The following is a 461373-nucleotide window of genomic DNA, read 5'->3' on the forward strand; positions in this document are numbered from 1 at the left end:
CACAAGATGTGGGGGTGAGATGGATAAAATTCCTATCGGAAAAATTGAAGGTGTCGCAAAAAGTCGCTTTCCAGACGACTTTGTAAAAAGGCCGAGATCGAGGCTTGCGAGCCCCGAGGAATGAGGCGTATCTGAAAGTACTCCGCAGTGACGAGGGATGAAGCGCAGCGAAGATATCGGGCTTTTTACGAAGTCGTCAAGATTGGCTACTCTTTCCATAGATCGACATCGATAAGCCCCAGTTTGGCGGCATATCGCACCAGATCCATGGTACTGTGAAGGTCGAGTTTTTTCATGATGTTGGAGCGGTGATTCTCGACGGTTTTCACGCTGATGCACAGGCGGTCGGCGATTTCCGTTTTCGCAATCCCCTCGGCCAGCATGCGCATAATTTCCTGCTCTCTGGGCGTCAGGCGCCCGTAATCGCTGTCGCTGACCCGCGCCTCGCGGACCGGAGATTTCATCAGGCGCTCCACCACTTCGTGGGAAATGGAACTGTCCAGAAAGTACTCGCCTCCGGTGACGGCATGCAATCCCTGAATCAGGCGGCTGGCGGCTGAATCCTTGACCACGTAGCCCGTTGCACCGGCCTGAAATGCCTCCACGATATAATCGATTTTCGAATGCATGCTGATGATCATGACGCGGGTGGAGGGCAGCGCCTTTCGAATCCGCCGGGTCAGTTGCATGCCGCTTTCGTCGGGCAGGGAAATATCGACGAGGACGACGTCGGGCCGGATTTTATTGGCCATTGTGTACCCGTTGCGTGCGTCTCCGGCCTCGCCTGCGACAACGAAATGCCGGTCCCCGGCGATGATGGACTTGAGACCTTCCCGGAAAAGCGGATGGTCGTCGACGATCAGAACGCTCTTTTTAGAAGACACTGGACTTCTCCTTGACAGGAATTTCGATCCGAATGTAGCTGCCCTTGCCGGGCCGGGACTGGATGTCGATTTTTCCTTCCAGCAGGCGGACCCGCTCCACCATGCTCTGCAGCCCCATGCGTTTTTCCTTCAACGCCTGTTTGCGGCGGCGGATGACGTCGAATCCCTTGCCGTTGTCCTTGATGCGGATCACGATATGGGGAGACGAGGCCACCAGCCGGATCGTCCCCCGGTCGGCTTCGGCGTGGCGTTTGATGTTGTTCAAGGCTTCCTGGATCAGGCGGTAGATATTGATCTCCGTTTCGTATTCAAGGTTCAACTCGTCCACACCGGCAGCGGCAAAATCGATCTCGACCGGGCTTGATTTGGAGAATTCCTCGCAATAGAGGTACAGGGTTCTGACCAGGCCCAGTTGATCCAGGCCGGGGGGGCGCAGGTCGTAGGCCATGTCCCGGACCGACGCAATGGAGCGCTGCAGGATGCCGGAGAGTTTGCCTACTTTGGTGCGGATTTCTGCGGGCTGGTCCCTGAACAGGGTTTCCAAGCTGATTTTCAAGGTGGAGAGATCCTGGGCGATGTGATCGTGAAGATCCCTGGATATCTTGAGGCGTTCGTTTTCCTGGGCTTTAATTAATTGATGGGTGAGAAATTGCACCTGTTCCTGAGCCTGTTTGCGCTGGGTCACGTCGACGCCGACGCTCAGAATTTCGACGACCCGACCGTCTTTATTGCGCACCGGCTTGTTGGTCCAGGCAATCCAGGCCCGTGTTCCGTCCCGGCGGACGTTTTCGATTTCATTGGTGGGGTAATGGTCAGGGTGCTTGAGAAAATCCATGATCAGGGAGCGGTAGTCCCGTCCCGACGACGAGCGCCACGGGATGATGGCGCCCAGGATATTGCGGCCGATGATTTCACTTCCGGGAAATCCGAAGAATTTGCGGGCGTACTCATTGAAAAACGTGATACGGCCCATGGGATCGAAGCGAACGATCATGCTGTTGGTGTTCTGCACCAGCTCCCGGTACTTGGCTTCGCTGCGGCGCAGGGCGGCTTCCGACTTCTTGCGTGCGGTGATGTCCCTGACAATGGTGTGGGCACAGGCCCGCCCGCCGATGACGATTTTGCGGCTGCTGAATTCGGCGTAGATTCTGCGGCCGTCCTTGCGGGCGATTCTGGCCTCGCCGGAGATGGACTGGCCGGTCCAGATGCGCTTGAAAAAATTGCTGTGGCGGTTGGGGTCCACCTTGGCGTAAAGATCGAAAATCTTGAGTTTGCGAAGCTCTTCCGGCGTGTAGCCGGTCAATTGCGCGGCGCTGCGGTTGAAAATCATGATGGTGCCGTCGGAAGCGCTGATAAAGATGGCATCCCTGGAACCGTCGAAGATGATGCGATGCCGCGCCTGGCTTTCCCGCAACGTTTTCTCGACTTTTTTGCGCTCCTCGATTTCGTCCAGAAGATGCTCGTTGATCAGGGTCAGGTCCCGGGTTCGGGCGTGAACAATTTCCTCGAGGTTGCGGCGATTTTCCTCCAGCTCCTGCTCGTCGGCCTTTCTTTGGTGGATGTCGATCATCATGCCGAACTTGGAAATGCTGCCGTCGGTGTGAAAAATGGGCGTGTCGATGACGTAATACCAGCGCTGATCCTTGGGGCTTTTCACTTCCCAGTGAACGGTCTCGCCCGTAAATATGCGCTCGTTTCGGCACCAGGGGCACACCCGGTCCTGATTGTGCAGCACCTTATAGCAGGGCTGGCCGGTGCCGTCGAAGCCGGTTCGGCGGATCAGCCGGTCGTTCATGAACTCCAGGCGGTAGTCCCGGGTGCACATGAAGACGAAGCCGTCGAAGGCTTGGATGATCGCCGATAGCTGAAGCTCTCTTTCCTTCAGCACGTCCTGGAGTGGGCGATGGCCGGCCGAGGGCGTCTCCAGGGCCAACCCGGTCGTTTGACCGGAACGCAATCCTCCCCCGGGCATGGCGAGGTGCTTTAATCGGTATTGTGGTTTCATCCGAAGAACTCCCAGGGGTGATTAAAGGCGATCGGAAAGCGCCCGCCGCCGCGATTCAGGCATGGGATTCGGGTCGGGGCCCGTTCGAAAAAGGTATCCCAGAACCCGGTTGCTGAAAAGAAAAAACTTTGAAAAAGGCGAAATATTCGATAGGACAGTTCCATTTGCAAAGAGAGGCAGCCCATGGTTTTGGAAACACCGCCTAAGCATGGTGCCGATTCCCCTGACGGCATAAAGCGGGCCGTTTCGGCCTATGCCCAGAGCGAAAAGGTGAAGTCCGGATTGATCTGGATCTGCCAGATTGCCGAACAGGTGGCGGCCATGGAAGGGGCGGGACGGCAGCAGGGCGTGTTTTTGTTGGAGACCCTTGCCCGCCTGGTTGCCGGTGAATCGGAGCTGGCCGGAAGGGTCACCGGCGACGGGCGATGGCATGAGATCGGCGAAAAAATCAATATGGCTCTGGTGATGATTCGCTCCGGCGTTCCCCAGGAGACCGGTTTCCACCTGACACAGGCCATTTCCCGGGTCACCCGCATCGGCGGGCAGGCTGCATCGACTCTCCGGGACAAGGACCTTTTCTGATGGCGTTCGATGCGAGAAATAATGACTTTTTACTGCAAGGACAATCCGTTCGATGAAAGATAAGGTTGGCATCTATTACTACCCCTTTCCCGACAACAAACGGGTACGCATGTATGTGCGCGAGAAAAACGGGGAAATTGAATTCAGAATGAGAAACGAGGACGACCCGGGCATCTGGAACGATCACGGCTGGGTGCCTTACAGTGCCATTCAGCAGGCCCGGGTGCTTTACGGCCAGCGGGGTCAATTCGACCCCCAGCGTGCCTACGACCTCGGGATCGCGCAGGTGTTGATCCGGGACGGCGGATGAGGAGCGGAAACTCGTGATGCCCAGGGGAGTGGCCGGGTTGGCGGTTTTTATTCTGCTGGCCTGGGCGATGAGTGAAAACCGACGGCGGGTATCGGTAAAACTGATTGCCGTAGGCATTGGCGCCCAACTGCTCCTCGGACTGGTGCTTTTGAAGCTGCCGGCCTGTATGCAGTTTTTTCTGCTGCTCAACGAAGCGGTGATGGCTTTGGTCGCGGCAACCACAGCCGGTACTTCTTTCGTGTTCGGCTACCTGGGCGGCGGCGAACTGCCCTTTACCAAGACCTATCCCGGGGCTTCCTTTATTCTGGCCTTCCGGGCCCTGCCGCTGGTCCTGGTGATCAGCGCCCTGTCCTCCCTGCTGTTTCACTGGCGCATCCTGCCGCTGGTGGTGCAGGGTTTTTCCTGGTGCCTGAAAAAAACCATGGGCGTCGGCGGGGCCGAAGGTTTGGCGGTGTCGGCCAACGTATTCGTGGGTATGGTGGAGTCGCCCCTTTTCGTCAGGCCCTACCTGGAAGCGATGACCCGCAGCGAACTGTTCACCCTGATGACGGCGGGCATGGCAACCATCGCAGGAACGGTAATGGTCCTGTATGCCAGTATCCTGGGCGATATCATTCCCGGTGTCATGGGCCACATTCTCACCGCTTCCATCATCAGCGTTCCGGCTGCCGTGACCGTCGCCAAAGTCATGATTCCCGAAACAAAAGCCCCCACCGGTGGAGCGCTGGCCGCATCGTCCGAGGTTACCGGATCCATGGATGCCATAACCCGCGGCACCCTTAAGGGCGTCGAACTGCTGATCAATATCGTCGCCATGCTGGTCGTGCTGGTGGCCTTGGTTCACCTGCTAAATGCCGTGCTGGGCCTGCTGCCCGACTTTGGGGAAAGCCCTTTGACCCTCCAGCGGGTCCTGGGGGCAATCATGGCCCCCGTCGTCTGGCTCATGGGCGTCCCCTGGGCCGAGGCAGCCACTGCCGGCAGCCTGATGGGTGTTAAGATCGTTCTCAACGAATTGCTGGCCTATCTGGAACTCAGTCGCCTGCCGGCCGGCACGCTGGGAGAAAGCAGCCTGCTCATCATGACCTACGCCATGTGCGGGTTCGCCAACCCCGGCAGCCTGGGGATCATGATCGGCGGCCTGGGAACCATGGCACCGAAACGACGCAGCGAGATCGTCGCTCTGGGTCTGCGCTCGGTGGTGGCCGGAATCCTGGCGACCTGCATGACCGGTGCGGTGGTGGGGATTTTTGGGGCGCCTTAACCGGGGATTTGCTGCAACACCTGCTTGACACGGTTGCCGTCCGCCGAAGATCCGAAGTGGGCCATGATGGCGCCCATGGCCTGCATTTTGTTCTTGTAGGCGGAAAAATCGATGTTGGCCTCGATCCAGCTGCGAATTTCCTCTTGTGTTGCCATTTGCGGAAGGTAGGCCTCGATGATGTCGATAAAGGCGGAAGAATCTCCCTGAGAACTCTTTTCCAGCATCTCCTTTTCCGATTTGATCAGTTTTTTGAGGATGCGGACGATTTCATCGTCGGAGAACTCCTTTTTGTCCGAACGGGCCATTTCCCCCATCACGACCCGGATGGCATCCTTTCTGGCGGTATCCTTGGCCTTCATGGCTGCCTTGAGATCGGCTTTCAATTGGTCTTGAAGTGTCATCGATGTGATCCTTTCACAAAAAACGTGGCTGCAGGTAAGTTGTCCGGCCAAAGGTATAGCTGACGTCGTCGTATCCGTCGTAGTCCAGATCGATCAGAACCAGCCCGACATCCGGGTAGTCGATAAATGAGAGGGTAACCAGCGATGGATCGAAAGGCGGCTCATAATCCGCCGTCAACCGAAGCTGCGCCTCCCGCCGGGCGCCGTGGCAGACGACCCGCTCCTCTTCAGCCACCGGTTCCGTGTCTTCGGGGGCGTAAAAACTCAATTGAAACGCGTCGGGATCCACGGTGGACGGTTTGCCCGAGATGATAAACCGGATATTCTTCATTGCCGCTTCAAGTTCCGTACGGTTGGCGAAAACGAGCCCCATGACATGATCCAGATCGTCGACGGACCACCAGTTTTCCGCACCGAATCCGGCTTTTAGAAGCTGAGCGTTCTCGTACCACCCGGATTGAACATCCTTTTCGAAGTCGGGGCAATGCGAATCGATTTTGGCTTTCTGGCTGCGGTTGACGCGGCCCATGCACAACTCGACGAACGTTCCCGACCACTGTAGCTGCATGGTTTCTTTGCTCATTGTCGTTCCCATTTTCAATACCGAATTTAATTGCTGATCCAACACAGATATTGGGCTGGAAGACATTTTTGAGATGGCTTCTACTGTTTCAGCGGGCATTGGTTTTGTCAAGAACGATGGTTGCGCCGCAAGGCCCGATCTTGCCAAGCGGTGCCGGCACGATTATGTTATCCCGTAAATCAACAAAACCTGAACTCGAGTAAGGAACCGTGATGCGGCTTTTGCTGGTTGAAGACGACGAAAAAATCGCCTCTTTCGTGAAAAAGGGATTCAAATCCGAAGGTTTTGCCGTGGACCACGCAACGGACGGCAGCGCCGGACTGGACATGGCCCTGACCGAACCCTACGACGCGGCCGTGGTGGACATCATGCTGCCCAAAATGGACGGGTTGAGTCTGATCGGAAGGCTGCGGCGAGAAAAAGTGATGACGCCGGTAATTATTCTCAGCGCCAAAAGTGAAATCGACGACCGGGTCCGGGGGCTCCAGATCGGCGGGGACGACTATTTGAGCAAGCCCTTCGCCTTTTCCGAACTGTTGGCCCGCGTTCAGGCCCTGATCCGGCGCGCCAGCGGCGCGGGGGAGCCCACCCGTCTGACCTATGGAGACCTGACCATCGATATCCTGACGCGGGACGTTCGCCGAGGTGGAGAGAAAATCGAACTGCAGCCGCTGGAGTACTCTCTGCTCGAGTACCTCATGCGCAACGCCGGCCGGGTTGTCTCCAAGACCATGATCATGGAGCACGTCTGGGACTATCATTTCGACCCGCAGACCAACGTGGTCGAGGCCCGCATCTGCCGTCTGCGCGACAAGATCGACAGGGACTTTACGGAAAAAATGATCCACACGGTCCGCGGGGTGGGGTATGTCCTTCGCCACAACGATTAAACTGCCCCGAACGCTGTCCTTCAGGCTGACCCTGTGGTACGGCGCCATTTTTTCGCTGTCCGCCGGCCTGGCATTTCTTTTTTTCTACGTGTTGATCACCACTCACCTGAAACAGCGCCTGGACAATCGTCTTTCCGATAAGATTGCCGAGTTTGAGGCCATTTACAACCTTCAGGGAATCGAAGAGGTCAAGGCGGCCATGCTGATCGAGTCCCAGGCCGCAGGCGAAAAGAAGGTCTTCTTTCGCCTGCTTTATGCCAGCGGCGTGGCCTTTTCCTCATCCAACATGTCTTACTGGCGGCAGATCGGCGTCAACCGCAGGGCCGTCGACCGATTGATTGCCGAACGGGGCCGGGTTTACGAAACTGTGGACCTTCCTGGACGCAGCGATCGGGTTCGCATCGGCTATGGCATCATCGGCAGGGGCATCGTCGTCCAACTGGGCTATTCCCTGGAAAGCGATACGGCCTTTATCGCCATTTTCAAAAAATTGTTTCTGATTTCCATGTCCGTGCTGATTCTGATCGCCGTTCTGGTGGGATGGTTCATGGCCCGCCGGGCACTTTCCGGCGTGGAGGCGGTCACCCGCACCGCCCGGCAGATATCGGAAAAGGACCTGGGCAAAAGGGTCCCGATCACGGCGAGGCACGAAGAGATCGATCGGCTGGCGGTGACCTTCAACCAGATGCTGGACCGCATCGAGAAATTGGTCGCCGGCATCCGCGAGATGGGCGACAATATCGCTCATGATTTAAAAAGCCCGGTGGCCCGTATCCGGGGGATGGCCGAGATCAGCCTCTCCACCGACGGGGGCAGGAACGACCTTATGGCCCTGGCCGGCAGCACCATCGAAGAGTGCGACCGGCTGCTGGACATGATCAACACCATGCTGGTCATTTCCAAAACCGAAGCCGGCGCCGGCGACATGGTCACGCATCCGGTGAACATGGCCGGGATGGTGCGCGCTGCCTTGGCCCTTTTCGGCCCGCTTGCCGAAGACAAAGGCATTTCCATGGACTGTGACATGCCCGATGCGTTGATGGTCGACGGGGATTTGAGGATGCTTCAACGGGCCATGGCCAATCTTCTGGACAACGCCATCAAGTATACACCGGCAGGCGGAAAGATTGACATCTGCGGCTTTCGTGATATCAAAGATAGTGAAAGGATTAACATTTCCATTCGGGACAATGGTATTGGCATCCACAGCCATGAGCTTTCCAGAATATTCGACCGGTTTTATCGCTGCGATCAGAGCCGGGCGGCCGGCGGGTCCGGACTGGGATTGAGCCTGGCTGCTGCCATTGCCCGAGCGCATCATGGAAAAATTCTTGTCGAAAGTACTCCCGGAAAAGGAAGCATTTTCACCCTCAGCCTGCCCGAGGGCAAGTTCGCTGCAACAGCCTGCTGATTTTGCAACGCTCGCTTAGCCCACTTTCTTCCTTTCGCCTGTATCTCCGAGCTGCCGAAATCGACCCACGGTGATTTATGAACGACAAGCCAAACGAAGTAAGCGTTGCCATTCGGTACAGCCGTTTGAGGGTCAGCCTCAATCCGCTGACATTGGCCTTCTCGGGCAGCCATAAGTCCCTGGAACAGCCTTTTCGAGAGGCCTATTTCGACAATTCCCTCGACCATCTGCGGCGATGCAAGTTATACGCGATTCTGTTTTTCGGCATCTTCGGCATTTTGGACGCTCTGGTGTTCCCGGAGCTGATCTATCCGCTGTGGTTTATCCGCTACGCCCTGGTGTGCCCCGTGTTTCTGTTGGGGCTGGTGTTTTCCTACACCGCCGCCTACCGCCGGGTCTGGCAGGCGGCCAACGCTTTTTACATCATGGTGACCGGTTTTGCCTATGTCGCCATGGTGGTGATCATACCGCCGCCCGAGTCCTATTTTTACGGGGTGGGGACGATTTTCTGCATTTTCTTCGGTTACACGTTTATCCACGCCCGCTTCGTTACCGCCACCGTTGCCGGTCTTCTCGTATTCGCCGGCTATCAGGCGGCCATGTTTTTACTCATGGAAACCACCGGCAGCATTCAATTGATATTCGGCGCCCACTTTCTGGGCATCAACCTGCTGGGAATGCTGATCTGTTATTCCATCGAGACGCAGGAGCGCAGAAGTTTTTTTCTCACCACACTGCTGGAAAAAGAGAAGCACAGAACCGAAGCGGCCAATCAGAACCTGGAAAAGCGGGTGGAAGAACGCACAGCCACGCTGCAGCGCATCAACCGTGATCTTCATAAAGAGGTTCAGGAGCGCAAGCAGGCCGAGCAGAAGGTGCTGACCAGCCACAACCAGCTCGAGTCCGTCATGGACAGCATCGACAATCATATTCACGTGTCGGATATCGACACGCGCGTTATTTTGATGGCCAACCGGCACATGAAAGAGACCTACGGTGAGGATATCGTCGGGAAAAAATGCCACGAAGCGATTTTCGACCGGGACACGATCTGCGCTGGCTGCCGGAACCGGCAACTGCTGGACGAAAACGGCCAGCCGGGGCCAAGCTGCACCTGGGAGGAAAAGAATCCGACCAACAACCGCTGGTATCTGAATTATGCCCGCGCCATCGTCTGGGAAGACCAGCGCATCGTTCAACTTCGGGTGGCAACGGACATTACGGCCATGAAGGAGATGGAGTCCCGGCTGCAGCGGGCGCAGAAAATGGAGGCCATCGGCACCCTGGCCGGCGGTGTGGCCCACGATCTGAACAACATCCTTTCCGGTCTGGTGGGCTATCCGGAACTGCTGCTGATGGATACGCCCGAAAAGAGTGAATCGCGTCTTTTGTTGGAAACCATTAAGAAGTCCGGCGAAAGGGCGGCCGCCATTGTCCAGGATTTGCTGACCCTGGCCCGGCGTGGGGTAGCTATTTCCGAGGTTACCGATTTGAACCGCGTCGTTCGCGATTACCTGGACAGTCCGGAAATGGCGAATCTTAAATCGATCCATCCGCTGGTATCCATCCAATCAAACCTGTCAACAACGGCGTTCAACGTAATGGGCTCACCGCTGCACCTGGAAAAAACCGTCATGAACCTGGTCACCAACGCCGCCGAAGCCATGCCCGAAGGCGGCGATATTATCCTGACCACCCAAAATCGTTACGTGGACCGTCCGATTCAAGGATTCGAAACCATACCCGAGGGGGAGTACGTGCTGCTGAAGGTGACCGACACCGGCACCGGCATTTCGAAAACCGATCTGGAACGAATTTTCGAGCCCTTTTACACCAACAAAAAGATGGGGCGCAGCGGTACCGGCCTGGGCATGGCGGTGGTATGGGGGACCATGAAAGATCACAACGGGTACATCGACGCCCACAGCACCCAGGGCCAGGGAACCGAATTCGAGCTTTATTTCCCGATCACCCGGCAGGATGTGGCCTTGGAAATCGAAGCCCAGCCCCTGGAAAGCTATCGTGGCACGGGCGAATCCGTATTGGTCGTGGACGACATCAAGGAGCAGCGGGACTTGGCCGCCTTTATGCTGAAACGACTGGGCTATCGGGTGGAGACGGTAGCCAGCGGCAAAGAAGCGGTGGTCTTCCTCCAACGACAACCGATGGATATCCTGGTCCTCGATATGATCCTGGAGCCGGGAATGGACGGTCTTGAAACCTACCGTCGGATTCTGGCCTTCTCTCCAGGCCAGAAGGCCGTAATCGCCAGCGGTTTTTCCGAATCCGAACGGGTCCAGGAGGCCCAGCGATTAGGTGCCGGAGCCTACATCAAAAAACCCTACCGAATGGAGCAGATCGGCTTGGCGCTGCGACAGCAACTGGACGAAAAGCCGGTTTCCAAACTACCTTCCGGCGATTCAATCGACGAATAAGAAAACGATTAAAATCGGTGCTCGGGCAAAACCGCCGCGTTGGTGCCGATTTTCATTACCATTTGGTAATCTTATTGTCATATTGACGTAATCGTATGGAAATAGATTACTGTCATGAAAAACGACCATTTACGAGTTCGTAAGAATGGGTGCCCCGCAAAAAACGCGGGGCACTTGGTTACTGTTTCGACAACCATTAAGCGGTGTTTCAGGAGGTTCAATATGATTGGATCAAAAGCAGGGTTTCGGTATTTTCGAGGTGCTTTTATTGTCTGGACGGCGGTTGCGCTGATTTTCACTGCCGTACCGGGCGTCAAAAGCGCTTTTGCCTTTTCCGCTCCGGAAAGTTTCAGCGAACTTGCCGAAGCGGTAAAGCCGGGGGTCGTGAATATTCGCACCGTAAAAACCATAAAAGGGGGCAGCCCCGTTTTTCGGCATTTCTTCGGCAAGCCCTTTGGCGGCAACAACAATCCCTTTGAAGAATTTTTCGGACCTTTTAAAGGAGACGGGACTCAGCGCGATTTCAAGCAGCGCAGTCTGGGGTCTGGATTTATTATCGATGACCAGGGATTCATCGTCACCAACAATCATGTGATCGAAGATGCCGACCAGATCAAGGTCATCCTGGCCGATGACCGCGAGTTTGACGCCGAACTGGTGGGCCGGGATGCCAAAACCGACCTGGCACTGATTCGCATCGAGGGCGCCAAAGACATCAAGCCCCTGGAACTCGGTGATTCCGAAAAACTCAAAGTGGGTACCTGGGTGGTCGCCATCGGAAGTCCCTTCGGCCTGGAGCAGACCGTAACGGCCGGCATCGTGAGCGCCAAGGGCCGCATCATCGGCTCGGGGCCCTACGACGATTTCATCCAGACCGACGCATCGATCAACCCGGGAAACAGCGGCGGTCCCCTGCTCAATATGGATGGGGAGGTGGTGGGCATCAACACGGCCATCATCGCCAGCGGCCAGGGCATCGGCTTTGCCATTCCCGTCGACCTGGCCAAGGGGATTATCAAGCAGCTCAAAGACAAGGGCGAGGTCACCCGGGGGTGGCTGGGTGTCGGCATCCAGGATCTGACACCGGAACTGGCCGAATACTACGGCCTGAAGACCAAAGAAGGGGTCTTGGTCACCCAGGTGTTCGAAGGTGACCCGGCGGACAAGGCCGGTATCAAGGTCAATGACATCATATTGACCGTGGATGGTCAGAAAGTGACAACGGGACGGGACCTCTCCGCCATGATCGCCAACACGCCGGTGGGGCATAAAACCAAGATCCAACTGATACGGGACGACAGGGAAAAAACGGTGACGGTTACCCTGGCCAAACGCGATGACGATGAACCTATCGTGGCCTCCAGTGAACGTGAAAATGGCGAACTGGGCATCGAAGTGACCGACATGGATTCGGACATCGCCCGTCGCTTTGGCATCGACGGAAAGGAAGACGGCGTGCTGGTCACGGACGTCAAGGACGACAGTCCGGCCCGGGAGGCCGATGTCCGCCCGGGGGATGTGATCAAGGAGATCAACCGTAACGTGGTGAAGGACAGCCGCGATTTTGCCCGGCTGATGAAAAAGTATCAGGAGAAAGAAGATATTCAGTTGCTGGTAAAACGCCGCAATGCCGGGTATCGGGTGATAAAGATAGAGCGCCAATAAGTTTTCCTTGTGGGAGTGTTTCTGCCGGCGGGTCCGGATGACATTTTTCGGATCCGCCGGTTTTTTACGGGTGATGGTGGCGCCCACCACCGGGATTCGGGTATTGACAAGGCTTTGAAACGGAACTAAGTTTCTGGCAAACGAAAAAGGCCCTCAAAGCCACCGTTTCCGATTGCCCGACCGAGAAAGGCCTGGCTGAGAAAGGATTTTTAGATGCCGGTTTACGAATTTCAATGCAAGTGCGGACATATTACCGAAGAACTGGTAAGGATGGATACCGATTCGATTGAGTGCCCCAAATGCCATGAAAAGGCCAAAAAAATTATCTCCGCTTGCAGTTTCGAACTTAAAGGCGGTGGATGGTACGCGGACGGGTACGCTTCGAAGAAAAAATAGCCGACCCCCTAAACAGATCTCGACAGCGGGTGAATCGGTAAGACATGGTACTTCGTTTCCTGCCAGCCAAACTTTTTACTGCCCGATTCGTTACCCTATGACAGTTTCCAGACGTCAGCGACTGCCGTTCGACGCAAAGCTCCCATTTGCTAAAATCAAACCGTTGATTGTTTCTGCCGGCGGACCCCTCGTCCCACGAGGCTTCCGCCGGTCGAGCATATGGTGTTTTGCGTCCGTCAACGCCGATAATTTGTAGTACGCTCCACTTTTGTTTACAAACAATCAGGAGGGGAATACATGTCACAGGCGCCAACCCATGGAATTGAAGCCCTGACTTCGTTTGCCATCGAAGCCATTCGCACTGCCGGTCAGACGGCCATGGAGCGATACGGCAAAGGCCGGGGATCGGACAAATTCGACCAGGGTCTGGTCACCCGGGCGGAATTGCAGATCAGCCAACGCTTCACGCAATCCTTGGGAAGCCGGTTCCCCGACCATCTGATATTCACCAGCAAAACGCTGGATACCGCCTATACACATGACAGTCGGCGATACCTGTGGATTTTCGATCCCATCGACGGGGTGGACAACTACCAGGCGGGGATTCCCATTTGGGGTATGTCCCTGGCGCTGCTGGAAAATTTCTGGCCGGTCTTCGGCGCCTTTTTCATGCCGGCCACCGGGGATCTCTTTCACGCCAGGGCCGGCGGGGACGCCTTCTGGGGAGAGGACCGCATTCGCATGGCCAATGATCGCGTCATCGACGACGAGAGTGTGATGTTCACTTTCTCGAGATTCCACCAGCATTATCTCTCCCGGTTTCCCGGAAAAATCAGGAACCTGGGCTGTACAGGCGCGCATTTGTGCTATGTGGCCATGGGGCGGGCGGATGTGGCGATTACCGCAAACGAGTCGTTCCAGGATCTGGCCGCCACCCGCATGATTGTCGAAGCGGCAGGCGGTCAGCTGTATAAAGCCAGTGGCGAGAAATTTTACCTCAATGACTACCTGAACGGCCAGCGGATCGAAGAGCACCTGCTGGTGACATCTTCCGGAAGCTGCCAGGCCGTGCTGGAATGCCTGGAAAAGCGTTTATAGTCTACGGTCGATGGTGGCACAAGGATTTTGGACGGTTATCGGCCCGATTCGATGGCGGTCTTATTCATCGTCGGTGATGGTGGCGCCGGGATTTTCCATCCGATAGATCAGCACGCAAATCCAAAGACCTGCGGCAAAAAGCGTACAGAACAGAAGAAAGTCGTCCGCCGCTTTTCTCCAGGACAGAAAAAACGCGAATGCGATGATCATCAGCAGCTTGGTGTTCATGGCGTCTGTCGTAACCCCTTGTATGGCTCCCGGTTTTGCGCCTGTTGTTCTAACTTGCATATCGGCCTGTTTTTTCATATCTTGAACACCTTTTAGGCTTCCGCCTACCTCATCCAAAGGAGACCGACGCATGGATGCCGCAACCCGCACGGTGATCGACTGTTTTGAAAAAATCAACCAAATCCCGCGCTGTTCAAAAAACGAACAGCAAATCTCCCGGTGGCTTCAGGATTGGGCCTCAGACCGCGGTTGGCAGAACGAATCGGATGCGGCGGGCAATCTGGTGATCCGGGTGCCGGCCTCCGAGGGGTTCGAGCAGGCGCCGGTTGTCATTATCCAGGGGCATGTGGATATGGTGTGTGAAAAGCAGGCCGGGTCCAGCCATGATTTTTCCAAAGATCCCATCCGGATGGAGCAGAAAGGCGACTGGTTGAGCGCCCGGGAAACCACCCTGGGTGCCGACAACGGGATCGCCGTCGCCATTGCCATGGCCCTTGCGGACAACCCGGATATCAAGCATCCGCCCCTGGAACTGTATTTTACGGTGGACGAGGAAACCGGTTTGACCGGCGTGCTTCAGATGGATCCCGGCCTGCTTTCCGGCCGCATCCTGATCAACCTGGATTCCGAGGATGAAGGCATATTTATTGTCGGATGTGCCGGGGGACGCAATACCACAATGGATCGGGAGTTGACGGTGGAGGCCGTTGACGAACCATTGGCCCTGCTTTCGTTGTCTGCCGATGGAATGCAGGGCGGGCACAGCGGGATCGACATTGCCAAGCATCGGGCCAACGCGAATAAAATCCTCGCCAGATTGCTGAAGACCGGCATGGCCGTGGCGCCCATTCGGCTTGCGGCGCTTTCCGGCGGTACCGGCCGAAACGTGATTCCCCGTTCCTGCCAGGCGCGGGTAGCCTGTCGCCCGGAGGATGTCGACGGGCTGAAAAAGGCTTTCCACGCCGCCGGCCGGCTGATGGAGGCGGAATACCGGCCAACGGATCCGAATTTATGCATACAGGTCGAAATGAACGGTCCTGTAAACGGGGACTGCCGTTGCGCATCGCAAGCCGATACAGCCATGGTGGTCCATCTGCTCCTCGCTCTGCCCAGCGGGCCGGTGGAAATGTCTCCCGATTTTCCGCTGCTGGTGCAGACTTCCGCCAACCTATCCATGGTCGAAATCCGGGACGACCGGCTGCAAATCACATCCAGCCAGCGCAGTTCCGTGCCTTCCCGTTTGGACGCGATCTGCCAGGCCGTGGAGGCTGCCGGTATCCTCGCCGGCGCAAATGTTTGTACCAACAGCGGTTATCCTTCATGGCCGGTCAACCGCGAGTCACCGCTGCTCGAACGCTGCGAGAGGCTGTACCGGCGGTTGTTTGATGCTGAACCCACGGTGCAGGTCATGCACGCCGGACTGGAGTGCGGCGTGATCGGTGACCGCTGCCCCGGGATGGATATGATTTCCCTGGGGCCCACCATGGAGAATCCCCACTCGCCTTCGGAGCGGCTCTATCTGCCGTCGGTGGAAAAGGTATGGCGTCTGATGGTGGCTTTGCTGGCGTCGTTTGAATCGGAGGGTTGAGGGGAAACGTTCTTTGTTGGATAGTACCTACCGGCGCCGGCCGATCCCCCGGACCCGGCCCACTGGCCTGACCGGTCCGACGCGGTCCGCAGAACCCACCGCGTCCACGGAGCCACCGCCGCGGCAGCGCCGGTAGCCGGCCGCATTGCGCCGGATGCCCCTTCGGTTGCGGCCTTTGGGGGGCTTGATGGTTCCGCCGGCCATTTCGTCAAGGACCTCCCCGAAATTTTTTCGGCGGTTTGGGGGGCGCCGGTCCGTGGTCGGGGAGGATGGCTCGCGGTGCCACTCTTTGGAAAAGGCGTTCAGGGCGTCGAACAGAGCATCGAGCCAGGATTTCTTTTCCGGTTGCCCGGAGGCGGGCCGGGCGCGGTCGGTCGTGTCCGGCCGGGGGGGCTCAGCCGCAGGGCTGCCCGAAGAAGGCCCATGCACGGTAAGATGTTCCTTGATCTGCGCATAGGCAATATTGATCTGTTTGAGCTGCTCCTCGGCCTCGGCCTTGGCACCCGATTCTTCGGGGAACTGGTCCGGGTGCCAGCGCCGCACCTGGGCTTTATACGCCTGTTTGGCCTGGATTTCGTCCGCGTCGGAGCGCAGTCCCAAAATTTTGAAGCTGGTCAGCAGGTTCATGGTCGGGTCTCGGATGTTACGGCTCCAAGATAGGCAATCTGCATCCGGGTGTCAATCGAACACGATACGAATCATTAAAGAAAACAAGGATCCATGCAAAAACGTCCCTTAACCGCGTCCTATATTTTTTTCTATCTGCTTTTTTCCGACGACACCTGGCGGATTCTCGCCGGTTTCCTCATGGCCGTGTTTCTCGGACCACTGGTTACCCGGGGAAGAGACCTGAGCCAGGGCGGGGAAGTGATGGTCTGGCTGATGATCATGGCTATCGGCTGGTCGGTGTCTGCCTGGCCGGCGAAAAAGATTACCGGAGCCCTGCAGAAAGCCGTTAAGAAGGCGTCAAAATAGATTTCCCTCCGATCACCCCCACCCGGTCCACCGTTAGGGTCGCCACCCCCCAGTTGGTTTCCACCTTTCCTTCCAGCAGGTAGGGTCGGTTGCGGTCCAGCATGTGGCAGAAGCGCCGGTAGGGCTCGGGGAAAAAGGTGGTTTCCACAATCCCGGTCTCATCCTCGAAGGTGAGAAATTCCATGGGGTCGCCACGTTTGGTGCGCACCACCTTGCCGGTGACCAGCCAGGCTGCCAGGCGAATCCGCCGGCCGACCCGATCCGCAAGCCGGTCGGCCTTGACCGTATCCAGGGCCGGGATCGCATCGGCAAACAGGGTGATGGGGTGCCGGTCGCACAGAAAGCCCAGGATGGTGAACTCGCGGCGCAGGCGGGTTGTTGGGTCTGTCGGCGGGAAGCGCGGCGGCTTTTCTGCCCCGGTGGGTGCGCAGTCGGCGAACAGTTCCATTTGGCCCCGTGAACGCCGCCGTCCGGCCTGCCAGCGGACCCGTTCCCACGCCAGGCGGGTCCGCGAACGGGAGTTGTCCAGCCCATCCAGGGCCCCGCAGTGGATCAGGGCCATGGTCTCGTCCTCATCCGGCTGCACCCGTTCCAGAAAATCGGCCATGTCCCTAAAGCCGGACGCCCGCCGGCATCGCAGAATCCTTTCCATGGTGGAGCGGCTTAGCCCGCCGACGGCCATCAGGCCCACGCGCAGCCGCCGCCCCCGGCCTGTCCAGTGGACCCGGCTGACCGTGACGTCCGGCGGATCGATGATCAGGCCCATGCGCCGGGCCTCGGAGACGTAGGCGAAGGTGCTGTAAAAACCGCCCTGATTGCTGATGACGCCGGCCATGAATTCCGCCGGCTGGTGAGTCTTGAGAAACGCCGCCTGGAAAGAGACCCGGGCGTAGGAAGCGCTGTGCGGCTTGCAGAAGGAGTAGCCGGAAAAGCTCATCATCATCTCCCACACAGCGTTGGCCTGGTCGGTGGAAACGCCCCGGCTCCGGGCGCCGGCCAGAAAGCGCTCCCGGTAGTCGGCCAACTGCCGTTGGCGATCCTTCTTGGAGATGATCTTGCGCAGGCCGTCGGCCTCGGCGTCGGAAAAGCCGGCCAGGGCAGTCGCCGCACGGGAAACATCCTCCTGGTAGACCATGATGCCGAAGGTCTCGTCCAGCACATCGGCCAGCAGGGGATGGATGGGGTCCCAGGACCCGCCGTGCAGGCGCCGCAGGTATTCCTGGATGTATTCGTTGGCGGCCGGCCGGATGATGGAGGAGTGGATCACCAGGTGATCGAAATCCCCTTGGCCGGCCTTGCTGTGCAGCAGTCGCATGGCCGGGCTTTCGATGTAAAAGCAGCCCATAGTGCGGCCCCGGGCCACGGTATCCCGGGTATCCGGATCATCCTCCGGCTCCCAGCGCATTTCGTCGAAGGCGATGCCGTTGGCCCGCATGCTGGCCAACGCATCCCGGATCACGCCCAGGCTGCGGTTGCCCAGCAGGTCGATTTTCACCAGGCCGGCGTCCTCGGCGCCGTCCTTGTCCCACTGGATCACGGGTACCCCTTTGGGCGCGGTTTCCACAGGAACGCAGCGGTCGACGGGGTTGGGTGTGATCACCACCCCGCCGGGGTGCACGGAGAGGTGGCGCGGGATGCCGATGATGCGCTGGGCCAGTTCCATGATCCGCGGCCAGGGCTGGGCGAAATCCAGGTGGCGGGTTTCCGGGCGCTGCCGCAGGTTGGCCAGCAGCCCCGCATCCAGTTCCCCACGGCGCCAGAACCAGGGCAGCCGCCGGGAGATCGCGCCGATTTCCGCATCGGGCATGCCGAACACCTTGGCGGTCTCCCGCAGGGCCATGCGCGGTTGAAACAGGATGTGACTGGCGACCATGGCCGCCCGGTTGCCGAAACGCTGCAGAACGTCGTCGATGACCGCGTCCCGTTCGTCCCAGGCAAAATCCACGTCGATATCCGGCGGGTCCGTGCGTCCGGGGTTGAGAAAACGGCCGAAGTAAAGGTTGTGCTTCACCGGGCAGACATTGGTGATGCCCAGGCAGTAGGCCACCAGGGAAGCCGCCGCCGATCCCCGTCCGCAGGTGCGTGGACTCTTCGATATGATTTCCTTGACCACCAGAAAATAGGCCGAGAAGTTCATCCCGGCGATCGTGGCCAGTTCGTGCTCCAGCCGATTGACCACGCCTTCGCCCAGTTCGCCGCCGTAGCGCCTGCGGGCGCCGGCATAGGCCGCCCGGCGCAGGCATTCGTCGGTGCTGCGGCCGCATGGGTCCTGCCAGGGGGGCATGACCAGGCCGGAATCCGGGCCGGTGAAGGTCAGTTCGCTGGCCAGGCGGTGGGTGTTGGCCACGGCCTGGGGGCAGATGGCGAACCGTCGGCGATATTCCTCCGGCGATGCCAGCCAGGCGGTGTCGGGTGCCGTGTCGCCGGGGGCGAGGCGGGAAAGGGTGGTGTTGCCGGCGATGGCCCGCAGCAGCCGGTGCACGGCGAATCCGCACGGTTCCAGAAAGAAGCTGTTCGGGGCGGCCGTCAGGGGGATCTTCAGGCGTCGGGCCGTTTGCACCAACGGGTGAAACGGGGAGAGGGGGCGGCCGGGCAGGGCCGCGGCCGTGTGGACCCCGGAGTGGTGCCAGGCGGCAAGCAGGTCGGCCCGGGCGGTGAGCACCAGCAGGCCCTCGGCCATTTGCGGCAGTTGGATTGAAAGCGAGAATTCCGGGTTGCGTTGGCGCCGGGTGATCAATTGGCACAGGTTGGCATAGCCGGTCGGGTTTTTGACCAGGCAGACGGCGCGGTCCCCGGTGTGCGGGTCGCTGATTTCGGCCCCCACAATGGGAACCAGGCCTTCTTCTTTGCAGGCCTGCAAGAATTTCCACAGGCCGTAGAGGTTGTCCGTATCGGTCAGGGCCAGGCGGTCGTATCCCATGCGCCGGGCCGCCCGGCAGATGGCGGCCGGTGAATCGGTGCCCTGCATGAGGGAGTAGTGGGAGCGGGTGGTTAGGGGGACCATGGTTAATGCCTGAGGTCGGAGGCCGGAGGACTGAAGTCAGAGGACGGAATACGGTTACCGGAATTCCGGGATTCCGGATTTAGAGATTCCGGAATTAAGGGATTAAGGGATTTACGGAGCGGCTTCCAGCCGCGATCCGATTTCCGATTTCAGTCCTCCGGCCTCCGACTTCCGACCTCTGTTTTTACGCTGCCAGCGTCCGCCCCACGACCAGGGCATCGGTGCCGAAGCGGTGGCGGATGCGGTCTATGGACGCCATCAGGTGGTTTTGTTTTTCCGCCCGGCGGCGTTCGGCGACGAACAGCGGGCGCTGGGCGGGCGGATCGATCAGCCTGTCGCAGATCAGGGTTATGCGCCGCAGCCGGGTTCGGCGGGTCCAGGCCAGGTCCAGCACCCGCCGGGCGTGGGAAAAGAGCGCGAAATCGTCGGCCGTGGCCGGTTTTGCCGCTGTCTGCCGAATCCTGCGGACGCCGTCGGTATGTTCGATGACCATGCCGATGCGTCGGGCGGCCAGCGCCTGCTGCCGCAGCTTTCGGCCGGCGGCTTCCACCAGTCGGTACAGGCAGCGTTCCATGCGAAAGCGGTCATTGGTGTCGTTGCCGAATTCCTTGATCTGGACCACCCGCGGGGGAGATTGACCCACGGGGCGGACCGGCGACGGGTCGATGCCCTGAAGACGGTCGCGGATAAAGTGCCCCCGGTCCCCGAAAAGGGCCTGCATCTGGTCGGCGGTCAGTTGGTTGGCCTGAAAGACCCGGCTGATGTTGAAATCGTTCAGGCGCGCCAGGTCGCCGCGTTCGATGCCGGGCAACAGGAAAAGGGGCAGGGGGGCCAGAAAGGCTGCCTCGTCGCCGGGGTCCACGATATACTCGCCTAGGGGTTTGACCAGGCGGCTGGCGGTTTTGGCAACCAGCTTGCTGGTGGCCAGCGACCAGATGGGGGTCAGATTCAAATCCTCCAGGATCCGGCGGCCCAGCCGCCAGGCCACATCCACCGGCGGTCCCAGCAGGCGGCTGCTGCCGGTGACATCCACAAAAAGATGACCGTCCCTGTCGCCCGGCTCGATGAGGGGCGAGCTGGGCAGGGCGGATCTGAGCATCCGGTCCATGGCCTGGGCGTAACGATGGGACCGGGGCGGCAGCACCTTGGCGTCCCGGCAGCGGCGCAGGGCCCGGCCCAGGGGCATCTGTTTTCTCACCCCGGCCTGGAAGGCCTCTTCGCTCATGTCGTACACCGTGGCACGGGCGGCGCCCTGCGGTGCGATGATGACCGGACGGCCGTCAAGCCGGCGGTCCAGCACCCGTTCGACGGCTACGGCGAAGTCGGCGACGTTAATGTGGATAATGGCACGTTCCATAAGCATCGGCTTTGCGAGAATTCTTTGGCCGGCGTTATCGGTCGTCGCGGTATTCCATCATACAGCTTCCTCCCTCTGGCCTTGTCCAAAAAATTCTCGCAAAGCCGATTGGAAACCTCATCCCTTAATTCCTTAATCCCTTAATCCCTTAATCCCTGAATCCCTAAATCCGGAATTCCGTTATCCGTCATCCGACCTCCGACCTCCGGCATCCGAGAGTTGTTCCATCAGCATCCGCGCATTCTTCGGCGCCTGGCCGCGGACGTGGTTGTTGAAAAAGACCAGGCCGGTTCTGGACAGTCGGGCCATTTGGGGAATTCGTTCTTCGGACCACACAGCCAGTTCGTCTTCGCTGTAATCGTAATCGAATTGTTTCTGCATGTTGCCCGAGCGCCAGCCGGCCGCGTTGCGGCCGTGAAATCGGACGTAAAACAGGTCCGGGCTGGTGGCGACGGCCAGGGACGGGAACAGGTCCGGTAGGTCGGGGACGTCCACGCAGGCCAGGGCCACCTTTCTTGCTTCCAGGGAGGCAAACACCCGGTCGACGGCCCAGGAGGCGTGCCGGAACTCCACGGCAACGGGCAGGCCGGCCAGGGCGTCGAGGAGACGGGCCAGGTAGCGGCGGTTTTCCGGCGTACGCCGGAAAAAGGGCGGCAACTGCACCAGTACGGCCAGCAATTGCCCGGATTGGACCAAAGGGGCGATGCCCTCCCGGTACAGGGCGGCCTGGGCCGGCCACCCTTTGGGGTCCACTTCGTGGGTCAGGGTGCGGGTGAGTTTGGCTGCGAAACGAAATTCTTCCGGCGCCTTGCGGCGCATGCGGTCCATGGCCGCCGCCTTGGGCATCTGGTACCAGGTGAAGTTGATCTCGGTGACCGGGAAGATGCGGGCGTAGTGCGGCAGCATCTGGACCGTGCCGGTTCCCGGCGGGTAGAAGCCGCCATCCACCCACTCGTTGTAGGCGTATCCGCAGGTGCCGATGAGGATGGGAGGGAAGGGGGTGGTCTTCTTTTCCATGGCAGTCGTTTGGAAAGATCGATCCGTTCGGTTTGCTTGATGAATTCAGAATTCAGGAGTCAGAATCCAGAATGAGAAATTTTCTTCATCTCCATCTTATGGATACGACGGAGCAGAGCGACACGACCCCTTCTGGATACTGAATTCTGGCTTCTATATTCTTTCTTCACAGGTTTTCACGTGTTCTTAGCGATTATTTGGAATGCAATGTCCGCTGGATTCCCACCACCCGCCCCTGCACCAGCACCTCGTCGAATCCATAGCGCATCACCGGGTAGTCGGGATTTTCCGGCCGCAGTTCCACGTGGTCCCGGTGGAGAAAGAACCGTTTGACCGTGGCCTCCTCTTCGTGGACCAGGGCCACGACAATTTCGCCGTTTTCGGCGTACTGGCGCGGCGTGCACACGGCCATGTCGCCTTCCAGGATGCCCGCGCCTTGCATGGAATTTCCCCGTACCCGCAGGGCAAAGAGGTTGCGGCCGCGGTAGAGGCTGCTGTCCAGCACCAGGCTGCCTTCCCACTCCTGCTGGGCATACAAAGGCAGGCCGGCGTTGACCCGGCCCACCACCGGCACTTCGACCCAGCGTTGGGTGCCGTCGGTTTGTCCCGTGGGGCCGATGAGGTGAAGGGTGCGGCTGTAGCGGCCCTGGCGCCGAACCACTCCTTTGCGCTCCAGCAGTTTCAGGCGCTGGGAAACGGCCGCATGGCTGATGCCCAGGTCCCGGGCCGCCTGGCGGAGGCTGGGCGCCTTGCCGGTGCGTTGGATGGCGGACTTCAGGTAGTCGACAAGCTGTTTTTGCCCCGGCGTCAGTTGGGTTTCCACGGTTTCTTCTCCTGTAGCTTCATTTAAAATGAATTATAGGAGGATGAATGTAAATGTCAATGTAAAGTTTTTTGTATATATATTGATTCACAAATCGGTTGCCCTGCCCGAAACGGCGACGATGGTTGACGATTTCATGGAAAATGTGGCAAGTCGTCTTGAAACTAATTTAGTCAAGCAGATTGCCTGCGGATCCGGAAAGAGACCCTTGTGATGACCAAAAAGCGCACCTTCGACATCGACCGTTTCGTTGCCGCCATCGAAGCCAACTATCGCCAGTGGAATCCCCCCATTATCACCTTTATCGCCAATCGCGGGGCCACTCCCTTTGAAGTGCTGGTTTCCACCCTGCTCTCCCTGCGTACCAAGGACGAGGTGACCGGCGAGGCTGCCCGGCGCCTGCTGGACGTGGCCAGGACGCCGGAAGCCATGGTGAAACTGAGGCCCAAAAAGATCGAGGACCTGATCTATCCGGTGGGGTTCTATCCCACCAAGGCCAAACGGCTGCTTTCCATCAGCCGCATCCTGCTGGATCGCTACGGCGGAAATGTGCCGGACACCCTGGAGGAGCTTACCGCGCTGCCCGGCGTGGGCCGCAAGACCGCCAATCTGGTGCTCGTGGAGGGCTTCAAGATTCCGGCCATTTGCGTAGACACCCACGTGCACCGCATCAGCAACCGCATCGGCTACGTGAAGACCAAAACGCCGGACAAGACTGAACTGGCCCTGCGCAAGAAACTGCCCAAGCGTCACTGGGTGCGCTACAACGAACTGTTGGTGGCCTTCGGGCAGACGCTTTGCCGGCCCATTTCCCCGTTTTGCAGCCGGTGCCCGGTGAGTGAGATGTGTGCACAAATCGGGGTGGAGCGCCACCGGTGATGCGTGCCCATCCAGAAATGGCCAATTTGCCCGATATCTTTGTTGCGCGGAAAATTTTATCCTCGAAATATTAACCATATGCACCCCAAGGGCATTTCCTTCGGGCACCTGCGGTAAAATTTTTCGTGCGCCTCGATCTCGACCAAATTTGCCTATTTCTGGATGGGCACGGTGTGCCTACTTTACGTAAATGCGGGAGATGCACCGAAAAAATAACAATAAAAAGAGGTAACCAATGCCCAAACAGACCATCAAGTTGGTTTCCTGGAACGTAAACGGCTATCGTGCCGCCATGAAAAAGGATTTTCTGGATTCCATCAAAGCGCTGGATGCGGATATTTTCGGCCTTCAGGAGACCAAGCTCCAGGAGGCGCAGCTCACCAAGGCCATGAAGGAGATCGACGGCTATCAGCCGGCATTTTCTTTTTCCACGGTGAAAAAGGGCTACAGCGGAGTGGCCGCCTATTCCCGGATGACCCCCAGGGCCGTGCGTAACGGCCTCGGCATTCCGCGTTTCGACGATGAAGGCCGCATTGTGGAACTGGAATTCGATGCGTTTACCTTCTTCAATGTCTATTTTCCCAACGGCCAGATGAGTGACGAGCGCCTGCAATACAAGCTGGATTTCTACGAAGCCTTTTTCGAATATACCGAGGCGCTGCGCAAGGAGGGCAAGAGCCTGATCATTACCGGCGATTTTAACACGGCTCACAACGAAATCGATCTGAAGAACCCCGGCCCCAATTCCGACCGTTCCGGATTTCTGCCCATCGAGCGCCAGTGGATCGACCGCATTGTCGATATGGGTTACGTGGACACCTTCCGCCACCTGTATCCCGAAACCGTGAAGTACTCCTGGTGGACCTACCGCTTCAACGCCCGCAAGAACAACGCCGGCTGGCGCATCGACTATTTTTTCGTTACCGGTGACATGATCGACAGGGGGTGGGTCAAGGACGCCTTCATCGACAACGATATTTTCGGGTCGGATCATTGTCCGGTGGGGCTTATATTAGAAATATGAGGAAACCGTAGATGCCAACGCTAAAAATAAACAATCTGGATACCTACTACGAAATCAGCGGAGAGGGGGAGACTGTCGTGCTGCTGCACAACGGCTTTTCCTGCGGCATGATGTGGGAAGAGGTCGCTCCGATGCTGGTAGAGGGTGGTTTCCGGGTGCTGGTCTATGACCGCCGCGGATATGGTCGATCCGATGGCGGCGCCGACTTTGCCGACCACTACGTAAGTATGACTTTTCGCCGGGAAAGCATGGCAGCGCTGGCCGAACTGCTCGATCATCTGAAAATTGACCGCGTTCACCTTGTCGGCCAGTGTGAAGGAGGCGTTGTGGGCGCGGACTATGCCGTGGATTATCCGGATCGGGTGCGGAGCCTGGTCGCCGCCAGCACCCTGTGTCACAGCCTCATCTCCATGGAAGAATTCAATCGTAGAAAACTGCCGCCGACCTTTGACGACCTCGACCCGAAACTGCAGAAGAAATACCTTCGCTGGCACGGTCTCAAACGGGGACGGATTTTTTACGACATCTGCGCCCGGGGCGGCGGCTGTTACGGGCAAACCGGCGATTTCGACCTACGGCCGACCCTCTCCAGGGTGACGGTTCCGACCCTGGTGATGTATCCGGATCGGGGCTATTTTTTCGATGTGGAGCAGGGTGTCGCCTTCTATCGTCACTTGAGCAAAGGGGAACTGCTGGTGTTTCCAAAATGCGGCCACAACATCTTTGAGCACTACCCACAGCTTTATGCCCGCCAGGTCATGGCCTTCATCAACCGGCATTAACAGCGCATACCAGCTTGTCGCACCACCGTCCTGCAGAGGTGTCTGAATAATAATTATCGTTCATTTTTTGTTCTCTTAAAAAGCAGTTGACGGATGCCCAGTCGAAATGGCAGGTATAGGGCAGACCCATTCCTTTTCTTTTTCCTATTGAAAACGAAAATCGAGCCTGAACGGATCGCTCCAGACAGGAGCTGCGCGAATCAGACCTCGCACAGGAACGCAACGGGGGGAGAATGAAAAACGACTATATCGACGAACTGATACAGGCGGTGACCCGGGTTGTGAGCCCGAACGCGCCCTTGTTGAAAGATGTTCTGGTGATCGGTGGAATGCCGGAACCCACCCAGAACCTGCGATACCTGAGTTACAACCGCCACACCACCATGGAGCACGGCTGCAGCTGTGAATTTTCCGCCGTGGCAGTGATCAACAATCGAAGGGCCCGGGAGTGGCAGTTGGTAGGAACGTCGAAAAAAATCAGTGGGTGGGTGTTTTCCAGCCGTTGGACCCGCAATCCGCTGGACCTTTTTCTGAACAATCTCAGATGCGACCCGTCGGTCATCGAAGTCCTGGCAGAGGCCGACGGCGCCTATACCCTGCTCGGAATACTCACCATGAGCGATTTTCTGACTTCAAGTCCGGCACAACGCTCCGAGCAGTATATCTGTCCGGTTGTCGCAATACCGGGAATGGATGCCGATGCCCTGCAAACCGTAAAAGCGTTCGAAGCGGCCAACCGGATTCAAAAATCGGGCTTTATCGGCCTGCAGCTATACCGCAAGCGGGGAAGCCTGATGGTGTGAAAACAAAAAAAGGATTCAAGGGGTCGTGGGGTCAAGGAGTCAAGTGAACGACGACCTCGAACCCATGTTCGTTCCGTTCGTTTCACTGGACCCCTCGAATCCTTGAATCCTTGAACCCTTCGTTTAAAACAACGCCTCGACAAACTGCTTGGGATCGAAAGGCTGCAGATCCTCTACCCCTTCACCCACCCCGATATATTTCAACGGGATGTTCAGTTCCGAACAGATGCTGACCACGATGCCGCCTTTGGCCGTTCCGTCCAGCTTGGTCAGGGCGATGCCGGTGATCCCTAAGGCTTCGTTGAACATCTTGGCCTGGGAAAGGGCGTTCTGGCCGGTGGTGGCGTCCAGCACCAGCAGCACTTCGTGGGGAGCATCGGGGAGGCGTTTGGACAGGGTGCGCTGGATCTTTTTGATCTCTTCCATCAGGTTGACCTTGGTGTGGAGGCGTCCGGCGGTGTCCACATAGACCGTGTCCGCACCCCGGGAAATGGCGGCTTCGATCCCGTCGTAGGCCACGGCGGCCGGGTCGGCATTGTCCTTGTGACGGACGATCTCGGCGCCGGCCCGTTCGGCCCAGATGGATATCTGCTCGATGGCGGCAGCCCGGAAGGTGTCGGCGGCGGCAATCAGCACCTTGCGGCCCTTTTTGGATTCGTGGGCGGCCAGTTTGCCGATGGTGGTGGTCTTGCCCACCCCGTTGACCCCGACCACCATGACCACATGGGGTTTGGCGGCTGCCTCGGGGACCGGTTCGGGCAGAGCGTCGAAATAGGCCAGAATCTCCTCTTTCAGCACCCGTTTCAATTCCCCGGCGCCCGCAATCCGTGAGCGCTTGCCGGAGATGCGCTCCATGATGTCCATGGTTGTCTGGACACCCATGTCGGAAGTGATCAGCAGTTCTTCCAGATCTTCGATCATGTCGTCATCGACGATCTTTTTCCCCAGAAACAGCTCGTCGATGTCGGTGGTCAGAATTCTGCGGGTTTTGGACAGGCCGGATTTCAGGCGTGCGAACAGGCCCGGGGCTTTTTTTTCGGCAGGGCCGTTATCCTTTTCGGGCTCGAGATCCGGGGCATCCTGCACTTCGGCATCGGGTTCGTCCGCTGCGGTGGAAAAATCATCGGAGGAGGGCTCTTCCCCGGCGGCTTCATTTTCGATGGCTTCGTCCGCCGAGGACGCATCCAGCGATTCTTCCTCGATTTTCTCCGGTGGTTCGGTTTTCTCTTTTTTCTTCTTCAGCCATTTAAAAGCCATGGCATTCCCTTTTATGCGGCCGTCAGTTCAGCGGTGTTCTTCTCATTTCCCAGGTTGACCGATACCACCTTCGACAGGCCTTTTTGTTCCATGGTGATGCCGAAAAGCATGTCGGCAAATTCCATGCTGTTCTTGTTGTGGGTAATCATGATAATCTGAGACTTCTCGCCGATCACCTTCATCAAATTGTTGAAGCGCCCGACATTGGCGTCGTCCAATGGCGCGTCGATCTCGTCCATGAGACAGAAAGAGGCCGGCCGGAGCAGAAAAATGGAAAAAATGAAACTGATGGCCGACAAAGCCTTTTCGCCGCCGGAGAGCAGGCTCATGCGGGACAGCTTCTTTCCCGGCGGGTGCACCATGAATTCCACGCCGGTTTCCAGAGGCTCGTCCGGACGGGTCAGTTCCAGGCGGGCGGTGCCGCCTTCGAACAACCGCGGAAAGACCTCTTGCAGTTTTTCGTTGATGCGCTCGAAGGTGTCCAGAAAACGCTCCTGGGTGATGCGGTTGATCTTGCGAATTACCTTGTGCAGCCCTTCGATGGCCTTGAGTAGATCGTCGCGCTGCTCGCACAGAAAATCGTAGCGTTCTTTCTGCTCCTCGAACTCCCGGATGGCCTCCAGGTTCACGTCGCCAATGTTTACAATTTTCTCGCGAATGGAGGCAAGGGCTTTTTCCAGTTCTTCGGGGCGCTGTCCTGCAGATTCATCGGATGAGTCCTGGCCGGTTTTCAGTTCGGCGATGGCGCAGTGGTAGGCTTCCTGGCAGCGGTTTTCCAGGTTTTCACGCTTGATGCGTTTTTCGGCCAGATCCATCTCCAGCACTCGGATCTTCTGATGAAGCGATTCCCGCTGGGTCTGGATTTGGGAGGCCTGCTCGTCGTTTTCCTTCAAGCGGGCATCGATGTCGCCAAACTCCTTTTCGTCGGCGTTCAGACGGCTTTCCAACTCCTTGAGGGCCTCGTAGTGGGCGGACAGATCCCGCTGGGCGATTTCCCGGCGCTTGGCGGCGCCGTCGATGCGCTGCTTTTTGGCGTCGATATCCTGGGTAAGCTGCTCCAGGCGGCGGATGCCGTCGCTCTGAAAATCCTTCAGCCGGCGAAGGGTGCCGGTACAGTTTTCCAGGTTGGCCGTGGACGAGGTGAGTTGGAGCTTCAGGTCGACGATGCGCTGGTTGAACGCTTCCAGTTCCCTGGCGGTCTCGTCGATGCGGGCCGACGCGCGCGCCACCTCTTCCTGGGATTCGGCCACATTGCCGGCGATGGTTTCCAAAAGGGCATTGTAGCGTTCGATCTCTTCGTCCAGGTCCATCTCCTCGCCCATGAGCTGTTCCTGCTCGAGACGTACGATTTCCAGGTGGCGGCGGGCACTTTTTAAGTCTTCGTCGGCACGATACAGGGCCTTTTCCGCTTCCATGGCATCCTGTTCGGCGTCCTGCTTTTCGGCGATGGTTTCCTGCAGCTCTTTTTCCAGCCCCCGAACCCGGGTCTCCATTTCCGCCTGGGTATTGCGGGCTTCTTCAAGCTGGTTGTTCAGTTGGGCGCATTGTTCGGTCAGCGCCTTGATTTCCTGTTTTTTGGCCAGAATGCCGGACAGCTTGTCCGGGCTGCCGCCAATCATCACCCCCTGGTGGGAAAGCAGGTCCCCGCTCCGGGTGACCACACTCTGGACCCGGCCATTGCGCTGGAACAACTCCCGGGCCGAATCCAGGGTTTCGGTCACCGCCACGTGTCCCAGCAGGGCTTCGGCGACCGGTCCGTATCCATCTTTGACGCGGATGTGATTCAACAGCCGGCGTTCGGGTTCCGGCCGTTTTTCCGGGCGGTCGTCCATGGTGCGCAGGTTGCCCACGGGAATGAATCCGCAGCGCCCGGACCGGGCCTGCTGCAGGTATTCGATGGCGCCGGTGCCGGCGGACTGGTCCTGCACCAGGATATATTGCAGCGATTCGCCCAGGGCCGCTTCGACGGCGGTTTCGTAGGTCGGCGCCGGGTCCAGGACATCCGCCAGAAGCCCGACGATACCGGTCGGCGGTTGTGGCGTCCCGTCCGACTGCGCTGGCTGACGGGCGGCCTGGAGCACGGCCTTGACACCGTCTTTGTACCAGTCCAGGTTGGCCTCCATCTTTTTGAGCGTGGCCAGGCTGGATCGGGCCTTGTTGCGTTCCATGTCCAGTGTCTGTGCGGTTTTGACCTGGGTGGAAAGCGAGGCGATGGCTTCGTCCAGGTTCTGCTTTACGGACTTGATCCGGTCATCGAGTTCCCGGATTTCGTTTTTGATGCGGCGCGATTCGGCATCGGCGGTTTCCCGCCTTTGCGTGGTTTCCCTTACGGTCTTGTCGGCCAGCAGAACCTCTTCGTCGGTGCGCTGCAGCCGACGCTTGAGGTTTTCGCGGTTGTTGGCCGCATTCTGATGGGTGTTTTTGGTCCGGGCCTCTTCGGCCACCATCTCCATCAGTTTGCTTTTCCCGGATTCCAGGTCCCGGTTCAGGCTGTCGAGGCGTTCGCGCAAGTTTGCGGAATCGGTGTTTTCCCGGGCAATGGTGGTTTTGACCTCCGCGATTTTCCCAGTAAGATCTTGATGCTGTTGCTGAACCCCGTCGATTTCTGACCGGATGGTGTCGTTTTTGGCCTCCAGATCGGTTCTGGCAGTCTCCAGTTCCCCGATTTCGACCGACAGCCGCTCCCGTTCGGTCTTCATGTGGGCCAGCTCGGCTTCCAGGCGGTCGATGGTGCGCTGGATTTCGAATTTCCGGGATTTTTGGGCGGCGATGTCCCGATCCTTCTCGCTGCGCCGCATCTTGATCGCTTCGATGGCCGCATCGATCTGCTTGAGACGGGTGGACTGACCGATATCGTCGTCCTTCATGGATTGGAGCAGGGCGCCGGCTTCGTCCATCTGCCTGCCCAGTTCCGCATCGCGGTGGCACAACAGGCGGATGTCGATCTCGCGCGCTTCGGCCTTGAGGCGTTTGAAGCGAGAGGCTTTGCGGGCTTGGCGCTTGAGGCCGTTCATCTGGCGGTCGATTTCGGTGATGATGTCCTTGACCCGCATCAGGTTCTGGTTGGTGGCGTCCACTTTGCGCAGGGCTTCGGTCTTGCGCATCTTGTAGCGGGTGACGCCGGCGGCCTCCTCGATAAAAACCCGGCGTTCGTCCGGTCCGGCGTCGGTGATGGCGCCGATGTTGCCCTGCTGGATGACCGCGTAGGTGCGGGAGCCCACACCGCTGCCCATGAAAATGTTGTGGATATCTTTGAGACGGCAGGGCTGCTTGTTGATCAGGTAGGCAGTTTCGCCGCTGCGGTACAGGCGGCGGGTCACCATCACTTCGCTGAAATCCCGGAACTCTTCGGGCATGCTGCCGTTGTCGTTGACCAGGGTCAGGGAGACTTCGGCCATGTTCAACGGCGGCTTGCCGCTGGCGCCGGAAAAAATGATGTCTTCCTTGCTCTTGCCGCGAAGCTGTTTGAGGCTCTGTTCGCCCATGACCCAGCGCAGGGCGTCCACGACATTGCTTTTGCCGCATCCGTTGGGTCCGACCACCGCGCAGATTCCGGGCGGAAAGGCGATGCTGGCTTTTTCGAAAAACGATTTGAAACCGATAATGTCCAGTTTTTTCAGTTTCATGGCTGCCTGGCTCCAAGCCGCCTTCACCGCCGCTCTTTTTTGCGGTTAAGCGAATGGTGCGGTTTTACAGTTGAGTTGTTGAATTTAATAAGGTGAATGCCGCCAAGGGCTGTAATGGGCCACTAATTATCATCAAGGCAGTGGCGTTGTAAAGTGGAAAAGCACAATTTGGGGTGGGATAAAATGGTTGTGGATACCATATATGGTGTTTATAAACTGGTTTCCGGATGTTGCGTGACGGCTGGATTGACAGGGCATTTCGTTATTACGGTGAAACCGAACTGTTGCTGATCGAGGTTTATACGTTTTTTCGGTTCCTTTTTTTCATTTCATACATTTTTTTGTCAGCCACCCTTTGGGCAGCCTCGATCCTGGTTGACCGGTCGAATGCTGCCATGCCCCAGGATGCGCTGACATTTTCGCTCTCGAATTGTTCCTCAACCCTCTTTAGTATTGTCTGAACATTTTTTTCTGTGCACTCGGTTGAAAGGATCGCGAACTCATCGCCGCCGATACGGGCGATCTGGTCTACATCTCGAAGCGCCGTCCGGAGGCACCGCGTCGCACGCAGGATAAGTTCGTCCCCAGCCTCATGTCCAAGCGTATCGTTTATTTTTTTCAATCCATCCAAATCTAATATAATGACGCACCCCTTGTTTCCATAGCGCCGCGTCCGAGCTTCCTCGCGGGCGATACAGTTTTTCCATCCTCGTCGGTTGAGCAGCCCCGTCAGGCTGTCGGTTACCGCCTGCGCTTCTAGTTGGTGCGTCAGGCTAACGATAGCCTGTTCCCGTTCCTTGCGCTTGGTAATATCCTGGTGGGAACCGAACATCATCAGCGGTTTGCCATCCAGGGTCCAAGTAAACACTTTCCCTTTGTCGAGCACCCATACCCAGTGCCCATCTTTGTGTTTCATGCGTCCTTCGAACTCATATATATCGGTCTGGTGCCGGAAGTGTTTTTCCAGTCGTTCTCTTCTGGCATTCAGATCGTCAGGATGTGCAAGCTGCAGCCACGTTTCGCTGGAGACCGGCTGAAGCTCTTCGAGGCGGTAACCGACGATTTCAGCCCAGTGTTCGTTGAAAATGGTTTCCCCGGTATGGACGTTCCACTCCCACGTGCCAACATTCGTGCCACTGATGATCGATGAGAGACGGTATTGCTCAATCTGAAGCTCCTGCTCGAGTTCTTTCAGAGGGGTGACGTCAGCCGTGTGAACGAATATGCCGCAGATCTGACCACCAAAGACGTATGGTATGTACGTCACCAGACTTTGCCGAACCCCGCCTGGCGTTGAAATGACCCGTTCAAAGACCTGTTTTTTTCCCTCGTAGGCTGCGGTAATATATTGCAAGTCCTGTTCATAAAGCGGGCCGAGAAGCTCTTTTATTGTGGTGCCCAATATCTCGGTCCGTGTTTTTCCGAACCAGCTATAGTAGGCTTCGTTTGCGAAGACGCAAATTTGGTTCTGATCCCAAAAGGCAACCATGGCATCGATGCGATCAACGACGTTTAACACGATTTCCTGGAAATCTCCGGAATTATCGGTTCCCGCAATCTGGTTGGGTGATACCTTTGCAGGATCAACGATTAGGATTGCGTATTCGTTTCCACGAAATTGAAAAGGGAATGTGCTGACCAGAGCATGAATTTCTTTTAGATTTCCATCCCGTAGGAGCTGCAACCTGTGAGGGCTGCGAACGACCCTGTTTCCTCTGAATGCTTCCGCTACAGCATTTCGAATAACGCACTTACTGCACGATGGCGCTCGTCCGCATCCTTCCGAGACATCGCGAGAATGTAAACAATGCAACACATCCCCCGCACGAAACCCGAGTATGGTCGAACTTTCGGCTTCAAATAAGGGCGCGGCCGCTGCATTATGTTCAATGATTCGCACGTCATTATCGACAACAAAGACCATTGATGGCATTGCGTTGAAAACGGAGGCAAAGAACTCTCCCGATTGTTTTTCTTCCGGCATCAAATGAGTTACCTGTATAGGACGAAACGCTGAATGAAGCAGCAGGGGTGTTTTGCCGTCTGCCGTCATCCCTGAAAAACAACTATTTGCTGAGCAGCAGATACAAAAGCGCCATGCGGATATACAGTCCGTTCTGGGCCTGTTGGAAATAGCGCGCTCGGGGGTCGTCGTCGATTTCTTTGGGAATTTCATCCACCCGCGGCAGCGGATGCATGATAATGGCGTTGGGTTTCATGGCCTGAACACGCTCGGGGGTCAGGATGTATTTGCCCGCAGCCTCCAGGTAATCGTCCGGGGAGTGGAAACGCTCTTTCTGGATGCGGGTCATGTAAATGCAGTCCACCTCGGAGGCCACCGTCATCAGGTCGGTCTCTTCCCGCCAGGCAAGGTTGTTGCGATCAAGATAGGCTTTGATATCGCCTTCCATCTTGCACACCGGCGGCGAAACAAAAACGATTTCCACGTTTTCATACTTGGTCAGCAGATAGGAAAGGGAGCGTACGGTTCGGCCGTAGCGCAGGTCGCCCACCATGGCGATTTTCAGGTTGTCCACCCCGGAAAAGGCATCCACGATGGTGTAGAGGTCCAGCAGGGCCTGGGTGGGGTGCTGGCCTGCGCCGTCACCGGCATTGATCACCGGAATGTCGGAAATTTCCGCAGCCCGGGCAGCGCTGCCCGCCTCGTTGTGGCGCATGACGATCACGTCGGCATAGCCGTTCATAATGCGGGTGGAGTCAGCCAGACTTTCTCCTTTGGCCGCGCTGGAAAACTCGCGGGCGTTTTCCGTGGTAATTACCGATCCACCCAGGCGCAGCATGGCGCTCTCGAAGGAAAACCGGGTACGGGTGGAAGGCTCGTAAAACAGCGAGGCCATGATTTTTCCCTGCAGGGCGTTGGCGAAACGGCGTTCTTTGTAAAGGTCGTCCTTCAACTGGTCGGCGGTCCGGAAAACCGTCTCCAGCAGGTCGCGGTCGAACTGCTGGGATTCGATGACGTGGGATAGGGGAAAGGCGGTCATGGGCGGGCTCCTATTCTTTATTCAAACAATCTTTTCAATTATTCTTCCACGAACTCCGTGCCGGTTTTTCCGTCCACAGCCTCGACGATGCGGTCGAGGCGAGCGATGACCGCCCGTTTGCCGCCGCTGCCGATAAACTGCATGGCCGCCTCCACTTTTGGCAGCATGGCGCCTGCCGAAAAGTGTCCCTCGACGATATGCCGTGCCGCTTCCTCCAGGCTGACGACGGACAGATACCGCTGATCGGGCTGCCCGAAATTCAGGGCCACACCGTCCACGTCGGTGGCGATCAGGAAAATATCGACCCCCACTTCTTCGGCCAGGCAGGCGCTGGCCAGATCCTTGTCGATGACGGCATCCACCCCGTCGAAGGTCCTGCCGGCACGCACCACCGGGATGCCGCCGCCGCCGCAGCAGACGACGATGAATCCGGCATCGATCAGCCGTTTGATTTCGCGTTTTTCGACGATGGTCACCGGCTTGGGAGAAACCACCACCCGTCGGTAGCCTTTGGAGGTTTTTACTGTCGGGTATGGCAGCCCGGCGGCTTTTTCCTGGCTGAAGACCGGTCCCACCGGCTTGGAAGGAGCGAGAAAGGCCATGTCGTTTTTGTCCACCACGACGTAGCTGATCAGGCTGACCAGCGGTTGATTGTTGACACCTATGGCCATGAGGGCCTCGTCCAGGGTGGATTCGATCATGTAGCCGATCTGCCCCTGGGTCTGGGCCACCAGGATTTCCAGGGGCAGGCGGGGGACAGCGTCGCAGGATTCCTGCTGAAGCAGCAGGTTGCCGACCTGGGGGCCGTTTCCATGGGTGATGATGATCCGGTAGTCCTTGGACAGCCGGGCGATTTGGGCCATGGGAATTTTCAGGTTGGCGAATTGCTCCTCGATGGTGCCGACCTGGCCCTTTCGGATCAGGGCGTTGCCGCCGAGGGCCACGAGGAGGACAGGTTTGGGGGTTGGGGATCGCTCTCTCATTCTCGGGACATTTTCTGTTTTGAACAGAATTCAGAAGTCAGAAATCAGAAGTCAGAAGGAGGATTCGCCTTCGGCTCGGTCCAGTTTTTTCGATTGGACGGAGCGTAGCGACTTCAATTTTCTTCCGTCTTCCGTCTTCCGTCTCCTGAATACTGCCCATCACGCTTTGCCGCAGATTTTCAGCAGGATGGCGTTTTGGGCATGCATGCGGTTCTCGGCCTCGTCGAAAACAATGGATGCTTCGGACTCCATCACCGAATCGGTGGTTTCCACGCCGCGTTCCGCCGGCAGGCAGTGCATGAACAGGCTCTTTTTGCCGGTGGCAGCCATAAGGGCGTCATCGACCTGGAAGCCCGCAAAACGGACTTTGCGTTCTTCGGCCTGATCCTTCTGGCCCATGGAGGCCCACACGTCCGTGTAGACGATGTCCGCGTTTTTGACCGCCGCCATGGGATCGTGACTGATTTCAACTTCGGACAGGCCGGCCCGCTGCGCGGCGGCAAATGTCTCGGCGTCGGGTTCGTAATCGTCCGGGCAGGCGCAAACGAAGTGAAACGCCAATCGCTGGGCCAGGCGCAGCCAGGAGTGCACGATATTGTTGCCGTCACCCACGTAGACCACCTTCAGGTCTTCCAGTCGGCCGCGGTGCTCTAAAATGGTGAACATGTCGGCCATGATCTGGCAGGGGTGGTTGTAGTCGGTCAGTCCGTTGACCACGGGCACGGCGGCGTGCTCGGCCATTTCCAGCATATGCTGATGGGCGAATAGGCGCGCCATGATCACGTCATTATACCGGGCCACCACCCGGGCGATATCCTTGACCGCTTCGCGCTTGCCGATGGAAATGTCCGACGGTCCCAGATACAGGGCATAGCCGCCCATGCGGAAAAAGCCGGTTTCGAAGGAGATGCGTGTGCGGGCCGACGGTTTGGCGAAGATCATGGCCATGGAGTGGTCTTTGAACGGCTTGTAGTCTTCCCGACGTTTGAAGCGTTCCTTGATTTCCCTGGCCAGGGCGAAGGTTGCGTGAATTTCGTCGGCGGTAAAATCGGTAATGTGCAGAAAATCGCGTTTCACGGCTCGGTCTCCTTAAAAAGGCTTTGTCATCACGGCTTCGATCTGCTCCAGAGCCCAATCCACCTCGTCTTTTTCGATGACCAGGGGCGGGGCGAAGCGGATGGTGTTTTCGTGGGTCTCCTTGCACAGCATGCCCCGGTCCGCCAGCCTGTAGCAGAACTGCCGGGCGCCGCCGGCTTCGGGAACCAGTTCCATGGCGATCATCAACCCCCGTCCGCGTACCTCCTTGATATGTGGGCTGTGAACGGTTTTCAACCCCTTGAGGAAATAGTCGCCCATTTCACGGGCATTTTCAATCATCTTTTCCTCTTTAAGGACCCGCAAGGCGGTGCGGGCAATGGCGCAGGCCAGCGGATTGCCGCCGAAGGTGGAACCGTGTTCGCCGGGTTGCAGGACATCCATGACCTCTTTGTTGGAAAGGACGGCGGACACGGGGTAAAATCCGCCGGAAAGCGCCTTGCCCACCAGGGTCAGATCGGCTTCGATATTTTCGTGCTCTTCGGCCAGCAGGCGTCCGGTGCGTCCCAACCCGGTCTGGATTTCGTCCAGGATCAGCACCACGTTGTGCGCATCGCAGATCTTCCGGGCCGCCTTGAGGTAGCCGTCCGGCGGGATGATCACCCCCGCTTCCCCCTGGATGGGCTCCACCAGAAATCCGGCCGTGTTGGGAGTAATGGCTGCCTCCAGGGCGTCGGCGTCGCCGAAAGGAATGATTTTGAATCCCGGAGTGAAGGGCCCGAAGCCGGTGCGGGCCGTGGGATCCGTGGAAAACCCGACGATGGTGATGGTGCGGCCGTGAAAGTTGTTGGCGCAGACGATGATCTCGGCCTGGTCCTCGGGGATGCCCTTGACCTTATAGCCCCATTTTCTGACCGCTTTGATCACGGTTTCCACCGCTTCGGCGCCGCTGTTCATGGGCAGCACCTTGTGGGAACGCGTCAGCTTGCAGATATCCTTGTAAAACTGGCCCAACTGGTCGTTGCGAAAGGCCCTGGAGGTGAGGGTCAGATTCTGGGCCTGGGCCATCATGGTTTTCAGGATTTCCGGATGGCAGTGGCCCTGATTGACGGCACTGTAGGCCGCCAGGCAGTCCAGGTATTTCTTTCCTTCAACGTCCCATACCCACACGCCCCGGCCCCGGTTCAGGACCACGTCCAGGGGCTTGTAGTTGTGGGCGCCGTATTCGTTTTCCAGATCGAGATATTCCTGGGTATTCATGGATGGCCTCCTTTCATATATCTGTTGAAGCGTCGCACGTGGCTTCGCATGAGTGACCGTACGGCGGTTGCCTGCCGTTTTTTCAATGCGGCGACGATGTCGCAAAGATCCTGATAGTTTTCCTGCATGAACTGCCGATTCTTGAGGGGATGGGCTTCATAATACTGCTGGATGTTGTCGTGGACCATGCGCAGGACGAATTCGTACACGCGGTTGCCCGCCGCTTTGGCGATGGCCACGTGAATGCGATTGTCCGCCCGGCAAAACGCTTCCCAGCCATCCACACCGGATTTTACGTGTTCCCCGGCCTGGTCCAGCAGCCTTCCCAGTTCCCGGATATCATCCGGTGCGGCCCGCTGGGCGGCGATGGCCGCCACATTGCCTTCTACACCCTCCCGGAATTCGGAAAGTTCTTCCAGGGTAATTTTGCGATGGCGTACCAAAAGGCCTAAGCTTTCGGCCACGGGGGCCATGCCGGGTTTTTTGACGATGGCCCCGCCACTGACGCCGCGCTTGATATCCAGCAGCCCTTTTTGTTCCAGGACTCTCAACGCCTCGCGAAGCGGTCCCCGGCTGGTCTGGAACATCTCCACGAGGTCCCGCTGGGCAGGCAGTTTGTCGCCCACCTTGAGGCGGCCGTCCAGAATGGCGCCCTCGATCTGGGCGACCAGATCTTCGAATATGCGCTGCTGGCTGGTTTTCTTGAACATGATCGCACAACGCCGTTGAGTCGGAAAAGAACCCATTTTCAGGACCCTGTCCATCACGAAAGAACGCCTGTTTTCGGAGGACCGTGGGAAAAGGGCTAATGGGAGACCCATTAAGCCATTAAATCATCCAAGTCAAGGCAAAATACCTGGAGCGATTACAAGGAGAGTGGGAAACTCAATGGGTCAGAACTTCCAACAGTTCCTGTGAAGTGTCGCGCAGATGCAGGCTGAGCATTCGGGCGATGGACCGCAGGATTTTGACGCCGATGGCGGGATATTCGTCACAGAGTTGATCGAACCGTCTGCGGGAGAGGGTGAGCAGGGTGGCGTCGGTACAGGCCTTGACCGTCGCCGTACGGGAAAAGTTGCCGATGACCGCCATTTCGCCGATGGAACCGCCGGGCGCCTTGATAGCGATTTTCTTTTCGACTTCACCGGATTGAATTTTCAGTACGTCCAGGGTGCCGTCCACCACGAAGCATACTTCGTCTCCCGGATCGCCTTCGGCAAAAACGATGTCTCCGGGCTCGAATCGGGAAACATGCATGTGTTCGCTGACGATGTTGAGTTCCGTGCCATCCAGGTCGGCAAAAATAGCGATGCCGGACAGGCAGTTAATGATGGCCTCTTGCAGCAGATTCTTCTGATATGTCGATTTCAATTCCAAAGCTGCCCTCACCAGAAAGGGTATCGTGCCCAGTTGCGCGAAAAATTTGCGTAGTGCTATCGGAACGCTTTGAAATGGTTATCTCAAGAGTGCCATGGATGTCAATAATGCAGACATCGTAAGGAAACCGCCGCGGCACCGAATCTTGTTTTTTATAAGGGGATCTTATATAGCATCCTCGTCCCCTGGAACCTGCAATTAAAGGAGTTTTTCATGAAAACGCCGGACTCGGATATTTTAAACTACAATGTGGATGCGATGATCGACGGTGACCGGGATCATTTGTGGCACCACATCAAGCCCCATCGCTGTTTTCAGGCCCAGGAACAGATGATTATCGTAAAGGGCCAGGGCCTGACGGTCACGGACATCCGCGGCCGGGAGTATCTTGACGCCACCTCCGGCGGGGTGTGGTGCGTCAACGTGGGATACGGCCGCGAGAGCATCGCTAATGCCGTGGCCGCTCAGATGAAGCAAATGGCCTATTATGCCGGCAGCGTGGGCACTATTCCTTCCATTAAGCTTTCCGGCAAGCTGCTGGAACTGCTGCCGGGCATGGGAAAAGTCTACTATTCCAACAGCGGGTCCGAAGCCAACGAGAAAAGCTACAAAATCATCCGCCAGGCCACGACCATCGATCCACAACGCAAGGGCAAGTATAAGATTCTTTACCGGGACAGGGACTACCATGGAACGACCATCGCCGTTCTGGCCTCCTCGGGACAGGCCGAACGCAAAAAGGATTTCGGGCCGTTTCCGGAAGGCTTTGTGCAGGTTCCCCATTGCCTTTGCTACCGCTGCCCCTTTGCCAAAACCTATCCGGGGTGCGATATCCAATGCGCCCGGGCGATCGAGAACATTATTCTCGAACAAGGCCCCGATACGGTAGGCGGGTTGATTTTGGAGCCCATCACCGCGGGCGGCGGCATTATCGTTCCGGTGGACGAGTATTTTCCCGTTGTCCAGGACATCTGCCGAAAATACGGAGTATTTCTGGTCATCGACGAAGTGGTTGCCGGTTTCGGCCGGACCGGCGCGTTTTTCGGGCACCAGCATTTCGACGTGGCGCCGGATATGATCACCCTGGCAAAAGGGATGGCCAGCGCCTACGAGCCCATTTCGGCAACGGTGGTGAAACAGCCTATTTACGACCTGTTTCTCAACGACCCGGCCGATCCGGAATCGCGAATGCATTTTTTCAGGGATATCTCCACCTATGGCGGTTGTGCGGGAGCCATGGCGGCATCGTTGGAGAACATCCGCATCATCGAGGAAGAGAACCTGACGGAAAACAGCCGGGTCATGGGAGGCTACCTGCTCGACCGTATGCGGGAACTGCTGGACCATCCCAAGGTGGGGGACGTGCGCGGCAAAGGCCTTTTCCTGGGCGTGGAACTGGTGGCCGACAAAACGAGCAAGGCGCCTGCCGGCGAAGTGCAGGTCGGTGCGGTGGTGGACGCCATCAAAGCCGAAGGCGTGCTGGTGGGACGCACCAACAGCAGCCTGCCCGGACTCAACACCACCTTGTACTACGCGCCGGCGCTGGTGATCAACAAGGAGGAGGCCGACCGCATGGTCGACGCCACGCGAAAGGGGATCGAGGCGGCATTTGGTTGAAGTAAATGAAACTTCGGGCGATGCCCGAGGGATTTGAAGTGGTTCGAACCGGTCCGGCGAGACACTCGACAGGCGACTGTTTTTAGAACGTCGAACATCGAACATCGAACGCCCAACGTCGAATGAGGAGATCGCTTCGCTCCATCGTTCGATAAAAAAGGTTACCAGCAATTTTTATCGTCTGTAGTGCATTGTTTTAAAAAATAAAAACGATAGGATGCCTTATTCGAAGTTCAACGTTGAGCGTTCGATGTTCAACGTTCTTTCAGCCGCCCAAAGAAACAACGGGTCCGTGACGTTTCTATTCGTAGGAGGATTCCATGCGCCACATCCTTAGGCTGATTTCCACCGCGAGCCTGATCCTGCTGACCGGCTGCGCCGGGCTCAACCGCTATCCGGTCGACGGCACCCAGTCCCTGGACGGTCTCCGGGCGCCGGCAACGGTGAACCGCGACGAAAAGGGCATGGCCTATATTCACGCCCGGACGCTGGATGACGCCATGCTGGCCCTGGGGTATGTCACGGCCCAGGACCGGCTGTTCCAGATGACCCTCACCCGCCTGTTCGCCCAGGGCCGCATCAGCGAACTGGCCGGTGAAAAGGGCAGGGATGTGGACATCCGCCATCGCACCCTGGGATTCCACCGGCGGGCGATCGAGCATGCCAGGATGCTGGAACCGGATACCCGCCGCTGGTTCCAGCGGTATGTGGACGGCGTCAATGCCTATATCCGGTCCGGCGAGGATTCCTTTCCCCTGGAGTTCAAGCTGGCGGGGATATCGCCCGAATTGTGGTCCGTGGCCGACTGCCTGTCCATTTTGTACTACATGAGCTGGAGCACCTCGGCCAACCTGAAGGCCGAAATTGTCGCCCAGATGCTGATCGAACGGCTCGGCGAGCAAAAGGCCAGGGAGATTTTCCCCCTGAATGTCAATCCCGACGATGCGTTCTCCCTGAAGTTGGCCGCCGACGGGCGCATTTCTGAGAATTTGGCCGTCGGGTGCGATGGGATGCTTGCCGGCTTTCTGGAAGGCGGCTCCCATGAATTGGGGAGCAATAACTGGGTTGCCGGAGCAGACCTGTCGTCGGGTGGAAAACCGGTGGTATGCAACGACCCGCACTTAGATGCCCGGATCCTTCCCGGACCCTGGTATCCGGCCGGGCTTTTCACCCCCGATAACCGCATCGTCGGCGTCCATATTCCGGGACTGCCCCTGATGCCCATCTTTCGCAACCAGCATGTGGCCGCAGGCATTACCAATGCCTATGGAGACATGCAGGATCTGTTTGTCGAAACCGTCGATCCGGCAAATGCGGACCACTACCTGGAAGGCAGCCGTTCGATTCCCTTTGCCGTCATCCGGGAAACGCTGAAAATCCGGGACAAGAAGGCCGAAGACGGTTTCAGGGAGGAAGCCATTGAAATCCGCAGCACCAATAGAGGACCGGTGGTTTCCGGTGTGCTGAAGGGCCTGGAAACCGATAAATTCATGAGCCTGCGATGGGCGCCTTTCGAAACCATGGGACCGACACTAGGCGTGATGGAGGTGGTCCAGGCCAAAAGTACGGCCGAAATCCGGTCCGCGCTGGCCCATACCAACATCATCATGCTCAATTTCGTTTTCGGCGATGATCGCGGCGATTTCGGCTGGCATGTTTCCGGACGTCTGCCCATTCGCAGCCGCTGCGACGGAACCGTTCCCTGTGTCGTCACTGACGGAGAAGACGACTGGCGTGGTTTCGTTCCCTTCGATGAGATGCCCCAGATTACGAATCCGGTCAAAGGATGGGTGGGAACCTGCAACCATCACACCGTGCCTCACGACTATCCGTACTACTACTCTTCCTATCAGGCGACCAGCTATCGCTATCGCCGCCTTAAAGAACTGATGGCCATACCGGGCAAAAAGACGGCCGACCAGCATTGGCAGTACCAGCGCGATACCTACAACCTGCTGGCGGAAAAGCTGGTGCCTTTCATGGTGCCCGTCCTGAACCAATCGCTGCAGACGCGGCCGCTGGCCAAAATTCTCGGCCAGTGGGATTATCGCGACACGGCCGATGCCCCCGGCGCCACCGTGTTCCATTCCATTTACGAACGATTCGCCTGGCTGACATTTGCCGATGAACTGGGAGAACCGCTTGCCCGAACCATGCTCGGGGTCTGGTATTTCTGGCAGGAACGGTTTCAGCAGATGATGTTGACCGACGACCTGGATCACTGGTTCGACGACGCCGCGACGAAAGCGGTTGTCGAGAGCAAACAGGATCTCCTGATCCGGGCGGCTTTGGACGCCCAAGCCGGTTTGTCCGAAACCCTGGGCGCCGACCCCGAGAACTGGAACTGGGGCGCCGTGCACCGCCACACCTTTGTCAGCCCGATCCGGCGGGAAGGGCCGGGCAGCGGCTTTCTGGGCGGCGGCACGCACCCTGCGCCCGGATCCGTGGAAACCCTGTACCGCGGGTTGTATGATTATGACGATCCTTACGCGGTAACCGTTTCGGCGTCCTTGCGCATGGTGGCCGATCTGGGCGACGACGATAAAGTGCTGGCCGTCATTCCCGGCGGGGTGGCCGGGCGGGTGTTTCACCCCCACGCCACCGACCAGATCGAGGCCTTCATGAGCGGAGAAAAACGTTACTGGTGGTTCAGCGACAATGCAATTGCAGAACATGCGCAATCCACCCTGCGGTTGCAGCCCCAACCCTGAAAAAACCGGCGTTGGTTTTATTCTCCCGGGAGCTTCTCCAGTCTTGCCAGTTTGCCGGCGGCATCGCGGGTTTTGTTCCACTCCCTGCGCGTGCAGGCCGCCATGTCCCCCGGCAGGCTGTCGATGATTTCAAAATAGTCCAGATTGTACTTGTTTTTTACCACCTCGTCTCTGGGTTTGCAGCGCACCACGTAAACCGTCTGTACCGACTGATGATCGAAGTCTCGCCAGACCTGAGGATCTTTGAGCAATTGGTAGCGGTGCCCTTCCAGGGCTTTGATTACTGTCGGCGCATCGAAACTGCCGGCCCGTTCCACCGCCGCTTTGTATTCGAAAAGAATGGTGTAAGCGGAAGCCGCAGAAGAGCTGGGGTAGCGCGTGTTCGCCTGACGGTAGTCTTCCACAAACTGAATTCCCCGTTTAAAGTGGTATCTGTAAGGAACCTGCCAGCACCACGGAACGGTTCCCACAACTCCCTGCATGGCCCTCGGACCGCCGCGTTCGGCCATGCCCAGGGTTAGATTGGGAACTACGATCTGCATGCGGTCCTTCATGCCCATCTTGTGCGCCAGGCGGATGGCGTTGGCCATTTCCTGGCCGAACAGAACCATGACCAGCACGTCCGGGCGCTCTCTGGCCGCAGCAGTCAGTGCCTCGGTAAAATCGATGGAGGGAAACGGTGTGAGAATGCCCTTGTGCACGGATTTGTCTTCGGTGCCGGTGAATTTTCTCAAAGATGCTTCGGTTGTCCATCCCCAGGTATAATCGGAGGTGATATAGAAGTATTTTTTCCCGGAATACTTCTTTTTGAGAAATGAAGAGATGGCTTTGGCGGCCATCCACGAATCATTGCACTCCCGGAAGGTATGGCGATGCGCCTCGCAGCCGGTGACTGTTGTGGAATAGGTCAGGGTGCCGAAAAAGGGAACCCCTTTTTGCTGGCAGACCTTGGACACAGCCACGGCAACCGCACTGGAAGACCCCCCGAAGACCATTTGCGCGCCATCGATGTCGATCGCTCGGACGGCGTTTTTGGCGGCGATGTCTGTATTGGATTGGGTGTTGTAGGTGACCAGTTCGACCTGTTTGTTCAAGATGCCGCCCTGGGCGTTGATTTGATTTTTTGCCAGATAGGCCGCTTTCCACTGCTCTTTGCCTTGCTTGAAATAGGGACCGGTTTCGGGGTAGTTCAATGCGACGGTAACGGTGCCCTCGCTGGCCAGAGAAGCGGATGCGATAAAAAAGAGCAGGAGTGCAGCCTGGATGCAGCAGGTTGTCGTTCGACGGTATTGCATGTTGACCTCCTTTTATGCATGCCGTGGCGGCATGCCCGGTTTTCGGGCCTGTCTTCGAAAGGGTCGATGGTGGGTCCAACCCCGAATCTATAGAACTGAACAAGCTACGTAAAATAACGAAACAGCAAAACCTATGCCACAAAAATAAAATTAAAATCGTACAATAAATGAAAACAATTCATTTATATGGGGTTTGGAATCGATGAAATTTTTAAATAAATCGGTTTTTGTTAAAATATAAGGATAATTTTAAATTGCTGGAGGCGGGCAACATGGAACGCCCTTTCAACATCGACAGGTACGGAGTTCATCCATGAAGACGGATGTGGTCGTTGTGGGTGCCGGACCGGCCGGTTGTGCAGCGGCCCACGATCTGGCTTTGCAGGGCATCCGCGTACGGCTGCTGGACCGGGTCGAATTTCCGCGAAAAAAGGTGTGTGCCGGCGGGTTAACGGTCAAAGCGCGCCGCGCGCTGCCATATTCCGCCGAACCGGTTGTCCAGCGGACCGTTAGCAGCCTTGCCGTCAGTTGCCGCATGCGGCGCCAGCGGTTTTTTACCGGCAAGGATCCCATCTGCCATATGGTGGACCGATCAGCCTTCGACTTTTTCTGTCTGCAAAAGACAGTGGCCGCCGGAGCGGTATTCAAAATTGTCAATCGGATCGAGAGTATCGTGGAAACCCGCGGGATCGTTACGATGAACACGGACTTCGGACCGATTCGCTGCCGATATCTGATCGGCGCCGACGGGGTTCATAGCCGGGTGCGGCTGCTCACAGGCCGATTTAAAGCGATTCGCTTCGGTTTTGGCATTGAAGGGATTGTTAAGGACCTGCCGGACAACGATCCGGGCATGGGCTTCGATTTCGATAAGGTGTGTGGCGGCTATGGCTGGGTATTTCCCAAAAAGGACCACATCAATGTCGGCCTGTATACCCAGCGGTGGCCGGCCCGTATCCGGCGGCAGGATCTGGCCGATTACGCTTCCCGAAGGCTCGGCGGCGCTCCGCCCGAACAGGTCAGCGGCTATCGGTTGGGAATGGGCGGTTGGCGATATTGGCCCGGGCGTGGACGGGTGCTGCTCGCGGGCGATGCAGCAGGACTGGTAGACCCGCTGCTGGGAGAAGGCTTGTATCACGCCATCGTCAGTGGCCGGAAGGCAGCCAGGGCCGTCACCGATGCCATGGATACCGGCTGCGATGCCTGCCGGTCGTATGGATTCGCCCTGGCGCCCATCCAGCGGGAATTGCTGTTCGCCCGGTTTGCCGCGGCCGTTTTTTACCGGCTGCCCGACATGGGCTATTCGCTGCTGACTTCACCGGCAGCCCGGATTCCGCTCATGGGTGGGTTTGCCCGAGGAATGACGCTGCTGGACCTTGTTTTGAACGGGGTTCGATTTTGGATAGGCCGTATTTAGCTGATAATGGTTCAAGGATTCAAAGGTTCGAGGCATCTCCTATCAATTGAACCAACGCAGCCAACCAGTCAAACGATCCAATCTCTCTGCGCCCTTAGCGTCTCCGCGGTGATTTCCCACATCTCAAATCCATCTTGCATCATCTGTCCTCCGACCTCCGACCTCCGACCTCCGACCTCCGACTTCCGACCTCTGTCTTCAGTCATCCGACTTCGGTCATCCCACATCCCTCATCCATCTTTCATCCTCACTCCTCCACCAGCAACCGGCAGGTCGCCTTCCTGCAAAATCCGGCAATTTCATTCCCGCTGCTCTGGTGATCCCGGCCCAGGTGAAAATTGATCCAGGAAGAGGTCTCGTCCAGTTCCCACATGCGCGGTGGTACGCAGCCCTCGCACATCTGTTTGATTTCCCCTTTGGCGGCCAGCCGGTTGTGAGCGCGGAACCAGACGCACGGTCGATCCGGATGTACTTCACACATGCCGTCGCGGCTGCCGCCGCAGGCCCCGTTGCGGGTGTGCTTGGGGCATCCCCATTCGGGGCACAGAAAGCCGACATGCTGGATGGCGCAGTCGCCGCATTGCCGGCATCCCAGCAGCATGCGTTTGATGGGGTGCTCGATCAGACGAAGAAAGAGGCTGCCGGCGATGTTGCCGTCCAGGGCGCTGCAGATCGCTTTGTACAAAGGGGCCAGGAAAGAATCGAAATCGAAAAACAGGTTATGGGAGACTTTCATCAGGGGATACAGAATCCGATCGACCACCGGCAGCGGCCTGGGTGCCAGTCCCAAGGTAGTTTTGCTCGCCGTTTCGGGCGGCGTCTCCCGGAACGCATAAAAACCGTTGGATTGTGGATAGTTGAAGCGGGGCAGCCATTGCTGCCAGTCGTCGCCGATCTGCTCCATGCGGTCCAGGATTTTGCCCACCGTGGCAAAATCCCGGTGAATGCCTCCGATATGAATGCCCCGGTAACCGAGCCCTTTCAGCACGGCTCCCAACCGGGCCGCCCGTTCGATGGCAAACTTGCGGCCTTCCTGCTTGTCTTTCCACTCCTTTTCAACGGAGTGCAGTAGATCATCGGTGACGACGGCTCCCGGCACCCGTCCCTGGTTCATGATGCGGGCCGCATGGGGGCTGAGCACATAGACCGATCCCAGGGTGGGGACGTCGATTCCCATGTGCCGCTGAATGCCGATCAATTCCTGGAATTTACGGGCGTCGTAGCCGAGCTGGGTGATCAAAAACTGGGCCCCGGCGGCAACCTTGCGGCTCATTTTTGCATACTGGGCCACGCATTCGCCTTCGGTTCGTTTGAAGGGCGAAACCGCACCGCCGGAGAAAAAGCTGTCCGGGTCTCCGGCCGCATTGATGCGTTTGCCGATCAGATTCAGCATGATGTGCAGGTTGACCGAATCGATGTCGAACACCGGTGCCCCCTGGCCGCCGAAACCTTTTCCGGAATAGTCGCCGGTAAGGGCCAGGATGTTTTTCATGCCCATCATGGCGAGCTGCAGGGCACGGCTTTCCATGCCCACCCGGTTCATGTCCCGGCAGGTAAAATGGACGATGACATCCATGCCGATGGAGAAAATCCGGTAGCCGATGGCATCGGGGCTCAAGGAAGGGTTGCCTCCGGGATTGTCCGTGATGGAAACGGCCGAGACCCGGCCGTCGGCAAAGGCGTCTTTGGCAATGCCCATGACCGTGTCCACGGATCTTCCCGTGGACTCCCGGCCGGGCACCAGTTCCAGCGTCACGACGAACCGCCTGGAATCTGAAATGTCGTTCTGAAAAACCCTTAGCATCAGTGCCAACCTTTTTTATCAGCCCCGAATTCGGGGGAATGGTTATTTAAGTTCAATCTTGAAAAAGATTCTGAAAGGACCTATTTTAACCAGTTGGGTTGCAGCGGACGTGAATATCTCCAGCGGCAGGGCTTTTCGTTGGCGCGATTTTCAGGCCTGCATGCCATCCAAGAAAACAGTACTATCGCCGATTAAAACGGCTTGATCAATGGATATGAAATGGCTCTGCTTCATTATCCATAAAAATGATTATGAAAAAGGTGCAAATTTCGTGAATGATTTCAATGAACATAAATGGCCGGCGGTAATTTTCTTTGTGACCTGCGGGCTCTTTTTTTTCGGCTGCGTCTGGTACCTGTGGGCCGGGGCGACGAACCCGGAGTATTACTGGCAGCCGTCCGAAGCCCTGGCCCTGGAATCGCCGGAACCGTTTTTGGAGAAGAACGAATGCGTTCTTCTGACTAAAAATAAGGGGGTCCGGGTAAACGGCGCCCGTGTCGTATACCGGGGCAGCCGCAACGGCGCCCTTTTGCTCGATCTTTACGTCCTGCAACTCGACCCCCACTATGGGTATCCCCACAAAATCGAGGAAGACCAGGCCCGCAAGGGCTTCCGCATGGGAGAAGAACACTACAAGGTCCTGGCGGCCAGTGACGCCAAAATCAGTCTGCAACGGCTGTAAAACCAAAAAAATCTGCAGCTCATAGTCGATAGCTCATAGGGAATTCGAAATTGCTATCAGCTATCCGGATTCCTTACCGGACGAAAAACGCCTCCACTGAGCCACAGTCGGGAAAAGGGCGCCCCCACCGGCAGCACATCCTTTTGCAAACGGTACTCATCGACGCGCACCGTGTCGCGCTCATAATCCGGATCCCAGGGTTGCACGAGCAGGCCGCCTTTTTCAAGGGGCCACAGGCGCGGCGTGATCGCTGCCGGCCACGTGCGGTTACGGGCCTCGACGACCATTTCCCGCAAGTCGGCAAAGGAGAGCATCTGGTGCAGGGTCACCAATGCCGGCGGACTCAAGGGCAGCGATCCGTCTGAATTTTTTGTCAGCGCTTCGCGGGGGGAGATCCATATGCCGTCAACTGTTTCACGGTTGTCCGGACGGCATCGTTGATTCCTTTTTACAGGTGCTATGAAAAAACAGGTGTCGAATCGTTTGGGCATCGACTGCGGGGTGATCCAGCGGCTCCAGTAGGCCATTTTAGAGGTTGAGAGGATCAGATCCCTGGTCCCTGCCAATCGTTTGAACGACAGCCCTCCAGCCGGCCGGCGGTTAGCCGGGTCTGTACACGGATCCGCTTCTGTCATGCCGGACTTGATCCGACCTTCAGGAAATGCACTGGATTCCGGCCTTCGCCGGAATGACGGAGAATTGAAATCTTTCGTTGCCGGAGCAGTCGCAGGGCCGCCGCCCCTTGCCATGGGCCCGGCCAGCAGCACCCCGGCTTCCTCCCAGGTTTCCCGGATGGCGGCCACGGCAAAGGGCAGGATCGTTTCCGGCCTGCCGTTCAAGGCCGCAGGCATCTCTTTTTCCGACAGGTCCACGTGGCCCAGCCAGAAATCGGTATCCCGATCTTCGGCTTCCAGGCGGCCTCCGGGAAAAACATAGACGCCGGGCATGAATCGGCTCGCGGCACTGCGCCGCAACAGGTAAAGTTCCATTTCCGATTCGTTTTGTCGGACCAGAATGAGGGTGGCGGATGGCGTCGGTGGGGGCGGCTGTTGGGGTACAATGGACATTGATGACGCGAACCATGATGTAAGGTTTTATCTTGACCCTGGCCAAGCGAAAACAACCCTCTTTTTGAACGTCGACCATCGAACATCGAACGTCCAATATCGAATAATGAGCTCGCTTTGCTCCTTATTCACGCGAACCCTGGAACCCCTGGCCCCTCGAACCTTTTCCCTTTCGAAAATCCCAAACCACATCTCCTATCTCACATCCCACATCCCACATCGTCCATCCAACATCACTATCATTTGTAACGCCAACCAACCCGACAAACTCAACCAACCAAACCAACTTAAACTGTCACCCATCCGCCGACTCATGGCGGCCATTGTCGATCACCTCCCGGATGGCGTGGGAAAGTTTTTCCATGCCGAAAGGTTTCTGGATAAAGCCGTTGCAGCCGCGATCGATAATGGCGGCGGCGTCTCCCATGGCATATCCGCTGGCCAATAAAACTTTGATGTCGGATCTGATCGTGCGCAGCCTGTCGAAGACTTCTCCGCCGCTGATGTCCGGCATGATCAGGTCCAGGATGACCAGGTCGATTTTTTCGGGGTCGTCCTGGAAAACGCGGATGGCATCTTCCCCGCAGCAGGCCTGGATGATCGTATACCCCATTTTCCCGAGCATTTTTACACCGATGTCCAGGATGTACGGCTCATCGTCAACCAGTAGAATGGTTTCCGGGCCTTTGAGGATTCCCTTTGGTGCCGGTGCAGCTTCTTTTGCGGTTTCCCGGGAAACGGGCAGATACACGCTGAAGGTGGTTCCGCGGCCGGTGTGGCTTTCGAAATCCACGATCCCGCCGTGGTTTTTGACGATCCCGAATACCGAGGCCAGCCCAAGCCCAGATCCGCATCCGAAATCCTTGGTGGTGAAGAAGGGATCGAAAATTCGGTGGGAGATGTCCGGAGCGATGCCCTTGCCCGTGTCCGTCACCGATATCCTGACATAATCGCCGTAGTTGACTTCGAAGGGCTTGACGAAGTTTTCGTCGATGGTGACATTCTGGGTCTCCAGGTAGAGGTCCCCTTTTTCCTCCATGGCCTGCCAGGCGTTGAGATACAGGTTGATCAGTACCTGTTCGATCTGACCGCGATCGGCGGAAACCATGCGAACCAACGGTTCGTAGGTTTCGTGGATGCGAATGGACTTGCGCGTTCTGCCGAACAGCTTTGCCGTTTTGGCCACCAGTTCGTTCAGGTTGACCGGTTTGACCACATACTTGCCGCCCCGTGCGAACCCCAGAAGCTGACGGGTGAGATTGGCGCCGCTGTCCACCAGCTGCTCGATGCTGCGTATATTTTCGTAAAGCGGGTGCCAGCGGTTGACATCCAGGTACATCAAAGAGACGTTGCCCTGAATCCCCATGAGCAGGTTGTTGAAGTCATGGGCAATGCCCCCGGCCAAAGTGCCGATGGCTTCCATCTTCTGGGCCTGGTGGAGTTTGGTTTCCACATTTTTTTTCTCGGTGATGTCGATGCCGACCCTCTGGTACTCCATGGCGTTGTTTTTTTCGTTGAACAGGGCCCGGTCGGTCCACTGGCGCCAGACGGTTTCGCCGGTTTCGGTCCGGCTGCACTGCTCATGGGTGACCATGGGTTTTCCGGGATGCAGCCGATCCAGACGCTTTTGCATGCGCTTTTTTTCGCTGGACGGAAAGAAGTCGAAAATCGATATGGAACCGAGTTGTTCGTCGGAAATCCCGTAATGGTTTTTGAAACGCATGTTGGCAAAGGTGAGACGGCCGTCGGGAAGGTACCGGCACACCAGGGCCGGCATGTCGCGGGAAACGGAGCGGTAGCGCTCCTCGCTCTCTTTGAGGGCCTTGACCGCCCGCTTGCGCTCCTCGATTTCATTGCGAAGCTGGATATTGGCCTTTTCCAGGGCTTCGGTGCGCGACGCCACCCGGCGTTCGAGGCGGTCGTGGGCCTTTTTCAACTCCGCTTCGGCGCTTTTCCTGTCCGTGATGTCGTGGGTGACCACCACGGCATGGGTAACGCGGCCTTCATCGCTGCGATACGGGTTGTAAGTGACCTGAAAGCAGCGCAGCTCCTTTCCGTCGAACTTGAACCAGTCTTCCGAACTGGCCACGTTGCCGGCGAAACAATGGTCAAGCTTGGGCTTGATGATGGTTTCGAACTGCATTTGGCCCCAGACATCGGCCACCGTCCGGCCGACGACGTCCCGGGGGCGCTGCCCCCGTGCCCGGCAGTAGGCCTGGTTGACGCTTTCGTATCTGTAATCGCGGTCGATCATGGTCAACAACTGATCTGCCGCGTTGGCGATAAATTGCGTTTTGCGCCGAACCTCTTTTTCGTTTTCGAGGCAGCGCAGCTTTTCCTGCAACGCATTGTTCTTCGCGACCAGTTCATCCATGGTGAGATTGTCGTTCATATTCCTATGGGGATCGGGGGTTAATGCAAGACCCATCCATAGAACGGTTTGTTCGGTTCGTCAATATGCGTGAACGGTTCGTTTGGATGTCAGAAATCGGTTAGCGGTGATTATTTTGTTGACATCCCTTTAAACAACACTATATTAGCGCACCAGCAAGCTGATCGTTGAATCGAGGTCCCCCATCTGGTGTTGCAGTTCCAGCCAAATGAGGGATCTTTTTTTGTCGCAGTGGACGGTTTCGTAAAAACCCGATATCCGCGTTATTCGATGCCGTCACTTAAACCAGGAGCGCTTTGATCGAACAGATACCGCGCTCGAAACCAGAGGGTATTATGGCAGCAAGCATCGAGAAAATCAGAAACATCGGCATCAGTGCCCATATCGACTCGGGTAAAACCACCCTGACCGAGCGGATTCTGTTTTACACCAAACGGATCCACGCCATTCACGACGTGAAGGGCAAAGATGGGGTCGGGGCCACCATGGACTCCATGGAACTGGAAAAGGAGCGCGGCATCACCATCGCTTCCGCCGCCACCTACTGCGAGTGGAACAACCACGAGATCAACATTATCGACACCCCCGGCCATGTCGATTTCACCATCGAAGTGGAACGCAGCCTGCGCGTTCTGGACGGCGCCATTCTCGTGCTCTGCTCCGTGGGCGGCGTCCAGAGCCAGTCCATTACCGTGGATCAGCAGATGAAGCGCTACAAGGTTCCGTGCATTGCCTTCATCAACAAATGCGACCGCAGCGGTGCCAATCCGTTTCGTGTGGTCAAACAGCTCAAAGAGAAATTGGGCCACAACGCGGTCGCCATGCAGATTCCCGTGGGACTCGAAGCCGGGCATGAAGGCGTCGTGGATCTGGTTGCCATGAAGGCGCTTTATTTCGACGGCGACAAAGGAGAGACGATCCGCGTGGAAGAGGTACCCGAAGCGCTCATGGAACAGGCCATGGAAAAACGCGAAATCCTTCTCGACGCGGCATCCATGTTTTCCGACGAATTGACCGAGGCCATTCTGGAAGAGGCTCCGATTTCTGAAGAGATGCTGATCGGCGCCATCCGCAAGGGTACCCTGGAGCGTCAGATCACGCCGGTTTTCATGGGTTCCGCCTATAAAAACAAGGCCGTCCAGCCGCTTCTGGATGCGGTCACCCAACTGCTTCCCTGCCCGTCCGACATCACCAACCAGGCGCTGGACCTTGACCAGGACGAGGCCCAGGTGGAACTTTCCTCGGATCCGGCCGCACCCACGGTGGCGCTGGCTTTCAAGCTGGAGGATGGCCAGTATGGCCAATTGACTTACATCCGCGTGTACCAGGGGACGCTGGCCAAAGGCGACACGGTGGTGAACGTACGCACGGGCCGCAAGATCAAGATCGGCCGCCTGGTGCGCATGCATGCCAACCAGATGGAAGACATCGCCGAGATTTCCGCCGGCTACATCGGCGCCCTGTTCGGTGTGGACTGTGCTTCGGGAGATACCTTCACCGATCGCGACCTGAATTTGACCATGACCTCGATGTATGTGCCGGAGCCGGTAATTTCCCTGGCCATCGTTCCCAAGGACAACAAGGCCGAGATCAACATGTCCAAGGCGCTCAACCGGTTTTCCAAGGAAGATCCCACTTTCCGTACCTTCGTCAGCGAAGAGACCGGCGATACGATCATTTCCGGCATGGGCGAGCTTCACCTGGACGTGTACATCGAACGCATGCGCCGGGAGTACAAAGCCGAGGTGACGACCGGCGCTCCCCGGGTGGCCTATCGGGAGACCATTACCCGTCGGTCCGAGTTCAACTACACCCACAAGAAGCAGACCGGCGGTTCGGGGCAGTTCGGCCGGGTTGCCGGTTACATGGAGCCCCTGGAAGGTGCGGACTTCGAGTTCGTCAATGAAGTCACCGGCGGCGCCATTCCCACGCCGTTCATTCCAGCTTGCGAAAAGGGATTCAGAAACTGCCTGGCAAAAGGACCCAAGATGGAGTTTCCCGTCACGGGCGTAAAAGTGGTGATCAATGACGGTGCTGCCCACAGCGTGGACTCATCGGACATGGCTTTCCAGGCCGCCGCCCGAGGCGCTTTTCTCGAGGGCTACATGAAGGCGGCGCCGGTGATTCACGAACCGATCATGAAAGTGGCCGTGGAAACGCCCACCGAGTACCAGGGGGCGGTCATGGGATCGTTGAACCAGCGCCGCGGCATGATTGTGGGTTCCCAGGAAGAGGGCCCCATGTGCGTCATCGAATCCCAGGTGCCCCTGGCCGAGATGTTCGGATATTCCACGGTGCTGCGCTCCCTGACCCAGGGAAAAGCCCAGTTCACCATGGAGTTCGCCACCTACCGGCAGGTCCCGCAGTCCATCGCGGAAGAGATCGCCAAAAAGCGCGAGGAAGAGAAAAAGAGCGTTGCCTGATATGGGTTCGATGATAACCAAGGAAGATACGGACGAATGGCGACAGGCCCGGAAACGGGCCCGAAAAAATAACTACCCATCCCTGGCGACCGCGAACAGCGTCGCCGCCGACCGACCTGCATGGGGCACGGGACCGCGACCGATCGGGGCCAGGGTGATCAACCTGAAAGAGAGGAATCTGGATATGCTTAAAAACGATCTGATCCTCAGAAATCCGCTCAGACTGATGGGCCACGAAAACGAAGCCATCGTTCCCGAAGGGGGCTTTGGAGCGGTTCTGGCGCGTGCCGGTGTCGGTAAAACGGCCCTGATCGTTCAAGTGGCTCTGGACACCATGCTGCAGCACAGAAATGTGCTCCACGTAAGCCTGGATGATCCCGTCGAAAAGGTCAATTTATGGTACCAGGAGGTGCTCAACAGCCTGGCCCACCAGTACCACGTGCGGCAGATCAAGGACCTTTGGGAATCCATTCAGATGAACCGCTTCATCATGACCTTCAAGGTGGAGGGCTTCAGCGTTCCCAAACTGGAAGAGCGGGTAAAGGATCTTACCGAGCAGCAGATTTTCAATCCGCACATGGTGATCATCGATGGCCTGCCCTTCGATGAACGCTTGAGAGGCCCCCTCGAGGGCTTGAAAGCCTTTTCTGAGAACCATCGCCTTCGCCTGTGGTTCACGGTGACCACCCACCGGCACGAGGAGCCGGCCGCCGACGGCCTGCCGGTCCAGTTGTCCGCCGTTGCCGATCTGTTCGACGCGGCCATTCAACTGCAGCCGGAAGGCAATAAGATCCACATCCGCAGCCTCAAGGGCGGACCTGCCGAATCCCGCGACCAGCTTCTGGATCCGGCCACCATGCTGATAAAGGATCCGCAATAGGATTTTTGAGGATTCGAGGGTTCGAGGATTCAAGGGGTCGAGGGGGCAATGATGCCGTCAACCCTTGAATCCTGGACCGCTTCCTTTTGCGTAAATCCCAAATCACAAACTCCAAGTTCCAAATAAATTCAGTAACTTCCGGTTAAGTTATTGCACTAACGTTTTCTAATTTTGGCTCTTTTTCATATCGCTGATCACCGGCATCCACAGGCCAGCATCGCAGTTCATTTTCGATCTGAGTACGCAACTGCCTCACCCGCCGGATGGATACCTTTTCCTTAAAATGGTTGTGACAGTATATGGCCAACAACAGATAAGTGATCAGGCCTGAAAGGATCTGGACCATGAGGCCATAGGAACTGCGGGCAATCAGATGGTAGACCTTCAGGTGTCTTTTCCACCAGGCAAAAAAGTTCTCAATGTTCCAGCGCAATTTATACGCCTGTGCGATCTGCTCCGACGATAAATCGTAGCGATTGGTGGCAATCCAGTATTTGACACGGTCGACTTCGTAACCCACCAACCGTAAGGGGCGTTGGCTCTGGTTTATACCCGCGGTACCCAAAAGTACCATGCCATCGAAGAAAACAATGCTGTCAGCAGGTATCGCGTGCTGAGAGACGATCTTTTTCTTGGTGCTGGCCTTGATTCGGCAAATAAACAACTGATCGTTTTCTTGCCATTGATCGAACAGTTCGTGGCATTGATATCCACGGTCCAGAACCCCGGTTTGCCCTTTCGAAAGTATCTTAGAGACAAAAGGCCTTTCCGCACCGTTGCCGTCGGTGAGATAAACTTTCCTGGGAATGGATCGATTCAGGTCAAAGCCGACATGAACTTTTGCCTTTTTGGATGCTTTTCGATAATCGGCCCAAAGCATGGATAAGGTGCCATCAATCAAGGAACCGTCAATCCCAACCAATTGGCCAAGCTCCTTATTGGCCTCCGGTAACAAATGGGATGCTTGCTGTTGGAGATTTTCGAATACATGTAAGAACTGATCAAGCCCACGCGTGTTTGTGGCCTCGGAGAAACTGCTCTTTTCAATGCCATCTTCAGGAGCAATATGTTCTCTGGCAAAGTTGTCTTCTTTGAGAGTTTGCAAAAGGTGTTGTGCCGATGTGTGTTCTTCAAGATGGAAAAAGACCAATGCCCGCAGCTGCTCCTCGAAAGACATTTTCAAGGGGCGATTCCCTCTGGATTGAAGTTCAGGCATCGTATTCATGGCATTAAGAGCAGGTTTCAATAAGTCGAAAAAAGAAATGGAGCTTGGCTTTTTGCATGGGTGAAATGTGCGCGGCATGTATAACCTCCTGTAATAATGAGTTATACAAAATCGCGCCGCTTATTGACCGCTTGTTGTCAAGCATAAAATTGCGTCATTACAAAATAATCTCAAATGCTTATATGCAAAAGCCTATCCGGAAATTACTGAAATAAATTACAAACTTCAAATCCCAAACGACTGACCCCAACTCTCACATCCCAAATTGCATTGCCCTGTCTACCTCGCATGGCGGGAATTCATACGAGATCCCCCAAAGCTTTTTTAGGACGCGGATAAACGCGGATGAACACGGATCGGTTGCTACGCAAGCCTGCGGCTGAAACCAATCAACCAATCAAACGCTAAAAACTCTCCGCGCCCTCCGTGACTCTGCGGTGATTTCTCCAATCGCATATCGCACATCCCAAATCCCAAAGCTCACATCGCAGATCTCAGACCTTCTGCAGTGCTTCAATCCGCTGCATCACCGGGGGATGAGAGTAGTTCAAAAACACGTAAAAAGGATGGGGCGAGAGATTGGAGAGGTTGTGGACGCTGAGCTTTTTGAGCGTCTCGATCATGGCGCCGGCGTTGCCGGTGGTTTCGGCGGCAAAACGGTCGGCCGCATACTCATGGATGCGGGAGATCCGCTGTACAATCATTCCGAGAAAAAAGTCCAGCGGCGCGTAGAGCAGGCCGAAGAACACCAGCCCTGCGTGAATGGACGGTTGATTCACGTAAAAAGCCTCGAACAGAGCCGGCGTGTTGATTGTCAGGGACATGAGAAAGAGCATAATTCCGGTCTGCAGGATGCCGATCGTCATCATTTTCAGGATGTGCCGCATCTTGTAATGCCCCATTTCATGGGCCAGCACGGCCACCAACTCTTCTACAGGGTGCTTGGCAATGAGGGTGTCGAAGAGCACAATACGACGATGGCGTCCGAACCCCGTGAAAAAGGCATTGGATTTGGACGAGCGCTTGGAACCGTCCATCACATAGATGTCTTCCAGAGAAAAGCCGATGGAGGCGGCGTACGCCATGATGGCATCTCTCAGTTCTCCTTCTTCCAATGGTTCGAAGCGGTTGAACAGGGGCATGATCCAGGTCGGGGCCACAAACTGGACGCCGATCATGAACACCGTGACCAGCAGCCAGCACCAGAGCCAGGCCGCATCGCCGGCGTACATGAAAAAAGCCAATACCCCGCTGAGCAGGGGGACGCCGAGAAGGACAGCCAACAGCAGCGCCTTGAGTCGGTCCTTGACCCAGGTGGACAGGTTGGTCTGGTTGAAGCCGAAGCGCTCTTCGATCACGAAGGTAGCGTAGAGGCTGAACGGTTGATCCACGATGGCTTTCAATCCAACCAGCAGCCCGATGTAGGTCAGCCCCGTGGCGAGCGGCCCCCAACCGAGGGCCCGTGTCCAGTTGTCGATCAGGGCAAAACCGCCGCAAAACCAGAAAATCAACAGCAACAGCAAGTCAAACGCCGCAGAAAATTGTCCGAAGGCGGTGTTGGTGCGCAGGTATTCCTGTGACTGTCGGTAGGTTTCCGGTTCGATCACTCCTTGAAAGGGCTTCGGTATATTGTTGCTGATGACCCGCAGGTTCAGTCGGTCGGCCGTCAGCTGCAGTACAAATTCGGCAATGAAAAAAACGAGAATGGTCCAGGCGATATGGTTCATGGGTTGGTTTGTTTTATTGGTTTGTTGGTTGAATTGGTTGATTCGTTTGATTGGTTAAGTTGGTTTTGACGCATGAAGCCAAATAACCAACCAACCAACTAACATGACTTAAAAACTCCGTTCAAGGAGGTTTTCACCTTCATTTTTTTCGGGAGATGCTTCAGCGGTCGCCGGCTTCAAAAGGGGAGCATTGCCGATCTGGTCAACGAAATTGCCGATGGTCCGGTACACCCGTTCGGATCCTTCCCCCAACAGGATGCCGTGGCGCTGAAAATTGAACATGACCATCTGTTTGTCTTTGGATCCCAACAGCTTGAATATTCTTCCGGTTCCCTTGGGATCGACCACCGGATCCTCCTGGGACTGGATGATCAGGGCCGGTTGTGTGATCAGGGGCAGACGCGGCTCCAGCGAGGCCATGAGGCGCTCCAGTTCGCGAATGCCGGAGATGGGGTTTTTAAGATAGTTGATGTGGGGGTTTTCCGGGTTGTTGTCCACAAAGGTTTTCTTGGCCTCGTCCATGTGAAACCGTTCCATCATTCGATTCCAGGCATCCACCGCGGGGACGAAACGGGCCGCTATATCCTGAAGCCGCAGCGGCGCGGAAACGGCGAAAACACCGGCAACTTCCGGTACCCGCTGGGCAAGGTCCAGGGCCAGACCGGCGCCGGTGGAAAAGCCGCCGGCGATCACCCGCCGGCATAAGCTGCCGATGATCGCGTACCCGGCATCCATGGATTCGATCCAGTCGGAAAAACGACAGGCGGCCAGATCTTCCGGGGACGTGCCATGGCCTTTCAGGCGGGGCGTGTACACCCAGTACCCTCTTTTCCCCAGGAACCGGGCCAATCCCTTCACTTCTGCGGGTGCGGCCATGTATCCATGGGCCAGAACGATCCCGATCCGGCGGCGGTCTCCGCGAATCAGGACGGGACGGGCTATGCTGGGCGGTTTGGACACCTTCGGATCGGCCCAGGCGTCATAATCGCGATTGAAGTCGTCCAACGAACGCCGGAGGAGAAGACGGGCCACCTTGCGTCTCAGCCAGAACTCCGGCAGCCAGCTCAAACGGGAAATTTTCTTCTGCAGGCGGGTCAGCGGTTCGACCTCGTTGGCGATCACCGCAATGGGGTTGTCGATGCGAAAGCGGTGGAAATCGAACATCGCGGCCAGGCGGGCAGGGTCCTTTTCCAATGAGGTTCCCCTGTTTTTTACCACACATTTTTCGATGGCAAAGTCCATAAATTCGGAGAAATGGCGGTAACGGTCGTCGGTGAGGAGATGGACCTGGTCTTTTTCAAAATTGTTGTGGAAAAAATAGCCGCTTGTCGCTTTGTCGCTCTGGGACGCCAAAAACACCCGGCGCTTTAAATTGTCCGTGTCGATATGCCTGACGGGCAATTTTTTCAGGCAGGAGGCCAGCAGGTGGTCGTGGTTGACGGTAGTCATCCGGTAGATGTCGGCCATGTAGCGCTGCATGATCTTCAATGCCGCGCGACGCATATGTTTTCGCGAGGATAGGGCGTCGTCGAAACCGATCCGGCCGGGATCGCGGATATCCTTCTGGATGCGTTTGCTGCCGAGATAATCGGAAATTTCGATGGGCTGGCCGAAGCGGATATCGATATCCACACCGGACAACAGCATGTCTCCTTCGGTGATGATTTCTTCGGTGACCCGCTGGGGAAGGCCCTTGACCAAAAGTTCGGTCAGGCGATTGAGCGCATTTTCCCGGGCCCGCAACGGATAGTAGGTGAGGTTGACCGGCACGATACAGGTGGCTTGCCGGCAGACGGCCTCCATCGATTCGAGTTGAAACAGATCGATCAAGCGCTGGGTTTCCTCGGGGCTTTTGTCCATCAGGTCCAACAGGCGCTGGCGGTAGAACTCGGTTCTCAAGGCCAGGGCGGCCGCACCGGTATGGGGGGGATGCTTGCCGCCGGCATAGGAAATCATGAAGCGGCCTTTTTCCATGATTTTCTTGTTTTTGACCATGCGGCCTTCGGGAAAGATCAACCAGCTCGCTTCGGCTGTGAGCAGGGTTTTAACCATCAGGCGATCCCGGTCCGGCGAGCGGGTGGAAACGGCGCCCAATTGTTCCAGATAGCGCCCGAACCTGCCGACAAACAGCTCCGATGCGGCCAGGGCCCACACCGGCCTGCCGGTCAACCGGTGAAAGTGGTAGGGCAGCAGAAAGGTTTCGATGCGTGTGAAGTGGTTGACCGTGAAGATGGTTGGCCCATTGGGGATGCGCTCCGCGTCGTGGATGTTCAGGCGGGCGCGGCTGAGGCCGGCGATGGTTTTGATGGCCAGGCCGGTGGTGCGGTAAGCGAAAGGGTTCATGGATGGTTCCGTTGGAAAGTCAGTCCCGTTGTGACCATGATTATCGGTGGTTTAAAACAAAAATTGACGGATTCGTAAAAAGCCCGATATCGGCGTTACGCTTCATCCTTCGTCACTGCGGAGTATCATAAATACGCTGCCTACGGCACCCGCGATAGCGGTATTCTCAGGATTCGCAAGCCTTGATCTCGGGCTTTTTACGAATCCGTCCGAACAGCAACTTTTTACGAGTTCATCAAAAAATAGTACGCGGATTTTCGTAGATGCACGCGCGGATCAAGCAGTTATCGTTTTAATTCAGCGAAGCTGACAACGGTTACGTCCGATCCGTGTTCATCCGCGTTCATCCGTGTCCCCTTAAACAGGTCCCCAGCGCCCGGAGCGACATGGTCCATCCAGCCACCCAGCCATCCAGCCAACCCAACCAATTCAACGAATCAAACGAAGTCAACCAGTCGAACCCACCTGAACCTTAATTGACCCCTCGAACCCTATAATATGGTTTCCCCCCGAGGTTGACTTAATCCAATTAAAAACCTAAATTACATGCCTACTACAATAAAGTAAAGGTTCGTGGAGGCTCACGTGTACTCGAAAATACTCAAATTGCGGTTTCCCGTCACGGAAGTTCAAAAACCGATCGTCTGCACGCTGGCGCGGGAATACGATCTTTTTTTCAACATTCTCAATGCCGGTATCCTTCCAAGAAAAGAGGGATTCATGGTGTTGGAGATTTCCGGCAGCCGCAAGGATTTTAAAGCGGGGGTCAACTACCTGAAAGAGCAGGGGGTGGACGTACAAAACGCCTCCAGCGAAATCAAACGCAACACCAGCAAGTGTACTCACTGCGGCGCCTGTACCGCCGTGTGCCCGACCGGTGCGTTGCATGTCAAAAGGCCGGAAATGGAAGTGGAATTCGATCAGCAGAAGTGCAGCGTCTGTGAACTCTGCGTACCTGCCTGTCCGCCGCGGGCCATGGAAGTGCGTCCCACCAATCAGCTTTTTTTTGAATGACCGGTCCCATTGCCATTGCACTTTCCGGGGGCATCGATTCCCTGATCGCCGCCTGTCTGCTCAAAACGCAAGTCAAAGAGGTCTTCGGCCTCCACTTTCTAACGGGGTTCGAAAAACCGATCGATCCGGGACCGACGCAAATCCAGGCGCTTTTTCAGCCGTTGGACATTCCGGTGCAAGTCGTCGATCTGAAGGTCCCGTTCAGAAAATCGGTCGTGGATTACTTTGCCGACGCCTATCAAAACGGAGAGACGCCCAATCCCTGCCTGGTATGCAACCCGACAATCAAGTTCGGTGTCCTGCTCCAGAAAGCAATCCAGTTGGGATCAACCCATCTCGCGACCGGCCATTATGCGCGGGTTGAGATAGGGGCTTCCGGTCGATATCGACTGCTAAAGGGCGTCGACGGCGGCAAGGATCAGTCCTATTTTCTCGCCCGCCTCACCCAGGATCAGCTTGCCCGGGCCTGTTTCCCGCTTGGCTCCTGGACCAAGGACCAGGTCAGGGCACTGGCTTTAGAAAAAGGGCTTGCTCCGGTCGTCCGTTCCGAAAGCCAGGACGTCTGTTTCGTGCGGGATTCCAGCTACGCCGATTTTCTCGTGAAGACCGTCGGTATGGAGCCCAACCCGGGAGAGATCGTGGATATGCAGGGCCGTCGTGTGGGAACCCACCAGGGACTGCATCGCTACACCGTAGGACAGCGGCGGGGCATCAACTGTCCGGCCAGCCGGCCCTACTACGTGATTCGCATCGATGCCCGGCACAACCGCCTGGTAGTCGGATTTAAAGAGGAGCGTTACAGCTCCCGATGCCGGGTTCGGGACATCAACTGGATTGGCGATCCTCCCGACGGGCCGCTGGCCGTGGATACACGGATTCGCTACCGGCACCAGGCTGCCGCATCCACGGTGACGCCGGACGAATCGGGTGGGGCAACGGTGCGGTTCGAACAGCCGCAGTCCTCGGTAACGCCGGGCCAGGGTGCCGTGTTTTATCGGGGGGAGGAGGTTGTCGGTGGTGGCTGGATTGCTTAGTGTCCACCCAGAAGCGGCATCTTGTGGCCCATGCCGGCGTTCTCGCTCCGTTGAAATCCTCGACGTAGCGCTGCTACGCCTCCGGTTTCAACCTCGTTGCGGCCTTGTCGTGTCGTAGATCCCGCTTTGCGGGGAACCACAAGCTACCACTTCTGGACGAACACTGGATTATGGACCATCGGCGAAAGAAAAACCAATTGAACCAATATAACAAACGAACCAACAAACTGTTTTCATGAAAAAACTCCTTATCAAAACCCTCGGCTGCAAGGTCAACCAATGCGAGTCCGAGTCCATCTGCAATGCCTTGCTGGAATCGGGGCAGGGGTTTACCTGCCATGAAAGCGGAGACGCCGACGTGGTTGTCGTCAACACCTGCACGGTTACCGGTAAAGCGGCCATGCAGAGCCGCCAGGCGGTTCGCCAGGCCATCCGGGCAAATCCAGGGGCCCGGATCGTGGTCACCGGCTGCCATGCCCAGATGGCGCCGGAGGAACTGTCCGGCATAGAAGGCGTCGACCTGGTTGTCGGAAACCGGGATAAGCACGAGATTGCAAATCAGATCTTATCCGGCCTTACGAAGACCGGAAGCCGGATTGCTTCAGTAACATGTCTGGATGTTGCCGGTGTGGATCGATTTGAGATCCTGCCCGGCATCGCCCATGGTAGCCGAACCCGCCCGTTTATCAAAATCCAGGACGGCTGCAACGCTTTTTGCACCTACTGCATTGTGCCCCATGCCCGGGGCCGGAGCCGCAGCCTGCCCATGGAGCAGGTCCTGAACCAGGTTGAATCCTTGGCAAAGCTGGGATACCGGGAGGTCGTTCTGACCGGCATCCACATCGGCTGCTACGGACAGGACCTGAGGCCGGAAACCAGTTTGTACGACCTGCTCTGCCGCATTCGGCAGGCCGGCGCCATCGAACGGGTTCGGGTCAGTTCCATCGAACCGGCTGAGTTGTCCGATGCCGTCATTGACCTGGCCGTCGCGGATGAAAACTTACCCGGCCGGCTTTGCCGACATTTTCACATCCCCCTTCAAAGCGGGGACGACGGGATTTTGAAACGCATGCACCGCCCTTATGGCCGGGACGACTTCCGTGACCTCGTCCACAGGATTGCCGACCGCATTCCCGATGCGGCCATCGGCGTGGATACCCTGATCGGTTTTCCCGGCGAGACGGATGCGGCTTTCGACCAGACCTATGAGCTGATTGCGTCGCTGCCTGTTGCCTATCTGCACGTTTTTCCCTTTTCCCCCAGAAAGGGTACGCCTGCGTATTCATACGAAAACCAGGTGCCCGTTCAGACGATTAAGGAGCGATGTCAACGCATGCGAAGGTTGGGTGTGCAAAAGCGGCGTTCTTTTTACGATCGCCATGTCGACCGAACCGTCACCGTGCTGGTGGAAGAGACCCGCGATAAAAAGGACGGACGCTTGAAGGGATTGACGGACAACTATATTCCCGTGCTTTTGGCTGGACCGGACGCGTTGGCCAACACGTTCCAAGAGGTTGAGATTCAGCGGATTACGGCGGATGGAGTGGTGGAAGGAAGGGTTGTTGGTGGTCGGTTGTAGGTCGAAGGTTGAAGGTGGTAGGTGGTCCGTGGAAGATTGAAGGTGGAAACTGTGAAAAGCAGAAGTGCGGAAGCTAAGCGCTTGGAGCTTGGCGGGAAGAGAAAAGACCACCGCAGAACGTTGAACATTGAACCTCGATCGTCCAATAGTTGGTTGAGTTGTGGGTCGTAGGTTGTTGGTTGCAGGTAGTGGTTGGGCAACCCACAACCCACGACTCACCACCCACAAGCTACAATTTTCGACTCATTGAACCCTGATTTTATTCACCCAACAGTCAATACGGAACCATTGAACACAATCAACGCAACAAACCCGGCAAATAAAAGCATGCCCCCCATGACCGTCGGCCTTTTCGTGTGGGGCTTTGGCGCGCTGTTCTATCTGCTCGGCTTTTTCCATCGAGTCGCCCCGGCGGTGATAACCTCGGAATTGATGCGTGATTTTCAGATCAGCGCCGCGGCTCTCGGCAATCTCTCGGCATTCTACTTTTACAGCTACGTTTTCATGCAGGTTCCTACGGGCATCCTGGCGGATCGATGGGGACCGCGCCGCCTGCTTACCGCGGGAGCATTGATCGCCTCGGTGGGGGCCGTGATATTCGCACTGGCTCCGACTTTTGGATGGGCCGGCGTCGGTAGATTCCTCATCGGAGGTTCGGTGGCTGTTGCTTTCGTGGGCCTGCTCAAGGTCGCCGTGGGGTGGTTCGCACCGAATCGTTTTGCACTGGTGTCCGGCCTGGCATTGTTCTTCGGTATTGTCGGCGCCGTATTCGCCGGGCCCCCGCTGCGAATCCTCGTCGATCATTTCGGTTGGCGGTCCGTGGTCCTGTTTTCAGCGGTGACGACCCTGCTCGTCGGCGCCGGCACCTGGCTTTTCGTGCGGGATTATCCCCATGAAAAAGGGTACCTGGATTTTTCCAATCCACCATCGCATGCGAAGCAAAAGCCGGGATCGGGAATCCTTGCGGATCTCATCGAGGTGTTCACCTATCGAAACACGATCCTGCTTTTTCTGATTCCCGGCGGCATGGTGGGCTGTGTGCTCACATTTTCCGGTTTGTGGGGCGTGCCTTACCTGGCGACGGTGCACGGGACTTCACCGGCAGTCGCAGCTACGCTTACATCCTTGCTGCTGGTCGCCTGGGCGGTGGGCGGTCCCTTTTTCGGCTGGCTCTCCGACCGTCTTGGGAACCGGAAATCTCTCTATGTTGCCGGGTGCGGCATTTCAGTGATCGGGTGGATTGTGATCGTCATGGTCAACGGCCTTTCGTTGGTCTCGCTGAGTGTTGTACTTTGGGTCACCGGATTTGCTTCGGGAAGCATGATCATCAGTTTTGCCTTCGTCAAAGAATCCGTTCCCGTGCGCCTATCGGGAACGGTTTCGGGCGTCGTCAACATGGGTGTCATGACCGGACCCATGATTTTACAGCCGGCGGTAGGCTGGGTCCTGGACCGTATGTGGGCGGGAGATATTGCTTCCGGTGTGCGGGTTTACAGCATTGACGCCTACCGCAGCGGATTTGCGTTGATGCTGGCCTGGATCACGCTCTCCTTTGTACTGCTCTTTTTCACCCGCGAAACCGGTTGTCGACAGACGGTGGAATGAATAACTGAAGGGCTCAATGGGTTTTATTGGTTGGTTGAAAGCGGTGAGATGCTAGATGCGAGATAGGGGATATGGGATTTGAGATATGGGATGGGGGCAGCAAAGAGCTGAGAGCCAGGAGAGAAGAGCAAAAAAATTGAATTGGACGCGGATTTTCACGGATACACGCGGATAAAGCATTGTTTTTTTTCAGCGAAGCGGATTCCTTTTTGCCCTATCCGTGTTCATCCGTGTCCCATTAAAAGGTCTTTCAGCCGCAGGCCACAAAACAATTTTTAATGATGAATTGTGAATTTTGAATTAATGCTCTGAAATCGTATAATAATTAAGAATTCAAAACTAAAAATTCAAAATTAGCGTTGTCCGTGTTCATCCGCGTTCATCCGTGTCCTATAAAAAAACTTGGGCATCTCGAACGACGTTCATGGGTCTGTGATTGGGCTGATTCGTTGATTGTTTGGATTCGTGTGCGGTAGGTGGTTCGTGGATGGTTGTCGATAGCCGGTGGGTTACCCACGACTTACCACCAACGACAAACAACAAACATTATACATCCGTGTCCAGCAAAGAATCTGAAAAGAGGGAGTTGCATTCAATGAGACCAAAAGAGATCAGCCGTCGACTGAATCGGCTCCAGGAACGGTTGCAGGCAGGTGCAATCGATGAGGCGTGCCCTCTGGCCCAGGAGATTTTTACCGAACTGTTGAAATCCGTGTACTCCCAGGTCCGCGGTCAGGCCTCTCCGGCAGTGATGCGTAAATTGTTGGAACGGGAGATTGAAATTGGTGGGGAAAATGGCGATTTCAGGCATTTCGACCGTCAGAAGATGATCGATCTGTTTGTCTCCAGAGACCAGACCGGGAAGGCTGAAGCGCCGTCCTTTTTAAAATCCGGCCTTTCCGGAGCCGTTGACCTGAAAAAAATTTCAGACCGGCTCGAAAGCGAAGCGAAGCCATCATTGGCAGTCCTGCGATTCATCCATGCCTGGCTGCGTCTTTTTGCCGAGGAGGCCGAGATCATCGATCCTGATATGGGGCCGGACATGGACGGTCATGTGTCCTCCAGTATTATTGCGGAACCGTCTGCAAAAGATGGGCGGCAATGTGTTCAACCCGGCAATCCCTACACGGATCCGGTTACGGGTATGACCTTCGTGTGGGTTCCCGAAGGAACTTTTTCCATGGGAGACACCTTCGATGAAGGTGCGGATGACGAAATGCCGGTCCATGAAGTTACGCTTTCGTCCTTTGCCATTGCCGCGACGCCGGTGACCCAGGCCCAGTGGCAGCGTCTCATGGACGAAAATCCTTCCAATTTTGCCGGTGACGACCATCCGGTGGAACAGGTGCCGCTGGCCGATGTCATGACGTTCATCGATCGGCTCAACGCGCAGTCGCCGGCAGGCTTTCGCTTCGATCTGCCGTCTGAAGCCCAGTGGGAATACGCCGCCCGCAGCGGCGGGAAAAACGAACGCTATGCCGGCGGCCAGGAATTGGAAACGGTAGGATGGTTTGCGGACAACACCACCACCGGGGCGACGGCAGCGGTAGGCCGGAAACCTCCCAATGCGCTGGGACTCTACGACATGAGCGGCAACGTGTGGGAGTGGTGTCGGGATATCTACCTTTCCGACGCCTACCGTCGCCATTCCAAAAATGATCCGGTGGTTACCCGGGGCGGCCGGGACAAAGTCATTCGCGGCGGAAGCTGGCATCTGGATGCCTGGAGCGCCCGCTGCGCCCGACGATTTCAATTCGATCCCGAATTGTTCGGCCCGGCGTTGGGATTTCGGGTGGTGATGGAAGCGGTTTAAGGAACGTTGGTTGGTTTGGTTCGTTCTGTTGGTTAAATTGGTTGGGTCACAAATGATGGCGGATCAAATCTGAGATGTGGGATCTGAGATCTGAGATCTGGGATGTGAGATCTGGGATGTGAGATCTGGGATGTGAGATCTGGGATCTGGGATGTGGGATGTGGGATGTGGGATGTGGGATGTGGGCAGCAAATAGCTTAGAGCGGGGTGCTAGGAGAGAAGAGCAAAAAAATGAATCGGACACGGATTTTCGCGGATACACGCGGATAAAGCATTGTTTTTTTCAGCGAAGCTGATCCCTTTTTGCCCTATCCGTGTTCATCCGTGTCCCATAGAAGTTTTCAGCCGCAGGCTGTTAGAAGTTGTCCGTATAAGTCAGAGTGTGTCCGCGGCCAAAAAAATAGCCACCGACCCTCCTCCCAAAGGCAGAGAACGCAGAGAAGATCGGGAAAAAATAAATTGGACACGGATTTTCGCGGATAAACGCGGATCAAAAAAAGTTGTGTGACCTCCAGTCGAAAAAGATTGTATTCATATTTTCGGACGGCGGCGTAAAACGTTCGAGATCAAGGCTTGCGAAGCCCGAGAAATGAGGCGTACATGAGAGTACTCCGCAGTGAAGAGGGGTGAAGCGTAACGAAGATATCGGACGTTTTAGGATGCCGGAAATGATTATTTTTCCGGCGGAACGATATTCAAATCACTAATCTTATAAAGCAGCGTTTTGTAACTGATCTTCAATATCTTCGATGCCTTGCTGCGATTCCACTCGGTTTTATCGAGCACGTGGGAAATGATTTCCCGCTCCACCATTTCCACTGCTTTCTTTTTGGCGGTTTTCAGCGAAAAAGATTGTTTTTCCGGTGAATTTTCTCCTCCCAGATCGAGTATCCTGGCCAGCGAAGCATGATGATTCAATTCATCGGCACCACCATCCTCCTTGGCGACGAATTTTTCGCTTTCGAAAAGCTCATCAACGATCTGGGTACAGTCCCCTAAAACCAGCATCCGTTTGAGAACATTTTGCAGCTCGCGGACATTGCCCGGCCAGCTGTAGGCGCACAAGCGATCGATCACCGAGTCGTCCGGTTTGGCGATGTGCCGGTTGTTGAGCATGGAGGTATACTCTTTGATATAGAAGTCGATGAGCGGGGGGATGTCTTCAGGGCGGTCGCGCAGCGGTGCGATGAAAATTTTGATGATGTTGAGCCGGTAATAGAGATCCTCTCGAAAACGGCCCTCTTCGATGTCTTTTTTCAGGTCGTGGTTGGTTGCGGCAATTACCCACGTGTCGGCCCGGACCTCCTTTTCGGAGCCGAGGGGAGAGAATTCGCCGCCGCTTTGCAGCACATGCAGCAGCTTGGCCTGGAGAGGAAGCGACATGTCCCCGATTTCATCCAGCAGCAACACACCGCTGTGAGCCAGTTGGAATTTGCCTTTTTTCTTTTGTTCCGCTCCGGTAAACGCCCCGCGCTCGTAACCGAACAGCTCGCTTTCCAGCAGACCTTCGGGCAAGGCCGCACAGTTGATCTTGATGAACGGCTTGCCCAGGCGGGGCGATTTCTGGTAGAGATTCTGGGCAACGACTTCCTTGCCCACGCCGCTTTCGCCGAAAACGACGGTATTCAATCCTGTGTGAGCCACATGTTCGATCAGTTCCCGAACCCGCTCCATGTTCTTGCTCACACCGATAATGGGCGGTCCCATCTTAGATTTTGACTGTTCGCTCATCGTCTACCCGAAAACCATAAGAAAATTCAATATGCTGTCATTTCAAAAGCTTCTTCGCCAGCGCTTCCAACTCAGGCAGTTTAAACGGCTTTTCCAGCACGTAATCGGCATGGGCTTCCTTGGCCAGCGACTCCGGATGTTCCCCCCAACCGGTGATGGCGATGACCGGCGTGTCGGGGAATTTTTTTTTGACGATGGAAATGATCGCTACGCCGCTGATGTTGGGCAGCACCAGGTCCGTGATGACCAGGTCGAAGGAGGCGTCCTTGGCTTCAATATATTTCAGCCCGTCGAGGCCATTGGCCGCTGAAGTCACTTCATAATTTTTCTGGGTGAAAAAATTGGTCAACGCCGTGAGGATCTCTTCGCTGTCGTCAATAATTAAGAGTTTGAAAGGCTTTTTCATTTCAGTCTCTTATATTCTTTAAAGAAACGTCCAATTTATGTCGATATATATGAATGTTGATCAAATGGCAATAGTTCACTTTGATTTGTTCAATCGGTTTAATTGGTTACATTGCTTCATGGCGCGAAGGTTGCAGAGATGGCAAGGCCCCGGATCGGGCATCCTTTGGTTTATCTTTCTCGCCTGCTGCCCGCCAGGTAATGTGTGCCCATGATCGCTTTCAAAAAAAGCTCATTATTTCCGTCTTGAGGCCGATAAAAACGTAACACCTGATTTTTATACTGGAATTACAGAAAAGCAAATAGAAAAGTGGAAATAGTTTTCATAATATGTAATAGAGGTCCACTATCCTGCGGGTTCTTTGGCAAATCGTTGATCGGTCGGACAGGTTGTTCTGTTTGCTATGCAATAAATATATTTATTAAAAACAGGCTGATACATTATTAAACGCAGACATGTTTCCGATAACTATTCGAGTGTACTGTCCTGGCATATCATTTGAATAATAGATTCCATTACGTCCGAATAATTGTAAAGGATCTGTCGTTAGCTTAAATTTTTTCAAAAATTTTAATTTTTAACTCGCTTTTTAATTTTCAAGTTTGGGTGACTTTGTATGCCCCAGGTAACCGCCACAGTGCTGGATCGTCATCAGCCTCAAAGAGACGAAATCCGCAATCGTCTGTTGCGATGTGGTGTCTTGCCCATTTGTTTCCAGGATGAGTGGATTTGCCTGGAAAATATCCATCACATCCGACCCGATTTTGCCCTGTTGCGCACCGATTCCTATGCACGAACCTTTCGATTCGTAAACATCGCCAAGGCCATCCGAAGCGATTTTCCGATTTTGGTTGTTTCAGAAAAAAATGATATCGAAGGCTTTGTTCAAAACAACTGGCTGGCAAATCTTCGGTTTTTGCGATATCCCGCCAAAGATGAGGAATTTAAAGGCTTTATCGGATTGCTGGGTGATGGGAAACAAACGCAGCATCCGCAAGCTCTGGTGGCAGCGTCGGCCGAAAGAAAAAGATTGATGCAGGAGTTGCCCCTGTTGGGGTTGTCCAGGGAACCCATTCTCATTCAGGGTGATCGCGGCGTTGGCAAGAAATGTATTGCCAGGGCGATACACGCTTTTTCGGTGGCCAAGTATGCACCCATTGATTTTATCGATGCCAAAAAGGTTACCGGAAAATGGATTCGAGAAACAGGAGAAAGATTCCGGGGCGTGTATCATGGCGACGGGAAGGAAACCCTTACGGTACAGGTAATCAAAAATATCGAGAAATTGCAGCCATCGGTTCAATCCCAACTGCTTTTGTTGATGGAAAATGTCAATTGCAACGGCATGGGGCACAAAAAAAACGGTGTGTCGGCCCCTTTTATTTCCATGGCCGGCGATGATCTGGATGCCTTGGTGCAATCCGGGACCTTCAGGAAAGATCTATATCATCGATTGAGCGTGTTGAAACTGACGGTACCCCCACTTTGCGGACATGACGACGATATTTGTGCCATGGCTGAACATTTCGCCGCCCGCCATGGCATCCGAACCAACGGCGGTATCTGCCGCTTGCCGGATACAATGATGGCCAATTTTACTGCGTACCACTGGCCTGGAAATATTTCCGAACTCAAACAAACGGTTGTGCAGACGATATCCGCCGTCCAACAGGGGGAATGCCTTGATCATGCAACTGGACCTTGCAACTGCAACGTTCAAGGAAAGAACAGGCAAGGAGTCGCTGCCTGGATCGATGCCGAGGATATCCGTAAATATCTGCAGGAAAATGCCGATATCTCGCTGAAAAAGGCCAAAACACGGTATGCGGCCAAGGTCGAGAGGAAAATCATGAAGGCGGTGCTGGCCCATACCAAAGGGAATTGCAAGAAAGCCGCGGTCTTGTTGAACATCAGCTACAAATCGATGTTGAACAAGGCCAAAGCGTATCGGTTGGTGTAAAAAAGGTTAATTGGTTTTGTTGGTTGTATTGGTTCGTTGGTTTGTAGACAAGGCAACCAATTAAACTAATTGAACCAATACAACTAACGCAACCAATTGGTTCAATTGAACGAATAAACAAACCGAAGGTAAAATATGTCTTCCCAACCCATACCCACAGACCCCAAATATATCATCGATCTGGTCATTAAGCGGCGCTGGTTTGTAATGGTTCCGTTTGCTCTGGCGATGATTGTGGGGATTTATCTGTCCATAACACTTCCCAAAATTTATGAAGCCAGTACCCTGATTCTGATTCAGCCTCAGCGAGTACCGCAGAACTACGTACAGTCGATTGTCGAATCCGATCCTAGTGAACGTATCAATACCCTGTCTCAGCAGGTTCTAAGTCGAACCAATCTTGAGAATATTATCAGTGATTTCAAGCTATTTTCATCTCCTGATAGTAGATCCATGTATCTTGAAGACAAGATCGGCAGTTTGCGTAAAAGAATTTCCGTGAATGTTTCCAGGGATCGGCGAGGTAGTGACGCTTTTTCAATAACGTTTCAGGGCAAAAATCCGGAGACGGTTATGAAGGTCACTAACGCGCTGGCCGCCTTTTTCATCGATGAGAATCTACGGCTGCGTGAAGCGCAGGCCGTAGGCACCAGCGATTTCCTGGATGCCGAACTCCAGAATATGAAAAGTCGACTGGAGGAAGTTGAGGGCCAATTGAAGCGATATCGAGAGGCTTACATGGGAGAACTACCTGAACAACTGGACTCCAACCTAAGAATCCTTGACCGGCTTCAAGAGCATTTGAGTGAAAGTCAACAAAACCTCAGCGAGGCCAAGATCAGGCTAGTGGCCATCCAAAATGAAGCCGCCGCTTCGCGGGAACAAGCCACGACCGTCATCATCGGCCAGAACACGCCCCAGGAACCCACGGATCTCGATCAGATGAGAGCGCAACTGGAAAACCTGCTCAGCCGATACACCGAGCGTCATCCGGATGTGGTCAGGCTTAAAGCCAGAATCGCAGAATTGGAAAAACAGAACCAGGCTGAAGCCAATTCAGAAGTGGGTGATGCTGATGCGGATCGCAATCAGGCGGCTATGTTGTCACCGGAATATCGCACCCAATACAACGAGGTCGTTCAGGAGATGGCTCGGCTGAATGCGGACATTGAAGACACAAAACGCCAGATCAGCGTCTATCAGAAGCGGGTCGAGAACACCCCCAAAAGAGAACAGGAACTTCTCAGTTTAAGGCGCGACTACCAGAATATTCAATCTACGTACGATTCACTGCTGGAAAGAAAACTGGAAGCGGAGATCGCCGTGAACATGGAGCGCAAGCAAAAGGGCGAACAGTTCAGGGTTCTTGATCCGGCAAAGCTCCCCCAGAAACCGGTCAAGCCGGATATGCGCAAACTCTTCATTATGGTCGTCGGTGCCGGGTTGGGGATCGGCGGGGGAATTATCTTCCTCTTGGAGTTTCTAAGCAACTCTTTCAAGCGCCCCGAAGATATAGAAGAGGAGTTGGAGTTGCCGGTATTGTGTTCGGTTCCGCAGATTATAGACCCGAAGACCCGCATGCTGAAACGGTTGGAATATGCCTTGTGTGCAATTTTCGGATGCATTTCGATTGCCCTTTTTGGTGGGTTTGCACTCCTGTCCCAAAAAGGTGTCGAATCGACCTTGGAAATGATTAGAAAAATATCGAATATATAGGAACACAAATGGGAAAGATCCACGATGCCCTTGAAAAATCCGGTCGGGTGAATGACCTGAAGGTCGTTACGGCAGTTGATTCTGAACCTGCCGAGGCACAGGCTGTAAAGAAAGAAGCCAAGGTCATGAAAACCCCAACAGTAGCGAAAGAGAAATCATCCGCTTTCGGGAAGATAGATCCGCATTTGATCACCTACCATGATCCGGTCAGCGTAGAGGCTGAGATCTTCAAAATCCTGCGCACCAACATTCTTTTCCCCAAAACGGGCCATCCCCCCCGCACGATCATGGTGACCAGTGCGATTCCGGGTGACGGCAAATCCTTTGTTGCCGCCAACCTGGCCATCAGCATCGCCCAGGGAATTGAAGAACATGTGCTGCTGATGGATTGCGACATGCGTCGATCAAGCATCCATAGCCGGTTTGGCTATCGTGACACGGTCCCTGGCCTGAGCGACTATTTGGCCAAAAAGCAGCCGTTGGAAAAATTGCTTAAAAAGACCGTTGTTGAAAAACTGACTATTTTACCTGGCGGAACACCACCTCATAATCCAGCCGAGCTGCTGTCCAGCCAGGCAATGAAAAATCTGCTCAAGGAGACCAAAGAACGCTATAAAGACCGCTATATTATCGTTGATTCGCCGCCGCCCCAGTTGACGGCTGAAACTGCTGCTTTGGCCAAAACCATCGATGCAATCATTGTTGTCGTCAAATATGACTCCACACCAAAAGACCTGGTTAAAGAATTGATTGAGAAAATGGGAAGGGAAAAGGTGATCGGTGTGGTGATGAACGGCTATCGTGTGCCGACAACGGATCGGTATGGTTACGGAAAGTACAAGAAATATAAGAAATATTAGAAACAGTTGCTTGGTTGGTTCGTTGAGTTCGTTCAATTGGTTATAGTGAGATTTGCTCGGTTCGATTCGTTGAAAAACCAATAAAACCAAACAACCAACTTAACCAACGAAACAAACTGCCTGAAAGGCAGAGTTTGCCATGCTTCGAATCTTTAAACAATACTATCCGGTTCGAAATGCATTCTTCGTGGTCGGGGAAGGATTGTTTATCTTCTTTTCCGTCATCATTTCCAGTTGGCTGCTGATCGGTCACGAATTTTTCATTGAGGACCATGCGCTGTTGCTCAAGACGCTGCTGATTTCCGTGGTTTGCCAGCTTTTCCTTTATTACAATGATTTATACGACCTCAATGTGACCGATACGTACCAGGAATTGTTTATTCGTTTGCTTCAGGCACTTGGCGCATCGGCCATTTTTTTGGCGATCATCTATTTCCTGTTTCCCGCATGTATCATTGGCAGGGGCATTTTCATTCTTAGCATCTGTTTTGTGATTACCTTCATTGTGCTTTGGCGGGTGGGCTACACGCACGTTCTCAACCGTGGGCTGTTTGACAAAAAGATTGTTCTGCTGGGCTCTGGTGAATTGGCCGGAAATATAGCCAAGGAAATTAGCGACAGCAAAGATTGCGGTTATCGAATTGCTGCGGTGGTCAATGGCCAAAACATTGATGAACAACGCTTTAAAGGCGTTTCAGCCAGAATATGCAAAAACGGATACGACGGCCTTTGCAAAGAGGCCAAGGAACTGAAAATTGACAAGATCGTTGTGGCTATCGAAGAACGGCGAATCGGTTTTCCCATCCGCCAGTTGCTGCAGTGCCGCGTGGACGGCATCGAGGTGATCGAGGGTACCAGTTTTTATGAAATGCTGACCGGCAAGTTGATCGTTGAGAAAATCAATCCCAGTTGGCTGATTTTCTCCGAAGGCTTCAGAAAATCGTGGATGCGCCGGGTGATCAAGAGAACCGGTGACTTGCTGCTCTCCATCATCATGCTGATCCTTTTGGCTCCGATACTGATTGTTGTGGCCATTTTGATCAAACTGGACTCCAAAGGGCCTGTATTTTTCTCTCAGGAAAGGGTGGGAGAAAAAAGAAAACCATACATGGTCCACAAATTTCGATCCATGGTCCAGGATGCGGAGAAGCAAAGCGGGCCGGTATGGGCGCAATCCAACGACAGCCGGGTAACGCGTGTCGGCAGGTTTATTCGCAAATGGCGCATCGACGAATTCCCTCAGCTGTTTAATGTAATCAAAGGGGAGATGAGCTTTGTGGGACCGCGGCCGGAACGGGAATTTTTCGTCAAGGAATTGGAGGAAGCCATTCCCTACTATGGAGAGCGCTTTTCCGTAAAGCCCGGTGTCACCGGATGGGCCCAGGTAAGCTACCCGTACGGCGCTTCCGTCGAAGACGCCAAAGAGAAGCTGAACTACGACCTGTTTTACATCAAGAACATGTCGATTTTTATGGATATGATGGTCGTTATGCGTACGGTGAAGACAGTACTGTTTGGAGAAGGAGCGCGCTGATAATTTTTACTTATCAGCGTGTTGGTTAGTCATGTTGATTGGTTTGATTGGTTGAGTTGGTTGGCTGGAAGGATGCAACCGATAAACAAGACCTAGTTCCCGCCTAAAAGGCAATAAAAATAATAAAGTTTCAAGTGGTTAGCAAGATAATCGTCTTGTTTCCCACCAAGCGGAGCTATGTGAATCGGCCCAAGGCCGATTCAATTTTAAATTATGAATTCTTAATTCTGAATTAAAGAAGCGAAACGGCTCACCAATTCAAAATTGTTCATGCCCACGGCAGTCCTTTCGGATCCACATGCTTAAAATAATGGGACACGGATTTTCGCGGATAAACGCGGATCAAAAAAAGGTGTGTGGCCTCCGGCCGAAAAGGATCGTATTTATAATGAGATACCTGTGCAAAACAAATTTAGCCAAAGAAGCAATGTGTCAGCGTAGCTGACAATTTTATGTCCAATCCGCGTTTATCCGCGTTCATCCGTGTCCCATTAAAAGGTCTTTCTATCTGAAGGCTGTTTTTAACACTCGCCCGTGTGTATCCGTGGCTAATGCTGAAAATAGGCGCCGACTCAAACAGGGATGTCCAGACAAAAACGATTTCGCAGAGATGCAAAGACTCCAGAACCATGATTTTCTCTCCCCGAAGGGGACAAAACAACCCTCTGCGTCCTCTGCGCCTCGAACGAAGTGGGCGGTAATTTCTTAAAGCCGCAGGCTGCTTTAAAGCTTGTCCATGTAAGTCTGTATGTGTCCGTGGCTAAAAACGTTGCACCTGTGTGGTTCTACGAATCGGTTCCCAAAAAGGAATATTGAATGAAACTTGATTTCGATTCTGCCCTAATTACCGGTACCGCCGGCTTCATCGGCTTTCACCTTTCCAAACGGCTGCTCGAAGATGGCTATCGGGTCTTGGGCGTCGACAATCTGAACGATTACTACGACCCACAACTCAAACAGGCCCGCCTTGAAATCCTGAAAAGCTTCACCGGCTTTTCCTTTTTCAGAACCGATTTGGCGGACAGCGACGGACTGGAGCGAATTTTTAAGGACGAACCGGTCGAAGTGGTGGTCAACCTGGCTGCCCAGGCCGGTGTCCGCTATTCGCTGACCAATCCACAAGCCTACGTGGAATCCAATCTGGTCGGTTTCGTCAATATTCTGGAGTGCTGCCGACACCATGCTGTCAAACACCTCGTTTTCGCCTCCTCCAGCTCCGTATATGGCGCCAACACCAACATGCCTTTTTCCGTTCATGACAATGTGGATCATCCCGTGTCATTGTATGCGGCCTCCAAGAAATCCAATGAACTGATGGCCCACACATACAGCCACTTGTTCGACCTGCCCTGCACCGGTCTGCGGTTCTTTACCGTCTATGGTCCCTGGGGACGGCCGGACATGGCGCTGTTCCTGTTCACCAAAGCAACTTTGGAAGGCAAACCCATCGATGTCTTCAATCACGGAAAAATGAAGCGGGACTTTACCTACATCGACGACATCGTTGAAGGCGTGGTCCGTGTGATGAAAAACCTTCCGGAATCCAATCCGGAATGGTCGGGAGATGCCCCCGACCCGGGTACGTCCTATGCCCGGTACAAAATTTACAACATCGGCAACAACAATCCCGTTGAGCTGATGGATTTTATCGAGGCCATCGAGAACGCACTGGGTAAAAAGGCCATAAAAAATTTCATGGACCTGCAGCCCGGTGATGTTCCGGCCACCTACGCCGATGTGGGCGATCTGATCAGGGATGTCGGTTTCAAGCCGGCCACTTCCATTGAAGAGGGAATCGTGCGGTTTGTGGAGTGGTACAAGAAATACTACAGGATGTAGTATTTCGAATCCAGAAGTCAGAAGACAGGAGACAGGAGCCAGAATCCAGAATTAAAAATTTCCGAAAATGTTGGTTCGTTTGATTCGTTAAGTTGGTTTGATTGGTTAGGGGACAGTAGAAACAGTTGATTGGTTAGATTGGTTTTGTTGGTTTGATTGGTTCAAGGATTGATTGGAACGCCAAGGGGTGACAAGTGGCGACGATAAAGCGTTTTGAAGATCTCGATTGTTGGAAAGAAGCAAGATTTCTTGTCCGTCGTGTCTATCGATTGACAAAAAAGGAAGGCTTCAAAAGGGATTTCGATTTAATCAGCCAAATCAGAAGAAGCGCTGTCTCTTCTATGGCCAACTGGATCATCTCAAAAAAGTGGACACACCGAACAGCCAAGTTGTATGAGGCAACAGGAGGTGTTCCACCATGGGAAAACGATTTGACAAAGAATTTAAAATCGAAGCGGTGCGACTGGCTTCGGAGCCAGGCAACACACAGTCCGAAATCGAACGCGACCTTGGCATCAGCCAAGGCATCATCAGTCGCTGGAAACGCGAGTTGCGTAATGATGGCGACCAGGCGTTTCCAGGTAAAGGCCGCCTCAAGCCAGACGACGATGAGTTGCGGCGTCTCAAGCGTGAAAACGAGCGACTTCGGCAGGAACGTGACATCTTAAAAAAAGCCGTGGCCATCTTCTCGGAGGACCCGAACAGATATTCGGGTTCATAGACGGGCACCGCACTCTTTGGAGTGTTGAGAAGATGTGCCGGGTTCTTTCGGTGTCTCGCAGCGGTTATTACCATTGGCGCAACCGTCCCGAGAGCAAACGGGCGATTGAGAATCGGCGCCTGGACGTTCACATCAAGGCCATTTTCAACAGACATAAAAGGCGCTGTGGCAGTCCGAAAATCACGGATGAACTCAACGACATGGGATTTCCAGTCAGCAAAAACCGGGTTGCCCGCAGAATGAAGGAAATGGGGCTGCGTTCGATCTATCGGCGCAAATATCGGACGACCACCGATTCGAAGCACTCCTATCCGGTCGCGAAGAATCTGTTGCAGCGCGATTTTACGGCGGACGGCCCTGATAAGACGTGGGTGTCGGATATCACCTATATCGCTACCGCACGTGGCTGGCTCTACCTGACGGTCTTTATCGATCTGTTTTCCCGTATGGTGGTCGGCTGGGCGCTGAGCAGTTCTTTGAGCACGGAAATGGTGCTTACAGCGCTTGCCCGCGGGATCCGCAAGCGTCGCCCCGGTCCCGGATTGATTATCCATTCGGATCGCGGGGTTCAGTATGCGTGCAAGGATTTTCGAAAAGTGTTGAATAAGCATGGTTTCGTTCAAAGCATGAGTCGCAAGGGCAACTGCTGGGACAACGCGGTGGCCGAGTCTTTTTTCGGCATCATCAAATCGGAATTGATTCACCATGAACGCTTCAAGGGGCCTCAAGACACCTTGAGGGCAATATTCGAGTACATTGAGATCTATTACAATCGGAAACGCAAACATTCTACATTGGGCTACAAAACCCCAGCCCAATTCGAACAGACCATGAAATCAGCAGTTTGCTTTTAACCGTGTCTACTTTTTTGGGGAAAGTCCAAACATCGCAGAAGGTTTTCATCGAAGCAGTTCGAAAGATTTTTTGAAATTTCTTGATTATTCTCGTTCATCCATAGCCGAAACCATAAGTCATGCTTATGTGGCATTGGATCAGAGCTATATCAATGAAAATGAAATGGAAGAGCTGAATGAATCTGGAAATACCGTATGGAAAAAGATCAATGGAATGATTGCATACCTCAAGCGATACCAACAAACAAACTCAACAAAATAACAAATCCAGCCAAATAACCAAAAAAACAAATTCAACCAACACAACGAATTCAACTAACATAACCAATCAACCATTGGAGCCTCATATGCGTAAAAAAATAGCAAGCTTGGGTATTCTCGCTGTATTGCTCTTCGCTGTACCGCAAACGGGTTTGTCTCAATCTCCAAAAGAATCCTACATTATCGGAAATGGAGACATTCTCGAGATTGTCACCTGGAAAGAAGAAGATTTCTCACGGGAGGAGATCATTGTACGGTTGGACGGAATGATTTCCTTTCCATTGCTGGACGACGTGATGGCAGCGGGTAAGACGCCGACCCAGTTGAAGCTGGACATTCAAGATGGATTGAAAGCGTATGTCTCGGAACCCCACGTGACCGTTACGATACGCAGTGCGGCCAGCAAACGATTCTACATCCTGGGCGAGGTGGTCAACACCGGCGAATACCCGCTTACCAAGAACCTGACCGTGTTGCAGGCCTTCGCCCTGGCCGGCGGATTTACCGAGTGGGCCTCGAAGAAGGAGATCATCCTGTTCAGGCGCGATCAGGGCAAGGAAACCGTCATTCGAATCGACTACAAAGATATTGTCAAGGGCAAGGATTTCAGCCAGAATGTCGAAATTCGTGCCGACGATACCATTGTCGTTCCTTGATTGATCAAATTGGCCACCGACCCACACAGACGGACACAAACAAAAAAAGATATCTCTCGCAGAGTCGCAAAGGGCACAAAGACATCAGATCGTTTAATTGGTTGATTGGTTAAATTGGTTGGATTGGTTTTGTTGGTTAAAAGCGATTGGATATGAGATATGCGATGTGTGATGTGTGATGTGAGGTCGCGCAGGGCTGAGAGCGGGGAGTTAGGAGCGGTTGGTTGGTTCGGTTGGTTCATTGGTTTTGTTGGTTGAAAGCTGTGATTCGTTGGTAGTAGGTGGTTGGTTGCAGGTTGCCGGTGGACAACCCCCAACCCGCTACTTAAATCCGTGTTCATCCGCGTTTATCCGTGTCCTGTAAAATGTCCTTCCAGCCGAAGGCTGATTAAACATATCCGTGTTAAACCTCTGCGCCCTCTGCGTCTCTGCGGTGCAAAATCAAAAAGGGATAAGCTGCGATGAAGAAAACTACTGGAATTGTCTTGGCTGTCATCATGTCGCTGTGTGCAGCGCCCCATCTCTACGCAGCAATGGAAATCACCCCGCGACTGAGCGTGGGGACGGAATACACCGATAACGTGCGGCTGGTTTCCGACGATGCCGAACCTGGTCCGGAGTCGGACTATATCACCTCGGTGACCCCCGGCATCACCATCGACCTTTCGGGAAGGCCAGCCGGCTTGGCCTTAAGCTATGATCCCTCCTATGTCGATTATTATGACGACACCTACGACGCATACTGGAGCCACGCCGCTTCGGCCGACGGGTGGTGGCAGGCCGCCCGCAACACCCGCTTGTCCCTGACCCATGCCTTTTTGCAGACGGAAGATCCCATTGACGAATACGATCTGACCATTCGTCGCAGCCGCAATACATATACGCGAAACACCACCAGCGCCAGAATCGACCATCAGTTCGGTGCGGAAAATACGGTTTACGCAGATGGCTCATACAGTTCACTGGAAAACGATGACCCCACCATAGAAGACAGCCAGAATTATGGCGGCGGCGCCGGTTTGACCTATTGGTTCAACATCCGTTGGGGCGTGGAAATCGGAGGGGATTACTATGAAGGCCGCTACGACGAAGGGTTGGACGACTACTCTGAAATTACCGGGCGTTTTCGGGGCAATCACCGCTTCAATCCTCATCTGACCGGATTTCTCTCTTACGAGCAAACCTTACACAGGCCCGTCGAAGATCTCGATCCGGATTATGATGTTTACGACGGTGCTGTGGGGATTGATTACGCCATCGGCCCGACCATGGACCTTACCGTGGGCGTTCACTATGTTTACCTGGACGTAGAGGATGGAGACAGTGAATCGGTAACGCCGGTTAATGTCAGCCTGACCAAACGGTTCCAGCGCGGGTCCATCAGCCTTTCCGGTGAAGGCGGGTATAATTACACATCTGTAACCGCAGAAGATCTTGGCGTCTACGAGTATTATGAAGCGAGCCTCACCGCAGATTACGGCTTCACCCGGCGGCTGACAGGGGATATCGAAGGCGTTTACGGCAGTCGCGACTATTTGGAAACCACACCCAGGCGAGAAGATGATACCCTCCGCGTCGGCTGCGGTCTTTCCTTTCAATTGCTGCGCTGGATGAGCGTGAGAGCCGGGTACACGTATCGGACGGTTGATTCGACAATTGATGCGGATGATTACAAAGAAAACCGGGCCTCGTTGATGGTTACCCTTGCGCCCGATCAGCCTTTTCGTTTTTGATTTCTTTACCGCCCGCTTCGCTCGAGTCGCAGAGTTCGCAAAGGTATTTTGTCTCCTTCGGAGAGATGATATCCAAAGATATAAGAAAGTTGTCCGATCTAAGACCTTTTCGGTTTTTCGGGCGAAGTCCGCAAAATATAGTTTCTCTTCGCGTCCTCTGCGTCTTTGCGGTGCAAATCATTACCTGAACTTCAAATGATCGAGTTGAACAGGAATCAGCAGAAATTTTTCTTATTTACCGTCGACGTCGAGGACTGGTTCCAGGTCGAGAATTTCAAAGCGTCGATCCCGTTTGACACCTGGAATGATAGGGAACTGCGGGTCGAGCAAAACACCCACAACCTCTTGGATTTGTTGGAGGACGTGGCGCCGGGTTCAAGGGGCCAAGGGTCCGATGGGTTGAGTGAAACCAACCAACGAATCGAACCAACAAACCAACTCAACCAACAAAATGTCCGCGCCACTTTCTTTGTGCTGGGGTGGGTGGCAAAAAAGCTACCGGGCCTGATCCGGGAGATCCACCAGCGGGGGCACGAAGTCGCTTCCCACGGCAGCAACCATCACCTGTGCACGGCCGAAAGCGCCGGATCGCTGCAAAAGGATCTTACAGGCAGCAAAGCACTCCTTGAAGATATCATCGGCAGCCGGGTTGTCGGTTACCGGGCACCCAGTTTTTCGATCAACGACGACGTTCTGAAGGTTATCGAGGCAGCCGGCTACCGATACGACGCCAGTTTCAACTCATTCGACAAGCACGGCCGATACGGCAGGATTTCCACCAACGGTTTCCGCAAAACAGGCATCGCCTATCAGATATCGGAATCTTTCTACGAAATCCCGATAAGCAACCTTACCATTCAAAATTCAACATTCAAAATTAAAAATTGGGTTCTCCCCCTCGGTGGCGGCGGCTACTTCCGTTTATTTCCCTATATGTTTTTTAAAAAAGGCATTCGAAAAATTCTGCAAAGGGACAGTGCCTACAGCTTCTACCTCCATCCCTGGGAAGTCGATCCCGGGCAGCCAAGGGTGAAAAACGCACCTGCTTCGTTTAGATTTCGACACTACATCAATCTGGCGTCAACAGAACGGAAAATACGAAAGATGTTTGACGACTTCCGGGATTGCCGGTTTGTGACGTGTGGGGAGTACCTTGAAAGTTTGGTGTTCAGTAGGCTCTGATTCGATGTTCGAAGTTGGACGTTCGATGTTCGACGTTCGTTAGTTTCATTAATCCTTCAACTTCCACCTAAATTCCCAAGGATTTCATCATGAACATCTGTATCGTCGGAACCGGTTACGTCGGCCTGGTGGCCGCGGCCTGCCTCAGCGAAATGGGCAACGACGTCACCTGCATCGATATCAATCCGGACGTAGTCGATCTTCTCAATTCCGGCAAGATTCATATCTTCGAACCGGGGCTCGAATCGCTGGTCAGCCGCAACGCGGCCGAGGGTCGGCTGACATTCAGCACGGATCTGGCCGAAGGAATGAAAGACGCCCTGTTCGTTTTCAGCTGTGTAGGTACGCCGTCGCGGCCGGACGGCTCCTGCGACCTCTCCTACGTGGATGAGGTGGCCGCCCAGATCGGGCAGATCATCGAGGATTACAAAATTATCATCAACAAATCCACGGTGCCGGTGGGGACAGCGGATCGGGTCAAGGAGATCATCGAATCCAAGTTGAAGGAAAGAGGAAAGCACGTTGAATTCGATGTGGTCTCCAACCCGGAATTTCTCAAGGAAGGCGACGCGGTCAACGACTTCATGAAACCGGATCGCGTAATCGTTGGCACGGACAACGTGCGCACGGCCAAGCTGCTGGAAACGCTCTACGCACCTTTTGCCCGCAGCCGGGACAAGATGATCGTCATGGGGGTGCGCAGCGCCGAGATGACCAAATACGCGGCCAACTGCATGCTGGCCACCAAGATTTCCTTCATGAACGAGGTGGCCAACATGTGCGAAACCGTGGGGGCCGACGTGCGCGAGGTGCGGGCCGGGATCGGCTCCGACCGGCGCATCGGCTATCACTTCATCTATCCGGGGGTGGGATACGGCGGTTCGTGTTTCCCCAAGGATGTGCGGGCATTGATCGATACGGCCAAAGCGTATGGCTGCATGTCGAGCCTTGTGGAGGCGGTGGATTCGGTCAACAACCGGCAGAAACGGATGCTGGCCGATAAGATTATTCGGTTTTTCGAGGAGCAGGGCGGCGTGGCCGGAAAAACCCTGGCCTTGTGGGGATTGGCCTTCAAAGCCAACACGGACGACATTCGCGAATCGGCCGCCCTGGATGTGATTCAGGTGTTGACCGATGCCGGCATGACGGTCAAGGCTTACGACCCGGTGGCCGGCGACAATGCGGCCAGAAAACTGGAAGGAAACGAGCTGGTGGCCGTATTGGAAAGCCAGTACGGTCCCGTCGAAGGGGCCGATGCCCTGGCCGTGATTACCGACTGGAACCAGTTCCGCAATCCGGATTTCACTCGTATCAAGAAAATACTCAAGACGCCCGTGGTGTTCGACGGCAGGAACCTGTATTCCCGCTCGTTTATGAAGGATATGGGCTTTTCCTACATCAGCATCGGGCGACAACCTGTTATAGCCGAAGACTGAATTTATCACCGCAGAGTCGCAGAGCACGCAGAGAAGATCGGTGAAATAGTCGGACACGGATTTTCGCGGATACACGCGGATAGAGCAGTTTTTTATCAGCGAAGCTGACCCCTTTACGACCGATCCGTGTTCATCCGCGTTTATCCGTGTCCCATTTAACGGTTTTCCAGTCGCAGGCTGACTAAAACTCGTCCGTGTGGTCCGTGTTTGTCTTTGGTTGAAAATAATAATGGCCATAACCGCACACCGACAAAAACAATCACCGCAGAGTCGCAGAGTACGCAGAGCCATGGTTTTCCTTTCCCCGAAGGGGACAACCACCCCTTTGCGATCTCCGCGTCTCGAGCGAAGCGGGCGGTAAAATAACAAATGTAAGCGAGGAAACAGCGTGAAACATTCATTTTCCAAAGACATCCTGAATATCGATGCGGCTAAAGAGGCTGACAACATCTGTGAACAAATCAGAGCGCTTTTGTCCAAACAGCTCAAGCGCCGGGGACTGGTCGTGGCCCTGTCCGGCGGTATCGACAGCAGCGTTTCCGTGGGGCTGGCGGCCAAAGCCATCGGTCCGGAAAAGGTCGTCGCCCTGCTGATGCCCGAACGCCACTCTTCGGACGACACCCTCGATCTGAGCAAGTCGGTTGCCGAAACCTTCGGGGTGAAGTGGTTCCACGAGGACATTTCCGGTGTACTGGAGGCGGTGGGCTTCTACCGCCGCTACGACGAGGCCGTGCGCAAGGCCATTCCCGAATACGGCGACGGTTGGAAATCCAAGATTGTCATCCCCAACGTGATGGAATCCAAGGGCTTCAACCTCTTTTCCATCGTCGCCCAGGCGCCCGACGGTTCCCGGGTTCAGAGGCGGCTGCCGCTGGACGCCTACCTGGAGATCGTTGCCGCCACCAACTTCAAGCAGCGCACCCGCAAAATGTTCGATTACTACTACGCGGATCGATTCAACTACGCCGTCGTGGGGACGCCCAACCGGCTCGAGTACGATCAGGGGTTCTTTGTCAAACTGGGGGATGGGGCTGCCGACATCAAGCCCATCGCGCATCTTTACAAATCCCAGGTCTATCAGATGGCGGCCCATCTCGGCGTTCCGGAAAAGATCCGCAATCGACCGCCGACGACCGACACCTACTCCATGCCCCAGGGGCAGGATGAGTTCTACTTCTCGTTGCCCTACGACAAGATGGACCTGTGCCTGTACGGCAGGAACAATGGCTACACGCCGGCAGACATTGCCGATGCATTGGGCCTTTCACCCGACCAGATCCAGCGGGTGTACGACGACATCGATACCAAGCGCGCTACCACGCGCTACCTGCACTTATCTCCGCAGCTGATCGAAGCGGTCCCCGAAATAAAATAAAGTGCACCGCCCGCTTCGCTCGAGACGCAGAGATCGCAGAGGTTTTCTAAGTTTCCCTAACGGGAAATAGATAACAAAAGAATCTTTGCAGGCTTTGCGTCTCCGCGGTGAAACGTAAACAATGGCGCACCGCCCGCTTCGCTCGAGGCGCAGAGATCGCAGAGGCATACTTATTCCCTTCGAGAAGAAAAAGCTATAAAATTTTATGATCTGCAACAACGATCTTCTTTTGGCCGTTGGCCAACAAAACAATCTTTGCGTACTTTGCGTCTCTGCGGTGAAAATTTAAAATGGACCTGAATCAATTATCCAACAAGATTGTCGGGGCGGCTATCGAAGTACACAAAGCACTTGGGCCAGGTTTGCTGGAATCCACTTATGAAGAATGCCTTTGCCACGAATTAAAATTACATGAGTTGCGATTTGATCGACAAGTATCCTTGCCCGTTAAATATAAAGGGCAAGAGCTTGATTGCGGTTATAGAATCGATGTCATTGTTGAACAATCTGTTATCCTTGAGTTAAAGGCGGTCGATACAGTCCTTCCTATTCATAAGGCTCAGCTATTAACTTATTTGAAACTGGCGAATCTACAACTTGGATTGCTATTGAATTTTAATACTTCCTTGATGCGAGACGGTATTTACAGAATGGTGAACAATTTCAAAAAAGACTGAAATTACCGCCCGCTCCGCTCGAGGCGCAGAGATCGCAGAGGGTTTTTAAGTTTCCCTATCGGGAAAGAGATAACAAAAGAATCTTGAAATTCAATTATCGACAACAACCTTCTTTTGGCCCTTGGCCAACAACAAAATCTTTGCGTACTTTGCGTCTCTGCGGTGAAAAACTGAATCTTACCGACCGCTCGGCTCGAGTCGTAAAGATCGCAGATGTTTTCTAAGTTTCCCTAACGGGAAATAGATAACAATAAATCTACTTTGCGTGCTTTGCGTCTCTGCGGTGCAAAAATAAAAAAGGAGTTATGAAATCAGAATGAGCGAGAAAAAAACAGAAATCAGAAACTTCATCATCGAGAATTTTCTCTTCGGCAACGCCAACGGGCTGAAAGACGACACCTCCTTCCTGGAAGAGGGCATCATCGATTCCACCGGCGTCCTGGAACTGGTCACCTTCCTGGAAGAGACTTACGAGATTCAGGTGGATGATGAGGAATTGATCCCGGAGAACCTGGATTCCATCGATAATGTCGCTGCCTATCTTGAACGGAAGACCGCTTAAGATCCTCACCGCCCTCTTCGCTCAAGGCGCAGAGAGCACAGAGGTTTTTAAATTTTCCTGACGGGAAGAAAAAGCTTTATAAATCGTGTAAGGTGCAACAACGATCTTCTTTTGGCCTTTGGCCAACAAAAAACCTCCGCGTACTTTGCGTCTTTGCGGTGAACGATTGGATCTTACCGCCCGCTTTGCTCGAGGCGCAGAGGTCGCAGAGGGTTAATCTATCCCTTCAGGAAGAAATTTGGAGCCCAATATCTGAATTTTTCAGATTAATTTTTTGTAGAACGATTTAAACTTTTCTTGGCCCTTGGCCATCGAAAAACCTCAGCGAACTCTGCGTCTCTGCGGTGAATATTTAAAATGCTGATCCATCATTTCTTAGAAAATTCCACCAAACGTTTCCCAGACAAACTGGCTGTCATCCACGAGAAGACCCGCGCCACCTACGGACAGGTCAACGCGGCAGCCGACCAGCTGGCCGCATTTCTGGTGAACCGGAGTGCCCTAAAGGGTGGCCGCGTCGTCATCCTGATGGAAAACAGCTTTGAGTACATCGTGGCTTACTACGGCATACTCAAAGCCGGAGGCGTCGCCGTACCGTTGAGCACCGACCTGAAGCCCGACGGTCTCAACCCGCTGCTGGCCGAACTCGAACCGACGGTCATCATTTCTTCCGCACGCTTCGAACGTCTGCTCCAGGCCTCGGATCTAAATGTTCCCAACCTCAACACCCTGATCATTCAAAATCCAAAGTTGAAATGGGTATGCGACAATCTATCAATTTTTAATTTCCAACAAGCTACAAGCTACAAACAACCCCCAATCCAAAACAACCCACAACCAACAAACCAATTTAACCAACGAACCAATGAAACCAATTTAGCCAACATCATCTATACCTCCGGCTCCACCGGCACCCCCAAAGGTGTCATGCTCACCCATGGCAACATTGTGGCCAACGCCGATTCCATCTGCCAGTACCTTCAGTTGGCCGACAGCGACATCCAGATGGTCGTGTTGCCCTTTTTTTACGTGATGGGCCAATCGTTGCTCAATACCATCTTCGCTGTTGGCGGTACCCTGGTGCTGAACAACAAGTTCGCGTTCCCGGCCACGGTGATCAACCAGATGATCGAAGAGAAGGTCACCCTTTTCTCCGGGGTGCCTTCCACTTACGCTTATTTACTCCACCGCTCACCACTTGCAACAAACAAAAAACGACTAACCAATTTACGCATGGTCACCCAGGCCGGCGGCCACATGGCCCGCTCGATCAAGACTGCCTTACGTGAGACGCTGCCGGCGCGCACGCAGATCTGCATCATGTACGGCGCAACGGAAGCATCGGCGCGGTTGACATGGTTGGATCCCCATTGGTTCGATCAGAAAATCGACTCTATCGGCCGGGCCATACCTGGCGTCATCTTGAAGATCCTCGATGCGAATGGTGCCGAAGTGCCCAGTGGCGAAAAGGGCGAAGTGGTGGCCAGCGGCCCCAACATCACCCGGGGATACTGGATGGATCCGCAGGCCACGGCCCGGGTGCTGGATGACCACGGTTACCACACTGGTGACATTGGATGGCGGGATGAAGAAGGGTTCATCTTTTTGGAGGGACGCAAGGACAACCTGCTCAAGGTCGGGGGCCACCGTATCAACCCCCAGGAGGTCGAGGATGCCCTGCTGGCCACCGAACTGGCCGTCGAGGCTGCCGTGGTGGGGGTCGCCGACGAACTGCTGGGGAAAAGACTGTCCGCCCTGGTCGTCCCCCTCAATGGCGATGCCGCTCCGGAAGCGATACTGGAAAAGTGCGCCGCACTTCTGCCCAAATACAAAATGCCGTCTGAATTGCGCTTTGTCCGTGCTCTGCCCAAGAATGCCAACGGCAAAGTCGATCGAGGGCGTTGCCTGGATGTATTCACCGCAGAGGTGCAGAGGACGTCGAGATTATAGGGAAAAAATTCAAGAATAAATCGGACACGGATTTTCGCGGATACACGCGGATAAAAGCTTGTTCTTTATGAGCGAAGCTGATTCTCTATACGCCCGATCCGCGTTTATCTGCCTGCCCTGTTCAATTCACGCAAGTGAGGAGCGAAGCGAATTTAACCGGGACGTTCATCCGCGTCCCATAAAAGGTCTTTCCAGCCGAAGGCTGCTAAAGCCTTACCTGAAGAAAGGAAGATCGATGCTCCAAGCAGAACCAAACGTCTCGACGAGCCCGGATGGTGAACTTTTCAAGCTTCCCTCTGAAGCCGATTATGCGCAAGAGTGGCTCCGCCTGAAGCAATTGGCCGATGAACAGCGTGCACTTGGCCGTGATATTGTGGTGGTCATGGGCGTTGGCTTTGTTGGCGCCGTGATGGCCGGGGTGGTTGCCGATGCAGTGGACAACCAGGGCAATCCGACGAAATTCGTCATCGGCATGCAGCGTCCTTCTACACGCTCTTTTTGGAAAATTCCCTTTCTGAATCGTGGGATCGCACCGGTCGAGGCCGAGGACCCGGAAGTCGAACCGCTTATCAAACGCTGTGTCCTGGAAAAAAAGACGCTCACCGCCACCTTCAGCTACGATGCCCTCTCATTGGCCGATGTGGTCGTGGTCGATGTGCAGTGCGATTACCACAAGGAGGCCCTGGGGGACGTGAAAAAAGGGCATGCGGCGATCGGTGCCCTGGAGAATAGCTTAAAAGTGATCGGCGAAAAGATCGAGCCCGGCTGCCTTGTCCTGATTGAAACGACCGTTCCTCCGGGTACCACGGAATACGTGGCCTATCCAATCATCAAAAAAGCCTTTGAAAAAAGAGAGCTGAAGGATGCCGAACCGCTGCTGGCGCATTCCTTCGAGCGGGTCATGCCGGGACGCAACTATGTCTCTTCGATCAGGGATTTCTGGCGGGTCTGCAGCGGCATTAACAGGACTGCCCGTGATAAAGTGGTAAAATTTCTCTCTGAGATCCTCAACGTCGACCAATTCCCGTTGACGGTCCTGGATCGTCCCATCGAAAGTGAAACCTGCAAAATCGTGGAAAATTCCTATCGTGCCGCTACGCTGGCTTTTCTGGACGAGTGGAGCGTTTTTGCCGAGCGCAACGGTGTGGATATCACCAAGGTGGTAGACGCCATTAAAATCCGGCCGACCCACTCCAACATGCTTTTTCCCGGTCCTGGCATCGGCGGGTATTGTCTGCCCAAAGACGGCGGTTTGGGGTTCTGGGCGTACCACACCCTGATGGGGTTCGACGATGATCTGTTCAAAATCACACCCATGTCCATCGACATCAACGACACCCGGGCTTTGCGACCGCCCCAGATTGTGCGGGATGCCCTGCGCAACATGGGCAAGATCGTGCCCGCGTCCAAGATTGCCGTGCTCGGCATTTCCTACCGCCAGGATGTGGGCGACACCCGCTACTCCGGTTCGGAAGTCATCGTGCGCAAACTGACTGAAATGGGCGGCGAGGTGGTCGTCCACGACCCCTATGTCAAGCATTGGTGGGAGTTCGAGAAGCAGGACACCTATCCGGCGCCCGGACACTCATTGAAGCGATTTTTCAGGAACCAGGATGGTCTCGTCGAATTGAGCGTCAATGACGATCTTGCCGATGTCCTCTTCGGCGTGGATGCAATCGTGCTGGCGGTCCGGCATAGCGCGTATCTGGATTTGAACCCGGAGCGGGTTGTGGAGATGACCGGCCGGCCGGTGGCCATTGTCGACTGCTTCGGAATTCTAAACGATGAGCAGATCAGCAACTATTTCCAGCTGGGTTGCGAAGTCAAGGGGCTTGGACGGGGCCATGTCAAGCGGCTCAAAGATAAAGTTCGCCTTTCAACGAACTACGACACGCAGCAAGCATCAAAAATCCGTGTTCATCGGCTTGCCCCGTTCAATTCACACAGGTGAGGAGCAAAGCGAATTTAACTGTGGCGTTGATCCGTTTCCCACTTAAGAGCTTTTCCGGCCGCAGGCCGCAGAATAAAACTGTCCGTGTAAGTCCGCGTGTGTCCGTGGTACCTTACAAGTGAGCTATGGATATAGAAGAAATTCTAAAACAGGCTGCACTGATTATCAGCAACGAATTAGAGGGTACCTACCGGTTGTTTCTGTTCGGGTCCCGCGCCAAAGATATAAGCAGTGACAGATCCGATATAGATATTGGTATCCTGTCGGACACCCGAATTACAGCAAAGCAACTGCTCACGATCCAGGAAAAACTGGAACAGATACCCACATTGTTGAAAATAGATGTTGTCGATTTTAATGCTGTTGATGATGAATTTAAAAAGATCGCATTAAAAGATGCGAAGGACATCGAAATATGACGTCGGACAAACTGGAAAGAAGTCTGGCACTTTTTAAAAAAGCAATGGACCGTTTTTCCGAAGTGTTGCAGGAACCTGAATCTTCAATTGTCATGGATGCAACGATACAGCGGTTCGAATTTACATATGAGTTGATGTGGAAGACGCTGAAAAATTTCTTGGAAGATGTACACGGTGTCCGGACGGTATCGCCAAGACAAGTTTTTGTGGAAGCGTATTCCCTTTCAATTATCAAAAAAGAAGATATTTTTCTGGAAATGATAAAATCCAGAAATTTGCTGTCCCATACTTACAATGAAGAACAGGCTGTCGAGATCTATAAAAAATGCCCTTCATTTTTATCAGCCATTAAAGATTTATATGCCAACTTGCCGATAGAATGAAATTAGCTGACTATTTACCACAGATCCACACAGACTAAATCAGACATCTCTCGCAGAGTCGCAAAGACCGCAAAGATGAATTAAGTGTTTCCCGAAGGGAAAGAAAGCCCTCTGCGTCCTCTGCGCCTTGAGCGAAGCGGGCGGTGAATAGCCAACTTAACCAACCCAACGAATACAACGAATCCAAATGGCCGTCCCATCAATTTTTAAATTTTATTCGGAATTTTAAACTAAGTTCGTGTTTCAAATAAATACCGTCATTATTCTGACAAAATGAATACCGCTGAACTGTATAATCATTGGTATGGGTGCTAACCTTTTAAAAAGAATGAGAATTCTCAGAAATAATCAAAACGGCATATCAAATGCAACAAATCGCTCGAACTCCAAAAAATACTCACTTCCTTAAACCCATGTAATTGGCCCGGCGGAGCTATGGCAAGAAATGGTTCAATTGATCGGGGCTATATCAATGCAGAACCCATAGCTTTTCAATCCCCGAAGGGGACAAAACAACCCTCTGCGTTCTCTGCGTCTCTAACGAAGTGGGCGGTGGGAAATAGACGATGTTAGTTGGTTCGGTTTGTTCAATTTGTTGGTTGGTTGTCCAGCCGAAGGCTGATAAAACCCGTCTGTGTAAGTTCGTGTGTGTCCGTGGCAAAAAAACATATTTTATCTAAACGAAGCGTTCGATGCCGATCATTTCTTTGATCAGCTCGAAGTGATGATCCAGCGAATAGAGCATACAATCGTTTTGAAGGGCATTCTGGGCGATGATTAAATCGGGGATGCCAATCCCGTTTAAACCGCTTTTTAAACATTGATATTGCCAACTCATCAATTGCTTCCACTGGATGGAAAGTTTAATCTTGTAGACCGCATTCAAAAGGTTGACCAGCCTGCGCTGATTACGCAGTTTCAGGAAAGGAATGAGTTCGGTGAGAATCAGGTCATTAACGGCGATAAGGTTCTCATCAATTAGATAGTCAAGCTTAGATGTGTTTCCATCACCTTTGAAATAGTCGATCCAAACGGAAGAGTCGACAAGAACCGTCATGGTCGATCCCGCAACACATCCAAATCGACATCAAAATCACTGAGTTTACCTTTATATTGTTTAATTTCAGCAATCTTTGATTTTCGGATCAATTCCTCCAAAGCAGTGATAATCACTTTGGTTTTTGTTCTGATCTGAGTTGCCTTCATTGCCTCGGAGACCAATTCCTCGGGTAAATCAAGCGTAGTTCTCATGGCTCGCCTCCTTTTTATGCATAAATATAAATTTATATGCATAAAAAGTCAATGACCTTGAATAACTTAGCCACAGATCCACCAAGACAGGCAGGCACAGACGAAAACGATCTCGCAGAGCCGCAGAGAAGGTCGGTAAAAAATTAATCGGACACGGATTTTCGCAGATGCACGCGGATAAAACCTCGTTCTTTATCAGCGGAGCTGAACCCTTTACGCCCTATCCGTGTTCATCCGTGTCCTATAAAATAATGCTTTCCAGCAGCAGGCCGTCGTACAATCTCTTCCGTGTCAGTCCTTGTGTGTCCGCCTGTCCCGTTAAAATCACGTTAGTGAAAAGGGAAGCGCATTTAACCGGGGTGGTTAATTTCGATCTTTGGTCTTTCAGCCGCAGGCTGCTAAAAACTGTTTGTTTTAAATCCGTGTCCATCCGCGTTCATCCGTGTCCTATAAAATGCTTTCCAGCCGCAGGCCGTCGTATAATCTCTTCCGTGTCAGTCCTTGTTTGTCCGCCTGTCCCGTTAAAATCACGTTAGTGAAAAGGGAAGCGCATTTAACCGGGGTGGTTAATTTCGATCTTTGGTCTTTCAGCCGCAGGCTGCTAAAAACTGTTTGTTTTAAATCCGTGTCCATCCGCGTTCATCCGTGTCCCATAAAATGCTTTCCAGCCGAAGGCTGATTAATCTTCTTTGCGCTCTCTGCGCCTCGAGCGAAGTCCCGCGACACGGGATAAACTGGGCGCGAAGAATAAAATGTATCTCGCAGAGTCGCAGAGCACGCAGAAAAAAGCAGGTAGTCGGTTGAAGGTGGTAGGTTGAAGGATAACGACAGACGACCCGCAACAAACAACAAGCAGTTTCCCGCGCCTCGGACGAAGCCCTGCTATGCGGTGGATAACCAATTTAACCAACCCAAAAAATACAAACTGTACTTAGGATTGACACTTTTCGGCATGGATATTATTATGGTCATAAAAATATTTAGTAGGGGGTAAAGATGACCGATATCCTGCAAATTATGCCTGTTACCAAAGTCAAGCGGGGACTTCTGGACATCATCAAGACCATGCAAGAAGAAGACGCAACCATAACCCTGACGAGGAACGGTGAACCGGTTGGGGTCATGATGACGCCGAATCGATATGAAGCCCTTTTAGAAACCATTGAAATTCTTGTCGATAAGGATGTTCTGGACGCGCTTGGGGCCTCTGCCAAGGATTTTCAGGATGGTCGGGTCCATGAACATGACGCGGTTTGGAACGATTGATGGTTCACTACCGTCTGATCTATTCGGATACCTCCCGCAATCAAATTAAGAAGTTGCACCCAGCATTGAAGCCCATCATTCGTTCACGGCTGGACCGATTGAGCCAGGAGCCATTTGCAGGAAAACGACTTGAGCGTGAGCTATCGGGCTATCGGTCGCTTCGGGCAAGACGATTCAGAATCATTTACAAATTAAATGAAGCAGAGCAATTCACCGAAATTCACTATGTTGGCCATCGCAAAGATGTTTACGAACTTTTTACTGAAAAAACCGGCCCTTCATTTTTAAGGTGATACTTATACCTAATTTTGGCGATTGTCGACCGACCTACACAGACGAACACAGACAAAACAAATTTCTCGCAGAGCCGCAGAGAAGGTCGGTAAAAAATTAATCGGACACGGATTTTCGCAGATGCACGCGGATAAAACCTCGTTCTTTATCAGCGGAGCTGAAATTTTTTAGCCCCATCCGTGTGCGTCCGCCTGTCCCGTTAAAATCACGTTAGTGAAAAGGGAAGCGCATTTAACCGGGACGTTCATCCGTGTCCATCCGCGTTCATCCGTGTCCTATAAAATGCTTTCCAGCCGAAGGCTGATTAATCTTCTTTGCGCTCTCTGCGCCTCGAGCGAAGCGGGTTTGAGATAAAATGAACGTATCTCATTTAGGTGCCGAAAACTGCGTCACCGGCTCATGCCACCTGCTGCAGGCCAACGGCCTGAACATCATGGTGGACTGCGGCCTGGCCCAGGGCGACGATCCAGCCCGCTCCATGGACCGTTGGCCCATCCAGCCGGATGAAATCGACTACCTGTTTCTCACCCATGCCCACATCGACCATATCGGCAGGTTGCCGGAACTGATCCAAAAGGGTTTCAAGGGCGAGATCATCTGCTCCCACCCCACCAGGGCCCTGCTGATTCCTATGCTGACCGACGCCATGAAGTTTTCCGGTATGCCGGAACAAACCGCGCTGAACATCCATAAGTCCATCGACGACCTCTCCTGGGGCTTTGAATGCGGCCAGGACTTCGACCTGGAAAAGGGGATTTCCTTCAAATTGAAGCGGGCCGGGCACATCCTGGGATCGTCATTCGTGCGCTTCCAGGACGATCATACCGGTGAATCGGTGCTTTTCTCCGGTGACCTGGGTGCCAAGGATACCCCCATTCTGCCCGATCCGGAAGCGCCGGACCCTGCCGACCGGGTCATCATGGAATCGACCTACGGCGACCGGTTGCATGGTGATCGACAGCACCGCACCCGGCAATTGGGGGCCGTCCTCTCGCGGGCCCTGGCCGACAGCGGCAAGGTCTTCATTCCGGCTTTTTCATTAGGGCGCACCCAGGAACTGATTTATGAAATGGACCGCCTGTTCTCCAATCCCGACTGCCAGGCGATGTTCCCCGACCTTCAAGGCGTACAGCGGCCGCCGGTGTTCGTGGATTCGCCCCTGGGGCTGGAGATTACCAGGATTTACGCCCGACTTTCCGAATATTGGGACAAAGAGGCCCGTGATCTTAAACGCAGTGGCGACCACCCCATCGACTTCGACGGCCTCTACGCGGTAGAGGGACATCACGACCACCTCAAGCTTTGCGACGCCGCAGGTCCGGCCGTCATCCTGGCCGGCAGCGGCATGTGTACCGGCGGTAGGATCATCGATCATTTGAAAAAGGGCATCGAAGATCCGAAAAGCGACATCCTTTTCGTCGGCTACCAGGCGGCCGGCACCCCCGGAAGGGCCATTCAGGATAACGCCGAGAAGCCCGGCGGATATGTATATCTCGACGGCGAGCGGAAGACCATCCGCGCCGATGTCCACACCCTTTCCGGCTACTCCGCCCACGCCGACCAGAAAGGACTGGTCGACTGGATCACATCTATGCCCGAAAAACCCGGTGCCATCAAATTGGTGCATGGGGAGGGCGGGGCGCGCCGTGCGTTGGCGGAGGTGCTGGAAAAGCAGGGATACACGGTTCATTAAAGAAGAATAGGACACGGATTCACACGGATTGCCACGGATCAAAAAACTGCAGAATCAGTGGCTTCCGGCCATATAATGTTTGTAGGTTTTTTATCAGCGAAGCTGAAATCTTTACGCCCTATCCGTGTTCATCCGCGTTCATCCGTGTCCCATACAATATGAAACATCAAGCGCTCACCGAAGAAATCATCAAAGTCTTTTACCGGGTATACAACGCGCTGGGGTATGGATTTTTAGAAAAAGTATACGAAAATGCGATGATGATCGAACTAAAAAAAGAGGGCTTGTTCGCTGTCCAACAGTCGCCCATCGATGTAATCTATTCCGAGCAGATTGTTGGACAATATTTTGCGGACATCATCGTTGACGAAAAAGTTATCCTTGAAATCAAGGCAAAGAAACACTTTGGATCAGAAGATGAGGCTCAGTTGCTCAATTATCTGAAATCCACGGATAAAGAGGTCGGCCTTCTGATTAACTTTGGACCGAAACCGGAACTGTCCCGGAAAGTGTTCGATAACAGCAAAAAATAGTTGGACACGGATTTACACGGATTGTCACGGATCAAAAAGAAAAATGTTAATGGCCTCCGGCCAAAAAAAGACAGTATCCGTAAGAATATGAAATTACAAAAATTTAAGCAGAAGCCGCGAATAAATTTCTAATTGGTTCATTTCAGCGAAGCTGAAATCTTTACGCCCAATCCGTGTTCATCCGCGTTCATCCGTGTCCCAAAAAATAAAATTGTACACAGATTTTCGCGGATACACGCGGATCAAAATTAGAATTCAGGAGGCAGGAAACCGACGAACGTCGAATACCGGAATAGGGCGTAGGTGGCAGGTGGTTGGTGGTCATCCCACGACCCACAACGAACGACATACAAAATGGTTTCATGGGACACCTCACCCCATCGAAAAAACAAGAGTCTATTTTCTTTTTACTGCCAGACGGTAGATTTCTTTGTCCCTTCTCGGGCCAACAGCCAGCACATAAACCACAACCGTTTTTTCGTGAACTTTGTAAACAACGCGGTAGTCTCCCACGCGAAGTTTGCGAAAATCGGCAAGATTACCGGATAAGGGGGCACCGAAATCCATGGGATGCCGGGTCAGTTTAGAATCGATCGCTTTAACGATTCGTCGTGCCGCGGATGGACCGATGCTGTCGAGGTCTCCTTCAATGTCGTGATGGTAAAGGATTGACCAAATCATACGCCATATTTTTCCTTGATATCATTATGCCTTAGCGCCTTTTTTTCGTCAAAGCTATCCAACCGGGCCAGGGTTAAAGCCGTAAGGCGAAGGTCTTCAATTTCTTGCTCCATTGCCTCGTAGCTTTCCATCGATAGCAGCACTGCTTTGGGGGCATTGTTTTTCATAATGATGAGTCTGCCCGCATCGTCTTTGGCCAAGGCATCCAGGGTCGCCGATGTTTTCTTCGAAAGATCCGTAGCGGAGAGGAAGTCTTTTGCACGTATCATGGTGATCCTCCAATAATCAGATAATTTATAGTATAATAATTAGAAAAATATTCTATGTCAATAACGTGTTTTGATCGTATTATTTTCCCATTCAGCGATACTGATCATTTTACACACGATCCGTGTTTTTCCGCCTGCCCTGTTCAATTCACGCAAGTGAGGAGCGAAGCGAATTTAACCGGGACGTTCATCCGTGTCCCATACAATATGAAACATCAAGCGCTCACCGAAGAAATCATCAAAGTCTTTTACCGGGTATACAACGCGCTGGGGTATGGATTTTTAGAAAAAGTATACGAAAATGCGATGATGATTGAACTAAAAAATGAGGGCTTGTTCGCTGTCCAGCAGTCGCCCATCGATGTAATCTATTCCGAGCAGATAGTTGGACAATATTTTGCGGACATCATCGTTGATGATAAGGTTATCGTTGAAATCAAGGCAAAGAAACACTTTGGATCAGAAGATGAGGCTCAGTTGCTCAATTATCTGAAATCCACGGATAAAGAGGTCGGCCTTCTGATTAACTTTGGACCGAAACCGGAACTGTCCCGGAAAGTGTTCGATAACAGCAAAAAATAGTTGGACACGGATTTACACGGATTGTCACGGATCAAAAAGAAAAATGTTAATGGCCTCCGGCCAAAAAAAGACAGTATCCGTAAGAATATGAAATTACAAGAATTTAAGCAGATGCCGCGAATAAATTTCTAATTGGTTCATTTCAGCGAAGCTGAAATCTTTACGCCCAATCCGTGTTCATCCGCGTTCATCCGTGTCCTATAAAAGGTCTTTCAGCCGAAGGCTGCAATAAAATGTCCGTGTAAGTCCGTGTGTGTCCGTGGCAAAAATCAAAAATGGCCACCGACCCACAAGGATAGATTGACAAAAGTTTAATTATGTATATACATAAAAGTATATATGAATTGCATTCAACAGGAGTTGCCCATGGAAACCGCGAAAATTTTTAAAAATGGAAACTCCCAAGCGGTTCGGCTGCCCAAAGCTTTCCGCTTCGATGTCACGGAAGTCCAGATCTTTCGCAGAGGCGATGAAGTGATTTTGAAACGGAAACCGCAGAATCTGGCAGAAGCATTCGAACTGTTGACCCGAATGTCGGATGATTTCATGTCAGAGGGGCGTTGCCAGCCCTCGGTACAGGAAAGAGAACCGCTATGACGGTAATGCTGGATACCGGCATATGTACTTACACAATCAAGCGAAAACCGATCGGCGTTTTGAAGCGCCTTGAGATGTGCCAACCGGGAACGGTTGTCATGTCAGTCATCACTTTCTCGGAATTAATCAACGGGGCCAAAAAGAGCCAATACGTGGAAGACAACCTCCACCGGTTGGAAGCGTTGAGTGAACTGATCGAGGTCCTTCCCTTCGATAAAAACGCGGCCATGATATACGGAGATATACGCTCGGACCTTGAAAATAGAGGGTTGATAATCGGTGGTAATGATTTATTTATCGCCGCTCATGCATTGAGCTTGAACTATACCCTGGTGACCAACAATCAAAGGGAGTTCGAAAGGGTCAGGGGGTTGAAGACAGAAAATTGGGCTGTGGAGAAAAGCCGGTAGGTGGCTCTTCAATTCTGAATGATGAATTTTAAATTCTGAATGAAGGTTTTTATCGATCCGATGATTCAAAATCGATTCGCACCGCAGAGCCGCAAAGAACGCAGAGAAAGTCAGGTTTGGTTGGCTTCGCCCAAAAAGATCAATACGGGCTTAAATCCTTTTTTGTTTAATTTCCCTCTCAGAAATTAAAATAAACCCCTTTGCGTTCTCCGCGTTTCGAGCGCAGCGGGCGGTGAAGAACCAAGCCATAAAGAAATTGCGGATACCCTAACCAAAATCATTATTGATTCATGAAACCCCTGGCCTCAAGTCAAAAACAAGAAATACTTGCCCGGTTATTCTGGGACACACAAATCGAAATAACCGATGCAGAAGCATATCTTGAAGAGCAATTGAGAACGATTGACAAAAACGAATCGCAACAATTTTTCAGAAGATTGCTATGTTCCTGCGACTGGTACACATTGTTGAAACTCATGGGCCCTGAAAAGCTGACCGATATTTTAACTGATCCTGTCATCGGCGGAATATTTCCTCGCGGTCTGAAAACAAAATATGAATATGCGAGAGACATTTTATCTAGATAAATTGTATCCGTTTCAAGACGAAGTCCTCAAACTTGTCGAGGGACTGAATCTGAATTTTTATCTGACGGGAGGGACCGCGCTTGGCCGCTGCTATCTGAAGCACCGGTATTCGGATGATCTCGATTTTTTCGTAAATGACGATGACCACTTTAAGGAAGAATGCAGTATCGCAATCAATTCGTTGAGGAATCGATGGGAATGCGACATCGCGGCGACCTCAGAAACGTTTGCTCGAATCTTCGTAAAAAAGGAAAGAACCATCCTAAAAATCGATTTCGTTAACGATATCCCCTCACATTTCGGAGAGATTCAACGGTTTACGCTGTTTCATCGTGTCGATAGTTGGCGCAACATCTTGTCAAATAAAATGTGTGCACTGAGCCGTTTGGAAATCAAAGATATCGTCGATATTGTTTTTATCGCAAGAAATTATGCGTTCGACTGGGAAACAATCATTGGCGAGGCAAAAGAGAAGGACCTGTGGATCGATCCAATAGAAATTTGCAGAATCATCGATCAATTTCCAACAGATCTTCTGAAAACCGTTAAATGGATCAAACCGTTAAATGCTGATGCTATTTTAGGCCAGATTAGGACTCTTCATAACGATATTTTCAATGGTAGGGAGAATACACTGAAAGAGAAATAGGACATGGATTTTCACGGATACAGGAGGGTAGGGCGCGCCGTGAATTGGCGGAGGTTTTGGAAGGGAGTGGGGGACACAGTTCGATAAAAGATGGGCTATAGGCGATAGGCCATGGGCTATAGATGAAGGGCGAGAGCGGGGAGTTAGGAGCGGTTGGTTGGTTCGGTTGGTTCATTGGTTTTGTTGGTTGAAAGCTGTGATTCGTTGGTAGTAGGTGGTTGGTTGCAGGTTGCCGGTGGACAACCCCCAACCCCCAACCCACGACCCACAACCCCCAACCCGCTACTTAAATCCGCGTTTGTCCGCGTCCATCCGTGTCCTATAATTGGTTTGAAAATAGACGCCATATCAAGCATTTCAGAGATCTCGATGTTTATCGGCTCGCATTTGATTGTGCGATGAGGATTTTCAAATGCACAAAATTTTCAGCCTGGCCTGTTCAATTCACGCAAGTGAGGAGCGAAGCGAATTTAACCAGGGCGTTCATCCGTGTCCTATTTAAGATTTTTCTTGATTGTCTATCAGCTATCAGCCATGAGCTATCAGCTATTCGGTCCGTCCGTGTGTGTCCGCTTGCCCAGTTAAATTTTTATCCTGTGGAACCAGGGATGTTCTTTTGTGTAACTGCGACTCTCAAGTGAAAATCGAAGCAAATTTAACCGGGGTGGCTAATAAACCCCTCTGTGCCCTCCGCGCCTCGAACGAAGTGGGCGGTGAATAACCAACTTAACTTTGATCAATTTCCGCAGGCGGACAGGGGGACTGGAAATTTTAGATAGAGCGTTCGAAGGAAGGAAAACAAAATGCTTAAAAAATATACCCTGTTGTATTGGCAAGATGGCAAATGGCTTGTCGGGCGCCTAAGAGAGAGAAGCGATGTGTTCTCCCAGGGAAAGACCTTAAGCGAACTCGAAAGTAATATCCAAGAGGCACTGAGTTTGATGGAAGATACCGACTTTGAAAACCTGCCTGCAGGATTCAAGATCAAGGAAATGACTGTTGAAACGCAGTGAGTTTATCCGCAGGATTAATGGTCTTGGATGTGAATTGTTGCGACATGGAAATCGGCACGATATTTATATCAATACGAACAATGGCAAACGAGCTCCAATACCCCGCCACAAAGAAATTGCAGACACACTGACCAAAATCATTCTCAAACAACTGGGCATTGAAAAAGATGATGTATAGCGGTGGTGAAAAGCAGGTAAAAGACTATCGTTTGAAGCGTTTAAGGACTGTATGATTCCTATCGATCTCATAATCTTTATTCACCTTAGAGACGCAGAGGACGCAGAGAGATCCGATCATATAATTAGTTGGGTTTGTTAATTTTCACCGCAGAGTAGCAGAGCACGAAGAGGTTTTATAGTCTTTTTCCGAAGGGGACAACCAACCCTTCGCGAACTCCGCGCCTCGAGCGAAGCGGGCGGTGGAAAAACCAATTCTTAATGTTGAATTGTGAATTTTAAATGAAGGTTGCGAATCCGAATATAATTCAAAATTCAAAACTAAAAATTCAAAATTAGAATTGTCCGTGTTCAATAGGCTGTTGACGTTTGGACTATAGGCTGTAGGAGAAAAAAATGAGAGACCACACGAAATTGAAAGCGTTCGAGCTGGCAGATGAAATAGCGATTGCTATCCATCGTCTGACGAAAGCTCTCCGCTACACCAATAAAAGTAAGAACTCGACATTGTCAATTTCTTACTTACAGGTTATGATTAACACATAACCGGACCCGACAAAAAAAAGGGCTGAAAAAATGGAAATACTAAAATCGAAAGTAACCTCCAAGGGGCAAATCGTCATACCCAAGGAGATCCGATCAAAATATGGAATTACCAAGGCGACCGTCATCCATTGGATACAAAGAGGTGAGGGGGTTCTGATGATACCCGATTCTGAAGATTCGATAATTGCCGCCAAGGGAATGATTGCAAAATCAGGGTCGCTCGACAAATTATTACAGGACCGAAGGTCGGCAATGCTGAAAGAAGATGGTGTAAGCGATCGATAATTACGTGCTCGACAGCTATGCGGTGATCGGTTATCTCGAAGACGAGCCCTTCGCAGATTGGTTGAAACAATTGCTGCTATCTGCACGCAATAGGCGATGTCAACTCTCTATGCATGCGATCCAACTTGGCGAGGTATACTATATTCTCCTGAGAGAGCAGGGAAAAGCCATTGCTGATCTGGCCTATGCACGGATCAAGGATTTTCCTGTCACTATTGTAGACACCGTAGATGAAAAATTGCTGTTAGCCGCCGCAACGTTGAAGGCGAATTTTCCGATGTCATACGCCGATACGTTTGCCGCTGCTCTCGCCCAGATAAATCATGCTGTTTTATTAACCGGTGATCCGGAGTTCAAAACCTTGGAAGAAAAGGGAATTATAGAGGTAAAATGGCTGTGAGCAATGCGCGTTGAGGGGGGAGCGTTCACTGGCGGAGATTTTGGAAGAACGGGGATATACCATTAGCTGAATGAGATCGAAGTTCTGAAGTTAGGAAGAGCGGAACCTCGAGGAAGACGAACAAAAATAACGGGTAGAGAGGAATTTGGGAAGAGTCGGTTTTCGGGAAGGCTTGATGAGCGGAAGTCGTGATGCAGGTAAGAAATGGAAAATAGGAACCATATAAAGCATTTCAGAGATCTTGATGTATATCGGCTCGCATTTGATTGTGCGATGAGGATTTTCAAGTGCACAAAATTTTCAGCCTGGTCAATTTAGAGCACACTCTACTTTACTCATGATTAAAATCGTGTTGTGTCTATTTTCGTATGGAGCTTCGTTTTTTAAGAGATACGGATAAACGGGAGGTTGATTTTGTTGTATTGAAAGAAGGTGCCCCCCAGTTTGCTGTCGAATGCAAAATTGGAGAAAAGAATGTCAACCCTGCTATTTTCTATTTCAAGGAGCGGACAGCCATACCTGATTTCTACCAGGTACACCAGGGCACACGAGATTATATAAAAAATGGGGTTCGCATACTTCCCATAGAAACATTTTGTAAGGAACTTAAACTTCATTAATGTAACTGTCAAAATTCAAATTGAACTCCACCGCAGAGCCGCAGAGCACGCAGAGGTTTTATGGTTCTCTCCCCGAAGGGGACAAGGCAACCCTCTGTGCCCTCCGCGTCTCGAGCGCAGCGGGCGGTGAAAGATAATTCAAAAATTAAAATTCAAAATTATTAATTGAAATTTAAAATATTACTTCTTGAGGTGTACCTATGAAAAAAATAATTAGCATATCATTGCTCATCGTTACATTATTCTTCGGATTTTTAATTTCCTGTGGAGGCGAAATGGAACAAAAGAAAGTAACGTATAACAGTTTGAAAGATATCCCTGATGCCGCCTGGGAAAAGTTATCCCAGAAGAAAATCTATTTCGGCCATCAGTCGGTCGGGTTCAATATTATGGACGGCGTCGAGGATCTTAAAAAAGAATATCCGCAGATCAACCTGAAGGTGGTCGAAACCAAAGACAGCGATGAGATAAAACCCGGCATTTTGGCACATTCCAGGGTCGGTAAAAACACGGATCCGAAATCAAAAATCGATGACTTTTCGAATATTTTGGATAACGGAATTGGCAGACAGGCTGACGCAGCAGCGCTTAAATTCTGCTATGTAGACATGAAGAAAGAGTCTGACATCCCTAAGATTTTCGAAGAGTATAAATATGAAATTGAAAAAATAAAAAAGGCCTATCCTGATTTTTCGATTGTTCACTTTACAGAGCCCCTCACCGTATCAAAAACTACATGGAAAACATGGCTAAAAAAGATTTTGGGGAAGAAGGATTTTTGGGAATTCAACGACAATATTAAAAGAAACGAATACAATGAGCTGCTGATTAGTGAATACCAAGGCAAGGACCCAATTTTAGATATCGCAGCAATCGAATCAACTAAGCCGGATGGAACCAGACAGAGTTTCGAATTAAACGGAAAAACGTATTACTCCATGTATCCGGGATATACCACCGACGGTGGTCATCTAAACGAATTGGGTCGCAAAAGAGTGGCTGAGCAGCTGATCCTTTTAATGGTTAATTTATAACTGTTCACCGAAGAGACGTAGAATACGCAGAGAAATCAGGTGGTTTAATTGGTTGATTGGTTCAATTCGTTTATTGGTTTTTAGCCGCAGACTGTTTTTACCCCACATCCGTGTAAGTCCGTGTGTGTCCGCCTGCCCAGTTAAAATCACTGCAAGTGAAAAGCGAAGCGAATTTAACCAGGGTGGCAAATTAAATTGAGATCGAAATGATTGAATCCAAAAACAGACACCAAACCGCAGCGCTAAACCCGATCATGCTCTACACGGGGCTGGTGCTGCTTTTTATTATTGCTTTTTTCCCAGTGATCAGGGGGTTGGTCGGAACCTGGATTCATTCCGACGACAACTCGCACGGATTACTTATCCTTCCTGTCAGCCTCTACATTATCTGGCAAAACCGGGCAAATTGGGCGGATCTGCCGGTTCAGCCCGGTCGCGGGGGCAAAAGCCTGGTGGTGCTGACCATTCTTTTTTACATTTTATCTTACAAGGCGGGCATCGCCACTCTCAGCAGCCTTTCCCTGGTTTTGACGATATGGGCCGTCGTCTGGGCGCTGTTTGGAAAAGCGGTTTTTAAGGCGGTCCTGTTTCCTCTGGCGCTCCTGCTGCTGATGATTCCGGTGCCGGCGCAGTTTTTTTCCATGGCGACGATTCCGCTGCAGTTGATGGTCTCCAAGGTGAGTGCCGTGATCGTCCGATTGTTTGATGTCCCGGTACTGCGGGAAGGCAACGTTATTCACCTACCGGGCAGAACGCTTGAAGTGGTGCAGGCGTGCAGCGGGCTGCGCTCTTTGATGTCGCTGGTTACGCTCTGTGCGATTTTTGGGTATCTAACCCTATCTTCCAATGTTTTGCGGGGCATACTGATCGTCAGCAGCATCCCGGCAGCGGTTCTGGTCAATATTTTCAGGGTTGTTATGATGATTCTATCGATTCATTACATGGATTTCGATCTCACCGGCGGAACCCCGCATACCGTATTCGGCGTGATCGTCTTTCTGCTGGCGTTATCCATCGTCGCCGGATTCAGGGGCATTCTTTCGAAATGGGACAAAAAACAAACAGACAGCTGATCTACATTGCCGCATGCCTTATGGCCGCTGCCGTGCTTGTCAATTTTGAACGTGCCCCCGGAGTTCAAAGCGATAGAGCTGGCCTTTCTGAGGTTTTCATGCGGGTAGGCCCGTGGACGGCCGTCAACGAGACGGAAATGCAGGACACGATTGTGACGTCGTTGGACTTGGACGACTATCTTTTTCGATCCTATCGAAACGGCATCGCTGTCGTATCCCTTTATGTCGGATACTATTACACCGCCGACAAGGTTGGTGCGGCACACTCTCCGCTGGTTTGCTTTCCGGGACAAGGGTGGGAAATTTCTCCGCCGAAAGCTGTTTCTGTGAAGACAGACGAGAACCCGGTCAATGCTGAACGGATCCTGATCCAAAAGGGAAAGCACCGGGAGGCGATTCTGTACTGGTTTCAGGCCTATGACAGGACCTCGCCGGGGACTTTCCATCAAAAGCTGAACAACTTCTGGGCGAAAATCCGCTCCAAGCCGGAGGACAACGCCTTTGTGCGTGTGTCAGTAACGATCCGGGAAGACGATGTCGAAGGCGCAACCGCCTCCGCGGAATCCTTCATCAAGGCTTTTTATCCCGTATTTTTGGATTACGTGACCGGCCATGACAAGTCGTGACCGTCAGTTAAGCTACAGACTCACACAGACGTACACAGACAAAAACAATCTCGCAGAAACGCAGAGAACGCAGAAAAAAGCAGGAGAGGTTGTTGGTTGAAGGTGGTAGGTTGAAGAATAACGACAGACGACCCTCAACATACAACAAGCAGTTTTCCGCGTCTCGAACGTAGTGGGCGGTGAAAAAAAATGGAGAAACGCTGAATGGCGCTATTTTTATTCTGGTTTTCCGTATTCATGGTCTTCTATGTGTACATCGGGTATCCAATGATAGTGATGCTCCTCTCAGTGGTATTAAACAGGAAAGTTTCTAAGAGAGCCATAGAACCCACCGTAACGATAATGATCGCCGCCTACAATGAAGCTGAGCATATTCAGCAGACCGTTCAAAACAAAATAGAATTAGTTTATCCTCAGGATAAGCTTGAGATTATCGTTATCTCAGACGGTTCAACGGACGGAACCGATGATTTGGTCAAAGGAATCGATACAGGTAACGTCCGATTGCTCCGCCAGGAACCGCGTGCCGGCAAAACCGCGGCTCTGAATATGGCCGTCCCCTTTGCAAAAGGTGACATACTCGTCTTTTCTGATGCAAACTCTATCTACGATTCGCTTGTACTAAAAAGGCTAATGGCAAATTTCAGCGACGAGAACGTTGGCTACGTTACAGGTAAAATGGTGTACGTCAACGCGGATGGATCTCTCGTTGGTGATGGATGCAGCGCATATATGAAGTATGAAAATATGCTGAGAACGTTCGAAACGAAAATTGGATCAATCGTGGGTGTTGATGGTGGCGTCGATGCTGTCAGGAAAAAGCTGTATGAGCCCATGCAAGATGATCAGCTCCCTGACTTTGTCCTTCCTCTAAAGGTTTTTAAAAAAGGGTATAAGGTTGTTTACGAACCAGAGGCATTGCTCAAGGAGGATACTCTTAAACTGGTAGAGGACGAGTATAAGATGCGCGTACGAGTGGCCTTGAGAGCCTTATGGGCATTATTTGATATGCGAGGGCTATTGATTTTCAACAAAGGCAAAAGGCTTTTCGCTTGGCAGCTTTGGTCTCATAAAGCCTTGAGGTATGGATGTTTTGTTTTTGTTTTGACGACATTTATATCCAACTTGTTTCTATTGGGTAATGGCGGCCTCTATATTTTAGTATTTGCCGTCCAGGTGATGCTGGTCATCGCCATCATAATGTCATTCATGGTTTCAAAGTCTGGTATTATTGGAAAAATATTGAATTTTTCTCAGTATTTCTTTCTTTTGAATGCCGCATCGGCACTCGCGGTGGTGAAATTTTTATCCGGTCAGAAGATGGTGATTTGGAATCCCAGAAAGGGATAAGTTCATTTTATACGCGGTAGAAGGACGGAATGAAGCTAAATAAGCGCCTCATAGCAGGCATACTATACAAGCTGAGAAGACAAATTCTCTTCTGTTAGGAATATGAGGTTTGATGTGCTCAAGAAATTCCCTATTGATATTGAAACGTTGCAAGGCGAATCCGGAATAGAGGTCTATGTACTGAATAAATGGAAGAATGCCAATTTTGTAACGACCTTAAAGCACCTGCCTTCCAATACGATTACAGCAAAAGTTCTCAATGACGGATATTCACTTTTCAAGAATGTAGCCAAGGGTGAAGATTACCTTATTGAAGTACAGTTTTCCGATCCACTTAAAAGATTAAAATACAAAAGCAAGAAAACGAAAATCAAATATAGCGGTCCAAAGAATCTGAGAATAATTGGCACAGGCTCTGGACGGTGTGGCACTTCATCATTTGCCAAATACTTGGACGGGATGCGGTTTGCCAACAGAAAGTTGGTTCGTGCCAGGCATGAGTCAATGTCAGGGCTTATTCTCGAAAAGATTCGAGACAAAGCAACCGAAGAAATTAAGCATTATTTGCTATCATTTCAACATAATGTTGAAATCTCGCCGTATTTCAGCCTCATCCCAGAGATCCTTGACGTAGGCGATAAAGTCGTACTCATAATCAGGGATGGGCGGAAAGTAGTGGCAAGTGGCATGGCTAGAGGATGGTACAGTCGGGCCTCGATCTGGGACCAAATAAAACCGGATTTTGAAGGTACGACCTTTGAAAAATGTTGTCATCTATGGCGGCATACGAACGAAAACGTAATTAATAAGGCTGATATCGTTATCAAGCTCGAAGATTTGATCAGCAACAATCTTGATGAAAAATTTTACAAAATACTGGGGTTGAGTATGGTACAGAAAGAATTTCCGAAGACCAATAAATCAAAAAATCCGCCCCAATACAAATGGTCCAAGGACGAATTTAGCGATTTTAAAAGAATTTGTGGCCATCTAATGGATCAATATTATTCTGGGTGGGAAAATGATAGTCTAATAAAAATAAATAGTTAATTTTTGTTCTTTAGATTTTTTTGGCTTTTAACGAACTTCAAAAGGGTAATTTTAACAAAACAATACAAGATGATATATCAACTGTGTCTGTTGTGTTGAAACATTCAAAAAAAATTAAAGTTCTCCACATTATTGATAGCGGTGGCTTATACGGTGCGGAAACCATGCTTTTAAATCTTATTGCTGAGCAAAGTTTATTGGGGATTAAAGCTACCATTGCCAGTATAGGTGAAAAGCGTATTAAAGAAAAAGCAATCGAAAATGAAGCAATAAAACGAGGTTTTGATATAAAAAAATTTAGAATGACACCCGGTTTCAATTTATTAGGAGCTCACAAGATTATAAAGTTTGCGACACATGAGCACTATGACATCCTTCATTCCCATGGATACAAAGGAAATATTTTATTTGGGTTTATGCCAAATTTGGTAAAAAAAATACCGCTGATTACCACAGTGCATGGATATACCAGTAAAAATGCATTTTCAAAAATTAAAATCTACGAAATTTTGGACAGTATGAGCCATCATTTAATCGATCAGGTGGTGTTGGTTGACCAAAGCATGCTCATGCATCCACTATTGAGAAGACAAAAAAATGTAAACTATAATATTATTCGTAACGGAATTCCAGAAATTACCCCATATGTCCGTTTATGTAAAAGCGAAGATAAGATCATCGATTTTTGCATGAAAGGTTTTACAATTGGGGCGATCGGCAGGCTTTCACCTGAAAAGGGATTCGATAACCTAATCGACGCAACTTCTAAACTAATTAAGAAAAGAAATAATATTCAATTGATCATCCTTGGGGAAGGAAAACAAAGGTTTCACCTCGAAAAGAAAGTCTATGAATTTGGAATCGATCAACATGTCATGATGCCGGGTTATATCCAGGATGCCAAGCAATATTTACAGTATTTCGATGTTTTCATTTTACCCTCGCATACTGAGGGTTTGCCGGTAACAATTCTTGAAGCGATGCAAAGCCAGGTCCCAATTGTAGCAACATCCGTCGGTGGAGTAGCTGAAGCACTAGACTATGGGAACGCAGGAATCCTAATTGACTCTTCCGACTCAAAAAAAATTGCTGATGCTGTTTTGGCAATTATTACACATCCAGAAAAGGCAATGGAACGAATTAAATATGGGAAAAAGCATGTAAAAAATAAATATTCTATAAGGAAAATGACAAGAAAATATGTGGATGTTTATACCCATTTGTTAAGATCATATGCAGTATAGATATGCACTGAAAAAGATCATCAAAGAGTCGATAATAACATGCTTAAAATTATCATCAAATTGATTAAATATTTGAAATGGGACCTAAGCACGAAATCTTTTCGATTTTTCTATTTGAATTTCTTTTTTAAAGATATTCCGGGAAGATTAGGAATGGAAATAAGAAAGCTATTATATGAAAGGTATTTAAGGCATGCTGGAAAAAATTTAATGGTATATGAAGGTGTTCATATCAGAAATATTGATAAATTATCTGTAGGTGATAATGTGGCTTTGGGTGTAAATAATTTCATTCAAGCAGCTGGCGAGGTCGAAATCGGAAATAATGCCATATTCGCTCCGGATGTTAAAATATGGTCAGCAAATCATAAATACGATGATTTGGAAAAGCCAATTTTTGAACAAGGATACGATTATAAGAAAGTTGTTATCGGAAACAATGTCTGGATCGCATCAAATGTCTTTATTATGCCTGGCGCAGAATTAGGTGATGGGGTGGTTGTATCAGCTGGTGCTGTTGTAGGAGCAAAGAAGATCCCACCTTACACGATTCTTGCTGGGAATCCTGCACGAAAAATTGGTTTGCGCAATCGTAAAAAAGAGGCAAAAGGTAAGTAAAAGTACAAAAAATATTTTGTTTCCGTAATAGAATAAATGGATAAAATTAGGATAGCTTACATCATTGATCAGTTCGGAGTCGGGGGCACCGAAGGACAACTAAGCCTTCTCATAGCTTCACTCGATCGTAAACGGTTTAAACCGTCCATTTTTATACTGCGTGGCGATAAGAATCATCCGTTGATACCTGATAATACACCTGTCTATTTATTGAATATACACCGTCTACTAAGCATAGATGGTTTAAAAAAGATGTATCAAGTCATTCAATTGTTAAGATATGAGAAGATTCAGATTGTACAAACCTTCTTTCAGGATTCAACTGTTGTTGGGGTACTGGCGGGTAAAATTGCTCGTGTACAGCAGATTGTAGTATGCATACGCGATATGCTTTTCTGGGCATCACCTTTCGTACTATTCATTCAAAAAGTAATGATGAAAATGTCTAACCTGATTCTGGTGAACTCCATATCGGTTAAAGAAACCGTAGAACCGTTGTTACGAAACGGTCGAGTGAAGGTCATTTACAACGGTATCTATATCGGAGAAGAATTCTCGAAAAATGATAAAGCAAAAAATGAATTAATAAAAGAGTTTAATTTTACTGATTACCCGATCGTAGTGCTTGTATCGAATTGCAACCGACCGGTTAAACGCATTGATTTGCTAATAGAGAGCATCCCCCTTGTTGTAGCGAGGATTCCTGCCTATTTTTTGATTGTTGGTGATGGTTGGATGAGATCGAATTTAGAAAAACGTGTAACCGAGCTAAACATAGGAAAATTTGTGCGATTTGCTGGGAGTAGAAATGATGTTAATAGGATTCTTGCTGGTTCCGATATTGCGTTGAACACGTCGGACTCAGAAGGCTTGTCTAACTCGGTCATGGAAGCTATGCGGGCAGGTTTAGCAGTCATTGCGAGCAACGTGGGTGGCAACAAGGAACTTGTTAAAAACAACGTCAACGGGTTGCTGTTTACACCCGGCAACAAAGATGACCTAAAAGAAAAACTTTTATATCTCCTAAAAGACATGAAGATTGCAGAGCAGTTTGGAAAAAATGGGAAGCACACGATAGAGCAGTATTTTGATATAAAACTCATCGTACATCAATATAATATATTATATACATCGATAGCAGGAAAATAGGTAGCTTCATGTGCGGGATAACCGGAATAATTAATCATGATAAGGATATAAGAATTTCTGAGTCGGTGTTAAACAGCATGTGTGCCGCCATGACACACAGGGGGCCAGATGAAGGCGGAGTTTGGACCCATCACAATGTGGGCATTGGCATGAGGCGGCTTAAAATTATAGATCTGGTTTCGGGATCTCAGCCCATGCATAATGAAGATAAATCTATATGGATAGTCTTTAATGGTGAAATCTATAATTTCCAAGAATTAAAAATTGATCTGGAAAAAAGAGGGCATTTCTTTAAGACTAAATCAGATACCGAAACAATTATCCATCTTTATGAAGAATATGGACGGGAATGCATTCATTATTTGAGGGGGATGTTTGCGTTTGCTATTTATGATTTGAATAAGGATACGTTGTTTCTTGTAAGAGATCGGTTAGGCATAAAACCATTATTTTATTTGGACACAGGGACGTCTCTACTTTTTGGATCTGAAATCAAATGCCTGCTCGAGCATCCTGATGTGGAGTGTTCAGTTCACCATCCTTCCATTATAACTTTTTTTGCTTTTGGGTATGTACCAGATCCGGATACAATGTTTGAAAAAGTAAAGAAACTACCACCCGGGCATATGCTGACCTATCGGGATGGGTATTCTGATATTCAACAATATTGGAATATCAAGTTCCAGCATAATGAGGTTTATTCAGAAGAATACTATATTGAGCGAATTTTATATCACTTAGATGAAGCAGTCCGTCTGCGTTTGCTTAGTGATGTCCCACTTGGGGCATTCCTAAGCGGAGGAATAGATTCCAGCATGGTTGTCGCTATGATGGCAAGAAATATGGGGACACGTGTCAAAACCTTTTCAATCGGTTTTGAAAACCAGTCCTATAGTGAACTTGAATATGCCCGAGCTGTGTCAACGCTATACGATACAGAGCATCATGAAGAAATCGTCCGACCTGATGCCGAGGCGATTATCGATGATTTGATACACCAGTTCGATGAACCTTTTGCCGATTCGTCGGCGATACCGACTTTTTATGTGTCAAAAATGACAAGAAAGCATGTCACGGTTTCCTTATCCGGTGACGGTGGCGATGAACTCTTTGCCGGATATGATCGTTATTTTTCAGGTTTTATAGAAAGGATGTCTATCTATGTGCCACTCACTTGGAGAAAATTTTTCTTTTTAAACCTGGCATCATGTTTGCCAGAATTTTTCCCCGGTATCAATACATTGCGACACTTGGCATGCAACCCAGACCAAAGATATTTAAGGAGTATTTCCAAAGGTGTGACAACTATTCACAAGGAAGTATTTAGTGACGACTTAAAAGAAATGCTTACAACTTCGGACCCGAGTTCGGTCATGCTCAAGTACCTTTCAGAGGTTCAACGGCTTGGAATGCTATCAAAAATGCAGTATCTTGATATAAAGACTTATTTGCCTGGTGATATCCTTACAAAAGTTGATCGTATGAGCATGCTAGTATCACTTGAGGCAAGAGTTCCTTTTTTAGACCATAAACTAGTCGAGTTTGCCGCCACAATACCGCCGGCTGTTCTAGTTAAGAAAAATGATTCAAAATATCTCCTTAAAAAAGCAGCAGAAAGGCTTTTGCCTGAGAAGGTGATATACAGGCCAAAAATGGGGTTTGCAGTACCAATCGCTGAATGGCTTCGTAATGAGTGGGAAGAAATTTCTAAAGACTTAATTTTAAGTGATCAATCAAGTGTAAGACGTTTTTTTTGTCCAGCTTTTATCAACAGAATTTTCAAGGAACATAAGAGTAGGCGGAGAAACCATGACTACTTAATATGGACGCTAATGGTTTTAGAGTTGTGGTTTAAAAAATATGCTGATTAGAAACTGATCATATTAAATAGCTACCTTTTTTTAGCGTATTTTATAAGATAGGAGCGTGATTCTAATACCCAAACAAAAGAAGATAATAATATGTTAGCACACAGGCATTGGTCCGGACGGATAACATCCGTCATGTTGGATAGCATTGATTCAATATATAGGTTTAAAAATGAGTAATTATCGAGGTAAAAAAAAACTAAATAAATATCTTAGCGGTATTAATGGCTTAAGAATATTAAAAAAAATAGTATTAAATCCAAAAATTCCAAATGATATAAAGTGTAATTTTAAAACCCTAAATGCTGCAGAATTAAAAATTCTGGAAGCAACTTTAAAAAATAATTTTTTTAAGAAAGAAGCAAAAGGATATTTATATACTGACGTAGGTAAAAAAGATATTTTAGATCACTTAGAAGGCAGATTAGAAGAAGATCGTAAATTTTCAATTACATGGCTCAATAGCGTTAGGAAATTAAAAGGCAGAAAAGTCCTTGAAATTGGTTGCGGAACTGGTGCATCGACGGTGGCATTGGCTGAGCAAGGTGCTGTTGTTACAGCTGTTGATATTGATCATGACGCACTTACTGTAGCAAAAAAAAGATGCGAAATTTATAGGCTCAAAGTAGATTTCTTAAACTTAAATGTAAAAGAAATAAAAAATAAATTATTTAAAAATAAATACGATTTTGTAATCTTTTGGGCCTGCCTTGAACATATGACCAATTCTGAAAGAATGATTGCTATGAAAGAAACATGGGAGATGTTACCAATAGGTGGCTTATGGTGTGTTACCGACACACCTAATAGGCTGTATTTTTATGATTCACACACATCTCAACTTCCTTTTTTTCATTGGTTACCTGATGATTTAGCAATAAAATACGCAAACTTTAGTCCAAGGGAAAAATTTAAGAATGCTTTCAGAGATTTCAAACCTAACAGAGATGATATGATAAATTTTTTTAGATGGGGACGGGGGGTTAGCTTTCATGAGTTTGAAATGACTATGAAACCCTTATCTAAACTAAACATTATTAGTTGCAGGTCTATTTTTCACCGGAGGCAAGGAATCCTTTTTTTCTTAAAAAGTATTACTTCGTCAAGTTTTCGATATGAATCATTTCTTAAAAAACGATTTCCGAAAATTCACAGTGGATTTTTTCAACCGTACCTGAACTTGATTATTAAAAAAGATTAGAGTCTATTTACAATTACTATTCATATAGTTATGATACAAGCAGGTAGGTTTAATTCCTTAAAAAAGAGTAATTATACGTATTTTTTGATTCTTATACATCCTAACTTATAGCAATATAAAATTAATGTCAAATAATTTAATCGTTAATTCATTATCAAATGTAGCTTTTGTATTTTTAAATATAGCTGTCGTATTTGTTATGACACCCGTCATTTTAGTAAGCTTAGGGAATCATGATTATGGTATTTGGGAAATAATGATGTCAGTAATTGGATATATGGGGTTACTTCAGTTTGGTATACCTCCGGCTATTGTTCGATATGTTGCGAAATATAGTGCATTGAATGATAAAGTAAAATTAAATAAAATTTTTAGTACTTCTTTCCTAATTGTTACTTTTACAGGTGTAATATGTTCTGTTTTACTTTTAATCTGGGCGTATATATACCCTGAGGCTATTGCCGAAAAAGGGGTTTCCGTCAGAAAATATTTTATTTTTTTGATTATAATTTCTGTTAGTGTTACAGTGATGTTTAATCAAATGTTTGTACAAAGTTTTCATGAAGGATTTCAGCGTTATTTTCTTGTTAGAGCAATCACGGCAATAATCATGATAGCAACTAATATTTTTTTGTATATTATGTTGAAAAACGGTTATGGGCTCATTTTTTTTGCATTTATAAATACAGCTGCTAATCTTTTAAAAACGCTGATTTATTATTTTCTACTAATGCTACCAAAATTTGGAGGATATTACTTTAAAATAAAAGATATAAGCATAAGCACACTGAGAGAATTATACGAATTTGGATTTAAGAGCTTTATGCTTGGTTTAGCTGGTAGTATCAAATTTCAGACCGACTCAATTGTTATTGGAATTTTTTTAAATCCTTCAATTGTACCATTTTATATAATACCCGTTAACATGCTTAACAAAGTTAAAACCATTGGAATGTCAATAACCTTGACTTTTATGCCGCATTTTAGTGTATTAAATGCTAAAGGAGAAGATGATAAAGCAGTTGCTGAATTCTTAGTTTATTCAAAATACATAGTTGGGATTATGACTTGTATTTTTTTATCTGTTTTTTTTTTAGGGGCACAATTTATCGAGCTATGGATTGGAAGTAAATATAGTAAAGAAGGGCAAGTTATACTGTATATAATCGGGTTATCTTTTTTGATCTATTTTTTAAATCCTCTTTGCGGAAGAATTCTTACAAGTAAAGGAAAACATGGGATTCTTGCATATTTAGGTATATATGAAGCGTTGTTGAATCTGTGTTTATCTATAGTTTTAGTAAACAACTTTGGAAAAGAAGGTGTTGCTTTTGCAACTCTAATATCTGCTATTGTGTTTTTCCCAATCATACTTCAAAAAGTCTCGAAATTATTAGGGTTAAATACTTGGCAATATTTGAGGGAAGTTATTATCCCTCAATTATTTCCAGTTTTATTGACAACAATTATCTATAACTTTTTATATAATTATTTAATTCCAAATAATTATATAAAAATTGGTATTATGACAATAATTTTAGCATTGATATATTTTTTATTATTTATTCGTTTATCGTGCTCAAAACACGAACGTAATTTCTTTTTTTCAATATTTAGAATCACTGCTGTGCAAAATAAATAGGAATCTGAAGTTGCTCCTTTAATTTAAAACAGGTTAATAGAAAAAAACCACTAGACACAGAATTGTGTTCCCATTTTTAATGTTTGAGGCTGCGGTTATGTTTTAGTGAGCTATCGGCGCCAGGTCCGCGAAGCCGAGAGTATTGTCAATGTTTTGTAGCCCATGATTACTCTTTAACTATCTGTAATGTTTAAACATAAGTATTATGGACGGCATCAAAAAGCAAGAAAAAAAGGATATAACCCGCTGATATATTCGGTTAAATTGATATTAACGGCACACCTGATGAGGGCGTTGGATTGATCTTGCGCCAAAATTCCTATGGGTTGTGCAAAGGTCTCGACTACTGATGAGAGCCATAGGATTCTATTCTTACATCTTATACAACATAAGTTATTTTTTACATTTAAGTGCTAGAATCTCCGTTTTAGGCCAAATAAGATTTGATCTCTTGCTTGTTTTATTAATATTTTTTTGCTTGCCCTTTTCGTTAAAAAATAATTGTAAACCTCCACAGATTGAAATAATTAAATCTTTTAAGATACTTTGTTTTTATATAATTTTTTCACTTCCACTCGTAAAATGGCCGGGATCGGTAATCCGATTTGGTTTTGAAACTTATCTGAAAGCTATTATTTTCTTCATTTTCACCATTTCTTTTATAACTTCAACAAGAAAATTAAATATATTTCTACATGTCTTTTTAGGTTGTCAGTTATTTAGGATTTTAGAGCCTTTTTATCTTCATTTAACTGAAGGGTACTGGGGAAGCGCAGCCTATTCGATGACTGGTGGTTCATTAAGCCATCTTAACAGACTTAGTAGTGCACCCTATGATGTTCTTAATCCAACACAGTTTGCCGGCCTTATTGTGACTATATTTCCATATTTATATTTTTTAATTTGGGAAGATGCTAATAGAATTTATAAATTATTTTTTATACTGTTGTGTCCAATAATATTATATGTTTTATTACTAACTGGTGCAAGAAGCGGAGTTATTTGTCTTTTTGTTGTGCTTTTAACAATATTTTTATCTAAAAATGATTGGAAAGTAAATAAGAAAGGCATAATATTTTTTACGATATCAACCATCGTAATTTTTGCAATAATATCTAGTTTATTATCACCAGATTTTAAAGAAAGATATCTTTCCATTATTGATTCTAGTGCAAAAGGACATGATACAGCAACAGGTAGGTTGAATGGTTTAAAAAATGGTATAAAAGATTTGATACACGTAAGGGCAGTATTAGGTTATGGATTAGGTACATCTGAAGAAGCAAACTATCATACAACAGGAGATACAGGTAGAGATCATTCATTGTATTTAGAGGCAATTCAAGAAATTGGAATAGTCGGTTTGATTTTGTTTTTTAAATTAATTCAATCTATTTTTAAATCTCTTGCTAAGGCACGAAAAAAACTTCAAGAAGAGTTTTTTGAATGCAAATGGATTCTTAACCTTGCGAAAGCTATTCAAGCATGGGCTACAATGTTTTTGGTATATTCAATAATCTGTTTTGGTTTGAGTAGCTGGGAGTGGTATTTTTTTGCGAGTCTATCTGCATTATGCCAAATCTATTCGGAGAAAAAATTGTGTTAGTTCAACAAACAATTAAAATGAATTTAAAAATTATTTCCTTTCTGGGTGGTCATTTGGTGGCATCATTGGTAAAACGATTAACCCAAAAACAAGGACGTTTTTTCAAAATGCCGCGAAAAACCGGAAAGAAACTTACTATATATTCAAATCAATTCCTTGTGTTTTCGTCAATATTATATCTATTAAAATAGATAATTTTCTCTCACAAAGAGTTAACCGGAAAGCAATGATACGCAGGTATAGAATAAATGGATTATATACAAAAACCTAAAGTCACCATTATTATACCTTGTTATAATAGAGAAAAGTATATTCAAAAAACAGTTAATAGTGTATTGAATCAGACTTATGAGAATTTTGAAGTTATTTGTATTGATGACGGATGTACTGATAATACAAGAGATATTCTAAATATTTATAGTAAAAAAATAAAGGTTATAGAACATTTAGGTAGATTGAACAAAGGACAGTCAGCATCAATTAATCTTGGAATTTATAATTCAGATAGTAAATATATATCAATTTTAGACAGTGACGATTTGTTTGCCCCATCTAAAATTGAAGAGCAAGTTGAATATTTAGAAGCTAATCCAAAAATTGGATATATGTATTCGAATGGTTATGCCATTGATGAAAATGATAATTTACTTTACCCTCTTTTTCCAAATGATTACATTGCTTCAGGAGATCCAGAAACAATATTACTAGAATGTCCTTTAGGCACACCATCGGGTTATTTGATACGAAGAAATGTATTTAAAAAAGCAGGAGTTTTTAATGAAAAGCTACGATCTGCACAGGACCATGATATCGCTATTCGAATCTCAGAAATATCTGAGATTGGCTACTTAAATAAAATCCATTGGTATAAAAGAGAGCATTCTGACTCTTTGAGTAGTTTACAAGCCGAAAGACGTTGGCGATCAGGGTTCTTGATCTTGAAAAATGCAGGTAGAAGATATCCTTATAGCTTTTCTACGAAACGTCGGCGACTAGCCGTATTAAATTTTAGAATGGGACAATGCATGCTAGTGAAAAATAAATATTATTTAGCTGTTTTACATTTTTTAATCTCTGGATTACTTGATCCAATGAGAGCAATTAAAGTAATCATAAAAAAGGAAAATATAGGAGGGTATAATTGACGGACCCGTAATAACTCACACCGCCATTTCAAAGGAATTATTGGCGTCCTGACTAGTTTTGGGAAAAACCGATTCAAAATCTTCTATTTGAACTTGCATGGACTTATCGGTTTACTTTTAACCGGGGCAACTTTTTTGGTGAAATTCACACTTAAAAATTAAATCAATTGGTGGTAGTATGAATAAACTTAAACAAAAAATGATCAATTTATTTTCATCAACAGTTTTATTTGATTGTCAAAAAAAAAGTTTCATGAATAAATTTTTATATTTTACCCTTTCCTTATTATATCCCTTATGGCCCTCACGTATAAATGAGTTACCCGGATTACTCTGGATATTCATACGAGATTTGTTCCATTTTGGGTCTGGGTACAACTCCTTTCCACCAGTTCACAAATCATTAAAAAAGCCTGATGGACTTCTTATGATGGGTGGAAAACTAAATAGCTCTCGTATAATCAAAGCCTACCGGATGGGTATTTACCCACATCGTCATATTGGCCCAGTAAAATGGTATGCTCCATATTCTCGCATGGTACAGTTCCCGGAAGAATTTCATATCGGAAGAACACTTCGGCGCCATTTAAGGCAAAAAAAATTTCGGGTAACTTTTGATAGTGATTTTAGTCAAGTTATTGCAAATTGTGCTGAGCCGAGAAAAGGAAAAACACCTTTGACTTGGATCAAAGAAGATATTATTAAAGCTTATTATAGTCTTTATAAAAAGGGATATGTTCATTCGATAGAAGTATGGGATAATGACGATAACCTTATTGGTGGACTATATGGTGTAGCAATTGGACATATTTTTTTTACTGAATCAATGTTTTCGAAACGACCTCACGCCTCTAAGATAGCTTTAGCTTATTTGAATTGTCATTTGCAAGCATGGGGCTATATAGTTAATGATGTAAAGAGATACACAGAATTTTGGAAAAATCAAGGTGCCCGCCTGATTTCAAGATCTGAGTTTATTTTATTACTTCGTGAACACATAGATACTCAAAAAAACCGAATTCCGTGGAAATTAGATGAGACGTTAAACATTGGTTTCTGGGATCCAATAAAAGGAAAAAAGAGTAATTGTTTTGTGTAGAGTAGAGCGCTAATTTCGGCAAATCACCTTCTGACATGTAAGAAGCCGCGTGCGGCGAGGCATAGGTTGGACCATCTCAGGTGTTGGAACTTTTGTCATCGCGCTCTACTCTACACATTGATTTTATCATAACAATCAAATTTTAAAATGGTCCGACTGAAAATGCCGATCCTCATGAGAGAGGTTTTAAAATCAACATGATTTTTTCATTTTATGCAGCGTGTCTAGTTTTTCGAAAGCGACAAGCTTTGAATTGGCGCAGGATTTCAGAATTTTACCCTGTTAAATCGTTTCAGCTATAATATACTACACATACGTTTTACTAAGCCTGAAAGATCGCAAATTCTACATAGGTTATACTCAGGATCTGAAGCGACGATTTGAAGAGCATGAAAAAGGATTTGTCGAATCGACCAAATACCGAAGGCCATAAAAGCTGATATATTATGAAGCCTGTCTTGATAGATCTGATGCGACACATCGAGAAAATATTTCAAGACACATCATGGTAATATGTATCTTGGGAGAAGGCTCAAATCGTATTTAACAGGTTGAATCTGGTCCATGGCATTTTTGGACAGCCGTGATTTAACTCCGTTAGAAAAATTTGACCGCCAACTATATGGAGAAATCCTGCTAAAGAAAAGTAAATCAATTGATCACCTCAAGTGATTATCTAACGGTGCGGGTCGGGACAATTATGAAATGCGGTTTTCTATGAAACTCCAGTTGTTGCAAAATACTCGGATAACGGGTCCAGATCCCAAGGAATCTTTGGCCAGGTTATCTGGGGCGTTTTCAGTGCCTGCTGAACGATACGCATGAACTTTTTCCCGATGCTCTTTGATTTGCGGCGATTGAATCGAAAGACATACTCGTACAGGTAATTTTGAAGATATTTTGGCTCGAATCGCCCCTGATACGTTCCTCTGATCAATCGTTTGATCAAAGTCGTCACCAAATTGGCCCCATAGAGTTTTTCATAGTCCTTGCTCTTGCTTTGGTTGGTTATTTCGCGTCGAAACTGTTCTTTATCAATGATGTTGTAGCTACGTCATTCATCCTTGGCTATTGTTGCACCGGGCTCGATATTGTCGAAAATGAAGGTCTCCAGTTCACTGCATTGACGCCGGATTTGCGGGTAGTGAACCACCACATGGCTTTAAACCAATAGGTAATCGGGATTTTGGAACTGTCCATGATCGTGCCGGCCGTCAATGAGTGCTGGCGTTCGCACCGGGTACAGATATACAAGTTTATTGAACTCAGCCAGTAGCGTTTGTGGCCACATTTTTTACACGTAAAACCATCAGGCCATTTTTGCTGGAACAGATACTCGTAACAGGCATCCGGTTGTGAAAACCGTTGATCAAATTCAATCTCAGATTTTGGAAATTCCTTAGTAATGGTAAAGTCTGTCATGGCGACCTCCTTTTGTTGGTTGTGAGGCCATCATAACGCATTTGTGTGACAGATACGGTCACAACAGATTTACTGGAGTTTCATAGAGAACCGGATTATGAAATACAAGAAAAGAAAAATTCATATACTAGTAGTATTGCGTTGGCCAATAGGTGGAATCAGAAATTTTTGTAATTATTTTTATAACAATTTTGAATCCAAAAAATATTCCTTTACCATCATGGCTCCAGAACGCGGTGAGATTGGACAATTGATCAGAGACTTAGAAATCTTTAATCCTACCTTTTTGCCAATAAAAAAAAAATCAATTTTGCAAATATTACGGAATATAGTTGTAAAAAAAAAATTTGACTTAGTTCATTCACATGGAATTTCTAGTGGACTATTTATGGGGTTATATTGCTATTTATTTAAGATACCGCATATCGTAACAATTCATGAAACATTAACAAAAGAAATGTTTAAGGGCTTAAAAGGAATATTAAAATATATTGTACTTTCTATTTTGCTTCCTTTAGTTGATGTTATTCATTATGTGTCAGAGGATACAAAGAAAAATGTTTTTAGTGTTATACCTATATTAAAGAAATATTTCCAAAAAAATGTTGTTATTCAAAATGGAATTGATGTGAAAAAACTTTTAAGTGCGCAGCCAAAAGTATTTTCAAAATCAATAATAATACCAGAAAATGCCTTCTTAATAGGTTATTTAGGGCGTTTTATGCCGGAAAAGGGATTTAAGTATCTTATCAACGCGATTGATATCATCGTAAAAGATAAAAAACCAAATAAACAACCTATTGTTTTGGCTTTCGGATGGGGAGCATACATAAGAGAATATCAGCTTATGATCAATAAAAAGGGATTAGATAAAAATTTTATATTTTTACCTTTTTCTTCTGAAGTTGCTTCAATTATTAAAGGTTTTGATGTAGTGACAGTCCCATCTCTTCGCGAATCTTTTGGATTGGTCGCCGCAGAAACACTTGTTGCCGGTGTCCCATTGATTGCCTCTAACTGTATTGGTTTAAGAGAAGTTATAAAAAATTCTCCTGCTATCAAAATACATCCAAAAAATTCTTACATGCTTGCGATGGCCTTGATAAAAGAAATGAGATTCCCTTCGAAAAATAAGTCCAAAAAATATAGCAAAACTGCTGCAGAAAGATTTGATGTAACAATTAAATCGAAGCTTTTAGAAAAGCAAATGATTAAGTTATTATGAAATATTTGTGCCACTGGAGCTATATTCAAAAGTTGTGTTTAGGAAAGTATGTGGTGTATCCTCCGGTTGACTGTTTACGAGGCATTCAACCGACCAACAATTCGGAAGGATGCACACACCATGAGTAAAGATAACGTAATCAATCTGAAAAAAATGTCTTTGCAAATGACCCGATTACCGATATTTTGCGCCAGGGGACCAGAAAGTTGCTAACCAAGGCACTTGAAGCCGAGATCGAAATCTATGTTCACCATCTAAAAGACCGATGACAACAACGCGGTTACAGATGTGGAGAAATAAAAAAAGTAATTCAGGAAACTCTAAGTTAATAGGATAATGAGAATTATGGACTTTGATTTAAAACAGCGGTTAAAAAAGGTTATTAATAATCCAAGTTATATAAGCTGGAAGATAAGAACTACTGCATACAGGAAAATTGACCTATTAGTAAAACAAAAAATATTAAAAAAAAAATTAGCTAAATCAAACCTTGGAAATATAGCATTATTTCACATAGGTCGTAGTGGAAGCACTTTGATTGGTGATATGATTAATCAAAATCCGAAAATATATTGGGATGGAGAAGTTTTCAATGATATTGTTAATAGTCATTGTAAAACTAAAAATATAATAGAAGATCCATTAAAAATTTTAAATTCAAGAATGAATTTGTCTGGCAAAAATAAGTTTTATGGGTTTGAAATTAAATTTTTTCACATAAGAAATTTCAAGATGGATTTTCAAGAATTTCTTGAAGAATTGGAGAAATTAAATTTTAACAAGTTTATAGTGATAGAGAGGAAAAATTATTTGAGAAAGATTTTATCAAGTGTTAAAGCTCGTATTACCTCTGAATGGCATGCGCCTAAAAAATCATGCCCAATTAATAAAAAGATAAAAATAAATATTAATAAACTAAATATTGATAATAAAGAAGATACACTTTACAATTTTTTAGAAGAATATAATAAAGATTTCAATGAGCTAAAAAATAAATTAATAGAAAAGAAACATTTATGGTTAACCTATGAAAATGATATTCAGGGCAATCCTTTTATCGCGTATGAAAAAATAGTTAGTTATTTGAATATTACGAACCAAAAAGTAAAAATTAGATATGGTAAAACTAATCCCTTTCCTTTAATCGAAATATTATCAAATTATGATGAAATTAAAATTTTGCTTGAAGGATCTACATACGAATGGATGTTAAATGGATGAGCATATTTGATAAATTTTAGCTTATCCTTACAAGAACAGATGATTGATTTGCAATAATTATTGCCTTTCGTTTACTGAAATAGGAAACCAATTTGTTGCAATGAACTGCTAAAAAATTTGTTCTCTTGTGTTGGCGGAAATCTCTATTTATGGATTGACACTATATATTTACGTGGATAAAATGGAAATAGATTATAACAAATACCTAATAAGTGTTATTACTCCTACATATAATCGAAGAAATTTTATAGGTTCGGCTATAAATAGCGTATTGAATCAATCATATAAAAATATTGAACACATAATAGTTGATGACGGGTCAAATGACAAAACATCCGATTTAGTAAGAGATATCCAAAAAAGTGATCCCAGAGTTAAATATTATTATCAAGAAAATAAAGGACAAAGTTCCGCAAGAAATTTTGGACTTAAACTTGCTATGGGTGATTTTATATGTTTTTTAGATTCAGATGATATTTTTTTAGAAGAACATATTGAAAAATGTTTAAAAGTTTTTAAAAAAAATCCTGAAGTAGATATTGTTTACGGGGATTGGATCCCAATTAATGAAAAGGGTATTAAAAAAAATATTAAAAATTTAAAGAGATACACAGGAAAAATAACTTATCAGTTGTTTTGCAACAATTGTGTTAGTATGAATTCAGTAATGGTACGATCTAAATGTTTTAAAGAAATGGGTGGCATGAATGAAAACTGTGAAGTCGCTGATGATTATGATCTATGGTTACGTTTATCTACAAAATATAAATTCTATTACATTCCTGAACCATTAGCTTACTATCGAATTTCTATTGATCAGATTTCATCAAACAAAATGAAAAGATTTGAAGCCAATGAAAAAATCTTATTAAATTTTATCAGAAATTATCCAAAATCTCTAACAAATGAGCAAATCAAAGATGGCCTTTCTCGTTTTTATCTTAGAAAAGCTCGATATTTAGGAAGTATAAATCATAAAATGAAAGGGTTTGTTTGCGCTATGAAAGCGTTAAAATATAATTTTTTTTCAATTTTAGTTTTTAGAGGGATTTATAGAATTATTTTTCCAAAGAAGCAATAGGGGATCCCCGCCATTATCTGGGTATTGACCGAAATTTTCTTTTCCATCTAAAAACTATGTTCATCCGACTAAAGCGTACTTTGCTTCGAGAGGTTTGAAAAATAGCATCCCCCTCTCATTTTATGAAGCGTGCCAAGTTTTTCGAAAGTATGCGTTCGACGCGAGGCCATTCAATGGCGGGATTCAATTTTTTCATCAGTTCGAGTCTGCGGTTGTGAAGAGCTTACCGGACAACATGTAAGACTGCATTCTGCTTGCATAAACAGTGTTCACCAAGGAAAAACGATTAGTTTAGGTATGCGTTACAATGAAAAAAAAAGAAAAAAAAATTTGGATTGCTTGGGAAAGGCACAGGCGTACCCTTGAGTTAGCTAGGGATTTTGATTGTAAATTATATATTATAAATTATAGTAAAAATAGACTATTACGTTATGTTCTTTCTATCAAAAGAACCTTAATTATTTTAATTCAGAATAAGCCAAATATACTATTTGTACAAAACCCTTCAATTATCTTGAGCTTAATTGCTGTAATGCTAAAAAAAATTTTCAAGTATCGTTTAGTTGTAGATGCGCATAATGCAGCTATTGTTCCTGATGATAATTTTCTTAAAAATTTTTATCAATTATATCAATTTGTGCATAAAAAAGCTACAATCACTATTGTAACTAATAGATACTTAGCAAAAATTATTAATAAAAACGGTGGTACTTCTTTTGTACTACCTGATAAAATTCCTGAGATATTAAATATAGAAGATAATAAGAAAGAAAATTCTGTATATAATTTCGTTTTTGTATGTACTTATGGAAACGATGAACCATTTAAGGCTGTTTTTAGGGCAGGTAGATTAATAAGTAAAAATTATAATATATACGTAACAGGAAATTATAAAAAAGTTGACTACTCTTTCTTAGAAAACCTTAGCAAAAATGTTATTTTGACAGGTTTTTTACCAGAAATAAAATATTGGAAATTGCTATTATCGAGTGATTGTATAATTGATCTAACATTTAGAAAAGATTGCTTAGTATGTGGAGCATATGAAGGAATAGCATGTAATAAGCCGTTAATTCTATCTAACTCAAAAATTAATAAAGAAACATTTTACAAAGGAACTATATTTACAGAAAATGACGCCAATTCAATTTCAAATTCAATCAAACAATTTATTTCAAAAAAAACTCTATTAGAAAAAGAAGTAATTGATCTACATTATGAAATGAAAAGAAATTGGAATTTTAATTTTTTAAAATTAAAATATAAATTAGACTCCTATTAATAAAACTGGTCAAAAAAATTTTTAAGCGTTCACGGGGTAATTTAATGCGAAGCAGAAATCTGTGCGACATCGCTAATTATGGTTTCTTGAATAATTATAGAGTTTCAATAATTCAGGTAAAAATCGTTTCTTCATTACCAGTAAGTGCATTTGGCCACATAGATAACCTGATGATGAATTGCCTTAGAATTGATGAAAACGGCTCTTTTATTTACAAGGGAGCGTTGGTGGTTGCCACCGAGAAGAAAAAAGAAGTTAAAAAATGGCTTTTCAGCCACTTCTCCAGATTCATCACCACTGTCGCTCTGCCACAACTGGTTGGGACGGGATCGTTCGAAGAACCGGGGCTTGGGTGGATTCTTCACCGGCTTGCGCCGGGCCTTGTTTACCAGCCCCTTCTCAGACAGTGTTTTGTGGACGGTGGATTGGCTCGTGGGAATCAGGAAAAAGCGTTTGAGCACGTCGGTGATGCGCCGGGCGCCATACTCCGGGTGCGCTTTCTTGACGTCGATGACACGATGTTAGATCTCTGGTTTAACGGAAGGCGTTCCGCCTGGCCGGGGCTTCGGTGTCAGCCCTTCGACCCCGCCCCGCCGATAGGCGTTGGCCCAGCGCCGGATCGAGTGCTGGCTGATGCCGAACTCCGCGCTGATCAGTGCAGCGCTGTAGCCTTACTCCAGGAAGAGCTTGACGATCCTGAGGCGGAACTCGACGGGGTAGGCCCACGTCCGGGGACGTTCCCTATCTCCTCCGGCTTTCCGTTTTTTCTTTTCCTTTTTCATCGGGTGATCTCCTTTCTGTGTAATTGGTTTTTACACCCGGGATTGTCACCCTATTTTTTCAATTTGGATGTGCCATTAACCGGCGATTAAGACACCTTTTCTCAGATGCAATATCCGGGTTAAACGTTAGCCTTAGGAGTAAAAATGTTCGATAATAACGCTAATACAGTTCAAAACAAAAATATTTCTTTAAAACAATATTATGATTTTTGTTTGAATGCAGATATGAGTCCAAATTTCCATCCGAATTTCGTTGAATTTTATTATTCTCAACTTAAAATAAAGCCTCAAATAATAGGTAGAATGAATAAAAATGGCCAATTAATAGCAGCATACCCTGTACTTTATAGACAAATATTTCCAAATTCCTTACATAAAAAAATATTAGGGAAAAAATTTAATATACTCGGTGATATTGGTCAGCCTGAAATATTTTTTCCAGTTTTAAAAAATTCTACAAAAATTTCTTTGAATAATCTTTCTCCAACTACCAGTCCTCTCTTGAAAAACTTTTTAAAGAGATCTATCAACTATTCGATAAAATCGATAGCAATAGCAAAGAAAACAAGACATAAAAATATTACAAGAGAGCAAAAAAAGTTGTTACAAAACGGTGGTAAAATATATTTCACTGATGAAATTAATAAAAAAGACTTTGTAGATATATATATACGGCTTCACTGCAAAAGATGGGGTTATATGCCTGATGAATTACGATACGTTCGAAAACAGATTATTAAACTCTACAAACACATACATGGAGGAATTCTACTACTTAAAAACGAACCATTAGCAGCACAGCTATGTTTCAAAAATGAAGGCAAAAATATTTTTTATGTAGACTTTATTAATTTGGGAGTAAAAGCACATGACAAAAAGCAATCTTACGGTAGTATAATGATGCTATCAACTCTGCGAAAATCTGAACATGTTGCATTTTATAAGGGAAAAAAACTTAGATTTTCTTTTGGATACTACCAAGGAAAAAACCATTATAAAAGTCTTTGGACAAATCCAGAACCTACTTTTATTGCATTTTAGTTGACACTATTGTGAATCTCCCCCAAATTAGTGGACACTGAGTTAAGGTGTGCGACATCGCTAATTATGGCACAAGTTTCGATTTAAATGGGGTGACACTTTTTCGGGTTTACGGATGATGATCATCCGTTTGCGCTCCATCCATTTCCTGGCCGATACGCGCCATGCGGTCGGATCGATCTCATTTTTCCCGGCACGCTGAGAGATGTCAAGGGCCAGATCAAAGATCCAGTCATACGCCTCCTTTCGTTGACGTTTCGTACAGCGCAACCGCGATGACGAAAAATAAGCCCGGCAGGCGTTCTTGCCGGACAGGCTGCGCCGGGGAAGGTGGTTCCATGCATGAGCGGCGTTGTCCACCTGCAGGGCCAGTTCCTTTCTCGTATCGGCGGCGTGCTTCCATTTCCTCAACCAGGTTTTCACCTCCCCCTGGCTGTGTTCGATGGCCCCGTTGTAGCTGGGCGTGTAAAAGGGGCTGTTGATCGGGATGACCATATGTTCTTCCAAAAGCGCGTTCACAGACACATGGTTCAGGTTGCCGGCGTTGTCCCGCTTGATGAACAGCGGTGGTCCGAAGCGGCAAAAGTGCCGGGACAGATGACCGGCGATCTCCTCCCCGCAGGGTTCGGCCGAACCGGTCAGGGGTGCGAACTTGTAACGGGAGCACAAGTCCTGGACGTTCTGGACATGGCAATCCCGGTACTCCAGACCGTCCATTGCCCATGACAGATCCGGCTTCAGCCAGACCACCTGGCACGGCTTTGCGTTGGTGGCCGACCGAACTTCCCGGACCAGTTCATTCAGTTCCCTGCGGGAGATGCTCTCGGCGTGGGCGTCATGAAGTCTACCGGTACCGCGGCTGCGTTTGCGGCCGTGATCCAGATCCCGGATCTGTTGCTTCAACCCGGCCAGATTCAACGGCCGAACCTTTTTCGGGCCGCGTTTTTCCAAGGCAGAATGCCCGCTGGCAATCCGCTGTTTCCAGCGCATCAGGGTTCGATAGCGCAGCCCCACCTGGGCCGCACAGCAGGCATACGACAGCGAGAATTTCGTTTTGGCATCCTCGATCATGGCCACCGCCTGTCGGATGCGCTCATTTTTTTTTCGCCCGGTCGCTGCCGGTTGAAGGAAGCTTGAGATCCATCAGCACGTCCTTGAGTGCCATTTTGTGGTTCAGCAGGTCGATCTGCCGGTTGGCTTCCCCGAGCTGCTTCTCCAGCCATTGGCGATGGTCGTCGGCAGGGTGCGGCGGTCGTCCCGGCAGCTGGTCGGTCACACTGTCCAGAAGGGCGGACAGTCCCCGCTGCTCCCACTTGTAGAACGTTTTGCGTGAGACCCCCAGGCGGTCGGCGGCCTGGCCGGCAGTCAGCAGGCCGCAGCGGACCTTCATGATCATCTCGGCTCTGCGCCGCGCCGTCTGACGGGTCGATGGTTGTTTGGCCATAGGTGTCCTCGCCTATCCGGCCGCAGCTGCCTTCTGGATCGATTGGAGACGCTTTTCCAACTTGCCGGGTTCGCTCAGCTTCTTTTCGATCAGCCGTGACAACCGCTGGTTGATCGGCGGCAGCGGATCCTTCTTGTTTGGGTCCAGGGCCTTGAGCATCCCCTCGATGGCCAGGTTCTGCCACTGCCCCAACAGCGTCGGGCTGATCGACAGTTCCTGACACACCTGGGCGCTCGTGCGGCGCTCGCTCCAGATCGACAACACGGCCGTAATTTTCTGCTGCGGATCGAATACTCTGCGGATTCGTTGGTTTGTCTTCATGATCTATATCCTTTCTTGCATCGTACACAAGTTCTTTTTCGTGACTGGCTTCGTCTACCAGCATCCTGACCTTACCCTTTTCGGCACGGATGACCACCGACTGGCCGCCCATGCGGCCGACCATGTAAAACGGATCCACCGGTCGACCCCGGAGGGCCAGCTCCAGCACGTTCTCCTCGAGGCCGCGCTGCAGGGTCTTTTTCAGGTCGTGGGCGATCTCGAAAAAGCGATCGGCCGGGCAAAGGCCGCCGATGCCCTGGTGGGGGCGCTTGTGGTTGTAATAGTTGATCCAAAAAGAAGTCCGTTCCACCGCCTGCGCGAAGCTGTCGAACTGCGCCCGCTGAAGGAACTCGCCCAGGATCGATTTCCAGAAGCGTTCGATCTTGCCCAGCGTCATGGGATGATGGGGGCGGGAACGGATGTGTTTGACGCGGTCTTTTTTCATCTCCCGTTCGAAGCGGGTCTTGCCGCGCCAGTTCGTATACTGGCGACCGTTATCGGTGAGCATCTCTTTGGGAACCCCGTACTCGGCCACGCCCCGGCGGTAGGTCTCCAGCACGTGCTCGGCGGTCTGGCTGCGGTACAGTCCCAGGGCGGTGATGTAACGGCTGTAGTCGTCCATGAAGCCGATCAGGTAGGCGTTACGACCCGCCAGGCGGAAGGTCATGATGTCGCTCTGCCACATCTGGTTGGGACGGGCGCGTTCGAAAAACCGGGGCTTGGGCGGATTCCTTACCGGTTTGCGTTTCGCCTTGTTCACCATCCCCTTTTCGGATAAGGTTTTGTGGACGGTGCTCTGGCTGGTGGGAATCAGGAAAAACCGTTTGAGAACGTCGGCGATGCGCCTGGCACCGTACTCCGGATGCGACTTCTTGACGGCGATCGCCCGTTCCTGGATCTCTGGCGTTACGGAAGGCTTGCCGCCCGGCCGAGGCTTCGGCGTCAGCCCTTCGACACCGCCTTGCCGGTAGGCGGAAACCCAGCGCTGGATCGAGTGTTTGCTGATGCCGAACTCCGTGCTGATCAGTGCGGCACTGTAGCCTTCCTCCAGGAAGAGCTTGACGATCCGGAGGCGGAACTCGACGGGGTAGGCCAACGTCCGTGAAGAACGTTTCCTATCCCCTCCGGCTTTCCGTTTTTTCTTTTTCATTGGGTGATCTCCTTTCTGTGTAATTGGTTTTTACACTCAGGAGTGTCACCCCATTTTTTCAATTTCGGTGTGCCATTAACTGGAAATTAGGACATTACCGGAGTGTTACCCATTTTTTAGCAAATCAAATTGTCAGCAATTGGCGACTATGAGAAAAATTCAAATTCAAGATCTGGGGAAAAAAATCTATGAGAAAAAAATTATTAAAACTTTTGCCTTTTCCTTCTGGCTATGAATTTGCGATAACTTTTACTGATGATACTGATTTTTCTACAAGGGAAAATACTGAGCCTGTTTATAATTTTCTATACAAGATGAAGATAAAAGGTACAAAAACTGTTTGGACAACAAAACAAAAGAGGACCTCAAGCTTTAACAAAAAGAATGAAAAGAATGTACACGCTAATATAAAAAATGGATCAACTATACAAAATCAAGATTACTTAGATTTCATACTCTCGCTAAAGCAAAGAAACTTTGAAATAGCACTGCATAATGTAGCTGCCGGTAATTCTTATAGAAATGAAATTATTGAGGGAATAGAAAGATTTAAAACAACATTTGGTGAGTATCCAAAAATTAACATATTTCATGAAAAAAATATGGAAAACCTATATGCTGGATATTATAAATTAAACTGTTTACCATTTAAAGTTATCGAAAAAGTTTTACATAACAGTGATTATCAAGGTCATATTGAAGGTAGCCCATATTTCTGGGGAGATATTGCTATGAAAAATATAAAATATATGAGGATACCTTTTCATACAATAAAAGAAATTAACACTTTAAAGATAAACCCCACCATGCCTTTTTATGATCCCAATAGGCCATATGTAAATTATTGGTTTAGTTGCTCAGATGGTTCATGTATCCATATGTTTAAAAAATTATTAACAAAAAAAAATATTGATAATCTCATAAGAGAAAATGGTGCATGTATTATTTATACTCATTTTTCAAAGGGATTTGCTGAAAGAGTGAATAAACGTTATGTGTTGAATGATGGATTTGTCAATATTATCAAAAGGATTTCTAAGTATAATAACGCATGGTTTCCAACTGTTTCAGAATTTCTTGATAGGCTTTTAATTATTAAAAAGGTTTCTGTAATACAAAATAAATACGATGTTAGAATAACAAATAATAATGATTTTGATGTTGACAGTATTACTTTAAAAGTTGCTCCAGGATTTGTATTGAAAGATCCAAAAGGAAAAGAACTAAAGGCAACCAAGAATGGGATAATAATAATTGATAATTTAAAATCAAATTCTACCATATTATTTCAAAGTAATGAGATTGGAAAATATAATAAATATTTAAAAAATAATTTTATTCCTAAATCTGAAAGAGCTACCTTAGAATTCTATAATTATTATGGTTTGTTAAAGTCGAGCATTAAATTGTAAAAGTCAAAAAACTACCGGAAAATTCGTCCTCTCGGCCGGTGACAATGGATAAGCTTTTTCCAGCTTTCGCCGCTGGATAACGTACAATATTTTTCGCACATTTGAGGCGGTGGCCTCGATATGGTTAAATACAGGTTGCGAGACCAAACATTTAACCAGGAGTTTGAGGTTGCGGTTATGTTTTAGTGAACTATCGAGTGCCAGGTCCGCGGAGCAGAGAGTATTGTCCATGTTTTTGTAGCCCATGAATATTCTCCAACTAATTGTAATGTAGATATGTATTATGAACGTCATCAAAAAGCAAGCAAGAATGCAATAACCCGATGATATATTTGTTAAATTGATATTAACATCACAACTGGAGAGGGAGGCGGATTGATCTTGCGCCTAAATTCCTATTGGTTTGGCAAAGGTCTTTCAGCAGACCATCAAGTTTGGCATATTGTTTGCTGTTGATATGCTTAAACGGAATTTCACGATGGTCAAACGAAAAAGATAAGTACATTGCTATAATAGAATGAAAAATATCTGTAATATTTAAAAAAATTGATGATCCAAAAAATTTAACAGGTAGAAGTCGATTTGATTTTGTACTGTATTATCATTTAATTATTTCTGAGGAGAAAATTATGTATCTAAAGTCACTTATTATAATAATGAAGGAAAAATTAAAAATATATGACGGCAAATATATGTCCAACATACTAAAAATATTAGCTATTAGTGTTATTTTAAATATTCCTGTTACAGCATTGTCTTCTCCAAGTATATCTTCTGTGGAGGGAACTGTTAAAGACGGTAGCAGAATTTTTATCACCGGTAATGATTTTGGTGCAAATGGCCCTAATATTTTTCTATTTGATGACTTTTCTGGAGGTGAAAACGGAGAAGTTTTTCCCGATAAGAGCGCAATCATAGGCACTTGGGATTTAAAGCGTGGAAAAGTATGGACCGATAATTTATTATCGAAAAATCAGGGATCACGGCATACAGGGTTAGACGGTGGTATGCAGAATCGTATACTTTTTGGATCTGTTCAAGAGGAAATATTCATATCAAGTATAGCTTATGTCCCAGATGGATATCGCTTCCCAGGAGCGGCAACAGAAAACGCTCTTGACAGTAACCCCAATATCAAACACGCGTGGTTATTTTATACCGCTGATGGTTATAGCGTTGACAACGATCCAGATATGTGGATGCCTGGGGTTGATACTGGTGGGAATTGGCAAACATTGATGTCCAATGATACTCGCAGCCCACGGCAAGGTTGGCGTAGCGGTTCAGCAGAACAGCAGTGGGCTTGGAACGAACCTGTAAGGTGGTCGTTTTGGTTTAAAGGTAATGGAACAACCGCCTCTGGTTCGAGAGAGTATCATGGCGCGGTGAGTTCTTCCGGGCATACATTCTACGAAAACCACAATGTGGCATGGTTCGATACAAGTGATCATGCTTATGGTTTTGATCGTATGACAATTCCAGGCTATTTATCTCGCGATTCATATCCAACTTATAACTACGTTATTGATGACGTTTATGTGGCGGTTGGTCCAAATGCTGCTGCTCGTGTTGAAATAGGTAACAATGCTAAGTACACTAATTGTACAAAATTAGCTATTATGACTCCTACGAGTTGGAGTGATAATAAAATAGAGGCTGTTGTCCGTGAGGGAATGATTGATACAAATGATACTCTTTATCTTTACGTTATAGACAATAATAATGTTTGTTCTGATGGATACCCCATTTCCATTAGCACTCAAGATGATGATTTAGACCCACCACAAAATCTTAAGGTAATTGATTAAGTTATGGCACCAAATCACACAGGTAATCTGAGATAATCTCGAAGACATCCATGTGCCTGTGGTTGTACCGAAATTCTAGAGTGTGAAATTAGGGATGCCAAGTCAAATGGCTGATATCCGGGACGCCCATTAAAGGGCGGGTCAAGTAAAAAAACACCTCCCCGTGCGAAACGCATGACTGATTTTCGCTTGACCACATTTTTGTTTGAACGACAGATTCGCTGTTTTCCCTTCTTCCGCACCCGTTGCTTCAATGATGTCGGCTGAATCGATGATGGTCGATCCGCACCAGTCACCCATCGGGATCAAGGTGGTCTATGCCACCCCTGGCTCAAAGAGCCCCAGAAAACCTTCGGTACCATGCCGATACCAAATGATGTTTCACAGACCGGTGGCTGGAAGCCAGCCCCATCGTGGTTCACGGCATGGGCGGATGAATCGAAAAACAGGCGGGATGCGGCAGTTCCAATCAGACCCTATGGATGATACCAACCCCAGAAATGGATCACTGCCGCACCCAGATTTTACCTGAATAATAATGCCGGATCGTAGGTCGTTTGATCCCGCATGATAAAATATGACGCCTTACTCAACTTGTTGGCCAAAGCCTTGATGGCCACGGTGTAATTTTTCTCAGCCATTTTGCGCTCAAGAAACTTCCGTGCCTGAGAACAACTACGCTTATTGTGATTGGCCGCTTCCACATAGGCCCAGGCCAGGTATCGGTTTCCGTTCTTGCGGTTGTTGTTGCCTTTCTTTTTGCCGTTTGACAGGCTCTGTGCCTTTACACACCGACAATAAGACGAGTAGTGACCAACTTTCTCGAATCGCCTTATATCTCCTACCTCAAGCATGATTGTCATGGCCAGAATCCTTCCGATGCCTGGTATGGTGAGCAAGCCTCTATAGGCGCTGTCCAACTCGACCATGGTCTCAACTTCCGATTCGATGGCCTCAATCTGTTTGCCCAGGAAACGAATTGTTTCTATCTGATGAAGGGCTGTGGAGACCAGATGCGGACAGTCAAACATCTGCTTGATGAAATCGTCCCGGAAACGGACGATGGCGCTGACGCTTTGCTCAACGCCTCGATTGCGAGCAATCATACTTTGAAGGCTGAGGGTTTGAGTGGTTCTCTGCTTGACGAACATCATCCTTCTTCGGAACATATCCCTTACGGATCGTAGCTTCTTGGGATAAATGTAACCTTGGGCCAGGATGCCCAACTGCAGCAGGTGCGCCAGCCAGAAAGCATCCTTTTTGTCATCCCTGTGCTTCAAACCCTTGTACTGCTGGATGGCCGCCGGGTTGGCCAAGTGGACCTTGTAATTATTTTCCATCAGGCCATCCACAAGCCAATACCAATTGTAGGTTGACTCCACGACAACCCCTTGCAGTGTGCGCTTGTACTTGCGCAATACTTTCAGCACAGTCTTCAGATTGTTGTCATAGCGGCGGCTGTGAAGCCGTTCGTTTTTGTGGTTGATCACACCGATGTAATTGTTGCTTGAATGCAGATCGATTCCGGCGTAAGTTTTCATATGGCACCTCCCTTTTGTTTGACATGTTACCCAATTATTCCATAGCGATGGTCGCTATGGAAAGGGAGGTGCCTTTTATTTTAACTCGGCGACTAGCAGGGAATCATCATGTGCGAGAATGGGCCATAAAAGCTCGTCGGAGCTCATGATGATTCCCTGCGGGTTCCATACGCCCTTTAATGATTATCAGGCCAAGCTAACTAACTGGAATTAAATTGGAAAGGTTGAAAAAGATGTCTTATTTTGGTTCTATATCGCGATTTTTAAGGCTGAAAATCGAATTATAGGCGGATTGTCCTTCCCTCAGTTCAAATGCCCCTTCGGTGGGTCTGGCGGAGCGACCCTTTGCGGATTAGCCACGGACACACACAGACGAACACGGACAGGTTTTTTTGCAGCCTTTGGCTGGAAGGGCTTTTTAATAGGACGCGGATAACCGCGGATGAACACGGACTTTAAAGCTGATAGCTCATGGCAAACCAGTTGAAGTAGTTGTATTGAGGGGAAGGGAGGACGGGCATGAAATAATGCGTTTCTATTTAACTGAGGTGGACCCCATTGGACGGACAGCCTGACGGGTGGAATAAGCTATAAGAAAACAACATTAGAATGAAAAACAAGCTCCCCAAAAAAATAGGACAGAGATTTCGGGACGGGCCAAACCAACTAACTGGAATAAAATCGGAAGAGTTGAAAACGGTGCCTTATTTAGGGTCTATATCGCGATTTTCAAGGCCAAAAATCGAATTATAGGCGGATTGTGTTGTCTCAGGACTGTGACCGCCGATTTAATTCCCATCCAATTTCAGCGGATCTAATTCCCACCAAAACCATCGGTGTTCGCCTACCACTACCAATAGCTGATGGTCCAGTTGGTTGAATCGGTTATATTTGTTTTGTTGGTTGGATTGGTCAGAACCGCGTTTCAGGCACAGACACGCACGAAAAGAAAACAAAATCAGGCTACATGTGGGGACGGGCATGAAATTATGCGTTTCCCTTCAAGATTGTGCTCGAACGTGGGTCGACTTGCGGCGTTCATCAGGGGACGGGCCAAGTCAACAAACTGGAATTATATTGGAAGAGTTGAAAAAGGTGTCTTATTTACTGAAGTTTCGCAGCTAATTTTTGGATATTTTAGAGGGATAATAAATTGAAAATATTAGGAAAATAATTGAAAAGCGGCTCTGAATTTAGTATATTAGACATCGCCAAACACCTAATATCACTAAAGAAAGAACCGCTATGAATCACCCTAATACATTTTCCCTCTCCTTGCAAAAACAATCTGATTCGGGCCGGATCATTGACGACCATGAACTCAATCGTGCGTTCACCGAACTCAAGTTCCGCTCATTGGCCCGACAAAGCAACATCACCAAAAAAAGAGGCTATGAAACACTCTCGCTCATATTTGTTTTCGTACTACTGCCTTTTCTCAAGCGAAGCCTCAGCAGTTTCTGTAATGGCGGCTATCTACAAAATTACGTCCAGGCCCATAAAGACACATTCTATCGGTTCTTGAACAATGAACGTTTCAACTGGCGCAAACTGGTCCAGTTGCTGGCATCAAAGATCATTGCCATGAGTAAAGAAGTCCCCTTGAAGGAAAAAGTGTTGATTGCCGATGACTCCATCTGCCCCAAATCGGGTAAAGAGATCGAATTGGTCAGCTATCATTTCGATCACAAAGTCAGGCGCTCCATCCTTGGCAACCAGTACCTGCAATTGGGCTTTCACGACGGGTTGCATTTCTTTCCGATCGATGGTGCCTTCCATACTTCCAGTCACCGGCCCAACACCGATATGCGGGATATCGACAAGCGTACCAACGGCTGGAAACGACGCAAAGAAGCCCTGAGTAAAAAAACCGATGTTCTGGTTCAGATGCTCGACAGGGCCTGGAAGTCTGGCATCGATGCCAGCTTTGTCTTGTTCGACAGCTGGTTTGCCCATGACGATATCGTCCGTCGCATCGTCGATGTCGGCTATGGCGTCATCTGTCGTTTGAAGCGCAACCGGGTTAAATACGGATATCGAGGCGGCGCATATACGCTTAAACAATTATGGCAGCAGATCGCCAAGAAACAGACTGTCTGGATCAAGGATCGCACGATTAAGGGCGTATGCCTCAATGTCACGTTGAAAAAGACCGGCTCGGTTCGGGTACTGTTCGTTTCCGATGGTCGCAAACAGTGGCAGGCCCTGCTTTGCACCGACACCGACCTGGAGCCATCCCGGATTCTTGACTATTACGCCCGCCGTTGGTCCATCGAAGTATACTTTAAAGATGCCAAGCAGATGCTTTACATGGGAAAAGAGCAAAGCAATACGTTTGACGCCTTGATCGCCAGCCAGAGCCTGGTAATGATCCGGTATCTGCTATTGGTCTACATCCAGATAAAACACGGGCTGAACGCCTGCGTTGGTCCGCTGTTTCGGCAAACGTCGGATAATCAGTCATTGTGGATGTTCAGTCGTGCCGTCTGGGACCATGTCAAAGAACTAATTTTTAAGTCAAGCGATATACTTTCGTACCGTATCGAACCTGATTTACTTTTTCATTTTATTGATATCATAGAAGATCTCATCGCTGAACAAAGTCGATGGGTTACTGCGAAACTTTAGTTATTTAGGATATATATCGCGACTTTTAAGGCTGAAAATCGAATTATAGGCGGAATGTTCTCGCCTAAGGCGGGGAAGGGGACATTCTAATTATCCAAAAAATTACAACAAATGAAAAATTAATTCGGGGATGATGCTTTCATGCGATTCCCTTAAATTGATTCGGGCGGCGGTTAAGAAGAATTGGGTCTTCCTTTTGCCGCCGTTTTAATTCAGGGTAGCAGAGCGGCGTAGACCGGATGTTTTACAGCTCTTATAAATTTTGCTGAATTCAGCATTCAGGTCGATTCCTATCCGTATCTTAGTTTCAAAATATGCACACCGAGGTACGATAAATTGCACACTCGTCACTTTCGCGATTTTTTTTTTGTCACGGACCCACACGGACAGATATAATTTTGAATTCTTAGTTTTGAATTTTAAATTGTCGAAAAGATCAAGGTCCTTATACTTCATTTAAAATTGTTTTGCAGCCTTCGGCTGAAAAGCGATAAATAGGACACGGATGAACACCGATGAACACGGATAGGGCATAGGGATTTCGGCTGATATCCGGGACGCCCATTAAAGGGCGGGTCAAGTAAAAAAACACCTCCCCGTGCGAAACGCATGACTGATTTTCGCTTGACCACATTTTTGTTTGAACGACAGATTCGCTGTTTTCCCTTCTTCCGCACCCGTTGCTTCAATGATGTCGGCTGAATCGATGATGGTCGATCCGCACCAGTCACCCATCGGGATCAAGGTGGTCTATGCCACCCCTGGCTCAAAGAGCCCCAGAAAACCTTCGGTACCATGCCGATACCAAATGATGTTTCACAGACCGGTGGCTGGAAGCCAGCCCCATCGTGGTTCACGGCATGGGCGGATGAATCGAAAAACAGGCGGGATGCGGCAGTTCCAATCAGACCCTATGGATGATACCAACCCCAGAAATGGATCACTGCCGCACCCAGATTTTACCTGAATAACAATGCCGGATCGTAGGTCGTTTGATCCCGCATGATAAAATATGACGCCTTGCTCAACTTGTTGGCCAAAGCCTTGATGGCCACGGTGTAATTTTTCTCAGCCATTTTGCGCTCAAGAAACTTCCGTGCCTGAGAACAACTACGCTTATTGTGATTGGCCGCTTCCACATAGGCCCAGGCCAGGTAGCGGTTTCCGTTTTTACGGTTGTTGTTTCCTTTCTTTTTGCCGTTGGATATGCTCTGTGCCTTGACGCAGCGGCAATAGGATGAGTAGTTGCCTACATTTTTAAACCGATGAATATCTCCGACCTCGAGCATGATCGTCGTTGCCAAAATCCGTCCGATTCCGGTAATGGTCAGTAATTAGGAAAGGGGGTCGCCCATTAAAGGGCGGGTCAAGTAAAAAAACACCTCCCCGTGCGAAACGCATGACTGATTTTCGCTTGACCACATTTTTGTTTGAACGACAGATTCGCTGTTTTCCCTTCTTCCGCACCCGTTGCTTCAATGATGTCGGCTGAATCGATGATGGTCGATCCGCACCAGTCACCCATCGGGATCAAGGTGGTCTATGCCACCCCTGGCTCAAAGAGCCCCAGAAAACCTTCGGTACCATGCCGATACCAAATGATGTTTCACAGACCGGTGGCTGGAAGCCAGCCCCATCGTGGTTCACGGCATGGGCGGATGAATCGAAAAACAGGCGGGATGCGGCAGTTCCAATCAGACCCTATGGATGATACCAACCCCAGAAATGGATCACTGCCGCACCCAGATTTTACCTGAATAATAATGCCGGATCGTAGGTCGTTTGATCCCGCATGATAAAATATGACGCCTTACTCAACTTGTTGGCCAAAGCCTTGATGGCCACGGTGTAATTTTTCTCAGCCATTTTGCGCTCAAGAAACTTCCGTGCCTGAGAACAACTACGCTTATTGTGATTGGCCGCTTCCACATAGGCCCAGGCCAGGTATCGGTTTCCGTTCTTGCGGTTGTTGTTGCCTTTCTTTTTGCCGTTTGACAGGCTCTGTGCCTTTACACACCGACAATAAGACGAGTAGTGACCAACTTTCTCGAATCGCCTTATATCTCCTACCTCAAGCATGATTGTCATGGCCAGAATCCTTCCGATGCCTGGTATGGTGAGCAAGCCTCTATAGGCGCTGTCCAACTCGACCATGGTCTCAACTTCCGATTCGATGGCCTCAATCTGTTTGCCCAGGAAACGAATTGTTTCTATCTGATGAAGGGCTGTGGAGACCAGATGCGGACAGTCAAACATCTGCTTGATGAAATCGTCCCGGAAACGGACGATGGCGCTGACGCTTTGCTCAACGCCTCGATTGCGAGCAATCATACTTTGAAGGCTGAGGGTTTGAGTGGTTCTCTGCTTGACGAACATCATCCTTCTTCGGAACATATCCCTTACGGATCGTAGCTTCTTGGGATAAATGTAACCTTGGGCCAGGATGCCCAACTGCAGCAGGTGCGCCAGCCAGAAAGCATCCTTTTTGTCATCCCTGTGCTTCAAACCCTTGTACTGCTGGATGGCCGCCGGGTTGGCCAAGTGGACCTTGTAATTATTTTCCATCAGGCCATCCACAAGCCAATACCAATTGTAGGTTGACTCCACGACAACCCCTTGCAGTGTGCGCTTGTACTTGCGCAATACTTTCAGCACAGTCTTCAGATTGTTGTCATAGCGGCGGCTGTGAAGCCGTTCGTTTTTGTGGTTGATCACACCGATGTAATTGTTGCTTGAATGCAGATCGATTCCGGCGTAAGTTTTCATATGGCACCTCCCTTTTGTTTGACATGTTACCCAATTATTCCATAGCGATGGTCGCTATGGAAAGGGAGGTGCCTTTTATTTTAACTCGGCGACTAGCAGGGAATCATCATGTGCGAGAATGGGCCATAAAAGCTCGTCGGAGCTCATGATGATTCCCTGCGGGTTCCATACGCCCTTTAATGATTATCAGGCCAAGCTAACTAACTGGAATTAAATTGGAAAGGTTGAAAAAGATGTCTTATTTTGGTTCTATATCGCGATTTTTAAGGCTGAAAATCGAATTATAGGCGGATTGTCCTTCCCTCAGTTCAAATGCCCCTTCGGTGGGTCTGGCGGAGCGACCCTTTGCGGATTAGCCACGGACACACACGAACGGACACAGACAAGATCGTTTTGTTTGCAGCCTTCGGCTGGGAAGGACTTTATATGGGACACGGATTAACGCGGATGAACACGGATCGGGCGTTAAGTTGGCAGCTGCGCTGATGAAAAACAAAAAGAATCAAGTAGCTGATAGTAGGGATAGAGGGGACGTGCGACTCGAAGAATATCATAATTCAGGAGGCCGTAGACGGAAGAGATGTTTTCGCCTTCGGCTCCGGTATTAAAAATCTAAAATTAAACGAATCCCATCTTCGATGGCCGTCATTTTATTTTTGGACAGGGTGCCGATTTTTTCTCTAATGCTGTTCTTATCCACGGATTTTATTTGTGATACGTTGATGACACACCGTTTCGGTAAATTGGCCTCCCCTTTACGCAACGTGACATTGCCGGGAAGGTCTCCATATCTAAGGGTTGAGGTGATTGCGAGCATAACGACGGTGCTGATTTTGCTGTCGTTGATGGCATCATTTTGAATGACCAACCCCGGTCGCCGTCCCTTTGGCTCAGAGCCTTTGCCAGGTGAAAAATCAACCCAGTATATCGATCCTTTGCGGATCACCATTCCTGGCCGCCATTACTGCCGGCTTTTTCGAACCAGAGCGCCGTTGATCTTTGTTCTTCTTTAATTGAATCATCATCGAAAACAATATCATATGCACTCTTCAGGTAATCTGCTTTCTCTTCGGCTATTTTTTGTTTAAGTATAGAGGATATCAATTTGCTGCGGGATATTCCCCGGGCCCGACTTATCTTATCGACCATGACAAGTATGTTTTTGGGTACCGTAATGGCAACCTTCTGTGTATGCATAAATAATCCTCCTGATAAGTATGATCATTAAATCATATCACCTCTTGCGATGTCGGTCAATGTGGTGTTGTGTGGGAGGTTGGCTTATTGCTGATAGGTGATTTTACCCGGGGCCAAGCTAACTAACTGGAATTAAATTGGAAAGGTTGAAAAAGATGTCTTATTTAGGGTCTATATTGCGATTTTTAAGGCTGAAAATCGAATTATAGGCGGATTGTCCTTCCCTCAGTTCAAATGCCCCTTCGGTGGGTCTGGCGGAGCGACCCTTTGCGGATTAGCCACCCCGGTTAAATCCGCTTTGCTCCTCACTGGCGTGAATTTAACAGGGCAGGCGGACACACACAGACGAACACGGACAGGTTTTTTTGCAGCCTTTGGCTGGAAGGGCTTTTTAATAGGACGCGGATAACCGCGGATGAACACGGACTTTAAAGCTGATAGCTCATGGCAAACCAGTTGAAGTCGTTGTATTGAGGGGAAGGGAGGACGGGCATGAAATAATGCGTTTCTATTTAACTGAGGTGGACCCCATTGGCCGGACAGCCTGAAGGGTGGAATAAGCTATAAGAAAACAACATTAGAATGAAAAACAAGCTCCCCAAAAAAATAGGAACCAGGAGTGGTGTTTATCTTTCACGTCCTTGACGTACAAAGCCAACAATCTCTTCGGTAGTGACATCCACTTTTATGGTGGAGACGTTCAGAGGGGATGCGTTTTCTGATTTTTTCAGTGGAGTCAGCACAAAGGTTCGTCCATCTTTTCTTCTGATTAATACTTTTCCCGCACTTTCTGCCTGTTCGAGAACGAGAGCTAATTTTTGGCGTGCTTCCGAATAGGTATAAACCTGCATGTCAGATCTCCAAAAAGTTGATTTTTAAAACTTGAGCTGCTGACATCAACTTTTGATCTAAGGTTAACAGTGGTGCTCTATGCCTTATCGCACAATCCAGAAAATAGGAGTCGTAGGCATACATACCAGTTTGTTTGGATATGGTGATAGCATTAACGAAATCTGTCCGGATATACCGAATTGGTATACTTTCGAAAATTTCGAGTCCTTTCTTGGCTTCATCGAGCGACAAACGGCTTCGTTTAAACATGGCTGAAAAGGCATTGCCAACTTCCCAAGGTATAGACCCTGGCCCGATTAGTGTCTTCCCGAGAGTTAGCTTTATAATTCGATCTCGTTCCGGCTCATTTACGATCACAGCAATAAGCGCCGATGTGTCAACAACAATATCCATTCTATATTCCCCCAGTTGTATTATTGACAATTGTACAACTTATTCAGATTTTGTCAATAAGGGGGAAACTACCGTCGGGGACGCCAAGTCAACTAACTGGAATTAAATCGGAAGCGTTGAAAAAGGTGCCTCATTCAGGGTCTATATCTCGATTTATAAGGCCAAAAATCGGATTATAGGCGGATTGATCTTCCCTCAGTTCAAATGCCCCTTCGGTGGGTTTGCCTGAGTGACCCTTTGCGGATTAGCCACGGACCCACACGGACGGACACGGACAAATTTCAAGCAACAGAGGCAGGTCTTCATTCTTTACATATTCCATTTTCTGTGATTAATCTTTGAGAAAAAGAACCACCAGTGGACAGGAATGAGCGGGCTGTGTTCATTTCTGTGCAAAACATGGGAGAGTTGAAGATCATTCACTCAAAACATTGCCGGACTTTTTATGTGACAGCCCATGATATAAGATGAAGAGACACCAATTAATAAAGCACCTCAAAAAGAATGGTGCCTCTCTTTTACGTGAAGGGAGCCGTCATACCATTTATCAAAAAGGTATGTTGAAGACTCAAATTCCCAGGCATAATGAAATCGTTGATGAATTGGCGCGTAAGATTTGTAAAGACCTTGGCATTCTATTTGTGAGGTAGTATCGATGAAATATCGAGCAGTTGTAAAAAAAAAAGAGGGCTGGTGGATTGGCTGGCTCATTGATCTTCCAGGCGTAAATGCGCAGGAAAGAACTAAATCGGAACTCTTGGAATCCCTAAGAATTGGGGCTCAGGAAATGCTGGCTACGGAAATAGATTTTGAGCCTGAAGCCTGCATGACGACCATAAATGTGCCCGACCCGGAATGGGCTTCTATTCAGTAGAATTGGGAGAAGGGTTCGCCACGGACCCACACGGACCGAATAGCTGATAGCTCATGGCTGATAGCTGATAGACAATCAAGAAAAACCTTAAATAGGACACGGATAAACGCGGATGAACACGGATAGGGCGTAAATTAGCCACGGACACACACGGACAAATAGAATTTTGGATTCTTAGTTTCGAATTCTAAATTGTCGAAAGGATCAAGGTCCTTATCCTCTTATCCTTCATTCAAAATTGTTTTGCAGCCTTTGGCTGAAAAGCGATTAATAGGACACGGATTGACGCAGATGAACACGGATAGGGCGTAAAGGGAGTCAGCTTCGCTGAATTGAATTTTTACCACGACCCACACGGATGGAGACGGACATCGTAGCTGATAGCTGATAAGCTGACTGGTTCGCTATGCGGCGAAAAGAACTTCGCCATCGCGAGCAAAGTCGGTCACAAATGAATCGCCTCGATCCCACTCTTCTTGCGTCATTGCTACCGCTTCAATTGGAGCAAAAATTTCATAAATGATATCCGATAGGATTTCAATTCGTTCCCAATAGTCCTTTCCGACAAAATCGTCAGAAATCACGACAATATCGATATCACTGCCTTCCATATTAAAACCGGTTGCATAGGACCCATAAAGAATGAGTTTTTGTGGTTCGATGCCCCGTGCCTTGATTCCCCGATGAAATTGGTCAACGATCTTTATAACTGTCCTTTTATCCAAGTGATGGTCTCCTTCCCATTAGTCAAGATTTCCTTGACAACAGCTTCGTTGTATATCTTCTGAAGCTTTTGCAAATTTTCCGGATAGCGGGTCGGTATGCTCGCCTCGTTCAATTTAACAATAAATTTTCCTTGCCCTTCCGGTGGCTTAATGCCGATTTTGTTGAATAGATAGATCAGATTGTGGGATTTAGGAGGTATCAAACTGTATTTTTCGTAGTAGAGCCCTTTCAGAGCCTTTTCGATGGAAAGGTGGCACATAAAAACAGCGTATATATGCCGACCACCGGCATGCATAAATTCAGCGGTGTCCATATCATATTCGGATTGAATCAACCATTCCTTGGTTCGTTGTTTCATATAATGATAATACCAGACAACTTGGCTTAGATCCAATAAAGATTTTAAACGCCTGTCTTGTTCGAAGCGTTGAGATAACCGTCAGAAAGCTGGGATTGGTCGGGACGGCAGTGGGGAACGGACGGGACTGGTAGGGAAAGGGGTCGCAGCAAGCTATTGAAATATTAGGAAAGGAGTTGAAAAATCATAGATAAAAAGGCCTTAATCGAGTCTTTTTAATGCTGAAAACGTAAGGATAAGGCTATCGTTGCTGATCCCACGGAAGCATGTTATCGGCTTCGTATGAATCGGTTGATTTATAGGGCACCGGCGTTTCGCGAAGTTCAAAGCAATCTCCAGTCTGACGGATTTTTCGCCCTCTCGCCCTGAAACCGAGTGCTTCCTTGATCTTTACGATGTAAGCTTCGCTACCGACGGCAATGCTTTGTGACCATTTTCTTTCCCTATCGTTATTCTCTTCTTGTATGGCAGTGTCTATCCATTGGAGATGGGCATTCTTCAACTGCTCATAGGTGTCGAAACCCAGCACTTCCGTGAGACGATCAAAATCAATAATTCCCTTTTTCTTTCGGGGATTTTGTATTTCATTATATCCACACCATTGCCACTTTTCGGGGTGATCGACAACACCGGCACGGACCATATTCATGTCGATATAGGTAATGCATTGGCGTAAATGACGATTACTTTCCACAGCGGTAGCATGATAGCGATCCTGCCAGAATGCGCCTTTTCTGTTTTTTCGCAGATTATATTCCTGACCAGTTCTGCCGGCGACCAGCTTGATCGAATCCGGGATGGCGTTATGCCCGCCAGTGTCATATAAAAGCAGATGAATATGGTTGGAGGTGACCATATAATCCAATACGTTCAAATGGCGATGACGTTTCCTTGCCCGATACAGCCATTCAATCCATCGGTTGCGGTCTTTTGCAAATTTTAAAAGAAAGGCCCTTTTATGGCAGCGATGGGTAATATGCCAGACATAACCGGGGACATAATGTCTCTTTGCACGGGCCATTTAGCAGTGTTTTCCCTAAAAAAGTAAAAAAGGACATCATTGCCTTGTTCACGCAATTTGTTTACCGTAGTTACCGGAATGTTTTCATCGACGAGGATCTTCATACGGCGCTTTCCAGTTTTTCAAGGGGTGTAATCTGCTCCTCGGCCAGCGTAGCGGCATAATCCAGGCAGGCATATATGTCTTTGATATGTATAGTGGGATAATCTTCCAGAAGTTGGTCCATCTGGTCGCCGTTTGCCAGCATACGCACAATCTGATGCACCGGGATTCTTGTACCTTTGATGCATGCTTGACCATGGCAAATATTGGGATCTACTGATATGCGTTCGATTGTCATAAAGGCACCTCTTTTCGATTTTGGCTGATTGGGATAAACTTTATGCCATTGATTCTTCATATTATATTATCGAGTATCGGAAAATCCAGAAATTTTTAGGTAGTTGGGGCGCTATTTGAATTGCTTATCTTATCAGACAGTTCTGGATGGTGCTTATGTTAATGGGTGGTGCTATAGAACCACTCCATGATCACCGCAATCTGGGGACTGGGGGACGGGCATGAAATTATGCGTTTCCATTCAAAACGCAGCATGATAGGTCAAAATAATGCCCAGAAAAGCCAGAATAGACGCACCTGGTACGTTGCCGCCGATAAAAAGGACAGAAGGGTATCCCCCTAATGGGCCTGGGAAAATTCTGGTCGGAATGGGTTAAAGACGCGCACCTGCTCATCAATCAGCAAGCCATCATGCATGTCTTCAGAATACAGGGTGTTGCATCCTGCCATAAGTGCAGCAGCCACGATCATCGAGTCGTACACGCTTAATTTGTAATGCTCGGCAACATGTCTGCCGCAATCATGCGTTTCTAAGGTTAACGGCTCCACCGGGCAAACAAATCGGATCAGAGACAAAAAGTCATTGATCTCCGGCCAGGGCATGCCCAACTTTCGTAACGCTACATTGGTAAGCTCGTTGAGCACTTGTACACTGATGATACCGCCGTTGAGGACGATCTCCTCAGCACGATCAGCTTTCACTGAATCCGCCGACAATAAATAGATCAATACGTTAGTGTCGATAAACGATTTATTGGCGGGCATTGGCGTCATTCCGGTCAAAGATGAAGTCTGCGGGTAGTTTCCCACGGTATTTCCTCAGTTTTGCCAGAAATGCCTCTTTTCCGGGTTTCTTTCTTACCTTGAATACCCGTTCATCGGCAACGATCACCTCGATATCATCACCTTCATTCAGGTCCAGGGCACTGACTACAGCTGCGGGCAAACGGATCGCCAGACTGTTTCCCCATTTGGATACTTGCATGGTTAAACCTCCTGTAGATATACATAGATCATGTATATCATCAATCGTGTTGTTGATCAACCGTTTGATCACCGGTAGCATTTTTGCCACGGACACACACGGACATTGTTTTTAAGGGACGAGAGGGGAAGGGGATGAAGTAATGCGTTTTTATAAAAATTTTTTTTCTTACCGCCTTCTTCGTTTAAGTCGTAGAACTTGCAGAAAACAGTCAGGGTTCATGTCGTTTAATTTTAAATTTGTCGAAATCTTTATCGTAGCTGTGCAGGATGTTCTGTGAATTCTTTTCCAGGCAGGCAATCAAATATGCATCAACGATTTCAATATTATTCGAATCCCAGATATCCATCATGCTGACGACAGTTTTTTTATCTGTAATTTTCAAACCTTTAAATTTTAAAAGCCCCTTCATTGCCTTTACAATCTGTATTTTTGGTACCTTATAGAAACTTTTCAGTACGAAAATAGTCTGAAATAGAACGATTAGTTTGAGTTCGACTGTAATTTTTCCTTGTTGGATATCCTGAAAAAAATCATATACCCCCTTAAATTTTTCCTCATTATTTTCAGTCAAAAATCGGACAATAACATTGGTGTCGAGAAGCGATATCATTCTTTCCAACCCTCCGCGAATCCGGACTCTGTTGCCTCGTTAACTTTATCCTTTCCGGGGAACTTTTTATTTTTTGCGTATCTGTGCAGCATACCAAAAAGTTCATCAGTTAAAGATTGATGCTTTGTTTTTTGGCGAGATGGCTTTAGGAGAATACCATCTTGAAAAGTGATAAACTCGATGCGATCTCCGATATTGATGTTGTACTTTCGTCTTAATTCCACAGGAATAATTACTTGACCTTTGGGAAATACTTTCATTTTTTTGGAGCTTTTTAAATTTTCCTGCATTGGTTCCCTCCCGGAAAAAGGTTATACATAATTAATAAAATTGTATAACAATTTTGTCAATGGGAAAGATTGTCAGGATACGATAACAAGCTTGAGCCCTGACATCTTTTTTTCACCGCCCACTTCGTTCGAGGCGCGGAGTTCACAGAGATTTTTTGCCACGGTTAGACACGGACGGACACAGACAGTTTTTGCAGCCTTCTGCTGGGAAGGGCTTTATATAGGACACGGATGAACGCGGATTGACGCGGATAAGGGCTGGATTAGCCACTGACAACTGACAACCAACCACCTGTTTCGGTATTCGACGTTCTTCTGTTTTCTGACTTATGACTTCTGACTTCTGAATTCTTATTTTTCATCCGCGTATATCTGCGAAAATCCGCGTCCAATTCTATTTTAAGATGCATTTCCCTTTGATCTCTGCGTCTCTGCGAGCGATTTCAGCCTGTGGCTGTAAACCAATCACCCAATTGAACCAACCGACGAATCGGCCCCTATTTTATTAGCCGCACATCATCGATGTAAATTGTCCTTGGATGGGGCAATTGCGTGGCAAAAAAGCCGACAGCATAAATCTGGCTAATATCCATTTCCCGGCCAGCCGGCGCCATCCTGACATCATCCAAAGGGATGGTAATGGTATGCCAGCCAACGGGAATGGATTGGGTCCTGTTGAACCGATCCGCGTATAATTGCGGTCCCTGCGTGTGCAACTTGTCGTGAATGCGGCAGGTGATCCGGATCACTTCTTCAGAAGGGTTGTAGATGCGAAACTGGAACCATTGGTATCCTTTCCAGTTTCGAGGGAAATATTTAAGGGTGAAGCCGGAGTATAGTTGGGTGTCGAGATCGGCCCGCATGGCGCGGTTGCCTCGGCTGCCGATATCCTTTTCGATGGAGATGGCGCCGCCGCCTTCCCAGCGATCAAGCTGGGCGCTCTGAAAGTCCGACAGGACGGGGAATTCATTTCGGGCATGCTGCTCGTCGATCAGGGCAACCGCAATGGGGCGGATTTGCAGCCCTATCAGAATGATGAGGATTAATTGGAGAAGCCGCAGTAATTTCGAAGGAAATCCTTTTCTGACGGGCAACAGGAAACAGAGCGCGACTCCCGCGCCGATCAGGTTCCTGAAAAGATCCCCTGTATCCGGCGTTCGGCTGAATGCCGATTGGCCCAGCTCAACGAGAATTCCCAGGAGGAGCGCAGCAAGAATGATAATGGACACCTGGGTGATCGGCTTTTGTTTTCTGAAGCATTCGAACGACACTATCAGGAAAGGGAATAAAGAGAAATAAAGGATATGCCCCAGGTTCCAGAAGTGTTTGAATGAGCGTGATGAATGGTAGTCGGGCCCGCCAATAAAAAAGAGCACCGTGAGCAGGGCCATGGCGAGGATTAAAATATGCCGGTGTTTTTTCACTTGCGATACCAATTTACCCCATCGTTGCATAACAACATGCGGAAATCATTGTTACCGTATCACACCCATATCTGATCATTCACCACCCGCTCCGCTCGAGACGCAGAGTGCGCAAAGAGTTATAATGAGTTCGCCTTTCAGGCAAAAGAAACCTCTGCGTTCTCCGCGCCTCTGCGGTGATCTCACATCTTATATCCCATCGTTTTTAACCAACCCAACCAACTAAAATGATTCGATCAGATCGAATTCAAACCCAAGATGGATTTTCAGGGCGGTATCGACACCAATCATAACTTCATCGCTTAACCGGCCAATGCGCTTTATGATGCGACCTTTGTCGAGGGTGCGTATCTGATCTGCTTTGACCTTTGATTTTTTTGGAAGATTTCCGGCTCCCTTGGGGAGCATCGCCTCGAATGGATAGATTCTTTTTAGATTCTTGGACGTGATCGGGAGGACGCTAACGGTCCCGGAAAACTGATTGTTAACATCGTTTGAAACGATTACAACGGGCCTTGTTTTGGCGATCTCCCGACCAATAGTCGGGACCAGGGCGGCCAGATGAATTTCTCCCCGTTTAATATTCATCCCAGCCCTCCAAGTCTGTGATCTCAAATTCTGACGAGATATCAATGCTTTCCTTTTGACAGGCCCGGTAACCTTCTGCCAGTTGTTTTTCAAGAAGACCTTTTCGGGTCTGTTTTACTTTAAGCTCAATGGCCTCGGCAATGAACATGCTGCGTTTTTTTGCACCGGTCATTCGATCTACCATGTTGACCAGGTCTTTTGGTAATGTGACATTCAGTCGAATCTTTTGTGTGTCCATAAAGCCCCCTGAATAGTGTGGTTTAATATACACAAAATTGTACACACAAAAAGGTTTTTTGTCAATTAGCGGGGAATGAACTTTCTATCTTATGCTGATGGCCAGTTAATAGGACACGGATGAACGCAGATGAACACGGATTGGGCGTAAAGGGTGTCACACCAAGCGAACCAGACAGCGCACCAACCCCATCATCTTCTTGCCCCTTTTCAGACGCTGTGATAACCAAGCGGCCAATCAAAACCTAAAATAAGCGTTTTGCCTTTTTTGAAAAATAAGGGAAGATTATCGGAAAGGAAATCATGAAAGGGATCATTCTCGCAGGCGGTTCCGGAACGCGGTTGTATCCGATCACACGGGCGGTAAGCAAGCAGTTGCTGCCCGTTTACGACAAGCCCATGATTTACTATCCGCTGTCCGTACTGATGCTCACAGGCATTCGGGACATCCTGATCATCTCCACGCCCCATGACTTGCCGCATTTTGAGCGATTATTGGAAGACGGAAGCCAGTGGGGGCTCAATTTCAGCTATGCCGAACAGCCCCGGCCGGAAGGCATTGCCCAGGCCTTTGTCATCGGAAAGGATTTTATCGGCAGAGACAACGTCTGCCTGATATTGGGGGATAATGTATTTTACGGCCACGGTCTGCCGGAAAAGTTGAAGCGGGCGGCGGAGCGCGATAAAGGGGCGACGGTGTTCGGCTACTGGGTGAAGCATCCGCAGCGCTACGGGGTGGTCGAGTTCGATGAAACCGGAAAAGTTATCAGCATCGTCGAAAAGCCGCAAAAGCCGAGGTCCAACTGGGCCGTGACCGGGCTTTACTATTACGACCACCAGGTGGTCGACATCGCCGGGCAGATGAAGCCTTCGGCACGCGGCGAACTGGAAATCACCGACGTGAACATGGCCTACCTGGCGCGTGAGCAGCTGTTTGTCGAGAAGATCGGCCGCGGAACAGCCTGGCTGGACACCGGAACCCACGAGAGCATGATGCGTGCATCCGGATTCATCGAGGTCATCGAGCAGCGGCAGGGATTGAAGGTGGCCTGCATCGAGGAGATTGCCTACAACATGGGATACATCGACGGCGAACAGGTGTTGAAATTGGCGGCTCCCCTGGAAAAGAATGAATACGGCAAATACCTGGTTGATCTGGTTAATGGAGCTCAGGATTAGAGTTGGTTGGATTGGTTGAGTTGGTTGAGTTGGTTGGATTGGTTGGATTGGTTGGATTGGTTGGGTTGGTTGGGTTGGTTGGGTTGGTTGGATTGGTTGGGTTGGTTGGATTGGTTGGATTGGTTGGGTTGGTTGGATTGGTTGGATTGGTTGGGTTGGTTGGATTGGTTGGAAATGATGGGATATGAGATATGAGATGGGGGATATGAGATGGGGGCAGCACAGAGCTTGGATCGGGGAGCGAAAATAAAAACTGAACGTCCAACATCGAACGTCCAACATCGAACATCGAACATCGAATGAAAAGAGCATTGAGATTGGAGCGGAGAGCGGAGAGTCTGGAGCGAAGAGCAACAAAATAGAATTGGACACGGATTTTCACGGATACACACGGATCAAAAATGTTTTCCATTCAGCGAAGCTGAAATTATTACGCCCGATCCGTGTTCATCCGCGTTCATCCGTGTACTATACAACGGTAGTCCGCTGGTAGGCGATGCGCTATAGGTTCCTGGCGGTTGGAAATATAAGATTTGGGATCGCACAGAGCGGGGAGCGTGGAGAGAGGAACAATAAAAACTGAACGCCGAACATCGAACGTCCAACATCGAACATCGAACATCGAATGAAAAGAGCATGGAGATTGGAGCGGAGAGCGGAGAGTCTGGAGCGAAGAGCAACAAAATAGAATTGGACACGGATTTTCACGGATACACACGGATCAAAAATGTTTTCCCATTCAGCGAAGCTGAAATTATTACGCCCGATCCGTGTTCATCCGCGGAAATCCGTGTCCCATAAATGGTCTTCCAGCCGCAGGCTGCAATATCTTGTCCTTGTGTGTTCGTGTGTGTCCGTGGCAAATATAAAAGGAACGTAGATGGGAAATAGCAAATAGCGTGGTGCAAAGAGCTTAGAGCAAGAAGAAAAACCGAAAAAATAGAATTGGACACGGATTTTCACGGATACACGAGGATGAAAAATAAGAATTCAGAAGTCAGAAGTAAGGAAACAGAAGAACGTCGAATACCGAAACAGGTGTTTGGTTGTCAGTTGTCAGTGGCTAATCCAGCCCTTATCCGCGTCAATCCGCGTTCATCCGTGTCCCATCAAAAGATATTCAGCCGATCGATAATTAAAAATTCAAAACTAAGAATTCAAAATCATATTTGTCCGTCCGTGGCAAATAATAGATGGAAAAGGTAGGGGATGGAAATTCTTTCGACGAAATTTGATGAAGTGGTTGTCATTAGCCCCAGAATATTCCATGACCCGCGTGGGTATTTTTTTGAGACGTTTCAGGCAGAGCGGTACAAAGAGAACGGAATCCGCTGCAATTTCGTGCAGGACAACATCTCTTACTCCCAAAAAGATGCGTTGCGGGGCCTTCACTTCCAGCACCCCCACGGGCAGGCCAAATTGGTAAGCGTGGTCCGGGGAGAGGTGCTGGATGTTGTGGTCGACGTGAGAAAAGGGTCGCCGACCTTCGGTCAGTGGGAAGGGGTGGTGCTGTCGGTTGAAAACCACCGGCAGCTTTTTGTGCCCCAAGGATTTGCCCACGGGTTTTGCGTCCTGAGCGAAGACGCCCTGTTCACCTACAAGTGCAGCGAATATTACGCGCCCGATGCGGAACACGGCATCGCCTGGGATGATCCGGATGTTGGCATTAAATGGCCAATTGAAAAGCCGTTGTTGTCAGAAAAAGATGCACGTTATCCACGGCTGCGGGATGTGGATGAGAAGAACCTGCCAGTGTTTGGTGGATTGGTTTGATTCGTTGGATTGGTTGAATTTGTTGGGGGCGATGGGATATGAGATCTGCGATGTGGGATGGGAGCGGGAGAGACTCGAAGAGCAGAAGCTGGGAAGATCCGAAGAGGGGGCGAAGAGCAATAAAAACTGAACGTCCAACATCGAACGTCCAACATCGAACATCGAATGAAAAGAGCATGGAGATTGGAGCGGAGAGTCTGGAGAGAAAAGCGAAAAAATAGAATTGGACACGGATTTTCACAGATACACGCGGATAAAAATTATGGTTCCATTCAGCGAAGCTGAAATTTTTATGTCCAATCCGTGTTCATCCGCGTTCATCCGTGTACTATACAACGGTAGTCCGCTGGTAGGCGATGCGCTATAGGTTCCTGGCGGTTGGAAATATAAGATTTGGGATAGCGCAGAGCGGGGAGAGAGGAACAATAAAAACTGAACGTCCAACATCGAACGTCCAACATCGAACATCGAATGAAAAGAGCGGGGAAAGAAGAGCGGTTTGTTGGTTGAGTTGGTTGGATTGGTTGGGTTGGTTGAGTTGGTTGAGTTGGTTGGATATGAGGTATGAGATGTGGGATAGGGACATAGAGCTGAGAGCTGAGAGCGGGGAGACAGGAGCAATAAAAACTGAACGTCGAACATTGAACGTCCAACATCGAACATCGAATGAAAAGAGCATGGAGATTGAAGCGGAGAGTCTGGAGAGAAAAGCGAAAAATTAGAATTGGACGCGGATTATCACGGATATACGAGGATGAAAAATCTTTTTCCATTCAGCGAAGCTGAAATTTTTATGCCCGATCCGTGTTCATCCGCGGAAATCCGTGTCCCATAAATGGTCTTCCAGCCGCAGGCTGCAATATCTTGTCCTTGTGTGTTCGTGTGTGTCCGTGGCAAAAAAATAGGATCTTATAAACAATGACCATTCTGATAATCGGAAATAAAGGCCAACTGGGCTGGGCGCTGGAACGCAGCGCGGAAAATCACGACATCAAAACGGTGGGCGTGGATTTGCCCGAGTTGGATATGACCCATGCCGAAGCCCTCAATCAACTGGTTGGTCGGAAGCGCTGGGCCGCAGTGGTCAATGCGGCGGCCTATACGGCGGTGGACAAGGCTGAATGCGATGTGGACACCGCATTTGCCGTAAATCGGGATGGCGTTGCGCATCTGGCAGATGCCTGCAGGGAACATGACCTGCCCTTGATCCACATCTCCACCGACTACGTTTTCAACGGGAGGGCGACTTCACCGTATACGCCGGACGATCCCATCGATCCACTTGGAATTTACGGCCAAAGCAAGGCCGCCGGCGAAAAGGCTTTGCGGGAACGGCTGGATCGGCACGTGATCATCCGCACGTCCTGGCTGTATGGGATTCACGGCAACAATTTCGTAAAAACCATGCTGCGGCTGGCCAGGGAAAGAAAGGAACTGCGCGTGGTGTTCGATCAATACGGATGCCCGACGTATGCCGGCGACCTGGCGGACGCCATACTACAGATCACAAAACCGTGTATGAAGAACCAGGATTTGCCTTGGGGAACGTTTCATTATTGCAATAAGGGGATTATCAGTTGGCACCGATTGGCCCGGCAGACGATTCAATCGGCGTCCAGGTACGAGAAGTTCCAGGTTGAGACAATTGTCCCCATTACAACGGAAGAGTACCCGACACCGGCGCCGCGTCCGGCGTATTCGGCCTTGGACTGTACCGGCTTTACTGAATCTTTTGGCATCGAAATGGTGGACTGGAAGGACAGCCTGGATCTGATGGTCGATGGATTGTACACATAGTGACCATTCAGAAATGGCCAATTGCAGTAAATTAAACATAGGGGGTATGCCCGAGCGACCCGAAGCGTTTCGGACCGGTCCAGCGAGACCTTCAATCGGTAAATTCTTATGAACGTCGAACATTGAACATCGAACGTTCAAAGTCGAATGTGGAGATCGCTTCGCTCCTTCATTCGATAAAAAGCAATCTCCCGCAGAGCCGCAGAGGCCACAGAGAGGGAACAACGGAACGGTTGGGCGAATGCCCAAAAAACACCTTTGTGTCTCTGCGCCCCCGAGCGAAGCGGGCGAGAGAAGAAACACTGGTCAATGTTGGACGGTCGACGTTTAGATTTCAGCCCCCTTCGAAGGGGGCTTCATCAAACCATCCGCTAAGCGGGTGGCCGGTGATTTTTGACGAGCACTACGTATAAGCTGCAGAGAAAAAATGCGAGTACCATACAAATGAGCGATGTAACGAAAAGTGAAAACACGATAATCGTCACGGGAGGGGCCGGCTTTATCGGCGCCAACTTTGTGCATGCCGCCTTGAAAGTCGGTGGCAGCACCGTGGTCAACCTGGACAAACTGACCTATGCCGGAAACCTGGAAAACCTGGCGGCACTGGCCGACGAACCACGCCACATCTTCGTAAAGGGCGACATTGGAGACCGGCAGCTGGCGGCCGAATTGCTCCGGACCCACCGACCGGCGGCCATCGTCAATTTTGCCGCAGAAAGCCATGTGGACCGTTCCATCTCCGCGCCGGACGACTTTATCCAGACCAACGTGGTCGGCACCTTCAATCTGCTGCAGGAGGCGCGCAACTACTGGCAAGAGCTGCAGGGCGAAGCACAATCCGCTTTTCGCTTTCTGCACGTATCCACCGACGAAGTCTACGGTTCTCTTGGAGATGACGATCCGCCCTTTTCGGAGACGACGGCCTACGCGCCCAACAGCCCTTATTCCGCATCCAAAGCAGCATCGGACCACCTGGTCCGGGCCTTTTTTCACACCTATGGGCTGCCGACCCTGACCACCAACTGCTCCAACAACTACGGCCCTTACCAATTTCCGGAAAAATTGATCCCCCTGGTGATCCACAATGCCCTGGCTGAAAAGCCCATTCCCGTATACGGTGACGGGGCCAACATTCGGGACTGGCTCTACGTAACCGATCACTGCCGCGCCATACTGGATGTCCTGGAAAAGGGCATTCCCGGCGGCGTGTACAACATCGGTGGGAGAAGCGAGAAAACCAATCTGGACGTGGTGCACACCCTGTGCAGCATTCTGGACGAGCTGGCACCCCGCGAAAGCGGGCAGGGATACGTCCGGCTGATCACTTTCGTCACCGACAGACCCGGACACGACCGGCGCTACGCCATCGACGCTGCCAAAATCGAGGCCGAAATCGGCTGGCAGCCCGAAGAGACATTTCAAAGCGGCATCCGCAAAACCGTTCAATGGTACCTGGACCATGCCGGGTGGGTCGCCAACGTTACCAGCGGTGCCTATCGGGACTGGATTGAGACGAATTATGGGGAGAGGTAGTGAAGAGCGGGGAGCGCAGAGCGTTTGATTGGTTGAGTTGGTTGGATTGGTTATATTTGTTGTGAGTGATGGGATATGAGATATGCGATGGGGGATATGGGGCAGCACAGAGCGGGGAGCGGGTGAAGCCAGAAGAGCGGAAGCTGGGAAGATCGGAAGGGGGGAAAAGCAAAGAGCAATAAAAACTGAACGTCGAACATCGAACGTCCAACATCGAACATCGAATGAAAAGAGCTGAGAGCAAGAAGAAAAGCCGAAAAAATAGAATTGGACACGGATTTTCACGGATACACACGGATCAAAAATGTTTTCCATTCAGCGAAGCTGAAATTATTACGCCCGATCCGTGTTCATCCGTGTTCATCCGCGTTCATCCGTGTACTATACAACGGTAGTCCGCTGGTAGGCGATGCGCTATAGGTTCCTGGCGGTTGGAAATATAAGATTTGGGATCGCACAGAGCGGGGAGCGTGGAGAGAGGAACAATAAAAACTGAACGTCGAACATCGAACGTCCAACATCGAACATCGAATGAAAAGAGCATTGAGATTGGAGCGGAGAGCGGAGAGTCTGGAGCGAAGAGCAACAAAATAGAATTGGACACGGATTTTCACGGATACACACGGATCAAAAATGTTTTCCATTCAGCGAAGCTGAAATTATTACGCCCGATCCGTGTTCATCCGCGGAAATCCGTGTCCCATAAATGGTCTTCCAGCCGCAGGCTGCAATATCTTGTCCTTGTGTGTTCGTGTGTGTCCGTGGCAAATATAAAAGGAACGTAGATGGGAAATAGCAAATAGCGTGGTGCAAAGAGCTTAGAGCAAGAAGAAAAACCGAAAAAATAGAATTGGACACGGATTTTCACGGATACACACGGATCAAAATAAGAATTCAGAAGTCAGAAGTCAGGAAACAGAAGAACGTCGAATACCGAAACAGGTGGTTGGTTGTCAGTTGTCAGTGGCTAATCCAGCCCTTATCCGCGTCAATCCGCGTTCATCCGTGTCCCATAAAAAGCTTTTCGGCCGAAGGCCGCACAACAACTTATAATGATGAATGATGAATTTTGAATGAAGGATAAGAACCTTGATCCTTTCGATCTCCGTGTACTCTGTGATCCTCGTGGCAAAAACTTTTTTAAGCAGCAGATACAATTTGAAGAAGAAAAAGCAGCTCCGTAGATGAAGAAATCATCCTTTGCATGGGCGGTCGCCACTATTTTTATGGTAGTGGTCGCCCTTTTTTTTGGTTTGCGGCCCAAGGGCGGGGCCTTGACCAATGATGCGCAATGGATCACGGACAAAACAGACATCCGGTTTCATGGCCATGGCATGGCTTTCGTGGAAGACCTGCGAGCAAAGTGGGCGGATCGGAACCTGGAATCCTTTACCATTGAAATGGCTGTCACGTCGGCAAGTGGGGACTTGCAAGGATTCAATCCCCTGGTTGTGATGCACGACGGTGCGGACAGCCGCCAACTGGTGATCTGGCAGTATCGTGATTCGCTGATTGCGATGAACGGCGATGACTACGATTTCAGGCAGCGCCGGCCCAGGGTGGTTGCCAGAGACATCTTTTCATCGATTAGAGAACATTACGTTGCGGTTGTCTCCGGCAGACAGGGCACGCGCCTGTATGTGGACGGCGTTTTGGCAGATGTGAAAAGGGATATGCGGCTTGCCATTCCAGACAGCGGCCCGGAACTGAGGTTGGTGGTGGGCAATACCGTGCATGCCACCCACGGCTGGCGGGGCGTTTTCCATGGACTTGCGATTACCGCGACGGACTTTGACGGCCAGGCAATCCTGCAGCGCTACCGTCGATGGGCAGCCGGTGGATCGTTCGAAGCTTCAAAACCGGATTTATCCCTGCTGCTTTTCTCTTTAAACACGAGCCCCAGCGATGCCTTGAAAGGCCAGGACGCGGGTCCCTCGCTCCTCGTTCCTGGAAAGCTGGTGGCTCTGGAGAAAAGCTTTCTCGGGCTTCAAGGACTGCATGCCAGATGGAACCGGCCAATGGTTTTCGACACCCTGGTCAATGTGATGGGCTTCGTGCCGCTGGGCATCGTCTTCTATGGTTTGATCCAAAGTACAGCGGGGTCATTTGCCCGGCATGGGCGCTGGCTTGCCGTACTGGCGTGTCTGTTGTTGAGCCTGTCCATCGAGCTTTCCCAGGCCTGGATACCCATGCGGGTGTCCAGCCTGATGGATTTGCTGCTGAATACCCTTGGGGCATGGATTGGAGTCGAGATTTGGAGAAAGGGCAGGGCATGGCGCTGAATTAGCCATCCCGGTTAAAATCGCTTCATTCTTCACGGTCGTGATTTTAACGGGGCAGGCGGACGTACACGGACATACACAGACGGATAGAGCATAAAAGGAGTCAGCTCCGCTGAATAGAACGTTGCTTTTTTTGGGATATACCTGAAAGGGTGGCGGACGGCCATAGTTCGATAGATCGTTTTTAAGGTATGGAGCGATGGCTTAACGTGATATGGAGTTGGCGGTTTACGACTGCCAATATGGGACACTGGGCCTGTACTTGGCCGGCATGATTGAAAAAGGTTCGCCGAAACGGATATTGATCGATAAAATTGAGGTGGGACAGACCATGTGTGGAATTGCTGGAATCATCAACTTTACGGGAAATGAAGATAAACAGGATCTTCTGACCCGCATGGTGGCGCTGATGCACCACCGCGGACCGGATGCCTCAGGAGTCTACATGCACGGGCCGGTGGGCCTGGGGCACGCCCGCTTGAGCATTATCGACCTGAGCAGCGCCGGGAATCAACCGCTCCACAACGAGGACAAGACGGTCTGGATCGTCTTCAACGGCGAGATTTTCAATTACCCGGAGTTGAGAAACGAACTGGAGGCCAAAGGGCATCGCTTTTACAGCCAGACGGACACCGAGGTCCTGGTCCACCTGTACGAGGAGAAGGGAACCGACATGTTCCCACTGCTCAACGGTCAGTTTGCTTTGGCCATCTGGGACGCCAATACACAATCTGTGCTATTGGCACGAGACCGGGTGGGCATCCGTCCGCTGTTTTATCATCATCAGAACGGCCGCACCCTCTTTGCAAGCGAAATCAAGGCGCTGCTGGTTGACCCGTCCGTGCCGCGGCAACTGGACCCGGTGGCCCTGTCAGATGTCTTCACGTGCTGGACCCCCCTGCGTGAACTGACGCCATTTACGAATATTTACCAGATGCTGCCCGGGCATTGGGCACGGATCGATTCCGGAGGGCTGCACGTCCAATCCTTCTGGTCTCCTGACTTCGCCCATGAAGACGACGGAGAGCGTTCCCTGGCCGACTGGGTGGAAGAACTCCGGTCGCTGCTACTGGACGCATCGCGGATCCGGCTGCGAGCGGATGTGCCTGTAGGCGCCTATCTCAGTGGCGGGATCGACAGCACCTACATCAGTTCGTTGGTGAAACGCAACTTCAACAACCGGCTCAGTACCTTTTCGGTCAGCTTTTCCGATACCCGCTTTGATGAGTCCTCCTATCAGTCCATCGCAGTCAGGTCCCTGAAGACCGACCATCAGGATGTGCGCTGCACGGAAGCGGACATCGGCGCCCTGTTCCCCAAGATTATCTGGCACACCGAGACCCCCATTATCCGGACCGCGCCGGCGCCGTTGTATATGCTTTCCAGGCTGGTGCGGCAAAGCAACTTCAGGGTGGTTCTCACCGGTGAAGGTGCGGATGAGATCTTCGCCGGCTACAACATCTTCAAGGAAGACAAAATCCGCCGTTTCTGGGCCCGCCAGCCGGAATCCAAAGAGCGGCCCAAGCTGCTGGAAAGGCTGTATCCTTACATTTTCTCCGGTACCAACGTCCGATCACGGCAATTCCTGGAAGGTTTTTTCAAAAAAGACCTTCTTGCTACGGATTCGCCGGTTTACTCTCACCTGCTGCGATGGCACAATACCTCGCAGTTGAAGACCTTTCTGGCGGACAGTTTCCGTCCGACGGATAACTCCCTGGACAGCTTTGTGGGGCGGTTTTGTGAGAAACTACCAAATGATTTCATGCGCTGGAGTACGGTGTCTCGGGCCCAGTTCACAGAAATCAGCATTTTTCTTTCCAACTATTTGCTCTCGTCCCAGGGCGACCGCATGGCCATGGCTAACTCCATAGAAGGGCGCTTCCCCTACCTCGATCACCGGGTCATCGAGTTTGCCTGCCGGGTCCCCAAACGTTTTCGAATCCACGGGTTGGACGAGAAATTTCTTCTCAAGCAAGCTGCCAGGAAGATGATTCCGGACGAGCTGGTCGACCGGGCCAAGCAGCCCTATCGTGCGCCCATCAGCCGCTGCTTTTTTGGAGATGTCCGGCTGGAGTATGTTGAAGAGATGCTGTCTGAAAAACAAATTCGCGCCAAGGGCTATTTTAATGCCGATAAAGTCGGCCGCCTGGTGGCCAAGTGCCGCAATCGTCAGGGAAGCCTGCTCAGCGAACGGGAGAACATGGCCCTGGTAGCCATTTTGTCCACGCAACTGCTCGATCAGCAATTTGTCAGAGGCTTTCCCGCTTATGAGGCCGAAGATGTTCCCTCCCCGGTGGTATATGACTGATACACTAACCGTAAGACTATACACGTTATTCTTATTTTGGACCCACCAGCCGAATCGCATCCACTTCCATGAACAGCTGATACGCGCCAGCGGAATCGTGAACCTGTTGCAGCAAGGAAATATCCTCGAGATAAAGCGGATCGGGGATGCTGATACCCGCGTTTTGAAATAGGGAATGGATGTTGTCGGCGATAATCTGACCGGGGGTGAACTGCAGGTACAGCGTGGTGTCATTCCAATACAAATAGGGCCCCTGATCCGAATACTGCAGCATCAGTCCTTCGTTGAAATTCAGACCCATGATGTGGTTGGCGACCGGGCTGTCTGAAGACGTGGTGGACATTTCTTCGATGATGAACTGCAGGTCGGTGCCCTCAGGGATTAACAACCCTTCGCTGCCGTTGACCGTGAAATCCATCCACAGATCATTGACCCGAGCGGTTTCGAAATCGGCATTTCGAACCAGTTCCATGGTAAGCCTTCCATCTGCCACGGTTTTGGTTGACGTACCGTTGTCTTCGTTCTGGCTGTCTGGTGTCGATTCCCACGGATGGCTATCGGTCAATCCCTGATCCCATTCCTCGTTGAACAGGATCGTGCCAGGAGTAAATACCTTGCCCACCACCGCACCGGTTTCATTGCCCAAGGTGCCCTGAAACGCCAGGGTACATTTTACCGAATCCAAGCACTCTATTGGGATCTCATCGCTGGGGTAGAACCAGAGATCCATGGAGTCGTTGAACAGCAATTCGGTGCAATCGGCTTGCTGGGAAGCCGGTACGAAAATGTCGTCACTGCCATCCGGGCTCCCGCCAGCTGGGGTGTACCGGAAGACAAGCGTGAAGGTTCCCGCTGACATCGTCTCTTCGGATGGCGTCGTGTTCTCGATCTTTAGATTGATGGTGTAAAGGGAGTTGTCATAAAAATAGGGGCGGGCCGTAACCTGCATTTGACCGCGGAAAAAATAGTCCAACAGGGCGGCGGAGTAGCCGATGGCGCGTGGAATGAGTTTTTCGGCGTAGTCCCTGTGGCATTCTTCATCCAAAAAAAACGAATATTTCACTTCCGGTTTATTGAAAATGTAGAGTTGGTAGTGCCAATAGTCTGCGGCAACAAAATGTTCGATGGGCTCACCTTCCTGCTTGGAAAAATAGACACGCCGGTCCTCTTGACCATCTTCGCCATCGACGATTTCAGGATTGAGCCACTTGTCCTTGTAGTCGGTATCGGAAAGGATCGGATGAGGGTAATCATCGCGAGTGTCTTCCGTCCAGAAATTGGCGTTGGTGTATTCGGCTAAACCGATGGTATTATTCCAACCATCGGGCAGGTTGGATCCGTCTTTTTGATATTCATCGTGATCCCAGAGGGCTGAGATCGGGATGGGGGCCGACGAATTTTCAACAGCCATATCAAAGATAGCTTGGTCGACGGTAAACCTCTCATATTCTATTTTTTTTATCTTTTTGTGGTTATTTTCAACCCAATTCTCATATGGGTCCGAGTCGTCATATATTGTTATTTCTTCAAAGAATTTAGGATGAGCGTCGTTTCTGACATGGGCCGGGAGCGCCGCATCCGACACCAAGTGCATCAACTGCCCAAGGGAGCGAAAGGTTTTGGCATATTGTTCCTCTGAACCAGTCAGCAGTGCTTGATGGTAATATTCTCTTGCCAATAACCACGAATACTCATTGTACAGATCATAGTCGTTCCCCGGATCGGGTGTTTGCGCCCAATAAATCATTGACTTGTAGAGGGACAACAAACCGGCATCATCCCAACTTGCATTCAACGGATCGTGAAAATGTCTGAAGCATCGCCACTCCGGTTCATCTTCCTGAATGCCACCATCGCGAATCCATTCCCAAATTTCTTTGCCACAAAATTTCGTTTCAATTCCTTCGGTCAGGCCAACGGACTCTTTTAATATTGTATTAACTTTTGGATTTTCTTTTACAGCCTTTTCGTTTATGTATGGATGGGTATATTCGTTGTCGTAGGCTTCACTACCCTGATTGAATATAAGCGAGTATAAAAGCAATAAAACAACCATTTTGATTTTGGATATTCTCATTATTCTCTCCAGTTTCAGGGCTTCAAGCCGACATTAACGCGTTCTTCACTTTGTAATCTTTGCATATTTGGCATTTTCTCAATGGGAATAGCGCCGGGTTCTCTTATGTTAAAACGATTTTTTTTCCTCTCTTTTAGATCTGCCAATTTTGGCAAGTAGTAAGTTATGTATTCGTTTTCGGGAATGACAAGGGATTGCTCATCTTTCTTCCATGAACTGTATGCTTGTCGATGCCCAGGATAGGCGCCGTAACCGGGCTTGAATATCGACACCTGGCAATCGTCGTCCCAACTCGCATTCATTTTGAAATAATTAACTCGTTTAGGCGTGAATTTGAACTCGCCTTGGGCATCGGTCAGCGTCTCAATGGCGTCTGCAAAACTATTGACGCTTCCGCCGAGCGAGCTACTCTCTATGGTAAAAACGATCAATATCACCGCACCCTCGATAGGCTCACCGGTCTCTGCATCAACTACCTTCCCCATAAACGGACCGAACTTGTGGGTGATGGTGCAAGCTCCCATAACCAGCGAAAGTGAAATTAATAGAATGAGGATTACATGATTTCGCAAGGAGTCTCTCCTTTTCGATAACCGATGTGAAATGAAGCGTTTTGATAATCAGTATTTTTCAATTTTCCAAAGGCCGTCGTCATCGCGGATGAAATAGACATAGTATGTTATGCTGACTATTTGGCCGTCAATATCATGATCCTGCCGGATGCGGTATTTCGCCCCGCCTTCAATACAGTTGATCATGCTTATATTCTGCATCTGGCCGGCAAGCGTCGGTAAATTATCGCCCAAGGCGTGATAAATGGCACGATATTTATCATGAAAACGCTCATGATGCGCCTCCAAGGCGAGTTCAATATCGCCGGATATCAACGCCGTTTTCATACCCGACCATTTCTGCTGAAGCAAGGCATCGATTTCATCCGTGTTTACCACCACTATCGCCATGGTGTCGGTGTAGGCAACCGTTTCGCGGACCGCCTCGGCAGTCAGATAGGTGATTCCTTTTTCAGTCATACGAAGTTGATATTCGTCCGGTTCGATCTCCATCAATTCCTCGGGCGTTTCTCCAATATAAGACAAGGTAGCATCTTCAATGCTGAATGTGCCGTTGATCTGCAATGTGGCCTCGAGAGGTGAACTGCCGGACTCGATGTTGGACACCAGTCGGATGTAATGCTCGGGGATGTCGGCGGTGACCGTGGAGGTAGTGGTTTCTGATTGCCCGTTGATGTCGGTCGCCATTACCGTGATGGTATTCTCTCCATCCTTCAGAGGCAGATGATTGAATACAAATTGGTTGCCGTAGACCGTGGCCACCTCGCCATTGACGGTGATGCCGGTCTCACTGCCGGTGCTGTTGTCAAATGTGCCCAGCACGAGCACATCCGGGCGGTTCACTACGGATGCATCCACCGGCGAGAGGATTTGAAGACTGATGGGGGAGCGAATGGCAATTGTCACCGCACTGCTCATGGTCCCCCCGGCACCGCTGGCCGATATGGTGTAAGTCGTGTCCTCGGCGGGCGATACGGAAATCGAGCCGGATGGATCGACAATGCCGATGTCCGGCTGGATGACGCAGGATTGTGCATGGGACGACGTCCAGCTGAGGATCGCCTTTTCTCCAGGGGTGATCGTCGTCGGCGTGGCCGTGATTTCAACCGTGGGAAGGGGAGGCGTGACGGTGATGGTTGCCTCGGCTGTCGTCGTGCCACCGGCACCGGCCGCAGCAATTTGATAGGTTGTGGTTTCTTCGGGGGACACCGGCATTGAACCGGAGGGCTCGACCTGACCGAAGTCTGGGTCGATAGCACACGTTTCAGCAAATTCCGAGGTCCAGGTCAGTGTCGCAGTACCACCTTGAACGATCTCCTGTGGATCGACGGACAGGGTCACCGTTGGTTCAGGATGGGTTACCGCAACCAGGACCGACGCGGAAGCGCTTCCCCCCGATCCGGTTGCCGAAATGGTATAGGTCGTTGTTTCTGTCGGAAAAACAGACAATTCCCCCTGCAATTCCACCGCACCGACATCCGGATCGATCCGGCATGAATCGGCGTTGGTCGAGGACCACTGCAGCACTGCCGACGCTCCGAAAATGATTTCGCCGGGCCGAACGGTCAGGTCGACGGTCGGCACCGGCCGGTTGACCGTAACGGCAGCCGTCGCCGATGTGCTGCCGCCAGGCCCGGTGGCCGTAAGGGTGTACGTTGTTGTCGTGTCCGGTGAAATCGTCAACGATCCGTTCGTTGCAACGGAGCCGATGTTCGGTTCGATATGGCAGGTGTCCGCATGGGTGGTGGCCCAGGCAAGGATGATGGCCGATCCGGACATTATGGTTTCAGGGGTTGCCGAGAAATCCACCGTGGGCAGTGGTGCTGCGGACGAATCATGAATGACAATGGAGATCGATGCGCCCGGTGATCCAAACAGAAACACCCGTAAACGGTTGTGACGATGCAGTTTGATTCTCCTGGTAAGCGTATCTTCTTGTGAATGGAAAAACCGCTTAAGAGGGAATCGCCTGTGGTTGAGGACGATGAATCCCGTTCGGGGTGGGCGGCCGGATAGGTTTTTCCTTACCTCGAGGAACGCCTCTGGTGAATCGTCCGCGCGAAAGGAATGTTTGGAGTAATGAAACCGCCAGCCATTGATCGATAAATCACCGGTTTCGTGAATCACGGCTGCCCCGGAATCCGCTGGTCCGATGACAAGCAAAAAGAGTATCGACAGGAAAAAAAGTGTGGATGATTTGTGCATGCTCCCCCCGGTTGATTCGGTGGATGGAGGTGTATCCTAATTCGGACACCCGTGGTCTACGATTCTGCACGCTTCGAGCTGAAAGAGATGCCGATGCGCACGGTGGTGCCTGTGTTTCGGTGCAGTTCGAGGTCGAGTGGAACGGGGAACCAACGAAGATCAGGTGAGATTCGGCTCTTTTGTGCGGGCAATCTATGACTGGATATATCCAGCAAATTGAATGCCACCAGGCGGCTGAAAAGGCGCTTTTCCCGTTAGGTAAGTTAAATCCTTGATAGTTTGGTAAAAAATCAATATATAGGTCAAATCAACCGTTGGTGGAAATGACCTTCTATCAGTCAACCTCAAACCTGTTCGGTGATATTGCATCATGAATGATTTCCAGAAAAGCGACCCCGATTTCCATGGTGGAAAACAGATCGATCTGCTCGTGGATCCGGAGCGATCGGCGATACTCAAGAAGTTGTCCATGGATCTGCCCAGCATTACCCTTGACGACCGTCAACTGTGCGACTTCGAACTGCTCACCACCGGAGCGTTTTCTCCGCTGACCGGCTTCATGACCCGCAGCAATTACGAGTCCGTCCTGGATCGCATGAAGCTGCAGGACGGCACGCTGTGGCCGATTCCCATCTGCCTGGATGTTTCGGAAACGGCGGCCAAAAATCTGGAGGCCGGGCAATCCATCGCCATTCGGGACCCCGAGGGATTTCTGCTGGCCGTCATGCATGTGGAAGACATCTGGACGCCGGACAAGGAAAAAGAGGCCTCTCTGCTTTACGGGACAACCGAGCAGAGCCATCCGGGCGTTTATCATCTGTTTCATCACACCGGAGAGACATATGTCGGCGGTGCTCTCGAAGTGATGAACCTGCCGCTGCATTATGATTTCAGGCAGCTGCGGATGACGCCCTCGGAGGTGCGGGGCCTGTTCAAGAAATTGGGATGGCATCACATCGTCGGTTTTCATACCACCAACACCATGCACCGGCCGGAACACGAGCTGGCCATCCGTGCCATGCGCAAAAGCAAGGCCAATCTGCTTTTGATGCCCGGCGTGGGGATCAGCGGTCCCGGTGATTTCGATTACTATACCCGCGTACGCTGCTATCGCCATGTCCTCGGGTATTTTCCCCCCGAATCGGCAACAATGACGCTTCTGCCGATTTTTTCGCGGTTGGCCGGGCCAAAGGACGCGCTTTTACAGAGTATTGTGGCCAGAAATTACGGCTGCACCCATTTTATTGTCGGACACCAGCATGGCGACCCCGGCTGCCACAATGGCGCGACACCGTTTTACGACAGCAGCGAAACCTGGAACACTGTGCACGCGTTGGCAAAGGAGGTCGGTGTCGCCGATATCCCCTGCGGCGAACTGGTGTATCAGCCTTTTGAAGACACCTTCAGCCCCAAGGACGAGATTCCCGAAGGCACCGAGGTCGTCAGTCTGACCAGTCTGGACATTCGGGACCGTATCCGCAGCGGACGGAAAATTCCCCGCTGGGTTACGTTCCCCGAGGTTGTGGGCGAACTGAAAAAGGCCTATCCGCCGCCCTCCAAACAGGGGTTTACCGTCTTTTTCACCGGCCTTTCCGGTGCCGGCAAGTCCACCATTGCCCGCGTGCTGTACGCCAAGATGCTGGAGATCGGCAAGCGGCCGGTTACACTCCTGGACGGCGACATCGTCCGCCAGAACCTTTCCAACGAACTGACCTTTTCCAAGGAGCATCGGGACATCAACGTCCGGCGCATCGGGTTCGTGGCCAGCGAAATCACCAAGAACCGGGGCGTTGCCATTTGCGCGCCCATTGCCCCGTACGCAGTCACCCGGGCGGAAATTCGGGCCAATATCGAAGCCTGCGGCGGATTCATCGAAGTTCACGTGGCCACGCCCCTGGAGGTTTGTGAAAAGCGCGACCGCAAGGGCATGTATGCCAAGGCCCGGGCCGGCCTGATCAAAGGCTATACGGGGATTGACGACCCGTACGAAATCCCCGAGGCGCCGGAGGTGCGCGTCAATACCAGCGATAAATCGCCTGACGAGGCGGCTCAGGAGATATTGATTTATTTGGGGCAGAAGCGATTTATATAGTGCCCACCCAGAAATGGCCAAGCCAATTTCACCCTAGGCCGATATCTTTGTTGCACGAAAAATTTTATCCTCGAAATATGAACTATATGACTGCGGTAAAACCCGAGCTAAAATTGGTCGTGCGCCTCGATCTCGACCAAATTTGCCTATTTCTGGAAGGGCACTGTAACCGTTGTCTGGCCACAAAAGGCATCTTTCGGCCCAGACCGGCGTTCTCGATCGGTTGAAATCCTCGAAGTAGCGCTGCTACGCCTGCGGTTTCAACCTCGTTGTGGCCTTGGTCTAAGCCAAAATCTACCATCTGTGGATAGACACGAAGACAACAAACCCAACGAACTCGACAAACACAGCGAACCCAAAAAACCCAATGAACTCAACGTTACCCCATAGAAAGAGAACGATTCTGGTTGTTGGCGGGGCCGGTTACATCGGCTCGCACATGGTGCGGCAGTTGAACAAAGCCAAGCACGCGGTCGTAACCCTGGACAATTTGTCCACCGGGAATCGTCGGCTCATCGGCGATGGAGAATTCGTGGAAGGAGACCTGGGCGATGCCGACCTGTTGAACCGCCTGTTCGGCACGCATGCCATCGATGCGGTGATGCACTTTGCTGCCTTTTCCCAGGTTGGCGAATCCATGCATCAACCGTTGAAATATTACCAAAACAATATTGCAGCAACGGTCACGTTGCTCGACGCCATGGTGCGCCATAACGTCAAACACTTCATTTTTTCATCCACGGCAGCCGTTTACGGAGAGCCGGAATCGGTTCCCATCGCCGAGGAGCATCCCTGCAAGCCCACCAATCCATATGGCAATACCAAGCTGGCGGTGGAACGCATGTTGGCCGATTGCGACGCCGCCCATGGTTTAACGTATACGGCCCTGCGGTATTTCAATGCGGCCGGCGCCGACGGGTCCGGCGAAATCGGTGAAATGCACGATCCGGAAACGCACCTGATCCCCATTGTCTTGCAGGCGGCTGCCGGCCAAAGGGACTGCATCCAGGTATTCGGTACGGACTATCCTACCACGGATGGTACCTGCATCCGGGATTATGTGCATGTCAACGACCTGGCCCAGGCCCACCTGCTGGCCCTGGATGCTCTGCTGGAAGGTGCCGGGAGTGCCGTCTACAATCTTGGCAGCAGCAAAGGATATTCGGTGAGGGAGGTGATCGAAAAAGCCGAAGCGGTCACCGGACGGAATATCCCTGTCAAGGAAGCCCCCCGTCGCGCTGGAGACCCGGCTATCCTGATCGCCAGTTCCGACCGAATCAAGAAGGAACTTGGTTGGATGTCGGTTTATGACAACCTTGAAGCGATTATTGAAACCGCATGGAACTGGCACGTCTCAAGGACTTGAGTCGGAATGTTTTTTTTGAGATAATTATAGGTAGTATCGATCCGAGACATAAAGCGTATTTAACCTGCCGGACACCGGAAAACCATTATACGGAGAGGTTGTATGAATCCAAAATTGAATCGAATCGCGTTCATCCTGCTGGCCCTGGCACTTGTTATGATCGGATGCTCGTCAGACGAAGAGAAAAAAGATGCCCATTTTAGCAAGGGGGTCAGCTACTACGAAAAGGGGGAATACAAGAGTGCCGAACTGGAGTTTCGCAATGCCATCCAGATCGATCCGGAGTTTGTCGATGCCTACGAGCAGCTGGGGGAGACCTATTTAAAGCTCGGGGATCCCCGGGGCGCCTTCAGAGAGTTCAGCATGGTGGCCAAGCTGGATCCGGAAAACACCAACGCGGCCCTCAAACTGGCCACTTTTTACATGCTGGGCAAAAAAACCGATGAATCGCGGGAAAAAGTGGAGGCGGTCCTTGAAAAGCAGCCCAACAATATCGAGGCCCTGTTCCTGATGGCCGGACTTTATGATCTGGAGAAAAATTTATACGAGGCGGCCAGGGTCTTCGAAAAGATCTTGGACATAGACAGCAAGCAGACTCGCGCTTATATGGGATTGGCAAGAATATATGCCCGCCAGGGGAAATTCGACGAAGCTGAATCCCAGTTGATGAGCGCCGTCCATCTGGCACCCAACGAGATCAAACCGCGATTGGAACTGGTTCGATTTTACACCAGCCGCAAAGCCTTTGACGAAGCCCAGGCGCAGATCGAAAAAGCGATTGAATTGAATCCGGGCAACGCGGAACTGTATATCATTTTAGGCAACTTTTTCTTTCAGACGAAAAGACCCGAGGATGCCGAGTCTGCCTATCTCAAGGCGATCGAGATCAAGCCCGACGACATCAAGCCTTACATGGTCGCAGCCGGGTACTATACCAATACGGACAATGCCGAAAAAGCGCTGGCCATGTATGAGAAGGCCTTGTCGGTCAAACCCGACGATATCAACATTATGACGACCATGGCCGGTTTTTTCCTGAAGCAGAAAGAGTTGGAAAAGGCCGAGCAATACCTGGCAAAAGTACTCGAGGCCCGGCCCCAATTTTTCCCTGCACGGATGATGAAAGGGGAGATTGCCGCCTTCAAAAAAGACTTTACCGAAGCCATCGGTATTTTCGATCAGCTCATCAAAGAGGAGCCGAACGCTTCCCGCGCCTATTACCTCAAGGGGTTTGCCCATCTTGGAAAAGGTGAGGTGCAGATCGCCAAAACCGCCCTGGCCAAATCCGTGGAACTCAATCCGAAGTCCGTAAGAGCCAAAATGCTGCTTGGCGAGATCGCGTTGAAAGAACGGGATTTTGAAAAGGCGCAGCAGGAGAGCGCCGAAGTCCTGGCACTGCATCCGAAAAATTACCGAGCCCGGATGATGCTGGGCAATGCCCTGATGGGGCAGGGGAAAACGGCCGAAGCTGAAGTGGCTTTCAAAACCCTGATTGAAGAACAGCCGGACAACCCGGTCGGCTATTATCGGCTGGGGCTGTTGAAACGAGGTGAAAAAGCCTATGACGCGGCATTGGAAAATTTCAATACGGCGCTCTCGCTGAATCCCATGCTGATGGATGTTTTTACCAACATCGTATTGGTACATGGCGCCAGAAAGGAGTTGGACGTCGCTCTGGAAAAGTGCGACGCGCAACTGGAAAAAGTTGGCGATTCCGACGTCCATCGGGCCATCATCAACAATTTGAAAGGCGGCATTCTGCTGGCAAAAAAGGATGTCACAGCAGCGGAAACCGCCTTTCAGTCCGCCATAGAAGCCAACCCTAATTTCATGCCGCCTTACTATGCATTGGCAAAAATTTATCTTTCCAGCAAACAGCCGCAAAAAGCCATCGACCAATATACGGCCATCCTGGCCAAAAACCCGGATCAGGCCGGACCGCATATGCTTTTGGGGACCATATACGATATGCAAAAGCGTTATGATATGTCCGAAAAGCATTATCGCAGCGCATTGGAGATCAACCCCCAATTCGCTCCGGCGGCCAACAACCTGGCCTACCTGCTCTCCACAAACGAGGCAAAGATCGACGAAGCCCTTAAATACGCTCAAATCGCCAAAGAGAAGCTGCCCGACGACCCGAGTGTAATGGACACACTTGGCTGGATTTATTATAAAAAGGGTCTGTACGGAAACGCGGTCCAGGAATTTTCGGAAAGCATCGAAAAACTGCCCGAAAACGCGACCGTGCAATACCATATGGGAGCCGCGTTGTTTAAGAAGGGCGACAAGGATCGCGCCAAGTCCTACCTGGAGAAGGCACTGGCGCTGAGTGCCGATTTTGACGGAGCCGACGACGCGCGTCGCATGCTGTCGGAGATATAGCTTGTTGTAACGGTAACCCATGCGCAATTTCCCTTTCAGAGCTTTGATCCTGTGCGTACTGCTGCCGCCTTTCGTCTATGTTTTTTCCATACAGTTTTTGGAAAAAACCATCCAGGCCAGCTACGAAAAGAGCCTGGCGGAGGTGTATACGGGAGACACGCGGCCATTGTTCGACGGCAGTGTGCGTCTACAGGATGCCATTCGTGAAAATGTCGGCGCGTTTATAGCCAGCCGCAAGCTGACCCACTGGGGGGTGCGTCTTTCGGTCAGCGTGAAGACCGCGGATGGAGATTTCCTCTATCCCTATGCCTATGACGGGTCCAGATCCGAACTCGATCCACCGGACAGTATCGCTGTGGCGCGGGAGAATTTCCGGCTGCTCAACGATGGTCTGGTTAAAACCGTCGAGGTGGAAATTGAACACAATACCCTGTTGTCCAACCTGATATTGTTGTCCTGTGTTGCTCTTTCCCTCATGGTTTTTATGGTCTTTTACCGGCGCGGCATCAAAATGATACGCCAGGAAGATCTTGCCAGGCAGCAAATTATCGACAATTTGTCCGATGAACGCCAGAAAAGTCTGGCGCAGCTCCAGGGTCTCGAAGATCAACGAAAGCTCCTTTCGGAAAGGGTCGAGCGGATGAAAACCGAGCTTGACCGGGAACGCCGAAAGGCCACCGCTGCCGAAGATGAGATGATTGACGAACTGGTGGTGCTGGAAGAGAAAATCAGCGAGAATTTGGCACTGCAGGAAAGTCAACTCGATGAAATCGATACCTTGAAAGAGAAGATCCGGCAGTATGAAAAGGACAATGAAGCCAAAACACGGCAACGGTTAAAAGGTGTTGAGGCCATACGGAAGCGCTTCAACGCGCTGTATAAAAACACCGTTATTCATGAAAGGGCGATCGAAGGCTTTGTTGACCTGACCGACGAGATGAAAATCAAGGCGGAGGAGGTTATTCACCAGCTCAACGACGACCCCAAAATGGTCCAGATCAAGCGAAAGGTGTTCGGCAAGAAAAATCGGGAAACGGTATTCGAGGTAATTTTTGCGTATAAAGGACGATTGTATTTTCGCAATATCGACGGCAACCGTGTCGAGGTTCTGGTCGTGGGGACCAAACTGACACAGAATAAAGATCTATCTTTTTTGGATAAATTATAATTTTTCGAAATGTATCTTGATTATTACAACCTGAATCTGAAACCCTTTCAGATCAGCACGGACCCGAGGTTCCTCTGGCTTGGAGAAAAACATAAAGAGGCCCTGGCCGTGCTGAGATACGGCATTTTGGACAATAAAGGGTTTTTATTGCTGACCGGCGATGTTGGGACCGGGAAGACCACGCTGCTGCAAGCGCTCATCAACAGCCTGGGAGACGATGTGCTTGTGGCGCTAATTACCGATCCCGGCCTGGCAAAGATGGATTTTTTCAACTTCGTGGCCGATTCCTTTGGAATGGACAGAAATTTCAGAAGCAAAGGCGAATTTCTCCTCTCCCTGAAAAGCTACCTGTTGGAGGTTCAGCGGCAAAACAAACAAGCCCTTCTCATTATTGACGAATGCCAGCATCTCAATCAGAAATTACTGGAAGAGGTGAGGCTGCTGTCCAATATCGAAAAGCAGAATGCCAAACTGATCAACATTTTTTTCGTGGGCCAGAGCGAATTCAATGAAATCATCCTCAGGCCGCGAAATCGTGCCATCCGACAGCGGATAACCATCAATTATAACATCTCTGCACTCACCGAAAAGGAAACGGATAGTTACATTCGTTTTCGCTTGGAGGTCGCTGGAACAAAGGAAACGGTTTTTACCTCACGGGCGATCAAAGAGGTCTATAAGTTCTCCAACGGCTACCCGCGGTTGATCAATATTATTTGCGACCACGTCCTGTTGACCGGATTTGTCAGGGAAAAGAAAAAGATCGACCACAGAATCGTGGCGGAATGCGCCCAGGAATTAAAAATTTCACATGGGCTTACAACCAGGAACAGCATGGCCACTCCTGAAGCCGCTGACAAAAAAGCGGTTGAAGCATCTGCAGCGGACATTACGATGCAAACCGCTTTGGAACCCAGGAACAGACCATTCAACCGGCCTTTGGTGATCGCATTTGTCGTGGTTGTGGCCATATGGCTGGGGTTGGTGGTTTTCTTTCTGCTCAACCACTGGCAGGCGCCTTCCTCCAATGCAATCGTCGATGAGAGCGGTTCAAAAAGATACGTCCCGAACCTTCAAGAAATGGGAACGCCAAAACAAAGCGACAATGGGAGCACCCTTCGTCCGGCCTCAGAAGGGCAGAGCGCTATTGAACGAAGCGATACCGTTTCCAGCGAACGACCTGCTGATCGAGCGGGTCCTAATAAACAATACGCGGCAGATATGGTCAAATCAGCAAAGAGGGAGGAAATCGCAGCTTCATCCTTCTCCACGCAAGAACCGGTAACGGAAAGCAAAACATCGGGTACCGGAAAGACCGAAAATCGGATCACCCTTGCCCAAATTCAGGAAAATTTCGGGGCCTATCCGGAGGTAACTTTCGAGTTCGACGCCAATACCTTTGGAACCGAATCCCACGACATGTTAGGCATTATTGCCCGCTACTGTCTGCAGAACCCAGATGCCACGCTCGTTCTAAGGGGATACACGGATGCTGCCGGAGTGCGGGCATACAACATGAAGCTCTCCAAATTCCGGGCGGATATGGTGAGAACCTACCTGGTCGGAAAAGGTGTAAAATCCGAGGCCATTTCTACCCTCGGCATCGGCCCGGGAACCGATGGACCGGGAAATACCACCATTTCGCTCGAGGGGAATCGGCGCAAAGTGATTATTGAAATTATTCCGCGGAACGAATAGGGCGACATCGATCCATCCATCCCGGTAAATGCAGAGGACTCCTTTCAGAATTGTTACAGAATGTTGACAATATTAAAGACCAAAGATATATTTTAACTTAACGTTTCTTTTCAAGATTATTCCGGGCTGATACGCTACCAATTTTTCAACACCAAAGCAGGACAGGCCTTATGAACGACTCGAACGTTTTGGAAAAAGAAAAAAAATTGACGGATCGTTTGATTCAGGCCATTTCCAAATTGAGCCTCCAGCGAAAGAAAATGCTGGAAGAATTGCTGCACGAATGGGATCGGCTCGATTATCGGGAGGACTCCCGGATTCCTTGCTTTTTCCCCGTGGATTACTCGACGGCCGACAGAGTGTATCAGGATTTTATCAACAACCTGAGTAACGGCGGCGTGTTCATCGAGACATCGGCCTCGTTGCGGGAAGGCCAAGCGATCTCTTTAATCTTTACTGTCCCGAACCTTCAGAATTCGTTTAAGATTTCGGGAACCATCGTCAGAACCGAACGGGACGGTATTGGTGTAAAATTTACAAAAAAACTCACCAGTTATCAGAAGGAACTGATTAACAGCGCGATTCGTCCCAAATAGCCCCCCTCGTTGCATAACAACATGCAGAAATGATTGTTACTGTTTGAAAACATGAGTCAATCATAACAACCACCCGGCATTTTCGTTACGCACCCAATGTGAATTGCTGGAAAAATAATGATTCTCTCGTGTTGTTCCCCTTACGGGAAAGCCGGAGGAATCCAGATCCGGCGTTGCCAAATGATTGCAATAGATCACTACGGCGGCACCCTTGACGCCTTGGCTCTGAATCGCTCCGGCTTTTGCAACTTTGGGGTCGCTTCAAGCCAGTCGACCGCCGCAACAATCCGAAAACCATTGAACCGTGCGTTTCATGAAACGTTTCTGGTTGGGCTTATCGCTGATCCGGTGATCGGCGTTTTCCAGGATCAACAGCGCTTTGGGATCGTGCACATGGCTGTAAATCCAGGAAGCGTTCTCAATGGCGACGATTTCGTCATTGCTGCCGTGAATGACCAGGATGTGATCGATCGATTCCATGGCAGCAGCGATATCGAAACGGATTTTGCCTTCCAATGTCTCTTGCGTTAATGACCCGGGAGAATTCTCAGGTATCTGGATGGATCGACTGCGAACGGGAGCGGCCAGCGTGACGACGGCAAAAGGAGCGATTTCGGACGCTGCCATGAGACATACCGTGCCCCCCAAACTGCTTCCAAAAAGGCCGATGTGCATCCTTTTTCCAAGGACGTCGCGAATTGTCCCGACGGTGGCCACCAGATCCATAACACGGTTTTCCAGGGTGGTGTCCTGTTCGAAAGACCCCTGACTTTCTCCACAGCCGCGATGATCGAAACGGAAATACGCAAACCCCACATCGGTGCACCCTTTGGCCAGGGCAACCTGCTTGGGAGAGGATTTGTCGGCCATCAATCCATGACAGCCAACGATAACTGCGAGCGGATTTCCAGAGGGCAGGTGCAGCACCCCTGAGAGTTTGAGGCCTTGAACGGTAACGGTAACTGGTTGTTCGGTAGTTGTCGGCATTGACCATCTAAAATAAATGCATATGCTTGAATTATTGCTGGTGCCGGGCCTTGAAAGGCACCAGGTGCCGTAGTAATCCCGGGGTAATTTCCACCATACACTGCTCCACCAGAAGCTCCAGATACATCATTTTAGCAGGTATTATTACTTCGGCAAGTAAAAACAGCAACTCCGCCATGCCGGACTTGATCCGGCATCCAGACTTTTCCTGGATTCCGGCTTCCGCCGGAATGACAAATATTGGTTTTTTATGTTGCCACAATAATAAAAGGCTCTTTTGCGGGGCCTTTTCTATTTTGCGGCTCAATGTTTTCACTCACTGCAATGTCCTGCGCCTGATCGACATCGACTGATTTTCCAGGATCCGGAGGCTGCGCTTCCACCGTCACGGCGAATCCAGGGTTGAGACCCGTATCATTTATCTTTTTGCCTTGGAGCACCTGTGTCCAAATATCAGCAGCGGCACGCCGCCCCGGCAAGACGTGAGGCCGCATCGTGAGGAAATCAGGTTGGCTGCCTCCGTGACCCGCTTCGACAATCAGGTCGAACCCAGCCTGGTCCAGAGCCCGCCGGCCGGTGCCGTTGTCGAGACCGCAAAGCGCGATTGCCGGTTCGTCTGCCTGTCGCTTGAAAGCCGCAGCGAACGTCCGCTCCAAAAGAGAGGTCTACAAGCCGCGCCGCGCAACCCAAACGGCTCAGAAAAGATAAAATGGGGCATGACGTCGTGATCGACCGTTCAGCGCCGCACAAGCAGACAAGTTTTTTTCCCGGAGTGTTCGCATCGGAAGATCAATCTCATCGTTTCAGATGGATAAGGAGGGAAATGGTTGTGTTTTCGAGAACTTTGGCAGCAGGATGCAAGCTGTTCGCGGTGACTGAGCCGTTAAAGGCAATAAAATCAATGTCTTAAAAAACAGCGGTTGCCCGCCGCGTGGGGGCGTGAATTGAAGCCTGCACCTGAGTGATCAGGTCAGGCTGGCTGAAAAAAGCAGATTCATGGCCTTGAGGCCAGTCTATGAGACGAAATTATTCGCGCAGTCGTGCGGACGGCAGGGAGTTGAAAACCACCTCCAACCAATTAATTTCTTGACCTTTTTCCTCGGTTGCGTTTAGCTTTGGGAAACGGTTTCTTTTCGGTTAGGAGTTTGTATGAACAAAATTGAGTTGGTTGAGGCCTTACGAAGCAACTGCGAGTTGTCGAAATTACGAGCCTATGATGTGGTTTCGCTTTTTTTTGATTCCATGGCCAACGCTTTGGGTGACGGCGAGCGTGTAGAGATCCGCGGCCTGTGTTCTTTTTTCGTGAAACAGTATGACGGTTATACGGGGAGAAATCCGAAAAGCGGCGTACATGTAGCGATTCCTCCGAAAAAACTCCCCTTTTTTAAACCCGGCAAGGAATTGAAAGAACGGGTAGACAACGGAAAAAGGAGATAGCGATGGCCAACAAGACAGATGCTCAGATCAAACGGGAACTGAAGTCACTTGCGACCACCCTGCACAAGGCAGCCGCCAGGCTCGATAATCTGGTCGCCGCCGTGGGAAAGCAAACCGCAACCGTGAAGAAGAAAACCGCCGCGAAGAAAAAGGCTGCGCCAAAGAAAAAGGCCAAGCGGGCGCCCGTGAGGAAAAAGGCAACCGCCAAGAAAAAGGCGGCCCCGAAGAAAGCAGCGAAAACAGGCCCCCGCAATCGGGTCCTGGGCGCAATCAAAAAAAAGAAAACCGGGGCTAAGGTTGCCGACCTGGCCAAAAGCCTCAAGATGAACATGAAAAGCGTTCAAAATGCCGTACACCGGCTGAAACAGCAGGGATTAATCACCAACCTCCAACGGGGTGTTTACGTGGCCAAGTGATTGCACCCGCCTTAAACCGAAAAGCAATCGATGCCGAGATCCTATCAACCGGCAATCGACTGGATGCGCAATAAACAGCGGGACCGAATCTTCCTGGAAATCACCGGCCAACCGCTTAGCGGTTAGATGACCTTATCACAACCGTTCAAGAGAAAAGGCCAACCACCATATAATGGGGTTGGCCTTTTTGGTATTCATTTCCATGTACATAGACACAACGGTTGAAAGGCCTGCGCCTTGCGACATGGGTTGAGCTGTGAACCAATACGGTCATAACCACTTTGCTGCAAATCTGCCGGATTGAGTTTTTTACTGGTCTGGCTCAGAGGGAATGATAGTTACCGGAATTGGAGAATTTTTTAAAACCTTTTCCGCTACACTACCAAAACGGAAAATACCCTTCTCACCATGGCTCGCCATGACAACCAAATCCACTTTTTCTTTTTCAATAAGCTTAAGGATTTCTTTTGCAGGATCACCGATTGCCACGTGTTTAATATAGAGCGGACAGCCCTCAAGATATTTTTCACAAATTTGACCCAGTCGCTTGGTTGCCGTTTTATTGGCATGTTCCATCAGTTCCTGGACGCGCTTTTCTTCAAAGGCACCATACCATCCATCATGATGCGCGATATCCTCAATTACATAAATGATATGGATTTCCGCGTCATATTTTTGAGTCATCGATTTAACGTGGGGTAATGCTATTTCAGATATTTTTGAAAAATCCGTGGGCCATAAAATCTTTTTTACATTCATGACTTCTCCTCCTTTAAACATAAGTATAGAACACCCTATGGCGCTTGATGCCGCGGCGCCGATCCTGTTCAAACCGCTTTAGGCGTTCCCGCATGTCAGGATATTCCAGGCCTTCGAAAAAAGTGGCAGGTTGTCCAGTGCACCGGTTCCGCCTTTAGACAATACCCCTTGATGGTCTTATGTCGACAGGTTTTCTAACTGTGATATGCTTCACTGGGGCTCAATAAAGACCTGGACTGCCCATGACGGATCGTCGGATTTCACGGGCGGTCATCAACCGGTAGCGATTGTCATCGGCAGAATTTACGGCGGTATAGATCGACTGTTCCTGACGCCCAGCCTGGAACATCTGCACCCGATGCAGTAGAACACAAGACTCCATACAATGACGCTTGTCTTTGTATCGGTTGGGACAATTTCGACATGGTGACTGAATCATGTTCCCCCCTTCCTGCCTTTTTCGGTGGCTTTGCACCACGGTTGGAAAATACGGGTGAACCTCTTCTTGACGCCAATGTTCCAAAAACCAGTCCATCAAATAGGACAGCAAAAAAGGTGCCATGCCCATTGAGCCTTCTGTCTTCCCATCGAGCGACTGAAGGGGAAGGCCGGACTATAACTTTCCCTGGCAGCTTGATTCCGCGGTCTGGAGCGGACGTCGGTTTGCTGCAAAGTAATGCCCGGGCATTTGATCCAACGGAGCAGGGTGCTTTTCTGCGTGACCAGCCCTGATGGTTTCCAACACGCCAAGCTTAAGGCGTTGATCAGCCAACGACTGCGGAGCGGTCTGACCATTTCCGGGATTGCTGTTGGAATCGCCGCCGTGGTCCTGCTCACCTCATTGGGCGAGGGTGTACACCGGTTTGTTTTGGGAGAGTTCACCCAATTCGGCACGAACCTGATCGGCATCAGCCCGGGCAGGACCTCGACCACCGGCGTATCCGGAGCTGTAATCAGCAACGTCAGGCCGTTGAGTATTGACGATGCCGAAGCGATAGCCAAAGTTCCGCGGATCATGGCCACGGTACCGGTGGTCCAGGGCAATGCGGCCGTGGAGTCTGGTTCGCGGAGCCGGCGCACCTATGTGTTCGGCGTGGGCGCCGCTGTGCCTGAGGTCTGGCGCATGGCAGTGGCCCAGGGCCGCTTTTTGCCCGATGACCCGGCATCCGGCACCCGGGCCCTGGCTGTGCTGGGCAGCCGGGTCAGCCATGAGCTGTTCAGGGGTGCCAACCCATTGGGAAAGCGTATTCGCATCGGCGGCGAGCGCTACCGGACCATCGGGGTCATGGCCGGCAAAGGACAGATGCTGGGATTCGATCTCGATGACGCGGTCTATATTCCGGCGCCCAGGGCGCTGGCGATGTTTAACCGCGAAAGTCTCATGGAGATCGATGTCCTGTTTGCCACCGGCAGCGATGCCGATCGGATCGCGGATCGAATCAGGGCCCTGCTGGTCGCCCGTCACGGCAGCGAAGATTTCACCATCGTGACGCAGAACCAGATGCTCGACGTACTGGGGTCGGTGCTGGGTGTACTGACGCTCGCCGTTGGCGCGATTGGCGGCATTTCCCTGCTGGTCGGCGGCGTGGGCATCGCCACGATCATGACCATTGCCGTCCGCCAGCGTCGGGAGGAGATCGGTCTGCTGCGGTCATTGGGCATCGAACAGCATCGAATCATGACGCTCTTTGCTATCGAAGCCACCCTCCTGGGTGTTTTGGGCGGCGTCGCCGGCGTGCTTCTGGGCACAGGCGGCGCATGGCTGCTCGAAGTTCTGGTGCCCAAACTACCCACGCATACGCCGATCTCCTATGTGATTCTGGCAGAGTTGTTGGCGGCCGTCATCGGCCTGTTGTCCGGAATACTTCCCGCCCGTCAGGCAGCCCGGATGGATCCCATCGAAGCCCTGCGGGCGGAGTGACCGACCCTTAGCTGGACCATAATCAAAAAGAAGCACTACAGTACCCCTCCTTAAGGTGGGGCTTGAACCCGCGTTACCGTTGTGAGAGAGTGTACCGAACACTTTCATAGCCGACCCATCTGTTTACAGTGCTTAACAAACTTAATTTATATGGGTATTGTCCTAACTCTTGATTTATTGTAATTACATCATTTTAATATGCGCCATTTTAGTGGGTCCACCGAAAAATGCAATGTGGATCCATTTTGATTTGAGGCAGTTTTTATATATCAGGACATAGTAACCGACGTTGAGCCAGACCAGCTCGCCGGCAAGGATATCTCGGCAGTCTGCGACCACGGGCCTTTTGAAACTGATGAAATCAGCTGATTCTTTAAGGCGAGGAACCAAAATGAACTGGTTCATTATTTAATTAGTGTCGATCCATAAATGGTAATTTTCAGAGCCGAGTCGCAAAAAAAATAGAGTGGTAAAATCCTCGGCAGGATTTTTCTCACCATCGCTACATCGGTTTGTGGCTAATTTACCGAAATCGGCTTAATGCAAGCGCACTTGTTCAACCAGTTTTCACGATGCGGAATCGATTAAGGTCTCAAGTGGCTGTTTTTCCCCTGGCGATGGTCAGCAGGTTGGCGGCCACAATCGAAGACCAAACATAGGATTTAAACGAGTCCCATCCTTTCCAGGTACAGCGGGTCAGGCCAAGGCAACGCTTCAGCCAGGAGATACCGGATTCAATACCCGCTCGAAAGCGGCGCAATCGACGATACACATATTGGCTGCGGCACATGTCGGTTTCAGATAGACCTCGTTTCTTGGCAAAGCAGACGTCTTTGATCTTACGCGATTGGGCTCGCTTCAAGTTTTCCTTGGATGCAAAACCGCCGTCGAAGCTGGCCTTGAGGGGATAGCGGCCATAAATTTGTTTTTGCCGCTCAAGCATCGGTATCGTCAGGTCGGCGTCGGCCGGATTGCCTTCGGTGATGACACAGTCCAAAATAAGGTTCGACGCGCCTCCGGTCAGACAGATTTTGTGACCAAACAGCGTATCGCGCCTATCCTTGACGATGATATCGGTATGTGGCTCGAACAACGATACTACTTTGTCTTTGGCATCGACCGTTTCTCCATGAAGAACCCGGCGTTCGGTCTGGTGGATCACCCTGCGGGTCAGATCGACAAAATGTTCGATCTGGAAGCCAATCGTCATGACCAGCGGGTCGCAGGTCGCACCGGCATTGATCGCAGCGACTGCCTTATGAGCGTACCCAACCACTTTGCGACTGGTTTTGAGCAGGTCCACATAGGCAACCTTACGCTTGTTTTTCCGTTTGGCATTCATCACCGCCAGCATCCGTCGTTTGGCAACACGGGTATGGTTATGGAAGTCAGGAACTGTGATCCCCGATTCATCCCGGAAGCGCTTCAGCAGCCTCGTCAACACGCGAACACCATCCCACAGCAGGTTGGAGTCGGTGGGATGATGGATGTGAGTTTCAACGCACGTGCAATCGACCCGGACCTGTCGGCCCTTTTCAATGCCCTTTTGCTTCGCATATCCCAAAAGATCCGCATTGATCAGTTCCCAGGTGGCGTCCGATATGCCTTTGATATTTTTGTTCAGGGCGGATTTTTTGTATCCCTTGTCGGCGATACCGATCCGGCAGAACCAACTCAATGCCTGCGAATCGACAATATGAAATGCCAGTTCATCATACGTAAAACCGAAAAGGATTTTGACGATAGCACAACGCAGTACCTGGTCGGCGCTCATGCCGTCAGCCCCAGTTCGATAGGCCACCAGCTTGCCCTTGTTCAAATCTTGAAGAACGCGATCACAGATGATAGGGTGAGCATCGATGATACCACTGATAGCTGTAAGTTCTTTTGCTTGGGCGTGGTCTTTGATCTGAGGCATCAGGGGCATCTGTTTTTGCCATTTTTCGCGCATTTTGTGATCGGCTCCTTTCTTTCTTTTGTAGTGATATTGGTTGTTTGGCGACTTTCAATATACTACAAAGAGAAGAGAAAAACCACTACAAAATGCGCGTTTCTTATTTATTACAGGTAGTTATTCCTGTGGATGAGCACTAATTAGCAAGCAACCGATAGTCAATGTAGCCTTACTCCTTAATTACGATGGAATAATGAGAAAGCGTTACCTGGCAAGAGATGATGACATCAAGTGAAATATGAAATTCAAATTTTTTTTGGATTTTAATGGGAATAACGGTATATGAGAGCGTGGCAATTAATCTGCTGGCGCAATATGCTGGCAAGAATGTCAGATCAGGAGAGCTTGAAACCAAAATACCGGCTTGAAGACTCAAAGATAAAAAAATGAAGACGTGAATACTGGTTGAAAATTCGAAAAAAATGATGGCTGTAAACTTGAATTTCGAGGATAGGGGAGGGTGTTTTAGTGACTAATTTAGGAAATCAAAACATTGATTTTATAATAAAAATGGCGGAAGTGCATGGGAATCGAACCCTGTGCGACATCTATAACCAACTGAATTAAAAACGATAATATTTGCCAATTTCAATTTCGGGGTAATCCCGGGGTAATGCCCATCTTCCACTGAACAGCCTAAAGTTCCAAATACATCATTTTAGGCAGTAATGAAAGGCTCTCTTTCGAGGGCCTTTTTTATTTCGGTTCGTCGATGAGCCGCATCAGTTTCAGATCCTCGGCCTTGATTGGTTTGGGCTTGTAATAATACGAGGAGCGGTGAAGGTTCAGCAGCCGACACTGCCGGGCAACGCTCAGGTTCGGTGCCTCGGGATCCACCATCTGCTTTCGCTGCTTGCAGCTTCGACTTTCAGTTGGCCGATCTGCCTGTAAAGTTCATCAGCCTGGGCCTCGGCCTGTTTGCGGGTCTTGCGACCCTTGTCGAAAACATCGGCGGCACTATCGACCAACGCCCGTTTCCAGTTGTTGATCATCGTGGGATGAACCTCAAGTCGGGCAGCCAGTTCAGCAATGGGCCCATCGTTTTTCAAGGCTGCCAAGGCGAGCTTCGCCTTGAACTGGGGACAATAGCTTCTACTTTTCTTGCTCATGGTCAGATCCTTTCAAATTTGGCTGACCCGGAGCTTATCATACTGTCCAGTTTTTTGGGACCACCGCCGTTCCCTGGCATTCGACCAACTCATTGTTGAAGTAGTCTACAATTTAACCAATTACCTAAACAAAGTTGACCTTATATTTTTTTGAGGCGTAGCGAAGTTTCGTTGATGCGAAAAGCCGACTCAAATAGACATTTCAGGATGGCCTTGAACTGATCAAACTTCGTCAATGCCCGTCTGTCTTCGCCTTTACGCGGTTCTCAGGACCCATGATTAACACCACTGGTCGATGAACATCGGCCTCTGATTCGTCGAGATAAGCGTAACTGACAATGATGATTTGGTCGCCTGTTTGAACCAGCCGGGCAGCTGCTCCGTTGAGGCAAATCTGACCACTGGATCCAGGAATCACATAGGTCGAAAACCGAGCGCCGTTATTACAGTTGTAGATGTCAACTTTTTCATTCACGCGAAGTCGTGCTTTGTCTATAAGTTCGGTGTCAATGGAAATCGAACCTTCGTAATTCAGATCGGCTCCTGTGACCGTAGCCCGGTGAAGTTTGGATTTGAGCATAGCTATTTGCATGGCAATCATCCTCTAAGAGTTCATATTGTGCGCCAGTAACAATCCTTCCAGCACCAATTGTGGACGAATCACGTCTATCAAATCGGTGGGTTCGAATAGCCCTGCAAATTCGCCGGTACCGATCACCAATGGTTGGCGGCCCTGAAAAGCTTCGTTACGAATGTGGCTGATGATTTCCCGCGCCATGCCGATCTGGCCGTGATACAATCCTGACTGCATGCATTCCGCCGTGGACCGACCAAGTACATGATCCACAGGAGCAATTTCCACACTGGACAGCTTGGCCGCCCGGGTTACCAGGGCTTCGAGGGAAATTCGTATGCCGGGCAGGATCACTCCGCCGAAATAGGTTTTATCCGGTCCGATCGCGCAGAACGTCGTAGCCGTGCCAAAACCGGCCACTACCAGCTCGCGGTCCGGGTAATGATGAACGGCGGCAATGGCATTGGCAATTCGGTCCGCCCCTACTTCCAAAGGATTGCGATAACGGATCTTCAAGCCTGTACGTACACCGGAACGGATGATAAATGGCTCCACGGAAAAATATTTATGACAGGCGCCGATTAGAGCGTGGGTGGCTTCCGGCAATACCGAACTCATAGCAACCTGTTTCACCGACTGGAGAGGAATTTCGTTGGATAATAGCACTCCTCGAAGAAACAGCCCAAATTCGTCGACCGAGATCCTTGTACTGGAGGTGCGGCGAAATTCGAGCTTTAAGTCTTGGCCGTCGAACACTCCGCCGACGAAATGGGTGTTGCCAATATGAAGACACAAGATCATCGTTCGCCTCCCTCGTCTATGGGTCGGTTGTCGATCAGCCTCACTCCGCCACAGTGAATCGCCGCACAACGACGGCCTTCAAAATCCTGGACATAGTCAACATTAAACCCACCCGCTTCAAGTAAACGGGCCACCTCCTCGGCCGGCGCCCGGGTGGCTAACAGCCTGGGGAATCCGGCAGCTTTCCGTCGATGGGTCTTGGATAGAAGAAGGTTGCGCGAACTCAAGGCCAACTGATCCGTTTCGCGAATCGTGGGACAGCCGATAATAGTCACGGGCATGAAAAAGGCATCCACCATTCCTTTGACCAACTGGAGCTGTTGCCAATCCTTCTCGCCAAAATAAGCCCGTTGCGGTTGTGCCAGGTTCAATAGTTTCATGACCACGCTTAGAACTCCATCAAAGTGGCCAGGACGGTGAGCACCGCACAGCAGACGGCTGACTTCGTTTTCGGAAACCCGATACCGGTAATCGTCAGGATAAAGATCGCGGTATTCGGGAAAGAAAATGGCATCCACCCGCTCCGATTCACAAAGTTTGCGGTCATCTTCAAAGGTGTTCGGATAGTTGGTCAAATCTTTCTGATCGTTGAATTGGGTGGGGTTAACGAACAAACTGATGGCGCAAATATCATTTTCCCGCCGACAGCGGGCAATTAATGACTGGTGTCCCGCATGAAGGGCGCCCATGGTGGGGACCAGCCCCACACTTTGGGTTGATGGAATCGTATTGCGCCAGTCCTGCCACGCACTGATACTGGTAAGAATTTTCATCTATATCTTCCTTGGTTGGGAGAATCCGCAATGGTTTCTCCTTTTATAATCGAATAGCAACTCAACAAGTTAAGCTGATTAACGGAGCCCGGCTCTGGAGCGGATAATCATCTTGTGGCGTTTAAGCTCCTTATTTGAAGCAATGAACCAGCTTCGATTATGAAGTGGTAAACAGCTTAAGCGCTACCCAAGGGCATTGTACTTGCGTATTGTTTTTTTGAAGAGTCAAAGTGGTGACAGGCCTGGTGCTCGTGGGAGTTGTTGCCGAAAAAGAAGAAAAGCGTACGGGTGGCAGAATAAAAAGCCGTTGTCAGCCATGGAGCAGGAAAATTGCGGTACTTGTCTCATGGATCAAGTCCTTCCCTAGAGGTAAAGCGGTTGATTGTAAGTAGTTTTGGTTGAACAGTCAGTCGCCGTCCGTTATCCGGATCAGCGCCGTGGCGATATCTTATTGCATAACATTTATTTTTGTTGTCACAAGGCTTTTTGAACTCGGCGGCGTTTGCTTGCCGGTATGAAAAGCCTGCATGGAAAAGGCGCTCACCATAAGTATATCGGTGGATAAGAATCATAACCCATTTAATTTGTCAACAGCACGATATCCTACGCAGCACTTCTGTGTGAACAGAGATTGGTTCGGTTGGGTGCCGGCTGCACAATCACATATTCATCGCATATTTTCGATCCCCTCACAATGAGGTCAAAACGATGACGGCACTGGGATCAGTGTCATGGACCTATCGCGGTCCACCGGCTGGTGCAGGCCGAACAAAACAAAGACCGGTTTCCGTAATTGCGATGTTACAGGCCAACTGAGCATTTCTTTTCTAAATCATAGGCGTTACCCGATTTCAAGGATTTGTGCTGAAAACGAATGCAGGTGCAGAATTTACCTAAGCTCATCCGTTGAATTTGTACTTGTTCCTTCAATTGTGCACACCCAAAATTCGAAGAAACAAATCGTTGAGTTTTTTGGGCACGTCATCCGGGCGCTGTGTTCCCATAATGGCTTCATCGCAACCGCCGCGAAAGCTGTAAAACATGACCACCGCAGTCCACCGTTCATCTTCAACTTGCCAAGCCCCCGCTTTAGCGCCATCATTAATGAGCTTTGTAAGATAGCGGTTGATTTCCGCATCGGCCATTGCGTGCCGAAACGGCATGCCCAAACCGTAGATCACGACGTCGTGGAGTTCGATCATTTCGAAATAGGCATCGACTGCCGCTTCGATCCAGGCCTTGAGGCGCCCACGCCAATCATCGGCCGCACAGCTTTCCACGCGTGTTCGGACACGGCTCATGATCTCTTTTTCGAAGCCTTCCCGCAAAACCTTTAGCAGTTCGGCTTTATTTTCGAAGTAATGGTAAAGCGTACCCTTTGCGAAATCGGCAGCGGCAGCGATTTCGTCCATCGTCGTGGCTTCGTAGCCCTTTTCCACGAATAGCCTGCCTGCAGCTTCGATCAACGTTGCGCGTCTTTGATCTGCTTTCCTTGGACCCGACGGTGCGCCGATTCGGCGGGCGGACCTGCGGTTTGAATGTTTTGGAGCGGAAGCGGCTTGTTTCATATTTTTCTCCCTGTTCGCTCATACCGGACGATCGCGCGTGAACATGAGCGGTATATTCGACCATCAGTCGAATTAATATTGACTCGCGGTCGAATTTACCATAAACTTCAACTGATTTAAACCTAAAATTTAAAATTGTTATATGAAAATAGGGGTTTAAAATGAGTGAAACCCGAAGAAGTTACTGCGGCCTTTGTCATCCACGATGCGGCACCTTGCTGCACATTGAAAACGGCAAGGTTGTAAAAGTCACCGGCGATCCGGATCATCCCATCAACCGGGGGGCCATCTGCGCACGCGGCCGATTGATGCCGGACCACATCTATCATCCGCAACGCCTGAATTACCCTTTAAAACGAACCGGGGAAAGAGGGCAGGGCGGCTGGCAGCGGGTGACGTGGGACCAGGCCTTGGACGAGGTGGCGGAAAAACTGTCGAGCTTAAAGGAAAAATACGGCGCCGAAACGCTGACGTTTACGCACGGCACCAAGCGAACGTATCATTGGGATTGCCGCCGCTTTTTTAACCTGTTCGGCTCTCCCAATACATGTGGCGTAAACACCATCTGCATGTGCCCGAGTTATGCGACCGAATTCGCCACATACGGAGGTATGATCATGGGCAGTGAGGTGCCGGCCTCCAGATGCATCGTAATGTGGGGTTGCAACGCTTCACAGTCAAATCCGAATATCCTGTACCCGATGATCGTTCAGGCCAGAAAAAATGGCGCCAAAATGATCGTCATCGACCCTCGAAGAACCAGAGAGGCAGACAAGGCCGATCTTTGGCTGCAGATTCGCCCGGGTACGGACCTGGCCCTGATGCTTGGATGGATTCGCCTGATTATTGCTGAAGACCTTTATGATCATGAATTTGTATCCAACTGGACCGTTGGCTTTGAAGAACTCAAGACGGAGGTAGCGTCGTACACGCCGGAGAAGGTTTCCGAGATCACATCGGTGCCTGCCGATCTTGTTGTCGGATCGGCCAGAATGTACGCAGCATCCCGACCCGCTGTGATTCCTTTCGGACTGGGTTTGGATAAACAGGGAATCAATGCCACCCAGTGCGCCCGGGGCCGGGCCATTATCCGGGCAATTACCGGCAATCTGGAAGTCCCCGGTGGGGAGGTTTTCAGCCTGACCGGTGAAGTGGGTAAAATCAGGGATGCCGTGTATTTGGAGATTAATGACGTTCTACCTGAGAGCCAACGGGTCAAGCAGCTTGGTGCGGACCAGTACCCTTTTTTCGGTTTTCCCGGTTGGGAAAAAAACTCGGCTGCCAACAAAAAGCTGCCTGAAGGGTACATGGCCGCGCCCGAGGCATGGCATTCCAACCTGGCCCATGCCAGAGAGGTCATGAACGCAATTATAACCGGAAAGCCGTATCCGGTAACGGCCGCGATCACCCTGGCAAACAACCCGCTGCTTGCTTTGCCCAACACGCAGCAGGTGTTTGAAGCGCTAAAGGCCCTGGAGCTTTATGTGGTCATGGATTACTACATGACGCCATCTGCAGCGTTGGCCGATTACGTCTTCCCCGCGTCCACTACAGTGGAGCAGCCTGAACTCTGGCTGACCAGCGGATTTTGCATGGCCTGCCCGCAGGGAATTGACCCGATTTACGAACGTCGAAACAGTTACGACTTTTACCGCGGCCTGGGTGTGCGGCTGGGTCAGGAAAAATACTGGCCCTGGAAAACCGTGGAAGAGGTTTACGATCATTGTCTGGAACCGGTGGGACTGACGTTTAAACAACTGGTGGAGCAATATGGTGTTCTGGGTCAGAGACAATATCGTCGTTACGAACAACTCGGGTTCGGCACCCCTTCTGGGAAAGTCGAGCTTAAATCCTCGATCTTCGAAGAACTCGGAGCAGATCCGCTTCCCCACTATCGGGAACCCAAATGGAGCCCGGTGGGCAGTCCAAAACTGGCAGAAGAATATCCGCTGATCCTCATTACGGGAAGCCGCTTCATGCCGATGTATCATTCCGAGCAGCGGCAAATCGAAAAGGCCCGTAAAAAAGTGCCTGATCCTCTGGTCACGATTCATCCCAAAACAGCTGAAAAGCTGGGATTGTCCACGGGGGACTGGGCCGTCATTTCGACGCCGCATGGCTCGATACGTCAACGCGTCAAGCTTTCGGATGCCATCCATCCCAAAATGGCGGACTTACAGCATTCGTGGTGGTTCCCGGAGCGTGAGCCAAATCTTCCCGAGCTTTTCGGGGTCTTCGAATCGAACGCAAACCTTCTTTGCCCGGATGCCCCGGAGTTTTGCAGCCCGGAAATCGGCAGCTGGCCTCATTCGGCTTTGTTGTGTCGTATTGATAAGGAACAGGAGGCTTCCTAAATTCATGCACGTCATCTCCAGCGATACACCGGGTCGAGCTGCAGATGACCTACAAAGAGCTTGGAGACTTTTTTTACCGATGATGTTCAATCGACTTAAGCCTGTATTTACCAGAGTATTCAACTAAAATTTTACATTTTTACGGAGGCCTATGCAGATACCTAAGCAGAAAAAAATGGAAATGCTCCGGTCGTTGCTGCTTTCTCGCAGATTCGAGGAGAAGCTAACGGAACTGTGTAGAATCGAACATAAAATCCCGGGAATGATGATCCTGTGTACCGGGCAGGAGGCAGTCGGTGCGGGTGTATGCGCGGCGCTTCAACCGGAGGATGAGATCATTACCAATCACCGAAGCCATAGCCACCTGCTGGCCAAAGGTGCTGATCCGAAAGTGCTAATGGCTGAAATATTCGGTAAACGAACGGGGTGCAATAAAGGAAAAAGCGGAACATTGCACTTGGCGGTTCCCGAGGTCAACGCCCTTTGCACAACCACTGTGGTCGGCGGAGGACCGCCGATTGCCGTCGGTGTTGCCTTTGGTCACCAGTACCGACAGGAAATGTTTGTAACCGTCTGTTTTATAGGAGACGGCGCGGCCAACGAAGGGTCCGTTCACGAAGCGTTGAATCTTGCCAGCATATGGGCGCTACCGGTGATTTTTGTTTGTGAGAATAATCTCTACGCTGGTGCCCAACGCTATGAAGAACACACCAAAGCGCCAAACATCGCAGACCGGGCAGCGGGTTATGCCATGCCCGGTGTCGTGGTCGATGGCAATGATGCGCTGGCGGTTTACCATTCGGCTGTCGAAGCCCGAACACGCGCCGCCGCAGGAAAGGGGCCCACACTGATCGAATACAAAACCTACCGCTGGCGGGGCCACGGCGAAGCTGACCTACAGATCTATCAGCCCAAGGAAGAGATCGCGGCATGGCAGGCAATGTGCCCTATACCTAAATTACGAGGCGACATGCTTGCCCAGGGGCTGATCAGCAAGGATGAATTGCAGCAAATGGAAAACCAGATCGATGCAATTGTGCAAGACGCTGTCCGTTTTGCGGAGGAGAGCCCTTATCCCGAGCCATCCGAAGCCCTTGAGGATATATTTGCGTAACCGAGAGCATTTCATAATGAAAGGGACAAAAGCATGCAGTCATTTGGAATGGGACAGGCCATCAATCAGGCACTCAGAGAAGAAATGCAGCGGGACGCCAATGTGTTCCTGGCCGGAGAGGGAATCGGGGTGGGCATCCATAGCAACCCGATGCTTCCCACTGCCGACTTATTGAAAGATTTCGGTGCGAAACGGGTGAAGGACACTCCCGTTTCAGAAGCGGCTATAGCAGGATTGGCGGTTGGAGCAGCAGCGGTCGGACTAAAGCCGGTGGTGGAAATCATGTTCAATCCTTTCTTTACCCTTGCCTCGGATATGATCGTCAATCACGCAGCCAAGTTGCGGTACTTATCAGGCGGTAAATCCGCTTTCCCGCTTGTCGTTCGCATCAAAAGTGGTGCCGGATTCGGAGCAGGCTGTCAGCATTCGCATAACCTTGAAGCGTGGGCAGCGCACTGCCCCGGGCTAAAGGTGATCATGCCCTCCACGCCGGCCGATGCCAAAGGGCTTCTTAAATCTGCCATCCGGGATCCAAATCCAGTTGTTTTTATAGAAGACATGATGCTTTATTTTGTACCTGGACCGGTACCCGAGGAGGAATATCTTATCCCCATAGGACAGGCCGACGTTAAACGTCAGGGTACAGATGTCACCTTGGTTACATGGTCCAAGATGGTGGGGGTCGCTTTGAAGGCGGCCGAACAGTTGGCCCGGGAGGGTATCGACATGGAGATCGTCGATCTGCGCACACTTGTGCCTATGGATAAAAAGACTCTCCTTGGTTCTGTGCGCAAGACCGGTCGCCTGGTTGTACTGCATGAGGCCACTCGGACCGGCGGCTTTGCCGGGGAAGTCTCGGCTGTGGTGATGGAAGAGGCTTTTGATAGTTTAAAAGCGCCGCTGCGGCGGGTGACCGGCCCGGACATCCCGGTCCCCGCCAGTCCGCCTCTGGAGCGTTTTTACATTCCCAGCGAGAAGGATCTTATTTCGGCGGTAAAAGAAATCGTTGCAAAATGAGGGAAGTGTTCGTGATTTAAAAATGATTTATATTCTTCCGGGAATGGGTGCCAATGCAAACATGTATTCTGGCCCTTGGCGAGAAATAACAGATGCGAAGTTCATTGACTGGCCAAAATATAATGGTGAAAGAACCATTTCCGAGGTAGCAGAAAGTGTTATAAGGCACTATGCAATTATGCGATCAGACTCGGTCGCAGGTTCTTCTCTTGGTGGGATTGTTTCACTTGATATTGCGGATAAGTTAGGCATAAGAAATGTTTATTTATTCGGAAGTGCCGTTTCAAAAAGCGAAATCAATCCTTTACTCAGGTTATTGTCTCCTCTATCTGAGATCACCCCTATAAAATTTCTACAAGCGATTGCCGGAAAATTTGAAAATGAAATTTTAACTATGTTTAGTTCTACAGAAACCGAATTTATTAGAACTATGTGTCATGCGCTTTCCAATTGGCAAGGTTATGAAGGGGATCAAAGCATAATTAAACGTATACATGGAGAAAAAGATAAAATATTATCATTCTTCGGAGTGTGTAAAAAAATAAAAAATGGAGGTCACTTAATAGGGATGACCCATGCAATTGATTGTATCGAAATAATAAGTCAATATTCACCTATTACCATTTAAAAAATTTTCAAAAAGAGACAAAGCCAAGTAAGAATAAAAATATATATTTCAGTTGTATACGAACTCCTAATGAATAATTCGATCTGGTTATCCATAAAGCTGAAGAGAGCTTTAAATATGAAGGAGTATAATACCTGAAGGAATTACTCCCATTCTTCATCTATTGAGTTAAGAATCTATTTTTGGAATCATTGGCCCTGGCGGCATCAGTTAAAAAGTTTATGCTCTTGAATTACGTACCCGACTTCGCGGCGGAAAGATACCAAAATGACCTAAAGAAACAGTTCCTAAAAAAGACCGTATTTTTTTCTTATGGCTTGGAATACAGAAGCAAAGATAGATTAAAAGTATTGCAAAATCAATTAAAGTTTAGCGCTATAAAACCTGATGTATTGATTTAGAGAGAGCCTTTGAATTTCACTCCAGACCTTGATAATAACGCAAAACTCGCTTTCAGCGGTCAAATCGGGCTATGAAGATTAACAATGGGGAAAAGTGGATTCGATCAGCACAGTCTCCATTCTTACTACGAAAATCCTAAGACAAAATAAAGTTAAGTTTTTGCTAATTTTGGCGGGTCAATCTATCTGTTAAAAATACAGATGAGTTATCCATGGGGCTTATTTGGTTGTCTATGAAGGAATAGAACGATGAGGCACGGTTTCTGACTTGAAGCCCGCCGAAAGCCGGATCTGGATCGATAAAATGAAAATGACCAAATCCCTTAGAGGCTTTGTTCTCTTTCGGAGTCAGCAAACGGTGGCCGACTTTGTTTTGTCTTCTTTACAACCTGTCAAAGATTCTAACACCCAAGCAAATAAAACGCATTTAGGTGCTGATGAAAATACTCAACGAAATTGTATATATATAATGGTTGAGGATCTGGTATATCTTTTGCCCAATAAATATTGTTGAGTAAGTGCAGCAACAAATTGAATGATGAAAGCGCTTACCAGTAATCGATAGATGGAGGTAAACGATGAGCATTCGGAAACAGTTTCTGAAAAGCAAACCGGTGTGCAAGGTTACTTTCAAAATTCCTAAAGAAATCGAAAATGCAGAAACGTTGGCCCATGTGGTAGGCGATTTCAATGACTGGTCAACTTCGGCGACACCTATGAAACGGTTGAAAAATGGTGGATTCAGCGTAACCGTCGATTTGGAAACCGGACGGCCCTATCAGTTCCGCTATCTTATAGGTAAGGAATCCTGGGAAAACGATCCTGATGCCGATGGTTATGTTCCGACTCCATTCGGTGACAGCCAAAATTCGATAATCAGCTTATAGCTTTAAGGCTGAAGGCAGGAATTTCTACTAATATAAGTATGTTTCACGGGATACCATGGTTTTAAAACCGTCAGCGATTTATTGACAGGCCTTTTAAGGATATCGGCATTTTAAAGTACAAAATAGAGGCTTGCTTAATCCAGAGGTGAAAAAAATGGCAAACGTCCTGATCATAGATGACAATAAAACCACGGCAGCCATTTTAAAAATAACCTTGTCACGCCAACTGCACCATGTAAGACGGAGTGAAGATATAAGGGATGCAATCTATCCAGCCGATTCCTCCCAACCAGACCTTGTATTGATTAATCAGGCCGCTAAAAATTTTTCCGGATGGAAGACCTTCAATTATCTGAAACAGATCAGGCCCAGTTTACCGGCTATAGTATATGTATTGGAACATCCTACCACTTCGGGAGCACAATGGATATGCAAGGTCGTTGATGCGGTGTTATCAGAAATCATGAGCGATAGCGAAGAGACTCCCTGCTTTGGCACTTAGCAGCTCGGTGGACCCTGTAATGAAAAATGGGTGCCCTGCCCGGATTTAGGGGACGTGAGATTCAATACATTTCAAGAATAGCCGTTCAGTTCAATGGGGTATCCCTAATCTAAAATCAGGCCTATAAATATTAACGAAAAAACTTCAATTTTTCTTAGAAGTCAATATTAAATTGAAATTATATGCATTTTCCTGATTATTAAATATGCGTAATTGGTAATGTCTGCTTGTAGGTATCGAGCCACGGATGTATCGTCTCTTTTTCAGGGCATCGATGATTATTATTTCGGCGGTGGCCTTGTTGTTGAGAAGATTGAACCTGGTCCCATTGTCTGTCGAGAATATTTGCCGACGAGGCTCCTTCAATCATAAATAGTAGGATAATCATTTGTTTTCCTTTGGGTATCATGGCCACACCTTTTCCTATGATACCTTCATTATGGATGCCGAGTTTATCCATAGCAAAAAGGACACCCGTGTTGAAAATGTTTGTCCCGCCGACTCGTCCACATCTCTCGATTTTATGTTCTATTTTGTAAATATGAACCATATTCACTTCCGGCAATCCGAAATGTGTTCCGGTGGTATTGAGGCCTTTCCAATCACGAACCCGATCCCAAGTGCATTCTATTAAGCTTTGAATCACGACTCGTAGTTACCCACCGCTTTTATCCCCGCCAAAGAAAAATCAGCAATATGTTTGGACAATCTGCGGATCAATTCAGGACTGAGGGGGCGGCCAAGCAGATATTCAAGGTCACTGCGCTTGATTGTCACGAAAATACGGCACTGATTCACAATGCTCATTTCACAGAACCGTATGTCCAAGTCTTCCACAGCAGGACCTAAGATTTCACGAATAATATCGTGTAGTTTTTGTCTTCGGGGTTCGATCATTTCATGCCAGGCGTCCTGAATTAATCCGGTAGGATTGACCAATTCCATCAAATACAGCCGGTTAAACAGTGCGGCGCCTTCTTCAACAGAAAAATTCTTAATAAGCGTTTGAATATAGAGTCGCAAACGATCCAGGGCAGAAGCGGTAGCGGAATCAGAGAAATCCTGCTCCTCCATTTTTTCTGAGGCGTGTTGCCAGGCCTCACAGTACAAATGTTTTTTATCCCCAAAGTAATAATTGATCGAAGCCAGATTGACCCCGGCCCGTTTACATATTTCCGACACCTTGGCATCCCGGTATCCTTTTTGGGCAAACACCTCGCAGGCTGTATTCAACAAGTTTAATCGAGTTTTTTTACCATCTTTTCTTTTGGTCATTGTATCTTCCTGATTTCATTTAATGAAATAAATTTTAGTCACCAACTTAAATATTTTTTTTAAAATACTGATTGACATAATCTTTATCAACAGTTAATTTTATATTATCTTAAAAAGCTTTTTAAGATAATTAGTCATCCATGTCAACAGGAGGGAACAATACGAATGCGATCTATCTGTCAAAAGGTTTCTATCACCAAAATAGTACCAGCCTTACTATTAAGCTCTCTGGCACTAAGCTGTGATTTCCAGCAGCAAGCCCCATCCTCGGTTTCAGTTCCGAAAGTTGCCGTTGTGACCGTGAAAACCCAAAAGGTCAGTCTTTTCACTGAATTGCCCGGTCGTACGTCGGCTTACCGCATTGCAGAAATCCGGCCCCAGGTCAGTGGTCTGTTACAAAAACGCCTGTTTACTGAAGGATCCGATGTCAAGGCTGGTCAAGTTCTCTATCAAATCGATCCCGATCCTTTTCAAGCTGCCGTCGACAATGCCGCTGCAAATCTTGCAGCTATGTTGAAAAGCACTGATCAAGCACGGGCGGCGTTGAAAGCGAGTGCTGCCGATGTTGCTCGGCTTCGAGTCACCTTGGAACTCGCTCGGACGAATCGAGATCGATATAAAACTGCACATGAAAAGAAAGCGGTCTCCACGATCGAGCGCGACCAGGCTGTGACTGAGGCCAAGGCGGCCGAATCCGCACTAAGGGCCGCTGAAGCGCAAGTCGAAAGTAGACGTGAAGCGGTAGCAGTAGCCGAGGCAACCATCCAGCAGGCGCAAGCAGCACTAAAAACAGCTCGTATCAATCTTGGATATACCAGGGTCATCGCTCCCATTTCTGGTCGCATCGGTAGATCCAATGTAACCGAAGGCGCCATAGTTACCGCCTATCAATCCATAGCAATGGCCACCATTCAACAACTCGATCCCATTTATGTGGATGTACCGCAATCCACGACTGAATTACTGCGACTGAAACAACGAATACAAGACGGACGTCTTCATCAAGATGGAACAAATCAGCAAGTGGTCAAGCTTATCCTGGAAAACGACACGGAATACCTGCAGAAAGGGAGTTTACAATTCAGTGATGTGACGGTTGATCCGACGACCGGCTCCGTCATCTTGCGGGTGGTTGCCCCCAATCCCGACGGTGTTCTCCTACCTGGCATGTTCGTTCGTGCGATAATCAATGAAGGTGCCAACCAACAGGCCATCCTCATCCCCCAGCAAGGTGTGTCACGCGATCACAAAGGAAATCCCGTTGCGCTGATAGTCGATGCCGAAAGCAAGGTCCAACTTCGCACACTCACCCTTGACCGAGCCATAGACGACAAGTGGTTGGTTTCGTCAGGACTTAAGCCCGGAGACCGGGTGATTGTCGAGGGAATGCTGATGTTACAGCCCGGCACAATAGTAGAGACAATCCCTTTTAGTGAATCGAAAATCGAACCCGGGCCTGAGGTCGAATCTGGCACACAGCCTATAGCACATAAAGATGGAGGTGCCTGATGTTATCCCGATTCTTTCTGGATCGCCCGGTTTTTGCCTGGGTCATTGCCATCATCATAATGACCGCCGGTATTCTGGCGATCTATAATTTGCCCATATCGCAGAATCCAGCGATCGCTCCGCCTTCAATCGCTATTGACTCCTACTATCCAGGTGCCTCGGCAGAAACCGTTGAAAACACCGTGACTCAGATTATTGAACAAAAGATGACTGGCTTGGGTGATATGCTCTACCTCTCAGGCACCAGTTCGTCATCCGGATCATCCCGCATTGAGCTGACCTTCGCTCCGGGGACCGATCCGGATCTCGCCTGGTCCAAGGTGCAAAATAAGCTTCAGCTGGCCCTGGCAAGCTTGCCCGATGTGGTCCAGCGCCAAGGCGTTAAAGTTAGTAAGTCCACCCGAAACTATTTAATGATCGTTGGACTGATCTCCGAGGACGGCAGCATGGACGGCTTGGATTTGCGGGACTATGCCCAGTCTAATCTGGAAAAAATCCTGTCGCGCGTCAGAGGAGTGGGCGAGGTCGAGAATTTCGGATCCCAATATGCCATTCGGATCTGGGTCAATCCCGATAAGCTAACCAGTTATCAACTGACCATGGAAGATGTTATCGCTGCGCTTCAGGATTACAACGTCGAGATCTCCGCCGGCCAGTTCGGCGGGGCGCCGGCCCGCGAGGGTCAACGTCTGAATACCTCTATTATCGTTCAGCATCTGCTCCAAACCCCGGATCAATTCGCAGCGATTCCCGTTCGCACAAATACCGATGGTTCGGTGGTCCGCATCAAGGATATCGGTCGTACGGAACTGGGAACCGAACGCTATGACGTCGTGGCCAACTACAATGGAAAGGCTTCCGCTGCCATGGCCATCCGCCAGGAGGCCGGCGCCAATGCCCTGGAAACCGCCAATGCCGTAAAAGCAAAACTCAAAGAAATGAGTCGGTACTTTCCTCCCGGCATGAAGGTGGTCTACCCATACGACACCACGCCATTCACCGTAGTAGCCATTGATGAGGTGGTCAAGACCCTGATCGAGGCGATCATTCTGGTCTTTATCATCATGTATCTTTTTATGGGTAACATCCGGTCCACCCTCATCCCAACCATTGCAGTGCCGGTGGTTCTGTTGGGAACCTTCGCGGTCTTGGGATTTTTCGGGTTTTCCATCAATATGCTGACCATGTTCGCCATGGTGTTGTCCATCGGCTTGTTGGTAGACGATGCCATCGTGGTGGTGGAAAACGTTGAGCGAATAATGTCCGAGGAGGGGCTTTCACCAAGGGAGGCCACGGCCAAGTCCATGGACGAGATCACCAGTGCCCTGATTGGCATCGGGTTGGTGCTTTCGGCGGTCTTTGGGCCCATGGCATTTTTTCAAGGCTCAACCGGTGTCCTATACCGGCAGTTTTCCGTTACTATCATCTCATCCATGCTGCTTTCTGTGATTGTGGCCCTGATCCTGACCCCGGTGCTTTGTGTATCGTTTCTCAAACCGATACCTCCCGGTCATCACCCCTCAGACAATGCGGTCTTATTCCTGCGCCCATTTTTCAGATGGTTCGATAGGAGCTTTATATGGGCCAGGAACCTTTACGTAGGAATTGTCGGCCGGTCGTTTTCTAGAACATCGCGCTACCTGGTGATCTACATCTTGCTCGTAATAGCTGTGGGATTCCTGTTTCAACGAATGCCAACTGCCTATCTTCCAGATGAAGACCAGGGTGTTCTAATGGTTCAGGTCACGCTTCCGTCCGGTTCGACAGTGGAGCAGACCCGGAAGGTCATGAATAAAATTGAGGATTATTTTCTGACACATGAAAAAGAGGGTGTAGAGTCCCTTATGTCGGTTGCCGGTATCAGCTTTTCCGGTCAGGCCCAGAACGTGGGGCTTGGATTTGTCAAGCTCAGGGACTGGGAACTACGCCAGCGGTCGGATCTGAAGGTCAAGGCCATTGCCGGCAGGGCCATGAATGCCTTTTCAGGGATAATTGAAGCCCAAGTATTCGCTTTTCCTCCGCCGGCCGTGATCGAATTGGGCAATGCCACCGGATTCGACTTTCAACTGCAGGATCGAGGCGGCCTGGGCCACGCAAAACTGATGGCAGCACGAAACCAGCTACTTGGCATGGCATCCCAGGATCAGCGACTAATCAGAGTTCGACCCAATGGCATGGAAGATGTGCCTGAATACATGATCGATGTGGACTGGGACAAGGCCGGAGCCATGGGGGTTCCCATAAGATCCATCCACAATACAATCGCATCGGCCTTCGGCAGTTCTTATGTCAACGATTTTATCCAAGCCGGGCGGGTTAAACGTGTCTATGTGCAAGCAGACATTTCCTATCGCATGCTTCCCAGTGATTTGGAAAAAATTTATGTACGTAACCGTGAGGGCAAGATGGTTCCGTTTTCCTCCTTCGCCTCCGGTCGATGGACGTTTGGTTCTCCCAAGCTGGAACGCTACAATGCCTTTCCATCCATCAACATTTGGGGCGAACCTGCGCCGGGAAGAAGTTCCGGCGAGGCGATGGCTGCCATGGAAGAAATCGTTTTAAAGTTGCCCCAGGGAATCGGCTTTGACTGGACCGGTTTGTCTTACCAGGAGCGAATGGCGACTGCTCAAGGACCTATCCTTTACGCCTTTTCCATCTTCGCTATATTCCTATGTTTGGCTGCATTGTACGAAAGCTGGCCCATTCCCATATCGATCTTGATGACCCTCCCTTTAGGAGCCATTGGCGGCATCATCGCCTCGACCCTGATGGGAATGCCCAATGACGTCTATTTCCAGATCGGATTGCTGACCATCTTGGGGCTGACAACCAAAAACGCCATATTGATTGTCCAGTTTGCCAAGGCCCGTGTGGAAGAAGGCATGCCGTTGATCGAAGCAACACTGGAAGGCGCCAAATTAAGGTTGAGACCGATTGTGATGACTTCCCTGGCTTTTGGTTTTGGGGTTTTGCCACTGGCACTGGCGAGCGGAGCCGGAGCAGGCGCCCAAAGGGCCATAGGCATCGGTGTGGTGGGTGGCGTGGTCTCCTCAACTTTTTTGGTCACCCTCTTTGCACCTCTTTTTTACGTATTGATCTACAGGGCGCTGGGTAGACACCGAAAACGTGATCAGGCAATAAATACCCTGACAATTGATTCAGGAATACAATCCCATGAATAAATATCTGATATTTCAGCTGGTCGGACTAATTATACTAGGCGGTTGCTCTTTGGCACCAAAATACCAACAACCCCAAGCACCAATCCCGGAAAATTGGCCACAAGGCGAAGCCTACAAGGACCCACAAGCCATCTCCGGAATACCAGTAGCCCAGGAACTGAACTGGCAAGAATTTTTCGGCGACCAAAAACTCAAAAAGATTATTGAAACGGCCTTGAACAACAACCGTGATCTAAGAATAGCCGCATTAAACGTGGAAAAGGCACGTGCACAGTACGGTATTCAGAGAGCGGAATTGTTCCCTGTCCTCGATGCATCCGGAGCATGGAGCAAACAACGCCGTTCAAACGATCTTATCAATCCGGGGGAATCGAGAACCGTGGAGCAGTATCGCGCCGATTTGGGTATCGCTTCCTGGGAGATCGATTTTTTTGGACGTTTACGTAGTCTGAAAGATCGGGCGCTGGAAGAATATATGGCCACGGAGCAGGCTCGCCGAAGCGCACAGATCATGCTGATATCCGAGGTTGCCAGGGCCTATCTGACGCTTGCTGCAGACAAGGAGAGTCTTAGCTTGGCCCGGTTTACGCTTGAGAGCCAGCAGGCTTCCTACAGACTCATTCTAGAGAACTATCAGACAGGACTGTCGACCAAAATTGATCTGCGCCGTGCGCAAACCCAGGTGGATGTCGCACGAAGGGATGTTCACCGCTACACGCAACTGGCGGCGCAGGATCAAAATGCATTAAACCTTCTGGCAGGTGCACCAGTGCCCGAAGCGATGCTACCGGTTGATCTTAGCAGCGTCACACCGGTTAATGCTATTTCACCGGGTCTAACCTCCGAGGCGCTTTTGAGCCGGCCTGATATTGTCGCCGCTGAGCATCGGCTCAAAGGGGCCTATGCATATATTGGCGCAGCGCGAGCCGCCTTTTTTCCCCGTATTTCTCTAACAACCTCGGTGGGAACGGCTAGTGATGAACTTTCCGGACTGTTTGGATCCGGATCAGATGTCTGGACCTTTGCACCTCAGGTTGTCATGCCGATTTTTGATGCCCGCATTTGGGCAGCACTTCGGGTCAGCGAGGCAGACCAAAAAATCATCCTGGCCGGGTACGAAAAAGCAATCCAGACAGCCTTCAGAGAGACAGCCGATGCCCTTGCCGTTCAGGGAACCATCGACCAGCAAGTATCGGCACAACAATCTATCGTCGACGCGACCACAGAAACCTATAGCCTCTCGAACGAGCGTTACACAATAGGTATAGATGGTTATCTAAGTGTGCTGGATGCACATCGATCACTCTACGCGCAGCAGCGAATCCTGATATCACTACAATTGGCAAAGATGGCCAACCAAGTAAACCTTTACACAGTATTGGGCGGAGGGGGCGAGTCGCTGCCGCCCGACTATTATAACTGATTGTATCTATCATCTTAGTCAATTTTCGAGCCGGAGGATAAATAGTGACAATCCCAAAAAAATTACTGGTGCTGGTTGATGGTTCGGAGCGATCCATCCAAACGGTTAACTATGTCAAGGATTTTATGCCCATTGATGAGAATACGCGGATCGTGCTGTTTCACGTTTTCGATGCCAAACCCGAGGAGTTTTGCGAATTAGAGCAAAACCCAGCTTGTATTGATGCGGTCATTGAACTGAAAAATCGGGAAGCGGAACAAGAATCTGGAATCTGGTGGTATCTGGAACGGGCGAAAGAAGTCTTGATAAAAGGTGGGATCCCAAAACAGTCAGTTGAAATCAAGTTTCATCTCAAGGAAAAAGGGATTGCTCGGGACATAATAGATGAAGCAAAAAAAGGTTATAGCGCCCTTATAATGAGAAGGCGGGGCTTAGGTGCGCTGAGAAGCATCATTTTAGGTAGCATTGCTGTTAAATTGCTGCAATCGATAACATTTATTCCAATTCTAATCGTGGGCCAGGTTCCCACCAATAAGGAGATATTGTTAGCTGTAGATGCGTCGCCATCTTCGAGGAAAGCGGTCGAATTTATTGCCTCGTTGTTGGGCGGTCATGGATATGGGACTTGTATATTTCATGCAATATCAGGTTTGACATCGATAAACTTTAATGTTTCTAATGCCAATGCACCGAAGGTTTCCGAAGCTCAAATGTCCGACAATTGTATTGAAGCCTTTAAATTGAAAACAGCTCAACTATTCCACACTACGAAAGAAACGCTTCTATCATCCGGGTTTGAATCAGAAAAAATATCCGAAAAAATTGTTACCGGCGTACATAGCCGAGCTTTGGCAATCATTAAAGAAGCCGAAGAAGGCGGTTATAGCACTATCGTGGTCGGACGGAGAGGTCTTTCGAAAGTTGAGGCCTTCTTTATGGGCAGAGTCGGTCATAAGGTTGTTTATGGCGGAGACAAATATACGGTCTGGGTTGTCTGATAATATGCCGTGGGTTATGGATCTTTCGTGAAATCTTCCAAAAAACGCATAACCAGATCGACTCATGTGCCGATCACATGGTGTCCGCTTTTACTCCTCAACTATTTTTAAAAAGAGGGAGCCATAAAAATGCCCAAAAGAGGATAGGGTTTTTTAAATTAAAACTTCATTCTGGTCAGTGGGAAAATCGTGCGTGCGAACGGGTGACAGTTTAAACTCAGCTGGACAAATAGTTTAATAGGCAGAAAATTAGGAAGGTATATTTATTTGAACCGTTCAAAAAAGAGCAGAGAACGCATCCTGGAAACAGCAGAACGCCTTTTCGCGCTCAATGGTTTTCATCGTACCACGATTACTCAATTGACAAGCGAAGCAAAGGTAAATATAGCCGCTGTCAATTATCACTTTGGATCAAAGCGTGTTTTGATCGAGCAGATTATCGAACGTCGCCTCCCGTTGATCAGCCAACGGTGTCTGGAAGAGTTGCGAAAAATAAGAAAAACAACCATCCAAGAATGCTGCCAACCCGATATTGAAGATGTCCTGCGAGCGTTCATCGAGCCGGCTTTGACCGGGAATGGTACAATTCAAAATAGTGCTTACTTCTTGTTAATTGCGAGCCGTGGCTTCTACAATCCTGACGACACCATTCGAAACATTTTTGCTCGCCATGTTAAAGATAATTTTCAATTGTGTCTCGAACTGATGAGAGATGTTCTTCCAGACCTACCGGAAAGGATTCTATTATGGAGAATTCATTTTGCAATCGGTTCGCTATCCCACGCAATGCACCTTTGTGGCTTCCAATTACCGACACCTGATATTTCTCCTCCTATGGAAAGCATGGAATTCGTAGTAAATCAATTGTTATCCTTTGTGACATGCGGCATGAAGGCGCCTTGCCAAGGGAAAAATGAGATGATGCCCGATTATGGCGACCCGATATTAGGCCGATTGAATACAATGGGAGAAAATAATGAATGATTCAACATTTAACGTTAACAATGAACTTTTTAAAGGAGAAAAAAATGGTGATATTCTGGCCATGTCATTTAAACAAAAACCGCTTTTACATATAACGGATCTAGATATAAAAAAATTGCTGTTTCACTATCTGGATAGTATCGCCTGCTGTGATGAAATCAAGGTTGTTCTGATCAAAGAGTCACCGGGCAAAATGACTCGCGAGGAATATATAGACTATTATAAGAGTCTGATCGAGCCGGGTTTTACTCAGGCATCCATAGAGAGAATGAACAATGCAGTGAACCAGATGGTACTCAAGCTTGTCGGCCTCAACAAAATGGTTATTCACGTCGACAGTGGAAATGTGATCTTTTTGTTCATGAGCATCGGTCTATCCTGCGATTTCAGGATCGTAGCCGACAACACGGCGTTTCTTAATCCGTACATCGAACTCGGCGCGGTACCCAAAGGTGGGAGCGTCTTTTTTTTGTCCAAAATGCTGGGCGCAGTCAAGGCTTCCCAAATTTTTTACTCGGGAAAAGACATCGCGGCAAGCGAGGCTCATCATTTGGGCATTGTCGATAATGTGGTGCCTTTGGGCGAACTTGACCAAGCTGCCCTAAAGACCGCCCGGTCATATGCGCAGCTGCCCACCGGATATGCCATCGGTGTTAAAAAGCTTCTAAATTATGACATGAAAGAATTGGCCTGTTTTCTGAAGTTTGAAAATGAAATGCTCCGCCAAGGACTTAACTCCTGCAAATTGTACAAGGATGTTGTGGATTTATAGGAGGATACAATGAAACGCCTTAATCCTATTGAACAGGCCGAGCTTATCTGCAATATCGGACAAAAAAGTCAAAACTTGTTTTGGGGCAGCATTTCCCGAAAACTTAGTAATTCAAAACCAAAAAGCGCGACCGAAATTCTATCTCCGACTCAGCTTCAATTGCTGTATATGGTAACCACGCATGGTCCAATGAATATCACCGAACTGGCAAGGATCATGGCCGTATCACCCCCATCAATATCGGTTATGGTTGATCGCATGGTTAACAATGGCTGGCTGCATCGACAGCGCAGTGATCAAGATCGCCGAAAAATGATGATAAGTGTGCCCTCTGAAACAAATAGCAAGATAGTTGATATTCAAAAAGTCGTGCGCCAGGAGATTCTTCATTTGATAGAAATCATCGGGCCGGAAAACACAAGAAAATGGTGCACGGTTTTAAATGCTATCGAACAAGCCTGCCTTCAAGATTTAGTTCAGAATACGGGCTCTCAAACGTGAAGATATCGTCCGACGATGGGTAGAAAATTAATTTAAAGATGTGTTACAGCGGATTTTTCATTTAATTTTTTACACATGCAGAAACTGAACGTCACGATACTATAGTGTTGAATGTATGGATAAAAATGAGCGCTAAAAGTAGCTGAAAAATAAAACAATGAAGACACATATTCGAAACACAGTAACAATCCTTACGGTACTGATGGCCACCTTTGCCGGGGCATCCGATATGGAGATTGTGCTCTCAACAGATCAAGGTATCATCCATGGGGGTGAAGCCATAATCATAGACATTTACTTGCATAACAATACGGATGCGACTTTTATAACCGAATTACCAAGCCCGTTGACGTTCACTATCAGTTCCAAACAGGAAACCGTTTCGGTCAATGCAAATCAATTGGGTAAAGAAGCAATGCGGCGATTGCAGATTCCAGCTCGGGGTTTTATCAAATTGCAATATTCCTTGAGCATTCCTGTTTTCGCCAGAGAATTGGTGAGGATCGAATTGAAAACGGTAGATACGAATCCGCTCCTCATCGAGGTTAAACAATCGCCTCCTGATGCTTGGGTTGGCCAACAAGTACCCATCGACCAAGGGCAAATTTTGGCCCAATCTTTTCTTGAAGACCTGTCTGTTCACGACCCAATGTATTTCCTGCTTGGCGTGGAGCCAGGATTGGAACAAAGCAAGTTTCAACTCAGCTTCAAATACAGGCTGTTTAATCCCGAAGGATACCTGGCGGAAAAAATACCCGAGGTATCCGGGTTTTATCTGGGATATACCCAACGTTCAATCTGGGATCTGGAAAACGATTCGAAACCGTTTGACGACACCAGTTACATGCCGGAACTCTTTTACCTACTGCCAAAGATCGACTTGAATATAGATTCTGTCACCTCGTTTGGTATACAGACCGGCTTTCAGCACGAGTCTAACGGAAAGGGTGGGGACGAATCTCGCAGCACCAACTATCTTTACATCAAACCCATCATGGCCGTTCACCTGGCAGGCCCATTTTATCTCAAGTTTGCCCCAAGGGTACACACATATGTCAACAACTCGGAAAGTTCGAATGACGACATCATGGACTACCGCGGCTATTTTGACTTGGAGGTAGGAATAGTCGACACCCAAGGTTTGGCATTGAATTCTCATCTATGGTGGGCTCAAAAAGGGCCAACTGTACAAGTAGACCTTTCCTATCCAATGACGAAACTATTTACCAAAAGCTTGAACTTATACCTGCATGTCCAGTACTTCAGTGGCTACGCGGAAACACTGCTTCATTATAACGAACGTCATGACGCATTAAGGATGGGGTTCTCTATCGTGAGATAAGGCACATTAAGGTAACCTAAATTTCGGGAGGTGAGGCGTATGGCCAGAGAAAAAATACCTTTGTACGACCTTGATCGATCCCATGGTGATGTCGGGGATGATAGGACAAAGGGCATCCGGATTGAACGCGACTCCCTGCGCATCTCAACAGAATTGGCCGTCACTTGTAGGCCTTATACCAGCAAGGTTTTTTTGCGTACAAGGGATGGCATCATGCGCAATTTTTCCTGCAACGGATCCTATATCGAAACATCCTATGAATTCAAGCCCGGGACCATTCTTATCGTGCAAATTATCTCCTACCCTCCCATACCGGCTTCAATACCAAACGAAAAACTGCCAAAATTTCTCTGTCTGGCCGAAGTAAAATGGCTGCGGGAACTACCTAAGCAAAATGAAAGAAAGTATGGTATCGGCCTAAGATACCTTGACGAGTGAAATGTCTGCCATCGATATGAAAGCAAACGATGTTGACAACATATAAACAGCACCCCAGAATTCTTGTAGTCACTCCGGAAGTAGGCTTCGTTCATAACGAAAACGGACTATTGCCGCATTTTATCTCAGATCGAGCGTGTGGCTTGGGGAACATCTGTATAGCCTGTGTCCACGCCCTATTCGAACGTGGTGTCGATGTACACCTGGCCATACCCAAATACATCTATGACGATGAGTTTGTCTCCTATAATCAGCCTGACCTCGACATTTACCATCGTCAGCATCAACTCCCCGAAAGTAATGTTCATCTCGCTCAGGACCGGTCATTCCATTACCATTCTAGATTATTCATTAACGACGACTGGGACAGTGTTCGCGTTGCCTTGGCCTTTCAGCGGGAGGTAATCAAGCATATTATTCCAAGGGTCCAACCTGATCTGATTCACTGTTATGACTGGACGACGGGATTGATCCCAGCAGTGGCTCGCCGTAATGGTATTCCCTGCCTGTTTACTTTGTACCATACTGAATCTGCGAAAGTGCTTCTATCAACCATAGAAGACCAAGGATTGAATATAAAATCGTTTTGGGAGTATTGTTTCTTTTCTCGTATGCCTGACAATTATGCGGAATCCAAAGATACCAATTTTTTAGATTTGTTGGCCAGCGGTATATTCTCTGCCAGTCAAGTCAACACACTAAGCCAAACGTATCAGGATGCGCTGGTCGAAGATGGTGGTTTGCACGCCTCACCGATCTTGAAATCCGTGTTAAAGCAAAGGCTCCGGGAAGGTAAACTTAGCGCACTGGCTCCGGCACCAAATACATCCTTCAATCCGACTACTGACCGGGCACTGTTTCAACCCTACGGACCAAGTACCCATGCCACAAAAAAGGCATTCAACAAGTTACATCTTCAGGAAATTCTTAACCTGAACATGGATTCAACCGTTCCCGTCTTTTTCTGGCCTTCCAGGTTGGATGGGAAGCAGCCTGAATGTAGATTGATTGCTGAAACCTTAAGCATGATTTTAGAGCGTTACCGAAAACAGTGCCTTCAAATTGTTTTCATCGCCGGAGGAGATTTTCATGATCATCTGCGTGCAGTAGTTGCTCAACTGCAGGCCACTGACTGCGTCGCCGTGAGTAATTTCGATGTTTATCTATATCGTTTGGCATATGGTGGTGCCGATTTCCTGCTCATGCCTTCATATTTTACCCCTTGCGCGCTTCCTTGCATGATCGGACAGCTTTATGGGACCTTATCCATTGCCTATGATGCCGGCGCTATACATGATTGTGTTCAACACCTGGATGTGAAGGCCAACAATGGAACAGGCTTTTTGTTTAAACATTTCAATGCAAACGGGTTTTTATGGGCGATTGATCAGGCGATGGCTTTTTACAAACTATCCGATGATCTGCGGATATTACAGATACAAAGGATCATGAAGAGCGCAATGCAGAGGTTTGTGTTTGAAGATTCTGTTCGGCAGATTATCGATTTGTATATGAAGACGCTTAATTGCTCTCCAAAAACGTGGAATGCTTAAGCTATCAATATGAGTTTATTTAATAGACAAAGGTCGAACGAATCGAAGAGGTCTATAAAAGCCAGGTTTTGGAAAAACCTGGTTTCAAACTTCATCGTACGGATAATAACCAGCGGTGTGCTGTTATCCTTGTTCTGGGGGTGGGTTGTCTATTTATATCAAGTCCGGCAGATAAAAAACGAGTTATTTATTCAGTTAGAGAAAGTAAGTCATAGTCTAATTCCGGAACGGAAAGTCTCTTTTAATAATATTGAATCAACAGTATTTAAAAATTTTATTGTTATATCCGAACATCAGTTATTAGATTACAGTTTTGTTAGTTTAAATGTTTATAACGTCGAGAAACAAGCCATTTTTCAATACGCAAATCCTTCCAAGGACATTGGCATACACAAGGATAGAAAGAATAAACTAAATTTCTTTCCCGCCGGAGATAATGAAGAGCTTTCTTTTTTTAAAATAGAGGATAAAGTTTATTTCCATGTTTTCAAACCTATCTATGAAAGCCAGAAATTGCTTGGCTATATAGATATGATTGTTACGGTCGGCCCAAGAATTGTTCATCAGTTTGGCAGGGCATTAATCATCGCAATACTGCATACGTCCGGGACGATTTCAATGATGGCATTGGTTTTGTTTCCGTTGATTCATGCGTCGTATCGAAAACTTCGTCGAAACAGTCGAGAACTCTTGGAAAGCCATCTATACACTATTAAAGCTCTCGGAAATGCCATTGCCAATCGGGACAGTGAGACCGGGGAACACAACTATCGGGTCACCTACTTTAGTTTGTGTCTGGCGGAACAGTTGCATCTGTCCTCTCAATCTATACAGTCATTGGTCAAAGGCGCATTTCTTCACGATATAGGGAAAATCGGTATTCGGGACAATATTTTACTGAAACCATCAAGCCTTTCGAATGACGAGTTCACGATTATGAAAACCCATGTGGAACAGGGAGTCCGGATCGTCAACGACATTCCATGGCTGCAGGATTCGATAGACGTAATCCGTTTTCACCATGAGAGATATGATGGCAGTGGCTATCCCCTCGGGATAGCCGGGCAACAGATACCCATCATAGCCAGAGTTTTCGCAGTGGCTGACGTATTTGATGCATTAATTTCTGAACGTCCATACAAACACGCGATATCATACAACGATGCGATTAAAACCCTAAAACAGAATTCCCAAGGATTTGATCCGCTGGTATTATCCAGCTTTTTAGAAATTTCAGAATTAGAATACAACACTATAATCACTATGGAGAAAAACGAACTGGAAATGCATTTAATAGGAAAATTATCCAATTATTTTGAAGTATAGTTATTTTTTCTTTCATTCTCATTACAAATAGTTCGTTGAAATATTGGGCAAGAACAGGTTGATACAAAAGTTATTTAATCAAATGGCCCCTGCTTTCACGAATGTTGGCTTTGGGCCAGATTAAAATGCCCATATCGGAATCAGAAATGTAATGAATACACAGGCGGTTCGCATGAAATTGCTTAACACAGCTACTTGCCTTCTCGGCATGTGCATGATGCTGGGCGGTTGCGTTGCGGTCGGACCGGACTTCAAAAAGCCGGAAGTAAATTTACCTGAACGCTGGCAAGAGGCGGATACCTCGAAGTTGCCGGGAAGAACAACGTGTAGAGAAGATATCACAATTTGGTGGACGGTATTCAATGACTCAGTATTGAACTCCCTGGTCGAAAAAGCTTTAAACCAAAATCTGACATTACAGATTGCCGGTCTCCGCATTTTTGAGGCAAGGGCTGAATTGGGATTTACCACCGGTTCGTTATACCCCCAGCAACAGCGGTTGCAAGCCGGCGCCTCCCGTGTAACGTCCAGTAAAAATGCAGCAAACACCATGCAGATAGACACAAACTATTTCGACTATGATGTCGGGTTCGACGCGGCCTGGGAACTGGATTTCTGGGGGCGCTATCGGCGTGCTGTCGAGGCCGCCGACGCCAGTCTCCACGCTTCTATTGCCGACTATGATAATGCGATGGTCGCCCTTGTGGCGGAAGTGGCGCGAACTTATATCCTGATCCGCACGCTTGAGAAACGTATCGCTTTGGCCCGGGAGAATACCGAAATTCAACAGCGATCTCTTGAAATCGCTCAGAGACGGTTCAAAGGCGGCATGGTAACTGAACTTGACGTGCAACAGGCCATGGCTTTACTCAAAAACACCCAGGCGCTTGTGCCTCGTTTCGGAAAAAACCTTCAGGAAGCCATGAATGCGCTCAGTGTTTTGTTGGGCCTGCCTCCCGGTGAGCTGCCGGAAGAGCTCGTTGATTCAAGGGTGATTCCCATGGCGCCTCCCCAGATCGTCGTGGGCGTTCCGGCCGAATTGCTGCGCCGCCGCCCTGATATTCGCAGGGCGGAGATGCTGGCTACGGCCCAGTGTGGTTTGATCGGGGTCGCCAGGGCCGATCTATATCCTCATTTTACCTTGATCGGTTCCATCGGGCTTCGCGCAAGTAAGGCTTCATTCACCAAGGCCGGCGGGATTGATGGCAGCAATTTTAGTGACCTGTTCAGTTCGGACAGCTTACAACTTTTTGCCGGCCCCTCAATTTGTTGGGATATTTTCAATTACGGCCGGCTCGGAAACAGAGTGCGGGTACAAGATGCCAGATTTCAACAGTTAATCGTTCAATACCAAAACACTGTGCTGAATGCCGCCCGCGAAGTGGAAGATGCAATTGTGGGTTTTCTCCGATCTCAAGACGAAAACGCCTTTCTGAAAAGCAGCGTCCAGGCTTCAAAGCGAGCAGTCGATATCTCACTCCTTCAGTACCGTGAGGGCTTGGTGGACTACCAGCGGGTGCTGAGCGCTCAAAGCTTTTTAACCCGGCAACAGGACCAACAGACGTCGGCTTCATCTTTGGTCGCCTTGAACCTGATTTCTCTATACAAAGCACTTGGTGGGGGATGGGAAATCCGACAAGAAAAAGGCTTTGTTTCCAAAAAGATAAAAAAGGAGATGCGCCAACGCACCGACTGGGGAGACATGTTGGATTAGCTCATGGTAAATCCGAAAGGTGTATTCGGTCACGAAAGTTCGGGCAGAAAATCAGGGAGTGCCTATTTATGAAAACGCAAAAAAAAATTATCTTAGCCATCCTGCTTTCCGTTCTGTTTTTTGGAAGTTGCGGTGAGGAGCGAACCATCGAAAAGCCCGAGGTCTCTCTGGTCAAGGCGATTCAGGTTGCAAGCGCCTCCAACTTCGTCGAGAAAAGCTTTCCGGGAAAAGCGTCAGCGGCGCAGGAAGCCAATCTTTCGTTTCGGGTATCCGGACCATTGATCCGGTTTCCTGTAAAGGTCGGGGATGAAGTGCGAAAAGGAGATTTGCTGGCCCGTATCGATCCTCGCGATTTCGAAGTGCGGCTTGACAATGCCAAAGGGCAATTGACGCGGGCCATGGCGGCGTTGAAGCTGGCAAAAATGGAATACGACCGCGTGCAAAGGACATGGCAGCAGGATCGGGGGGCGGTGAGCGAATCCATGCTCGATCAACACCGTGAAAATTATCATCAAATCAAAGCCGGGATGCAATCACTCGAGGCCTCGGTCACCGCCGCCGAAGACGCCTTGAGTTACACCATGCTGCGGGCTCCCTTCACCGGAATAGTGGTAAAGACCTTTGTCGAGAACTATGAAGATGTCCAGGCAAAAGTTCCGGTAGTCCGCCTGGTCGACATCGCCGACATTGAATTTACCGTGGACATTCCGGAGGATTATATCTTCCGAATTCCCCGGGTGGAAAAGGTGCTGATCCAATTCGATATCTATCCCGCCAGGGACTTTTCCGCCCGCATAAAGGAAATCGGCAGGGAAGCATCCAAAACAACCCGCACCTACCCGGTCACCCTGGTGATGGCGCAGTCCGGCGATATTAAAATCTATCCGGGGATGGCCGGACGCGCTCGTTTCGTTAGTGAAGCTATTTCCAAAGAACTTGACCCTGCGATCGAGATTCCTTTGTCCGCGATCTTTAAAGGTTCGGGAGAAAGTGATTCTGTATGGGTTATCAACCCTGAGAGTCGAACTATAAAGCGGCGCCAAGTGAAGCTCGGGGTTCTCACCCGGAACGGGGTGACGGTTCTTGAAGGCTTGGCCTCCGGAGAATGGATCGTCGCTGCCGGGGTCAACTCCCTTGGCGAGGGCCAATCCGTTCGAATGCTGCAGTCTACAAAATTCGCGACAAATTGAAGGAGCGAACATGACTCTTCCTGAGATCGCAATAAAGAGAAAGCCCATTGCCTTTTTTGTTGCCGCGCTGCTGTTGCTTGGCGGAATCATGAGCTATCTCAACATGGGCTGGCTGGAGGATCCCGAATTCACGATAAAGACGGCGGTAATCTCGGTGGCCTATCCCGGCGCCTCGGCCGGAGAAGTGGAGATGGAGGTGGTTGACCGCATTGAAACCAAGCTCCAGGAAATGGAAGAAATCGACAACATATCTTCTATTTCAAGGCCCGGCCTTGCCATCATAAAAGTCGACATCAAAGAGAAATACTGGTTTTATCGTCTCCCCCAGATCTGGGATGTGATGCGCAAAAAAATTCGCGATGTGGAGGCCACGCTACCGCCGGGGGCGGCTATGCCCCAGATTAAGGACGATTTCGGGTACGTGTTTGGTTTTCTGCTTGCCATTTCCGGAGAGGGTTTCTCTGCCGCGGAACTTGAAAGGTGCGCAAAAAACCTGCGCAAGGAATTAAAACTGGTCAACGGCGTGGCGCGGGTGGATTTGTGGGGTGTGCGGGAGAAGCGGATATATCTTGAGGCCGCCGAATCACAACTAACGCAACTGGGCATAACCAAAGAGGACCTTTTGCAAACCTTGCAGCTACAAAACAAGGTGGTGGATGCCGGCAACCTGGATATCGGGTCGAACCGCCTGCGAATCGCCCCCACCGGCGCCTTCCAGGCGCCGGATGACATCCGCAATATCGTCTTCAGTCCAGGGCGGCTGAATCCGCAGGGAAAAGACGAGCTGATTCGCTTGGGAGACATCGCCACCGTCAGGTCCGGTTATGCCGACCCACCCCGCAACATGATGCGGTTCAACGGCAGGCCGGCACTGATGCTGGCCCTTGCCCCGGTTGACGGCACCAATGTGGTCGAGGTGGGTCAAACAATTGACAGCAGCCTGAAAGAAATTTCCGCCAAGTTGCCTGCCGGGATCGAGGTGACCAAGTTCGCCTGGCAGACCGACAGGGTGGAGGAGTCCATTCATGGCTTTTTGATCAACCTTGGCGAGTCGGTGTTGATCGTTCTTCTGGTACTGACGATCAGCATGGGCTGGCGCGCGGGTCTGATTGTCGGTGCCAGCGGATTGGTCCTGGCCATTTTGGGGACTTTTATCGTCATGTGGACGGTGGAAATCAACCTGCACCGGATTTCCCTCGGCGCCCTGATAGTGGCCATGGGAATGATGGTGGACAATGCCATTGTGGTTGTGGATGGGTTCGTTGTGCGCCGCGAGCAGAGCATGGAGCGCTCTCGCGCGGCCATAGAGTCCGCTTCGATTCCGGCCTGGGCTCTTTTGGGGGCCACCGTGGCGGCCTGCATGGCCTTTTTCCCTATCTTTTTTTCAAAAACATCTGCCGGTGAATATGCCGGCGGACTGTTCAGCGTTATAGGCATTTCCCTGTTGCTGAGTTGGCTCTTATCCCAGACGATCACCCCTCTTATGTGTATGGCCCTGCTGCCCGACCCCAAGAAGACAAATGCAGGCGCAGATGTCTACGGGGGGCGTTTTAATCATCTGTTCCGAGCCATTTTGTACAAGGCAATCCGTTTCCGGGTGCTCTTTTTGGGAGGAATGGTGCTCCTTTTTATTGCCTCCATTGGCGGCTTCGGCCAAGTGCCGATCATGTTTTTTCCCGACTCGTCCAGGCAGCAAGTCATGATCGACTTTTGGGAACCGGAGGGGACCACCATCCAAAAAACATCGACTGACCTGAAGGGCGTCGAAAGCCGACTGCTGAAACTTCCCCAGGTTAAAAACATCAGTTCCTTCATCGGGGAAGGTCCGCCGCGCTTCTATTTGCCGGTCAGCCCAGAGCAACCCTATTCTTCCTACGCTCAGATCATTGTCAACATAAAAACCCTGAAAGGGGTAGGGGATGTGATGAAGGACATAGAGCCCTGGCTGGAAGAAAACTATCCTCATACTCTTACCCGGGTGCGACGATATGGTGTGGGACCGTCGGACGACTGGAAGTTCGAGGCCCGTTTCAGCGGTCCGGCAGAGGCCGACCCGGCTATTCTTCGTTCCCTGGCCCAAAAGGGGATGGCCATCCTGGAAGCAAGTCCTTATGCCAAAGAGGTCCGCACCAATTGGCGTCACGTGGTCAAGAAGATTGTCCCCGTATATGATCAGAAAAAAGGAAGATGGACCGGCGTTTCCCGCCAGGATTTGGCGGATACGACCAAGCGGGCCTTTGACGGGCTTGTCGTGGGCCAGTTCCGGGAAGGAGACGATTTGATTCCGCTGGTATTAAGGTACCGGGAGGACGAGCGCCGCGCCGTGGCGGATCATCTGGGACAGTTACAGGTGACACCGAGCCTTTCCACCGAAAGTGTGCCTCTGGCCCAGGTGACCAAAGACGTGCATGTGGCCTGGGAAGACCCGATTATCTGGCGATGGGACCGCCGTCGGGCAATTACGGTACAATGCTCTCCCAAGGGAGTCACCTTGCCAACCTTACGCGACAGCGTCCTAGCCGATTTCAATAAAATCGAATTGCCGCCTGGCTACAAACTGGAGTGGGACGGGGAATACGACAGTTCCAAGCGTGCCGCCAACGGCCTGCTGCCCGGGGTTGTGCCGGCCACGGTCACGATGGCACTTGTTATCGTTATGCTGTTCAATGCATTCCGGCCGCCGATTATAATCACTCTGACCATTCCTTTCGCTTTCATCGGTATCACATCCGGAATGCTGCTCACAGGCCAACCGTTCGGCTTCATGGCCATTTTAGGAGCCATGAGTTTATCCGGAATGATGATCAAAAACGCAGTTGTCCTGCTGGATCAGGTAGACATCAATCTAAAGGGCGGAATGAAACCATATCCGGCGGTGATGGAGGCCGCCGTCGCCCGTCTCAGGCCGGTGCTCAACGCCGCCGCAACGACCGTATTCGGCATGGCGCCTCTTCTGCAAGATGTGTTTTGGGTATCAATGGCTGTCACTATCATGTTTGGACTCGCCTTCGGCACGATTCTGACCATGATGGTAGTGCCGGTACTCTATACCTTTTTATTTCGGATCAAAGTGTATAGAACGGGGTAGTTGCAGCTCAGAATGGTGGATTTATGCTTGTGTTAAGGCGGAGTTTTAGAGTGTCCGTTTCTTTTAAACCACATCAACCTTTCTGGGTTTACCAGCAGCGGACAGGCCGCGACCGCACTTGGGTACCTTTTCTACATCGATCTTCAGACGATGATAACCGGACCTGGGTTTGCGGACGAGCTTTTCACCGACGGCCTCGGCGTCCTCTTTTCCATTCTCCTGTTCCTGTGATACTCGTCACGAACAGCATCGAGACCGGCCAGGGAAAATTTGATGTGATGCTCAATAAAGCGGAGCCTGCTTTCCCGGTCTTTTTGCAATCTTATCGGGCTTATCCCTCCGTCGCCTGTAAACAGCAGGATGAAGCCGGGAGCCATAATGCTTATCAGACAATGCTTCATCACCGGATCCGTTTCAGGAATCCCGGTAATTTGATGCAGAATTTTAACAAGATATGATGCCTTTGGCATAACAACTTTTTGTATTGCTTCTGCCGTCCGGCTGGAAGGGGATAAAAATTCCTGGAAAAAAATTCTGGACTGCCACCCCTGTACGCTTATCAGATTTTCGATGAGCCGCTTCAGGAATTGGCCCAGCTTTTCCCGCGGTTCCCGGATGCTTTCGGCCAGTTGGGCGAGCTCGTCAATATCGATGAAAGACTTGTGTCCTTCCGCAAGCACCGCCTGATATAATCCCTCTCTTCCTCCAAAATGGTAGTTGATTGAGGCCAAGTCTACACCGGCTTTCTCCGCAATGGATTTGTTGGTGGTGTGGGCAAATCCTTTTTCGGCAATGAGTGCTCCCGCTGCCTCAAGGATTTGCGCACGGGTCTCCTTCCCGTCTTTTCTCATTTTTATTGCCATTAAATCAAACCCTTACCTGCAATGTCACGACACGGCCAAAAATTAGCTTGTATATTAGTTTAAAACATATTTAAACTTAACCTGAATCACGATGGTAGTCAAGAATTGATTCCGACATATAGGGAGTCCAAAGAATGAAAAAAATATTAATCCCGGTGGTACCGCTCTTGGTTATCGTGGGCGCCGGCCTGTTGCTATGCCGGGGAGGCAAGAACATTGCTATGACCATAGGCGATCAAAAATATCAGCTCTGCGGTTCAAGGGAAAGCGGAAAACAGGAACTCACCCTGCTGGGCAATATCGATATCCGCCAGGTTTCACTGGCTTTTGAGGAAGATGGACGGGTAGATGCCATGCCCGTGCAGGAAGGAGATTCGGTGCAGGCCGGCCAACTGGTCGCAACCCTTGATACCCAGACGCTTTCCATTCAGGCGCAGCAGGCACGGGCAAGGCTGGAGGCACAGCGACAGACCGTTCTGGAATTACAAGCCGGATCGCGTCCCCAGGAAATTGCACAGGGAAAGGCACGACTTGCCTCTGCACGGGCGGAGGCGGCCTATGCCCACGATGACCTGCTCAGACTGGAGGGTATTTCCAAAAACACCGGCGGACGAGGCGTCAGCAGACAGGAACTTGCCAAAGCAAGAAGTAATGACCGTGCAGCACGAGCCAAAGTTGAGGAGATGCAGGAAAACCTGACGCTTTTAGAACTGGGAGCCCGTGTAGAGGAGCGTGAGCGTGCCAAAGCCAGGCTGAAGGAAATACAGGCCGATCTTGACCTGATTCTGCATCGGATTGAACTGGGCGTGCTCAAGGCACCGGTTGATGCGATTGTCCGCGCCCGCCTGCTTGAGCCGGGCGACATGGCCTCTTCCCAGAAGCCGGTGTACACCCTGGCATTAACGGATCCCAAATGGGTGCGGGTCTATGCCGGGGAAAAGGATCTTGGCCGGATAATGCCGGGAATGGGTGCCAGTGTTTTCACTGACAGCCGTCCGGGCATTCCGGTGGAGGGACAGGTCGGCTATATATCCTCGGTGGCGGAATTTACACCAAAACCCGTACAGACCGAGGAACTACGAACCAGCCTTCTCTATGAGGTGCGGGTCTTTGTCAAGGACCCGGAAAATATCCTGCGCATGGGACAACCTGTGACGGTAAAGCTGCATACCAATGAATGATCAGATTGTTGACACTGCAAAAGACGTCATTGTTGCCAGCGATCTGGTCAAAACCTTTCCAGGCCGCAGGCCGCTGACAGCGGTTGATTCCATCAGCTTGAGCGTCCATACCGGGAAGCTGACCGCCCTGGTCGGCCCTGACGGTGCCGGTAAGACTACCGTGATCCGCATGGTTGCCGGGCTACTGGCCCCTTCATCCGGCAGTCTTTCAGTGCTTGGCATTGATGTGGTTGAAAAGCCCCAGGAGGTGCAGGATCGAATCAGCTATATGCCCCAGCGATTCGGCCTGTATGAAGATTTAAGCGTCATGGAGAACATGACGCTTTATGCCGACCTGCACGGAGTGCCGGAGGCCTATCGCCGCAGCAATTTCAAACGCCTGTTGGCGATGACGGACATGGATCGTTTCACCGCGCGACCGGCGGGCAAACTCTCCGGCGGAATGAAGCAGAAGCTCGGCCTTGCCTGCACACTGGTCCGCTCGCCGGAGCTGCTGCTGCTGGATGAGCCCAGTGTCGGGGTGGACCCGCTCTCCCGCAGGGATCTGTGGCGGATCATTGAACAGCTGGTCGCGGAAGACAGTTTAAGCGTGCTGGTCAGCACCTCCTACTTGGATGAGGCGGAACGCTGCGACCAGGTCTTGATCATGCATGAAGGCAGGATACTTGCCCAAGGCCACCCGGAAAAGCTGCGAAAACGGGCCGAAGGCTATGCCTGTTCCGTCCAGCCGCCGCAAGGAATGCGGGCACGGGATGTTCAGGCCCGCCTGCTTGAGGACAGCGAGCATATTGCCGATGCCGTGCCCAGGGGGGATGCGGTGCGTTTTATACGAATGCCGGGGGCAGACCAAAACCGTTTCGACCTGCCCGGCGGTGCGGCAGTCATGTCACGAAAGGCAGAGCTGGAGGATGCTTTCATGCTTATCCTGCGAAAGACGCAGCAGGAAAAAGCGCCGCTGGCAGAGGCCTCTGTACAGCAGGGCAGCACCTCGGCTCTTGCAGCTCAGGCCTCAAGGAATGAGCCGGTGATCATGGTACGGGATCTGGTACGAAAATTCGGAGACTTTACCGCCGTGGACAGCACCAACTTTTCGGTTCAGCATGGCGAGATCTTCGGTCTGCTCGGCCCCAACGGGGCGGGCAAAACCACCACCTTCCGCATGCTCTGCGGGCTTTTGCCTGCCACCAGCGGCTATCTGGAAGTGGCCGGTGTGAACCTGCGCACTGCCAGGGCAAAGGCACGCGGCCGTATCGGCTATGTTTCTCAGAAATTTGCCCTCTACGGCAACTTGAGTGTCCGCGACAACTTGGAGTTCTTCGGCGGTGCTTACGGCCTCTACGGCAAAAGACTGCAGCAACGGATTGCAGTTTCCCTGGAACAGTTCAGTCTTGATGGGCACGCTCAAAGCGGCGAACTGCCTGGCGGCTACAAACAGCGACTGGCCATGGCGTCAGCACTTCTGCATGAACCGGAAATCCTTTTTCTTGATGAACCGACCAGCGGCATTGATCCCCTGGCGCGCCGGTCTTTCTGGTACACCATTGGCGGGCTTGCCGACCATGGCACCACTATTATCGTAACAACCCATTTCATGGAAGAAGCCGAGTATTGCGATCGCATCGTTATTCAGGATGCGGGAAAAACAGTGGCACTGGGAACTCCGGCAGAGGTTCGTGCCCAGGCGGGCGAGGGGTCTAATCAGGATATGAACAGCGCCTTTATTTCCATCGTCGAGGCAAAACGCAGCGCAGCAGCCGCCCAACCTGCAGGGGGTGCGGCATGAACAGTTCCGGCCGCAGAAGAAGAATGCAAGCGCTTGTTCGCAAGGAAACCAGGCAGCTGTTGCGTGACCGCTCCAATCTGGCCGTTGGCCTGATTCTGCCTGTGGTGCTGATTTTGCTGTTCGGCTTTGGCCTTTCATTTGATTTGATAGGCGTCAAAATGGCCGTGGTACAGGAAGATCATTCGCCCCAGGCCTGTAGTTTTGTCAATGAATTCAATGGGAATCTGTATCTCCAGCCAGCACTGTATCCCTCCATGCAGGCGGCGGAACAGGCCATGCTGGCAAGTTCTGTGGAGGCCATCCTGCGGATTCCCCCTGACTTCTCCCAAAAACTTGCCCAAAACAGGGCGGAGGCACAACTGCTAGTCAACGGCGTGCTCACCACCAATGCCAATTCCATTGAGAGCTATGTCAACGGAATCGTCGGCAAATACTTCCTCAAGCAGCATGACCTCAGTCCGGTCAACGGCGAGGGAACCGGATCGGTGAACATTGTTCAGCGCATGTGGTTCAATGAACCGGCCATCAGTACCTGGTATCTGGTGCCCGGACTGATTGTGCTGGTACTGACCCTGATCGGCGCCTTTCTCACCAGCCTGCTCATTGTCCGTGAGCGGGAGCGGGGCACCCTTGAGGCACTTTATGTTACCCCGGCCAGATCCCTTGAGCTGGTGGTGGCCAAGCTGATCCCCTATCTTGTGATCGGCCTGATTGACCTGATGCTCTGCCTGCTCGCGGCTAGCCTGATTTTTGACGTGCCCATGCGGGGCTCTCTCGTGGTTATTGTAATCGCCTCCACCCTCTACCTGGTTGTGTCACTATCCATGGGGCTTCTTATCTCCGGGCGTGCCGCAAGCCAGTTCCAGGCCAGCCAGATCGCGCTGTTGACGAGCTTCATGCCAGCCATGATGCTCTCCGGATTTGTCTATGATCTGAGTAACGTCCCGGCCATTGTGCAAACCATCAGTCAGTTTCTTCCGGCCACCCATTTCATGCCCATGGTCAAGACGCTCTTTCTGGTGGGCAATGACTGGTCAATGGTTATAAAGGAGTGCTCCATCTTATGTCTCTACGCCCTGTTTTTTATCAATGCCGCGCGCATGTCCCTGCGAAAAAGGATCGAGTAGAACAATGAATGCAATAATTCAAACCCTGCGCGGTATTCTGTTTCTCCTGCGCAAGGAATTTCTGGTGATTCTCAAGGACCCCGCCAACAGGATCATCCTCTTTGCACCGGCCCTGATCCAGTCCCTGCTGTTCGGTTATGCCGCCACCTATGACCTGAACCATGTGGACTATGCCCTGCTGAACCAGAGCAGGGGACAGGCAGCACGGGATTTGATCGCACGCCTCGACGGCACCGGTATCTTTAATAGGGTGGCGACCCTGAACTCCTCCGGGCAGATTGCACAATGCATCACCGGGGGCGATGCCCAGATTGTGCTGTATATCCCGTCGAATTTTGATCAGCAGCTTACGGCCGGGCATCAGGCGGATCTGCAGCTCATTCTCGATGGCCGAAATTCAACCACCGCAGGTGCGGCTGCTGCCTATGTCGGCGCGGTGGTCTCTGGCTTTAATCTGGAGCACTCCGGAAAGGCTCCGGCCATCAGCATTCGCCCGCGTTCCTGGTTCAATCCCAATCTGGAGTCTCGCTGGGGAACCATGCCCGCGCTGATTGCCGCCCTGAGCATGATGCAGACCCTGCTGCTCTCAGCCCTGTCCGTTGCCCGTGAGCGGGAACAGGTCACCTTTGACCAACTGCTGGTTACACCGCTGACGCCCATGCAGGTTCTTGTCGGCAAGGCGGTGCCGGCGATCTGTGTGGGGCTGATACAGTCCACCATCATTTTCATGATTATCCTGTTCTGGTTCAGGGTGCCCATGAACGGCTCAGTGGGTGTGCTCTATCTGGGGCTGCTCTGCTTTAATATCGCTGCGGTGGGGATCGGCCTGTCGATCTCCGCACTGTCGGTCAATATGCAGCAGGCCATGCTCTATACCTTTTTGCTGATCATGCCGCTCATGCTGCTCTCCGGCCTGATGACGCCGGTCGAGGGGATGCCGCCCGTCCTTGAAGTCGCGACCTGGGCCAATCCCCTGCGCTTTGCCATTGATCTGGTTCGGCGGGTATATCTTGAAGGTGCAGGCTTACGAGAAGTGGCCGTCAACTTCATTCCCATGACCATCATGGCCATGATTACCCTGCCGCTTGCAGCCTGGCTGTTCAGAAACCGGCTCTATTAACGGAGATGGATATGTCATATCTGGTTAACATTGTATTGTTCCCTGTTCTGCTGTTTGTTTCCTTGGGCGGATGCGCCCTTGGTCCTGATTATACGCGCCCCGATGTGGAGGCACCGGACAGCTGGGGCGCCTGGCACAGCGGCGATGACGCACTGCACGCGGAAATTGATTCCGGCCCCCTGCAGACCGAATGGTGGAAAGACTATCATGACCCGGTGCTTGACGATCTGGTTGCGCGGGCACTCTGCGCAAGCCCGGATATCGAAACTGCAGCGCTGCGTTTTGTCCAGGCCCGGATTCAGACGCAGGTCACCTCCAGCCGACAGCTTCCTGAGCTTAAAGCCACGGGATCGGCAACGTACAACCGGCTGAGCGAACATGGCACTTCTACCCGTCTCTATGATGAGATCGGCGATAATATTGGGTTTGACAAGGATATAGTGGTCGATATCCTGAGTGATCCTTTTGCCTGGTATCAGGCAGGACTTGATTTTTCCTGGGAAATCGATTTCTGGGGCCATGTGGCGAGAAACGTTGAAGCGGCCGAGGCCGGAGCGGCTGAACAGGCGGCCATGCTGGATGTGGCCCGCTTAAGTGTTATCAGTGATCTGGTAAACGCATACTGGAGCCTGCGAAGTGTTCAGCGGCAAATTCAGTTGAGCCGTGAGGATATCCAGGTTGTTGAAGAACGCCTGGCCATACAGAAGGCGCAGGCAAGCGGAGGACTGATCAATCACAGCGAGATAGCGGACCAAAAAGCCGGACTGGCTGCCATTCAGGCGGGGCTTCCGGCTTTGCAGGCCGGGGAAAGCAGGTATATGAACCGGATTCTGCTGCTTGTCGGCGAACATCCCGGTGCGCTGCAAAATCTGTTAAAGACACGGATTCGGGTATCGGATAAGGTTCAGGAAGACAATTTGCCGGAGCTGAACATGGGCCTCCCCTCAACCGTTGCCCTTCGGCGCCCGGACGTACGGGCTGCCGAGGCCAGGCTGCATCAGGCCACCGCAAAAATTGGCGTTGCCCGGGCGGAGCTGTATCCCGGCATCACCCTTGGTGCGTCACTGGGGCTTGATTCCTATCAGGAAAAGGATTTTGTTGACTGGGGCAGCCGTGTCTGGTCCATTGGCCCCAGCCTGTCCCTACCGCTTTTTAACCATGGCCGGTTGAAGAATACGGTTTTGCTGAGGGAAAAGGCACAGCAGGAGGCGGCCATTGCCTTCCATCAGACCGTACTCAGCGCCTGGCATGAAATCGATGACGGCTTAAGCCGATATGAGGCCGCCCGGCAGACGTTCATCAAACAGCAAAAGCGCATGAACAATGCCCGGGAGGCCCACACACTCCTGAATGCCCGCTTCCAGGGCGGAAACGGCAGCTATCTATCGGTTCTTGACGGCAGACGAAATGTACTGCGCGCAGAGCGCGATCTGGCAGAATGCAGGGAAAGCCTGTGTACCGCCTTTGCTGCGGTGAATGTGGCCATCGGGAATGTACCGTAAGTTGATTCATTACAATTTGGGTTGGTGGCGGCCCAGTTCGCCGTGAGGCTCGAACGGCTTTCTCCACTGACAGTGGCGGTCATCGCCCGACGCTTTTGGTGCAATTACATCGATGGTTAAAAGAATCGCCGGTCGTTGGTGAGGTCAGTGAAATAGGGTTCGATTGCGTTTCCTAAGCATATCTATATCAACACATGAACCATATTCTATAGACCTGACCATTGCCTTATGTTATGAGCCTAAATCTGTGGTAATCCTGTCATTTTGACACCGCCTCAATTTTCTCCTTCCTTTAGTCAAAGATTACCCCAAATTTGCCTTTCCTCACCCCTAATAACTCCCGATAGTCAAAATATTTAGTGTTTACAATGTGTTAATCTATTTACAGCCAACTTAAAAATTAGTAAAATATATAATAAAACAGATAGTTACACAACTATTGGTGTGTAAAATGAATACGAATGATGCATTTTGGAAACGATTTGAACTGGATCTTCAAGAAATCAAGTTGGCTTATCTAAATTGGGCCGTCGGTTTTGCAATAGAACCGAAGCCTGAATATCGGCATTTGTTTAGATGGGACCATCAAGAATGTTTCTGTCCTATCAATAGTCGGTATGGCCGTGCTTTCACCATTAGCCCTTTTGGTTCTGGTGTCAGAGGAGTACCGAGACCAAAGTATCAAGGCATTCCCCGTGGATTAGATGAAACTGACATAGCGCTTATAGCTCGATTGACAGATAACACCAGAAGCATTCGATCTGCAATTGCGAGTGCACTGGAAACGGGACAACTCGACGATGCACGGCAAATGGCACTCAATTTTTACTGGCTCAAACTTGGTGCTCATGAGCTTATGTTTGACCGGACCCAGCTTGAATACGACGAGTACGGAAAGGTTCGAAAAGGTCGTTGGGGCCTTGATGAATCTGAAAAATGGCGAACGCTAAACGGCATCCGAAATCGCATCGTGAATGTTACACGGTATGGAGAACTTCTGGAAGACGAATATGTTTCTAACCTGAATCGCAAACTGCCAGGATTTAGCCGAAACTCTCAGAGCACATTCCTATCCTCTGCATTTAGCTGGAACCGATACGGAATGTGTGCATTCGATTGCGGTCCTGTTCTTTGGAGCAAGAAAGGCTTTGTCAATTTCAGCAAGGTCAAAGAACGGATGAATCAAATAGGGTGGCCCTACTACGGTTGCCCGAGTCAGGTCCTGCGCCCGCTATACACAATTGCCTTGAATTACCGAAGGCCCCCTATTCGCCGACGCGGTGATCCCGACGAAGGCTACAGCCTGAAATCGCTGCGGAGCAGAGCTTGTCGGATTTACGAGATCATCGATAACACCCTCGAAACCATCGACAAAGAAAGGAGGCTCATCAAAACCTACTGATACAAACGACATACTGAATCGAAAACCCCTGGACTCAACTCACGAACACGGTCGCAGCTCCTGGGGTTTTCAGCGTTATCGCGCCGAGCAAAGCTCGGCGCATCTTGCAGGGTGCAAGTCCCTGTCGGGAGGAAAGACAGTAATGGCTTTCTGTAAGGGTTAGCCACCCACCCGTATCGAGCCTTGGGTCCATGGCGGAGATACTCACCGATCATTGTAAGTGTCGGACGCCGATGTTTTTTTCGGCTGGAAACGAGCCGCGACCCGGGAAAAACCGGTGCCATTCGCGGAAGGACTCACCCCACTGAACGATCAATGGAGAAGAGGGTATCGAACAAGATGGACTAAGCGTAGGCAGAGAATCCTGTAGGCCGCAGGGGTGATCGCGCACCCTGAAGTGCTGGTACAGCTTCGAAATGCAACTTGCGGACGCCGAGGGTTTTAACGTGCGCCGAAGGCAAAACAGAAGCATCCGATTTGGCGAGGATGTGGAGGTCCGCCGGAGTCATCAGGCCGTGGCATGCAGGAAGAGATGCGTCGCAGAACTCGGGAAGCCTCAAAGGTTCCAGGAAAAGCATGGTACACTACAGTGCTGAAATGTTGAGTCCCTGGTGGGAGGAAAGTCGGCCGTCCGACCGACCTCTATATACCGATGGGGTGTCTTATCAGGCATACTACTCAGAGGTGGGGAAAGCCCATCACATGGGGAAGGACCTGACGGAAGTACGTAGCCCGCAAAGGAAACTCGTACCGGACAAAGTCGGGCTGGAGAAATACGAGCCAACCTCACTGCGGGGAATAGCAATTAAGTCTAAAGAGCGTGCAAAACACCGATTTCAGAACCTGTACCGGTGCCTGAACTACCGATTCCTTTTAAGTTGCTGGGCGGAATTGAACAAAAACGCAGCCAGCGGTGTGGATCGAGTGACGGCGGAGGCCTACAAGGAAAACCTGGAGGCCAACGTCAAGGCACAGGCGAAGCGACTGAAACAGAGGCGGTACCGTGCCAAACTGGTGCGGCGATGTTACATTCCGAAGGAGAACGGTAAAGAGAGGCCGCTGGGTATCCCGGCGCTTGAGGACAGGCTGTTGCAACTGGCCTGTGCCAAGATCCTGTCAACGATCTTCGAGGCGGACTTCGTGGAAACCAGCTACGGTTACAGGCCCAACCGAAGCGCCCGAGAGGCGATCGAGGATTTACAGTTCAACCTCCAATTCGGTAAGTATGGGTACATCGTAGAGGCTGATATCAAAGGCTTCTTTGACAATATCGACCACGACTGGCTGTTGCGGATGCTCCGCGAGCGAATCGACGATGCCGCCTTTCTGAGCCTGATCCGCAAGTGGTTGAAGGCCGGTATCCTGGACACGGACGGGAAAATTATCCACCCGGAATCGGGAACGCCACAAGGTGGGGTCGTCTCCCCCGTACTGGCAAATATCTACCTTCATTTCGCTCTGGACCTGTGGTTCGAAAAACGGGTTAAGATCAACTGCAGGGGCAATGCGTTTATCCTCCGGTACGCCGACGACTTCATCTGTGCCTTTCAATATCGGGATGATGCCCGGCGGTTTTACTACGAACTCCCCGAGAGGTTGGCCAATTTCAACCTTTCAGTGGCACCTGAAAAGACCGCACTGTTACGGTTTAGCCGCTTCCATCCGGGAATGGAAAGGCGAATCGTCTTTCTGGGGTTTGAAACCTATTGGATGGAAGACAGCAGCGGTGCCGTTAAGGTAAGACAACGGACGGCTCGCAAAAAGCTGCAAGGAGCCTGCAGGCGTATAAAGGAATGGATCAAGGAGAATCGGCATCTGAAAGGACGCGAATTTATAAAGGCGCTGAACCGCCGGTTGCAAGGGCATTACAATTATTACAATATCCCTGGAAACCTGGAATCAATATGGCGCTTTTATTTTTGGGCGTTGGAATGTGCATTCAAATGGCTGAATCGCCGAGGAGGCAAACGCAAGAGCTTCACTTGGAGGATATTTAACAAGGCCATTGAACTATTAGGCATAGCCAAACCAAAGATGCGGATTGTCAACCGCCAACATCGAGTATTTGCATAAACGAACGACTTACGCGAAGGCGAGTACAACCGAGGAACCGGATGCGGGAAAACCGCACGTCCGGGTCTGTACGGGGGGCGCTGGGTAACCAGCGTTCCTACCGTGAGATGACCTTTGTTTGTCGGAATGGACGTACCGTAGACAACCAACAACTTTCACAGTCAGGAGGAAAACGGCAAATGACAAAAGAAAAGAGTTCAATTCCCAAAGGATCAATTAGAATCCACCTGTACAACTTCAGAAATGTTTTAAAGCCAAGAGGATCAATGAAAAAGGAATCTCTCGGACTTGATGTCCATGAGAGATTGGTATCCGTGTTTGAAGAGTGGTCCGATCCGGATTACTGGGACAATCCCAGTCAGCGTGAACTACTGAAACAGATACGGAAAAACCTGCTTAGCGAAGTGGGAGCCGCCTGGAAAAAATTCATTGAAAATGGAGAGAATTCGGAAAGTGTCGGAGGTTGAAACCACCAGGATTTGAATGGAAAATCTCAAATTGCACCTAATATTTATTATGATTTTAGTCAGATATAATGGTGGAATACTTCAGAAAATATACATTATCTGAAAGATATTGGCCGTTTGGCAGGGAATCCGCCGTGGTAATGTACTATATCATATACGAAACCTGTAATATTTCCAACACACCCAAAAATCGGAGGTACCAACCATGAGACAATTCAACCGGAAGTGGACCTTGGACAGGGAGAAATTTCTGTCCGAGGCCGAAGTCAAGAAACTCAGACGGACGGTGGAAGATAAGGCTTTGGCCGACCTGCAAAGGGGACGCACGACGTGGCCGAGGTTCTGGGTGGCGATTGACTTGGCAGTGGGAGCGGGATTACGGGTGTCGGAGATCGCCAACCTGAAAGTCGGTAACCTGTATCTCAGTACCAGAGAACCCCGTTTACGGGTGACCGGCAAGGGCAACCGAACCCGAGACGTTTTCATCTCCAGGGATCTCATGAAACACCTTTCGAGCTTTCTGAAATGGAAGCGGACCATGGATGAGCCTTTAGACAAAGATGAGTTCCTGTTGGTCTCCAGTCACGGAAAATCCTATTCGACGAGAGCATTGCAGTATGCTTTCAAGGTTTCTCTGGCCGAAGCGAGGTTACCGAAATATTACTCTATTCATTCTCTCAGGCACAGCTACGGTACCTATCTTTACCAGCGGACAAAGGACCTTCGATTAGTTCAGAAACAGCTCGGGCACTCGTCCATAGCCACGACCACAATTTATGCCGATGTGACCGTTGAGCAAACTATAGAAGCTGTCAACGGGCTTTTTGAAGACAACCCCGACTGCGACGATGCAATCGATACTATCCCACCGTCAGACGATCCCGCCTCACCCAAGCCAGAATAACCCCCAAAAAAAACTGAATCAGAGCATCGTGTAAGCGGTGGATTTCGTCAATTACCGTGAGGGCCATTGGTGCGTCCTGAATTTGAAACACACAACCAACAACGGGGAAAGGAGGGCAATCATGTATTCACCGAAAATAAAGGAGGACTTGATTCCGATTCTATACAAGCTGGCAAAGCAGGAACAGAAACCAATGACGGAATTGGTGGATGAAATGCTGCGGGCGGAAATATCGAAACGAAATGGACAGGCAGAGACATCAAATGATGAATCGCCTTCGAAGAAGGTAAAAAAAACAGCTCACGATAGAAGAACTTAAAAACTTTTTGAAAGGCAAATACATCATTATGGACTGTGGACATCGCTATTGTCTGCATCCGTTAAGCAACACGTTTATCATGACGGCAGAAGGCAACACATATTGCCACGAATGTTACGATTGAAGACAGACGTTCCGAGTAAAAATCAAAGGAGAAAACATGTGGAATGAACCATCAAAAGCACGATTGGAAAAGATGCCGAGGCTATACGAAACCGAAAATATTTCTCTGAAGGAGAAGTTAGTCCACCTGCATTTCTTCATTGCAGGATGCGATTGGTACGTCTGCGAGTTCGATGGGCATGACCTTTTTTGGGGCTACGCCATCCTCAACGGCGATTATGAAATGGCTGAATGGGGCTATATCAGCTTCAGTGAACTGCGTGAACTTTCGGTATGCGGCATCGAGGTTGATTGTGAACTGGAGGAATATTTTCCGGTCAAGAAGGCACAATCTATCGATAAAATTTGCGAGAGTAACGGATGGAAATAGAGAGACAGCAAGAATTTACTTTTCCAGCAAAGGAGAAAAAAACATGCAGGAGAAATTTGGATCTAAATCAAATTGGAAAAAATTCGGCATTACCACAGGAAAGGAACTGAAATCTTGTATCAAAGCCATTTTCGATCAGCATGATCATCAACAACAGGTCCTGATTGGGCTTTATCAAATGGTTTTTCCGGATTGGGACCGGATCGCAAAGATTCATGGTTATCCAACTGCCGGTGAAGACCTATGGAAGTATATTTGCCGCCAGTTCCAAGAATTTGATCGAACCCACCATCCCGACTGTATGCCCGGAGGGATTTGGATGAACACCGGTTTTTCCGCCAACCAACATCTTGAAGGTTGGGAAATTAGCTTCGAAAACTGTCTGGTGGAATACAACGAACAGATTCAATCAGAAAAGGAGATGAGGCCATGAAAGACAAAATGAAAAGCCAGCGAATTGAACTGATTTCAACGAGTGATCCGTACACAAATCTCAGACCTGGCGATCAAGGGAGTGTGGATTTTGTTGACGACATGGGAACAATCCACGTGGACTGGGACAATGGTTCGACTTTCGGATTAGTCCCTGGAGAGGACCAATATCGTTTTATTGGCGTTTGATACGAAGGGGATGCCTGACGGTGGCACATTGCTTAAATGCCCTTAAACGGCATCTCACGTGTAATTGTACTGCCAGCACTGGTTTTTGCAGGTTGGCATCGAAAACACCTCAAAAAGAGGGGGTTTTGGTACGTTTTTCGGGGTCAATTTTGCCTTATTTTACCGATTTTTAGGGATTCCAAACTATCAGATAATCGAAATTCCATCGACCAACCTAACTGTCCAGTCTTTCAACAATTAACTGAATCTGGTTATGCACTTTGCTCCAGTGATAAAATATTCAGCACGTGTGACCGTATATGTCACAACCTCGGAGTATACTGATCCTAAAACTATATTGGGAGGTATACATGGACCAGTTTACGATCACCGAGGATTTTCCTAAAAACCAGGCCGCCTTCGATACTCGATTTAGCACCGAGGAGGCTTGCCAGACTTATCTTTACGAACTGCGATGGCCAGATGGTTTCAAGTGCATACGCTGCGGGGAAACGCGTCACTGGAAAAGCAACAGAGGGCTTTACATTTGCTTTCGATGTGAGCATCAGCATTCGATTACCGCTGGCACGATCATGGCCGGCACCCGCAAACCGTTGGTTCTCTGGTTCAAAGCCATGTGGTGGTTTACGACACGAAAATCTGGTGTTAACGCCATCAACCTGCAAGACCTATTGGGACTGGGCAGCTACCATACCGCTTGGCGCTGGTTACAGAAATTGCGAAGCTGTACAATCCGTCAAAACCGGGAGAAATTATCTGGGAAAGTAGAAGTCGACGAGTTCTATCTTGGTGGCGAATACGGTGGCGGTAAAAGAGGCCGCGGTGCCGAACACAAATGCGCGGTCGCAATCGCTGTGGAGCGCAAAGGCCGCAAACTTGGGCGCATCCGGTTGCAACTGATAGATGATTGCTCATCGGGTCAACTTATTCCTTTCATGATAAACAACGTAAGCCAAGGGAGTGTTGTTACCACCGATGGTTGGAAAGGATACAATGATCTTGATTCTGAAGGTTATGACCATTTGCAAGTTGTCCGTTCCAAAACGCTTGAGAGAGAAAGCGTGCTGTCCGGAGCGCATTTGGTAATCTCCCTGATCAAGCGTTTGATGATTGGAACCTTTCAAGGTCGTTTTGAGCGAAAGTACCTTCAGCGCTACCTTGACGAATATGTGTTCCGATTTAACCGGCGCGCAACCGCTTCAGTTGGTAAGCGATTTTATCGTATCGTACAACAAGCCGTCGCAACCAAGGCTTTGCCCAAAAAACAAATCATACTGGGCGTTCCGAGCCTGGGTTTGGCGGGCTAAGCTCACTGGAGCGAAGTGCATAACCAGATAACTGAAATACAATTTAAGGAGGTGCACTATGGCGACCGTTCATGAAACCGTCAGCGGGATAATTGCGGCATTCGAAAGGGGAGACATTCCTGAGGCCATTGCATACTCGATGTTTCCCGCTGCTGACATTCCTTCATCCAGCTGGTCTTTGCTAAATCGGACGGTGATGTTTCTTTCAGGCACGCAAGACGCCCGTGGTTACCGGCAATGGCAACAGGTTGGTCGGCACGTTAAAAAGGGGGGCAAGGCTATCTATATATTGGTACCCAAAATCGCTAAAACCGTTGATGGTCAGACAGGAGAAGAAGAAACGATACTTAGAGGTTTTGTCTGTCGGCCGGTTTTTCGGATTGAAGATACAGATGGGGAGCCTTTGGAATACGAACAGATCGAGCTGCCCGATTTCCCGCTGATTGAAAGAGCAGAGGAGTGGGGCATAGCTGTAAAGGCGATACCTGGCAATTACCGATATTGGGGCTGCTATTCGCCAACCAGAAAGGAAATTTCCCTGGCAACTGATGAGGAAGCGGTGTTTTTTCATGAACTGGCGCACGCTGCCCATGATCGTGTTAAGGGAGGTTTAAAAGGCGGTCAGGACCCACTTCAGGAAATTGTCGCTGAACTAAGTGCAGCCGCTCTTTGCCGTATGGTTGGTAAAAAAGCGGCCGAGCGACTGGGCAACAATTACCGCTATATCAAAAGGTATGCTGAAGAAATTGGAATGACCGCGCATGGAGCTTGCCTGAAAGTTCTTGGTGAGACGGAAAAGGTCATGAGCATCATCCTGACAGGAACGCAACCATCATGAATAAGGAGGCGAAAAATGAGATTTGTATTCATCCAGGTGTCCGGTGGCATCATAGACCAAATACGCATGTTCGACGAGCCGGACCCGGCCGTTGAAGCACTGGCCCAAGTTGCACGCAAATCGGACTTGGAAAAAACAGATGCCGTCTTGTGGACAGCGGAAGGCATGCTGGCCAACGTCAAAAATTTTCTCGATGACAATGATCAATTCGTGGATGCGCGCGAAACAGTGAAAAAACGGGCCGTAGCAATGCAGCCGTCCATTTACGTCATCGCCAACCCCATCCATCCGCTTGGATTTACCGTGACATCCTACGACGCCCCCATCGGTTTTGACAATCCGGCTGAGGCCGTATCCGAACTGGGTCAGCTGCGCAAGGATTTCGGTGGACACTTACAGCTTTATCGGGTGGAACCCGTTGTCGGACCTCTGGTCACGATGGAAAAACTGGATCAGTTCAACTCGGATTGTGGCGCTGAGGACTTCGATCATGACCAAGTGAGAGACTATCTTTATTAAACTCAGCACCCAAATGCCCTTTACGATCCGCAAGTGGCTTTCTTTTTCCACCCATGCAAAAGGAGACGGATCATGGACATTACCCATTACCTTTAAGCCGGTTATCTAAACAGTAATTCCAGTGTGGCTTGGTGACGCGTGCCGGGTAACGTACGACCGCCATTAAAACAGTTTGAACCGCCCCGGGTTTTCCGGAGACCTGGTTAATTGAGTCCGGCCGCCATGGCCGGAGCCTCCTGTTGCTGGTAGTATAATGCTTCATACTCGACAGGGGGGATATTTCCAATCGGCTCAAACAACCGGCGATTATTGAACCAGTCCACCCAATCGAGCGTCTTGATCTCCACCTGTTCCACCCCTCGCCAGGGGTCGTCTTTGTAGATCAGCTCCGTTTTGTACAACCCGATGATCGTCTCGGCCAGCGCATTGTCGTAGGAGTTGCCTACGCGTCCAACCGAAGGTTCGATTTTTGCTTCGGCCAAACGTTCTGTGTAGCTAATCGAAACATACTGGACACCACGGTCACTGTGATGAATGAGTTGTCGGGTTTCAGGACGAGCCCACAAGGCTTGCTCCAAGGCATCCAGGGCCAGATCGCTGCGCCGGGATCGTGATACCCGCCATCCTACAATCATCCGGGAGAACACATCGATAACGAACGCCACATACACAAATCCGACCCAGGTCGCCACTTAGGTCAAGTCGGCCACCCACAGTTGGTTGGGATGGGCAGCGGTAAAATTGCGTTCCACCAAATCCGCTGGTCGGGCCGCAATTTCATCCGCAATCGTTGTCCTGACCTTCTTGCCGCGCACAACACCCTGGAGCCCCATCTGGCGCATCAAGCGCTCCACTGTGCAGCGGGCAACCACAAAACCCTCTCGAAGAAGCTGGCGCCAAACCTTGCGGGCACCATAAACCTGCCGGTTCTCACGCCATACCCGCTCGATTTCGATCCTGAGGGCGGCATCACGTCTGGATCGCTTTGAAAGTTGCGAGGGATCGGCCTGACGAGTTTTCTGATTGTAGTACGTTGACGGGGCGATCGGCAGGACTGAGCAGATCGGCTCGACCCCGTAAGCTTCCTTGTGGTCATCGATGAAGGCCATCATCGCTTGGGTCGGCGGTCGAGCTCCGCCTGGGCGAAATATGCGGACGCCTTGCGCAGGATCTCATTGGCGCGACGAAGTTCACGGTTCTCTCGCTCAAGCTCTTTGATCCTGACACGCTCATCGCTCGTCACACCTGCGCGTTGGCCGGAATCGACTTCAGCACGGCGGACCCATCTGCGAAGGGTCTCAGCGGTGCAGCCGATTTTGCTCGCAATTGAAACCACCGCCTGCCATTGTGATGAATACTCACGCTGGTGTTCGAAAACCATCCGGACGGCGCGTTAACGAACCTCTGGGGAATATCGGATTGATTTTGACATGACTCCATCCTCTCAAACTATGGAGTCTCCGTCAAACCCGGGGCGGTTCAGTTACGCACCCCCGAACTACCAGCCTTCGAGTAGCAATACAAACATGCAATTTTATCATGATCAATAGGTGAACTGGGGCACCACAACATGTTGTATGTTGTGAATAAACAATAAAATTAAAATGATATAGCAGTAAGTGCATGTTGGCCGAAGACTATCATTTGAAAAGGATATATGCATCTGCACACTTCAAATATCCCACCCATTTTGACCCTTCAAAATTAACATCGCCTGGACTTCACAAAGCTTGTTGTGCTCCTCAATGGACAAGAAATTGGTTATTTAACTCCGAACCTGTTTTTTAACAAATTTGACTTGAATCAAAGACATATTCCTCAAAAAGACCAATGATAATATTGTGAAAGATAAATTTTTAACCATTGAAGTCCTGCGCAAACGGCTTGATCGGGTGGAAGCAGAACTTGCCGATACTTTGCAGCGTATGCCGGCTCACGGGATTAAACCGGGCTTTATGGACGGTTTGCTGGATCAGGAGGATGAGCGCGATCGACTTCTGGGTGAAATCAAGGCGCTCACGTCAGGTTCACTATGAAATCGATACCGGCCGATGTTCCCGGTCGAAGATGGATGGGCCGGCGAATTGCCTTTTTCGGTAAACACTACAGCTTTCATGCGGACCGGCTCGTGGATGACCGTGGCCGGGTCCCCGCTCTGGCCATCACCGAGCTGATTTACCACTATCTGACGGCGCCCCTGTCTCTGTCAGTGGTTTCGGAGGATGTGTGGTACTCGTTTCGTGAGTTGCGAGGCGCCGGACCGCTAACTGTCAATTTCGCGAATAACACCCACAAAGCAATCACCGCCACGTTCGGAGAAGATCTGTCGGCTTTAGATCGTAGCGCTGCCAAATAGGCCGGACTGTTGGAATCTCGCCAAGAGTTTGACCGGCGATATAGATTTCATGCTTTTCCCGAAAGGCCGCTTGTTTTGAACTACAACGCAGCGGATGACCTCTTTCCTGCCCAGGCGGGTCTTTTATTCCACCGCTCGGCCCAAAACCTGTTCGGCTTCCGCGAACTATTCACCCTGGGAGCCTATCTTACTGACACCGCCTGATAGCGAGTGCCGGCCATTTGTGATTGGTTGTTTTTGTCGAGATGGAAATTGACCCAAGATGAAGTTTTATTCAACTCCCATCTCCGCGGCGGGACGCAGTCTTGCAAAAAGTTTGTAAGCCTGTTGGCATGTTTAAGGCGATGGTAGACTCGCACCCAGATGCACAATTGATCCGGGTATACTTCACAGTAGCCGTCCTTGCTCCCGCCACAGGTACCATTGCGAGTGTGTTTGGGGCAGCCGGATTAAGGGCATAGAAAGGCGATGTGTTGGATAGCGCAGTCATCGCAGCTTTGGCACGATAAAAATGTCTTTTTTAGCGGATCTTCCAGACACCTTTTCAAGACCCAGGCCTTGTTATGTTTCTCCAGAACTGATGCCAGGATTTTATAGACCGGCGCCATGGTTGCGGATTGATTAAAAAATAGATCATGTGCGGAATGGAGCATTCTGTAGGGCGTGTGTTCCAGCAACATTTCTTTCAAAGATGCTTTTTATTGATCGATTTCGCCTGGAAGCACTTGGGCATCAGGATCTTCGGAATCTTTCATTTTTCTCTGCACAAGCTCGCTTAAATATCGGTCGAAGAGTCTTGAATTTGGTCCATACGGTCCAAAATAGTGGCCACCGTTTTGAAACTACGGTGAACCCCGCCTATATGAATGCCCCTGATCCCAAAGCCTTTTAAGATTGCTCCCAATTTGTCAGCAGGCTCCACCGCTTTCTCCAATAACACATGTGAGCTGATGCGACAAAGATGCAAAATTGCATCAGACGCATCGTTTGATGCGTTTAACGCATCAAATAATTGGATATCGTTTGATATATGAATGCAGCGACTAAAGGGTTTAGATGAGGCTATTAGCTAAATATTCTAATTGGTACAGCTTTTGCTGTATAAAACGAAAAAATTAAAGTATATTCATAAGAGAACTGTTTTTTATGCTTTCTCACAACAAATAAAAAATATTGACACAATGGTATAAAGTTCTACCATTGATAGGTTTTGAAGTTATAAAATTAAGGATTGACGCAATAATTTAGAATCTTAAAGAGAACAAGACATGTAATTTAGTTAATTGCAAATGAGAGAGTTCTATGGAAATTGACTTTTAAATCGAGAGCTTTTCTATTTAAGATTGTTTTTTTTACATAATCGAATTTTAGCACATTATAGAATTTTATTAAAAACCAAATAAAGAGGAAAAAGCATGACGTTAGTTTATGATGCAAAACCATGGCAAAATCAGTATCCGGTTTGGCTCCCTTTTTCTGTTAATTATCCAAAAACAACTATTTTAGATGAATTTGAGATAGCGTTTCAAAATAATCCAAACGGACCATGCATAATTTACTTTGATAATGTTTATTCGTATAAAGACATAAGACGGAAGGCAATGGCTTTAGCCGCAGGTTTGAAAAGTTTAGGGCTTGGTAAAGAAGATAGGATAATGGTTATATTGCAAAATATTCCTCAGGCAGCAATTGCATGTTTGGCTGCTTGGATGTGTAATTCGATAGTAGTACCCTTAAATCCGATGTTTACTTCCAAAGATTTAAATCATTACATTGTAGATTGCGAGGCAAAAATAGTACTTTGCCAGGAGGACGTTTATAAAAATAGTGTAAGACAAGCTGTCGCTAATTTCGATCATATTAAAGTAATAACCACTTCTCCTTTAGATTATATTAAAATCAACGCAAAATTGCCTGCTCAGTTACTTAATATTAAAAAGGTTCTGCATTCTGATACCTATGATATGCAAAAAATAATTGATGAAAATAATGAAGTAAAATTACAACCTATGTTCCCAAAACTTAATGAAATTGCATATTTTGTTTATACTTCCGGAACAACTGGTCCGCCAAAAGGAGCAATGTTAAGTCATTTAAATATTATCCATAACGCAGTAATCTATAAAATTGCTTGTAGACTTAATAAAGAAGATGTTGTGCTCGGAGTGGCGCCTCTTTTTCATGTTACTGGAATAGTAGCTCATTTAGCAGTGGCTTGGCATATTGGAATTCCGATTGTGCTATTTCACCGTTTTGATGCTTCAGATGCTATAAAGCTAATTGAAAAATTTAATGTAAGTTTTACAGTTGCTGCGATAACGGTGTATATTGCTCTGCTAAATCATCCAAATAGTAGTCCGAAATCATTTACGTATCTTAAAAAGGCCTATAGTGGCGGTGCTCCAATATCGCCTTCAACAATTGATAAGATTAAAAATAAAATAGGGATATCGATACACAATGTTTATGGGTTAACGGAAAGTTCCTCTCCGGTAACAATTGTTCCTTTTGGAATGAAAGCGCCGGTGGATGAAACTACAGGGGCTACATCAGTAGGCCTGGTTATACCTAATCATGAAGCATGGATAGTTAATGTTGAAAAGCGTAAAGAAAGAATACCGATAGGAGAGGAAGGCGAATTGGTGGTGAGAGGTCCTGGGATTATTAGCGGGTATTGGAAAAAACCAGAAGAAACTAAAAATGCATTTGCTAAAGGATGTTTTTATACAGGGGATATTGCAAGATTCGATAAGGATGGTTGGTGTTATATTGTTGATAGAAAAAAGGATCTCATCAATGTATCTGGGTTCAAAGTTTGGCCTAGAGAAGTAGAGGATATTTTGTACAAACATCCAGCTGTTAAGGAATCTGCTGTAGTTGGAGTCCCAGATGATTATAGAGGTGAAACAGTAAAAGCATATGTTTCCTTAATAGACTCAAAAAAAGGAAAAATTACGCCTGAAGAATTAATCTCATTTTGTAAAAAACAGATGGCTGCCTTTAAATACCCTAGAATTATAGAAATAATGGATGAGTTACCAAAGACAGTTACTGGAAAAATATTGAGAAGGGAATTAAAGCCATAGGTAAATGGAGAGGGAAGTTTAAACTAAAAAATCTTTTAATGGGGGAGGTAAAATGAGAACTAAAAAGAATACCATGATTGCTGTAATTTGTTTCATTTTCGCATTATTCGTATTTTTGCCGACATACTCGATTGCCAAAACGTATAAATTAAGAATATCTTCAGGAGTTGGAAATAAACATTGCTGGGTTGCAGGTCACATGGTTCCATTTACAGAGCGAGTTGAAAAAGCTACTAATGGACAAGTAAAATTTTCAAGATATTTTGCAGGGGAACTACACAAGGCAGGAAAAGGGTTGGAATCCTTAAAGGGCGGTAGCATTGATGTTGCTGATCCTTTTTTAGCGCCTTATCATGCAGGAGTATTTCCTCTTACAGACGTTGTACAGTTGCCTGTGTTAAATACCGATTCAATTAATATTACCGAAGCTTTTATTAAATTATTTAACAGCAAGGAAATTATCGAAAATGGAAAAACATTTTACGACCTTGAAATAGAATCACAAGGATTAGTTGCATGGCCGGTAGGTCCGACAGATGCATATGTGATAAGCACAACTGGAAAAAGATTTAATGATACTAGCGACATTAAAGGTACTCCTATTCGGGGTGGAGCTAGAACTCAATTGATTTTTTTGAAAAAACTAGGAGCCACAGAAGTATATATGACTGGAATGGACGCTTACGAAGCATTTAGTAGAGGTACTATTCAAGGCATTGTATATAGTATACCTGATTGGAAAGCATACGGTTTCACAGAACTTATTAAATATACCATTGTTGGAGTAAGTTTGGGACATTATCCAAGTTATATGGCTATGACAAAAGACAAATGGGAGCGATTTCCTGATGATATTAAAACAAAATGGAAAAGAATAGCATTTGATATGGCTCGTGAAAGTGCAAAGTACTGGATGAGTTTACGAGAACCAACAGTTAAGGAATCTATGGAGGTTTATAAGGCAGAGTTTGAAAACGTAAAAAAATTAAATACAACTGTTCAAAAAGTAATAAATAATGCAGCAATTGAAACTTGGAAAACTTGGATTGCCGAGGAAGAAAAAAAAGGGAATCCGGCAAAAAAGGTTGCTAAGCTTTGGGCTAAGTACGTATTAGAAGTAGGTGGTGCCTTGCCAGACGGAGTAGAAGAATTGATCAATGAATAATATTAGATTTTATGGTAATGTTAATCCGTACGTGTTCAAGGATTTGAAATATTCAACGCATTGAAATTAGAAATTAATAGGATTGTACATGGTGCCGAAGATGTGAGGTGCCGTGCATGCAGACGAATAGATCAATCTTAAAAGGACCAGGAACAAAGCAGATGTGATACCTTGTGAACGCTTACATTACTTAATCATAAGAATTAACATTTATAATTTTAAACCTGTGCTGAGAATAACATATATGTCACCCAGAAACAGATAATAATTATAATTTTTAATGGAAAAGTCATGAGAAATATCAATGATACCTGAACCGATTGTTTTATTTATAGTATTTTTATATTTTATAGTATTTCTTGCGGTTGGGCAAAACGTAGCAACAGTTTTGCTTGGAACTGGTGTAATAGGAATTGTGCTGTGGACTGAACCGTCTGTTATTATATCGTTTATTGAGTCAGATGTGTTTGACAGAATATCAACGTATTCTTTTATTACTATCCCTCTTTATATTTTGATGGCTTTCTTCTTGCTCAGAGGAGGAGTAATAAAAGAAATTTACTATTTTATCCACAAGTTAGGAGGAAAAAAGAAAACTCCTTTAGCAATCTTGACGGTAGTTATGGGTGCCCTATTAGGAGCTGTATCAGGATCTTCAACTGCGATTTCAGCGGGGTTAGCAGTTACTGCTGCCCCTGAACTTCAACGATATGGTTATAAAAAGAATTATTCAGTAGCATTAGGAGCTATCGGAGGTTCTCTTTCTGCACTTGTTCCCCCAAGCATTATTATAATAATCTATGCCTCAATAAGTGAACTATCGATAGGTAAACTTTTTATGGGGGCAATGATACCAGGGATTCTTCTGACCATCGTTTTTTCATTTATTATTTTTATTTTCGATAAGTTTCGGCCGGCGTTTGTTTTATCATCCGAATCGATGTTAGCTGATAATTTAATAAATAACGATATGGCTATAGAAGAAGACTTTTACGATTTTAAAACAGGGCTAATTTCCTTTTCGATTGTGATGTTCTTGATCTTTCTAGTTTTTGGAGGAATATATGGCGGCATTATGACCGCAACTGAAGCAGGTGGTGTTGCAGCATTCGTCTCAATGATTGCAATGGTTGTTAGAAAAAAACTTACGTTCCAATCATTTGGTGCAGCTTTAGTTGATACTGCTAGAATGTCATCTATGATCCTCATTATCGTTGTTGGAGCCCAGTTTTTTGGTAGATTTATGTCCCTTTCGATGATTCCAAGACAACTGATAGAGCTATTAGAACCTCTAATGGGTCAGCCTTATTTAATTGTATCTATGCTTTTAATCGTACTATTTGTATTGGGAATGATACTTGAATCTGCTGCTGTCATGGTGATGATAATACCAGTTACAGATCCTATTATTAGAGCAGTTGGAATCGATCCTATATGGTTCGGTGTTATGGCATCTTTCATTATTATGTTAGGTCTTTTAACACCGCCGGTAGGATTAGCGTCATATGCAGCCTCAACCGCTGCTGCTTTGCCTGTAGGAGGGATTTTTAGATATACATTAATTTTTGCTTTTTTATCTGGAATAATTATAGCACCCTTTCTTTTTATCTTTCCAGAAATAATAACATTTCTGCCAAATTTAATGATAAAGTAAAAGTTATGGAAAAATTTAATAAAGTGATCGCAAAAGTAGATGGCCTTTTTGAGTATGTGGGAGGATTATTTTGTTTTTTATTAATGATTAGTGTTGTTTTGCAGGTACTCGGAAGATACTTTTTCAAACATGATCTTATACCAGGTATCTACAATATTATAGAATCATATTTATTCCCAATAGTTGTTTTATTGGCTTTAGGAGGAAGTTACCGAGTAGAATTATGGCCTAAATTGGATATTTTTATAGAACAATTGGATCCTGCTAAAAGACGTTCTGTTAATCTTGTTACCTTATCTATTGAATTTTTACTTTATTTTTTAATTACAATTTTTACAGCGAATTATGCATTGAAAATGGTTAACGAAGGAAGATTAATGCAGGCGGGTGCGACAATGTATCCTTTATATCCTGTATTGTGTATAGTTCCGTTTGCTTTTTTTATTTTATCTCTTGAGATAATAATAAAAATTTACAAAGCTAAAGATAAACAAGTTTAATAATATATTCAGAGGATTAATTTATATGGAATATGATTATAAAAACATTAAGATAGAGAAAAATGCAGGTGTTGCAATAATTACATTTAACAGACCAAAAGTTTATAATGCTTTGTCTTCATCTATGTTAAAGGAGATCAATACAGTAGTTGATGAATGCAACGCGGACAAGGATGTAAAAATTTTAATATTTACAGGTGAGGGAAGGGCTTTCGTAGCAGGAGCTGATATTTCTCAAATGAAAGATTATCTACCATACCAGGCGATTAATTATCTGGAAGAAGGTCACAATATATTTCGAAAAATCGAAGCGTTGTCTAAACCATCAATAGCGGCTGTAAACGGAATGGCACTTGGTGGAGGAACTGAAATAGCTTTGGCGTGTGACCTAAGATTTGTTTCAAAGAAAGCAACGTTTGGACTTCCAGAGATTACTCTCGGGATTATTCCCGGTTGGGGTGGAACTCAACGCCTATCAAAAATTATAGGTATAGGTCGTGCAAAGGAAATGATACTAAGTGGAGATACGATATCAGCACAAAGAGCTTATGAGATAGGCCTTGCAAACAGAATTATTAGCGATGAACTACTTTTACAAGAAACAAACGATTTTGCAAAAAAAATTGCTACCCACTCAACTTTTGCAATGAAAATGGCAAAAGATTCAATAAATTTTGGATATGGACTTTGTACTGAGGTTGCTAGTAAGCTTGAGAACCAATGCACTTCACAATGTTTCAGTACTCACGATCAAAAAGAAGGAATGCAGGCTTTTTTAGAAAAAAGAAAAGCAACTTTTATTGGTTACTAAATAGGTTTCTATATATGTTCATTACATTTTTAAAATAATCAAAATAGAAAGGATACAATGTTATGATTGAGTCATTTGAAGAATATCAAAAAAGTTTGGTTGACGAAAGAACCGTATACTACAGAGGAAAATTAGTAAAAAATGTTAACGAACATCCTATCTTAAGCTTGGAAGTCGAGCCAGTACAATATCTTTTTCAAAATAAATTTCGAAGCTTTAATAAAGATTTTAATACGGAAAGTTCGATTTTTTATAAAATACCTCATAATTCAGATGATTTACTTGAACGATCAAATATGACTTATGAAATAACGAAAGATCTTGGCATGTTATGGCCACATATAGGTTCAGATGCACTTTTGGCATCTAGACTTATCACTTACGATTTAGAAACCAGTGATAATTTTCTTAAATATCACGCTAAAGTTGTTAAGGAAAATTTATTTGTTTGTGGCGCACAAATAGACGTTAAAGGGGATAGACGTTTAAGGCCTGGCGACCAAGAGGATAAAGATTTATATGTTCATGTAGTCGAAGAAAATGATAAAGGTATTATCGTCAAAGGTGCAAAATTTCATACCTCTATGGCAGCTATATCCAATGAGATATTTGTTTTACCAGGTCGATCGTTACGTAAAGGAGAGGAGGATTATGCTATTGCTTTTGCAATACCTGCTGGTACTAAAAATGTTAAATTAATTGCCAGACCAGCCATAGCGACAGAAGGTGCAATTAATCCTATGGAAGGACCAAGGACACGAAAGCGAAGAATGGGAGAAACGCTTACTATATTCGATAATGTTTTCGTGCCATGGGAGCGAGTTTTTATATATAAGGATACAAAAGCTGCTAGTAGACTTGCGTTAATGTTTGCATTGTATCACCGACTGTCAGCTGTATCTTATCGTGCTGCACTTGCAGAGCACTTAATTGGTTTAGGAAAACTAATGGCCGAATGTAATGGTATTAGTAAGGCATCTCATATAGCCAAGAACATAACTGATTTAATAACATTCGCAGAAATACAAAGATGTTGTGCAAAAATGGCTGCGTTAGAATGTCATATCAACAAAGTTCCGAATATTGCGATTCCGAATAGAATATACACTAATGTTGGAAAACTCTTTTCAAATAGCAATTATATGAATGTTGTTCAGGGTTTGATTGATATTGCTGGCGGAATAGCAATATGTGCTCCAAGTGGAGATGATTATAATAATAAGGAATTAAAGCCGCTTATTGATAAGTACATGAGAGGAGCTTATCCGGGAGCTGAACGCTTTAAAATAATGCTATTGATGCGAGAAGTAATTGCACTAATGGGTGGCGAAGAATCTGTAATTATGATCCATGCAGAAGGATCAATGGAGGCAAGCCGAATTGAATTGTATAGATCGTATGATTATACAGAGAGCGAGAAAATTGTTAAAGAAATCCTATTGGAAATATAGTATTTATTACAGTCTACTATGGTCCATTAAAATATCCATTGAATTAAGTTAAAGGTTGGAGTTCAGTAGCTCCGTCGCTCTCATGGCAAACTGGACCCAAACCTAAGAAGCTAATTAGAAAAGATATTTTAATCTGGAAAGCCAACTAATACTCTTTTTAGCTGATAGTATTATAAAGTACCGACTTAAGGATATGAAGAAACCTGCGGTGAGTTGTGTAAAGAGAAATTTTCATAAACTAAAAAGAAGGTCTACCGATACATTCACTTATAGTGTAAAATATTTAGGGTTAGTATTGGATCAGTTTTAATTGACAGATTGCGGTCAAGTATATTCACTATAACGAGCGGAAAGGTACAATTTAGAGAAATAAAATCAAAGTGTTCCTGGGATGAAAAAACCATTTTCATTATTGGGGACAGGTCATTTAATTTTTAGAATCAGTTAAGAGTCAAAATTTTGTTGGAAGAGACATATTAATATAACATATCAAAGATTTTAAAAACATTATTTTTGATGGTATTTGGAGCACATTATAATGAATGATATATTTATAAATAAATTGGACAAAATTTTTGAAATTAGGATGGAATTCCCAAACAGTATGAATTCCTTAGAAAAGCAGCTTAGAACAAAATTATTAGTATCATTGGAGAAATTCTCGAATGATCCTGATAGCCGAGTAGCCGTCCTGACAGGAACTGGGAAAGCTTTTTGTTCAGGTGGTAGTCTAAAAGAGCTTAAAAATGGAATGACAGCCAATCAAGCTTTTGAATACATGACAGATGTTAACAGGATTATAAAAAAAATTGTAAACACAAAAAAGCCTATTATTGCATGCGTTAACGGTGCTGCGATAGGAGCTGGTTTTAATATAGCTCTTTCATGTGACTTGATAATCGCAAGTGATAAGGCAATATTTTCACAAGCGTTTGCTAAGGTTGGTCTAATCCCTGATCTTGGAGGATTATTTTTTTTGCATAGAATTATTGGTATACATCGTGCCAAGGAGCTAATCTATACAGCGAGGATGATAAAGGCAGATGAAGCCCATCAAATGGGGCTTTTAAACTATGTAGTACCTGATAATGATTTCAAAGAATTCTATCTGGATATTGCTAAGAAAATTGCCTCTGGTCCTCCTAAGGCATTCAAATTTGTTAAAGATATCCTTTCCAAGAGTGATCAACTACAGCTAGATGAAGTCTTGCAATATGAAGCTTTTTCTCAATCTATGTGCATAACTTCAGATGACCTCAAAGAAGGAATTGAAGCTTTTTATAATAAAAGAAAACCAATATTTAATGGTCAATGAATATTGTTATAATAGTACCAATGTGTCAACTCATTTTAACATTCGAACCGTTTTAAAAAGATATATTCTATTTTAATGCTATATATGGTACCTAAGAATTTTTATGGGTGAGGGAAAAGAAATGATTCAAAAAAAAGCTGTTATAGTATCTGCTGTTAGAACTCCAATTTGTGATTTTGGAGGTGGATTCAAAAATTTAAAAGCAGGTGACCTTTCTGCAATAGTAATGAGAGAAGCTATAAGCAGGGCTGGTATTAAGCCTTCAATGATTGATGAGATAATTTGGGGATGCTGCCTACAAGACTTTGACGAACCAAACGTTGCAAGATGTAGCGCATTGAAAGCAAATATCCCGATTGAAGTCCCAGCGTTTACAGTTCAAAGACAATGCTCTTCAGGTATGCAAGCAATACAAAACGCAGCACAACTAATCAGATATAGTGAAGCTGAAATAGTTCTATGCGGAGGGGTAGAAAGTTATAGCACTGCTCCATATGTTTTTAGAAAAGGGAGATGGGGAGCAAGATTAATGCACCAAACGATGGAAGATTCTATATGGAATCTTCTTTATTCCGGTGGTGAAATCATTATGGGGCAAACTGCAGAATTAATAGCAAAGAAATATTACATAACAAGAGAAGAAGCTGATGAAGTAGCATTGCGCAGTCACAATAATGCAGAAAATGCTATAATCACAGGAAAATTTAAAGATGAAATTGTACCGGTTGAGATTCAGAGCGGTAAAGGAAAAACCAAGGTAATTGAACAAGATGAACATGTAAGATTCTCGATGACTCTTGAGGATCTAAATAAATTAAAGCCTGTTTTTGAAAAGGGTGGAATAGTAACTGCCGGTAATTCCTCTGGAATTAATGACGGTGCAGCAGCACTTTTAGTAACTTCTGAAGATAAAGCTAACAAGCTAGGCTTAACAATCCTAGGAACAATTGGGGATTTCGCTGTAGCTGGTGTAGAGCCTAATTATATGGGAGAAGGGCCGATCCCTGCAGTAAGAAAACTACTTCAAAAATCAAAAGTTTCACTTAATGATATAAAATTGATAGAATTAAACGAAGCATTTGCTACTCAATATATTGCTTGCGAAAAAGAACTCGGGTTGAATAGAAATATTTGTAATGTTAACGGAAGCGGAGTTGCCTTAGGGCATCCAGTCGGATGCACTGGCGCTAGGATAGTTATATCATTGATATATGAAATGAAACGCCGTGAAGTTGATTTAGGCCTTGCTACATTATGTGCAGGGGGAGGTATGGGAACTGCTATTTTTGTAAGAAGAGATTAAAAGTTTTATACATATTAAACGATTTTTAACAATCTATTAATTAAACTAAAGAAAACAGGATAAAATTATGGAAATTAAAAATATTTGCGTACTAGGTGCAGGATTAATGGGAAACGGAATTGCACAAGTATGTGCTAAAGCTGGGTATAATATATTTTTAAGAGATATTGAAAAAAATATTATTGATAAAGGAATAGAAAATATTAAAAAGCGTTTGTTAAGGGACCTTAATAAAGGTAAATTATCACAAAAGGATGTTAAAAAGATTTTAAATAGAATTAAACCTACAACGAATCTAAAAGAAGCTTGTGAAAACGCTGATATTGTCGTTGAAGTCGTAGTTGAAGTAATGGAAGTAAAAAAGGCACTATTCACTGAATTAGAAAATATAACACCAAAACATTGTCTATTTTTTACAAATACGTCGGGGCTCAGCATTACTGAAATCGCATCAGTTACTAAAAGATCAGACAAGTTTATAGGAACTCATTTTTTCAATCCTGTTCCCGTAATGAAACTGTTAGAGATCATTAAAGGATATGAAACGTCTGAACATACTCTAAATATTGCAAAAAAATGGAGTGAAAGTATTGGTAAAGAAGTAATAGTTGTCAATGAAGCTCCAGCATTTGCCGTCAATAGACTGCTATGTACGATGTTAAACGAAGCGTTCTATGCTTTAGGGGAAAACATTGCTAGTGCGGAAGATATAGATAGAGGTATGGTGCTTGGATGTAATCATCCGATCGGACCTTTAGCATTATCCGACCTTATTGGTTTAGAAACTTTGCTACACGTTATTGAAGGATTGCATTCGGAACTTGGCGACAAGTATAAACCGGCACCATTACTTAAAAAGCTTGTTAGGGCAGGAAGATATGGTAGAAAAACTGGCAAGGGTGTTTATGATTACACATAATTATATGTGTGAGAGTTGTTTAAATTAAAAGTGATTATTCGAACTAAAATTTGAATAGAAGGTACTTTAATTAATTTTTTGCCGACTCGTAATTTTATATAACAGAGATCAAAGCATTGTCATTGACGATAACCGTTTCATTGATAGTTTAAAGTTGACTCTTTTTGTTTGCTGTTTTTAGCAACGGTTATAGCTGGTCCAAGTGGAAATGATCTCATACCGATAGCATGGCAGATGCTTTTTACTCAAATAGCAAAAGACACCTTTTCTATCGCGTTTAAGAATTGCGTTAAACAATTCGGAGGTGATTCTGTGGATATCGTCACGTGAGTATTCCTTGCGTAAGTGATTGACCAATAGATAAGACAAATACTGTTTGTCGATCCGTTTATAGGCATGCATTTTATCAGTTTTCATATACGCTCGCTTATCGTTAAACCGATCTATAATTGCCGAAAGGTGTACGATACTGTAGATGGAATGCATCGCATAACTCATCGGGCTATTGCGTTCAAGGGCAAACTGCACTTATAGTTTTTGAGCGCCGCGACCTCGTTTGTGGAAAATGCTATTTTTGTATAGCGGTTTGCCGCCAACGTACGTTTAGTCCAGTTCGACAATTCCGTTCAAAGGGAGCACCAGTCCTGATCCCGGATCCATCAAGGCTCGGATGGCATGCACCAGTTTCCATGTGCGTTTTTTTTTTGTGATAATCTGATCAGTTTGCCCAAATACACTGAGGAGTGCCTTTGCTGAAATTGATGATCAAGTAACTGGCCAACAGTTATTTGGACAACGGCAATTTGGTGTTGTGTATGGGTGTTTTAGTGGTAATCTCAAAATGCCTTTTGAAGCGGCCGCATTCGTAAACGCCTTTTCGTACGCTGGCACCTTACAGGTAGTAAGATTTTTGACAATGGAAATACTAGCAAATACAGCCATAACTACATGGAATGGATTCAAAGAACCGCCAACAGGCTCCTTCATCCGGGAACCGTTTGTTGAGTTGATCAATTTTCATTTTATCGCCACCTTTGTTGTTTAAAGGAGATCATAATAACTGCCTGTAATTGATACGGTCAATAGGTGACCTTAATCTTTGTTAAAGACTCGAATTATAAAATACCTCAATAATAACTATAATGATTGATAATTTGCCAAAAAAAATTAAGGTTTTTAATTTTGAAGTAAAGCGATCCAAAATTGCTGAATTCGCAATTGCTACTCATTCCCATGAAATAAAATATTTTTTTAATAAAGATGTGGCAAATAATTTCCAATTACAGGACATTCCTATACCACTTACTTTCGGGACTGTTGCAGAACTTTATAATGGAATTGGGAATATTTTAATTGACGTTTTTAATTTGAGTAGAAACACAGCTTTAATTCACGTTGGCCATTCTTTTGTGTACCACAAACCTGTCTATGCTAATGATATATTAAAAGGTGTAACTCATCTTACAGATATTACTTTAAAGAAAAAAAGAACTATTTTCAAAATGAAAACAACTTTTTGGAATCAATACAATATACTGGTATTAGAAAGCAGATGGGTTATTCTCACGAATAATACTACTGCCCAAAAAAATAATATCGGATTTAAATGAGTAAAAATCTAAATTGTAACACTCCTATAAAATATTCTTTTACTATATTAAAGAAGCTGTTCAGGTGAATCACTGTGGTAGGTAATGTCTCTGTTTTTACTTTGTTAGGTGGATGTCATTGTTTAACAATGGCAACCGGAAGACAAGTATAGTCTTCGAATTGCCACGATCTTGATTCTTATGATAAAGATTATAGACTTTGCAAAGCCTTTTTTTGAGGAGATGAGTTACTGTAGTTAAACCTTGATAAAGCTCCTAACTGAGGTTCTTTTGGTACAGTTATGCATCCTAATCGAGAGAAGTGGACCCCAAAATCTGGATAGTGCTGAGTTAAGAATCAAGACAAATTCTTAGAAGGATCTGACAATTGGGAAAAAGCCAATGACAAATACATTCCAAAGTTAAAAGCTAAAGTGGTTCTGGTATTCATTCAGAACGACGATAACATTTCACAGATTGCCAGCTGGTTGCGTTTCCAAACCTTATATTCTAAATGCTCAAAGAATAAGTTGCTTTTACATATGGTCAGGATCTAAAATGAATTGCGATGAATCGAGGGAATATATTAAGATAGAGCTTTGCCAACTAGTTCGTTATGCACATGCATCATATGATTTTAATCCTATACACACAAACAAAGATCAAGCGAATAAAATTGGACTTCATAATGTAATTGCCCATGGGATGTATATTATGGGTATTGCTGCGATAGAACTTACAAAACGTTTTGGTATTAACCACATAAAAGAATTTTCCGCTAGATTTACATCAATGACCTTTCCAGGTGAAAAGATAAAAACAATTTGTACTATAGAAAAGAATAGTTTATCGGGTGAAATTAAAGTAATAAATATAAATGAGGAAATTAAACTGATTGGCACTTTTAATCTTAAATAGTAAATCTATTTGATTCAAAAAAAGGGATCGATTAGTTAACCCTTTGATAAGTTTCAGTCCAAAGAACCACTATTATCCCTAAAAAAATTTTTAAGGAGTGTTTATGAAAAGTTGGATTGTGAAAACAATCGGAAATCCAAATAATGCTCTTGAGTTAGCTGAAATGGAAATTCCAAATATTACTGATGATGAAGTTCTAATAGGCGTCAACGCAGCTGCTCTTAATTTTTTTGATATCTTGCAATGCCAAGGAAAGTATCAAGAAAAACATAAATTACCCTTTACTATTGGAGCTGAGATTGCAGGAGTTGTTAAAGCAGTTGGTAAAAACACCCCATTTAAAATTGGAGATAGAGTATCTGCCATGCCGGAACTTCCAAAAGGTGGTCTTTCTGAAATGGTTGCAGTTAATCATGCAAGAGTATTTCCTATTCCAGATAGTCTAGCTTTTTCTGAAGCAGCATCAATGATGATAACTTTTCATACAGCGTACTATGCGCTTCATACTTGTGGAAAAATAAAAAAGGGTGAAATTTTGATCGTTCATGGTGGTGCAGGAGGAGTTGGATCCGCTGCAATACAGATAGGAAAAGAAATCGGTGCAATTGTTTACGCTACGGAAAATGGAGATAATAAGGCCACTGTCTGTAAAGATATAGGAGCTGACGTTGCTATTAATATTTCGTCAACAGATTTTATTGAATTCGTTAAAAAAGAGACAGAAGGAAAAGGTGCAGATCTAATTTTCGACCCCGTTGGCGGAGATGTTTTTGATAAATCAAGAAAGTGTATCTCATTTTTTGGAAGAATATTGGCAATAGGATTTGCTAGCGGGAAAATACCTGAGGTTCCTTTAAATCATATTTTAATTAAAAATTACTCTGTAGTTGGTGTTCATTGGGGATTATTTGCTAAGATTTATCCAGAGAAAATAAAAAAAGAGCATCAAAATATAATGCATCTATATGAAAAAAAAGCAATCAAACCGATAATATACAAAGAATTTGAATTTATCGACCTACAAAATGCCCTTGAGCTATTATCAGAAGGAAAATGCTATGGTAAACTTGTAATCAAAGTCAAATGAGTAATTATTTCTACAAAACATTAGTGTTTTTAACAATTTTTTGTTATTGTTTCATTGAATCAGTTTGTATGATAGGAATATTAAGTCTTATTATCTAAAAATTATCATGAAACTAATAATCAGATTGTCTACATTGCATGTTTTTACTTCTCAGAATAAATATTTTAATTCAATAACTAGAGCCAGTTGAATAACAAGTTTTTTTCCATCACACTTGGGTTGTTGAAGATAAACCTCCTAATGGAACGAAAAACAAATTGAACTAAAAGAATCTTTCCTCTGTGAAAAACAAAAAAAAAATGGTGGTCAGCCACCGCTTCAGGTTCATTACCAGGAAGATTAATATTTTAATACTGTAGGGCTGACCAGTCAGTCACTGATAAATATATATTGCAGGGTGACGGTATCGTATAATTGCCTGAATTGTGTAAAAAATCAGCGGGTTTTAGGGTTCTTCGAACTGTTGCCAGGGAATCAGTTCTGCAAAAATCATACTTGGTGAACTGTGCAACTCTTTAAAAGTCAGCTGGGATCGTAAGAGCTAATTTCTGGAAACTATATAAATGACATTAAGTTATTGGGGTCAAAAGCCAAAATCAAAGGAATGTTCATGTAAAAAGAGATTTAAACGTTTAAATTAAAATATTAGGTATTTGCAAGGTAAACTTACCCAAAAATTTGAGAAAAAAATCATAATTTATTCCATTTCAAGTCGCGAAAGAATAAAATATTCCTTGAACTTAGGGGTTCCATATATCGTATGATTCCTATTTTTTAATAAAAGAAATCAACTTTTAAATTTAGACATTATTCCATATTTATTAAGTTTTCTGATAATCGTCGACTGGTGGCAATTGAGAATTTTTGCAACTTTTCTAGAACTGCGATAGCGCTCATAAAGTGTTTCTAATTTATCTATATCGTTGTTACCATATTGACTACTCTTGTGGATGTATATATTTTTCATTCTTTCAGGAAATACATCTGCAGTAATAAGATCAGTTGTAGAAAGTACAACAACTCTTTCCAGAAAATTTTTAAGTTCTCTTACATTACCTGGCCATTTATATGTTAATAGTTGATCCATCATTGATGTATCAATATGCTTTTTTCTGTTATATTTTTTATTGAGCTGTTCTACGAATTTCAACGCTAATAATTCTATGTCCTCGGGTCTTTCCCTTAGAGGAGGAATATAGATATTTATAACATTTAACCTATAATATAGATCAGAACGAAATTTTCCTTCTTTAACAAGATCTTGAATATCTGCATTAGTGGCAGCAATAACACGAGCATCAACCTCAAAAGATTTCGTTCCACCTACTCTGGTAACAGACCTTTCTTGAAGAACTCTCAATAGTCCAACAGCCATTCTATGTGATAATTCACCGATTTCATCCATAAGGAGAGAACCACCATCTGCCATCTCGAAAACGCCAGGCTTACCTTTTTTTTTGGCACCAGTAAATGCACCATCCTCATATCCAAATAATTCCGATTCAATAAGAGGTTCAGGTATGGCACCACAATTTATCTTTATAAACGGACCTTTTTTTCGATGGCTTGCCTTATGGATCATATGTGCGATTACTTCTTTTCCGACGCCAGATTCACCAGTTATAATTACGGTGGAGTCAAACTGTGAAACTTGCAAAGCAATTTCAACTACTCGCCTCATTTCGTCACTTTGAGCAATAACATTTAAGCTTGCAAGTTTTTCAGCCCTTAATTTTGTCACTTCTTGAATGACTCGTTCTTTTTCAATATTGATTCTGTCAACCTCATACTTTAGCTTATTTAATTCGGTTAGATCACGACAGTTTGTTACAACCATAGTAATCCTTTTTCCCGTAGAATCAAAAATAGGTGAACTTGTAACCAACATTTTTTTTCCGGTATAAACCTTTTGAACTACAGAGATGGGTTTGCCTAATTTTAGTTGAGAAAATGTTGGGCATATATCTATTATTCCGTCTCTAAGCAATTCTCTTACTGTACGACCGACGATTTGATCAGGCTTAATGTTAGTAATACGGGCATACGCGTTATTAATACGTATCATTTTCCCTAAGCCATCACTGAAAACGATGCCATCAAAAGAAGACTCTATTAAGGTATCATATTCTGCATTGAGTTGTTTTATGTTATCTAAATTTTTATATATTTGTTCTATGCTCTCAGTCTCCTGTAAAATAGCTACCGCTCCTAGAACTTTGCCATTGCTAAAAATGGGGGATAAGTTACTATATAGCACTCTGTTGTTAACAATTAATTTTTCACCTTTGATCGCTTTTTTGGAATCGAATACTTCATCAATATTATTATACTGAAGTAAATCAGTAATATGTAAACCCTTGACCTTATTTTCATTTAGTTGCAACATTTTTTGGCCAATATTGTTTATAAATACACATTTTTTGTTTTTATTAAAGGCAATTATTCCATAATCTATGCTTTTTAAAATTGCTTCAAAACTACCAACTAAGTCATCTGTCAAAAGTCTTAGAGCATTAACTAAATTTGTGTTTGTCCAAATACCTACAACACATCCAAAATCATCGACTACTGGAAGCAGATTTAATCCACTAGAAAAACATAATTGTATGACATCGTCTAAAGAATCTCGTTCATGTATTGTGTAAACATTTGGAATCGATAAATCTTTGACAAAAAAGTTTGGATCAGTAAAGTTATAAACTTTATGTAAAATATCTGTTACAGTAATAATTCCTGATAGCTTATCATTTAAATCTTTCACTATAGCGCTATTGATACGATTATCAGCTAAAATTTTTGATGCATTTTTTAATTTGTCTGTTTCTTTTAAAGAAACTGGATTGGTGGTCATGAAATCTTTTACAAGAATTTCTTTACTTAATGGAGATGAAAGATTTTTCATGGATAGAATATTCCTATAATAGGTACTAAGTTAAAATTGAGTATTAAAGTTAAAAATATCACAATTTCCTTTTAATTATTTTAAAAATATTCAGATCAATATATTATATTAGAATAGACGACAGATATAATATGGATTTATTTAAATCAAAACTGTAACCAAAACCAATGCAGAAATTTAAAGAGAGGGTGGCAAATCGAAATCTTCCTCCTCTGGATAAAATAGGATATGAGTATCAACTCATTTACTATAACTTTCCGAAATGCATTGATGATGCAGCTTTAATGGCCCTGATCGCGTATCTGCTTTTGTGTCTGTTCAAATGGCTGAAAAAGGTATCAAAACTCCTTCAAAATGTCTTACGAATTCTAAAAATCAATCCGCTTCGGAAGTGTTCCTTAAAAGAAGTTTTTAAAAAGTCCTTTAGTAATAAAAATAATTCTAAAAATGACAGTTAGTTAAAAACATATTATACTTAGTAGATTTTATATCATAAAATCAATAATGATGCAAGCGATGCATTTGGTCGAAACTATGCATCTTTTGATGCTTATATCTGCATCAAATTTAATATATTCTTTATAATCTCCTAAATATATTGTAAAAATAAATATTAGAAATTGGCATATATACTGCAATGGTATTAACAAATTTTGAGAAAATAAAGGCTCCGTAATGATAAGATAAAAAACATACAACAATCATTGACGTGTACGTGTGATCGTAAATGTACAGATAGTTGATATCAGTGCTTTCGAGCCGAACCTACGGCTATAAACTGAACTTTGATAATTTAAAAAATCTGTTTCGGGATGAAGACGGTTGTAGGAGGTTCTTTGAATTCATTCTATAGAGCTATGATCGTATTTGCTATCACTGTCTTTGTTAAAAATCCTACTGCCGGAAAATTGTTATTATGCGAAAAGGTGTTTGGGAAAGTAAAAGATTCAAACGGTATACAAAACTATGATAGAAATAACTTTATGTGCCATGTTAAGAAGGTTAGTAATGCAGGAAACGATGATTTAAGGTAAGGAAAATTCTAGGATCTATTAAATTATTTTTATATGAAAGGAGAATAAAATGAAAAAAATTAGTTCTAGACTAATACTAATTGCAGTATTTCTTTTTTTTATTGTATTTAACACAAAAGTTTTAATTGCTTCGGATCAAGCTTGGTGGCCTTCTAGATATGGCAAAGACGATCAATTAGGAACATTAAATGAAATATCAAAGTTAAACATAATTGAAGCGAAAAAAGTTGTTGGAAATGGAAAGATCTACGAATTAGGTGTTGAATATAAAAGTGAAAATCCTGGATATCCACCTAGGTTTTGGGAAACAACGTGTCTTGCACATCCTTTGAGAAAAATGTTAGGCGAAAACAAAATGACATGGTTAGAAGAAGAGTTTGCAGGGTGTCCAGGTAAAGGAACTCAAATTGATGGACCAGCTCATATTGCGGTTGAATATATGCCTGGCGACTTAAGGTTTTACAATGGGTTTAAATTATCTGAAGTTTTAACAAATAAAGCAACTTTAAAAAAATTCGATATGAAAACGACTCCATCAATAGTGACAAAAGGAATACTAGTAGATATGGTGTCAGTTAAAGGAAGAAACTTAAAAGCTGGCGAAAAAGTAACCAAATCCGATATAGTTAACTTTCTAATAAAAAACAACATAAGAAATAAACCCGGTGATGCACTATTGATCAACACTGGATGGTTACACTGGTTTTGGGATGATCCAAAAAAATTTATGTCTGGTGAGCCTGGAATAACAAAGGATGTAATTGAATGGGCCTATGAACAGCATGTATCTTTTATCGGAACTGATCAGTGGGCAACCGAAGTTCTTCCATCTGAAGATACAAAAGAGGTATTTCCAGTTCACTCAGAAGCATTATGCAAAAAAGGGTTTTACTGGGGACAAAATTTAGATTTAAGGGCTCTTGCAAAAGATAGAATTTATGAATTTATGTTTATATTTGCACATCCAAAAATCGCTGGAAGTACACAAGGCATTGGCAATCCAATTGCAATCGGTAATGGTCCAGCTAAAAATAAAAACAAATGGTATGAGGTCAAAAATACTGAAAAATGGTGGCCTTCTCGATATGGTGAAAATGACGAGCTTGGAACCTTGAATGAACTGCATTCTGGGAAGGTCAAAGAAGGAATTGATCTAATCAGAAGAGGTGAAGTTTTCGAGATGGGTACTTCATATGAAGAACAGAATCCAGGCTATCCTCCTAGATATTGGCATAATCTTACCCTTGCACATCCTCTAAGTTCAATTTTAGGAAGTAACAAAATGACTTGGCTTGAGGAAATTTTTATCGGATGTCCAGGAAAAGGCACTCAATTAGACACACCTGCGCATATAGGGGTTGAATATAGCAAAGGTGATATACGATTTTACAATGGATTCACACTTGAAGAAACAATTGGTAGCAATGCGAAAGCAACAAAATTTGGAATCGAAAAGACACCTGCTATTGTTACTCGTGGTATTCTTATTGACATGGTTAAGCATAAGGGGCACGAACTGAAAAAGGGTGAGATTGTAAATAAAAATGATATAATCGATTATTTGAAAAATAAAAAACTTACACTGACACCTGGCGATGCATTAATGATTCGGACAGGATGGATGAAAAATTTTTATAATGATCCGGAAAAATTCATGTCAGGTGAACCAGGATTAGCAATTGATGTTATCGATTGGGCATATGAAAAAAGGTTGTCCTTTATCGCAACAGACCAATGGGCAACGGAGGTTTTGCCTTCAGAAAACCAAAATGATGTTTTTCCAGTTCATGTTGAAGCTCTATGTAAAAAAGGATTTTATTGGGGTCAGAATTTTAAAATGGATAAACTAGCAGAAGATTGCAATAGTGATAAGAAATATGAGTTTATGTTTGTTTTTACGGTACCAAAAATTACAGGGACCACACAAGGTATAGGTAATCCAATTGCAATTAAATGATGATAAACATAACGATATAGAATAGTATCATAACTAGATAAATACAAATAAATTAATTAAATTTATATTATTGAAATGACTGTTAAAACTAAATTAGAACTCTTATAATAGAATTAAAAAATCGATTGAATTATATCCATAAATTACATCAAAAAATGTTTTGTAAATATCCTGAGAGATTTGATGTCGTATATATGCCTTTTTAATTCCTAACTTATTTTTTTGATGAGAGAAGCGACAATGCTTTTTAAACCGAAGATCGATAAAACCGTTATATCTGTGCCGGCCATTTGGATGGATAACGCTGTCAGGAATTACATGATTACAATTGGTATCCTGCAGTGTGGAATAATAGCAATAAGAAAAAGCTTCGGTATAAATATTGCTGAACCGTTTTAATATACCAAAGAAAGAGGTTCACATATAAGCACCTTAGGATAATTTTTCTAAATTCCTTTAATGATGAAGTGAGAGTTCCTGATTTTAATTTCTCTTTCTAAAGGGTGACTTGTTTCGTGACTCTTTGTGATGAAATTTGGATCCAGGTTAAATACATGCTGAACTTGCCCTGGTTCAGATTGGTAGACGATGTGATGTTAAGTAACGAGATAATGAAAGAAAGTTTTATTCAGCCCTTACAATTTTAACTTTGAAGTTTCGGCATAGTTATAACAATTTTTACCTTGCTATATCTGGACTTGAATGTAGTTGCATTAAGTGGTTATAGATAAGATTTAAAAAACAAATTGCCATCGTACAGTAGATGTTGTAAAAAATATCTTTTTAATGATAGAAAGAATAAATTTATTTGTACTGATTTATGTTTTAACTAATAATAATCAAAATAGGGTAAAATTGTATTTAAGCGTACTAAATCAATAAAATTAAGACTACAACAATACTAATATAATTGCAATCAACTCCGAACTTTAAAAATTATATACAAAATATAAATATTTTAATTAAAATAATCTAAAAAATAAATTTTCAAAAATATAATTTTTATAAAAATAGATAAAATAATCAATATGAAATCATATAATGGATTTTGAACTGAACAAAATCCAGAAGGACATTCAAAAAGCGATCAGGGTTATCGTTAAAGGAGAATTCGATAATGAGTTGGCCTACGAACTGGAAAAAAAGCACGAGTTTTCGCCTAAAATTTGGACGAAAGCCTGCCACCTGGGACTCATCGGTGTGCATTATCCCGAAGAGTATTCCGGCCAGGGTCTCGGTTCCCTTGAAGATATCCTGGTGGTCGAAGAGCTGTGCCGGGGGGATTCAACCATCGGCAGCGCCATCGCCCTGTCCTCTTTCTCCTCTGAAATCATCATGCATTACGGCACCGACGAACAGAAAAAGAAATACCTGCCGGCCGTGGCCGAAGAGGAGATGCTTTCCGCAGGTGCCTTCACCGAGCCGGACCACGGATCGGACATTACCTATATAAACACCACGGCCGTCAAAGACGGTGACGAGTGGGTGGTCAATGGGGGCAAAACCTTCATCAGCAACGGCGGACTGGCCGGTTTTTACAATGTATTGTGCCAGACCGATCCCGATGCAAAACCCGGTTGCCGCGGCCAGAGCCTGATCCTGGTCGAAACCGACCGTGAGGGCTTGTCCACTTCCGATGTCGGTCACAAGATGGGCATCCGGATGATGGCCACCGCCGAAGTGACCTTCAAAGACGTTCGGGTTCCCTTGAAAAATCTCATCGGCGAGGAGGGCAAGGGCTTCTATCACGTTCTGCATTTCTTCGACGAAAGCCGCATTCAGATTGCCGCCTAGGCCCTGGGAACGGCCCAGGGGGCCTACGACCGGGCCTTGGCCTACGTCAAGCAGCGCGAGCAGTTCGGCAAGAAAATCGCCCAGTTCCAGGTGACCCAGCACAAACTGGCCGATATGGTCACCAAGATCGAGCTGGCCCGCCTGATTACTTACAAGGCCGCCTGGAATTTCGACCAGGGCCGCATCGATCCCAAGCTGACCTCGATGGCCAAGATGAACGCAGCCCGCACGGCCGTAAAGGTCGCCGACGAGGCCATCCAGCTTCCGGGCGGCTATGGGTACATGACCGAATACGAAGTGGAGCGCTTTTATCGCGATGCCAAGATCACCGAGATTTAAGAGGGCACCAAAAAGATTCAAAAGAACGCCATTGCCAGTGCACTGATCCGCAAAATGAAAAAACAATAAGTGCCTCTCCTTAAATGGCAAATTTGTCCGATATCTGTGTTGCTCTCCAAATTCTATCTTCGGAATATCAACCATATTCCTGCGGTAATATTTTTCGTGTGTCTTGATCTATACCAAATTTACCTATTTCTGGAGCGCTACTATTGAAAATCCTGGAAGGCGCGCCTTTCTGCCTTTAGTTTCCCGGCATCTTTCGGGATACCCACAACTTGGTTTCGTTGATGCTGCGACCTGAGCATTACGACAGCTACCTCAGCATCTTTCCCGAGATGTTCGCCGGGTAATCACCGACCCGGGACGAACAGGGGAAAGCCACCCGCTCGGCGGCCGCCAACATCCAGGACCAGCCACAGGAGGACGCATGAACGACGACATCCAGATCTACCAGCCCAAGAACAATGTGAGAATCGTAACGGCAACTTCCCTTTTCGACGGGCATGATGCATCGATCAATATCTTCCGACGCATTCTGCAAAGTTCCGGCGCCGAAGTGATCCATCTGGGGCATAACCGTTCCGTCAAAGAGGTGGTCGATGCCGCCATCGAAGAGGACGCCCAGGGTATTGCCATCTCCAGCTACCAGGGCGGACATATGGAATTTTTTGCCTATATGGTGGATTTGCTCAAGGAGGGCGGCGCCGACCACATCAAGGTTTTCGGAGGCGGCGGGGGTGTCATCGTTCCGGAGGAGATCAAGGAACTGGAAGCCTACGGGGTGACCAAGATCTACTCGCCCGAGGACGGCGCCCGCATGGGACTGCAGGGCATCATCAACCATATGATCGAGTCGATGGACTACTCCCGGGCCGATCAGGCTTCCATGGACCTGACGGACCTGGCCCCGGACAACAAGCTGCGGGTGGCCAACATGATCACGGCCCTGGAGCAGGCCAAGGCCAAGGAAAACGGCCACCTGGCCAAATTCCGCCAGGAGCTTCAGTCCAAGATCGGCGACCGGATTGTGCCCGTTCTGGGCATCACCGGCACCGGCGGCGCCGGCAAGTCCTCTTTGACCGATGAACTGATATTGAGGATGCTGCACGACCTCAAGGATATCCGCATCGCCATCATCAGTGCCGATCCCTCGCGGCGCAAGACCGGCGGGGCCCTGCTGGGCGACCGCATCCGCATGAACGCCATCGGCAGCCCCCGGGTGTATATGCGGTCCATCGCCACCCGCAGATCCCATACGGAAATTCCCGAAGCCCTGGGCGAGGTGCTGGATGTGGTCAAAGCGGCCGGCTACGATCTGGTGATCGCCGAAACTGCAGGCATCGGGCAGGGGGATTCTCACATTATCGATCTGGTGGACGTCTCCATGTACGTCATGACCAGCGACTTCGGCGCTGCTTCCCAGTTGGAGAAGATCGACATGCTGGATTTCGCCGACCTGGTGGTGGTCAATAAATATGAGAAGCGCGGCGGCGAGGATGCCGTGCGCGATGTTCGCAAGCAGGTCCAGCGCAATCGAAATGCCTTCGATAAAATCCCGGACGATATGCCGGTTTTCGGGACCATCGCATCCAAGTTCAACGACGATGGGGTCACCGCCCTTTACCACGCCCTGCTGGATACCATCAAAGAGAAAAGCGGGGTCGGATTCGAATCCAGCCTGCCCCGCGTGGATACCAAGCAGTCCACCTCCAAGACCATTATCATTCCGCCGGAGCGCACCCGCTACCTGGCCGAGATTGCCGATACGATTCGGCAGTACCACCGTGAGACCAGCGAACAGGCCGATGCCATTCGGCGGGTCTGGCACCTGGAAGAGAGCGCCAATGCCTTGACCGAAGGCGAACTTCAAGGCGATGCGGCCGTTTTGCTGGACCGCCTTAAAAAGGAAATCGTCAAGGCCCGCGAGGAACTGGACGCCGAAACCGAGAAGCTGGTCAACGACTGGAAAGAGACCAAAGCGGCCTATGCCGGCGACGAACTGGTCTACACTGTTCGGGGCAAGGAAATTCGGGTGCCCCTGACCACCGAGTCGCTTTCCCGCCAGAAAATACCCAAAATTTCCCTGCCGCGTTTCGAGGACCCCGGCGAGATTTACACCTGGTTGAGAAGAGAGAATCTTCCGGGATACTTTCCTTACACCGCGGGCGTATTTCCCATGAAGCGGGTGGGCGAAGATCCCACGCGCATGTTTGCCGGCGAAGGGGACCCGGCGCGCACCAACCGCCGCTTCAAGATGCTTTCGGCCAACAGCGAGGCCAAGCGGCTTTCCACGGCGTTCGACTCGGTGACCCTATACGGCTACGATCCGGACCGGCGCCCCGACATCTACGGCAAGGTGGGCAACTCCGGGGTGAGCGTCTGCACCCTGGACGATGTCAAGGTGCTGTATGGCGGCTTCGAGTTGTGCGCGCCCAATACCTCGGTCTCCATGACCATCAACGGGCCGGCGCCCATCATGCTGGCCATGTTCCTCAACACGGCCATTGACCAGCAGGTGGAAAAATACGCTCAGGAGAACGGCCGGCAGCCGTCTGTGGAGGAATACGAAAAAATCAAGGCCATGGTGCTGGAGAATGTGCGCGGCACCGTTCAGGCCGACATTCTCAAGGAGGACCAGGGCCAGAACACCTGTATTTTTTCCATTGACTTCGCCCTGAAGATGATGGGGGATATCCAGGAGTACTTTATCGAAAAGAATGTGCGCAACTTCTACTCGGTCTCGATTTCCGGATACCATATTGCCGAGGCCGGGGCCAATCCCATCAGCCAGCTGGCTTTTACCCTGGCCAACGGCTTCACCTATCTGGAATATTACCTCTCCCGCGGCATGCCGCTGGACAGCTTTGCTCCCAACCTCTCCTTCTTTTTCTCCAACGGCATGGATCCCGAATATACGGTCATCGGCCGGGTGGCCCGCCGTATCTGGTCCATCGCCCTGCGAGAGAAGTACGGCGCATCGGTGCGCAGCCAGATGCTAAAGTACCATATCCAGACCTCCGGCCGCAGCCTGCACAGCCAGGATATCCAGTTCAACGATATCCGCACAACCCTGCAGGCCCTGTGCGCCATTTACGACAATGCCCAGAGCCTGCACACCAATGCCTTCGACGAGGCCATCACCACTCCTACGGAGGAGTCGGTGCGGCGCGCCCTGGCGATCCAACTGATTATCAACCGCGAGTGGGGGCTGGCCAAAAACGAAAATCCCTACCAGGGCAGCTTCATCGTCGACGATCTGACCGATCTGGTGGAAGAAGCCGTGCTCATGGAATACGACCGGATTACCGCCCGCGGCGGTGTGCTGGGCGCCATGGAAACCGGCTACCAGCGCAGCAAGATCCAAGAAGAGTCCATCTACTACGAAATACTCAAACATTCCGGAAAGTATCCCATCGTGGGCGTCAACACATTCCGCGATCCACACGCCGACGGTGACGACATGCTGGAAGGCATCTCCTGTATCGACCTGGCCCGGGCCACGACAGAGGAAAAGGAGTCCCAACTCACCCGTTTGAAAGACTTCCAGGCCCGCAACGCGGACAAGGCGCCCGAGGCATTGGAGCGGCTGCAGAAAGTGGCCCTGTCCGGCGACAACATCTTCGCCGAACTGATGGAGACCGTTAAAACGTGCAGCCTGGGGCAGATTACCGAGGCGCTGTATGATATGGGTGGGCAATATCGGAGGAATATTTAACGTAAAATTAAATCGTCTTTCACAGGGGTTATAACTATTCCCGGACGTTGAAATAACAGTATCGTTGAATAGTAATGCCATCACCTTTTTGTTTTATGAAAATGAGAGGTATTGGGTTAGACAGCAAAATGCATCAACTTCAGGCGTTCAAGCAAGGTCGATCAACTTGAAATATCAAAGAGAAGGTTTTGGAATAAACTCCCCGGCTCTTGATGAAAATAATGAGTTTAAGGTGTTCTGGTAATAATGAATTTAGACGTTGAACTAATTGCCCAACTACTAGGGATACTAGAACTTTAATTACACCCTACAGATACTTTTAAAAAACTATTATTTCATTCCACAATTATTTTTGCAATGGAATTTATTACCAGCCTTCTAATTCTTCTTCCCATAAGTATCGTTCAAGGGATAATGGGTGACGTATCTCCAGTCGGTTTTATCCTTGTTTCAGCGTCTTCATCCAGTGAATGGTTATCCAGGGATAATTGCTTTGACTATAAATTTATACATCAACGGGTGATAGGCACGGCGCCTGACGAATTAATTGTACCTTACATTTAATTTATTAATCTAAAAAAACTTAATTATAATGAATTTTCTTAGACAATCTTAACAATTCTCTGTTAAATCAAAAGGCCATGGGAATATTAGAGCGTAGAAGACGAGATAAAGATAGACGCCGTCAGCAAATTCTGATCGCGGCTAGGCGTGTATTTATTGAAAAGGGGTATGGGTGTACAACCATGGAATCTATTGCTAGGGAAGCAGAACTGAGCTCAGGAACCCTTTATTTATATTTTAAAAGCAAAGAGGAGCTGTACGCGTCATTGTCAGTGAGGATCCTTCAATACCTGTTGATTCGGATGGAGCACATCACCGAAGAGGGTAACAAATCTGCCGAGAAAAGATTGGAAAACCTGAAAGATGCCTTATTGGACACTTACGACTTCGATCCCCTGATGCTGATCAACATGTTCAAACTTCAGTCCAGCGAAACCCTACAGCATATCTCATATGAGCTATTAGCGGAGATCACGGATCTGGCCAGGAAAATCCTGGGTAAAATAACAGAAGTTTTAACGTATAGCCTGAATGAAGCAGCCTTTGCTGACTACACTCCAATCGCCTTGGCCGACATTCTTTGGGGGTTGTTTTCCGGGGTCATTTTGCGAGAAGAGATCAACAAGGTTATCAATGCTACCGAAGACCTTGTTTGTGACAGATTTGAACTGGCCTTTGACATTTTTATCAGAGGCCTTCAAACATCAAAAAGTTGATGCATTGAAGATAAACATTTTCGGCCCTGATGAAGTCGCACTTGGCGACCTATCCGTATAGATCTGTATTGGTACTTTATATGTTGGTTTGCAGACCTGTTAGGAAGGAAAAGAAAACATGATGTTGCGGGAAAAGCCATCCTGGCACCTCCTCCATCTCCCGCTCAGGACTGGACGCAATGCCATCTTATCTATCAACGACGAGATGGCGCGTCCAGTCCTCTATCCTTTCAACCGTCTTTGTTCACCTATGTATTTTATAGGAAAAGATTTTGCCAACTTAAAATAACTCAATAATTACGTTTAAAGAAATGCCCTTCCTAAATTTGTATCTGACAACGATTAAGCGGACTTGGAGATGACCAAGGAAACAACGGAACTTCTGGAAATGAAGGTGAAGGAACTGGAAGCTGAGATAGAGAAAATCAATACAGCTTTAGACGTTTTGCTGGAACGTAGAAATAAGGAAAAAGCGGATATCTACAAAATGATATCCGGTGAAATCCAAAAAAATGTACTTCCTTTCCTATACCGGATGACAACCGAACCACTGAGTTCAGCTTCCCAAACCGTTATTTGGACCGCCCCGTAAAAGGTTATGGCACCATTCCCGAGGGAGAATATACGGTCCTGACCGTGATGGACACCGGCCCGGGAATGAACCGGGAAACGCTCGATCGGATTTTCGAACCGTTTTATACAAAAAAGGTTATGGGCCGCAGCGGCACCGGCCTTGGCCTGACCTTGGTATGGAATGTCATCCAGGACCACGGCGCCTATATCAACATAATCAGCAATGACCAGGGTACATGCTTTGAAATCTATTGCCATACCACCCGTGAGATGCCTGCAGACAAGGCAAATTCACTACAAATTAACAGCCTTTATGGGCAAGGCGAACGCGTCCTTGTTGTGGACGATGTCAGAAGCCAGCGGGAAATCGCCTGTCAAATTTTGGAGAAATTGGGTTATTCACCTGATTGCGTATCGTCCGGAGAAGCGGCAGTGGAATATGTCAGAAAACATGGCGGCGTCGATCTGCTGCTTCTCGATATGATCATGGACCCGGGAATAAACGGCCGAGAAACCTATGACCGGATAAAAGAAATTTATCCGGATCAAAAAGCGATCATTTTGAGCGGCTTTGCCGAAACCGATGAGGTCAAAAAGGCTCTCGAAGCAGGCACCGCTAAATATATAAAAAAGCCCGCTGCTATGAAAGAGTTGGGGCAAGCCATAAAGGAGGTGTTGCGTTGAACGAATTGATAGGCCTTTAGACCATTTTGAGATGTATCCTGATCCGCGATAAACTGCTTTTATTCGATTCGGATATCGTCCTTTCCTTTGCGATGGGTCTTTCTGTCAAGTCGAGTGGCAAAAATTATCGGAATCTCAAAATTGACCGCTATCGATTTCAACAGTGAGGTAAATTCCACCGGAATCTAACCGAGATCGTTCCTCTTATCAGGATTTTTTCTTGATTTTTATTCTGGTATGCCAATGATAGGAAGAGTCCATGCACCTATTTTTTTTACCTCAGGAAAGGAATCCATTGATGCCAGCGAAAAAAAAAGTTGACTGTGCCAAACTGATTAAAATGGTCAAGAGCGGAACACCCCAGTCCGAAATTATGAAAGCGTTTAAATTCAACACAGCGATCCAGTTTAAGACCCACTATCTCAGCGCATTGATAGAAACCGGTACTATTCCGGAAGTCAAGACAGGTCATGCCATTTCGAAATCAACACCTGCAAAAGAATCCGTCGTCAACAAACGTGGTAGCTTGATCATTTCAAAGGAGTTAGTCGAAGAGATGGGGTTTGCTGAAGGAACTACCTTTACTGTCAGAAAGACCAAGGCGGGCATATCGCTTAAAAAAATTGCCTGATTATTCCGTTTGATATTTGATTCGATGACATCGAAAAAGACGGACCGCCATCTGTCTGCTTTTTTGATAAAAAATAGTGTTGATTCAGTATATTCAACTTGTCGTTCCTGCTATCGTTATGGTAAAAAATACACAATGCGGGAAGGACCAATTGGCATCTTTAATCATTCCCGCTGGGGATCGGGCGGACCTCCTTACCAAATTGCAACAAGCTACCCTAAACTCCCACGCCCGATCCCCTTTATTTTAATATCCGCATAACCGGAGTCCGATATTTATGACGCTGACCAAGCAATCAATCGTAGAACAAGTCCAGGAGAAAGTGGGATTTCCTAAAACCCGATCGATCGAAGTTGTCGAAACGCTGATAGAGATTGTCAAATCTTCTCTTGGTTCCGGTGACGATATATTGATCTCCGGGTTCGGAAAATTTTGCGTCAAGGATAAAAAGGCACGTAAGGGGAGAAATCCGGCTACGGGTGAAGATGTCATCCTGCCGGCAAGGCGTGTGGTGACGTTCAAGTGTTCGGGTCGGTTGAAGCAAAAGGTGAACGTGAAATGATCCCCAAACCGAATCGGCATCAACATTCACGCCGCACTTCGTTCATCATCGCAAAATACTCGGTCAAGGAAGGAACTTTCCGGGATGTCATTAAGAACATCGGTGCGGGTGGATTGTTTATAGGGACATCGAGAAAGATTGCCGAAGGACAAACCATTTCGCTCGAATTTCCGCTGTTCCAATTTGACAAGATAATTCAGGTATCCGGGAAAGTGGTACGCCATGAACATAACGGATTTGCGGTTGACTTCGATGAGCCTATCGATGATTTAATCAGCGGGAAGGGGCAGTTCCCGGAGATTGTCCATGAGGCTGATCGGTAAAATTATTTACAATGCCACAGGGACCAAACATGTACGGCAGGTTCGTTGGTTTTTACTCCTGAAGGCATTGGTCGACCACTTTCCAGAAGCCACGGAAAACTTTAAGGTAAAATCAACGAATTTATCGACATAACATCCTCAATAGGTTTATTCTATCCGGGATCTACACAATGATCGGCCCGTTTTTCAATTTGACCCACAATCAGGAGTGCAGAACGTATGAACAAGCTTGAGCTGATCCAGGCACTAAGAGACGCCACCTACCTGTCTAAAACACAAGCCGCCACCGTTGTGGACATCTTTTTCAATGGGATGGCCGATACGCTAGCCAAAGGGGACCGTGTTGAAATCAGGGGATTGTGCTCGTTCTCTGTCAAGGAATACGATGGATATACCGGGCGCAATCCGAAAACGGGTGAAAAGGTCAAAATCAAACCAAAGAAACTGCCCTTTTTTAAAGCGGGGAAGGAGTTGAAGGAGCGGGTGGATCGTTAAGATAGAAATCAACTCGTTTGCGATCAAGAAGGCATCGTCGAATAATGTTCTTGGCAGACAATGAAGCCAAGATCGCCCCCATCGAAAGCAGGCATTTAACACTATAAAACTAAAGTATCCGCTTAATGGCCAGATCCTTAGAAATCCTGATCGTCGATGACGAACCTCGGATGTGTACTAGTCTGGAGGCACTGCTTCAAAGCAAGAACTATCAGGTCTCTTCGGTGAACTGTGGCAAAGACGCCCTGGTTTCTTTAAAAACAACACGATTCGCCCTGGTCCTTCTGGACGTTCATTTGCCGGATATGCCGGGGCACGAAATCCTGAGCCACATCAAGATTCAAAGACCTGATACTCCGGTCATTTTCATTACCGGGGATACCGATCTCGATTCGGCCCTGTCGGCGTTGCAAAACGGCGCTTATGATTATATCCGTAAACCCTTCGAACCCGATAAACTCATCAAGACTGTTGAGAATGCGCTGGCTCAAGGGGCACTGCTCAGAGAAAAAGAGACCATCGACAAACAGCTGAAACTGTCTGAAGAAAGATATCGCTACCTGGTCCAGAACATCCCCGACATCATCTACACCTTGGACGCCGATGGGAATTTCACCTTCCTGAGCGAGGCCGTGGAACACCTGCTGGAAACGAAAGTCGACGATCTGATCGGTAAGCACTATTCTACGATTGTGTCCGAGGCGGATCGAGAGAAAGCCAATTGGTTCTTCAACGAAAGAAGATCGGGTAAACGCATCTCTTCGGGGCTTGAATTACGCCTGAAGGTTGCCGGAAAAACGCCGAGCACATCGCAGAAAGACCGGTTCGTGACTGTTGAACTCAAATCCGTGGGGATCTACGAAGCGGTCCCACCCGATGGCAAGAAACAGCTCGTCGGCACCCACGGGGTTATCCGCGACATCCACGAAAGGAAGCAACTGCAGACCCAGCTTCACAGTGCCCAGCGCATGGAAGCCCTCGGCACACTCGCAGGGGGTATCGCCCACGACTTTAACAATCTGCTGATGGGTATCCAGGGCCGTTCCGCACTGATGGCCATGGATCTGGACGACGACCATCCCCATGGGGAACATCTGAGCGCCATTGACGACTATATCCGCAGCGCCAAGGAGTTGACCAACCAGTTGCTGGGCTTTGCCCGGGGCGGCAAGTACGAGGTCAAACCGATCGACATCAACGAATTGGTTCATTCGACGGCAACCATGTTTGGCCGGACAAGAAAAGAAATCAGCATTCACATAAAAACTCATGACGAAGCTATCGTATTGGAAGCGGACCATCGACAGATCGAGCAGGTGTTGATCAATCTGTTCATGAACGCCTGGCAGGCGATGCCCGATGGCGGAGAGCTGTATCTGGGAACCGAAATCGCCATACCGAATGATGAATTTTGCATGGCGTATAAAATGGAACCGGGAAGCTATGCCCGTGTGTCTGTCACCGATACCGGTATCGGTATGGATACGAAGATCCAGGCGCGGATTTTTGACCCGTTTTTTACGACCAAAGAAAAAAACCGGGGGACTGGTCTTGGGTTGGCTTCAGTCTACGGAATTATCAAGAATCACGGAGGGGTAATCACTGTCTCCAGCGAAAAAGGTCAAGGCTCAACATTTAATATCTACCTGCCGGTGTCTGAAAAATCAGCGGATCGGGATATTCCGTTAAATGGAGAAATCGCAAAGGGGTCTGAAACGATACTACTGGTTGACGATGAAGACATGATTTTAGACGTCGGCCAGGCCATGCTGCAAAAACTGGGCTATCGTGTCATTGTGGCTAACAGTGGCAATGAAGCTGTTGAAATCGTTCAACGGATGGGCACAAAGATAAATCTGGTACTCTTGGATATGGTTATGCCAGTCATGGGGGGTGGCGAGGTGTATGATCGTATCCAGCAGATTTGTCCGCAGATGCGGGTAATCCTTTCCAGTGGGTATACCATCGATGGTCAGGCACAACTGATCATGCAGCGTGGCTGCAACGGCTTTATTCAAAAACCGTTTAATTTGTCGGAGCTATCTCAAAAAATCCGTCAACAATTAAATGGTCGCGAAGGATCGGGATAATTCCAGGCGTCATCGCGATCTATTGACGGTTTTTTCCCAAAGTCTTTTCAGCGTTTTTCGAAGCCATTGACGGAGCTTATCCACGATCTCCTAAACCATCTGCGTTTTACAATCAGTTAACTTTATCGACACTCGACGCGATATGACGTCGGAAACAAGTGTTGAAATAGTCTGTATTTTAAAACGGATCTAACAAGATGCCATCAAGGTATGCACCTTGCAGTCGAAAACAAAAGGATGGTTAACCCTTGTCCATCCATTCGATAGATAGACCGATATCGTGCCAATTTCGGATTCGTACGAGGTAGCCGCCAATGCTTGCTCCTCGATTTTAATGCCGATGCTTCGTGTTCGGTAAGAATAGCGCCCCGGTAAATTGGCCCTTCAATGAGGCATTGATCAAACCGATCACATGAGATGCGCCATGCGAGAAATCACACGCAACTTCGGATTGGTGACTACATTCCGCATCCTGGTCGATCAGGATCGCCGACACCTGGCGGCCATGTTGAACCAACATGCCAGAATGAACCCACCCGTTTTGATCGTCCCGCTGTTGGCCAGCGAGTATACCCTGCCGGAAAACCAGCCGGTTTTTAATAACATTTTATCACACCTGTCCCGAGCAGAATATCTGGATCACATTATTTTTGGTCTGGATCAGGCCTGCGCATCCGAGATGCAACTGCTCAGGGACCTGATCGCAAGGCATCGCATCAACAAGGCCATAATCCAGTGGAATGACGGCCCGGTGTTCGGCAATATTTACCGGATGCTCAGCGACGCGGGCATGGTGCCTGCAGAGTCGGGCAAGGGTAAAAATATTTTCCTGGGAATCGGCATCGCCCTGGCGTTGCAGGCCAAGGCGGTCGGGATTCTGGATGCGGATATCCGCTCTTTCGATTGTATCCAGCTGGATCGCCTCCTGTACCCGGTGGTGGTGCACAATTATGATTTTTCTAAAGCCTTTTACACCCGCATTTCCAACCGACGGCTGTACGGACGCGTCAAGCGGCTCCTCATGGACCCGCTCCTGCTTGCGCTCAAGACGAAATTTATCGAGTCCAAGGACAAAAAAATGTTGGGTTTGATCGATTTTCTTTTGCAATTCGATTACCAGCTCTCCGGTGAAGTGGCGTTCCGCTCGGATCTGTTGAAAAAAATGCGTTTTGCCACCAACTGGGGCGCGGAGATCTTCACCTTGATCGAAGTTTACCGCAAAGCGTCGAGCGCCGCCCAGGTCGATTTTTCCATCGAACCATTCGATCACAAACATCAGACCGTCTCCGAAGACGACCTGTCCAAGGGCCTCACGCGCATGGCAGTCGATATCGTCACGACGTTGATGAATGCCCTGGTGCAGGGTGAAGGGCTCGATCTGAGCGAGGCTTTCTTCAGGGATCTGCTGACCATCTACATGGGGGTTACCGACAAGTTGACCAAGATGTACTCGGATGAATCCATGTTCAACGATCTCGATTATGATTGGGACGATGAGGAATACCTGGCACGGAATGTATTTGGCGCCTGCATCCTGCACGCCGGTGATATTCTGACGGCCCAGACAACCGATACCGACCGGCTGTTGCGCCTGGCGAACAGCTACCCCCAGTTTAAGCCATGTCTGGAGGCCGGGTTGGCCAAGGCGATTCTATCCGTCGAATTGGAGCTAAAGAGAAGCGTTTTCGAAACACCCCATACAGCTTCATGGGAACGCGTGTGTCACAAGATGCCAGAAATCAATGATGTCCTCATTGAGGCGATCCGGGTTTAATATCCGCCCCTTTCAGCTGTATTCTCTTCTGGTGTGCCACGAGCACACTTTAAATAGAATGTGTGTAACTGTAAAGAAGATGAGGCAGGCACCTCGGAGCAGGTTTCAAACCTCCTTAAGCTGCGCTGGTGAAAAGCCAGGGGGGGTGAGTATTAAAGAAAAGGTCCCGTTTGATGGGATCAGGTGTGAATCAAGGAGATGAGCGCAAGCGAACCATTGCTGAGGTGTCGTAAAAATATGGATGGCGTCAAAACTGGGGTGATAGATGCCAGGGTAAGTATAGATGGCAACTGTTTACTGTCTATGCGTCGTCCGGCATAAAGATGGCATGAACTGGATTCGGGCTTTTGTACGGGAACGCAGAAACCTGTCGTCCCGATGGCAAGGGAGAAACGCAAGTGGTTGCTCCATGAGCGTGAGAGTATAGATGCAGGGCACAAGGGCGGAACGACCCGTAGTAGTGATGAAGTCTGTGTAATACAGATGGAGCGAAGGGGTTGTACTGTCTGCTTTAGTGGTGTGGCCAACCGGAGATGGAAGAAGTTGGTGACTAAGACAAAGTTGTTTTGTATTTCCAATCATATGGTGCGGCAGGGGCGATGGGCAGTCGATTGAGATCAAATGCCGCGGTCGCATATGTACCGTTCATCGTCATATAAGCACTTGGCTTTGAACCGCTGGTATTCTTCCGGGGAAAGCCATTGTTTTCGCAATTCGTCGATTCCGGGAAGAATCCTGGACAATTCGTACTTGAACTCAGAAAGAAGCTTGCCAAGCGATACGTGGATAATCATTTCTTTGGCGAGCAGTTCCCGTTGACTATAGCGATTATTTTCGGTGATGTCATGGATCGCCACCAACTGCTCGTAAATATCCTTCAGACTGCCGGCTGCATCGGTCAGGTCCCCGGCTTTATCCTGGCTGATCTCTAACATTTTATTTCCTTAACATTTTGATTACAGTCGGATATGCCCTATCCATTTCAAATCAGGACAGGAGGCTGACCTTCGAACCTTCGACATGAAACCGTAAAATCCGTCGATCCATTTTTTCCGAATTCAACCCGCTTGTCATCAAACAGTAGATGGGATCGATGATCAAAGTTCGCACATCCTCGGGCGTATTGATAGCCGTCAACGGTACCACATAAGCGCATTCCGTATCTTCCCATGACCGTTTTAAGGAACGATCCTCATCTTCGTCATAGCGCTGCCATAGGCATTCTTGCTCCAGTTCGAAGCCTTCACCAACCGCGCTGTGGAGCAAAAATTCATTAAGCTTCCACTCACCGGATGAAAAAAGAACATAAAGCAGTGCCCGAGGGCCGACGATTTCAGCCTCCCCGGTATCGAACAGCTTAATTTGTATGGCCAAACAGGCGCCGGGGTTCCTGGCACCCCTTTTATAGATACCGTAATTCTGGATCAAATCGTGATATACCCAGTCGCTGGTATTATCCGCATCGTCATCCAGGAATTCGACCTTGCGAATCCCTTCAATCGATTCCAGCTTCTGTTTCAACAGGGCGGACATTTTTTCCAGCATCGCATCGATTTCTTCGCCGGCCTTGTAGATTACCGTTGCCGCATTGAACAGGTTCTCTCCATTCATTTTTTTTCCTTTCAGAACGAATCATTCAAGTCATCCAAAAAATCGCATCCTGAGCAAAAATCCTTTGATCGAATAAAAACCAGGGCGGAGGTCTCCAGAATATCTCTTTTTCAATATCGACGAACACGGATTCCCCTGCCAGCCATTCGAAACCGGTAAAGACGGTCTGTCCCCGCCGACGTAAAAACGCGATCACCCCATCGGCCCATAAATTCATGGCCGATCCGAAATTCGGCAGATGGTAAAGCAGGACCTCGATCAGGCTGCGCCATCCGATGCAGATCAAACGGTCACTCCAGGATTTATCCGGAAAACCAGTCAATGATGCGTCTATTTCCCGGCTACCAAGCCCGGTATCCTTGACAAGATAGACATGGAATGCGCTTTTTTTTTCGTCATCCGGCAGGGCCACCCATTGATTGACCAATTCATGCATGCCGGATATGGGGGAATTCCATTTTATCTCGAACAATACGGTCAACGTCGTTTCCCCGTTATAAACAAACCGGGCAACAATATCGGGTTCGGTGCGGCCTTCGTTTCTCAGGTTCGGCCAGAAAGAGAGCTTAACATCGGTCGGTGCTGCGGTGGGCCACGTTTCGGTATCGAAGGGCAACCAGGCACGAAACAAAGCCCACACCTCCCTAACGGACATATACAACAAGGGACCGAAAATGCAGGAGGTGACCTCATCTTCACGTAGATCGAAGGTCCGATCCTTCCGATGCCTGGCGGCAAATAACATATCCCCTCCAAAGTAAAAATTTAAAGTGACGGACTAAAAATTTAGCCAGATTTCAATCCATCACTCTAAAAGTACGTCTACTGGCATGAAAAATCAACCGTTATTCAATCTTTCGGATTGTTCAGATATTTCCCCGCTTTTGAGATCATCGGCAAAAAGAGGGGGAAATCCTTGTGGAAATAAAACAATTACTTGGGGCAAGAATTAAGGAAATAAGGAAAAAGAGGCATCTTACCCAGGAACAGCTGGCAGAGAAAGTGGGGATCAATCCGAAATACGTGAGCAGCATTGAGCGGGGAAAGGAAAACCCGACCCTTGATACCTTCATCAAAATTGCCGAATCATTGGAGGTGGGCATTGGGGATCTGTTTAACCGACTAGAACCGGAGAACCCTAAAAGAAGAATAAAAGATATCGTCTCCATGCTCGAACAGGCGCCTGCCGAACAACAAAAGCTGGCATTGAAAGTCCTTTCGGCCCTTTTCATCTAACGGCTTGTATTTTAGGGCTTAATCATGGGTTTTAAGGGAATTGTGTACCAAAGCACGTAAAATCGCCTGAGAACCCCTGTTTGGCAGGGATTTTAGCATGATTTTGCGGTATAACATACTGTGGTCATAGGATATATTGAACATTTTGTGTCATATCCACGTAACCAACTAAGATCATTAAAAAAAGTTAACACAAAGTTCAAATCTCGAAATTTTAATCCATAGATGGATGCCTTTATCACAAACTGGAAAATTAATCTTCGATGCAGGCTAGAAATACACTGCAGATGTATTATTGATACCCACGTTTGCTGAAAATAACGGCATCAATCCAAAATTGTAAGTCGCGCAAGGCCTAATCAGGTTAATTACAGTCCGTTTTTTATATCATATCTTTCTATCAATTAGGTTGAGTCCCAAGCCGTTTCCGCTATTTCCATCTTTGATAATATGAACTTTTACTCCTGTGGATTTCAATTTCCTGAGAAATATGAGAAACTTTTTAGAACAGTCAGATAGAAAACCATTAACTCTATATCCCCCTATGGTAGATAGATTTAAGAATGGCACTTTTCATAGGGGGAGATTACATCACCAAGCTATTAATTTCCAGAATAGGTATCGACTGCCGTTTTATTAGCGAAATAAGCCCAGAAAGGGCCATAAATCGAACATACTCACTGTCTCTTCCATAGTGAAAAATGACCTTAATTGCCACATTTCATAGTAAAATCTACCATTCCATACCAGATATTTAACAAACTCCCAGGACTTCCGTCCCTTGCCCATAGGGGAGATCCCGATGAACTGGTGAGAATGTAGATCTTTATAATGTCGGCAAAGGGAAGGTCATAATGATATCGATTTGCCAAGCTGGTTGAGACGGGAGCGTACGAAAATCTTGGCTTGGATGGATTCTTCTTCGGCTCATGCTTGGCCTTGTTTATCAGTCCATTCTCGGACTGCGTTTTGTGTACAGTCGTTGGATTTGTGGGGACCAGAAAAAATCGTTTGAGGACATCGCCAGTCCGTAGCGGGCCGTATTCCGGGTTCGCCTTTTTTCCGCCACCATTCACTCCCGGATTTCGGGGATTGCTCTGATATTTCCCCTATAGCGAGGCTTGCCCGAAGCCTATTTAAAACAATAACCTGGTTATAGGCAGTTGTTTTAAACCTCTGCCATTTAAGGATCTAAAACACCTTATCCTCCCAAAGCTTTTAAATTAGAGGGTTCCCAATGGACTATTTGGGTTCCGTTACAAACCCTTTAAAATCAGGGCTTCACAAGGATTCTAAAAACTGGAAAATAGATTGTCGATTTTTTTTGTTAAAGCTCATCATTTTTTCCATGTAAAATCAAATAGATAAAATTTTTTTTGAATAGCTGTTAGCTTTTCATTTTTAAATCATACTATTTGGCAGGATGAAAAAAGCCAACCTGCTGGATAAAATGGTCGGCCCTAATTTTGTCCTATTTAAACTCACACCAATTATAGGGAGGCAATAGCCATGAGTAAGAGAAGAAAGAAAGATTCAAAAGAAACGAAAAAGCTGAAGTTCGAAATTCATGACGACTTCGATGCAGAGGTTAATGAGGGGGTGGCTTCCTCGCAGCTCGAAATTTTTCGAATCAGTCAAGATGAGAAACCCGGAGTTATTTTTACTCGTCAACACCAGATTGTGCAGGTGCATTACTGCCGCGAACCTGAGATAAAGGGTTATGTCATTTGCAACATCGAAGAGGGCTCTGAAGATTGTGTGCTCTGCCAAATAGGGAGGCAGCGACAAAAAAAATTGCTGTTCCCGATTGTATCGTTAGAAACCGAAGATATCGAAGTTCTGTCCGTGTCAAATTCTTTGAGGCCCAACGCACTTCTACCTCAAATTCAAAATGTTCTGGAGTCGGAAAAAAAGTGCGCTACGTTTTTCTCTCATGAGGATTATAAGTACACGTTATCTACCCAAAGCCTGAAAAAAGATCACCGGCGTAGGGTAGTGTCAGTGATAAAGTCATTTGATAAGGCTTGGAAGGCTGGGGAAGTAGACCTCTCTTCCGTTTACCAGAGAATCAGCAACCTGGCTTTGGCTAATTGCACTGAGATTAAGAAGATGCTCGACTTGAAGGGGATCGACCCTTTTAGTGACGATGACTAAGTGGCGGGGCTCGACGTTTAAAATTGATAGACCGGGCAAACTTAGGCGTTTCCGAAACGATTGGTCTGGTAAAAGAATACTCAAGCTTTTGAAAGAGCATAAGGGCAGACTGGCTATTAATTGGGAGATAGGTGTCGGTAAGAGCCACAATATCGATGATGTCATCGAGGCAGCGGTTAACGGTGATTTTTATGATCTGGTTGTGTGTCTTGAACCGACCCGGCTGCTGATCGATGAGCGTAGATGGATAAAGAATCCGCCGCCCGGAATAAAAATTGTAAATCTGAAGCCAAGACCTAAGGAAAAATGCGGACCGCAATTAGATCAGGAGTGGTCAAAGTTCGAGCAAAAGGGTCTCGGACTGTTGGGGCGAGAAGAAATTTGCGGTCTTTGTAAAAGGAAAAAATGTTTTTGGCCCCAGCAATATGGAAAAGCGCTTAAACACACTCGGGCGGTTTTTGCCACACAGGCCCATTTGGAGCGTTCACCGTTCTTTATCGAGCAGCTTAAAAAATGGACTGAGGCGGAGACGGTTCTGCTTTTGTTGGACGAGGCCGGTTTTATCTGTAAACCATTGCGCCGGAAGATTTCGTTTCAAGATATTGAACAATTCCATAACGCATTGAGAATATATGCTCAAAAGGCGAAGAAATCGAAAAAGATTAAACGTTGGTTGTACCTACTGAAGGTACTATTGAAGGCAATAACCCGGGATCTGCAATCTGCCCAATGGACATTTTTTCCTTTATCGCCGGGGCAGTCCATCAAGCTGCAGAAAATCGGTCACAAGTTGTATGGTGATGGGTTTAATTTTATCGCTTATCATCTTGTGCAGTTCGGAAAATCGATTGTTGATTCCAGGGAACGGCATAAAACGGGCGGCATATCCTATGCCATACAACCTTTTGTAGATTGCAATGTCATAATTTACAGCGGCACCGCAGAGCATGAGTTCTTAAAATTCAGGATCGGAAAAGATTTTGCGAACCCTTTTGAAAAGTACCAGTTCGTCCACCGAGGTACGGTCTGGTACAACATTGCTTCACGGCTGGGGACCCGTTCCTTTTTTACCCGTAATGCACTCCAGATTCTTGATTTCTATGCCCAACTGATAGGTGAGCGGATATCACAAGGGAAACGACCGCTATTAATTGCAAAGAAACTTTTTATTCAGATTTGTGTGGACGAACTTAACCGCCGCCTGAAAGATTTTGGGTACGGCCATATTAAAGTCGTCATTGCAGAAAAAGATACCGACCTGAGCAGTAAAAAAGTGGTGCCGATCATTAATTACGGAATGATTGGCATCAACAAATTCCAAGATTTTGACTGCGCATTTTGTCTGACCGGCTATTATGTCAATGAGCGGGTAGCCAATAGCATTCTCCAAGATATTGTGGCTTCCGATCGACACATACCGATCAAGATTAATACCGGTGGGATTCCGCGAAGAAGGACGGCAAAGATTATAAATCATAAGGATCGGTTTTATGATGTCGCAAAACTGGCGCAGATGGCACTGTCTCAGCAAGAGATGGATGTGGTTTTACAGGCCGTCGGCAGGGTTAGACCATATACAAAACCGAGGGAAATAATCACCTTTCAATGCAGTAGCCACCCCCGTATGGATTATAGCCGAGAGTTTGACAACATCGGGGAGGCACGGTCGTATTTTTCGATACCGAGCCGCAAAGCACATAAAACGGCTACCACTAAAGAAAAGATCGAAAAAGCAAGAGGAGAGGGGTTCAACCAGGCGCAGATCGCTAAAAAATTGGGATTAAACATCCGTACGGTTAAGAGATATTGGAGCTAAAGGTGGCATAACCCCTTTATAATATAATATATAGGGGTCGTGTCACCCTGGAGATAGGGGGCATGAAGGTGCTAAATTGCTGGGAAGAGGAAATAGATAGGATTTCCGGCAAAAAATCGGATGAAATGGGTGAAATCAACACAAAAATTCAGCCGTCCTTAGGGAATTATTCGCGGAAGAGGGCTATTTATGTTTCTTCCGCTTCTGGGGCTGAGGATTTACTTCGGGAGGCCAATATGCTTCAGCTTTCGCATGTCGGCCTGAATACCATTTTTTCGTTTGACGGCCACATCCTTGCCGGTGATGTCATAGTACCCGATATCCAAACCATTCGCCCCTATCTATTGGCAGTAGCCCTGGTGGAACACTCTAAGAACAGCGGCAAGCCCGGTAGGTTTCACAATTATGTCATCAATTTAAGGGTCAAAAGCCTTCATAGAATTGTTCAGCGTCTTTTCCGGCTTCCCGTTTGTTTCGTTGGGTACGATCTAAGGCACACTTTTTTTTGTCTCTGGCAGTTGAATATCACCGGGCCTGAAATGATCTGGGATGTGTTGATCCATGAAAAAACGATGCATCTCGGCCTTTATCATAGTCCAGCAAAATCCAGTAGCCACTGTAACGATATTTTCAACCAGATAAAGGAGAAAGAGGATCGCAAACAGTTTGAGAAGTTTCAGATGGGGTGGCAGAGCATTTGCCAAAGGTATGGCGTTTCTTATTGGAATAAAGGCAATTCAAAAGCCGTTAAAGATTCTATATTTAACCATCCCCGATTGAAATCATATACCGCAAAGCAGCTAAATTATGCTGCTGACGACGCTATAGCAGCATCCAAGGTCTACCCTCACCAGATCAGCACTGCCGCCCAATCCGGTATTCTGCATCATCTTATAAATATTGAGATGCCATTTATTACGACTGTTGCAAGGATGGAATGGATCGGGGTCGGATTCGATCATGAAAGATCAAAAACTATCGTTGATACCTGCAGAACGGCGATCAAAAAGTTTGAAAAGAAGTTCACAGAGCATGGCATTGGCAATCCTTTGAGTCCTGAGGCAATTCAGCGATTCTTTCGAGGCGCTGGTATTCTCAATAAATTCGCTTCCCGCGGAACATATTCATTTGAAAAGGAACAATTAAGACAAAATATAGAGGCACATCCAGTCGTGCGAGACCTATTAGATTATAGACAGCTCTCCAATCTTTTGGGGTCTGCTTCAAAACTGGAAGATTTTGTTGCATTCGACGACCGGCTGCACGCCCAATATGATTCGGTTGGGTCCGTTTCCGGAAGGTTGACCACACGGAATCCCAATATCGTTGGATTAGATGGCCGTCTCAGACACCTTATTATACCAGAGTCTGGAAATGGAATCGGTGAGGTGGATTGGTGCCAATTTGAGGTGGGAATCACAGCGGCCGTGTATGGCGATGATAAGCTATTGAGCATGTTCAACAATGGTGACGTTTATACGCTGATGGCCAAAGAATTTTTCAGAGCCAGGATTTCAAATTCAGCGCGTAAACTAACCGACCAGACATTCAAGCAGCGGTACCCGCCCGGCTGCCATTCGTCCAGATCCCAATAGCCGTATCCCCAACGGTCTGTTTCCCACCGGATTTTGACCTGGGACCGGTCCCGCTTGACGGAAACGACCTCGCAAAATCGCGGCCGGCCGACAACCTCCTGCTCAAGCACGTTGAAATGCTTGTAGCCGTGGCGATATTCACCGTAGCTGTCCGGGTACCACAGGCTCCATACCCAATTGCCCTTTCGAACGGTTTTGTTCAACTGGTCGCGATAGGCCTCCCATGAGATAGTTTCATTCGGCAGGGCGATCTCCTCGTCACGGATGCAGCGGACCCATAGGTCGATCTGGCCGGGCTCGAACAGTCGGATTCCCGGGTGCGGATGAAAAACGGACGTCCGGTCCAACAGCCCCTGAATGAAGATAAAAATGCGGTTGTACTGCTTGATCAATCGATCCATCTTGGCAACGTGGTCGTCAAAATAGACGCTGTCCGGGGTAATAACTTCAGGCTCTTTCTCTCTATTGAATCGGCTGAATTTTAAAAATTGTTTTTCGCCGATCTCGTCTTGAAAGGGAACGAGTCGGGGAGAGAAGTCGATCTCTGTGGCGATCCGATAAACGTTCTCTCCGTTGCGGATCAGCAGATAGGTCTGGCGGTTGGCCATGTGTTTGTAGATCTGGCCCCACATTTCCAATAAATCGCGGGGAGTATCGTACTTTTTATCTTTCCGGCGCACCCTGAACGCGACCACGCCTTTGGGCTCGGGCAGAATTCTGGAAAGGGTGCCGGGCTCAACCACCCACCGGTCGAAATCGTTCAGACGTTCAAAGTCCATCCCGCCCTGGTCGTAATCAAATAAGGTCTCCTCGTCCATGTAAAGCAGTTGCTGACGGATGCACACCGGCTCGTCCATGGGCGCGGGGGCGCCGCTGGCGATCTGCTTTACCGTTTCCAGCAGGCCGCAATAAAGCTCGACGTTAAAGATCCGGTCCTCCACGGTGGACAGGGATGTTTTCACGGCCGTCAACCGGGCAAGATCGGGCAGCGCGATCTGTTTATTCAGCACGGCATATTCGGTCGATAATTCCTCGATACGCTTCTGGATGCCCGGCATCTTGTCTTCTTTAAACGCGACCAGATCCGCCTTGTATTGCTCGGGCGCCTTTGTGGCCACGGCCGGCAGCATGGAGGGGTTGTCGGTCTGCTCCTGGCGCTGGCGGGTGATCAACGACAGTTTCTTCCCCTCGGCGATCAGCTCGGCGGTCGCCTGTTTGATTTCAGCTTTGATCTCGGCGATACGATTCTGAAAGATCGCCTCCCAGTCGGGCTCATGGGTGCAATAATCCTCGAACTCGTCGAAATGCACCCGCATCCAGCTGTTGCCATTCTCTCGCTCGCGCCGGAAATGAACACAGTTGCTCCCGATATCGGTTACGCAGAAAACCGGTCCTTGATCCGTGAAATAGTGCCGAGACTGATCAGGCGAAAATCAGGGGTGTCCTGGGCCACGGCATTAAGCAGATAGCTTTCCGGATCGTAGCAAATCGGTTCTTCCTCGATGCGCCACTTGCAAGCGGGCTGGCCCGGTTTTTCAGGGGCAAATGTGATGAATTCCATTAGGTTCCTCCACGCAGATTCCGTCGATCTCGAACAGTTCGGGCGCAAAGCCCTCGTCGTCGATGGACGCGGCTGTTAATCTGACGATTACATCGCCGTTTTCAAAAACGTCCTTATCGATGGAAAATTCCTCTTTGAGCACGTCAAGTACTTCCTTGGCATTATCCAGGGTCTTGGACTTTACGCGCATGACGGCCTTTAGCGATACATCAAAAGCGAATTCAGACATGGTCTACCCCTCCTGCGCTACGGTCGCCTCTTCAGTCAGCGCCGCCTTTAGGTCTTCGATCTTGATCCAACGGGTGTAGAAACGAACGTCGGTGTGCTTGACGTAGCCTTCCCACATGACCTGCCCTTCCATGCTCCGGGCACCGTCCACGCGAAGGTGACAACATTCGACACGGGAGGCCTGCTCGGTCAGGATACTCACATTAAAAGGCAGATTCTCGACGATCAGGTATTTATCTTTGCTATCCAGGTCGTCTATGGTAGATTTCCTTATGGGTTTCGCCGTTGGCCTCAAATTCGAGCATCAAAAATTCGGGCGTTTCAACGTTGCCATACATCACCCAAAGGGTGTGATGACCCGGATAACGTAGCCCCGTCAGCCTTGCGGCTGGTGGCTGTGTCTGGTCAACCACGAAGCTCGATTTCTCAAGCTCCGTCCTTCAGGGCGGGGTAGTTGACTCGTTGCCGTCTGCCTTGCGAACTGCAAAATAGAGTTGATCTTGCGGGGTGGCCATTTGAAAATTCCTTCATAAAAGATGTTGTTTTTATTCCGTTTTGACTGCGTCAATATACCACATTTACCCTTGTTTGTCAAGGCATATTTGCGGCTACTCGCAGCGTAAAAAAGAGACCTTCTCTTCAACGACGATTATTTGGTTTTTGTTTGTTGGCGCCCGCAAATAAGGTTGACAAAGCGTACGGAAAAGCGTACTTTAAGAAAAAATAGTCGAGGTGAAATATGCCGACATTATCAGCAACCGAAGCGAGAACCAAACTTTACCGCCTAATTGATCAAACATCGTTATCACATGAGCCTATTATTATTACTGGCAAAAGGGGTAATGCAGTTCTTATATCTGAGGGGGACTGGCGTTCAATTCAAGAAACCATCTACCTTTTGAACATTCCAGGTATGCGTGAGTCCATCCGTGAGGGTTTGGCGACTCCCATAGAGGATTGTACAGAGGAACTTGACTGGTGAGTTGGACAGTTGTTTTTACTAAACAGGCCAGAAAAGATGCAAAGAAAATATCTGCTGCAGGGCTCAAATCAAAAGCCGAGGCAATAATTCAGATCCTGCGTGAGAACCCATATCAAGCGCCCCCTTCTTACGAAAAGCTCATCGGAGATTTAGCAGGCGCATATTCAAGACGAATAAATATTCAGCACAGGATTGTCTACCAAATTCTTGATAACGAAAAAACAGTTAAGGTTATTCGTATGTGGACGCACTATGAATAGGTGACTGCTCCCGGGGATTCTTGCTATGAATTCTTAAACACCTTTCCGTTTGAATCTTCCCTTATCCTTTAGAATTTCATCTTGAACCGTATCCTGCCGCAACTGCTCGGCAGCATGGACGTATCGGCGACTCATGCCATAGCCCGTGTGATCCAGCCAGAGTCGGATCTTTTCGATTCCGTCGCCGCGCAAGGCCCGTAAGGTGGCCCCGGTATGCCGAAGCAGATGAGGACCATTGCGGCGTTTGACCAGCCCGGCTCCACGGATGGCGCGGGAGACCAGTTCGTAAACCTGCTTCCGGGATAATTGGCGGCCTGTAGATGCCAGGAAAACATGGTCGCTCGTTCCGGCACTTTTGAATCCATCTCTTACGCCCAGCCAGGTCTGAAACTGATTGACGATGTCTTCAGTGATCGGTACCTGTTTTTCCGATCCTCCCTTCTGTTTTATCCAGATCTGTTTCGCGTCCAGGCGCAGGTCGTCCAGCTTCAGGTTGATGATCGCGGACACGCGCAGGCCCACCTCGATCATGATTGAATAGATCAATAGGTTTCGATCAACAAATTTCTCGCTTGCGTTTTCTGCTTCCCATCGGAAAACTTTTTCCAACTCGTCGATGGAGAGGAAATCAAATTTGGGGGCCTGGGTCCGCGGCCGTTCGAGGGTGGCAGCCACGTTGTCGAGCATCAGTTCTTCGGCCACCAGGTAATCGAAAAAACTGCGGTAGATATTGATCAGAGTGTTTCGGGTGCCGTTGGACACCTTGCGGGATTTCAAATAAGCCTTCAACAGGTTTTTGTGGATGTCGCAAGGCCTATCGATTTTGTGGCGGCGGCAGAATTTGGCGAACCGGGTCAGTTCGGATCTCCGGTTGACGACACTGGCCGCACTGAGTTTCCCCAGTTGGGATTTTTCGGCCAGGTAATGATCGATGGATTCAACGATTGTCAGATTTCGTGCTGGTTCGAAATTCATTGTCCGGTTTCCGCTGGTATCGGTGGATTTTGAGCCAGGTGCGTTCCCGGCAGTTGCTTTTTGCATCCTTCCGCAGTTTATTAGCATTTTGTAGGGTTTCTGCCAACTTTTATGTTTTACCGGGGTTAAGTGCGCTATTTTGCCGTTCTGAGGTTTGTGGAATTCATAACCGGACAATACTGACAGGCCCGTGAGACGACGATCTCGGGTGGTCGAGGGGGATAGGATGGACCGGAAGAGGGGGTTTTTGCCTGAAGACCTGGACAATATAACACAGATTGTCAGGTTTTCGGCCGATCCTGTCCGATGTGATCGGCCGCCGACCTCCCGGATCGGACAGGCAACTGGGATTTTCCGCCAGGCAGGTCAAAAATTCATGATTTTATATAAGCCGTAAAAACCACCTTTAAGGTATTTAAGGGGAAATATTTACATTTAATTAATTTTTCCTTTTATTCTGCGTTTCTATCTGATAATGAACTTTTAAGCCTGTTTAAGGCAAAATTAGCCGTAAAAAGGAGGGAAGGGCACATGGCGCGAAGAAAGAGCTACGAAACCCCTTCGTCTGGTAGAGTGGCCATAACGCTGGATAAAAGGCAGTTTAAGGAAGTTAAGAAAATTTCCATCGAATTTGAACTACCTGAGAGCGAAGTTTTCCAATTGGCCGTAAATTTGTTGATTGAACGGTTTAATGCGCTTTCGACCGAAGTTTTAGATGAAAAGGGTAAAGACGCCCTGTTCGAGTAGGAGGATCGTTAAATGGATGAATATGTAATTTGCCAGAAAGGCTATACGTTCCCGGGAGAGGATAAACCCAGTTTTACCAGGGGCAAGATGTACCCGGTGCTGCCGACGCAATCCAATCACGTCAACGGGCTGGCCATCGTCAACGATCTGGGCCAGGTCCACTGGATCCACGAACCGGGTCATATCGAGTTCGATGAGTACTTTGAGGTGGTGAAAGGGTAGGTGGGTATGCAATCAAACAGAGACACCGTTTTTGGCACCAAAGCATCTGTTGACAGGGTTGAAGATCAAGGGGTTGTCGATGGAAAATGCGTGGTCTGCGGGGCTCAGATCCTGCTGACAGGCATCGGCCGGTCGATCTGGGATGATGGAACGTCGGTAGGTTCAGGGGAAGTCCGGACTGTGGCTGAAGCCTATTGCCCGAATTGCGATGAGAAACCGGAATTACCGGATCACGGTACGCCGATCTTCAAGTCTGAAATCGTTCGTCTTGCTGCGGAATAGCAAAACCGACACTTTGTCAGATGAGGTCCAAATTGAAGTCAGGAAAGTAGCAGTGCAATTATACGCATGGATTTGCCAACCATGACTTAAAGCGATGGTATCGCCACGGCAAAGCCCAACGAGACGGCTGGATAAGCGATCCAGGGATTTTTGATCCAGCTCCTTGAAAACTCTCCGAGAAAGAGTCGGAGAATAACCGACCCGTCCAGCGGAGGAATAGGAAGCAGGTTGAAAAGGACGAACATCAGGGTGACAGGAATCAGTAAGAAAAAGAACATGGCCGCCGTTTCAGCCGCATAACTCGACTCTGGGCCCAGAAGGCTGCGGCCGACCAATACAGAAGCAAAACCGACACCTACCGAAACAATGTTGGCCACCACCCCCGCTACGGCCGTAAAAAGCTTCTGGCGCCGGTTCATCTTCGAAAAATTCACCGGGACCGGTTTTCCCAAGCCAATACGAAAGGGAACGATAGCGCCGCCATGATTAAGGGGACCTGAAAGCTGCCCCAAAAATGCAGATGTTTGACTGGGTTGGCCGTGATCCGGCCGGCATCGTAGGCTGTCAGATCCCCACAACGGCAGGCCGCAAGGCCATGTGCGATCTCATGTAGTACAAACGAAAAAAGAAAAGCCAGGAAAGACAACCCCGGCAAAATTGCTTCACACTTCATCGTGCCCGCTCCTTGGCGGCGCACGGTATATTATTTTCAGGGTTGAATCAACCCACGGCCACTTTTAAAAAACAAGGCTGCCAGGTCCTTGCTCCATCTTGATTGTTCCCGCCTACGGTTTTCCATTGCCGCCCATGCTCATCAATGGCAATGCATCCGGGTTCCCAATGGTCGGGGCTACGTAATTCGTTGACCCAGCTCGATGGCTTTCCCCCAAAAAAGATCACCACGCCTTTACCTGGGGGGCCGACCTTTTTGGGAAATTTTTCTGCCTCCGGGTTGTAGTCGATTTCCATGGGGTGACCCTCTGTTGATTTTATCTGGGAGCGAAGGCAACCATCACGGCAAGATTGCTTTTAAAAGTGCAGGTAGGCCCGGCAAATCGGATTGTATTGTTTCCCATACGATATCGCTGTTCACACCGAAATATTCGTGAGATAGCAGATTACGCATATCGCGCATTTCACGCCAAGGAATTTTGTGGTGCTCCTCGACGATCTCATCGGGAACATGTCGTGCAGCCTCGCCAATGATTTCCAGATTGCGAACGACAGCGTCTACTGTTTTAGGATCATCTCTAAAAGCCTTCGCATCCATATTATCCGTGTATTTCTGGATCTTTTCGATAGAGGCCAGGATGTCATGAATACGTATATCCCAGCGTCTATGCGGCATGGACGGCCTCTTGCAAAATATCGGTTTTCAAATCCTGATGTAGGGCGTCTATGGTGGTCAGATCAACGGCGCTGTTCAAAACTTGACTGAGTTCATGCCGCAACCGGGAAAAACGGAAAAGACCGATGCGAGCATTCGGCTCAAATTCGACGATGAGGTCGATATCAGAGTCCCTGGTGGCTTCATTTCTTACTGAGGAACCGAAAAGATAAATCTTGTGGACGCAATAACGATCCAATAGATCTTTTTGGCCTTGAAGAATAGTTATGATTTGCTGGCGATCCATTGAATACAGTCCGTTTGCGGCATTAAAGAATTTAGTTGGTCTTTTTAGCTACCTATATGGGCCCAATGGGTAACCAACGGAAAATACATACCATGGAGAAATTAGAAAGATCAAGGCGAGAGCGGATAGCGAACCGGATAAAATTTTACCTGGGAGCAATGTCCGATAAAGAAGAGTGGGTAAAATAATATCAATGGGTTATAATAATTGTCGTTGCCGCATTACTTCTCGCAAGCTTCTGCGGCCGTCGATTACCCCATAAATCAGCACGATTTTTCCGATAACTTGGTAAGTAATCCGGTAGTTTTTAAATATAATTTGGCGACACAGAAAATTGGAAAGGCTTTGTAGTTCTTCGGGGACATGACCGCGTTCGGGATCTTCCCTCAAGGTTTTGCAGACTTCCGTGATATCTGCCACCAATTGTGCAGCAGTAGCAGGTTTCCCCGATGACTTAATGTAGTGTTGAATTTTTAATAGATCCTGCCGGGCACCCGTTGTGAACTCTATACTGAACTTCATTAACGGGCGGCCTCGCCAGCGAGCGTTTTCAGTTCATCGAGCATATCACCGGCAGAAATGGTTCTTCCTTTTTTTAGATCATCCTGACCTTGAGCGATCATTTTTAATAGTGCAAGCGCTTCCTGAGTCCGTTCATATTCGGTGATATCCTGGATGACGGCCTTGGCCTCTCCGCGCTGCGTAATAATCATTGTGCCATGGGTTTCGTTTAATTGCTTGATTATATTGGCAGCATTAGCCTTAAAGAAACTGATTGGTTTAATAGATTTGCTGAGTTGCATCATCGGTCCTTTTTTGGATTTCAAATGGTTCAAATTTAGTTCAAATTAGACATTTTTTACCGATGCGTCAACCTTTAATCCTACGCCGACAGCACCCCGAATTTCCTTCGCGTCGTTCTGGATTATGAAGCAAATCCGGTCATAGATCCGGTCAGCCTCGACCTCGGAGAGCCAACCAAACAGCGCTGGCTCAATTAAACAGGCTAGCAGCGGCCCTATTTCAGCCATGCAATCATTTTTTTGCAATCTGATCTTCCACGTTCTTCCCTTCCCGATTAACCTTCAGCGGGAGGCTTGCTTTTCGTTAGCGCCCACGCTTTATTCGATAGGTCAGTACTTTGCATTCCGGACATTGACCGGCAGGAACCTTTCCCACGGCATCAACCAGCATGTTCAAATCCTCGGTAGATGTTTGGGCGCCGGCATATGAATCCGGCCGAGTCATACAGGAAATCGTGTAATCCCAGGTCGATTCCAACCAATGGAGTCTTGCAAGCCTTGCTTAAATAAACGGAGGTTACAAATTATTGCTGGGTCGGATAGATCAGATGAGGCTAGGAGCGGGCTGGATAGAGAGTGGGAAGCAACAGAGCAGGAAGGGTAGGGGGAGATCTGTGGTATGTTATTGTAATGTTAATGAGGTATAGAGAAACAGGGCTGATTGTACATAGCAGCTATCTTAACCTGGCCTATAGTAAAGGTTTGTTATGATAAACAAAAAGAGAACCGGCCATGAACACATCTTTGATGGACATGAATATGCACCGGTTCTCAGCAGGTGGAGGAGGTGCCTGGATGGCTTGCCCTCAACTATAATTTAATTATCCTACCCAATCCCCTGATAGAGCATGACATCCACCACTTTGAAAAAACCGGCGATGTTGGTCCCGTTCATGTGGTTGCCCAATGTCCCGTACTGCTCGGCTGCTGCTACAGCTGGTCTGGTGGATGTTCTTCCGGATAGTCTGCAACCGGATATCCACCTCTTCTGGCGTCTATGACAACCGCATGGAATTCTGGGTCATATCCAATCCCGATACCGATGCCAGCCCGCGTTGGCCGACTTGCCTGAAATTTAGAGCAGATTGTCTTCGATGAAAAGATAGATCCCCTCGGGCACAGTGGGCATGTTGGCCTCCTCGCTGACCAGATATACCCTTTTGTTGATAAGGTTCTGGGCGTCTTCTGCCACCCTTTTATTAAGTGGTTGGATTTAATAACATCACACTTTGATAAATTATTAATATAGATACCATCTCAAATATATCAATTTAAAAACATGCATCCTTTATTATCGAAGTGATATTAAGCAGTTACATGCCCATTTATTTTTTTCAAATAATAGTTGACATACTCTTTGGATCCATGTATCCTTGGATCCAAAAAGGTAGAAATATACAATCCCAAAATATTTAAAGTGTCTTTCAAGAAAAAAGGAATTAGGTCATGTTTATTGATGAAGAAAGTTGTTTGGGGTGTGGGCAGTGCGTTCCATATTGCCCGGTTGGTGCAATAAATTTGGATGAAGATTGTGCAAGTATTGACATTGATGAATGCGTCGAGTGTTGCAACTGCCAGAGATGGGCAGAGTGCCCGGCAGATGCAATAATTCAAGACGAATTGAGCTGGCCGCGAACGATCCGAAAAGCGTTGAGTGATGAAATGGCTGTTTCTGAGTCCACTGGAATAACAGGGCGAGGAACTGAAGAAATGAAGACCAACGACGTTACCGGACGGATTCAGCCTGGAATGGTCGCTGTGGCTATAGAAGTAGGACGGCCTGCGTTGGGGACAAGGATTGCCCAGGTTGAGAAAATAGCAATGGCTGTTGCAAAGCTTGGAATACAATTTGAGGAACAAAACCCGGTTACTTCTCTTATATCAGATCCAAACACTGGGCTATTTAAAAAAGAAGTATTAAACGAAAAGGTATTGTCAGCAATTTTAGAATTTGTAGCTCGGTTGGACCAACTGCCAGATATTCTCAGAGCGCTTGAAGATGTTTCAAAACAAATAGACACTGTATTCAGTCTCGATGTGGCAACACCTTTAAATGATGACGGGTCAGTTCCAACTGATCCTTACATTAAAGGAAAAAATATTTGGGTTGCGCCAAATGGTAAAACGAATATCGGAATTGGGCGGGTTTCCTTATAGGAGGATGGACAAATGACACACACCCTACATAGAATGGGAAGTAATGATTCTTTGAAAAATGATTTTGTACTGCTTGCGATGCCTGCAAAAAATACCAATGAAAAAGGATCGGCAAAAAAACTGAACCGGCTTTTAGAGATGGCGGTAGAGCATGGCGCCATTAAAATTGGCAACGCCAGCAAAGGCAACGAAACAATGCAGGGCGGAAAAGAAAAAGTTGTAAAAAATGTTAGTGACGGTAACTGTGTACACGCAGTGTTTGACGATCCGGCTTTGTTGACCAATATGTTAAAAGATCTGAAGGAAGAAGATTTGGGTATTTCCGTGGTCGTTTCCGGTTTGTTCGAGCACGTCGGAAAATGTTGCAATGAAGCAGGGTTGAGGCCGCATACCATAAATCAGTCCCTTGGCCGGTGGGGAAAAACAGAAAGATTGCCGTCTGATGACGTGCTTGAACTGAACACGATGTGTGGGCACGGTATGGTGTCGGTGGGCCTAATAAACGATGTCGCCACGCAGATCAAGGATGGACGCTCCACTCCTGAAGAAGCAGCCGAGACGCTTTTTGCGCCATGCGTGTGTGGAATTTTCAATACTAAACGCGCAGCAAGTTTACTCAGAGCCATGGTTTCTAAGTGATGCAGTAGCTTAATTATTTGGGTTCGCAGGACCAATAGAAACGGGCGTCTTCAATAAAGGACTGAAAAGAGTTCAAAGTGAGGGGAAAATGAAAAAAATTGGATTTATTGGCCTTGGCGCCATGGGCAATCATATGGCTCGCAACCTGACAAAAAAAGGTTTCGCGGTCACAGTGTATGACCTGAATCCTGAAGCGGTCCAGTCGCTGGTTAACGCAGGGGCTAAAGCTGCGGAAAGTTGTGCCGCTGCCGCCCAAAATGCAGATATCGTGATTACCGTGCTACCAGCCGATCGACACATGAAGGCGGTAATGATGAACGATAATGGTGTATTCCAAGGAGCTTCTCCAGGGACGACCATTATCGATATGACAACGCTGTCCCCACACACATCGATTGAAGTGGCGGCGGAAGCCCAAAAGCGCGGGTTGTTTTTTTTAGATGCGCCGGTTTCAGGGGGTACCATTGGTGCTGAAAAAGGAACCCTAACAATCATGGTCGGTGGGGAGAAGCAACTATTTGAGCAGGTTCGCGATGTCCTTGAAGCTATGGGGAAGACGATCTATCACGTCGGAGGTATCGGAATCGGCGAAACGGTCAAGATGGTCAACCAGATTTTGGTCGCTTGTAATATGCTGGCGATCTCGGAGGCATTCGTTCTAGGTGTAAAATTGGGTGCGGATCCCGACACCCTTCTAAACGTAATCAAAGTCAGTGCCGGCAACTCTTTCCTCATCGAGCACAGGCTGCCGAACTATGTCTTTCCTGGAGATTTTGAACAGCCTGGTTTCGCCCTGGACCTCCTGCGCAAAGATGTAGGCATTGCAATGGACAGTGCAAGGGAAGAAAAAGTCGCTATTTCTCTTACCTCCATCGTATACCAGATGCTAACTCAGGCTAGCTCTGCAGGGTTTGGCAACATGGATATGTCCTCAGTTATCAAAGTCGTAGAATCGTCCGCTGGCGTTTCTGTCAGAAAGACCACCAAAACTGAGGATTGAGCAGCGGTTGAAACTCAATGATTGGCGATCGGTTTCATGGAAGAGGCGGACAGGGAGCGTTGGAGGAAAAATTAGCTGAAAAAATGAGCGATAATTCTATTGGCACGATGGCTGAATTGATCAAGGCTGTCGAAATAATCCGGGAAAAATGGTGTGGCGTACAATGATGAGGTGGCCCTAATCGTCGTATATTGTGTCGCAGCACCAATCGTGAATTCCAATAGTTAATGCCTTGTCTCGATAAGTATTTCTACCCAAAAAACAGAATTAATAAAAAGAAAATACTTTTATTTTCTGAAATGGGTAAAGAAACAGTAAGAGAAATATCGATTTCAATGGAAGCAGGTTAGCACTGAGTTTATGTCGCACTATTCAATTCTACAATTGTAAAATGGATTTTTTTATGAGAACAAGCAGAAAAAAGACAATGGACGGTAACACGGCCGCCGCATACGCGTCCTATGCATTTATAGATACCGCAATCATTTATCCGATTACACCATCTTCCCCTATGGCTGAGTCAATCGACGAATGGGCCACTGCAGGCAAGAAAAATATTTTTGACCAGCAGGTAGAACTCAGGGAAATGCAATCCGAAGGAGGGGCCGCAGGAACACTCCATGGCTGTCTTCAAGGTGGTGCCTTGACCGCCACCTACACTGCTTCCCAGGGACTGCTGCTTATGATTCCCAATATGTACAAGATTGCAGGCGAGCTATTGCCTGGGGTTTTTCATGTCAGCGCAAGATCCCTGGCATCCAACGCCCTGAGCATTTTTGGAGACCATCAGGACGTTATGGCTGCCAGGCAGACCGGTTTTTCACTCCTGGCATCCAGCAATGTCCAGCAATGTATGGACTTAGGGGCCGTCGCACACCTTGTTTCGATTGAATCCAGGATTCCTACCCTTCACTTTTTTGATGGATTCAGAACTTCCCATGAGCTTCAAAAAATAGAAATGCTGGACTATGACAAACTTTCAGAAATGGTCGACCTGGAGGCCATCGCTCGATTTCGTTCCCGATCATTAAATCCAGACAACCCTTTGCTCCGAGGGACAACTCAAAATCCAGACGTTTTTTTCCAGACCCGAGAAGCCGTCAATAAGTTCTACGAGCCCCTGCCTGGGATTTTTCAAAAATACATGGACAGGATGAACGCTCTGACTGGAAGAAATTACAAGCTCTTTAACTATCATGGGTCCGAAACCGCTGAAAATGTCATCATCGCAATGGGGTCTGCCTGTGATGTGATCAGGGAAACAATTGAATACCTCAACCAAATGGGATCTGAATACGGGCTTTTGGAGGTTCACCTTTATCGGCCTTTTTCTATTCAACACTTGATTGATGCCCTTCCCAAAACAATCAAAAGATTGACCGTTCTGGACCGGACAAAGGAACCAGGAGCCCCGGGCGAACCCCTTTACCTGGATGTGAAAAGCGCCTTTTACGGTGGGAAAAATCCCCCCCTTATCCTGGGTGGCATATACGGACTTGCCTCCAAGGAATTCTCACCAGCTAACGTTAAAGAAGTCCTTGCAAACATGGATTCTGAAGACCCAAGGGATCAGTTTACCGTCGGGATTGTTGATGATGTCACCTTCAGATCTCTTCCTCCCTTTAAAGAGCCATTCAACCCCACTCCGAAGAACACCATCGCCTGTAAATTCTGGGGACTGGGGTCCGACGGAACTGTGGGAGCCAATAAGTCGGCCGTTAAAATCATTGGTGACCATACAGATAAATATGTGCAGGCCTATTTTGCATATGATTCGAAAAAATCAGGCGGCGTGACCATCTCGCATCTCCGGTTCGGCGATACAAAGATTCGATCCTCCTACCAGATTACCAATGCGGATTTCATTGCCTGTCACAACCAGGCCTATGTTCATCAATACGATCTTCTGGAGGGAATTAAACCGGGCGGAACGTTTCTTTTGAATTGTAACTGGTCTGAGGATGAACTGGAAAGAGAACTCCCCTCCGATTTAAAACAGACCATTGCTGTTAAAAATATCAATTTTTACACCATCAATGCCGTGGACATTGCAAGGGAAATCGGGCTTGGCGGACGCATCAACATGGTCATGCAATCTGCATTTTTCAAACTCACCGGAGTCATACCCGTTGAGGATGCTGCAGACTATCTCAAAAAAGAAGTCGAAAAAAATTATGGCAGGAAGGGAAAAAAAGTCGTTGAGATGAATGGCCAGGCCATCGACCAGGGGATGAACGCATGCCTGAAAACAAATGTTCCGGCGTCATGGGAAGATGCAGCCAGTAACGGTGACTCCCAAGGAAATGATTTCCCCGAGTTTGTCGAAAAAATTCTGGTCCCGATGAACCGGCAGAAAGGCGACTCCCTTCCGGTCAGCGTCTTTAACGGAAATGAGGACGGAACCTATCCAACCGGAACGACAAAGTATGAAAAAAGAGCCATTTCTCTTTTCGTTGCCGACTGGAATCCGGATAATTGTATCCAGTGCAATCAGTGCGCCTTTGTTTGTCCCCATGGTGTGCTCAGGCCCATGCTGCTTTCTGATGAACAGGTTGAAAATGCCCCAATGAGCATGACAGCCACCAAGGCCTTGGGCAAGGGGTATGAGGGTAAATATTTCATGGGATTTTCAGCTCTTGACTGCACAGGCTGTGGAAACTGCGTAGATGTTTGCCCTGCAAAAGAGAAGGCTATTGAATTGAAACCCCTTGCAGACAAACGAGACACATACGTGGAGCTCTGGAATTATGTCAAGGACATTGAACCACCTGAACTTAGCGACAAACAGATCTCTACGGTAAAAGGGAGCCAGTTTCTCAAACCGCTGATCGAATTTTCAGGTGCCTGTGCCGGTTGCGGCGAGACTCCGTACGCAAAGCTGATTACCCAGCTTTTCGGCGACCGGATGGTCGTTTCCAATTCTGCGGGCTGTGCAACAGTCTGGGGTGGATCGGCGCCATCGGTGCCCTACACCAAAAACAGTTGCGGTCATGGCCCTGCCTGGGGATTCTCACTTTTTGAAGACAATGCCGAATATGGATACGGAATGCATGTGGGCGCCAAAACAGTTCGCCGGGCATTGGAGTCAGACATCAGAAAGCTATTGGACAAAGGGGTCGATAAAACACTTGAATCGGCTATGAGAGAATGGCTTGAGGGGATGGATGAAACCGAAGGCTCAAGGGCCAGGGCCACGAAACTGGCCACGGCATTAAAACCCTTTGAAAATGATTCACGTTTGGGCCGAATCGTCCAAAAAAGCCACCTTTTTGTCAAACACTCAAATTGGGTCTTTGGAGGAGACGGATGGGCCTATGACATTGGGTTCGGCGGCCTTGACCATGTCCTGGCATCCGGTGAGAATATCAATGTAATGGTATTTGACACCGAAGTTTATTCCAACACCGGCGGCCAGTCGTCCAAAGCAACCCCCACAGCAGCCATAGCAAAATTTGCATCATCTGGAAAACGAAGCAAGAAAAAAGACCTGGGCATGATGATGATCAGTTACGGCTACGTGTATGTAGCCCAAGTGGCCATAGGTGCCGATAAAAGTCAGGCATTAAAAGCCATCCGGGAGGCAGAGGCCTATAATGGTCCCTCCCTGGTCATCGGCTATGCGCCCTGCGTGAACCACGGCATCAAATCTGGCATGGGATATTCCCAGCGTCAGGCAAAACGGGCCGTTGAAGCCGGTTACTGGTCCCTTTACAGGTATAACCCCGGTATCAGGAAAAATGGAAAAAATCCGTTTATTCTTGATTCCAAGCCGCCTGTAGCGGATTTCGAGGAATTTCTCATGAGCGAAGTTCGATATGCTTCCCTGATGCAGCAGTCTCCTGAAACGGCAAAGAAGTTATTTGTTAAGGCAAAAAATGATTCAATGGAACGGATCAAGAACTATCAGCGCCTTAGTAACCAAATCCAATAACGGGGAAACTCAGAGGAACCCGAGGCAAAAAGGAGAACGTTCGCATGCCATTGATGACAGCGGAACAATACGAAAATAGTCTTCGTGCACTTAATCTAGAAGTTTATATGTTCGGTGAACGGGTCGCCAGCGTTGTCGACGATCCAATAATCCGACCGTCGATGAATGCCGTTGCCAAAACCTATGAGCTGGCCCACGACCCCAAATATGCAGATTTGATGACAGCCCGTTCTCATTTGACCGGCAATCGTATCAATCGCTTCACTCATATCCACCAAAGCACCGAAGACTTGATAAAGAAAAGCAAAATGGGGCGGTTGCTCGGAAGAATGACGGGCTGTTGTTTTCAACGATGTGTGGGCATGGATTCCCTCAATGCACTGTCCATAATTACCTACAACATCGATCAGAAACACGGAACAGAATACAACCAACGATTCAAAGCTTACTTGGAGTATGTTCAGGATAATGACTTGGTGTGCGACGGCGCCATGACGGACCCCAAGGGTGATCGCAGTCTGCCACCTCATCAGCAACCAGATCCCGACCACTACCTTCGCGTTGTGGAGAAAAAGGATGATGGCATCGTAGTCCGCGGCGCCAAAGCTCACCAGACCGGGGCGGTCAATTCCCACGAAATCATCGTAATGCCCACTATCGCCATGGGTAAGGCGGACAGAGATTATGCGGTTTCTTTTGCCCTGCCAAGCGATGCCGAAGGAATCGTATACATCATGGGGCGCCAGTCCTGCGATACGCGAAAGTTGGAGGACGGCACACTGGACCAGGGTAACGTACTATTTGGCGGTCACGAAGCTCTGGTGGTGTTCGAAGATGTATTTGTACCTTGGGAACGCTTGTTCATGTGCGGAGAAAATGAGTTCGCCGGTCCGCTGGTGGAGATGTTTGCAGCCTATCACCGCCAGAGTTACGCATGCAAGGTCGGCGTAGGTGACGTTCTTATCGGCGCAGCGCAAATTGCGGCCGAGCATAACGGCGTTGAAAAGGCTTCGCATATTAAAGACAAGTTGATCGAGATGAATCACCTCAATGAGACCCTGTATTGCGGTTGTATTGCCTGCGCGTCGGAAGGACGCATGAAACCCAGCGGTACATTCTCCGTCAACACCCTGCTTGCTAATGTGCATAAACAAAACGTGACAAGGTATCCATACGAAATTGCCAGACTCGCCCAAGACATCGCGGGTGGGCTGATGGTCACCTTGCCATCGGAAAAGGACCTAACGTCCTCCAAAACGCGAAAATGGGTGGAAAAATATTTCAAAACCCGTCCCGATCTGCAGACCACCGACAGAATGCGGATTCTGCGGCTGATCGAAAACCTGACCCTGGGAACCGCAGCTGTGGGTTACCTGACTGAATCGATGCACGGGGCAGGGTCTCCACAGGCACAGAGAATCATGATCGGGAGAAAAATCAACATGGCCGAGAAAAAAAGAGCAGCATTAACTTTGTGTGGAATTGACGAATAGATTTTAGTTAGTGTCAATTTTCGGATATGGTTTTTGAAGATCCTAAATGAGGAGCCCTATGGGAATAGCCAACCGTATTGAGAAACTAAAAAGTTCACTGTTTTCAGTTGAGCCTTTCGTCTGCGCGGAACGAGCTTCGCTTGTAACCGAAGCATATCAAAAATACGAACATGAGCCGGTTTGCGTAAAAAGAGCAAAGGCTTTGAATCACTATTTAACGAACATGGGAATTTACGTTGCGCCCGGTGAGTTGATCGTTGGGAATCAAACTGGTGCACCCGGGGGCGTGCCCGTTTTCCCCGAAACCCAGGCGAGCTGGCTGTCGACCCAGCTGGATCACATATCCGAGCGCAAATTTCATCGTCTTGACGTTAGCGATGCCGTTAAGGCCCAACTACGTTCGATTCTGCCATTTTGGAAAGGTAAAACTCCCCTTGACCGAGGACCGGGCTTGCTGCCTGAAGAGACACGCGCAGTATACGATATGAATCCTCCTGTTATTTCGCCGAACTTGACCATCAAAAATTCGGCCGGACATGTCGTACCGAACTACGAAATGGTGATTCGCAGGGGATTCAAGCACATTCTGGAAGATGCTAAAAATAGGGCGGCGGAACTGGACAGGACACTGCCCGAAAGCCTTCCGGCGGCACAATTCTACAGAGCGTTCATTATCGTTTGCGATGCGGTCATGACACTTGCACAGCGATACGCAAAAGAATGCCACAAACTGTCGAAAATGGAAAACGATCCCACAAGGGCGTCGGAGCTGGAAAGCATGGCACAAATCTGCGAACGGGTGCCTGCACATCCTGCCTCAAACTTCCATGAAGCTGTTCAGTCGTTCTGGTTCGCGCATCTGGTTGTCATGTTGGAAGGGGACGGACTTGCCGTTTCGCCCGGCCGCTTGGACCAATACCTGTATCCTTATTATAAGAGTGATTTATCAAATGAAGTCACTAACACAGACGACGCCAGGGAATTGATTGAAAACCTGTGGATAAAATTCAATCAAGTCCGACAACTACCGGATGTTCCGCCGGTTGGGCAGTATACAGCGGCATTTACAATGGCACAAAACGTTATTGTCGGTGGTCAACAGTCGAATGGAAAAGATGCAACCAACGAATTATCATACTTGTTCCTACAAATTGAACGACACATCAGGTGCCCTCAACCCGCCCTTTCCGTGAGACTTCACAGCAGAACACCTGAAAAGCTTATCCGTGAAACTGTGGAAACGATTCGCCGTGGCGGGGGCAAACCGGCGGCATTTTACGATGACGCCGTAATTCCGTCGTTGATGAACAATGGTGTTACACTCGAAGATGCACGGGATTATGCTATCGTCGGTTGTGTCGAGCCTACGCCGAACGGAAATTGCTTCGGCTGGACCAACGCCGCGATGTTCAATTTGGCGAGGTGCCTTGAATTATCTATTTTCCGGGGAGACCAAACGCACTCCGAAAATATTGAGCCTGAAAAGGTTGAGCTTCCAGGAACCTTCGCGGAGTTCCTGGACAGTTTCAAAAAACAGGTGGCGTTTTATGTGGAGCACATGTGCGTCATCTTAAATACATGGGATCGCATTCAGTCCGAGTTGGTCCCCTTGCCCTTTCTTTCCACTATGGTCGATGGGTGTCTGGCGTGCGGTACGGATGTAGTTAAGGGCGGTGCGAAATACAATTTCACCGGCCCTCAGGGAGCGGGTATTGCAAATGTGGCGGACTCTTTGGCCGCAATCAAGACCGGCGTGTTTGATGAACAGTTCATATCGTTCGAGGCGCTCAAAGATGCCCTGAGACATGATTTTCCCGACCAGCGCATTCAGCAGTATCTGATCAACAAGTTGCCAAAATATGGGAACGATGACGATTCAGTAGACTGCTTCGCAGAGGAAATTGCAGCCCATTATTGTAATTGTATAAGGAAAAACAAGAACCCTCGAAATGGCTGTTTTCGGCCAGGGTTGTACACGGTGGCAGCGCATGTCGCCTTAGGAAAAGCCGTCGGAGCGCTACCCGACGGTAGGAAGAAGAGCGAACCGCTGGCAGACGGCGTTTCACCCGCGCACGGCCGTGATCGTAACGGCATTACTGCCCTGGCGAAATCTGCATCCAAAATCGATCATGTACTCGCTGGTAATGGTACGAACTTGAACCCGCGCCTTCATCCGCAACTACTTGAAGATCGGGAGGGCCGGTTGGCTTTTCAAACGTTTTTAAGGGCCTTGGCCGAACTCAAAATTCTGCACGCGCAATTCAATGTAGTAACTTCAAAAGAGCTCAAGGAAGCGCAATACGATCCGGAAAGATATAAGGATCTGTTGGTCAGGGTGTCCGGATACAGTGCATTCTTCGTAGATCTTAACACTGATTTACAGGACGATATTATCGCCAGGACCGAACATATGGTCTAACCAATTCAGTCTATAGGCCTCTGTGCATCTATAAAAATCAGGATAAACAACGGCATCGGGCCGCAATGCTGTCAAGGATAAATGTTGGATAATTCGGCAATGGGCATATTCACGATCCCCTGAAGGGAAAAACGATGCATACCAACAAAAAAACGGATCAATTGTCGTTTCCCGGGGATTAGTCGTCAAACTAACTAATTTTGGAGGGTACTATGGCTATCATTCGCAAAAAACCGTTTCTTTTCTTCGCAATCGCTATGTTGGTTGCCATCTGTTTCAGTACGGCCGACGTTTTCGCCAAAGAGAAAGTGTTTCGCCTGCGCTTTGCTCATGTAAACAGTGAAAGTGCAATGGTTCACAAAGAAGCCGTTTACTTTGCAGATCGCCTGGAAGAAGTTTCGGGCGGACGGTTGAAGCTGGAAATTTTTCCCAATGCATCCCTGGGAAGTGAAACACAGTTAATTGAAATGGTGGATGCTGGACTTTTGGACCTGGCCGCGACAACAGCTATGGGAATAGGTGCCCTTGTACCGCAAATTTCAGTGTTAGATGCGGCTTTCGTCCTGAAAGATTACAATCACCAAGTCAAGGTTGTCAACGGGCCGGTAGGAAAAGAGCTGTTCGACCTTGTCGCGGCAAAAACGAATTTTGTGGTTGTTGCCTGCCCCACCTACGGTGTTCGGCATCTCACCGTTAAAAACAGAAAGGTTCAAGAACCGTCGGATGCAAGCGGCCTCAAGGTGCGGGCAATGAATTTCGAGCAGGCCATGCTTAACGTCAAATCTCTCGGTGCGACACCCATCCCCGTTCCTTTTGCAGAGCTCTACACGTCGCTGCAACAGCGCATCGTGGATGGTCAGGAAAACCCACTGAACACGATCCTGGCATCGAAATTTTACGAAGTGCAGGATTATGTTTGCCTTACAGGCCACGTAGTCACCAATGGGCCCTTTATTATGAGCAAGCGGAAGTGGGATAAGCTGCCAAATGATTTGAAAGAGATCGTTGCTCAAGTCGGTCAGGAGACCAATGTTTGGGCCGCTAAGCTGGCGACGGAAAAGGAAAGTGAGTGGCTCAATGAGCTTGTCGACAGGGGCATGACAGCTGTCGAAATTTCACCGGCCGCCAGGGAAAAGTTTATCGAGAATGCAAAGAACATTATCGTACCGGCATTCGCCGAAAAATGGGACGGTTACTATGAGCGCATCTCGGCAGCGGATCGCTGAAAGCCAAATAATTGAATAAAACCGGGTTGAGGGATTGGCCTCTGGAGAACAACTCCCAGAGGTCAATCTAAAAACACTCGGTCAAAAAATATACTTTAACAAATATTTCTGCATGCGGCGAGGTTCCTCATGTTAAATTTCGAATATTACAATCCGACTAAAATACAGTTCGGCAAAGAAGTATGCACCCGTCTGGGTAGAACGATTCAATCCATGGGGTGCCACAAAGTAATCCTAATAGGCGGCGGGGGGAGTGCCAAAAAAAACGGGGCCTATGAACAAGTTGTAACCTCTCTTCAAAATTCAAAGATAGAATGGATCGAATCCTGGGGTGTACAAGCCAACCCGGAAATTGAGAAAGTCCGAGAAATGATCACACTGGCAAAGGATTTCAATGCTGATGCCGTGCTGGCCCTGGGGGGCGGTAGTGTCATTGATTCGGCAAAATCAGTTGCGGCCGGGGTGTTTGTGCAGGATGTCTGGAAGCTGTTTCTGGATTTGAATCCAATTGAGGACGCTTTGCCAATTTTCACCGTATTAACCATTTCCGGAACCTGTTCCGAGATGAATTCTTCGGCCGTTGTAACCAATGCTGAAACAAGACAGAAATGGCATATCAAAGGACCCGCCCTGTTTCCGAAGGTATCATTTATCGACCCTATCTTTCAGGCAAGCCTTCCATGGCGTCAAACGGTATATGGCGCCCTTGATGCAATGAGTCATATTACCGAGTTTTACTTTGTAGATGAGCGGGCCGAAACTACGCTGTCAATAAATGAAAGCCTCTGCAACACCATCATCAAAATGGTTGACCGGCTGAAAAACGATCAGGAGGATTATTATAGCCGCGCCAGCCTGGCATGGGCATCTACACTTGCGTTTAACGGTACGAGCGGCGCAGGACTAGGGGCAGGGGACTTCGCACTGCATGGGATAGAACACGCGGTGAGCGCGGTGCAACCGGATGTGCCCCACGGCGCCGGTATGGGCGTTCTTTTCCTGGCGTGGGCAACGTATTGCATGGACGCCAATCCCCGGCTATTCGACAGGTGGGCAAAACAGATCTGGGGAGAGGACGATGCCAGGTCTGGAATCGAAGCCATGCGCGCCAGAATCCGCAGCTGGGGCAGTGCTGTGACGCTCCGTGAACTGGGGGTCCAAGAGGCGGACATTGACGAAGTCGCCCAAATTGCAGCCAGTGCGAAGAGAGAAGGTTTTGTAAAACGAATCTTGCTACCGGATATCCAGGCCATTTTGAAAATGGCTCTCTAAAAGATTGTAAAATAATTCGGGTTTGTACCCAAGTATTCATATTGATTTCATTCCATGGGGACTCAATCATGCAAACGGAAAAAAGAGCTGACGGTGACCACGATGATGAAAGATCCGTGTTTGCGAGATATTTCAACATAGAACTTCTTCTCGTACTCTTGCTGGTTGCCATACTTTTCATTGCCGGCGCGCAGGTCGTCGGTAGGTATCTTTTTTCTGCCCCCCTCGCCTGGGCGGAGGAATTGACGCGGATTTTGCTGGTGTGGCTTGTTTTCCTGGGCACCGCCGAAGCGATCAGAACAAACACCCATATACGTCTGGAAGCCATTGACCGGAGCAAAAAAGTATGGCTGAGAAAATCATCCCGTTTGATCATATCCGTGCTGATGGTGGTGATTGTCACGGTGTGCTTGTACCAAGGCGCTTACTGGCTGAAAGTGGTCAAGGGGAGTACCCCCGCACTCGGTATTGATATCCGCCTGAAATATGCCGCCTTACCCTCGTCAATGTTGCTGGCGTGTTGGTATATTCTTCGTCGATTTCTAAAAAAAGCTTAATAAACATCCAACAGGGAAATAACTGATCATGATGCTAATCGGTATGTTAATCCTGTTTGTTGTATTCCTTATATTTGGAGTACCTGTTTTCTACACGCTCGGCATACTATCGATTGGGTACCTGTATTTCTTGGACCTGCCGATGCAGGTCATCCCCCAACGAATGGTTGCAGGAACGGACTCTTTTGTACTTCTGGCCATTCCGTTCTTTGTTCTGGCTGGCGAGCTGATGAACAGTGCCGGTATTACGAACAGGATTTTTAATTTTTCACGAAACATCATCGGACATATAAAGGGCGGACTGGGGCATGTAAATGTGCTTGCCAGTATCATCTTCTCCGGTATGTCCGGTTCAGCATTGGCCGATTCAGCGGGACTTGGATTGGTGGAAGTCAAAGCGATGGTCGATGACGGGTGGCAAAAGAAGGATGCGGCAGCAATCACGGTCGCATCGGCTACCATTGGCCCGATAATACCACCCAGCATACCATTGGTCATTTATGGTGTCATTGCTGAACAATCTATTGGAAAGCTATTTCTGGGAGGTGCTATCCCTGGGTTGTTGCTGGGCGGTATGATGATGCTTATCATTTACAGCATTGCCGGCAGAAAAAAATTCCCCTTGCAGCAACGTTCATCCCTGAAAAATATGGCTCGGTCATTATACCGTGCGATCCCGGCCCTGTTGATGCCAGTTTTCATTCTTGCCGTAATCGTGTTGGGCATTGCCAGTCCCACGGAGGCGGGCCTGGTCGCGGTCGTATACAGCCTTATTCTTGGTGGATTGGTATATAGGGAGTTGACTTTCTCACGGTTGCTTCTTGCTCTAAAAAACACCGCTAAAATGACGGCAACTATCATGATCATTGTCAGTGTCGCAAATTTATTGGGATGGATCATCACAATTGAGCGCGCTGCAGATGCGCTGGCGAATTTCGCTGTTTCCCTGACGGGAAGCCCGACGCTTTTGCTGCTGGCTGTCAACTTATTGCTGTTGATTGTGGGTTGTTTTATGGAATCAATCAGTGCCCTTTTGATTTTTACCCCCTTATTGCTTCCCGCGCTAACTTCTGTAGGAGTCGATCCTGTGCATTTCGGGGTTGTAGCAGTGCTCAACCTCATGATCGGGCTTGTTACACCGCCCCTGGGAATGGGTGTCTATGTAATGTCGGGTGTAGCCAATTTGCCACCCGAATCGATTTTCAGAAGTGCGGCCATTTATTACATTCCACTTTTCGCAACACTTATTATGGTAACGGTTTTTCCAAGTTTAGTGACATGGCTGCCCGATCTTCTCATGTAAGTATTAATTCCATGGGAAACTTGTGCTGTTTTGAGGCGGAGTAAACATATGTCAAACCCTTTGGTTTTCGATATCCAACGCTATTGCATTCATGACGGACCCGGCATTCGCACAACGGTCTTTTTGAAAGGCTGCCCCTTAAAATGTCTGTGGTGTCACAATCCTGAATCCCAAAACACGGGCCTCGACCTGCGATTCATCGTCTCACGATGCACCTCCTGCCGCGCGTGCGTCGAGGCCTGCCCTATAGGGGCGATTGCCGAACCCGGCTTCATCGATAGAGTAGCGTGCGATGGATGCGGCCTGTGCGCGGAGCACTGCTATGCCGATGCGCTGCAGATTGCCGGAACGGAAATGAGCGCTAAAGAAATCGTTGTGCTTGTGCAGAAAGATACCATTTTTTACAGAGATTGCGGGGGCGTAACACTTAGCGGCGGTGAACCGTTGCTTAAGGAAATATTTGCCTTGGACGTTCTTAAAAAATGTAAGGATGCAGGCATAACCACTGCGGTAGAAACCTCCGGAGCCGTAAAATGGGAATCGATTCAATCTGTGCTTACTTATGTCGACCACTGGTACTACGACATAAAACATATCGACTCAAAAAAACATAAAGCCCTCACCGGTATCAGCAACAAGAGGATATTGGAGAATTTTCGTCGTTTGAATACGCTCAGAGTCGGGAGTTTAACTGTCAGGATTCCCTTGGTCGTAGGGTATAACAGCGAAGAAAGGGATTTACAATTGCTGGGAGAGTGGCTCGTAAAAAACAAATTTGAGGGTGAAGTCGAAGTGCTGCCGTACCATAAAAACGCTATAGGCAAGTATGAACAACTGGGCAGGCCGTATGACTGTCCGGATGCAAAGACACCAGACGGCAATATACTCAAAAACGTCAAGATACTGTTCGAAAAACTGGGTATCAAATGCCGGACCCCTGCCATTGAGGGCCAAAATTCTGTGGATTCACGCGGGAGCATGACATCGAACCCGTGAAACGAACCAAAGACGGTGTCCGATTTCATTACGGATGGGTTATCGTCGGGCTCGCGTTGGTAAACCTGATGTTTCATTACGGGATATGGTACTCATATTCCGTTTTGATGTTGAGACTTGCAGAAGAATTTGGCTGGGACCGTGCTGCTGTCTCTAGCATATTCTCGGTATATATGTTGGTAATCGGTGCAACAGGTCCTCTCGTTGGCAGATGGATCGACAAATTCGGATCCAGAACTGTGCTTGCCTTAGGCTCACTGGTTCTTTCCCTCGGCCTTTATTGTTGCAGCATCGCCGATTCAATGGCCGATTTCTACCTTTCTTTCGGTTTGATTGCAGGTGTTGGCGCCGGTACTATAGGATTGACGGGCAATTCGCCTGCTATTGAAAATTGGTTCACGGAACGACGCGGACTAGCTGCTGGGATAGCCACATCCGGCATAGGTCTCGGGATGTTGATTTTTGTACCGATAGTCCAATACTGTCTTTTACATCAATCATGGCAATCGACTTTTCTTTTATTAAGTTTGATTTCAGTCGGATGTCTATTCCCCGTAAATCTCATACTCCAGCGGACGAAAATACCAGGTCGGGGACAATACTCGGGAAATACCGATGCCGCTTCATCTTTTCGTTCGAACAGTACAGAATGCGATCCCGTTTCAGGAAAGCGGAATGCCAATATGTCAAAATTCTTTCTAAAGGTATTAGGGATTTTCTTTGCAGGCGGATTCATCGTACAGTGCGTATTGATGCACCAGATCGCAATTGCCACTGACGCTGGCTTTGAAAAAATGAGAGCTGCAAAGATCTTAGGCGCCATCGGCCTCTTCGGTACTGCCGGAAGAGCCGCATGGGGGGCAATCTCGGATCGTTACGGTTGCCGGAACGCCTATGCAACATCTTCTGTTTTGTTGGCACTTGGAAGCTTGTTTTTACTAATTGTCCAACTGAAACCAGGATACCTGCTCTTGTACCTCTATGTAGCATGTTTCGGCCTTGGATATGGAGCCATCGCCCCCTTGAATATGTTGATTGCCATGGATCTTTTTTCTGGTGCCAGATTTGGAATGATTTATGGAATACTGTTCATGGCAACGGCCTTAGGTGCAGCGTTGGGCCCCATGATAAGCGGTCAAATATATGACTATTTTTCTAGCTATACAATAATTTTGATTGGGGTAATTTTTTTAATCGGTGCAATGAATCTGATTTTACGCAGCACGTACAGGTAAGGTGGCTTGCAGTTGAATAAATTTTGGCCATTTAGCTCATGAACTCTCCTCTGTTTCATAAGAAATATTATTGAATATTAAGATATTTTTATAGTTGTTTTGATGGCTTTTCCAAGAAGGCCATTCTAAAAACTTATACCTCTGTTGATAGTTATGGTGCAAACCAATTCATCCAAAAACTGGCTACCCTGTGATCTGAAACTTGCCAAGTTAGCAGGCCGGGTTTGGCGGGCTGCTCCCAATGAAGGTCCTGCTATCGTAATAATTCGAAACGGCAATGTCGTTGATATTTCGGTTGAGATCGACACTATGTCTGATCTTCTTGATCGAGATGATTTGGCAGCCTCATTCGTTAATATAGAAGGAAAAAACTTGGGGATGCTTGAAGATCTACTAGAAAATTCAATAAATGAGCCCAAAAAAGAACCTTTCCTTTTGGCTCCCTGCGACCTTCAAGTCATCAAAGCTTGCGGCGTGACTTTTGCTGTTAGTTTAATAGAACGGGTCATTGAAGAAAAGGCTGGCGGTAGTCCGGCTCAAGCTTTCAAACTAAGAAATGAGATTCAAGAGTTGATTGGAGGGGACCTTTCACAGATAAAACCAGGTTCTCCTCAGGCCACGGCCCTTAAAGTTGAACTGAAAAAAAGGGGAGTCTGGTCTCAATATTTAGAAGTGGGTATCGGCCCGGATGCTGAGGTGTTTACGAAGGCTCAACCACTTTCATCTGTAGGCTTCGGAGATCGGGTCGGTCTACACCCCATTTCAAAGTGGAATAATCCCGAACCGGAAATCGTTTTAGCTATGGATTCCAACGGTATACCACGTGGAGCAACATTAGGCAATGATGTCAATCTGCGCGATATAGAGGGCCGAAGTGCCTTGTTGCTGGGAAAGGCGAAAGATAATAATGCTTCGTGCTCAATTGGTCCCTTTATCCGCTTATTTGATGACAACTTTACCCTCGACACGATCCGAAAGGCCGAGGTGTCTCTCAAGGTTGAGGGCAAGAATGATGGATTTGTACTTAAAGATAGAAGTGACATGCGTGAGATAAGTCGTGACCCACTGGAGCTTGTAGCCCAGACTTATGGCGATCATCATCAATATCCTGATGGGTTCATGCTGTTTCTCGGAACTATGTTTTCACCCATCGTGGACCGCGATCAAAAAGGTCTTGGGTTCACACATCATGTTGGAGACAGGGTTACGATTTCTACTCCCAGTCTGGGTGCTTTAATAAATGTTGTTGATCGCTGCGATCTTTTGCCGCCTTGGAGCTTTGGATTACGTTCTTTATTTGACCATTTAAGCTCCTGTAAAAATACTGATGCTGCATTTGATTAATAAAATAACGTCTTACACCATAAGAGGAGTATGCCATGCAACTGACCGGACAACAATTGATAGGCAAACATATTGTTACTGCTAAAGGTGAACCGATTCAAGCCGTCAACCCGGCTACCGGTGAAACATTGGTACCCACCTATCCAGCCGGGGGGGAGGCAGAGGTCAACAAAGCTTGCGGATTGGCCGAATCAGCTTTTGACATTTATCGTGAAACGACGCTTAAAGATCGTGCAAATTTCCTCGAGTCCATCGCCAGTGAAATTGAATCTTTGGGTGACGAACTCATCAAGCGCTGCATGGCAGAGACTGGTTTGCCTCGTGCACGTTTGGAAGGAGAGCGTGGTCGCACCTGCGGCCAAATGCGGTTATTTGCAGAGGTGGTTCGATCCGGACAATGGCTTGATGTTCGTCTGGATCCTGCTTTACCGGATCGTATACCTGTTCCAAGAGTGGACCTGAGACAGCGGCATATCGCTATCGGGCCGGTGGCGGTGTTCGGAGCAAGCAACTTCCCACTGGCATTTTCTGTAGCTGGTGGTGACACTGCTGCGGCTTTGGCTGCCGGATGTCCTGTGGTTGTAAAAGCACACTCAGCCCATCCGGGAACCTCCGAGATAGTCGGCCGTGCGGTACAATCCGCTGTTGCAAAGAGTAACATGCCTGAAGGTGTTTTTTCTTTGCTGTTTGGTTCGGGTGACGTAGTAGGCAAGGCTCTGGTTGCTGACTCGCGTATCAAAGCCGTGGGCTTTACCGGCTCGCGCACCGGCGGCACTGCACTTCTTACAATAGCTCAGTCTCGTCCCCAGCCGATTCCGGTATATGCCGAGATGAGCAGCCTTAATCCAGTATTTCTGCTGCCGGAAGCACTTAAGGCGCGCTACAATGAGCTCGCAGAAGGTTTTGTTTTGTCGCTAAATATGGGTGCTGGCCAGTTCTGTACTAACCCAGGGTTGATAGTGGCAGAAAAGGGAGTGGCTTTGGATGCTTTTATTACGGCTGCCAGTCATGAGGTTGAGAAGTGTGTTTCACAAACCATGCTTACGCCTACTATTCATCGAGCGTATCAGAACAGTGTTGAAGCATTATCAAACAGTGATAAGGTGCGCAAGGCGTCCAACGGTCAACTCAGCAAGGGGCCTTGCCAATGCCAGACTACATTGTTCGTTGTATCAATGGCTGATTTTATGAGCGACAAAGCACTGCAGACCGAGGTTTTCGGTGCCAGCTCAATGGTGATTGAATGCATTGATTTTCCCGAAGTTGAAAGCTTCGCTATACAGCTTGAGGGGCAACTCACTGCTACCTTGCAGATGGATGACGGCGATTTGGAAACTGCCCGCAACCTTCTACCAATCCTTGAGCGAAAAGCAGGCCGTATTCTGGTCAATAACTGGCCCACCGGAGTTGAGGTTTGCCATTCAATGGTCCATGGTGGCCCTTACCCGGCAACCTCAGATAGCCGTTCAACCTCGGTTGGCAGTGCCGCGATACAACGCTTCTTGAGACCAGTGTGTTACCAGAACCTACCACAAGAATTGTTGCCTCAAGCGCTAAGAGATGACAATCCACTGGGGGTAGGCCGATTGTTGGATGGTGAACGTGAATAAGTTCGTTAAAAGATACAATTAATACTGATTTTATAATTAGATACCTTCGGTAATTGCACATAACCAACGAGAGGTTGGGCATATGGCTTTTTTGATCAATTATCTGACAAAAGTTCAGTTTGGTGAAAATGCCGTTTATGAGCTTCGGGAAGAGATAAGGCAATTAGGCGTTAGCAAGCCATTGTTCATTACAGATAAAGGGTTGAGTAATACAAACGTAATGGATGTCACGATTTCAGCTAGCAAGCTGAATTCTGCCCCGATTATATTTGACGGCACTCCCCAAAATCCGAATGAATCGGCCGTGGAAGATGCCCTTCTATTCCTTCGAAAAAATGAATGCGATGGAATTATTGCTGTTGGTGGAGGCTCTAGCATTGATTTGGCCAAGGGAATTGCTCTGCTTGCGACCCATCCTGCACCGCTACGCCAATATTCTGCTATTGAAGGAGGGATTGAAAAAATTCAATCAAACATTTTACCCTTAATTGCAATCCCAACAACGGCCGGTACTGGGAGTGAAGTCGGGCGAGCTTCACTTATCACTATGCGTGACAAGCGAAAATTAGGATTTATATCACCTTTTCTCATTCCCTCAGTTGCCATCTGCGATCCAGCACTGACACTGAGCTTGCCTCCCTTCCTCACAGCAGCAACAGGCATGGATGCGGTTGCTCACTGCGTAGAGACCTTTCTTAGCCCAAAAATCAATCCACCAGCAGACGCAATAGCGCTTGACGGTCTGGGCTATGCATTTAAAAATATAAACAAAGCAGTAGACGACGGGAGAAATTTAGAGGCTCGAACTCAAATGATGATGGCAGCTCTCGAAGGCGCGTTGGCTTTCCAAAAGGGGCTGGGGGCGGTGCACTCATTATCTCACGCACTTGGTGGCTATCATGAGCTTAACCTTCATCATGGAACGCTCAACGCGATATTTATGCCTACTGTTTTACGCTTTAATAAAAGCCACTGCAAAGTTAAATACGAACAGATTGCTCAAGTAATGGGGCTCGGCTCCAGTGTTGATCTTGCCGATGAATTTAACCAATTAAACCGTTCTCTGGGATTGCCAACTCGATTAACTGAACTTGGTGTTAGAAAGGATATGTGTGATCAAGTTTCAAAATGGGCCTTTGATGATCACTCAACGCCTACTAACCCCAAGCCCGCAAAGAAAAAAGATTTTTATAATATGCTTGTTGAGACCCTTTAAAATTATCACGATAAAAAATAAAGCGCTAACAAGATAACCAACATTAAAGATCAATTTAAATAAACATAACAAATAGTTAAAAGTTTGTGCCTACAGGGAAAGTAAAGGCTCAAAAGGCAATGCCTTATGAAAAAGATTGCAATTTTATGCGGTGATGGTATCGGGCCGGAGGTGATGAAGGAGGCGGTTAAAGTCTTAGATACCGTTCAGAAGAAATATTCCTTCAATTTGGAGTACAAATATGCCGATGTCGGTGGCTACGGTATTTATAAACACGGCACTGCACTCCCAGATAAGACTCTCAAATCATGCGAAGCAGCTGATGCAATTCTTTTTGGCTCGGTTGGCGGCCCCCAGTGGGAACACCTTCCTCCGGAGGAACAGCCGGAGCGGGCCTCCTTGCTGCCTCTTCGAAAAAGGTTCAACCTTTATTGCAACCTGCGTCCAGCCAAGATTTTCAAGTCTGTCGTGGCATCAAGCCCCCTTCACCCTTCTATAGTGAAAGAAGGCTTTGATATTTTATGCATTCGTGAACTTACCGGTGACATCTATTTCGGACAACCCAAAGGACGTGAAGGTGCAGGTTTTTCCGAAAGAGCATTCGATACCATGGTATATACACGTGCGGAGATTGAGCGAATCGCGCATATTGCGTTCGCTGAAGCCAGAAAACGACGTAAACTAGTGACTTCTGTGGATAAGGCCAATGTTCTAACGACTATGGTGTTTTGGAGAGAGGTTGTGACCGAGGTAGCCGAAGAATATCCTGATATTACACTGAAACACCAATACGTGGACAATACCACCATGCAGTTGATCAAAGATCCCCACCAATTCGACGTTTTGCTTTGTGGTAATATGTTTGGTGATATTATTTCGGACGAATGTGCCATGATCACCGGATCAATGGGCCTATTGGCTTCGGCGAGTCTTAATGAGAAAAAGTTTGGGCTCTATGAACCAGCAGGTGGATCGGCACCCGATATTGCGGGACAGGGGATTGCGAATCCCATTGCCCAAATACTTTCTGCAGCTATGATGCTTCGATATAGCCTGGATCAGTCCGACGCGGCTGATGCAATTGAGGCGGCCGTTGAAAAGGTACTATCCGAAGGGCTCCTTACAATAGACCTTTCCCGTGGAAAGCTTAAGTCAATAAACACATCTGAAATGGGCAATTCTATCGTAACTAAGATTATTAATGGTGAAAGATAAGTAATTTTAAACTTAAAGGCTAATGCAAAGTAGAGCTAAAAAAATATAGTTTAGCTATTTTTTGTTCAAGTTCCAAATTAGCTTGACAACCTTATTGGATCCATGTATCCAAGTATCCAGTTAATGCTGACAGGCGTGCTCATCCTCACCTTGCAGTGGTTTGACCCATTTTGTTTGCCAAGTCAGCTTATTTGAATGATAAGCCAATCACTTGTAAAGGAAACTACCTATGAATTCAATACTAATAGAGGGAGAGAACTTATTCGACGGCAACAATCTGGTAAAGGATGAACCTGCAGTTGTGATGGTGCGAGAAGGGTATATTGAAGCTGTTGGTGAAGAGGCTCAAGCAAAAGCGGCGGATGCCAGCAAAACAATTCAATGCCCAGGTCAGACTCTAATGCCTGGGATGGTTGATTGCCATAACCATCTATCATTGGACCCGAGACTTCCAGACTATCTACTAAGGATGTTAGATCCAGTTCCTGAACTTACTTTGAAGGCCGTTGAAACCATGGATATGGACCTGAAGAGTGGAGTTACAACTTCCAGATGTCTCGGAGACAAAGAATTTTTAGATGTACATTGTAAAAATGCGCAGGCTGAAGGCCGTCTGTTAGGACCAAGACTAATAGTGGCTACACGAGGCATTAGAGCGTTACACGGACATGGTTTTGTGGGCAATCCTTATTGTGGGGTAAATAACATACGACAGGCAGTCCGTGAAAATCTTTACGCCGGTGCAGACCTTATTAAAATCTACCTTACTGGATCTCTAATGGGGCCCAAGGGACTTCCCTGCTATTTCTCAGAGGATGAGGTAAGAATCCTGGTAGATGAGGCTCATAGGGCAAGTGTGCCTGTCGCTACCCATTGTATTGGTGGCCCTGCCGTGAATCTGGCGATTAAGTGCGGTATCGATGTTATCGAGCATGGATACTTTTTAAATTTTGAAGATTTGGATCTCATATCAAAAAATGAAAGGTGGTTGGTGCTGACGCCGAGTTTGTTTTTCACTGACGACAGGTTGGATACACTGCATAACAATCTAAAAAAACCACACATCGATCAAAGACCTAAAGTCGCCGAGGCAATGAGTGCAGCAGTCAAAGGAGGTGTCAAGTACGCTATAGGTACAGACGGTATGCACGGCCGACTCGCAGACGAAGTGGAATATGTGGTTAGCTTTGGTGCAAGCCCAGCTGATGCATTGGCGGGTGTAACTTCACGAGCAGCGGAATTATGTGGCATGGCTGATTTAATTGGTACAGTAGAAAAAGGTAAGCGGGCAGATCTGATAGGGGTGGTTGGAAATCCTTTAGATAAAATAACCGACCTAAAACATGTCCAGACGATAATTCAGAATGGAGCGCCAATAAAGATTGATAAGAGTATGAGCTGTTAGCCAGAATAAGTAGAATGCTAAATACAGTATAGCAAATATTAAATTGGTAAGTATAACCATTAGAAATGGTTTTAACAATAAGGAGGGTGGTATGGAAAAAACTATTGGCATCATCGGACTTGGACGATGTGGGATGCCTGCAGTGGAACGATTTTTAGAAATGGGATACCAGGTGTATGGTCATGCCAGAAGAGCCGAAGTAATTACCGCTTTGGAAAGAAAGGGTGGAATACATACCGCCAGCCCTGAGGAAATGGCTCGGAAGGTAAAAACCATAATTGTGATGGTGCTAAATGATGACCAAGTTTTCGATGTAGTTATAGGATCTAAGGGCATATTACAGAGTGCCGGCCATGGCCACCTGGTAATTTGTATGAGCACTATAAACCGGTCTAACCTGCAAACTATCGACAGTAGCTGCAGAAAAAAGTCTGTAGATTTCGTTGACTGTCCCTTCACCGGAGGCCCTGCGCGAGTATCTAATGGCACTTTGACACTCATTACTGCCGCTAAACCTGAAGTTATTGAAAAGGTGCGTCCCTATCTTGAAGTAATCGGTAAAGTTACTAATGTTGGTGATTTGCCTGGCTTTGGCCAAGCCGTTAAGCATTGCAACCAGCTCATGGTTTGTGCCATTCACGCCGCGACTATGGAGGTAATTACTTTGGCTGAAAAAACCGGAGTTGATCCAAAACAAGTCTGCCAAGTAGTTGGGAGTGGCATAGGGGGGAGCAATTATTTCGAACTTTTATCTAAAGCTATTTTGGACGATGGTAATTCTCCTGGAGGGATGGGGCAGCTATGGAAAGACATTAATTTAGTAATAAACACTTCACGAGAAAAAAATCTTCCATTATTGATCGCCAATGCCACGGCACACTACTTTGATATGGCAGTTTCTCAAGGTCTGGCAAATGAGGACTCTGCCCGCATCATGCAAGTGATGCGGCGTATGGTTGAATCATAGACAACGACCTGAAAAAGGGAAAATATCAATAGATTTTATAGTTGTGGGCAAAGATTGAAAGAGTTTAATTTTGTTTGTGGAGAGAGATAAAAAAGGCTGGGGCAAAAAAAATATATGCATTGTTAAAAAACGAGTTGGTCAATAAATACAATTATACAGACAAGGTCTACCGACAGTCCACTCGAACACAAATAGGAGGGCAATATGTCTACAGAGAAAGTAACGGTTTTTGCAAAAATTAAAGCAAAACAGGGACGTCAAGAGGAATTAAAAGCATTGCTATTGGAGATGGCAAGTAAATCGTCACAGGATCCCGGGTGCTTAGAATACGAGGTTTTGCGAGATAAGGATGACGACACTGTCTTTATGTTCCGCGAAGTTTGGGAGAGCCAAACTGACGCAGACAAACATGTAACTATGCCCTATCTACCGGCGTTTCGGGAGCGCAGGGCGCCCATGCTGGCGCAAGATCTTGAGGTCTCTACCTGGAAAACATTATAGACAGCAAAGGCACTGTGGTAAATTGATATTGAAATGAAGAGCGGACAGATAGATGTCCGCTCGATCATTTTTGACACTAAGTATGAACTGTGCTAGAAATGGAAATAATTGAGGTCTTAGGATGCATAAATCCTGTGCAGTTAGCCCCTCGAGTGATATAATATATAAGATCGAAAAAGTGGGAGGTTGAAATGGCGAAGGTGTCAGCGCCCAGATCCATTGCGGACCAAGTATACGAGTTTATAAAAAAGGATATACTGGAAGGAAAGCTTGAGCCAAACAGCCGCTTGACCCAAGAGTTTATGGGTGAGTTTTATCAAACCAGCCGGACTCCTGTTCGAGAAGCTTTTCGGAAGTTAGAAAGAGACGGTTTGGTAGAGCGGATGCCTCAAGGAGGGGTTAAAGTCGTTGCAATAAGCGTAGAAACCATAGAGGAAGTGTATGGCGTCAGAGCTGTTTTGGAAACTTATGCTGTAGAACTGGCTTGTGAGCGAATTTCTGATAGCGAATTGGAAAGAATAGCACAAATCAAAAAAAACGCTGAAGCAGTCCTTAAATCGGTTGATTTGAGCAAAGAAGATAAATTGAATGAGCTACTCAGCCTGAATTCTTCTTTCCACAGAAAGATCAACGAAGCCTCAGGAAATTCATACCTGGTTAAAATACTAGGAGAAATGAACGATTCTGTCATGCTTGGCAGAACGGCTGGTTTACGAAAAAACAATGAGTGGAGTGACATTTGGAAAGAGCATGATAAGCTAATAAATTACTTGCGAAAGAAGGACAAGGTAGAATCTGCTAAACTAATGCGCAAACATATCGAGTCTGCCGCAAAAAACGCAATTGCTGTTATATCGAGAAGGAAAAAAGAAACTGATAAGGGTTCATGAGCATTGATATGGCTACTCTTGTCAAATTCTGAGATAAATGGCCCTCGGATCAGCAGTAAGAATTTCAATACCATGCAAATACGTTCTATCTATCTCAGATATATGGAAACCAGAAGAACTTTGACTTTCTTGCCAGGCCCCATAAGTATAAAAGAAGACAACGAATATACATTTAGCAAATGGATATCATAGGCGTTCCTTAAGTACTGCCCTAATGGATGGAATTAAATCGGCCTTTTGGGCGCAGCGGGCCAACCGCCGGCAAATTTGATGATCGTGCCCGTGTGAAAGGAGCCTTTCATATTGGCCAGGTAATTGATCAACTCGCCAATTTCTTCCGGTTCGCCCAGCCTGCCAGCCGGCACAACTTCGCTAATGAAGTCTCTTCCTACGGGGTTGTCGATAAATTTCGCTTTTGGAAAATAGGCTTCGCTGTACAGGTAGTTCGGTGCAATGGCGTTAACAGGAATGCCATAGGGTGCCAGGTCCAAACTCAAGGATTTAACCAAGGCATTCGCTCCAGCCCGCGCAATATCGGGTATTGCGCCGCCCGGCAAAGGCAGTTCGGTGCGGCAGGAGGTGATCATGATCACATTGCCACGGCCCTGCTTTTTCAATCTCGGGATGGCTGCCTGCATCAGTTTGAATGGGTACACCAATACATGCTCGATCGTTGCATTCAGATCCGCCACATTCGCTTCATCAATCGGGACATGGATCGCGGGAAAGGTGTCGTTGCTGACAATAACATCGACTTTTCCATAATTGTCCCATAAGTGCTGGATAAGTTTGTCTGGTTCTCCAATACCTAACGGAATCGTCCCCGGATTGTCTGACTTGTAATCCTCTTGTTGATTTGCATCTTGAAAAGCAGGATCGTGAGCCACGACATCATACCCGTTCTCCAAAAGAGCTTTGACTGCTGGTGGACCAACATAATCCAATACATTTGTAACCAGAGCGATTTTATTGCCCATGCTATTCTCCAATCGATTTGTCCCATTAATCTTCAGGAAACTATAGAAAGGCAGCTATTCCTCAGGATCATCTACAATAACCCAAGACGTCTTTTTGGTTTTCTAATCCATTTGTCCTTTGCCAACGATAAATTTTGCATTGAAATATTTTTTCCTGATCTCTTTCGCTTCCTCAAACCATTTTTCCATCCCCACTTTTTTCATCCGGCAAAGGTTGTACATCTTCATATTATGCGGATACTTGGACGCTCCTTCAGCTGTTGGTGCAAGATAAGCGCATGGAAATTCATCGCAGTTGAAACAAAAATCAACACCTTTCTCCTTTACGCAATCAAGGGTTGAACACCCCTCAGAGCCAAGGTGGAAATGGTTTCCATCCTGCTGCCGGCATCCCCTGCAGGGGATCTCTTTTTCAGGGATTCCGATTTTCTCATGAATCAATCCGGCCAGCTTTTCAGTCAGGTTTTTTGCATATAGCTCGCAATTGAAACAGTCTAATCCACAAGGCGCGGTTAAAACCAATTTCTCTTCCATGGATCTTCCTTTCGTAGCATTTTTACCGTTCTGATAAACGCTCCATGTATTCATTCGATCGAATGCGCTCGAGCATTTGATGCAAGCATCCTGACTCCTCAGGATTGAATCCGCTTAAAAACTCCTCATTGGCCTGAACCATTATGCTGTTGATCTCCGTCGCACATTGGCGGCCTCGGTCGGTCAGACAAACCAGTATCGCCCTACGATCATCTGGATGCGGTTGCCTTTCGATCAGCTCGAGCTTTTCCAGTCGATCCAGAATGCCGGTCATCGTTGCACTGGTGATCTGCAGTTTTTGCCTCAGGCTGTTTGCAAGTAGGCGGTCTTCCTCGCCTAAAAAATTCAACACCATTGCCTGGGAGGCGGTAACATTCAAATGCTTGACCTTTTTCGTCCAAAACTCAGCGCCGGTTTGGCTAGCTTTGGTCAGTTGAAAAAAAATACAATCACGGACATTCATCTGTGGCTCCTTATAGTTAGCATGCATTTATATAGCAAGCTACTAAAAAGTACGCAAGTCAAAACAATGATCGTTTGGAAAGATGAAGTTTTATTTGCGGCTTATTGAAATATAGATTTGGCTATCCCACAAAAACGGACCCCATCGTTCCGTGTGGTATCTTGCCAGCCCCAATAAGTATCAAGGAAGACACCGAATTTGCATTTAGCAACTGGATATCATAGGCTTATCTTGAGTGCTGCCCAATATTATTAACCCTTTAACCCAGGAGGAAGGCTATGAAACTATCACGAGCGGCCAAAATCTGGATCGATTATCACAAGACCCATTCGAAAAAAAAATACGGTGCGAGCTTACCGGGCCATCATCGAGCGGTTTATCCAGGAATTTGGTGATGGTCCCGTTGAGCAAGTATCCCCGGAACAGATTCTAACCTACCTGAACCGCCTCACCGAAGGCAACAAACCCTACACCAAGCGGATCCGCTTTTCCCAACTCTCATCATTTTTCAATTTTGTCCGCAATAATATCGATCCCGAGCTCAGGAACCCATGCGACAGGCCCATGATTCGGAAGCTGTATCGGGAGCGGGTGCCCCTGAGGTGGAAAATTATCGAAAAGGAAACTATCGACGAGATTATTTTTCGCACCACCAAGGTTCGCAATCGATTGATCCTTGAACTGATGGCCCGTGGTGGCATGCGCATCGGTGAAGTGCTGAAACTGCAATTGGGTGATCTGCAGGACCGTAAGCTGGTTCTCCGTGAGCCCAAAAGCGGAAAGGAATATGAGTTTGTGTTCATCCCACAGAAAGTGGCGGATCGATTACGTGAATATGCACTGGAGGTGTGCAATGAACCCAGCGATCGGATATTCCCGATTACCTATGAGGCGGCCAGAATGATGGTGATCAAATCCGGCAAGCTGGTCGGAGTCAAACTCAGACCGCATGACCTGCGTCGGCATTCTGCCACCTATGCCAGTCGATCTGGCGTACCTATTGAAATTATTTCAAAAGTCATCCTCCGGCACGCGAATCTTTCGACCACACAAAGGTATCTGGGAACAATCAGCGATGTGGAAGCAATCAGATGGATTGAGAATATTTATGGGTGATGCAAAAAGGGGTGATGCCGGTTTCCGGTTTCACCCCATCAGACTTGCCAGTAAAGATATGCAGAACTAAGCGTTTATTTTTTTGGAAAAAGCAGGCCACAAGATCTTGTATGAAGCGGCCTATCATACTGAAATGTATTTTTATTTCCTATATAGCAGTAAGTGCAAGTTGGCCGAAGACTATCATTTGAAATGGCTATATGCATCTGCCCACTTTAAATATCCCACCCATTTTGATCCTTCAAATTAACTCCGCTCGGACTTCAAAAAGCTTGCTGTGCTCCGCAATGGACAAGAAATTGATTTTTTAACTCCGAACCTGTTTTTAACAAATTTGACTTGAATCAAAGACATATTTCTCAAAAAGAGCCATGATTAGTATTATGAAAGATAAATCTTTAAAAATTGAAGCCCTACGCAAACGGCTTGATCAGGTGGAAGCAGAACTTGCCGATACTTTGCAGCGCATGCCGGCTCACGGGATCAAAACGAGCTTTATGGCCGGTTTACTGGATCTGGAGGATGAGCGCGATCGCCTAATGGGTGAAATCAAGGCGCTCACGTCAGGTTCACCATGAAATCGATACCGGCCGATGTTCCCAGTCGACGATGGATGGACCGGCGAATTGCCTTTTTCGGTAAACACTACAGCTTTCATGCGGACCGGCTCGTGGATAATCTTGGCCGGGGCCCCGCTCGGGCCATCGCCGAGCTGATCTACCACTATCTGACGGCGCCCCAGCCTATGTCGGTGGCTTCAGATGATGCGTGGTATTCGTTTCGTGAGTTGCGCGGCGCCGGACCGCTAACCGTCAATTTCGCAAACAACACCCATAAAACAATCACTGCCACGTTCGGAGGAGATCTGTCGGCTTTAGATCTTAGCGCTGCCAAATTGACCGGGCTGTTGGAATCTGGCCAAGGGTTTGATCGGCGATATAGATTTCATGCTTTTCCCGAAGTGCCGCTTATTTTGAACTACAACGCAGCGGACGACCTCTTTCCTGCCCAGGCGGGTCTCTTATTCCACCGCTCGATCCAAAACTTGTTCGACATCCGCGAACTATTCACCCTGGGAACCTATCTCACTGGCCGCCTGATCTCGAGTGCCGGCCATTCGTGATTGTATGTTTTTATCGAGATGGAAATTGACCCACGATGAGGTTTTATTCAACTCCCATCTACGCGGGGGGACCCTGTCTTGCAAAAAGGTTGCAAGGCTGTTGACGTGTGCAAGACGCTGGTAGGCTCGGACCCAGATACACAATTGATCCGGGTATACTTCACAGCGCCCCTCAGTACTCCCGCCGCAGGGACCATTGCGAGTGTGTTTGGGACAACCGGATTCTGGACAGAGAAAGCCGATGTGTTGGATAGCGCAGTCACCACAGCTTTGGCACGATAAAAATGTCTTTTTTAGCGGATCTTCCAGACACCTTTTCAAGACCCAGGTCTTGTTGTACTTCTCCAGAACTGATGCCAGACTTTTATAGACCGGCGCCATGGTTGCGGATTGATTGAAAAATAGATCATGTGCGGAATTGAGCATTTTGTAGGGTATGTGATCCAGCAACATCTCTTTCAAAGACGCTTTTTCTTTCTTGATTCCGCCTGGAAGCGCTTGTGCATCAGAATCCTCGGAGTTTTTCTTTTTTCCCTGTACAAACTCACCCAAATAATCGGGCCAAGCGTCTTGAAGTTGGTCCATACGGTCCAAAATAGCGGCGACCGTTTTGAAACTCCGGTGAACCCCGCCTATATGAATGCCCCTGAACCCCAGGCCTTTTAAGATTGCTCCCAACTTGGCAGCACGCTCCACCGCTTTCTTTAATCCTTTGCGGGGTTCCTGCCACTCGGAAACAACTTTATTGAAAAGCTCGTCCGACACAAAGACGCCGGGGACCCGGCCACGATTCATGGCTCGGGCGGCCCGCGGACTTAACAGGTTAACGGATCCGATGATGGGGATGTGAGCATTTTTTCCGGTATGGTACTGGATGAGGTCTTCAAAATTCTGCGCATTATAACCCAACTGGGTGATCACAAATGACGCACCCGCATCGATTTTTTTATCCATCTTCCTGTACTGCGCGACCTGTTCGGCCTTCAAGCTTTTGAAAGGCGACACCGCACAACCAGTGAAGAAGGGGTCCGGATCACCGGAGCTAGCCATCTTTCCACTCAGGCTTTTGAGCATGCCGGTCAGCAGGACAGAATCCAGATCAAACACTGGCGTTCCACGGCCGCCATATCCCTTTCCGCTGTAGTCACCGGTAAGGGCCAGGACATTCTTCATACCCATGCGTGCCAGTTGCAGCGCACGACTTTCCATGCCCATTCGGTTCGTGTCCCGGCAGGTAAAATGGACAATGACATCCAGCCCGAGCTTGAAAATTTCATATCCCAACACATCCGGGCTCAAGGAGGGATTCCCGCCGGGATTATCCGTAATCGAAACGGCGGAGACACGCCCATCGGTAAACGCATCACTGGCGATACCCAAGAGCGTTTCTGTGCTTCGACCAAAAGATTCCCGTGCCGGAACCAGTTCCAAGGTGACAACAAAGTTTTGAGGTGTGGTCAAGTCTTCCTTGAAGATTCTAAGCACAGTCTTTTCCTCTGGGAGTTGTTTTAAAGCATGGAACGTCTTCAAAGCATTACGTAACATGCCTGTGCCGGATGATACCAATGTCAAGGGTAGGACAGATTATAGGTGAAGTCTCCTTTAAATCATTGATCCAAGTCAAACCCCCAACTGAAGTGTTGAACGAAATTGCTGTAGTTTTTCCTTTAACCAGACAATCCCGATAAATAGCGTTGGCACCCAGGCAAGGGTGAGAAAACTCGAAACCAAAAGTCCGGCGATGGCCACCACGGCCAGCGGAGAAAGCCGTTCCAGCCCCACAGCGGATTGTGCCGCCACCGGCAACATGCCGGCAACGGTGCTTAGTGCTGTCATCAGGATCGGCCGCGTCCGGCGGGATATGGCCTGTTCCATAGCCACCTGAAGTGTTTTTCCTTTTGCTCTGGCCGTTTCGATAAAATCCACCAGCAAAATGGAGTTGTTCACCACTATGCCGGCCAGAAGAATAAATCCCATAGCTGCCGGCATGCAGAAATGGCGTTCAAGCAGCAGCATACCCCAAGGAACGCCAATAAATGCCAAAGGAATCGCACTCATGATGATAAGGGGACGCAAATAAGAGGCGAAGGTGACCACCATGGAAAAATACAAAAACAATATCGCCAGACCCATGGCCAAGCCCAGTTCTGAGAAACTCTCCTTCATCTGCCGTATTTCGCCTTCTTGGGTGATGTGGTATCCGGCGGGAAGTTGGATGTCCGCGAGCACGGTCGCCACCTGGTCTTGAAGGTGGGTGATCGCAGTCTTATCCCGATACCCCCGGACATTGATAACGGGCAAAAGGTTCTGGCGGGTGATCCGGGACTGACGAAAAACCGGTTGAATGTCGGCAATGTCTTCTAAAGGAACCGCACCCTTCGGCCCGACGACCTGAAGGGTTTCAAGGTCGGCCAGCGCAGCCATGTCGTCCGGCTCGAACCGCAGTCGGACGTTATATCCATCCTGAGCAGCAATACTGAAACGGGATGCCACTCGTCCCGTGGTCGAGGTTGTCAGCATGGCGGATACATCATTGGGTGACAATCCGTAATGGGCCAGCCGGGCCTCATCTAATTTGATGGCGATTTCCTTTTTGGACCAGTCCCATGAACGGGAAACGGTCGTCAGCCCACGGACCGTGTGAAGTCTTTGCTCAACTGTGCCGGCCAGTCGATCGAGCAGGCGGGGGTCGGGGCCGGAGATCATGACGTCAACAGGGGCCGCAATAGAGGACAGGGGGGTCGCACCGTAATCATAGACGTCCACCCGTTTGAGGCCCGGAATTGTTGAAAACGATTGCCGAAGATCGGCTTCGATTTCCCAGATGGATGCTTCCCGTTCAAACCGATTCTGAAAATGGACCGTGATCAACCCTTCCTGGGATGTCCGGTCTGCACTGAAGCTAATCACGCCCGGTTCGGCCCCGCCCACTACGGCCATGCGGACAAAACCCGGGACCGCCAGAATGTGTTTTTCCATTTGCGCCACTACCCGTTCGGTAACTGAGATCGGGCTGTTGGGCCAAACTTCAAAATCAACCTTGACGATGCCCGTGTCCATGGGGGGCATAAGATCCCGACCGGCTATAGGCATCTGTCGCAAACTGACCAGGAGCAGACCCAGCATCAAGACAGGCAGAAGCCATCCCCATTTTCCTCTGGACAGCCGGAAGCAGTGAACAAAAAAACGTTGCATAGGCAAAAGCCAGAACTTCGAAATTTTTTCGATAATCCGTTCCAGCCGGTTTGCACTTTGCCCCGTCTTCATAAGTTTCGGAGCCAGTAGTGGAATGACGGTTACGGAGACGATGTATGATGAGAACAAGGCCAACGACAGCACGACAGCAAGGGGACGTAGAATTTTCTGGGAATAGCCGCCCACGAACATGATGGGGATCAGCACCACCAGCGTTGTGGCCGTGCCCGCGAAATCCGCGAGAAAAATTTCCCGGGTGCCGTCAACCGATGCTTGAAACAGTGACTTGTCCCCCGGGGCCGCATGGCGGTCGATGTTTTCGATCACAACAATGGCATCGTCCACCAAAAGTCCCACAGCCAGAATGATGGCGGTCATGGTGACAATATTGAGTTCGTAGCCGATGAGTTTCATGCCGGCAAAGGTCATGAAAAATGTGAAGGGGATGGATACAGCAGCCAGAAGGGTGGTGCGTATGCGAGCCATGATTAGAAAGATTACAAGGACCGTCAAGATCACGGAATCCCGAAGCGCGCTGATCAGATTGGACACAGAGGTGTCGATTATTTCGCCCTGGGTGTCGGCGACTGCGACCATCAGATCCGGAAACATGGCCCTGATTTCCGGCAAGGTCTTTTCAAGGCTCGACAAGGTTCCCGTTACCGATTTTCCCTCCCCACGCAGGATATTCAGCCCGATGGCGGGTCGGCCGTTGCCCCGGAAAAAGGATCGTCTTTCTTCTACGGTGGTGATGACTTCTGCCACGTCCCGGACATACACAGCCCCGTTTCTGCCGCCGTCGGCGAGAACGATGTCTGCAAGGTTATTGCGCAAGGCTCGCTCACCTCGAATAGAGATCACCTGCTCTCCGGAACGGGAAAGAAGCATGCCACTGGGAATGTTACGGTTGCGTTCGTAAACCGCTGCCGCCACCTGATCCGGGGAAAGTCCGTATCGGGCGAGACGGTCCCGTTTGATCGTCAGGCGGATTTCAGGAAGATGCCCACCGAACACTTCCACATCCGCGATACCCGGCACCCGCAGTAGCGCTTCCTGGATTTCATTATCGCAGATCTGGCGGACCTTGGACAACGGCATCAATGATCCAGGTATCGGAGAAACCGCAAGCGTCTGCACCGGTGCGGTTGAATCGCTGACCCGGTAGATTCTCGGCGGCAGCAAGTCAGACGGCAAGCTTGGCAGAATCCGATTCAGGGCCGCATTGACGTCCGTTACCGCTGCGTCCAGTGATTTAGTGTAGTCAAATTCTACCGTGACGGCAGCGGTTTCATCCCTGACGGTAGATTTTATGGACCGAAACTGATCCAGGGCCGCCATCTCTTTTTCCACTTGGCGGGACACTTTGTCTGCCATGTCCTCGGCGGCGGCCCCCGGCCAGCTGAGCAGTACCGATACCCGTGGATAATTGGAATCCGGAAACAGGTTCAGCGGAAGGGTGTTGAATCCCACCACACCAAAGGCAACGCTCAATAGTACCAGAGCGATAACGGCATGGGGTTTTTTTAGATAAGCGTCCACCCAGTTCACGGGGCACCTCCGGGAACCGGGAAGACACGTACCCCAGGCCCCAGCGTCAGCAGCATGGATTCCGGCCCGGCGGCAAGGGTGCTTTTTTCCGTTAAAGGCCCATCCACAACGGCACGGGTGCCGGAGCGCCCAAGCACGGTAACGACCACCGGAGCAACCGTCATGTCATCGGATATGATATACGTCAGCGTTTGTGATCCGGTTTCAAGAAGGCAGTCCGCATCCACAATCCAGCCCGTGGGTTCGTCCACAATCAAATCCACCCCCACCACCCCGTAACTGGGCATACCGAAGGGCCGGGCCGACAGTTTGATTTCCACCGTTGCCAGATGACCAGACACAATGGCAGGATGAACGCGGTCCACGGTCGTTTCCAGGGTCTTGTCTCCTTGCGTCAATCGGACATGGGCGTTGTCGGAGAGAGTTGCTCCTGTCTCCTGGGGTACCCGGACCAGAATTTTGTATCCTCGATCCGGATTTTCCACCCGGAAAACAGGCGTTCCGATCATAACCAGGTCGCCTGCCTCCTTCATGCGTTCGGTAACAACTCCGTCGAAAAATGATTCCAGACGGGAGAATGACAGGGACACCATTGCCGCCGACAGCTCCTGTTCCAGGCGTTGAACGCGGCTTTCAGCCAAGTTTACCGCCAACTCAGCTTCGTCCAGGGTTTCTTGGGAGACGGCCCGGTTCAAGGCCAGCTCCTGCCGTCGGCTGTGTATGGTCTTCTTTGTGATAAGGTCCTCCCGAGCCCCGGACAATTCGGCAACCAAGGCGTTTCTTTGCGCCTGTGAAAGCCGTGTGTCAATCTCCGCCGCCACCTCGCCTTTGCGAAGCCGGTCTCCCACATCTTTATGAAGCGCTGTGATATAACCCGTGGTTTGTGCAGACAGCACTGCCTCGGCTTCGGGTTCGATGGTTCCGAGATAATGTCGTGTCACGGATAGACGACCCCACTGCCCAGACTTGGTGAAAACAGCTACGGGCCGCAGAAGAGGTGTGGGCTGGTTTGCGAGCTGGGCTTTGCGGTGGCGCACCAGGGCGACAGCGGCCAAAATCAGAATGGCAACCAAAATCGTTGTAAGTGACCTGGTAAAAAGTTTTCTCATATCGAACGATTCAACTTCCCCATCTGTTTTGGCAACCCACTTGCACCAAAAGATATTTTATCAGTATTGATTTTGACGTCGCAGCAATCGAGCTTCGATGATTGCGTACGTAGGCGTGATCAAGACAGGCCCACGTGGTCTTCCCCAGGGGGACAACCACGCAGGCCCTTCATGGTTAGTTACCGGCCATCATGGCAGCGATATCCTCCTCGACGGTACCGATGGGTTTGATGTCGAATTTTTCCACCAGTACATTGGCTACATTGGGAGAAAGAAAGCCCGGCAGTGTGGGACCCAGCCGAATCCCCTTGACGCCGAGAAACAGCAGGGCCAACAGCACAGCAACGGCTTTTTGCTCGTACCAGGCGATGTCATAGGAAACGGGAAGTTCGTTGATGTCATTCAGCCCGAAGGCCTCTTTGAGCTTCAACGCAATCACGGCCAGCGAATAGGAATCGTTGCATTGACCGGCATCCAGCACGCGGGGAATGCCGCCGATGTCGCCAAGGTTCAACTTGTTGTAGCGGTACTTGGCGCATCCAGCGGTCAGAATTACCGTATCCTTGGGCAGGTTTTCGGCCACCTCGGTAAAGTAGCTGCGGGATTTCTGGCGGCCGTCGCATCCGGCCATGACGACAAACCGTTTGATGGCACCGGATTTCACCGCATTGATTACCTTATCGGCCAGGGCCAGCACCTGGTTGTGTGCGAAGCCGCCTACGATTTTGCCGGACTCGATCTCCTCTGGCGGGGCGCATTGCTTGGCTCGTTCCACGACGGCGGAGAAATCCTTGGCACCGCCTTGCGGCCTTTTGGCAATGTGTTTGGCTCCCGGATAGTTGACTACGCCGGTGGTGAAGAGTCTATCCAGATAGGTGTTGTTCTTTTTGATCGGGATCAGACAATTGGTGGTCAACACAATGGCCCCGTTGAAGGATTCGAAATCCTTGTTTTGGTGCCACCACGATCCACCGTAGTTGCCGATAAAATGGTCGTATTTTTTGAAGGCCGGGTAGCAGTTGGCCGGCAGCATCTCGCCGTGGGTGTATACGTCCACGCCGGTCCCCTCGGTCTGTTTGAGCAACTCTTCCATGTCTTTCAGGTCATGGCCGGAAATCAGGATGCCGGGGTTTTTCCCCACGCCGATGTTCACCTCGGTGATTTCAGGATTGCCATAAGCCTTGGTATTGGCTTCGTCCAGCAGGGCCATGGTGTTGACAGCGCATTCTCCGGCCTTCATGACCATGCCGACCATCTCGTCCGTCGACAGCTCTTTGGTTGTGGATGCCAGCGCTTCCATCAGAAAACCATATATGTCGTCCTTTTCATGGCCGAGAATCGCGGCATGATCGGCATAGGCGGCGATCCCCTTGCCGCCGATGATCAAAAGCTCTCTCAGTGACCGTACATCCTCGTTCTCAGCAGCCGTGATGCGAACCTCGTCGGACAAGGCCTTGTCCATGATGGCCTGTTTGTCGGTCGCCGCCCAGACCGCGCAATCCGGAAGCGCGTCCGGAAGGTCGCCGCCAAGTTTTTCTTTGACCGCGTCTCTGACATCGAGGGCCTGCCGGATTCGGTCGACGATTACGTCATCATCCCAGGCCACGTTGGTAATGGTGGTGAAAAGCGCTTCACAGATGAAGTGGCCGGCCTCTTTGTCCACCGTGCCCTTCTCCTTCAGCTTTTCCCCGTAAACCGCAATGCCCTTGCAAACGTAAATGAGCAGATCCTGTAGATCGGCAGTTTCTTCGGGCTTGCCGCACACACCTTTCACCGTACAACCTTGATTTTTTGCCGTTTCTTGACATTGAAAACAAAACATAGACTTCCTCCTTGATTTGAATGGTGGGTGGAAATGGTTGATCTTATCGAAACCCGTTTTCTTTATGCTTTTGCGCAATGCTGTCGGCCAAGCGGTCCAGGGAAGCGAAATCCGCTTCGGCCGGAAGCCCTTTGCAAAGTACCGGGTCGATCACCTCGACTTTCAGATTGGGAATCATTCCGGCAAGTGTTTCCACGGTCTTTCCTCCCCATCCATATGAACCGATAATGGAGAGAAACCTGACTTTTGGTTTCAACGCATTGGCCAGCAATGCCGCATACGCAGCCAAGGGATGAGGCCCGGCCAGCACCGTCGGCACCCCCACGACAATCGTAGCCGCGTCGACAAGCGCCATTGCGAGCTTGCCGATGTCGGTTACCGCGAGGTTGAACAGTTCCACGCGAATTCCCCGCTCGACGAGGGCGGCGGTGAGATGGTCCACCATTTTTCGCGTGCTTCCGTGCATGGAGACAAAGGGTAGGACGACCAGATTGTGTGGATCGCCGGCCACCCAATCCTGATAGGCATCCATGATCCAGGACGGCCGATCGTAGATTTGGCCGTGGCTCGGAGCGATCATCTGAATGTCATACCCGTTGAGTTTTTCCATGTTTTTGGCGATGATGTTGCGGAAAGGCATCATGATTTCGGCAAAATAGCGTTTGGCCGCCTCATGCACCCGTCCCTGGTCGGTAACGAAAAGATCGCTGGTGGCGATGTGGGAGCCGAAAAAATCGCAGCTGAAGAGAATCTTGTCTTCCTGCAGGTAGGTCACCATGGTTTCGGGCCAGTGGACCCATGGGGTGTGAATGAATTCCAGGGTCTTATCTCCGAGAGACAGCGTTTCACCGTCTTGGACGGTGACGAAGGCGTTTTCGGGAATTTTCAAAATATCCATGAGCATGCCCTTGGCCTTGGGCGTTGCCACCACCTTGGCTTGCGGAAACCGCTCCAGCACCTGCGGTATCGTTCCGGAATGGTCCTGCTCGGCATGGTGGGAGACGACAAAGTCGATCTTGGGTACATTGTCGAGCTGTGCCGTCAAGACCTCGGCCATGGGCGGGTCGACCGTGTCCAGCAGGGCGGTTTTCTCGCTGCCTTCTATCAAATAGGCATTGTAGGTTGTCCCATCCGGAAGCGGGATGAGGGAGTCGAAAAGCCGCCGATCCCAATCCACGGCTCCCAACCAGTGAATTTTCTCCATGATCTTTCTTTTTTGCATGATCAAATTTCCTTTCATGGTTATGGGGCGATTTCTCCAGCTCAAATCAATAATTGACAGTCTATAAAAAACCAACTCGACTAACGATTGGCCACATTTAAGTCGGTTGTTCACCGATAATAGGACGGGCCATGTGTGAAATATTTTTCTATTTCAAGCAATTGTTTTTGTCTTTGCGCTGGAGCAAACAAGTTCTACGAATCGTAAATAATTTTTCTTTTTTAATTTTCTATCCTTTGGCCCAAAGTCGGAATAAGAATGCCACCTCATTTCTGGGGTTGCTTTAAAGATATATCCAAGAGTTTTACAGACGTATTGGCGGTTTTCCAACCATGCTGTTCCCCTGAAGGTATAAAGTAGGTCTCATTGGGATTGAGCAGTCTACTGTTTCCGCCTATAAACATTTCAATTTGACCCTCCAAGACAATACCGCACTGATCAAAAGCATGTTTATGTCCGGTATCTTCATGATTTGCATCGATTTCCATGCAAACCATGATCAAGTTTTCCCCGAATTCAGCCTTGCTCATTATACCCGGCCTGAAATTCTCCAACTTTAAAGTGCTCAAGTTCCAGAAGCCCATTTTATACTCCTCGTTTTATGATGAGATCGAGGATCTCATCGGGGTTCACTGCACGAATGATCGCCTCTTGGTGCGAATTTTTTAAAAAACCCTCTTTTTCAGCAGTTTCCAACATCAGCTCAAGCGGTTCGAAAAAACCGTTAACATTCAACAACCCGAATGGTTTGGCATGAAACCCCATCTGCTGTAATGTGTATACTTCAAAAAATTCCTCAAAGGTGCCAATTCCTCCAGGCAGCGCTACGAATCCATCTGAAAGTTGCACCATGAGGTGTTTTCTTTCATGCTTGGTTGGCAATACATGCAGCTCCGTCAATCCTTGATGGAATTCTTCCCTATCTTTTAATGCCTGAACAGTCACTCCGACTACTTTCCCACCAGCAGCTAAGGCGCTGTCAGCAAGCTGTTTCATAAGTCCGGTACAAGAACCGCCATAGACACAGGTTAGGCTGCGCATGGCCAATTCATGCCCCAACGCACCCGCTGTTTCCATATAGGCTGGATGGCTACCGGTGCTTGATCCGAGAAAACACAGATTGAATTCATTACACTCCTTTAAAAGCCCTCATGGCCAAATTGAGGAATGATACAATTATGGTACTTTTTCATGATTTATTTTGCCTCAAAACCAGAATTCAGGGTATCGGCGATCTTTTGAAATGTTGTTGACCATCAGGGCAATGGTCAGCATCACACCCGCCCCCAGGCCAACAGGGACGATCGCATAAAGGTACCCGAGATTATGCACGGAATCGCCTCCGATTACCGCGATCAAAGCGGTCGCACCTCCCGGTGGATGAAGTGTTTTGGTAAGGTGCATCAGGGCAATGGACACGGATACGGCCATGGCTGCGGCGAGCCACGGCTGCCCGCCCAAATATTGATAAGCGGCAACCCCCACAATAGCCGAGAGCACATGCCCGCCGATCAAATTTCTGGGCTGGGCTAGCGGGCTGCGGATGGCGCCGTACACCAGCACGGCCGAAGCACCGAAGGAACCGATGATCATGATCAGGGCGCTTTGATCCAAAACCCTGAAATGAAGCAGACCCACGGCGGCAATTCCGAGAAAACTGCCGATCCAGGACCATAAGATTTCGATCAGACCGACCCGGGGAGGGCTTTGCGTATGCCCTCTCATTTTATTGAAATAGTTCATCTATTCTCCTGCTTACCCGAGCATGCAAAAGGAACTGACGAGGTCCGAACGGGTGACGATACCGACAGCCTTCCCATTATCTGCGACGACCGGGAGGCGATTGATGTTTTTTTCCATCAGCAATACCGAGATGTCGCCTATAGTGACCTCCGGCTTCGCCGTGATCGCAGGTTTCGTCATTATATCCCCTGCGCTTCGGTTCAACATGGGAGTTGCCACACACCCTTTGTTTTTCAGGCAATGGGCGATTACCTGCATAAAGGAGTCGCTTTTTCCGGCGCCCATTTTCCGTAAAAAGTCCTTTTCCGAGATCACCCCGATGACCTTTTCGCTATCATCCACAACCGGGACTCCCGAGATACCCTTTTCGGCCAGTAGGGTGGCGGTTGCCATCAAATCCTTGTCCGCTCTGACCACGTGGACCGGACAGGTCATTACATCGGCGGCTTTGAATGCCTGCATCATTCTGTCCTGCGCAAGAGCATAGGCCACCCGGAAGACTTCTTTAAAATCGGCCGGGGTGATGTCGATATATCCCTGTATGGATCGCATGGCTTTCATCACATCGACATCGGAAATATCGACGGGAGCACACTCTCGAAGGTTTGCTGAACTCACAGTGCACACTCCATTTTGTTTGGGTTTGGCGGTCGCATTAGAACATCACATTCTTTTTGCCGCCGAAATAGCGCATGAACTGGGCCCGTTCATAAACAGCCGGATCGGTGCTTTTCTCTTGGCTCAGTTTACCTTTAAAGTCGGCAAGCTCGCTGTATTTCCAGTTTGTCATCCAGGTTTGCAAACCGTCGACCAATTGCTTCAGGTACTGCGGACCGTTCTTATAAATGCACGATGCCACTTGGACGGCCCCGGCCCCGGCCAGCAATTGTTTGATTACCGCTGCTGCATCATGAACACCGGTGGAAGCGGCCAGGTCGCAATTTGCTTTATTCGCCATGATGGCGATCCAGCGCAGGGACAGGGACAGGTCGGAAGGAGAACTGAATACGAAAGAGGGTTTGACTTCCAATTTATCGATATCGAAATCGGGGCTGAAAAAGCGGTTGAACAATACCAGGCCCTTGATGCCTGTTTGGGACAGCCGTTGAATCATAGGGCCCAGATCACTGAAGTAGGGACTAATTTTCAAAGCCACCGGTACAGAAACCGTTTGGGTCACCTTTTCTGCAATCTTAAAATAGAGCGCTTCTTTTTCTCCTTTCGAGTGTTTGAAATCGGTGGGCGGAAAAAACATATTCAGCTCCAAGGCATCGGCTCCGGCCTTTTGCAGGTTGACGGCATACGAGAGCCATTCCACTGAATGAAAAAAACAGTTGATACTGGCTATCACCGGAATATCTACAGCGGCTTTGCAGCCTTCGATCAATTCAACGTATTTTTGAAGGTTTTTTTCGCGGATTACGTAGTCATAATACGCAATCGGATTGCGCTGGCCATCATAGTCGAAGTATTGAGGTTCGCCGTATTTCGTTTTGGCGGTTCGGATGAAATCGGCGTACTCATACATCACCTCCTCTTCAAAGATCGACTTGAGTACCACCGCGCCGGCACCGTTTTCGGCCAGCTCCTTGACCTGTTTTACGGAACCGGTCATCCCCGAACTGCCAGCAATGATGGGCGTCGGCATCACCAGCCCCATGTAATTGGTTGTCAGATCCATACGCCCTCCTTTCACTCACTTTGGTTTTTTATGCAGCGGCATTTTTCTGTGTGCCGGCGTCAACGAATCCGCCGAACCGTAAACTATCCTGCAAAGTCCCGTCATAGATATTTCGTTTTCAACACGTTCGACATTCGGCTTACCGTAACAAAAGCTCTCTCAACCGTGCGCTCCCGATCCGGATTGACCAGACAGCACGTTGCTGGAGAAATCAAACTTCTGGCAATCATTCGTTCTTTATCGACTCCTTTGCCCCACAACACGCGCCAGACATTTTCGAGGCGCTCTATCATGGAATGCATGTCCTCTTTTTGAAAGGTTTCGAATCCCGTGGGTACGATTCCCCAAACAATGACACCATCCCTTTCCAGGAACTTTCTGATAGCCGTGGCATAGGACGCGAAGATTTCTGCGTTGGTGTAGACATCCAGGGAAAGCACATCCAAATCCAAGTTCAACAGAAAATCCCAATCGGGGTTGCCACAAAGGTGGATGCCCCGCGGTCGATCCACCTGGGTGAAGAATTGATCCAGGTCGCTCTTGGCTTTCATATCTCCATATCCGGCCATAGCAGAAAACAGGAATTGCAGCCCCGGTTCATCAACGAACATAAAGGCATTGGCATTAAGCTGTTTAAGCCGGGCCAATTGAACGTTTATCCGCTTGGCCATGAATTCGAGCATGAACGGCCTGACGGTATCGTCAAAAAGAATGGGTCTCTCATCTTGATCGATAATATTGAATCCAAAACTGATGGGGCCTTCCAACTGCCCCCGGATTGCGGATCGATCCGAATGATCCAACGCCAAAAAGCGGTGATAGACCGCCGAATAGGTTTCGCTGACGTCAAAAAGGGTCGGGTCGTCAAATCGAAGCAGCGTTCCTTCTATTTCCTCGGCAAACTTATCCATGGAGAAACGCAAGGTCCGTTTTTCGATGTCCAGTACGCTGCCTGGAAAATGCTCGGCCGCCTGGACATACATATCCTCGTAATAGCTGTAGTTGGGCAGTTGGGGCCAGAAAGGGATGTCCAGGGACAAGGCCATTTCGAGAGCCCGGTCAACGTCCGTGTGTGGCATCACCGCCATGGCGGTGGTCTGCAGGTCTCCGGGTATTTTGGGTGCCATTGGATATCCTTTCGCTCGTTTTATATTCAACTCAACGGTTAGTCTTCCCAGCCATTACGTTGTCGATCACCTTTTCCAAGCGGGTCATTAATTTTTTTTTATCGAGGTTATATTCTTTGGCAACATCGGAAAGGTTATGGAATGCGTCTGCGGGACAACCCACACACATAAGCCCCAAATCAACGAATGTATGCAGCAAATATGGATGCTGATCCAGCAACTCCTTGATGGTGCTGGATTCCGATATATTGATTCCCATGATCGACATTTCCTTTTCGCATGCTGATCGGTTCATGTATCAGGCCACAAGCCCAAGCAGCATCACGGCAACGATTCCGGCAATAAATGCGAAGAGCGATTGTTTCCCGGCTACACTTCGGGCCGCCGGCATCAGCTGATCAGCGGTGATATAGATCATCAGGCCTGCTGTAGCCCCTACCATTATCGACATGGTGTTAGAGGAAATCTGTCCGATAAAATATTTTACTAAGAGATATCCAAATACGATGGGCAGGGCGCTAAGAGATGACATGACAAACGATTTCAACCGATTGCCGTACGTGTAATAGTGGGGCGCGGATGTACAGATCCCTTCAGGGATGTTGTGAATGGCAATGGCTATAGCGATAACCACCGAATCACCAATATTGGCGGTCGCCCCCACCGCGATGGCCATCCCCTCCGGAAAATTGTGCAGGAAAATAGCCAGGATCAGAAAGTTGGCCGTTCGGCCCAATCGGCATTCGTCTTCGGCACACAGGGCGCAGTCGTGAACGTGGGGAAATAGACGGTCGAGAAAAGCCATGATCGAAGATCCGATCATCACTCCCGCCACACATGTCATCGTTGATCCCAGGCTGATGCTCTCGGGGATCAGGTCCAAAAAGGAGATGGACAACATAATCCCCGCTGCAAAATAGAGCATATTGTGAATATATTGTTCGGAAGGCTTTCTCCATACACCAATAGCGGATCCAATGACCGGACCGGCTGTCGATAGTACTACCAGTATGCTTTCCTGAGACATGGCACCCTTCCTTTTCCTCAAAGAAGCCGAACTCTTGAAAACGGTTTCCAATATTCTGCCCGTGGACTATTTTGGAGCGAATTTATCAGGAAGGGGAGGTCGCGTCTTTGCGCTGGCGCAAACAACAAAAATTATTTAATTAAGCCTATGGATGACGGAAAGCATATGCCAATGGGAATGGTGATCAGTGAATTTTAGCCCGCTTCAGCGAAGGCAACCAGTGCATGAGGGTCTGTGACGACAATCTTTTCGCGTCCCGATTTGATCCAATTCTTCTTTTCCCAGCCGCTGAGCGTACGGCTGACCGTATAAAGGGTGGTGCCGGAATAATCGGCGATATTCTGTCGGCTCAATGGAATCTCGATCAGAATGCCATCTTCTTTTTTAACACCCTTCCAACGCATCAACCGTAGCAAAGATCGCGCTATCCTTCGATCGACCTGTTCCGTGCAAATCTCTAGATAGCGTTGTTGGACATCCTCGATGCGCGCCAAGACGATACCCAAAAAATTGATCGCAATATCCGGGAATTTACGCATCAGCTTCATCATCGTGGGATGATCCCAACCAATGACTTCAGTTGCACCAACGGATTGTGCGATAACCGGATAGACCCCGTTTCTAAGAGCCACCACAGCCGCGGTCAATTCTCCAGGGCCTACATATCGAATGATCACCTCCTTGCCGTGCTCGTTAAGCTTTGTCAGCTTTAGTTGGCCTTGCATGACCAGGTAACATCTGGAGGCGGGAGATCCCTGATGAAAAAGGATTTCGTTGGGGCTTAGCTGTTTTTTGATGCCGATATGGATTGCCCGATTGTGCTGATCTTCGGTTAATCCTTTGAATACATCCGCTTGGTCAATGCTTTCCATTATGGAGTATTTTCCCAGTTTTTACGTTGGCTGCAGCGGGTTCAATCGAGCTATAAAAACAGCTACTGTATTCTTTTAAAGTGACTTTCTCTTGAAATGCACTTGATATCCTCGTTCAATGGAAACGGATCTGGCCTGAAAAATTAAGAAAATAGGCTTTTCATTGAATGATGAAACACTTTATAACATAAATAATGGTTATGAATAATCGATTTGTGGGCATTTTGAAGGTTGTCGATTATTACACCCATTCAAATGGATAAATAGTCGGTCGCTATTATCGAGATTGCAGGTATCATCTATGACAGCCAAACCATCAAAAAAAATGGCGGATTCACGTTCGGTACAAAAAGATCCGAATGTTTCGGAAAAATCGTGCCGACCATTAACCATATCCACCGCACCAAACGCCCTGTCCGAGCGGATCAAAGAGCTGAACTGCCTTTACGGTATCTCCAATTTGTTCGAAAATCAGGATGTTTCCCTGCCATGGATCATGCAACGTGCTGTGGAACTCATCCCGGCAGCCTGGCAATATCCTGAATATGCCTGTGCGCGAATCCGATTGGAAGGGCAAGACTACGCCACCCGAAATTTCAAAGCGACAAAGTGGCGGCAGAATACAAAAATCGTACTGAACGGCCAACATGTCGGTGATGTAGACGTCTATTATTACAAAAAACCTCCCCTGTGTGAAGCTAACCCGTTTTTAGAGGAGGAAAAACACCTGTTGAGAGCGATCGGGGAGCGGCTGAGCAAGGTGTTGTGGCTGAAACGTTCAGAAGAGGCACTAAGGGAAAGTGAAGAACGTTATCGCGTGCTTACCGAACAGGTGGCCGAAGGGGTCGCCCTGGTCCAGGACAACCGTTTTCGCTATGTGAATCCGGCTTTCTGCAAACTGTTTCACATATCGATGGCCGAAGAGATCCTGGATAGGCGCGTAACGGATCCACGCGCTGGAAATGCTGCTGAAATCGCCCAAAGCTACCGCGCCGTGGGCGACATAGAAATTGATGCCAAAGTCGAGGAGTTGATCCAGCTTTCTCAGCCGGGCAGGCTCGCCTGGATCCAGGTTTGCCACAGCCCCATTGCTTTCAAGGGGCGGCCCGCGCTGTTGTCGACCTTCAAGGACATTACGGAGATCAAAGAACAGCAGATGGCTGCGCAACGAATGGCGGACCAGCTGGACAGCGAAAACCGCGTTCTGCGATCGTCCCTCAAAGAGAGGTACCGGTTGGGTGACATCCTGGGGCGGTCAGCGGCCATGCAAGGTGTTTATGAACGGATTCTGAAGGCGGCCGCAACGGATGCCAGTGTTGCCATATTCGGTGAATCCGGATCGGGAAAAGAACTGGTGGCGCATGCCGTCCATAATCACGGTGCGAGAAAAAACCACAGATTCGTCGCCGTGAACTGCGGTGCCGTCCTGGAAACTCTGTTCGAACGAGAATTTTTCGGACACCGTAAGGGCGCATTTTCCGGTGCGCACGCAGACGCTCCGGGATATCTGGATATGGCCGATGGCGGAACATTGTTTCTGGATGAAGTTGGTGACCTGACCCTTGGGATGCAAGCCAAGATGCTGCGGGCGATCGAAGGCGGCGGCTATCGGGCGTTGGGCAGCACGGATACGAAGTCGACCGATTTGCGCATCATATCGGCCTCCAATACGCCGTTGGAAGATAAGGTCAACAGCGGCCATATGCGTAGCGATTTTTTTTATCGCATCCAGGTGATCCGGATTCAGTTGCCGCCATTGCGCCAACGCAAACAGGATATCCCTTTGCTGGTGGAGCACTTTCTGCGGCGGATCGAGCTGCCTGCCGGCATGGACAGGGTTCCTGGACCGATTATGGATACGCTCATGGAATACGACTGGCCGGGCAACGTGCGCGAACTGCGCAATGTTCTTCAACGGTTTGTAACCCTCGGTCACTTGGAATTCCTTTCCCCCTGCGAACAATTCGAGCCCTCGCCGCTGCCGGCTGAGATGGACCTTCGGTCGGCCACCCGACAGCTGGAGCGCAGCCTGATTGCCAAGGCGTTGAGCCGGACCGGCGGCAACCGCACAAAGGCGGCCAGGCTGCTGGGCATATCGCGAAGAGCGCTGTTTCGAAAGCTCCCTCCCGCCTGAGTGCCAAAATCGCCCATTCGGGCGATTCCGCCCGCACAAATTTTCTCTAGTTAATTCGGATACAAACCACTCAAATTCTGATTGTAGCGGGCGATTGTGGCCCACTATCAAATTCTTACACCAGTCCTCTTAAATAAAAATTTAATTTAAAATCATATAGTTACGCGTTTCTGTGAATTTGGCATTCTTGTTGCTCAAATGCAGGCGAAGGTAAATTGATTTGCCGGCAAACGCCTGGTCAACGATTTTTAATATTGGTTAGCGGAGTCCAATTGCATGGAACTGGCACAAAACAGAGTTTCCGGGAAAATCTTCGTCATTCTTGACGACACCGAAGGGAAGAATTTTTTGGCGGTTACTCCCGATGGAAAAATTAAATGCCTGGAACGAAGCCTCTTCTTTTTCGGCAGGGAAATAAATCATGAAGAAACTGAACCGGAGAAACTTTTGAGCGACACGCAGTTGTCAATCTACGAAGCGTATTTCGGTGAAACCGTTAAAAATTGAATTTATCACTTTAAAAGAATGGCTTGATGAACAAAACGAGCTTCAATGAAAGGAGTTTTTCATGAAACAGGATCCTTTTGGCAACCTGATGGATTGGGGGACCGTGTTGGACATTTTCGAGGAATTGGCCGACTCCGGGAAACTGGTTGAATGTCAGCCGGGCCTGATCCGGATATTACGGTTCAAAGGGAACTGGCGACTTCGCGAGGAAGTCCTCAAGCGTGTCGGAGAAATTCAGGCCCCCTCGGAGGACCTTTTCCGCCAGGTTCTATCCATCCTGGCCGATGACAACATCTATTACGACGCCCGAGTCATTGCCGGCGACGCCCTATGTGCAATGCTCAAAAACATTCATGCGGCTTCTTATGAGGAACTGTCCACGGCCGTGAAAAAATTAATCGAAAAGCTGATGCAGACACCGCAGCCGCCATTTTTCGGCGAGGCAGTGGAACGACTTTATGACGAGATCGCCGCGCCAAGCATGTTGGAGAACTAAGGTCACTGCCAGGGATAAAGGAGATATCCATGAATAATAATCGAAAAAAAGATCCTGCGATGAACGGTGAATATCGGCCTTCAAAAGATACAGGTCCGTCTTCTAAGGAGCAGGGCATATGTCTGAACTGCGAAGATCGGCAGGTTTGTTGTTTTACGGACGCCGGCAAAAACGTGGTGTATTGCGAAGAATATCTCTCGGATCGACCGGATGAAGAAAAAAGGAACCGTTCTTCCAATAATTTTGGAACGCGTCCCTGTTTCGGAATCGACGATTTTATTCCTTTATGACGGATCACGGCGGGGTGTTGCCACTGATGGATAGCGTCTCGACAGATCCACCCATTTCTAAATTCTTTTATTGAGAGGTCAATGATGCGAATCGGTATCCCGAAGGAGATTTTGTCCGAAGAAAAAAGAGTCGCCGCCACACCGGAAACCGTAATGAAATACATCGAACGGGGATTCGAAGTGGTCGTCGAAGCATCGGCAGGAGAAGGCATTTCCATCAGCGATGAAGAATACCGGATGGCCGGGGCAGACATCATCGCCGACACGGCGCGCCTGTTTGAAGAATCCGACATTATTCTAAAAGTCAAGCAGCCCGTATTCAACCAGAAACTGGATACCCATGAAGTCAATATGCTTCGAGACGACGGCATCCTGATCACTTTTCTCCACCCGGCAACTCCCGAAAACCACGATATCGTGAAGCGGCTTCGGGACAAAAACATCACCGCCCTGACCATGGACGGCATCCCGCGCATTTCGCGTGCGCAGCGCATGGATGCCCTTTCTTCCATGAGCACCGTCACCGGATATAAATCGGTGATCATGGCGGCTGACAAACTGCCCACCTTTATCCCCATGATCGGCACGGCCATCGGCACCATCAAACCGGCTACATTTCTCATCGTCGGCACCGGCGTGGTAGGGCTTCAGGCCATTGCCACGGCCAAGCGGCTCGGTGGGGTGGTCAAGGCCATCGATATCCGCAAGGATGCCTGCACCGAGGCGGAAAGTCTGGGCGCCAAGGTGGTGGATTTCGACATCCCCCAGGAGCTGGCCATCGGCAAGGGGGGCTACGCCAAGGCCTTGGAAAAAGAGTGGCTCGAAATCGAGCAGCGCACCATCGCTCCCCACCTGGAAGGTGCCGATGTGGTCATCTTGAGCGCACTGGTGCCGGGAGAAATCGCTCCGATCCTGGTTACGGAAGACATGGTATCCAGGATGAAACCCGGCTCGGTGATCATGGATGTATCCGTGGACCAGGGGGGAAACTGTGAAGTGACGGAACCCGGGCGGTTCAGCCGGCGGCTGGGCGTGCATATCTCGGGCATACAGAACATCCCCGGCAGGATGGCCGTCCACGCCAGTTGGCTGTATGCCAACAACATGTTTCACTACGTTGACAACCTTTTCAAAAACGGCGTCGAAACGCTTGACCTCGAAGACGAGATTGTCAACAGCTCTCTGGTCACGCACCGTGGCACCATTCATCACGAAGGCGCCTTAAAGGCCATGCGGACGAATCTGTCCAATTGAGTCGATTTCAGGGGAAAAAGAAATGAAAGCCGCCTGGATTTTCATGGCGGCTCTTCAATGCCGGACCCCGCCGGTGGATATTACTGCGCGGGGACAGAGGAAATCCGATGCTGAATTTACTTTTGATGTTGGGCGTCTTCGCGGCGGCCTTTATCGTTGGCTACCTGTTGATATCCAAGGTGCCCGCATTGCTGCACACGCCATTGATGTCGATGACCAATGCCATCTCGGCCGTCACCATACTGGGAGCCGTGATTCTGTTTTCATTTCCGACGACCGTCTCTGAAAAAATCTTAGGCGGCGTGGCCATTGTAACGGCCACGTTCAATGTCGTCGGCGGTTTTGCTATTACGGACAGAATGCTGAGACTTTTCAAGGAAAAACGAACAATATCGAACGTACAATCGAGAGAATTCACCGCTGATCACGGCAGGGTGCGCAAACGGCCGAACGATCGTTTTCTATCCATTTGGTGAAGATTCGCCGCAGCGTGCTGTGGAGCGTCTCCAATAACCCGTAAACGAAATCCATCGTGCTATGACACTTACTATCGACTTTTCAGTTATTTTGATTCTGATCGCGGGTATATGGCAGTTCCGGGCGCCCCGCCGAGCAAAGACCGGTAACCTGACCGCGGCATTTGCGCTGATGTGCGCTTTTTTCTTGGTTCTATACCGCAACGGGATATTGGACGCAGGTGTCGTTATCCTGTCTCTGCTGGGGGGAGCGATCGCCGGGTATGCGGTGGCACGTGCCGTCAGCATGATCCAGATCCCGGCCATGGTCGCCTTTCAACACGGCGCAGGCGGGGTAGCGGCTTTCCTTGTATCTCTGGTTGAGTTGACCCGCAGCTCCCACGCGCTGGAACCGGTGAGCGAAATTTCGGGCTTGTTGGGAATGACCATCGGGGCGTTGACGTTCAGTGGCAGCATGGTAGCCTCTGCCAAATTATCTAACAGAATGAGGCAAACCCAGCAAATCCTCCCCGGTCATCAAATGTTGTTGTGGTGGAACATTGGCGGCCTGTTTTTTGTTGGAGGGTTATCCTTTTACATCACCTCCGAACTGGTGTGGGTTGTTTATTTGATCCAGATCCTCCTTTCCGTTCTTTTCGGCATCTTGTTTTCGGTCCGTATTGGCGGCGCCGACATGCCGGTGCTGATTTCCTTTCTCAACGCGACCGCAGGCTTGGCGGCTTCTTTTTGCGGGATGGTGATCGGAAATCAGCTGCTGATTGCTTTCGGTGCAACGGTCGCGGCTTCTGGTTCCATTCTCACGCATGTGATGTGCAAAGCAATGAACCGAAACCTTTTCAGGGTATTTTTTCCTAAAACGGTCAAAAAAAATGGAGCGGTGGGCAAAAAAGCATCGACTGTCGCGTCTCCACCACCACACGCTGCTAACCATTCCGATCCTGAAGAGATAAATGCACAAGAACCGTTCACAAAGGCCATAAACATTATCAAACAAGCCCACTCTATCATTATTGTTCCCGGATACGGTATGGCCCTGGCAAAAGCACAGACGGAGGTCGTCGAGCTGGCCAATCGATTGATCGCCGGCGGGAGCACCGTTCAATATGCCATTCACCCGGTCGCCGGCCGCATGCCCGGGCACATGAATGTGCTGCTGGCTGAAGCCGGCGTAGACTACGACATGCTGGTGGAGATGGAAGCCATCAACCCTGAATTTCAGTCCACGGATCTGGTGCTGGTCGTCGGGGCCTGCGATGTGGTCAATCCCGCGGCCATCGATGTCGAGGGGACTCCGATATCCGGCATGCCGATCCTGATGGCCCACGAGGCCAAGCATGTGGTGTGCTGCAATTTCGATGAAAAACCCGGTTATTCCGGGGTTGAAAATCCGCTTTATTCCAATGGCAACACGATTTTGCTGGCGGGAGACGCCAAGAAAACCGTCCAGCGCCTCCTGGACGCGTTGACCGAAAAACAGTCCGGTGAGATGCCTGCCGATAAAACCGATCAGGATAGCACCCCCGACGCCGTCCAAGCGCTTTCTCGAGCAAAACGAATCGTCATTATTCCGGGGTACGGTATGGCGCTGGCCAAGGCCCAATTCGATATTGTGGAACTGGGGAATATTTTACAACAAAAAGGCGCACAGGTGGATTACGCGATCCATCCGGTTGCCGGCCGCATGCCCGGGCATATGAACGTGCTGCTGGCCGAGGCCGACGTCGATTACGAAAACCTGATCGAAATGGAGGAGGCCAACCCCGGATTTGCCGAAACGGATGTGGCCATGGTCGTCGGTGCCTGCGATGTCGTCAATCCCGCGGCAATAAAACAAAATGGAACCCCGATTTCCGGTATGCCGATTCTGATGGCCCACGAGGCCAGAACGGTGATTGTCTGCAATATGGACAAAAAGCCAGGCTATTCAGGCGTAGAGAATCCGCTCTACGACAATGAGAATACCATCATGCTGCTCGGGGATGCCCGGCTGACGGCCAAAAAACTGATCGAAACATTCCAGGCAGAGGGAGGGTGACATGACGATTCGCTATTTGGAGGACTCAAAAAATGTGCCCGGGGACCCTAACGACAAAGCTTCTTCATCCCGGCTCGACATCAAACATGTTCATAATTTAAACGAGCGGACCAAAGAATTGGATTGTCTGTATCGAGCTATCAACCTTTTGGGGATCGCGGAACATGGATCTCTGGAAAAAGCGATCCAGCAGGTTGCGGACCTGATACCGAGCGGGCTGCAATTTCCAAAAGTTGCCTGTTCCCGCATAGTGATCGGCGAACAAGAATACAGGTCCGAAAGATACGTTCACAGCCGTTGGCTGTTGATCGCGGATATCCTTGCCGATGAAGAGAATGTCGGCTCCCTTGAAGTGGCCTATGTAGAAATGCGCCCTGATAGTTTCAAGGGGCCGTTTTTGGAGGAGGAAGTCTTTCTTTTGAATGCGGTTGCCTGCTTGATTGGCCAAACGATTTATCGGAAAAAATTGATAGACGAAAGAAACGAGCATTTCAAACATCTTGAAAGGATATATCAAAAAGTGCTCAGGGGGTTTATTCCCATCTGTGCCTCATGCAAAAGCATCAGAGATGAAAAAGGGGCTTGGCACCAGCTGGAAGCTTACGTACAAAAACGAACCGAAGCGACTTTCAGCCATGGTATCTGCCCGGAATGTTATAAAAAGCTTTATCCTTATCTCTCAGGTCGGTAGTAGGCAGCTTTGTTCTCGTTATCCTTACTATTTTGTCAGTAGAAGTTCAATCCGAAACGAAAATAGAATTCCCAACGGATTCTTTGATCCGACAAGGAAGAGGGTCTATAAATGGAGAAGATGAAGGTAAGGGAATTGATGCGTCCAACTGATGAGTTTCCTCGTATTTCCAACCAGGCTACTTTTATGGAAGCGGTGGCTGCATTGGAAAAGGCTGATTTGGAATTCAAATCAGGCAAAGCACCAGAAAGAATACTATTGGTCTATGACGGGGCGGGCAATATCGTTGGAAAATTATCCCCCATGGACGTTGTCCAGGGCTTGGAGCCAAACTATGCCAACATCGACGACCTTAAAGCAACTCCTTATTACCAACTGATTCGGATGTGGCACAGACCACTTGGTGAACTTTGCAAAAAAGCTTACAGCGTCAAAATTCATACTTTTATCAAGATGCCTACTTCTGACCATATCGTAAAAGCCGATGATAAAATGGACAGTGCTTTTCATCTTTTTATCGTCAATCGCCACGATTCTCTATTCGTTCAAGACGGATCGTACCTTGTAGGTTTGATTCGATTTTCAGATGTCTACAAGAAAATCAGAGAGATCATTACCTCTTGTCCTTCTCCGACACAGGATAGCAGCAGGGACGTTTAATCACATTGTAAGTTTGGTGAATGCATAATTTTCCCAAAATGACAAATAGATTATGCGATATCCGCGACTACGTGCTGGAAAACGGTGATGCTTTCGTTGCTACTCTTCATAGGGTATTAGTGCTGGTAAGAGCTCTCAATCGGGAACGGATCGGTCACTCCAAAAGCTTGGTAAGGTAGCCCTTTAAAGGAAAGTTCATTTTAATCAGAGGAGCGTCGCTTAGTGCTTCAGAGCGCGAATAAGTAACGGAGGTACAATGCATCTGAAAGGAATTAAAAAAGATCCCTCGAGCACGCAACCATCCTATACGGTAAAAGCAAACTCAAAAATATGTATAAAAGATGTGGATAGCGGAGAAGTGTTCCGCTTTTGCCTCGTTCCGCCTGAAGACCACGATGCGAGAAATGGTAAAATCTCGATTTTGACGACCTTGGGTGCCGCCTTGATATGCAAAAGCGTTGGAAATATGATCACCTGGCAGGCGCCATCTGGTCTAAGAAGATTTGAAGTGCGATCTGTTTTTCGATCAGAACGAATTTGACGATTGTGCCGGTATGGCAGCTTCGGAAGGTTTGCCATTGAATTGGCGTCGGTAACGATCCATACCGATAAGAATTGTGCACTATGTTCATAGCATTGCAGAACCACTCAACAAACGGAGGTACAACATGGCTATTCGTAAGCAGGCTTTAAAGAGCAAACCCGTGTGCAAGGTTACGTTTAATATCCCGGAGAAGATGGCAGACGCGGCAACTCAGGCTCATGTGGTGGGCGAGTTCAACGACTGGTCGACCTCGGCGACACCAATGAAAAGATCTAAAAAAGGTGCTTTTAGTGCTACCGTTGAGCTGAAAAAAGGCCGGTCGTATCAGTTCCGCTATTTATTGGAGGAATCCCGCTGGGAAAACGACCCGGATGCCGACGGCTATCTGCCGACCCCTTTTGGGGACAGCCAAAATTCGGTGATCAATCTGTAGGGTCTCCTTACCCGTCATTATTTTACTGGGTCGCTGGTTTTTGCCTTCAATGCCGCCTGGTCGGATTTGGAAGGCATCGGCAAAGGATTGTCGGGGGCTCTGTTCTAATCGGCATGGGCGATAATGGATCGAATGAAAAATAGATTATAGCTGGATGTTCCCACATTGAAAGGCAAATCCAAAGGCTATGTTTGATCCGCATATTCTCCTGACGGGCGTTATCATTTTTCTGGCTAGAATCTGCGATGTGTCAATGGGTACTATCCGAACCATCGTTACCGTTCAAGGAAGGACCGGTATCGCGTTTGTTCTGGCCATTTTTGAGATTACCATCTGGGTGACCGTGGCCGGCACGGTGATCAATCAGATTGCCGACAAGCCACTACTGGTCATTTTTTATGCATTCGGATACGCAACTGGAAACGTGGTTGGAATCAGGGTGGAGCGCATGCTTGCTTTTGGAACGACGATTCTCCGAATTATTACCCCTAACGCAGGTCCTGCCATCGCATCGCACCTGAGAGAAAAAGGGCAGCCGGTTACAGTATTCCGAGGAGAGGGCAAACATGGACCGGTCAACGAACTTTATATTGCCTGCCGACGACGTGATCTCAAGTGGATTCTGCCAGACGTTCAGTGCATCGACCCGAAACTGTTTTACGTAATCGAGCAGGCACGGGATATGAGCAAAATATACCGGCCGGTCTTTTCGCCGCTTGGCGGTTGGCGAGCGATCAGTAACCGTAAATAGTTGTATCATATCGACATCAATAGTCAAAAAGGCTGAAGAGGGTATGCTAAATCGTCGCGAGGGAAAACCTTATTACATGATCTCCTCACTGGCACGCGGCCTACGAATGATCGAACTGCTTGCTGAAAATGGACAACTGACTGCCAGTGAGTCCGCTCGTATGATGGGGTCGAGTCGTAGCGTAGCGCATCGTTTTTTAGCGACGCTTCACAAACTTGGCTATGTTCGTCAAGACGAACGTGCACGGTATGCCCTGTCCATGAAACTGTTTGAACTAGGCAGTCGAGTTATCAATCATAGCGAGATTTTTACCACCGCGCGCCCGTTCATGCAGCGTTTGGTTCAAAGTCACGGCGAAACCGTCAGCCTCAGTATATTGGACGGACAAGATATGGTGATCATCGACACGCTTACAGGAAGGAAATTGTTCAATTATCATTCGACAGTTGGTAGCCGCACGTCAGCCAGTAGCCATGCCATGGGAAAAGTAATTCTGGCCTTCAGGAATCGGGAAGACCAAGAGGTTTATGCCGATGCCGTTCATCTTGATTCGTGTCTCCCCTGTACAACCAATGATTCTGGTGCCTTTTTGTCCGAACTCGACGGGATAAGGCGCGATGGATATGCAACGGACGACGAAAAATGGGCCGTGGGCATCAGGTGTGTCGCCGCACCGGTATTCAATCATACCAACGAACCCGCTTATTCAATCGGTGTTTTCGGACCGACAAATCGAATGACGTCTGTAGTTATTTCAAAATTGTCCTTTGATCTCATCCAGAGCTGCCGCGTGATCTCCAAAAAGCTTGGCAGCAGCCGAGACTGAGTCGCCCTTTTCATCAACGATCTGTCTTTTATTAATGAACCGCTGGAATCACTTCCAGTGTTAATTCCTAAGGCTTAAAGAAATCAGAGAAGAGTACTGGCGCTTAAGCAAGGTTCCCGATGGAGCCGGAGGAAGCATTTATCAGAGGCAGAGCAAAAGAACGTCTGATAATAGCATATCTTGATTGTTTGACAGCCTGTCGTACGGCCTGTTCGATATCCATGGTTGATCGATCAACAGGCGGACGCGGTTTGATACACGCTGGGGAAAAAATGGGTATCGCGACTGACATTATACTGCTGATCGTTGCAGCATTTTCTTGCGGCATAATCCTGCAACGACTCGGCCAGCCGTTAATTCTGGGCTATATTGCGGCCGGGGTTGTCTTGGGACCGCACACCGGGGGTATTACGGTCTCGAACATTCACGAAATTGAATTGCTTGCCGAGATAGGCGTGGCCTTGCTTCTGTTTGCATTGGGACTTGAGTTTAGCCTCAAGGATCTCAAGCCGGTTAAAAAAGTGGCGTTGATCGGTACGCCCCTCCAAATGATCCTTACCATCTGTCTTGGGTTATGTATAGGCAGCTTAATGGGGTGGGATTGGAAGTCATCACTGTGGCTCGGGGCATTTATCTCTCTTTCGAGCACCATGGTGATCCTCAAGACGCTCATGAACCAGGGCTGGATAGGCACTCTTTCCAGTAAGGTGATGATCGGAATGCTTATCGTGCAGGATCTGGCCGTGATCCCCATGATGATTATTCTTCCTCAGCTGAATAACCCGGCAGTGGGTATCCATGCCATCGGCTTCTCCGCGGTCAAAGCGGCTATTTTTATCGCCGGAATGATATTGCTCGGGACCCGGATTCTGCCTCGACTCATGACTCATATCGCCAATTTGGGTTCGAGGGAACTCTTTTTGCTCGCCATCACTGCCATCGGTTTGGGCATCGGTTACTTAACGCATCTGCTGGGGCTTTCTTTTGCCTTTGGGGCATTTGTCGCCGGTATGGTGTTGAGTGAGTCCGACTATGGTTATCAAGCCCTCAGCGATATAATTCCGCTTCGAGATCTTTTTGGGCTTTTGTTTTTCACCTCGGTTGGCATGTTGTTGGATCCCGCCTTTCTGGTGAATCATTTCAGCCAGGTTGTTATTTTGGTGCTGGCCGTGGGCATTGGCAAGGGCATCATATTTGCGCTCATCGTTCGGATTTTCAAGTATGGTAACGTGATTCCTCTGGCCGTAGGACTGGGCTTGTTTCAGATTGGCGAGTTTTCGTTCGTCTTGGCAAGGGTAGGGGTATCATCAAACTCGATCAACCATGATTTATACACGTTGATATTGACCGCCACGGTCTTGACGATGGTACTGACCCCATTGGTTTCGGGTCAAACGGCAAGGCTCTATGCGTTGAAGAAGCATTGGATGCGTCATGAACCGCTTGAGTCGGCGAGCATTCCCGATATCGGGCTTAAGAACCATGCAGTTATCGCCGGTGGCGGCCGTGTCGGTTTTCAGGTTGCACAGGTCTTGCAGCGTCTGGGATTGCCATTTGCAATCATCGAACTGGACCACCGGCGATTCGATCAAGCCAAGGTCGCCGGCTTGGCCGTTGTTTATGGCGATGCCAGCCAGGAAATTGTTCTTGATGCAGCGGGGATAAAAGATGCCGCCATTTTAATTCTGACCATACCTGGACTTGTGGCGGCCAAATCGACAGTGGTTCAGTCCAAACGGTTAAACGGGCACATCGGAATTGTCGCGCGTGCACCCGGGCCGGATTACTTAGATTTTTTCAAAGACCTGGGGGTTGTGGAAACCGTTCTTCCGGAATTCGAGGCGGGCCTTGAAATGACACGCCAGGCCCTTCTCCACCTCAGCGTTCCGCCGACCGAAGTTCAACGTCATACGGACACCATTCGTCAGGAACGATATGCTTCCATGTTGGACAACAATGATAATTATCGCTTATTGACCCAACTTCGAGGTGCCGAACAACAGTTCGATTTGCAATGGATCCGTCTGCCTCGGGAAAGTCGGATGGCCCATCGGACGATTGGAAAGAGCGAAATACGAAAAACAACGGGGGCATCTGTCGTCGGAGTTGTCCGGCAAGGTGAGTTACGACCCAATCCCGATGCCGACTTTGTTTTAGAACCCGGGGATTTAGTCGCAATTATCGGAAATGACAGGAGCAGAGACATATTTTTTCAAGTGGCATCGTCTCCGCTATGTAGTGGATAAATCAACCATTAACCGGTGTTTAAGGAAAAAAGATTATGCAAAACCGCACGATTTACATCACCAAGTTCGACCTTGAACGGCTTGAAGATCTTCTCGCTGCAGCTGGCGAATTCAGCTATCGGGATCGTTTGGATCTGGAGGAGCTCGAAGCGGAAATCCAGGAAGGCACCCTAGTTGATTCCAAAAATGTTCCTCCAAATGTCGTCACCATGAATTCCCGGGTGGCATTGATTGACATTGACGAAAACAAGCCGATGATTTTCACCCTGACCTTTCCCAGGGATGCTGACATTGACAAGGGCAGGTTGTCCGTCCTGTCTCCAGTCGGGACAGCCATCCTCGGGCACGCCGAGGGCGACGTTATTGAATGGCGTGTTCCAGCCGGACACCGTTGCTTTAAGATTGAAAGGATACTCTACCAGCCTGAAGCCGCGGGTGATTATCATCTTTAGCACAACCGAATCTTGGAATTGCAGTGTCCGGTGATCACAATAATGTAGAACCTGTTTTGTCGAACGAATATAGAAACACGCACCAACCAATGGAATAAAGACTATTAACAATCGCATGAATATTCAAACCAAACGAGTCTACGATCCAGCCGAGAAGATCGATGGAAACCGCGTCCTTGTGGACCGGGTGTGGCCCAGGGGGCTGTCTAAGGAAAAGGTCCAAGCCGATCTGTGGCTGAAAGATGCCGCGCCGAGCACCGCTCTTCGAAAATGGTTCGCCCATGACCGATCAAGATGGGAAGCATTTAAAGAGCGTTATTTTGCGGAGTTGAAGGACCAACCGGAGGTGTTGGCAACGCTTTCGGAACTTGCACGAAAGGGACCCATCACACTTCCTTTTTCTGCCAGGGATGCCCGTTGCAACCAGGCCGTTGCCTTGAAGGCTTTTCTTGAGTCAATTTTAGTCCATGATGGGTCATTGAAATAATTCACAAACACAAGGAGGTTCCTATGTCAAACACTTGGCTCAGTACTCTGAAGACAGATTCCCCCCAGGAAGGATTTGAACTTGCAATTAAACTGTCTCGAATGGGTGTCAAGTACACTCAACCTTCCGATGAAATCAGAAAGAGATTAAGAGAAGATTACGCCAACAATGCCGACAGTTTGATTGCAGCATCACAAGTCGTGGCAGTCAACTTTCAAACGATAGCCGCAGCGAATAAGTATTGGAATAGCGGTTCATAGCTCATCTGATTGTTGATTAAGGATATTTGGTAATGGGAGTCGATATCCTGCAAAACACTGCCGTCCAAGCGCTTGTATAAGCAGAAAGTATCGTCTCCTGACAGTCTACGAAGCAAAAAAAGTGATCGTCTACAATGTGGAGGAAAAAGCCCGGTTATTCGGGCGTCGATAATCCGCATTACGATAACGAGAAAACCATCAAGCTGCCCGGGGATGCTCGGCTGACGGCCAAAAGACTGATCGATCCATTCCAGGCAGAGGAAAGGTGATATGATAACCCAAACCAACGATATCCATGGCGCCCTTTCAGTGACTCGGGGATCCCAAATTGTCGAACTGGTGGAGCAGGTCAACTTGGACATTCGCGGTCTCTACCAGGCGGTGATCGATCTGGCCTCCGAAGGCCTGATTACCTCCAGCGCCATCAATATGGCCGCCGGCATCCTGCTGAAGGATCTGGGACTGCCTAACTATTTTTTCGAGAATCTACAGCAGACCTCCCTGAAAGGCATGCTGGCCTCGATCGCGACTTCCATGGCCGTTAACAAGGACCGCGTTTTTCTGACCGGCCGGGTCGCCACCATCGACTTTTCCCTGGAGCATGAAAATGCCCTGCAGAAAGTCAGGATCGCCACCCAGGAGACCCGGGACAGCATGGAAACCATGCTGAACGAGTCCATATCCGGACATCGCCGGGAATATTATTACAACCCCGAAAGCCAATACTATACGTACATCGCCCGCCCGGAAACCGTGAAAGACTTCGACCGGAAGGAGTTCAAAAAGTCCCGCTTTCTCTTTGACCTGGCCGGGGATTACCACGCCACGCCGGAACCGACACGCATGCGCTATAAAAGGTTTCTGGAGGAAATGGAACGGTCGGCCTTACCGTTCATAGAAGTGTTCAACCTACCCGAAACGGGCGAAACGCGGTTGATGTTCAATTCGGATTTTGAAGATCCTCAAATTGCCATTTTACGAAACATCTGCCAGGATCACGGCTTCGAACTGAACCGGGCCTATTGGGAGCCGTACCTGGGCAAGGCCCGCACCCCATCGTCGATCTGCTCGATCTACCTTCTTGGAGAACTGTCCCAGAAAAAAGAAGCCGCCCTGCTCACGGATCTTGGCGCATTTTTGTCGCTGAGCGTCAATGGTATCACCGAACTCTACGCCAAAAGGCATTTATCCTTCAACGAAATGCTGTTTGCCATCAATGCGGTTGATTTCACGCACATGTTCATTTTCCAGGAACGCGAAAACGGGACGGATCGAGAAATCCTCCAACGTCTCGACAGCCAGGATTACCGGGAAGCCTTTGCTTCAAGGATCCACAAATCCAACAAATCCACCTACAGCTTAAGAATCATCATCGAAACGGTAAGGGCCAATCCCGATCTGATCAAAAAGCTTTACGGAATTTTTGCAGGCCGGTTCGATCCCTCACACAGAAATCGAATGACCGAACAGCGGATCGAAAAAGAATTTCAGGCGTTCAGAAAAACCATTGCCAGCCGATTCATCGATTTCCGTTTAGGCTATGACATTTTTCTCTTCATGTTCAAGTTTGTCTCCGGTACGCTTAAAACCAACTTCTACAAGCCGCAAAAGCGCAGTTTCTCTTTCCGGCTGGACAACAGGGTCCTGGATCCATTGGTTTTCGATCAGTCCGTTTACGGTGTCTTTTTTGTCAACGGCCATTATGCCCGCGGCACCCACCTCAGAGCGGATGACATTTCCAGGGGAGGGGTGCGCATGATCCGGACCACCCCGGAAAACCACACCGCCGAACTGGACAATGCGGTGCTCCTTAACTTCGCTCTGGGCCCCAAGGCGCAACGCCTCAAACACAAGGATATCTGTGAAAGCGGCGCCAAAGGGGTGGTCATTCCCCACCCGTTGTACGCCACAGGCTATGGCCTGGATGCCCTTTTCGATTTCACCGAGGGGATCATGGACCTGATGCTTGAAACGGACGGGATCGTCGATTACTGCGAAAAACCGGAGATGCTGTTCTTCGGCCCTGATGAAGGCACCGCTTCATTCATGGATGCGGTTTCCTACCGCGCCCGCGAAAGAGGATATAAACACTGGCGAACGATTACAACCGGCAAGAGCTTCGGCATCCCCCACGACACTTACGGACGTCTTGAAGGCGGCACGCTTTTCGGTCTGTTTGACTGCGGAGACAAGGGCACCGGACTGAAAGTCGAGGGTCAATCCGATTTGACCAGCCTGGATATGGATGAAATCCGCGAACGGATCGGCGGCAAAATCGATACCAGCGGCATGACCACCACTTCCGTGGTCACTTCGTTTCGCACCCTGATCGAACATTATGGCCAGCGGGAAGAGGACTTGAATCTCATGATGACCGGCGGCCCGGATGGCGACTTGGGCGCCAACCAGATTCAGTGCTACAAGGGAAAAATCTGCCTGATCGTCGATGGCGGCTCGGTCCTTTTCGATCCGGATGGGTTGAACCGCGACGAGTTGTTAAAAATCGCGTTCAAGCGACACAGCCGCCCCAGATCCAATTCGTTGGCTTTCCCTCCTGAAAAACTGGGCCCAAGGGGTTTTATGGTTCCGATGGCCGCGAAGCGGTGTACCCTTCCGGATGGTGCTTGGGTCGAAGATGGTGCGCTGTTCCATCGGACTTTTCTCACGAATCCGGAAAACCGCAGGTATATCGAAGAGGCCGATATCCGTGCCTTCATTCCTTGCGGCGGTTTCAAGGACACGATCAATCACGGCAATGTCAAAGGCTTTCTGGAAAACTTCCGGGAACTGGCCTTTATCGTCGAAGGCGCCAATGTCTTTTTCGACGATGCGGCGCGGCGTCATATCGCGGCCCACTCCGCCGTCAAGCACATCAAGGACAGCACAGCCAACAAGGGCGGCGTCTTTTCAAGCTCGATCGCCGAAGTTCTCGCCGCGTTTTTACTCGGGGACCAGTATGAAGAAAAACTTCTCGATAACGATGAAATCCGTTGGCGTCTGATTAAAGACATCATGGACCTGGTAGCGAAATATTCCCGGTTGGAAACCAAGGTGCTGATCGAAATCTATGAGCAAAACCCCAAAACACCTCTGTTTACACTTTCCGAACGGACGAGCGAACAAATTTTTGCCCTTCAGGAGGAAATCCAGGCCGATTTGAACGCCGTCCTCGAAGACCGGGATTTGGTCTGGAATACGATGCTTCACTATATTCCATCCATTCTGGTTGAACAGTTGGGCCGGGAAACCATCGAAACGCTGCTGAATGATAATGAGCTTGAAGCGTACCGTAACGCGATAATAACAAAGAAACTGGCTTCGTTGGCCTTTTACAAGTTCGGTCTCGATTGGGAAGAGTACTGCAGCTCCTTTCGAAAGGATTCGATGGAGTCTCTCCGCCGGGTTGTCTGAGGGGATTGTTTTCCAATGGAAGGTCTGATTTCGAAAAAATTCACAAAAAGAATGGACACTCGCGCAAACTTGCGAATAAAATGATTTGACAACGCATGCCAAATCTTATTAAGTGAATCTATATTCACATCGATTGTCCTGATGGTAAAAAAAAGGTTTAAAACTGCGATCCGCCATGAACAAATCGCTGAAGCGGCGCTGGACATTGTTCGTTCGGACGGCGTCAAGGGGCTGAACGTCGCTGCGGTAGCAAAAAGGGTGGGATTTGTCCCTTCAGCGGTCTACAGGCATTTCAAAAACAAAAGTGAAATTGTCGACGCGGTATTGGATCTTATCCGGACCCGCCTCAATAAAAACTATCATGATGTGATTCAAAGTGATTTGGAACCGGTTGAAAAGCTGAACATCGTTTTAAACCGACATGTTGAGCTCATCGGCGGCAACAATGCGATTCCTCGAATAATTTTTTCGGAAGAGGTCATCGGAGGTATGCCGGAAAAGCAGCAGCAGCTTTACGGCATTATTCAAGATGTCATTCAAAATGTATCCTTGATTGTGGAGGAAGGACAGAAAAAAGGATCCATTCGAAAAGACATTCCTGCTGAAAATATTGCTGTTTCTTTTTTGGGAATGATTCAGCCTGCCGCGATCATCTGGAATCTGAGCGAAGGCGAATTCGATCTGGTTCAGCACAGCAAAAATGCCTGGATGCTGTTTCTGGATGCCATCCGGGAATCGGTCCGGAAAAATGAGTAACATGCAATAGATGGGGGCGCCATGAAAAAATATATGATCGCAGCGATCCTGATCGGTGTCGGTATCGTCATTGCCTTCCCTTTGTTCAGCATGACCTACTATACCATGGTGCGAACCTCGACGCCCGAATTCTGCGCCAGCTGTCATGAAATCAAACCGGCGGTGGTGGCCTGGCGTTCGTCCACCCACGTCAACAATCCCCAAGGATTCGTAGCCGACTGCATGGACTGCCACCTGCCTGCCCCTCATAAAACCTTCGATTTTTTCTTCGCCAAAACCCTGCACGGCGCCAAGGACGTGATCAAGCACTTCATCATCGACGAATACGATCGGCAAAAAAACCGCGAGGCTGCTTACGCCTCCTTCGACAATGCCCAGTGCCAGAAATGCCATCGCAACCTGCTGGGCATGCCCCATAAACGCGGTGCCATGCTGGCCCATCGCACCGTACTTTATCCCCGGCCGGGATATGAGAAAAAATGCGTCGACTGCCACTATGACCTGGTGCACAACGACCAAGTGACCGTCATGTACAAGCAATACAGGCAAGTGCCTTATCAGGCTAAGGGATTGAGAAAACTGTAGTCCTTTTATATCCATAACCGTTTACCTGTTTGTTTAACCGAAAGGAGGGTCACCATGAGGCGACGACAATCGGCTGTCCTGTCAGGCATCGCCATGGCGCTGCTGGTGCTGGTCGCGGTGCAATTGCCTGCCTGGGCGCAGCCCAATTATGCCAAGGTGAAGGAGTACCGCATCGAACGCAGCGTTCCGCCCGAGGCCGTGGCCTGCATCGAGTGCCACAAGCAGACCCAGCCCGGTTTATTCGGCGACTGGGCCAACAGCCGCCACGCCAATGCCAACATCACCTGTCTGGACTGCCACCTAGCCCAGCCCGGCGATCAGGACGTGGCCAAGGACCACGAAAAATATTACGGCCGCAGCGATCTGCCGTACGGCGAACAGAAGTACAAGGTTCCCATCGCAACGGTAGTCACCCCCAAAGACTGTTCCCGCTGCCACCCGGACGAGGTGACCCAGTACAGCAAGAGCAAGCATGCCAACACCATCGAGATCATGTGGAAGCTGGACCCCTGGCTGAACAAGGGTATGAACTCGGACAACGAACGCAAGACCGGCTGCTACCACTGCCACGGGACGGTGCTGGCCATCGACGAAAAGGGTAAACTGGACCCGACCACCTGGCCCAACGTGGGCGTGGGGCGGCTGAACATGGACGGCAGCAAGGGTTCGTGCACCTCCTGCCACAGCCGCCACCGCTTCGCGGTCTCCGAGGCCCGGCGGCCCGAGGCCTGCGATTCGTGCCACCTGGGGCCGGACCACCCCCAGATCGAGATTTACGAGGAGTCCAAGCACGGAACCATCTACAATGCCTTCGGCGACGAGTTCAATTTCAAGGCCGCCGCTGGGACCTGGTCGCCGGGCACGGACTATCGGGCACCCACCTGCGCGGCCTGTCACATGAGCGGGAGCGGCAAGGTCATGGGCACCCACGACGTCACCGAGCGGATTTCCTGGGAGACCCAGGCCCCGCTGACCGTGCGGCCGGCCGACTTCAAGCCCTTTCCCGCGGGCAACGACTGGCAGGTGGAACGGGAGAAAATGAAGAACGTCTGCCGCGCCTGTCACGGCGACAGCTGGATCGACGACTTCTACCAGGGCTTCGACAAGGCCGTGGAGGAGTACAACGAGGTTTACTTCAAGCCGGCCAAGGCCATGCTGGACGATCTGTACGGCAAGAACCTGCTGGACAAGACCAAGTTTTTCGACGAGCATCTGGAACTGCAGTTCTACGAGCTGTGGCACCACGAAGGCCGGCGGGCGCGCATGGGCGTTATGATGATGGCCCCGGACTACGCCTGGTGGCACGGCTTCTATGAATGCAAGTCCCGCTTCAACGAATTCATGGAAGAGGCCGACCATTTGATCGCCACGGGCAAGAAGGCCTACGTTTATCCGAAGTACCCCAATGCCACCGGCGACACGACCCGACCGCCGAAGATTTTCGGCAAATAGTCCAACAGTCAGACAAACCGAAAGACTCCGTTCCTGTTGCCGGGGACGGAGTCTTTTTTTGAAACGAGGGAGGCAGCGATGCAATGGACGGCCGAGGCCGAAGCGGCACTGAAGAAGGTTCCGTTTTTTGTCCGTAAAAAAGTGAAGTCCCGGGTGGAAAAGGAAACTGCCGCGGAAGGCAAGACGGTGGTTGACATCGAGGCCGTCAAGACCACTCAGAAACGATACTTGAGCGGTATGGCCGCCGAAGTCAAGGGCTATCAGCTCGATACTTGCTTTGGTTCCAACGGATGTCCGAACCGTAGTGTGATTTCAGAGGATCTACTCAAGCGCCTGGAGCAGGTTCTGCAGGAAGCGGATCTGCTCTCCTTTTTAAAAGAACAGGTGGGGGACAATCTCAAGTTCCACCACGAATTTCGGGTGACGGTAGCCGATTGTCCCAATGCCTGCTCCCAACCCCAGATCAAAGACGTTGGCATCATCGGTGCGGTGATGCCGGCCATTACCGATCAATCCTGCAGTGGGTGCGAAGCGTGTGTCGATGTTTGTCCGGACAAAGCCATCGTTCTCGACGAAACGGTGGCCATCGACAGCCAGCGCTGCATGGCCTGCGGCAAATGCATTCTTGCCTGTCCCACCGGTACGTTGGGTGAACAGGTCAAAGGCTATCGGGTATTGCTGGGCGGCAAGCTGGGACGGCATCCGCGTTTGGCCCGGGAACTGCCCGGTATTTTCAACGAGCGAGAGGTGCTTGACATCGTTGATGCCTGTCTGGTGCTCTACAAAAAGAAGAGTCGTGGCGGCAAACGCTTTGCGGCAGTTCTGACCGACACTGATTTCGATCAACTGTCCAAGCGATTTTGGAAACAAAACTGGCCTGGTTTTCAAGCAAGAAAAGTGAACAAGTTCTTTACGTCAGGCGCTGGAAAGATACCGTAATCTTCTCCTGCTTGAGATTGTTTTTTTAGAAGACGGATTTTTCGAGTTCCGTTTGACCCCAAATCGATTTCACTAAATAGACACTGATGTTACGTGGCAACGGCTGACCCAGAGGAGAAAATCAATGAAAATTGACTTAAGTCATACATTCCGTTTTTCTAAACCAATACACTCCAATCTATAGCATTCACAAATGATCCGTTCTGCTGTTCGCTAAATATAGAGACCAAAGCCTTTTCAATTGTAACCAGCTAAACTTACATTTTTTTCAAATTTGTACAATTGGATCCGTTCTTGCTCGAGTGTCGATCAGACTATCTTAACCCCCACTAAATGGAGGTGCAAATGTCGGAGCGCCGCTTCCTTTCCACCCTTCGTTTTTTCCGTCCCAAAGGTGAAATCACCGGTTGCAGGGAAAAAAAGACCAGGGACTCCTGGGCCGAAACGCGATGCGGTCAGCGCGAATGGGAGGATCTGTACCGCCGCCGCTGGCAGTACGACAAAAAGGTTCGCTCCACCCACGGGGTCAACTGCACCGGATCCTGTTCCTGGGATGTCTACGTCAAGGACGGCATCCTGGTGTGGGAAACCCAGGCCACGGATTACCCTGCTTGCGGGGATGGGTATCCCAACCACGAACCCCGGGGCTGCCCCCGGGGCGCCACCTATTCGTGGTACACCTACAGCCCGGTGCGTTTGAAATATCCGCTGGTCCGATCGAGCCTGATGGGCATGTGGCGCGAGGCCATGGAGCAGTTCGGCGACCCGGTCGCTGCCTGGGAAAGCATCGTCAACGATGATGACAAGCGCCGACGATATCAGCAGGAACGCGGCAAGGGTGGTTTTATCAGGGTCTCCTGGGACCAGGTCGCAACGATGATCTCTGCGGGGCTGATCCATACCATAAAAAAATACGGCCCGGACCGCATTTTCGGGTTTTCCCCCATTCCGGCCATGTCCATGGTGTGCTATGCCTCGGGTTCCCGTTTCCTGTCGCTGATCGGTGCCTCCATGATCAGCTTCTACGATTGGTACTGCGACCTGCCGCCCGCCTCTCCACAGATCTGGGGCGAACAGACCGATGTCCCCGAGAGTGCCGACTGGTTCGAATCCTCCTATTTCATCGTCTGGGGCACCAATTTGCCCATGACGCGCACCCCTGACGCCCACTTCTATAGCGAAGCCCGCTACCGCGGTGCCCGGGTGGCGGCGGTGGCTCCCGATTATGCCGAGTACGTCAAGTTCGCCGATACCTGGCTGCCGGCCAAGGCCGGAACCGATGCAGCTTTGGCAATGGCCATGAGCCACGTCATCGTCAAGGAGTTCTACATCGACCGTCAGGTTCCCTATTTCATGGAATACGCCAAACATTATACCGATCTGCCGTTTGTGGTGGTTCTCAAGGATATGGGTGAGAACAGCGCTCCCGGCCGTTTTCTGCGTGCGGCCGACCTCGATCCGGAAGCCAACAATGCTCGATGGAAGACTGTGGTGGTCGATGGGAATGACGGCAGCTTGCGGGTGCCCAACGGCAGCATCGGATTTCGCTGGAACGAGGACGGCCGCTGGAACCTGAACATGAAAGACGACAGCCGGCCGATCGATCCGCTGCTAACCTTCGCCGAACAATCCGAGGGATGGCAGGAGGTTTCCTTTCCGGTATTCGACGCAACCGGCACCGGGGTTCGAAAGGGCATTGTTCCATTTAAAATGGTTGCCGCCAAAACGGGTCATCTGAAAGTGGCGACGGTTTTCGACCTGATGTGCGCCCAGCTGGGCGTGCCGTCCAAACACGCTCCCTCGACACCTGCGGACTATCCAACCGACTATACCGATGCCAAACCATACACGCCAGCCTGGCAGGAAACCATCACCGGCGTACCGGCGGACGATGCCATCCGGGTCGCCCGCGAATTTGCCGACAATGCCGAAAAGACCCGTGGCAAATCGATGATCTTTCTGGGCGCCGGCACCAACCACTGGTACCACAGCGACATGATCTACCGCACCATCATCAACCTGGTCACGCTGTGCGGCTGTCAGGGCGTCAACGGCGGCGGCTGGGCCCACTATGTGGGTCAGGAGAAGGTGAGGCCCCAGGCGGCCTGGTCGCAGGTGGCCTTTGGTTTGGACTGGCGGCGGCCGCCGCGACTGCAAAACGGCACGTCGTTTTACTATTTTGCCAGCGACCAGTGGCGCTACGACGGTCAACGGCCCGAAAGCGTCCTGTCACCCCTCTCCGAACGGGCAGCACTGCCCCACATGGCCGACTACAATGCCATCGCCGCCCGACTGGGCTGGCTGCCCTCCTATCCGCAGTTTGATCGCAATCCCATCGACCTCATTCACGAAGCCGTGGCCGAGGGCGCCGCCACGGATGAACAGATCATTGCCTATGCGGTCGATAAGCTCAAAACGGGTGATTTGCGGTTCGCCGTCGAGGATCCGGACAACCCGGCCAATTTCCCGCGGGTGCTGTTTCTATGGCGGGCCAATCTGCTGGGGGCCAGCGGCAAGGGCCACGAATATTTTCTCAAGCATCTGCTGGGCACGGAAAGCGCCGTACTCAACACGGACAGCGACTTGCGCCCTCAAGAGATCCAATGGCGCGATCCGGCACCGGAGGGCAAGCTCGACCTGTTGGTCACGCTGGAACTGCGCATGTCCACCAGCGCCATGTACGCCGACATCGCCCTGCCGGCCGCCGGCTGGTACGAGATGCACGATCTGAACACCACCGACATGCACCCGTTCATCCATCCGTTCAACCCGGCCATCGATCCGCCCTGGGAGACCCGCACCAACTGGGAACAGTTCAAGACCATCGCCGAGAAATTCTCCCAGATGGCAGCCGATCATTTAGGCGAGGTCAAGGACCTAGTAGCCACGCCCCTGATGCACGACAGTCCCGGAGAAATCGCCCAGCCCGACGTTCGGGACTGGCGCAAGGGTGAATGCGAACCGCAGCCGGGCAAGACCATGCCCAGCCTGACCGTGGTGACCCGCGACTACCCCAATATCTACCGCATGATGACCGCCCTGGGTCCTTTGGCCGCGTCCGCGGGCGTTGGTTCCAAGGGTATCCTGTGGAAGGCTGAGGAAGAAATCGAGGCGTTGAAAGCTTCATTGGGTTGCGTGACCGACGAGGGCGTCAGCCGGGGACAGCCCACCATGCAGACCGCCAAGCAAGCCTCCGAAACCATCCTGATGCTGGCCCCGGAAACCAACGGCGAGACTGCGGTCAAGGCCTGGACCGGGCTGGAAAAACGCACCGGCCTCTCCCTGAAACACCTGAGCCTGCGCCGCCAGGGCGAGCGATTCCGATTCGACGACCTGACCGCCCAGCCGCGCAAGATTATCACCTCGCCGATCTGGAGCGGCATCGAATCCGAGGAGCGGCGCTATTCCCCCTTCGTGATCAACATCGAGGAGAAGGTGCCTTTCCGCACCCTCACAGGCCGGGCCCAGTTCTATCAGGATCATCCGTGGATGCTTGATTTTGGGGAACATCTCCCGGTCTACCGACCGCCCATGGACATGACGAGCATGGAACCGAGCAGCGTTGCCCGCGAACCTGAACGGGAACTCGTTCTCAACTACCTGACGCCCCACTCCAAATGGTCGATCCACAGCACCTATTCAGACACGCTGACGATGCTGACGCTGTTCCGCGGGGGTGAGGCCATCTGGATCAACGACGAGGACGCCCGCAAGATAGCGATCAAGGACAACGAATGGCTCGAGTGTTTCAACGCCAATGGGGTCGTGATGGCCAAGGCCGTGGTGAGCCCGCGAATACCGACGGGCAAAGCGTTCATGTACCACGCCCAGGAGCGGCTGATCAATACGCCGGGGTCGAAGCTGTCCGGCAAACGCGGCGGCACGCACAACAGCGTGACCCGCATCGTGGTCAAACCCACCCACATGATCGGCGGATACGCCCAGTTGAGCTATGGCTTCAACTATTATGGGCCCATCGGGTCCCAGCGTGACGAGACCATTATCGTGCGCAAAGCCGGGGAGGTGAACTGGTATGAAGATTAAAGCGCAATATGCCATGGTGTTGAACCTGGATAAATGCATCGGCTGCCATACCTGCAGCATTCCCTGCAAGAATGTGTGGACCAATCGCGACGGCGCCGAATACATGTGGTTCAACAACGTGGAATGCAAACCCGGCATCGGCTATCCGCAAAAGTGGGAGAACCAGGATATCCACAAGGGCGGCTGGCAGCTGAAAAGAGGACGACTACAGCTCAAAGCCGGCGGACGCCTGCACAAGGGGATCAATATCTTTCACAACCCCGACCTTCCCACCATCGATGATTATTACGAACCGTGGGATTATGATTATGCAAGACTTATCGACAGCCCCAAGCGCAGGCACCAGCCGTCCGTGCGTCCTCGCAGCCGCCTGACCGGCGAGCCGATCAACCTCAAGTGGGGACCCAACTGGGAGGACGATCTGGCCGGTCTGGCCGAAACCGGCGCCGGGGATACCAATTTCAAGAATCTGGAGATCGAGACGTATCTGCAGTTTCGCAACGTGTTCATGTTCTGGTTGCCGCGTCTATGCGAACACTGTCTCAACCCGGCCTGCGTGGCCTCCTGTCCGTCCGGGGCGCTTTATAAGCGTGAGGAAGACGGCATCGTCCTCGTGGACCAGGAGCGCTGCCGGGGCTGGCGCTACTGCGTATCCGGCTGCCCGTACAAAAAGGTTTACTTCAACTGGAAGACCGGACGGGCGGAAAAGTGCGTCTTCTGCTATCCGCGCATTGAAGCCGGTCTGACTACCCTGTGCGCCCACAGCTGCGTGGGGCGTATCCGTTACGTGGGCGTCCTGCTTTATGATGCTGATCGAATTAGTCCGGCAGTAAAGGCACCATCCGACCAGGCGGTCTACCCAGCCCACCTGGACATCCTGCTCGATCCCAACGATCCCGAGATCGAACGTGCCGCAACAGCCCAGGGGATCGCATCGAATGTGCTGGCTGCAGCCAAGCGATCACCGACCTATGCATTGATTAAAGAATGGCGCCTGGCCCTGCCGCTGCATCCCGAATTTCGGACCCTGCCCATGGTGTGGTATGTGCCGCCGTTGAGTCCGGTCAGCAGCCAGGTAGCGCCTGTTCAGGAATCGGAGACCATCGATCGCCTGCGCATTCCCATGGCCTATCTGGCCAACTTGCTCACCGCCGGTGATGAGGTGCCAGTTAGGACGGCGCTTAAACGCCTCTCGGCCGTCCGTCAATATATGCGGACCCAACGGGTGGAAAAGCGGTCCGATAAATCGCTGCTCGACTCGGTGGGGCTGGACGAAGACACGATCCAAACGATGTATCGTCTGCTGGCGTTGGGGCGACTGGAGGACCGTTTCGTTCTGCCGACCCGGCCCGTGCAGGATGATGTTAATTACGCCCGGCAGGGATGCTGCGGATTTGGCGACACCGTTTGACCGGGCAGGCAAAGGAAGACTGTAAAATGAACGATCATTGGACCGATTGGCTGCACCTGCTTTCCGTGTTGCTGAACTATCCCGACGAGAAGCTGTTTGACGGCCTGGATGAGATTGTTTCCGTCACCGGCCATTCTCTCCCGGCGGACGTCAACTCAGCCATCCAGGCGTTTGTAAACGATCTTAACACCTACAGCCTGATCCAGGTGCAGGAAAGATACACGGCAGCCTTCGATATCGATCCGACGATGACCCTGAACATGACCTATCATACGCATGGTGACAATGAAAAGCGAGCCGTTGCCCTGGCTCGCCTGCAGCACCATTACGAGCAGGCCGGCTGGGAACGCATCACCGGCGAGTTGCCCGATTATCTGCCCATGATGCTGGAGTTTCTCTCGATCTGTCCCGATCCGGTTCACACCGAACTGGCCTGGCAATGTCTGCGGGGCATTCGGCCGCTGTTGACCCGTCTGGGAAAAAAAGCTCCGGTCTATGCGGCCTTGTTGCAACCGATTGTCCGTATTGCCGAAGAACGCGGCGTGCCGGTCGCCAATGGTGAGAATCCCCCCGGAGTGAATGCGTAAACCGCAGGAGGAGAACCATGGACTTTTACTATACGCTGATTTTCACGGTTTTTCCCTATCTGTGCCTCACCACCTTCGTGGTCGGACATGGTTATCGCTACGTCACCGACCGTTATGGGTGGAACGCTCGCTCCAGCGAGTTCCTGGAAAAAAAGGCCCTCTTCCCCGGAACGGTTTTATTTCACTGGGGCATCGTGTTCACCTTCCTGGGTCATGCCGGCGGCCTGCTGATTCCCCAGCGGGTCTTTGATCTTTTCGGCATCGACAGCCAGGCACATCTGACGATCGCCTACTGGAGCGGTTTGGCGGTCGGACTGGCGGCATTTTTCGGTGTGCTGCTGCTGTTTCGGCGGCGCCTGACGCATCCGCGTATCCAATCGGTCAATCGCACCAACGACACCATCACTATTGGTGCATTGTTCGTTGTGATCAGCACCGGGTTGTTCAATGTCATATTCGGACATTACAACGTGCTGTATAGCGTCGCTCCGTGGATCCGGGGCATCGTGACATTCACGCCAGATGCCATGTTGATGAAAGGTGTTCCGCTCAGCTTTAAAATTCATGTAATTGCGGCTTGGGCGCTGCTCGCCTACTCGCCCTTCAGCCGGTTGATTCATATCTGGAGCTTGCCGCTGACCTATTTTTTCAGGAGTCACATCCTGTTCCGTCGTCGGGTGCCAAGCCAATAAAAAACCGGTGGTTTCATCCTGACTGAAACGTGGGGAGGTGCACTGATGAATGACAACGTCTGCTATGCCAAATCCAGCCCGCGTGAAGCCTTGACTTGGTCAACAGTAGCCTTTTTCGGGGGTTTTGCAGGTGTATCCGCGTTTGGTCCGATCATTCCCACCCTCAAGCAAACCATGGCCATGAGTCCCTTGTTGATGGGGCTGTTGGCGGCCAGCCCGGCACTCACCGGATCCTTGTTGAGGATACCTTTTGGCGCCATGGTGGATCGTAGCGGTGGTAAAAAGCCGATTCTTATCCTCTTGTCCCTGGCCGTTCTCGGCGTTGCCGGAATCACCTTGATGTTCGGCCTGTTTCCATCGCCAGCACCTGTTCATTTTCCGTTTTTCCTGCTGTTCGGGATCCTATCTGGCTGTGGAATCGCTGTTTTCTCGGTGGGTATTCCGGCCGTATCGTACTGGTATCCGCAGAAAGCTCAGGGGTCGGCGCTGGCCATCTATGCAGGACTTGGGAATCTTGCTCCGGGACTGTTTGCCATGTTGTTGCCATCGATGGTGGTTTGGCTGGGATTTACCGTCTCCTACGTGGCTTGGTTGGGATTCCTGATAATCCTCACTGGGCTGATCTTCAAGTACATGCAGGATGCACCCTACTTTCAATACCGGGAAATGGGCATCGACATCGATCCAGAGGCCTTACTTCTTGCTTGTGGAGAAGAACTGCTTCCTTCGGGCAAGGCCATGGAGTCGATTCGTAAGGCGGGCTCCGACTGGCGTACGTGGATATTGACCTACTTCTACTTCATTACCTTCGGAGGCTTCATCGCCTTGACCGTATGGTTTCCAACCTACTGGTCGGAGTCGTTCAGCATAGGGCTGGTTCAGGCAGGGATGCTAACCGCCATATATTCCCTGTCGGCCAGCCTGCTTCGCGTCTTGGGCGGCTATGCCGCGGACCGTATCGGAGGTGAGAAAGTCACGCTGCTATCCTTCGTGGTGATGATAGTTGGCGCCCTGTTAATAGTTCTGTCTAATCAGTCGCTTAGCGTAGCGGTGGCGGGGATGTTGCTTATGGCTTTAGGCATGGGGTTTGCCAATGCCGCTGTTTTCAAGCTGGTGCCGAAATATATGCCGGCCGCGGTCGGCGGTGCTGCGGGAATTGTCGGCGGATTGGGTGCATTCGGCGGATTTGTCATACCCCCAGTGATGGGGATATTCGTAAAATACAGCGGCCCTGCTGGATATGCCCAGGGATTCAGCGTATTTTTAGGCTTGGCCCTTTTGGCTGTCGGGTTCGTTACTATTTTGAATCTTCAGACACCGATCAGTGAAAAGACCGCCAACCCAGCTTCCAACCAATAAGCTTGTATTTTAGCTTGAGTGTAAAATCGAAAGGAGTTTATCATGGATATTGCGACACGGTATTTAGGTCTTCATCTAAAAAGCCCCATTGTTGCCAGCAGTAGCGGATTGACCGATTCGGTTAAGAAGGTGAAAACGCTTGAGGAGTGCGGTGTTGGCGCCGTTGTTCTGAAATCGATATTTGAAGAAGAGATCCTTTTTGAACATGAAGATATTATGAAGGAGGCCGAAGCGGCAGGTGTGAACCTGGATCAGTTCGATTATTTGGACTTTCAATTAAGAGGCGAGAAGCTGAATAAATACATTGAGTTGATCAAAGAGTCCAAAGCAGCGACGTCGCTTCCGATCATTGCTAGCATCAATTGCGCCTATTCACACGAGTGGATCTCTTTTGCCGAGCAGATCCAGGGGGCTGGCGCGGATGCGATCGAGCTCAACATGTTTTTTCTGCCGTCGGATTTTTCCCGGTCCGGTCAGGAACAGGAAACCATGTACTTCAAGATTATCGAAAAATTGCTCAGCACCGTCTCCATACCGATTGCGCTGAAGATCAGCTACTACTTTTCCAACCTGGGCCAGATGATCCAACGGCTGTCGAAGACCGGGGTGTCCGGCCTGGTTCTCTTCAACCGGTTTTTCAGTCCGGATATCGATATCGACAAGCTGACCATCAAATCCTCCTTTGTCCTCAGCTCGCCGGAGGAGTTGGCCATATCCCTGCGTTGGATTGCCATTATGGCCAACAAGGTCGACTGTGATCTTGCCGCTTCGACGGGGGCCCATGATGGTGCCGCCGTGATTAAACAATTGCTTGCCGGGGCTAAAGCCGTTCAAGTGGCGTCCACCCTCTACAAGCATGGGACGGAATATATCCGTGATATGCACGATACGCTGAACGCGTGGATGGAAAAGCATGGTTACAACAGCCTTGCAGACTTCCGGGGAAAAATGAGCCAGGAAAAAGCGAGCAATCCGGCAGCCTATGAACGGGTTCAATTCATGAAATATTTCAATTAAAGGAGGCCGGCCATGAACACGCCACCCAATAATGCAAAGCCCAAAAACCGCAATTTCCGATCATCCATATCCGTATCCAGCAAAGAAGTCTGCCAGGATGAAGCCTGCATCGGCAAAGATGTGAATCCGGCAACCGCAACACCTGCAGAAGCTGCCCACACGGATAAAGGCAACCCAAAACGATCTGGGACCAGCATGTCTGTCAGCGGGAAAGAAGCCTGCTCCGAGGAAGCATGCATCGGACAAAAATGAACCCGGATAAAACAAGCCATTCAGTCACGCTTTGGATTGGAGTTCGCAACCGGAGGGGGGCGACGAAACCGAAATGAGCGTATGGTTTTGCAAGAATCTCGGTGATGCGATGTTGGCCTTTCAGGGCTTGAGCCGAGTCAAGGATGCCTTTCAGTCGGCATATGCTAACGCCGATTGTCCCGATAACGCGGCGGTTTTCCTTCGTCATGAATCGGGGCGACTTCATTGTGAAGCCAAGGTTTACTTTTCTCCTGCATCGGCTCATATCGCACAATCACTTGGGACTGAGTCATGCCAGAAACCTGTGAAAGATGGCTTGAGCCTGTTGGTGGGGTCTCCTGGCGCCTGGTCGGTGCTATTTCCGGAGGGTGACTGAACACCGATTGATGATAAGATTACATGTGTTGAGCCTATACCACCAAACCCATCGACACAAAAACGATGATACCCTCAAACCAATACGACAGGTCTAATTGGTTGAGTACCACCCAATTTTTGCTCTGCGATGAGTGAGGCCACACCGACGGGAAGAACAGAAAAGATCAGGACCACGGCCAACGGGTTCAAGGCGACGATGGCCAGATTTGCGAAACAGCGGCGGCGCTTGGATGTCAGAAGGTTCTTAGAATGTGAAAACTTTATCGGCATCCATGGCAATTTCATATAAATCGTCCATCCAACCGATCGGGCATGTTCCGGATCCCACCAGACCGTGGGATTTCATGCAGACGCCTCAGACATAGAAATCGCCTTCGAACTGATTGATCTGGCCCATGACATCGAAAGGCTCACTGCCGGCCCGTTCGAAAAGAACCCCTTTGCCGAGCATGAACACCCTGACTTCATCGCCTTTTTTAACGGCCACATTGGCAAGCCGCATGGCATTATAGATCGTTTCCCCATCATCGGATGAAATTATAAACAATACGTTCATAGTTCTCTCCGGAAATCTACATGGATAGGGTTCAAATTTTTTCTCTAATTTTTTAATCCAAGCCTTTTGGCAAGATTGTGAAGATTACTGCGATGCATGTTCAAATCTCTTGCCGCTGCGGCCCAGTTGCCATTGTTCTTGTCGATGGCTTTTTGAATCATCCTTATTTTAAGCGCCCTAACCGCATCGTTGAATGAAAAATCCTTCGTAAAAACAGTTTTTTCTTCAGGTGGTTGCGGCCTTTCCGAAAGATGCGCCGAGACAAAATCGCCGCCCAAATGGGATGGATAGATGACCACCGGATCCCCTCTGGTAACGTCGAAGGAAGCTTTCAACACGGCCCGGGAAATAACATTTTCCAGTTCTCTTACGTTTCCCGGCCAATCATATTGCGTCATCGTTTCATATGAATCGGGGTTTATCCTGACAGGCCCCAATCCCAAACGACGCTGGATGCGTTCGCAGAAATGCCCGGCCAGCAGGGGGATATCCTCTTTACGCATCCTTAGTGCTGGGACGTTTAGGGGGTAAACGTTCAATCGGTGAAAAAGATCCGCCCTGAAGCGTTTGCTTTCGACCTCCTGTTCAAGATTTCGATTCGTGGCGGCAAGCAGTCGCACATCGACCCTCGATGTCATATCCGATCCAACGCGCTGAATTTCACCTTCCTGGATGGCCCGCAACAGTTTGGGTTGAACCGATAGCGGCAACTCTCCAATCTCATCGAGAAAAAGCGTGCCCTCGTTGGCCAGTTCGAATTTTCCTGCACGATCTCTACTCGCACCGGTAAAAGAACCTCTGGTATGGCCGAACATTTCGCTCTCGGCAAGCGTCTCCGGCAAGGCGGCACAATTCAAATATAGCAGGGGAGCCTCTTTCCGATTCGAAGCCGCATGAATGGCCCTGACGACCAATTCTTTGCCGACACCCGTTTCCCCCAAGACCAAAACGGTAAAATCGGAACGGGCCACCAGATCGATCTCCCGACGCAAATGTTCCATTACGGAGCTGCCGCCGAGAATTTGCGTCCCCTGGCGCAAATGAATGTCCTGCATCAAATCACTGGCAATCTGACCCTGTCGTTCGGCACTTTTCTCCAAAGCATCGATCAGGTTGGCCGTTTGCATTTGTGCCCCGGCCAACGCGCCCATGGCTTTCAAAAAGCGGGGATCCATGTCGTCGAATGCCTTGGGATCGAATGCATCAGCGGTGAGCACACCAATGAGTGCATTGTTCACACGTAGCGGGCAGCCCAGGCACGCGTGGATATGGCTCAATGCACCGGCATCCGCAGACAGCAGACCATCGAATGGGTCAGGGAGCGTGTTGTCTGCCGGAAACCGCACCGGTTCATCAGAATTGCAGATGATGTCTAATCTTGGGTGCGTGCTCCTCGCAAATTGCCTGCCCATGGCGTCCGGAATAAGTCCACGGGCGGCGACCGGAACCAACAAGTCCCCATCCACCCGCATCAGTGCCGCAGCGTCATAGGGAAGGAACTTTGCCATAGCACTGAGCAGCCTTTCGTAGCGGTCCTTTGCGCTCATCGCTGCTGTGAGATCGACAGCAATGGAAACCAATGGCTCGATCATATCCATGTTATACTTTATACAACGATGTTATCACAAACACAACAGATAAGTCGTTTTCATTATTACAACATCCAATATCAACTTGTTGATATATATATATTAATAAATTCATGGCACGCCCGTTGCTCAATAAAGGAGCAAACGAACTAAACTTCCTGAATCTACAAGGAATGGAAGGAGGAGCCATGAACGAGACCAAACGACTTTGGATTATCTTGGGTGCAGTGATTTTTTCCACCTTGTTCGTCCTGGGTTGGTTCGGACGCGAATTGTACCGCAACGTGCCGCCTATCCCACAGGAAGTCCGAACGGAAACAGGCGAGCGAGTGATGACAAAAGAGGATATCCTGAAAGGCCAACAATCCTGGCAAAGCATCGGCGGACAGCAGGTGGGCTCGGTATGGGGCCATGGCGCTTACCAGGCGCCGGATTGGTCTGCCGACTGGCTGCATCGGGAAGCGGTGGCCCTTCGAGACCTGTTAAGCATCAAATACCACACAAACAAATATGGCGATTTGCCTGAATATCGACAGGCGGAAATCGATCGGCGGGTGCAGTCGGAAATGCGTCACAATTCCTACGACCCGGAAAGCGGCGTTGTCATTCTTTCCAAAGAGCGTGCCAAAGCGATTGCCACAACGGCCGACCATTACATGGGGCTGTTCGGCAGCGATCCTTCCCTGGCGGGACTGCGCGAATCCTATGCCCTGCATGAAGCGGCACTGCCTGACGTGAGCAGAAGAAAAGCGATCACCGCTTTTTTCTTCTGGACCGCCTGGGCGGCGACAACTGAACGACCGGGAATGTCCGTAACCTACACCAACAACTGGCCGCACGAGCCCTTGGTTGGCAACCATGCCACCACAGCGAGCCTGGTCTGGTCCCTGATCAGTATTGCGTTGCTGCTGGCCGGTGTGGGCGCTCTGGTGTGGTACAAGCTGTTTCGTGACCGGGAGGAAGAGGCGCCAACCCCGGATCGAAACGATCCCTTGGATCGCATCGAAACCACCCCATCGATGCGGGCTGCAGGCAAGTACGCGTTGACGGTCATCGCACTTTTCGTGGTTCAGACACTTTTAGGCGGGCTGACGGCGCACTATACGGTGGAAGGGGGGCATTTCTTTGGCATTCCCCTGGCCGACATCCTTCCTTATGCGGTGTCACGCACCTGGCATATACAGTTGGCTGTTTTCTGGATCGCGACGGCATTTCTGGCTGCCGGTTTGTATCTTGCTCCGGCTGTCGGCGGGCGTGAACCGAAGTTTCAACGGCTGGGTGTCAACGTGCTGTTCGGTGCCCTGCTTCTCGTCGTAGCAGGCTCGTTGGCCGGTGAATGGTTGTCGATTCAACAGGCGTTCAGCCTGGATGTCGGATTCTGGTTTGGTCATCAGGGGTATGAATATGTCGATTTAGGGCGATTTTGGCAAATTCTGCTTTTCGTTGGATTGGTGCTCTGGCTGGTGCTCATGCTCCGTGGACTATGGCCCGCACTAAAACAAGACGGGCATCGCCGTCAATTGGTTTTACTTTTCGCCGGATCGTCGGCGGCCATCGGCTTGTTCTACGGCGCCGGCTTTTTTTACGGTGCCAAGACGCACCTGACCATTATGGAATACTGGCGTTGGTGGGTGGTGCACCTGTGGGTTGAAGGGTTTTTCGAAGTGTTTGCCACCGCAGCCATCGCTTTTATTTTCACGCGACTGGGGCTGGTTAAATCCTTGAGCGCCACGCGTGCCGTGCTTTTTTCTTCGGCGATCTACCTGTTCGGCGGCATACCGGGCACCTTTCACCATCTCTATTTCAGCGGAACGCCGATTTCCATCATGGCGGTGGGGGCGACCTTCAGTGCGTTGGAAGTCGTGCCGCTGGCATTGATCGGCTACGAAGCCTGGGAGACCTACCAGAAGGCCCACGTCGTTTCCTGGATGGAAAATTACAAATGGCCCATCCGGTTCTTCATGGGGGTGGCCTTCTGGAATCTTGTCGGCGCCGGTGTTTTCGGATTCCTGATTAATCCGCCGATCGCCCTGTACTATATGCAAGGGCTCAACACGACTCCGGTGCATGCCCATGCCGCTTTGTTCGGCGTATATGGTTTGCTGGCGTTGGGCTTGACGCTGGTTGTCCTGAGGAGGCTCTATCCCCTCGGCGTATGGCGAGATGGCCCGTTGCGTCTGGCGTTCTGGTCCATGAATGGCGGCTTGGTATTGATGATCGCGATAAGCTTGCTGCCGATCGGTTTGGCGCAGACATGGGCCAGTATCGAACACGGATTGTGGTATGCCCGCAGCGCCGAGTTTCTGCAGCAGCCTGTCATGGAGGTGTTACGGTGGCTGAGAACGATCGGTGACACGGTTTTTCTGATCGGCGTCGGTGCATTGACGTATTTTGTCATCGGACTGGTCACTGGATGGTCGTATCAAAAAACCGAATCTGACCGTGAGGTTCCGGTTGATTCAATCCCCAAAAAGCAACCTGTATAGTCAAGAACGATTGAAATTTGGAATGCATAGCAACAATTCGAAAAGGAGGAATGTGATGAACGCCATAAACGAACTCTTAACAGAGCATGAAGCGGTCAGGACGACGCTGAGAATTATAGAAACGATTGGGCAGGATATCGAAAGAACAGGAAAGATTCCCAATCCCGATCATGTGGAGCAACTGCTTGAGTTTTTTACGACCTTTGTCGACAGGTGCCACCATGGCAAGGAGGAAGAACTGCTTTTTCCCGCCTTGGAAAAAGTCGGCATCAGCCGCGAAGGAGGTCCGGTGGGTGTCATGCTTGAAGAGCATCAACGTGGACGCAATCTGGTATCCAAAATGAAAAATGAATTTGCTCGATATCGAAACGGGGATGGCGGTGCCGCAGAAAAATTCAAACGTCATGCGGATGATTACATTGCATTGCTGAATTTTCATATCGATAAAGAAAACAAGGTGCTATTTCCCTTGGCAATAAACCATCTACCAGAAAGCGACCTATCTGAAATGAAGCACGGATTCGATCAAATCGAATCGGAAAAAATAGGCGTTGGAACGCATGAGCGTTTTCACCAAATGCTGTCCGAGCTTGGCAATATCTATTTGCAGTGATTATTTTTACAGTTAGAGACAAAACATAGCGAACCAATCCCGGTTCAGGATCGCCAACCATGGCCAACGATGCGGCCGGTACGCTGCGGTTTCGTTGCGCCCCCACCGGGTAAAAACAGGGAGGATCGTATGAGCGAAAAAGCAAATGCACCCAAAGGTACGGCGTTTAACTTGGAGAACCACATTGAATACGCCGCAGGCTCTGTTGTGAGCAAAACCCTGATCAAAAAGGAAATCGGCAACATCACATTGTTTGCCTTTGACCAGGGACAGGGGCTCAGCGAACACACCGCCCCCTTTGATGCCGTGGTTCACATCTTGGACGGCAAAGCAGAGATCACCATTGGCGGCCAGCCACAAAACGTTAGCGCCGGCGAAATGCTGATTATGCCGGCAAATATTTCTCATGCGCTTCATGCCGTGGAGCCATTCAAGATGCTGCTGGTTATGATTCGAGGGGAATAATCCATGACATTGCCGACAGATATAAAAAGAGCGAACACGATTCTTTACGCGAGGCGATGGAAGGAGACGGTGGCCTTTTATCGCGATCATCTCGGGTTTGAGGTTGTATTTCAAAAAGATTGGTTCGTCGAGTTTCGGTTGACTCCAACCGCCTTTTTAAGCGTCGCGGATTCATCCAGGACAACAATAGTGAGCGGTGACGGAAAAGGCGTTACCTTGTCCTTTCAAATCGACGATCTGCAGACGGCGCATCGCGCCTTTCTCGAGGATGGATTAGAACCGACGGCGATTCGTTCTCAGGTGATGGGAGCCGATGTGTTCTACCTGTTCGACCCGGAGGGCAACCGTACCGAGTTTTGGAGCCCGGTTGGTGGAGGAAAACCTTTTTAGTTGAAATTTCGGTCGGTTGTCACCCTGTTTTGAAGGCACAAAAAACCTATAAGGAGGCCTTTGATGAACAAGACAAGCCTAAACAAAGAACCAAACAATCAAACGCCACATTCCTCCATTACCGTGTCCGACAAAATTGTCTGCGAAGATGATGCCTGCATCGGGAAAGTCGCAGGACCGCATAGTGAACTATCTGCGGAAATAAAACGGCAGGATAAAAAGAGAATAAAACGCCAGGGTACAAGCATGTCGGTGAGAGGCAGGAGAGTTTGCACCGACGATGCGTGCATTGGTAAAAGATGATGCCATCTCGGCAACCGGATGAACATTGATGTTCCGTAGTGCCGGTCGGTTTAGAGGAGAAAATAATGAAGAAAACTGATTTTTACGATGTTGTGGTCGTGGGTGCCGGACCGGCAGGCCTTCAGGCTGCCATCCATGCATCCCGAAAAAAGGTTTCGGTGCTGGTGCTGGGAAAGGAGCACAAGAGCAGCCTATTTCGGGCACACGTGGAGAACATGGTGAGTTTGTTCAATGCCACTGGCAAGGTGATGCTGGAAACTGGCCGACGCCAGGCGAAAAACTTCGGCAGCGAGTTCATGGATGAAGATATCCTTAAGATCACTGCAGATGACGGTCGGTTCGAACTCGAAACCGAAGGCGGTAATCGTCTCGCATGCAAGACACTGGTTTTAGCCACTGGAACGGCACGCAACAAGCTGCGGGTCAAAGGCGAAAAAGAGCTTGTCGGCAAAGGCGTCAGCTACTGTGTCGACTGTGACGGTAATTTTTACCGAGGCGAGGAGGTGACAGTGGTGGGCAGTGAAAGTGCCGCTGCAGACGGCGCACTGACCTTGGCCGAGATTGCTGGGAAAGTACATCTGATTTGCGATGATTTAAAGGTCTCAGAGGCGTTGCTGGCAAAACTCGATAACAGCCATGTGGTGTTGCACCGAGGTGCCAAGGTTAAGGAAATTTCCGGTAAGGAAGAGGTCAATGCGATCGTTCTCGATGACGGCACCATCCTTTCCACATCAGGTGTTTTTATCGAATTGGGCGCGAAAGGGCTTATGGAACTGGCTACATCGCTGGGGGTGGCACTGGACGATACGATGCGCTTTATCCGGGCCGACAAGGACCAACTCACCAGTGTATCTGGTATCTTCGCCGCCGGGGACATCTGTGGCCCACCATGGCAGGTAGCAAAGGCGGTTGGTGAAGGGTGTGTTGCCGGTATCAATGCGGCTGACTATGCAAAAAAGCTACACCCGACTCTGTAATTTCATCAAAATGAGTATTCAGGAATAAAAAAGGAGGTATTAATATGCAAGCACGAGGCCCTCTCATGATAGAGCACCGTTTGATTGAACGAATGCTTAACGTACTCAAAGGAGTTTTGGCCAAAATCGAATCGAATCACGAGTTAGATCCTGTGTTCGTGGACATAGCAGTTGATTTTATACGTGTATACGCCGACCGGACGCATCACGGGAAAGAGGAAGATATTCTTTTTCGGGAACTCAATAAAAAAGGGTTGAAATCAGAAGATTATCAAATCATGAAAGAACTGATCGATGAACATGTATTTGGTCGACAGACAACCAAAGCGCTTGTTGAAGCCAACACTCGCTATCGGAATGGGGATGAGACTGCCTTGGCAGATATTACTGCTAATCTTAAGACCCTCATTGATTTTTATCCTATACATATTGAAAAAGAAGATAAAATTTTTTTTCCTAGATCCAGAACTTACTTAACTGATGAAGAGGACCGGGCAATGCTTGAAGAGTTCCGGGAGTTTGATCGAAATATGATTCACGAAAAATACAAATCAACGGTTGAAAGATTTGAAAGCTAAAAATGAGTCTCGAACAGAAGATGGCTCGGTGCAACGGTCCAAATTCAGTGATGAATTTATTTATCTGTTTTATCCACAAAGCTGAAGTGTCATTGAGTTATGTATCTAAAAATACATACAATTTCTTGACAATGGCTCTTTATGGTTGAAACCGTAATAAATTTGAAATGTTAGGTCGTTATCACTTCAGTATTGTAGATAACCAGGTTTATTTATTTTTAAGATTTTGAGTCAAAAATTTTTCTTACGTAACAAAAATAATTGAGAATCGTCATAAAGGTGAATTGGATTCACATTGGTTAGAGAACCCCGCAATTGCTGTAATGTTTTGATAATTCGACCCGTATCCTCTTTCTTTATCTTTTTCCGCCCAAATGGATAGTTGATTAGTTCGTCCAGATTGTTAAACGACATAACTGTATAGAATACTTCTTTACGTTCAATCTTAAAATCACAATTTTCTATCGAATTCAATGCGTCTTGAATACTTTCCGATTCGTCCTCAAATAGATTAAAGAACTGTGTGAACTCACCATTTGCCAAAGGTTCTAAAATAATCAAATGCCCTTTTTCGGTCAGTACTCTGTAAGCTTCTTTAAGGGCTAAGTGGCTTTTTTGGTGATGCAAGGATAGTGTGAAGATTATAATTGGAAAAGAACTATCTTCAAATTCCAATGCTTCTCCAGTACCAATTCTAAAGTCAATATTAAGATTTTTAGATTTAGCCTTTTCGATGCTTTTTTCATCGGGATCAATCGCAATGTATCTTTGTGTTTCATGAGATAAAAATTTAGACATTCGTCCCTCACCACAGCCAATCTCAAGGACCTTCTGTTTCTGAAGAACTACAAAATCCTGTATCATTTTGAGTGCTTTATTATTTATGTCATATTCCATTTTTTTACCGTAAATTAGCTGCTAACCGCAATACGAAGAACAGCAGGGTTGAAGTTTTATAATTTTTCAAGACAATTAATCTCCATGGGAACAGTCGAGCTAATTTGAATGACGCGGTTGTCTAATTATTATTTGTGCAACTCTCACTTTTACCGGGTCAATCACGCTCAATATTTAAATCGGGATATAATTTTCTGGCACAATCGGGGCATAACCCATGACTAAACTGCGCTTCGGAATGATTGGATATATATGTTTCGATTTGATTCCAATACCCTTTATCATCACGAATTTTCTTGCAAGAAGCACATATTGGAAGGAATCCGCGTAAAATTTTCACCTCCGACAGGGCACTTCGAAGATCTCGAATCAATTTTTCTCGCTCGGCCTCCACTTTCTTTCGCTCAAAAACATCATGAACAATGGAACATAGCATCGTTTTTCCACCTATTGTAACAGGGCCGCTGTATACCTCAACATCGCGAATTGTCCCGTCGGATAGCTGATGGCGGAAATTGAAAAGATTCTTGTTTTCGTTTTTGGCGCGTTCCATCTCCTCAGCTATTTCATTCTCAGACATCACGTTTACATCCGTAATTTTCATGCTGATTAAAGCATTTTTGGAATAACCGTAGAATGAGCAGGCGGAAGGGTTTGCATCGACAATTTCAGCTGTGTCCGGGTCAACAATTAATATGGCTGAAATATTATTTATAAATAAGGAACGATACTGTTGTTCGCTAATTTTTAAAAGTCTTTCGGCGCATCTACGATCCTCTATCAAAGCAGATAAAAACAACATTGGCGTTAACGTTAAGCCGAGATAGATTTGCAAATTGATTACATTTCGAGCAACCGGGTGTTCAATGAAAGGACCGTAACCGTGAGACCCCATCCAAAAACAAATAATCGTGTATAACAGAGATGAAGAAAAAAATCCCTGGGGGCCAAAGCGAACCGAAGCCCATAAAAGAACAGGTAAGGGTATATATATTAATGCTGGATATTTTTGTGGATCCAGCCACAATCCGCTGAGGGTGGTGATGCTCAAAAGCAACAATATTGTCGCTATGAATATCAGTTCAAGGTAGTATGAAAATGGCCGTGATCTAACTTTTGAAAAATCCCAAGATATCCACAATACGATAAATGGTGTAATCAACAGATGGGTCAATGCATCGCTGATGAACCATTGCATCCATCTCGTAATGTATGCAGGACCAGTCGGCCCTATTCCAGTTACCCAAGCACCTGGGAAAGCAGCAATTAATGGGGCGGCTAAGACACAGCAGATAATATATATTGTTGTTTTTATAGCACTGTTAAACTCCGGCGGGACTTCTGATAGTTTTTGAAGCAGTATGACCGCGGTTAAAACTTCTATCCAGTCCGCACCAACAAATCCCAAGGCCATCGTGAGGGGAATTCCGGAAGGTAGATCAGCCGCCAACTCCGCAGGAATAACGGCTAAAAGAAACCATAACCATTCTTTGGGTTTCGTTAAAAAGAGGATAGACAGCAAGATTGCGTTGGGGGGCCAGAGAGCAGCGATGTAATCGGGCTTAAAAATTAGGCTCAGTCCGAACTTTGCACTTAGATAATATGCAGTTGCGACAACAATTGCCGAAAAAGGCAGCCGGTAGGCAGCTGGTAGTCGGTCAAACCAATTCTTTAAGTACATTGTATCACACTTATTTTCAAAGGGTTCGACTTGGGTTATGTTCTTGAATATGGCTCGCCTATAACCATACGCTACTATATGATTCGGACAGCAGCTGTTGGCACAAATCATCACATAACCAAGTCAGCAGTTCCTGACCTTCGCCTCATCCATAGTTTAAGCTCCAATCATTGGGTAGCCTACCTTATCTTGGTTATAGGATAAAATTCCAAAAAAAATAGGTAAGATTCTGCAAGAGGGTTTGCTAAATTTAGGGAATCGAGATCCAGTACCATCAAGCAGCACCTGCGGATAAAGAAATTTTTCGGGGTTTCGGAAACCGCCGTAAAAACCCAGATCTGGATCGCTATATCCGTTTATGTGCTGGTTGCCATCATGAAAAAGCGCCTGGCCCTTGACCAGAGCCTCTACACAATTTTACAGGTTCTGAGTATTACTCTTTTTGAGAAAACCCTTATTTCACGGGCATTGGCAGAAAACGATTACAATAACAAATTTACTTCTGGATATATCCAACTGAATTTATTTGATTCTCAACCGGATACTAATGAAGCTAAATCAATCATTATAAACACCGAACATTATCAATATCATTACTCATATGTAATAATTTTCCGACCACGAGAAGTAAATGAAACACCTTGCTGATTTTGAGTGCCAATCATTACCGATTCGACAATAGGCGTGTTGACAGGTTTATCCGACTTCCATTCAACAATGAAGTTGGCACCCGATCCTCCGCTTTTATCTCTTTCCGGTATTATATAACGCAATGATTCCATTGGTTTTAGAATTTTTGGTTCAGTCAGATATTTCTTTAAACGTTTCCCCTGCGTCTCATAATAATCAACAACGGTTATTATAATCGGATATTTCGGATCAATATTTCTAATGCTTAATGTAACTGCCAGCAGGAAAGGGCGCTCTCTGTTCCCGCTGTAAATATGCGAATAGGCGGGAACATAAATAGTCTGCCTATCGGTCAGCAGAGTTTTTTCAACAGCAAACAATGGCAAAGGCAGGAAAAAACAAATGTACAAAAAGAAAATAAGAAAATATGAAAAATGACAACTCTTCTTTTTCACGGTTGCGCTCCTTTTATTTCAAGTTGGAAATCCTGCTATAGGAATAAAGGTCTTCCGATTTGCCTCGTTTCCAATGATCGCAATTTAATCCTCGGGCATCCAAACAAATTTAGCGTCGGGATTGTATTTTAGCTGGCAATCCCGGACAACACCAAAGATGGAAACTCCAGTGGTTTTGTGTATCTCGCTTTCTCCAATAGATCGATCTGCCATGATGCTGTCCTTGGATAATCGAATCCACTGCAGATCAAACTGCTGCTCAGCCCCTCGAAGTTGAGAAAGCAGGCGGTAGCTGTCGTTTGAATTAAACAAGGCGGCATATAGCTCCTGTCGGAATTTATCCGTGTGCCTTTGAACTTCCGCTGGAGGAATCCTTAAATAGAGAAGGGACTGGCGCGTCATCTCTAAACTCGCTTCAAATTCTGGGAAGACGACTTCCGAAACCCCAAGATCTTTCATTTCATTGAAATAATCCGATCCAGGAATTCGCGCCTCGATTGTAAGCTGTCCATTTAGACGTTTCGACTGAACAATGGCTGATCGCGTCACCACAAGACTGGGTATGGTTAGAATGAGAAGCGATGCAGTCTTGGTTTCCGCTGCTTCAAGAACAATTTCCTGTCTGGTACCGTTTCATTGTTCTGATTCATCAGCACCCAATACATGGCAATTGAACGGTCCTCAAGTGCCGCTTTGATTCCGTCCCTTAATGTCTTGGTATCCTTTTCGTGTCCCTCAGCTTCTCGCGCTTCTGCTGCGGTGAATTCGACCACTTGATCCAAATCATTTAGTTCAGCTCCTCTGACTTTCAAATTCACCTCCTGTAACAACCAAATCTCGAAATCTTTAAATTAAAATGGGCTCAGACATCCTATGACTCGGATGTATTTCGATTGTCTTGCGAGTAACCCAGCATGCTCCAAGCAAAAAAGGAGACAAAGAAGAGATTGGATGCGCCGGCGAACAAAAATCCAGCGCCAAAGCCTATAGCCTCGATCAGGGGCCCCAATCCGATGGAACCGGCCATCAGGCCAAAATATATGAAACTGTTATAGCCGCCCATGGCAAGGCCTCGGAACCGAGGTTCCGTTGTCTCAGCGATAAGTGCACCAATAGAGGTGAAAGCAATGGCCAGGCTTACACCCAAGCAGAAAGCGGCCAGGAGAAAGTGGACGAAGGTCACGGCTGGCGCGAATCCGGCAATGGATAAGGACGCCAACACCACACCCAGGAGAGCTTGGTACTTGCGTCGCCCTATGCGGTCGCTGATGGTGCCGAAGGGGATCCGCGCCAATGCATTTGTTATTGACTGGACGAGGTAAACGATACCGATCTGACCCACGTCGAGTCCCCTTTCGTAGGCCAGAAGTGGTAAAAAAGTAAAAAATGCGCCACCGATGATGTTGGCTCCGAAAGTCACCAACCAGCAGCCCATGAGCTGACGGTTAGTGAGCATCAGCCTCCAATTCAATTGTTGCCTCGGCTTTTCGATTTTGAGATCGGCAGGTGCCTCCAGTGCGGGCAAGAACCATTGGACGGCCCAGATCGTAATGGCCACGAGAGCTGCACCAATTAAAAAAACCGGTCGGAACCCCAACCACTCACCCAAAGCACCGCCGGCCGCGGGTCCCATGCCCAATCCACAAAATAAAGCTGTGGTATACCAACCGTAAGCCCGGCCCATATGGGTCGACGGCGATATCTCAGATACCCATGACATCATCGTTGGGCCGAAAGCCGCAATGCCGATGCCCAGAAGCAGGTAGATGCCGGCAAGATATAAAAACGATCGGCTGAAATAGAGTAACAGCATACCGGTGAAGAGTACGATAGTGCCGTAAACAGCCAAGCGCCTCCTGCCCAAACTATCGGACATTATCCCAGAGGGAAGTGCCAGCATCCCGGCCATGAGATAAAATGCGGCATTGATCATGCCGATTTCAGAGGTGCTGACACCGAAGCCAGCTGCATACAACGGTACCACCGGCAGCCGCATGGAAATAGCAAAGTAGCAACCGAAGGTGACCAGACAGCAGACGGTCAATAAGGCGGCAAAAGAATGACGTTCCGCCGTGATAGGATCTTTGGTCATAGCGCATTTCTTTGTCAATTGATCCTTGTTTATCGGTGTAATGACCACGCATCTTATATCACTCGTTCTGAATCTTCAACTCGCAACCGCATTAGCGATCAGACACAACAACCCAAGTGAATGATTTTACGTCGAATGTCTATTGGCATATATTTGGTCGAATACGGTCAATAGGATGAGTCTATGGAGTTGACCCTGAAAGCTATAAGTCCATTAAAGTATGTTCTGTCTATCGCACGAAAACAGCATTGTTAAAATTACATGTTTCTTGCCAGCCCCAATAAGTATCAAGGAAGACACCGAATTTGCATTTAGCAACTGGATATCATAGGCTTATCTTGAGTGCTGCCCAATATTATTAACCCTTTAACCCAGGAGGAAGGCTATGAAACTATCACGAGCGGCCAAAATCTGGATCGATTATCACAAGACCGGAGATGGACCCCAAAGTTTGGACAGCCTGATGGGCGAATAAGCTAAGAGCCGGATGCTGTTGAAAAGAGAAAAGGGCATCAGGCGGCCTCGGCATAGGGAAAAGGTAGACCGTAGTAAACCTCATCCGGGGTTTTATCGTCAAGGGATGAATGACCGCGTTCCTGATTGTAATATTGGATCCACCAGGCCAGGCCGCGTCGCAGCGCCTTGCCCGTATCGAATGAGTGCAGGTAAATGTACTGGTATTTGAGGGTCCACCAGAGCCGTTCGACGAAAATGTTGTCCTGACAGCGCCCCCGGCCGTCCATACTGATGGCGACCTGATTGTCCTTGAGGACTTTGGTAAAGGCGTTGCTGGTGAACTGGCTGCCCTGATCGGTATTGAAGATCTCAGGCGCTCCATATCGATCTATCGCTTCTTCCAGGGCTTCGATGCAAAAGGCCGGTTCCATGGTGTTGGAAACACGCCAGGAAAGGATCTTGCGGCTATGCCAGTCCATGACCGCCACCAGATACATGAATCCACGGGCCATGGGGATGTAAGTTATATCGGTGGCCCAAACCTGGTTGGGTCGCTCGATGGTCAAATTTTTCAGCAGATAGGGATATACCTTGTGCTGCGGATGAGGCCGGGTGGTTCGCGGTCTGGGATACACCGCCTCAATGCCCATTAGCCGCATCAATCGCTGCACCTTTTTACGGTTGACCTTTTTGCCCTGACGTCGCAGTTGACGACTGAGCGATCGACTTCCCGAAGATGGATCCCGGAGGTACAGTTCGTCGATGATGCGCATCAGTTCCAAATCCTCCGGTTTGATGGGTTTGGGGCTGTAATAATACGATGAACGTTTAACGTCCAATAGTTTGCATTGCCGGGAAATGCTCAGCTGCTGATTGGCAGATTCGATCATGGATTTACGCTGCTTTTTCTTCAGCTGCCGAGCTTTCGTGATAAAAAATCGTTTTCGACCTTGAGTTGACCAATCTGTCGGTACAGCTCGTCGGTGCGGGCTTCGGCCTGTTTCCTGGTCTTATGGCTTTTGTCAAAGATATCGGCAGCCCCTTCGAGCATCTGCCGCTTCCATGTGGAAACCATGGTGGGGTGGACACCGAACCGACTGGCAATCTGTGAGGTGGTCTCGTCGTTCTGAATGGCTGCCAGAGCAACTTTTGCTTTGAATTGTGGACTGTGTGTCTTTCTCTTTTTACCCATCGTCAGATCCTCCTAAAATTTGGTCTGACTCTTAGCTTAGCACATTGTCCAGTTTTTGGGGTCCACCGCCACCCATTCGAAAAAAAAATACGGTGCGAGCTTACCGGGCCATCATCGAGCGGTTTATCCAGGAATTTGGTGATGGTCCCGTTGAGCAAGTATCCCCGGAACAGATTCTAACCTACCTGAACCGCCTCACCGAAGGCAACAAACCCTACACCAAGCGGATCCGCTTTTCCCAACTCTCATCATTTTTCAATTTTGTCCGCAATAATATCGATCCCGAGCTCAGGAACCCATGCGACAGGCCCATGATTCGGAAGCTGTATCGGGAGCGGGTGCCCCTGAGGTGGAAAATTATCGAAAAGGAAACTATCGACGAGATTATTTTTCGCACCACCAAGGTTCGCAATCGATTGATCCTTGAACTGATGGCCCGTGGTGGCATGCGCATCGGTGAAGTGCTGAAACTGCAATTGGGTGATCTGCAGGACCGTAAGCTGGTTCTCCGTGAGCCCAAAAGCGGAAAGGAATATGAGTTTGTGTTCATCCCACAGAAAGTGGCGGATCGATTACGTGAATATGCACTGGAGGTGTGCAATGAACCCAGCGATCGGATATTCCCGATTACCTATGAGGCGGCCAGAATGATGGTGATCAAATCCGGCAAGCTGGTCGGAGTCAAACTCAGACCGCATGACCTGCGTCGGCATTCTGCCACCTATGCCAGTCGATCTGGCGTACCTATTGAAATTATTTCAAAAGTCATCCTCCGGCACGCGAATCTTTCGACCACACAAAGGTATCTGGGAACAATCAGCGATGTGGAAGCAATCAGATGGATTGAGAATATTTATGGGTGATGCAAAAAGGGGTGATGCCGGTTTCCGGTTTCACCCCATCAGACTTGCCAGTAAAGATATGCAGAACTAAGCGTTTATTTTTTTGGAAAAAGCAGGCCACAAGATCTTGTATGAAGCGGCCTATCATACTGAAATGTATTTTTATTTCCTATATAGCAGCTATCTGTAATCGGGCACGGGTGAAGGTTTGTTCTGGTAAACAGAAAGAGAACCGACCATCATCGTTTGATGGACATCCCCAAGAAGACGGTAGCTTTGGAGCGATTGCCTTCGGCCAGTCGCAGCGCCCGGCGAATAGCGTTTTTCTCGGCCTCTTCCACCGCCTTTTTAAGTAACACCGGTTCAGAGGAGCTGTCCTCGCCGGCAAAATCTTTGTCCATGCCCCCGGCGCCGAACCATTCGGAATCGATCAACGAGTCGTCGGAAAGCAGTATCTCCAGTTTGGTCATGTTCTTCAGTTCACTAATAACCACAGGCCGTCAGCTTTCACTTTAAAAATCTCGTTCAATCGAGCATCATCTATCACTGTTTGAACTCTTCCTCACTTCTATGGCACTTGATGGTATGCCCATCGTCGAGATTGCGAACAGGCGGAATTTCCAGATCACAGACGCCGGGAATCGATAGCGGGCAGCGATCGAAAAATGGGCAGCCGGTCTCTGTTAGTTTGACCTCCCGATCCATACCCGCTTTCGCCTCCTGGGTCTCAATGGCCTCTTCCAGCCAGCCAACTCGCATTTCCGGTACCGACGCAATAAGCATCCGTGTATAGGGATGATAGGGGGGCGAAAGGACTTGGTCCGTTCCTCCCTGCTCGACTACCTGGCCGGCGTATAGGACGATTATCTCGTCGGCGAAAGAAGCGACCGTGGAAAGGTCATGGCTGATAAAAACGAATGACACCCCGGTCTGTTGACGCAGCTGTTTGAGGAGCTCGATGATGTTGGCACCGACGATAGTATCGAGCGCCGATATGACCTCGTCGCAAAGCACCACCTCCGGTAACGCCGCGAGTGCGCGGGCCAGGTTGACGCGCTGCTTCTGGCCACCGGACAACTCTTCCGGATAGCGACCAGCAAACTCTTGAGGTAAATCGACCATGTGGAGCAGTTCGCCGATGCGCTTTCTTTTTTCGTCACCATTCAACCCCAGGTAGAATTCGATCGGACGGCCGAGGATTCTATCAATTCTCTGGCGCGGATTGAGCGCTGTGTCTGCCATCTGAAACACAAACTGCACTTTCTGGAGCTGTTCACGCGAGCGATGTTTGAGATGGGGCTGTAGGGATTTCCCATTCAGCAACACATCCCCCCTGCTTGCTGGCAAAAGACCGGACATGACCCTGGCCATGGTGGATTTCCCGCACCCGGACTCTCCGATCACACCCACGGTGTGGCCTTTTTTTATGGTCACATTCACATCATGAAGGACCAAAACAGCCGGCATGCCCTCTTTCCGTTTTCCATAACCCGCTGTGATATTGATCAATTCCAGGGCAGGAAGGTCGCACTCGTGCTCTTCTGACAACTTATCGCCCTGACCGGCTGCCGGAGGTGGCCGAACGGCATCCATCAGCCGCCGTGTGTAATCTTGTCCCGGCCTGTTGATGACCTGCTCAGCAGTCCCATGTTCCAAAATTTCTCCCGAGTAAAGCACGACGATGTAATCGGCTATTTGAGCGACAACGGAAAGATCATGGGTCACATAAATAGCGGCCGAACCTTCCTGCTTGATTACGGATTTAAAGGCTTTTAGCACCTCGATCTGGGTCGTGACGTCTAGCGCTGTCGTAGGTTCGTCCAGCAAAAGAAGTTCGGGTTTGCCGCAAAGTGCCATAGCGGCCATTAGCCTTTGCAACTGGCCGCCGGAGACCTGATGCGGATAACGCCTTCCCAGCCATTCCGGATCCGGCAGATCCATGGCTCTGTATAGCATCTCAGCCCGCTGATCTGCCCCTTGCTGGTTCAGATGCCCATGAATCAGGGCCGATTCGGTTACCTGCTCTCCGATCGTCAGCGCCGGATTGAAAGCGGCGGCAGCGCTTTGCGCCACATAGGCCACACGCTGTCCGCGAAGCTGTCTTTTTTCCTCTGCCGGCATAGAGATGATGTCCCGGCCGTCCAACCGGACCTCGCCCCCGGCAAACACCATCCCGGGCTTTGTATACCCCAATGCGGAGAGCGCAATGGTAGTTTTTCCCGAACCCGATTCACCGATAAGTGCTACCACTTCACCGGGCGCAACGCTGAAACTCACTCCCTTGACGATCGGTAACAAGCTGCCATCTTCTTTTCGTGCACTAATCCTGAGATTATCGACTTCCAGCAGTTTGGTCATTAGATCATCCTTTTCGCCAATTTTGAACCAGAATGGGCGGAAATATCGTCAACGATCATGTTGATCGATATCGTCAGCGTGGCTATCGCAAAAGCCGGCACCAGGGGTGCAATCGAACCGTATGGGAGACCAGCAAGGTTCTCTCTTACCATGCTGCCCCAGTCCGACATCGGCGGTTGTATACCCAGGCCGAGAAAACTAAGGCTGGAAATAAAAAGGAGGACCCATACAAACCGTAAACCGAAATCAGTAGCCAGCGGAACCGCTACATTGGGCAATACTTCGCGGGTGATTATCCACCACAGACCCTCACCTCGTACCTGGGATGCTTCGACAAAATCACTGACCATAACTTCCTGTCCCAATGCACGCGCAATACGGAAAACGCTAGCCGCGTAGATAAAACCGGTTAGCACCACCAGAATTGGAATTGTACTGCCGATAGCGGCAATCACGACCAGGCCCAGCATAATGTGCGGCATCGAAACGATAGCATCGTTGACCCGGCTGAGGGACATATCGAGTATACCGCCGCCGACCGCAGCGGCAATGCCCAGCGTCACACCTACGATGTACGCCAGCAACGTCGCGGCGAGCGTGATTGCTATGGTAGTCCTCGCTCCGAAGAGCGTCCGAGACAAGATATCCCGCCCCATGTAGTCGGTGCCGAGAAAAGCGACCTTGCTCGGATTCTGAAAAGTAGTTTCGGGATAACGATTGTCGCTACCAGGTACTATAAACAACGCTTCGTCCAGGATGTCCGCCTCGTGATACGGCGCGATGTAAGGACCGATGAGTGCTAAAATCACCCATGAAACAACAACACAGATGCTGAACTTACCGGTCCAGGAAAACTTCATCCGGCGTCTGGGGGGCGCATCAGGGAGTTCCTCGAACTGCGGCGTTGTGCTGGTTTGATTGACCGTTTTCGACATAATCGATACTCTCTATTTGGGATTCCGTAGCCGGGGATTTGACAGGATTGTGGCCATATCCGCAATAAATATCAAAATGATGTAGGATGCACAGAAAATCATGGCACAAGCCTGGACTAGCGGCATATCCCTGGTCTGCACTCCATCGACCAGCAGCCTTGCCAGCCCCGGATAGGCGAAAATCGTCTCCACAATGACCACGCCGCTGACGAGGTACGCCAAGTTCAGTGCGATCACATTGACGATGGGTCCAATGGCGTTGAACAGTGCATGCCGCAAGATGATTCTCTTGCGAGGCAACCCTTTGAGTATTGCCATCTCAATGTAAGGGGAACTCATCACATTGAGCACCGTGGCCCTGGTCATCCGAATGATTTGCGACGACACCACAATCACTAAGGTAAGGGTCGGCATCACCATCACCTTGAATAGCTGCCAACCGCTTTCATTCCCGCTAATATAGGCAATTGAGGGCAGCCAGCCAAATTTTACGGCCAGCATGAGCACCAGAAATGTGCCGACAAGGAATTCCGGAACCGAAATCAGGCTAAGCGTGGAAAAGGTGACGATACGATCCAGCAGGGTGCCAGGGTACATCGAGGTAACAAGGCCCAGGGTCAACGACAGGGGAATAGCGATCATTGCAACCATGCCAGCGAGGCGCAATGTGTTCCACAATCGGGGAATGATCATGGTGGCAATCGGGGTGCCTATTGTACCCACCCCTGAACCTGCTTTGGAGATACCGAGATCCCCGGTCAGCAGATCGCCCAACCAGAGAAAGTAGCGCAAGTATGCCGGCTGATCCAGGCCAAGATCGGCACGCAACGCCGCCAGAGACTCCGGGGTTGCCATCTGGCCCAGAATAATCTGAGCGACATCCCCGGGAAGCACGCTTGTGCCTGTAAAAATCAGAACGGACACTACCCAAAGCGTAACAATACCCAAAACGACCCGTCGCAGGATGGCTTTTCGTATTAACATTTATTAACCTCTAAACCGCTTTACTGAGTCGCTTTCGCAATAGTTGAAGGGAAAAGGACTGCATGATGAGTTGCATGCAGTCCTTTTCCCTTTAATGAAACGAACCTTAGCTTTCCAACCAGGCGAATTCTGGCCATTCAGATGCCCCCACCGGGCCCAGAGGTTGATTGGGTATGCCGTGAAGCTTGTCGCTGACACCGTCAAGGTTATTCACGAAGCATGGAATTACGAGTCCGCTCTCGTTGTGAACCATTGTCTGCATTTCACAGTACATCGCATGGCGCTTATCAGGATTGGTTTCAGCCAGCGACAGTTTGAGCAGTTCACCAAACCGCTTGTTGTGCCAATGGGTGTCATTCCACGGAGCCCCCGGGCCCAACTGAAGCGCCAACATGCTGTTCGCCGTGGGACGCATATTCCATCCTGTGATATTCAGCGGTTCTTTCAGCCAGACGGCCCCCCAATACCCGTCGACGGGTACTTTCTTGACCTTGAGGTCGAAACCGATCTTTTTCAGGTTTGCCTGCATCATGATAGCCATATCTTCAGAGCCCGAAACCACTGGCGCGACAAAAAGTTCAGCGGAAGAATAACCTGACTTTTTGAGGTGCCACTTGGCCTTATCAGGGTCGTATCCCCGCTGCGGCAATTCAGAGCAATAGTCTTTGCCATACGCAGACGATATTGGCTGGTCATTGCCCACTTGGCCATGGCCCTTGAGAATGGACCGGACGATACGCTCACGATCCTGGATGTACCGCATCCCCATTACGAAATCATAGTTCTCACCAGGAGGCGTGTCCTTGAGGCAGGCGACTCCGCCAAACTGTCCCGATGGTTCCGATATAACATGCACACCGGCAGCCTGATTGATAAGACGGATGGACTTGTTATCAACACGAGCTGCAATTTGCACATCACCTGCAATGAGCGCATTGGTACGGGCGATCGGGTCGGTAATCGCCGTGATTTCCAATGCATCCAGATAGGGACCTTCTCTCCAGTAATTTTCGTTACGGACGTGCACAGATTTCACGCCAGGCTCAAAGGATTTCAGTACAAAGGGGCCGGTCCCATTGCCTTTTTTAAAGTCTGTAGTGCCCTTTTTGGCGATTTTCATTTGATAGATACCGAGAATAATCGGCAAGTCAGCGTTCGGTGTACCCAAGACCGCCTTCACGGTATGGCTGTCGATCTTTTTCCACTCGCTCACCGATTCCATGAGCAGCTTGACCACGGATGTTGATTTTTTCCCGAGATGGCGGTTCAGGCTCCAGACCACGTCATCTGCGGTTAGAGGCGATCCGTCGTGAAAATGCACTCCTTTGCGAATCTTGAATGTGAATTCAGTGGCGGTGCTGTTCGATGACCATTCTTCCGCCAATTCGGGATGCAAGGACATGTCATCGAGGATTTGTATCAGGTTGTTATAGGTGGCCCTGCCCCGCGCGTAATCGATAGTTGATGTTTGGGCAATTGGATCCATCGTGTCATCCGGTCCATGTATGTCGGATGCCATCCTGATGACTCCGCCCTTTTGCGGTGTCGCAGCCAAGGCTTTACCCGATTTCAAGAGTACGCCAGAAGCCGCTGCCGAAAGTCCTAAAGCGCCCATTGCCGCCATAAACTCACGACGATTAATTTTCCCGTCTCGATACATTCCTTGAAACACTTTGATTCCCATAGTTTCATCCTCCATGGTTTTGTGAGATCATTGCCAATGAACTCTAATCATTTTCACCCGCGATATCGTGTTCTGCGGTTAATTTCGTATATCCATTGACGGCACGTTGATACCCGCATGGGCCCTTCTTGGGCAGGGCGCTCACCTCGGCGACCCTATAAGCAGGCTCGTGCTCTGTAAGGATGCGCCTTTCTCGTGAAGACCTTTTTTGTATTAAGACATGGTGTCACCAAATGGAAGAAAAAATTATTAAACAAGATTGGCCATCGGGTGGAAATAGATCCCAGCTCGCTAAATCATCTCAGTCACAACGCCCTGCCGTTTTTTTGGTGCGGACCATTCATTACTCCGGATTTAACTCTTAAAACCACCTCCTTTCTTCAAGTAGGCACTGCCGATTTTGAAATGTTCCAAAATCGCTTCCTGGGTGGAATTTTCGTCACCTCTTTTAACAGCATCGACAATGCTTTTTAGGTTTTTCAGGTTTTCCAGACTGAACGCATCCTCGTTTGAACGATAGATCTGAAAATAGGCCGCAAGGTTGTCAAGGATGGTTCTTAAAATTATACCGTAAATACGGTTGCCGGTCGTTTTGGCCAAGATTAGATGTAAACTTATATCCAACTCTATATATGAATCCCAATCGAGTTTATCATCTTTTGTGAGATCTTCGATCTTTTTAATGATTTCTTCAAGTTTCGCGATATCCCTTTCAGTGGCCAGTTTTGCCGCTTTTCTGGCGACAATACCTTCAATCTCGGAACGAAATTGTACAATGTCCTCCCAGGAGATCTGCTTGGATTTTATCGCCAGCCCCAGGCTCTGGCTTAACTTCTCTGTGGTTGTCACTTTGACAAAGGTACCGGTTGTGCAAATCTCAATTAGCCCTTTTTGTTCTAGAACTCGCAGGGACTCCCGTAAGGTTCTCCGGCTGATGTTGAGGGTTTCAGACAAATTTCTCTCAGCTGGCAGTCGTTCGCCGGGCACCAGTTTACCCGAAAGGATATGGTCTTCTATCTGATCCGCCACTTCTTGATAAATACGATTAGGCCGAACGACCTTATTAAACATTTTTTACCCTCTTACAAAATGCAGAAAACGTCATTTCCACCCGCACTAAAGTCTTGTAAGGTATCCATATAAATCTATAGCTTACGCATGCAGGCACCCATGCGCCTAAATTTGACCCATTTTACGAGTTTCTCAACACTCAGTTGAATCGTGCCATGTGATTTCACTTCAATCTGATGTGTGGGTTAATGGTGTCACCATACATAGCAAGTGTCAAGAAAAAATCCCTAAACACAAATTGATATCCCATTTTGCAGGGTATGCGGATAAACTGAGCGCCATATTTTGGCGCTTCCCAAAGTATTCAGAGCGACATCCATGGCCACATATAAAAAGTAATCGAATGTTGTATGACAATACGGTCCTATCGAACACATACAATCTGCTGTCAATATCAGTGTTCGCATCAAGGTTTCATGAAACTTAATATCGCGTATATCTTCGCAGCAGACAGGAACAAATCGTCAAAGTTGCGATGATCAGTGGATAGTCTACATTTCCAAAACCATATATCGGGGTGAAGACGGTGCATAAATGGTGTCTTCACAGCCGCACTCATATCGACATCAATGCCGAAACAATTTCAGATTATTCGACAAACTTTTCAAGTTGGACCCTGGTTTTCATGCCACAACTGGAGCACCGGTGTTATAAAATCCTTACTAATTGACCTCTCCATCTGTCCTTTGGTCCAAGGCCATGACCACTGGCGAGGTACTTTTCATTGGAACGAAAAGGACCTGTTCTTCCACGGGAACCACATCTACTTTATCCCGCTTCCGCAAGTATAATATGACCACGGCCAATGCGCCGCTGTTCAATCCCCAGAAAACAAAAAGTCCGGCAGGCGAGTCCAGCAGGGTCATCACTACGGATACCAAAAAAGGGCTGACACTGGCACCGATACTGTAAGCAAACAAAAGGTTTGCGCTAACGCCTACCGCTTCGAGCCCACCGCAGACATCGTGAGTTCTGGCTACCGATATTGGATAGACGGTGAACGCGAGGGCGCCGAACAATCCCATTTCTATTACCAATTGCCAAAAAGAAATCTCTCCGACGATGAACATGATCCCGCTAACGACTGTCATTGCGGTGGCGATCACTGCCAAGACCAATGTGCGGTCAAAACGATCAGAAAGGGTCCCGGCGATCCATTGGGCTGCCAGACCGCAAAAAACGGTGATTGACATGATCCAGGACAGCTGGTGAAGCGACAGGTCTATTGAATTGCAATATACCGGTGTCATGGCAAAAAAGGCACTGTTGGTCATACCGGAGGCCAAACACCCCAAAATGCCCAAGGGCACTTTGTGGAAAAGCGACATGAAGCTGGTGGGCTGGGTTTCCGGTAAACGGGGGTGGACCCCTTCGGTAGTGGATACCGGGATGAGGCAGAGTGAAAATACGATTCCCGCTAAAATGAACAGTCCCTGGCCGTAAACATCGGCAACATTCAGCAATTGTTGGCCGATACCGATTCCCATATACATCAATGTCATGTAGATGGAAAATACGCGCCCCCGACGGTCTGATTCGGTGCATTCGTTGAGCCAACTCTCTATGACCACGAACAGACCAAAGATTGTAATGCCGTTAGAAAACCGCAACAGGCACCAAAACCAAGGCGCAATGTACATCCCGTATAGAAGGATTGTTGATGTCGTAAGAGCGGCGAACACAGCAAAGGCTCGGATATGGCCAACCTTTCGTATCAATCGCTGGCAAACGAATGAACCGATCAAAAGACCTGTGAAGTGGCTGGACAAGATTACACCGATAGTGGTTGTAGCGAAGCCTTCCACTGTCATCCGTACACTCACAAGTGTATTCAACAAACCGTTGCCGACCAGGAAAATAAAAGCCGTTAAAAACAGCGAGCTGAAAATTCTGAAGGTATTAACCATCCTGGCCTCTAAAAAATGCAGATGCTTACGGTTGAAAAAAATGTTTGGCGTTAAAATCCACTATCGCTGAGGGTACCTGTCATGGCGTTTCCGGGCCTAACCTTTTTTCAACCTTCCCTCTGGTATACAGGTTTCACTAAGGGCCCTTGCCGCCCGTCTTATTTGATGATTTAAAATTACTGTTAACCCCCACAGATACTATATTTCCATGAATGCCTGTCGTACCGATGCTGATTCCTCAAATCATGAAATATGCGCTTACACAATAACACCGGCCCGGAAGGCCTTGAGGTAGTTCATGCAGAAATTGTCTTTTCCTGCCAGCGCTTCGGCGGCGATGATGTTGGCCATCATCTTTTGGTCCAGCGGGTTGATGATGGCCCCGTCCAGGCCCTTGGCAATGGCCATGGTCATGAAGGTCTGGTTCATGAACTTTCGGGACGGCAAGCCGTACGATATGTTGCTCAGCCCGCAGGCTGTGTGAATGCCCGGAAAGGTTTTTACAATCTGCTCGATGGCGTTGACAAACTCCACCCCGAAGGTGCTGTCCACCGACACCGGCTGCACCAAGGGGTCCACGAAGATGTTCGCCACCGCCACGTTGTTCCTTAAAAGGCCGCCCACCAGTTCGTCGGCGATTTTCATGCGGTCTTCCACGGTCTGGGGCATGCCCGCATCGCTCATGCACAACGCGATCACCTTCATGTCCGTGCCGGCGATGATGGGCATCAGCTTTTCGTAGCGCTCCTTCTCCAACGAGATGGAGTTGATCATGGGGGTGCCTTTGTGCACCGACAACGCCGCTTCGATGGCTGCCGGGTCCGGGCTGTCGATGGCGCAGGGCTTGTCGGTGACCTGCTGGACGGTTTCGACCAGCCATTTGAGGTATTCGGACTCTTTGCCCACGAAGATACCGGCGTTGACGTCGATGTAGTCGGCCCCGGCCTCGGCCTGGTCGACGGCCACCTTCTGGATGGCTGCGCCATCGCCGGCCTCGATGGCCGCCTTGATGGCCTTGCGGCTGGCGTTGATCAGTTCGCCGATGATGATCATGGCTCTGGTTCCTTGGTTGAGGTTCAAGGTTCGGTTTTTTCGTTCACCGTTCACCGTTCACTGGTGGCCGTCAGGCCACCAGCTCTTTGACCAGCTTCACCGCTCCAGGAGCATCGGCGCTGTATCCGTCCGCGCCGATCTGGTCCGCAAAGGCCTGGGTCACCGGGGCGCCACCGATGATCGTACGCGTCGCCATGCCCGCCTCTTTCACCGCCTTGACCGTGCTCTCCATGGCCGGCATGGTCGTGGTCAACAGCGCCGAAAGGGCGATCACGTCGGCGTTCTTCTCCGCCGCACTCTTGACAAAGGCTTCGCTCTCCACGTCCACACCCAGGTCGACGACATCGAAACCGGCCCCTTCCATCATCATGGAGACCAGGTTTTTGCCGATGTCGTGCAAATCGCCCTTGACCGTGCCAATCACCACCGTGCCCTTGCTCTGGCCGCCGCCTTCGCCCAGGTGGGGTTTGAGCAGCTCCAGGCCGGCCTTCATGGCCTGGGCCGCCATGAGCATCTCGGGTACGAACAGCTCCCCGGCGCTGAACTTTTCGCCCACTTCGTCCATGGCGCTGATCAGACCGTCGTTGAGAATGCTGTCGATGGCCGTGCCGGTATCGATTCCCTCCTGGGTCTTGGCTACGACCGTTGCCTCATCAAAGGCCAGTACTGCGTTGAAAATGTCTTGAGTTACCATATTACATCCTCCTCTATTCGTAATTTGTATGGTTATCGGAAATCTTTAAGCGCTGCCTCAATCCTGATCCTGTCACGTCGATCGTTTATTGAAGATTAAGAATACTGTTTTATCAATTCGTTAAATTTTTCGGTCTCTCCTTTAAGCATGTTGTAACAATGTTCATCGGTAGGAAATTTTTTGTCTTTTACATCCTCTACATAGTTACGCATTGCTTGAGTTATAATTTCAGCGACATTTGCGTATTTTTTAACGAATTTCGGGGTGAATGCTGTAAACTGACCGACCAGATCCGAGACGATCAACAACTGCCCGTCACAGGAAGCGCCTGCTCCGATGGAAAGAACGGGAATCGTGAGTTTTTTACTTATAAAGGCAGTTACTTCAGGAGGCACAGCCTCAACCAGAATCATTTGGGCTCCGGCTTTTTCCACAGCCAAAGCATCTTCAATAACTATTTGAGCCGATTCCGAAGTGCGGCCTTGTGCTTTATGACCGCCCAACTGGCCTGAACTTTGCGGTGTTAACCCAATATGGCCGATTACAATTATCCCTGCCTCCACAATGGCTTTGATACGCGAAGCGACTCTTTCACCGCCTTCAAGCTTAACTGCATCAACATCGGCTTCTTTTAGGAAACGGATGGCATTTTGCACTGCATGTTCATCGCCTATCTGGTAGCTACCAAAAGGCATGTCACCAACTACAAAGGTGTTTGGCGCTGCACGTCGGACCGCTTCGCAGTGAATGATGCATTGATCCATAGTCACAGGTACAGTTCCGGGGTAACCGTAAACACACATGCCCAATGAATCTCCCACCAAGATCATGTCCATGCCAGCGGCTTCTGCAAATTGAGCTGTAGGAAAATCATAGGCAGTCAGCCAAGCAATTTTGTGGCCTTCTTTTTTCATTTTGTAAAAATCATGAATCATAGGTTTTTTCTTTTGCATTTCTTATCTCCCTGTTAACGACAAAGAATAATTGTTCCTATTTCGATAAATTGCACCAATATAAAATATGAGTAGTCCTATAGAATCAGTGCACATACATTCTCATGTAAAATTAAGGAAATTGCTTGCCAACAATCAGTGCATAAACACATGAAAGTTTTTAACGAAAGCCGCACCATTTGGTTGCAATTATTCAATCAAGCCACGGTATAGCACTGAATCGATTATTCACTGTAACTAACCGTGATGCGTTAGATAGATGACTGATTCGAAACATATATGGGCAGTCCTTTAAATTAAATTAGTGTTCTCCTAAAGCAGGCTGATTGCTTCAACCTCGAAATTAGCATCTCTAGGAAGCCGGGCAACTTCAACACACGACCGGGCCGGGAAATTTTTATAGAAAAACTCTTCGTAAACATCGTTTACTATAGGAAAATCGTCCATATTTTTTATGAACAATGTGGTTTTAACCACTTTATCAAGACTGCTTCCTGCAGCTTTTAATATCGCTTTTAGGTTCTTCAATGCTTGGCGAATTTCAGCTTTAATATCATTGTTAACCAAATTTCCAGTTGCAGGATCAAAAGCTAGCTGACCTGAAACAAATACCATTTTATCCGTCTTTACGGCTTGAGAATACGGTCCAATTGCTCCAGGTGCATTTTCCGTTTTAATGATCATATGTGCTAATTTCATAATATATTTGTTTACTCCTTCAGTTTAAAAATCATTTTTGATACTAATTCCCTGAATCATGTAATTGCTTTTATCCACATGGAATAGATATCATCGGTTTCGAGCGTCAATAGGACAGCCTTTCTGATCAATTTCTCCATCTGGGCCGATAATGGCGAAATATTCCCAAAGGTTTACAGTAGAGCAGGCGTGCCGGGGAGCAACCAATATATAATCCCCGATATGGAGGTCCGTTCCATGAGGCACCGATACTATTGTATGCTCCTCACTCCAGCCGAGTGCTTCCATGCCTTCTATGCTGAATCCTTCTATTTTCCCTTGATCTATCCCCCATCGTTTATACCCCAGGTTCAGTGTAGCCGTTTTCGGATTGGGTCTATCCATGACCTGCACCAAGATCAGGGCGGCCACATCGAAAGTGTTTGGGATAATCTGATGATACCAAGTATCAAAAAAAATCCAATTTCCCGGAGATAAGATGATATCGGCGTCCATATCAATATGACTCAGGCATTCAAGATCGGGAAGAAAACTTGGTGTACCGCTCATCATCACCCGTGGAACACTAATGTTTCTATTTTCAAACCGGCGGACAGCTTCCGTTAGAATCTCAACAGAAGCCTGAGAGGTTTCACGACGTTTTTTCTCGTCAAAAAAGGCATTATGACCATCATAGGCATGAATACCAAAAAATTTAAATCGCTCGTTTTTTTTGGTCAAATTATACAGTCCAAGAGCACCTTCGGGATCGGTGCCGGTCCGATTCATTCCAACGTTTAGATCAATAAAGAAATGCCACTGTATATCGTACTTTTCGGCTGCCTCCGACAGATATGTGGCATGGTCCTGATGTGCGGCCTGCACAATTATCCTTTTGTCAGGATTTCCTTTGACCAGAGATGCAATATGGTCCGCTTCGGCAGGTAGCAGTGGATACGCAATAAAAATTGTTTCAACCCCGGAATCAATCAGCATCTCGGCTTCCATTGGTGTGGCTTTAAACCCTTGGAAACCAGCTGTCATCAGCTCACGGGTAACCCATTTTGACTTGTGCGTTTTAACGTGAGGCCAAATATTTTTGATAGGGAAACCCGGTGACACCAAGTCAAGTAACTTACCCATCCGCTTGATATTGAAGTCAAATCGGTCACGAAACAACAGTAGGCAGGGTGTAGTTAACTCACTGAGCGCCGATATCTTGTAAGGTTTTTCTGAAAGGGAGTGAATAGCAAAGTCCATAATTTTCACCTAAATAAACTTGTCAGCAGTCATACGATTTAATTAAATTTTATGTCCTAGTTGCCGAGAATAATTTCACTATAATTTTTTGTTTTGTCTTCATTCTGACTCTCCCCTGATTAATAATAATTAATTTTATCTATTAAGGGTTGATCAACCCCTTGCCGAATGAGAAAATTTTCCAGTTCGAAATGAAGCATCTGATCCATAGTCGGTGGTTCATATGCATCCAGCATAAATATCTCTTTGGCGGCTATGTTTTTTAAAAACGTTTCTTCCTGTAATCCGCCGTCACTTTTGCCCCGAACTCCGATCGATGAATTCCACGATTGTGTCCGGCACTTTTGCAAGGTGTCCATTGTGGTGAGGAACTGACCTCCCGGTCCGACTGATCGAATCAGTTCCAGGTTTAACGTTTGAGGGTCAACCGCGGCATCATTGAGGTAGTACTGCACCATATCGATGATTTCTATGTCCATGATAAACTTCTCATACGAAATGGCTGAATAGCTATCCAGAATTCCTGCGCTGTGGACGACAAAATTCACCCCATTTTGAAATGTCGCCAGCATATTCAGCATACTCTCGTAACCGCTTTGCGGGGATAGGTAGGCAGCATCGGTCAGAGCACCACCGCAACGACTGGGCAGGTGATACATGCGCGCAAGTGCCGCGGCATATTTGGCTTGTAGAGCGTATGCTGGCGAACCGATTGAGATGTTGCCGGTCTTCAAATCGGCGCCCAGGCATTGAAGACCGAAGATTACCGGTGTTCCAGGTTGGATCATCTGGACGATAGCAATGCCTGCCAGGGCTTCGGCGGTAGCCAGAGCGATGTTGGCAGCCAGATCAATGGGCCCGGTGGTCCCAGCAGCTGGAGAGGGTGAAATGACCAACGGCTGGTTGTGACGTGCCGCAATCATCATCGTATCTAGTGCCATTTCGTCAATCTGCAATGGGCTGATTAAGTTGACCAATGAAAGAATGTGCGGCCGGGCAGCAAACTTTTCTAAACCACCGAAGGCAATGGACGCCAATTCAATAGCGGTTTTCAGTTGTGTGGCGTTTCCCGGAACCCCCATGAGGCACTTGTCCGAGGATACCAGTGTGGCGTAGATCATGAGCAAATGGCTCATATCTATAGGAATGTCTGAGGGCTGCGCCAGAATGCCGCCGTTGATGCTGAAATGCGGGCACTGGTGGACCAATTTGGCCATACGGACATAATCCGCCATCACGGCATTGCGACGCGAGCCGTCTATTCTGCAAATTGTCGGGCATCCGTATCCGGGGGCACAGTTCACTCTGTTCCCGCCAATGATCATGTCATGGCAAGGGTTGCGGGCGTGCAGCGTGAACGAGTCCGGTGCTCGCCGGACCGCGTCCATGACCGTATCAGGCTTAAAATAGACCGTTTTATCTTTGACCGATACACCGTGTTCCTTGAGCATGTCTATCAATTCGGCATGGTGCAGAATGATACCGACATGTTCCAGTATGCGTAAGGCTTGGAGATGGATGGCGGTTAATTTCTCTTGCATCTTCATTTCTCCATATTGAAAATCGTCAGCCGCCCTGGTAATCGTCTCTCAGACGTTTGACATACTCTACGCTGGCCGCCACAGACCGCTCCTGCCAGGCAATCAGCTGGTCCAAATCGCCCTCATCAACCAGATTGGCATTCTCCTGCCACGCATAGGACTTGAATCCATCTTTCTTGGGTTTCAACAGGTGCGGCGCAACGACTGTCGGATTGAAAGGGGGCGGGACTACGACGAAGGGACCCTCGCCCAGTGAGGCGCCCTCTCCCTTGGCCTGTTCAACCCTGAATGGCGCTAAATAGCCGTAACAGACTTCTATGTTTATCCGGCTCAAATCGGTTTCTTCGGCCAATATACGGTAGCATTCTGCCAAATCGATAGCACCGCTGCCCAAGGGCACGCCGACGATCATCGGCATGCCGTTGACTTCGATCACCAAGTGATCCTTGAAGTGAGAGGAAACCGCTTTGGGAGCCATATTGCGAACTGCCATAACGGGATCTTCCCACAGCATCATGGAATTGCCAGTGTCTATGTGGGCACCGACAACCGGACTGCCGATCGCTTCGATCACGCGCAGGATGTCATCAGAGCTTTCATATTCGTGGTTCTCGTATGCGATCCGCACCCCTGCGTCGGCAAATGCAGGGGCCACTTCCTTAAAATCACGAATCGCCTGGGCCATCTCCTGTTTGACATCCCCGCCGAAGCTTGAATAGGTTCTGAGACGATCCGCACCCAAAGATGTACATATTTCCAGATAATGGCGGAGCTTCGCCGGGGCGGTGCCACAGGCATCCAATTCTATGAACAATCCCAAATCTTCGCACAAGGCGCGAATCTGTCGAAGGTTCTCTTGAGAATCGTCTTTCAGGTGCCCCAAGTCATCACCTTCTATGTTGATCTCGACACCGTCGAGTCCAAGTTCTTTGGTTTTCCTTATGAATGAAAAGAGATCCATCTTACCGAATGAAAAAGAAAGGTGGTAGCTGAATGACTCCAGGCCTATTAGCATTTTGCCTCCATTACAATGATGACCGAAACGGTCGATAAAAACGCGGTCCACGCCGCCAATATCGTGCCTATTATAGCTGTATAGGCGTATCTATTAAACTAACGAAACAATAAGGAAACCCTCTCTGTTACCGTAATTAGTGAATCTATTAATCACGGTACCCTTTCGAGCGTATTTATGTATGATGTTTTGGTGTCACCATACAACACAAATGTCAAGCAAAATTTAGCTGCTCCCACACTTGGAAGCGGTATGGAAAAGGCACTCTAAAGGGCCGGTTTTATACCCAATATGGCTGGCCCGAAAGTTAGTTCTATGAGCTGTTTTTCACATCACATGAATCAACGATCAACCGGGATCGCACTTTTTCCTTTTACGTAATCTGACAATGAATCGAGAACATCGCCTGGCTACACCCCGGGGGTGTGCTCGCTCTTTTTAAATGTCGGTTCAACAAGATCTTGAACTTTTGCACTCAATCGTCAAAGGCCATGGTTAAATCGATTGATTCTTCAATTCTCTTTCCAGTAGGGGTTATGCAAAGCCCCCCCCTTCCGGTGCATTTCAGTTCAGGCGCAAGCATGTCACCAATACTCTGCATGGCTGCGATAACTTCGTCCAGGGGGATACAAGGGTCAAAGCCAGCCAATGCCATATTGGCAGAAACCAAAGCCGTGGCCGCACCACTTGCATTTCTGGCAACGCAAGGAACGTTGCCTACGCCTGCTACCGGATCGCATACAAGGCCAAGAAGGTTTTGGAGTGCCAAGGCGGCAGCAGCAAATCCCTGCTTCACACTTCCGCCGAGAAGCTGAACAACAGAAGCAGCAGCCATGGCGCTGGCAGATCCTATTTCTGCCTGACAAGCAGCTACTTCAGCAGCAAATGTCGCCCGGTGATCAATAAAAACACCGATTAATCCTCCTACCAGCAAGGCTTTTTCAATCTCCAGGTCTGTTTTTCCCAATTCTTCTCCCACAGACACGACAGCGCCCGGCAGAACCCCGCTTGAACCACCAGTGGGTGCAGCCACAATAAGGCCGTTGCAGATATTATATTCCATAATACTGCTGGCCCAGAGGGAGGCCCTATTCAGAAGACCAAGATCTACTTGTTTTACAGATTTCGAGGATATTTTCCGGTTCATCTCTATCCCCTGGGGGGGCAGAAATCCGCGGTGTCTGTATCCGCCAGCAATGGCCTTGTAGGCGGATGAACGCATAATCGACAGGATTTCAGACGTCATTTTCAAAACATCGTCTATACTGGTGCCGCTGATACTCGATTCATATGCTGCCGCAAGCCTCCAAAGCTCATCTATCTTATTTTTTTTTGCATAAGCGTATGCATCCGTTGCCCCTGTAAAAGGCACCTTGCAGTTCATTTTTTTTATGACAGGAAGAATAGGCCTAAAATAGAGCGAGTCATCTGCGCCGACAGCAGCCTTAAGGGCTTTTTGAAATTCTTTGTCATCCATCCAGTCCGTTTTCAGGTTAACCAGTGCCGGTTTCCCTTCTTGCCCCGGAACTATGTGGATTCGGTATCCGATCTTGAAAGTATTCAAAAGCTTTTGGACCTCAAGGACAACGTTTTCCGGCTCCTTGCTGAAGATAACGAATTCATGGCAATCTCCCTTGAAGTTGATTCCATATCCCTGGTATTTCGTAATCTCAAACATTCCACCGCCGGTTGAAGCAGCCTCGACGTCAAGGACATAACCACTTTCGGTAGTTATCTTTATATGCGCAAAATTCGGATGCAGATCGCAGCCCAAATTTTTAATGATGAATCTGTGTTGAATCCCTTTTTCATTTGCTGTAATCAAAGAACGTTTTATTTTTTTATCTCTGATGGGAATGCCCATAATACCGCCGATGAAACCATAATCTGATCCCTGTCCTTCATAAGTTGCGGCGAACGACCCTAAAGTATCGAAGGTAATTTCTATATCTTCTGGATCATCCGGCAGCATATTATGGCACATCATCCCAATGCGGGCAGGCCCGGCTGTGTGTGAGCTTGATTGGCCGATCATAATGGGGCCGAAAACCTCGTTGAAAATACTAGCATTGTAGACGCACATTTCTCCCTCTTTGCAGATTATAAGGATTCCCGATATCTGCATTCCTTTCGAATTTAATATTTCCCCATACCCGAATCCTGGCTTTCCAGGAAGCCGCCAACTCTTCGGGTGATAGCATTTCAAGGTAACCGTTTCTTCTATCTGTCAAACCACTTTAAAGGGGCACTGTTCGTTCTCTATCATTTTATCACGATCGCCCCTCTAATTCATGAATCGATGTCACACCGTTTAATAAGATTTGGACAACGCCAAGCTGTTTGCACAAAAAATAGAGCACGACGAGATGGGCTTGGTCATGCATTGCCCAGGTCCATTGTGAAACCCCCTTTTGGATTTACCCTGGTTGCCGAACGTAGGACGTTGGGGAAGATGTATTCTAAACCGAAAAACAGTGAAACAAGTAAGCTTTTGTACAGCTGATTTTTAAAAATAGTCACTATCCAGTGGTTCTATCAGGAATAAACGTTCAGCAACGAGGTCCGCATTTGAATTTTACTTTTTATCAAAGATTAAAAACACCATTTAGAGGGCCTACATTAGCGAAAGGTAATAGTGGCACCTTTCGGCAAAGCCAATCCCGTACATACCTCCATGGCCTTCAGTACTCCTGATATCACGGGGCAGGATATATGCGGTATGGTTTTCAACGCCACATCAAATACTTGCGAGTTCAATGTACCCGTCTTCCGGTCTTTGAACAGTTCAGCCATAACATTGATCTCTTTCCCGCCGAGGATCTCATTGAACGACCTCCAGTTAGGGCACTCGCTCTCAAGGTTTATTATGGCTTTATACCCCCCCTTATCCTCACTGGAAACTACCGTTTTAAACCCGCAAATACCTGCATAAATATCAACTTCAGCCATTAATCTGCTCTCCCTATATAGACTTAGAGAACCCAGCTAAAATAATTACATCACACAAATCGCCTTTTCGATTCTGAAAAAGAACGTTTCAAATATAAAATGGTCTCAACGCGCACCCTGTTGCCAATATGATTGAATGCTGAAGCATTTTCACTGCATGATGTATTTCTATCTATTTTGATCTCCCCGGACTTAGTCAGGGAGCGGATAGGTTCCGTATTGCTTGCCCGCCTCATAGAGTCGTACAATATTTTCAGGCGGCACGTCGGCTTGAATGGTATGAACCGCATTCAGCAGATAGCCTCCGCCCGGAGCCAAATCTTTAATTCGCCGTTTAACCTCATTGGCGACATCATCGGGTGTTCCCGTGGGTAAAATACTCTGTGTATCGATTCCACCGCAGAAGGAGAGGCGATCACCGAACTTTTCTTTCAGGTTCCTAGTATCCATGTTTTTACAGGAGACTTGGACTGGATTCAAAATATCCACCCCTACCTCGATGATATCTTCAATCATCGGAAAAACCGCCCCGCATGAGTGGTAAAAAATCTTTGCGTCGGTGTACTGCTTAATCAGGTCGAAATATTCCTTGTGATAAGGCTTGATCATTTCCCGATACATTTCAGGAGACATCATCAGGCTGTGCTGTGTTCCCAAGTCATCGGAAGTCCTGAATATTTCTATGTAGTCACCTACCAAAGAGAGATATCTTTCGGCCCTCTTTTTTTGGATGTCGGTAATCTTTCTCATCAATGCGTGGACAAAATCTTTGTTGATAATCATATCCTTTAAAAATTGTTCCATGCCACGCACCGCCCATGCCATTTCGAACAGATTGTTTCCCGGCGTATCTCCAAATATGGCGTAACTTGTATTGTCATACAATTCCCTAGCTTCGTCCAGCAGGCCCTCAAGACGCCCGGGGTGTTCCGGGTCCGGCCATGGATATGAATCCAGGTCGTCAATCGTCGCCTCCCCTAAAGGGGCATTACAAATATCATAGTAAAGACTTCCCTTGGGTCGCTGATATTGAATGCCCCATTCGTCTGTAATCATGTCTTTTTCTTTATCATAAACCGAAGAACCTTCAGGCGCCTTTTCAGGGATTATGCGGATATCGATATCCAGAGCCTGGCAGACCGGTTCCTCCACTCTGACTATCTGCAGGTATTCGGAATAAAATTCTGTCTTTCCGGAATCCAGGCCGAGATATTTTTTCAATTTTTCATAAGCCTGAATAGTGATACCTGTAGTAGTACAACCTCCCAAAATAAAGGGAACCCGATCAGGCTCCTCATGGTTTAAGGCAGTCCGTACTCTTTCACGGGGAGTCATGCTTTTCATGTAATTTTCTCCTTTTCAAAAACATACTGTCAACACATGTTCCGCGATCTGATTATCGGATCGGTCACAAATTTAACAATGCCTGTCGGCTTAAAAACCCGTCTACCATTTACCACGCTCACACCTGGTCTTCAGTAACTGTTCAGCCAGATAAACAGGCGTTCAACTTTCCATATAGTCCTTATGAAAATCCTAATCGATTAATGAAGCGTATCTATGTTGGAGTGTCCAATATTCCATAGAATGGTGACACCATTCAGGCGCTGGTCACGACAATTTCGCCCACTAACTCGACAAGGCTTGTATTCTTCCGGGAGGCGGCCCTTGTCAGTCAGGGGGTGGCTTCTACGATTCCCCCGAAATATTCGCTCCCCAACTCCAGGTGAATCACGGCCTGTCGGGCTGCCTCTTGCGGCTGCCTGTCTTTGATGGCCTGCACCAGACGATTCATGTTCTGCCAATTTTTACGGCTGAAATTGTTTTCCTTGTCAAGATACGCATCGAAATATTCGTTCATATTTTCCAGAAAGGTACCAAGAATCCATTCGTAGATCGGGTTGCCTGTCATCCTGGCAAGCTTTAGATGAATTCTGATATCCGCCTCCACGTATCGCTGCCAGTCAAAAGGTTCTTTTTCTAAAAGATAGTTGCCTTCTGCAACCATGCTTTCTAATGCGGCAATATCCTTGTCCGTCGCATTTTCTGCGGCAAGGCCTGCAATGGTGGCGTCTAGGTTGCTTCTATATTGATAGATGTGCCGCCACTCCACTTGACCGCGTTTGAGTAGCAGGGCAAGGTTCTGAGCCAATTTATCGGTGGAAGGTTCCTTCACGTATGTGCCGTTCAGGGTAAGTTCCACCAGACCCTTTTGCTCGACTACTCTTATCGCTTCTCGCAAGGTCCGTTTAGAGACATCGAATGCTTTCGAGAGCTCATCTTCCGAAGGCAAGCGCTCGTTTACCTTTAATTCTCGACGAGTGATAGCATTTTCGATCTGGTCTGCTACCTTTTCGTACAACCGAATGGGCTTTTTGACCTCCTGGAACATTAAGTTCTTTTCTCCTCGTTAGATTTATGGCCATCTCGTGCATTTTACTCATGCAAGTAGAATCGATATAATTCTGACCGTATTCATAATTGAGCCATCCTCATATAAGGATACTGTTCAATCACCGACAGGCCCCTGGCCCCTTGACAACGGGCAACCCTGTTCTCACGAATTGCACGGGTTGAACAATCCAGGGTATCTATATATCAGTATATTCGGCACCTTTCAAATGATAGACAGCCGTTAATATAAGCCTTGGAATTATCCCGGCTATTTCACGATTTCGAGGTATTCATGGGCAAGCACCTCAAACGCGCCCGTAGGCTGACACCTTCTTTGCGTTCACTGAATTCGGTGCCGGGTATAACGTATCACCTGAGAATCAAGCCGCGCCCAGTTCTTTCTTCTATTCGTCTTTTTTGAAGAAAAAATGTCATGAAATAGTCGGAAAATGTCCTATTTCCATTTTTTTTGCATGTTTTCCAATTCGGTGAGCATGTCACTCGCCAATGGCTCCGGCTCATGCTGCATCAGTTTCAATGTTTTCTCCCTTAGCCTCTCATCGAATACAACACTCCCTTCGCCAAGCCAGGCATCCCAGGTTTTGCGTTCGAAAAGATCCGAATACCACGCCTTCCGACAGTGCTTGAATGTATGTGGATTGGTTAAATACTGCGCCCCTGGTCCGGTCTTTCTGATAGTCTCGACGGCAAGATGTTCCTCATCGATGTCAATACCCGTCATGTAGTGATCGATCATCTCGATAATTTCGTGTACCAGAACCATATAAGCAGGCGATGCTACCGTACCGTGATCCAGCCACCCGGAATCATGGATCAAGTTTGAGCCGATCAAAAAGGAACTGAAGCAGGAAATGGCGGCTTCCGCGGCGGCTTGGGCATCCGGAAATTTGGCATCGGCGCAACCGGCCGAACCGAAAAAGGGTAGTTGATAACGCTGAGCCATCTGAGTCATGGCGGCGGTCATCAGACTCATTTCCGGGGCCGCATATGAATGTATGGTCGTCTTCATATCAATTATTGTGGTAAAAGAACCGTACACAAAGGAAGCACCCGGCTTTACCAACTGGGCGATCACTAATCCGGACAGGCTCTCGGCGCTGCCTTGTGCCAATGCCCCGGCATAGGTCATCGGCGCAGTTCCACCACACATGACTGACGAATAGTATATCAACGGAATGCCCTTCTCGGCGCAAAACATCAGTTTGTCTACACTGGAATCATAATGCACCAGCGGCGCGATGGGCTGCGTGAATTGAGCGATGAGGGGTGCCTGCTGGAACTTATCCTCGCCCCCGCAGATTAGGAGGGCCATTTCGTATATATCTCGAAGGCTTTCCTTGTTGTTACAGCAGAAAACGTAGGGTTTCTTGGTATTGGTCAATACCTGCTTGGCAATATAACGATCGGCAACTTTTTCGGAAACGTCGTTAGCGACGTTAATGGTCATCACCCAGTCATAATAGGGCAGGGCATCCGCCACCCTGGACGTTGTCCGGCAGTCCTCAAGCCGAAAGGGTCTGCGCTCGTTGGTATCGGGATTCAAGTATTCCATACAATCCAGACTCGGGCCAAAAAAGGTCTTGTCCCCTTCGAGGTTAACGGTGCGTTCCCCCTTACGGTTACCCAAGACCACCCGCGGTGGCGCCTTTCTAATCGCATCCTCGACCATCCAAGCCGGAATTTTCACCATGTCGCCATCAACTTTAGCCCCGGCGTCGTGCAGCAATGCCTTTGCTTCGCCATGGGTAATTTTTATGCCAACACTTTCTAAAATTTCCAAAGTTGCGCTGTGAATCGCCTCGAGTTGCTCATCGGTCAGGACTTGCTGCTTAGGTCTGAATCTAAAATCCGGATATTTCATTTCTTTCTCCAATTTTGTTTGCACGTTACGCACACTTGAACAAAAAAATCACTATTGAAACCAGTGCCGACCCCGGTTGTGTCGCGCGGTTTTTCCCAGGCCGGGAAAAAGATCGGTTCTGCCACTTCTTTACGGCCGACGGCCTGACTTTGCAGATCTGCTACCGTCCACGAAGGAACTTTTCTTCACCGGCCTTCTTGCAGGCAACCGAAGGCTCCTCTTCACTATCTGTTATTTTTAATACTTCGAGGGTTTTTCCGATTACCTTGATAACCCAGTCCTTGACCTCATCCTCCACCACCGCCAGAGAACTTTCACCAACAAAGTATACCTGCGGGTGACATGAAAGTTGCCTTGGCATCATCCGTGATGTTCTTGGGGGCTGTTTCTAAATTGTATTATCCGACCACCTCTTCCACTGGCATTGTTAGTTTATTTCGGATTCGGTCGTCCGTTTTTGACAGCCAGTCAATGATCACGCACCTATATTTGGATTTGGCACCAGGTGTGCCCCAAACAACCCTCATTATTTAATGTCATGGTGTCACCATCCACTTGCTTTGTCAAGTTTTTTCAAGCCCGATTTTCCAAGTTAATGCTGAAGCGGCGATTCAGGTGGTGCCTGTGTGAATCGGCGTGTAATAATGACCCACCTTTAGCCAAAATCGGCTTTAAAAAAAATTGATCCACCCTGAGTGGGCTCCTAAGATTGCTGTCCAAAACCAGTAAAGGAGGCCAGTCAGGGGATGCATACAGTGGAGGCGATACGGAAAATTCTTTTATCAATTCATCGGGACGGCAAATCGATACGCAAGACAGCCAATGATTTAAACCTTTTCAAGGAATACTGGTGGCAAAGACATCTGGTGCGACCAGACGGCATTTGAATACACGCGCCAAGTGAAACCACGACCACAGTTAGGGAATCACCTCGATTTATTGAACGGGTGGCTGGTGAAGGATAAAAAACTGCCTAAAAAGCAGCGCCGGACCGACCAGTTGCTCTATGAAGACCTTCAGTTGCGGCTATGATACCGTTCGACGGTACGTGAATCGCTGGCGTTAGGATACCAATTGTTCATCAAATGCTCTAGCGTAATGCTGGGCCTTTTGGTACCATTGATGGTTAATTAATCGACTATAATTGTGTAGACAGAGGGAAGGGTGGAATAGTTGAATAGTGAGCAGAGGAATGAAATTTGAGCGGCTGTAAATACGTTCTGGCTATCCCACAAAAACGGTCTCAACCGGAATTTGGGATTACTTGCCATATTCTAATTCAGTTAAATATCGTGTGTCCACAATATGTTGTAGTTGACTTCAACCCAGTTTTGATGCGATTACATTCACAAATCATGTATGTAGGGAAGGGGAGCAATTGAATTTGATTTGATGTTTCTTTATTGTTAGATTGATAGGGCCATGGACAACGAGAAAGTACGAAAAAAATGGATTGATAGTCTAAAATAGCATTCAAGCAGTTTTTATGGTATGATCCCTCATAAACATAAGAAATTATAGGTAAAGTCATGGAAAATTTAAAAAGAATTACTTTTAACCCCGAGGTAATGGGGGGGAAACCGTGCATTCGGGGGATGAGAGTCACCGTAGGGATGATTGTTGGCCTTGTTGCCTCTGGTCACAATAAACAAGAAATCATTGAGTTGTATCCCTACCTTGATGCAGAAGATATAGAAGAGGCTCTGCAATATGCGGCTTGGCGTGTTGAAGAAATAGAAGTTCCTCTTGCTATGGGAACAGCATGAAAATTGTCATTGACATGAATCTTTCTCCCCAATGGGTGCCAATTTTAAAGTCAGCAGGTCACGAACCAATCCATTGGTCGCAAGTTGGAGCCGATAATGCTCCAGATCGCGAAATCATGAAATGGGCACGCAATAACAACCATGTCGTATTTACACATGATCTTGATTTCGGAACCTTACTCGCTGCAACCAATGCCGATTCCCCCAGTGTAATTCAGGTTCGGACCCAGGATGTATCGCCGAAAACGCTATCCGCGGTAGTCTTGTCATCTCTAAAGCAATTTGAAGATCGACTAATCAAGGGTGCATTGGTAACGGTGAAGCAAAAACAGTCAAGAGCCAGCGTCCTTCCATTAAGAAAGCCATAAGAACAACCTGAAAATGGAACGAGAGCCCATACATCCAGGGGGAAATATTGGCAGACGAGTTAGCCGGTCAAGGAACTCTTTGTACGGCCACTTCACCTCATGTTTTTTATGCCATTTGCGCATCAACAGGGCCTGCTGAAGGACTCAGGGACACATTAAAATTCAGGTTCTCTTTTCTAAGGCTGTCCTGCAGCGCCATTTTTATCCAGAACATTTCGGGCTCCCCGATGACTTGTGCGATTTTAGCCGCCCGCTTTGGCGTGGGAATCCGCCGGCCTTTTTCGATGTCGCAAAGGCTTTGCGCAGAAATCCCGATTCTTTTTGCCATGTCGGACTGGCTGATTTCTTCACATAGGCGATAGCTTTCCAGAGCCTCTCCGAATGTCAGGGGGCCATGCTCCTTTTCAAATTCATCCAGCCCGTATTTTTGGTTAGGATTCATGTTTGTTCACCTCTAACACGGTAACGATATTGATCTCTCCATCAGGCAACTCGACATAAAAGAGCCGATATGCCTTTGACAGACGAACCGCCCTTTGGCCGGACCGTTCTCCGGAAAGGGGGTCGTCATGGAAGCCTTTTTTTCGAACTTCGACAAGACCGACATCCTCGACAAGCAGAGCCCACCTTTGAAAGTTTTTGACGATATATTTCGGAACGTTTTTCAGGTCCTTCTGGGCCCGTTTCAAGATGTTGATCATTTCTTTTATAGATTTTAAAATACGTCAAAATGACGTATTAATCAAGTGAAAAACAAAGCTTTGAGGCGGCTTCTTGTTTCGAATTCCCCGGGGCGACAACGCACAAAAAAGCCACCGACAAACAAGGGGTGGCTATTATTTTTCAATGGGAAAAGGTTAGCGATTTAACATAGACAGGAGGTTTGGTAAGGAACCCGTGGAGGCCACACCGGCTGCGGTTTCCTTGGCTGTGCGTTTTTTATAATATCGATAGCGAATACAAACTGAAAATTCGCAACTGGGTAGAGCCCTTTGACAGGCCTTCCATGATGATCGAGATCAGATCGAAAAGCCATAACAAACTTAATTGGTATGGGCATTGTCTTAACCATCGATTTGTTGTAATACTAAACGGTTCGCGTGACCCGTCTTCGTGGGTCCATTTTTGACTCGAGATGGCAGGTGTATTTTTTGTGCATTGTAGCCACCGTTGAGCCAGGCCTGCTCCCCGGAAAGATATCTCGGAGAACTGGGACCACCGCCCCTTACTTGGCAAGTGATGATGACATTGAGTGAAATATGGGATTCAGATTTTTTTGGATTTAAGCGGGAATAAGGTATATGAGAGCGGATCAATCAATCTACCGGTGCCAATGTGCGACCAGGATGTCCGACCAAAAAAGCTTGGAACAAAAAAGCTGACCTGAAGGCCCAAAAATAAAAAAAATTAAGACGGTAATAATGGTTGAAAATCCAAAAAAAATGATGGCTGCAAATTTAAAATACGAGGAGAGGGTAGGGTGTTTTGGTGATGTTTTGGTGACTAGTTTTGGATGTCAACATATTGAAATAGTTATAAAAATGGCGGAAGTGCATGGGAATCGAACCCACCCGGGACGGTATTAGCGCCCCACACCGGATTTGAAGTCCGGGAGCCTCACCAGTAAGCTGCGCACTTCCGCGTAATTGGCCCTTTTATGAAGGGGTTTGTCCTTTTTGTCAATAGGCGACGGCAGCGTAATGAGAAATAAATTTTTACGAATTCAGAAATTATCGGTAGATCGGTAAAAACGAATGCACGCATATTTTGATTGCTTTTCAGGAATCAGTGGAGACATGTTCCTCGGTGCTTTTGTCGATATGGGCGTTCCCATAGACTGGCTGCAAAAGCGGATTCACGGAATTGGTCTTGAGAAATTCGATATCGTGGCTCGGGATGTCAAGAAAAACGGTATTGGCGCAAAACAGGTAACGGTAATCGAAAAAGGGCATTCACATCCCAGAAATTACGGGGATATTGTGCGTTTGATTGACGATGGGGCGTTGAGCGACAAAGTGAAAAAGGCCTCAATGGATATTTTCAGCCGCATCGCCGAAGCCGAAGCGAAGGTCCACCGGTGCGAAATAGAAGACGTCCATTTTCACGAAGTCGGAGCGGTTGACAGCATCGTCGATATTGTCGGGGCGGCCTTGTGTCTCGACTATTTTAATATTGAGTCCTCGACATCATCGCCGTTGCCCTTAGGAAGCGGGTTCGTTGATTGTGCGCACGGCAAATTGCCGATTCCGGCACCCGCGACACTGGAAATTCTTAACGGAATACCGGTTTACGGCGGTTCATCCGACGGAGAACAGGTAACCCCCACGGGAGCAGGGATTATTGCCTCCATTGCCAGGGAATTCGGGCCGATTCCTCCAATGAAAATTGAACGGATCGGTTATGGCAGCGGTTCCAGGGAAACCTGTGACACGCCTAACCTCCTCCGGGTTTTTGCCGGAGTTCGAACGGACGCGCAGTCGCAGGTCACCGGAGATGCTGTTTGTGTGGTGGAAACCAATATAGACGACATGAATCCGGAGTTGTATGGCTATGTTATGGAGAAGCTGTTTCAGGAAGGTGCCCTGGATGTTTGTCTGATCCCCGGGACCATGAAGAAAAATCGTCCGGGGACCAAGATTGAAGTATTGTGCCCGCCCGAGAAAAAGGACGCGGTCGCGGCATGCCTTTTAGCGGAAACCTCCACGATCGGTGTCCGCTACCAATGGGTGCAGAGGGATATTTTAAAGCGTTTTAAAGCCACGGTGAAAACGCGCTTCGGAGAAATTCAGGTCAAATGCGTACAGGGTCCTTCCGGACACAGGCGATGCACGCCGGAATTCGATTCCTGCAGGAAGGTTGCCCAAGAAAAAAACGTTCCTCTTGCAGAAATTTACGACGTAGTGACAGGTGCCGTGCAGGATGAAAACCTTCTGACGTTTATGGATTGAAAAATTTTAGATAAACCAACATTTAAAAGATATCCATGTCGGCGATAAACGAAAAAACAATCGTGTTTGCAGCAACGTGGGGTCTAATCGGTTTTTCGCCTGTGGCGCCGGGAACCATCGGATCGATCGCGGCTTTGCCATTGTGTCTCCTGATATCCGCGTTGGGCATTGCATGGGGTGCGATTTTTCTGTTGGGGCTGATTTTGTTTTCCGTTTGGATTGCCCACGGTGCCGAAAAAATTGTCGGGCAGCGGGATCCAGGCCTGGTTGTCATCGACGAAGTTTGCGGAATGGCTGTGACCCTGTTTGCATTTCCATTTATTCCGGTTTTTGTCATCGTGGGATTTGCATTGTTCCGGGTCTTTGATATACTCAAACCTTTTCCGATCCGGTGGTTCGATAAAAATGTCAAAGGCGGGTTGGGAATTATTCTGGACGATATCATCGCGGGGATTTTTGCCAATCTGGTTTTGCGATGCATATTTTAACGATTTGACTGGATAAACAAGAAAGGCGTTAGGCCGTTTTGAAAAAAGACGAATCCACCGATGCCGCTCCAAAGAAAAAAGGAGCGCTGCGTGAAAATATCGAAGCGATTATTGTTGCCGTTATTCTGGCCCTTTTTATTCGAACATTCGTGGTTCAGGCATTCAAGATTCCATCCGGCTCCATGAAAGACACGCTGTTGATTGGCGACCATATCCTTGTGAACAAGTTCATCTATGGGGTTAAAGCACCCTTTTTTCGAAAGACCATTATTCCCATAAAAGACCCGCAACGTGGGGATATCATCGTCTTCGAATTCCCCGAGGACCCCAGTAAGGATTTTATCAAGCGGGTGATCGGGATGCCGGGGGATGTTGTCGAGATTCGAAACAAGAAGCTGTTCGTCAATGGTAAACCCATCAAAGACGGCCACAGCATCCACAAAGATCCCAAGATATTTCCCGCCCGATTGCAACCCAGGGATAATTTGGGCCCGATCACCGTTCCCGAAGGCAAACTTTTTGTCATGGGCGACAACCGCGATTTTTCCTATGACAGCCGTTTTTGGGGGTTTGTCGATCTTTTGGCGGTAAAAGGCAAGGCATTTATCATTTACTGGTCATGGGATAAAGAGAATTTCGGTGTGAGATGGAACCGGCTGGGGCATTTGCTGGAGTAATATCAAGATGGAAACGGGCAGCTCGTAAAGGCAAGTTTTCATCGGCTGTTTTTTGTGCCTGCCGATTTCAAATCTCAAGCGATCTACCTTATTATATACTTGGAGTGCCCAAATGGTAGAAAATCAAGCCAGCATCCTGGTTGTCGACGACGAGCTGAGTATGCGCGAACTCCTAGAATACATGCTGGAAAAAGAGGGGTATCGCGTTATTTGTGCGGCCAACGGCAAAGAAGCCCTGTCCAGGATCGAGAAAGATCGCTACGACTTGATGCTCTGCGACATCCGCCTGGGGGACATGACCGGCCTGGAGGTGCTAAAGGCATCCAAAAAGAAAAACCCGCATGTAACGGTGATCATGATTTCCGCCTTTGCAACAACCGAAACGGCGGTGGAGGCAATGAACCAAGGGGCCTTCGACTACGTTCCCAAACCGTTTCAAAACGAGGAGCTGCTTCATGCCATTGCCAACGCACTGGAGCGCAAAACCCTGGAGAGGGAAAAACGGGTCATTGAAAACGAGCTGAAGAGCAGCGTCCATTTCGGCAAGATCGTGGGCAACAGCGCCCGCATGCAGCACATCTACGAAATGATTCGGCAGGTTGCCAGAACGCGCAGCAGTATTTTGATTACCGGCGAAAGCGGCACCGGAAAAGAGTTGATTGCCAAGGCCATTCACGAGCAGAGCGATCGGGCTGATCAACCGTTTGTGACTATCAACTGCGGAGGGATTCCCGAAACCCTGCTGGAAAGCGAATTCTTTGGTCACCGTAAAGGCTCTTTCACCGGTGCAACCTCGGATAAAAAAGGCTTGATGGAAATTGCCCACCAGGGAACCCTGTTTTTGGACGAGGTGGCCGAATTGAGCGTGCCCATGCAGGTCAAATTGCTGCGTGCGGTCCAAGAGCGGATCATTCGGCCGGTGGGCGGCACCCAGGATATTGCCGTGGACATCCGGATCATTTCAGCCACCAACAAGATGCTGGAAGACCAGGTAATCGCGGGTAATTTCCGCGAGGATCTGTTCTATCGGCTGAATGTGATCGAAATCAAGATCCCGCCGTTACGTGACCGAAAGGGGGATCTATTGCCCCTGGCCCAGCACTTCCTTGAAAAATACTCCCGGGAACTGGGAAAAGAAGTTACCAAATTTTCCTCCTATGCCATCGATTTGCTGAAAAAATACGATTTCCCAGGTAATATCAGAGAGTTAGAAAACCTTATCGAGAGAAGCGTAGCCCTTTCCAGTACCAACATCCTTTTGCCGGACAGCCTGGCCATGTCTATCCATAAAAAAAGGTGGATCGAGGGCGTGCGCAATCGCCGCTTCGATATCGACGAGGTAGCTCAAGGCGTGAACCTGGACAGCATCCTCGAAGAAATCGAGCGGGCCTACATCGAAAAGGCTATGGAATGCACGGACGGCAACAAAAACAAGGCGGCCGATCTGCTGGGCTTGAGCCTGCGATCATTCCGGTACAGGGTCGATAAGCTCAATCCCAACTAGCACACTTTCATTAATAATATATTTTCCCTGATAACAAAGGGATAAAATCTCCGACAAGCCGACGCTGAACACCGGCGAATCAGCTCCAGTCAACCAATCCTTCTCCTTATCCTGATCAAATCTCATAAAGTGACGGCTTGGTTCCAATACCGTTTCCTCCTTATTGATATCGATCCGAAAGAAATACATGATGGCATGCAATAATGAATTCATTTTATTGCAATTGGCTCCTTTGCATATTTAAAATCGAAAAAAATTAAACCTTTCCATTCAAGAGTCGATATAAAAAATATCGGAATTCAAACGCAGAGGCAGACAGTGTCAGGGCAATGACAATTTTTGGCAAGCAGGAACAAATTTTGATCCCGATAGATATCAGCGAACTGGAAACAACGGCTCGGAAAGATTAAGCTAAGAAAAATTACATTTAAAAACGGTTAGATAGAAAATAAAGAAAAAAGTTTTAAAGATGGCATATACAATGCATTTACCGGTTCCAACAAAGCTTGACAAAGAAAGTCGAACAACGGGTAACAGGTTTACAGGATTTTCATTAACCACCACCAACTAACTTTTTTAACTTTCAGGAGGGTTCAAATGCTTAGCAAAATGAGAACGAACAACAAAGGTTTCACACTGATCGAATTGATGATCGTCATCGCCATCATCGGTATCCTGGCGGCCATCGCGATCCCCAACTTCATTTCTTATCGTAACAAGGCTTTCTGTAGCGCGGCGGAATCCGATGCCAACAATATCGCAGCGGCACTTTCCGACTATTTCGCCATTCCCGCGCACGTCACAATGCCTAGCTTGGCTGAGATCGGTATGAACACCCTGTCCGGCCCGGCTGGTGCTGAAAATACCGCCACATTGAGCGGTGGTGTTGACAATATCACGATTACCGTCACAGATGCCAGCGGTCGCTGTCCTGAAGACTACCAGAATTCCCAGCCGGACTGGGATAGCGATATATTTACCAAGGTGATGCGATAGTTTACTCATGTAATCAATGATTCTTTTTAAACATTTCATTTAATAAAAGGGGGGCACCATTAACTGCCCCCCTTTTATTTATTTCAGATTGGGATGGCTGAAAAAAAAACGACAGCTGAAAGTGGAAATTCAGTTTCATTTCTACTGATTGCAATTCTGATTGGTGTAATCTATGCCAACACCCTCAACACATCCTGGCACCTTGACGACGAACCGAACATCCTCAACAACAATCGTGCGCATTTAACGCAAATAAGCTATCGCGGTATTATTGATAGTATGCATGCGCATCCGCGCGATACCGGGAAGCTATACCGTCCGGTTGCAATGTTGACCTTTGCATTAAACTGGAGGTTCTGCAAAAATTCGGTTGTTGGGTACCATGTCGTCAACATTGTTATCCATCTAACCTGCTGCATTCTTCTTTTTCTAACCATAACCCGTTTATTTGAATGCCCGAATATTGTGGGTTATGATCGACGGGATTGTCATTTCATCGCGATGCTTGCTGCAGTTCTCTGGGCAGTACATCCGATTCAAACGCAAGCAGTGACTTACATTGTTCAACGGATGGCGTCCCTATCGACTCTGTTCTTTCTTTTGGCGCTATATTTGTACCTCGGGGCAAGAATCAACACGACTATTAAAAATACGTGGTGGAAATATGGTTGCAGTTTGATTTGTTTTTTGCTTGCCTTCGGTTCCAAAGAGAATGCCTTGCTTTTTCCTTTGTCACTTGTACTGGTAGAGGCGGTTTTCTTTCAAGACCTTTCAACGAAAAAGCATCAGAGAAAATTTCTTGCGTTAGGTCTTTTTATGGTCTTGACGGTAGGTCTGGTTGGCGTCGTATTGTTCATAGGAAATTTTTCTTCCTTATTAAGGGGGTATGAAGCACGGTCATTCACTCTTCCGCAGCGACTGATGACGGAACCTAGAATCTTAGTCTACTATATCAGTCAACTTATTTATCCAGTGGCCGACAGGCTATCCGTTGAACACGATATCGCGATATCGACTTCGCTTTTCAATCCATGGAAGACGTTCACCTCCCTGGCGTTCGTTATTATTTTGATTTCGTGGACGCTTTTGAAGATAAGGAAGCATCCTTTCATTGCATTTTCTATTTTGTTTTTTTTCTTGAATCATTCGGTGGAGTCTACGTTTGTTCCGTTGGAGTTGGTTTTCGAACATCGTAATTACCTGCCTTCACTTTTTCTTTTCGTTCCGATTGCCATTGGTTTCATGAAGTTGATCGGCTACTATTATCAGCAAAATAAAAAAGTAATGATGTCGTTTATATATTCATCCGTTACGCTTTTAATCGTATTTATGGGAGTCGGCACGTATCAAAGAAACATGGTGTGGGCAAGTGATTATACATTGTGGTACGATGCTTTCCAAAAGGCGCCAAATAGAGCGCGGCCGGCATACCTTCTTGCAAGATACTACGCCAGGAGAGGCGATAACGTTAAAGCAATGGCGTTGTATGAGAAAGCGTTGCGTGGACAATCTTCAACACCCGGCTACACACGTGCTCTTGTGCTGAATGGTATGGCTGCGATCTATTTTGTACAAAAGAATTACGATGAGTGTGTTTCTGCATTTAAAGAGGCGATTGCATTAAAACCGGAGTTCACTCAAATTCAATCCAATATGGTAATTTCTTTGATTAAGATGGGGCGATTGGCAGAAGCTGACCGGTACCTTGAAAATTTATCGAAAAAGCAAGCAGGGGGCAGTATATTCCATTATTTGAAAGGCCTTGTTTTATACCGGAAGGGAAAACCCGCTTTAGCCTTGACACAATTCCGACATGCCTTGGTATTAGAGCCTGATTCTAAAATTATTAAGATTAAAATATCAGAGACGTTGGCCGCAAATGGATATTATCGACAGGCAGATATTTTTACAAGGATTTCGCAACCCTATTATACTTCGGACGTAGAAACGCTCGTTTTTTTATATATCAACAGCATAAAAAACGACCGGATTAACCAAGCTGTGCGATATTTGGATCAAATATTTAAAAAAAACAATCTGATGCTTGCCATGCAAAAATTGAGGCGAAAATGTGAAGAGAGCTTGATAACAACAAGCCAAAAATCGATAGCTCACAATTTAATTTCTGAAAGAATTGAAACCTTTTTAGAAAAAATGTGCTCAATTGATTGAAAATCCAAAAAGATTTGATTTGCGCAATCGGAATGCCTTTTTTCTGATCCTAACCTTCACGACCATCATATATAGCAATTCATTTAACGCCTCCTGGCATTTTGACGACTTCCCCAATATTATCAGTAGTAAGGGAGTCCATATGTCAGGAATAGGTATGGATTCCATAAAAAAATCACTCTATGCAAATCCGATCAATGATCGCAAATTGATTAGACCTGTTGCTTATTTAACTTTCGCTGTAAATTGGTATTTCGGTCAAGGTGCAGTATTTGGTTATCATTTGATTAACGTATTCATCCATTTTGCCTCATCTTTTTTATTGTTTTTGGTAATATCGCTCCTGTTGAAATCACCAAAATCTCCATACAATAACAGTCCGGATGTATATCCCATTGCGTTGCTATCGTCTGTTTTATGGGCGATTCACCCTATCCATGTGCAGGCAGTCACCTATATCGTGCAGCGAATGACATCCCTTTCGGCGCTATTCTATATTTTAGGAATCTATTTCTATCTGAAAATTAAGAACACACCAAGCAAACGTAATCAAATTATGCTGCTATTTGGCATATTAATCTCCTTTTCTCTGGCATTGGGAACGAAAGAAAATACTATCACTCTTCCAGCAACCCTATTTCTTATCGAAGTAATATTTTTTCAGGATCTTAAAGAGAAACGAACAAAAAGAGTGATGCTATGGATGTCGTTTTCATTTGTTATCTTGCTGGCGGTCCTGGGTTTAACCGTATTTAGAGATCCGCTGCTGGATATTTTTGGCGGATACAAAAGCAGGGACTTTACCTTGCCACAGCGCCTGTTGACTGAACCGAGAGTATTGTTAATATATCTCAGACAATTGTTTCTGCCCATCGATCACTATTTTTCAATCGTTCATGATGTTCCTTTGTCAATGTCACTCTTTGATCCTGTAACAACACTCCCGGCGATGATCATTATTTTGGGGTTGATTGTTTTCGGCATTACACAGTTGGCGATTCGTCCATTCATAGCATTTGCAATCCTTGTTTTTTTTATTGGACATTCCGTTGAATCCACTTTTATTCCGCTAGAAATTATTTTTGAGCACCGGAACTATTTACCGTCAATATTTATATTCTTGCCGATTGCCATCGGCATCCAGCGGCTAATCAGTTCTCAATCTAAATATAATAAAAGTCAAATAAAAATAGCGGCCATATTTCTTTTGGTTTTGTTCGTGTCCGTTGGAATTGAAACATACAACCGAAACAAGGCCTGGGCTACGGAATTTGGCCTGTGGAACGATGCACTTAAAAAAGCGCCACTCAACGCCAGACCATATCAAGGAGTCGCAGCCTTCTATAAATATAGAAAAGAATATAAAAAAGCTTTAAAACTATATGAAGCCACCCTGAGTTTACCGAACATTTCCAGTCTCTCCAGAAGTAAAACATTGAATAATATAGGCAATATTTATCGTGAAACCGGTCGCTGGGACCTTGCGTTGCGATTTTATCGGAACGCACTACTTTCCGATGCTTCCAATCGACTGGCGAGAATAAATCTGGCTACCGGTCTGGTTAAGTTTGGCAGATTTGATGAAGCCATGAAACATGCCGATATGTTGGCGAGAATTGCTAACGATGACGTTCGAGTGCTAAACCTTAACGGGTTCATTCTGTATAAACAGCAAAAATTTGATGAGGCGCTGATTTATTTTCACAAGGGGATTGAACTTGAGCCGTTGAGCCAGCATTTATTGGTCAATTTAGGGATGACGCTATCCCGCATGGGTTGCTTCAAGAACGCTGCTTTTTTTCTGAACCTGGCGGTCAAGTATCATGGAATGAAGGCAGCATCCTATTTTTCAGCCATACAGAATCTATCTATTTTCGACAAAAAGGCTGAACTGAATACAATGGTGGATCGTCTGTTTACTCGGTTCAGCATTGAAAGCATACAGTTGGCGCTGACGGATGCATCAAATAATCAAGACGAAACAGTATTCGATCCGGAAATCGTTTCATGTGCAATTACCGACAGATTTAATGAGTTTCCCCATGAATTTGAGTAATGACAATAAGAGTCGTTTCCCATTCGGTTTCTATTATAGCCTTACTTTGATTGCTATTTGCGTTGGGCTTTTTACCTCAATCTATTTAGAGGTCTCTCACTACCGTGTTTATACGGATATTGGGTATAAGAGTTTTTGTGCAGTTTCAAAAACCATCAACTGTGATACCGTTTCGCAAAGTCCCTATTCTATATTTCTGTCGATACCTGTTCCAGTGTGGGGAGTCCTTGGTTACGGATTACTCTTTATTATAGTGTGTTATGCCTGGAGAGCCAGACTGGAAGGCAAGGCTTTATTTTTTCCGACATTTCTTTTGATATCTTTGGTGTTTTCGATCTACAGTATCATCCTCGGCCTTATTTCGACATTTTTTATTCGAAGTTACTGCATTATGTGTATTCTCACATATGCGGTGAATTTCTTTCTAGTGTATATATGCTGGTTGATCATCAAACGCTTTTTTCAAGGCGGTGTCATTGGTGGATTGATAAAAGACTTCCGATTTTTCAGTGAACGAATAAAGATCGTTTGCATAATCCTGGTTTGTTGTATGATCGTTATTGCCACAATTTCTCATTTTATGCCGAAATACTGGAGGATGAATAGTGTTGTATTAACAAGTGATCTTCCACAAGGAATATCTCAAGGTGGCCATCCATGGATCGGTGCAACCGATCCTCAAATTACCGTCATTGAGTATACGGATTATCAGTGCTTTCAATGTAAAAAAATGCATTATTACTTAAGGCAGTTGATGGCAAAATACCCGGATAAAATCCGATTGATTCATATGCACTTTCCAATGGATCATGCCGTTAACCCAATAGTGAGGACGCCGTATCATAAAGGTTCCGGCAAACTTTCGCTGATTGCGCTATACGCAGCAATCCAAGGAAAGTTCTGGGAAATGAACGATTTTCTATTTTCATTGCAACAGAGCAAAGATACGATTGAGATAAAAGCGATTGCCGCTGCAACAGGTTTAAATCCCAAGGATTTAATTGCAGCAACACAGAATGCATATTTGCGGCGAATGTTAAGAGCCGATATCCTGAGCGGGATAAACCTCGGCATAACAGGCACCCCGGGATACATTGTTGACGGGAAATTGTATCTTGGCACTTTTCCTGTAGAGATACTTTCCAACTTGGAAGGTCATACTCCATAGGCTTGTTGCAAAATTCAAAAGGGTGACTTCGTGTCAAAATATTCGACCATATGGAAAGATGGTTTTACTGGGCTTGCTTTCGCGTTAATCATCTCTGCATCCTTATGGGGTTTGTTTGAAAAGAAGGTTTTGGAATGGCTGTTCGTCCATACTTCATTTTACATGCTGCTGACGATGGTCAGCGTCTGGTCCTTCCTTTTAATCAAATATTTTAAAGCGACTGGTTTTAGTCCGAAGAGCTTTGTGGTATGCAACTGGCGCTATTTTGTCTCGGCGGCGCTCTTGACGGCAATCATATTCGCTACAACCCCGGTTGGCTTCAAAACATTGAATGACGAACCGGTGTTGCTCTCCGTGTCCCAATCTCTTCTGTATTTTCGAACACCACATGAGATTAACGAATGGCTGAATTTCTGGGGAAGCTACTCGCCCCTTTCCACCAATATACCCATACGCCCGCTTTTATTCCCTTTTTTGCTGCAACTTTTCCATCACATCGCCGGATATCATTTATATCATGCATACATACTGAATATGGTGTTGTTGTTTGTATTCTTCAGTGGTGTTGGAGTTTGCTTTAATAAAGTGAGTGACCGTTTTACATCGTATGCCGCAATGCTGCTGTGCGCCGCCCATCCGGTCATCGCCATCTACGGCACAGGCGGAGGATACGATATGATGGCGGCCGTTTTTCTTTTTTTGACGTTGGTTCTTCTCTTTGGATTTATCCATGATACGAAGAATGAGCGCTTTGCCCTGCTGTGGATCACCTTGATTCTTCTCGCTAATATCCGGCATGAATCTTGTGCCTATTCATTGGTGATCGGCTTGTTTAGCCTTACGCGATTGAATAAGGATGGCTTGAAGCGCCATGCATGGCTGCTACTGTCAACAGGTCCGCTCATGATGCCATACATCTGGCAGCGCCTTCTTGTTACGGGAAGATACGAAAATCCAGCGGGCACAGCACTTTTCTCATTCGACATGTTTTGTCGAAACGGTCATGAATTGTTATCCAATTTTCTGAATATTGACTTTTTCCTGCCGTATTGTGGAGTGTTGAATGGGGCGGCTGTAGTGATTGGTTGCGTAGTAATGTTTAATTTGATGGCCGGCAGATTGAGGGTGCAACCCAAGATAAAGATTTTTTGCAGAATTTTGCTGGCCTGCTTGGTTGTCAATCTGGTTATCATCTTATCGCATCATGCCGGCAGATATTCGCATGCCACACAGGCAAGATTTTTTATCATCTTTTCTTTAGCGACAGCGTTAACCCCGATCATATATAAACTGGCTTACCCTCAAAAGCTGTCAAGCAGGGCACTTTTGTGTTTTTCAATCATCATTATGATTCTTTATCATCCAATATCCATGCAGAACAGTTTTATTTCCAGCCTGATGGAGAACCGATCCTACCAGGCATGCCGTGAGTTCCTGAAACGAAATAAATATGACCACCCTCTTGTCATCACAAAGTGGCCCGTGCAGATCACCAGTATGGGATACAGTGCCATAGGGTTCGATTATGCCAACCGACATAAAGAAAAAATATTGTCTGATTTGAGAAATCGGTTTTTTGACGGTATCATCAAGTTTCAACAGAAAACGGTTGAAAAAAATATTCCTCTAAAAGGGCAAGTGTTGTACTGGGGGAGGGAATTTGAGCAAATTGATAAAAAAGCAATCTACTATAACAAGGTTTATCTGGAAATATCGATAATTGTAGACAATTAAATTTCAGGCCATGCGCTATCGAACCGAAGAGGACGGCGGTCTATTGTGACATTCAATCAGTAATGAATAAATAACAACTTGCTTTGTTAGAACATCAGAAAGGAAATGCCTGGAGGTTCTTTTTACCGTAATTTTTTTATATTTGGATTAATTTGCGGGACCATCTGCTCTAATTCGGCGCCATGTCCATAAAGAGTTACAAAAATAGTTGATCAGGGTACCGAGGGCAATGCCCGTAAGATTGGCAATAATATCATATAACCCAATATAGTTGATCAAAAGAATAAAGACTGAATAATTCGATAAACCTGCAATTCCGGCCACGATGTGGAAGTTTGTTATTTTTTTAAACAACCCTTTAGCATTATGACGCCCATTAAAGGTCCAAAGATGATTCAAAAAAAAGTTGGAAATAATCGATGTTTCTATCGCAATGGGAGAGGAGAGGGGAGGAGGTAAATATAATAGCCGTGTCAGGGTGATGTACATCCCAAGATTGACCAGTATCCCGGAGACTCCTACGATGCAATACTTAACGAACTCCTCGGACTGCCTGAAGCGGATTTTGGCGAGATTGAAAAGGAACTCGATCTGATCCTTGAAAGACAATTTAGATTCACCGTAAATTCGATCGGGGAAGATGATCGGCACTTCGATGACCTTCGCGCCGTTTCTAAGCAATTCACATAGTAAAGACGACTGGAACGAATACCCTCTTGTGGATAGGAATGAAAGATTACATCTGGGAATCAGAGAAGCTTTTATGCATCTGAAACCCGATGTGCAATCGTGAATTCGTGGAATTCCACCGAGAAAGCGTATCATCCAGTTGCCGAGCAAGCTTATTGCTTTTCTTCGTAATGAGAAATTGGGCGTGGATCCGCCAGGTGCGAATCGAGAGCCGATAACCAAACTGAAACCATGCGTTGCCAGGTAATTAAATATCGGTATGAATTCTGGATCGTGTTGTCGGTCGGCATCCATTTCGAAGATCAGATCCGGGTGGAATTGGCTTATGGCATATGCCATTCCACGTTTGTAGGCTTCGCCCAATCCCTTCTTTTCTCCGGTGATGAGATGGAGGTTGGTGTACTTGCCCATCATGCGACGAACTTCTTCATGAGTGCCGTCGGGAGAGTCGTCATCGACGACCAATATATGAAGATCGTGGCTGTCGATTTTTTCCGACTGGGCAAAAATTGCACGGACAACCCAGCGAATATTTTCCACTTCATTGTAGGTTGGCAGTATGATACAAGTTATCGGGCGCATGTTTTCCTTGTAACCACTACGTTTGTAAACGATTCCAGAAAATTTCATTAGATGAGAATTGACCCGAAAGCAAGCACCAATAAGTGTCTATTAGCAATGTTATTGATGCTTATCCTTTTGCAGATAGCATGCATAGGATTGATGGCCACAGTGCCTCCTGTGAGCCGGGATGCCCTGACCCATCACCTCGCTGTTCCGAAAATATGGATCGAGAAAGGCATCTTTACTGAACTGCCGTCCATCCCGTTTTCCTATTACCCCATGAATCTTGATCTGTTATACATGGTTCCCTTGTATTGGGGAAACGACATTTTTCCGAAATACATCCATTTTGCTTTTGCCTTGCTTACGGCCCTGTTGATCTATAGCCATGTAAAACAGCGCTTGGATCGGGTATATGGATTATTGGGAGCCCTCTTTTTTCTCTCGATCCCCGTAATCGTCAAATTATCCACGACGGTATACGTCGATTTGGGCTTGATTTTCTTTTCGGCATGTACCTTGTTCGCATTGATCGGCTGGGTCGAAAACGGTTGCAGGATTCGATATCTGCTTTTGTCGGCCCTGTCTTGCGGGCTTGCCATGGGGACTAAATATAACGGCTTAATCGTTTTTTTTCTTATGTCATGCTTTGTTCCCCTATCCTATCTTAGAAGGCTAAAAAATGAAACCTGCGATGGGAGTCAGCCTGCCAACCAGTTCAAGGCGATTAGCTTTGGAGTCGTATTTGTAGCTGGCTCGCTTCTCGTGTTTTCGCCATGGATGATAAAAAACTTATACATGACAGGAAATCCGATCTATCCATTATACAAAAATGTTTTTTCCAGTGGTGCTGAGGAACGACAGACGCATACGATTAACCATAAAGACAATAGGGCGAATGAAAAAGGGAAAAAGGAGAATGCCAATAGCGGTTGGACCCATTTTGCCATGAGGAAAATGGTTTTTGGAGAGTCTTTATGGCAAATCGCCCTGATTCCCGTTCGCGTTTTTTTTGAAGGCGTCGATGATAATCCCCAACATTTCGACGGTCGATTAAATCCATTTTTGTTGATATTGCCATTGTTGTTGATTTGGGTCGGCAAGAAACAAGACAATGCTCGCCGGTTCGAATCCAAGCTTTTGTCTTTGTTTGCCATTTCCTATCTGTTATTCGTGTATTTTAAAATCGATATGCGCATCCGTTGGATTGGTCCCATCATACCACCCTTGGTGGTTCTTTGCATGTATTCCCTTGCCGGTCTCAAGCGTTATGGTGAATCATGCTCAAAGAAATGGGAGGCAACTTTTCTCAAAGGACTTACGATTGTCTTTGTGCTCGCCATGCTCGCTTGGAACGTGCAGTATGTCCAGGCACTTTACCTAAAAATCGATCCGGTGCCCTATGTTGGCGGAAAGGTTGACCGTGACGATTATATCAAACGCTATCGCCCGGAATACGAACTTATTCGATATATAAACAATCAACTACCTGAAAATTCGATTGTTTTATGCCTATTTATCGGAAACCGAATTTACTATTTTGACAGAGATATAAATCTAAACATTCGCCTGTTAAAGCAGATCATTGTCGAATCCAACTCAAGTAAACAGGTTTTGTGTGAACTTGAAAATGTCGGTATCACACACATTCTGCTGCGCTATGATTTGACCAGAGGGTGGATGAAAAACAATTTAGAAAAGGATAAACAGGAGTTGTTAAGGCTTTTTTTTAAAGAAAATGCAAAGCGGGTCGATTCATTTAAAGGATATGGGCTTTTTGGACTGAAGAAATGCATCAATGAAGAAGGCTCGTCTCACACATTTACAGTCGGAGTGCCAAAATGAGCCTAATGATCGGAGTCTCGGAAAAAATTCGAAAAGTGGATCTCAGGATCGTATGTGCCCTGGTTATTTTTTTAATCGCAATCTCTCTAAGATTGTCCTATCAGAGTGCTTCGATCGTGGATCAGCCAATCAGAGCGGATGCACAACAATATTTTTTTACAGCCTATAATCTATTTCACAATGGTGTATATTCAATTGAAGCGCCTTCTGACAAGAATATCAAGCCAAGGACGATATGGCGAAGAACACCCGGATATCCTCTTTTTCTCTACCCATTTTTCTATTTCAGCAAGACAACCAATGAATTTTTGATTAATGTTACACTTTCACAGGCAATTCTTGGATCGATGACATGTGTATTGGCATTCTTTCTCGCATTATGTATTTTCCCCATTCCATTGGCTTTCATCGTGGGGCTACTTACTGCATTGAGTCCCCATTTAATTGCCATGGACGACTATTTGCTTTCTGAATCATTGTTCACGTTTACGATTGTTTTGGCAGCGTTAATCACTGTTATCTCCTTTCAAAAGCGCAGCTTGTGGTTGGTGCTACTTAGTGGGGCCTTATTTTGTCTCTCCGCTACGATACGTGAGATTACCGGGTTTTTAGGATTATTCATGATCCTGATGTTTTTAGTCGATTCGCATTACTGGAAGGCTGAAAAGAAGAACCGACTTTGTATCGCACTGTTATTTTTTTCACTCGGCATAGCTTTGGTCCAAATTCCTTACTCGTATACTCGAAACACAATCATCGCCAGTTCAGCTTCGGTGCCTGAAGAATCCGCTTGGCGGCATATGGTTAACGGTTCTGATCCCGATATGAGGAATTTTTTCATAAACAAAGTCGTACCGGAAGTTAGAAAACATACAGAAAGAATGATTGAAGACAAGGGGTATGGATTATCAGTACTTTTCAAACGGTTCCGGGAAGATCCCGTATCCTACCTCAGGTGGTATGTGGGGGGGAAGCTGCTGTTTATGTGGAAGTGGGATAGCATGTATATTGGTGATGTATATCAATACCCGATGGTGGCAAAAGGGTTCCATCAGGAGAACTGGCTATCGGGTATACACCGAGTCATGTTGCTTTTGCATTGGCCGTTGTTTGCATTTGCGATATTTGGGACTCTGGTCTTCATCTTAAATTGGCGATATCGACGTTTGCGAAAATTTGAAGATCTGTTGTTTGTACCTGTTTTGGTTTTTTTATATTTTTCTATTGTGCTAACAATCATGATGCCGCTTCCAAGATATGCCATTCCGATTCGTCCTTTTATCTATATTCTTGGTTGCTACGGATTAATGATCGCTTTTCTTTTTTTTAAACAATTTTCACAAAAGAAACGCTTATGAGCATGAAATTAATTATCCAAATTCCCTGTTATAATGAAGAGAAGACGCTTCCCTTTACCTTGTCCGATCTGCCTCGCAAGGTTTCTGGTTTCGATTGTGTTGAATGGATGGTAATCGATGATGGAAGCGATGATGCTACGTTAAAAGTCGCAGAAAAATACAAGGTTGATCATATTATTCGGCATCATATTAATAAAGGACTTGCCAGCGCTTTCATGACAGGGTTGTCTGCGTGCATCCGTTTAGGTGCTGATGTTATAGTGAATACGGATGGCGACAATCAATATAAAAGTGAATATATATCCAAACTGGTTGAGCCTATTTTGCAAAAAAAGGCCGAAATCGTGGTTGGGGCGCGGCCCATCAAGGATATTGAACATTTTTCACCGGCCAAAAAAATCCTTCAAAAAGTCGGCAGTTGGGTTGTTCGTGTTGCAAGCAGCAGCGATATTCCTGACGCACCGAGTGGATTTCGTGCCATCAGTAGGGAAGCGGCCAAGCAGATAAACATTTTCAATAACTATACGTACACGCTAGAAATGATTATTCAGGCCGGTCAAAAAAACATTCCCATGACCTGGGTTCCCGTTGAGGTTAATCCAACTTTACGCCCCACGCGTCTGATTAAAAGTATACCATCGTATATCAAGCGCTCGGCGTTGACCATTGTTCGCATTTTTGTAGTCTATAAGCCGTTCAGATTTTTTGGTGTTATTGGGGCGTTCCTATTCGGAATCGGATTTGTGGTCGGCATCCGCTTTCTCTATTATTATTTTAGCGGAGACGGTGAAGGGCACGTTCAGTCGTTGATATTGGCGAGCATTTTACTGGGTATGGGGTTTCAAACAATAATGGTTGCATTTGTGGCGGACCTGTTGGCGGCAAACCGCAGACTCATGGAAGACCTTCAATATCGCATGCGAGACCATGAAGGGGCTAAGCAATAACTGTTGTTTGACAAACCATTTTTATTCATGGTGATGCGATTTTGAAACGATCATATCAGGCGATACTGAAAGTATCCGGCCTTATTGCTAGCACGATAGCCATTGTATACGTTTTTCTCATCATGCATAGCCAGTGGCGGCAGATATCACAGCTGAGCCTGCCGTTGCCACTTTCTTCCATCGTTCTCCCAGGAGTCTGCATATACAGCCTGTCCTTCTACCTCATGGGAATTGCTTGGCACCATATGCTCAGCCGGTTGTATCCCAAAGTCACTCTGCCTGTATCTTTCTGGATTTTTTCGCGCACACAAATCGGGAAATACTTGCCTGGAAATTTATTCCATTATGCCGGTCGGCAGTTGCTGGGAAACATGTGTGGTATACCGCATCATATACTGGGGGCCGTTTCAACCAGCGAAATCTTTTTTCAGGTTTTTTCATCCTCCATGGTCGCCTGCCTCGGAGCCATAGTCATGCCAATCGAACCGGAGTACCGAATAATTTTACTCATCGGTGCGGGTTTAGTATTTTTGTTTTTAATTCTGATCCTTTATGCACAACGCATTTTAAAATGGGCTGCATCATTTTCACTGCGATTGAAAGATTTAATAAATATTCGTCAAGTCGGTAGGGCAAGGTACTACCTTTTTCCACTTTCTGTTTATTGCCTCCACCTTATCCTCATTGGGCTACTAATCGGTTATATATCATGCCGATTGGGCAGCGTTTATTTTTCTTTCGTCTCGTCATTGCAATTTATTGTTATATATACTATTTCATGGACCATGGGTTTCGTTACGCCAGGTTCTCCGGGTGGTATCGGGGTCCGAGAAGCGTTGTTGGTTACCCAACTATCGCCGATTTTAGGCTCTTTAAATGCCGTTATAGTCGCGCTATGTCTTCGATTTGCAGCTATTTTGGGCGACGCGGTCCTGTTTTTGACATCCTATTGGATACCCAAGCCGATTCACATAATTGAAAAAAAGAAAAAACCATGATAACCGCCATTGTATCAATTGTTATTCCTGCCTACAACGAATCGAACAATATCGGAAATGTCATCTCTGAAATAAAAAAACTGCATCTCGATGCCGAAATCATTGTCGTTGATGACGGATCAACCGACGATACCGCTAAAGTAGCCCAAAATGCCGGTGCTATTGTTTACAGTCACCCCTATAATATCGGCAACGGGGCAGCCGTTAAAACCGGAATTCGGATGGCAAAGGGAGAAATCCTCGTTTTTATGGATGGAGATGGTCAGCATCGTCCCGAAGATATCCGAAGGATGCTTGAACTGTTTCCGGAATACGATATGGTTGTTGGGGCGCGAACAATGGAAGGGCAGGCCTCCTTCGGGCGGGCGATCGGCAATCAAGTTTATAACTGGATGGCTTCCTACGTGACCAAATTTCCGGTCAAAGACCTGACGTCCGGATTCAGGGCCATCAAAGCATCCATCGCTAAAAGTTACATTTATCTTCTACCAAATACATATTCATATCCGACGACCATTACGTTGGGGGTTCTCAGGGATGGTCAAAGCGTAAAGTATTTGCCGATTGAGGCATCCAAACGCAAATCCGGAAAAAGCAGTATCCGAATATTCAATGATGGCGTTCGCTTTTTAATGATTATTATTCGCATTTGTACCTTGTATTCTCCTTTGAGAATATTTTTACCTGTCAGCGCTTCAATGTTTTTATTGGGATGTGTTCGATATTTTTATTCCTATATAACAGAAGGACGCTTCACGAATATGAGCGCTCTTCTGTATATAACTTCAATTATTATTTTTATGATGGGGCTCGTATCGGAGCAGATTTGCCAGATGCGTTTTGAAAGACGTATCGGTAGCCGGTCGGTTCATTCCAAATACAATTCCAATGATAGCAAAGACTAAAAAGATCGGTGGCAAGATGTTGCCTCATGCACTTGTCATTACCAGAAATCTTCCTCCTCTTGTTGGGGGGATGGAGCGTTTGGTCTGGCATATTGTCGATGAGTTGAATAAAAGCTACAATGTGCATGTAGTCGGACCTTTTGCTTGCGGCCCGCTATTACCCCAGGGAACGACTTGTAACGAAGTACCATTAAAACCTATCTACAGGTATCTTTTACATACCTTTTTTATCGTCATTTACAGAATCTTCTGTCAGCGTCCACATCTTGTGGTTGCAGGCAGTGGCCTAACCGCCCCTTTTGCCTGGCTTGCCGCTCGAATTAGCAGAACCCATTGCGTCGTTTATCTTCACGGGCTCGACATCGAAGCTCGTCATCCTTTCTATCGATTGCTTTGGAGGCCATTTTTTCGGCACTTCGACTGCGTACTGGTCAACAGTCACTTTACGCAACGGCTGGCCATCCAAATTGGAATACCTAAGCAACGGATCCGTGTTCTCCATCCTGGAGTGACGCTTCCTGACAGAGACGATGCAGACAGTCAACGCATCGGCTTTCGTGCCCGCCATAACCTGGGAGACATCCCTATTATGCTTTATGTGGGCCGAATTACGGGGCGTAAAGGATTGGCGGTCTTCTGCAAAACTATCCTTGCCCGAATTTTGGAACAACATCCTGAAGCCAGAACGTTAGTTGTCGGTGATGATCCGGTCAATGCTCTTCATCGAGGAAAAGGTGAACGTGCTCATGTTGAAGCCATTTTGAATGAGAATGGATTAATGCAAACGGTTCTCTTTCTTGGGAAAATTGACGACCATGAGTTGTCCGCAGCCTATTTCGCTGCTGATATTTTAGTCTTTCCCGTTCAGCAACGTAAAAATGACGCCGAAGGCTTTGGCATGGTGGCTATTGAGGCCGCTGCACACGACTTGCCGACGGTTGCCTTTGCAGCCGGAGGTGTCACCGATGCCATAGCCGACGATGTCTCCGGGAAATTAATCACTGCCGGTGATAATAAGGCGTTTTCTGAAGCTGTAATCAATCTGCTAAGAAAACCATTTCCCATACGCAAAGGGAACGATATCAGAGCCTTTGCCGCCAAATTTTCTTGGCCAAGATTTGGAGAACGTTTGCGGTTATTTTGTAATCCCCGCTTCTAAAAATCTTACCTTCTGGATGACTTGGTCCATTTTTTTCGAAGCATCCTTCCACGTTCGTGGTTCCAAATGAGGACTTTCCCGTTTTTTCAAGTTATATTTAATACATTGAATCAAGGAATTTACATCGTGCGGCTTGTAAAGATGAAGAGAATCATCGTTGAACATCTCTGACATGCTACCTACGTCAGCAACTGCCAGAGGAATTTTGCATGCCAGGATTTCATATGCTTTTTGTGGAAAACAATAGCGACCGAATTCGTTGTCGATATTGCAGATAACAGCTACATCCAAACTGTTGATCAACAAAGGTACTTGGTTGTGTTGCAATTCGCCAAGGTAGCAAATACGGTTATCATTTTTTTTTGGGATGCTGCTGTCCCATTTACCAGCCAATATCAATTTCAACTCTGGTGTTGTTTCTGCAAGTTGATTGAAAGCATCAAACAGTGCCTCCGATCCCCGATTTGCGTGAATGGCGCCGGCAGTTCCAATAAATGTTCCTTGCTCAGGTAGACCAAGACTGCGTCGGCATTCCATTTTTTTCATCGGTTTAAATAAATTGAGATCGGTTGCATTTTCTATTACGGTGACGCCAGGACGCTTTCTGATCGATTGAATCCTATTTGCCAAAGGTTTACTGACACATATTACAGCATCGCTTTTTTTAACGGCCCAATGGAATAATTGTCTTACCAAAGGTAGTCTTCCCAGTAAAAAATATTCATAATTATCATATAGATCAATAATAACAGGAATATTTCTCAATCGTGCGATGATATAACCGATAATAGTATAGATTGAATCTGAGCTGGCAAAAATTAGCTCTGATTGACGGGCCATTTTATTCGCTTTGTATAAAAACTTGAACATCCCTGATATTTTGAAAAATGTTATATTTAGACTAAACCATTCTACCGTTTCATCCTGAAAAGGCCCTTCAGGTTTGTCTGCGTAGCTCAAACACAATCCTTTAATTCTATATCCTAAATATCCTAATTCCCGTAGCAGTTCGCGTATCCGTCCATATTTATCATCAATTAGATCTTTATTCGTGTATTGCCGTTTAGTTAATGCTAAAATATTCAATTATAACCTATAAAATAATTATACATTGAAAAATAAAATTATACTATCCGCTTACTTTAATACGGAGAGCACTGAAAGAATAATAGACTAATCAATAGGATTTTAGCTTAAATCACTGTGTTCTTTTTCGCAACAAAAAACCCACAGATAGCGACAATATATTAAAATGACATGATATTTAACCACCATGATAGTTTGTCGGTCTCAAAAAGCCAATTCAAAAATAGTATAAAGCGATAAGCATGCAGAAAATAGCGTTAGATGTTCTATAAGTAAACACGCCAAGGGATTACACAATTTCACATTTCAAGACCCACGATGTCTCTAAAGATATTATTGACAACAATCATATCAAATGTTATGAGTAGAAAAACTGTACATAAAAGGATAGAAAATTGGGTTTGCTTTCAGGAATTATATCATCGAAGACTAGAATAAAATTATTGGTGCGATTCTTTTTTAATCCATGCGCCAGCTCCTATCTGCGTGAACTTTCAAAAGAATTTAATGTTTCAAGCAACTCTGTAAGGGAAGAACTCAATAAATTAAAGAAAACAAATCTGCTCAAGACTAAAAAAAGCGGCCGTCAAATTTTTTACAGCGCCAATCAGGACCACCCGTTGTTCCCTGAACTGCGGTCTATGGCTGCCAAGGTTATCGGAATCGACAAAGTAATTGATAGTATTGTGACAAGGCTCGGCAACATTCATAAAGCTTATTTGTTGGATGATTATGCCGAAGGTAGAGACAGTGGAATTATCGATTTGCTTCTTGTCGGAGATATAAATCAATACCATTTAAACGATTTGAGTAGGAAAACAGAGCGATATATTGATCGAAGAATTCGATCTCTTGTGCTAACCCTTGAAGAATATGTAGAATTTTCACCTAAATTGGAAGGAAGACCTAAATTGTTGATTTGGGAAAAACGACAATGTCAAAAAGAGATAAACGGATTCCAAAATGTGTGAAAGGATGAAAATCGTTACTATTATAGGTGCCCGTCCACAATTCATCAAATCTGCACCATTTTCAAAAGCAGTGCAGAAACTAAAAAGCAATGGAGATGAAAATAAGGGAACGATAAATGAATTGGTAGTCCATACAGGCCAGCATTTTGATGCCAACATGTCGGATGTCTTTTTCGAAGAGTTGAATATTCCAAAACCTGCCTACAATTTACAAATAAACAGTACATCCCATGGAATTATGACTGGCCGAATGATCGAATCAATCGAATCGATCCTCATGAAAGAAATGCCCGACTGGGTTATGGTTTACGGTGATACAAATTCCACACTTGCCGGTGCGCTTGCTGCTGTAAAGCTTAACATCCCCATTGTCCATGTAGAAGCAGGACTACGATCTTACAACCGAAAAATGCCAGAGGAAATTAATCGGGTATTAACCGATCAATGTGCCGACTGCTTGTTTTGTCCAACAAGGCAAGCAGTCAAGAACCTTGAAAGAGAAGGATTCAGCAACTTCATAAAAGATGGGTCTTTGGTCGAGTTTTCAGACCTACGTAATTTAGCATTAGAAATAGGGGCTACGCATCATCCCGTTATCATCAATGTCGGTGACACAATGTATGATGCCGTTTTACAATTTGCAGAAATTGCAAGGAAAAAATGTCGTATCCTTGATCAATTAGAAATTCATCCACGACAATATCTATTGGCCACAATACATCGCCAGTACAACACGGATTGTCCTGCAAATCTGCTCGAAATTCTTTCTGCCTTTATTGAGATCGACGAGCCAATCATTTTTCCTGTTCATCCCCGCACAAAAAAGTATGTTGATATGACAAATTTGGATCTTAAGTCATCCAAAGTAAGATGTATTCCTCCAGTCGGATATTTAGATATGCTGACCCTTGAACAAAATTCAAAATCGATTCTAACTGATTCCGGTGGCATACAAAAAGAAGCATACTTCTTCGGAGTTCCTTGCATTACATTGAGAACAGAAACAGAATGGGTGGAAACAGTTGAGACAGGCTGGAATGTTGTTGTGGGTACAGATAGGAAAAGAATTGTAGAAACGACAAAAAAGTTAAAAATGGAGAATCCACGTCCTGATATGTATGGGGATGGAAAGGCTGCGGAAAAAATGATTAAATTCTTATTTGCCTTTAAAAAAAGGAAGCTTGTATAGTAATAGATATCTGAGGTCTCATGGTAAAAAGCAATACACAGTCGAATTTTGCCGGAAATGTCTTGAAAATAATAACCGGTAGTGCCTTTGCACAGATATTGGCTTTGATTACAACTCCGATTATTGCAAGGCTTTTCACACCGGATGCATTCGGTCTTGCAGCCCTCTTCGTATCCATATCAGGCATGATCAGTGTTGTGGCTTGCCTACGATATGAACTTTCTATTATGCTTCCAAAATCCGATGAGGAAGCTGTAAACTTGTTAGGAGTTAGTTTTTTCTTTGTAACAATCGTTACCTTAATAAGCGCATTCGCTATTTTTTTTGCTGAAGGTCTATTTGTAGATTTTTTTAAGTCTCAGGAATTTAGAAAGTTAGGGTGGCTGATTCCTTTGTCCGTATTTCTTAGCGGAATAACTTTGGCGCTGAATTATTGGAATACTCGAACTGCCCATTTCGGACGCCTTTCCATCGCAAAAGTTCTGTCGTCCGTTGTTGCACAACTATCAAAAATTGGGTTCGGCTTCGCAGGATATATAAACGGTATCATGCTGATTTATTCTGTGATTCTAGGCCAAATTATATCAATATTTTTCCTTGGCAGTAATATATGGCGGCATGATTTAAAACTTTTTAAAAATAGCATCCGCTTAAAAAAAATGTTGAAAGGCCTAAAGCGGTATAAGAAGTTTCCAATATATAATTCATTTTCCGCTTTTTTGAATACTTCATCGCAACAATTGCCAGTCATGCTGCTAGCATTCTACTTTTCTCCAAAGGTGTTAGGCTTTTATTCACTTGGCAAATCAGTATTGAGTATGCCAATAGGCTTGATAGGTGAAGCAGTTTCACAAGTTTTTTTTCAAAAAGCATCAGAGCTAAATCATCTCACAGGTGATCTTGCACTACTTGTAGAGGATGTTTTAACTCGTTTAATATCTATCGGTATTTTCCCTTTTGCGTTGCTTGCAATCATCGGTGAAGATGTTTTTAAAATAATTTTTGGAACAATATGGTCTGAAGCTGGATTATACATGCAAATACTTTCTTTTTGGATTTTTTTCCAGTTTATTACCTCACCTATTAGCACGTTATTTTCCGTATTTGAGAAACAAAATTATGGAATGTATTTTAATGGTATTTTATTTGGAACAAGGGCTGCTTCTCTAATTGTTGGCGGCATTATCGGGAATGTGAGATTAACACTAACATTGGTTTCTGTTACGGGCTCTTTATGTTACATATATATTTGCATGTGGCTTTTGTCAAAAGCTGGGGTATCTTATATAAATCTAATTTATAGAATCGCCAAAAATGGTATGTATATCGTTCCAATTTTGATGGTAATTATTATTGCTAAGTGGTCGTTTGAAATAAATGGACTAGAATTAATTTGCTTAAGTATATTTTGTGCCTCTCTTTATTATTTTGTTATAATATTAACCGATAGAGAACTTAAGAGAGTTATACTTAATATTTGGCCTTTGGGTATTTTAAAGTAATCGATTTTATATTTTTTATTTATTGTTTATTAAAAGAATGAGGACAATGATAATGTGTAATTATATAAAATGTATGTTATAAAACAATTCAAAACGTTAAGTAATAATTTTAGGAACAATTTAAATCAACAGGATTTGGTAATGAAAATTGTATTGGTAGCATTGTATGATGAAGGAAGTTATGGTATACGAATTTTACATCGCTTATTGGATAATAACGGATATGATGTTGTTAGCATTTTTTTTAATACCGATATGCTTAGCAGTCATTACTATTCGACCAATGAAGTTGAGAAATTAATTGAATCAATTCTCGAACAGAGTCCTGATTTGATTGGAATTGCTGTGAGATCTCCACTTTTTCAATTGTTTAAAAAAATCTCCAAGAAGCTGAAACAAAAAACTAATACACCACTTCTCGTTGGTGGCCATCATGCAACTGTGTCTCCTGAAGAATGTATCAATTATGCAGACATGGTATGCATTGGAGAAGGTGAATACCCCCTTCTTGAAATCTGTGAAAGAATCAGTAGAAATAAACCAATTGATAATATAAAAAATCTTTGGATTAGAAAAGATGGAAAAGTCATTAAAAATGCTATCGGACCTCTGATTAAAAATTTAGATGATATTCCTTTTCCTGATTATACAGAAAAAAATAAGATATACTTACGTAATGGAAAAATAGAAAAAAGTTTTCTTAGGGCGGCGTTTAAGGGGAGTATTAGTGTTATGTCAAGCAGGGGCTGCTTTTTTAGTTGCTCTTTTTGCTATAATGCAACTTTAAGAAAATTATATAAAGGAAGCGGTAAATATTATCGAAGGCGATCTGTCGATAACTTCATTGCTGAAATATTAGAACTTAAAAATCAATTCAAAGACCTGAGCTATATTTATTTCTCTGATAACGTATTTACATACGATAAAAAATGGGTAAAGGATTTTTGTAATAAATACAAAGAAAAAATAAATTTGCCTTTTGGATGTTTCAGCCATTTCAACATGATAGATGAAGCAATGCTGATTGAATTGAAAGACGCAGGATTAATTGATGTAACACTGGGAATTCAAAGCGGATCAACATATATTTCCGAACAAATATATAATAGAAAGATTGACAAAAAGGTCATCGTAGAAGGCTCAAAAATATTATCTAAACTTAACATAAAAGTCTATTATGACCTTATAACGAACAATCCCTACGAAACAGATGAAACACACATGGAAACATTGGAATTGCTATTAAGTCTTAAGAGACCATTCCATCTCAGAACATTTAAGATGAAGTTTTATCCAAATGTTCCTTTTACAAATAAATTACTACATGACCAGATAATTAAGACAGGAGACATTGAATCAAAACATGAAAAATCTTTTGAGAAATGGATGGAACTAATTGATTTGTCCAGCGATAAGAACCCAAATGAGCTTTTTTGGGATTGCCTTTATTATCTGGTCCAGAAGAACTTTCCGAAAAAATTGATTATGTATATTTCAAAATCTCATCTCATTAAAAGACGACCTAAAATATTAGGTATAGCCTTAAAATGTACAATAGAAAAACCCCTTATACTGTTGAATGCGATCCGTACAATTTGGAATCATATGTGCTCTGGAAATATTCATATGATATGGAAAGCATTTGTATACAAAAAGAAAAAAGGATGGGGATATTAGTTATACAAAACTATGACGTTTATGGAAAAGTACTGTGTTAAATTTCAAAAATATTGTTTGGAATAGTTCTTATCTCTCCTATGTTTGAAGAAGCATGCAATAGTGCATTATAAAGATTTTAAAATTATCAGAATAGTTGAATTTAAAAGATTTTAAAAGAGACTAAGATGACAGAAAAAAATTCTCATTTCAAAGAAAAAATTAGAGGAATAGATTATTTTAAAGAGAAGATTGAAGGGATAGAATACAAATATTCAACCGAATGGATACAAAGATTAGAAACTGAAGAGCATTGGCGCTTATATTGGAATCAACAAAAAATAATGCAAAAAAAAATCCAAAGAAATGATACTGTTTTAGAAATCGGAGTTGGCTCTGGTTTTACTGCTAATTATCTAAAATCAAAAGGATATGATGTAAAAACAATCGATATTGACTCTGATAAGAACCCGGATATTATATCTAATATCGTTACATATGACTTTAAGGATTCTTATGATCATATTCTTGCATTTGAAGTATTTGAGCACATACCGTTTGCTGAGTATACACAATTAATAAAAAAATTATCACTATCATGCAAGCAACACCTCTTCTTAAGTGTTCCAAGAAACGAAAAAGTATGGATGCAGTTTGGTTTCACTTTGCCATTTATCGGTACGCATGAATTTCGAGTAACAACTTTAAGACGAAAGGTTGTAACACCTTCTCATTTTTGGGAGGTTGATGATGGAACGGTTAGTATGAAACGCTTCGAAGACACACTTCGTGAAAATCATTTTTCGACAATAGCAAAAGAGAAATATTTTTCTCGTTTGTTTTACGCATTACATATTAACAGGGCAACGAGCAGGACAACAAGATGAAAAATGTTTTAATCATATCGTATATGTTCCCACCAATAGCAGGTGCTGGAATACAGCGAATATTAAAATTTTTAAAGTTTTTACCTGATTATAACATACGTCCAGTTGTTTTCTGTCCGGAAAATGCGATTTGGAATGCAATGGATCCAAATAATCTATCTCTTCCGTACTTAAATGAGATAAAGATTTATCGATGTGGTATTCGAAAATTGAGGCAATATTATTTCCTGCGTTATACAAGAATGTTTAAAAGGCATCCATATTTTTTATTTTTGGCATTAAAATATATCTGGAGTTTGGACTATTTTAGTAGCTGGTATTTCGAGTGTCGTGAAACTGCGATTAAAATTGCAGCGAAAGAAAAAATTGATTGTGTGTTAACTTCATCTCCACCACATAGTGTGCAGTTGTTTGGAGCGTATCTAAAAGAAAAGACTAATTTGCCATGGATAATGGATTTAAGAGATGCAATGTTCGATAATCCTGATAGGGATTTTAAACGAATTAGCATTAAAATGCAGGCCAAAATCGAAAAATATTACGAAAAAAAATTTTTAAAAAAAGCAGATGCCATTATTTCAGTTTCACAGCCGATTTTAGAATCAATTTCTAAAAGATACTTACCTTTAAATTGTATAAGTAAATCCCATCTCATCACTAATGGTTTTGATCAAGAAGATTATCAAAAATTTAATGTCGAAACTCAAAACACAGGCAAGTTGATTATTACATATACCGGATCATTCCTTGGAAAAAGAACTCCAATACATTTTCTTGAAGCTATGTCCATGCTATACAAAAAATCTTTGATCGATATAAATAGCATCTTAATTCGCTTTATCGGATCATTTGATGACGCAGTTTTAAAGAAGATACGTGATTATAAAAATTTTTGTAATATCGAAATATTAGGTTTTCAACCTTACGATAAGGCGTTGTACTACCAGATGTCCTCTGATATTCTTCTGTTAATTAATAGTGTGAGTGAGGATCAAGGTGGTAGCCAGGTGCTCACCGGAAAAATTTTCGAATATATAGGTGCAATGAAACCTATTTTTGCGCTAACACCGGATGGCCCATTAAAAAACATTATACAAAAAGGTAATTTCGGTTCTGTTGCACCGCCCAGGGATGTCAAACGAATTGCTTATGAATTTAAAAAAGTATATGAAAAATGGCACAAGGAAAAACGCCTTGCTTTTGAACCTGATGTTGAATTTAGAAACACTTTTTCAAGAAAGAAGCAAGCTGAAAAGCTTTCTTCGATAATTAATTGTTTAACACAATCATAAGTTTCAATATCAATTGCTCTTTTTTATCGGCAAATCCACCTTGACAATTACCTAATAATTAAATAGTCTGTAATATCTTAAAATATAAAGGCAAATTATAAATATGATCTTATAAAATACCAATTAGCGATATCGTACCTAAAGGTCAGATGTTACCGGAATGAAGACGCAGGCAGATCATTTGTCTGCGTCGTTATTAATAACAATAAAATTCCCTTTTCAAACCGGAACCCCGGAATTTGAGGGAATGCAAAGAAGCCGGGAATGGAACTGTGGACCTTAATGAGAATTCCCCCTCTTTGATGGACAGCCTCGATACCGGCGACCATGGATTGGTTCTGGACTTGGCAGCACCCGAAGAAAGCGCCCCTTCAATTGGAGGAAATGGGACGTTTTCCAAGCGTATTTTCACCCATATATATACCAGTTGCAGGGATTCGGTGGGGTCAGTGGTTTTGCTCATGCAGCGAAGCAACTACGAACCACCCCGCACCATGGTACCCCTCAACAACACCCTGCTGGATGTGGCTTGGCAAAATGCCTTAGAGTTTCATCGCCACGTCGATTCATCAAATGGCCTGATACTGCTAAAGGACCAGGTCAACACCGAAGGCCAACTTCGAGCCTTTTCCCCGCTGTTTTTCTGCCGGCATACCAAAAAATGGTTTCATCCGGTGTGCCCACAGTGCGGCCTGGCGCTGACTCTGTGTCGTGACGATGCCCTGCTGGCGGAAAGAGGATTGCCGGGATATACCGATTCCCTGGAGCGCTTTCTGTACTGTAAGACTTGCGCCAAAATTTCTCCCGCATCACCATTTTTCGTTCCTTTCAAGGGGTACGACCTGCCGGATATCGTTAAGGACCAACAAGCTTTGATCCTGCAATACGACCAACTGCTTGCTACGCTGCCCGAGGATGCGGCGTTGCCCTGCAGGGGATGTCCGGATGTCGACGCTTGCTATGGCAGCAGCGCGCTTGTCGTCAAGCGCATCGAACCGGTGGCCTTTTTCCCGTTTTATATGATGATGTTCCCGGCGCCGACATGTGGCGCGGAAGATTTCATCCGTATGATCTCAGGAGGCGCCGAAGCCGCCATTCAGGGAGAGGGGGCCGTTGCCGGGCCGATCGGAGAAAACCGCTTTTTATATCAGGACAAACAGCGGCAATTTCTGGAAGTTCTCTACCTTAAACTCACTTTTCTCTCGCAGGTGGTTTTCCATTTGATGGCCGACGGGCGCTCGGAAAAAATTCAGGAGTTCGATTTCTCGCTCGACAGTATCGGTGTGGACTTGATCGCCCCGGGTGCCGGGCTTCCCGCTTTCTGGAATTTCAATGCCCGCATCCTTGACTCCGTTGGCAGCTTTAAGGCAAGCCCCTTTGCCCCCGCCTTGCCTGAAACACCCGTTCTTCATTTTATGGCAGCGGTTTGGTTTCAGACGTTGCTGGTCAACTCCGGACAAAAAGCGGAGGCCGTATTTTTAGAGATTGGAAAGTTTGTGGACAAATGGAACCTCGATACAGAAAATGGAGCCTTGGCAGGCGGATTGCAAGATCACGAGGGCATGTTTTCCGCAAAACAAATCTACTGGGAGCCGTTGGAGAAAAGCATTCCGCAACAGTGGAATTCCTTCTGGGAACAGGCCTTGAGTCTTGGATTCCAGCTGACGCATGCCGGATTAAAGGCCGGCGCTCCATGGGACAGCAGCCGTTTTAAGGAGTCTCTCGAAACGTTGAGAAGCGACGTAAAAAGGGAGATGTTCAGCGTTTCGATTGTTGAGCCTCCGGCCGAAGACCGTTTCCCAAAATCGGATCGAATGGAAGAGGTGCTCAGCCGAATCCTTGATAAGTGGCAGGCGCAGGCCATGGTTCCCAAGGACCGGGAAAATACGGGATTGGCTCCGGAAATACCGGACGATGAAGCGACCGTCGTATTCACGCCGCCGGATGCGGATGCGCCTGAACCGACTATCGATACGCCGCAGCAGAAGGAAGCGCAGTCAACGATGCCTCCCGAGCCACCACCGCCAGCGGACGATTGGAATGATGACATCGAAGAGACCGTGGTCCTGGCTTCCCCGGCTGCAGCACCTCCCGACCCGGCGAACTGGTCGACGCCTCAGGAAGTGCCGGACACCCAATCCCCGTGGGAAGACGATATCGAGGAGACGGTGGTCTTAAAAGGCGATGGTCCCCCGCCTGTTCCGGAGGACAATGCGTCCTTCGACGATGCTGACCAGACGGTTGTGATTTCCCCAGCATCGGCGCCGCCCCCATCGCCATCGACGGATCCGGATGTGGATTTGGCTGCAACAATGGTTCAGGGCAGCGCAGGGCAAGCTCCGAGTACAGCAAGCATGCCGGATGGGGATATGGAAGCCACGGTGGTAATCGGTGCCACGCCGCCGCCCCCGACGGCTCCCGACGACGACCTGGAGGCCACCATCGTTCAGGGGGGCGGTGTTTCGAAGACCCCAAAAATACCCAGGCACGATCTTTCCACCGAGACACCTTCTCAACAGGATACGGACCCGTCCGACCTCGAAACCACCGTCGTTATCAATGCCGCCGGGCGACCGGGAAATCCGGCTTTGCCGCAGGAAAAAATAGCGGATGAAGATTTGGAGGCGACCCGGATCGAAACGCCGCGCACGGCGGGGAACCCGGCGGAGCTGCGGCCGCCGATGCCGCCCGACCCGCCCCAGCCGCCACGGCAAGCGGAACCACCCCCATCCGGACCCGTTTCCGATCTTGGACCCCTTGATAATCCAAACGAAGATGACGATATCATGGAACAGACCGTCATTATCCGATCGGACATCAAAAAAGAATAGGCAGGAACATGGTCGATGCCAACCTGATCTCACGTATCTCATCGGGCCTCAACGAGCGATTCGACGCTCAAGAGGAGATCTCCGACGAATCGGTCGAAGCCTACCTGATTGAACAGATGGCCGAAATGGACCATCTCCAGCGAATCGAAGCGCTGCATACCGTTATCGGCGCTATGAGCAATACTTTAGCACCTGTGGCATGCTCCGGGGAAGCCGACGAGGCGGTGCTGAGCCAGGTCTGCTCGCTGCTGCTGGGCCGCAACGTCACCATGGACGATCTGACCTCCGCTGAGATGCTGGAGAAGCTGGCCGAGTCGCTGAACACCATTTTTAATACCCTCAATCAATTGATCAGCGTCATCAATATGACGTTTACCGGTGAAGGGTCGCCGGAACAGACCATCCGCCAGGTCATCGGATTTCGTATGGAAGGGGAGGGGCAGAGCAACTCGCTGGAAACCTACCTGGGCCAGATCAGCAACGCTTTTCTGACCTCCCAGCAGTCCTTCAAAGAGGCGGCTTATGCCAAGGTCAAACAGGTGCTCAGCGTACTGGATCCGGAGCAGCTGGCCGCCGAAACCGGCAAGGGGCTGAAATTTGGCCCTCTCAAAAAGGCGGAGATGTTCGATATATACGAACAGCGCTATGAAAAAATCCGGAAATGGTTCAGTTCCGGCCGTTTCATGGAGGATTTTTTACGGGAGTTCGAAAAAAACTGCCAAACCAAATTTGGAAAAGAAGGAGGCTGATTTGAAACGATTACTCGCCATATCGCTTGCCGGAGCCATGTTTCTGCTGGCCGCATGCGCTGCCAAACAACTGCCGCCGCCGCAGTGGACTTACGAAAGAGAAGCCATCCGACTGCATATCCAGGCAGATCCCAAACTCAATTTAGACGACGGAGAAGCGCATACCCTGCTGTTGTGCATCTATCAACTCTCCGATCCCAACAATTTCAACCAGCTGGCCAACGATCAGGACGGACTCTACCGGCTTTTGGAGTGCAGTCTTTTCGGAGAAGGGGCCGCCGCCGCCAAACGGTTGATCATCCAGCCCGGACAGGATGTCAACATGACCCTGGACCGGGCCGAAGGAGCCCGCTACGTGGCCGTTGTGGCCGGGTATTACATCCTCGAAAAGGAACGCATGGTCAAAATGGTGGAAATTCCGGAATATATCGAGAAAAAGGGGTTCATCAAAAAATCCAAGACCCGCAAACCGGCACAGCTGAATATCGATTTGATCCTCGGACCTCAGCAGATTACCACCATCTCTACCTCAACACCGGAAGGAAAGTAGTTCTATGCAAAGGCCCCTTTACTGGCATCAGGGGTTGTTTCTTCAGCCCCAGCATTTCCAGCTCCAGGATCGATTCACCGGGTCGCTGCTGGAGCCGCTGCATCGGAAACTGATTCCCCATTTCTGGGGTGTCGGCAGCATGGCGGTGAAATCGGCTGCCCTGGGAAACCGTTCCATCGGTTTGACCAGCGGAGAATTCCTTTTCCCGGACCAAACTTTTGCCGTGATTCCGGACAATGCCGTTCTTGCTCCCCGTTCCTTCGAAAATGCCTGGGAAGACGGCGGCAAACCCTTTAAAGTCTATTTGGGATTGAAAAAACACAGCCTTTCCGGGGAAAATGTCACCGTTGTCCAGGACCTGAAACAAACAGCCGAGGTCACCACACGGTTCGCGGCCACGGAAGATTCAGAAGACATCCGCGATCAGCACGGCAGCGGTCCCAGCGCCCAGGTCCGGCATCTGCAGTACGTGCTCAAATTTTTTTGGGAAACCGAGATCGATCAGTTGGGAGACTACGAACTGATTCCACTGGTTTTACTGGAGCGTCAGGGGGATGCAGTGGTCCCGAGCGAGAAGTTTATCCCGCCTGCCCTGAGCCTGTCCGCCGTACCGGTGCTTGAGGGTCTCATCAAAGAGGTTCGCGATCAGATTTCCGCCCGGGGAAGGCAGTTGGAAGCCTACAAACGGGATCGTGGAATTCATTCGGCAGAATTCGGGAGCCGGGACATGGTTTTCTTATTGGCCCTGCGCAGCCTCAATCGTTATGTGTCCATGCTGGTCCACCTTGCCGAAGCCGGCCAGGTCCATCCGTGGACAGCCTATGGCGTCCTTCGCCAACTGATCGGCGAGATGACCACCTTTTCCGAAAGCATTTCTGCCACCGGTACCCTGGATGATGGTACGGTCCTGATCCCATCATACAACCACCAGGATCTATGGCGCTGTTTTTCCGCTGCCCAGAGTCTCATCACCCGGTTGCTGGACGAAATTACCGCCGGGCCCGAATATATGCTGAACCTGCTGTTCGACGGCACATATTACGCCGCCGATCTGCCACCGGCTATTTTCGAAGGCCGCAACCGTTTTTTCCTGGCGCTGGAAACGGAGTCCGATCCCCAGGCCGTGCTGGCTTCGGTGGAGCAGATCGCCAAACTCAGTTCCCGGGAATACCTCCCGATTCTGATTGCCCGCTCACTGCCGGGGATCCAACTCACCTATCTGCAGGCTCCGCCCCAGGAGTTGCCGCGGCGGTCAAATACCCTTTATTTCCAGATCGACCACCACGGGGATGCCTGGGCCCAGGTGCAAAACGGAAACAATCTGGCCCTATACTGGGATGCTGCTCCGGAAGACCTGAAAGCCGAACTGATGGCCGTCGGGAGAACATAAACGCGAGAAATTCAATCCAAGGAAGAGTGAACCATGCGTCTGAGCGACTGTTTCGTTGAATTGATTGCCTACACAGCGATGGTGATCCGTCCCGATGGCGGTGGAGCGACCGGCTTCGAGCAGGTGGAGGCAGATATACGGCGCCTGATTGCCGAGAGCGAAGCCGCCTGCCAGCAGGGCGGTTTTTCGTCTGCGGATTATGATCTGGCACGCTTTGCCGTTTTTGCCTGGATCGACGAAACCATTCTTTCCTCTCTGTGGGAGGGAAAAACCCGTTGGCTGGGCGCACAGCTGCAGCGTCGATTCTACAACACGGCCGACGCCGGCAAGTTGTTTTTCGAGCGGTTGAACACCATCGGCCCCCACCAGCTGGATGTAAGAGAAGTGTATTACATCTGCCTGGCCATGGGCTTTACAGGCCAGTACTGCAATGATGGCGACGACTATCTGCTGGAGCAGCTGAAGCTTTCCAACCTGAAACTGCTCACCGGCAGTTCAATGGGGCTTCCGGACCTGAAACAGACTACGCTTTTCCCGGATGCGTACGCTCCGGACAACAGCCAGCTTTCCATGGCCGGGCCAAAAGTGAAGCGCATTTCCGCATTCACCCTGGTTTGTGCCGGAGCCCCGGTGCTGCTGTTCGGCGTGCTGTTCGTGGTGTACCGGTTCATCCTGGGCAATATCGGACAATCCCTTATTCAGATGGGGCCGTAAATGAAATCGTTGATCATGAAAATATTCAAGTACTTTCTCTTTCTGTTGCTTACGGCACTGGTTCTGCTGCTGATTTTCGGCGGGGTGTTGATGATCGGATGGCCGTTGTGGGTGGGGATCTTTTTCGTGATCGGTTTGCTTGGCCTCATCCTGGGCTTCGTTTTCATCAAGAAACTGATGGCCCGCAAAAACGAGCAGCGCTTCGTCCAGCAGATCATCGCCCAGGACGACTCACGCATCAAGAATCTTTCCGCCGGAGACCAGACAGGTTCGAAGGAACTTCAGGGCCGCTGGAAGGAAGCCATCGAAGCCCTGCGGAAGTCTCATCTGAAAAAATTCGGCAATCCGCTGTACGTCCTGCCCTGGTACATGATCATCGGAGAAAGTGGATGCGGAAAGACCACGGCCATCAAAGGTGCCGACCTTTCATCCCCCTTTGCCGAGGTTACCCGTGCTTCGGGAATTTCCGGCACCCGCAACTGCGATTGGTGGTTTTTCGAGCAGGCCATCATTCTGGATACCGCCGGCCGCTACGCCATCCCCGTGGATCAGGGACGCGATCGGGACGAGTGGCAGAAATTTCTTTCTCTGCTGGCCAAGTTCAGAAAGCGCGAGCCGCTCAACGGCCTAGTGGTTGCCGTGGCCGCGGATCGGCTCCTGGAGGCAGACGCCGCCAGACTGGAGGCGGACGGGAAAAGCATTCGCCAGCGCATCGACGAGTTGATGCGCGTGCTAGGGGCTAAATTTCCCGTTTATGTGATGTTGACCAAGTGCGATCTGGTCCAGGGGGCTGTCAAGTTTTGCGACAGCCTGGACGATTCCACGCTGCAGCAGGCCATGGGCCGGCTGAACGCCTCCTTGTCCGCGGATACCAGGGACTTTTCCGGCAGGACCGTACGGTCCGTATCCGAGCGCCTCAAAGAGCTTCGCCTGCTGATCCTGAACCTGATCGGAGCACGGACGAAGCGGGTCGATCCTTCTCTGCTGATCTTTCCGGAAGAACTCGAAAAACTGGAGCCGGGCCTGAGCGCCTTCATGCGCGGGGCTTTCCAGGAAAACCCCTATCAGGAAAGCCCGATCCTGCGGGGAATCTATTTTTCCAGCGGGCGGCAGGAGGGAACGCCGTACTCGCATTTTCTCAACGCCATGGGATTGATCGGTGAAAAGGACGTTTTGCCGGGAACCAATCGGGGGCTTTTCCTGCACGATTTCTTCTCGCGGATTCTACCGGCGGACCGGGGATTGTTCGCACCCACCCAGAAAACCATCGAATGGAGCCGGTTGACCAAAAGCCTTGGATTGACGGCCTGGGTAGCTGTCGTCATCGCCCTGTGCGGACTGCTCAGTTTCTCTTTCGTGAAAAACTTGAAAACCTTGCGGGATGTTTCCAGCCAGTTCTCAAAGCCGCCTGTCCTCCAGGGGGAGTTGACCACGGACGTGCTGACCCTGGATCGTTTCCGGCAGGCCGTGGCCCGGGTACAGGAACAGAACGCCCATTGGTGGATTCCCCGCATGGGGCTGACAGAGAGCAACCGCGTCGAAGCCGGATTGAAGCAGCGCTACTGCGATATCTTCAGCGCCGGGTTTTTAAAGGATTTCGATGTGCGCATGGCTGAACGCATGACCCGGTTCAGCGCCGCTACCCCATCGGCGGTCATGGGCCATCATGTGATGCACCTGGCCCGCCGGATCAATCTGCTCCACCTTCGCATGGAGGTCGCCGATTTCGAAAAGCTTGCGGCCATGCCGGCAACCCCGTATCCATCCGAGCTTCTCGATGTACAGACGATCGAGGAAATATCGGGAAAACTGTCCGAACTTTACCTGTACTATCTGCTGTGGCGAGAATCGGATACTTCGCTCAACGACGAACTGAAAGATTTGCAGACCTGGCTCAAACATATCCTCACCCTGCAAGGCGCACGACTCAACTGGCTGGTGGACTGGGTGAATGTCAACGGCGAAGTCGCCGGGATCGCCGCTTCAGATTATTGGGGTGAGCTGAATCCCGATCCCGATGAAGTGGTCGTTGCACCGGCCTTTACCGCCAAAGGCCGCTTGGCGGTGGACGGGTATATCGGTGAGATTGAGCAGGCCCTGTTCGATCCTCTGGCCATCGGATCACAGAAGCTGGACTTCGACCGCTGGTACGAAAACGGATATATCGCCGCCTGGAGCACCTTTGCCGCCTATTTCCCCTCGGCGGCGCTGCACCTTAAAGACCGCGATCAATGGAAGCAGGTCGGCAGCCTCATGCCCGATGAAAAAGGTCCGTACCTGGCATTATTGAACAATATGGTCGGAGAACTGAGTGCCGTACCCCGGGATGAAAACCTGCCGGCCTGGGTGGATCTGGTTTCGCGATTCAGCCAGGTCAAGACCGAGGCCAAGGCCGACGGCAAGGCCGTCAAGGCGGCCAAGGGCATCCTCGGCCAGGCGACCCAGACGGTAAAATCCAAAATGGGACGAGTAGGTACTGCGGCTGGACGAACCAGCGAGGATCTTTTCAGCTTCGAGGACCGCGTTGCCGCCGGCAAAGCCTACAACCAGTATCGTGCGGCCTTGAACGAATTGATGCCCATGATCGATTCCCGAAAGGTGGCCTTTAAAATGGCCTCCGATCTGTACAGCGGAGATCCGGCAGAAGGCGAATCGGCGTTTTTCAAGGTCCAGCGAGCCCAGAAAACGCTCCAAGGGCTGATGGGCAGAAAGAACAAGGATACGGACGTGTTCTGGAACCTTGTCGAAGGGCCGGCTCTTTTTTACCATCGATACGCGGTACAAGAGGCTCAGTGCCATCTGCAAAGCCTTTGGGAAAAGGATGTCTACCTGGAAGTCCAGGATCTGCCCAGGGGGACGAATCTGAACCAACTTCTCATGGGCGCCAATGGATATGCGGTCGCCTTTCTGAAAGGACCTGCCGAACCGTTTATCGGACGCAGTCGGGGCAAGGGGTATTTTGCCAGAAAGGTAAATGGCGTGGCCCTCGATCTGGATACCGGTTTTCTGACCTTCCTCACCAGAGGGGCCAGCGTGGCCAAACCGGTGGCGTCGGAATACCGGGTAACCGTCAAGGCCTACCCCACCGATGCCAACAAGGACGCGGCCATCAAGCCCCATGCCACTTCTCTCGAACTGAAATGCGGTGACGAGAAGAACCGGCTGCTCAACCTGCACTATCCCGTTAAGAAGACCTTTCGGTGGTCGCCGCGCGATTGCGGCGACGTGGTCTTCAAGATTGAAATCGGAAATCTGGTCCTGACCAAGACCTACGAAGGGTACCAGGGATTCGCTAAATTTCTGAAAGACTTTCAAACCGGACAGCGGACCTTCCGTCCCGACGATTTCCCCGGTTCGGCAGCGGCCCTGAAACGAATGGGCATTAAATTTATTACCCCGCGGTACCAGTTTTCCGGCCACCAAAAGGTGATCCAACTGTTGCGGGCAACGCCGGGCCGCGTGCCCCAGGAAATCGCGTCATGCTGGGGAAACTGATCGGCCGGCCCCGCTGGTCGTGGGCAGCCTTCGGAAAACATCCGTCGGCCAGGGACTATTTTCAGCTTTATACCCAATTCCCCCTGGCCCAGGCATTTTCCCAATGGGTGGAAAACGGCTTCGGCCGCCTGCCGGAAACGGTTCGCCGCAACGGCGTTTACTCATGGCGCTTCTGGTCGCGGGGATTGAAAAAGGGAAGTCTGGTCTGCGGGCTGGGGAAAAGCAGCGGGGACGGTGTGGGCCGCCCTTATCCCCTTGTACTGATCGGCGAGGGGCAGATGGACCGGTGGGAGAGCCACTGGAATCTTCTGCCTTTCGTATTGGCCCCGATCTGGGACAAGATGGAGTACACGGCCGCCAGGCGATTGGAAGATCTCGGCCAACTGGAAGCGGAACTGCAGCGGATGGAAAGGCCGACTCCCGGATGGAAAGAGACGTTCAAGACCATTTCTCACGAGGCGAATGCAGAACATCAGGCATCGATCCACAAAATTGTAATGGCTGAGGTACATGCCAAGGCGAGAACTCTGGAAACGGAAAGAAAACTGACGATCCCTTTGGATCGACTCGACCATGAGGACCCGTTGCAGATGGCCGGCGCCTGGCATCAGGCACTGAAAAGCTACTTGCCCGGAACACCCAGCACCGTTTTCATGGGCGGCAGTCTGGAAAACACATTTCTCGTCCTGTTTCTACGGCCACTGGAAGCCGACGATTTTATCGATCTGTGGTCGGTATGATCCGATTTAATTATAAAAAAAGGGTGTACGGCCAAAAGAGAAAATGGTAGAAATCTTATTGTGCCATGAAAGCGGGAAGCATATTTCCATGTAGCATTGGAATCGCCAGTTTGGTCAAAGGTCTGCCGCAGCCGTTCGTTACAGCTTTTGTGTTACACCTTCGTTAACCCGAAAGGTGGCCCGGCACCACAGAAAGAACCAAGCCGCCCAAAATGTGAGGAAACCTCGACCATGGATCCAAGAGCGCTAATCCAGGATGGAAAAATCGATGATGCCAGGGCCCTGCTGATCGATCGGATCAAAAAATCGCCCGCCGATCTACAATCGCGGTCCTTGCTCTTTCAGGTCATGCTGCTGTGCGGAGAATGGGACAAGGCCCTCAGGCAGTTGGAGATCGCCGCCACTCAGCAGGATCCGTCCGGCATGAACGTTGCGGTATATCAGCATCTGATCCAGGCTGAAAAAGAGCGCGCTTTGGTGGCGGCCGTGCAGCAGCGTCCGACCTTCTTTCCCGATATCCCCGAATACAGCGACGATTTTTTCCAGGCTCTGGAACTATTGAAAAATAAAGACGTCGAAAAGGCTGCGGCTGTCTTCGATCGCATCGAAACGGCTCTGCCTTCCTTGCAGGGAACCATTAACGGCGAAGCGTTTACAGGGTTCAGAGACACGGATACCACCTTGGCCTACTTCATCGAGGCCATCGAATACGAGCGCTACCTGTGGGTGCCCATCGCCAACATCCGCGAACTGGTGATATCCGAACCCAAAACGTTGATTGACCTGATATGGGCCAAAGGCCGCATTACCACCTGGGAGGGGCTCACCATGGGATGTTTTTTTCCGGCCCTTTATCCCGACTCTTTTACCAGTAATGAAAACAACATCCGCTTGGGGCGGTTGACCCGATGGCAGTCCCTGGGAGGGAACTATACAAAGGCAATCGGCCAGCATGTATACGATGTCGGCGACACCGACCGATCGATTTTCGAACTGAAAGAGGTTGTTTTTACCCTGAAGGAAACGGATCCCATTGAGAAAAAGGAGGGGCATTGATCGATATAGAAAGCATATTGGCGCCCATTGAGGGTGAAAATCCAGCAGGCGAAAATCTGCGCTACACGCCCACTTACGATGAAATCCAGGAAGCCCGCAGAGAGGATGACGACCTTGATCGGGGAGAATGGGACCGTGAGGTCAAGACGGCCGACTGGCAAGCGGTCGAACAGCTTGCCGCAGAAGCGCTCACCGAAAAAACCAAAGACATCCAAATTGCCGTCTGGCTGTTGGAAGCACTGATCAAAATCGACGGTTTTCAGGGATTGGCCATGGGGTTAAAACTGCTGGCCGGCCTGATGGAGAATTTCTGGGAAAATTTATATCCCGAGATCGAAGATGACGACCTGGACTACCGAATCGGCCCCCTGGAGTTCATGAACGACAAGCTCTGGCTCTCCGTTAAGCAGATTCCGCTGACCGATCCGGCCTCGGGCTCTGGTTTCGGCTGGATTCAGTGGAAAGAGGCGTCCGAGGTCGGTACCGACGAAAGCGCCATCGCCGAGGGAAAGCTGGGGATTGATGCGTTCGAAAAAGCGGTTAACCGGTCCTCAAAGGCATTTTACGCCGAACTCAATGAGCAGATCGAAGCTTGCATCGAATCGTTCACGCATTTCGACAACCTGCTTGACGAGAAATTCGGCAGCGAGGCACCGCGTACGGCGGACTTCAAGGGAGCATTGGAAGACTGCCAGCGATTTATCGCCAAGTCACTCAAACAGAAAAAGGAACTCGATCCCGATCCGGAGCCCGAGGAAGCTGCCGGCGATGCCGATTCTCAAGATACTCCGGGTGCGGAAGAAGGCGTATCCATGGCCCCGGGTGTTGAGACGTCGCAATCGGCGCCGGCATCCGCCGCCGTTCAGGGCCAGATCGTCGTCGGCATGATATCCGATACCGAACCCCACGAGGCGGCCGTATGGAACAGCGCCCTGAACGCTTTGAAAAGCCAGGGGATCAAAAATGCGCTGGACATCCTGTTCTCGGCATCGTGCAGCGTTTCCAGTGTTCGTTCGAAGAACCGGTATCGGTTGCTGATGGCCAAACTTTGCCTTCAGGCGGAAAGACACGATCTGGCCCGACCCATTGCCGAAGAACTCAATACGCTTTTAGAGGAGTTGGGCCTGGAACGCTGGGAGTCTCCTGTCTGGGTGGGAGATCTTCTCGCAGTTTTGTACCGCTGCCTTATGCAGGAGGACGAAGGCAGCGACGATCGCTACCGGGCGGAGGATATTTTCAAGAAAATGTGCACAATCGATCCGACACGGGCCTTGCAGCATCGACACTAGAAAGACAGGTGGCGCCAATCCACGTACAATATCCATAGAAGAATGCCAAAAAAACAAATTTTTCCACCATAGTTGAAAGGAGGAACACCATGCCGGAAAGCTTGCAACACACATTGGACCGGGTTCGGTCTCCGCGTGTACAGATTACGTACGATGTCGAAATCGGCGACGCAATCGAGATGAAGGAGATTCCTTTCGTAGTCGGCGTGCTGGCCGACCTGTCCGGAAAGCCGGACGAACCGCTGCCCAAAGTGAAAGACAGGAAATTCGTCGAAATCGACCGGGACAACTTCAATCAGGTGCTGGCCGGCATGAAACCGAGGCTTGCCTACCGGGTCGATAACAAGCTCACCGACGACGACTCCAAAATGGCTGTGGAGCTGCGCTTCAAATCCCTGGACGATTTTCATCCCGAACGGGTGGCCGAGCAGGTGACGCCTATCCGCAAAATGGTGGACGCTCGCAAGCGGCTGTCGGATCTTTTGGCAAAGCTGGACGGCAACGACAAGCTCGACGAGCTGTTGCAGGATGTGCTGGCCAATACCGATTCTATCGAGAAATTGGGAAAGGAGGCCGGCGTAGAGAAGGACGGTGAGTAAGCCACCTGTTGCCGACGCAGCCGGTAATCGATAATTCGTTAACGCTGGGTTCGCAATGAATGCGAGCACAGTGATACGGAGGGAACAATGGCAGATCAAGAACAACAGGCCCAGCCCGAAGGGGCCCAGGAAGTCCAGGAAGAGAAAAGCCTGCTCGATCAGATAATATCCGAGGGACGTCTGGCCCGCGAAGAGAGCCAGAAGGGACACGCTAAGGATCTGATCAGCGAATTTATCGGACAGGTCATGGAGGGCACCATTACCATCGCCAAGGATACCGAGGCCATGATCAATGCCCGCATCGCCCAGATCGACAAGCTGATTTCCGACCAGCTCAACGAAATCATGCACGCCGAGGAATTCCAGAAGCTGGAGGGCTCCTGGCGTGGATTGCACTATCTGGTGAACAAGAGCGAAACCGGCGAGCGAATGAAAATCCGGGTGATGAACGTTAACAAGAAGGATCTTCTCAAGGACATGGAAAAGGCCAGCGAGTTCGACCAGTCGGCCATGTTCAAGAAGGTCTACGAGGAGGAGTTCGGCATGTTCGGCGGCGCCTCTTACGGAGCCCTGATCGGCGACTACGAATTCGGAAACCATCCCCAGGACATGGCTTTGCTCGAAAAAATATCCCAAGTGGCTGCGGCGGCCCACGCTCCATTCATTTCGGCGGCCGGGTCCAGCCTGTTCAACCTGGACAGCTTCACCGAACTGGGCAACCCCCGGGACCTTTCAAAAATATTCCAGAGTGCCGAATACGCCAAATGGCGTTCCTTCAGGGATTCGGAGGATTCCCGGTATGTGGCCCTGTGCGTGCCGCACATCCTGATGCGTCAGCCTTACGGGAAAGCCAACGTTCCGGTCGAAGCCTTCGATTTCGAGGAAAAGGTCGACGGTACGGATCACAGCAAATACCTGTGGGGCAACGCAGCCTATGCCCTGGGCACCCGTCTGACGGATGCCTTCGCCAAATACGGCTGGTGTGCCGCCATCCGCGGCGTTGAGGGCGGAGGACTGGTGGAGGGGCTGCCCGTTCACACCTTCAAGACCGACGAGGGCGATGTAGCGCTCAAATGCCCCACGGAAATTGCCATCACCGACCGTCGCGAAAAGGAACTGGCCGATCTGGGATTCGTGCCTTTGGTCCATTGCAAAGGGACCGATTTTGCCGCCTTTTTCAGCACCCAGTCGGCCAACAAACCCAAGGTGTACGACTCGGACGACGCCAATGCCAATGCCCGCATGTCCTCCCAGATTCAATATATTATGGCCACGTCGCGTTTTGCCCACTACCTTAAATCCATGATGCGGGACAAGATCGGAAGTTTTATGAGCCGCAGCGAAGCCGAAAGTTTTCTCAACCGGTGGATTAACAACTATACCCTGGGCGATGCCGATGCCGGCCAGGAGATGAAAGCCAAATACCCGCTGAGTGAAGCGCGCGTCGATGTTACCGAAATACCCGGGAAAGCAGGTGCGTACCGGGCAGTTGCCTTTTTGAAGCCCCATTACCAGTTGGATGAACTTAGCGTATCCTTGCGGTTGGTGGCCGACCTGCCGCCGCCGGCCGGTGGATAAAGCAAGCGTTCATACCCAGGCCTTTCTTGGAAAGGAGGTGCCAACCGGCAGGCGAAACGTCAAAATCGAAAAAAGCATTCAACAAAAGCATAATTAATAACCGTGGTCGAGAACCACCCAATAACAGGAGGTTGATTATGAGCGTTGATATGTTCCTTAAAATCGATGGGATAGACGGAGAATCGTCAGATGACAAGCACAAGGGCGAGGTTGATGTGCTTGCCTGGAGTTGGGGAGCCACCCAGTCCGGGACAACCCACATGGGGCAGGGTGGCGGTGGCGGTAAAGCCAATTTTCAGGATGTCAGCGTGACCAAGTATGTCGATAAAGCTTCAGCTAAAATTCTTGAACATGTCGCCAGTGGAAAGCATATAAAAGAGCTGATTCTTACGGTCCGCAAAGCATCGGGCGATAAACCGCTCGAATATGTCAAACTCACGATGAAGGACGCGATGATCACATCGGTTTCCACGGGTGGATCCGGCGGAGAAGACAGGCTGACCGAAAACATCACCATCAATTTCCCAAAATACGAGTATGAGTATGTGCCCCAGAAACCGGATGGCAGCGGCGACTCTCCGCTGAAGTCCGGATGGGATATTGCTGCGAACAAGAAATTGTAACGATTTCGATGGAACGATTTTGACATGGACAATGCTCAGGCGTCTTTGCTGGACAGACTCATCGACACGGATCCGTCCGAATCGCAAGAGTCTGTCCAGCATCGCCTCCTGAATGTGGGACAGGTCAAGGCCAGTGTGGCCAGGGACCTGGAGAACTTGCTGAACAGCCGGCGAATGATAACCCCTATACCGGAGGGAATGCGTCATCTCGCGGACTCGGTGGTCACCTACGGCCTGAAAGACTTTACGGCCAAAAATACTGCCAGTATGGATGCCATTCAGGCCATTCGGAAGGATGTGGAACGGGCCACCGCCCTTTTTGAGCCGCGACTGAAAAACGTAAAAGTTACGGTCGATACCGGCAATCATAAGGAGCGCAACCTGAACTTTCGCATTTCGGCCCTGTTGGTCGTGGATCCGATACGTGAACCGGTGACTTTCGACACACACTTCGACGCTATCCAAAAAAAGTATGTGGTAACCGACTGATTCAAATTATAGTTTTGCATGCCAATGCCTCGTCGATAAATTCTTCTTTAAACCTTGCAACCGGCTGTCTGGCCCGCCTTTCAATAATTTTCACTCTCATGGATTGGATGGATAGACAACATTTATGGAAGACAGACTTCTCGATTACTATGAACGTGAATTGACTTTCATCCGAGAGATGGGGGCGGAATTTGCAAAAAAATACCCCAAGATTGCCGGCCGCCTGCTGCTTGAGGGCGACAAGTGCGAAGATCCGCACACCGAACGGCTGATCGAGGCCTTTGCCTTGATCAGCGGACGGATACATAAAAAAATCGATGACGATTTTCCGGAAATCACCGAATCCCTTCTCAATATCATTTATCCGCACTACATTAATCCGGTTCCTTCCATGTCGATCGTTCGCTTCGATCCAATCAAGCAGAATATTCAAGAGGGGGGATACCTTATTGACAAAGGCGCGACGCTGTTCTCCAAACCGGTCCAAGGCGTCCCCTGCCGATTTTCTACTACACAGGACGTACGGATATGGCCGGTGGAAGTCAAAGATGCCCGCATCAAAGAACCCAAGAAGTTAATCAAGGGAGCCGTCCAGGTCATCGAAATCGACATGCAGGCCTATAACAAATTGAGCATTTCGAAGATCGATTGGCGATCGTTGCGTTTTTTTCTCAACGGACCCCATCAGCATGTTTTCCACCTGTACGAGCTGATCCTCAATCACATTTGCCACATCGAATGTGAATTCAGCAATCCGGACGGCAGCCTCTCCCTGAAGGAAATCGGAACCAGCAGCATCCTGCCGGTCGGTTTTGCCGATGAAGAGGGTATGCTTCCCTACTCGAAACGTTCGTTTCCCGGCTACCTTCTGCTTTTCGAATACTTCTGCTTCCCGGAAAAGTTCCTTTTTTTCGAGATCAACGAACTGGAAAGGCTAAAGAAGGAAAAAACGGGAGACCGGGTGACCCTGCGCATGTATCTCAATCGCATGGGAAAATCGGACCTGGTGGTCAATGCGGACACCTTTCTGTTGAACGCGACACCCGTGGCCAATCTGTTCCAGAGGATCGCCGAGCCTATCCGGGTCGAGCACCGCAAGACCGAATACCCGGTCGTACCGGACGTTCGAAGACCCAATGCCACCGAAGTCTACACCGTGGACCAGGTGACGGCATCCCTGTCCGGCGGGGCCGGGGCGCAGAAAGAGTACCGGCCTTTTTATTCCATGCGGCATCACCTGGGCGATGACGGCATTGCCGAGGACCAGACCTTCTGGCACTTGCAACGCCGGCCCTCCGGAAAAAAAGGAGACCGGGGGACAGAGGTTTTTCTCTCCTTTTCGGACCTCAACCTGAAGCCATCGGATCCGACCGAAGATGTCCTCACCGTACGCGTCACATGCACAAACAGGGACCTTCCTTCACGTCTTCCCTTTGGAGACGCCGCCGGCGATTTCAACATGGAGACTGCCGCTCCAGTATCCAAAATCAGCTGTATTCTGAAGCCTACACCCACGCGGCGTCCTTTTCTAGGGAGCGCCTTGCAGTGGCGGCTGGTTTCCCATTTCTCACTGAATTACATGTCCCTGGTGGAAGGTGGCGAACAGGCGCTCAAAGAAATTCTGAGGTTGTACGACTTCAACAATTCCCTGGCCACCCAGCAGATGATCGGCGGCATCGTATCCGTTGACAGCCGGCACATCACCAAGCGCATCAAACGATCCTTTTGCCGGGGGGTGGAAGTTACGATCACCTTTGACGAGGACAAGTACGTGGGAACGGGTATCTTCTTGTTCGCCAGCGTACTGGAACGCTTTTTATCCCAGTATGTATCCGTCAACTCTTTTTCGCAACTTATCATGAAAACCTTGCAGCGTGAGGAACCGGTAAAAATATGGCCCCCGAGGAGCGGAAACCAAATCCTGATTTAAAAGAACAGCTTTTCGACCGTTTTTACGAGTTTTCGTTTTACCGGGCCGTCTATCTGCTGGAGCGTTTTCCCGGTCAACACAAAACACTCGGAGAAGCTCTGGTTCCCTCCGAAGAGCCGGTTCAATTCCGCGCTAAAAAAGGCTTCGGCTTCCCGCCCAGCGACATTTCCGACCTCAAGGAAGCAGAGGAAGATCGGCGGCCGTCCATGGAAGTCGCCTTTTTGGGGCTGACCGGACCATCCGGCGTACTGCCCCACTGGTACACGCAGTTGATACTGGAGCGCGAACGGGAAAAAGATCTCACCCTGGCCGATTTTCTGGATTTGTTTCATCATCGACTCATCACCCTCTTTTATCTGGCATGGAAGAAACACCGCTTTCCGGAGAACTACCAGCCGGGCGCGAGCGACCGGCTTTCACGATACCTGTTGAGCCTGGCGGGGCTGGGAACACCGGGTCTGACGAGCATGATCGGACTGCCCGAAGAGGCTTTGACTTTCTACAGTGGGCTGCTCTCCCGTCCCGTTGCCTCAGCGGTTTCCATCGAATCCGCCGTTGCTTATTTTGCAGACGCCAGTGTGCGTGTCGAGCAATTCATCGAACGCATCGTGGATCTCGAACCGGCCGACCAGACCCAATTGGGAACCGCCAATGCTACCTTGGGCGATGATGCCATCTGCGGCAGCCAGGTGTGGGAGAGCCAGACGAAATTTCGGGTGCATCTGGGTCCCGTCGGCAAGGAGAAATTTTCCCGGCTCATGCCGACCGGCGACCTGCTGGTTCCTATTTTCTCCTTGGTCCGCTACATGGTGGGCATCGAGTACGAATTCGAAATACGTATCTACCTGCGGAAAAAAGATGTTCCTTTATGCCGGTTGGGAACTGAAGGACCTGATGCCCCTATGCTCGGCTGGACCACCTGGGTTTCATCGCCGGGATATGAATACGAAGAGGATATCTTTTTTACGTTTCAGGAATACGATTTGAAACTGGTGAAGTTCTAGAGTTAATAAAGGAGAAAATTATGGCCGTGTCCAACCTCAAGTCCCTGATCGCCAAGCTGAACGAGACCTGTCGCAGCGCCTTGGAATCCGCCGCCGGGCTCTGTCTTTCCCAGACCCACTATGAGGTGGAAATCGAACATTTCCTGATTAAGCTGCTGGAACTGTCCGATACGGATATTCTAAAAATACTCAAACACTTCGAGATCAACGAAGCCCATCTGGTAGCCGATCTGACTCGGGCCATCGAGAAATTTAAAACCGGCAATGCACGCACCCCGGCCCTTTCGCCTACCATTCCGCAGATGATTCAAGAGGCCTGGATGTTTGCCTCGGTCGAATACCAGACCCCAGGCATCCGTTCCGGACAGATCCTGCTGGCCCTGCTGGACAGCGAAAAGTTTGCCCGCATGCTGGTGTCCGAATCCGATACGTTGAAAAAGATTTCCGTGGAAACCCTCAAAGAAAGCCTCATGGACCTGACGGCCGGTTCCATCGAAGATGCGGGGGGCGCTGCGGATACGTCAAAGGACGCTGCCGCCGGACGTACCGCAGGACCTGCCGGAACCAAGGCTTTGGACCAGTACACGATCAATCTCACCGAGCGGGCCAAAAAAGGCGAAATCGATCCGGTGCTGGGCCGCGACTTCGAGATCCGCCAGATGGTGGATATCCTTATCCGACGCCGCCAGAACAACCCGATACTAACCGGAGAGGCCGGGGTGGGCAAGACGGCCGTAGTGGAAGGATTCGCCCTGCGCATCGTCGAAGGGGATGTGCCGCCGATTTTACAGAACGTGGCCCTGCACACCCTGGATTTAGGGCTGCTCCAGGCCGGGGCCGGCGTGAAGGGCGAATTCGAAAACCGACTGAAGGGAGTCATTAACGAAGTCAAGGCCTCTCCGGTTCCCATCATTCTGTTTATCGACGAGGCCCATACGCTCATCGGCGCCGGCGGTCAGGCCGGGGCAGGGGACGCGGCCAATCTGCTCAAACCGGCCCTTGCCCGCGGCGAACTTCGCACCATAGCGGCCACCACCTGGGCCGAGTACAAGAAATATTTCGAAAAAGACGCGGCCATGGCCCGACGGTTCCAGGTCGTCAAGGTCGAAGAACCGGACGAGGAAAAGGCCATGGTTATGATGCGGGCCATCGGACCGTTCCTGGAAAAACACCACAATGTGATGATCACCGACGACGCTCTGGCCGACACGGTACACCTTTCCAGCCGTTACATTTCCGGCCGCCAGTTGCCGGACAAGGCGGTAAGTGTACTCGACACCGCCTGCGCCCGGGTGGCTATCGGATTGACCACCAGTCCCCCCGCTGTGGAGCAGGCCCAGCGGCGCATCGGCGACATCGATCGTGAAGTCAAAATCTTAGAACGGGAAGCGGCCATCGGCCGGGATCATTCCGAACGCATGGCGCAGCTTGCTGCCGAGCGCAAAGCCTCCCAGGCCGAAATGACACGGCTGCAGGAAAAGTGGCAGAGCGAAATGGAGGTGGCCGGACAGGTCCGGGAGTTGTACCAGGAAATCCATGCCCTGATGGAAGAGGGTGAGGGTGCTAAAGATGAGATTGCTTCCAAGCAGGAGCAACTCAAGGAACTGGAGGCTGAACTGGAAAAACGCCAGGGCGACGAGCCCCTGGTGCAGATCGCCGTGGACGGTGAAACCGTGTCTCAGGTCGTGTCCGGTTGGACGGGCATACCCACGGGGCGCATGCTCACCGACGAAATCGCAACGGTGCTCAGCCTTGCCGACCGGCTCAAGGAACGCATCATCGGCCAGGACCACGGGCTGGAGGCTATCGAACAGGTCGTCCAGACGGCCCACGCCGGCATCGAGGATCCCTCCAAACCTACGGGTGTATTCATGCTGGTGGGGCCCTCCGGCGTCGGCAAGACCGAAACGGCCCTGGCATTGTCCGAACTGCTTTACGGCGGCGAACAGAACATGATCAGCATCAACATGAGCGAATACCAGGAGGCCCATACGGTTTCCAGCCTCAAGGGATCGCCTCCCGGCTACGTGGGATATGGAGAAGGCGGCGTGCTCACCGAGGCGGTCCGTCGCAAACCTTATTCGGTGGTGCTTTTGGACGAGGTCGAAAAGGCCCACCCCGACGTCATGGAACTGTTCTTCCAGGTGTTCGACAAGGGCATCATGGAAGACGGGGAGGGGCGCCGCATCGATTTCAAGAATTGCCTGATCATTCTGACCTCCAACCTGGGCACCGACCTGATCATGAATCTGTGCGCCGACGAAGAGACCATGCCCGATCCGGCCGGCATGGGCGAAATGGTCAAACCGGAACTGCTCAAACACTTCAAGCCGGCCTTTTTGGGACGCATGAAAATCGTACCCTACTACCCCATTACCGACGAGAACATGAAGCTGATCGTACGCCTCAAGCTCAACCGCATCGTCAAGCGTATGAAGGAAAACCGGGAGGTTGAATTCGTTTACGACGATGCCGTAGTGAACGCTATTTCCGGACGCTGCACCGACGTAGACTCCGGTGCGCGCAACGCAGACAACATCATGACCAACACCCTGCTGCCGGAAATGTCCCGGGAACTGCTAAGCCGCCAGGCCGACGGACAGCAAATCAGCAAGGTGAGTGTCACCATGGATGGAGATGGGTTCGCCTACGACATCGCTTAGCTAATCAAATAGGAATGTGGCACCCCAATGAAGGGTGGCGCAAAAATGCCAGGTTGACAAGGAAGCGGAATCCGAAAAGCGGTTGCCGCTCGATCAGGCTGCCCGATTGGCTATCGATCCGCAACGAGAGCGCAAAATGGGTCATGGGGAGAGTGGTTAGCATGCCAAAATATACAGTGGCACACAGTCGTAAAATCAACTCGAATATACCGAGTCTTAATGAATGGGAACGATTCAGCGGTGGTCCGGGAGACCGTAACAATTCTCTTTTAAAAGCCATTGATAAAAATGTTTATGAACATTTCATCTATTATCGCAATTTTGTTGCGCGGGGCGAAAACGAAGTTGAGCGATTGTGTTGCCTTATTCAGCTATGGATGGCGACCGATTTGTACATAAAGTCCTATAAAGGGAAATACCGCACTAAAACGGTTGGTATAAAAGGGCCGACAAGCAATCCATTTGCCAAAGGAATCGATGGAGGCACAAATATTAACCTTCCGACAAGAAATGGAGACAACTCCCCAACGCTGCGTATTGATGCAGTGGAAGCGTTGGAGACAATTGTTGCAAGAGAATTAATGGTACTCACGGGTGCACCATCGAAAGCTGCATTGAAAGCAACCATAAAGGATGCCCAGCTCTGCCAACTTTCCCAACATGGACTAAATGTAGACAAAGGACCTCGGATTTATCTGAATAAAATAGAACGAGCCGAACATCGCATCCTGTTCGGAAATAAAGTGGCGAAAATGCGCGACCCCCAAAATCCAGCTCAATGGATAGATGCAGACACGCTATTTGTCAAAAGAGGACCATGTGGAAGCGCAGTAATGGAAGTTCTCAAGAGTCAACCAAAAGAATTTATTACTGATAAAGGACCAATGGATCTTCGAGCCTGTCTGAGTCGGTTTACAACTGGACTTAGTGGTCATTGCGGTTTTGTGATGACCCATGGCAGAAAATTTTTCATGGAAACGGGCCAACATAAAGCTCAAAATAAAGGAACA

416 protein-coding genes, 1 tRNA gene, 7 pseudogenes and 1 other annotated feature (2 of these 425 cut by a window edge) are annotated in these 461373 nt (G+C 48.6%); of the genes and pseudogenes, 276 read left to right on the forward strand and 148 right to left on the reverse strand.

Going from position 1 to position 461373, the window contains the following annotated elements; all coding sequences use genetic code 11:
* On the forward strand, positions 1-124 hold the 3' portion of the coding sequence (locus GN111_RS01395; protein WP_155302032.1) for a hypothetical protein. The gene continues 218 nt to the left of window position 1, outside the view; only the last 124 of its 342 coding nucleotides appear in the window; its start codon lies beyond the left edge, outside the window; it ends in the stop codon at positions 122-124.
* Positions 125-206: 82 nt separating this feature from the next.
* Here the strand turns inward: GN111_RS01395 and GN111_RS01400 are convergent, their stop codons facing one another.
* Together GN111_RS01400 and GN111_RS01405 are read right to left on the reverse strand one after the other, a co-directional pair.
* On the reverse strand, positions 207-884 hold the full coding sequence (locus GN111_RS01400) for a response regulator (protein ID WP_155302033.1): 678 nt from the start codon (positions 882-884) through the stop codon (positions 207-209).
* A complete protein-coding gene (locus GN111_RS01405; protein ID WP_155302034.1) occupies positions 874-2889 on the reverse strand; it encodes a PAS domain-containing sensor histidine kinase in 2016 nt (671 codons plus the stop codon). The genes GN111_RS01400 and GN111_RS01405 overlap by 11 nt, the downstream gene beginning before the upstream one ends.
* A 183-nt stretch (positions 2890-3072) precedes the next feature.
* On the opposite strand from GN111_RS01405, the gene GN111_RS01410 reads away from it, so the two are divergent.
* The 3 genes from GN111_RS01410 to GN111_RS01420 are packed head-to-tail and all read left to right on the forward strand — an operon-like array spanning position 3073 to position 5042.
* Positions 3073-3471, forward strand: coding sequence for a hypothetical protein (locus GN111_RS01410; protein WP_155302035.1), 399 nt, complete (start codon positions 3073-3075; stop codon positions 3469-3471).
* A gap of 52 nt (positions 3472-3523) precedes the next feature.
* Complete coding sequence (locus tag GN111_RS01415) at positions 3524-3781, forward strand: hypothetical protein (RefSeq protein WP_155302036.1); 258 nt, start codon at positions 3524-3526, stop codon at positions 3779-3781.
* Between the two features lie 16 nt (positions 3782-3797).
* Entirely contained in the window at positions 3798-5042 is a 1245-nt protein-coding gene (locus GN111_RS01420) for a NupC/NupG family nucleoside CNT transporter (RefSeq protein ID WP_155307878.1), read from the forward strand.
* Here the strand turns inward: GN111_RS01420 and GN111_RS01425 are convergent.
* The gene (locus GN111_RS01425; protein ID WP_155302037.1) at positions 5039-5443 is read right to left on the reverse strand and encodes a GatB/YqeY domain-containing protein; all 405 of its coding nucleotides are present in this window, start codon (positions 5441-5443) and stop codon (positions 5039-5041) included. The two genes, GN111_RS01420 and GN111_RS01425, sit on opposite strands and share 4 nt — an antisense overlap.
* 13 nt (positions 5444-5456) lie before the next feature.
* Complete coding sequence (locus tag GN111_RS01430) at positions 5457-6026, reverse strand: hypothetical protein (protein WP_155302038.1); 570 nt, start codon at positions 6024-6026, stop codon at positions 5457-5459.
* Positions 6027-6238: 212 nt separating this feature from the next.
* On the opposite strand from GN111_RS01430, the gene GN111_RS01435 reads away from it, so the two are divergent.
* The 6 genes from GN111_RS01435 (at position 6239) to GN111_RS01460 (ending at position 13921) form a co-directional block, all read left to right on the forward strand.
* On the forward strand, positions 6239-6916 hold the full coding sequence (locus GN111_RS01435; RefSeq protein WP_155302039.1) for a response regulator transcription factor: 678 nt from the start codon (positions 6239-6241) through the stop codon (positions 6914-6916).
* Positions 6894-8327, forward strand: a complete 1434-nt coding sequence (locus tag GN111_RS01440) for an ATP-binding protein (RefSeq protein WP_155302040.1) — start codon at positions 6894-6896, stop codon at positions 8325-8327. Before GN111_RS01435 ends, GN111_RS01440 begins: the two co-directional genes overlap by 23 nt.
* 77 nt (positions 8328-8404) lie before the next feature.
* Positions 8405-10762 carry an ATP-binding protein gene (locus GN111_RS01445; protein ID WP_155302041.1) on the forward strand — a complete coding sequence of 786 codons (2358 nt, stop codon included), beginning with the start codon at positions 8405-8407 and terminating at the stop codon, positions 10760-10762.
* Positions 10763-10984: 222 nt separating this feature from the next.
* A complete protein-coding gene (locus tag GN111_RS01450) occupies positions 10985-12427 on the forward strand; it encodes a DegQ family serine endoprotease (protein WP_155302042.1) in 1443 nt (480 codons plus the stop codon).
* 213 nt (positions 12428-12640) lie between these two features.
* A complete protein-coding gene (locus GN111_RS01455; protein ID WP_155302043.1) occupies positions 12641-12823 on the forward strand; it encodes an FmdB family zinc ribbon protein in 183 nt (60 codons plus the stop codon).
* A gap of 297 nt (positions 12824-13120) precedes the next feature.
* Entirely contained in the window at positions 13121-13921 is an 801-nt protein-coding gene (locus tag GN111_RS01460; RefSeq protein WP_155302044.1) for an inositol monophosphatase family protein, read from the forward strand.
* Between the two features lie 60 nt (positions 13922-13981).
* Here the strand turns inward: GN111_RS01460 and GN111_RS01465 are convergent, their stop codons facing one another.
* On the reverse strand, positions 13982-14227 hold the full coding sequence (locus GN111_RS01465) for a hypothetical protein (protein ID WP_155302045.1): 246 nt from the start codon (positions 14225-14227) through the stop codon (positions 13982-13984).
* A 52-nt stretch (positions 14228-14279) separates the two neighbouring features.
* Here GN111_RS01465 and GN111_RS01470 point away from each other — a divergent pair, with 52 nt between their 5' ends.
* Positions 14280-15737, forward strand: coding sequence for an aminoacyl-histidine dipeptidase (locus GN111_RS01470; protein WP_155302046.1), 1458 nt, complete (start codon positions 14280-14282; stop codon positions 15735-15737).
* A gap of 27 nt (positions 15738-15764) precedes the next feature.
* On the opposite strand, the gene GN111_RS01475 is transcribed toward GN111_RS01470, so the two are convergent.
* Positions 15765-16364, reverse strand: coding sequence for a J domain-containing protein (locus GN111_RS01475; RefSeq protein ID WP_155302047.1), 600 nt, complete (start codon positions 16362-16364; stop codon positions 15765-15767).
* A 93-nt stretch (positions 16365-16457) separates the two neighbouring features.
* Between GN111_RS01475 and GN111_RS01480 the strand changes: the two genes are divergently transcribed.
* Complete coding sequence (locus tag GN111_RS01480; RefSeq protein WP_155302048.1) at positions 16458-16712, forward strand: hypothetical protein; 255 nt, start codon at positions 16458-16460, stop codon at positions 16710-16712.
* Here GN111_RS01480 and GN111_RS01485 read toward each other — a convergent pair.
* The 4 genes from GN111_RS01485 to lexA all read right to left on the reverse strand — a co-directional run bounded on the left by GN111_RS01485 (position 16693) and on the right by lexA (position 22913).
* Positions 16693-19716 carry a DNA polymerase III subunit alpha gene (locus tag GN111_RS01485; RefSeq protein WP_155302049.1) on the reverse strand — a complete coding sequence of 1008 codons (3024 nt, stop codon included), beginning with the start codon at positions 19714-19716 and terminating at the stop codon, positions 16693-16695. The genes GN111_RS01480 and GN111_RS01485 overlap by 20 nt on opposite strands.
* A gap of 184 nt (positions 19717-19900) precedes the next feature.
* The gene (locus GN111_RS01490; protein ID WP_170302076.1) at positions 19901-21073 is read right to left on the reverse strand and encodes a DNA polymerase Y family protein; all 1173 of its coding nucleotides are present in this window, start codon (positions 21071-21073) and stop codon (positions 19901-19903) included.
* Positions 21074-21253: 180 nt separating this feature from the next.
* Positions 21254-22090, reverse strand: a complete 837-nt coding sequence (locus GN111_RS01495) for a DUF72 domain-containing protein (RefSeq protein WP_155302051.1) — start codon at positions 22088-22090, stop codon at positions 21254-21256.
* Between the two features lie 193 nt (positions 22091-22283).
* Positions 22284-22913, reverse strand: coding sequence for a transcriptional repressor LexA (lexA, locus tag GN111_RS01500; RefSeq protein WP_155302052.1), 630 nt, complete (start codon positions 22911-22913; stop codon positions 22284-22286).
* Between the two features lie 213 nt (positions 22914-23126).
* Between lexA and GN111_RS01505 the strand changes: the two genes are divergently transcribed.
* The 4 genes from GN111_RS01505 (at position 23127) to GN111_RS01520 (ending at position 26401) form a co-directional block, all read left to right on the forward strand.
* The gene (locus GN111_RS01505) at positions 23127-23792 is read left to right on the forward strand and encodes an endonuclease III domain-containing protein (RefSeq protein WP_155302053.1); all 666 of its coding nucleotides are present in this window, start codon (positions 23127-23129) and stop codon (positions 23790-23792) included.
* Positions 23793-24027: 235 nt separating this feature from the next.
* The gene (locus GN111_RS01510; RefSeq protein ID WP_155302054.1) at positions 24028-24816 is read left to right on the forward strand and encodes an exodeoxyribonuclease III; all 789 of its coding nucleotides are present in this window, start codon (positions 24028-24030) and stop codon (positions 24814-24816) included.
* 11 nt (positions 24817-24827) lie between these two features.
* Positions 24828-25598: an alpha/beta fold hydrolase gene (locus GN111_RS01515; RefSeq protein ID WP_155302055.1), complete on the forward strand. Its 771-nt coding sequence runs from the start codon at positions 24828-24830 to the stop codon at positions 25596-25598.
* A gap of 233 nt (positions 25599-25831) precedes the next feature.
* The gene (locus tag GN111_RS01520; protein ID WP_155302056.1) at positions 25832-26401 is read left to right on the forward strand and encodes a hypothetical protein; all 570 of its coding nucleotides are present in this window, start codon (positions 25832-25834) and stop codon (positions 26399-26401) included.
* Positions 26402-26524: 123 nt separating this feature from the next.
* Here GN111_RS01520 and ftsY read toward each other — a convergent pair whose 3' ends face one another.
* The 9 genes from ftsY to GN111_RS01565 all read right to left on the reverse strand — a co-directional run bounded on the left by ftsY (position 26525) and on the right by GN111_RS01565 (position 38935).
* Positions 26525-27658 (reverse strand): signal recognition particle-docking protein FtsY, encoded by a 1134-nt coding sequence (gene ftsY, locus GN111_RS01525; RefSeq protein WP_155302057.1) that lies wholly within the window; start codon positions 27656-27658, stop codon positions 26525-26527.
* 11 nt (positions 27659-27669) lie between these two features.
* Positions 27670-31284: a chromosome segregation protein SMC gene (gene smc / locus GN111_RS01530; protein ID WP_155302058.1), complete on the reverse strand. Its 3615-nt coding sequence runs from the start codon at positions 31282-31284 to the stop codon at positions 27670-27672.
* 298 nt (positions 31285-31582) lie between these two features.
* Positions 31583-33268, reverse strand: a complete 1686-nt coding sequence (locus GN111_RS01535; protein WP_170302077.1) for a sensor domain-containing diguanylate cyclase — start codon at positions 33266-33268, stop codon at positions 31583-31585.
* An 82-nt stretch (positions 33269-33350) separates the two neighbouring features.
* Complete coding sequence (gene pyrB, locus GN111_RS01540) at positions 33351-34286, reverse strand: aspartate carbamoyltransferase (protein WP_155302060.1); 936 nt, start codon at positions 34284-34286, stop codon at positions 33351-33353.
* Between the two features lie 38 nt (positions 34287-34324).
* Positions 34325-35269 carry a carbamate kinase gene (locus GN111_RS01545; RefSeq protein WP_155302061.1) on the reverse strand — a complete coding sequence of 315 codons (945 nt, stop codon included), beginning with the start codon at positions 35267-35269 and terminating at the stop codon, positions 34325-34327.
* Positions 35270-35428: 159 nt separating this feature from the next.
* Positions 35429-36346 carry an ornithine carbamoyltransferase gene (argF, locus tag GN111_RS01550; RefSeq protein WP_155302062.1) on the reverse strand — a complete coding sequence of 306 codons (918 nt, stop codon included), beginning with the start codon at positions 36344-36346 and terminating at the stop codon, positions 35429-35431.
* Positions 36347-36358: 12 nt separating this feature from the next.
* The gene (gene rocD / locus GN111_RS01555; RefSeq protein WP_155302063.1) at positions 36359-37564 is read right to left on the reverse strand and encodes an ornithine--oxo-acid transaminase; all 1206 of its coding nucleotides are present in this window, start codon (positions 37562-37564) and stop codon (positions 36359-36361) included.
* Entirely contained in the window at positions 37561-38274 is a 714-nt protein-coding gene (locus tag GN111_RS01560) for a FadR/GntR family transcriptional regulator (protein WP_170302078.1), read from the reverse strand. The genes rocD and GN111_RS01560 overlap by 4 nt, the downstream gene beginning before the upstream one ends.
* Positions 38275-38449: 175 nt before the next feature.
* A complete protein-coding gene (locus tag GN111_RS01565) occupies positions 38450-38935 on the reverse strand; it encodes a cyclic nucleotide-binding domain-containing protein (protein ID WP_155302065.1) in 486 nt (161 codons plus the stop codon).
* Positions 38936-39154: 219 nt separating this feature from the next.
* Between GN111_RS01565 and GN111_RS01570 the strand changes: the two genes are divergently transcribed.
* On the forward strand, positions 39155-40558 hold the full coding sequence (locus tag GN111_RS01570; RefSeq protein ID WP_155302066.1) for an aminotransferase family protein: 1404 nt from the start codon (positions 39155-39157) through the stop codon (positions 40556-40558).
* A 320-nt stretch (positions 40559-40878) separates the two neighbouring features.
* A complete protein-coding gene (locus GN111_RS01575) occupies positions 40879-43269 on the forward strand; it encodes a penicillin acylase family protein (protein ID WP_155302067.1) in 2391 nt (796 codons plus the stop codon).
* A gap of 17 nt (positions 43270-43286) precedes the next feature.
* Here GN111_RS01575 and GN111_RS01580 read toward each other — a convergent pair whose 3' ends face one another.
* Positions 43287-44564, reverse strand: a complete 1278-nt coding sequence (locus tag GN111_RS01580; RefSeq protein ID WP_155302068.1) for a substrate-binding protein — start codon at positions 44562-44564, stop codon at positions 43287-43289.
* 313 nt (positions 44565-44877) lie between these two features.
* Between GN111_RS01580 and GN111_RS01585 the strand changes: the two genes are divergently transcribed.
* Entirely contained in the window at positions 44878-45981 is a 1104-nt protein-coding gene (locus GN111_RS01585) for a geranylgeranyl reductase family protein (RefSeq protein ID WP_155302069.1), read from the forward strand.
* A 247-nt stretch (positions 45982-46228) separates the two neighbouring features.
* On the opposite strand, the gene GN111_RS01590 is transcribed toward GN111_RS01585, so the two are convergent.
* A complete protein-coding gene (locus GN111_RS01590; protein WP_155302070.1) occupies positions 46229-47785 on the reverse strand; it encodes a methylenetetrahydrofolate reductase C-terminal domain-containing protein in 1557 nt (518 codons plus the stop codon).
* A gap of 271 nt (positions 47786-48056) precedes the next feature.
* Between GN111_RS01590 and GN111_RS01595 the strand changes: the two genes are divergently transcribed.
* The gene (locus tag GN111_RS01595; RefSeq protein ID WP_155302071.1) at positions 48057-48467 is read left to right on the forward strand and encodes a hypothetical protein; all 411 of its coding nucleotides are present in this window, start codon (positions 48057-48059) and stop codon (positions 48465-48467) included.
* A 56-nt stretch (positions 48468-48523) separates the two neighbouring features.
* On the opposite strand, the gene GN111_RS01600 is transcribed toward GN111_RS01595, so the two are convergent.
* Positions 48524-49534, reverse strand: a complete 1011-nt coding sequence (locus GN111_RS01600) for an NUDIX hydrolase (RefSeq protein ID WP_155302072.1) — start codon at positions 49532-49534, stop codon at positions 48524-48526.
* Between the two features lie 295 nt (positions 49535-49829).
* Positions 49830-51926 carry a hybrid sensor histidine kinase/response regulator gene (locus tag GN111_RS01605; protein WP_170302080.1) on the reverse strand — a complete coding sequence of 699 codons (2097 nt, stop codon included), beginning with the start codon at positions 51924-51926 and terminating at the stop codon, positions 49830-49832.
* A gap of 335 nt (positions 51927-52261) precedes the next feature.
* Here GN111_RS01605 and fusA point away from each other — a divergent pair, with 335 nt between their 5' ends.
* Positions 52262-54349 (forward strand): elongation factor G, encoded by a 2088-nt coding sequence (gene fusA / locus GN111_RS01610; protein ID WP_155302074.1) that lies wholly within the window; start codon positions 52262-52264, stop codon positions 54347-54349.
* A 1-nt stretch (position 54350) separates the two neighbouring features.
* The gene (locus GN111_RS01615; protein WP_231715643.1) at positions 54351-55229 is read left to right on the forward strand and encodes an AAA family ATPase; all 879 of its coding nucleotides are present in this window, start codon (positions 54351-54353) and stop codon (positions 55227-55229) included.
* Positions 55230-55452: 223 nt separating this feature from the next.
* On the opposite strand, the pseudogene GN111_RS01620 reads toward GN111_RS01615, so the two are convergent.
* The 3 genes and pseudogenes from GN111_RS01620 to GN111_RS01630 form a co-directional block, all read right to left on the reverse strand.
* Positions 55453-56532: pseudogene (locus tag GN111_RS01620) on the reverse strand (IS4 family transposase); the annotation flags it as partial.
* A 416-nt stretch (positions 56533-56948) separates the two neighbouring features.
* Positions 56949-58181 (reverse strand): M48 family metallopeptidase, encoded by a 1233-nt coding sequence (locus GN111_RS01625; protein ID WP_155302076.1) that lies wholly within the window; start codon positions 58179-58181, stop codon positions 56949-56951.
* Between the two features lie 108 nt (positions 58182-58289).
* On the reverse strand, positions 58290-60524 hold the full coding sequence (locus GN111_RS01630) for an alpha/beta fold hydrolase (RefSeq protein WP_155302077.1): 2235 nt from the start codon (positions 60522-60524) through the stop codon (positions 58290-58292).
* A gap of 585 nt (positions 60525-61109) precedes the next feature.
* Between GN111_RS01630 and GN111_RS01635 the strand changes: the two genes are divergently transcribed.
* The 5 genes from GN111_RS01635 to GN111_RS01655 all read left to right on the forward strand — a co-directional run bounded on the left by GN111_RS01635 (position 61110) and on the right by GN111_RS01655 (position 67569).
* Positions 61110-61538 (forward strand): NIL domain-containing protein, encoded by a 429-nt coding sequence (locus tag GN111_RS01635; RefSeq protein ID WP_155302078.1) that lies wholly within the window; start codon positions 61110-61112, stop codon positions 61536-61538.
* The gene (gene mnmA, locus GN111_RS01640) at positions 61535-62572 is read left to right on the forward strand and encodes a tRNA 2-thiouridine(34) synthase MnmA (RefSeq protein ID WP_155302079.1); all 1038 of its coding nucleotides are present in this window, start codon (positions 61535-61537) and stop codon (positions 62570-62572) included. The genes GN111_RS01635 and mnmA overlap by 4 nt, the downstream gene beginning before the upstream one ends.
* A 235-nt stretch (positions 62573-62807) precedes the next feature.
* Entirely contained in the window at positions 62808-64151 is a 1344-nt protein-coding gene (mtaB, locus tag GN111_RS01645) for a tRNA (N(6)-L-threonylcarbamoyladenosine(37)-C(2))-methylthiotransferase MtaB (RefSeq protein ID WP_155302080.1), read from the forward strand.
* Between the two features lie 327 nt (positions 64152-64478).
* Positions 64479-65756 (forward strand): MFS transporter, encoded by a 1278-nt coding sequence (locus GN111_RS01650; RefSeq protein WP_155302081.1) that lies wholly within the window; start codon positions 64479-64481, stop codon positions 65754-65756.
* Positions 65757-66351: 595 nt separating this feature from the next.
* Entirely contained in the window at positions 66352-67569 is a 1218-nt protein-coding gene (locus GN111_RS01655) for a formylglycine-generating enzyme family protein (RefSeq protein ID WP_170302081.1), read from the forward strand.
* Positions 67570-68241: 672 nt separating this feature from the next.
* On the opposite strand, the gene GN111_RS01660 is transcribed toward GN111_RS01655, so the two are convergent.
* The gene (locus GN111_RS01660) at positions 68242-69300 is read right to left on the reverse strand and encodes a sigma-54 interaction domain-containing protein (RefSeq protein ID WP_231715644.1); all 1059 of its coding nucleotides are present in this window, start codon (positions 69298-69300) and stop codon (positions 68242-68244) included.
* Positions 69301-69337: 37 nt separating this feature from the next.
* Positions 69338-69706 carry a response regulator gene (locus GN111_RS01665; RefSeq protein ID WP_155302083.1) on the reverse strand — a complete coding sequence of 123 codons (369 nt, stop codon included), beginning with the start codon at positions 69704-69706 and terminating at the stop codon, positions 69338-69340.
* 616 nt (positions 69707-70322) lie between these two features.
* On the opposite strand from GN111_RS01665, the gene GN111_RS01670 reads away from it, so the two are divergent.
* From GN111_RS01670 to GN111_RS01760, 19 genes and pseudogenes are all read left to right on the forward strand, one after another.
* Positions 70323-71666, forward strand: a complete 1344-nt coding sequence (locus tag GN111_RS01670) for a sigma 54-interacting transcriptional regulator (protein ID WP_155302084.1) — start codon at positions 70323-70325, stop codon at positions 71664-71666.
* Between the two features lie 135 nt (positions 71667-71801).
* Complete coding sequence (locus GN111_RS01675; RefSeq protein WP_155302085.1) at positions 71802-73382, forward strand: XrtA system polysaccharide chain length determinant; 1581 nt, start codon at positions 71802-71804, stop codon at positions 73380-73382.
* Positions 73383-73429: 47 nt separating this feature from the next.
* Entirely contained in the window at positions 73430-74242 is an 813-nt protein-coding gene (locus tag GN111_RS01680; protein ID WP_231715645.1) for a CpsD/CapB family tyrosine-protein kinase, read from the forward strand.
* 139 nt (positions 74243-74381) lie between these two features.
* Complete coding sequence (locus GN111_RS01685; RefSeq protein WP_155302087.1) at positions 74382-75776, forward strand: TIGR03013 family XrtA/PEP-CTERM system glycosyltransferase; 1395 nt, start codon at positions 74382-74384, stop codon at positions 75774-75776.
* A gap of 816 nt (positions 75777-76592) precedes the next feature.
* Positions 76593-77615 (forward strand): NAD-dependent epimerase, encoded by a 1023-nt coding sequence (locus tag GN111_RS01690; protein ID WP_155302088.1) that lies wholly within the window; start codon positions 76593-76595, stop codon positions 77613-77615.
* Between the two features lie 194 nt (positions 77616-77809).
* Positions 77810-77953: pseudogene (locus tag GN111_RS34325) on the forward strand (four helix bundle protein); the annotation flags it as partial.
* Positions 77954-78033: 80 nt separating this feature from the next.
* Positions 78034-79190, forward strand: a protein-coding gene (locus GN111_RS01700; RefSeq protein WP_231715477.1) for an IS3 family transposase whose coding sequence is annotated in 2 segments (ribosomal slippage) — positions 78034-78292 and positions 78292-79190 — 1158 coding nt in all. Because the reading frame shifts where the segments join, the coding sequence is not laid out codon by codon here.
* A gap of 31 nt (positions 79191-79221) precedes the next feature.
* Positions 79222-79452 (forward strand): four helix bundle protein, encoded by a 231-nt coding sequence (locus GN111_RS34330; RefSeq protein WP_155307881.1) that lies wholly within the window; start codon positions 79222-79224, stop codon positions 79450-79452.
* An 85-nt stretch (positions 79453-79537) separates the two neighbouring features.
* Positions 79538-80107, forward strand: a complete 570-nt coding sequence (locus GN111_RS01710) for a polysaccharide biosynthesis/export family protein (protein WP_155302090.1) — start codon at positions 79538-79540, stop codon at positions 80105-80107.
* Between the two features lie 461 nt (positions 80108-80568).
* Entirely contained in the window at positions 80569-81840 is a 1272-nt protein-coding gene (locus tag GN111_RS01715) for an outer membrane beta-barrel protein (protein ID WP_155302091.1), read from the forward strand.
* A 195-nt stretch (positions 81841-82035) separates the two neighbouring features.
* A complete protein-coding gene (locus tag GN111_RS01720; RefSeq protein WP_155302092.1) occupies positions 82036-83022 on the forward strand; it encodes a DUF3473 domain-containing protein in 987 nt (328 codons plus the stop codon).
* 89 nt (positions 83023-83111) lie between these two features.
* A complete protein-coding gene (locus GN111_RS01725) occupies positions 83112-84458 on the forward strand; it encodes a UDP-glucose dehydrogenase family protein (protein WP_155302093.1) in 1347 nt (448 codons plus the stop codon).
* 388 nt (positions 84459-84846) lie between these two features.
* A complete protein-coding gene (gene nadE, locus GN111_RS01730; RefSeq protein ID WP_155302094.1) occupies positions 84847-85833 on the forward strand; it encodes an NAD(+) synthase in 987 nt (328 codons plus the stop codon).
* 290 nt (positions 85834-86123) lie between these two features.
* Positions 86124-86510, forward strand: a complete 387-nt coding sequence (locus GN111_RS01735) for a GxxExxY protein (RefSeq protein WP_155302095.1) — start codon at positions 86124-86126, stop codon at positions 86508-86510.
* A 316-nt stretch (positions 86511-86826) separates the two neighbouring features.
* Positions 86827-87072, forward strand: coding sequence for an acyl carrier protein (locus tag GN111_RS01740; RefSeq protein ID WP_155302096.1), 246 nt, complete (start codon positions 86827-86829; stop codon positions 87070-87072).
* A gap of 357 nt (positions 87073-87429) precedes the next feature.
* Positions 87430-89022 carry a class I adenylate-forming enzyme family protein gene (locus GN111_RS01745; RefSeq protein WP_155302097.1) on the forward strand — a complete coding sequence of 531 codons (1593 nt, stop codon included), beginning with the start codon at positions 87430-87432 and terminating at the stop codon, positions 89020-89022.
* Positions 89023-89257: 235 nt separating this feature from the next.
* Positions 89258-90973: a nucleotide sugar dehydrogenase gene (locus GN111_RS01750; RefSeq protein ID WP_155302098.1), complete on the forward strand. Its 1716-nt coding sequence runs from the start codon at positions 89258-89260 to the stop codon at positions 90971-90973.
* Positions 90974-91098: 125 nt separating this feature from the next.
* A complete protein-coding gene (locus tag GN111_RS01755) occupies positions 91099-91392 on the forward strand; it encodes a nucleotidyltransferase family protein (protein ID WP_155302099.1) in 294 nt (97 codons plus the stop codon).
* A complete protein-coding gene (locus GN111_RS01760) occupies positions 91389-91775 on the forward strand; it encodes an HI0074 family nucleotidyltransferase substrate-binding subunit (RefSeq protein ID WP_155302100.1) in 387 nt (128 codons plus the stop codon). The genes GN111_RS01755 and GN111_RS01760 overlap by 4 nt, the downstream gene beginning before the upstream one ends.
* 676 nt (positions 91776-92451) lie before the next feature.
* Here GN111_RS01760 and GN111_RS01765 read toward each other — a convergent pair.
* The 3 genes from GN111_RS01765 to GN111_RS01775 form a co-directional block, all read right to left on the reverse strand.
* Complete coding sequence (locus tag GN111_RS01765) at positions 92452-92832, reverse strand: PIN domain-containing protein (protein ID WP_155302101.1); 381 nt, start codon at positions 92830-92832, stop codon at positions 92452-92454.
* Positions 92829-93026: a type II toxin-antitoxin system VapB family antitoxin gene (locus GN111_RS01770; RefSeq protein ID WP_155302102.1), complete on the reverse strand. Its 198-nt coding sequence runs from the start codon at positions 93024-93026 to the stop codon at positions 92829-92831. The genes GN111_RS01765 and GN111_RS01770 overlap by 4 nt, the downstream gene beginning before the upstream one ends.
* A gap of 241 nt (positions 93027-93267) precedes the next feature.
* A complete protein-coding gene (locus GN111_RS01775; RefSeq protein ID WP_155302103.1) occupies positions 93268-93456 on the reverse strand; it encodes a hypothetical protein in 189 nt (62 codons plus the stop codon).
* Positions 93457-94022: 566 nt separating this feature from the next.
* On the opposite strand from GN111_RS01775, the gene GN111_RS01780 reads away from it, so the two are divergent.
* The 4 genes from GN111_RS01780 to GN111_RS01795 all read left to right on the forward strand — a co-directional run bounded on the left by GN111_RS01780 (position 94023) and on the right by GN111_RS01795 (position 96812).
* Entirely contained in the window at positions 94023-94292 is a 270-nt protein-coding gene (locus GN111_RS01780) for a type II toxin-antitoxin system Phd/YefM family antitoxin (RefSeq protein WP_155302104.1), read from the forward strand.
* Entirely contained in the window at positions 94292-94585 is a 294-nt protein-coding gene (locus GN111_RS01785) for a type II toxin-antitoxin system RelE family toxin (protein ID WP_155302105.1), read from the forward strand. The genes GN111_RS01780 and GN111_RS01785 overlap by 1 nt, the downstream gene beginning before the upstream one ends.
* Positions 94586-94941: 356 nt before the next feature.
* Positions 94942-96279 (forward strand): MBL fold metallo-hydrolase, encoded by a 1338-nt coding sequence (locus GN111_RS01790; protein ID WP_155302106.1) that lies wholly within the window; start codon positions 94942-94944, stop codon positions 96277-96279.
* 158 nt (positions 96280-96437) lie between these two features.
* Entirely contained in the window at positions 96438-96812 is a 375-nt protein-coding gene (locus tag GN111_RS01795; RefSeq protein WP_155302107.1) for a GxxExxY protein, read from the forward strand.
* Between the two features lie 396 nt (positions 96813-97208).
* On the opposite strand, the gene GN111_RS01800 is transcribed toward GN111_RS01795, so the two are convergent.
* Together GN111_RS01800 and GN111_RS01805 are read right to left on the reverse strand one after the other, a co-directional pair.
* Positions 97209-97493: a type II toxin-antitoxin system RelE family toxin gene (locus tag GN111_RS01800; RefSeq protein ID WP_155302108.1), complete on the reverse strand. Its 285-nt coding sequence runs from the start codon at positions 97491-97493 to the stop codon at positions 97209-97211.
* Positions 97490-97762, reverse strand: a complete 273-nt coding sequence (locus tag GN111_RS01805; RefSeq protein ID WP_231715646.1) for a type II toxin-antitoxin system Phd/YefM family antitoxin — start codon at positions 97760-97762, stop codon at positions 97490-97492. Before GN111_RS01805 ends, GN111_RS01800 begins: the two co-directional genes overlap by 4 nt.
* A gap of 54 nt (positions 97763-97816) precedes the next feature.
* On the opposite strand from GN111_RS01805, the gene GN111_RS01810 reads away from it, so the two are divergent.
* From GN111_RS01810 to GN111_RS34335, 25 genes are all read left to right on the forward strand, one after another.
* Complete coding sequence (locus tag GN111_RS01810) at positions 97817-98344, forward strand: GxxExxY protein (RefSeq protein ID WP_197740480.1); 528 nt, start codon at positions 97817-97819, stop codon at positions 98342-98344.
* A gap of 366 nt (positions 98345-98710) precedes the next feature.
* Positions 98711-98941 carry an antitoxin gene (locus GN111_RS01815; RefSeq protein ID WP_155302109.1) on the forward strand — a complete coding sequence of 77 codons (231 nt, stop codon included), beginning with the start codon at positions 98711-98713 and terminating at the stop codon, positions 98939-98941.
* Positions 98938-99351, forward strand: a complete 414-nt coding sequence (vapC, locus tag GN111_RS01820) for a type II toxin-antitoxin system tRNA(fMet)-specific endonuclease VapC (RefSeq protein WP_155302110.1) — start codon at positions 98938-98940, stop codon at positions 99349-99351. Before GN111_RS01815 ends, vapC begins: the two co-directional genes overlap by 4 nt.
* A gap of 290 nt (positions 99352-99641) precedes the next feature.
* Positions 99642-99938 (forward strand): hypothetical protein, encoded by a 297-nt coding sequence (locus GN111_RS01825; RefSeq protein WP_155302111.1) that lies wholly within the window; start codon positions 99642-99644, stop codon positions 99936-99938.
* Positions 99907-100587, forward strand: a complete 681-nt coding sequence (locus GN111_RS01830; protein ID WP_155302112.1) for a nucleotidyl transferase AbiEii/AbiGii toxin family protein — start codon at positions 99907-99909, stop codon at positions 100585-100587. Before GN111_RS01825 ends, GN111_RS01830 begins: the two co-directional genes overlap by 32 nt.
* Before the next feature lie 803 nt (positions 100588-101390).
* Positions 101391-101600 carry a type II toxin-antitoxin system HicB family antitoxin gene (locus tag GN111_RS01835; protein WP_155302113.1) on the forward strand — a complete coding sequence of 70 codons (210 nt, stop codon included), beginning with the start codon at positions 101391-101393 and terminating at the stop codon, positions 101598-101600.
* Positions 101587-101778: a type II toxin-antitoxin system HicA family toxin gene (locus GN111_RS01840; RefSeq protein ID WP_155302114.1), complete on the forward strand. Its 192-nt coding sequence runs from the start codon at positions 101587-101589 to the stop codon at positions 101776-101778. Before GN111_RS01835 ends, GN111_RS01840 begins: the two co-directional genes overlap by 14 nt.
* Positions 101779-102353: 575 nt before the next feature.
* A complete protein-coding gene (locus GN111_RS01845) occupies positions 102354-102608 on the forward strand; it encodes an AbrB/MazE/SpoVT family DNA-binding domain-containing protein (protein WP_155302115.1) in 255 nt (84 codons plus the stop codon).
* Positions 102609-102612: 4 nt separating this feature from the next.
* A complete protein-coding gene (locus GN111_RS01850; protein ID WP_170302082.1) occupies positions 102613-103008 on the forward strand; it encodes a type II toxin-antitoxin system VapC family toxin in 396 nt (131 codons plus the stop codon).
* Between the two features lie 368 nt (positions 103009-103376).
* The gene (locus tag GN111_RS34655; protein ID WP_492207411.1) at positions 103377-103628 is read left to right on the forward strand and encodes a DUF4143 domain-containing protein; all 252 of its coding nucleotides are present in this window, start codon (positions 103377-103379) and stop codon (positions 103626-103628) included.
* Positions 103629-103903: 275 nt separating this feature from the next.
* The gene (locus GN111_RS01855) at positions 103904-104662 is read left to right on the forward strand and encodes a hypothetical protein (RefSeq protein WP_155302117.1); all 759 of its coding nucleotides are present in this window, start codon (positions 103904-103906) and stop codon (positions 104660-104662) included.
* Positions 104663-104868: 206 nt separating this feature from the next.
* Entirely contained in the window at positions 104869-105735 is an 867-nt protein-coding gene (locus GN111_RS01860; RefSeq protein WP_155302118.1) for an exosortase/archaeosortase family protein, read from the forward strand.
* A complete protein-coding gene (locus GN111_RS01865; RefSeq protein WP_155302119.1) occupies positions 105708-106361 on the forward strand; it encodes an exosortase C-terminal domain/associated protein EpsI in 654 nt (217 codons plus the stop codon). The genes GN111_RS01860 and GN111_RS01865 overlap by 28 nt, the downstream gene beginning before the upstream one ends.
* A gap of 204 nt (positions 106362-106565) precedes the next feature.
* Positions 106566-107711 (forward strand): glycosyltransferase family 2 protein, encoded by a 1146-nt coding sequence (locus GN111_RS01870; protein WP_155302120.1) that lies wholly within the window; start codon positions 106566-106568, stop codon positions 107709-107711.
* 114 nt (positions 107712-107825) lie between these two features.
* Positions 107826-108761: a hypothetical protein gene (locus GN111_RS01875; RefSeq protein ID WP_155302121.1), complete on the forward strand. Its 936-nt coding sequence runs from the start codon at positions 107826-107828 to the stop codon at positions 108759-108761.
* Positions 108762-108781: 20 nt separating this feature from the next.
* Positions 108782-110005: a glycosyltransferase gene (locus GN111_RS01880; protein WP_155302122.1), complete on the forward strand. Its 1224-nt coding sequence runs from the start codon at positions 108782-108784 to the stop codon at positions 110003-110005.
* A gap of 39 nt (positions 110006-110044) precedes the next feature.
* Entirely contained in the window at positions 110045-110623 is a 579-nt protein-coding gene (locus GN111_RS01885) for an acyltransferase (RefSeq protein WP_155302123.1), read from the forward strand.
* 36 nt (positions 110624-110659) lie between these two features.
* Entirely contained in the window at positions 110660-111772 is a 1113-nt protein-coding gene (locus GN111_RS01890) for a glycosyltransferase (protein ID WP_155302124.1), read from the forward strand.
* Between the two features lie 8 nt (positions 111773-111780).
* A complete protein-coding gene (gene asnB / locus GN111_RS01895) occupies positions 111781-113643 on the forward strand; it encodes an asparagine synthase (glutamine-hydrolyzing) (protein WP_155302125.1) in 1863 nt (620 codons plus the stop codon).
* A gap of 169 nt (positions 113644-113812) precedes the next feature.
* Positions 113813-114841: a class I SAM-dependent methyltransferase gene (locus GN111_RS01900; RefSeq protein WP_155302126.1), complete on the forward strand. Its 1029-nt coding sequence runs from the start codon at positions 113813-113815 to the stop codon at positions 114839-114841.
* A gap of 124 nt (positions 114842-114965) precedes the next feature.
* Positions 114966-116483, forward strand: a complete 1518-nt coding sequence (locus GN111_RS01905; protein ID WP_155302127.1) for an oligosaccharide flippase family protein — start codon at positions 114966-114968, stop codon at positions 116481-116483.
* 349 nt (positions 116484-116832) lie between these two features.
* Positions 116833-118089 carry an O-antigen ligase family protein gene (locus GN111_RS01910; RefSeq protein ID WP_155302128.1) on the forward strand — a complete coding sequence of 419 codons (1257 nt, stop codon included), beginning with the start codon at positions 116833-116835 and terminating at the stop codon, positions 118087-118089.
* 248 nt (positions 118090-118337) lie between these two features.
* Entirely contained in the window at positions 118338-119234 is an 897-nt protein-coding gene (locus GN111_RS01915; protein WP_155302129.1) for a glycosyltransferase family 2 protein, read from the forward strand.
* A gap of 178 nt (positions 119235-119412) precedes the next feature.
* Entirely contained in the window at positions 119413-120333 is a 921-nt protein-coding gene (aat, locus tag GN111_RS01920) for a leucyl/phenylalanyl-tRNA--protein transferase (RefSeq protein ID WP_155302130.1), read from the forward strand.
* 301 nt (positions 120334-120634) lie between these two features.
* Positions 120635-120766, forward strand: a complete 132-nt coding sequence (locus GN111_RS34335; RefSeq protein WP_353740199.1) for a GIY-YIG nuclease family protein — start codon at positions 120635-120637, stop codon at positions 120764-120766.
* Between the two features lie 282 nt (positions 120767-121048).
* Here the strand turns inward: GN111_RS34335 and GN111_RS34340 are convergent, their stop codons facing one another.
* Together GN111_RS34340 and GN111_RS01935 are read right to left on the reverse strand one after the other, a co-directional pair.
* On the reverse strand, positions 121049-121375 hold the full coding sequence (locus tag GN111_RS34340; RefSeq protein ID WP_155307884.1) for a transposase: 327 nt from the start codon (positions 121373-121375) through the stop codon (positions 121049-121051).
* Positions 121376-121401: 26 nt separating this feature from the next.
* Complete coding sequence (locus tag GN111_RS01935; RefSeq protein WP_155302131.1) at positions 121402-121755, reverse strand: transposase; 354 nt, start codon at positions 121753-121755, stop codon at positions 121402-121404.
* 97 nt (positions 121756-121852) lie between these two features.
* Between GN111_RS01935 and GN111_RS01940 the strand changes: the two genes are divergently transcribed.
* The 6 genes from GN111_RS01940 to GN111_RS01965 all read left to right on the forward strand — a co-directional run bounded on the left by GN111_RS01940 (position 121853) and on the right by GN111_RS01965 (position 128387).
* Positions 121853-122980: a glycosyltransferase family 4 protein gene (locus GN111_RS01940; protein WP_155302132.1), complete on the forward strand. Its 1128-nt coding sequence runs from the start codon at positions 121853-121855 to the stop codon at positions 122978-122980.
* Between the two features lie 345 nt (positions 122981-123325).
* Positions 123326-124201, forward strand: a complete 876-nt coding sequence (locus GN111_RS01945; RefSeq protein ID WP_155302133.1) for a hypothetical protein — start codon at positions 123326-123328, stop codon at positions 124199-124201.
* 181 nt (positions 124202-124382) lie between these two features.
* The gene (locus GN111_RS01950; protein WP_155302134.1) at positions 124383-125282 is read left to right on the forward strand and encodes a glycosyltransferase; all 900 of its coding nucleotides are present in this window, start codon (positions 124383-124385) and stop codon (positions 125280-125282) included.
* A gap of 307 nt (positions 125283-125589) precedes the next feature.
* Positions 125590-126564, forward strand: coding sequence for a glycosyltransferase (locus GN111_RS01955; RefSeq protein WP_155302135.1), 975 nt, complete (start codon positions 125590-125592; stop codon positions 126562-126564).
* Positions 126565-126608: 44 nt separating this feature from the next.
* Entirely contained in the window at positions 126609-127436 is an 828-nt protein-coding gene (locus GN111_RS34570; protein WP_231715647.1) for a hypothetical protein, read from the forward strand.
* A gap of 54 nt (positions 127437-127490) precedes the next feature.
* A complete protein-coding gene (locus GN111_RS01965; protein ID WP_155302136.1) occupies positions 127491-128387 on the forward strand; it encodes a GNAT family protein in 897 nt (298 codons plus the stop codon).
* Between the two features lie 60 nt (positions 128388-128447).
* Here the strand turns inward: GN111_RS01965 and GN111_RS01970 are convergent, their stop codons facing one another.
* From GN111_RS01970 to GN111_RS34355, 4 genes and pseudogenes are all read right to left on the reverse strand, one after another.
* Positions 128448-129458 carry a hypothetical protein gene (locus GN111_RS01970; RefSeq protein ID WP_155302137.1) on the reverse strand — a complete coding sequence of 337 codons (1011 nt, stop codon included), beginning with the start codon at positions 129456-129458 and terminating at the stop codon, positions 128448-128450.
* 22 nt (positions 129459-129480) lie between these two features.
* On the reverse strand, positions 129481-129831 hold the full coding sequence (locus GN111_RS01975) for a helix-turn-helix domain-containing protein (RefSeq protein WP_155302138.1): 351 nt from the start codon (positions 129829-129831) through the stop codon (positions 129481-129483).
* 12 nt (positions 129832-129843) lie between these two features.
* Entirely contained in the window at positions 129844-130152 is a 309-nt protein-coding gene (locus tag GN111_RS01980) for a transposase (protein WP_155302139.1), read from the reverse strand.
* Positions 130153-130435: 283 nt separating this feature from the next.
* Positions 130436-131302, reverse strand: a pseudogene (locus GN111_RS34355) (DDE-type integrase/transposase/recombinase); the annotation flags it as partial.
* Between the two features lie 188 nt (positions 131303-131490).
* Between GN111_RS34355 and GN111_RS01990 the strand changes: the two are divergent.
* Positions 131491-132714: a hypothetical protein gene (locus GN111_RS01990; protein ID WP_155302140.1), complete on the forward strand. Its 1224-nt coding sequence runs from the start codon at positions 131491-131493 to the stop codon at positions 132712-132714.
* Positions 132715-133343: 629 nt separating this feature from the next.
* Complete coding sequence (locus tag GN111_RS01995; RefSeq protein ID WP_155302141.1) at positions 133344-134522, forward strand: hypothetical protein; 1179 nt, start codon at positions 133344-133346, stop codon at positions 134520-134522.
* 524 nt (positions 134523-135046) lie between these two features.
* Here GN111_RS01995 and GN111_RS02000 read toward each other — a convergent pair.
* Positions 135047-136063 carry an IS110 family RNA-guided transposase gene (locus GN111_RS02000; RefSeq protein WP_155302142.1) on the reverse strand — a complete coding sequence of 339 codons (1017 nt, stop codon included), beginning with the start codon at positions 136061-136063 and terminating at the stop codon, positions 135047-135049.
* A gap of 1245 nt (positions 136064-137308) precedes the next feature.
* On the opposite strand from GN111_RS02000, the gene GN111_RS02005 reads away from it, so the two are divergent.
* Positions 137309-138691 (forward strand): IS4 family transposase, encoded by a 1383-nt coding sequence (locus GN111_RS02005; RefSeq protein WP_155302143.1) that lies wholly within the window; start codon positions 137309-137311, stop codon positions 138689-138691.
* 959 nt (positions 138692-139650) lie between these two features.
* Here the strand turns inward: GN111_RS02005 and GN111_RS02010 are convergent.
* From GN111_RS02010 to GN111_RS02035, 6 genes are all read right to left on the reverse strand, one after another.
* Positions 139651-140022: a transposase gene (locus tag GN111_RS02010; protein ID WP_435050933.1), complete on the reverse strand. Its 372-nt coding sequence runs from the start codon at positions 140020-140022 to the stop codon at positions 139651-139653.
* A gap of 418 nt (positions 140023-140440) precedes the next feature.
* Positions 140441-141457, reverse strand: coding sequence for an IS110 family RNA-guided transposase (locus GN111_RS02015; RefSeq protein ID WP_155302142.1), 1017 nt, complete (start codon positions 141455-141457; stop codon positions 140441-140443).
* 604 nt (positions 141458-142061) lie between these two features.
* Complete coding sequence (locus tag GN111_RS02020; RefSeq protein ID WP_155302145.1) at positions 142062-142406, reverse strand: type II toxin-antitoxin system PemK/MazF family toxin; 345 nt, start codon at positions 142404-142406, stop codon at positions 142062-142064.
* Positions 142400-142654, reverse strand: a complete 255-nt coding sequence (locus tag GN111_RS02025; RefSeq protein WP_155302146.1) for a ribbon-helix-helix domain-containing protein — start codon at positions 142652-142654, stop codon at positions 142400-142402. Before GN111_RS02025 ends, GN111_RS02020 begins: the two co-directional genes overlap by 7 nt.
* Positions 142655-143280: 626 nt before the next feature.
* Entirely contained in the window at positions 143281-143505 is a 225-nt protein-coding gene (locus GN111_RS02030; RefSeq protein WP_155302147.1) for a type II toxin-antitoxin system prevent-host-death family antitoxin, read from the reverse strand.
* 1 nt (position 143506) lies between these two features.
* A complete protein-coding gene (locus tag GN111_RS02035; protein ID WP_155302148.1) occupies positions 143507-143899 on the reverse strand; it encodes a type II toxin-antitoxin system VapC family toxin in 393 nt (130 codons plus the stop codon).
* Positions 143900-144366: 467 nt separating this feature from the next.
* Here GN111_RS02035 and GN111_RS02040 point away from each other — a divergent pair, with 467 nt between their 5' ends.
* Positions 144367-144549, forward strand: a complete 183-nt coding sequence (locus tag GN111_RS02040; protein WP_155302149.1) for a type II toxin-antitoxin system HicA family toxin — start codon at positions 144367-144369, stop codon at positions 144547-144549.
* Between the two features lie 5 nt (positions 144550-144554).
* The gene (locus GN111_RS02045; protein ID WP_155302150.1) at positions 144555-144773 is read left to right on the forward strand and encodes a type II toxin-antitoxin system HicB family antitoxin; all 219 of its coding nucleotides are present in this window, start codon (positions 144555-144557) and stop codon (positions 144771-144773) included.
* A 404-nt stretch (positions 144774-145177) separates the two neighbouring features.
* On the opposite strand, the gene GN111_RS02050 is transcribed toward GN111_RS02045, so the two are convergent.
* The 11 genes from GN111_RS02050 to GN111_RS02100 form a co-directional block, all read right to left on the reverse strand.
* Positions 145178-145498, reverse strand: coding sequence for a nucleotidyltransferase domain-containing protein (locus GN111_RS02050; RefSeq protein ID WP_155302151.1), 321 nt, complete (start codon positions 145496-145498; stop codon positions 145178-145180).
* Positions 145477-145857 (reverse strand): HEPN domain-containing protein, encoded by a 381-nt coding sequence (locus GN111_RS02055; protein WP_155302152.1) that lies wholly within the window; start codon positions 145855-145857, stop codon positions 145477-145479. Before GN111_RS02055 ends, GN111_RS02050 begins: the two co-directional genes overlap by 22 nt.
* A gap of 241 nt (positions 145858-146098) precedes the next feature.
* The gene (locus GN111_RS02060) at positions 146099-146878 is read right to left on the reverse strand and encodes a transposase (protein ID WP_155302153.1); all 780 of its coding nucleotides are present in this window, start codon (positions 146876-146878) and stop codon (positions 146099-146101) included.
* A 100-nt stretch (positions 146879-146978) separates the two neighbouring features.
* Positions 146979-147218: a DUF433 domain-containing protein gene (locus GN111_RS02065; protein WP_155302154.1), complete on the reverse strand. Its 240-nt coding sequence runs from the start codon at positions 147216-147218 to the stop codon at positions 146979-146981.
* A 338-nt stretch (positions 147219-147556) separates the two neighbouring features.
* The gene (locus GN111_RS02070) at positions 147557-147982 is read right to left on the reverse strand and encodes a PIN domain-containing protein (protein WP_155302155.1); all 426 of its coding nucleotides are present in this window, start codon (positions 147980-147982) and stop codon (positions 147557-147559) included.
* A complete protein-coding gene (locus tag GN111_RS02075) occupies positions 147969-148202 on the reverse strand; it encodes an AbrB/MazE/SpoVT family DNA-binding domain-containing protein (RefSeq protein ID WP_155302156.1) in 234 nt (77 codons plus the stop codon). Before GN111_RS02075 ends, GN111_RS02070 begins: the two co-directional genes overlap by 14 nt.
* Positions 148203-148413: 211 nt before the next feature.
* Complete coding sequence (locus tag GN111_RS02080; RefSeq protein WP_155302157.1) at positions 148414-148815, reverse strand: type II toxin-antitoxin system VapC family toxin; 402 nt, start codon at positions 148813-148815, stop codon at positions 148414-148416.
* Complete coding sequence (locus tag GN111_RS02085; RefSeq protein ID WP_155302158.1) at positions 148812-149105, reverse strand: AbrB/MazE/SpoVT family DNA-binding domain-containing protein; 294 nt, start codon at positions 149103-149105, stop codon at positions 148812-148814. Before GN111_RS02085 ends, GN111_RS02080 begins: the two co-directional genes overlap by 4 nt.
* Before the next feature lie 497 nt (positions 149106-149602).
* On the reverse strand, positions 149603-150529 hold the full coding sequence (locus GN111_RS02090; protein WP_155302159.1) for a carbohydrate binding domain-containing protein: 927 nt from the start codon (positions 150527-150529) through the stop codon (positions 149603-149605).
* Between the two features lie 222 nt (positions 150530-150751).
* Positions 150752-151117: a type II toxin-antitoxin system PemK/MazF family toxin gene (locus tag GN111_RS02095; RefSeq protein ID WP_197740481.1), complete on the reverse strand. Its 366-nt coding sequence runs from the start codon at positions 151115-151117 to the stop codon at positions 150752-150754.
* Positions 151107-151355, reverse strand: a complete 249-nt coding sequence (locus GN111_RS02100) for a type II toxin-antitoxin system HicB family antitoxin (RefSeq protein ID WP_155302160.1) — start codon at positions 151353-151355, stop codon at positions 151107-151109. The genes GN111_RS02095 and GN111_RS02100 overlap by 11 nt, the downstream gene beginning before the upstream one ends.
* A 302-nt stretch (positions 151356-151657) precedes the next feature.
* Between GN111_RS02100 and rfbA the strand changes: the two genes are divergently transcribed.
* Positions 151658-152533, forward strand: coding sequence for a glucose-1-phosphate thymidylyltransferase RfbA (gene rfbA, locus GN111_RS02105; RefSeq protein WP_155302161.1), 876 nt, complete (start codon positions 151658-151660; stop codon positions 152531-152533).
* Here the strand turns inward: rfbA and GN111_RS33500 are convergent.
* Positions 152514-152945, reverse strand: a complete 432-nt coding sequence (locus tag GN111_RS33500; protein WP_176603277.1) for a hypothetical protein — start codon at positions 152943-152945, stop codon at positions 152514-152516. The genes rfbA and GN111_RS33500 overlap by 20 nt on opposite strands.
* 797 nt (positions 152946-153742) lie before the next feature.
* Here GN111_RS33500 and rfbC point away from each other — a divergent pair.
* From rfbC to asnB (GN111_RS02135), 5 genes are all read left to right on the forward strand, one after another.
* Positions 153743-154306, forward strand: coding sequence for a dTDP-4-dehydrorhamnose 3,5-epimerase (gene rfbC / locus GN111_RS02115; RefSeq protein ID WP_155302162.1), 564 nt, complete (start codon positions 153743-153745; stop codon positions 154304-154306).
* Positions 154307-155224: 918 nt separating this feature from the next.
* Positions 155225-156103 (forward strand): dTDP-4-dehydrorhamnose reductase, encoded by an 879-nt coding sequence (gene rfbD / locus GN111_RS02120; RefSeq protein WP_155302163.1) that lies wholly within the window; start codon positions 155225-155227, stop codon positions 156101-156103.
* A 444-nt stretch (positions 156104-156547) separates the two neighbouring features.
* On the forward strand, positions 156548-157636 hold the full coding sequence (gene rfbB / locus GN111_RS02125; RefSeq protein ID WP_155302164.1) for a dTDP-glucose 4,6-dehydratase: 1089 nt from the start codon (positions 156548-156550) through the stop codon (positions 157634-157636).
* Between the two features lie 1184 nt (positions 157637-158820).
* Entirely contained in the window at positions 158821-159918 is a 1098-nt protein-coding gene (locus GN111_RS02130; protein ID WP_155302165.1) for a VanZ family protein, read from the forward strand.
* A 331-nt stretch (positions 159919-160249) separates the two neighbouring features.
* On the forward strand, positions 160250-162226 hold the full coding sequence (gene asnB, locus GN111_RS02135) for an asparagine synthase (glutamine-hydrolyzing) (RefSeq protein ID WP_155302166.1): 1977 nt from the start codon (positions 160250-160252) through the stop codon (positions 162224-162226).
* A 31-nt stretch (positions 162227-162257) separates the two neighbouring features.
* On the opposite strand, the gene GN111_RS02140 is transcribed toward asnB (GN111_RS02135), so the two are convergent.
* From GN111_RS02140 to GN111_RS02150, 3 genes are read right to left on the reverse strand one after another with little or no spacing between them, the layout of a single operon-like run.
* Positions 162258-164303, reverse strand: a complete 2046-nt coding sequence (locus GN111_RS02140) for a phospholipase C/P1 nuclease family protein (protein WP_155302167.1) — start codon at positions 164301-164303, stop codon at positions 162258-162260.
* A gap of 14 nt (positions 164304-164317) precedes the next feature.
* Entirely contained in the window at positions 164318-164875 is a 558-nt protein-coding gene (locus GN111_RS02145; protein WP_155302168.1) for a peptidase associated/transthyretin-like domain-containing protein, read from the reverse strand.
* Between the two features lie 48 nt (positions 164876-164923).
* A complete protein-coding gene (locus GN111_RS02150) occupies positions 164924-167080 on the reverse strand; it encodes a hypothetical protein (RefSeq protein ID WP_155302169.1) in 2157 nt (718 codons plus the stop codon).
* A gap of 370 nt (positions 167081-167450) precedes the next feature.
* Between GN111_RS02150 and GN111_RS02155 the strand changes: the two genes are divergently transcribed.
* The 6 genes from GN111_RS02155 to GN111_RS02180 all read left to right on the forward strand — a co-directional run bounded on the left by GN111_RS02155 (position 167451) and on the right by GN111_RS02180 (position 176385).
* Entirely contained in the window at positions 167451-169172 is a 1722-nt protein-coding gene (locus tag GN111_RS02155) for a bifunctional sulfate adenylyltransferase/adenylylsulfate kinase (protein ID WP_155302170.1), read from the forward strand.
* 367 nt (positions 169173-169539) lie between these two features.
* Positions 169540-170538: a UDP-glucose 4-epimerase GalE gene (gene galE, locus GN111_RS02160; RefSeq protein WP_155302171.1), complete on the forward strand. Its 999-nt coding sequence runs from the start codon at positions 169540-169542 to the stop codon at positions 170536-170538.
* Positions 170539-170640: 102 nt separating this feature from the next.
* The gene (locus tag GN111_RS02165; protein ID WP_155302172.1) at positions 170641-172923 is read left to right on the forward strand and encodes a tetratricopeptide repeat protein; all 2283 of its coding nucleotides are present in this window, start codon (positions 170641-170643) and stop codon (positions 172921-172923) included.
* 19 nt (positions 172924-172942) lie between these two features.
* On the forward strand, positions 172943-174091 hold the full coding sequence (locus GN111_RS02170) for a hypothetical protein (protein ID WP_155302173.1): 1149 nt from the start codon (positions 172943-172945) through the stop codon (positions 174089-174091).
* Between the two features lie 9 nt (positions 174092-174100).
* Positions 174101-175789 (forward strand): AAA family ATPase, encoded by a 1689-nt coding sequence (locus GN111_RS02175; protein WP_155302174.1) that lies wholly within the window; start codon positions 174101-174103, stop codon positions 175787-175789.
* 170 nt (positions 175790-175959) lie between these two features.
* Entirely contained in the window at positions 175960-176385 is a 426-nt protein-coding gene (locus GN111_RS02180) for a PilZ domain-containing protein (RefSeq protein WP_155302175.1), read from the forward strand.
* Between the two features lie 261 nt (positions 176386-176646).
* Here the strand turns inward: GN111_RS02180 and GN111_RS02185 are convergent, their stop codons facing one another.
* The 3 genes from GN111_RS02185 to GN111_RS34660 are packed head-to-tail and all read right to left on the reverse strand — an operon-like array spanning position 176647 to position 177977.
* Positions 176647-177372 (reverse strand): alpha/beta hydrolase, encoded by a 726-nt coding sequence (locus GN111_RS02185; RefSeq protein ID WP_155302176.1) that lies wholly within the window; start codon positions 177370-177372, stop codon positions 176647-176649.
* Positions 177373-177403: 31 nt separating this feature from the next.
* Positions 177404-177688, reverse strand: coding sequence for a hypothetical protein (locus GN111_RS02190; protein ID WP_155302177.1), 285 nt, complete (start codon positions 177686-177688; stop codon positions 177404-177406).
* Entirely contained in the window at positions 177621-177977 is a 357-nt protein-coding gene (locus GN111_RS34660; protein WP_492207412.1) for a hypothetical protein, read from the reverse strand. Before GN111_RS34660 ends, GN111_RS02190 begins: the two co-directional genes overlap by 68 nt.
* On the opposite strand from GN111_RS34660, the gene GN111_RS02195 reads away from it, so the two are divergent.
* From GN111_RS02195 to GN111_RS02205, 3 genes are all read left to right on the forward strand, one after another.
* Positions 177882-178100: a hypothetical protein gene (locus GN111_RS02195; protein ID WP_155302178.1), complete on the forward strand. Its 219-nt coding sequence runs from the start codon at positions 177882-177884 to the stop codon at positions 178098-178100. The two genes, GN111_RS34660 and GN111_RS02195, sit on opposite strands and share 96 nt — an antisense overlap.
* Positions 178101-178521: 421 nt before the next feature.
* Entirely contained in the window at positions 178522-178809 is a 288-nt protein-coding gene (locus GN111_RS02200) for an HU family DNA-binding protein (RefSeq protein WP_155302179.1), read from the forward strand.
* Positions 178810-178811: 2 nt separating this feature from the next.
* Entirely contained in the window at positions 178812-179225 is a 414-nt protein-coding gene (locus tag GN111_RS02205; protein WP_176603278.1) for a helix-turn-helix domain-containing protein, read from the forward strand.
* 309 nt (positions 179226-179534) lie between these two features.
* On the opposite strand, the gene GN111_RS02210 is transcribed toward GN111_RS02205, so the two are convergent.
* Complete coding sequence (locus GN111_RS02210; protein WP_155302180.1) at positions 179535-179984, reverse strand: universal stress protein; 450 nt, start codon at positions 179982-179984, stop codon at positions 179535-179537.
* Between the two features lie 220 nt (positions 179985-180204).
* Entirely contained in the window at positions 180205-180552 is a 348-nt protein-coding gene (locus tag GN111_RS02215; RefSeq protein ID WP_155302181.1) for a hypothetical protein, read from the reverse strand.
* A gap of 150 nt (positions 180553-180702) precedes the next feature.
* Here GN111_RS02215 and GN111_RS02220 point away from each other — a divergent pair, with 150 nt between their 5' ends.
* The gene (locus GN111_RS02220; RefSeq protein WP_231715650.1) at positions 180703-181905 is read left to right on the forward strand and encodes an ABC transporter permease; all 1203 of its coding nucleotides are present in this window, start codon (positions 180703-180705) and stop codon (positions 181903-181905) included.
* Positions 181906-182497: 592 nt separating this feature from the next.
* Here the strand turns inward: GN111_RS02220 and GN111_RS02225 are convergent.
* The 7 genes from GN111_RS02225 to GN111_RS02255 all read right to left on the reverse strand — a co-directional run bounded on the left by GN111_RS02225 (position 182498) and on the right by GN111_RS02255 (position 188582).
* Positions 182498-183856: an ISNCY family transposase gene (locus GN111_RS02225; RefSeq protein ID WP_155302183.1), complete on the reverse strand. Its 1359-nt coding sequence runs from the start codon at positions 183854-183856 to the stop codon at positions 182498-182500.
* Between the two features lie 699 nt (positions 183857-184555).
* Positions 184556-184699 carry a hypothetical protein gene (locus GN111_RS02230; protein WP_155302184.1) on the reverse strand — a complete coding sequence of 48 codons (144 nt, stop codon included), beginning with the start codon at positions 184697-184699 and terminating at the stop codon, positions 184556-184558.
* Complete coding sequence (locus tag GN111_RS02235; RefSeq protein ID WP_155302185.1) at positions 184672-184968, reverse strand: transposase; 297 nt, start codon at positions 184966-184968, stop codon at positions 184672-184674. The genes GN111_RS02230 and GN111_RS02235 overlap by 28 nt, the downstream gene beginning before the upstream one ends.
* Positions 184969-185200: 232 nt before the next feature.
* Positions 185201-185560 (reverse strand): aspartate 1-decarboxylase, encoded by a 360-nt coding sequence (panD, locus tag GN111_RS02240; protein ID WP_155302186.1) that lies wholly within the window; start codon positions 185558-185560, stop codon positions 185201-185203.
* Between the two features lie 12 nt (positions 185561-185572).
* Entirely contained in the window at positions 185573-186343 is a 771-nt protein-coding gene (locus GN111_RS02245) for a type III pantothenate kinase (protein WP_155302187.1), read from the reverse strand.
* Positions 186340-187116, reverse strand: a complete 777-nt coding sequence (gene panC, locus GN111_RS02250; protein ID WP_155302188.1) for a pantoate--beta-alanine ligase — start codon at positions 187114-187116, stop codon at positions 186340-186342. Before panC ends, GN111_RS02245 begins: the two co-directional genes overlap by 4 nt.
* 926 nt (positions 187117-188042) lie before the next feature.
* On the reverse strand, positions 188043-188582 hold the full coding sequence (locus GN111_RS02255; RefSeq protein ID WP_197740482.1) for a TetR/AcrR family transcriptional regulator: 540 nt from the start codon (positions 188580-188582) through the stop codon (positions 188043-188045).
* Positions 188583-188845: 263 nt separating this feature from the next.
* On the opposite strand from GN111_RS02255, the gene GN111_RS02260 reads away from it, so the two are divergent.
* From GN111_RS02260 to GN111_RS02290, 7 genes are all read left to right on the forward strand, one after another.
* The gene (locus GN111_RS02260) at positions 188846-191038 is read left to right on the forward strand and encodes a molybdopterin-containing oxidoreductase family protein (RefSeq protein ID WP_155302190.1); all 2193 of its coding nucleotides are present in this window, start codon (positions 188846-188848) and stop codon (positions 191036-191038) included.
* Between the two features lie 175 nt (positions 191039-191213).
* Positions 191214-192152 carry a thiamine pyrophosphate-dependent dehydrogenase E1 component subunit alpha gene (locus tag GN111_RS02265; protein WP_231715651.1) on the forward strand — a complete coding sequence of 313 codons (939 nt, stop codon included), beginning with the start codon at positions 191214-191216 and terminating at the stop codon, positions 192150-192152.
* 48 nt (positions 192153-192200) lie between these two features.
* Positions 192201-193169, forward strand: coding sequence for an alpha-ketoacid dehydrogenase subunit beta (locus GN111_RS02270; RefSeq protein ID WP_231715652.1), 969 nt, complete (start codon positions 192201-192203; stop codon positions 193167-193169).
* Positions 193159-193797, forward strand: a complete 639-nt coding sequence (locus tag GN111_RS02275; protein ID WP_155302193.1) for a hypothetical protein — start codon at positions 193159-193161, stop codon at positions 193795-193797. Before GN111_RS02270 ends, GN111_RS02275 begins: the two co-directional genes overlap by 11 nt.
* Before the next feature lie 705 nt (positions 193798-194502).
* Positions 194503-194712, forward strand: a complete 210-nt coding sequence (locus GN111_RS02280) for a hypothetical protein (RefSeq protein ID WP_155302194.1) — start codon at positions 194503-194505, stop codon at positions 194710-194712.
* Positions 194713-194776: 64 nt separating this feature from the next.
* Positions 194777-195085, forward strand: a complete 309-nt coding sequence (locus GN111_RS02285; protein WP_155302195.1) for an isoamylase early set domain-containing protein — start codon at positions 194777-194779, stop codon at positions 195083-195085.
* 154 nt (positions 195086-195239) lie between these two features.
* Complete coding sequence (locus GN111_RS02290; protein WP_155302196.1) at positions 195240-195587, forward strand: response regulator; 348 nt, start codon at positions 195240-195242, stop codon at positions 195585-195587.
* 199 nt (positions 195588-195786) lie between these two features.
* Here the strand turns inward: GN111_RS02290 and GN111_RS02295 are convergent, their stop codons facing one another.
* Both GN111_RS02295 and GN111_RS02300 read right to left on the reverse strand, forming a co-directional pair.
* Positions 195787-196137, reverse strand: a complete 351-nt coding sequence (locus GN111_RS02295) for a hypothetical protein (protein ID WP_155302197.1) — start codon at positions 196135-196137, stop codon at positions 195787-195789.
* Between the two features lie 92 nt (positions 196138-196229).
* Positions 196230-196862 (reverse strand): TetR/AcrR family transcriptional regulator, encoded by a 633-nt coding sequence (locus GN111_RS02300; RefSeq protein WP_155302198.1) that lies wholly within the window; start codon positions 196860-196862, stop codon positions 196230-196232.
* Between the two features lie 165 nt (positions 196863-197027).
* Between GN111_RS02300 and GN111_RS02305 the strand changes: the two genes are divergently transcribed.
* From GN111_RS02305 to GN111_RS02370, 14 genes are all read left to right on the forward strand, one after another.
* Positions 197028-198371 (forward strand): efflux RND transporter periplasmic adaptor subunit, encoded by a 1344-nt coding sequence (locus GN111_RS02305; protein WP_155302199.1) that lies wholly within the window; start codon positions 197028-197030, stop codon positions 198369-198371.
* Positions 198371-201553 (forward strand): efflux RND transporter permease subunit, encoded by a 3183-nt coding sequence (locus GN111_RS02310; RefSeq protein ID WP_155302200.1) that lies wholly within the window; start codon positions 198371-198373, stop codon positions 201551-201553. Before GN111_RS02305 ends, GN111_RS02310 begins: the two co-directional genes overlap by 1 nt.
* Positions 201546-202976, forward strand: a complete 1431-nt coding sequence (locus GN111_RS02315) for an efflux transporter outer membrane subunit (RefSeq protein WP_155302201.1) — start codon at positions 201546-201548, stop codon at positions 202974-202976. The genes GN111_RS02310 and GN111_RS02315 overlap by 8 nt, the downstream gene beginning before the upstream one ends.
* 44 nt (positions 202977-203020) lie before the next feature.
* Positions 203021-203974, forward strand: a complete 954-nt coding sequence (locus GN111_RS02320; protein ID WP_155302202.1) for a universal stress protein — start codon at positions 203021-203023, stop codon at positions 203972-203974.
* A 267-nt stretch (positions 203975-204241) separates the two neighbouring features.
* Positions 204242-204958, forward strand: coding sequence for a TetR/AcrR family transcriptional regulator (locus GN111_RS02325; protein WP_170302083.1), 717 nt, complete (start codon positions 204242-204244; stop codon positions 204956-204958).
* Complete coding sequence (locus GN111_RS02330) at positions 204951-205730, forward strand: enoyl-CoA hydratase/isomerase family protein (RefSeq protein WP_155302204.1); 780 nt, start codon at positions 204951-204953, stop codon at positions 205728-205730. The genes GN111_RS02325 and GN111_RS02330 overlap by 8 nt, the downstream gene beginning before the upstream one ends.
* A gap of 9 nt (positions 205731-205739) precedes the next feature.
* Positions 205740-206231 (forward strand): MarR family winged helix-turn-helix transcriptional regulator, encoded by a 492-nt coding sequence (locus tag GN111_RS02335; RefSeq protein WP_155302205.1) that lies wholly within the window; start codon positions 205740-205742, stop codon positions 206229-206231.
* A gap of 202 nt (positions 206232-206433) precedes the next feature.
* Positions 206434-207573: a phospholipase A gene (locus GN111_RS02340; protein ID WP_170302084.1), complete on the forward strand. Its 1140-nt coding sequence runs from the start codon at positions 206434-206436 to the stop codon at positions 207571-207573.
* Positions 207574-207612: 39 nt separating this feature from the next.
* Positions 207613-208011 carry a hypothetical protein gene (locus GN111_RS02345; RefSeq protein ID WP_155302207.1) on the forward strand — a complete coding sequence of 133 codons (399 nt, stop codon included), beginning with the start codon at positions 207613-207615 and terminating at the stop codon, positions 208009-208011.
* A gap of 29 nt (positions 208012-208040) precedes the next feature.
* The gene (locus GN111_RS02350) at positions 208041-209564 is read left to right on the forward strand and encodes a glycogen/starch synthase (protein WP_155302208.1); all 1524 of its coding nucleotides are present in this window, start codon (positions 208041-208043) and stop codon (positions 209562-209564) included.
* Positions 209565-209681: 117 nt separating this feature from the next.
* Positions 209682-210890 (forward strand): HD-GYP domain-containing protein, encoded by a 1209-nt coding sequence (locus tag GN111_RS02355; protein ID WP_170302085.1) that lies wholly within the window; start codon positions 209682-209684, stop codon positions 210888-210890.
* A 172-nt stretch (positions 210891-211062) separates the two neighbouring features.
* Entirely contained in the window at positions 211063-212604 is a 1542-nt protein-coding gene (locus GN111_RS02360) for an efflux transporter outer membrane subunit (RefSeq protein WP_170302086.1), read from the forward strand.
* A gap of 68 nt (positions 212605-212672) precedes the next feature.
* Positions 212673-213794, forward strand: coding sequence for an efflux RND transporter periplasmic adaptor subunit (locus tag GN111_RS02365; RefSeq protein WP_170302087.1), 1122 nt, complete (start codon positions 212673-212675; stop codon positions 213792-213794).
* Positions 213795-213804: 10 nt separating this feature from the next.
* Positions 213805-216882 (forward strand): efflux RND transporter permease subunit, encoded by a 3078-nt coding sequence (locus GN111_RS02370; protein ID WP_155302212.1) that lies wholly within the window; start codon positions 213805-213807, stop codon positions 216880-216882.
* A 143-nt stretch (positions 216883-217025) separates the two neighbouring features.
* Here GN111_RS02370 and GN111_RS02375 read toward each other — a convergent pair whose 3' ends face one another.
* Positions 217026-217733 carry a TetR/AcrR family transcriptional regulator gene (locus GN111_RS02375; RefSeq protein WP_231715653.1) on the reverse strand — a complete coding sequence of 236 codons (708 nt, stop codon included), beginning with the start codon at positions 217731-217733 and terminating at the stop codon, positions 217026-217028.
* A 146-nt stretch (positions 217734-217879) separates the two neighbouring features.
* On the opposite strand from GN111_RS02375, the gene GN111_RS02380 reads away from it, so the two are divergent.
* The 16 genes from GN111_RS02380 to GN111_RS02455 all read left to right on the forward strand — a co-directional run bounded on the left by GN111_RS02380 (position 217880) and on the right by GN111_RS02455 (position 233401).
* Complete coding sequence (locus tag GN111_RS02380; protein WP_155302213.1) at positions 217880-218926, forward strand: HlyD family secretion protein; 1047 nt, start codon at positions 217880-217882, stop codon at positions 218924-218926.
* Positions 218919-220709, forward strand: a complete 1791-nt coding sequence (locus GN111_RS02385) for an ATP-binding cassette domain-containing protein (protein ID WP_155302214.1) — start codon at positions 218919-218921, stop codon at positions 220707-220709. Before GN111_RS02380 ends, GN111_RS02385 begins: the two co-directional genes overlap by 8 nt.
* Positions 220706-221836, forward strand: a complete 1131-nt coding sequence (locus GN111_RS02390; RefSeq protein ID WP_155302215.1) for an ABC transporter permease — start codon at positions 220706-220708, stop codon at positions 221834-221836. Before GN111_RS02385 ends, GN111_RS02390 begins: the two co-directional genes overlap by 4 nt.
* Positions 221837-221840: 4 nt before the next feature.
* Positions 221841-222956 (forward strand): ABC transporter permease, encoded by a 1116-nt coding sequence (locus GN111_RS02395; RefSeq protein WP_155302216.1) that lies wholly within the window; start codon positions 221841-221843, stop codon positions 222954-222956.
* Positions 222957-222967: 11 nt separating this feature from the next.
* A complete protein-coding gene (locus tag GN111_RS02400) occupies positions 222968-224458 on the forward strand; it encodes an efflux transporter outer membrane subunit (protein WP_170302088.1) in 1491 nt (496 codons plus the stop codon).
* 451 nt (positions 224459-224909) lie between these two features.
* Positions 224910-225860, forward strand: a complete 951-nt coding sequence (locus tag GN111_RS02405) for a hypothetical protein (RefSeq protein WP_155302218.1) — start codon at positions 224910-224912, stop codon at positions 225858-225860.
* A gap of 702 nt (positions 225861-226562) precedes the next feature.
* A complete protein-coding gene (ltrA, locus tag GN111_RS02410; protein WP_176603279.1) occupies positions 226563-227933 on the forward strand; it encodes a group II intron reverse transcriptase/maturase in 1371 nt (456 codons plus the stop codon).
* A gap of 179 nt (positions 227934-228112) precedes the next feature.
* A complete protein-coding gene (locus GN111_RS02415) occupies positions 228113-228400 on the forward strand; it encodes a hypothetical protein (RefSeq protein WP_155302219.1) in 288 nt (95 codons plus the stop codon).
* Positions 228401-228605: 205 nt separating this feature from the next.
* Entirely contained in the window at positions 228606-229304 is a 699-nt protein-coding gene (locus GN111_RS02420) for a tyrosine-type recombinase/integrase (RefSeq protein WP_155302220.1), read from the forward strand.
* Between the two features lie 121 nt (positions 229305-229425).
* A complete protein-coding gene (locus GN111_RS02425) occupies positions 229426-229623 on the forward strand; it encodes a hypothetical protein (RefSeq protein ID WP_155302221.1) in 198 nt (65 codons plus the stop codon).
* 160 nt (positions 229624-229783) lie between these two features.
* Positions 229784-230116, forward strand: a complete 333-nt coding sequence (locus GN111_RS02430; RefSeq protein ID WP_155302222.1) for a DUF2958 domain-containing protein — start codon at positions 229784-229786, stop codon at positions 230114-230116.
* A gap of 43 nt (positions 230117-230159) precedes the next feature.
* On the forward strand, positions 230160-230549 hold the full coding sequence (locus tag GN111_RS02435) for a hypothetical protein (RefSeq protein WP_155302223.1): 390 nt from the start codon (positions 230160-230162) through the stop codon (positions 230547-230549).
* Entirely contained in the window at positions 230546-230737 is a 192-nt protein-coding gene (locus tag GN111_RS02440) for a DUF4314 domain-containing protein (protein ID WP_155302224.1), read from the forward strand. Before GN111_RS02435 ends, GN111_RS02440 begins: the two co-directional genes overlap by 4 nt.
* 350 nt (positions 230738-231087) lie before the next feature.
* A complete protein-coding gene (locus GN111_RS02445; RefSeq protein ID WP_155302225.1) occupies positions 231088-232044 on the forward strand; it encodes an IS1595 family transposase in 957 nt (318 codons plus the stop codon).
* Positions 232045-232102: 58 nt separating this feature from the next.
* Positions 232103-232882: a zincin-like metallopeptidase domain-containing protein gene (locus tag GN111_RS02450; RefSeq protein ID WP_155302226.1), complete on the forward strand. Its 780-nt coding sequence runs from the start codon at positions 232103-232105 to the stop codon at positions 232880-232882.
* 15 nt (positions 232883-232897) lie between these two features.
* The gene (locus GN111_RS02455) at positions 232898-233401 is read left to right on the forward strand and encodes a hypothetical protein (RefSeq protein WP_155302227.1); all 504 of its coding nucleotides are present in this window, start codon (positions 232898-232900) and stop codon (positions 233399-233401) included.
* Positions 233402-233604: 203 nt separating this feature from the next.
* On the opposite strand, the pseudogene GN111_RS02460 reads toward GN111_RS02455, so the two are convergent.
* A pseudogene (locus tag GN111_RS02460) lies at positions 233605-234782 on the reverse strand (IS3 family transposase).
* Positions 234439-234555: a sequence feature (AL1L pseudoknot), on the reverse strand. It overlaps the preceding pseudogene by 117 nt.
* 460 nt (positions 234783-235242) lie before the next feature.
* Here GN111_RS02460 and GN111_RS02465 point away from each other — a divergent pair.
* Positions 235243-235437 carry a hypothetical protein gene (locus GN111_RS02465; RefSeq protein WP_155302228.1) on the forward strand — a complete coding sequence of 65 codons (195 nt, stop codon included), beginning with the start codon at positions 235243-235245 and terminating at the stop codon, positions 235435-235437.
* A 35-nt stretch (positions 235438-235472) separates the two neighbouring features.
* Positions 235473-235961: pseudogene (locus GN111_RS33805) on the forward strand (DUF3786 domain-containing protein).
* On the opposite strand, the pseudogene GN111_RS34360 reads toward GN111_RS33805, so the two are convergent.
* Positions 235940-236191: pseudogene (locus GN111_RS34360) on the reverse strand (methylenetetrahydrofolate reductase C-terminal domain-containing protein); the annotation flags it as partial. The pseudogenes GN111_RS33805 and GN111_RS34360 sit on opposite strands and share 22 nt — an antisense overlap.
* 981 nt (positions 236192-237172) lie before the next feature.
* On the opposite strand from GN111_RS34360, the gene GN111_RS02485 reads away from it, so the two are divergent.
* From GN111_RS02485 to GN111_RS02525, 9 genes are all read left to right on the forward strand, one after another.
* Positions 237173-238843: a class I adenylate-forming enzyme family protein gene (locus GN111_RS02485; RefSeq protein ID WP_155302230.1), complete on the forward strand. Its 1671-nt coding sequence runs from the start codon at positions 237173-237175 to the stop codon at positions 238841-238843.
* 52 nt (positions 238844-238895) lie between these two features.
* A complete protein-coding gene (locus tag GN111_RS02490) occupies positions 238896-240008 on the forward strand; it encodes a type 2 periplasmic-binding domain-containing protein (protein ID WP_155302231.1) in 1113 nt (370 codons plus the stop codon).
* A 304-nt stretch (positions 240009-240312) separates the two neighbouring features.
* The gene (locus tag GN111_RS02495; RefSeq protein ID WP_155302232.1) at positions 240313-241662 is read left to right on the forward strand and encodes a TRAP transporter large permease; all 1350 of its coding nucleotides are present in this window, start codon (positions 240313-240315) and stop codon (positions 241660-241662) included.
* A gap of 5 nt (positions 241663-241667) precedes the next feature.
* Positions 241668-242162 (forward strand): TRAP transporter small permease, encoded by a 495-nt coding sequence (locus GN111_RS02500; RefSeq protein ID WP_155302233.1) that lies wholly within the window; start codon positions 241668-241670, stop codon positions 242160-242162.
* Between the two features lie 25 nt (positions 242163-242187).
* Entirely contained in the window at positions 242188-242973 is a 786-nt protein-coding gene (locus GN111_RS02505) for an enoyl-CoA hydratase/isomerase family protein (protein WP_155302234.1), read from the forward strand.
* Between the two features lie 62 nt (positions 242974-243035).
* Positions 243036-244424 (forward strand): 4-hydroxyphenylacetate 3-hydroxylase N-terminal domain-containing protein, encoded by a 1389-nt coding sequence (locus tag GN111_RS02510; protein WP_155302235.1) that lies wholly within the window; start codon positions 243036-243038, stop codon positions 244422-244424.
* A gap of 538 nt (positions 244425-244962) precedes the next feature.
* Positions 244963-245739 (forward strand): enoyl-CoA hydratase/isomerase family protein, encoded by a 777-nt coding sequence (locus tag GN111_RS02515; RefSeq protein WP_155302236.1) that lies wholly within the window; start codon positions 244963-244965, stop codon positions 245737-245739.
* Between the two features lie 103 nt (positions 245740-245842).
* Positions 245843-247042 carry a thiolase family protein gene (locus tag GN111_RS02520; RefSeq protein WP_231715654.1) on the forward strand — a complete coding sequence of 400 codons (1200 nt, stop codon included), beginning with the start codon at positions 245843-245845 and terminating at the stop codon, positions 247040-247042.
* Positions 247043-247109: 67 nt separating this feature from the next.
* Positions 247110-247961, forward strand: a complete 852-nt coding sequence (locus GN111_RS02525; RefSeq protein WP_197740484.1) for a 3-hydroxyacyl-CoA dehydrogenase NAD-binding domain-containing protein — start codon at positions 247110-247112, stop codon at positions 247959-247961.
* A 177-nt stretch (positions 247962-248138) separates the two neighbouring features.
* On the opposite strand, the gene GN111_RS34365 is transcribed toward GN111_RS02525, so the two are convergent.
* Complete coding sequence (locus tag GN111_RS34365) at positions 248139-248459, reverse strand: transposase (RefSeq protein WP_353740200.1); 321 nt, start codon at positions 248457-248459, stop codon at positions 248139-248141.
* 644 nt (positions 248460-249103) lie between these two features.
* Between GN111_RS34365 and GN111_RS02535 the strand changes: the two genes are divergently transcribed.
* The 3 genes from GN111_RS02535 to GN111_RS02545 all read left to right on the forward strand — a co-directional run bounded on the left by GN111_RS02535 (position 249104) and on the right by GN111_RS02545 (position 251555).
* Positions 249104-249571, forward strand: a complete 468-nt coding sequence (locus tag GN111_RS02535) for an FAS1-like dehydratase domain-containing protein (RefSeq protein WP_155302238.1) — start codon at positions 249104-249106, stop codon at positions 249569-249571.
* Positions 249572-250108: 537 nt separating this feature from the next.
* On the forward strand, positions 250109-250468 hold the full coding sequence (locus GN111_RS02540; RefSeq protein WP_155302239.1) for a MaoC/PaaZ C-terminal domain-containing protein: 360 nt from the start codon (positions 250109-250111) through the stop codon (positions 250466-250468).
* A 103-nt stretch (positions 250469-250571) separates the two neighbouring features.
* Positions 250572-251555 (forward strand): NADPH:quinone oxidoreductase family protein, encoded by a 984-nt coding sequence (locus tag GN111_RS02545; RefSeq protein ID WP_155302240.1) that lies wholly within the window; start codon positions 250572-250574, stop codon positions 251553-251555.
* A 787-nt stretch (positions 251556-252342) separates the two neighbouring features.
* Here the strand turns inward: GN111_RS02545 and GN111_RS02550 are convergent.
* Positions 252343-254457: a sigma-54-dependent Fis family transcriptional regulator gene (locus GN111_RS02550; RefSeq protein WP_155302241.1), complete on the reverse strand. Its 2115-nt coding sequence runs from the start codon at positions 254455-254457 to the stop codon at positions 252343-252345.
* 1083 nt (positions 254458-255540) lie between these two features.
* Here GN111_RS02550 and GN111_RS02555 point away from each other — a divergent pair.
* The 13 genes from GN111_RS02555 (at position 255541) to GN111_RS02610 (ending at position 271711) form a co-directional block, all read left to right on the forward strand.
* Complete coding sequence (locus GN111_RS02555; protein ID WP_155302242.1) at positions 255541-257448, forward strand: cyclase family protein; 1908 nt, start codon at positions 255541-255543, stop codon at positions 257446-257448.
* Between the two features lie 1041 nt (positions 257449-258489).
* Complete coding sequence (locus GN111_RS33810) at positions 258490-259242, forward strand: acyl-CoA dehydrogenase family protein (RefSeq protein WP_231715655.1); 753 nt, start codon at positions 258490-258492, stop codon at positions 259240-259242.
* Positions 259243-259245: 3 nt separating this feature from the next.
* Positions 259246-259581, forward strand: a complete 336-nt coding sequence (locus GN111_RS33815) for an acyl-CoA dehydrogenase family protein (RefSeq protein WP_269433843.1) — start codon at positions 259246-259248, stop codon at positions 259579-259581.
* A 430-nt stretch (positions 259582-260011) separates the two neighbouring features.
* Positions 260012-263299: a fused isobutyryl-CoA mutase/GTPase IcmF gene (icmF, locus tag GN111_RS02565; protein ID WP_155302243.1), complete on the forward strand. Its 3288-nt coding sequence runs from the start codon at positions 260012-260014 to the stop codon at positions 263297-263299.
* A 641-nt stretch (positions 263300-263940) separates the two neighbouring features.
* Positions 263941-264579, forward strand: a complete 639-nt coding sequence (locus tag GN111_RS02570) for a TetR/AcrR family transcriptional regulator (protein WP_155302244.1) — start codon at positions 263941-263943, stop codon at positions 264577-264579.
* 358 nt (positions 264580-264937) lie between these two features.
* On the forward strand, positions 264938-265171 hold the full coding sequence (locus tag GN111_RS02575) for a hypothetical protein (protein ID WP_155302245.1): 234 nt from the start codon (positions 264938-264940) through the stop codon (positions 265169-265171).
* Positions 265156-265836: a response regulator gene (locus GN111_RS02580; protein WP_269433810.1), complete on the forward strand. Its 681-nt coding sequence runs from the start codon at positions 265156-265158 to the stop codon at positions 265834-265836. Before GN111_RS02575 ends, GN111_RS02580 begins: the two co-directional genes overlap by 16 nt.
* Positions 265837-266095: 259 nt before the next feature.
* Positions 266096-266467, forward strand: coding sequence for a hypothetical protein (locus tag GN111_RS02585; RefSeq protein WP_155302247.1), 372 nt, complete (start codon positions 266096-266098; stop codon positions 266465-266467).
* Positions 266468-266744: 277 nt separating this feature from the next.
* On the forward strand, positions 266745-267029 hold the full coding sequence (locus GN111_RS02590) for an integration host factor subunit alpha (protein WP_155302248.1): 285 nt from the start codon (positions 266745-266747) through the stop codon (positions 267027-267029).
* On the forward strand, positions 267026-267352 hold the full coding sequence (locus GN111_RS02595; RefSeq protein ID WP_155302249.1) for a PilZ domain-containing protein: 327 nt from the start codon (positions 267026-267028) through the stop codon (positions 267350-267352). Before GN111_RS02590 ends, GN111_RS02595 begins: the two co-directional genes overlap by 4 nt.
* A 219-nt stretch (positions 267353-267571) precedes the next feature.
* Positions 267572-267847 carry an HU family DNA-binding protein gene (locus GN111_RS02600; protein WP_155302250.1) on the forward strand — a complete coding sequence of 92 codons (276 nt, stop codon included), beginning with the start codon at positions 267572-267574 and terminating at the stop codon, positions 267845-267847.
* 125 nt (positions 267848-267972) lie between these two features.
* The gene (locus GN111_RS02605; RefSeq protein ID WP_155302251.1) at positions 267973-269937 is read left to right on the forward strand and encodes a hybrid sensor histidine kinase/response regulator; all 1965 of its coding nucleotides are present in this window, start codon (positions 267973-267975) and stop codon (positions 269935-269937) included.
* A 424-nt stretch (positions 269938-270361) separates the two neighbouring features.
* Positions 270362-271711: a glycosyltransferase family protein gene (locus GN111_RS02610; RefSeq protein WP_197740485.1), complete on the forward strand. Its 1350-nt coding sequence runs from the start codon at positions 270362-270364 to the stop codon at positions 271709-271711.
* 617 nt (positions 271712-272328) lie between these two features.
* On the opposite strand, the gene GN111_RS02615 is transcribed toward GN111_RS02610, so the two are convergent.
* Genes GN111_RS02615 through GN111_RS02625 form a run of 3 tightly spaced genes read right to left on the reverse strand, consistent with a single transcriptional unit; the run spans position 272329 to position 274067 of the window.
* Positions 272329-272646 (reverse strand): hypothetical protein, encoded by a 318-nt coding sequence (locus GN111_RS02615; protein WP_155302252.1) that lies wholly within the window; start codon positions 272644-272646, stop codon positions 272329-272331.
* A gap of 52 nt (positions 272647-272698) precedes the next feature.
* On the reverse strand, positions 272699-273322 hold the full coding sequence (locus tag GN111_RS02620; protein WP_155302253.1) for a hypothetical protein: 624 nt from the start codon (positions 273320-273322) through the stop codon (positions 272699-272701).
* 25 nt (positions 273323-273347) lie between these two features.
* The gene (locus GN111_RS02625) at positions 273348-274067 is read right to left on the reverse strand and encodes a hypothetical protein (protein WP_155302254.1); all 720 of its coding nucleotides are present in this window, start codon (positions 274065-274067) and stop codon (positions 273348-273350) included.
* A gap of 173 nt (positions 274068-274240) precedes the next feature.
* Here GN111_RS02625 and GN111_RS02630 point away from each other — a divergent pair, with 173 nt between their 5' ends.
* The 4 genes from GN111_RS02630 (at position 274241) to GN111_RS02645 (ending at position 280123) form a co-directional block, all read left to right on the forward strand.
* A complete protein-coding gene (locus tag GN111_RS02630; RefSeq protein ID WP_170302092.1) occupies positions 274241-274558 on the forward strand; it encodes a helix-turn-helix domain-containing protein in 318 nt (105 codons plus the stop codon).
* A 1509-nt stretch (positions 274559-276067) separates the two neighbouring features.
* Positions 276068-276712, forward strand: coding sequence for a hypothetical protein (locus tag GN111_RS02635; RefSeq protein WP_155302256.1), 645 nt, complete (start codon positions 276068-276070; stop codon positions 276710-276712).
* The gene (locus tag GN111_RS02640) at positions 276699-278528 is read left to right on the forward strand and encodes a hypothetical protein (protein WP_155302257.1); all 1830 of its coding nucleotides are present in this window, start codon (positions 276699-276701) and stop codon (positions 278526-278528) included. The genes GN111_RS02635 and GN111_RS02640 overlap by 14 nt, the downstream gene beginning before the upstream one ends.
* A gap of 62 nt (positions 278529-278590) precedes the next feature.
* On the forward strand, positions 278591-280123 hold the full coding sequence (locus tag GN111_RS02645; RefSeq protein WP_155302258.1) for a DNA polymerase: 1533 nt from the start codon (positions 278591-278593) through the stop codon (positions 280121-280123).
* Positions 280124-281498: 1375 nt separating this feature from the next.
* Here the strand turns inward: GN111_RS02645 and GN111_RS02650 are convergent.
* From GN111_RS02650 to GN111_RS02660, 3 genes are read right to left on the reverse strand one after another with little or no spacing between them, the layout of a single operon-like run.
* Entirely contained in the window at positions 281499-281684 is a 186-nt protein-coding gene (locus tag GN111_RS02650; protein WP_155302259.1) for a hypothetical protein, read from the reverse strand.
* Positions 281659-281913, reverse strand: coding sequence for a hypothetical protein (locus tag GN111_RS02655; protein ID WP_155302260.1), 255 nt, complete (start codon positions 281911-281913; stop codon positions 281659-281661). Before GN111_RS02655 ends, GN111_RS02650 begins: the two co-directional genes overlap by 26 nt.
* A gap of 3 nt (positions 281914-281916) precedes the next feature.
* Positions 281917-282114: a hypothetical protein gene (locus tag GN111_RS02660; RefSeq protein ID WP_155302261.1), complete on the reverse strand. Its 198-nt coding sequence runs from the start codon at positions 282112-282114 to the stop codon at positions 281917-281919.
* Positions 282115-282651: 537 nt separating this feature from the next.
* On the opposite strand from GN111_RS02660, the gene GN111_RS02665 reads away from it, so the two are divergent.
* Entirely contained in the window at positions 282652-282894 is a 243-nt protein-coding gene (locus tag GN111_RS02665) for a type II toxin-antitoxin system Phd/YefM family antitoxin (protein WP_155302262.1), read from the forward strand.
* The gene (locus tag GN111_RS02670; protein WP_155302263.1) at positions 282891-283154 is read left to right on the forward strand and encodes a Txe/YoeB family addiction module toxin; all 264 of its coding nucleotides are present in this window, start codon (positions 282891-282893) and stop codon (positions 283152-283154) included. Before GN111_RS02665 ends, GN111_RS02670 begins: the two co-directional genes overlap by 4 nt.
* Before the next feature lie 33 nt (positions 283155-283187).
* Here GN111_RS02670 and GN111_RS02675 read toward each other — a convergent pair whose 3' ends face one another.
* The gene (locus GN111_RS02675) at positions 283188-284129 is read right to left on the reverse strand and encodes a tyrosine-type recombinase/integrase (protein ID WP_170302093.1); all 942 of its coding nucleotides are present in this window, start codon (positions 284127-284129) and stop codon (positions 283188-283190) included.
* Positions 284130-284660: 531 nt separating this feature from the next.
* On the opposite strand from GN111_RS02675, the gene GN111_RS02680 reads away from it, so the two are divergent.
* The 3 genes from GN111_RS02680 to GN111_RS02690 are packed head-to-tail and all read left to right on the forward strand — an operon-like array spanning position 284661 to position 285380.
* On the forward strand, positions 284661-284876 hold the full coding sequence (locus tag GN111_RS02680; protein ID WP_155302265.1) for a hypothetical protein: 216 nt from the start codon (positions 284661-284663) through the stop codon (positions 284874-284876).
* 12 nt (positions 284877-284888) lie between these two features.
* Positions 284889-285098: a hypothetical protein gene (locus tag GN111_RS02685; RefSeq protein WP_155302266.1), complete on the forward strand. Its 210-nt coding sequence runs from the start codon at positions 284889-284891 to the stop codon at positions 285096-285098.
* Complete coding sequence (locus GN111_RS02690) at positions 285099-285380, forward strand: hypothetical protein (RefSeq protein WP_155302267.1); 282 nt, start codon at positions 285099-285101, stop codon at positions 285378-285380.
* 86 nt (positions 285381-285466) lie between these two features.
* Here the strand turns inward: GN111_RS02690 and GN111_RS02695 are convergent, their stop codons facing one another.
* The 7 genes from GN111_RS02695 to GN111_RS02725 form a co-directional block, all read right to left on the reverse strand.
* The gene (locus GN111_RS02695) at positions 285467-285799 is read right to left on the reverse strand and encodes a M50 family metallopeptidase (RefSeq protein WP_155302268.1); all 333 of its coding nucleotides are present in this window, start codon (positions 285797-285799) and stop codon (positions 285467-285469) included.
* An 11-nt stretch (positions 285800-285810) separates the two neighbouring features.
* Positions 285811-286053, reverse strand: coding sequence for a zinc metalloprotease (locus tag GN111_RS02700; protein ID WP_155302269.1), 243 nt, complete (start codon positions 286051-286053; stop codon positions 285811-285813).
* A 47-nt stretch (positions 286054-286100) separates the two neighbouring features.
* Positions 286101-286349 (reverse strand): hypothetical protein, encoded by a 249-nt coding sequence (locus tag GN111_RS02705; protein WP_155302270.1) that lies wholly within the window; start codon positions 286347-286349, stop codon positions 286101-286103.
* 43 nt (positions 286350-286392) lie between these two features.
* Positions 286393-286728, reverse strand: a complete 336-nt coding sequence (locus tag GN111_RS02710) for a HepT-like ribonuclease domain-containing protein (protein ID WP_155302271.1) — start codon at positions 286726-286728, stop codon at positions 286393-286395.
* Complete coding sequence (locus GN111_RS02715) at positions 286718-287014, reverse strand: nucleotidyltransferase family protein (RefSeq protein ID WP_155302272.1); 297 nt, start codon at positions 287012-287014, stop codon at positions 286718-286720. The genes GN111_RS02710 and GN111_RS02715 overlap by 11 nt, the downstream gene beginning before the upstream one ends.
* Positions 287015-287212: 198 nt before the next feature.
* Entirely contained in the window at positions 287213-287536 is a 324-nt protein-coding gene (locus GN111_RS02720) for a type II toxin-antitoxin system RelE/ParE family toxin (protein WP_155302273.1), read from the reverse strand.
* Positions 287536-287820, reverse strand: a complete 285-nt coding sequence (locus tag GN111_RS02725) for a type II toxin-antitoxin system Phd/YefM family antitoxin (protein WP_231715658.1) — start codon at positions 287818-287820, stop codon at positions 287536-287538. The genes GN111_RS02720 and GN111_RS02725 overlap by 1 nt, the downstream gene beginning before the upstream one ends.
* 1443 nt (positions 287821-289263) lie before the next feature.
* Between GN111_RS02725 and GN111_RS02730 the strand changes: the two genes are divergently transcribed.
* From GN111_RS02730 to GN111_RS02830, 21 genes are all read left to right on the forward strand, one after another.
* Complete coding sequence (locus tag GN111_RS02730; RefSeq protein ID WP_155302274.1) at positions 289264-289974, forward strand: DUF362 domain-containing protein; 711 nt, start codon at positions 289264-289266, stop codon at positions 289972-289974.
* A 12-nt stretch (positions 289975-289986) separates the two neighbouring features.
* Positions 289987-290613: a hypothetical protein gene (locus GN111_RS02735; protein ID WP_155302275.1), complete on the forward strand. Its 627-nt coding sequence runs from the start codon at positions 289987-289989 to the stop codon at positions 290611-290613.
* 61 nt (positions 290614-290674) lie between these two features.
* Positions 290675-291613 carry an NAD(P)-dependent oxidoreductase gene (locus GN111_RS02740; RefSeq protein ID WP_269433844.1) on the forward strand — a complete coding sequence of 313 codons (939 nt, stop codon included), beginning with the start codon at positions 290675-290677 and terminating at the stop codon, positions 291611-291613.
* A 17-nt stretch (positions 291614-291630) separates the two neighbouring features.
* Positions 291631-291780, forward strand: a complete 150-nt coding sequence (locus GN111_RS02745) for a hypothetical protein (RefSeq protein ID WP_155302277.1) — start codon at positions 291631-291633, stop codon at positions 291778-291780.
* Positions 291781-292016: 236 nt separating this feature from the next.
* Entirely contained in the window at positions 292017-295544 is a 3528-nt protein-coding gene (gene nifJ / locus GN111_RS02750) for a pyruvate:ferredoxin (flavodoxin) oxidoreductase (RefSeq protein WP_155302278.1), read from the forward strand.
* Between the two features lie 44 nt (positions 295545-295588).
* Entirely contained in the window at positions 295589-297037 is a 1449-nt protein-coding gene (locus GN111_RS02755) for a 4-hydroxyphenylacetate 3-hydroxylase family protein (protein WP_155302279.1), read from the forward strand.
* Between the two features lie 58 nt (positions 297038-297095).
* Positions 297096-299456: a glycyl radical protein gene (locus GN111_RS02760; RefSeq protein ID WP_170302094.1), complete on the forward strand. Its 2361-nt coding sequence runs from the start codon at positions 297096-297098 to the stop codon at positions 299454-299456.
* A gap of 212 nt (positions 299457-299668) precedes the next feature.
* Entirely contained in the window at positions 299669-300682 is a 1014-nt protein-coding gene (locus GN111_RS02765) for a TRAP transporter substrate-binding protein (RefSeq protein WP_155302281.1), read from the forward strand.
* A 129-nt stretch (positions 300683-300811) separates the two neighbouring features.
* The gene (locus GN111_RS02770; RefSeq protein WP_155302282.1) at positions 300812-301954 is read left to right on the forward strand and encodes an iron-containing alcohol dehydrogenase; all 1143 of its coding nucleotides are present in this window, start codon (positions 300812-300814) and stop codon (positions 301952-301954) included.
* 68 nt (positions 301955-302022) lie between these two features.
* A complete protein-coding gene (locus tag GN111_RS02775; protein ID WP_155302283.1) occupies positions 302023-302511 on the forward strand; it encodes a TRAP transporter small permease in 489 nt (162 codons plus the stop codon).
* A gap of 28 nt (positions 302512-302539) precedes the next feature.
* Positions 302540-303814 (forward strand): TRAP transporter large permease, encoded by a 1275-nt coding sequence (locus tag GN111_RS02780; protein ID WP_155302284.1) that lies wholly within the window; start codon positions 302540-302542, stop codon positions 303812-303814.
* Between the two features lie 48 nt (positions 303815-303862).
* The gene (locus tag GN111_RS02785) at positions 303863-304810 is read left to right on the forward strand and encodes a glycyl-radical enzyme activating protein (protein ID WP_155302285.1); all 948 of its coding nucleotides are present in this window, start codon (positions 303863-303865) and stop codon (positions 304808-304810) included.
* Positions 304807-306045: an MFS transporter gene (locus GN111_RS02790; RefSeq protein ID WP_155302286.1), complete on the forward strand. Its 1239-nt coding sequence runs from the start codon at positions 304807-304809 to the stop codon at positions 306043-306045. Before GN111_RS02785 ends, GN111_RS02790 begins: the two co-directional genes overlap by 4 nt.
* A 153-nt stretch (positions 306046-306198) precedes the next feature.
* On the forward strand, positions 306199-307389 hold the full coding sequence (locus tag GN111_RS02795) for a fumarylacetoacetate hydrolase family protein (RefSeq protein WP_155302287.1): 1191 nt from the start codon (positions 306199-306201) through the stop codon (positions 307387-307389).
* A 35-nt stretch (positions 307390-307424) separates the two neighbouring features.
* Positions 307425-308999 (forward strand): aldehyde dehydrogenase (NADP(+)), encoded by a 1575-nt coding sequence (locus GN111_RS02800; protein WP_155302288.1) that lies wholly within the window; start codon positions 307425-307427, stop codon positions 308997-308999.
* Positions 309000-309081: 82 nt separating this feature from the next.
* Positions 309082-310215, forward strand: coding sequence for a 4-hydroxybutyrate dehydrogenase (gbd, locus tag GN111_RS02805; protein WP_155302289.1), 1134 nt, complete (start codon positions 309082-309084; stop codon positions 310213-310215).
* Positions 310216-310341: 126 nt separating this feature from the next.
* Positions 310342-311430 (forward strand): 3-isopropylmalate dehydrogenase, encoded by a 1089-nt coding sequence (gene leuB / locus GN111_RS02810; protein WP_155302290.1) that lies wholly within the window; start codon positions 310342-310344, stop codon positions 311428-311430.
* A 229-nt stretch (positions 311431-311659) separates the two neighbouring features.
* Entirely contained in the window at positions 311660-312835 is a 1176-nt protein-coding gene (locus GN111_RS02815; RefSeq protein WP_155302291.1) for an amidohydrolase family protein, read from the forward strand.
* Positions 312836-312926: 91 nt separating this feature from the next.
* Positions 312927-313802, forward strand: coding sequence for an NAD(P)-dependent oxidoreductase (locus tag GN111_RS02820; RefSeq protein ID WP_155302292.1), 876 nt, complete (start codon positions 312927-312929; stop codon positions 313800-313802).
* A gap of 204 nt (positions 313803-314006) precedes the next feature.
* Positions 314007-314303, forward strand: a complete 297-nt coding sequence (locus GN111_RS02825) for a putative quinol monooxygenase (RefSeq protein ID WP_155302293.1) — start codon at positions 314007-314009, stop codon at positions 314301-314303.
* A 191-nt stretch (positions 314304-314494) separates the two neighbouring features.
* Complete coding sequence (locus GN111_RS02830) at positions 314495-315193, forward strand: GntR family transcriptional regulator (protein WP_155302294.1); 699 nt, start codon at positions 314495-314497, stop codon at positions 315191-315193.
* 224 nt (positions 315194-315417) lie between these two features.
* Here GN111_RS02830 and GN111_RS02835 read toward each other — a convergent pair whose 3' ends face one another.
* The 3 genes from GN111_RS02835 to GN111_RS02845 all read right to left on the reverse strand — a co-directional run bounded on the left by GN111_RS02835 (position 315418) and on the right by GN111_RS02845 (position 317167).
* A complete protein-coding gene (locus GN111_RS02835) occupies positions 315418-316170 on the reverse strand; it encodes an SDR family oxidoreductase (RefSeq protein WP_155302295.1) in 753 nt (250 codons plus the stop codon).
* Between the two features lie 102 nt (positions 316171-316272).
* A complete protein-coding gene (locus tag GN111_RS02840) occupies positions 316273-316704 on the reverse strand; it encodes a DUF3795 domain-containing protein (RefSeq protein ID WP_170302095.1) in 432 nt (143 codons plus the stop codon).
* Positions 316705-316726: 22 nt separating this feature from the next.
* Positions 316727-317167, reverse strand: coding sequence for a MarR family winged helix-turn-helix transcriptional regulator (locus GN111_RS02845; protein WP_155302297.1), 441 nt, complete (start codon positions 317165-317167; stop codon positions 316727-316729).
* Positions 317168-317512: 345 nt separating this feature from the next.
* Here GN111_RS02845 and GN111_RS02850 point away from each other — a divergent pair, with 345 nt between their 5' ends.
* The 3 genes from GN111_RS02850 (at position 317513) to GN111_RS02860 (ending at position 319406) form a co-directional block, all read left to right on the forward strand.
* Positions 317513-318283 carry a tyrosine-type recombinase/integrase gene (locus GN111_RS02850; RefSeq protein ID WP_170302097.1) on the forward strand — a complete coding sequence of 257 codons (771 nt, stop codon included), beginning with the start codon at positions 317513-317515 and terminating at the stop codon, positions 318281-318283.
* 383 nt (positions 318284-318666) lie between these two features.
* On the forward strand, positions 318667-318861 hold the full coding sequence (locus GN111_RS02855; protein WP_155302299.1) for a hypothetical protein: 195 nt from the start codon (positions 318667-318669) through the stop codon (positions 318859-318861).
* Complete coding sequence (locus GN111_RS02860) at positions 318858-319406, forward strand: DUF3786 domain-containing protein (protein ID WP_155302300.1); 549 nt, start codon at positions 318858-318860, stop codon at positions 319404-319406. Before GN111_RS02855 ends, GN111_RS02860 begins: the two co-directional genes overlap by 4 nt.
* Here GN111_RS02860 and GN111_RS02865 read toward each other — a convergent pair.
* From GN111_RS02865 to GN111_RS02930, 14 genes are all read right to left on the reverse strand, one after another.
* The gene (locus tag GN111_RS02865) at positions 319347-320951 is read right to left on the reverse strand and encodes a methylenetetrahydrofolate reductase C-terminal domain-containing protein (RefSeq protein ID WP_155302301.1); all 1605 of its coding nucleotides are present in this window, start codon (positions 320949-320951) and stop codon (positions 319347-319349) included. The genes GN111_RS02860 and GN111_RS02865 overlap by 60 nt on opposite strands.
* A 75-nt stretch (positions 320952-321026) precedes the next feature.
* Positions 321027-324149 carry an efflux RND transporter permease subunit gene (locus GN111_RS02870; protein ID WP_170302098.1) on the reverse strand — a complete coding sequence of 1041 codons (3123 nt, stop codon included), beginning with the start codon at positions 324147-324149 and terminating at the stop codon, positions 321027-321029.
* Positions 324146-325258, reverse strand: coding sequence for an efflux RND transporter periplasmic adaptor subunit (locus tag GN111_RS02875; protein ID WP_155302303.1), 1113 nt, complete (start codon positions 325256-325258; stop codon positions 324146-324148). The genes GN111_RS02870 and GN111_RS02875 overlap by 4 nt, the downstream gene beginning before the upstream one ends.
* A 175-nt stretch (positions 325259-325433) precedes the next feature.
* Complete coding sequence (gene hcp, locus GN111_RS02880) at positions 325434-327080, reverse strand: hydroxylamine reductase (protein ID WP_155302304.1); 1647 nt, start codon at positions 327078-327080, stop codon at positions 325434-325436.
* Positions 327081-327123: 43 nt separating this feature from the next.
* A complete protein-coding gene (locus GN111_RS02885) occupies positions 327124-328302 on the reverse strand; it encodes an FprA family A-type flavoprotein (RefSeq protein WP_155302305.1) in 1179 nt (392 codons plus the stop codon).
* Between the two features lie 266 nt (positions 328303-328568).
* Positions 328569-328886, reverse strand: coding sequence for a cupin domain-containing protein (locus GN111_RS02890; protein ID WP_155302306.1), 318 nt, complete (start codon positions 328884-328886; stop codon positions 328569-328571).
* Position 328887: 1 nt separating this feature from the next.
* Positions 328888-329379 carry an LOG family protein gene (locus tag GN111_RS02895; protein WP_155302307.1) on the reverse strand — a complete coding sequence of 164 codons (492 nt, stop codon included), beginning with the start codon at positions 329377-329379 and terminating at the stop codon, positions 328888-328890.
* A gap of 129 nt (positions 329380-329508) precedes the next feature.
* On the reverse strand, positions 329509-330045 hold the full coding sequence (locus tag GN111_RS02900; protein WP_155302308.1) for an HPP family protein: 537 nt from the start codon (positions 330043-330045) through the stop codon (positions 329509-329511).
* 12 nt (positions 330046-330057) lie between these two features.
* Entirely contained in the window at positions 330058-330663 is a 606-nt protein-coding gene (locus tag GN111_RS02905; RefSeq protein WP_155302309.1) for a CBS domain-containing protein, read from the reverse strand.
* Positions 330664-330700: 37 nt separating this feature from the next.
* On the reverse strand, positions 330701-331726 hold the full coding sequence (locus GN111_RS02910) for a dihydroorotate dehydrogenase-like protein (RefSeq protein WP_155302310.1): 1026 nt from the start codon (positions 331724-331726) through the stop codon (positions 330701-330703).
* Positions 331727-331827: 101 nt separating this feature from the next.
* Positions 331828-332853: a uroporphyrinogen decarboxylase/cobalamine-independent methonine synthase family protein gene (locus tag GN111_RS02915; protein WP_155302311.1), complete on the reverse strand. Its 1026-nt coding sequence runs from the start codon at positions 332851-332853 to the stop codon at positions 331828-331830.
* Positions 332854-332884: 31 nt separating this feature from the next.
* Complete coding sequence (locus GN111_RS02920; RefSeq protein ID WP_170302099.1) at positions 332885-333112, reverse strand: DUF1858 domain-containing protein; 228 nt, start codon at positions 333110-333112, stop codon at positions 332885-332887.
* 39 nt (positions 333113-333151) lie between these two features.
* A complete protein-coding gene (locus GN111_RS02925) occupies positions 333152-333880 on the reverse strand; it encodes a ZIP family metal transporter (RefSeq protein WP_155302313.1) in 729 nt (242 codons plus the stop codon).
* A gap of 194 nt (positions 333881-334074) precedes the next feature.
* Positions 334075-334752: a Crp/Fnr family transcriptional regulator gene (locus GN111_RS02930; protein ID WP_155302314.1), complete on the reverse strand. Its 678-nt coding sequence runs from the start codon at positions 334750-334752 to the stop codon at positions 334075-334077.
* Between the two features lie 301 nt (positions 334753-335053).
* Between GN111_RS02930 and GN111_RS02935 the strand changes: the two genes are divergently transcribed.
* From GN111_RS02935 to GN111_RS03070, 28 genes are all read left to right on the forward strand, one after another.
* A complete protein-coding gene (locus GN111_RS02935) occupies positions 335054-336886 on the forward strand; it encodes a sigma-54 interaction domain-containing protein (RefSeq protein ID WP_155302315.1) in 1833 nt (610 codons plus the stop codon).
* 276 nt (positions 336887-337162) lie between these two features.
* On the forward strand, positions 337163-337393 hold the full coding sequence (locus tag GN111_RS02940; protein ID WP_155302316.1) for a hypothetical protein: 231 nt from the start codon (positions 337163-337165) through the stop codon (positions 337391-337393).
* A 61-nt stretch (positions 337394-337454) separates the two neighbouring features.
* The gene (locus tag GN111_RS02945) at positions 337455-337889 is read left to right on the forward strand and encodes a hypothetical protein (RefSeq protein ID WP_155302317.1); all 435 of its coding nucleotides are present in this window, start codon (positions 337455-337457) and stop codon (positions 337887-337889) included.
* 29 nt (positions 337890-337918) lie between these two features.
* Positions 337919-338179 carry a hypothetical protein gene (locus tag GN111_RS02950; RefSeq protein ID WP_155302318.1) on the forward strand — a complete coding sequence of 87 codons (261 nt, stop codon included), beginning with the start codon at positions 337919-337921 and terminating at the stop codon, positions 338177-338179.
* An 81-nt stretch (positions 338180-338260) separates the two neighbouring features.
* Entirely contained in the window at positions 338261-339433 is a 1173-nt protein-coding gene (locus tag GN111_RS02955) for an NAD(P) transhydrogenase subunit alpha (protein ID WP_231715659.1), read from the forward strand.
* Positions 339434-339540: 107 nt separating this feature from the next.
* Positions 339541-339909 carry an NAD(P) transhydrogenase subunit alpha part 2 gene (locus GN111_RS02960; protein WP_155302319.1) on the forward strand — a complete coding sequence of 123 codons (369 nt, stop codon included), beginning with the start codon at positions 339541-339543 and terminating at the stop codon, positions 339907-339909.
* 61 nt (positions 339910-339970) lie between these two features.
* Entirely contained in the window at positions 339971-341944 is a 1974-nt protein-coding gene (locus GN111_RS02965) for an NAD(P)(+) transhydrogenase (Re/Si-specific) subunit beta (RefSeq protein ID WP_155302320.1), read from the forward strand.
* Position 341945: 1 nt separating this feature from the next.
* Positions 341946-342635 (forward strand): hypothetical protein, encoded by a 690-nt coding sequence (locus tag GN111_RS02970; RefSeq protein ID WP_155302321.1) that lies wholly within the window; start codon positions 341946-341948, stop codon positions 342633-342635.
* Between the two features lie 111 nt (positions 342636-342746).
* Positions 342747-343295, forward strand: a complete 549-nt coding sequence (locus tag GN111_RS02975) for a CBS domain-containing protein (protein ID WP_155302322.1) — start codon at positions 342747-342749, stop codon at positions 343293-343295.
* 256 nt (positions 343296-343551) lie between these two features.
* Entirely contained in the window at positions 343552-343836 is a 285-nt protein-coding gene (locus tag GN111_RS02980) for a GreA/GreB family elongation factor (protein ID WP_155302323.1), read from the forward strand.
* A gap of 127 nt (positions 343837-343963) precedes the next feature.
* Positions 343964-344272 (forward strand): isoamylase early set domain-containing protein, encoded by a 309-nt coding sequence (locus tag GN111_RS02985; protein ID WP_155302324.1) that lies wholly within the window; start codon positions 343964-343966, stop codon positions 344270-344272.
* Positions 344273-344459: 187 nt separating this feature from the next.
* Positions 344460-345023: a DUF2179 domain-containing protein gene (locus tag GN111_RS02990; RefSeq protein ID WP_155302325.1), complete on the forward strand. Its 564-nt coding sequence runs from the start codon at positions 344460-344462 to the stop codon at positions 345021-345023.
* 76 nt (positions 345024-345099) lie between these two features.
* The gene (locus GN111_RS02995) at positions 345100-345849 is read left to right on the forward strand and encodes an IclR family transcriptional regulator (RefSeq protein WP_269433811.1); all 750 of its coding nucleotides are present in this window, start codon (positions 345100-345102) and stop codon (positions 345847-345849) included.
* Positions 345850-346121: 272 nt separating this feature from the next.
* Complete coding sequence (locus GN111_RS03000; RefSeq protein WP_155302327.1) at positions 346122-348095, forward strand: monovalent cation:proton antiporter family protein; 1974 nt, start codon at positions 346122-346124, stop codon at positions 348093-348095.
* A 35-nt stretch (positions 348096-348130) separates the two neighbouring features.
* On the forward strand, positions 348131-348547 hold the full coding sequence (gene rnk, locus GN111_RS03005) for a nucleoside diphosphate kinase regulator (RefSeq protein ID WP_155302328.1): 417 nt from the start codon (positions 348131-348133) through the stop codon (positions 348545-348547).
* A gap of 115 nt (positions 348548-348662) precedes the next feature.
* A complete protein-coding gene (locus tag GN111_RS03010) occupies positions 348663-349034 on the forward strand; it encodes a DUF488 domain-containing protein (protein ID WP_155302329.1) in 372 nt (123 codons plus the stop codon).
* A gap of 23 nt (positions 349035-349057) precedes the next feature.
* The gene (locus tag GN111_RS03015; protein WP_155302330.1) at positions 349058-349294 is read left to right on the forward strand and encodes a hexameric tyrosine-coordinated heme protein; all 237 of its coding nucleotides are present in this window, start codon (positions 349058-349060) and stop codon (positions 349292-349294) included.
* A gap of 270 nt (positions 349295-349564) precedes the next feature.
* Entirely contained in the window at positions 349565-352705 is a 3141-nt protein-coding gene (locus GN111_RS03020) for an NAD-glutamate dehydrogenase domain-containing protein (protein ID WP_155302331.1), read from the forward strand.
* 141 nt (positions 352706-352846) lie between these two features.
* A complete protein-coding gene (locus GN111_RS03025) occupies positions 352847-353461 on the forward strand; it encodes a TetR/AcrR family transcriptional regulator (protein WP_155302332.1) in 615 nt (204 codons plus the stop codon).
* 21 nt (positions 353462-353482) lie between these two features.
* Entirely contained in the window at positions 353483-354046 is a 564-nt protein-coding gene (locus GN111_RS03030) for a NapC/NirT family cytochrome c (protein WP_155302333.1), read from the forward strand.
* Between the two features lie 54 nt (positions 354047-354100).
* Positions 354101-355498 carry a multiheme c-type cytochrome gene (locus GN111_RS03035; RefSeq protein ID WP_155302334.1) on the forward strand — a complete coding sequence of 466 codons (1398 nt, stop codon included), beginning with the start codon at positions 354101-354103 and terminating at the stop codon, positions 355496-355498.
* A gap of 78 nt (positions 355499-355576) precedes the next feature.
* Complete coding sequence (locus GN111_RS03040) at positions 355577-356437, forward strand: 4Fe-4S binding protein (protein WP_155302335.1); 861 nt, start codon at positions 355577-355579, stop codon at positions 356435-356437.
* A 345-nt stretch (positions 356438-356782) separates the two neighbouring features.
* On the forward strand, positions 356783-360481 hold the full coding sequence (locus GN111_RS03045; RefSeq protein WP_155302336.1) for a nitrate reductase subunit alpha: 3699 nt from the start codon (positions 356783-356785) through the stop codon (positions 360479-360481).
* Positions 360471-361892, forward strand: a complete 1422-nt coding sequence (gene narH / locus GN111_RS03050; RefSeq protein WP_155302337.1) for a nitrate reductase subunit beta — start codon at positions 360471-360473, stop codon at positions 361890-361892. The genes GN111_RS03045 and narH overlap by 11 nt, the downstream gene beginning before the upstream one ends.
* A gap of 26 nt (positions 361893-361918) precedes the next feature.
* Positions 361919-362479, forward strand: a complete 561-nt coding sequence (narJ, locus tag GN111_RS03055; protein WP_155302338.1) for a nitrate reductase molybdenum cofactor assembly chaperone — start codon at positions 361919-361921, stop codon at positions 362477-362479.
* Between the two features lie 17 nt (positions 362480-362496).
* A complete protein-coding gene (narI, locus tag GN111_RS03060; protein ID WP_155302339.1) occupies positions 362497-363171 on the forward strand; it encodes a respiratory nitrate reductase subunit gamma in 675 nt (224 codons plus the stop codon).
* Between the two features lie 45 nt (positions 363172-363216).
* Positions 363217-364530 carry an MFS transporter gene (locus GN111_RS03065; RefSeq protein WP_155302340.1) on the forward strand — a complete coding sequence of 438 codons (1314 nt, stop codon included), beginning with the start codon at positions 363217-363219 and terminating at the stop codon, positions 364528-364530.
* Between the two features lie 42 nt (positions 364531-364572).
* Complete coding sequence (locus GN111_RS03070; protein ID WP_176603280.1) at positions 364573-365547, forward strand: dihydroorotate dehydrogenase-like protein; 975 nt, start codon at positions 364573-364575, stop codon at positions 365545-365547.
* On the opposite strand, the gene GN111_RS03075 is transcribed toward GN111_RS03070, so the two are convergent.
* From GN111_RS03075 to norR, 4 genes are all read right to left on the reverse strand, one after another.
* Positions 365544-365819: a hypothetical protein gene (locus GN111_RS03075; protein WP_155302342.1), complete on the reverse strand. Its 276-nt coding sequence runs from the start codon at positions 365817-365819 to the stop codon at positions 365544-365546. The two genes, GN111_RS03070 and GN111_RS03075, sit on opposite strands and share 4 nt — an antisense overlap.
* A 430-nt stretch (positions 365820-366249) precedes the next feature.
* Complete coding sequence (locus tag GN111_RS03080; protein ID WP_155302343.1) at positions 366250-366462, reverse strand: hypothetical protein; 213 nt, start codon at positions 366460-366462, stop codon at positions 366250-366252.
* 70 nt (positions 366463-366532) lie between these two features.
* Positions 366533-366733 carry a hypothetical protein gene (locus tag GN111_RS34665; RefSeq protein ID WP_155302344.1) on the reverse strand — a complete coding sequence of 67 codons (201 nt, stop codon included), beginning with the start codon at positions 366731-366733 and terminating at the stop codon, positions 366533-366535.
* Between the two features lie 44 nt (positions 366734-366777).
* Positions 366778-368331, reverse strand: a complete 1554-nt coding sequence (gene norR / locus GN111_RS03090; protein WP_155302345.1) for a nitric oxide reductase transcriptional regulator NorR — start codon at positions 368329-368331, stop codon at positions 366778-366780.
* A 179-nt stretch (positions 368332-368510) separates the two neighbouring features.
* Here norR and GN111_RS03095 point away from each other — a divergent pair, with 179 nt between their 5' ends.
* The 7 genes from GN111_RS03095 (at position 368511) to GN111_RS03125 (ending at position 374134) form a co-directional block, all read left to right on the forward strand.
* Positions 368511-370808 (forward strand): nitric-oxide reductase large subunit, encoded by a 2298-nt coding sequence (locus GN111_RS03095; protein ID WP_155302346.1) that lies wholly within the window; start codon positions 368511-368513, stop codon positions 370806-370808.
* A gap of 55 nt (positions 370809-370863) precedes the next feature.
* Positions 370864-371421 (forward strand): hemerythrin domain-containing protein, encoded by a 558-nt coding sequence (locus GN111_RS03100; RefSeq protein ID WP_170302101.1) that lies wholly within the window; start codon positions 370864-370866, stop codon positions 371419-371421.
* Positions 371422-371550: 129 nt separating this feature from the next.
* Complete coding sequence (locus tag GN111_RS03105; RefSeq protein ID WP_155302348.1) at positions 371551-371886, forward strand: cupin domain-containing protein; 336 nt, start codon at positions 371551-371553, stop codon at positions 371884-371886.
* A gap of 3 nt (positions 371887-371889) precedes the next feature.
* Positions 371890-372276 (forward strand): VOC family protein, encoded by a 387-nt coding sequence (locus GN111_RS03110; RefSeq protein WP_155302349.1) that lies wholly within the window; start codon positions 371890-371892, stop codon positions 372274-372276.
* 63 nt (positions 372277-372339) lie between these two features.
* Positions 372340-372579 (forward strand): hypothetical protein, encoded by a 240-nt coding sequence (locus GN111_RS03115; protein WP_155302350.1) that lies wholly within the window; start codon positions 372340-372342, stop codon positions 372577-372579.
* Positions 372580-372644: 65 nt separating this feature from the next.
* A complete protein-coding gene (locus GN111_RS03120) occupies positions 372645-373556 on the forward strand; it encodes an NAD(P)/FAD-dependent oxidoreductase (RefSeq protein ID WP_155302351.1) in 912 nt (303 codons plus the stop codon).
* Positions 373557-373600: 44 nt separating this feature from the next.
* The gene (locus tag GN111_RS03125; protein WP_155302352.1) at positions 373601-374134 is read left to right on the forward strand and encodes a hemerythrin domain-containing protein; all 534 of its coding nucleotides are present in this window, start codon (positions 373601-373603) and stop codon (positions 374132-374134) included.
* A 231-nt stretch (positions 374135-374365) separates the two neighbouring features.
* Here GN111_RS03125 and GN111_RS03130 read toward each other — a convergent pair whose 3' ends face one another.
* Together GN111_RS03130 and GN111_RS03135 are read right to left on the reverse strand one after the other, a co-directional pair.
* Positions 374366-375031 carry a class I SAM-dependent methyltransferase gene (locus tag GN111_RS03130; protein ID WP_155302353.1) on the reverse strand — a complete coding sequence of 222 codons (666 nt, stop codon included), beginning with the start codon at positions 375029-375031 and terminating at the stop codon, positions 374366-374368.
* A gap of 157 nt (positions 375032-375188) precedes the next feature.
* The gene (locus GN111_RS03135; RefSeq protein ID WP_170302102.1) at positions 375189-376712 is read right to left on the reverse strand and encodes an MASE1 domain-containing protein; all 1524 of its coding nucleotides are present in this window, start codon (positions 376710-376712) and stop codon (positions 375189-375191) included.
* 273 nt (positions 376713-376985) lie between these two features.
* On the opposite strand from GN111_RS03135, the pseudogene GN111_RS03140 reads away from it, so the two are divergent.
* Positions 376986-377243 (forward strand): annotated as a pseudogene (locus GN111_RS03140) (hypothetical protein); the annotation flags it as partial.
* Between the two features lie 62 nt (positions 377244-377305).
* On the opposite strand, the gene GN111_RS03145 reads toward GN111_RS03140, so the two are convergent.
* The 5 genes from GN111_RS03145 to GN111_RS03165 form a co-directional block, all read right to left on the reverse strand.
* Positions 377306-377797, reverse strand: coding sequence for a DUF3124 domain-containing protein (locus GN111_RS03145; protein ID WP_231715660.1), 492 nt, complete (start codon positions 377795-377797; stop codon positions 377306-377308).
* 84 nt (positions 377798-377881) lie between these two features.
* Positions 377882-378256, reverse strand: coding sequence for a cation:proton antiporter regulatory subunit (locus GN111_RS03150; RefSeq protein ID WP_155302355.1), 375 nt, complete (start codon positions 378254-378256; stop codon positions 377882-377884).
* A gap of 107 nt (positions 378257-378363) precedes the next feature.
* Positions 378364-378609 (reverse strand): hypothetical protein, encoded by a 246-nt coding sequence (locus tag GN111_RS03155; RefSeq protein ID WP_155302356.1) that lies wholly within the window; start codon positions 378607-378609, stop codon positions 378364-378366.
* Positions 378610-378668: 59 nt separating this feature from the next.
* Positions 378669-379889: an MFS transporter gene (locus tag GN111_RS03160; protein ID WP_155302357.1), complete on the reverse strand. Its 1221-nt coding sequence runs from the start codon at positions 379887-379889 to the stop codon at positions 378669-378671.
* 512 nt (positions 379890-380401) lie between these two features.
* Positions 380402-381537 (reverse strand): IS3 family transposase gene (locus GN111_RS03165; RefSeq protein WP_155302358.1). Its coding sequence is split into 2 segments (ribosomal slippage): positions 380402-381270 and positions 381270-381537, totalling 1137 coding nucleotides; the frame shifts between segments, so codons are not numbered across the junction.
* Between the two features lie 92 nt (positions 381538-381629).
* Between GN111_RS03165 and GN111_RS03170 the strand changes: the two genes are divergently transcribed.
* Positions 381630-382400, forward strand: coding sequence for a tyrosine-type recombinase/integrase (locus GN111_RS03170; protein WP_170302097.1), 771 nt, complete (start codon positions 381630-381632; stop codon positions 382398-382400).
* Positions 382401-382618: 218 nt separating this feature from the next.
* Here GN111_RS03170 and GN111_RS03175 read toward each other — a convergent pair whose 3' ends face one another.
* The 20 genes from GN111_RS03175 to GN111_RS03270 form a co-directional block, all read right to left on the reverse strand.
* Positions 382619-382873 carry a helix-turn-helix domain-containing protein gene (locus tag GN111_RS03175; protein ID WP_231715661.1) on the reverse strand — a complete coding sequence of 85 codons (255 nt, stop codon included), beginning with the start codon at positions 382871-382873 and terminating at the stop codon, positions 382619-382621.
* 49 nt (positions 382874-382922) lie between these two features.
* A complete protein-coding gene (locus GN111_RS03180) occupies positions 382923-384737 on the reverse strand; it encodes an ABC transporter ATP-binding protein (protein ID WP_155302360.1) in 1815 nt (604 codons plus the stop codon).
* Entirely contained in the window at positions 384737-385672 is a 936-nt protein-coding gene (locus GN111_RS03185) for an ABC transporter permease (RefSeq protein WP_197740486.1), read from the reverse strand. The genes GN111_RS03180 and GN111_RS03185 overlap by 1 nt, the downstream gene beginning before the upstream one ends.
* Positions 385673-385684: 12 nt before the next feature.
* Complete coding sequence (locus tag GN111_RS03190; protein WP_155302361.1) at positions 385685-386656, reverse strand: ABC transporter permease; 972 nt, start codon at positions 386654-386656, stop codon at positions 385685-385687.
* Between the two features lie 106 nt (positions 386657-386762).
* On the reverse strand, positions 386763-388340 hold the full coding sequence (locus tag GN111_RS03195; protein ID WP_170302103.1) for an ABC transporter substrate-binding protein: 1578 nt from the start codon (positions 388338-388340) through the stop codon (positions 386763-386765).
* A 354-nt stretch (positions 388341-388694) separates the two neighbouring features.
* Complete coding sequence (locus GN111_RS03200; RefSeq protein ID WP_155302363.1) at positions 388695-389411, reverse strand: FadR/GntR family transcriptional regulator; 717 nt, start codon at positions 389409-389411, stop codon at positions 388695-388697.
* A 662-nt stretch (positions 389412-390073) separates the two neighbouring features.
* Complete coding sequence (locus GN111_RS03205) at positions 390074-391318, reverse strand: MFS transporter (RefSeq protein WP_155302364.1); 1245 nt, start codon at positions 391316-391318, stop codon at positions 390074-390076.
* A 258-nt stretch (positions 391319-391576) separates the two neighbouring features.
* Positions 391577-392371, reverse strand: coding sequence for a methyltetrahydrofolate cobalamin methyltransferase (locus GN111_RS03210; protein WP_155302365.1), 795 nt, complete (start codon positions 392369-392371; stop codon positions 391577-391579).
* A 70-nt stretch (positions 392372-392441) separates the two neighbouring features.
* Entirely contained in the window at positions 392442-393065 is a 624-nt protein-coding gene (locus tag GN111_RS03215; RefSeq protein ID WP_155302366.1) for a corrinoid protein, read from the reverse strand.
* Between the two features lie 95 nt (positions 393066-393160).
* A complete protein-coding gene (panB, locus tag GN111_RS03220; RefSeq protein ID WP_155302367.1) occupies positions 393161-394018 on the reverse strand; it encodes a 3-methyl-2-oxobutanoate hydroxymethyltransferase in 858 nt (285 codons plus the stop codon).
* A gap of 312 nt (positions 394019-394330) precedes the next feature.
* Positions 394331-394717, reverse strand: coding sequence for a RidA family protein (locus GN111_RS03225; RefSeq protein ID WP_155302368.1), 387 nt, complete (start codon positions 394715-394717; stop codon positions 394331-394333).
* A gap of 90 nt (positions 394718-394807) precedes the next feature.
* A complete protein-coding gene (locus GN111_RS03230; RefSeq protein ID WP_155302369.1) occupies positions 394808-395956 on the reverse strand; it encodes an alanine racemase in 1149 nt (382 codons plus the stop codon).
* A 119-nt stretch (positions 395957-396075) separates the two neighbouring features.
* A complete protein-coding gene (locus GN111_RS03235) occupies positions 396076-397497 on the reverse strand; it encodes a trimethylamine methyltransferase family protein (RefSeq protein ID WP_170302104.1) in 1422 nt (473 codons plus the stop codon).
* 25 nt (positions 397498-397522) lie between these two features.
* Positions 397523-398512 (reverse strand): sugar phosphate isomerase/epimerase family protein, encoded by a 990-nt coding sequence (locus GN111_RS03240; RefSeq protein ID WP_155302371.1) that lies wholly within the window; start codon positions 398510-398512, stop codon positions 397523-397525.
* A 475-nt stretch (positions 398513-398987) separates the two neighbouring features.
* Positions 398988-400595, reverse strand: a complete 1608-nt coding sequence (locus GN111_RS03245) for an L-serine ammonia-lyase, iron-sulfur-dependent, subunit alpha (RefSeq protein WP_170302105.1) — start codon at positions 400593-400595, stop codon at positions 398988-398990.
* A gap of 536 nt (positions 400596-401131) precedes the next feature.
* Complete coding sequence (locus tag GN111_RS03250) at positions 401132-401461, reverse strand: DUF6951 family protein (RefSeq protein WP_155302373.1); 330 nt, start codon at positions 401459-401461, stop codon at positions 401132-401134.
* 192 nt (positions 401462-401653) lie between these two features.
* Positions 401654-402805 carry a uroporphyrinogen decarboxylase family protein gene (locus tag GN111_RS03255; RefSeq protein WP_155302374.1) on the reverse strand — a complete coding sequence of 384 codons (1152 nt, stop codon included), beginning with the start codon at positions 402803-402805 and terminating at the stop codon, positions 401654-401656.
* A 331-nt stretch (positions 402806-403136) separates the two neighbouring features.
* Entirely contained in the window at positions 403137-403853 is a 717-nt protein-coding gene (locus GN111_RS03260) for a FadR/GntR family transcriptional regulator (RefSeq protein WP_155302375.1), read from the reverse strand.
* Between the two features lie 456 nt (positions 403854-404309).
* The gene (locus tag GN111_RS03265; protein WP_155302376.1) at positions 404310-405737 is read right to left on the reverse strand and encodes a trimethylamine methyltransferase family protein; all 1428 of its coding nucleotides are present in this window, start codon (positions 405735-405737) and stop codon (positions 404310-404312) included.
* A gap of 160 nt (positions 405738-405897) precedes the next feature.
* Positions 405898-406101, reverse strand: coding sequence for a hypothetical protein (locus tag GN111_RS03270; RefSeq protein WP_155302377.1), 204 nt, complete (start codon positions 406099-406101; stop codon positions 405898-405900).
* Between the two features lie 1165 nt (positions 406102-407266).
* Between GN111_RS03270 and GN111_RS03275 the strand changes: the two genes are divergently transcribed.
* Positions 407267-407503, forward strand: coding sequence for a DUF433 domain-containing protein (locus GN111_RS03275; RefSeq protein ID WP_155302378.1), 237 nt, complete (start codon positions 407267-407269; stop codon positions 407501-407503).
* Positions 407500-407871 (forward strand): DUF5615 family PIN-like protein, encoded by a 372-nt coding sequence (locus tag GN111_RS03280; protein WP_155302379.1) that lies wholly within the window; start codon positions 407500-407502, stop codon positions 407869-407871. The genes GN111_RS03275 and GN111_RS03280 overlap by 4 nt, the downstream gene beginning before the upstream one ends.
* Positions 407872-407977: 106 nt before the next feature.
* Here GN111_RS03280 and GN111_RS03285 read toward each other — a convergent pair whose 3' ends face one another.
* The 3 genes from GN111_RS03285 to GN111_RS03295 all read right to left on the reverse strand — a co-directional run bounded on the left by GN111_RS03285 (position 407978) and on the right by GN111_RS03295 (position 409511).
* Positions 407978-408313, reverse strand: a complete 336-nt coding sequence (locus tag GN111_RS03285) for a helix-turn-helix transcriptional regulator (protein ID WP_155302380.1) — start codon at positions 408311-408313, stop codon at positions 407978-407980.
* Positions 408303-408572: a type II toxin-antitoxin system mRNA interferase toxin, RelE/StbE family gene (locus tag GN111_RS03290; protein ID WP_155302381.1), complete on the reverse strand. Its 270-nt coding sequence runs from the start codon at positions 408570-408572 to the stop codon at positions 408303-408305. Before GN111_RS03290 ends, GN111_RS03285 begins: the two co-directional genes overlap by 11 nt.
* Positions 408573-409413: 841 nt before the next feature.
* Positions 409414-409511, reverse strand: a tRNA-Sec gene (locus tag GN111_RS03295).
* A gap of 114 nt (positions 409512-409625) precedes the next feature.
* Between GN111_RS03295 and larC the strand changes: the two genes are divergently transcribed.
* The 4 genes from larC to GN111_RS03315 all read left to right on the forward strand — a co-directional run bounded on the left by larC (position 409626) and on the right by GN111_RS03315 (position 413488).
* Complete coding sequence (larC, locus tag GN111_RS03300) at positions 409626-410819, forward strand: nickel pincer cofactor biosynthesis protein LarC (RefSeq protein ID WP_155302382.1); 1194 nt, start codon at positions 409626-409628, stop codon at positions 410817-410819.
* Between the two features lie 62 nt (positions 410820-410881).
* Positions 410882-411307, forward strand: a complete 426-nt coding sequence (locus tag GN111_RS03305) for a phosphatidylglycerophosphatase A family protein (protein WP_231715662.1) — start codon at positions 410882-410884, stop codon at positions 411305-411307.
* A 38-nt stretch (positions 411308-411345) separates the two neighbouring features.
* Positions 411346-411984, forward strand: a complete 639-nt coding sequence (lepB, locus tag GN111_RS03310) for a signal peptidase I (RefSeq protein ID WP_155302383.1) — start codon at positions 411346-411348, stop codon at positions 411982-411984.
* Between the two features lie 112 nt (positions 411985-412096).
* Complete coding sequence (locus tag GN111_RS03315) at positions 412097-413488, forward strand: sigma-54-dependent transcriptional regulator (protein WP_155302384.1); 1392 nt, start codon at positions 412097-412099, stop codon at positions 413486-413488.
* Here the strand turns inward: GN111_RS03315 and GN111_RS03320 are convergent.
* Positions 413450-413701, reverse strand: coding sequence for a hypothetical protein (locus tag GN111_RS03320; protein WP_155302385.1), 252 nt, complete (start codon positions 413699-413701; stop codon positions 413450-413452). The genes GN111_RS03315 and GN111_RS03320 overlap by 39 nt on opposite strands.
* A gap of 396 nt (positions 413702-414097) precedes the next feature.
* Between GN111_RS03320 and GN111_RS34120 the strand changes: the two genes are divergently transcribed.
* From GN111_RS34120 to GN111_RS03345, 5 genes are all read left to right on the forward strand, one after another.
* The gene (locus GN111_RS34120) at positions 414098-414484 is read left to right on the forward strand and encodes a prepilin-type N-terminal cleavage/methylation domain-containing protein (protein WP_197740576.1); all 387 of its coding nucleotides are present in this window, start codon (positions 414098-414100) and stop codon (positions 414482-414484) included.
* A gap of 93 nt (positions 414485-414577) precedes the next feature.
* Positions 414578-416656, forward strand: a complete 2079-nt coding sequence (locus GN111_RS03330) for a tetratricopeptide repeat protein (RefSeq protein WP_155302386.1) — start codon at positions 414578-414580, stop codon at positions 416654-416656.
* A 157-nt stretch (positions 416657-416813) separates the two neighbouring features.
* Positions 416814-418712, forward strand: coding sequence for a tetratricopeptide repeat protein (locus GN111_RS03335; RefSeq protein ID WP_170302107.1), 1899 nt, complete (start codon positions 416814-416816; stop codon positions 418710-418712).
* Positions 418699-419880 (forward strand): vitamin K epoxide reductase/DsbA family protein, encoded by a 1182-nt coding sequence (locus tag GN111_RS03340; RefSeq protein WP_170302108.1) that lies wholly within the window; start codon positions 418699-418701, stop codon positions 419878-419880. Before GN111_RS03335 ends, GN111_RS03340 begins: the two co-directional genes overlap by 14 nt.
* A gap of 30 nt (positions 419881-419910) precedes the next feature.
* Positions 419911-421614 carry a hypothetical protein gene (locus GN111_RS03345; protein ID WP_155302389.1) on the forward strand — a complete coding sequence of 568 codons (1704 nt, stop codon included), beginning with the start codon at positions 419911-419913 and terminating at the stop codon, positions 421612-421614.
* A gap of 147 nt (positions 421615-421761) precedes the next feature.
* On the opposite strand, the gene GN111_RS03350 is transcribed toward GN111_RS03345, so the two are convergent.
* Positions 421762-422886: a GtrA family protein gene (locus GN111_RS03350; protein ID WP_170302109.1), complete on the reverse strand. Its 1125-nt coding sequence runs from the start codon at positions 422884-422886 to the stop codon at positions 421762-421764.
* Positions 422887-422937: 51 nt separating this feature from the next.
* On the opposite strand from GN111_RS03350, the gene GN111_RS03355 reads away from it, so the two are divergent.
* Genes GN111_RS03355 through GN111_RS03380 form a run of 6 tightly spaced genes read left to right on the forward strand, consistent with a single transcriptional unit; the run spans position 422938 to position 430080 of the window.
* Positions 422938-424713: an ArnT family glycosyltransferase gene (locus GN111_RS03355; protein WP_155302391.1), complete on the forward strand. Its 1776-nt coding sequence runs from the start codon at positions 422938-422940 to the stop codon at positions 424711-424713.
* A complete protein-coding gene (locus tag GN111_RS03360; protein ID WP_155302392.1) occupies positions 424710-426071 on the forward strand; it encodes a hypothetical protein in 1362 nt (453 codons plus the stop codon). Before GN111_RS03355 ends, GN111_RS03360 begins: the two co-directional genes overlap by 4 nt.
* Positions 426068-427018: a DPM/DPG synthase family glycosyltransferase gene (locus GN111_RS03365; RefSeq protein ID WP_197740487.1), complete on the forward strand. Its 951-nt coding sequence runs from the start codon at positions 426068-426070 to the stop codon at positions 427016-427018. The genes GN111_RS03360 and GN111_RS03365 overlap by 4 nt, the downstream gene beginning before the upstream one ends.
* A gap of 41 nt (positions 427019-427059) precedes the next feature.
* Complete coding sequence (locus tag GN111_RS03370; RefSeq protein WP_155302393.1) at positions 427060-428016, forward strand: lysylphosphatidylglycerol synthase domain-containing protein; 957 nt, start codon at positions 427060-427062, stop codon at positions 428014-428016.
* Positions 428013-428921, forward strand: a complete 909-nt coding sequence (locus GN111_RS03375; protein WP_155302394.1) for a glycosyltransferase family 2 protein — start codon at positions 428013-428015, stop codon at positions 428919-428921. The genes GN111_RS03370 and GN111_RS03375 overlap by 4 nt, the downstream gene beginning before the upstream one ends.
* Entirely contained in the window at positions 428857-430080 is a 1224-nt protein-coding gene (locus tag GN111_RS03380) for a glycosyltransferase family 4 protein (protein ID WP_155302395.1), read from the forward strand. Before GN111_RS03375 ends, GN111_RS03380 begins: the two co-directional genes overlap by 65 nt.
* Here GN111_RS03380 and GN111_RS03385 read toward each other — a convergent pair.
* Complete coding sequence (locus GN111_RS03385; protein WP_155302396.1) at positions 430057-431166, reverse strand: glycosyltransferase; 1110 nt, start codon at positions 431164-431166, stop codon at positions 430057-430059. The genes GN111_RS03380 and GN111_RS03385 overlap by 24 nt on opposite strands.
* Before the next feature lie 395 nt (positions 431167-431561).
* Between GN111_RS03385 and GN111_RS03390 the strand changes: the two genes are divergently transcribed.
* From GN111_RS03390 to GN111_RS03500, 23 genes are all read left to right on the forward strand, one after another.
* Positions 431562-432137, forward strand: coding sequence for an ArsR family transcriptional regulator (locus tag GN111_RS03390; protein WP_155302397.1), 576 nt, complete (start codon positions 431562-431564; stop codon positions 432135-432137).
* Positions 432138-432141: 4 nt separating this feature from the next.
* Positions 432142-433326: a UDP-N-acetyl glucosamine 2-epimerase gene (locus GN111_RS03395; protein ID WP_155302398.1), complete on the forward strand. Its 1185-nt coding sequence runs from the start codon at positions 432142-432144 to the stop codon at positions 433324-433326.
* 20 nt (positions 433327-433346) lie between these two features.
* Positions 433347-434828, forward strand: coding sequence for an oligosaccharide flippase family protein (locus GN111_RS03400; RefSeq protein ID WP_155302399.1), 1482 nt, complete (start codon positions 433347-433349; stop codon positions 434826-434828).
* Positions 434829-434969: 141 nt separating this feature from the next.
* On the forward strand, positions 434970-436505 hold the full coding sequence (locus tag GN111_RS03405) for a B12-binding domain-containing radical SAM protein (RefSeq protein ID WP_170302110.1): 1536 nt from the start codon (positions 434970-434972) through the stop codon (positions 436503-436505).
* 167 nt (positions 436506-436672) lie between these two features.
* Positions 436673-437371: a class I SAM-dependent methyltransferase gene (locus tag GN111_RS03410; RefSeq protein WP_155302401.1), complete on the forward strand. Its 699-nt coding sequence runs from the start codon at positions 436673-436675 to the stop codon at positions 437369-437371.
* Complete coding sequence (locus tag GN111_RS03415; protein WP_155302402.1) at positions 437368-438663, forward strand: glycosyltransferase; 1296 nt, start codon at positions 437368-437370, stop codon at positions 438661-438663. The genes GN111_RS03410 and GN111_RS03415 overlap by 4 nt, the downstream gene beginning before the upstream one ends.
* Before the next feature lie 272 nt (positions 438664-438935).
* Positions 438936-441494, forward strand: a complete 2559-nt coding sequence (locus GN111_RS03420; RefSeq protein WP_155302403.1) for a hypothetical protein — start codon at positions 438936-438938, stop codon at positions 441492-441494.
* 8 nt (positions 441495-441502) lie between these two features.
* Entirely contained in the window at positions 441503-442243 is a 741-nt protein-coding gene (locus GN111_RS03425; RefSeq protein WP_155302404.1) for a hypothetical protein, read from the forward strand.
* A gap of 1 nt (position 442244) precedes the next feature.
* Complete coding sequence (gene tssJ / locus GN111_RS03430; protein WP_197740489.1) at positions 442245-442793, forward strand: type VI secretion system lipoprotein TssJ; 549 nt, start codon at positions 442245-442247, stop codon at positions 442791-442793.
* Positions 442794-442797: 4 nt separating this feature from the next.
* Positions 442798-444183: a type VI secretion system baseplate subunit TssK gene (gene tssK / locus GN111_RS03435; protein ID WP_155302405.1), complete on the forward strand. Its 1386-nt coding sequence runs from the start codon at positions 442798-442800 to the stop codon at positions 444181-444183.
* A gap of 33 nt (positions 444184-444216) precedes the next feature.
* Positions 444217-444897 carry a DotU family type IV/VI secretion system protein gene (locus tag GN111_RS03440; RefSeq protein ID WP_155302406.1) on the forward strand — a complete coding sequence of 227 codons (681 nt, stop codon included), beginning with the start codon at positions 444217-444219 and terminating at the stop codon, positions 444895-444897.
* Positions 444898-448392 (forward strand): type VI secretion protein IcmF/TssM N-terminal domain-containing protein, encoded by a 3495-nt coding sequence (locus GN111_RS03445; RefSeq protein ID WP_155302407.1) that lies wholly within the window; start codon positions 444898-444900, stop codon positions 448390-448392.
* Positions 448377-449132, forward strand: coding sequence for a type VI secretion system-associated protein TagF (gene tagF / locus GN111_RS03450; RefSeq protein WP_155302408.1), 756 nt, complete (start codon positions 448377-448379; stop codon positions 449130-449132). Before GN111_RS03445 ends, tagF begins: the two co-directional genes overlap by 16 nt.
* Before the next feature lie 231 nt (positions 449133-449363).
* Positions 449364-450188: a type VI secretion system accessory protein TagJ gene (locus GN111_RS03455; RefSeq protein WP_155302409.1), complete on the forward strand. Its 825-nt coding sequence runs from the start codon at positions 449364-449366 to the stop codon at positions 450186-450188.
* A complete protein-coding gene (tssA, locus tag GN111_RS03460) occupies positions 450185-451477 on the forward strand; it encodes a type VI secretion system protein TssA (RefSeq protein ID WP_155302410.1) in 1293 nt (430 codons plus the stop codon). Before GN111_RS03455 ends, tssA begins: the two co-directional genes overlap by 4 nt.
* Before the next feature lie 89 nt (positions 451478-451566).
* Positions 451567-452076 carry a type VI secretion system contractile sheath small subunit gene (gene tssB, locus GN111_RS03465; protein ID WP_155302411.1) on the forward strand — a complete coding sequence of 170 codons (510 nt, stop codon included), beginning with the start codon at positions 451567-451569 and terminating at the stop codon, positions 452074-452076.
* A gap of 87 nt (positions 452077-452163) precedes the next feature.
* The gene (gene tssC / locus GN111_RS03470; RefSeq protein WP_155302412.1) at positions 452164-453654 is read left to right on the forward strand and encodes a type VI secretion system contractile sheath large subunit; all 1491 of its coding nucleotides are present in this window, start codon (positions 452164-452166) and stop codon (positions 453652-453654) included.
* Positions 453655-453791: 137 nt separating this feature from the next.
* Positions 453792-454277, forward strand: a complete 486-nt coding sequence (locus GN111_RS03475) for an Hcp family type VI secretion system effector (protein WP_155302413.1) — start codon at positions 453792-453794, stop codon at positions 454275-454277.
* Positions 454278-454301: 24 nt separating this feature from the next.
* Positions 454302-454766 (forward strand): type VI secretion system baseplate subunit TssE, encoded by a 465-nt coding sequence (gene tssE, locus GN111_RS03480; RefSeq protein ID WP_155302414.1) that lies wholly within the window; start codon positions 454302-454304, stop codon positions 454764-454766.
* Positions 454767-454890: 124 nt separating this feature from the next.
* A complete protein-coding gene (gene tssF, locus GN111_RS03485; protein WP_155302415.1) occupies positions 454891-456696 on the forward strand; it encodes a type VI secretion system baseplate subunit TssF in 1806 nt (601 codons plus the stop codon).
* Positions 456660-457700, forward strand: a complete 1041-nt coding sequence (gene tssG / locus GN111_RS03490) for a type VI secretion system baseplate subunit TssG (protein WP_155302416.1) — start codon at positions 456660-456662, stop codon at positions 457698-457700. The genes tssF and tssG overlap by 37 nt, the downstream gene beginning before the upstream one ends.
* A gap of 20 nt (positions 457701-457720) precedes the next feature.
* Positions 457721-460363, forward strand: a complete 2643-nt coding sequence (gene tssH / locus GN111_RS03495; RefSeq protein ID WP_155302417.1) for a type VI secretion system ATPase TssH — start codon at positions 457721-457723, stop codon at positions 460361-460363.
* Positions 460364-460524: 161 nt separating this feature from the next.
* A protein-coding gene (locus tag GN111_RS03500) for a hypothetical protein (RefSeq protein WP_155302418.1) crosses the window boundary here: on the forward strand, positions 460525-461373 show its 5' portion. 372 nt of this gene lie beyond the right edge of the window; 849 of the gene's 1221 nt are visible here — the first part of the coding sequence; the start codon lies at positions 460525-460527; its stop codon lies off the right edge, out of view.

Origin of the sequence: Desulfosarcina widdelii, from assembly GCF_009688965.1 — a bacterium.
Lineage (GTDB): Bacteria > Desulfobacterota > Desulfobacteria > Desulfobacterales > Desulfosarcinaceae > Desulfosarcina > Desulfosarcina widdelii.

What these genes read in the sequence shown, in the direction of transcription:
- GN111_RS01580 (WP_155302068.1), bottom strand. Translation starts at nt 44,564, where the DNA reads ATGCAATACCGTCGAACGACAACCTGCTGCATCCAGGCTGCACTCCTG.
- GN111_RS02900 (WP_155302308.1), bottom strand. Translation starts at nt 330,045, where the DNA reads ATGAACTATTTCAATAAAATGAGAGGGCATACGCAAAGCCCTCCCCGG.
- GN111_RS02310 (WP_155302200.1), top strand. Translation starts at nt 198,371, where the DNA reads ATGTTATCCCGATTCTTTCTGGATCGCCCGGTTTTTGCCTGGGTCATT.
- GN111_RS01885 (WP_155302123.1), top strand. Translation starts at nt 110,045, where the DNA reads ATGCTTAAAATTATCATCAAATTGATTAAATATTTGAAATGGGACCTA.
- GN111_RS01800 (WP_155302108.1), bottom strand. Translation starts at nt 97,493, where the DNA reads ATGATTTGGTCAATCCTTTACCATCACGACATTGAAGGAGACCTCGAC.
- galE (WP_155302171.1), top strand. Translation starts at nt 169,540, where the DNA reads ATGAACTCAACGTTACCCCATAGAAAGAGAACGATTCTGGTTGTTGGC.
- GN111_RS02155 (WP_155302170.1), top strand. Translation starts at nt 167,451, where the DNA reads ATGAATGATTTCCAGAAAAGCGACCCCGATTTCCATGGTGGAAAACAG.
- leuB (WP_155302290.1), top strand. Translation starts at nt 310,342, where the DNA reads ATGAAAAAGATTGCAATTTTATGCGGTGATGGTATCGGGCCGGAGGTG.
- GN111_RS02000 (WP_155302142.1), bottom strand. Translation starts at nt 136,063, where the DNA reads ATGAAAACTTACGCCGGAATCGATCTGCATTCAAGCAACAATTACATC.
- GN111_RS02205 (WP_176603278.1), top strand. Translation starts at nt 178,812, where the DNA reads ATGGCCAACAAGACAGATGCTCAGATCAAACGGGAACTGAAGTCACTT.
- GN111_RS02180 (WP_155302175.1), top strand. Translation starts at nt 175,960, where the DNA reads ATGAACGACTCGAACGTTTTGGAAAAAGAAAAAAAATTGACGGATCGT.
- GN111_RS01900 (WP_155302126.1), top strand. Translation starts at nt 113,813, where the DNA reads ATGAGTAATTATCGAGGTAAAAAAAAACTAAATAAATATCTTAGCGGT.
- GN111_RS01740 (WP_155302096.1), top strand. Translation starts at nt 86,827, where the DNA reads ATGAGCGAGAAAAAAACAGAAATCAGAAACTTCATCATCGAGAATTTT.
- GN111_RS03330 (WP_155302386.1), top strand. Translation starts at nt 414,578, where the DNA reads ATGGCTGAAAAAAAAACGACAGCTGAAAGTGGAAATTCAGTTTCATTT.
- GN111_RS01505 (WP_155302053.1), top strand. Translation starts at nt 23,127, where the DNA reads ATGACCAAAAAGCGCACCTTCGACATCGACCGTTTCGTTGCCGCCATC.
- GN111_RS02820 (WP_155302292.1), top strand. Translation starts at nt 312,927, where the DNA reads ATGGAAAAAACTATTGGCATCATCGGACTTGGACGATGTGGGATGCCT.
- GN111_RS01950 (WP_155302134.1), top strand. Translation starts at nt 124,383, where the DNA reads ATGGAAATAGATTATAACAAATACCTAATAAGTGTTATTACTCCTACA.
- GN111_RS02975 (WP_155302322.1), top strand. Translation starts at nt 342,747, where the DNA reads ATGGAGAAGATGAAGGTAAGGGAATTGATGCGTCCAACTGATGAGTTT.
- GN111_RS03020 (WP_155302331.1), top strand. Translation starts at nt 349,565, where the DNA reads ATGATAACCCAAACCAACGATATCCATGGCGCCCTTTCAGTGACTCGG.
- GN111_RS01625 (WP_155302076.1), bottom strand. Translation starts at nt 58,181, where the DNA reads ATGAACCATATCGCCTGGACCATTCTCGTTTTTTTCATTGCCGAATTT.
- GN111_RS01765 (WP_155302101.1), bottom strand. Translation starts at nt 92,832, where the DNA reads ATGACGGTTCTTGTCGACTCTTCCGTTTGGATCGACTATTTCAAAGGT.
- GN111_RS02015 (WP_155302142.1), bottom strand. Translation starts at nt 141,457, where the DNA reads ATGAAAACTTACGCCGGAATCGATCTGCATTCAAGCAACAATTACATC.
- ftsY (WP_155302057.1), bottom strand. Translation starts at nt 27,658, where the DNA reads ATGGCTTTTAAATGGCTGAAGAAGAAAAAAGAGAAAACCGAACCACCG.
- GN111_RS02270 (WP_231715652.1), top strand. Translation starts at nt 192,201, where the DNA reads ATGGGACAGGCCATCAATCAGGCACTCAGAGAAGAAATGCAGCGGGAC.
- GN111_RS02825 (WP_155302293.1), top strand. Translation starts at nt 314,007, where the DNA reads ATGTCTACAGAGAAAGTAACGGTTTTTGCAAAAATTAAAGCAAAACAG.
- GN111_RS01510 (WP_155302054.1), top strand. Translation starts at nt 24,028, where the DNA reads ATGCCCAAACAGACCATCAAGTTGGTTTCCTGGAACGTAAACGGCTAT.
- GN111_RS01845 (WP_155302115.1), top strand. Translation starts at nt 102,354, where the DNA reads ATGGAAATACTAAAATCGAAAGTAACCTCCAAGGGGCAAATCGTCATA.
- GN111_RS02200 (WP_155302179.1), top strand. Translation starts at nt 178,522, where the DNA reads ATGAACAAAATTGAGTTGGTTGAGGCCTTACGAAGCAACTGCGAGTTG.
- GN111_RS34655 (WP_492207411.1), top strand. Translation starts at nt 103,377, where the DNA reads ATGGAGCTTCGTTTTTTAAGAGATACGGATAAACGGGAGGTTGATTTT.
- GN111_RS03400 (WP_155302399.1), top strand. Translation starts at nt 433,347, where the DNA reads ATGGTAAAAAGCAATACACAGTCGAATTTTGCCGGAAATGTCTTGAAA.
- GN111_RS01770 (WP_155302102.1), bottom strand. Translation starts at nt 93,026, where the DNA reads ATGAGAACTACGCTTGATTTACCCGAGGAATTGGTCTCCGAGGCAATG.
- GN111_RS03315 (WP_155302384.1), top strand. Translation starts at nt 412,097, where the DNA reads ATGGTAGAAAATCAAGCCAGCATCCTGGTTGTCGACGACGAGCTGAGT.
- GN111_RS01785 (WP_155302105.1), top strand. Translation starts at nt 94,292, where the DNA reads ATGGTTCACTACCGTCTGATCTATTCGGATACCTCCCGCAATCAAATT.
- GN111_RS02080 (WP_155302157.1), bottom strand. Translation starts at nt 148,815, where the DNA reads ATGATATCGCTTCTCGACACCAATGTTATTGTCCGATTTTTGACTGAA.
- GN111_RS03150 (WP_155302355.1), bottom strand. Translation starts at nt 378,256, where the DNA reads ATGAAAGATCTTGGGGTTTCGGAAGTCGTCTTCCCAGAATTTGAAGCG.
- GN111_RS03135 (WP_170302102.1), bottom strand. Translation starts at nt 376,712, where the DNA reads ATGTACTTAAAGAATTGGTTTGACCGACTACCAGCTGCCTACCGGCTG.
- GN111_RS02710 (WP_155302271.1), bottom strand. Translation starts at nt 286,728, where the DNA reads ATGCCGCATAGACGCTGGGATATACGTATTCATGACATCCTGGCCTCT.
- GN111_RS01870 (WP_155302120.1), top strand. Translation starts at nt 106,566, where the DNA reads ATGGCGCTATTTTTATTCTGGTTTTCCGTATTCATGGTCTTCTATGTG.
- tssB (WP_155302411.1), top strand. Translation starts at nt 451,567, where the DNA reads ATGCCGGAAAGCTTGCAACACACATTGGACCGGGTTCGGTCTCCGCGT.
- GN111_RS01490 (WP_170302076.1), bottom strand. Translation starts at nt 21,073, where the DNA reads ATGGAACGTGCCATTATCCACATTAACGTCGCCGACTTCGCCGTAGCC.
- GN111_RS03340 (WP_170302108.1), top strand. Translation starts at nt 418,699, where the DNA reads ATGAATTTGAGTAATGACAATAAGAGTCGTTTCCCATTCGGTTTCTAT.
- GN111_RS03115 (WP_155302350.1), top strand. Translation starts at nt 372,340, where the DNA reads ATGAACAAGACAAGCCTAAACAAAGAACCAAACAATCAAACGCCACAT.
- GN111_RS02600 (WP_155302250.1), top strand. Translation starts at nt 267,572, where the DNA reads ATGAACAAGCTTGAGCTGATCCAGGCACTAAGAGACGCCACCTACCTG.
- GN111_RS01430 (WP_155302038.1), bottom strand. Translation starts at nt 6,026, where the DNA reads ATGAGCAAAGAAACCATGCAGCTACAGTGGTCGGGAACGTTCGTCGAG.
- GN111_RS01975 (WP_155302138.1), bottom strand. Translation starts at nt 129,831, where the DNA reads ATGGCCAAACAACCATCGACCCGTCAGACGGCGCGGCGCAGAGCCGAG.
- GN111_RS03245 (WP_170302105.1), bottom strand. Translation starts at nt 400,595, where the DNA reads ATGTGCGTCTACAATGCTAGTATTTTCAACGAGGTTTTCGGCCCCATT.
- GN111_RS02720 (WP_155302273.1), bottom strand. Translation starts at nt 287,536, where the DNA reads ATGAAGTTCAGTATAGAGTTCACAACGGGTGCCCGGCAGGATCTATTA.
- GN111_RS02615 (WP_155302252.1), bottom strand. Translation starts at nt 272,646, where the DNA reads ATGTTAGAGATCAGCCAGGATAAAGCCGGGGACCTGACCGATGCAGCC.
- GN111_RS02845 (WP_155302297.1), bottom strand. Translation starts at nt 317,167, where the DNA reads ATGAATGTCCGTGATTGTATTTTTTTTCAACTGACCAAAGCTAGCCAA.
- GN111_RS02955 (WP_231715659.1), top strand. Translation starts at nt 338,261, where the DNA reads ATGATGCGAATCGGTATCCCGAAGGAGATTTTGTCCGAAGAAAAAAGA.
- rfbD (WP_155302163.1), top strand. Translation starts at nt 155,225, where the DNA reads ATGACCATTCTGATAATCGGAAATAAAGGCCAACTGGGCTGGGCGCTG.
- GN111_RS01450 (WP_155302042.1), top strand. Translation starts at nt 10,985, where the DNA reads ATGATTGGATCAAAAGCAGGGTTTCGGTATTTTCGAGGTGCTTTTATT.
- GN111_RS02725 (WP_231715658.1), bottom strand. Translation starts at nt 287,820, where the DNA reads ATGATGCAACTCAGCAAATCTATTAAACCAATCAGTTTCTTTAAGGCT.
- GN111_RS02375 (WP_231715653.1), bottom strand. Translation starts at nt 217,733, where the DNA reads ATGAGAAAAGACGGGAAGGAGACCCGTGCGCAAATCCTTGAGGCAGCG.
- GN111_RS03190 (WP_155302361.1), bottom strand. Translation starts at nt 386,656, where the DNA reads ATGTTAATACGAAAAGCCATCCTGCGACGGGTCGTTTTGGGTATTGTT.
- GN111_RS02230 (WP_155302184.1), bottom strand. Translation starts at nt 184,699, where the DNA reads ATGGTGGATCCCGAGGCACCGAACCTGAGCGTTGCCCGGCAGTGTCGG.
- GN111_RS02915 (WP_155302311.1), bottom strand. Translation starts at nt 332,853, where the DNA reads ATGGCACCCAAAATACCCGGAGACCTGCAGACCACCGCCATGGCGGTG.
- GN111_RS02595 (WP_155302249.1), top strand. Translation starts at nt 267,026, where the DNA reads ATGATCCCCAAACCGAATCGGCATCAACATTCACGCCGCACTTCGTTC.
- GN111_RS02365 (WP_170302087.1), top strand. Translation starts at nt 212,673, where the DNA reads ATGAAAACGCAAAAAAAAATTATCTTAGCCATCCTGCTTTCCGTTCTG.
- GN111_RS01750 (WP_155302098.1), top strand. Translation starts at nt 89,258, where the DNA reads ATGCTCCAAGCAGAACCAAACGTCTCGACGAGCCCGGATGGTGAACTT.
- GN111_RS01575 (WP_155302067.1), top strand. Translation starts at nt 40,879, where the DNA reads ATGCGCCACATCCTTAGGCTGATTTCCACCGCGAGCCTGATCCTGCTG.
- GN111_RS01790 (WP_155302106.1), top strand. Translation starts at nt 94,942, where the DNA reads ATGAACGTATCTCATTTAGGTGCCGAAAACTGCGTCACCGGCTCATGC.
- GN111_RS02490 (WP_155302231.1), top strand. Translation starts at nt 238,896, where the DNA reads ATGAGAACTAAAAAGAATACCATGATTGCTGTAATTTGTTTCATTTTC.
- pyrB (WP_155302060.1), bottom strand. Translation starts at nt 34,286, where the DNA reads ATGACCGCCTTTCCCCTATCCCACGTCATCGAATCCCAGCAGTTCGAC.
- GN111_RS03105 (WP_155302348.1), top strand. Translation starts at nt 371,551, where the DNA reads ATGAGCGAAAAAGCAAATGCACCCAAAGGTACGGCGTTTAACTTGGAG.
- GN111_RS01735 (WP_155302095.1), top strand. Translation starts at nt 86,124, where the DNA reads ATGGACCTGAATCAATTATCCAACAAGATTGTCGGGGCGGCTATCGAA.
- GN111_RS01660 (WP_231715644.1), bottom strand. Translation starts at nt 69,300, where the DNA reads ATGAGCGAACAGTCAAAATCTAAGATGGGACCGCCCATTATCGGTGTG.
- GN111_RS03365 (WP_197740487.1), top strand. Translation starts at nt 426,068, where the DNA reads ATGAGCATGAAATTAATTATCCAAATTCCCTGTTATAATGAAGAGAAG.
- larC (WP_155302382.1), top strand. Translation starts at nt 409,626, where the DNA reads ATGCACGCATATTTTGATTGCTTTTCAGGAATCAGTGGAGACATGTTC.
- GN111_RS03210 (WP_155302365.1), bottom strand. Translation starts at nt 392,371, where the DNA reads ATGATCATCATCGGCGAACTGATCAACGCCAGCCGCAAGGCCATCAAG.
- GN111_RS02840 (WP_170302095.1), bottom strand. Translation starts at nt 316,704, where the DNA reads ATGGAAGAGAAATTGGTTTTAACCGCGCCTTGTGGATTAGACTGTTTC.
- GN111_RS01760 (WP_155302100.1), top strand. Translation starts at nt 91,389, where the DNA reads ATGACGTCGGACAAACTGGAAAGAAGTCTGGCACTTTTTAAAAAAGCA.
- GN111_RS02930 (WP_155302314.1), bottom strand. Translation starts at nt 334,752, where the DNA reads ATGGAAAGCATTGACCAAGCGGATGTATTCAAAGGATTAACCGAAGAT.
- GN111_RS02675 (WP_170302093.1), bottom strand. Translation starts at nt 284,129, where the DNA reads ATGAATTTCGAACCAGCACGAAATCTGACAATCGTTGAATCCATCGAT.
- GN111_RS01445 (WP_155302041.1), top strand. Translation starts at nt 8,405, where the DNA reads ATGAACGACAAGCCAAACGAAGTAAGCGTTGCCATTCGGTACAGCCGT.
- GN111_RS02940 (WP_155302316.1), top strand. Translation starts at nt 337,163, where the DNA reads ATGGAACTGGCACAAAACAGAGTTTCCGGGAAAATCTTCGTCATTCTT.
- GN111_RS01600 (WP_155302072.1), bottom strand. Translation starts at nt 49,534, where the DNA reads ATGTCCATTGTACCCCAACAGCCGCCCCCACCGACGCCATCCGCCACC.
- narJ (WP_155302338.1), top strand. Translation starts at nt 361,919, where the DNA reads ATGAACGATCATTGGACCGATTGGCTGCACCTGCTTTCCGTGTTGCTG.
- GN111_RS02700 (WP_155302269.1), bottom strand. Translation starts at nt 286,053, where the DNA reads ATGAAGTGTGAAGCAATTTTGCCGGGGTTGTCTTTCCTGGCTTTTCTT.
- GN111_RS34570 (WP_231715647.1), top strand. Translation starts at nt 126,609, where the DNA reads ATGCGAAGCAGAAATCTGTGCGACATCGCTAATTATGGTTTCTTGAAT.
- GN111_RS02815 (WP_155302291.1), top strand. Translation starts at nt 311,660, where the DNA reads ATGAATTCAATACTAATAGAGGGAGAGAACTTATTCGACGGCAACAAT.
- GN111_RS03290 (WP_155302381.1), bottom strand. Translation starts at nt 408,572, where the DNA reads ATGATCAACATCTTGAAACGGGCCCAGAAGGACCTGAAAAACGTTCCG.
- tagF (WP_155302408.1), top strand. Translation starts at nt 448,377, where the DNA reads ATGCTGGGGAAACTGATCGGCCGGCCCCGCTGGTCGTGGGCAGCCTTC.
- GN111_RS01755 (WP_155302099.1), top strand. Translation starts at nt 91,099, where the DNA reads ATGGATATAGAAGAAATTCTAAAACAGGCTGCACTGATTATCAGCAAC.
- GN111_RS02430 (WP_155302222.1), top strand. Translation starts at nt 229,784, where the DNA reads ATGTGGAATGAACCATCAAAAGCACGATTGGAAAAGATGCCGAGGCTA.
- GN111_RS03230 (WP_155302369.1), bottom strand. Translation starts at nt 395,956, where the DNA reads ATGGACTTTGCTATTCACTCCCTTTCAGAAAAACCTTACAAGATATCG.
- GN111_RS02400 (WP_170302088.1), top strand. Translation starts at nt 222,968, where the DNA reads ATGTCATATCTGGTTAACATTGTATTGTTCCCTGTTCTGCTGTTTGTT.
- GN111_RS01585 (WP_155302069.1), top strand. Translation starts at nt 44,878, where the DNA reads ATGAAGACGGATGTGGTCGTTGTGGGTGCCGGACCGGCCGGTTGTGCA.
- smc (WP_155302058.1), bottom strand. Translation starts at nt 31,284, where the DNA reads ATGAAACTGAAAAAACTGGACATTATCGGTTTCAAATCGTTTTTCGAA.
- norR (WP_155302345.1), bottom strand. Translation starts at nt 368,331, where the DNA reads ATGGATATGATCGAGCCATTGGTTTCCATTGCTGTCGATCTCACAGCA.
- GN111_RS02625 (WP_155302254.1), bottom strand. Translation starts at nt 274,067, where the DNA reads ATGTTATTTGCCGCCAGGCATCGGAAGGATCGGACCTTCGATCTACGT.
- GN111_RS02425 (WP_155302221.1), top strand. Translation starts at nt 229,426, where the DNA reads ATGTATTCACCGAAAATAAAGGAGGACTTGATTCCGATTCTATACAAG.
- GN111_RS03195 (WP_170302103.1), bottom strand. Translation starts at nt 388,340, where the DNA reads ATGGGAATCAAAGTGTTTCAAGGAATGTATCGAGACGGGAAAATTAAT.
- GN111_RS02590 (WP_155302248.1), top strand. Translation starts at nt 266,745, where the DNA reads ATGACGCTGACCAAGCAATCAATCGTAGAACAAGTCCAGGAGAAAGTG.
- GN111_RS01570 (WP_155302066.1), top strand. Translation starts at nt 39,155, where the DNA reads ATGAAAACGCCGGACTCGGATATTTTAAACTACAATGTGGATGCGATG.
- tssG (WP_155302416.1), top strand. Translation starts at nt 456,660, where the DNA reads ATGGCCCCCGAGGAGCGGAAACCAAATCCTGATTTAAAAGAACAGCTT.
- GN111_RS02435 (WP_155302223.1), top strand. Translation starts at nt 230,160, where the DNA reads ATGCAGGAGAAATTTGGATCTAAATCAAATTGGAAAAAATTCGGCATT.
- GN111_RS03075 (WP_155302342.1), bottom strand. Translation starts at nt 365,819, where the DNA reads ATGGCTTGTTTTATCCGGGTTCATTTTTGTCCGATGCATGCTTCCTCG.
- GN111_RS03275 (WP_155302378.1), top strand. Translation starts at nt 407,267, where the DNA reads ATGGAAAATTTAAAAAGAATTACTTTTAACCCCGAGGTAATGGGGGGG.
- GN111_RS03070 (WP_176603280.1), top strand. Translation starts at nt 364,573, where the DNA reads ATGGATATTGCGACACGGTATTTAGGTCTTCATCTAAAAAGCCCCATT.
- GN111_RS01945 (WP_155302133.1), top strand. Translation starts at nt 123,326, where the DNA reads ATGGACTTTGATTTAAAACAGCGGTTAAAAAAGGTTATTAATAATCCA.
- GN111_RS01545 (WP_155302061.1), bottom strand. Translation starts at nt 35,269, where the DNA reads ATGAGAGAGCGATCCCCAACCCCCAAACCTGTCCTCCTCGTGGCCCTC.
- GN111_RS02165 (WP_155302172.1), top strand. Translation starts at nt 170,641, where the DNA reads ATGAATCCAAAATTGAATCGAATCGCGTTCATCCTGCTGGCCCTGGCA.
- narI (WP_155302339.1), top strand. Translation starts at nt 362,497, where the DNA reads ATGGACTTTTACTATACGCTGATTTTCACGGTTTTTCCCTATCTGTGC.
- GN111_RS02705 (WP_155302270.1), bottom strand. Translation starts at nt 286,349, where the DNA reads ATGGAAATCGACTACAACCCGGAGGCAGAAAAATTTCCCAAAAAGGTC.
- GN111_RS01515 (WP_155302055.1), top strand. Translation starts at nt 24,828, where the DNA reads ATGCCAACGCTAAAAATAAACAATCTGGATACCTACTACGAAATCAGC.
- GN111_RS02285 (WP_155302195.1), top strand. Translation starts at nt 194,777, where the DNA reads ATGAGCATTCGGAAACAGTTTCTGAAAAGCAAACCGGTGTGCAAGGTT.
- GN111_RS02020 (WP_155302145.1), bottom strand. Translation starts at nt 142,406, where the DNA reads ATGGTGATCCGCAAAGGATCGATATACTGGGTTGATTTTTCACCTGGC.
- GN111_RS03185 (WP_197740486.1), bottom strand. Translation starts at nt 385,672, where the DNA reads ATGTCGAAAACGGTCAATCAAACCAGCACAACGCCGCAGTTCGAGGAA.
- GN111_RS02935 (WP_155302315.1), top strand. Translation starts at nt 335,054, where the DNA reads ATGACAGCCAAACCATCAAAAAAAATGGCGGATTCACGTTCGGTACAA.
- narH (WP_155302337.1), top strand. Translation starts at nt 360,471, where the DNA reads ATGAAGATTAAAGCGCAATATGCCATGGTGTTGAACCTGGATAAATGC.
- GN111_RS02925 (WP_155302313.1), bottom strand. Translation starts at nt 333,880, where the DNA reads ATGTCTCAGGAAAGCATACTGGTAGTACTATCGACAGCCGGTCCGGTC.
- GN111_RS03110 (WP_155302349.1), top strand. Translation starts at nt 371,890, where the DNA reads ATGACATTGCCGACAGATATAAAAAGAGCGAACACGATTCTTTACGCG.
- GN111_RS02785 (WP_155302285.1), top strand. Translation starts at nt 303,863, where the DNA reads ATGTCAAACCCTTTGGTTTTCGATATCCAACGCTATTGCATTCATGAC.
- GN111_RS01465 (WP_155302045.1), bottom strand. Translation starts at nt 14,227, where the DNA reads ATGAAAAAACAGGCCGATATGCAAGTTAGAACAACAGGCGCAAAACCG.
- GN111_RS03065 (WP_155302340.1), top strand. Translation starts at nt 363,217, where the DNA reads ATGAATGACAACGTCTGCTATGCCAAATCCAGCCCGCGTGAAGCCTTG.
- GN111_RS01825 (WP_155302111.1), top strand. Translation starts at nt 99,642, where the DNA reads ATGAAACCCCTGGCCTCAAGTCAAAAACAAGAAATACTTGCCCGGTTA.
- GN111_RS01605 (WP_170302080.1), bottom strand. Translation starts at nt 51,926, where the DNA reads ATGAACGACAATCTCACCATGGATGAACTGGTCGCGAAGAACAATGCG.
- GN111_RS02545 (WP_155302240.1), top strand. Translation starts at nt 250,572, where the DNA reads ATGAAAAGTTGGATTGTGAAAACAATCGGAAATCCAAATAATGCTCTT.
- tssE (WP_155302414.1), top strand. Translation starts at nt 454,302, where the DNA reads ATGGACAATGCTCAGGCGTCTTTGCTGGACAGACTCATCGACACGGAT.
- GN111_RS02405 (WP_155302218.1), top strand. Translation starts at nt 224,910, where the DNA reads ATGAATACGAATGATGCATTTTGGAAACGATTTGAACTGGATCTTCAA.
- GN111_RS02055 (WP_155302152.1), bottom strand. Translation starts at nt 145,857, where the DNA reads ATGAAACAACGAACCAAGGAATGGTTGATTCAATCCGAATATGATATG.
- GN111_RS02100 (WP_155302160.1), bottom strand. Translation starts at nt 151,355, where the DNA reads ATGGACACACAAAAGATTCGACTGAATGTCACATTACCAAAAGACCTG.
- GN111_RS03360 (WP_155302392.1), top strand. Translation starts at nt 424,710, where the DNA reads ATGAGCCTAATGATCGGAGTCTCGGAAAAAATTCGAAAAGTGGATCTC.
- GN111_RS01810 (WP_197740480.1), top strand. Translation starts at nt 97,817, where the DNA reads ATGTCAATAACGTGTTTTGATCGTATTATTTTCCCATTCAGCGATACT.
- GN111_RS03395 (WP_155302398.1), top strand. Translation starts at nt 432,142, where the DNA reads ATGAAAATCGTTACTATTATAGGTGCCCGTCCACAATTCATCAAATCT.
- GN111_RS03235 (WP_170302104.1), bottom strand. Translation starts at nt 397,497, where the DNA reads ATGCAAGAGAAATTAACCGCCATCCATCTCCAAGCCTTACGCATACTG.
- GN111_RS01470 (WP_155302046.1), top strand. Translation starts at nt 14,280, where the DNA reads ATGGATGCCGCAACCCGCACGGTGATCGACTGTTTTGAAAAAATCAAC.
- GN111_RS02680 (WP_155302265.1), top strand. Translation starts at nt 284,661, where the DNA reads ATGGCGCGAAGAAAGAGCTACGAAACCCCTTCGTCTGGTAGAGTGGCC.
- mnmA (WP_155302079.1), top strand. Translation starts at nt 61,535, where the DNA reads ATGACCGGTCCCATTGCCATTGCACTTTCCGGGGGCATCGATTCCCTG.
- GN111_RS02855 (WP_155302299.1), top strand. Translation starts at nt 318,667, where the DNA reads ATGAAAGATAAATCTTTAAAAATTGAAGCCCTACGCAAACGGCTTGAT.
- GN111_RS03375 (WP_155302394.1), top strand. Translation starts at nt 428,013, where the DNA reads ATGATAACCGCCATTGTATCAATTGTTATTCCTGCCTACAACGAATCG.
- GN111_RS02780 (WP_155302284.1), top strand. Translation starts at nt 302,540, where the DNA reads ATGATGCTAATCGGTATGTTAATCCTGTTTGTTGTATTCCTTATATTT.
- hcp (WP_155302304.1), bottom strand. Translation starts at nt 327,080, where the DNA reads ATGTTTTGTTTTCAATGTCAAGAAACGGCAAAAAATCAAGGTTGTACG.
- GN111_RS02350 (WP_155302208.1), top strand. Translation starts at nt 208,041, where the DNA reads ATGTTGACAACATATAAACAGCACCCCAGAATTCTTGTAGTCACTCCG.
- GN111_RS01520 (WP_155302056.1), top strand. Translation starts at nt 25,832, where the DNA reads ATGAAAAACGACTATATCGACGAACTGATACAGGCGGTGACCCGGGTT.
- GN111_RS01460 (WP_155302044.1), top strand. Translation starts at nt 13,121, where the DNA reads ATGTCACAGGCGCCAACCCATGGAATTGAAGCCCTGACTTCGTTTGCC.
- GN111_RS02520 (WP_231715654.1), top strand. Translation starts at nt 245,843, where the DNA reads ATGGGTGAGGGAAAAGAAATGATTCAAAAAAAAGCTGTTATAGTATCT.
- GN111_RS01890 (WP_155302124.1), top strand. Translation starts at nt 110,660, where the DNA reads ATGGATAAAATTAGGATAGCTTACATCATTGATCAGTTCGGAGTCGGG.
- GN111_RS02585 (WP_155302247.1), top strand. Translation starts at nt 266,096, where the DNA reads ATGCACCTATTTTTTTTACCTCAGGAAAGGAATCCATTGATGCCAGCG.
- GN111_RS02075 (WP_155302156.1), bottom strand. Translation starts at nt 148,202, where the DNA reads ATGCAAGTATCCAAATGGGGAAACAGTCTGGCGATCCGTTTGCCCGCA.
- GN111_RS01655 (WP_170302081.1), top strand. Translation starts at nt 66,352, where the DNA reads ATGAGACCAAAAGAGATCAGCCGTCGACTGAATCGGCTCCAGGAACGG.
- GN111_RS03120 (WP_155302351.1), top strand. Translation starts at nt 372,645, where the DNA reads ATGAAGAAAACTGATTTTTACGATGTTGTGGTCGTGGGTGCCGGACCG.
- GN111_RS02060 (WP_155302153.1), bottom strand. Translation starts at nt 146,878, where the DNA reads ATGGCCCGTGCAAAGAGACATTATGTCCCCGGTTATGTCTGGCATATT.
- GN111_RS03010 (WP_155302329.1), top strand. Translation starts at nt 348,663, where the DNA reads ATGAATATTCAAACCAAACGAGTCTACGATCCAGCCGAGAAGATCGAT.
- GN111_RS02665 (WP_155302262.1), top strand. Translation starts at nt 282,652, where the DNA reads ATGCCGACATTATCAGCAACCGAAGCGAGAACCAAACTTTACCGCCTA.
- GN111_RS01710 (WP_155302090.1), top strand. Translation starts at nt 79,538, where the DNA reads ATGCGTAAAAAAATAGCAAGCTTGGGTATTCTCGCTGTATTGCTCTTC.
- GN111_RS02745 (WP_155302277.1), top strand. Translation starts at nt 291,631, where the DNA reads ATGATTGGCGATCGGTTTCATGGAAGAGGCGGACAGGGAGCGTTGGAG.
- GN111_RS02505 (WP_155302234.1), top strand. Translation starts at nt 242,188, where the DNA reads ATGGAATATGATTATAAAAACATTAAGATAGAGAAAAATGCAGGTGTT.
- GN111_RS01990 (WP_155302140.1), top strand. Translation starts at nt 131,491, where the DNA reads ATGAGAAAAAAATTATTAAAACTTTTGCCTTTTCCTTCTGGCTATGAA.
- panC (WP_155302188.1), bottom strand. Translation starts at nt 187,116, where the DNA reads ATGAAAATTCTTACCAGTATCAGTGCGTGGCAGGACTGGCGCAATACG.
- GN111_RS01615 (WP_231715643.1), top strand. Translation starts at nt 54,351, where the DNA reads ATGGGTTCGATGATAACCAAGGAAGATACGGACGAATGGCGACAGGCC.
- GN111_RS02215 (WP_155302181.1), bottom strand. Translation starts at nt 180,552, where the DNA reads ATGGGCATGGCACCTTTTTTGCTGTCCTATTTGATGGACTGGTTTTTG.
- GN111_RS02980 (WP_155302323.1), top strand. Translation starts at nt 343,552, where the DNA reads ATGCATCTGAAAGGAATTAAAAAAGATCCCTCGAGCACGCAACCATCC.
- asnB (WP_155302125.1), top strand. Translation starts at nt 111,781, where the DNA reads ATGTGCGGGATAACCGGAATAATTAATCATGATAAGGATATAAGAATT.
- GN111_RS01795 (WP_155302107.1), top strand. Translation starts at nt 96,438, where the DNA reads ATGAAACATCAAGCGCTCACCGAAGAAATCATCAAAGTCTTTTACCGG.
- GN111_RS02510 (WP_155302235.1), top strand. Translation starts at nt 243,036, where the DNA reads ATGATTGAGTCATTTGAAGAATATCAAAAAAGTTTGGTTGACGAAAGA.
- GN111_RS03130 (WP_155302353.1), bottom strand. Translation starts at nt 375,031, where the DNA reads ATGGAATATGACATAAATAATAAAGCACTCAAAATGATACAGGATTTT.
- GN111_RS02570 (WP_155302244.1), top strand. Translation starts at nt 263,941, where the DNA reads ATGGGAATATTAGAGCGTAGAAGACGAGATAAAGATAGACGCCGTCAG.
- GN111_RS01690 (WP_155302088.1), top strand. Translation starts at nt 76,593, where the DNA reads ATGAAACTTGATTTCGATTCTGCCCTAATTACCGGTACCGCCGGCTTC.
- GN111_RS03025 (WP_155302332.1), top strand. Translation starts at nt 352,847, where the DNA reads ATGGTAAAAAAAAGGTTTAAAACTGCGATCCGCCATGAACAAATCGCT.
- GN111_RS03425 (WP_155302404.1), top strand. Translation starts at nt 441,503, where the DNA reads ATGGTCGATGCCAACCTGATCTCACGTATCTCATCGGGCCTCAACGAG.
- GN111_RS01670 (WP_155302084.1), top strand. Translation starts at nt 70,323, where the DNA reads ATGCCCCAGGTAACCGCCACAGTGCTGGATCGTCATCAGCCTCAAAGA.
- GN111_RS02330 (WP_155302204.1), top strand. Translation starts at nt 204,951, where the DNA reads ATGAATGATTCAACATTTAACGTTAACAATGAACTTTTTAAAGGAGAA.
- GN111_RS03030 (WP_155302333.1), top strand. Translation starts at nt 353,483, where the DNA reads ATGAAAAAATATATGATCGCAGCGATCCTGATCGGTGTCGGTATCGTC.
- GN111_RS01455 (WP_155302043.1), top strand. Translation starts at nt 12,641, where the DNA reads ATGCCGGTTTACGAATTTCAATGCAAGTGCGGACATATTACCGAAGAA.
- GN111_RS02645 (WP_155302258.1), top strand. Translation starts at nt 278,591, where the DNA reads ATGAAGGTGCTAAATTGCTGGGAAGAGGAAATAGATAGGATTTCCGGC.
- GN111_RS01855 (WP_155302117.1), top strand. Translation starts at nt 103,904, where the DNA reads ATGGAACAAAAGAAAGTAACGTATAACAGTTTGAAAGATATCCCTGAT.
- GN111_RS01805 (WP_231715646.1), bottom strand. Translation starts at nt 97,762, where the DNA reads ATGATACGTGCAAAAGACTTCCTCTCCGCTACGGATCTTTCGAAGAAA.
- GN111_RS03265 (WP_155302376.1), bottom strand. Translation starts at nt 405,737, where the DNA reads ATGAAATATCCGGATTTTAGATTCAGACCTAAGCAGCAAGTCCTGACC.
- GN111_RS02575 (WP_155302245.1), top strand. Translation starts at nt 264,938, where the DNA reads ATGACCAAGGAAACAACGGAACTTCTGGAAATGAAGGTGAAGGAACTG.
- GN111_RS01425 (WP_155302037.1), bottom strand. Translation starts at nt 5,443, where the DNA reads ATGACACTTCAAGACCAATTGAAAGCCGATCTCAAGGCAGCCATGAAG.
- GN111_RS02345 (WP_155302207.1), top strand. Translation starts at nt 207,613, where the DNA reads ATGGCCAGAGAAAAAATACCTTTGTACGACCTTGATCGATCCCATGGT.
- GN111_RS01915 (WP_155302129.1), top strand. Translation starts at nt 118,338, where the DNA reads ATGGATTATATACAAAAACCTAAAGTCACCATTATTATACCTTGTTAT.
- GN111_RS02765 (WP_155302281.1), top strand. Translation starts at nt 299,669, where the DNA reads ATGGCTATCATTCGCAAAAAACCGTTTCTTTTCTTCGCAATCGCTATG.
- GN111_RS01630 (WP_155302077.1), bottom strand. Translation starts at nt 60,524, where the DNA reads ATGAACCCTTTCGCTTACCGCACCACCGGCCTGGCCATCAAAACCATC.
- GN111_RS03335 (WP_170302107.1), top strand. Translation starts at nt 416,814, where the DNA reads ATGGATTCCATAAAAAAATCACTCTATGCAAATCCGATCAATGATCGC.
- GN111_RS01650 (WP_155302081.1), top strand. Translation starts at nt 64,479, where the DNA reads ATGCCCCCCATGACCGTCGGCCTTTTCGTGTGGGGCTTTGGCGCGCTG.
- GN111_RS02920 (WP_170302099.1), bottom strand. Translation starts at nt 333,112, where the DNA reads ATGGGAATCAATATATCGGAATCCAGCACCATCAAGGAGTTGCTGGAT.
- gbd (WP_155302289.1), top strand. Translation starts at nt 309,082, where the DNA reads ATGGCTTTTTTGATCAATTATCTGACAAAAGTTCAGTTTGGTGAAAAT.
- GN111_RS03015 (WP_155302330.1), top strand. Translation starts at nt 349,058, where the DNA reads ATGTCAAACACTTGGCTCAGTACTCTGAAGACAGATTCCCCCCAGGAA.
- GN111_RS02235 (WP_155302185.1), bottom strand. Translation starts at nt 184,968, where the DNA reads ATGAGCAAGAAAAGTAGAAGCTATTGTCCCCAGTTCAAGGCGAAGCTC.
- GN111_RS02070 (WP_155302155.1), bottom strand. Translation starts at nt 147,982, where the DNA reads ATGCCCGCCAATAAATCGTTTATCGACACTAACGTATTGATCTATTTA.
- rfbA (WP_155302161.1), top strand. Translation starts at nt 151,658, where the DNA reads ATGAAAGGGATCATTCTCGCAGGCGGTTCCGGAACGCGGTTGTATCCG.
- GN111_RS03415 (WP_155302402.1), top strand. Translation starts at nt 437,368, where the DNA reads ATGAAAAATGTTTTAATCATATCGTATATGTTCCCACCAATAGCAGGT.
- GN111_RS02170 (WP_155302173.1), top strand. Translation starts at nt 172,943, where the DNA reads ATGCGCAATTTCCCTTTCAGAGCTTTGATCCTGTGCGTACTGCTGCCG.
- GN111_RS02140 (WP_155302167.1), bottom strand. Translation starts at nt 164,303, where the DNA reads ATGAGAATATCCAAAATCAAAATGGTTGTTTTATTGCTTTTATACTCG.
- GN111_RS03250 (WP_155302373.1), bottom strand. Translation starts at nt 401,461, where the DNA reads ATGGCTGAAGTTGATATTTATGCAGGTATTTGCGGGTTTAAAACGGTA.
- GN111_RS02095 (WP_197740481.1), bottom strand. Translation starts at nt 151,117, where the DNA reads ATGAATATTAAACGGGGAGAAATTCATCTGGCCGCCCTGGTCCCGACT.
- GN111_RS02380 (WP_155302213.1), top strand. Translation starts at nt 217,880, where the DNA reads ATGAAAAAAATATTAATCCCGGTGGTACCGCTCTTGGTTATCGTGGGC.
- vapC (WP_155302110.1), top strand. Translation starts at nt 98,938, where the DNA reads ATGACGGTAATGCTGGATACCGGCATATGTACTTACACAATCAAGCGA.
- GN111_RS02085 (WP_155302158.1), bottom strand. Translation starts at nt 149,105, where the DNA reads ATGCAGGAAAATTTAAAAAGCTCCAAAAAAATGAAAGTATTTCCCAAA.
- GN111_RS34665 (WP_155302344.1), bottom strand. Translation starts at nt 366,733, where the DNA reads ATGAACGTATTGTTTATAATTTCATCCGATGATGGGGAAACGATCTAT.
- GN111_RS03475 (WP_155302413.1), top strand. Translation starts at nt 453,792, where the DNA reads ATGAGCGTTGATATGTTCCTTAAAATCGATGGGATAGACGGAGAATCG.
- GN111_RS01675 (WP_155302085.1), top strand. Translation starts at nt 71,802, where the DNA reads ATGTCTTCCCAACCCATACCCACAGACCCCAAATATATCATCGATCTG.
- GN111_RS02385 (WP_155302214.1), top strand. Translation starts at nt 218,919, where the DNA reads ATGAATGATCAGATTGTTGACACTGCAAAAGACGTCATTGTTGCCAGC.
- GN111_RS03225 (WP_155302368.1), bottom strand. Translation starts at nt 394,717, where the DNA reads ATGAAATTAGCACATATGATCATTAAAACGGAAAATGCACCTGGAGCA.
- GN111_RS01965 (WP_155302136.1), top strand. Translation starts at nt 127,491, where the DNA reads ATGTTCGATAATAACGCTAATACAGTTCAAAACAAAAATATTTCTTTA.
- fusA (WP_155302074.1), top strand. Translation starts at nt 52,262, where the DNA reads ATGGCAGCAAGCATCGAGAAAATCAGAAACATCGGCATCAGTGCCCAT.
- GN111_RS01420 (WP_155307878.1), top strand. Translation starts at nt 3,798, where the DNA reads ATGCCCAGGGGAGTGGCCGGGTTGGCGGTTTTTATTCTGCTGGCCTGG.
- GN111_RS02770 (WP_155302282.1), top strand. Translation starts at nt 300,812, where the DNA reads ATGTTAAATTTCGAATATTACAATCCGACTAAAATACAGTTCGGCAAA.
- GN111_RS02910 (WP_155302310.1), bottom strand. Translation starts at nt 331,726, where the DNA reads ATGGATCTGACAACCAATTACATGGGGCTGGTGATGCCGACGCCCATC.
- GN111_RS02370 (WP_155302212.1), top strand. Translation starts at nt 213,805, where the DNA reads ATGACTCTTCCTGAGATCGCAATAAAGAGAAAGCCCATTGCCTTTTTT.
- GN111_RS01940 (WP_155302132.1), top strand. Translation starts at nt 121,853, where the DNA reads ATGAAATACAAGAAAAGAAAAATTCATATACTAGTAGTATTGCGTTGG.
- GN111_RS02175 (WP_155302174.1), top strand. Translation starts at nt 174,101, where the DNA reads ATGTATCTTGATTATTACAACCTGAATCTGAAACCCTTTCAGATCAGC.
- GN111_RS02245 (WP_155302187.1), bottom strand. Translation starts at nt 186,343, where the DNA reads ATGATCTTGTGTCTTCATATTGGCAACACCCATTTCGTCGGCGGAGTG.
- GN111_RS02735 (WP_155302275.1), top strand. Translation starts at nt 289,987, where the DNA reads ATGACACACACCCTACATAGAATGGGAAGTAATGATTCTTTGAAAAAT.
- GN111_RS01780 (WP_155302104.1), top strand. Translation starts at nt 94,023, where the DNA reads ATGACCGATATCCTGCAAATTATGCCTGTTACCAAAGTCAAGCGGGGA.
- GN111_RS02965 (WP_155302320.1), top strand. Translation starts at nt 339,971, where the DNA reads ATGACACTTACTATCGACTTTTCAGTTATTTTGATTCTGATCGCGGGT.
- GN111_RS03255 (WP_155302374.1), bottom strand. Translation starts at nt 402,805, where the DNA reads ATGAAAAGCATGACTCCCCGTGAAAGAGTACGGACTGCCTTAAACCAT.
- GN111_RS02065 (WP_155302154.1), bottom strand. Translation starts at nt 147,218, where the DNA reads ATGACAATCGAACGCATATCAGTAGATCCCAATATTTGCCATGGTCAA.
- aat (WP_155302130.1), top strand. Translation starts at nt 119,413, where the DNA reads ATGAATAAACTTAAACAAAAAATGATCAATTTATTTTCATCAACAGTT.
- GN111_RS01560 (WP_170302078.1), bottom strand. Translation starts at nt 38,274, where the DNA reads ATGTTCAAGAAAACCAGCCAGCAGCGCATATTCGAAGATCTGGTCGCC.
- GN111_RS33810 (WP_231715655.1), top strand. Translation starts at nt 258,490, where the DNA reads ATGGATTTTGAACTGAACAAAATCCAGAAGGACATTCAAAAAGCGATC.
- GN111_RS02390 (WP_155302215.1), top strand. Translation starts at nt 220,706, where the DNA reads ATGAACAGTTCCGGCCGCAGAAGAAGAATGCAAGCGCTTGTTCGCAAG.
- GN111_RS02035 (WP_155302148.1), bottom strand. Translation starts at nt 143,899, where the DNA reads ATGGATATTGTTGTTGACACATCGGCGCTTATTGCTGTGATCGTAAAT.
- GN111_RS02005 (WP_155302143.1), top strand. Translation starts at nt 137,309, where the DNA reads ATGAATCACCCTAATACATTTTCCCTCTCCTTGCAAAAACAATCTGAT.
- GN111_RS03285 (WP_155302380.1), bottom strand. Translation starts at nt 408,313, where the DNA reads ATGAATCCTAACCAAAAATACGGGCTGGATGAATTTGAAAAGGAGCAT.
- GN111_RS02775 (WP_155302283.1), top strand. Translation starts at nt 302,023, where the DNA reads ATGCAAACGGAAAAAAGAGCTGACGGTGACCACGATGATGAAAGATCC.
- GN111_RS02610 (WP_197740485.1), top strand. Translation starts at nt 270,362, where the DNA reads ATGCGAGAAATCACACGCAACTTCGGATTGGTGACTACATTCCGCATC.
- GN111_RS02695 (WP_155302268.1), bottom strand. Translation starts at nt 285,799, where the DNA reads ATGAACCGGCGCCAGAAGCTTTTTACGGCCGTAGCGGGGGTGGTGGCC.
- GN111_RS02895 (WP_155302307.1), bottom strand. Translation starts at nt 329,379, where the DNA reads ATGGAAACAGCGGGTGCGTTGGGGCATGAATTGGCCATGCGCAGCCTA.
- GN111_RS02715 (WP_155302272.1), bottom strand. Translation starts at nt 287,014, where the DNA reads ATGGATCGCCAGCAAATCATAACTATTCTTCAAGGCCAAAAAGATCTA.
- GN111_RS01665 (WP_155302083.1), bottom strand. Translation starts at nt 69,706, where the DNA reads ATGAAAAAGCCTTTCAAACTCTTAATTATTGACGACAGCGAAGAGATC.
- GN111_RS02760 (WP_170302094.1), top strand. Translation starts at nt 297,096, where the DNA reads ATGGGAATAGCCAACCGTATTGAGAAACTAAAAAGTTCACTGTTTTCA.
- GN111_RS02800 (WP_155302288.1), top strand. Translation starts at nt 307,425, where the DNA reads ATGCAACTGACCGGACAACAATTGATAGGCAAACATATTGTTACTGCT.
- GN111_RS02945 (WP_155302317.1), top strand. Translation starts at nt 337,455, where the DNA reads ATGAAACAGGATCCTTTTGGCAACCTGATGGATTGGGGGACCGTGTTG.
- GN111_RS02265 (WP_231715651.1), top strand. Translation starts at nt 191,214, where the DNA reads ATGGAAATGCTCCGGTCGTTGCTGCTTTCTCGCAGATTCGAGGAGAAG.
- GN111_RS03355 (WP_155302391.1), top strand. Translation starts at nt 422,938, where the DNA reads ATGAGAATTGACCCGAAAGCAAGCACCAATAAGTGTCTATTAGCAATG.
- GN111_RS02635 (WP_155302256.1), top strand. Translation starts at nt 276,068, where the DNA reads ATGAGTAAGAGAAGAAAGAAAGATTCAAAAGAAACGAAAAAGCTGAAG.
- GN111_RS02885 (WP_155302305.1), bottom strand. Translation starts at nt 328,302, where the DNA reads ATGCAAAAAAGAAAGATCATGGAGAAAATTCACTGGTTGGGAGCCGTG.
- GN111_RS01685 (WP_155302087.1), top strand. Translation starts at nt 74,382, where the DNA reads ATGCTTCGAATCTTTAAACAATACTATCCGGTTCGAAATGCATTCTTC.
- GN111_RS03410 (WP_155302401.1), top strand. Translation starts at nt 436,673, where the DNA reads ATGACAGAAAAAAATTCTCATTTCAAAGAAAAAATTAGAGGAATAGAT.
- GN111_RS02040 (WP_155302149.1), top strand. Translation starts at nt 144,367, where the DNA reads ATGAAGAGACACCAATTAATAAAGCACCTCAAAAAGAATGGTGCCTCT.
- GN111_RS02990 (WP_155302325.1), top strand. Translation starts at nt 344,460, where the DNA reads ATGTTTGATCCGCATATTCTCCTGACGGGCGTTATCATTTTTCTGGCT.
- GN111_RS01495 (WP_155302051.1), bottom strand. Translation starts at nt 22,090, where the DNA reads ATGGAAAAGAAGACCACCCCCTTCCCTCCCATCCTCATCGGCACCTGC.
- GN111_RS02795 (WP_155302287.1), top strand. Translation starts at nt 306,199, where the DNA reads ATGGTGCAAACCAATTCATCCAAAAACTGGCTACCCTGTGATCTGAAA.
- GN111_RS03215 (WP_155302366.1), bottom strand. Translation starts at nt 393,065, where the DNA reads ATGGTAACTCAAGACATTTTCAACGCAGTACTGGCCTTTGATGAGGCA.
- GN111_RS01485 (WP_155302049.1), bottom strand. Translation starts at nt 19,716, where the DNA reads ATGGTCCCCCTAACCACCCGCTCCCACTACTCCCTCATGCAGGGCACC.
- panD (WP_155302186.1), bottom strand. Translation starts at nt 185,560, where the DNA reads ATGCAAATAGCTATGCTCAAATCCAAACTTCACCGGGCTACGGTCACA.
- GN111_RS03350 (WP_170302109.1), bottom strand. Translation starts at nt 422,886, where the DNA reads ATGCGCCCGATAACTTGTATCATACTGCCAACCTACAATGAAGTGGAA.
- GN111_RS02605 (WP_155302251.1), top strand. Translation starts at nt 267,973, where the DNA reads ATGGCCAGATCCTTAGAAATCCTGATCGTCGATGACGAACCTCGGATG.
- GN111_RS01405 (WP_155302034.1), bottom strand. Translation starts at nt 2,889, where the DNA reads ATGAAACCACAATACCGATTAAAGCACCTCGCCATGCCCGGGGGAGGA.
- GN111_RS03205 (WP_155302364.1), bottom strand. Translation starts at nt 391,318, where the DNA reads ATGGTTAATACCTTCAGAATTTTCAGCTCGCTGTTTTTAACGGCTTTT.
- GN111_RS02290 (WP_155302196.1), top strand. Translation starts at nt 195,240, where the DNA reads ATGGCAAACGTCCTGATCATAGATGACAATAAAACCACGGCAGCCATT.
- GN111_RS02620 (WP_155302253.1), bottom strand. Translation starts at nt 273,322, where the DNA reads ATGAATGGAGAGAACCTGTTCAATGCGGCAACGGTAATCTACAAGGCC.
- GN111_RS01415 (WP_155302036.1), top strand. Translation starts at nt 3,524, where the DNA reads ATGAAAGATAAGGTTGGCATCTATTACTACCCCTTTCCCGACAACAAA.
- GN111_RS01745 (WP_155302097.1), top strand. Translation starts at nt 87,430, where the DNA reads ATGCTGATCCATCATTTCTTAGAAAATTCCACCAAACGTTTCCCAGAC.
- GN111_RS02495 (WP_155302232.1), top strand. Translation starts at nt 240,313, where the DNA reads ATGATACCTGAACCGATTGTTTTATTTATAGTATTTTTATATTTTATA.
- GN111_RS02535 (WP_155302238.1), top strand. Translation starts at nt 249,104, where the DNA reads ATGATTGATAATTTGCCAAAAAAAATTAAGGTTTTTAATTTTGAAGTA.
- GN111_RS02185 (WP_155302176.1), bottom strand. Translation starts at nt 177,372, where the DNA reads ATGCCGACAACTACCGAACAACCAGTTACCGTTACCGTTCAAGGCCTC.
- GN111_RS02300 (WP_155302198.1), bottom strand. Translation starts at nt 196,862, where the DNA reads ATGACCAAAAGAAAAGATGGTAAAAAAACTCGATTAAACTTGTTGAAT.
- GN111_RS01835 (WP_155302113.1), top strand. Translation starts at nt 101,391, where the DNA reads ATGCTTAAAAAATATACCCTGTTGTATTGGCAAGATGGCAAATGGCTT.
- GN111_RS02450 (WP_155302226.1), top strand. Translation starts at nt 232,103, where the DNA reads ATGGCGACCGTTCATGAAACCGTCAGCGGGATAATTGCGGCATTCGAA.
- GN111_RS02830 (WP_155302294.1), top strand. Translation starts at nt 314,495, where the DNA reads ATGGCGAAGGTGTCAGCGCCCAGATCCATTGCGGACCAAGTATACGAG.
- GN111_RS02995 (WP_269433811.1), top strand. Translation starts at nt 345,100, where the DNA reads ATGATCTCCTCACTGGCACGCGGCCTACGAATGATCGAACTGCTTGCT.
- GN111_RS01435 (WP_155302039.1), top strand. Translation starts at nt 6,239, where the DNA reads ATGCGGCTTTTGCTGGTTGAAGACGACGAAAAAATCGCCTCTTTCGTG.
- GN111_RS03080 (WP_155302343.1), bottom strand. Translation starts at nt 366,462, where the DNA reads ATGAAATTGCCATGGATGCCGATAAAGTTTTCACATTCTAAGAACCTT.
- GN111_RS03200 (WP_155302363.1), bottom strand. Translation starts at nt 389,411, where the DNA reads ATGTTTAATAAGGTCGTTCGGCCTAATCGTATTTATCAAGAAGTGGCG.
- GN111_RS02210 (WP_155302180.1), bottom strand. Translation starts at nt 179,984, where the DNA reads ATGAATGTAAAAAAGATTTTATGGCCCACGGATTTTTCAAAAATATCT.
- GN111_RS02260 (WP_155302190.1), top strand. Translation starts at nt 188,846, where the DNA reads ATGAGTGAAACCCGAAGAAGTTACTGCGGCCTTTGTCATCCACGATGC.
- rocD (WP_155302063.1), bottom strand. Translation starts at nt 37,564, where the DNA reads ATGAATACCCAGGAATATCTCGATCTGGAAAACGAATACGGCGCCCAC.
- rfbC (WP_155302162.1), top strand. Translation starts at nt 153,743, where the DNA reads ATGGAAATTCTTTCGACGAAATTTGATGAAGTGGTTGTCATTAGCCCC.
- GN111_RS02420 (WP_155302220.1), top strand. Translation starts at nt 228,606, where the DNA reads ATGAGACAATTCAACCGGAAGTGGACCTTGGACAGGGAGAAATTTCTG.
- GN111_RS01935 (WP_155302131.1), bottom strand. Translation starts at nt 121,755, where the DNA reads ATGACAGACTTTACCATTACTAAGGAATTTCCAAAATCTGAGATTGAA.
- GN111_RS01995 (WP_155302141.1), top strand. Translation starts at nt 133,344, where the DNA reads ATGTATCTAAAGTCACTTATTATAATAATGAAGGAAAAATTAAAAATA.
- GN111_RS01830 (WP_155302112.1), top strand. Translation starts at nt 99,907, where the DNA reads ATGAATATGCGAGAGACATTTTATCTAGATAAATTGTATCCGTTTCAA.
- ltrA (WP_176603279.1), top strand. Translation starts at nt 226,563, where the DNA reads ATGGGGAAGGACCTGACGGAAGTACGTAGCCCGCAAAGGAAACTCGTA.
- GN111_RS02315 (WP_155302201.1), top strand. Translation starts at nt 201,546, where the DNA reads ATGAATAAATATCTGATATTTCAGCTGGTCGGACTAATTATACTAGGC.
- GN111_RS02335 (WP_155302205.1), top strand. Translation starts at nt 205,740, where the DNA reads ATGAAACGCCTTAATCCTATTGAACAGGCCGAGCTTATCTGCAATATC.
- GN111_RS03000 (WP_155302327.1), top strand. Translation starts at nt 346,122, where the DNA reads ATGGGTATCGCGACTGACATTATACTGCTGATCGTTGCAGCATTTTCT.
- icmF (WP_155302243.1), top strand. Translation starts at nt 260,012, where the DNA reads ATGAACGACGACATCCAGATCTACCAGCCCAAGAACAATGTGAGAATC.
- GN111_RS01815 (WP_155302109.1), top strand. Translation starts at nt 98,711, where the DNA reads ATGGAAACCGCGAAAATTTTTAAAAATGGAAACTCCCAAGCGGTTCGG.
- GN111_RS03180 (WP_155302360.1), bottom strand. Translation starts at nt 384,737, where the DNA reads ATGACCAAACTGCTGGAAGTCGATAATCTCAGGATTAGTGCACGAAAA.
- GN111_RS03240 (WP_155302371.1), bottom strand. Translation starts at nt 398,512, where the DNA reads ATGCTAATAGGCCTGGAGTCATTCAGCTACCACCTTTCTTTTTCATTC.
- GN111_RS02685 (WP_155302266.1), top strand. Translation starts at nt 284,889, where the DNA reads ATGGATGAATATGTAATTTGCCAGAAAGGCTATACGTTCCCGGGAGAG.
- GN111_RS02305 (WP_155302199.1), top strand. Translation starts at nt 197,028, where the DNA reads ATGCGATCTATCTGTCAAAAGGTTTCTATCACCAAAATAGTACCAGCC.
- GN111_RS33500 (WP_176603277.1), bottom strand. Translation starts at nt 152,945, where the DNA reads ATGGAAAACATTTTTGATCCGTGTGTATCCGTGAAAATCCGTGTCCAA.
- GN111_RS02360 (WP_170302086.1), top strand. Translation starts at nt 211,063, where the DNA reads ATGAAATTGCTTAACACAGCTACTTGCCTTCTCGGCATGTGCATGATG.
- GN111_RS01720 (WP_155302092.1), top strand. Translation starts at nt 82,036, where the DNA reads ATGATCGAGTTGAACAGGAATCAGCAGAAATTTTTCTTATTTACCGTC.
- GN111_RS34120 (WP_197740576.1), top strand. Translation starts at nt 414,098, where the DNA reads ATGAGAACGAACAACAAAGGTTTCACACTGATCGAATTGATGATCGTC.
- GN111_RS02025 (WP_155302146.1), bottom strand. Translation starts at nt 142,654, where the DNA reads ATGCATACACAGAAGGTTGCCATTACGGTACCCAAAAACATACTTGTC.
- GN111_RS01865 (WP_155302119.1), top strand. Translation starts at nt 105,708, where the DNA reads ATGGGACAAAAAACAAACAGACAGCTGATCTACATTGCCGCATGCCTT.
- GN111_RS02395 (WP_155302216.1), top strand. Translation starts at nt 221,841, where the DNA reads ATGAATGCAATAATTCAAACCCTGCGCGGTATTCTGTTTCTCCTGCGC.
- GN111_RS03405 (WP_170302110.1), top strand. Translation starts at nt 434,970, where the DNA reads ATGAAAATTGTATTGGTAGCATTGTATGATGAAGGAAGTTATGGTATA.
- GN111_RS02650 (WP_155302259.1), bottom strand. Translation starts at nt 281,684, where the DNA reads ATGGAATTCATCACATTTGCCCCTGAAAAACCGGGCCAGCCCGCTTGC.
- GN111_RS02890 (WP_155302306.1), bottom strand. Translation starts at nt 328,886, where the DNA reads ATGGGCTTCTGGAACTTGAGCACTTTAAAGTTGGAGAATTTCAGGCCG.
- GN111_RS01905 (WP_155302127.1), top strand. Translation starts at nt 114,966, where the DNA reads ATGTCAAATAATTTAATCGTTAATTCATTATCAAATGTAGCTTTTGTA.
- GN111_RS02485 (WP_155302230.1), top strand. Translation starts at nt 237,173, where the DNA reads ATGACGTTAGTTTATGATGCAAAACCATGGCAAAATCAGTATCCGGTT.
- GN111_RS01475 (WP_155302047.1), bottom strand. Translation starts at nt 16,364, where the DNA reads ATGAACCTGCTGACCAGCTTCAAAATTTTGGGACTGCGCTCCGACGCG.
- GN111_RS01980 (WP_155302139.1), bottom strand. Translation starts at nt 130,152, where the DNA reads ATGAAGACAAACCAACGAATCCGCAGAGTATTCGATCCGCAGCAGAAA.
- GN111_RS02540 (WP_155302239.1), top strand. Translation starts at nt 250,109, where the DNA reads ATGAATTGCGATGAATCGAGGGAATATATTAAGATAGAGCTTTGCCAA.
- GN111_RS01410 (WP_155302035.1), top strand. Translation starts at nt 3,073, where the DNA reads ATGGTTTTGGAAACACCGCCTAAGCATGGTGCCGATTCCCCTGACGGC.
- tssK (WP_155302405.1), top strand. Translation starts at nt 442,798, where the DNA reads ATGCAAAGGCCCCTTTACTGGCATCAGGGGTTGTTTCTTCAGCCCCAG.
- GN111_RS03125 (WP_155302352.1), top strand. Translation starts at nt 373,601, where the DNA reads ATGCAAGCACGAGGCCCTCTCATGATAGAGCACCGTTTGATTGAACGA.
- GN111_RS03095 (WP_155302346.1), top strand. Translation starts at nt 368,511, where the DNA reads ATGAACGAGACCAAACGACTTTGGATTATCTTGGGTGCAGTGATTTTT.
- GN111_RS01970 (WP_155302137.1), bottom strand. Translation starts at nt 129,458, where the DNA reads ATGATCGAGGATGCCAAAACGAAATTCTCGCTGTCGTATGCCTGCTGT.
- panB (WP_155302367.1), bottom strand. Translation starts at nt 394,018, where the DNA reads ATGCAAAAGAAAAAACCTATGATTCATGATTTTTACAAAATGAAAAAA.
- GN111_RS02225 (WP_155302183.1), bottom strand. Translation starts at nt 183,856, where the DNA reads ATGCGCGAAAAATGGCAAAAACAGATGCCCCTGATGCCTCAGATCAAA.
- GN111_RS34365 (WP_353740200.1), bottom strand. Translation starts at nt 248,459, where the DNA reads ATGAGTTATGCGATGCATTCCATCTACAGTATCGTACACCTTTCGGCA.
- GN111_RS03040 (WP_155302335.1), top strand. Translation starts at nt 355,577, where the DNA reads ATGCAATGGACGGCCGAGGCCGAAGCGGCACTGAAGAAGGTTCCGTTT.
- tssH (WP_155302417.1), top strand. Translation starts at nt 457,721, where the DNA reads ATGGCCGTGTCCAACCTCAAGTCCCTGATCGCCAAGCTGAACGAGACC.
- GN111_RS03045 (WP_155302336.1), top strand. Translation starts at nt 356,783, where the DNA reads ATGTCGGAGCGCCGCTTCCTTTCCACCCTTCGTTTTTTCCGTCCCAAA.
- GN111_RS02835 (WP_155302295.1), bottom strand. Translation starts at nt 316,170, where the DNA reads ATGGGCAATAAAATCGCTCTGGTTACAAATGTATTGGATTATGTTGGT.
- GN111_RS03035 (WP_155302334.1), top strand. Translation starts at nt 354,101, where the DNA reads ATGAGGCGACGACAATCGGCTGTCCTGTCAGGCATCGCCATGGCGCTG.
- GN111_RS02865 (WP_155302301.1), bottom strand. Translation starts at nt 320,951, where the DNA reads ATGTTACGTAATGCTTTGAAGACGTTCCATGCTTTAAAACAACTCCCA.
- GN111_RS02655 (WP_155302260.1), bottom strand. Translation starts at nt 281,913, where the DNA reads ATGTCTGAATTCGCTTTTGATGTATCGCTAAAGGCCGTCATGCGCGTA.
- GN111_RS02860 (WP_155302300.1), top strand. Translation starts at nt 318,858, where the DNA reads ATGAAATCGATACCGGCCGATGTTCCCAGTCGACGATGGATGGACCGG.
- GN111_RS01955 (WP_155302135.1), top strand. Translation starts at nt 125,590, where the DNA reads ATGAAAAAAAAAGAAAAAAAAATTTGGATTGCTTGGGAAAGGCACAGG.
- GN111_RS02970 (WP_155302321.1), top strand. Translation starts at nt 341,946, where the DNA reads ATGACGATTCGCTATTTGGAGGACTCAAAAAATGTGCCCGGGGACCCT.
- GN111_RS03260 (WP_155302375.1), bottom strand. Translation starts at nt 403,853, where the DNA reads ATGTTCCAGGAGGTCAAAAAGCCCATTCGGTTGTACGAAAAGGTAGCA.
- tssF (WP_155302415.1), top strand. Translation starts at nt 454,891, where the DNA reads ATGGAAGACAGACTTCTCGATTACTATGAACGTGAATTGACTTTCATC.
- GN111_RS02555 (WP_155302242.1), top strand. Translation starts at nt 255,541, where the DNA reads ATGAAAAAAATTAGTTCTAGACTAATACTAATTGCAGTATTTCTTTTT.
- GN111_RS02525 (WP_197740484.1), top strand. Translation starts at nt 247,110, where the DNA reads ATGGAAATTAAAAATATTTGCGTACTAGGTGCAGGATTAATGGGAAAC.
- GN111_RS02445 (WP_155302225.1), top strand. Translation starts at nt 231,088, where the DNA reads ATGGACCAGTTTACGATCACCGAGGATTTTCCTAAAAACCAGGCCGCC.
- GN111_RS02755 (WP_155302279.1), top strand. Translation starts at nt 295,589, where the DNA reads ATGCCATTGATGACAGCGGAACAATACGAAAATAGTCTTCGTGCACTT.
- GN111_RS03320 (WP_155302385.1), bottom strand. Translation starts at nt 413,701, where the DNA reads ATGAATTCATTATTGCATGCCATCATGTATTTCTTTCGGATCGATATC.
- GN111_RS03445 (WP_155302407.1), top strand. Translation starts at nt 444,898, where the DNA reads ATGAAATCGTTGATCATGAAAATATTCAAGTACTTTCTCTTTCTGTTG.
- GN111_RS01480 (WP_155302048.1), top strand. Translation starts at nt 16,458, where the DNA reads ATGCAAAAACGTCCCTTAACCGCGTCCTATATTTTTTTCTATCTGCTT.
- GN111_RS01715 (WP_155302091.1), top strand. Translation starts at nt 80,569, where the DNA reads ATGAAGAAAACTACTGGAATTGTCTTGGCTGTCATCATGTCGCTGTGT.
- tssC (WP_155302412.1), top strand. Translation starts at nt 452,164, where the DNA reads ATGGCAGATCAAGAACAACAGGCCCAGCCCGAAGGGGCCCAGGAAGTC.
- nifJ (WP_155302278.1), top strand. Translation starts at nt 292,017, where the DNA reads ATGAGAACAAGCAGAAAAAAGACAATGGACGGTAACACGGCCGCCGCA.
- GN111_RS01775 (WP_155302103.1), bottom strand. Translation starts at nt 93,456, where the DNA reads ATGGACACGGATTTAAAACAAACAGTTTTTAGCAGCCTGCGGCTGAAA.
- GN111_RS01725 (WP_155302093.1), top strand. Translation starts at nt 83,112, where the DNA reads ATGAACATCTGTATCGTCGGAACCGGTTACGTCGGCCTGGTGGCCGCG.
- asnB (WP_155302166.1), top strand. Translation starts at nt 160,250, where the DNA reads ATGTGTGGAATTGCTGGAATCATCAACTTTACGGGAAATGAAGATAAA.
- GN111_RS02280 (WP_155302194.1), top strand. Translation starts at nt 194,503, where the DNA reads ATGAAAATGACCAAATCCCTTAGAGGCTTTGTTCTCTTTCGGAGTCAG.
- GN111_RS01590 (WP_155302070.1), bottom strand. Translation starts at nt 47,785, where the DNA reads ATGCTAAGGGTTTTTCAGAACGACATTTCAGATTCCAGGCGGTTCGTC.
- GN111_RS02960 (WP_155302319.1), top strand. Translation starts at nt 339,541, where the DNA reads ATGCTGAATTTACTTTTGATGTTGGGCGTCTTCGCGGCGGCCTTTATC.
- GN111_RS02045 (WP_155302150.1), top strand. Translation starts at nt 144,555, where the DNA reads ATGAAATATCGAGCAGTTGTAAAAAAAAAAGAGGGCTGGTGGATTGGC.
- rnk (WP_155302328.1), top strand. Translation starts at nt 348,131, where the DNA reads ATGCAAAACCGCACGATTTACATCACCAAGTTCGACCTTGAACGGCTT.
- GN111_RS02340 (WP_170302084.1), top strand. Translation starts at nt 206,434, where the DNA reads ATGGCCACCTTTGCCGGGGCATCCGATATGGAGATTGTGCTCTCAACA.
- GN111_RS02130 (WP_155302165.1), top strand. Translation starts at nt 158,821, where the DNA reads ATGAAGAAATCATCCTTTGCATGGGCGGTCGCCACTATTTTTATGGTA.
- GN111_RS02030 (WP_155302147.1), bottom strand. Translation starts at nt 143,505, where the DNA reads ATGCAGGTTTATACCTATTCGGAAGCACGCCAAAAATTAGCTCTCGTT.
- GN111_RS02415 (WP_155302219.1), top strand. Translation starts at nt 228,113, where the DNA reads ATGACAAAAGAAAAGAGTTCAATTCCCAAAGGATCAATTAGAATCCAC.
- GN111_RS02985 (WP_155302324.1), top strand. Translation starts at nt 343,964, where the DNA reads ATGGCTATTCGTAAGCAGGCTTTAAAGAGCAAACCCGTGTGCAAGGTT.
- GN111_RS01910 (WP_155302128.1), top strand. Translation starts at nt 116,833, where the DNA reads ATGAGAGCCATAGGATTCTATTCTTACATCTTATACAACATAAGTTAT.
- GN111_RS03100 (WP_170302101.1), top strand. Translation starts at nt 370,864, where the DNA reads ATGAACGCCATAAACGAACTCTTAACAGAGCATGAAGCGGTCAGGACG.
- GN111_RS01440 (WP_155302040.1), top strand. Translation starts at nt 6,894, where the DNA reads ATGTCCTTCGCCACAACGATTAAACTGCCCCGAACGCTGTCCTTCAGG.
- GN111_RS01860 (WP_155302118.1), top strand. Translation starts at nt 104,869, where the DNA reads ATGATTGAATCCAAAAACAGACACCAAACCGCAGCGCTAAACCCGATC.
- mtaB (WP_155302080.1), top strand. Translation starts at nt 62,808, where the DNA reads ATGAAAAAACTCCTTATCAAAACCCTCGGCTGCAAGGTCAACCAATGC.
- GN111_RS02550 (WP_155302241.1), bottom strand. Translation starts at nt 254,457, where the DNA reads ATGAAAAATCTTTCATCTCCATTAAGTAAAGAAATTCTTGTAAAAGAT.
- GN111_RS02455 (WP_155302227.1), top strand. Translation starts at nt 232,898, where the DNA reads ATGAGATTTGTATTCATCCAGGTGTCCGGTGGCATCATAGACCAAATA.
- rfbB (WP_155302164.1), top strand. Translation starts at nt 156,548, where the DNA reads ATGAGCGATGTAACGAAAAGTGAAAACACGATAATCGTCACGGGAGGG.
- GN111_RS02730 (WP_155302274.1), top strand. Translation starts at nt 289,264, where the DNA reads ATGTTTATTGATGAAGAAAGTTGTTTGGGGTGTGGGCAGTGCGTTCCA.
- GN111_RS03280 (WP_155302379.1), top strand. Translation starts at nt 407,500, where the DNA reads ATGAAAATTGTCATTGACATGAATCTTTCTCCCCAATGGGTGCCAATT.
- GN111_RS03440 (WP_155302406.1), top strand. Translation starts at nt 444,217, where the DNA reads ATGCGTCTGAGCGACTGTTTCGTTGAATTGATTGCCTACACAGCGATG.
- GN111_RS02875 (WP_155302303.1), bottom strand. Translation starts at nt 325,258, where the DNA reads ATGAGAAAACTTTTTACCAGGTCACTTACAACGATTTTGGTTGCCATT.
- GN111_RS02150 (WP_155302169.1), bottom strand. Translation starts at nt 167,080, where the DNA reads ATGCACAAATCATCCACACTTTTTTTCCTGTCGATACTCTTTTTGCTT.
- GN111_RS02515 (WP_155302236.1), top strand. Translation starts at nt 244,963, where the DNA reads ATGAATGATATATTTATAAATAAATTGGACAAAATTTTTGAAATTAGG.
- GN111_RS02500 (WP_155302233.1), top strand. Translation starts at nt 241,668, where the DNA reads ATGGAAAAATTTAATAAAGTGATCGCAAAAGTAGATGGCCTTTTTGAG.
- GN111_RS01535 (WP_170302077.1), bottom strand. Translation starts at nt 33,268, where the DNA reads ATGCCGGAAGAAAAACAATCGGGAGAGTTCTTTGCCTCCGTTTTCAAC.
- GN111_RS02950 (WP_155302318.1), top strand. Translation starts at nt 337,919, where the DNA reads ATGAATAATAATCGAAAAAAAGATCCTGCGATGAACGGTGAATATCGG.
- GN111_RS02295 (WP_155302197.1), bottom strand. Translation starts at nt 196,137, where the DNA reads ATGGTTCATATTTACAAAATAGAACATAAAATCGAGAGATGTGGACGA.
- GN111_RS03455 (WP_155302409.1), top strand. Translation starts at nt 449,364, where the DNA reads ATGGATCCAAGAGCGCTAATCCAGGATGGAAAAATCGATGATGCCAGG.
- GN111_RS03270 (WP_155302377.1), bottom strand. Translation starts at nt 406,101, where the DNA reads ATGATGCCAAGGCAACTTTCATGTCACCCGCAGGTATACTTTGTTGGT.
- GN111_RS03160 (WP_155302357.1), bottom strand. Translation starts at nt 379,889, where the DNA reads ATGACCAAAGATCCTATCACGGCGGAACGTCATTCTTTTGCCGCCTTA.
- GN111_RS02440 (WP_155302224.1), top strand. Translation starts at nt 230,546, where the DNA reads ATGAAAGACAAAATGAAAAGCCAGCGAATTGAACTGATTTCAACGAGT.